This window comes from Vibrio coralliirubri (assembly GCF_024347375.1).
GTDB classification, from domain to species: domain Bacteria; phylum Pseudomonadota; class Gammaproteobacteria; order Enterobacterales; family Vibrionaceae; genus Vibrio; species Vibrio coralliirubri.
In genome coordinates this window covers 3,051,722-3,513,094 of sequence record NZ_AP025470.1, presented here as the reverse complement: position 1 = coordinate 3,513,094, position 461,373 = coordinate 3,051,722, and the positions used below count along the sequence as shown (strand labels likewise).

The window sequence follows — 461,373 nt, the reverse complement described above, 5'->3', positions numbered from 1 at the left end:
TACGGATCTGAACCTCAACTGGCACCCCGTGAGGCCCGATCATTGACGTGTGCAGAGATTGGTAGCCGTTGGCTTTTGGTACCGCAATGTAATCTTTCATGCGGCCAGGACGAGGTTTGTACAGGCTGTGAGCCTGACCAAGTACGCGATAACAAGTATCTGGGGTATCAACCACCACGCGGAAAGCGTAGATGTCCATAATGGTGTGGAAGCGCTGCTCTTTGGTTTTCATTTTGTTGTAGATGGAGAACAGGTTCTTTTCACGACCAAGTACGCGAGCAGGCAAACCGACCTCTTCAAGGCGGCCTTCAATTTCGCTATGGATACGTTGGATCATTTCTTTACGGTTACCACGTGCAGCTTTCACTACGTTTTTAAGTACGCGATAACGGTTAGGATAGAGGGCTTCAAAGCCCAACTCTTCTAGTTCGGTCTTGATGTTATGAATACCAAGACGGTGAGCTAGTGGAGAATAAATCTCTAGGGTTTCACGAGCAATACGACGCTTTTTGTCAGGACGAAGTGCCCCAAGCGTGCGCATGTTGTGAGTACGGTCAGCTAATTTGATCAAGATAACGCGGATGTCTTGCACCATGGCGAGAACCATCTTGCGGAAGTTCTCTGCTTGCGCTTCTTTGCGATCACGAAATTTAAGCTTATCCAGCTTAGATACACCATCAACCAATTCAGCAACGGTATTGCCAAATTTTTCCTCTAGATCTTCTTTAGTGACATCACAGTCTTCGATGACATCATGAAGCAGAGCAGCTTGCAGGGTTTCGATATCCAGACGCATTTCTGCCAGGATTCTTGAAACAGCTACAGGGTGGATAATGTATGGTTCACCGCTTGAGCGGGTTTGCCCTTCATGGGCGTCTCTCGCTACCACATAAGATTGACGCAGAGCCTCAATTTGAGGCTCTGTTAGGTATTCTTGGGCAACGTCTTTGAGGCTATCGAATAGATACAAATTAAAGGCCCGGAAGGTTAATTAGTTCGAATGACGTTCTTAACGAGTGTGAGCGATGCTGCTTACTGCTGCAAGTTCAGCCGCTTCTTGCTCTTGTTGCTCTTGACGTTCACGAGCATCTAGCACGTCTTTAGTGATAAGACCTTCTTCGATTTCGCGAAGAGCGATAACCGTTGGCTTATCGTTTTCTTCAGGCACTAGTGAATCTTTGCCGCCAGTTTGCATTTGACGTGCGCGGCGAGCCGCAATAAGAACTAGGTCGAAACGGTTGCCAACTTTTTCAACAGCGTCTTGAACAGTTACGCGTGCCATGAGGACTCCAAATAGTAATTAACTAATAAATTTTTGATGACGAGAAAGTATACAAGTTTAACTAGAGACTTTCTAGATCACCGTATACTTATCTCAGTGGAAAATCTAGTTCTAGATTATTCCGCCAGTAGTGCTGTAAGCATGCCGCTGTATTTCGCTGCTTGCTTATCTTCTTTTAAGCGCTCCGCACGAATGATAGCTCTGAAGTCCATTAGGGCTGCATCAAAGTCATCATTCACGATCACATAATCATATTCTGCATAGTGAGAAATCTCTGATTTTGCTTCGCTCATGCGTTTCGCAATAACTTCGTCGCTGTCTTGACCGCGAACATTCAAACGACGCTCTAGTTCACCATTTGATGGTGGAAGAATGAAGACACTCTTCGCTTGAGGCATTTGTTCACGGATCTGACGAGCACCTTGCCAGTCGATATCTAGGAATACATCGATACCGCGGTTTAGGTTTTCTTCAATCCAAACGCGTGAAGTACCGTAGTAGTTGCCGAACACTTCAGCGTACTCTAGGAATTCACCTTTAGTAATAAGGTCTTCAAAATGATGCTTCTCTACGAAGTGGTAGTGAACACCATTTTCTTCACCAGGGCGCATACCGCGAGTGGTGTGTGAAACAGATACCTTCATTGCGTAGGTTGGATTGGTTTCTAGCATTGCTGAGATCAAGCTCGACTTACCTGCGCCACTAGGTGCAGATACGATGTAAAGAGTACCTTTGCCCATCTGTATATTTCCACTGTTGGTTGGATTGAGTGAAGGCAATAAACCTACACTATAAAAGATAGCACTGACTCTAATTGTTGTTCCGTTGGTTACGTCTATTAAGAGATAACGAGTAAAACTAATAGAAGCAACTGGTGAAAATTAGGCCAGAAAAATGGAGGCGAAGAGTAGCATATTTAGATGATTGAGAACAACTGCCTTGATCGTTATTTATTAGCAAATGATCTTCTCAAGGATCTTTGTATAAATGTAATGACTCATCATCGGTACTTTTTTATGTGATCTGGACAAAATTTGTTGAAGTTTTAATCTCAATCCTTACAATCCGCGCAAACGATTAAATGCTGTATATGTTTGATGAAATGGATCAAATGTTTCTACTACCGAGCCTACCTTGGTGACTACAGTTTTTAGTGTAGAGACCTCTCTATTCTCACAGCATTTGAATCACCAAATTCTTAATTTATTGCATAGGTTTTGTTGTGAGTACCGATTCCACCCTGAAAGCCCAGAACACCTCTGGCTCGCTTGATTCGATGTTTAAAATCACTGAAAGAAAAACCACGATTGGCACTGAGCTGTACGCGGGTTTCATTACTTTCTTGGCGATGAGTTACATTCTGGCGGTTAACCCAGCAATTTTGGGTGATATTCCAGGCATGGACAAAGGTGCCGTGTTTACTGCAACAGCTCTGTCTGCGGCTATCGCAACCCTAATCATGGGCATTTGGGGCAACTACCCAGTGATGCTTGCGCCGGGCATGAGCATGAACGGCTTCTTCAAAGGCTTACTATTAAGTGGTTCAGTCGCAGTACTTTGGAATGAGGCGCTGTTCGGCATCTTCCTGTCAGGTATCCTGTACCTCGCGTTCTCGTTAACTAATATTCGTAAATCGATGATTGAATCGATTCCTGAAGATTTGAAGTTGGCGATTACCGTGTCTCTCGGACTGTTCATTGCTTTCTTAGGTCTTAAGAATGCGGGCATCATCGTTTCTAACCCATTCGTATTGGTTGGCTTAGGCGACATTTCCGATCCAAAAGTGATCATCGCTTACGTGAGCATCTTCATCGCGCTGGGTTGTATGGTTCGTGACATCAAGCTAGCAACGTTCATCTCGTTCGTTTCTGCTATCGTGTTGACGATTCTTGCTGACGTCTTCATGGGCACTTCAAATGCACCAATTCCAGAACAGTTCATTGCTATGCCGCCAAGCATGGCTGGTAGCTTCGGCGCTATCTTTGATTTCTCTGCTTTCACGCCAGAGAAAATGTTCGACCTACTGTTCATCGTACTTATCTTCCTGATTGTCGATTTCTTTGATGGCTTGAGCACGATTGTTGGCGTTGGCCGTGATGCGGGTATCATCGATAAAGACGGTAAGGTGCCAAACGCGAAATCGGCTCTAGTAGCAGATGCGGGCGGTACGGTGATTGGTTCAATTCTTGGTACCACATCGATCACTGCTTTCTCTGAGTCTGGCATTGCGTCTTCTCAAGGTGCAAAAACGGGCTTAGCGGCGGTGATGGTTGCTGGTCTGTTCCTAATCTCGCTATTCCTATACCCAATCTTCTCTATCTTCTCGGCTGCAATGGTTGCACCGGCGATGGTAGTGGTTGGCATCTACATGGTAGGTCGTCTTGGTCAGATCAACTGGGAAAAGAAAGAGTCACGCATTGCAGCCTTCTTTACCATCATGTTCACAGTGCTAAGCTTCTCTCCAGCGAACGGTATGGCGATGGGCTTCATCAGCTACGCATTCACAATGGTTGTGGCAGGTAAGCGCAAAGAAGTACACCCGCTTATCTACGGACTGTGTGTGGTGTTCTTAACTTACCTGATTCTACTTTAAGGCTAATTAGCCACTAAGAAGTCGCTAAGTAAAAGACAAACAGATGGCTCTGCAGTGAATGTGGGGCCATTTTTGTATCTGTTGCTTTTTACTGTTGCCTCTTAATGTTGGCTACCGATGAATTGATGGCGTTATCCTAAAGTCGATGCTTTGACAGTACGCGACTTATATTTATGCATGCTATTGTAGAGACTGGATTAATTATTTCTTGAAGAGTGACTATGCCTTCTAACTTACCTAAATCTTTTAGTAAGCCGTTTTTAAAAGTGTTCCACATTATGGAAGCGGTATTACTGGTGGCGATCACGCTCGCGACCTTGTTTGCTATGGTCGAAGAGTTCATGCATGTCTTCGCTGAACGCCGAGTGCAATTGACCGACATTCTGCTGATGTTTATCTATTTAGAAGTGTTGGCGATGGTTCAGCAGTTTGTTATGAACGGTAAGATCCCTGTGCGATACCCAATCTATATCGCGATGATGGCGATTGCTCGTTACATCACTTTGGGCATGAAAGAACTCGATGCGGTATTGATCGTTTGGTTATCTTTAGCAGCATTTATCTTGGCCGCGGCGACATTGTTGATTCGTGTTGGACATCATTATTGGCCATATGTAGACCTTAGAACCAAGCAGCCAGATGAGTAACACTTTGAAGGTTAAAGTTTTATAAATGAAGCCCAACCATATCGTTGGGCTTTTAATTTAAGTCAGTTGAACAAAAAAACATCAAATTGTCCAAATAACGCTTTACAAGCAGGCTCAGATCACCAAGAATGGCGTCGCTCTGTTCTCAGGGTTATTAAATGAAACATCCAGTTGTAAAGTAAAACCCTTAGTATTGCTTCATTGTTATTCTCAGTGTTTCCCTTAGCTTCATAGATACATTAAATAATTCAAGCTTTCAGCGCATCGCACTTTTGGCGATTAATTTTTTATTTTTATATAAGGGACACATCATGTCTAACAAAGTAAACGGCGTAGTAAAATGGTTTAACGAAGAGAAAGGCTTCGGTTTCCTAACTCAAGACAACGGCGGCGCTGACGTATTCGTACACTTCCGTGCAATCGCTTCTGAAGGTTTCAAGACTCTTAAAGAAGGCCAACAAGTGTCTTTCGAAGTAGAGCAAGGCCAAAAAGGTCTTCAAGCTGCAAACGTTGTAGCTCTATAAGATTTTAAGTCGGCGCAGGTTGCATTAGCAACTTGCGTCACTTTCTCTATCAAATCTGTTTTCCCCTCAGTTTTACCGTAACACTCTTCTCCACTAGCAATACCTCCTCAGAAATATTCAAAACCCTGTTTTACGTCCGTCATCTCGTTCTATCTATCGCTGTATCTATCTTTTGTTTTAAGTAAACTTCCTGCGTAACTACCAGTTTGCTGACTAGCCTTGATTGTCATTACTGTATCCATAAAAAAAGCCCCTAAAACTAGGAGCTTATCATTAAGTTAATCAACACTGATTAAGCTGATTACTCTTTATCGTGTACAGCTTACAGACTGTTATTCAATGTTCTGGATCTGCTCACGCATCTGTTCGATAAGAACCTTAAGCTCTACGCCTGATGCCGTGATGTCTGTGCTGATAGACTTAGACGCTAGCGTGTTTGACTCACGGTTGAACTCTTGCATCATGAAGTCTAGCTTACGGCCACAAGCGCCACCTTTCTTCAGTACTGCATTCGCTTCTTTCACGTGAGAGTCTAGACGGTCTAGCTCTTCTGCTACGTCTGACTTCTGCGCCAGTAGGATAAGCTCTTGCTCAACACGAGAACCTTCAAGTTCGATTTTCGCATCTTCAAATTTGGTAAGAAGACGCTCGCGTTGCCACTCTAGGATTTCAGGCATACGCGCACGAACTTTCACAACTTCTTCAGTGATAGCATCTAAGCGCTGTACGATTAGCGCCTTCATGTTCTCACCTTCACGAGCACGAGCATCAATGAACTCTGCGATAGCATCGTTGAATGCGTCTAGCAGGTCTTTGTTGATAGCATCCATGTCTTGCTCTGGTGTTTCCATCACACCAGGCCAGTTCATGACTTGGAATGGGTTCAAACGGCTCTCTTCACCTGTCATCGTCATTACTTGGTTTGCCGCATTGATTACTTGCTTAGCCAAACCTTCGTTAATGCTTAGTTCGCCCTTTGCAGCAGGGTTTGCTTCAAAGCGTAGGTTACATTCAACCTTACCGCGTGCAAGACGTTTACGAAAACGCTCACGCAAGATTGGCTCTAAACCACGGAACTGTTCAGGCATACGGAAGTAAGTTTCTAGGTAGCGTTGGTTTACACTACGGATTTCCCATACTGCCGTGCCCCAATCGCCTTTTACTTCTTTGCGTGCGTACGCGGTCATACTATAAATCATCGAATTTTCCTGTCTTTTATCATTCTGAAAATAACGCGCACGCATAGTATCACGATATGGTGTGCTCTCGAAGCCTGTCGCTTTTCACTATAAATAGCCTTTCGTGATAAATAGCTTTGAACGGTAAATAGATTTGCACGATAAACTGCTATATAATCTTGCCCCAATCAAAACTGTCTCACCCCTTTCTTAGGTGATGCACTCTTTCGATAGTAAATCACTTCAGACTGTTAATAAGGTAGATACCAATGCGTCCAAATGACCGCGCTGTAGATCAAATTCGTCCAATTAAAATTACTCGTAACTACACAGCTTATGCTGAAGGTTCTGTATTAGTTGAGTTCGGCAACACTAAAGTTCTATGTAATGCGACGGTAGAAGAAAACGTACCGCGTTGGTTAAAAGGCCAAGGAAAGGGTTGGGTAACCGCTGAATATGGCATGCTGCCACGTGCAACGCACACTCGTAACCGTCGTGAAGCGGCGAGCGGCAAGCAAGGTGGTCGTACGATGGAAATCCAACGTCTGATCGCTCGTAGCCTACGTGCTGTTGTTGACCTGAAAGTAATGGGTGAAATCATGATCACTGTCGATTGTGATGTTATCCAAGCAGACGGCGGTACTCGTACTGCGTCTATCTCAGGTGCAAGCGTTGCAATGGCTGATGCTATCAACAGCCTACTAGCAAGCGGCAAACTGAAAAAGAACCCAATGAAAGGCCACGTAGCGGCAGTTTCAGTGGGCATCGTTGGTGCACAAGCACTGTGTGACCTTGAGTACGTTGAAGACTCAGCAGCCGACACCGATATGAACGTTGTAATGACGGAAGACGGTAAGATGATTGAGATTCAAGGCACCGCAGAAGGCGAACCGTTCAGCCACGAAGAGCTGATGCAGCTTTTAGCCCTGGCGAATAAGGGTATTGCTGATATTGTTGAAGCGCAGAAGTCGGCGTTAGCAGAATAGTTTTTAGATAGCTCCTTTTTTAAGGGGCTATTTTTTTGTCTGTAAAACTCGAAAGAGTAGTGCAGAGCGTAAGTTAAGTTTTATTGAATAAACGTAGAGGAAAAACATGAAAGCATATCAACGTGAATTTATTGAATTTGCACTCGAGAAAGAAGTACTTAAGTTTGGTGAGTTTACTTTAAAGTCTGGCCGTAAGAGCCCTTACTTCTTCAATGCTGGATTGTTTAATACAGGTCGTGACCTAGCACGCTTAGGTCGCTTTTACGCAGCAGCATTGGCTGATTCTGGCATTGAGTTCGATGTACTATTTGGCCCTGCATACAAGGGTATCCCAATTGCAACGACGACAGCGGTTGCACTGGCGGATCACCACGATGTAGACACGCCTTACTGCTTCAACCGCAAAGAAGCAAAAAACCACGGTGAAGGTGGCAACCTTGTCGGTAGCGCACTGGAAGGTCGCATCATGCTAGTCGATGACGTGATCACTGCAGGTACTGCGATTCGTGAGTCGATGGAAATCATCCAAGCTAACGGCGCTGACTTAGCGGGCGTGCTTGTTGCGATTGACCGCCAAGAGAAGGGCAAAGGCGAACTGTCTGCGATTCAAGAAGTTGAGCGTGACTTCGGTTGTGCGATTATCTCAATCGTTAGCCTGACTGACTTGGTGACTTTCCTTGAAGAGAAAGGCACCGACGCAGCACATCTAGAATCTGTAAAAGCCTACCGCGCTCAATACGGCATCTAATAGAATTTGTTATAGCTATAGAATGCACAAGGGGCTGATGAATCATCAGCCCCTTTTCTTTTGGTTCAGTATTAATTATTTATAACGAATGCCGCGTTCTGCTTCTGGGTCTTCCATGGTCTTAAAGCGCTTGTGCAGCCACATCCACTGTTCTGGTGCTCTTAAGATAATCTTCTCTAGGTAGCTGTTCATGTAGGCAGCGGCCGCTTTCTCATCTTTTTGCGGATAGTTATCTTCGATCGATTCATCGGCCATGATCTCATACTTGCCATCGGCATTTCTAAAACCAGACCCCGGAACAAGTGCACATCGGCTTGTGTAAGCCAGAATACTGGTGCCTGTTGTGGTACATGCATCCTCTACTGCGAAGAAAGGCACAAACACAGACTTGTTACGACCGTAATCATGATCCGGCAGGTAGAAAAGGATCTCACCCTGACGCAGGATTCGAATCATACGCTTCACGTCTTTACGGTGAATCAGGCGATTGCCGTTCTGAGTACGACCTCGGTATTGAATGAACTCGTAAGCCGGATTGTTGTGCGGGCGATAAACACCTAAACCTGAAATTCCGAGAACAGCCATTGCTCGCGCAGTGATCTCTAGATTTAAGGCATGCACACAGCATAGAAGAACACCTTTGCCGTTGGCTTTGTGTGTACGCAGTGCTTGGGTGTCTTTATCTACTAGGATTCGCTTGAAACGCCACGTTGGCCAGAACCAAGTAATGCCCGTTTCGATGAGTGCCATACCGGTGTTCTTAAAGTTCTCACTGACCATTGCCGCGACTTCATCTGCGGGCTTATCTGGGAAGGCAAGCTCTAGGTTACGTGTTGCTACCGCTACGCGCTTTTTGCCATAGCGAGCCCCAAGAGAACCCAATGAACGACCTAGCATTAATAATATACGGTAAGGGAGAACATTAACGATAAGCGCCAATAGTCCAAAGCCGAACCACACTCCCCAGTATTTAGGGTGGAGTAACGCCAGAGTAAAGGGTGGCTTAGTAATAACGTGTTGTGCAGTGCTGTTTGTCGGAGAAGTTTTCGTCGTCATAACCATCACTTAAGATTTGATTGCTACTTAATTTAATTGCTACTTAATCTGAGCGCTTAGCAGAGCCCAATAAGCATCAAAGTTTTCTGTCGGTTGATATTTGAAGTCTGAGCGAACAAATCGATTCAAGCTGCCTTCAACTTGACCGAGCAGTTGAGCGGCTAAGATTTTTTCATCAACCGGGAATGATTTCCCTTCACGAAGCTTTCTTTCACGCAGGATCTGGCGAAGTTGCGTCTCAATGCGTTCGAAAAGTTGGTTGATGCGATCACGCAGGCGTTCATTTTCAAACATTAGAGCATGACCAGATAAAATTCGAGTCAGGCCTGGGTTACGTTCTGAGAAAACTAAGATAAGTTGTAGTACTAGGCGTATGCGCTCTAGCGTGTCTTTCTCTTCATCCAGAATACGGTTGATTCGAGACATCAACGCTTCTTCAATGAACTCGATCAGGCCTTCAAACATGCGGGCTTTGCTTGGGAAGTGGCGGTATAACGCAGCTTCAGAAACACCAACTTGCTTGGCCAACTTTACCGTTGTGATACGAGAAGCACCTTCGGTCGATTCCAACATTTGTGCGAGAGCTTGTAGGATTTCTTCACGACGGTTTGATTTTCGAGTACCAGCCATCTATTTACTTCCTTTCCTAAAGATGAGGATTGAGTGAAGAAGGATTATAAACACCATTCAATTCTGTTTCCTAGTTTTGTGAGCCCTAGGTCAACAGAATCGAGAGGTGTCAGCAGATTGTCAGAGCAAATTTGTGCGTTTATGCATCAATAAGCTGTTGGATCTGAGCGAGGATCTGGAAACCAAGTGTGTCTTTGCTTTCCAGTGGCAGAGATTTATCGCCGCCTTTCCAATAAAGGTGCAGCTCATTGCTACTGCTATTAAAGCCTTGCCCTTCGATTGAGACATCATTAGCACAAATCATATCGAGGTTCTTTCTTTCCAGTTTGCCGCGCGCGTACTTCTCAACATCTTGAGTTTCTGCAGCGAAGCCAATAGTAAATGGGCGACCTTCGGACATTGAGGCGACAGAAGCGACAATATCTGGGTTCTTAACCATTTGAATGGTCATGTCGTCTTTACCATCGACCTTTTTAAGCTTTTGGTCTGCGATGGTCTCAGGGCGATAATCGGCAACCGCGGCGCAGCTGATGAAGATATCATGTTGAGAAGCGTTTGCTGCAACCGCATCAAACATCTGTTGAGCGCTGTCGACATCGATACGATTAACCTTATTTGGTGTCGCGAGTGATACAGGGCCGCTGACTAGAGTCACCGTTGCGCCTTGTTTAGCGGCTGCTTCAGCCAGTGCATAGCCCATCTTGCCCGAGCTGTGGTTAGTAATGTAACGCACAGGGTCAATCGCTTCACGAGTCGGGCCTGCAGTAATCAACACAGAACGGCCAGTAAGCGGCTTAGGTTGGAAGAAGTCTTCACAGCGATGCACGAGCTGCATTGGCTCTAACATACGCCCCATACCGACATCACCACACGCTTGCTCGCCAGCCGCCGGTCCCCAAATTTCACAACCACGACGTTTTAGAGTCGCGATGTTCTCTTGAGTCGCAGGGTGGCTGTACATTTGTTGGTTCATTGCTGGAGATACCGCGACTGGCGCATCGGTTGCTAAAACCAAAGTGGTCAGCAGGTCGTTACCCATGCCAGCTGTCATACGAGCAATCAGATCAGCGGTTGCTGGTGCTAACAGCACGAGGTCAGCCCACTTTGCGAGCTCAATGTGCCCCATGGAAGCCTCTGCAGCAGGATCAAGCAAACTATCAGACACTGGCCTTCCAGAAACGGCTTGCATGGTGAGAGGAGTGATGAACTCCTTGGCTGCATTTGTCATCACGACTTGTACTTGCGCCCCACGCTCAATTAAGCGTCGAGTCAGTTCGGCACATTTATACGCAGCGATACCACCACTAATGCCAAGTAGGATTTTTTTCCCAGCTAGGCCTTGTAGGTCAGCGTTATCCAGTTGATTAACCAATGTTTGCATGATTCTGTTCCTTAATTTCTCTGGGACTTACGATATCAGAACAAAGGATTAGTGCCTAGAAGCAGAATTAGAACAGATTTGACGCTCATCAAGTTGGTGTTATCAAACTTATCAATTACACGGTTTTGCTAGTGACTCGTTTCCTTTTATCTTTATCTAAGGATCTCCGATTACGATCTCATTAAGGTGGTGGGTCGTATTTGTGACAAGTGATTAGCTTTTATATGCCAATAGATAAAATGCCTGCCGAATCGATGCCGAGAGAAAAGTTATTGAGTCGAGGGCCTGATTCCTTGAGTGATGCGGAACTGCTCGCGATATTTCTGCGAACAGGGACACAAGGAATGAACGTGTTGGAGCTCGCTGACAAGTTGATCAAAGATTTTGGCTCGCTCCGTCATCTTTTTTCAGCAACGCAGGAAGAGTTCTGCGCTCATAAAGGCACGGGGCAGGCCAAGTATGTTCAATTACAGGCTGTGCTAGAGATGACGCAGCGTTATCTAGCAGAGACTTTATCCCGTGGAGATGCACTCACTAGCCCTAGTCATACTAAGCTTTATCTTTCGAGCATGTTGCGTGATCGTCAGCGAGAAGCCTTCTATATATTGTTCCTCGATAACCAAAATAGGGTAATAAAGGACGAGGTGATGTTTGAAGGAACCATCGATGCCGCATCGGTTTACCCGCGGGAAGTGGTTAAACGGGCACTTCATCATAATGCGGCGGCATTAATCTTAGCTCATAACCATCCTTCAGGTGTTGCTGAGCCCAGCCAAGCGGATAGGCGGATTACACGCCGATTAACCGACGCATTAGCGCTGGTGGACATCCGAGTTCTCGACCATTTTGTCGTTGGAGATGGCGAAGTTGTCTCTTTTGCAGAGCGTGGATGGATTTGAATCACATTTTAGGTTGTTAGTTGCGTTAAATCTGCTATTATTCCGCCCACATTTTTAGACCTAAAATCAGCTCTGATTACTCAAGCAAGCTGCGCTGCACAAAAAAAGATCACGAAATCCGTAAAAAGGATCTGTTCGGGTCTTGAGCAATGCGTGTCAAGTTAGTATAATGCGCGACCTTTGATAGCCTTGTATGGATTTTCCATAACGGTTTTTACCTTCTATTTTAATTGATAGAGAGGTTCGGCCACCAAGGTTGATATCGAGCTGAAACGATTGGAGAAGACATTCATGTCCCGAGTATGCCAAGTAACTGGTAAGCGTCCAGTAACGGGTAACAACCGTTCACACGCACGCAATGCTACTAAGCGCCGTTTTCTGCCGAACCTACAAACTCATCGTTTCTGGGTAGAGAGCGAAAAACGTTTTGTTAAACTACGTCTAACTGCTAAAGGCATGCGTATCATTGATAAGAAAGGCATCGATGCTGTTCTTGTTGATATCCGTGCACGTGGCGAAAACGTTTAAGAGGAATTAAGCAATGGCTAAAGGCATTCGTGAGAAAATTCGTCTAGTATCTTCTGCAGGTACTGGTCACTTCTACACAACTGATAAGAACAAGCGTAACATGCCAGGCAAATTTGAGATCAAAAAGTTTGATCCAGTAGTTCGCCAACACGTTATGTACAAAGAAGCTAAAATCAAGTAATTGATGCTTTTTTTGCTCTTCTTCAGTAGAAGAAAGAATTGAAAAACCCAGTTTAATCGCTGGGTTTTTTTATATCTAAAATTTGAGCAACTCAATTGCTCTTGCTTGATATAGCACCTAATAGATAGAAAACCGCGCAACATAGAAAGTATTGCCACTTTCACGATATACTGAATGTTCAATAGGTTAGATGAGCAGAATCAGATGAGATATCGTGGACGCCGGTGGAACAACATACTCATGTTCAGTGTGATCGCTTTTATTGGCGTGTTAAACCTTCCAACATTGATCAAAGCGTACCTTATCGAACCTGAACCGCAGGTTGATAGCCCTTATCCTTATCTCCTGAATCCAAAAGCAGAGCTTCAAGCGTTGCACTTTGCTAAGTGGTCTGTCATTCAACAAGACAATCAATGGGTTTACCAGTTCAAAGGTACGGACTTCCCTCAAGCCACCAATGCACAAGAATTGTCACAACGTTGGAAAGAGCTTGTTGGCACGGAAGTCGACTCACAAACCTACACAGACCTTACGCCTCGGTTAAATACACCACACACCATCGAAGTATGGTATCAAGACCAAGAAGAGCCCCAACGCATTACTTATTATCAATTGCCTGAGTTCTGGTTGTTAAAAAACTGGAATGATCAGTGGTTGGCGGTATCTATTGAAGAGAGCTACCTGTTTCCAAGCTTTAACGCTAACCACTCCTCTAAATCGGACGACTAACTATGCCTGAATTACCCGAAGTCGAAGTAAGCAGAATGGGGATCTCGCCTCATTTAGTTGGCGAGACCATTAAAACCCTTACATTTCGCACGCCGAAGCTTCGTTGGGATATCCCACAAGAGCTAAAAGCGTTAGAAGGGCAGGTGATTCGCTCTATCTCGCGTCGCGCAAAGTACCTATTGATTGAGACGGATACTGGCACTGCCATTGTTCACCTTGGTATGTCTGGCTCACTGCGCGTATTAGACGCGGATTTCCCAGCAGCAAAACACGATCACGTGGATCTTAAGCTCACCAATGGCAAAGTATTACGCTACAACGACCCTCGTCGCTTTGGCGCTTGGCTATGGTCAGCGCCTGATGAGATTCATTCTGTGTTACTGGGATCTGGTCCTGAGCCGCTCACTGACGACTTCAACGCCGACTATATAGCCGAGAAGGCAGAAAAACGTAAAGTGGCCGTTAAGCAGTTCATCATGGACAACAAAGTGGTGGTGGGTGTCGGAAATATCTACGCCAACGAAGCGCTATTTGCTTCACGTATTAGCCCTTTGCGCCCTGCAAGTAAAGTGACAAAAGAAGAGTGGGCCTTGTTGACCAAAGAGATCAAACAAGTGCTTGCCACCGCCATCAAGCAAGGTGGCACAACGCTGAAAGATTTCGCACAAGCAGATGGCAAGCCGGGGTATTTCGCTCAAGAACTGCAAGTCTATGGAAAAGCAGGCGAAAAGTGCCCTAATTGTGAAGCTCTTATTCAAGAGCTGAAAATAGGGCAGAGGAATACGTTTTTCTGTGAAGAGTGCCAGAACTAAAGTATGAGTTTCAGCTGATACTTACCTAAACTTGTTGCCCTGACTTTTCAAAGTACTTCTGTGCAACAAGCAAAGATATCAGGCGTTCTTGTTTTGTGTCTTTAAATTGTTCGACCCATTGATTTGCATTTTGGATTATAGCTTCTGCCTCATCAGGGTGTTCGAGGTAGTAATTCATCTTCTGTACAAGGTCAGAGAAGTCATCTTTAACCTCAACAAAATGTATACCAGCTTTTAGTTTACCCTCCATAAACCAGGTTTCATATCGAAGTTTAGGTGTAAAGCACAAGGAATTAGAAGACATTATCCACTTTAAGTTAGTAGCGACATCACGGCCTTCCAAACTGATAATAAATTTATATTCCAGCTGTTCCGCTAGTGATAAAGGGGCTTTTTTATACTTACTTAATTTTGGGTCTGCTTTTAAAGGACGAGTCTCACCAATGTCGAACTTGGGGTGGTCTACAAACATTTTCAACAACTTTAGCCGATTAGATCTAAATCCAGCACCACGCCAAACTACCATGTTTTTCTTACTTTTATATGGCTTATCTTTCTCTATAAATACGTAGTGCCGAATTGCGTTGAGCTTGAGGATTATTGAGTTATCATTATCTCCTTCGATCGGACGACTTTTTAAAAAACTAGGTTCATTGGGGACTGTTGTTACATCACCATTAACATAGTTAAACGCATATTTACTGGGGAAAGCTTTAACGACTTTGAGCAGATCATAGTAATAAGTTGTGCCACCTGTCTTAGTGAAGTTTTGTACTAGAGTTGAGTTTGCGTCAGATAACTCAAAGTTGGATTCGAGTTTACAATAGTAGTCAACGCGTTGTTTAATGTAATTTTTATCGTATTTAAATGCAGAATCTAAAGTTTTTTTTGCGTATTGGCGAAAAAAAGCAGCAGGTAAAATAGTAAGTAAACTATTTGATAGGTAATACTTTAGTTTTCTCATGACTTTAGCTTGTGTAAGAGAGCTTGATTAACAGGGGAAGGTACAAATTGAGCAACATTTCCTTTGTGTATTGCAACTTCTCGGACGATTGTTGATGAAAGAAATGCATACTCTTCACTTGGGGTTAAGAAAATACTTTCAAGCTCAGGAAGGAGTTTTCTATACATACTGGTTAAACCAAACTCATACTCAAAGTCCATAGTAGTGCGCAAGCCTCGAATCAGAATATTTGCTTCTTGCTCTCTCGCGAAATCTACTAGTAAACCACTGAAACCCACAACAGAGACATTTGTGAGATGCTTACATGATTCTTGAACTAGATTGACTCTATCATTTAGGCTAAACATGGTTTTCTTTGATGGGCTTGCGGCTACGCCTATAACTAGAGAATCAAACATACCAGATGTGCGCTCGATGATATCAAGGTGTCCATTAGTTAAGGGATCAAAAGTTCCTGGGTAAATTACATGTTTCATTTTTTAACCTTGTTATAAATCTTTTCGTATTTCTGGGCTGCTGAGCCAATATCAAAAGTTTTTATTTTCTCTTGCCCACCTGCTATCAGAGTTGCTTGAAGATTTGCGCATTGTTCAACTTTTATAATAGAATTCGCTAAAGCTATCGGATCATCTGTATCTATAAGTAAACCGCTTGCTCCATTAGTGATTATATCTGGTATCCCTCCAGTATTTGTAGCAATTACTGGGAGCCCAGCTTTAATACCTTCCAAGATGACAGAGCCTAAACCTTCACTATGTGATGGGTGTATTTGTAATTGTGCGGCCGCAAACCAATCCCCCATGTTCGATTGTTTACCTTCAAAGCTGATATTCGTGGCACCATCAGCTATTCTCTCTAAATTATCTCGCTCCTTACCATCACCGAGAAGCGCAAGGTGTATATGATCATGGGTCTGAGATAGCTGTTTCATAGCTTTTATAGACACGTCAAATGCCTTGTGCTTAACCATATTTGCAGCATGGATGATTAGGAACTTATTCTCAAATCGTTGCTTCAAGTTTTCAAGGCTTTGGTCATTTACATTGTAACTGACCGGGGAACTTGCAATTTTATAAATATCTTTGTTAGGGTATTTATCTTTGATCTCATTAACTATTTCTGAACTTAGGCCTACAATCGAAGAAGCTTTTGAGTAAGCTAAATTTGCGAAGAACCTTTTCTTTAGAGGGTTGTCAATTCGGCGTGTAATTATATATGGTATTTTATAAAGCATACTTTGAATTAACGCCCAATAGATAGCTCTTCCTTCATGCACATGAATTAGCTCGCAGCCATCAGTAATCGCTCTAGAATGCTCTTTTAGGTAGTGTGCTGACGGTACTAATTTACAGCGTAGTTGACTAACTGCGGTATAAAAAGGACTAGTGGGGTTAGCAACTACCGTAAGTGAATACCCTAGCTCTATTTGATATTTGATCAAAGTGAGAGTTTGGTTTTCTCCTCCATGATAGCCTGACGCTAAGTTGACGTGACAAATTTGCATTCTACCAGACCTTATTGAAGTCAGTTTTCTCTAAGACTTTTGGATCGCGTTGCATCTCTAGTAATTTGGCATATTTTAAATAACTATTCACCGCGGAGCTCAACGCAACTGTCATCCCATCGCTGCCCCCTAAGAAACCTTTCTGAAAAACAAACTTTCGAATAAAGGCACTTAAACCATGTATAAACGGTGACATCGAATTTGCTCTTTTACCTTTTTGATACATTATCTTTGCTGCTCGTCCGCTAAAGTCTCTCCCCGGCTTAGCGAAAAGTTGTCCAAGGTTTTCGAATGAATAATGAATTAGGTCTGCATCGAGTTGGCAAGGGTTATTTGCTTGAACTGATGCATGTTGTTTAACTGCTGAAAAGCGAGTTTTATTTTTGTTATACAAACGGATGCAAAAGTCTGGATACCAACCACACTGTTTAATCCAACGACTGCCAATGTAGTTACGTCGACGAAAAGCAAATGCGTCATGTTCGGTTTGTTTTAGGTTAAGTGCGTTTATTGAGTCTACACACTCATCGGTGAGCCGTTCATCAGCGTCAATACTAAGTATCCAGTCATTGCTAGCATAGTCTAAGCCTACGTTTTTTTGAATACCATCACCGAGATAAGGTTGCGAGATTACCTTTGCGCCGAGTTGAGACGCTAACTCCACTGTATTATCTGCGCTTTCTGAATCAACAATAATCACTTCATCACATACTCTTTGTAATGAAAGAATGCACTCTTCAACATTTTTTTCTTCATTTAGAGTTATTACTACGCCTGTTATCATTGGTTAACCTATTTTTTATTAAGAATGTTGTCAGCGACACTGTTGAATCTTTCAATTACTTTAGATGATGGAATTCTATTCATTGCATTTTTATCTTTGACGCGAGTTCTCCAGTCGAGATCTTGGCTATTTTTTCCTGTCTCAGAGAAAATGGCTTCTTCATAAACTGATACCACATAGTTGAGGTAACGATATGGCCCTACTCGTGCTGGGTTATGGTGTGCATATAGACCAATCACAGGTGTTTGCATGGCATTAGCCATGTGTGTTGGACCCGTATCGGGAGCTATCACCATATTTACTTTATCAATCAACGCCAACATTTGCATGATAGAGCTCTGTCCAACTAAGTTCAGGCAAGGTTCTGTTAGTTTTCTCTGTATTTCTTCTGCTAGGTCGATTTCAACTTTCGCAGGACTGCCAGCCAGTATAACGTTCCAACCAGCTCCCCTAGCATGGTTAATTACATCAACATACCCTTGAGCATGCCAGTTCTTGTAAGCTTTACTCGCACCGGGAACAATTAATAAATTTTGCTTAGCTACTAGTTGAGCTTCGGCCCAAGTAGCATGTTGCTTATCGTAAAAAAGTGACCAACTTAATGTATGTTTTGCTACACCTACGTGTTGGGCAAATGCCATCATCCCGTCTGCTACATGAAGAGAGGTGGGAGAGTCTACTTTAGTATCAGTAAACAAGGTTTGAAAGTCTTGGCTACGGTCTGTTGTAAATCCAAGTTTATAATTGGCTTTAATTCCCAAGGTGGCGACGCTAGCACGAAAAGCGGATTGCATGTGGAGTAAGGCATCGAAACTTCTACCTTTAAGTTGCTGCCACAATCTAGGATATTCCCTCCACCCGTTTTTCTTGTCAAAAACTATAACATCAACACCATCGATCGCTTCTAATAACTTAGCTTCTAAGTTTCCTGTTATCCAAGTGATTTCTGTATCTGGCCATTGTTTTTGGATTGCCTGCACCGTCGCAATTGTGTTGCAGACATCCCCTATCGCTGATAGTCGCAAGATACATATAGAATGTGGGGGGGATGTGAACAGGGCCATGGCTTTAACTCTAGTAATTGATTCCCAATAATTATGCAGTTGGGCCAGAAGAATGTAAAATAAAACTAAGAGTATTGATGGGTAAGGCTAATGAAAAAAGTTAAGCTTGATAATCAAGTAATTTGGTTTGATGAATCGTTGATTCCGGAAGAACAGCTAAACTATGCTTTTGAGCCTGCATATTGGCAAGAACAAGGGAAAATAGTCGGAAGTGCCATGGGACGAGGTATTACCTGGTTTGTAGAGTTAGATACAATGCAAGGGGCGTTACGTCATTATCGACGTGGTGGTCTATTTGGTAAACTGATTGAAGATAGTTATGTGTTTATTGGTGAGAGCAAGTCACGAAGCTTTCAAGAGCTTGTATTATTGGATAGACTAAAAAAATCAGGTGTTAATGTACCAACTCCAATTGCAGCAAGAATTGTAAAGCAAGGTCTAACTTATAGCGCTGACTTACTGAGCGAGAAAGTACCTCATGCTCAAGATCTTGCTTCTCTATTGAGAAGACATAGACTTTCAGAGAGTGCGTATTACAAAATAGGGAATGAAATTCGTAAAATGCATGTTGCACAAGTTAATCATACTGACCTCAATATCCATAATATATTAATCGATGATCAGAGTAAGGTTTGGATTATCGACTTCGATAAGTGTAACAGCCAGTCTGGAGATGCTTGGAAGCAGGCTAATTGGGAAAGATTGAAACGGTCTTTTTTAAAGGAAAAGGCTAAGGGAGCAATTAATTGGGATGAGAGCGATTGGGATTATTTATTCTAGTTACCTAGTTCGCCTTAATTATAAAAATTCTAAATAGTGATAAAATGATAATTTTAAATCAAGCTGACTTTCTTACTGAAGGTTATACAAGAAAGTGTTATATTAACCCTGATGATAAAAGTAAAATATTAAAGATAATAAAGCCTGAGTGCGGTAAGCAGTTAGATATTAATGATATTGAAAAATTTTATTTATCTAGAGTAAAGCATCATGGGATAATTGCTGAATGTTACCAAGAGGTTGAAACAAACCTTGGGATGGCTATGGCTTTTGAACATGTAGTTGACTTCAACTTGGAAACCTCAAGATCAATAAGTTACTACCTTCGTGAAGGGATTATTTCTAAATCAAAAGGTAAGATTTTGATTGCCAATTTATTCGATTCTGCAATTAGTTCGGGAATATATGTTAGAGATACGAATTTAGATAATATTTTGATTAAAAAAAATGAAAAATGTGAATTTTCCCCTATATTTATTGATGGTTATGGCGCTATTACTTTCGACTATAAACTTTATCGTAATATATATTTTAAATTTCTATCGAAAGCTAGAACGAGAAAGACAAAAAAAGAGCATTAGAGAGAGTTGATAATAATGTTTTTTAGGACAATATTGATTTTTTGGATTTATTAAATGGTTTTTTGTAAACTTAATTGAGGTGCATAAGGCTCAATTAAGTTTACTTTATAGTGTGATTATTTGGTTAATAAATTCATGTGATTCACGCGATCCTTAAAAATATCACTACTTTGATAATCACCTTTGTAAGTTTGTTTAGATACATAGGATAGTTCAAACTTTTCTAGTTCATCATTATTTACCACATGATTATTACTTGTTGTGTTAAACCTAGCCCATGCATCAATACTCTCCGATTGTCTAAAGGCTTCATTGAAGAAATAACCCACAGAAAAGTATGGCATAAATCCAACTTTTTCAGCCTTAAATACAACATCTGCGTAAAACTTGTCGTTATCACTGTCACTTAGGCCTAGCGATTTTATACGGTTCGATAGCATTAAGCTGTTTGCACGAGGCTTAAATAAGTGAGATAGAAATAATTCTAGAGTTTTTCTTATGATTGGTGAGCGTGGAGGAGAGGCAAGAAACCAAGCCTCAATTGGTCTAGTTTTATTACTATTATGTCTAAATGCAAAAAACTGAGCTTTTTCTATTTCATTATCCAGCCATGAAGACAAAGGCTTTAAGCAAAACGTTGTAGTGTCAGCCCAAACCCCTCCCTGAGTGGCGAGTAGATATAATCGAAGAATATCGGCTTTCATTGCAAAACCTAAATTAACAGTTGCAATCTTAAATATAGCGTTGAAATCAAAACCTAAAATATCATTTAAATTATTATCATTTAGTAGTGTAACATTATAATCTGGGTTGAGTTTTATCCATGACTCTACGCTGACTCTAACAACTTCAGGAGCTTCTTCTAACGGAGAGTTCCAATATAACCAGATTTTTTTTGGTGCATTATTTAATTTATCATTAGTATCTTGATTTGTCGCTGAGTATAATTTTTGTAACCCATCTTCAGCTTTGCTTATTGAGGCTTTAATGTTTGGGGCGTTAACATCAGAAGATTCTTTTATATTAATATTATGAAGTTGATTATACTTTCTACTTAAGTAAGGGATGTACTTGCGTAGGAAATAAAAATCTTTCTCAAACGTTCTTGATTTAATCAGCTTATCTATTGGCATCATAGTTTTATATTATCTAATGTTCGTTGAATGGCACCTTGCTGAGTCTTTATAAAGCAAGTTGCATTATTTGAGAGTTTAGTTGCATACCCTGAGTCGGACAATAAGTTTATTACATTATTTTTTAATTCTTTTTCTGTTGTGATAATACAGGCATCTCGATCTCTTAGGGTGTTTACGATGTCTGAAAAGTTAAAATAGCTTGGGCCTATAACAATAGGTTTCCGAAGTGATGCTGGTTCTAGTATGTTATGCCCTCCAACTTTATCACCTAAAAGGCTCCCACCCATAAAACAAACGTCAGCACATCCGATAAGAGGCAGCATCTCACCCATTGTATCGGCTAGGTAGACCTGAGTTCGTTGGGTGACCATATCATTTTTAGTGCGACGTACCGTAATTAGGTTTAGCTTATTGCATAAAGCGAAAACATCATCGAATCGTTCAGGGTGACGAGGAACCAATATAAGAAGCGCATCTTTTAGATGTTTACAAATAAACTCATGTGCAGTCAAAATTTTTTCATCTTCCCCTTTGTGTGTACTAGCAGCTATCCATATTGGTCGGTTTATACCAAGCCTATTCCTTAGCTGATTCGCATGTTCAATGGTTTCTTTTGTGATATTAATGTCATATTTAATTGAACCTACAACTGTCAGTTTATGTTCAGGAACACCTAATTGTAAGAATCTATCTTTATCTGAATTCTGTTGACAGATAATCAGAGATAAGTTGTTACTTAGCTGTTTGAAAAAAGAAGAGAATAAAGAGTAATTTTTAAGAGATTTTTCAGATAACCTGGCATTCATCACTGTTATAGGAATAGATGCTTTGTGAACCGTGTGTAAAGTGTTTGGCCAGAGCTCAGTTTCCATTATCAGCAACTGATATGGTCCTACTCTCTTTAAGAAATTTTTGATACACCAACCAAAATCTATAGGCATATAGCGATGTATGACAAGAGTACCTAGTTTTTTCGCTTGCTCCGCTCCTGTGGAGGTTGTAGTGGTTAGTACTATTGGGAGGTTCGGCTCTTGTTCTTTTAGCTTGCGAATAAAAGGTATAGCAGCGATAGTTTCTCCGACTGAAACAGTATGTATCCACAATGGTTGTTGCTTGCAATCTAAATGATCACCAAAGCCAAAATGTTCTATCCAACGTTTTCCAAATTTTGGTTTGTTCGGGCGTTTTCTATATAGCCCAAATAGTAGAGGTGGACTCAGCATTACAAGAAGAAAACAGTAGAGTATTCTAATCATTGTACATCCTATTCTGTAAAGTTACTCAGGAACTCTTTTGCTATATTTTCGTCATCAAATCTATACAAGGTGTTGTTTACAAACAAATCGAAGTCTTTGTTCCACGAGTGATTCATCGCAGATTTTATAGTTTGAGCTAATTCTTTTGGGGATTCTTTGGCGAGGAAAGGCTCTAGCTTTCCTTGCATTATTTGCCTAACTCCCCCCTTGCTATCAGTACAGACAACCATTGTGCCGCAGGCAAGAGCTTCAATTAGAACCATGCCCAACCCTTCGAATTTGGAGCTGAGTACAAACAACTCTGCCTGTTCGTACCAAGGAAAGGGGTTCGTTTGCAAACCTTTAAAGTGTACTGTATCCGTTAGATCTAATCTTTCAACTAACTTCTCCAAAGCATCACGCTCTTCACCTTCACCTACGATAACTAAGTCTTGAGTTACACCTAGGTGCTCTCTAGAGTACTTATAGGCTTCGATTAGAAGGGAAAAATTTTTTTGCGGAACCAAACGACCTAAACCAAGTATAAAAGGTTTGTTATGTAGAGGTTTACTTACAGACTTGTTTTTTATCAAAGTAAGGTTGTTAGGGTTATTTATCATGATCATTTTTTTTGTGACTATGTCATATTCATCACAGAGTTGCTCAAGACTATTTAATGCTCCATTAGATACGCAACTAACATTACGTTGATGAAATAAGTTATTGAACGCCCATTTAGATAAGCCTTTATATCGATTCAACTCTTGAACATTCTCACAAACAAAAACAAATCTAGAATCCTTTATAGGCCAGATGTGTTCAAATGTTCCTTGCCCTCTAAATATGACTAAATCAAATTTCCCTTGTTTTTTTTCAAGTTTATTTAATTCATACCGAAATGCAATAGCTTCAGCGTAAGCAAAAATGATGGAGAAGCTCTTACGGAAAATGATATTGGATATTTTAGATAAAATTAACCAAAAAAAACCTATGCCTGATGACAAAACTATCTTCTTTAGATTGAATAGGTGTACAGGTATAGTTTTATCATTGGGACGTAAAACTATTTTTTTATCTCTTAGATAAATCAAGTGTGTATCATGCCCAGACTTCTGATAAGCATCGGAAAGGTTTATAGCGACTCTTTCCATACCACCAATCTTTAATGTGTTTACAACTATAGCTACTTTCACTTTACAAATCTCTATTTTTGGGTTTAGTAATGGAAGCTGTTAGGTGAAATGTATATAAACCTGCGAAAATAATGTTATGAGTGAAAACTCCATAAGTCCTACCGTTAAATGTTTCGAAAAAATTAATACACCCCCAAAACGTAATGAAGACCAAAGAGAATAGTGAAAATGATCTAATGTTGCTGTCAAATTGCTGCCTAATCAGTAAAGATTTCGCCAACCAATAGTACATCGCATAAATAATGAGAAGGCCTAAGAGACCATAAGATACAAGGACTTCAATGTGATAATTGTGTAGGTGTCCAAAACCTTTCAGTCGACCTTGGAATTTTTCTGATTGTTGAATCACAAGACCTATAGCTTCTGGTCCGTTACCTAAAATGGGTCTTTCTTTTATCCACTGACTAGCTTCGAGCCAAGAATTCATCCTGATTCCGATACTCGACATAGGTATATGATCTACATTACCTGAGAATATTGAATACCATGTATTTTGCTCTTTCAACGCTCTTTTTTTTATGAAGTCAATCTGACTAAGTGCAATAATACCCATAACAAGAACCAAATATATAGATATCACAGCTTTTTTATTGGTCGACTTATAGACGATAATATGGAGAAGAGGTAGCGTTAACATACATATCATCAATGTTAACCAAGCCTGCCTTGATTGAGACGCTATTATTACAAATATAGAAAAAGCGATTGCCAATAGTATAGTTGAAATTGATAAAACTCGGGTGATGTTTGTTTTTAGCTTTTTAGTTCTACTAAGTAAAAACACTAGAATAAGTAAACAAGTACTTGCAAACATTGACGTGAACTGGGCATTTTTGATCGAAAAGTCGACTCGACGTCCAGATAATGCTTTAGTTATTTCATTTGTAAAATCGGAATGTACAATACATCCAATAATAAATCCTACCGTAAAAAGTGACCATAATATATAAGTTCTTTTTTCTTTGCCTTTGAGCCAATATGCGATAAAAATAAACGTAAAGAGTTTCGCCAATCGATCAATTTTTGGTGCTTGATTCGCAAAATCGGGTAAATATATTATTGAATTTACCCAGCTTAAAGTTTGTGCTGCAATTGCAAGACCTAATAAGATAACCATAGGATCTTTTAACAATCTTTTATGATGGATAAAAATAATAGGCAGAGATAATATTATCAATATATTCCTTGATACCTCACCAATGTGTTCAAAAGGTACAACGGTTAAAGAATATAGATATACGAAAAATAAGCATGTTTTTTCAAAGTTTTTACTAGAAAAAATTTTTTGGGCATAGGTCATTGAGGTCATTGTATTTTATCTATAACTAGATTTGAACTTAGGTTCTTAAGGCACTCTAAGTGCTTTAACGGACATTCTCGCTTAAAACAAGGTCTGCATTCTATGTCAATGCTGATGATATCAACTTTGCTTGCCAGTGGAGGTGTGTAGCTTGGAGATGTTGACCCATAGATCCCAATGACATGACAACCAACAGAAGCTGCTACATGCATCAACCCGGAATCATTGCTGACCACCACCTCACAGTTAGCCAATAGATCAACTGCTTCAATTAATGTTGTTTTTCCTGCCAAGACTTGTATATGACACTGTAGTTCTGGATCGACTAAAGACTTAATTTCGTTACATGTCGAGGCGTCTTTTTGTGATCCAAATAACCAGACTTGTTTGCCTAATTTACATGCGTGCTGAGCAACTTCTGCATACTTTTTAGTTGGCCATTTCTTTGCTGGCCCGAACTCTGCACCGGGACAAAGTCCAATCGTATTCTGTTGAGTGTTCAATGAAAATTTAGTGAAAGTCTCTAATTGTTGTTTTTTATCAATTATTAACTTCGGTTTGGGTAATGAACTTAGTCCTCCCAAATCATGAGATTCATCACTTCCATTTTTAGGATAAGCTAGTGCAACATAGCGTTCGACCATATACTGGAAGTCTTTCATATTTATTCGAATATCATTCAATAAACCGTAGCGGAACTCACCTTTCCACCCTGTACGTATTGGGATGTTTGCGAACCATGGTATTAGGGCTGATTTTGCTGATTTGGGAAGAATATAAGCTTGGTCGTATTGCTCTCCTCGAAGGGACTTACCGATTTTACGTCGTGAGGAAAAGCCTAACTCTCCATGGCCAATCGGCATTTCGATGGCTTTATTTACTTCGGGCATACGATCTAAGATTGGCTTGCACCACTTTGGCGCGATTACGTCAATTTGACTTTCTGGGTTCAGTTGTTTTAATACAATATACAATGATTGTGACATCACCATATCACCGACCCAAGATGGACCTATAATTAATATTTTCTTCATTTCTTAATTTGCCAATCAATGTTATAACGCGGTTTAAATAGGTTGTAAAAATTCTTTCCATCTTTTTGAGTGTAAAGCAGTTGTAATATCCACATGTACTGTTCTGGTTTTGGCTCAACAAACGTTTCAATAGCTTTATTCATCGCTCGAGCGTCCGCTTGTTCCTCACTTTGTAGCTCAAGGGCGGGTAATACTTCTAATGAGTACTTTCCTGTCGCAGGGTTAATGGAGGCGAACAGTGGAACGATTTTAGCTCTAGACAACCTAGCCAATTTACTTAGCCCTGGCAGCGTAGCTTTTGTGGTATTAAAAAAGCTAACGAACTCGCTAAGCTCAGCTCCATGGTCTTGATCTGGTAGGTAATACCCCAAGTACCCATCTTTAACAGACTTGATAAATGGCTTTATTCCTCCCGAGCGTTCATATACACGACCGCCATATTGAACTCTTTGGCGATGCATAAGCCAATCAGACACAGGGTTTTTTTGTTTTTTTGCCATTGCTGATACAGGAAGACCCATCGATGCAAGCATGATTGCTGGAATATCAATAGCCCATGAGTGTGGGACTAACAATATGACATTTTCACCGTTATCAGTGTGCTTAGTTAGGTTTTCTTTCCCAATGAATTCACACTGTTCTTGTAACCAGGATTTCGATTTTAAAGTAAGTAAGCTAAAGCGAAGTACAAAGACGCTAGCAGTGTATAGGGTCTTGTAAATTAGTTGTTCACGTTCTTGAAAACTGAGGTTCGGAAAACACAGCTCAAAATTTACCCGAGCTCTATGAGCTGGGCCTTTTTTCGATTTAGCTAGCTTTAAAGCAATAATGCGTGCTAACCATTGATGAAAGCGTAATGGAAGTAGGGCTACTGGGAGTGCAAATATTACTGCTAACCACGTTCCCCATAATTTAGGTGCGAGAAAAGACCGCCCAAAACTAGGATTGTAAGCTTTTGGATCAAAGTCATCACGTTGCTTTGTCATTTTAAATCACTAACCTTAAAATTTACTTAGCTTTTCTATATCACTTTACATTTTTATTGTATTCGGAGGTATATAGAATACTTGCTCACAGCACTAATCTAGTTTTGCATTGCTGATATTAGAAGTTAGAAGTTAGAAGGTTTAGGGGGAGTGTTGTATCCCCCTAAGCTTAACATGAGGCTACTTATTTATAATTTTCATGTAGTGAGCAACGCCTTGCGCTACCGTTTTAAATGCAATATCACAACCAGCGGCGCGAAGTTTTGTCAGGTCAGCTTGAGTAAACTCTTGGTAAGCACCTTTTAGATGCTCAGGGAAAGGAATCGTTTCGATTTCACCTTTACCATGGTGCTTGATTACGGCTTTTGCAACTTCGTCAAAAGACTCAGCATTGCCGGTGCCTAGGTTGAAAATGCCTGAAACTCCGCTTTCTAAGAACCATAGGTTTACTGCTGCAACGTCACCGACATACACGAAATCACGCTTGAATGTTTCGCTACCCGCGAAAAGTTTAGGGTTTTCACCAGCATTCATTTGGTTGTTTAAGTGAAAGGCTACCGATGCCATGCTGCCTTTGTGTTGCTCGCGTGGACCGTAGACATTGAAGTAACGAAAGCCAACGATTTGTGGCAGAGTTTCGTTGTGAGTCGCTGCGTCTGCTTGTAGGCGGCGAACATAGTTATCAAACTGCTGTTTAGAGTAACCGTATACGTTCAATGCACCTTCGTACTCTTTCTCTTCGATGAAAGTCTCTGTCTCACCGTAAGTCGCGGCAGAAGAGGCATATAGGAATGGAATTTCACGCTCAACACAGTAATGCAGTAACTCTTTTGAGTACTCATAATTGTTAAGCATCATGTATTTACCATCCCATTCAGTGGTAGCCGAGCACGCACCTTCATGGAAAATAGCTTCAATAGGGCCGAAATCATCGCCAGCCATAACTTGAGTTAGGAAGTCGTCGCGATCCATGTAATCAGTGATGTCTAGGTCTACAAGGTTCTTGAACTTTTTACCGTCCTTGAGGTTGTCGACAACTAGAATATCGTTGTGGCCTGCGTCATTAAGTGCTTTCACAATATTGCTGCCGATCATGCCAGCACCACCAGTTACGATAATCATATTTTTCCTACTCTTTTGAATATAAAACTACCGCGAGTATAGCAAGGAATGATAAAGGTGGGCTAGTGGAATAATTCCTTAAGCGGAGTATGATATGAGCTGGTTACTCTTAAATAAGTGCGCAGTAAGCACTAGAAACTATAGGTATTATCATGAAAATTGCAGTTGCGGGTACCGGTTATGTAGGTTTATCCAATGCGATGTTGTTGGCCCAAAACCATGAAGTGGTAGCGGTTGATATTGTTGAAGACAAAGTAGCTATGCTTAATAAAAAGCAATCTCCAATAGTTGATAGTGAGATTGAGCACTTTCTATCAAATAAGACGCTGAATTTCAGGGCGACAACAGATAAAGCGGCTTACAAAGATGCTGAGTTTGTAATTATCGCTACTCCAACCGACTATGACCCTAAAACGAACTACTTTAATACCAGTTCTGTAGAGTCAGTGATTCGTGACGTAATGATGGTTAACCCGAATGCCATCATGGTGATCAAATCAACGGTACCTGTTGGTTATACTGAGCGCGTTAAGCAAGAGTTGAGCTGCGAAAACGTTATGTTCTCACCTGAGTTTTTGCGCGAAGGCAAAGCCCTGTACGATAACTTACACCCATCACGCATTATTGTTGGTGAGTGTTCTGAGCGAGCTAAAGTGTTTGTAAATCTGCTGGTTGAAGGCGCTGAAAAAGAGAATATAGATGTGCTATTTACTAATTCAACAGAAGCAGAAGCAGTAAAGCTATTCTCAAATACCTATCTGGCGATGCGTGTTTCTTATTTCAATGAGCTCGATTCTTACGCCGAAGCGCACGGTTTGGATTCTCGCCAGATCATCGAAGGTGTGGGTTTAGATCCTCGAATTGGCAATCATTACAACAATCCTTCATTTGGTTACGGTGGTTACTGCTTACCTAAAGACACCAAACAGCTGTTAGCTAACTATCAAGATGTACCAAACAACATTGTCGGTGCAATTGTTGATGCGAATCGCACTCGTAAAGACTTCATTGCGGATTCAATTATTAAGCGTTCGCCTAAAATTGTAGGTATTTATCGTTTGATCATGAAGTCTGGTTCAGACAACTTCCGTGCTTCTTCGATTCAAGGCATCATGAAGCGTTTGAAAGCTAAAGGTATTGAAGTGGTCGTATTCGAACCTGTGTTAGAAGAAGAACATTTCTTTAACTCGAAGGTTTATTCCGACCTAGAAGAGTTCAAAGCTGTATCGGATGTGATTGTATCTAACAGAATGGTAGAAGAGATCGCAGATGTTGCAGATAAGGTTTACACGCGAGACCTCTTTGGCAGTGATTGATTCCAGTAGCGATTGATTGCAGCTTTGATAGATGGTTAGTTTTAGCGCTTGCTAATTCGACCAGATGTTAACAGCTCGATCTATCCGTTTAGTGGCGATATACTGAGCCACTAAACGGATAGGGATACTAATTACTAATGAAAACACGTGACAAGATTGTTTACGCTGCACTAGAGCTTTTTAATGAGCACGGCGAGCGTAGTATTACGACCAATCATATTGCTGAACATATTGAGATTAGCCCTGGCAACCTCTATTACCACTTCCGCAACAAGCAAGAAATTGTCAGTGATATCTTTACTCTCTATTCGACAGAGTTACTTGAAAGATTCACTCCAATTCAAGGGCAGCAAGAAAGCCTGACGCTACTAAAGAGCTATTTAGATTCTATCTTCACGCTGATGTGGAAGTACCGATTCTTCTATGCGAACCTACCTGAAATATTGTCACGTGATGAAAAACTCCACCTTGATTACATGGCTGTACAAGAAAAGCTGCAAACGAATCTTGTGGATATTATGAGAGCCTTTGTTGAGTTGAACTTGCTCAAAGCAACGGATACGGAAATGAAGTCTATGGTCACTTCTCTTCACTTGATCGCATCGGGTTGGTTAGCTTATCAATCGGCGATGTCTCCAAAAGCCCAGATTACTGAGCAAGTGGTACATCAAGGGATGTTGCAGATGATCGCGACCGTTAAACCGATTGCAACAGCTCAAGGTTTTGAACAGCTGACATTGTTGGAAGATGGTGTAAGGGCGTTGAACTCTAAGTAGAAAGATGTGAGTAAGCGAGATACGGGTAACGAAGATCGGGAAAGAGCAGATTCGAGTAACGGGATACGAGTAAACGAAAAGCAGGGTCGAGTGACGACGAGGCTAGCGTTTTTCATGTCACGTTTTACTCTAACCTTGTATCTGCTTTTAAGCTCTTCGAATCTCGGTTACTCGCATCCCGTATCTGCTCTTATGCTCTTATGCTCTTCGCATCTCGGTTACTCGCATCCCGCATCTGCTCTTACCTAACCAACCAACTCTTCGGGTTCTGAGCTTGGCTGTTTCTGCGAATTTCAAAGTACAGTGATGGGCGAGTTTGGCCGCCAGTGTCACCAGCAAGTGCGATGGCTTCACCCGCTTTAACCTTGTCACCTTCTTTCTTTAAAAGTGCTTGGTTAAAGCCGTAGAGCGTCATGTCACCTTTACCGTGGTCAAGCAGTACCACTAAACCATAACCTCGCAGATACTCGGCAAAGACCACCGTGCCTGAGTAAACGGATTTTACTTGCTGACCGTACTTGGCGTTGATCACCATGCCTTTCCAGTTAACTTGACCCGTTTGTCTTGAACCATAGCTATGCAAAACTTTGTCTTTGATCGGCCAAGGTAGTTTACCTTTGCGTTTGGCTAAACCATCCATAGGGACAGCATTACGTCTCTCGCGAGCCGCTTTTTCGGCTTTCGCTATTTCAGCTTTGAGGCGAGTTTCATTTCGCTGGAGCTCTGCCAAGTAATTCTTGTCACCCGAGATGTTCTTCTTGATGCTACCAACGGTTTTCTTACGTTGTGTTTGGGTTTTGGCTAGCGTATCCCGCTTGGTGGTTTGTTGTTTTAGCAGTGTTGCTATCTGTTCTTGCTCAAGTTGACGTTGTTTATGGCTCTCTTCTAGCTCAAGTTGAGTTTGTTCAATCGTTTTGATTGTTGCGGAGCGAGCTTTGGCAAGGTGTTGGTAATAGTGGCTGATACGATCTTCTTCGACACCCGTGTTGAGGATGTGAGAAGACGCTTTGGCTCGACTTGTCATGTAGTAAGTCTGAATCAGTTGCTCTAACTTATCGGTATGGACTTTTTTCTGAGCCGTAAGCGCTTTAATCTTGGTGTCTAAGTTAGCAATATTTGCATTAGCCGTATTGAGTTGCTTTTTACTGTCTAGAATCGCTTTTTCAAGCGAAGCGATGGATAGCTCTTGTTTCTTGAGGCTTGCTTGTAGGCTATCAAGTTTTTTCTGTTGTGAGGACAGGTTTTTTTGTTGGCGAAATATTTCACTCGATACGCCTTTCAGTTCCCCCTGAGAGGCGGCAAATGACGATGTAGACAAAATTGCAACACAAAGGCTGGCAGATATCAGAAGAGTCCGGCTAATGGCTCGAATTTGTTTCATCATTATCGTCATTTTGCTCTTATTCATTATCAACAGCTGCTTTTAAATCTTTTCGCATCTCGGTTACTCGCATCCCGTGACTGCTCTTAGTTTTTTCGAATTTCGCTGAATCGAATCCCGCATCTGCTTTTAAGCTCTTCGCATCTCGATTACTCGAATCCCGAATATGCTCTTAAATCCCATCACCATGGATGAAGTTCTGAGAGCGACCATTGAAGCCTTGATCCATATCTAAAGATGGCTTGTCAGTTTTAGGCTTTCCGACAATTTTTGCAGGAACCCCTGCGACTGTTGTATGAGGTGGTACGGCTTGTAGAACCACAGAGCAAGAACCAATTTTCGCGCCTTCGCCCACTTCAATATTACCGAGAATTTTAGCGCCAGCACCAATCATCACGCCTTCGCGGATTTTAGGGTGACGATCGCCACCTTCTTTACCGGTACCACCTAAGGTCACGTCTTGAAGAATCGATACATCATTTTCAACGACGGCTGTTTCACCAATCACAATGCCAGTAGCGTGGTCGAGCATGATCGCTTTACCGATGCGCGCTGCTGGGTGAATATCAACCTGGCAAGCGACAGAGATTTGGTTTTGTAGGTAAGTGGCAAGTGCAATACGACCTTGTTTCCACAACCAGTTAGCCACTCGGTAGCCTTGTAGAGCATGGTAGCCTTTCAGATAAAGCAGAGGCATCGAGTACATCTCGACCGCAGGATCTCGATTTACCGTCGCGCAGATATCACAAGCGGCAGCATCAATAATCGATTGGTCCTGTTTGAATGCTTGTTCAACCACTTCACGCACCGCCATTGCTGGCATTGAAGCTGTTTTTAGCTTGTTTGCTAGGATGTAGCTAAGTGCTGCGCCTAAACTTTCATGGTTGATGATCGTGGCATGATAAAAACTCGCAAGCATAGGCTCTTGCTCCGACTGCTGTCGAGCTTCCTTCACAATGCATTGCCAAACTTTTTGTTGTTCACAGTGTTTCATTTTACCATCCATTATTTTTAAGGGGCAGCTGCTAGATTTGAAGAGCTATAAGAGCAGATGCGAGTAACCGAGATTCGAGATACGAAGAACGAGATGCAAAGAACAGATTAGAGTAGCGAGATGCGGATAACGAAAAGCAGCCTTCTTTAAGCGCTCATTCTGCTTTTACTCTCTTCGCATCTCGTTTACCCGAATCTCGTATATGCTTTTATTCTTTTCGCATCTCATTTACCCGAATCTCGTATCCGCTTTTACTCTTTTCGCCTCTCGTTTACTCGAATCCCGTATCTGCTTTTACTATCTTTCTGACTTCTTGTCTCGTGCAAGTAGATCTTGTGCTGCTAAGTGTGCATCTTTCCCTTGATACAACACTTGATAAATTTGTTCAACAATTGGCATCTCAACGCCCATGCGCTCTGATAATAACCAAACTTCTTTGGTGTTGCGATAACCTTCAACGACTTGGCCAATTTCTTCTTGTGCGGTATCGACATCTTTGCCTGCGCCAAGTGCTAAACCAAAACGACGGTTGCGTGATTGGTTATCAGTACAGGTTAGTACTAAGTCACCCAACCCCGCCATGCCCATAAAGGTTTCTGGTTGCGCGCCAAGAGCTGCTCCTAATCGGCTCATCTCAGCTAAACCGCGAGTGATTAGTGCGGTACGAGCATTAGCACCAAAGCCAATACCATCCGACATGCCTGCGCCAATTGCGATAACATTCTTTACTGCGCCGCCAAGCTGCATACCAATGAAATCTGAGTTTGCATACACGCGGAACGTTTTACCGCAGTGGATTTTTTCTTGAAGCTCTTCTAGGAAAACTTCGTCAGGTGAAGCGACAGAGATAGCTGTTGGCATGCCCATCGCTAACTCTTTGGCGAAGGTCGGCCCTGATAGAACCGCTAACGAGTACCCATCACCAAGCACATCGTGCGCGACATCTTTAAGCAGGCGGCCTGTTTCTGGCTCTAGGCCTTTGGTCGCCCAACAGATGCGAGAATCTGATGCTAAGTAAGGTTTAACGCTGTTAAGCACAACGCCAAATACATGGCTTGGGACGACAAGCAAAAGATCTCGGCTCGAAGTCACGGCTTTTTCTAAGTCAGATTCAATGATCAGACTTTCTGGGAATTCTATATTTGGTAGAAACTCATTGTTTGCACGCTCTGATTCAAGGCGATTCATATGAACAGGATCATGTCCCCAAAGAACAACATTGGCACCGTTACGCGCTAGAGATATCGCTAAAGATGTCCCATAAGAACCTGCGCCAATCACTGTCATCGCAATGTCTTTACCGTAAGCGCTGTCTTTACCGCAAGCGGCTGTCGCGCGAGTTGTTTCTGTCATGCTTCCACCTAAAAATAATGAGGGAAATCGAAGAGTTCTTGAGATGTTTTCTAAATTAAGAAGAAAAAGCTCTCTATCAAAATACAGTGTAAATAAAAAATGCACATCGCAGAAGCTGCGATGTGCATTTAAAAGCTAAGCTTCTTATAACATAAGCTATTTAAGCGTTCGTTAGAGTTAAGTTCTACTGTGAGACTTAAGCCTGTTCGCCTTCAGCTTGTTGAGCTTGGTTTTGTAGGTAGTTCATGAACAAAGCATCAAAGTTTACTGGAGCTAGGTTCAGTTGTGGGAACGTACCTTTAACCACTAGGCTAGAAATCGTTTCACGAGCGTATGGGAACAGGATGTTCGGGCAGAATGCACCCAGGCAATGAGCCAGTTGGCCTGCTTCCATTTCGCTTGCAGAGAAGATGCCGCCTTGTTGAACTTCACAAAGGAATGCAGTGTCTTCTGCATTCTTAACTGTAACCGTTAGACGTAAGATTACTTCGTAAACGCCTTCGCCAAGTTCACGGCTTTGAGTGTCTAGATCCAGTTTTACATCTGGGTTCCACTCTTTTTGAAACATGTCCGGAGAGTTAGGCGCTTCGAAAGATACGTCTTTTAGGAAGATACGTTGGATTGCGAAGTTTTGTTGTGCGTCTTGTTGTGCTGCTTCAGCCATTTTCTTGTCCTTAAAAATTTATAATTAGGTTTTGTTCGTCATATAAGCCGAACAAAACCTTAAAGTCATATTGGTGTAATTAGGTCAGCTTGCTGCTTGTCGTTAACGGGTATTGCCTTTAACTACTTCTTACCTTTAACCAAAGGTAGGTTAGCTTCGCTCCAAGCCACTAAGCCACTTTTCAGTACGCTTACGTTTTCGAAACCTGCTTTAACCAGTAGGTTAGCGCTTTCTTGAGCCGTTTGACCTGTCTTGCATACTACGATGATTGGGTCTGCTTTGTGGCTTTCAAGGCTTCCAAAGCTATTTGCTTTGATATCTGACGGCAAAATGTGAACTGCGTCCGTAATATGGCCCTTTTTGAACTCATCCTTAGTACGAATATCAACCACAACGCCATTTTCACGGTTAATCATGTGTGTGGTTTGCGCTGCCGTGATCTCTTTGTAGGCTGCGTTTGATGTCTTGATAACGTTCGCAATGATGGCAACAACTAAGCCGATCCATACGATGGCTAAAATCATATTCTCTTGAACAAATGGAACTAACTCTTGCATATCTTGAACTCTTATTCGTTATTGGGCGAAAAACTATAGGTCAGGAGTATAGCGAGGTTTTGGGTTTGGTGTATAGGTTCGCTTAATAATCCTTTGCTATTATGTAGGAGCATAAGCTCGTTGATGGTTTGCCTCTTGGACCTTGAAATGAGATGATTAAAAGGTTTCTATCATTTTTAATGACTTGTAGTCTGCGTAGTGTGGTTTCGCGAATGACCAAAGGGCGGTAGCTTGCTTTAGTTCAAAGAGGCATATCGCTTTCTGTGCAAATTTTGCGCTAAAAATCACAATGACTTGACGTTTACCTACTGTGATGATCTCACTATGTAGTGTTGAGTTACATCGCTTTATGGCTTCCGTGCATTGTTGATTTCTAATATTGATTTACATAATTTGTAATTTGTAATTGTGTCTAAGTTTTAATCAAGTGAAGATTCGTATCATTGACATGCACTTGAGTGAGTTGGAAAAACCAACAATACCTCTGACTATAAGCTAGGGAGAAGTCTTGTTTAATTTTTTAGGCGTACATTGAAGTAACGCTAAACGAATAATGATAATCATTCTTTTATGTGGGGAATTAGGGTGGAAATATGCGAATAGCATTAATAACAGCTAGAGGTGGCTCTAAAGGACTTCCAAGGAAAAATATTCTTAAATTAAATGGAATACCACTCATCGGATGGACAATTAAAGCGGCGCAAGAGTGTAAGTCTATTGATCTTGTGTATGTATCAACAGAGGACGCTGAAATAGCCGAGGTGAGTCGGAGTTTTGGGGCGGAGATTATCCCTAGACCAGAGCTATTAGCGACAGACTCAGCAACTAGTGAATCTGTTATAGAACATGCAATTTCATGGTTAGAAAGCATGAATGTTGATACACAACAAATAGTTCTCTTACAGCCTACTTCGCCACTAAGGACAAGTACACATCTTAACGAGGCGTTGGAGGTTTTGTCTAATTCTAATGCAGATTGTATAATTAGTGTGTTTGAACCGACACATACTCCAATTAAAGCGTATGTTCAAAGTGAAAATGGATTCATTACTGGTCTTTACAGTAAGAAAGCCCCTTATATGCGTAGGCAAGATTTACCTCAAGCATATCAGCCCAATGGTGCAATTTATGCTTTTCATAAAGAAGCGTTTCAAGAATTTAATCAAATACCGAGAGATAAGGTGTTGCCGTATGTCATGTCTGAGTTAGAATCTGAAGATATTGATACAATTGATGATTTTTTGAAAGTAGAACAAATTTTGAAGGAAAAAATTAATGCTTAATCCTGTATTTGAAATCGCTGGACGTAAAGTTGGGCTTGAACATTCTCCATTGGTAATCGCAGAAATTGGTATCAACCATGAAGGCTCACTGAAAGTTGCATTCGAGATGGTTGATGCGGCAATTGCTGGCGGAGCTGAAGTAATAAAGCACCAAACTCATGTCGTCGAAGATGAAATGAGTGAAGAGGCAAAGTCGGTAATACCAGGGAATGCTGACGTCTCAATTTATGAAATAATGGAACGATGCTCACTCAATGAAGCCGATGAGACGAAACTGAAAGAATATGTAGAGTCTAAAGGTGCAATATTCATTAGTACTCCATTTTCACGCGCAGCTGCCGAACGTTTGGAAAGAATGGGTGTACCAGCGTATAAAATTGGGTCGGGGGAATGTAACAACTACCCTCTTCTAGACCTTATTGCTAGCTACGGCAAACCTGTTATTTTGAGCACAGGGATGAATGATATTCCTTCTATTCAGAAAGCTGTAGATATTTTTAGGAAGCATGAAACGCCATTCTGTTTACTGCATACGACGAACCTGTATCCAACACCAGATCACTTGATTCGTATTGGAGCAATGGAGCAAATACAAGAAGCATTTCCGGATGCTGTTGTAGGTTTATCTGATCACAGTATTGATAACATTGCTTGTTTAGGTGCAGTAGCCTGCGGAGCTTCAGTTCTAGAGCGTCACTTTACAGATAGTAAATCTAGACCTGGTCCGGATATTTGTTGCTCTATGGATACTGAAGAGTGTCGAGAGCTTATTGAACAGTCAGCACGAATGGCAAAAATGCGTGGCGGTAAGAAAGAAGCGGCAAAAGAAGAGCAGGTTACAATTGATTTTGCTTACGCTAGTGTTGTTACAGTTGCAGATATTAAAGAGGGTGATAAATTAACTAGAGAAAACTTGTGGGTAAAGCGACCGGGTACTGGTGATTTCCTCGCTGAAGATTATGACTCTTTACTTGGAAAAATTGCTACGCGCTCTATTCCTTCAGATGTGCAGCTAAAGAAAGGTGATGTTAAGTAATATGAAAAAAATACTGTTCTTAACAGGGACTCGAGCCGACTTTGGTAAGTTGAAAAGTTTGATCTCAAAAGTGGAACATCATCCTGACTTTGAAGCACATATTTTTGTTACAGGAATGCATTTGATTGCAAAATATGGGATGACAGCGAATGAAGTTGAAAAGACTGGGTTTAAGTCCATATATAAGTACATAAACCAAAATGGTCACGACTCTATGGATGTCGTTTTATCAAAAACAGTATTGGGTCTTTCTGACTATGTAAAAGAACTACAACCAGACATGATAGTTGTACATGGTGATCGTGTAGAAGCAATGGCTGGCGCAATTGTAGGCTCATTAAACAATATATTGGTTTCCCATATTGAAGGGGGAGAAGTTTCAGGAACAATCGATGAGTTGATACGTCACTCAGTTTCCAAGATGTCACATATCCATTTTGTATCCAATGAACAAGCTAAGTTGAGATTAATTCAATTAGGTGAATTAGATTCTAGTATCTTTAAAATAGGCTCACCAGATCTCGATATAATGCAATCTAAAGATCTGCCAACTCTTCAAGAAGTAAAAGAGAGATATGGTATTGATTTTGATGAATACTCGGTATTTATGTATCATCCTGTCACTACAGAACTTAAAAACCTCGCAAGTAATATTAGGGAAGCTGTTTCAGGTCTTATTGAAAGCAATAGAAATTATATTATTATTTACCCTAACAATGACCATGGCTCTGAAATTATTATAAATGAGTTCGATAGGTTAAAAGGTGAACCTCGGTTTAAAATCTTCCCTAGCATTAGGTTTGAATGCTTTTTAACGATACTTAAAAATACCAAAATCATGATAGGAAACTCAAGTGCTGGCATTCGAGAGGTTCCATTTTATGGAAAACCTACAATAAATTTAGGATCACGACAAAATAACCGTTCGAGTGCTGAATCAATTACAAACATACGTGAAGATGCTACGCTAATAGTTGAAACTATAAATGCAATAATTGATAAAAGCTACACTCCTTTCAAAGAATTTGGGGATGGTAAGAGTGATACATTATTTATGAATGTTATAGAGTCCACCGGCACTTGGAATATAAATAAACAGAAATCATTTATGGATATTAAATAAAATTATGAAAATCTTACATATCGCCGCATTTGAAGGGAACATTGGTGATAACGCCAGCCATATGGGTTTTATTAATATTCTCGAATGCGTAGTTGGAGAATACCATATTGATCGCTTGGAAATTCGAAAAGCCTATAAGAATTACGTTAAAGAAGATAAATTAAAATTTGATAATGATTTTGTGAAATTAGCGAATAATTATAACCTTGTTGTTTTTGGTGGTGGAGGATTTTTAGATTACTGGGTTGAAGGCTCAAGTAATGGAACCACTATCGATATTGAAGAAGAATTTTTAGATAAAATAAAAACTCAAATCATTATTGCTAGTGTTGGATGTAATCCCCACAAAGATGTGCCTGAAGAAAACTATAATAAATTCTGTAAATTTCTTGATTTTGTGAAAACTAAAGAAAATATACAAATCGCATTAAGAAATGATGGTTCTGTAGATTCCATTCAAAAAGACTTTGGTAATAGCTACTTAGATGGCCTAGTCGAGATACTAGACCATGGGTACTTTTATTACCCAAAAGAAGAATATAGTTTACCAATTGATGATGAATACGTAGCAATTAATATTACTGATGATCAATTAAGTATGAATGGTGGTTTATCAACCGACAGAGATTGGTACTATCAGGAATTAGAAGAACTTTTAGCTGGGCTTGTCGAGAATAAATTGAAAGTTGTGCTAGTTCCCCATATCCATCAAGACATTGAAGCGATTGGAACTGCGCTAAGTAAAATTTCTCCCCAGCTCGTGAGAAATAATACGGTCATAGCCCCATGCCTACAAGGTGACAAAGGGACCGACTTAGCTTTTAATATATATAAAAACTCAAAACTTGTCATAGCATCTCGTTATCATGCAAATGTTTGTGCAATTAAATTTGGCATTCCAACGATAGGGTTATCTCCGTTAAGAAGAATTGAGTATACTCACAAACAACTATTGTCTGACGATACTAATATTCATATTTCTCCTGGTTTTGCAAAAAAAATACTGAATAATTTGACAGTTTTGTTAGAGAAAAAATCAGATGCTAAATTAAATGAAATGAAAAGGCACACGATAGACTTTTATCAAACTTATTTTAAAAGAATAACCTCTTAATCGGTCATGTAGGATAATCATATTGCCAAGTAGCTCACTTGTAGTCCTGATAGTCAAGCTTTTTGCAGCATTAATGTCATTTGGGCTAAATATCATTCTAGTTAGACGCTTGGGAGTAGAAGACAGCGGAGCGTTTTTTTATTTCCAAAGCTTGTTAATGTCCCTGGTTGTAGTCACAACCATGGGACTACAAACACCTATTGTTAGGTGTGTAGCACAAAATATGACTGGAACTCACAAGGGTATAGGGATATTAAGAGGGACCTGTATTACTGTCATTGTGATGAGCTTTCTGGTAGCAATGTCTCTGGTGTTTGTTAAAAATACGATTGGAGCAATACCATTTTCAAATAGTGTGTTACACACATTTCTAATGACACTTTTTTTATACTCGATTAGTGTAATTCTATTTAGCTATAATCAAGGTAAAGGATACTATGTAGAGTCGGTAATTTTTCAATCTTTGTTTTCAAATTTGATTCTTTTTATATTTATTCTGAATTTTAAATTAGATATAGAGGGCGTTGTTAGAGTTTATTGCTTTTCTATGTTACTCTCGGTACTAGTGCAATCGATAATTATTAACTATCGAGATAAAAAATTAAAAAACAATTTCATGAAGGATGAGTATGACTATAAACACCTTGTTAGTATTGCAATTCCTTGCTTTATTCTAGTTGTTATAGAGAGAATTGTACCATTAATTAACCAAACAATCTTAGGAAATAGGTTAGGATCTGATGCGATAGCCGAGTTCTCAGTGTTGATAAAGATAGTAGGTGTTGTTGCTTTATTTATATCAGCAATTAACGTTGTTATAGCTAGAAAAATAGCTATCGCTTACAAGAATGGTGAACTAGATGAAATACAACAACTTATCTCTAAATGCCTGAAGTTCTTTATCCTAGTGTCAGTAATATTTATTACTATTATTGTCTTCTTTGGTGAGAATCTCCTTAAGATATTCGATGATACTTTCGTCCAGTTAAAGGTCGCATTGCTTATTTGTTCTATTGGGCAGGTCGTTAATATATTGACAGGTTCCGTCTCACAGCTACTGCTTATGACAGGGAATGAAAAACAGATGAGAAATAGCATCTTAATTGGCTTCTCGCTATTTTCTTTATCTTTGATAATTTTTTCAAGTGACTTTAGCGTTGTAAAGGCATCTGTTTGTTTTCTTGTCTATATGTCGTCATCAAACCTATTTGCATGGTACATGGTTAGAAAGCAAATAGGGATTAATACCTTATGGTTGGTATGGAAATGAAAAAAATAAAAATCCTGTTTTATATTGAACATATAGAAAGAGAATTGAGTACTGTTGAGAGTATTGTCGATGGGTTGAAATTAAAAGAAAGAGATTACGTTATAGTTTCTACGAACTTCGCTATGGGCCTATCTAAATTTCTGTACATACCTGAATTAGTGATAACGCCATGGCTGTATTCTGATTACTGCTACAAAAAAATAGCATCATTTATATTTACTAATGAAATTAAAATTTTAAATTTACACCATGAGCAAATAACAAACTTGGATAGGATTTCGGCTTTACTCCCTAGTGGTAAGGCTAAAGAAGGTTATCACATTTCTTGGGGGTGTGATTTCCAAAGAAAGTTAATTGATGTTGGTGTAGATAACCAAAAAATTCATGTGACCGGGTCTATTAGATTATCAAAGAAAGAGCCTTTATATTCCAAGAAAGACTTATCGTGTAAGTATTTGGGAGAAGATAGCCTTTCAAATATGAAGTGGGTCATGTTCGTGTCTAGTTATAGCTGGAAAGACCTTCCAGAATCGGTAATTAAGAAGGTTGAAAAAAATGGTAGAAAGAATGTTTGGGAGTATAGAGATATAGTTAGGTCTAGTTATAACTATACGCTTTCTTGGATTGAACGATTTCTGATTGAAAATAACGATGTGGTATATATCTATCGCTTACACCCTAGTGAAAATATAGATGAAAAACTATTAGCGTTGAAAACTAAACATTCAAACTTCCATATTGTTAGTGAACTGAAAATATCTGAGTGGATACCACATTGTGATATATTAGACTTATGGATTAGCACCTCAGTAGCAGAAATATTCATACATGATAAGCCTGTCCGTATAATTCGCCCTATCGAATTACCCTATAATGTCGAAGTTGAAGGGTTTCAAAGATTCGAGCATACAAATTCAGTAAACTCCTTTTTAAACGTAGACTTCTCTTGCTTAAACTACAACAAGATACATGCTAAAGAGTATCTAGATATGTACTATACATTTGGTATTGATAGCAAAGAAGAAACCATTTTAGCCGTAGAGAAAATACTTGGAGAAAAGGGAAATGAAATTTACATCAGTAAGTTGAATAGATTCCTTGTAGCCACTTTGGAAGTAGTTAAGGATTTTACTAAAATTTCGTTGGTTAAAACTGGTTTAATAAAACTCACCCCTTTTAATCGTATAAAAAAAAGTTTCTTTTTAATGTGCAATGTCGATGACCTATAACAAGATTATTTTTTTTGTTTTATCCACCTTCTGCTTATCTTTGGCAATTACTAGTAAGATGCTCTCTTTAGGTACTAGTGTGGAATTTTTTTATTCATTTTCATCAGTACTATCTTTTCTCTTTTATTGTTTTGTCTGCTTAGGTCTTTATCAATTATATACATCTCAAGTATTAGTATTCTCCTGGATGTTAATATACTTAACCTCGGCTGTTGTGGCGTCTGTTATCATTGATGTGAGGCCTGGTTTTTATCTTTTTGAAGTAGCAGAGTACACGACTCCATCCATGACAACTGTGTCTTTATTTGTCATGGTCACCGTTTCTCTATTTTTCATGATGTCCACTTATTCATATTTGTCTGACACCTCAAAAAGTAAAGTGTCCAATCAAATACACCTTAATTTTGAGGTGTTGATTATTGCTACCTTATTGGCCACTATATCTTTTGTAACTATCGTGATGTATATCGATAAGCCGGCTTTCGCTATGGGTATGAGCAAGGTGGTATACTCAGCTAACGTTCTTAACCCTGTAGTGGATAAACTCTTGCGGAATGCTATGGTCTTTGTACCTGCAGTCGGAGCACTTGCTTGCTATAATAATAGATATATCAGTCGCTTATGTATCTTTGTTTTGATATTGTATGGTGTATCGCTAGTATGGATCGGTCATAAATTTGGACTGATTCTTTATCTTGTTTACTTCTCGATTTTTTATTATGCCACTAAAGCAAATCTAAAAGACGTTAGGAAAACAATATATCGTTTGTTAGTTGTACTCGTCTTATTAATTTCGCTGGTTTTAGTTAGCGTTATTATAGCATTTAATATTGATTTTTTGGGTGCTTTAGATTATCTCTTCAACAGAATAGCACAGCAATCCCAAGTATGGTTTACCATGCAGAAATTGCCGGAGTTTAACCACTGGCATTTAAAAGAGTTCGTAAATGAGCTTTACACCTTTGGAAAAATATCACTGGAAGATGAATTACATTCAAAGGTAGGGATATACAAGGCTATGAGTCTGACAATGAGTGAGCTAGATTATTGGACTCGCTTTGAGAACAATCAAAATATAGCATTTGGTTTTTATCCGTTAATTACATACTATTTCGATTTCTCAGGTGCTCTTGTTCTAAACGCTTTTCTTTTTTGCATCTACGGTGCACTTGTCTGGCTTCTTTTGTTTTTTGTTTCTAATGGCTATTACTTTTGCTCGATTTTTTGTACGCGTATTGTATTAATGATGCATGCAGTTCTTATTCAAGGAGATTTATTTCGTATAGTCAGTTTAGATAATATTGTTATATTTATAATTATGCTTTGTTTGTTTATTTTTCAGTACAGAGCTAGAAATATGCGACACTCTATAGAAAACGATAAGTAACACGTTTTCTATTCATTAGTCTAATTTAGATAGGATTAGCGAAAGGAATGGACTATTCAGTTTTAATGTCGGTTTACTACAAAGAGACCAGCGATAACTTTCATAGATGTCTTGCTAGCATTTATTTACAATCTTTAGCACCTAAAGAGATTGTATTAGTATTGGATGGACAGTTAACCGATGAACTTTATTCAACTATAGAATATTGGAAAGTTAAGTTGCCAATACTAACTGTTCCTTTAGAAAATAATGTTGGATTGGGGAAAGCTTTGAATATTGGCTTAGATCTATGTTCATGTGACTTGGTCGCAAGAATGGATACTGATGATATTTGTATGCCATTTAGGTTTCAAAAACAAATTGAAGAATTTGAGAAAGACTCAGACTTGGATATTTGTGGAACATATATAATTGAATTTGATAAGTCACCAGATCAAGTTATGAGTAAAAGGGTACTCCCTATACTAAATGATGATATTGTTAGTAAGTGTGGCTGGAGTAACCCATTTAATCATATGACAGTTATGTATAAAAAGTCTGCTGTAGAAACTGCTGGGGGCTATAGACATATGCCTTGGATGGAGGATTGGTACCTTTGGCTGAGAATGATATCTATAAATAGTAAGTGCTTAAATATTCCTGAATACCTTGTGAAAGCTCGTACTGGTGCTGGAATGATAGAAAGGCGATCTGGTCTCTCTTACATAAAAAGTGAGTGGATGTTGACTAAAATTAAAGTATCACTATCTTTAATGTCTTGGCCAAAATCATTGTTTATTTTTTTAGTACGCTCATTTCCTCGAGTTTTACCAAGAAAGGTTTTACTATCACTTTATCTAATTATGAGAAAAACATGATGAGTCAAATACTCTTAACTGGTTATTCAGGCTTTGTGGGGAGACAAGTAGCTAGCAACCACGACGTCCATCGGGTTGTATTGAGAGAAAGCAATAGTACTGTAAATAATTTCAACGGCACTATATTTAAGATAAATGATCTAGATGGTCTTACAAATTGGACTGGTGCTTTTGAAAATATAACTAGTGTAATTCATTTGGCAGGACTTGCTCACTCTAATGAATATGATTTAATTGATTATAATAGAGTGAATGTCGATGGTACAATTAGATTAGCACGAGAGGCAGCTAAATCGGGAGTTAAAAGATTTGTCTTTGTCAGCTCTATCGGTGTCAATGGTCGGAAAACAATAGGCAGTCCTTTTTCGCCTAATGATGCTGATAAGCCTCACAATCCATATGCTTGCTCGAAAAATGATGCAGAAATGGAGCTAAAAAAAATTGCGTTAGACACAGGACTCGAGGTTGTAATTGTACGCCCAACATTGGTTTATGGTCCTGATGCACCTGGTAATTTTGGTACGCTGACAAAGTTAGTTCGTAAATTGCCTATTCTTCCTTTTGGCTTCGCCAATAATCGACGAGATTTTATCGCAGTACAAAATCTAGCAGATCTACTAGTCACCTGCGCTACTCACCCTAATGCTGCAGGCCATACGTTTCTGGCAAGTGACTGTAAATCAGTTTCTATTAAAGAGTTTACTAATGCGGTTAGTGAGGGGCTAGGAAAAAAAGTCATGCAGCTTCCTATTCCTATCAGCTTGATGAGACTTGCTGGTAAAATCACTGGGAATTCTGCCATTATCGAGCAATTGTTCGATGATCTTCAGGTTGATTCCGAAAATACAAAAGAGGTTCTTGGATGGTCTCCTCCTTTTACAATTAAACAAGCAATGGCATCATTGCGTGACTCGAGTAAATAAACGAATGCTTCGACTATTAGATTTTTTTATTGCCTTTTTTGGGCTGTTCTTTCTTTGTCCTATATTGCTCATCGTAACTATTATTGGCTTTTTCGACACCGGTTCACCTATTTTTGTGCAAGAGCGCGTTGGGCGCAACAAAAAACCTTTTAAACTGATCAAGTTTCGAACTATGTCTATTGAGACGAAATCTGTGGCGAGTCACTTGGCCAACAACGCATCAATTACGAAATTAGGTGTGTTTCTACGTAGAACGAAGATTGACGAACTACCGCAGTTAATTAATGTACTCAAGGGAGACATGAGTCTTGTAGGTCCTCGTCCTAATTTGTTCAACCAGAAGGAATTAATTATAGAACGTGATTCTAAAGGTGTTTATGATGTTCTTCCTGGTGTTACTGGCCTTGCTCAGGTTCAAAATATTGATATGTCGACACCTGAGTTACTGGCTCTAACGGATAAGAAAATGATCGATACATTGACCTTAAAAAATTATTTTAAGTATATCATTATGACAGCAACTGGAAGCGGTTCTGGTGACGCAGTTAAGTAGCGCTTTCGAATGTGATTTGTAATTTTATCCATCATCATAATGAGTTAGAGGTGTTGTCCACTAAGTGCGAAGCGAGTAATCATTTTGGTAAGAGGTGCTGAAGCTAGGTGGCTACTTTATTGATTCATACTCAATCGTTGATGCTAGCAAAACGAAGTCCGCTTTCTGAGTGAAAAATTTGGTTTGTAAATCATAACACTTTAATAAAAACTATAACCAGAGATCTACTATGGCTAGGCTTAATTTTATTTGGAATTTATCTAGATTTAACAAACGAGTTGTCAGTGTAATTATTGACACCCTCTTTATTGTTTGTGCTTTTTATGCTGCTTATTGGACAAGAATTGGTCACATACAGCCACTTAATGATAAGGTTGCTCAATACGTCCTGTTCGGTACCATTATTGTTACTCTAGTTGCCTATACTAAATTAGGCCTCTATCGTGCTGTTTTACGATATTTAACTTTCCATGCGTTGGCTGTAGTAAGTATTGGCACTTTAATTTCTGCCGTTGCTGTGGCTGTCTTAGCATTTTATCTTGATGCTAATATACCTCGTTCAATACCCATAATTTATGGAGCATTTCTATGCATTTTGAGTGGCGGATCTCGGTTAATTGTACGAGTTTTGGTTTCGCAAATTGGCGGCAAAGGTAAGAAAAACGTTCTCATCTATGGCGCAGGTTCTGCTGGAAGGCAGTTGGCGCTGGCATTGAGAAACTCCGATACGCATAAAGTCATCGGTTTCATTGATGAAGATACAACTTTAGAAAACACCATTATTATGGGGTTGAAAGTCTGTGATATTCGTGAGTCCGAGAGTGTAGTAACCAAGAATGCTGTGGAACAAGTATTATTAGCGGTGCCAAGCGCTTCAAGAGCTCGAAGGAAAAAAATTCTTGACGCACTTGTACACCTTTCTGCCGAGGTATTAACCGTTCCTGATATGAAAGATATCGTTGAAGGCAAAGCAAGTATTGATGAACTCAAGGATGTACCTATTGAAGACCTACTCGGCCGAGATCCCGTAGAGCCCCAGCAATCGCTGATGGAAGCTAATATTAAAGGGAAGGTTGTGATGGTGACCGGAGCTGGAGGGTCTATTGGTTCTGAGCTTTGTCGTCAGATCATCAAACAAAAGCCTGCTGCCCTGCTGTTGTTTGAGCTATCAGAGTTTGGCTTATACCAAATTGACCGAGAGTTATCGAATTTGGTAGAAGCAAATGATCTAAAGGTGGAAATTATCCCATTGCTTGGATCTGTTCAACGAATCAACCGATTAGCGACAGTAATGAAGAGTTTCTCTGTTCAGACTGTATACCATGCTGCGGCGTATAAACATGTTCCTTTAGTCGAGTACAATGTTGTGGAAGGGGTACGGAATAATGTTTTTGGTACTTACTATACAGCTAAGGCTGCCATAGAAGCTCATGTCGAGTCCTTTGTTCTTATCTCAACAGATAAAGCTGTTCGACCTACTAATGTTATGGGTACTACCAAACGTGTTGCGGAATTAGGGCTTCAGGCTCTAGCTCAACAGGAAAAAGATAAACCTAGTGGTACTCGGTTTTGTATGGTGCGCTTTGGTAATGTTTTAGGATCTTCTGGTTCTGTTATTCCTTTATTTAAAAAGCAGATAGCCAAAGGCGGGCCAATTACAGTTACCCACCCGGATATTATCCGTTACTTTATGACGATTCCGGAAGCAGCTCAGCTCGTGATACAAGCTGGTGCGATGGGTAAAGGTGGTGACGTGTTCGTGCTTGATATGGGCGACCCCGTCAAAATTACCGACTTAGCTACAAACCTTGTGAACTTATCTGGGCTCGAAGTTAAAGATGAACAGCATCCTTATGGGGATATTGAAATATTGTTTTCTGGTTTACGTCCAGGGGAAAAATTATATGAAGAGCTCTTGATTGGCGATAATGTCGAGCAAACAGCGCATGAACGAATTATGACGGCCAACGAGTCATTCTTACCTATTGAAGAATATAAGCAGTTGGTTGATGACTTAGATGCGGCATGCCACAACTTTGAGCATGAAAAAATTCGTCAGCTTCTGCTTAATGCCCCTGCAGAGTTTTCACCGACTGATGGCATAGGTGACTTAGTTTGGTTACATACCAACAAGCTGCCTAAATAGCTTCTCACGGTATCGTGGTGTAATGAGTCGTAATTATTGAGTAGGAATTTAAAACCACTTTATGTGAAAACGTGAAGTGGTTTTTTTATATCTAATTGATTCATTACCGATGGGGCAGCAGCAACTAGATTGCTAGTAAACTGAGCTTTCCATGTTTGTTCAACCAAAAAGAACTGATTGATGAGAGAGAATAAAGAGGCGTTCTTTCTGTTAGACCTGGTGTGACGGGATTGGCTCAAATCAATGATATCGACATGTCGACACCGAAAAAACTTGCGGAGTGGGAACAACGCATGATTCACACGTTGAATACTAAACTTTACTTTCAATACAGTATTCAAACGGTACTAGGTAAAGGCGCGGGTGACCGCGTTTAACTGTTCTATTTTTCTTATCTTTTACTCCTTTCTGACGCAGTTCTGACGTTTTTTTTGAATCACTGTGGTGCGTTTATTAATTATACATTTACTTGATAGCGGTTATTACCTATCATGTTGTTCAATTAGTTGTTTAATCAGAGTAATTCCTTCTAGAGCATCTATTATTGAGTAGATGGTCGTGATTGTATATTGAAAGCAAAGCAGCATTCTTCTTGGACCAGTAACACTTGAGTACCATTTTTGTAGTGTCATACGAAAAGAATATACTAGCTGCTCGCTTGCAACATAGTAAGCAAGCTACTCTCAAGCTCTTTAGGTTTGTTAAACAACACAGATAAATCTGGCGAAATTCAAAAAGTACAATATTGGGTTCTTTTCAGCTTGTAGCTTGTGGCTCTTAATGTTGTGTAATTACGTCAGTAGCTTTGGTACGGAATGGCGTGTATGAGTGTCTGTTTTTTGGGCTTTCATACAAAAACTGATTAGACTATCGCTTAGATTTGCTAGGAAAATCAGCCTCAGTTCAGTTTGAAATATGGAAGATATAATTATATGAAAATGCAGTGGTTAGCTAGGGTTTCACCTTTGTTGTTGCTATCAGCAACAGCTGTTGGAGCTGAAGATTTATACGTGGGCGCTAAAGTTGGTAATGTAACAGCCGATAACTTTGCACCATTAGTTGAGAGCCGCACGGCTATTGATGACTCAGACACATCTTACGGTGTGTTTGTTGGTTATCATATCGTAGATACACTAGCCATCGAAGGTGGTTATAACTACCTTGGTGAGTATGGTCTTAAAGACATTGCAGGTGGCAGCTACGAAGCAAGCAGCTTTGATGTGGTTCTTAAAGCCTCTGGAAATGTAACAGACAGCTTAGCGCTATACGCAAAAGGTGGCATTGCCATTTATGACTGGAAAGCAAACGGTCCCGGTGTTGAGTCTGACGATTCTGGTGTGACTCCAACGATTGCTTTTGGTACTGAATACTCGATTACGTCGGCAATGAAGATCGGTCTAGAATACCAGTTGTATCAAGATATTGGTGGTGTCGATATCGACTCATTTAATGTTGCCTTGTCTCATAGCTTTTAATCATTTGTAGGGATAAATTGTGAAATATAAAATTTTAGCGTTATCAGTCGTTGGTGCAATCCTTGGCGGTTGTGGTAGCGATAATGACAACAGCGTGCCACCTGAAGAGGCGTATCGTAACATTATGGCATTCGACCCTGCAGTAATGGGTATGAAAGGTACATTCAGCTGTGATGATGGCACAAAAGGTTCTCTTGAAGAAACAAACTACCATGGTGTTTCTGAAGTAACTGAGCTTACGGTTCTTAACTACCCTGAAACTTGTTCGTTTGCCTACAATGCAACGGCGGGTGCGGTTGATGTGTCTAACGGCAAAGACATGAGCAAGGTAAGCTACAAGTTCCCTAAGGGCTTAGCGAATTACGACGATTTTGTAACATCTTCTCCAATCTCAACACTGATTGAGAAAGAGTTAGCTGGCCAACCTTACAGTGAAGCTGCAGGTGTTCAAATCCTGAATGATCTTGGCTTGGGCGACTTAATAAATAATGGTTATGCTGCTGATGCTGCTGACTTTCTACGTCGTACTCAAGAAATCATTGATAATCTTTCATCCGATGATGCGAGCAAAGAGTTAGCGAGCAAAGTATTGGCGACTAACGCTGTATTGTCAGATGTACTTGTAGTAAGTCCTGATGCATCAGCAACTGAATTGTCTGGCGCAGCGGTGGCAATTACAGAAGAAGTTATCAAAAGCTACCCTGACTACCCTGAAGCACCGGGTGGCGACACAATTTACTTGGATCTAACTGATGACCCAACGTTAATTGAAAACGCAGTGAAAGACCCAGAGAATGTAGGTGATCTTCCGCCGCCAAAAGATGCTGAACCTGTGCCTGACCCAGATGAAGGTACGCCACCACCAACTGGTGGTACTGGCGGTACTGGTGGCACTGGTGGTACTGGCGGTGGCGGTAACGGCGGTGGTACCGGCGGCTAATTTACGCATAAATAAAAGGCACCACACGGTGCCTTTTTTACATGCTATTACTATCAACATAGTCACTATTAAACTCTGTCACCATTAAACGTAGTCACTAACAAAAATAGTCACTGTCAAATACGGTTATAACCTATTGCATCCCAATGAAAATATTCAGTTATTCTAAAAGCACATCTCTCATAGTATCTCTTAGCGCATTAGCGCTTGTTTCCAATGTCTATGCCGTCGATAACCTGATGTCGTCACAAAGTTATACTGGCGCAATCATTGTTCCCAATGCTCAAGTGATGGACACTGGTGACATCTCTTACCTTTATGGGCAGGGTGTACCGTACAACGGAAAAATTAGTGAGTTAGACAACATATTATTCAGCGTGGGCTTATTCGATGGGCTTGAGGCTGCAGGTCGAATTGTTACAAAGACCTATGATTGTCACCTTTACCCAAATGTACCGAACTACAATCCTAATTGTGGTAACGGTATTCGTGATTTGTCGGCATCGTTTAAATACCAGCTTCCTTTCGTTAAAGATTGGACCGGGTTCGATTTGGCGATAGGTGTTCAAGATCTCGGTGGTGCGGCCAGCAACTTTGAAACTTTTTACGCAGTTGCCGATTATCAACCTGATTTTGTCCCTGCAAGATTTAGTGCCGGTTATGGTAAATCAGAGGTGAGCCATGGCGTTTTAAATGGCCCATTTGCTAGTTTAGAGTATCAGCCACTGGACTTTGTTCAGCTGATTGCAGAGCACGACTCTCACCAATTCAACGCTGGCCTTAAGGTATTTACACCAGAACACTACTTACCACTGGATACGCAGTTATCTTTTCAATACCAGTTTTACACCAGTGGTAATGCCGATATCGATATTTGGTCGGTAGCAGCATCTACTCCTTTAATGGGCTTCTCTGAATCTCGCCGAGTGAACGAACTGACACTAGAAGACAAGATCGCAGTAGAACAAGCACATCATAAATTTGCTGGTATGGTTCAACTTAAAAAAGCACTGGTTGATGAAGGCTTTCTTAACGTTAGAATTTCTGCGGATGATATTGGGTTAAACGTTGCACTGGAAAACAGACGTTATAATCGTAACCAAGTGGACGGTGTGGGTGTTGCTCTGGGTATTATCTCTTCCTACGTGGGAGAAGGTATGCTTCAAGACCTCGGGGTTAAAAACTACCAACAACAAAACATTCGCCTGTTTAACTTGGTGAATGACATGCCGATGATGGAAGTGATCACCAGTGCCCCGTGTTACCGTGAATTTGTAAAAACGGGCGAACCTTGCAAAACGCTTCTTGTGCGAACTTCTGATGTGAAAAAGAGTTATGCAAAAGCGAACTTTAGTGAAGAGGTTTCTCGTTCTGGATTTGGTCGCACACAGGTGATTGTGTCTCCTGCTTTGTATCACAATACTGCGACAGAATACGGTGTATTTGATTACTCTTTAGCGCTGGCTACTAACCTTTACACACCTTTGTGGAAAGGTGCTGCATTGGATGTTCGACACGTAATGCCACTGGCAGAGAGTGATGATTTTGAAGAGGGCGAAATTTGGGGTGATAATGCCTTTGAAAATGAAGTCGATAGGGTTCTTTTCCACCAAGCATTCCAATTGCCTTACAACCTCACGACTCAATTCTCATTTGGGCAAGTTTACGGAAACTTTTTGGGCTTTTTGAATGAAACGCAGTATGCGAGCAATAGCGGTCGTCACATTCTAGGTGCTGAATATGCGAACTTTTCTGCTCAAGATAAGTACGACTCAAGAGGGAAAGCCATCTTAGATGCGACCCCTATGATTGGCCACTACACCTACTCAAGACCGGACTGGAACTGGCAAGGTAAAGTGCAAGCCGGTCAATTCTGGAAAGGCGATGAAGGGGTACGCGTGACCACCAGTCATTGGTTAGGTGACGTAAGAGTTGATGCGTCATACCAAACCACAAAAGCAGTAGGAAGCAGTGAAGCCGAAGATTTTGTGACGCTTTCTATCGCAATCCCTCTAACGTTGTGGCGTGATATGAGCCCTGACTACGTTCAATTACGTGGTATCGACCAGTTTGTATACGCGCTTCAAACTCGCGTTGGTGAGAGCCACAACAATTTAGGCACAGGTTTAGGTGTTGATACTGGCTTACAACACAATATTGAAAGGCAGTACTTCAACCGTAACCGCATCGGTGCAAGCTACTACTATGAAAACCGACAGCGCTTACGCAATGCTTACCTAAAATACTTAGAAGCAGTAAAATAATTCAGCGTAACATCTAAAATTAAGAGCCAGCACTTTGAAGTGACCCCGTAAAGTTGGACATTTCTGTTAAGCGGCTTTCAAGGCCTGAGTTCGATATTCTATCGGAGTCAGGCCTTTTAGTTTCACTTTTATACGTTTGGTATTGTAGTACTCGATGTATTCTTTAATCTGCTCTATCAGAGCATCTGCATCTTCAAAGCTTTGGTTGTGATACATCTCGGTTTTGAGTAAAGCAAAAAAGTTTTCAGCAACAGCATTATCCAAGCAGTTACCTTTTCTCGACATGCTTTGCGTTAACCCACTCTCCGCTACCTTTTTCTGATACTGTCGATGGCGATATTGCCAACCTTGATCGCTATGTATAATTGGCTTTGAGTTGGGTTTAAGCGTTGATATAGCTTCCGTCAGCATATCTGTGACAAGCGGCAAGCAGGCATTTTTGGCCACTCTATAAGCAACCACCTCCTGAGTAAACAAGTCGACAACGGGAGATAAGTATACTTTCTGCTCTTTGACTTTGAACTCCGTGACATCAGTTACCCACTTTTCATCGGGTTGAGTCGCACTAAAATCTCTTTCAAGAACGTTGGGAGCAGCTTTTCCTGACTCTCCTCGGTATGAACGATACTTTTTAATCCTGACCGTCGATTTAAGGTTGAGCTGAGCCATAAGCCTTTGAACCGTTTTGTGATTAAGCACGAACCCCTGATTCTTTAGTTCCAAGTGAATACGGCGGTAGCCGTATCGCCCCTTATGTTCATGATAAATTGACTTTATCAACCGCAGCTCACGTTCGTAGCTATTTTGGCGCTTGCTCGTTTGAGCCTGATAATAAAAGACACTTTTTGCCAACTGTAGAGTGTGCAGTAAGTGCTTTAATGGGTACTTGCCTTTAAGAGTTAGAGCTATGACCGCTTTTTCTTTGTTCGACGGTTTTTTTTCTGCTCCAACTCTTCCAACTTTTTTAGAACGGCATTCTCGGTTCGTAAGTAGACCAACTCCTCTTTTAGCTCCTCAAGTGTCATTTCATTATCAGGCTTAGTGGTACGTTGAGGTTGCTGTTTCATTGAGGGTCTTCCTTTCTGGCGCATTTCGAGCCCCTTGATACCGAGCTCATTAAATCGTTTAAGCCAGACAGAGAGTATTCCAGGGGATGAGAGGTTTAATACAGCGCTAGTGTGCGTGAGAGACCATTCATTCGTCCACATTAAATTCAATGCTTTTCGTTTTGTTTGAGCAGTCGCGGCATGATTAGTTGGTAAAAATGAATCAGTACCATGGATGGCAAAGACTTGAGCCCAATACCGTATCTGCCTTGAAGAAATTGAATATTGTTTTGCTAAGTAGAGAGATGACGTGCCATCTAAGTATTGCTTAGCAATGATACATTTTAGCTCTCGGCTATATTTGGACATAAAAAGACCCCCAATAATTGGTGTCCAACTATTGGGGGTCAGTTCACTTCATGTGTTGGCTCTTTTTTTGCTTTTGTTTTTGCTTTTGTTTTTGTTTTTGTTTTTGTTCTTGCTCTTCGTTTACTCGTATCTAGCTACTCTCATCTGCTCTTGCGCTTTTCGCATCTCGCTCACTCGCATCCTGTATCTGGTCTTAAGCTCTTCCCCCTTAAAACCATTCAACTAGGTTGATAATAAACACAAATTGTGGATAATGTTTACGGATTAAAATGACCGGATGCAGGCATCGTTTTTGCTGCGTTTGGTATCAACTACGCAGTGTGGTGTCGCGGACTATCAAGGGGCGGTAGCGTCTTGATTTTTTCGATGCTAAATGAGAGCTAGATCTTATTATTTATCCACTTCAGCTCTATTTAAAACTGCATAGCTGATAAAATTACGCGCTCAACTTCCTTGGGTGCCCTTTTGGGTATCACAACACATTCCATCTCTATTACTTGGTTAACATGAAGATCAATAAAAATCGTCTCCTTTTCGCGCTTATACCTGCATTGCTTGTAGGGTGTACGACTCCAGGTACTCACCTGTCTACCGGTGGTAAGAATGTGATTCAACCTTCGGAGGAGCAGCAAGAGTCAGATATTTCTGAAGTGGTGAATGTGTATCCGCTGACGGCGCAGTTAGTATCGACTTACCAAACCAGTACATTGTCGGTTTCACAAGCCAATCCGGAACTTGACGTAAACATCGCAAAGTATGAATACAAAGTCGGCGTGGGCGATATCTTAAATATCACGATCTGGGATCACCCTGAACTGACGATTCCTGCAGGCTCTTATCGTAGCAGCACCGAAGCGGGTAACTGGGTTCATGCAGACGGCACCATCTTCTACCCGTACATTGGTACAGTAGAAGTTGCAGGAAAAACGGTTCGTGAAATTCGTTCTGATATAGCGGAACGTTTGGCGAAATACATCGAAAGCCCTCAAGTTGATGTAAACGTAGCAGCTTTCCGATCTAAGAAAACCTACATTACCGGTGAAGTATCTAAACCTGGCCAGCAGCCAATCACCAATATCCCACTTACATTATTGGATGCCGTGAACCGTTCGGGCGGTTTGTCTGAAGATGCCGATTGGCGTAATGTTTCATTAACCCGCAATGGCGTGGAAGAGAACCTTTCGCTTTATGGTTTAATGCAACGTGGTGACTTAACCCAAAACCGCTTACTGCAAGCCGGTGATATTGTTCACGTACCGCGTAATGACAACCAAAAAGTGTTCGTGATGGGTGAAGTGAACGATCCTCAATTACTCAAGATTGATCGCGTTGGGATGAGCCTAACCGAAGCACTCAGCAACGTAGGTGGTATTAACCAGCTGACGGCAGATGCAACGGGTGTGTTTGTGATCCGAACTTCTGATGATAAATCAGAACGCATGGCAGACATCTACCAACTGAATATGGAAGATGCATCAGCTTTAGTGATTGGCACCGAGTTTGATTTAAAGCCTTATGATATTGTTTACGTAACGGCAGCGCCAATCAGCCGCTGGAACCGTGTAATCGGTCAGCTTGTACCAACCATTTCAGGCTTCAACGACCTAACCGAAGGTATGTTGCGCGTTCGGAATTGGTAATAACTGAATATTAATCATCAGGTTGCACTTAACGTGTAACCTGATTTTTTATGCTTATAAGCCCAATACAATTAGAGACAATTATGTTTAATAAAATTTTAGTCGTATGCGTGGGCAACATTTGTCGTTCCCCGACTGGAGAGCGAGTTTTACAAAACTTGCTGCCAAACAAAGAAGTGGCCTCTGCCGGTATCGCGGCCGAGAAAAGCCGTTTAATTGGTAAGCCTGCAGATGAAACGGCGATTGTGATTGCCGCTGAAAATGGTGTCGATGTTGAAAATCATCAGTCTCAACAAGTCACGCCACAGCTTTGTGCTCAGTATGACTTGATCTTGGTGATGGAGAAGGGCCATTTAGAAGCGCTTACTCAAATATCGCCAGAGGCACGAGGTAAAACCATGCTGTTCGGTCAGTGGATTGGCCAAAAAGACATTCCTGACCCTTATCGTCAAAGCCGTGAAGCCTTTGAACACGCTTATAAGCTGATTGACGAAGCGGCACAAGCTTGGGCAAAAAAGCTGTAATTGATAGAGAAAAATCTTCAGTTAAGCTATGTTGCATAGCCACCAACAGAATCATATAAAAGAGAAGTACGCGGAGCGTATATGAAGTCTCTTAAATAGCAATAATTTAGGAAGTAGCAAACAAATGACAACACAACCCTCTCAGCAATCGCATACAGATAACTCTGATGAGATAGATTTAGGAAAGCTGCTTGGCATTCTGCTGGACGCTAAATGGCTAATCATGCTGACCACATTTGCTTTTGCTGTGTTTGGTATCGCGTTTGCTCTGCTTTCAACGCCAATATACAAAGCCGATGCCCTGATCCAAATTGAAGAGAAAAGCTCTGGCGGCATTTCATCGATGGTCGGTGACATGGGCGAGTTGTTCTCTCAAGAATCTTCTGCCACGACAGAAGTGGAGATCATCAAATCTCGTATGATCTTAGGCGAAACGGTTGATAAGTTTAACTTAACGACAGTGACCTCTCCTAACTATGCACCCATCGTTGGCAAAGGCTTTGCTCGCTTAACCGGTGACATCAACCACATTGCGGTTAGCCGTTTTAACATGCCAAGCTATGCGAGCGATTACGCACACACGATTCAGATTCTCGATGCTGAGCAGGGTACCTACCAATTAGTTCGTGACGATGAGCGCATTATCTTGCAAGGTAAAGTGGGTGAGTTAGCCACCGCCGACGACTACAGCTTGTTTGTGGCCGGTTTTGAATCACACAATGGTTTTGAATTTTCTATTGCGAAACAGAGCCGACTAGAAGCGATCGAATGGCTGAAGAAGTCTTTATCATTGTCTGAGCAAGGCAAGCAGACTGGCATTTTGAAGCTGAGCTTTGAAGGTGAAAACAAGCAGCAGATCTCTGAGATACTCAATCACATCAGCCAGATCTACTTCTTGCAGAACGTGAAACGTAATTCTGCGGAAGCAGAGAAGAGCCTTGAGTTCTTAGAAAGCCACCTTCCGGGTATTAAATCTGAGCTAACGGGTTATGAAGATACGCTAAACAACTACCGCCAAAAGAACGAATCGATCGACTTAGGCTTAGAAGCACAATCTACTTTGAAGGTAATGGTCGAGCTTGAAGCGCAATTGAATGAACTGACGTTTAAAGAGAGTGAAATCAGCCAGCGCTTCACTAAAGATCACCCAGCATACAAAGCCCTGCTTGATAAGCGTAAAACGCTATTGGGTGAGAAAGAGCGCTTAAATAAGCAAGTACAAAAGCTACCGAAAACACAACGTGAAGTACTGCGTATGACACGTGATGTTGAAGTAAACCAACAGATCTACATCCAGCTCTTAAACAAGGTTCAAGAGCTGAGCATCATCAAAGCCGGTACCGTCGGTAACGTTCGTATCTTAGATGACGCACAAGCGTATGCTCGCGCTGTTAAACCGAAGAAGCCGCTGATTGTTGTGTTGGCAACGTTACTGGGTGGCATGTTAAGTGTCGCGTTTGTATTAGTGAAAGCGGCATTCCACCGTGGTGTGGAAAGCCCAGATCAAATTGAACAAATCGGACTTCCGGTTTACGCCGCGGTACCAAAATCTGATTTACAGATTGAGCTAACCAACCGCTTTAAATCGAAGAAAGTACAAACAAAAGGCGTTCAGGCACTGCTTGCCGAATCGAACCCTGCGGATCTTTCGGTTGAAGCGCTGCGTGGCCTGCGTACCAGTTTGCATTTCGCGATGCTAGAAGCGAAAAACAACGTTTTGATGATCTCTGGTCCTGCGCCAGGCATTGGTAAATCATTCATCTCGACCAACTTTGCTGCAGTAGCCGCAAAAACAGGCCAAAAGGTATTATTGATTGATGCCGATATGCGTAAAGGTTACCTACAACAAAGCTTTGGTGTGAATTGGGATAACGGCCTTTCTGATGTATTGAGCAGCAAACAAGAGTTCGCTCAATCAGTGAAGTCGACGCCAGTTGAAAACCTCGACATTATTACTCGCGGCCAAGTGCCACCCAACCCATCTGAATTGCTGATGCACCCGCGCTTTGCAGAGCTAATGGAATGGGCATCAAAAGAGTATGACTTGGTGATTGTCGATACTCCGCCTGTACTGGCAGTAACCGACCCAAGCATTGTCGGCGCCTTCGCTGGCACCACATTAATGGTCGCGCGTTACGGTCAAAACACCATTAAAGAGATCGATGTTGCTCGTAACCGCTTCGAGCAATCTGGTATTGAAGTGAAAGGCGTTATCTTCAACGCCATCGAGAAGAAAGCATCAAGCTCATACGGCTACGGTTACTACAACTACGCATATTCGAGCGACAAGAAGTAAAGGCTAAAGAGCAGTAACGAGATGCGAGTAATCGTGTAAACGAAGAGCTGAAAGGCAGATACGAGATTCGAGTTATCGAGTATCGAAAAGATAAGAGCTAAATGGCAGATACGGGATGAGAGTGGCGAGATACGAAAAGCGCCACTCGAATCATCTCTTTATCTCTTCGTTACTCGTTTACCCGTTACCCGCATCTGCTTTTTAAGCTCTTCGCATCCCGCTTACCCGCTACCCGCATTTGCTTTTTAAGCTCCTCGCATCTCGATACCCGTCACTCGCATCTGCTTTTTAAGCTCTTCGCATCTCGTTTACTCGTCACTCGTCACTCGTATCTACTTTTTTATAACGCCACCCGTTAAATACAACCCAACCGCCGCTAACACCGGATAACCAAACGCTTCATTCGTCATTTCCCCTAATGGCTTCCAATCGTAACCGTGCATACAGCCCAGAATCACCATTACATGCAGTGCCACATAAGGAATGGTGAACAACAACACAATGTAGCGCTGCGCTAACTTAAAAGGTTCATACGCTTTAAGCAGTGCCAGCTTGTGCTTCGCTTTTTCTTCATCAGTAAAAAACATCGCATCTCCTGTGTTGGTGAGTGCATCTAACCCCTTGCTAATAGAAGACTGGCTCCCGAATATTCTTCCGAACAATGTCATACTGCTCCTTGGTTTATTGATTGGCTTTGACCGCATGTATAGCCTTTGACTGTATAACCTTATGGTTCGACAGCCTTAGCGAGACCTCTCCTCCGCCATTTATCCGTTGAATTAGATTCCCTATCACGTTCGTCCCTCACTGTAGGGAATGACGACTACTTTTATTAAGTTAATAATCCCACGACTCCGTCATTCCAGAACTGAGGAACGAAGTATCTGGAATCTGCTTTTAGTCTCTTCGCTACTCGTTTACCCGTCATCCTCATCCGCTCTTAGTCTCTTAGTCTCTTAGTCTCTTCGCATCTCGCTTACCCGAATCCCGCTGCTGCTCTTCCTGCTCTTCGCATCCCGCTTACTCGAATCCCTCATCTGCTCTTAAGCTCTTAAAGCCATAACCGGACACGCCTTATTCACACCCCAATCTTTATGCCCTTTAACATTCTCATCTGAAATCAAGAACTGCTCTTGTAGCGCAGTCATTAAACCAAACAGCGCCTTACGCTGCGCAAGCGTGAAGTTATCTTCTGATTGCAGCTCGGCATTACAACCGCCAACCAAACAAACCCCAATATTGCCCTTGTTGTGTCCTTTCACATGTGCGCCGGTTTGCGACAGCGGCCTGCCCAATTGGACATCCCCATTGCGACGAATAACAAAGTGATCCCCCACATCGCGCCAGCCTCTTTTTTTATGCCATCGACGAATCTCGGTTACGCCTATATCTTGCTGTGGCGGCGTGGCGCTGCAATGCACAGTAATAAAAGAGTAGGGCGGGCAATGAGGCAAACGGAGTAAAACCGAAACCAGACTGAAGGAATAGGATGCTGAAGGTAAACAAGGCTCTAACGAGGGGATAAGCTCCACCTTGCTAGCCCGTTTTTGCAAAACAGCAGGCGCTTCTAACGGCTGGTGTGGAACTCGATCAGTTGCTGGTGGAGTGTTTGACAAAATAAATCCTCGTGTTGTTGTAAATAGGCGATTAAAGACGTTGATAACGATTCTTTTAAATTAGGGTGCAGCGCGACGTGTTGTCGCAAACTGGTGGCTAAGGTTTTGGCATAACCAGAGTGGTGGCTTACATAGCGTAAATACATCACGCAATAACCTAATGGTTGGGGCGACGTGCTCGGTTGATCATCCAACAAATATCTTCATAGCTTGGGGCGTCACCGCATTCATCCTCATTAAAATAACAATCTTCCATTTGGCTTTCTTTAGAACCGTTAGCTTCATAGCTCAGTACTTGGTCAGACCCATCACTATCACTAAAAAATAACGGCTGGCGCGACTGAATGAGGGAGCTAGCAAGGCATTCGATGCTCGCCATTCCGGGTTGGTATGCTGAAATAAAAAGAGAAACTATCGCCTTCATTAAGCACCTTATTGCTGCATGGGGAGGGCAATGTACTTCAAGACTTGTAATTGGGGTTGGCGGTAATAGCGCGAAAACGGCGGAACACAGAAAAGTGAGAGGTGCTTCGAAAAGTCACTGCCTAATAAGGTTGGTGTTGCATATCTATCCGAGGTAATTAACCAAACATCTTTTCTTACAACTTATCTCATAGGCCTTTCGCCCCTAAAGCGCCAAAAAGTGTTGTTAATGCCCTTTATATCAATGGATTTCAGTACGAATGGTCATTTAACAAGGAGCGTTACCATGTGTGTTTCTCTAATTCTTTCTTTTATCCCATTAAAAACCGGATCGCCCATCAGCAAGTTGGTGCTATTAAAACTGGCTGATAATGCCGACGCGCGCGGCGTGTGTTTTCCTTCCCTCAATTACTTAGCGCAATATTGCGAAGTGTCGGTAAGAACCGTGAAACGACACGTTAACGAGCTCGAAAAGCAAGGCTTTGTGAAGCGAATAAAGCGCTTTGATGATTCAGGACGCCAGCGCAGCAATATCTATCAGCTGCGCCTACCCAGCGACAGCCACATTCAGCAGGCCGATCTAGACCAAGCGGATGGCAACCTAAACAACGCCAATGTAGACCTAACAGACTTACCGCCAGCCTCATTAGCATGTACGCAGAAAAAAGAGCGTGTACAGAAGACAGAACACACGCAGAAAACAGAACATCCAGACACTCCCCTGGGTGACTCAAGATCCAACACGGAGAGTGACCACCTGGCACACATAATCTTTCATAAAGAACATAAAACAGACATTCCTTGTAAAACAGCCCCATCTCTTGAAACAGCCTTGTCCCTTGAAAAAGAGCCAACGACACCTCAAGCCACCACCACTCCCATACCCCAAAAGAATGAAGCCGTGATTCACCTGCTCACCAAAGAGGGCAGCGCGCCAATTTTTCATGAGTTCTACAAAATCTTAGAGCGCACCTACCCAAAGTTAGATGTGCTGCAAGAGCTGCATGCTATGCAAGCGTGGTTGTACATCAACCACGATAAGCGCAAATCCTTTGAGCACATTGGCCACTTTGTGAATGGCTGGCTAAGAAGAAGCGCCCAAGCCAAGGCGAAGCGAGACTCATCGCTAGTCTTTAAGCAAACAAGAGCGGTTAAGCAAACACAAGCGGTGAAACCCTCAAAGAAACCAAAATCGATAAAAGCCGTAGGCTCAATAAAAGCAGATGCGCCCACAACAGCTTCAAACCAAGCGCAGCCAATCAAAAGCAATCCCGAACAAACCACACCGGTCACTCAGGCCCTCGCGGACTACAAAGCTAAAAGCACCACCAACCCATTTGACGAGCGCATTAAGGCCCTAATTCAATCAAAATCGCTCGGCACGGATTATAAGCAGTGACCATTCGATTATTCACAGACTAAGCACTTGTTCAAACTGCCAAAGGGCTAAAGCAGGCCCGAAGTAAAACAAACCAATAGCTAAAACACAGACAATAAACGGCAAGAAACAAAAGTAGAATTAGGAGAGGGCAACATGGGCGATAACAGCCTAAAAAAACTGACAACGGAAGAAAAAGTCACCATTTTAGAAGAAGAGGTAGCGCGAGTGGAAGGGCGCATTGGCGAGTTCTTGAAACTGCTGGTTAACCACTACCCACAAGGGTTAACACGCACAGAGATTAAAGCGTTATTGGCGGTAAACAATAACCCAAGCTTCGTGTCGTTGTACCGAAACGGCAATATTTTCATTGATATAGAAAAGCGCTACTGCGATGCAGTACAAGAAAACCGGTACCACATAGGGACTCAGTATCTACAAAACGTACAATGCTTTCGTTGGATAAACGCATGGTGAGAGGCTTGTCCAAATAGGGTAAATTTCAAACTGGTCAATATGCACTTACTTTGCTAGAATGCGCAGCAAATTAGAAACCGTATGAAAACCGCATAATAGCGAATAAATCATCAAGCCTTGCCTGTAGGAGCCAAACCTAAGGGCGGTAGCGTACCCAAATGCGGATGGGTGGCAAGTTAAAAGGGCTACTAGTTGCGAAAAGACTGTTTTGTGGCCTATTGGGGCGGTTTTAAGAAAGTAAGCAAATAAGAGATGTGCGAAAACTGATCACCTCAACGTGAAGAAAAGTAATTCGATGTTATTTAGGAACCTGAGGTTTTTAAGCGATTTGATGATTTTAGTCAAGGAGTACCTTCTATGGGCTTTGTTGCGTAATTCAATGGAACTAAATCAAGAACCTACGATCTGATCAGCTACCTCCACTCTATCTCGTAGTCCTATGCCTAAGCCTCGTTATAAAACAACCAACTGGAAGCAATACAACCGATCACTCATTAACCGTGGTTCTCTGACTTTTTGGATTGATGAAGAAGCAATAAGCGGATGGGCGCAAAGCAAACAGAATAAGCGCGGTAGGCCGCGTCGGTTCAGTGATTTAGCTATCACGACAGCACTCATGGTCAAACGAGTTTTTTCTATGCCATTGAGAGCGCTGCAAGGATTTATCGACTCGATATTTAGGTTAGCCCATGTACCGTTAAGTTGTCCGCATTACACCTGCATCAGTCGTAGAGCCAAGCAAGTTGAGGTTTCATTTAAGACTAAAACGAGAGGAGCGATACAGCACCTAGCCATTGATGCTACTGGCCTTAAGGTTTATGGCGAAGGTGAATGGAAAGTCAAAAAACATGGGACGGATGGCAAGCGTAGAGTCTGGCGAAAGCTGCATATTGCAGTCGATACCAACACTCATGAGATCATTGCCGCCGAGCTAAGTTTATCGACGGTTACAGATGGAGAAGTACTCCCGAACTTACTGAAACAAACACGCCGAAGTATCCTTGAGGTGTCTGGTGATGGCGCTTACGACACGAGAGCGTGTCACGCTGCTATTAAGATTAAGGGAGCTATTGCGCTTATTCCCCCAAGAGAAGGGGCTGCCTTCTGGGAGCGTGGTCACCCTCGAAATTTCGCCGTGGGTTGCCAGAAATTATACGACTCAAATAAGTATTGGAAAGAGCGGTATGGATACCACAAACGTTCACTCTCAGAAACAGCGATGTATCGAGTTAAACAGTTGCTAGGAGGGAAACTGAGCTTAAGAAATTACAATGCCCAGGTGGGTGAAACTTACGCGATGATAAAAGCGTTGAACAAGCTTACTGGGTTAGGTATGCCTGAAACTTGTCGTATTGACTAAGAAACAAGCGAAACGGGTTGGCTCTATCTCTAAATTTAATTACGCAACAAAGCCCCTTCTATGTCGACAATAGCTCGAGTTAGGGAGCGATTAGTATTACTCACTACAGAAGTACGTTATCGAAAATATAATGAGATCACCGCTATACCAGAGTTACTTGTACTGCTTGTGCTTGATGCCAATTAATGTTTTGGGTTGTGAGTATCTTTTAAAGGTTTTAGCGAGCCTTGATTTACGGGGATATCTATGAATATCCCATGCCCTCTGATGTTACAATTATATATAGACTAATAAGATGAGTAAAAAATATTTATCAAGTCTTTTGGCTTTGATTGGGGATAAAGTTGTTAGAATCCTTTTAGGCCTATTTGTAGGCGTTTGGATTGCTAGATATTTAGGGCCAGAGGAGTTTGGCAGACTAAGCTATACTCAGAGTATAGTCGCTTTTATTACTGCATTCTGTTCCCTTGGCTTAGAAGGAATTTTGACAAAAAAATTAACCGAAGGAAATTTATTTCAAGCCGATTTACTAGGCACATCATTGTTACTTAGATTGTCAAGTGCTTTATTTAGTGTCTTTATTGTTTTTTCTATTACGCCTTTTTTTAGCGTATCTGTTGATTTTGAAATATTATTGTTGACATTGTCGACAATTTCCGTTTTTCAATCTTTTAGCGTATTTGACTCATATTTATATTCAAAGGTTTTAGGGAAGTTTATTGCAATAAACTCATTGGTAGCAGTAACCTTATCATCTATCGCTAAAGTCACTGTTATTATTTTAGACTTAGGTATTAATTTATTAGCTTTCGCAATCGTTAGTGAATTCGTTTTTATAATGTTCGGCACTTTAGTCCTAGCAAGAAAATTAGAATTTAGTATCATTTCATGGACTTTTGATATACGAGTTGCAAAAGATTTAATGAAAGATAGCCTCCCATTAATGTTGAGTTCTTTTGTTATTATAATATATATGAAAATAGACACCATCATGATATCGAAGTTATTAGATGAAAGAAGTGTTGGTGTCTATTCAGCTGCAACAAAAATAGCAGAGTCAATTTATTTTATACCAATGGTTATTTCATCTACGTTACTCCCATATTTGATAAAGAAAAGGAAAATTTCAAATGAAGAATACAATGAGGCATTTTTTGATTTATATACAATAATGAGTACTATCGCATTCTTCCTTGCATTAATGGTCACGATTTTTTCCGAATCAATTATTTCTATATTATTTGGTTCAGAGTACATTGGAGCTGCCAGTGTTCTATCTATCAACATCTGGTGCTCAATTTTTGTATTCTTAGGGGTTTCTTGTAGCAAGTGGTTTATTATCGAAGGATTGCAGAAGTTGACTTTTTATAGAACGCTACTTGGTGCTTTTTTAAATGTCGTACTGAACTTTTTTGCTATTCCTAACTTTGGAATTGAAGGTGCAGCATTCTCTACGTTGATATCTCAATGCTTTTCGTCATACCTATTTAATTATTTCACACTTAAAACTAGACATGTGTTTTTTATGCAAACACAAGCTATTGGTATGATATTTAGGCCTCATCGTTTTTTGAGCGTAATTTTAAAGTATAAGAGGTTGTTTTTTATATCTAAAATAGGAGTTTGATTAAATGTACCAAGATAAAAAGCCGGTTCTTCTAATAACATTCAACAGGCTTGATGTAACTATCAAAGTTTTTGATGTGATTAAGGAATATCAACCTACTCATCTATATCTTGCGTCTGATGGTGCTAGAGATATTCCGGGAGAAGAAGAGGTTATTGAAGAAATAAGAACCTACTTAACAGCTAATATCGATTGGGAGTGTGAAGTTAAAACACTTTTTCGCTCAAAAAATGTCGGCTGTAAAAAAGCGGTAAGTGAGGCGATTAATTGGGTATTTGATTTCGAAAAGTCTTGTATAATTCTTGAGGATGATTGTCTTCCTAGCCCAAGTTTTTTTGATTTTTGCAGCGAAATGCTAGACAAGCATGAAGTTGATGAAAGAGTTTTCCTTGTTAGTGGTTACAATAAGCAAAATACTTGGCGAGAAAAAGAAGTCGACTATTTCTATTCAAATCTTGGTGGTATTTGGGGGTGGGCGACTTGGAGGAGAGCTTGGAAACATTTTGATATAGGTATTAATGATTTACCCTTATTCATTGAGCAGGATGGCTTTTCAAATGTATTTGGTAAGAAACTGGGCAATATTCGCAGGAAGCAGATCCAAGATTGCTTTAGGGAAGGAGTAAGTGCTTGGGATTATCAGTGGGGTTATTGTAGGCACAAGAATAATGCACTCGCAGTTGTTCCTTGTGTTAGTTTAATTAAAAATATTGGTTTTGGAGATGATGCAACTCATACATCTTACAATGTTCATAAAGATGTGGAATTACATGATTTAGAGTTCCCACTGAAAGAGAATTATTTTATTGTCCCTGATAGATTGTATGATGAAAAATTTATGTCGAATGGTAATTTTAAGAAAAGGCTAGTTCGAAAGTTAATAACACAAAAAGAAAGGTTGCTGAAAAGATGACGATTAAAATTGGAAAGCCAGGATTACTTTTAGATACATCTATATCAACGTTGAATCTTGGTGATGAAATAATTGTTGATTCTGTTAGGAAGGAAATGTCAAAAACTTTTGAGGGGAAAGGTTTTTTTAGAGCACCAGCCCAAGAAAAAATTTCCATACCTACTTATAGAGTTGCAAAAAGAACTGATATTCAATTGGTTTGTGGTACCAACCTCTTAAATGGGAATATGCCATTCTATAAACAATGGAAGATAGATTTTATAGATACGCTTTTTTTAAAAGAAATCTGCCTTGTTGGTGTTGGGTGGTGGCAATATCAAGATAAAGTCAACATTTACTCAAAGACGTTACTCAAACGTGCACTTTCGGAAAATGTTATGCATTCAGTTCGTGATAACTACACTCTGGAAAAATTAAAGTCAATAGGGATCAACAATGTAGTTAATACGTCTTGTGCTACAATGTGGTCATTGACTGGGGAGCACTGTGCAAAAATACCTACCTCTAAAAGTAACGATGTTGTCTTTACTTTGACTGACTATAAACCAAATAAGCTTGCGGATGAAACCCTTATTGAAACTCTAATTTCTAACTACAATAATATATATTTTTGGCCTCAAGGATCAAGGGATTTGATTTATTTAGATTCTTTAGGAGTAGATATCTCAAAAATAAAGATACTCCCGTTTACTCTGGCTGCATATGATGAGCTTTTAGAATCAAATGATAGCATTGATTTTGTTGGAACTAGATTACATGCTGGTATTAGAGCATTGCAGTATGGAAAGAGAACTCTAATATTGGCTGTTGATAATCGAGCTGAAGAAAAAAGAAAAGATTTCAATCTACCAGTCGTCGAAAGAACTGCGTTTTCATCAATTAAAGAGCGTGTTGAAACATCATGGGATACGAATATCATAATCCCTGAAAAAGAAATATTGTTATGGAAAGAGCATAATTTAAACTATATAAATAATTTGATTTAAAACTGAAACTATGACTGATAGATATTTAGTATTGGGTTTTTCTATCCCAGATGGTGAAATGAAACTAGAGTTTGAGAAAGATGAGCTCCCGCAAATTCAAACACATTTATTTAATAGAAACTTAATTAAATGTTTTGAATCAATAAATAATATTCGGTGCGAATATCTTTCTTTTAGACCTGTTTCTGATTACCCATTAAACAAGAGTTTGTATTTAAAGAAAAAAAAATGGCATGAAAAAATCGGAGAGTTTGAGATAGAGATTCAAGAAATGCCGTTTATCAATTTTGGTATTTTTAAGATTATCAGCCGTTTGATATCTGTTCTCTTTTTTGTACTGCATAGGGTTGTAACAAATAGACCTAAAGGAATCGTTGTTTACTCTGTCCACTTACCATATATGTTGACGGCGTGGTTGGCTACAAAACTCCTTCGCATTGAATTAATTAGTGTCTGGACGGACCCCCCGTCAATAGATAGTAAGCATGACTCTAAAGTTAAAGGTATGTTAAGAGGTTGTGAGTCGTGGTTGTCTAGGTTCCTCATGAGTAAGTCAATGAAAAATATTGTTCTGACAAAGTACTTAGCTTTAGATTTTAGTCCAGGATCTCAATATGAAGTAGTTGAAGGTTTTATAGATGACTTCATAAAAAATGTTAGACAAGAATCTAAGCCTAATACTAAAATTGTTCTCTATGCTGGTAGTTTACATGAAAGATATGGGATCTTAAATTTGATAAAAGGTTTTAGGAATTTAGATAAACCTAATATAGAACTTCATATTTATGGTAGAGGTGATTCCGAGTCTGCTATTCAGGATATGATACAAGAAGATAAGAGAATAAAATATTTTGGTTTTGTAGATAATTCGATTATCAAGACACGTTTATCAAAAGCTAGCATCCTAATAAATACAAGAAGTAATTCTGAATATTTTGTGAAATACTCATTCCCTTCAAAAACTCTAGAATATATAAGCTCTGGCACTCCTCTAATGACTACTATGCTGGATAGTTACCCAGAACAGTATAAAGATTATATATTGGAGTTGAAAGATAATGCTCCAAGTACTATAACGGAAAGGCTAGATATGGCATTTTTGATGGACGATAAGGATCTATATGATTTTGGATTGAAAGCAAAAAAATTCGTTCAAAAAAATCATTACAGACATGTGGCAATAAGAGTGGAACGTCTTTTGAATAGTTCTAAAATATAGCGAGAGGATAACCAGTGATCATACACGTTGTATTTTTATTATCAATTATCCTTGCGGTTAAAATAAAAAAATCATATACGATGTTCGCCTTTTCTCTAGTCATTCTATTCATATTTTTGGCTATTAGGACCGATTTTGGAAATGACTTTGAGAGTTACAGGCATACTTACTATTCACTGAGTATGAACCTTCAAGCTTGGGGGCAGAATGATAAATTGTTTGTTTATCTGAACAGTATATCACCCACATTTGAATTTTTCATTTTTATAACTAGTTTAATCTATATAGTCACAATTGGCTGGTTTATTTGCACGTATCTAGATAATAAGTATTACAGCTTTTCGTTGTTTTTCCTGTTAATAAATCCATATCTGTTTTTGATACATGCTTCAGCTTTACGGCAGATGCTAGCGATGTGTCTGGTTATATTTGCATTTCATTTTCTAATAAATAGGAAAAAATTGCTTTATGTCCTTATCATACTCGCTGCATCTGAGTTCCACCCAAGTGCCGTAGCTTTACTTTCATTAGTTGTCGTTCCTTTTAACAAAAGGCCGTCAACCATGTTAAAAGTAACCCTAGTTTTTTCTTTGCCAATAATGCTGTCATCAAGTGTATTTAGTTCATTACTCGGTTTTATTCTTGATTTCTTACCGCAGTATTCCCACTATGAATCAGGTGAAGGTAATTCTCTTCGATCTGTTTTACTATCATTTATTATATTTTTGTTTATCTTAATTAGAATGAACACTGTTGATGACAAGCATGTTCCGTTTGTTAATATGACTCTTATATCATCTTACCTATCATTATTGGCATTTAATCTAGGTATGCTGACAAGATTTGCTATATATTTCGATGTTTTTTCAATTGTTGGTATGCCTGTGTTATTTTCCAATTTAAGAAAAGATAAAAAGGCATTTTTGTTTGGATTATTAGTGCTAGCCATATATATATTGCGATATTATTCTTTTTTTACTAACAACTTATGGCAACCATTCTTTCAGTACAATTCAGTTATAGGAGTAACAAGTGGTTAGAAGTATCCTTTGGGTCGTAAATGTTCCATTACCTGAATATTCTCATATGGTCGGCCTTAAAGTTTGTAATTTTGGAGGGTGGCTGCTTAATGCGTCTAGTTATCTTTCTAAGTCGTCAGGTTTTAGATTATCTATCTCCTTCCCTGATTATTCTCTGAAACCTGGCGAGACGAAGATTGTCGTGGGCGAACATATTACCTATTATGCTTTCGGTAAGTTTGATATCAAGGATCACACTATAGTAAATGATGTGATCCGAGATTCTAAAGCAGATGTGGTCCATGTATTTGGTACTGAACTAGAGCACTCATATTCTTTTTCTCTTGAATCTCGAAAATTAAACATTGAATCAGTTGTATCTATACAGGGGTTAGTTTCGGTCATTTCTAAGCATGTATCTACTAGAGTTCCCAAAATAATGCAATTTCCGTTTACATTTAGGTCGTTAATAAGAGGTGATTCAATAAATGGTTTAAGGGCGCTATATAGTAGACGAGGTGAGTATGAAAAAAACACATTACGCTTATCTGGGAATGTAATAGGTAGAACCGATTGGGATAAAGCGTGTGTTGAGTTGATCAACCCTCAAGCAAATTATTTTCACGTAAATGAAACCCTACGCCCTACTTTTTATGAAAAATTATGGGATATAGATTTGGTTCAGAAAAGATCCATCTTTGTTAGTCAGGGAAATATGCCATTTAAAGGGTTGAATGTTGTTCTAGAAGCCATGGCTTTATTAACTGGAAAATATCCTGACTTGCGGCTTTATTTGGCTGGGACGGATCCGACCAGAAGTAAGTGTAAACTCAAGTATGTAACAATGACAAGTTATGGGGCATACCTTGATTGGTTAATTAGTAAACTGAATATAAGAAGTAATGTGGTTTTCTTGGGGAATATTAGCGAATCTGATTATGTTGATCGTTTAACAAGAAGTCATGTTTTTGTGTCGGCATCTTCAATTGAAAATAGTCCCAATTCGGTATGCGAGGCTATGTTGGTCGGAACCCCTGTGATTTCCTCGTTTGTCGGAGGTGTAAGTTCTCTTTGCGAACATAAAAAGAGTGCGATGCTTTATCAACATAACGCTGAGTACATGTTGGCTAATTATATTTCAGAAGTTTTTGAAAATGACGATTTAGCTTTATCACTTTCATACCATGCGAAAGAGAAAGCCAAAGTCACGCATGATATCCCAAGGAATGGTGCGGATTTGATCGAAGTATACGAGACTATTTTAAGAAATTAGTAATTTAATATTCAATCTAAGTTTATACGCTTAGAGATTTTGATAGGAGTTTGTAATGTATACCGGAAAAATTTTACTTATAACCGGAGGTACTGGATCTTTCGGTAACGCTGTCCTCGACCGGTTTTTAGAAACTGATATAAAAGAGATACGCATATTTTCTCGAGATGAAAAAAAACAAGATGACATGCGCAAGAAGTACAACTCGTCAAAGTTGAAATTCTACATCGGTGATGTTCGTGATTTTCAAAGTGTGAATAATGCAATGCGCGGTGTTGATTATATTTATCATGCGGCGGCTCTTAAACAGGTACCTTCTTGCGAATTTTATCCTCTTGAAGCAGTAAAAACCAATGTGTTAGGCACTGAAAACGTACTTGAGGCGGCAATTCAAAATAACGTCGAACGTGTGGTTTGCCTGAGCACCGATAAAGCTGTATACCCGATTAACGCCATGGGTATCTCTAAAGCGATGATGGAAAAGGTGATTGTGGCAAAAAGCCGTAATCTGGGACATACGAATACTACTATTTGCGCTACCCGTTATGGCAATGTTATGGCCTCTCGTGGTTCGGTTATTCCGCTATTTCTTCGTCAAACATTCGCAGGCGAACCTATTACAATTACTGACCCAAGCATGACTCGTTTTATGATGACATTGGACGATGCCGTGGATTTAGTGCTACACGCGTTTGAGCATGGCTCAAACGGTGATATTTTTGTTCAAAAAGCACCTGCCGCAACGATTCAAACCTTGGTTGAAGCATTATTGCAAGTAGCTGGTAATTCAGCGCATACGGTGAATGTGATAGGTACTCGCCATGGCGAAAAACTTTATGAAGCTTTGTGTAGTCGCGAAGAGATGTTTGTTGCGCAAGATCAAGGTCAATATTACCGTATACCATCAGATAACCGTGATTTGAATTATTCAAAGTTTAACGAAGAAGGTGAAACAGATTTATCAGCAATAGAGGATTACAATTCTCACAATACTGAGCGTTTGGATACAGATGGGATGGTAGAACTACTGCGTAAGCTAAGCTTTATTCGAGAAATTGAAGCTGGCAGTTCAGTTGTTCCAGAGGGCGTATAAATGAATATTATAGTGACCGGTGCCCAAGGCTTTATTGGTAAAAACCTTTGTGTGATGCTGTCAGAGAAAGGATACGATTCTGTTATTCAGATCGATCGAGATACACCACAAGAAGAGATAAAACTGGCACTTGAAAGTGCCGATTTTGTTTACCACCTAGCGGGAGTTAATCGCCCTACAAATCAGTCTGAGTTTACTACAGGTAACGCGGACTTTACCAAATTTGTGGTGAATGAATTAAAAGCTAATGGTCGTAATACGCCTATTATGCTGAGCTCTTCTATACAAGCGAGTTTGGATAATGCTTATGGCGCGAGTAAAGCGCAAGCGGAGGCCTTGGTAGCTGATTATGGTAAAGACACTGATGCGGGTACTTTCATTTATCGTTTCCCTAATGTCTTTGGTAAATGGTGTCGACCAAACTACAACTCATTTGTGGCGACGTTCTGTCACAACATCGTGAACGGCATTGATATCAACATCCACGACCCTAGTGCTCCAGTCTCCTTGGTATACATTGATGACGTGTGCCAGGCGTTAATTACTCTACTCGAAGGCAAGGTAGATAGTGGCTTGAAACAAGTTCCGGTGGAATACAACACAACAGTAGGTGAAATTGCCAACCTTCTTAACGCATTCAAAGAGAGTCGCGACAATCTAGTCACTGAGCATGTGGGCACAGGCTTAACTCGCGCGTTGTACTCGACTTATTTGAGTTATTTCGAACCGTCTAAATTTCACTACACTTTACCAAAATACGGCGACGAGCGTGGTGTATTCTGTGAAATGCTTAAGACGAAGGAGTCGGGTCAATTCTCATTCTTTACGGCTCACAAAGGCATAACACGTGGTGGTCATTATCATCATTCTAAGAATGAGAAGTTTTTAGTGATTAAAGGTGAGGCCATATTCAAATTTGAGCATGTTGTCACTGGTGAGCGATACGAACTAGCTGTTAACTCTGATGAAGCGACGGTGGTAGAAACGGTACCGGGTTGGAGTCATGACATCACCAACACAGGTGAAGAAGAGTTGATAGTGATGCTGTGGGCGAACGAGATATTCGATAGAGAAGCCCCGGACACGATAGCTAAACCACTGTAATAATTAAGAGAACTATAATGAAAAAATTAAAAGTTATGTCGGTAGTGGGGACCCGTCCTGAGATTATCCGGTTGTCACGTGTATTGGCTAAACTCGATGAGCATTGCGAACACATTTTGGTTCATACTGGTCAAAACTACGATTATGAACTCAATGAAGTTTTCTTCAACGACCTTGGTGTCCGTAAGCCAGATTATTTTTTGAATGCGGCTGGTAAAAATGCAGCAGTGACGATCGGACAAGTAATTATCAAAGTCGATGAAGTATTGGAAGAGGTGGAGCCTAGTGCAATGCTTGTGCTTGGTGATACTAATTCATGCATCTCAGCTATTCCTGCTAAACGCCGCAAGATCCCTATCTTTCATATGGAAGCGGGTAACCGTTGTTTTGACCAACGTGTGCCGGAAGAAACGAATCGAAAGATAGTTGACCACACTGCTGATATCAACCTGACGTACAGCACGATTGCGCGAGATTACCTCGTTGCGGAAGGTCTGCCTGCGGACCGAGTGATCAAGACGGGGAGTCCTATGTTTGAGGTTCTGAACCATTATATGCCTGAAATCGATGGCTCAGATGTACTTGAACGTTTAGATTTAGAAAAAGGCCAATTCTTCGTAGTTAGCGCACACCGTGAAGAAAATGTGGATTCACCAAAACAGTTACTTAAACTTGCAGATACGCTGAACACAGTAGCTGAGAAATATAATCTTCCTGTTATTGTGTCGACTCACCCTCGCACGCGTAATCGCATTGAAGCGCAAGGGCTAGAGTTCCATCCTAACATTCAACTTCTTAAGCCTCTTGGTTTCCATGATTATAACCATCTGCAAAAGAACGCCAAGGCGGTTCTTTCTGATAGTGGAACAATCAATGAAGAAGCTTCGATCATGAACTTCCCTGCATTGAACTTACGTGAAGCACATGAACGTCCTGAGGGTATGGAAGAAGCATTTGTCATGATGGTTGGCCTTGATGTTGAACGAGTGTTACAAGGTCTGGCTATATTAGAGTCTCAACCTACGGGTGAAGAGCGCTTGCTAAGAGAAGTCTACGATTATTCAATGCCGAACGTCTCTGATAAAGTAGTTCGCATAGTTCATTCTTATACTGACTATGTTAAGCGTGTTGTCTGGAAAGAGTACTAATGAGATTAGCGTTAATCGTTGACGATTATTTGCCCCACAGTACACGTGTTGGGTCAAAGATGATGCATGAACTTGCTCTAGAGTTAATAGCGCAAGGGCATGAAGGCACGGTTATCACCCCTCACTTTGATAAAGATAAGCCAAGTTTTATTGAAGATAAACTAGAAGGCGTCATAGTTTGGCGCTTTCGTTCTGGCCAAATTAAGGATGTCCCTAAGGTCAAGCGAGCGATAAACGAAACGCTGCTTTCCCATAGAGCTTGGTGTGCAATTCAAGGTAAAGTCGATAAAGATACATTTGATGGGGTTGTTTACTATTCCCCATCAATTTTCTTCGGATCATTGGTATCAAAGCTGAAAAAGTGCTGCCAGTGCAATAGCTATCTCGTTTTACGTGATTTTTTCCCAAAATGGGCTATTGACTCGGGTTTGATGAAAGAAGGCTCTTTAATTGAGCGTTACTTTAGGTTTTTTGAATCTTTTTCTTATCGCCAAGCCGATACCATTGGCGTTATGTCGGAAAAAAATCTAGAGATATTCAATTCTAATACTGAGTTGCGCTATCCAACCACTATACTGCGAAATTGGGCCAACCTCTCCCCTCACTACCTTCCAGATAAGGTAAGCAACTTGAGAGAACGATTAGGATTGAATGACGAAGTCATTTATTTTTATGGTGGTAATATCGGTCACGCTCAGGATATGGCGAACTTGATGCGCCTAGCTAAAAGTATGCAATGCTTCGATAAAGCGCACTTTCTTTTTCTAGGACAGGGTGACGAAGTTAAGTTAGTAAATAACTTAATGAAAGAGTGGGGTTTAACCAATTGCTCTTATCTACCTTCCGTCTCTCAAACTGAATTCAAAGATATTCTAGCTCAAGTCGATGTAGGACTCTTTTCTTTATCTGCCCAGCACAGTGCTCATAATTTCCCTGGCAAACTACTAGGGTATATGGTTCAGTCATTGCCCATCTTAGGTAGTGTGAATAAAGGGAACGACTTAATGGATTTAGTGAATGCAAATCATGCCGGGTTGATTAGTGTTAATGGCGACGATGGTGTTTTCTTTGAAAATGCGAGCAAACTACAAAGTGATGTAGAGTTAAGAAAGAGTATCGGAGATTCAGGCTATCAGTTACTGAAGAAAGAATTTGCAGTAGGGAATATAGCGCGTTCAATCGTTGAGTCGTTGAGTCGTTGAGTCGTTGAGTCGTTGAGTCTATTCCCAATAGTCTTATGTAAAAGATAGGATCCTTCGCGATCTTCTTTTTTTATAATAAAAACGGCAATTTAGTCGGATGACCGTCCCAGTGCTGAGACTAAATTGAGACGGTTTTACTTTATGTTGATCCTTCCCAATAGGTGAGAGCTCTTGGCTTACTAGGGAGCGCTGCCTTCTTTCAGTACCACGCAAGTTCAAAACCGCTTCTCATTCATAGCTACTCAATAATAGCGGAAATACAATAACCAAAAAAGGCTTAAACCCATGTCACTGTTTGATTACCTTATCGAACTCTCCATGTTCTTCTTTCTCTCCTTTGCTGTATTGTACTGCATGCGTAAAGTGGGCTACGCCATTGGCTTGGTCGATAAACCGAATGCCAGAAAACATCATGAAGGTGTGGTTCCTCTGGTGGGAGGCATCTCTCTTTGCATTACTGTGTTGTACTTCCTTTACGTGAATGCGGCTGAGTTCAAGAGGGTTGAGATAGCGGCGGCGTGCTTAACGGTACTGGTATTGATTGGGGTGGCCGACGACCGCTTTGATATCAGTTTTAAGCTCCGAATGGGCGTGCAAGCCATCTTAGCTTTGATCATCATGAACTATACGGGGTTAACCCTCTCTCATGTCGGTAATGTGTTCGGATTGGGTGTGCTGGATTTCCCTATCGTGGTTGATAGCATCGTTACTGTCATCGCTGTGATCGGTGCCATTAATGCCTTTAACATGGTCGATGGTATTGATGGGCTGCTGGGTGGCTTAAGCATGGTGGTGTTTGCATCGTTAGGTGTGGTGTTCTTTGCTTATGAACTCGAGTTTTACACCTTTTTTATGGCTGTGATGGTGGTGATCTTATTACCCTTTGTTCTGTTCAATTTAGGGTATTTTGGCAAACTGCGTAAAGTGTTTATGGGCGATGCAGGTAGCATGATGATCGGCTTTATTGTGATTTGGGTGTTGATTGGTGGTACGCAGTCTCAAGAGGGGCCTTATATTATTCGCCCTGTCACCGCCTTGTGGCTAATCGCAGTGCCTTTGATTGATATGATGGCCATTATGATTCGTCGGATTCGTAAGGGGCATTCTCCGTTTAAACCGGATCGCGAGCATTTTCACCATATTATGCAGCGTATCGGCTTTACTCCTCGTGAGTCGTTAGTGGTGATCTGTTTGGTGCAGTTGCTGTACTCAAAGTTGGGGTTATTGGGCGAATACTTCCAAGTGCCAGAATACATCATGTTCTACACCATTATGGCGTGTTTCACATTCCACACTTACGCGATGACGCACTCGTTTAAGATGGCGAAGATAGTAAGAAAATGGAAGAAGCTAGAGGAAAAGACATCTGAGGAAGCTGCAGTATTATAAGGTGATGGAGTGAAGAACTACCAGCATTCTCATGTTTATAGCAGCGGCAGTTAGCTTCCCTTATCGCCTGTTTCATTCATCGTTGTCTGTTGTTGTTGATGATTAGCCCATTCAGTTTTCTGGTTGCCATAACTCAAGCTATAATGAGCAAAAGGGCCCAATCTCAATACGAGGTTGGGCCCTTTTTGCGTTTAGCTTGAGAAGTTTTGACTTGAAAGCTCGTTCATTGAACGTACTTTCTGGAAACTAAACCATTAATACACTGTTAATCACTAGTAGACTTTCTCTGGAAGGTTACGCAAACTTCTAATCCAGCTGGTGATGCGCCAAACATAGCTCATGGCTACAGTGTATGAAGCAAAACAAATCATAAACAGGATGAACATGGTCGATTCAGCTATCGCTAGGAATTCACCGTAGATACCGAAGCCTGCAAAGCTACTTGCGATAGCACAAATGATGGCGAGCGTTTGACGCGATGTATAACCAAGGCGTTGGAAAATATGGTGTAGGTGCTCACGGTCGGGCTTGAAAGGGGAGTCACCGCGGCGCACACGTCTAAACATGATAGCGGCCATATCCATCAGCGGGACAGCAATCAACCACAATGCAGTGATCGGTCGTATCATGGCTTCTGATGGGTCTTGGCTTGCGCCTAACAGTAGCCAAATCACAGTAAAGCCGATCATCATGCTGCCTGCATCGCCCATAAAAACCTTACGCGCACGCCCAAGAATACCGAGGTTCATTAAAATATAGGGAATCGTCGCGGCAATAAATACAGCACACAAGTAAGCCAGGCCGTGTTGACTGTCGATTTTAAGCAAAATGGCGATACCCGCAAAGGTCACAATCGCAAGGCCACCTAACAGGCCATCAATGCCATCGACCATATTGAACGCATTGATAGCACCAATCACAGCAAGTACCGTGACTACAGGGCTAAGAAACCCTAGATGCAGCTCTCCGGTCCCAAAGAGGTTACCAATGTTTTCTAGTCGGATATCGGCGAAATACATCATGCAAATGGAGAGGATCGCTTGAACTACAAGGCGAATCTTGAAGCTGATATCGAATTTGTCATCAAGCGCGCCGATAAAAATCAGCGCTGCGATAGAGGCCAAAAAGAGCTGGCTATGGGGGATCACATCGGGGTGCGTGACGAGGAACTGGCCTATGGATAAGCTAATAGCAATGCCACCGACCAGTGGGATCGCACCATTATGCAACTTTCTTTCGTTGGGTTTATCCACCAAGCCAACGGCTTTCGCTACTTTTCGCATCAAAAATAGTGAGGAAAAGGAGAAGAAGCCAACAAATGATAGCTCTAATAACATAATGAACTCTAGCCAGTTTTTTGTAGGAATTTTAATTGCGTGTAGCTTACGCTAAAATCATCCATATGTACACTTGGTTGAGTATGCTTTATTCGGTGCATTTTGAGCGTGACATTCGGTTTTAGTATGTAATTTGATGTTAATTAAGAATGATGATCACTAAGTTGTAGCCAATATTATTGTTCAAGCTTTATATAGGCCTTTCATACAAAATGACGCTTTTTTTCACATTCGATCATCCTACCTGCGCCCTTTCTTGATCTTCCACTACAGTTTTGACTGTAAACTGTAGTAAAATTACGCTAATTTGTTTTTATACCGATTTATTTTGAATTGAACGAGGTCAGTCCTATGTCAGCTAAGAAGCCAATGGCTCTAGTGATCCTTGACGGTTACGGTTACCGTGAAGACAACCAAGACAACGCTATCGCGAACGCTAATACTCCTGTATTAGACGGTCTTATTGCTAACCAACCTAACACGCTAATCTCGGCTTCTGGCTTAGATGTAGGCCTACCTGATGGCCAAATGGGTAACTCTGAAGTGGGTCACACCAACATTGGTGCGGGTCGCGTGGTATACCAAGATCTTACTCGTATTACTAAGTCAATTTCAGACGGCGAGTTCGGCCAAACTGAAACGCTAGTGAACGCTATCGACAAAGCGGTTAAAGCTGAGAAAGCGGTTCACATCATGGGTCTTATGTCTCCAGGTGGCGTTCACTCTCATGAAGACCACATCTACGCAGCCGTTGAAATGGCAGCAGAGCGTGGCGCAGAGAAAATCTACCTACACGCATTCCTAGACGGCCGTGATACGCCGCCACGTAGCGCAGAAAACACACTGGCACGCTTCCAAGAGCTGTTCGCTAAGCTAGGTAAAGGCCGTGTGGCTTCTCTTATTGGTCGTTACTACGCAATGGACCGTGATAACAACTGGGACCGCGTTCAAGAATCTTACGACCTGCTGACTCAAGCAAAAGCTGAGTTCACATTCGACACTGCAGTAGCTGGCCTAGAAGCGGCTTACGCTCGTGACGAAAACGATGAGTTCGTGAAAGCGACTGAAATTAAAGCAGAAGGTGAAGAGTCTGCCGCTATCGTTGATGGCGATGCGGTTATCTTCATGAACTACCGTGCCGACCGTGCTCGTGAAATCACACGTGCATTCGTTCCTGATTTCGACGGTTTTGCTCGTAACGTATTCCCAGCGATCGATTTCGTGATGCTAACTCAATACGCAGCAGATATTCCTCTTCTATGTGCATTCCCACCGGCTTCTCTAGAGAACACATACGGTGAGTGGCTATCGAAAGAAGGTAAAACGCAGCTACGTATCTCTGAAACAGAGAAATACGCGCACGTGACTTTCTTCTTCAACGGCGGTAAAGAAGATGAGTTTGAAGGCGAAGAACGTCAGCTTGTTGCTTCTCCAAAAGTAGCAACGTACGACCTGCAGCCAGAAATGAGCGCGCCAGAGCTGACTGAAAAGCTTGTTGCTGCAATCAAAGGCGGCAAATACGACGCGATCGTTTGTAACTTCCCTAACTGTGACATGGTTGGCCACACTGGCGTTTACGATGCAGCGGTTAAAGCGGTAGAGTCGCTAGACGAATGTCTGGGCAAAGTAGTTGAAGCAATCAAAGAAGCTGACGGTCAACTGCTTATCACTGCAGACCACGGTAACGCGGAAATGATGGTAAACCCAGAAACGGGCGGCATCCACACTGCACACACTAATCTACCAGTGCCACTTATCTACGTGGGCAACAAAGACGTTGAGTTCAAAGAGGGCGGTAAACTGTCTGATTTAGCGCCAACGATGCTTTCTCTGTCTGGTATCGCAATCCCGGCTGAAATGTCAGGTGATGTGATCGTTAAATAATTGTTTGGCTCAGCGGTTCACGTTGAGCTTTAACGATTTTGAAAGCCCGCACTTCAAAGTGCGGGCTTTTTTATAGATGCGAGATACGAGTAAACGGGATTCGAAGAGCTTAAGAGCAGATGGGTGGTATGGGTAAACGAGATGCGAAGAGCTTAAGGGCAGATACGGGATACGGGTAAGCGAGATGCGAAGAGCTTAAGGGCTGGTGCATGATACGAGTAAGCGGGTCACTAACAGAATGAGAGCTGTTATATATTCGCATCTCGTTACTCTCATCTGCTCTAGACTGTCATTCCAGAATTGAGGAACGAAATATCTGGAATCCCATGCCACGTATTACTTGTCATATTCGGTGTTCAACATAAAGAGAGATTCCCTATCACGCGTGCCTCGCTGTAGGGAATGACGTGAGGTTATTTGTTGGTTTTCTTTAATATGGAGAGTTCAAAATCCAGTAACCATTCTTTGCGGTTCATGCCGCCGGTGTAGCCGGTTAATGTCCCATTCGCGCCGATGACTCTATGGCAGGGAATAACGATACTAAATGGGTTCTTGCCGTTCGCACCACCGACTGCCCTTACGGCTTTTGGGTTGTCCATTCTCTTTGCTTGCTCACCGTAACTGATGGTTTCGCCATAAGGAATGGTCGTTAAAGCCTGCCAAGCGGCTTTTTGAAAGTCCGTGCCTTTTATCGCTCTTAATGGCAAATCGAATTCTGTTCGTTGACCTGAAAAGTACTCATCTAACTGTTTCGTCGCCAGTTGGCAAAGCTCATCTGGATTGCTAGTCATTAACTCTTCATGATTTACATGGTCAATTTCAATAAGCGACACACCATTACTCACAATGATCATCTTGCCAATTGGTGCGTCATAAAGCATTTTGTAAGTGGTGTCTTCCATGGGCTGTTTTCCCTCTTTATAGTCTTTAGTATCTCTTATCTACTCTTAATCTTTTTGTATCTAGTACCTGCTTTTCAGGCTCTTCGAATCTCGATACCCGAATCTCGCATCTGCTCTTATATCTTTTCGTATCCCGGTTACCCGAATCTCGCATCTGCTCTTATATCTTTTCGCATCTCGATTACTCGAATCCCGTATCTGCTTTAGCCCTTACACGAAGTGCAAAACAATACCCTGAAACGCCGCCGACAATGTTCCCCAAAGCTAAGCCTATAAACAGCCCTTCGACTCCATCAATTTGGCTGCCTATCCAAGCGAACGGCAAGGTAAAGACAAATAAACGCATGAAGCTCCATTGAAAGGCTTTCAGTGGTTGATGCATCGCATTCATCCCACTTATCAGCATCATCACAATACCTTGGAACCCATAGCTAAAGGGAACGACTAATAGGTAATGCCACAAGATGCCTCGTACGGATTCTTCTTGAGAGAATAGAGCGGCTAAAGGAATGCTCAGTGGCACCATCATCAAGAAAATCAAACCTTGGAACATCACAGCAAAACGCATACTCAGAAACAGTGCCTTAAAGCTGCGTTGTGGGTTGTTTGCACCAAAGTTCTGCGCCATGAAAGGCGTAAGAGCCGAAGTCAGAGACATCAACACAATGATAAGAATGGATTCAATACGCTGGGCAGCACCATAAGCAGCAACGGCTTCGGTTCCCTGTTTGGCCAACATCATCATTATGATGGCGCCCGCTAATGGATTGAGTGCATTGGACAGTGCTGCAGGAGTGCCGATGGTCAGTATTTGATGCCAGTCGCTAAGGATGTTTTTGACATTCGGTAATGCCAGAAGCTTTTCTCGTTTAATCAAGATGTACAGAGAGCAACACAGAGCGCCAAACCAACTGAAACCACTGGCAATCGCGGCTCCTTGAATCCCTAATTCAGGAAAAGGGCCGTAACCAAAAATAAGCAAAGGGTCAAGAACGCCGTTGATTAATCCTGCTAGCATCATAATTTTAGCTGGCGTCTTTGTATCACCACTGGCACGAATAGCGCTGTTGCCTGCCATTGGGATCACTAACAGGGGAATGGTGACATACCAGATCAGCATGTATTCAGAGATCAGAGGCAGTAACTCCGCTTCGGCACCCAGCAAGGTAAATAAGGGTTCGAGTGAGATAATGCCAACGGCGGAAGCGCAGCAGACCAGAAGTAGCGCGAGTAATAATCCATGACAGGTAAATCTCGCCGCATTTTGAGCGCAGCCTTGACCAAGTAAACGCCCAATACACGTCGAAAGGCCGATACCAATTCCCATGGTGATGCAGTTAATCGCAAAGGTGATAGGAAAGGTGAAGCTCACCGCAGCAAGGGCTTGTGTACCCAGTAATGAGATAAAGAAGGTATCGACGAGATTAAACATCAAGATCGCCACCATACCGAATATGGTCGGTATGGTCATGGTACGCAATGTACTCTCAATTGGGGCGGTTAATAGCCCGTGCCTATCTTGCATGTAAAACGCCGATTGAACTAGAATATAGTTAGGATACAGTGAATTGTGAGTAGTCTGAAGATCGCTTTCATAAAGTTTACAAATCACACAATACTAACAGCATACGGTGTGATAGCATTCTACCGTTATTTATTTAGATGTTTTGAGAGATTTACAGTGAAGCAGCAGAGTCAACCACAGCCTTACTCCCCGGAAAATCCGCCAATGTTCCACTCAAATGACAAAATTGATCTTCGAGAACTTTTTAAAGCATTATGGGATGGTAAATTAGTCATAATATTGGTCACTGCTCTATTTACGGGTGCTAGTATATGTTTTGCTTTGCTAGCTCAAGAGTGGTGGTCCTCTAGTGCAAAAATTACAAAAGTTCAACCTCAAAATCTAGCTGCATACCAGCAGCAAGTGAAGCAGTTTCAACCAGTTTTTGACATCTATCAAGAAGATGGCACAGTCCTTGTCAATAAGGAGTTAGATCGCTTGGTTCACTCAGAGGTGTTGTTCCAGCGCTTTGTGAATGCCTTTAATTCAACTAATAATAAGAAGGTTTTTTTAGATAATAGTATTGATTTTCATGAGTTTAATGGTTCTATTGGGACTAATGCATCAGATATGACAGCTGATGAAGTTAGAGCTCTATATGCAAAATGGTTTGATAGGATTTCAGCCTCTAAAGTCGACAAGAAGAATGATAATTCACCTTATACTATCAGTTTTCAAACTACCTCTAAGGAGAGCAGTTTCGAATTACTATCCTCGTATATTGAAGCAACGGAATCTAGTGTTCATCAGGATGCATTTAATAACTTAAGAGCAGTAGTAAATGGCAAGAAAAATGAACTTATCCAGCAAAAAAGAATTTTAGAAAGCCAGGCAAGTAATAAATTATTAGTTGAAATTCAGCGAGCAAAATACGCAGCTCAAATTGCCAAGTCAGCGGGCGTTGATAGACCGATTCAAACTGGCAACGAGAAAGAGTTATTCAGTATTGACTTGGGTGCAAAGGGACTAGAAGCCAAAGTTAAAGCTCTAGAATCCGTTAAAAATTTAAGTGTTGTAGAGCCGCGCCTTCAACAAATAGATGCAAAGCTAGAGATGCTTGATAATCTTGCGATTGATAGGACTGTTGAGTTTCAAACTTTTCGTTTCCTCGAAAATGTTGAACAGCCGATTACTCGTGATAAACCTAAACGAGCTTTGATTGTTGTGCTTGGTACATTACTTGGTGGAATGCTAAGTGTTGCGATAGTGCTAATACGTTTTGTGTTTCGAAAAGAAGACTAAGTTTCAAACGGCTAGTGCGACCCACTAGCCGCTTTCTTTTTACATTTGTTGCAGTTTGAGTTTCTTCACAAAAATTCCAACTTGACCCTTGGGATCTTTCACATCGCCCCAACATACTCTTTAACCCCATGCCAATCGTGGCAACTATCAAATTAAATGGAAATTATCAGGAGATACGACCGATGAATATCCGTCCTCTACACGACCGAGTTATCGTTGAGCGCCAAGAAGTTGAATCTAAATCTGCTGGTGGCATCGTTCTAACTGGTTCTGCCGCTGAAAAATCAACTCGCGGTACAATTCTAGCTGTTGGCAAAGGCCGCATTCTAGAAAACGGTTCAGTACAACCATTGGACGTTAAAGTTGGCGACACTGTTATCTTTGCTGAAGGCTACGGCACTAAGTCTGAAAAAATCGATGGCAAAGAAGTTCTGATCATGTCTGAAAACGACATCATGGCGATCGTTGAGTAATCCGACCCATAAACCTGAACTGACTGAATAAAGAATTTAAAGGAAATAAAGATGGCTGCTAAAGACGTTAAATTTGGTAACGACGCACGTATTAAAATGCTAGAAGGTGTAAATGTTCTGGCTGACGCGGTAAAAGTAACGCTAGGTCCTAAAGGCCGTAACGTTGTTCTAGACAAATCATTTGGCGCACCAACGATCACTAAAGATGGTGTATCAGTTGCACGTGAAATCGAACTTGAAGACAAGTTCCAAAACATGGGCGCACAAATGGTTAAAGAAGTGGCTTCGCAAGCGAATGACGCTGCGGGCGACGGTACTACTACAGCAACCGTTCTTGCTCAAGCAATCATCACTGAAGGCCTAAAAGCCGTTGCTGCTGGCATGAACCCAATGGATCTTAAGCGCGGCATCGACAAAGCGGTTATCGCAGCGGTTGAAGAGCTAAAAGGCCTTTCTGTTCCATGTTCTGATACTAAAGCTATCGCTCAAGTAGGTACTATCTCTGCGAACTCTGATTCGACAGTAGGTAACATCATTGCTGAAGCGATGGAAAAAGTAGGCCGTGATGGCGTTATCACAGTTGAAGAAGGTCAGGCTCTACAAGACGAGCTAGACGTAGTGGAAGGTATGCAGTTCGACCGTGGCTACCTATCTCCTTACTTCATCAACAACCAAGAAGCGGGTTCTGTTGATCTAGAAAGCCCATTCATCCTTCTTATCGACAAGAAAGTTTCGAACATCCGTGAACTTCTTCCGACTCTAGAAGCGGTTGCTAAGGCATCTCGTCCACTTCTAATCATCGCTGAAGATGTAGAAGGCGAAGCGCTTGCGACTCTAGTTGTGAACAACATGCGTGGCATTGTGAAAGTGGCTGCTGTTAAAGCGCCTGGTTTCGGTGACCGTCGCAAGTCTATGCTACAAGACATCGCTATCCTAACGGGCGGCACGGTTATCTCTGAAGAGATCGGGCTAGACCTTGAGAAAGTAACGCTAGAAGACCTAGGTCAAGCTAAGCGTATTACTATCACTAAAGAAAACTCGACTATCATCGATGGTGCAGGCGATGAAGTGATGATCCAAGGTCGCGTTTCTCAAATCCGTCAACAAATCGAAGATGCAACGTCTGATTACGACAAAGAGAAACTTCAAGAGCGCGTAGCTAAGCTAGCTGGCGGTGTTGCAGTAATCAAAGTTGGCGCTGCGACTGAAGTTGAAATGAAAGAGAAGAAAGACCGCGTTGAAGATGCACTTCACGCAACTCGCGCTGCAGTTGAAGAAGGTGTGGTTGCTGGTGGTGGTGTCGCACTTATCCGCGCTGCGTCTAAAGTTGCTGGCCTTGAAGGCGACAACGAAGAGCAAAACGTAGGTATCCGTGTTGCACTACGTGCAATGGAAGCTCCGATTCGTCAAATCACTAAGAACGCTGGTGATGAAGAATCAGTGGTTGCTAACAACGTTCGCGCTGGTGAAGGTAACTACGGTTACAACGCGGCGACTGGCGAATACGGCGACATGATTGCTATGGGTATCCTAGATCCAACTAAGGTAACTCGTTCTGCACTTCAGTTCGCTGCATCAGTTGCTGGTCTTATGATCACGACAGAAGCGATGATAACAGACAAACCTCAAGATGCGTCTGCTGCTATGCCTGATATGGGCGGTATGGGCGGTATGGGTGGCATGGGCGGTATGATGTAATCATCCCCCCTTTCTCGTAACAGAGAAAGCCATACATAAGCTTTAGAAAACGGAGACTTCGGTCTCCGTTTTTTTATGTTTAAAGAGCAGATACGAGATGCGAGTAATCGGGATACGAAAAGCTTGAAAAGCAGATGAGAGATGTGGGTAATCGGGATACGAGGAGCTTGAAAAGCAGATGAGGGATGCGGGTAATTGAGATACGAAGAGCTTGAAAGGCCGATGGAGATGCGAGTAAGCGAAATTCGAGAAGATAAAAGCATAAGATCTGAACTATCTCTAACTTGGTTCTTTATTAATACTTTTCTACGATGTTATTTTGAGATGATTAGGTTTTCGGTCTTTAGGTAGAAATTGTGCTTTATAGAAAACTTGATGTTTGGCAACGAAGCCGGCAGTTATCGATAAATGTTTATCGGGGAACGTCCATGTGTAGAGATTTTGGTTTCAAAGACCAGATTACTCGCAGTGCTTTATCTGTACCTAGCAATATTGCTGAAGGCTGTGAGCGAAAGTCTCTTAAAGAGCGTAAGCACTTCTTCGCAATCGCTAAGGGCTCTATAGGTGAATTTGCAACTCAAGCCGATATAGGCGTTGAAGTTGGATTTATTCCTAGGGACGTTGGTGAGCAATGGCAATCTGAAGCGCTTCAAATCTCACGTATGTTAGGAGCTTTAATCAAGTCACTAGAACAATAATTTCCTTTGCTTTTCTCATCTCGCCACTCGCATCCTGTATCTGCTTTTATCTCCGCTCTTTGCCTTTCGCATCTCGTTCACTCGAATCCCGTATCTGCGTTTATCTCCGCTCTTTGCCTTTCGCATCTCGTTTACCCGAATCCCGTATCTTCGTTTATCTCCGCTCTTTGCTTTTCGCATCTCGTTCACTCGAATCCCGCATCTGCTTTATCTCTGCTCTTAACCTTTCGCATCTCGTTTACTCGCATCCCGCATCTGTTTTATCTCTGTTCTTTGCCTTTCGTATCTCGTTTACTCGTATCCCGTATCTGCTTTTCCATTGCTCTTTATGATTTAGCGGCTTATATTCAACAGTACAGTTATGACATTGATTTAACATGGATAGCTGTTTAATAAAGGACAATAAATGCTTGATTAAAAAATGGATTAATCAAGTGAACAATAAGTCAGTGGAGACTCCCCCAATGAAAAAACTACTTTCAGTACTTGCTGTGTCTGCAGCAGTAATGGCACCGGCAGCGTTTGCTTCTTCGCCAGTTATGTTTTCAACGATTAACGGCTTCAACGCACCGGATTCAGATGCGGTTGGCGGTGTGCGTTTGGCTCTGCTTCACGGGCAAGTTAACGACCTTAAAGGTGTCGATCTTGCCGTAGTTGGTATGTCTGAGACGCAAACGACCACAGGTGTGAACCTTGGTATTTTTGGTGCATCAAAAGTGAACCAAGAAATGACCGGCGCATCTCTAGGTTTCTTCAACTGGAACACGGGTAAAACAACCGGTGTTAACCTTGGCGCTGTGAACATTACTAATGATGTGAAAGGCGCGAACGTGAGTTTCGTTAACTACTCAGAAGGTAACACTATGGTTGATGTTGGTGCAGCGAACCTTTCAGAAGTGTCTACGGTTCAGGTTGGTATCTTCAACAAAACCAACAAAATCGAAGGCGTACAAGTTGGTCTGATCAACTGTGCTGACAACGGTTTCTTCCCGTGCTTCCCGATTGTAAACTTTGCAAAATAACGCGGTCGTTTAGCCTTTGGTTATACGATTGGCGAGCAACGTTCAGTTAGTGCATTAGTTTTTAAGCGCTAAGCGTTATCAACGCCTAAACCCTTGTTTAGGCGTCATTACATTCAATTCCACTTCCATGATAAACTTCTCAAACCACCTAATAAGCATGTTGTTTTATATTTGTTGTTGCGATGTTTAAATTTATAAGTACAATGTGCGATAAATTCCCAATGATGATTTATATGCTTTGATTAACCACCATACCGTCGATTTTAAAAAGGCTTTCTTAGGCCTGACCGCCAGTTTTTTAGTAGTTTTGAGCTTGTTGCTCGTTGATTCAGCGGAAGAATCAGATAAACAGTATGGAATGGAAAACCAAGGCGTGACGCGCTCTTTAGCGGAGCTCACACAGATCATAAATGCGCTTGAGTACAACATCACTGCGCTTTATCCACTGCATGGGGATACCTACGTATTCTCGCATGACAAAAAGATCGAAGGTGAGACGTGCTACTTCACCAGTGAGGAGCAACATGCCCCTCGTTTCGATTTTATGTTCTCTGGCCCTCGAGAGATGTGCAACCCGAAATCGGACCTTTATACCGAAGCGGGTAAGCGCCTGTTCATCGCGCCGACCATGGCTTATTTTGCCAATACCATCGATACCATCTCTGCGATTTACTTCATTTCAAAAGAGAAGTTCATTATCTCTTCACCTTCTGACTTTGCCAGTTACATTAAGGGCGACACCTTTGATTCGGTTGTGAATAGCAGGCCTTATTGGGTGAACACGATTCGCTTTGGCTTAGCTCAAGGGCAAGACCAAGTGGTGTATACCGGCCAATATGATGATTACTTAACAGGTCAGAAAGTGGTGACCTTAACCAAAGGAATTTACGTCAATGGTGAGTTTAAAGGGGTATTGGGTGTCGATGGTTATGTCTCGAACCTCGTATCGAACCCTACCCATGGCTATAAAGTCACAAGTACTCGAGGCGCAAACAAATACGGGTTTATGGACTTTACCTATTCCAAGCCTCTGTACGTTGATGACATTAACACCCAGCTGTATCTGAGTATTGAAGAAGATAAGAGCGAGCACTTTCTGCATGTGTTGGAGATGGAGAAGATTCAGCTTTCGATACTGTTGGTTTTGTATCTGCTCTCGGTTTTATGGCTGTGGCGCTTCTATACAAGACAAGAGCACCAGCGTCTAAATGACCTTGCAATGCGCGACCCATTAACGGGCTTGCTGAATCGACGTGGTTTTGAGGCTCGATTACTGGCCCAGGATGAGGAGCCGATTATTGGTGTTGGCGTGTTTGATATCGATGATTTCAAAGTCGTTAATGATCAGCATGGCCATAAAGTGGGGGACGAGGTGATTTGTCATGTTGCTCGGTTGATGCTGAACAGCGTTAGGCAGCAAGATATCGTGGCTCGATTTGGTGGCGAAGAGTTTGTTGTCGCGATTACGGGTGAATCGTCGGAGTTACTTTCATCGATCTTTGAGCGAATTCAAAACGACATTAGCCTACAGAGTTATCGATGCCCTACGGGTGACAAGATTAGTATTTCTGTGTCTGGCGGCGCGACGCTTTACTCTTTGTATAAGTTCGATAGTGTCGGGCACTTGTGGGAAAACCAGAGTATTCGTTCCTCGGATGAGCAGCTTTATAAAGCAAAGGCTGCGGGTAAGAATCAGGTGTGTATTCAGGTGTATTAAGCGCTTTCGTACAAACTTAAAGCCTAGTCGTTTGAAGTGACCCCGTAAAGTTGGACATTTCTGTTAAGCGGCTTTCAAGGCCTGAGTTCGATATTCTATCGGAGTCAGGCCTTTTAGTTTCACTTTTATACGTTTGGTATTGTAGTACTCGATGTATTCTTTAATCTGCTCTATCAGAGCATCTGCATCTTCAAAGCTTTGGTTGTGATACATCTCGGTTTTGAGTAAAGCAAAAAAGTTTTCAGCAACAGCATTATCCAAGCAGTTACCTTTTCTCGACATGCTTTGCGTTAACCCACTCTCCGCTACCTTTTTCTGATACTGTCGATGGCGATATTGCCAACCTTGATCGCTATGTATAATTGGCTTTGAGTTGGGTTTAAGCGTTGATATAGCTTCCGTCAGCATATCTGTGACAAGCGGCAAGCAGGCATTTTTGGCCACTCTATAAGCAACCACCTCCTGAGTAAACAAGTCGACAACGGGAGATAAGTATACTTTCTGCTCTTTGACTTTGAACTCCGTGACATCAGTTACCCACTTTTCATCGGGTTGAGTCGCACTAAAATCTCTTTCAAGAACGTTGGGAGCAGCTTTTCCTGACTCTCCTCGGTATGAACGATACTTTTTAATCCTGACCGTCGATTTAAGGTTGAGCTGAGCCATAAGCCTTTGAACCGTTTTGTGATTAAGCACGAACCCCTGATTCTTTAGTTCCAAGTGAATACGGCGGTAGCCGTATCGCCCCTTATGTTCATGATAAATTGACTTTATCAACCGCAGCTCACGTTCGTAGCTATTTTGGCGCTTGCTCGTTTGAGCCTGATAATAAAAGACACTTTTTGCCAACTGTAGAGTGTGCAGTAAGTGCTTTAATGGGTACTTGCCTTTAAGAGTTAGAGCTATGACCGCTTTTTCTTTGTTCGACGGTTTTTTTTCTGCTCCAACTCTTCCAACTTTTTTAGAACGGCATTCTCGGTTCGTAAGTAGACCAACTCCTCTTTTAGCTCCTCAAGTGTCATTTCATTATCAGGCTTAGTGGTACGTTGAGGTTGCTGTTTCATTGAGGGTCTTCCTTTCTGGCGCATTTCGAGCCCCTTGATACCGAGCTCATTAAATCGTTTAAGCCAGACAGAGAGTATTCCAGGGGATGAGAGGTTTAATACAGCGCTAGTGTGCGTGAGAGACCATTCATTCGTCCACATTAAATTCAATGCTTTTCGTTTTGTTTGAGCAGTCGCGGCATGATTAGTTGGTAAAAATGAATCAGTACCATGGATGGCAAAGACTTGAGCCCAATACCGTATCTGCCTTGAAGAAATTGAATATTGTTTTGCTAAGTAGAGAGATGACGTGCCATCTAAGTATTGCTTAGCAATGATACATTTTAGCTCTCGGCTATATTTGGACATAAAAAGACCCCCAATAATTGGTGTCCAACTATTGGGGGTCAGTTCAGTTTGACTAGGCTTCTTTTTTTGTCTCTAAGGAATTGTGTCTAGTAGATCTCATTCAGGGAGAGAGGTTACTTCTTCACGCGACCCTTTCTCATCCATTTTTGGTGAACGCCACGACGCAGGCTTTGGAAGCTGTTTTCCACCTTGTCGACACCAAGCAGAATCACTAGCGCCATTAGCGTGATAATGACCGACTGGGAAAGGTGACCAAGTGCGATCATCATACCTAATGCAGCGAGTACCCAGATAATCGCTGCTGACGTGACACCATGAATCTTGCCATCCAGTGTCATCATTACCCCTGCACCAAGGAAACCTACCCCAGTAATGATCTGACCAAGAACACGAGCTTGATCGAGCGTGTTAGGAGAAAGGCTAATCGCCATCGTAAGGAAGAAATAGGTACCGCTGATGATCAGAATCGATGTTCTGATCCCTACCGGTTTACCGCGTGTTTGTCGCTCGATACCGATTAACGAACCACACAGCATGCATACTGCAAGGCCTGCCCAGCTAAAGGGGGCAAGGTTGAGAGTTTGTTCTATAAATTGTGTCATATCACCCCCTCCTAAAAATTTAGAATAGAGCCGAGTATGCTAATAATAGACCGGACGATCGAACAAAAACTTTTTGTCTTAACGATTGGTAAAGATGCTTAAAGTCTAGCAGCCGTCTGTTGTTAAGGTGAAGACTGGTGTCGTGGTCTCCGTCGCTTCTTGGTACTCAAGGTAGCAGTTATCTCCTTCCTTTTTACGACTTGCAGGAGCGTAGATAATTTTTCCATCTGCGTGATTACTATTCGTAAAATACCAATCGGCATTACCGACTCCCCACTCAGCATCAAGAAAGGTTGATTCTATTAGCATTGACCAAGTTTCTTGGTTCATCGCAGCTGGGTAGCCATAAGCGACCAATATATCGTCACCCTCAACGTTAATCGATGCGCTGACAGCCTTATCCAAGCCTAGTGCTGATGTCTTACCATAAAGCATAGCACTTGCACCCTCCATTCCGCCCTTAAGGCCGTTTAATGTCGAGATACGCGCATCAGTTTGCAGGTTGAGGAATTTAGAAGCTGCAGTGACCGACACAATACCTAGAATTACGATTACCACGACCAGCTCGATGATGGTGAAACCTCTTGAGCTGAACTTAAGCGCTGGTTGAGATGTGATTGCTGGTGGAGCAACTGAGGTATTGTGTTTCATTGATACAACTTCTCTATTCAATGTGTAGGTCGAGTGGTGTTTTACTGCTGCGTCCGCCAATCTCACGGGTTAACTTAGGTACTAGGTAGCCAGAAACCTCAGAGATTAACTCCTTAAAGTGATGCTTCGCTTCTTCATCTGAAATATAGAAATGAGCGGCGCCCTGAACCTTATCAAGTACATGCATATAGTAAGGTAAAATACCGGCGTCGAATAGCTTTTCGCTTAATTCTTTCAATGAGTTAGCGCTGTTATTTACGCCTTTAAGCATCACACCTTGGTTGAGCAGAGTTGCACCACTTAACTTAAGCTTGTGGAAGGCTTGTTTGAGCTCTAAGTTGATTTCGTTGGCATGGTTAATATGGCTCACCATCACCACATTAAGGCGAGTTTGAGCTAACAATTGGCACAGTTCATCCGTTACTCGAGCGGGAATTACAACCGGTAGTCGGCTATGAATTCGAACGGTTTTTACATGTGGGATTTGTTCAATAGCATGAATTAGCCACTCTAGTTCGCTGTCTTTTGCCATTAATGGATCGCCACCTGACAAGATAACTTCGTTGATCTCTGGGTGAGCAGCAACATAGTCGAGGCTGGTTTGCCAAACAGACTTTGAGCCTTTGTTGTCTTGGTAAGGGAAATGACGACGGAAGCAGTAGCGGCAGTTAATCGCACAACCGCCTTTCACAATCATCAGTGCTCGATTTTTGTATTTGTGCAGTAAGCCTGGTATTGCGTTCTCTTGCTCTTCCAGTGGATCAGCGGAATAGCCTTGGTGTACCTCAAACTCTTCGCTTAGCGGTAAAACCTGTCGTAGCAATGGATCGTGTGGGTTGCCTTTTTCCATTCGTTCGACAAAGCTAAGAGGTACCCGAAGTGCAAATAACTCACGAGCAGCGAAGCCTGCTTGCCACGGTGTTGGGTCTATTTCCAATGCCTCAAGCAGTTTTGTCGGGTCAGAGATCGCATTCGATAGTTGTTTGAGCCAGTTTTGCTCAACAGATTCGACTTTTCGGGTTATGATATGCGGCATTGAAATTAACTCAAAGATGTGGAAGAGAAAATCATGGCGTCAGTAAGCACCAATGAATTCAAAGGCGGTTTAAAATTCATGTTAGATAACGAGCCTTGCTCAATTATCGATAATGAATACGTTAAGCCAGGTAAAGGCCAAGCGTTTAACCGTGTAAAACTTCGTAAACTGCTGTCAGGCAAAGTGTTAGAGAAAACATTCAAATCAGGCGAAAGCTTTGAGCTTGCAGATGTTGTTGACGTTGAACTAGGCTACCTATACAACGATGGCGAATTCTACCACTTCATGAACAACGAAACATTTGAGCAAATCGCAGCAGACGTAAAAGCAGTTGCTGACTCTGCAAAATGGTTAGTTGAAAATGACGTTTGTACTCTAACGTTGTGGAATGATAACCCTATCACAGTAACTCCACCAAACTTTGTTGAGATCGAAGTAACTGAAACCGATCCTGGCCTTAAAGGCGACACACAAGGTACTGGCGGTAAGCCTGCAACTCTAGCAACAGGCGCGGTAGTTCGCGTACCTCTATTCATTGCAATCGGTGAAGTTGTTAAAGTTGATACTCGTACTGGCGAATACGTTGGTCGTGTGAAGTAATTTACTTCAAGTATCTGAAAAAGGTCGCTTAGGCGGCCTTTTTTGTATCTGGAGATCGGGAAAGAGCAGATGAGAGTAATCGAGATGCGGGATTCGAAGAGCCTGAAGAGCAGGTATGCGTGAACAAGATGCGGGATTCGAAGAGCCTGAAGAGCAGGTATGCGTGAACAAGATGCGGGATACGAAGAGCGGGAAGAGCAGATTAGAGTCAGCGGGATGCGAGATACGAAGAGCAGGAAGAGCAAGAGCGAGTTAGAGGATAAGAGATTCGACAAGCAATAAAAAAGCAGAGCTGGATAACCTAGCTCTGCTTTCGTTTTTCTGCTCTTAAGCTTTTCGCATCTCGATTACTCGAATCCCGCATCTGCTCTTAAGCTCTTCGACACTCGATTACTCGAATCCCGCATCTGCTTTTAGCTCTTCGATACTCGTTTACCCGAATCTCGAATCTGCTCTTAAATCATAAAGATGAAAATAACAGACAATGCGCTAATTAGACCTGCAACGAAGTAGCAGCCCACTTTACCTGCAACGCCGACGTGGAACTTAAGGTCGTGCATGCCGTGGTGAAGACGGTGCATTGCGTGCCACATTGGCAGTGCTAGCGTACCGATGATGAATAGTGCACCGATAATGCTGGTGGCAAATTCAGACACACGCTCGTAGCTCATTGCGTCAGCATCGATGATGCCCATTGGCACTAAGATACCTAACACTAGAATCGTGATTGGTGTGATCATCGCGAACCAAGTACCGCCAGCACCAAATAGGCCCCACCAGATTGGCTCATCAGAGCGTTGTGGGTTGTGGTTAACAGGTTTTACTTTGTAATTTGTGTTCATAACGAAAGCTCCTTACACCACAACAAGAACGATTAAAGAAATAAAAGCCACCGCTGCCCACTGGGTCAGTACGATGATTCTTTTATCAACCAATTTGCCTTTAAGACGGATTGGCATTACTTGAGGCATCATGCTGAAGAAGGTTTGAGCGTGCATCAAGCTACCTAGCAGTGCCACGATATTAATACCGACAACGATAGGGTTAGCCATAAAGCTCAACCAACCAGCCCAAGCTTCAGGGCCTTTCACTAGTGCACCCAAACCGAAGGTTAGGAACAGAGTGAATAGAATCAAAGGCAGTACAGTCGCTTCACGTAGCATGTAGAAGCGGTAGAACGGATGGTTGCTCCACCATGTTCTCTTCATCTCACGAACATAAGGCTTACGATTGCTCATATTATGCCTCCTCTGCTGTTTTTACTTGCGATCCGTCTGGCTTGAACATCGAGATAACGAAGTCCATTGAAGACTCAACTTTACCTTGGTTTACTGCAGCCGCTGGGTCTACTTTCTTCGGACATACGTCAGAACAGTAACCTACAAACGTACAGCCCCAAGCGCCATTGTCGCCATTGATAAGCTTCATACGTTCAGCTTTACCATTGTCACGGCTATCTAGGTTGTAGCGGTGAGCAAGAGCAAGTGCCGCAGGGCCGATGAACTCAGGGTTTAGACCAAACTGAGGACATGCTGCGTAACACAAACCACAGTTGATGCAGCCAGCGAACTGTTTGTACTTCGCCATTTGCTCTGGAGTTTGGATGTTAGTGCCGTCTTCTGGCTTACGGTCGTTACCAATGATGTAAGGCTTGATTGCTTCAAGGCGTTCGATGAACGGTGTCATGTCGACAATCAAATCTTTCTCGATTGGGAAGTTAGCCAAAGGTTCAATTTTGAAGCCATTCGGGTAGTCACGTAAGAAGCTTTTACATGCCAGTTTTGGCACGCCATCAACCATGATGCCGCAAGAACCACAAATCGCCATACGACAAGACCAACGGTAAGACAGGTCTTTATCTAGGTTGTCTTTGATGTAACCGATCGCATCAAGTACTGACATGGTTTCATCAAACGGAACTTCAAAGGTTTGAAAGTGAGGTTCTGCATCGTGCTCAGGATCATAACGCAGGATTTCAATTTTTTGGATTCGATTCGCTGACATTATGCTTGCTCCTCTTCGCTCTTCTTCGCATTCTCTTCTGCTGCTTTTTCAGCGGCAGCGGCTTTCTCTGCAGCTTCACCGTATAGACGAGCTTTAGGTTGAGATTTAGTAATCTTAACGCCGCTGTAGTCGATGGTTGGTGCTGCATCTTCGTTGTAGAAAGATAGAGAGTGTTTCAGGAAGTTCACGTCATCACGTTCTGTGCAGTTGTCGTCTAGACGTTGGTGCGCACCGCGAGACTCTTTACGAAGGATCGCTGAGTGAACCATCGCTTCTGCAACTTCAAGACCGTAACCCACTTCGATAGCGTAAAGTAGGTCAGTGTTGAACACTTTGCCTTTGTCTTTAATGCTGATCTTCTTGTAGCGAGCTTTCAGTTCAGTGATTTTGTCGATGGTCTTTTGCATCAAGTCTTCTTGACGGTAGATACCACAACCGGCTTCCATGGTGTGACCCATTTCAGTACGGATGTCAGCCCAGTTCTCATCGCCTTCTTGAGCCAAGATGCCTGCGATGCGATCTTCAACCGCTTTCACTTGCTTAGCGATAGACTCTTCGTTCCAGCCTTTGAATTCAGCAGCGCGTTTCACCGCTTCTTCACCAGCAACGCGGCCAAATACTACGAACTCAGCCAGTGAGTTAGAACCTAGGCGGTTTGCACCGTGTAGGCCAACTGAAGCACATTCACCAACGGCGAATAGGCCTTTAATGCGAGTTTCACACGTACCGTTAGTTTCAATACCACCCATGGTGTAGTGAACGGTCGGGCGAATTGGAATTGGCTCTTTTGCTGGGTCTACGTTTACGTACGCTTTTGCAAGCTCACAGATGAACGGTAGGCGCTCTTGCAGGTACTCTTCACCAAGGTGGCGAAGGTCAAGGTGTACTACATCACCAAGTGGGTGCTTGATGGTGTTGCCTTTCTGCTGCTCGTGCCAGAATGCTTGAGAAACTTTGTCACGAGGACCCAGTTCCATGTATTTGTTTTTCGGCTCGCCCACTGGAGTTTCAGGGCCCATGCCGTAATCTTGTAGGTAACGGTAGCCGTTCTTGTTAACGATAATACCGCCTTCACCACGACAACCTTCGGTCATCAAGATGCCAGTGCCCGGTAGGCCTGTTGGGTGGTATTGAACGAACTCCATATCACGCAGTGGTACACCGTGGCGATAAGCCATTGCCATACCGTCGCCAGTTACGATGCCGCCGTTGGTATTACAGTGGTAAACACGACCTGCGCCACCGGTTGCTAGAACAACAGATTTTGCTTTGATGGTAACAAGCTCACCTTCAGACATGTGAATCGCGATTAGGCCTTGTACTTCGCCATCTTCAACGAGCAAATCCACCACAAAGTACTCATCAAATCGTTTGATTGTGTCGTACTTCATCGAAGTCTGGAACAGAGTATGAAGCATGTGGAAGCCGGTTTTATCCGCTGCGAACCACGTTCTCTCTACCTTCATACCGCCGAATCGGCGTACGTTTACTTCACCGTTTTCTTTACGACTCCATGGGCAGCCCCATTGTTCCATTTGGATCATTTCGCGAGTCGAGTTTTCAACAAAGTATTCAACAACATCCTGTTCACATAGCCAGTCGCCACCGCCAACAGTATCGTTGAAGTGGTTATCTAGGCTATCTTCGTCTTTAATTACCGCTGCTGAACCGCCTTCTGCCGCTACCGTGTGCGAACGCATTGGGTAAACTTTAGAAATCAGTGCAACTTCCAATTCAGGATTAGCTTCAGCTGCTGCAATTGCTGTACGAAGACCAGCGCCGCCTGCGCCGATGACTGCGATATCTGTGGTAATTGTCTTCACAGTTATTCTCCAGTGTGATGCGGAGTATTCCGCTTGTTATTATAAAAAGCCTATTTAGGAGGTTCTAAATCGTAGGAACCATTTAGCGCCCCTAAGCCTTAAGTGGTAGGTTCAGTGTAAGAGAGGAAGGTATTCGAAAAGTTGATGCATTTGGGTTTTTAGGTCGGTAATGCATATGGAGGCATAGAAATTATAGGTTATGTGACTGCAATCACGGCAATGAATTGTTGATAACGATTAACCCACAGGGCGGGTGTTAACGGCTTGTTGAGTATGATTTTTGTTATCAATGTTGATGTGAAAGCTGTATTGATAATTGTATTGTAGAACGTAATTTTCTGGCTTCATTAAAACAACATTTTGCTTTCACGAAGAGAAAGATAGAAGCTTACAAAAGCGATGAAAGGTGGTAATTTTCGTCGCCTAGAATTCAGTAATATGGAACTCAATAATGCACTCTACATGGCAACCGGCCGCAACCATTAAACAGTTAAAGCAACGTGCTGATATCCTTAATCAAATTCGTCAGTTCTTTGCCGAGCGCAACGTGATGGAAGTGGATACGCCTGCGATGAGCCACGCCACGGTGACGGACGTGCATTTACATACTTTCAAAACTGAATTCGTAGGGCCGGGTTATGCGCATGGTCAGCCACTGTTCTTTATGACTAGCCCTGAGTTTCATATGAAACGTCTATTAGCGGCGGGCAGTGGCTGTATTTATCAAATTTGTAAATCTTTCCGCAACGAAGAGAATGGCCGTTATCACAACCCTGAGTTCACCATGTTGGAGTGGTATCGAGTTGGCTTTGATCATCATGACCTGATGGATGAAATGGATTTGCTGTTACAGCAGGTACTTAAATCGGGCTCAGCAGAGCGAATGACTTACCAACAAGCCTTTATTGATGTGTTAGGTGTGTGTCCACTGGAAGATTCGATGGATACACTAAAGCAAGCCGCAGCAAAACTTGGGCTCAGCGACATTGCAGATCCAGAACAAGACCGTGACACCTTGCTGCAGTTGCTGTTTAGTATTGGGGTTGAAGCAAAGATAGGGCAACAAGTGCCTGCGTTTGTTTATGACTTTCCGGCTTCACAAGCCGCACTAGCCAAGATTAACCCGAAAGATTCGCGAGTAGCGGATCGCTTTGAGGTGTACTTCAAAGGCATCGAGTTAGCAAACGGCTTCCATGAATTAGATAAGCCACAAGAGCAGCTCAAGCGCTTTGAAGATGATAATACCAAACGCATTGAGATGGGCTTATCACCTCAACCGATTGACCATCACTTGATTGAGGCATTAAAAGCGGGCTTACCAGACTGTGCGGGTGTTGCGTTAGGTATTGATCGTCTGATCATGCTGGCGTTAGGTTATGACCACATCGATGACGTGACGGCTTTCCCGTTCCCGCGCTCTTAGCTCTCTATTCAGTTAGTCCAACTTACTGTTTGGTTAACTGACCAGAATACCTGTACCACTATCTTACTAGGATACCGGTACCAATGACGGCAACAATGGCACCGATCCAAGCGTAGGCATTTGGTCTCTGTTTGGTGTACAGCCAAAGTATTGGTAACAACATGATTGGTGTGGTTGAAGATAACAGAGCAACCATGCCGACATTGCCTTCCTGCAACGCATACAAGATCAACGTCATACCCACCGCCATCGCTAAAAAGCCGTTAACTGCGGTAATCGCAAATATCTGACCATTCATCGGGTTGATTGCACGTGAGAGCTTGGCGCCCGTTAAGCGAAATGCGGAGTGAGCAACAAAAGCGGTGATCATTCGAATGGCAGAGGCTGCTATTGGGTCTATGCTGGTTTGCATCACGGGTTTGGCAATAATACCGCCTAATGCTTGGCAGATAGCTGCGGTGATTCCGAGAGCTACACCAATCCAAACAGTGCCCTTGATGGTTTCAAGTTGGTTGTTGGCTTGTCCTCGACGACCAAAGAATATCGCGGTTAATACACCACTGAACACCAAAGCTGAGCCAATCAGCTCAACAGAAGTCATACTTTCGCTAAACAGGAAGTAACCGAGAATCGCCGAGAACACGGCGTGACAAGAGAACAGCAAACCTGCTTGGCGCGGTCCCATTCGGTTCAAACAAGCAAATAGGGCGGTATCACCAATGAAGATGCCAATTAGCCCAGACAGCATCATAGGCGTGACGAGGTCAGCTTCGACCGTTGACCAACCACCGGTAAACCAAGCCATGCTCGATAAGATGATAGCGGTACAACCCATGCGCCAACGGCTATAGGCGAAAGAACCTAAGTGTTGAGCAGGCTTTACTGACATCAGGCTCGCGATGGCCCAAAGAAAAGCGGCAGCAAGAGCCAACCATTCGAATCCCATCTGAATAACATCCTTGTGTCTGGGATAAATTAGCTCATCAATATGCATTAAACCGGACTGAGAACAAAGTGATTCTTATGAAAAGAGTCACTTTGTTTCAGTTATCGGTTTACGTCACCTGCCGCTCGGTGGTGAGGTTTAACTTATGTTGCTTGAGATGAGTTAAACCTTAAAGCGCTCCACATCTCGGCGCATCGACTCAGCAGCGCTACTCATTTCATTTGAGCTATTGCGGCTGCTTTCAGCTTGTTGTGCAAGATCGTCGGAGGCATCTTTGATCCCTTGCGTATTGCGACTGATGTCTTCGCTTACCGCGCGTTGCTCTTCTGCAGCACTCGCTATTTGCAGCGCCATGTCGTTGATTTCAGTGATCGCCTGGGTGATTTTAGTCAGGCTGCCATGAGCTTGTTCTGCGAAGCCAACGCTGTTCTCTGCCAGTTGAGTGCTGGTGGTCATGCTTTCTACGGCATGTTCGGTATTCTTCTGCAGCGTATCAATCATCACGCGGATTTCTTCCGTTGAGCCATGCGTTCTTTGGCTGAGCACTCGAACCTCGTCTGCAACAACCGCAAATCCACGACCTTGTTCTCCCGCACGCGCAGCTTCAATCGCGGCATTCAATGCCAACAGGTTGGTTTGTTCGGCAATGCCTTGAATGGTGGATAGTATCTGATTGATGCTTTGCGCGTTATTTTCCAATTCTCGGATAACATTGGCTGCATCTTCAACTTGAGTTGCAAGGCCAGTAATCGCATCGCGGTTTTGTTGAATAACCTCTTGGCCTTCGTTACAAGCGGAGGCTGACGCTTGAGAGGCGGAGGCGGTTAATTCGGCATGGCTAGCCACTTCAGCTGCCGTGGCTGACATCTCATGAATCGCGGTCGCAATTTGATTGATATCGTTTTGCTGATTCTCAACTCGAATGGATGATTGGGTCGCCAGTTGATTGGCTTTCTCTGCATGATTGTTTAAATCGTGGCTGTGCTCTATGACGCCTTTCAACATGCTTTGCATCTGGCTTAAGAACTGGTTTACAAGCTCGGCAAGTTTGCCAATCTCATCCATACGCGTGATATCAATGCGCTGAGTGAGATCACCTCTGCCTTGAGCAAGCTGAGTCAGTGCTTCTGATAAGGTTTGTAATGGAGAAAGTAGGCGGTTGATCACCACTGTGCTCGCAATTGAAATGAAGATGTACAAAATCAAAGAAGTAAGGGAGATGAACTGAATCGCGTCAGATACTGCAGAAAACGCCATTTCCTTATCGATAACAATACCTAACGACCAATCGGTATTCGGGACGTTGGCAATGTAGACCATTTTATCCCCTTGGCCAGGCCAAGTTAGCGTAGTGATCATTTGGCCTTGGAGCAGTTGCGACACCTTATTGGCCGTTAGTTCCGGATTCAAACTGGTCAGTGGTTTCTGACTTAGCTCTTCATCACTGTAGGCAACGATGTTGTTGTTACCGTCGACTAAAAACGCAAAGCCATCGTTATCCAGTTTCACGTTGAGCACGGTGTCGATAATGCTGGTCACAGTTAAATCTGCCGCGAGGACACCTTGTCTTTCACCGTTAAATGCTTTGGCAAAGCTGATTACAATGCTGCCGTCAAAGTCTTGATAAGGTTCGGTAATAATGAGATCTGACGTTGAATTCGCATCTTTATACCAAGGGCGGGTGCGCGGGTCGTAGCCTGCTGGCCAATCTTCACCTTTGTCGCCATAAGCGATAGAGCCATCGCTGAATCCTGCATAAACAGACAAGAATTGTCCGGCTTGTTTGGTGATGAGTAACTCACGGTCAGAGTTACTGTTACTCGAAATGGTCGGCTCATTAGCAAGCATCATATCGCTGCGAGTAGAGAGCCAATCGGCAATATAATTCGTCGTGCCAGCACTGACATTTTTCATTTCTTGGTTGATCGCGACTTCAGTTTCTTGAGTCAGTTGATTAACCGATATCCAGGCTTGAGTGCCACTCACGACGGCAATAATGACCGCAATTGCGATCTGAATTTTAAATTTAATAGTATGTCTCAAGGTCTATTCCTCTTTATTAGACAAAAAACTAGGGCGTGTTGACCTTTCGCGGTTCAATTTTGTTCGAGATAAAAGCGTTTTAATCGCGGCGAGGGGGAAGTAGCCTAGCCATTCTAAGCAAGTCCCCTCAACAAAGAGTAAAACGCTTTTAGCCGAACCCTTCGGGCAGCGTTTGCTGGTCATTTCTACTGCGTTATCGGTTTCTCATGTAGGCTAGCTACACATCAAAACCTCTGCCTTGTAGAAATCCCCAGCAATTCGCTGCAAAAATCAGCTCGAAAGGTCAATACGCCCTAATGACAGTGACGTACTTGATGGTGAATTGATGTGTCTCTGATGCGTGTATAGTGCCGCTGTCTACCGGGGAATGAATGTGTTTGAAATCATAAATTCTAAATATATTTACTCTGCTTTTTGTAAAACAGTGAAGTAAAATCACAGTTAGTAATTGATTTAAAAATCAATTACTTGTTCTGGTAATTATCCGTGATACAGCGCCAAATTTACATTCAGCGCTTTAGTTAGGATTAAAGGGGAACGTTAACGCTTACTAGGTGATGATAAACAGGGCGAGGTAAACCATCAGCAGGCCGACAATACCTAAGATGATGCCCATCTTCGCTATATCTTTGCTTTCGATAAGCCCGGTCGAGTAGGCCAGTGAGTTTGGTGGTGTCGATACTGGCAAAATCATACCAAGTGACGCAGAGAAGGCGACCACAACCAGCAAGCCTTGCAGGCCACCAATCGCAACTAGGCTTTCCATGGATGCCCCGATCGCAGCGGCTATCGGCATCAGCAAGTTGGCCGTCGCAGTGTTTGACATGAAGTTTGCCATTAACCAACACACAATAGATAACGTCAGTACTACAGCCGCCGGTGACAGCGATTCATAGTCAATCGCGTGCGCGAGTGCTGCGGCTAAGCCTGTTTTATCAAGGCCGATACCAATCGCGATACCACCTGCGACCAGCCACAACACATCCCAGTTGATCAGCTTGAGCTCTTCTTTGCCCATAATGCCAGTCAGCGTAAACACAGTCAGTGGAATAATAGACACGACATAAGTGTTCATGCCATGCAGTTTGGTGGTCATCCACAATAAGATTGTCGCAGCGAAGGTGATGTAAACCACAATCGCTCGCCAGCTCTTTCTAAATTGTCCATCGAGCTTGAGCACCATGTTTCTTTCTTTAGAAGGGAAGAGTTTTTGTAGAAGAAACCAAGCGATGGTGAGTTGGATGATCACAAAGGGTAAGCCCATCATCATCCAGCTGAGGAAGTCGATGGTGTTTTCACCCGTTAGGTATTGCAGCGCGATGGCATTGGGCGGTGTACCGATGGGTGTCGCGATACCACCGGTGTTGGCTGCAATTGGAATACACAATACGAGCGCTTTAATCCCCATATCGCCTTTTGGTGCAGAAGCTACGATCGGACCGAGCAGCGCAAGCATCATTACCGTTGTTGCGGTATTTGACATGAACATTGAGAACACTGCGGTGATCAGCATTAAGCCGAGCATAATGAAACGCGGCTCTGTACCAAATGGTTTGAGAAGCACTCGAGCTAGGTTGTTATCGAGTTCGTACTTGGATGCGGATATCGCAAGAGCAAAGCCCCCCATGAAAAGGATGATGATAGGTGACGAAAATGCACCGAAGATGTCGGTATATTTGATTAACTCACCGAGATCGTGTCCCGCTGGTGGATTTCTAAATAGGTGTAAGCCTTTGTCAGAAATCATCACCAATTCAAGCGCAATGATCAAAATGGAAGTGGCAAATACCGGAACAGGTTCAAGCACCCATAACAGAGCCGCTAATAAGAATATCGCCAATAAGCGGTGCTGAATCAGCGTGAGGTCATCGATTGGTATTGAATCTATCGGCATGAATAACACGCCTAAGGGAATCGCAAAACAAATCAACAGCTTGACCAGAACGCCAATATTGAGTTTAGGCATGTACAAAGACCCTATGAATAAAATATCTTCAAATAGAGTAAGTTATCTGGATTTTTGGTACTTGGAGACGGGTTGTAAAATCGAAAAGTTGTTTAAGGTTTCGACAGTTGTTTTGTTTTTGGTCAATCTTTTTCTGGGCAATTAGAAGCAACAGGTGGCTGGGTAAGGTTTTGGAAATTTGAGTTGTTAGAGCTTGAATAGGACACGAATCGGTAGAGCTAAGAAAAAGGCGCGTTCTTCTCTGAAATAGAAAAAGTAACGCGCCTTGAAAGCTTAAATGAGTTCACTCAAATCGTTAAGCTTGGTCAGTGTTCTCTGCTGAATCAACAACTTCAGTCTCAACTTCTTTACTAGCAATGTGCGCGAAAGGTGTACCTAACACAGTCTTCTCGCCATTTTGCATCGTGTCGTCAAACTTGATCGCATCTTTAGCGAACAGGTTGATAACGGTTGAACCAAGCTTAAAGCGGCCCATCTCTTCGCCTTTCTTCAAGATGATAGCTTTGTCACCTTGTGCAGGGTAATCCCATTTGTAAACCGAGTTACCGCGAGGTGGGGTGATGGTGCCTGCCCATACCTGTTCGATGCTGCCGACGATCGTTGCGCCAACCAACACTTGTGCCATTGGGCCAAATTCCGTATCGAAGATACACACTACACGCTCATTACGTGCGAATAAGTTTGGAACGTTCTCTGCCGTTAACGGGTTAACTGAGAAAAGGTCACCCGGAACGTAGATCATCTGGCGCAGCGTGCCGTCGCATGGCATGTGCACGCGGTGGTAATCACTTGGAGACAGGTAAAGCGTTGCGAATTCACCGTCTGTAAACTCATCCGCTAGCGCAGCATCACCACCCAATAGCTCGCGAGCTGAGTAGTCATGACCTTTCGCTTGAATCAGTTGACCGTCAGTAATTTGGCCAAACTGGCTTACACGTGCATCAGCAGGGTGAACAATAACAGAGTCACCTTCTGCGATAGGACGCATGCCTTCTTTCAATTCACGCACGAAGAATTCATTGAATGTTTTAAAGTGTTTTGGATCGCTATGCAGAGCTTCATCCATGTTCACTTTGTATTGCTTGATGAACCAGTTGATGATCGCTGTCGTTAAGCCGCCCGCTTTAGCAGACGCAATTTTGCCGACTAGGCGAGTTAATCCATGTTGTGGAATCCAGTACTGCAATCCAACTTTAATCTTATCCATTGTATTAATTTTCCAATGCTAATTGTTTTTCAATTAAATCTGTCGATGACGGTTTAGGGCGCGAGATGTTACTTAAATTCGCGCCAATTGTCAGTAAATGCACACATTTGTTCACAAAAACGCGATTAGAGATCGGCTTTTTTGTTGCGTGAATACTGACGGTTATCTTTGTTACTCGCCATGCTTTCAATGATGCGGTGGTAGTTGTCGAAACGTAATCGACTGATCTTTCCGTTTTCTACCGCTTCGCGCAGGATACAGCCTGGGTCATCAATGTGTTTACAGTCACGGAACTTACAACCGCCAAGGTAAGGCTTGAACTCGATAAAGGCTTCAGTGATTTCGTCGGCTTCTAGGTGCCATAGGCCGAATTCACGCACTCCTGGTGAATCAATCAGATCACCACCAGAAGGGAAGTGGTATAAACGAGCTGCCGTGGTTGTGTGCTGACCAAGACCTGAGTTCTCAGAGACTTCGCCTTCTTCAATGTCTAGCGTTGGCATTAATGCATTCACTAGGCTTGATTTACCCACACCCGATTGACCAACAAAGATGTTGATACGGTCTTTGAGTTCAGCTTCCAGCTCTTTGATGCCGTAGCCAGACTCTTTACTCACGAACATCACTTTATAGCCGATCTTCTCGTACTCTTTAAGTGTTTCACGGTATTCAGCAATCTGCTCATCAGTCAGTAGGTCGACCTTATTCAGCACAACAAGCGGTGCGATGTTCACCGTTTCTGAAGCAATTAAGTAACGGTCGATAATATTAAGTGATAGCTCTGGTAGCACAGCCGAAACGATAACCATTTGGTCGACGTTTGCAGCTACCGGCTTTAAGCCATCGTAGTAATCAGGGCGAGTCAGCATTGAAGTTCTCGGCTCAACCGCTTCCACAACGCCAGAAATGCCAGCCATGGATTCTAAGCCTGCGCGCCAAGTCACTCGGTCACCAGAAACTAAAGTCTCGATACTACGGCGTAAATTACAACGATGAACTTCGTTAGTTTCAAGATCTTCGATATCAGCATGCTGGCCAAAGCGCGTAATCACGAGTCCGCTTTTGGTTCCGCCAAGCATGTTCTCATCCCATTGGATAGAATCTTCTTTCTTGAGTCGCTTGTTCTGGTTGCTACGTACACGACGTACTTGACCTTTGGTTAACTTCTTTTTTTTAGCCACAATTTTTCACTTAACACATCTAACTTGATGATTGGGGACTCAAACAGGATGTTGCTGGTACCACGTGATTTCGATGGCCCTAAAGCTAGTTTGAGTATAGTTATTTGGGTATAGTACCTCTTTTACACATAAACAAATAGGCGACGCCTTATGTCCTTTAGCGATCAGAACCTGATTTGGGTTGATCTAGAGATGACAGGACTTGATCCTGAAACTCATAAAATCATTGAAATTGCTACTATCGTTACTGATAGTGAGCTTAACATCCTGGCTGAAGGACCTGTTTTGGCTATTCACCAACCTCAGAGTGAATTAGACAAGATGGACGAGTGGTGCACAACGACGCACACTGGCAGCGGCCTCGTGAAGCGAATTCAAGAAAGCACGGTTTCAGAGCAAGATGCCATCCAACAAACGATTGAGTTTCTTGAAAAATGGGTACCAAAAGGTAAGTCACCGATTTGTGGCAACAGCATTGGTCAAGACCGCCGTTTCCTATACAAGCACATGCCAGAGTTAGAAGAGTACTTCCATTACCGCTATGTCGACGTAAGCACTCTGAAAGAGCTGACTCGTCGTTGGAAACCTGAAGTGTTAGATGGTTTTTCTAAGTCGGGAAGTCACCTTGCGTTAGACGATATTCGAGAGTCGATCGCTGAGCTGCAGTACTACCGAAAAACGATTATTAACATCTAGTCGAATAAAATGATCACGTTTATCTAACTTTTCAGGGACATAAGAGCCGTTTTTTTTGCAAATCTGTGTGCTTTTACAGCAGTTGAGTAAAAAGTTTCGTAATTTTGCATTAAGGACTTGCATCACAAAAAAATGCTCTTATAATTCGCAGCCCTGAACGGCGAAAGACGTTTTCAGATTGCGATACTAGCTCAGTTGGTAGAGCGCAACCTTGCCAAGGTTGAGGTCATCGGTTCGAACCCGATGTATCGCTCCAATTTGTAGGTTACGGCGAAAGCGGTAATCGAAAGGTGAAAGACCTTTTATAATGCGATACTAGCTCAGTTGGTAGAGCGCAACCTTGCCAAGGTTGAGGTCATCGGTTCGAACCCGATGTATCGCTCCAAATACTTCTCGGTTAGAGAAAAGTCTCATTGTCTTAAACAATGCATCCGGACGCGGGATGGAGCAGTTTGGTAGCTCGTCGGGCTCATAACCCGAAGGTCGTCGGTTCAAATCCGGCTCCCGCAACCACATTACAGTTAAGCGCTATTTATTGCCCAAGGCAGTAAGAGCAGCGAATAACTAATGCGATACTAGCTCAGTTGGTAGAGCGCAACCTTGCCAAGGTTGAGGTCATCGGTTCGAACCCGATGTATCGCTCCAAATTCAGTTCTTAGAAGTCATCTCCTAGAGAAAGTACTCAGAATGAAAATGGTTTAGTCTCATTGTCTTAAACAATGCATCCGGACGCGGGATGGAGCAGTTTGGTAGCTCGTCGGGCTCATAACCCGAAGGTCGTCGGTTCAAATCCGGCTCCCGCAACCACATTACAGTTAAGCGCCGTTTATTGCCCAAAGCAGTAAGAGCAGCGACTAACTAATGCGATACTAGCTCAGTTGGTAGAGCGCAACCTTGCCAAGGTTGAGGTCATCGGTTCGAACCCGATGTATCGCTCCAAATTCTCTCTTTTTAGAGAACAGAGTCATTAACTTAAATAATGCATCCGGACGCGGGATGGAGCAGTTTGGTAGCTCGTCGGGCTCATAACCCGAAGGTCGTCGGTTCAAATCCGGCTCCCGCAACCACATTACAGTTAAGCGCTATCTGTTGCCCAAGGCAGTAAGAGCAGCGATTAACTAATGCGATACTAGCTCAGTTGGTAGAGCGCAACCTTGCCAAGGTTGAGGTCATCGGTTCGAACCCGATGTATCGCTCCAAATTCTATTCTTAGAGCTTTGCTCGGAATGAAAATGGTTTAGTCTCATTGTCTTAAACAATGCATCCGGACGCGGGATGGAGCAGTTTGGTAGCTCGTCGGGCTCATAACCCGAAGGTCGTCGGTTCAAATCCGGCTCCCGCAACCACATTACAGTTAGGCGCTGTTTATTGCCCAAGGCAGTAAGAGTAGCGAGTAACTAATGCGATACTAGCTCAGTTGGTAGAGCGCAACCTTGCCAAGGTTGAGGTCATCGGTTCGAACCCGATGTATCGCTCCAAATTCTCTCTCACGCTTTATGCTGAAGATGAAAATGGTTTAGTCTCATTGTCTTAAACAATGCATCCGGACGCGGGATGGAGCAGTTTGGTAGCTCGTCGGGCTCATAACCCGAAGGTCGTCGGTTCAAATCCGGCTCCCGCAACCACATTACAGTTAGGCGCCACTTATTGCCCAAGGCAGTAAGAGCAGCGATTAACTAATGCGATACTAGCTCAGTTGGTAGAGCGCAACCTTGCCAAGGTTGAGGTCATCGGTTCGAACCCGATGTATCGCTCCAAATTCTCTCTTTTTAGAGAACAGAGTCATTAACTTAAATAATGCATCCGGACGCGGGATGGAGCAGTTTGGTAGCTCGTCGGGCTCATAACCCGAAGGTCGTCGGTTCAAATCCGGCTCCCGCAACCACATTACAGTTAAGCGCTATCTGTTGCCCAAGGCAGTAAGAGCAGCGATTAACTAATGCGATACTAGCTCAGTTGGTAGAGCGCAACCTTGCCAAGGTTGAGGTCATCGGTTCGAACCCGATGTATCGCTCCAGCTTTCTTCTAAAAAGCTATTAAGACTCTTTAAACCACCGTGTTTTTCTTTAGATCACAGAGTTTAAAGGCGACCTTAAGGGTCACGCTCTTTCTTTAATGCTGCGAAGCATAATCCCCCCAAAAAGCAAATAATCCTCCATCATGGTGGATATTTTTTTGTCTTAAATTTTTCTTAGCAACTGGAATGCTAGTAAACATCAGGTCTCTGAAGCAGATACTTGAGGTTTTTCACATCTATAAACAGACTTATCCACAAAATGTTAGGTGTGGATAACTTGGTTGATAAAGTTATTTCAGTCTTAATTCTTTACATATCCCTAAAAGATCTTTCTTGTTTTCAATATATTAGCTGAATTGCGGCGATCGTAACTTGTTGTTTTTTATCAAGATGAATGCTTATCTTCAATTTGATAAAAGATCGTTAACTTGTTGTTTTTTGATCTTAATCATTTATCGGTACTGTGTTTAACTTTGTGCGGGTGTCGGAAGTTTACGAGAGTTCTGAATTTTTTCCACATTGTTAGAATTGAGAACAAGGTCAAACATTGTTCTAAAATTATGTGCAACGAGTTGTCTTAAATATTGGACTATCGATGTGGGTGTCGCTGTCAATCGTTGATGCCAAAGGGCTAGGCGTCTCTTGGTAGCCCTTTCTCAACAATGCGTATCAGTCTGTGCTTTTTGGTGAGGATTTTGCTGCTATTTTCTTGCACACAGCTAGCGTTGGGTAACTGCTGTAGTTGTTTATTCAAAGCCCACTCAATATGCACATCCAACATATCGTTTTTTCCTTGATGAGATTCCAGCGTTTCAACAATGCGTTGTTGGAATCGTGCATTGCCCATCGCAACAAAGATATTGCGTAACCACTGGGTGTGGCCGATACGTCTTATTGCTGAGCCTTCCATTTTCTTTAGGAAGGTTGCTTCGTCCCAACTTGAAAGTGAAACCAGATCGGCTTCTTGGAAATCTTCTCTGCGGTGAAAGTCTGTTTGCTCTGTGAGTTCGGCATGACGATTCCATGGGCAAACTAACTGACAATCATCGCAACCGTAAATACGGTTACCAATGGCATCTCTATACTCTTCAGGGATCACACCATCATATTCAATAGTTAAGTACGAGATACATTTTCGTGCATCAACCACGCCATCAGCAATAATGGCACCTGTTGGGCAAGAAGTGATACATGCGGTGCATTTGCCGCACTCATCGACACTGGGTTCATCCGTTGGAAGAGGGATGTTAACCAACAGCTCCCCTAGAAAGAACCAAGAGCCAGCGTCTTTATCAAGAATTAATGAGTGTTTACCTGTCCAACCCAACCCTGCTTTCTGAGCGAGCGGTCTTTCCAAAATGGGCGCTGAATCGACGAAAGGACGTGAGTCTAAACCCTCGACCTCTTTTTCAATTCTTTGTCCCAGCTTTTTCAACTGGTTACGGAACAATTTGTGATAGTCGCGGCCTAAAGAGTAACGGCTGATGTAGCCTTGAGTGGTATCGTTTAGGTTAGAGGCGAACTGAGCTTCTGGTGGTAGGTAATTCATTCGAGCGCTGATCACTCGAATTGTACCAGGGTGAAGTTCATCAGGACGTGCACGCATCATCCCATGTCGAGCCATCCAATCCATTTCGCCGTGATTGCCAGCATCTAGCCATGCTTGAAGAGGGGCTTCGTGTTCACTTAAATCAACATCGCAGATGCCAACTTTTTGAAAGCCTAGCTCTTTTCCCCAGATTTTAATTTTTTCAGCAAGATGGTCTAGATTCATGGCTTAATTCTTATTTTCTCTGTTTTACAATTAGAGATAAGGCTAATTAAAATTAGGTTCGGCAAAAATGGGGGCGGATCTTAACGGATCTTAGTGGTGTTGACCAGAACAGACGCGTTTTGAGCAGTATTTTTCATAGAACTTACACTTGAGTGCTTGTCTCCCAAAAGCATCACGGTTTACTATTCTTGTTCTTTTGATTTTTATATAGTCAACGATCGATTTTTAGAGAACGTATTCATGAGCACGAAACAATTTACTTTGAAAGATGAACAAGCAACGATTCAATTAGGAACGGAGCTTTCTAATCTTTGCTCACAGCAGACGACTATTTATCTGCATGGTGATCTTGGCGCAGGTAAAACGACCTTCAGTCGTGGCTTTGTAAAAGCACTTGGCCATCAAGGAAATGTAAAGAGCCCAACGTATACTCTAGTTGAACCTTATCAACTTGCCGATTGGCAGGTGTACCACTTTGACCTTTATCGCCTAGCCGATCCTGAAGAGTTAGAGTTCATGGGGATTCGTGACTACTTTACTCCGGATGCTATCTGTTTGGTTGAATGGCCTGAGAAAGGTTATGGGATGCTACCAGAAGCCGATTTGGATATTGATATTCGTTACCAAGACGATCACCGTATTGTTTCTTTAACCGCTAATAGTGAATACGGACAGCGCTTACTTAGTCAGTTGGAGTTATGTTGATTTCTAAACGCCTTATTTCAACAGTGGCCATGATGGCTGCTGTTTTTTCTATACTGTTTTCTTCACTTGTTTCTGCAAACTCACTGAAAAGTTTAAGGGTTTGGCCTTCTCCAGAAGAAACTCGTGTGGTTATCGACTTAAAATCAGAAGCGGACTTTAGCTATTTCACTCTGAGTAGCCCGAGTCGTTTAGTGGTCGATTTAAAAAATACCAATCTTGCGACTAAGTTACCGGTCGTGGTGAAAGACAGCCCTGTTCTATCTAAAATTCGTAAGAGTTCGCCACCAGACAAAAACACCTATCGCTTGGTTTTTGAGTTAAAGAAGTCGTCTAAAGCGGAGTTGTTCAAACTGAGCCCGACTCCGGGTGGTCAGTATGGACACCGTTTGGTGATTGACTTACCTCATGGTGCGGCAAGTAAAGCGACATCGACGCCGAGTAAGCCAACGGTAAGTAAGAACATTAATCAGGTTAAGCGCCAGAAAGACATTCTAATTGTGATTGACCCTGGCCACGGCGGTGAAGATCCTGGCTCAATCGGTCCATCTCGTAAGTATGAAAAAGACGCAACTCTGAGTATCTCTAAGAAGTTAGCAGCTCAACTGAATGCGGTCCCGGGGATCAAAACTCGTATGACTCGTAATGCTGACTACTTTGTGAACCTGAATCGACGTGTTGCGATTGCTCGAGAGAATGAAGCTCACCTGTTGATCTCTATTCACGCCGATGCCTTTACGACGCCTCAACCAAGAGGTGGTTCGGTATTTGTGTTGAATACTCGACGAGCGAATACCGAGATCTCACGCTGGATTGAGAACAAAGAGAAACAGTCAGAACTGCTGGGTGGTAGTGGTGCGGCTTTCACTGGCAATATTGATGATAAGAACGTAAACCAAACCCTGCTTGATTTGCAGTTCAGCCACTCACAGAAAGAGGGTTATAAGCTTGCAACAACGATTCTGTCTGAGATGGGTAAGGTTGCGAAACTGCATAACAGTAAACCAATCAATACCAGTTTGGCGGTATTACGTTCACCACAGATCCCATCGGTACTGGTAGAGACGGGCTTTATTTCGAATCCGACGGAAGAGAAGCTTCTTTTCCAACGTTCGCACCAAGATAAATTGGCACGAGCAGTGACTAAAGCCGTGGTGAAGTATTTGAAGGCTAACCCGCCTGAAGGGATTATCTTATCTAACGCAACGTCATCAACGGGTAGCGTGAGCCAACATAAAGTCTCTCGTGGCGAGTCTTTGTCTGTGATTGCGAGCAAATATGGTACGTCGACACAGACGTTGATGAAGTTCAACAATCTGAAATCGAGCAGCCTAGCAATTGGCCAAGTACTTAAGATTCCAGGCAGCGCTTCAAGTTCATCATCAAGCAGTGCTGTTAAAACTAAGACCATAACTCACACGGTTAAGTCTGGAGAGTACCTAGGTAAGATCGCCAGCCGCTATAAAGTGTCGGTGGCTGATATTAAACGTGAGAACCGTTTGAAATCTGAGACGGTGAGAGTGGGCCAAAAGTTACGTATTACGGTTGAAGTGAAAGATGTTCCTCTGCGTAAACACAAAGTTGCAAGAGGTGATTACCTTGGCAAGATAGCTTCGAAATACGGCGTGAGCGTCAACAGCATTCGCCAAGCGAATAAGCTACGATCTGACAGCCTAGCTATCGGCCAAGTGTTGATTATTCCTCACAAGTAGTCTTGGGAATACTAAGCGGCTTCAGGTATATCAATGTTAAAAAAGAAGAACTAGTGCAAACGTAACAGCGTTTCCATCAATGGCAGTAAGGTAGCTATAAATATGACGATCAAAATACTGCCAGCTCGGTTAGCTAACCAAATCGCAGCGGGTGAGGTGGTAGAAAGACCTGCTTCTGTTGTAAAAGAGTTGGTTGAGAACAGTTTGGATTCGGGTGCCACTCGTATCGATATTGATATCGAGAAAGGTGGCGCTAAGATGATCCGCGTTCGTGACAATGGTAAGGGCATCGTTAAAGATGAGCTTGCCTTGGCGCTGAGTCGTCATGCTACCTCCAAAATCCACACTCTTGATGACCTAGAGGCGATCGTCAGCCTCGGTTTCCGTGGTGAAGCGCTGGCGAGTATTAGCTCTGTTGCGCGCTTAACCATGACCTCACGCCCTGCCACTCAAGATCAAGCTTGGGCTGCACACAGTGAAGGCCGAGACATGCAGGTGAAACTGCAGCCTGCGGCACACCCAATTGGTACCTCAGTTGAGGTGTTGGACTTGTTCTTCAACACACCAGCACGCCGCAAATTCTTACGCACCGAGAAAACAGAATTCACCCATATTGATGAGTTGCTCAAGCGTATTGCATTGAGTCGCTTTGATGTGACGATCAACCTTCGTCATAACGGCAAAATGATTCGTCAGTACCGCGCTGCTAAAACACAAGTTCAAGCAGAAAAGCGTATCGCGGCGGTATGTGGCAATCCTTTTGTTCGTCATATGCTTAAGATCGAGCTTGAGCACCAAGGTCTAAAACTCCATGGCTGGATCACCACGCCAGAAGGAGCAAGACAACAAAGCGACCTGCAATACTGCTATGTGAATGGTCGTATGATGCGTGACAAGCTGATCAATCATGCGATTCGTCAAAGCTACGAAACCAGCCTGCGTCCAGACCAATTCGCGACATATGTGTTGTTCATTGAGTTAGACCCACATCAAGTGGACGTGAATGTTCATCCTGCAAAGCATGAAGTACGTTTTCATCAAGCGCGCCTTGTGCATGACTTTATTTACCAGGCATTGAGTGATGGTTTAGCACAGAGCAAGCAGATCGATGCTGCGCCATTAAATCAGTCGGCTTTTCATCAGTCAGAAGTGACATATCATCAACAAGATAGCGCGAGCTCTGAAGTTGATGGTGTTGCAAGTTTCACTGAATCAGAAAGCGTAATGCCTAGCAGTTCGGATCAAACTCAAGTTTCGGATAGGGTGCGACACGCTATTGAGAAAACGCCAGCCTACCCGAGAAAAGCAGAATCAGATCACGCTTTTGATAAGCCTCAACACAGCGTTAATGATGGTGGGCGACACTATGCTCCATCAATCAGCTCAAGTTCATCTGCTGGCCGAAGCTCGTCTGCTAGTGAAAGCAGTTTTACCGGTTCTCCTCGCCAAGAGTGGATAGAGTCTCGACCTGAACCTAAAAAAGAGAAAGAGCCACATCAGCATCATGGTGAACCCGCGCCATCTAAGCGAGAAGTGAAAGCCTATAAAGAGCTTCTGAAAACGCGTGATTTTGATGATCAAGTTGTACAGCCTTCATCTTCTCAAGCGCATGTGGCACCAGTAGAAACCAGAGATAACATAGAAAATATAGAAGCTAAGCCTGCTCAACAGAATCCCGTTAACTTGAAACCAAGAGCACCTGTAACGGACTTGGGTAAAGCGGTCTCGATTGTGGAACGTCAATATCTGGTGATGGGCAATAAGAACGGCAGTGTATTGGTTTCCTTGGCTAAGGCTGAGTTATTGCGTGTTGTTGGTCAGCTTGATACTCGAGGGGGCGCGTTAAAAAGCCAACCACTATTGGTACCCTTATCGATTAAGCTCGGTAGTGAACTTGTCGAAGTTGCTAAGGCGCTGAGCCAAACTCTGGCATTACTGGGGATTGAGCTTAAGGCGCGAAACAGCGAGGCGGTAATGGTGATGGGCGTGCCTTCTCCTTTAAGGCAGCAAAACTTACAAATTTTGATCCCAGATCTGTTATCTTACGCGGCTTCATTAAACGCTCAGATTGCTGATAATCACACGGCTAATGTTTCTAACGACCTATTGCCATCATTGGTCAACTGGATCGGGATTCAAACGGCACAAGTAAAAAGCGACTACACTTTATCTGAAGCGGTTCAACTAGTTGGGGAACTTGAACAACTTTGGCATGGTCTACTTCCATTAGATGATCCAGAGTTTGTTAATCCTATCGACTTTTCAGCGACTATAGCCGCGTTTACGGTTTAATTTTTTCGCGACGACATTTGCCTTTTTAGCTGAATACGTCGCGACACAAAGCCCTTTGCTAAAAAGCGCTAAAACAGAGAAGCAAATACAAAATATCATGACTGAAAAATTACCTTTAGCGTTGTTTTTAATGGGCCCAACGGCGTCAGGAAAAACAGATTTAGCTATCCGCTTACGTCAGAAATACCCTGTAGAGATCATCAGTGTCGATTCGGCATTGATCTACAAAGACATGGATATTGGTACCGCTAAACCGGATGCGGAAGAGCTTGCGCTCGCGCCTCATCGCTTGATTGATATTTTGGATCCAAGCGAAGCGTATTCTGCGGCAGATTTTCGTCGTGATGCGATCAATGAAATGAATAAGATTGTAGCGGAAGGCAAAATCCCGTTACTTGTTGGTGGCACAATGCTGTACTACAAAGCATTGTTGGAAGGTTTATCGCCATTACCAGCAGCGGATCAAGAGATTCGTAAGCAGATTGAAGCGGAATCTATCGAACAAGGTTGGCAGGCATTGCATGATCAATTAAGAGAGATAGATCCCGTATCCGCTGAAAGAATACACCCAAATGATCCACAAAGGCTTTCAAGGGCATTGGAAGTTTACCGAATTTCGGGTAAAACATTAACAGAGCTAACTCAAACGAAAGGCGATAGCCTGCCATTTCGTGTAAAACAATTTGCAATAGCTCCCAAGGAAAGGACTGAACTCCATCGCCGCATTGAGCTGCGTTTCGAGAAGATGATAGAAGCCGGGTTTGAAGATGAAATGAAGGCGTTGTACGCCAGAGAAGACCTTCACCCTGAACTACCATCGATCCGATGCGTTGGTTATAGGCAGATGTGGGATTATTTAGACGGTAATTGTGATTTAGACGAAGCGGTTTTCCGTGGTGTCTGTGCAACCCGTCAGTTGGCCAAGCGACAAATCACCTGGTTGCGCAGTTGGGATGATTTAACTTGGTTAGATAGCGAAAACATTGATCAAGCGTTAGAAACTCTTTCAGATGCAATAGCATCTGATTAGTATTGCTGTGTATAATGTGATCGCTTTTGCGTGAATATACTCTGGAAAGGATCCGTTATTGAGGCTTTTAAAAAAATCACAGCCTTTCAATAACAACGGAGTTTTTTTATTCATTTAGCTCAGATGCAAAGGCCGCACCTTTTTGTGCACCACTAGCTAAATAATTACAACAAAATACAAATAAGGAAAATAAAATGGCTAAGGGGCAATCGCTACAAGACCCATTCCTAAATGCACTCCGTCGTGAGCGCATTCCAGTCTCTATCTATCTTGTTAACGGCATTAAGCTGCAAGGTCAGATCGAGTCTTTCGATCAATTCGTGATCTTATTGAAGAACACAGTAAACCAAATGGTTTACAAGCATGCGATTTCTACTGTGGTACCTGCTCGCGCAGTGAGTCACCACAGCGGCGAGCAACGCACGCCATCTGATCGTCCAGAGAAGACTGAAGATTAATCGTTCAATTGATACAGCTTGCGCTGTAATAAGGAGTTGGTTGCTTGTTTGACCGTTATGAATCCGGCGAGCGAGCCGTACTTGTTCATATCAACTTCACGCAAGAGGGAGAATGGGAAGACCTAAGCGAATGTGAAATGCTGGTCTCCTCAGCGGGGGTAGAAACGCTACAAGTGATTACTGGTAGCCGACAATCCCCACTCCCTAAATACTACGTTGGAGAAGGTAAAGCCCTAGAAATCGCACAAGCTGTTCAGCTAACCGGTGCTGAAATTGTGATTTTTAACCACTCCCTCTCTCCTGCCCAAGAGCGAAATCTCGAGCAATTGTGTAAATGTCGTGTGATTGATCGCACGGGTTTGATCTTAGATATCTTTGCACAACGTGCGCGAACTCATGAAGGTAAGCTACAAGTTGAGCTCGCTCAGCTTCGTCATATCTCTACTCGATTGATTCGTGGTTGGACTCACCTTGAAAGGCAGAAAGGTGGTATTGGTCTTCGTGGTCCAGGTGAAACTCAACTGGAAACCGATCGCCGTTTGTTGCGTGACCGTATAAAGGCAATACTACGTCGTTTAGCGAAAGTCGCTAAGCAGCGTGAACAAGGACGACGTGCTCGTAATCGAGCTGAAATCCCAACAATTTCTTTGGTTGGTTATACCAACGCAGGGAAATCAACACTTTTCAATCGCATCACAAGTGCTGGTGTTTATGCGGCAGACCAACTGTTTGCAACGCTAGACCCAACACTACGTAAGATTGATTTGGCAGATGTCGGGCCTGCAATTCTCGCAGATACCGTAGGTTTTATCCGTCATCTACCACACGACTTGGTCGCTGCGTTCAAGGCAACATTACAAGAGACGCAGGAAGCTGACATTTTGTTACATGTTGTTGATGCCAGTGATGACCGTTTTCGTGAGAACATTCAGGCTGTTCATGAAGTATTAGAAGAAATCGATGCTCATGAAGTGCCAACCCTTGTAGTCATGAACAAAATTGACTGCATGGAAGACCAAAAACCTCGAATTGAAAGAGACGAAGAGGGCGCACCTCGCGCTGTTTGGGTTTCTGCAATGGAAGGAGAAGGTATTGAGCTACTGTTTGAAGCTTTAACTGAGCGTTTAGCTAGCCAGATGGTTCAATTCCGGTTGTGTATTCCACATCAACATCAGGGCCGTATTCGCAGCTTATTCTTCGAGATGAAATGTATTCAACAGGAAGAGTATGATGAAAATGGTAACTTGTTGATAGATATCCGAATGCAACAAATAGATTGGTCTAAACTTGAAAAAAGAGAAGGGGCGCTCTTAGGTGACTTTATCGTTACCAAAGAGACTGCTACAGTATAACGTCATATCAAATGATGGAGCTTTCTAATGGCGTGGAATGAGCCTGGAAATAACAACAACGGCGATAATAACGGCCGCGATAATGACCCTTGGGGTAATAAAAATAATCGCGGCGGCCGAGATCAAGGACCGCCAGATCTAGACGAAGTGTTTAGTAAACTAAGTCAAAAGTTAGGTGGCAAGTTTGGTAAAAAGGGTGGCAACGGTAACGGGCCATCTATTGGTGGTGGCGGTGCAATTGGCTTTGGTGTCATTGCCGTTATTGCTATTGCTATCTGGTTCTTCGCTGGTTTCTACACTGTTGGCGAAGCAGAAAGAGCAGTAGTACTTCGACTGGGTCAGTTCGACCGTATCGAAGAACCTGGTCTTAACTGGCACCCACGCTTCATCGATGAAATCAAAGATGAGCAACTAGTAAACGTTCAAGCGATTCGTTCTCTACGTGCTGCTGGCACGATGCTAACGAAAGATGAAAACGTTGTGACCGTTGAAATGGGTGTTCAATACCGTGTTTCTGACCCATACAAGTACTTGTATCGTGTAACGAATGCAGACGACAGTTTACGCCAAGCAACCGATTCTGCGCTTCGTGCGGTAATTGGTGACTCACTAATGGATAGTATCCTGACAAGTGGTCGTCAGCAGATTCGTCAAAGCACTCAAGAAACGTTGAACCGTATTATTGATAGCTACGACATGGGTATTCTGATTGTTGACGTGAACTTCCAGTCAGCACGTCCACCTGAGCAAGTGAAAGATGCATTTGATGATGCTATCGCGGCTCGTGAGGATGAAGAGCGTTTTGAACGTGAAGCTGAAGCTTACCGAAATGACATTCTTCCAAAAGCAACAGGTCGAGCTGAGCGTTTGAAGAAAGAAGCGGTAGGTTACTCAGAGCGCACAGTTAATGGTGCTCTAGGTCAAGTAGCTCAGTTCGAGAAACTGCTACCTGAATACCAAGCTGCTCCTGAAGTAACACGTAACCGTATGTACCTTGATACAATGGAAAAAGTGTACTCAAGCACATCGAAAGTCCTGATTGATTCTGAATCAAGCGGTAACTTGCTATACCTGCCAATTGATAAGCTAGGCGCACAAGGTGGTTCTCAGTCGGGCTCTCGCCCTGCAAAAGCATCATCAACTTACGATCAAATTGAGTTAGAAACTCAAGCGGATCCTAAGCCTAGCACTCAAACTCGTTCAGACAGTTCACGCCAAGGGAGATACTAATAATGCGTAAATTAATGATCCCTGTATTAGTTGTGACGATTGCCCTTCTATTGATGTCAGTGTTTGTGATTCAAGAAGGCGAGCGTGGCATGGTAATTCGTTTTGGTCGAGTTCTCGATGACAACGGCGTATCACGAATCTATGAACCAGGCCTGCACTTTAAACTGCCTATGTTTGATCGCGTAAAAGTACTTGATGCTCGTATTCAAACGATGGATGGTCGTTCTGACCGTTTCGTAACATCAGAGAAAAAAGACGTTCTAATTGATACTTACGCAAAATGGCGTATTGCTGATTTTGGACGTTTCTATCTGAGTACTGGCGGCGGTAATATCATGACGGCAGAAGCACTTCTTGAGCGTAAAGTGACAGATGTTCTTCGTTCTGAAATTGGTTCTCGTGAAATTAAGCAGATCGTGTCAGGTCCTCGTAATAAGGACATCCTGCCAGACTCTGCTGATAGCGAAGTTGTCACAACGGTAGCGGCTGCAGAAGCTCTAGAAGTTGATGGCGAACGCGACAAGATCATGGAAAACGTTTTGTCTGGAACGGCAGAAAGTGCGATGGCTGATTTAGGTGTTGAAGTTGTTGATTTCCGAATGAAGAAGATTAACCTTCCTGACGAAATCAGTGAATCTATCTACCGTCGTATGCGTGCAGAACGTGAGTCGGTTGCTCGTAGACACCGTTCTCAAGGTCGTGAGAAAGCGGAAGTTATCCGTGCTCAAGCTGAGCTAGAAGTGGCAACAGTTCTTGCTGAGGCTGACCGTACAGCTCGAATCACTCGTGGTGATGCAGATGCAGAAGCAGCGAAGATCTACTCTGATGCTTTCAGCAAAGATCCTGAGTTCTACGGCTTCATGCGTTCATTGCAAGCTTATGAGACATCATTTAGCGATAAGAGCGACATTCTAGTACTGGATCCGAAGACTGACTTCTTCCAATACATGAATCAAGCAAGCGGCGCTCCAGCAAAATAAGCTGATGCGTTAGCGAATGCTTAGCTCAATAAGCAAAATACTTTAAAACTTAAAAGGCTCCCATTGTGGGAGCCTTTTTGTTTTCTATGTACCGTCCTAAATATGGTTGACACATTTCCAACATGAAATTGGAGAGTGTCATGAAAACAACAAGTAGACGTACTCAACGAGATTATTCTCTTGCCTTTAAATTGGCAGTCGTAAGCCAAGTTGAAAAAGGCGAAATGACTTATAAGCAAGCTCAAGAACGTTATGGGATCCAAGGGCGCTCTACCGTTTTAGTTTGGCTTCGCAAACATGGTCAACTAGATTGGTCTAAAGGAATAGAACAATCGAGACCGTTAGGAGCGACTATGTCAAACTCTTCCTCAACTCAAACCCCAGAGCAACGAATCAAAGAACTCGAGCAGCAATTAGAAGAGACTCAGATCAAAGCAGAGTTCTTTGAAGCGGTTGTAAAAGTCATGGATCGAGATTTCGGTGTCCGAATCTCAAAGAAGCGCAAGGCCGAGTTATTAAGGAAAAAACGGTCAGAAAGTTGACCGTCACTAAAGCTTGTCACTTCATAGGTATTACACGACAAGCTTTCTACAAGCGCTGTGTTGCAGAAATTCATCAGACAAAGAAAGATGAATCAGTACTCGGTTTTGTGAAAGAGCAAAGGATGATGCACCCTCGTATAGGGACTCGTAAGATCAAGTATTTACTTGCTCAGAACGATATTAAAATCGGGCGAGACCGCTTATTCTCTCTGCTGAGAATGAATCGATTATTAGTGCAGAATCGAAGGGCTTATCATCGAACCACAAACAGTAATCATCGCTTTTACTGCCATCCGAATCGTGTCAAAGAAGGCTTAATACCTGAAAGACCAGAGCAATTATGGGTTGCCGATATTACTTATCTAGCAACGCGGCGTGGTAGTACTTATCTCAGTTTAGTGACGGACGCTTACTCAAGAAAAATCGTGGGCTATCACATAGGTGATGATATGAAAGCTCGCACGGTCAAGCAGGCCTTTTTAAACGCGTTGAAAGGGCGGAAGAATACAGGTGAGCTTGTCCATCACTCAGATAGAGGTGTTCAGTACTGCTCTGTTGAATACCAAGAGTTGCATCGACAGTATGGTGTATCTTGCTCAATGACTGATGGCTATGACTGTTATCAGAATGCGTTGGCAGAGAGGATCAACGGAATACTGAAGATGGAGTATCTGTTGAATAAGCCTAATGATTTAGATGAAGCAAAGAAAATAGTTGCCGAATCAGTAAAAATCTATAATGAATATAGGCCTCACACAGCTCTAAAATACAAAACGCCCGATGAAGTACATCGAGCGTTTTAGTCAATCAAGTGTCAACCCATATCAGGACGGGTCACTATGACTTATTTCAGGAGGAGACATGTTTGTGGATTCACTATTGGGGCAAGGGAAGGCGCTCAACAGCGTTCTACTTATAGAAACCTAGCGGTAGGTCATGAAAGCGATAACCGCTCCAGCCACCACAAGACAGCCTCCAATGCGGCGCAGTTGCGTGTCTGGTTGCTCGCTCAGTTGTGCGACCATGTTTCTCCAGCCATTGGGTGCAATCAAGGGGCCGAGCCCTTCCACAATAAGTACGAGCCCAATAGCGAGCCAAATTGATTGAGACATGGTTCTGCCTTTTGTCTGTAAAAAAGCAATGATATCAGTATCTTTACACATCTGCCCCCAGTTATGGCTGGTTTATTTTTGTACAGCGTTAACGTTTATGAACAAAAAGTGACTGCAAGAAGTGTGATTCAGTGCTAGAATCCATTTTTAATTAGCAACAGAAATTGGAAAGATGGGAAATAACGTAGTCGTTCTAGGCACCCAATGGGGTGATGAAGGTAAAGGTAAAATCGTTGACCTTTTAACTGAAGATGCAAAATACGTGGTTCGCTACCAAGGCGGTCACAATGCAGGTCACACACTTGTAATTGACGGTGAAAAAACCGTTCTTCACTTAATTCCATCAGGCATCCTACGTAATAACGTTAAATGTGTTATTGGTAACGGTGTAGTATTATCGCCTGACGCACTTCTTAAAGAAATGAAGCCTCTTGAAGATCGCGGTATTCCAGTACGTGAACGTCTTTTCATCTCTGAAGCTTGTCCTCTAATTCTTCCGTACCACATTGCAATCGACAACGCGCGTGAAATCGCTCGTGGCGCTAAAGCTATCGGTACAACGGGTCGTGGTATCGGTCCTGCTTACGAAGATAAAGTTGCTCGTCGCGGTCTACGCGTTGGCGACCTTTTCGATAAAGAAGCATTTGCTGAGAAGCTAAAAGAAGTTATGGAATTCCACAACTTCCAACTAGAGCACTTCTACAAAGCTGAAACAGTAAGCTACGAAGAAGTTCTTGAGCAAGCGATGAGCTACGCAGATATGTTAACTGCGATGGTTATCGACGTAACTGACGAACTAGACGCAGCACGTAAGCGCGGCGACAAGATCATGTTCGAAGGTGCTCAAGGTACGCTACTAGATATCGACCACGGTACTTACCCATACGTAACGTCTTCTAACACTACTGCTGGTGGTGTTGCTGCAGGTTCTGGTTTCGGTCCTCGTCACATCGGTTACATCCTTGGTATTACTAAGGCTTACTGTACTCGTGTTGGTTCAGGTCCATTCCCAACTGAACTATACGATGGCCTTGAGAAGCAAGACCCAGTTGGTAAACACCTAGGCGATGTTGGTCACGAGTTTGGCGCAACAACTGGTCGTCTACGTCGTACTGGTTGGTTCGATGCTGTTGCTATGCGTCGTGCAATCCAAATCAACTCTCTATCTGGTATGTGTCTAACTAAACTAGACGTTCTAGATGGCCTAGAAGAACTAAAAATCTGTACTGGTTACAAGATGAAAGATGGTTCTATCCTAGAAGTTTCTCCAATGGCTGCTGAGTCATTCGAAGAAGCGACGCCAATCTACGAAACAATGCCTGGTTGGTCTGAAAACACATTTGGTGCTAAATCTATCGACGCGCTTCCACAAGCAGCTCTAGATTACATCAAGCGTATCGAAGACCTAACTGGCGTTCCAATTGATATCGTATCAACTGGCCCAGATCGTAACGAAACTATCATTAAGGTTCACCCATACGGCGCGTAATGCCCGTTGAGTGATTACCACAGCACATAAAGTGCTTTGATAATTAAATCGTTTTTAAAAGCCGACTTTATTAAGTCGGCTTTTTTGTACCTGTAATTTGAAAACGAAGTCGTCTTTGATGATCTTTTGAACGCCATCAGGCAAAATATTGCCCATTAGCGGCAAGTTTTGTCTAAAGCCGTCGGGGTTATTGCCGATACAGATATCATGGAAAGTGAAGTTCACCCTGTTTTGTGCGTGTAGAAATCCTCTGCATCCCTTAATAGATTAACTTTAGCGACAGATAATAGAGTGCAGGTATGAAGCTACGAATTGTGGCAGCTTCATTAATAATGGCGCTGAGCTCACCCTTGAGTCATGCAAATTTGGCTGATGTGGGAGAGCCCGTTCCAATATATACAGAAGCTGAACTGATTAATTTAATCGAAAATAATCAACATCTAGAGCGAGTTAAAGCTGATAAGTGCCAGTTAGTTGAAGATATCGTTGCTCGCGCAACGCGTATTAGCTTGCCTTCTTATGAGTTTTTATACGGTGATATGTTGGCTTGGGGTGTGTGTGTTCCACAAGATGTAGAGCTTGGCCTTTACTATATGGAAAACGCGGCACATCAAGGTTTACCCGCTGCATTAGAGCAGTTAGGTCGTTATTACTCTCGTGGTACTTTGGTACAACAAGATCAAGAGCGTGCGATTCCGTATCTACGTGAAGCAGCCTCTATGGGTAACTTAAGCGCGAGCATTCACTTAGCGGAACTCTTGTTACGTGACTACGGTAGCCCATTGGATTACGAAGATGCTTACCGTTGGTTGTATAACTCGGTAACCGCAGATCAAAGACAACACAGACGTATCACTGTGCTTCGTAGCGGTCTGGAACAGAGAATGCCAGACAATATTATTGCTCGAGCAAAACGTCGAGACGTATTCTGGTAATACCGAACAAAAACCTGTAATGATCCCTGCACTCATTGTTACAGGAAACAAGATTTAAAAAGCCCCGCCTAATTTAGTTAGTGCGGGGCTTTTTACGTTTAGATGGTCATGCTATTCGATAGCGAGTTTATTGAACAACCTCACCAGACTCAATTACCGTTTCACGAACAACCTTGGTGAAATCGAGTGCTTCTTGGCGAATCTTGTCTTCGTCTACCGTTAGCATGTCGCGATCTTGCATGATGATCTTACCATCAACGATGGAGTGGCGAACGTTACCCGAGTTAGCTGAGTACACCAGTGCTGAGTATGGGTTGTAGACCGGAACCATGTTTGGCGCTTTAGTATCGATCACTATGATGTCGGCCAGTTTGCCAGCTTCAAGAGAGCCGATCTTATCTTCCATATGCAGCGCTTTTGCTGCGCCCATTGTCGCCATGTCGATCACTTTGATCGGCGGCATCGCAGCACGATCTTTGTTAACTAGCTTATGAACCTTAGCCACTTGGTTGAATTCATCAATGGTGCTCAGCGTGTTACCAGACATTGGGCCATCGGTACCTAAACCGATACGTACGTTCTCGTCATACATCTTAAGCGCAGGTGATACGCCTTTTGCTGACTTGATGTTAGCACTCATGTTATGAGCCACGCCCATATCCGATTTCTTCACTAATTCGATATCATGATCGTCAACGAGGATCATGTGTGCACCCACCAAGTTTTTATTGAGTGCGCCAATGCTGTCCATGTATTGAACCGGAGATAACCCATCAGAACGCTCTGCGATTTTCTCTTCTTCACGGTGTGATTCTGCAAGGTGAATCATTACTGGAACATCTAATTCTAGGGATAGTTTAGATATTTTCTGAAGGATCTCTGTGGTGTTGGTGTAAGGCGCATGCGGGGCAAACGCTGGTGTGATGCGTGGGTGATCTTTGTACTCTTCAATAAAATTCAACGCGTACTTAATGCCTTCTTCGGCGTTAGCCGCATCGGCTACAGGGAACTTAATCACCGTTTCACCAAGGATGGCACGCATACCGATTTTATCGACGGTTTTTGCGACTTCATCTTCGAAGTAGTACATGTCGGCGTAAGTCGTGACACCGCCTTTCACCATTTCAACGTTACCTAGGTTGGCACCAATGCGTACCATGTCTCGCGATACTAGCTTCTTCTCTAGTGGGAAGATGTAGCGGTGCAGGCGATCTGGCACATCATCGGCCAACGAACGAAAAACTGTCATTGATACATGAGTATGAGTATTGATGAGACCCGGCATTACGATATCGCCATCCACGTCTAACACTTGCTTAGCTTGGTACTGCTTCTCTAATGAAGCATCACCAACCGCAATGATTTTGTTGTCTTTGACCACAACAGTACCGCTTTCATAAACCGTTTTGTCTTGGTTCATGGTCAGAACCATCGCATCGGTAATCATCAGGTCAGCTTTTTCCATTGCCGAACTTGCGAATGGGAACAGCGCTAGGCTCGCCATAGCTGAAGCCAATAAAGTGCGTTTTAGTTTCATATCATACTCAGAACAGGAGTTGGTAAAGTGCGTGGATAATAGTGTATTTCATTCATGGCGCAAACGTTTGTTTTATCGTTTGCTTGAAATTTTGATGATAGTCCACGTCTATGAAGCGATGTTTCACAAAGTGAAGATATGTATCAATCTGAGGTTATTTGAGTGTTTTCTAAAGCATATCTGTAGCTTACCCCTAGCATCAGATATACTAGGGGTATATACCTTCCTTGCTTAAGCAGGCCCGCCTATGTCAAAAAACACACCAACGTCAGAAAATACGACAGCGACAACCACTGTTGATCCTTTTGCCGACCGAGAGTCGAAAAATTACGATAACCCAGTACCAAGCCGAGAGTTCATTATTTCGTTTCTAACAGACGCGAATATTCCGATGAACCGCAACGATCTATTCGAAGCTTTGGGTCTTGCTGGAGAGGAACAATATGAAGGGCTGCGTCGTCGTTTACGTGCAATGGAGCGTGATGGACAGCTTATCTTTACTCGTCGTCAGTGCTACGCATTGCCTGAGAAGATGGAACTGATCAAAGGCTATGTGATTGGTCATAAAGACGGTCATGGTTGGGTTCGCCCAGACGGTAGTGTGGGTAAAGACAATGATATCGTGCTGCCACATCATCAGATGAAAACCATCATGCACGGTGATTACGTATTGGTTCAGCCTACTGACAACAGTAAGCGTGGCCGTCGTGAAGGTCGCTTGGTTCGTGTACTTGAAGAGCGTAAAACGCCACTTGTTGGTCGCTTCTTCCTAGAGTACGGCCATTCTTACGTTGTTGCTGATGATTCGCGTATTAGTCACGACATCCAGATCCCTACTGAGCATAAAGGCGGTGCTCGAATGGGTAATGTGGTTGTGATTGAGATTACGGATCGCGGTGGTCGTTCTCGTAACATGATGGGTAAAGTAACTGAAGTTCTTGGTGAAAATATGGCGCCGGGTATGGAAACGCAGATTGCGATCCGTACTCACCAGATCCCACAAGAGTGGCCTGAAGCAGTAGATAAACAAATCGAAAACCTAGGTGAGCATGTTCCTGAAGAAGCAAAAGAAGGACGTGTGGACCTGCGTAAACTGCCATTGGTTACCATTGATGGTGAAGATGCGCGTGACTTCGATGATGCGGTTTACTGTGAAGCGAAGAAAGGCGGCGGCTGGCGTCTATGGGTAGCGATTGCTGACGTAAGTTACTACGTTCGCCCAGATACAGCGCTAGACAAAGAAGCGATTAACCGTGGTAACTCGGTATACTTCCCGTCACAAGTTGTCCCAATGCTGCCTGAAGTGCTTTCAAATGGTTTGTGTTCATTGAACCCTCAAGTAGACCGTTTATGTATGGTGTGTGAGATGACTATCTCAGACAAAGGTAAGCTGTCGGGGTACAAGCACTACGAAGCGGTAATGAACTCTCATGCTCGTCTTACTTACAATAAAGTAGGCGCGATCTTAGATGGCAATGAAGAGCTTCGTGAGCGTTACGAGCCAGAAGTACCGCATCTTGAAGAACTGCACAAGATGTACAAAGTTCTTAAGAAAACGCGTGATGAGCGTGGCGCGATTGAGTTTGAAACGGTAGAAACCAAATTTATCTTCAATGCGGATCGTAAGATCGACCGCATTGAACCGGTAATCCGTAACGATGCACACAAGATCATCGAAGAGTGTATGATTCTGGCGAACATCGCATCGGCATCTTACGTAGAGAAAGCGAAAGAGCCTGCTCTCTACCGTGTTCACGAAACTCCGGGCGAAGAGCGCTTAATGGGCTTCAAGAGCTTCTTAAGTGAATTAGGTTTAACGTTGGAAGGTGGTCTCTCGCCATCTCCAGTAGACTATGCACAATTGATGCAACAGATAAACGAACGTGAAGACCGTGAGTTAATCCAAACCATGCTACTTCGTTCAATGAAGCAAGCGGTCTACAACGCGGATAACGCGGGTCACTTTGGTTTAGCCCTTAAACGCTATGCTCACTTTACCTCGCCGATTCGTCGTTACCCTGACTTGCTATTGCACCGTGCGATTAAGTACCTTATTGCGAAAGAAGGCGGTCGTAACAGCGAACGTTGGACGCCAACCGGTGGTTACCACTACACTTTCGATGATATGGACTTCTACGGCGAGCAGTGTTCAATGACTGAGCGTCGTGCTGATGACGCAACACGTGAAGTAAACGACTGGTTGAAGTGTGAATACATGCAAGACCATGTCGGCGAAGTGATGGATGGCGTAATTGCCAACGTGACTGGTTTTGGCTTCTTTGTTCGTCTAACTGAGCTGCACATTGATGGATTGGTACATATCTCAGCGCTAGCGAATGATTACTACCAATTTGATGCTGTTGGTCAGCGTCTAGTGGGTGAAAGCTCTGGTAATATCTACCGTTTGGGTGATTCGGTGAAAGTGAAGGTTTCTGCGGTTAACTTAGAAACTCGTCAAATCGACTTTGATTTAGAAGACACCGATCGTCAGCCGCGTGGTAAAGGCAAAACAGCCAAGAAGCGTGCAGCCGAAGCGATGAAAAAGGCGAAAAGCAAGAAGCGCTCAGTAGTGAAGAGTAATAAGCCGGGCGTATCAGCGAAGCCGATGGTTGAGCCAACTAAGCGACCTGACGGAAGCAGCGAAGGCCCTGCTAAGAAGAAAAAGCCAGCGAATAAAACCGGTGCTGCTAAAGCTCGCGCTAAGAAAAAGCGTGCTGCAAGCCGTAAGCCAAAGGCTGATAAGTCTTAAAACTGATAAATCTTAAGGCTAATAGGGCGCTTTGCTAATCAGGTTTAGTGCCTAACTGATTTAATTTAATGCGAGAGTATCAGGCGCAAGACGCATACTCTCGAAATGAACAACACAGAGAGGGATGCATCGGCATTGATGTCATTCTTCTCTGAGCAATAAGAGTAACTTGAGACAATGAGTAACGAATTTATTTACGGTATTCACGCGGTGAAAGCCGTACTAGAAAAAGATCCTGCACGTTTTATCGAAGCGTATGTACTGAAAGGTCGCCAAGACGAGCGACTTCTTCCATTACTGAACCAACTGCAACAGTTTGGTGTGTCGATTCAGCAGATGGGTCGTAAGCCGTTGGATGAAAAAGCACAAGGTGCGAATCACCAAGGTCTTATTGCTAAGGTGAAGCCTGCTAAGCAGCTTAATGAAACTCACCTAGACGATATCCTAGCACAGCACGAACAGCCTTTGCTGTTGGTTCTAGATGGCGTAACAGACCCTCATAACCTAGGCGCTTGTCTGCGTAACGCGGATGCCGCAGGTGTTGCTGCTGTTATTGTACCGAAAGATCGCTCTTCGCCGTTAACCGCAACGGTAAGCAAGGTTGCGTGTGGTGCGGCTGAAACGGTTCCGTTAGTACGTGTAACAAACCTAGCTCGCACAATGCGTGCACTGCAAGAGCAGGGCGTATGGTTTGTGGGTACGGCAGGTGAAGCAACACATGATATCTATCAAGCGAAGCTAACAGGCCCTCTTGCGGTAGTTATGGGTGCAGAAGGTGACGGTATGCGTCGTCTAACGCGTGAAACCTGTGATGACCTAATTAAGATCCCAATGGCAGGCAGCGTGTCGAGCCTAAACGTTTCGGTAGCATCAGGCATCTGTCTGTTCGAAGCGGTACGTCAGCGCCTAGCTCAATAGTGTAAAGCTGAGTTAAAAGACAAAACGACTTTAAGTCTATGAATTTATTAACGCTCACCACTTGTTGGTGGGCGTTTGTTTTTAGGGCATAGAGTGACAAATTGACAGAATCACAGATGGCTAGATGGCGAAAGGAAAACTGTCTCATTATTCGCCAAATACCGCTTGCCAATACAGGGTTCTTTCTATAATATTTGCCGTCCTTAAAACTCGGTCATTTATCTTTAGTTCCTTGCTTCCTCTGGACGACCGGGCCACTCGTGGAAGCTAATAATCCGTAAGGAGCAACCAAATGCGTCATTACGAAATCGTATTCATGGTTCACCCTGATCAAAGCGAGCAAGTTGCTGGCATGATCGAGCGTTACACTGGTTCTATCACTGAAGCTGGCGGTACTATCCACCGTCTAGAAGACTGGGGTCGTCGTCAAATGGCTTACCCAATCAACAAGCTTCACAAAGCTCACTACGTTCTTATGAACGTTGAAGCTGGTCAAGAAGTGATTGACGAGCTAGAAACTGCTTTCCGTTTCAACGATGCAGTTCTACGTAACATGATCATGCGCACTAAAGGCGCTGTGACTGAGCAATCTATTATGCTTAAGCAAAAAGAAGAGCGTGCAGAGCGTGCTCCTCGTCGCGAAGAGCGTACAGAAGCTAAACCAGAAGCAGCTGCTGAGTAATTCTTTTTTGGCTTAACGCCTTAAAAAATTCTCAACTTGTTTTAGGTCATTGATAGTTATTTCGATAATTGTGAAAGACCGCTTTACTAAATTTAAGATCAGGAGATAGCCCATGGCTCGTTTCTTCCGTCGTCGTAAATTCTGCCGTTTCACTGCAGAAGGCGTACAAGAGATTGACTACAAAGACGTAGCAACTCTTAAAAACTACATCACTGAAGCTGGTAAAATCGTACCTAGCCGTATCACTGGTACAAGCGCTAAGTACCAGCGTCAACTAGCTCGCGCTATCAAGCGTTCTCGTTACCTAGCTCTACTACCGTACACTGACAAGCATCAGTAATCGGTAATAGTTAATAATAGTTTAAGAGGACTAAGATAATGCAAGTTATTCTACTTGATAAGATCGGTAACCTAGGTGGCCTTGGCGACCAAGTAAACGTTAAATCTGGTTACGCTCGTAACTTCCTTATCCCACAGGGTAAAGCAGTTATGGCAACTAAAGACAACGTTGCTATGTTCGAAACTCGTCGTGCTGAACTAGAAGCTAAAGTTGCTGAGCAACTAGCTGCTGCTGAAGCTCGTGCAGAGAACGTTAACACTCTAGAAGGCGTTTCAATCGCTTCTAAAGCTGGTGACGAAGGTAAACTATTCGGTTCTATCGGTACTCGTGACATCGCTGACGCTATTACAGCGGCAGGTGTTGCAGTAGCTAAGAGCGAAGTACGCCTACCTGAAGGCGCTCTACGTAACATCGGCGAATTCGAAGTAAGCATCCAACTTCACTCTGAAGTTTTTGCTACTGCGAAAATCGCTATCGTTGCAGCTGAGTAATTTCAGTACCAAGACGAATTCTTTCTTTTGAAAGTTTTAAACACCAGCTTCGGCTGGTGTTTTTTTATGTCTGAAATATAGGAAAGAACAAGGGAGGGCTACAATAGGTAAAAAGCTTACGGTGATCCATAAGCTGTTATTGCTGAACAAGCCGTTCTGAAGGTTAGAGGTGGCCTAAGATTAGAACTGGAAGAGCAAGTTGATAGATAGAACAGAGTCTTCTTTGCTTAACCCTTCAGGCACTTTATCGTGGTACTGGCGAGAGTGAGCGATCTTCAGCGCGATATTGTCAGTAATATCGTTGATGGCTTCTAGTTCAGTATCAAACTTTAGGTTACTGTGACCAGAGACAAGCGTCACGTCGGCCTTGAGCTGCAAATTCTTCAACACCTGCCATGACGTATTCACGTTGCCACGGAAAATTGCCTCTTCAACAATCTCAGGGAAGATGATGTCATCGTCGTCTAATTCATCAAGGTTAGGTTCTTGGTAACGAAAACCTGGGCCCACTTCGACTTCCAACACAAACTCTTCGGTATTCGAAAACTGGTAACCCAGACCACTCGAAATTGTGTAGTCCTTAAAGTAAGCACTGTATCGCGAGTCGACTCCTTTAAAGCTGCCGTAAAGGTAGGTTTTAGGGCTTAACTTGTAGTCACTCTGAGCTGAGTAAGTCGATTGTCTTTTATCTTCTTCGCCATCTTTGTAGAGGTTGTAGTATTTCCATTCACCACTGGTTCTATGACGGCCAGCCGTGTACTCACCGTTAAGGCGTGCGTTAAGCGATCGTGAATCAGAGTTACCAGTATGCGACTGATATCCAAATTCGACTTCCGTTTTTAGCGGGCTCGGCAGTTCTGTATCACTAGTATCATTCGGTGCGATATCCATATCTTTTTCTTCAGGTGTCGGTGCAACGACGATCGGCTCAGCAGTAGGTTCTGGAACTACTATAGAGTCGAGGATTGCATCAACAGAGGCTTTAGCATCATCAGCTAAGGCCATCGGAGCGCTCAGGAGACCAGTGCTTAGAAGACCAGTGCTCAGAGCCAATAATTTGGACACGCATACCTCTAGTTATACAGTGAGTGAATGGCAGGATCGTAATGCTACCCTTGGTTAATTCCGTCAGCAATAGGTAAATTCTTCCTGAAGAATAAAACAAACTCATAGGATCGGATTACAAACGGATGTTCTTGGGTATAATGAACGATCATTATTAGTTATTGAGTGTAGTCATAGTGGATACCAAAAGTCAGAAATCAGCCAACGATCAGGTGGACGCCATCAAGGTCCCGCCACATTCATTAGAAGCTGAGCAATCTGTTATTGGCGGTTTGTTATTGGATAACGAACGCTGGGATACGGTTGCCGAAAAGGTTGTGGCCAAAGACTTTTATAGCCGTCCTCACCGTCTGATCTTTGAAGCGGTAAAGGATATCCTTGAAGAAAGTTCTCCTCTGGATCTTATTACACTCTCTGAACATTTAGAGCTGCGTGAGCAACTTGAAGAAGTGGGTGGCTTTGCTTACCTAGCTGACCTAGCGAAAAACACACCAAGTGCCGCAAACATCAATGCGTATGCGGATATCGTGGCGCAACGTGCACTTGTTCGTAGCCTGATTGGTGTCGCGAATGAGATTGCTGATTCTGGTTATGACCCTCAAGGTCGTACATCGGAAGAACTTGTTGATCTGGCTGAGAGTAAAGTCTTCGCGATTGCCGAAGGCCGTGCAAGTGAAAACGAAGGTCCACAAAACGTTGATAGCATTCTAGAGAAGACACTAGAGCGTATCGAGATCCTGTACAAAACGCCGCAAGATGGTGTGACAGGTGTCGATACGGGTTTCAACGACCTCAATAAGAAAACAGCAGGTCTACAAGGCTCTGACTTAATTATTGTTGCTGCTCGTCCATCGATGGGTAAAACCACGTTTGCGATGAACTTGTGTGAAAACGCAGCAATGAAGCAAGACAAACCGGTTTTAATCTTCTCGCTAGAGATGCCAGCCGAACAGCTGATGATGCGTATGCTTGCGTCACTTTCTCGCGTAGACCAAACCAAGATTCGTACTGGCCAGTTAGACGATGAAGATTGGGCTCGTATTTCGTCGAGTATGGGTATTCTGATGGATAAGAAGAATATGTATATCGATGACAGCTCGGGTCTAACGCCAACAGAGGTGCGTTCTCGTGCTCGACGTATCGCTCGTGAACACGATGGTATCTCTATGATCATGATAGATTACCTTCAATTAATGCGTGTACCCTCGTTATCTGATAACCGTACTCTTGAGATCGCCGAGATTTCTCGCTCATTGAAAGCGCTGGCAAAAGAGCTGAACGTTCCTGTTGTAGCACTTTCTCAGCTTAACCGTTCCCTAGAGCAACGTGCTGATAAGCGCCCAGTAAACTCGGACTTGCGTGAATCAGGTTCGATTGAGCAAGATGCCGATTTGATCATGTTCATCTATCGTGATGAGGTTTATAACCCAGATAGCTCATTGAAAGGCATTGCTGAGATTATCCTTGGTAAGCAACGTAACGGTCCGATCGGTTCGGTTCGTCTTACGTTCCAAGGCCAACACTCCCGATTTGATAACTATGCAGGCCCTGCATTTGATGATGAGTAATCGCTAATGACTTACATGAAAGCGGCGACGGCGAGCATTGACTTAAACGCGCTCGAACATAACCTGAACCAGATAAAGTCGAAGGCTCCTCTGTGCAAGGTCATGTCTGTTGTGAAAGCCAATGGCTACGGACACGGCTTACTGCATATCGCCAAGCATTCAAAAAGCTCTGATGCTTTTGGTGTGGCGCGTATTGAAGAAGCGTTACAACTTCGTGCTGGTGGCATTGTTAAACCTATTTTGTTGCTGGAAGGTTTTTACTCTTCGGGCGATTTACCAATCTTGGTGACCAATAACATTCAAACTGTAGTGCATTGTGAAGAGCAATTAAGCGCGCTAGAGAATGCGGATTTGGAAACCCCCGTTGTGGTATGGCTAAAGGTCGACAGTGGTATGCACCGATTAGGTGTTCGTCCTGAACAATACCAAAACTTTGTTGAGCGTTTGCATCAATGTACGAATGTTGCCAAACCTCTACGTTACATGAGCCACTTCGGTTGTGCTGATGAGCTGGATAGAGCAACCACCGTTGAACAGACAGAGCTTTTCTTGTCGCTTACTGAAGGTTGTGAAGGTGAGCGTTCACTTGCTGCCTCGGCGGGTTTACTCGCTTGGCCAGACAGTCACCTTGATTGGGTTCGTCCGGGAATCATCTCTTACGGTGTCTCTCCGTTTGTGGATAAATCGGCGCAAGAGCTTGGCTTTTTGCCTGTGATGACCCTGACCTCACACCTAATTGCAGTTCGCGATGTGAAAGCCGGTGAAAGTGTGGGTTATGGCGGTAACTGGACCAGTGAACGTGATACCAAGGTTGGTGTTATCGCGATTGGTTATGGTGATGGTTATCCTCGTACTGCACCTAACGGTACTCCAGTGTTCGTTAACGGTCGAAAAGTACCGATCGCAGGACGTGTGTCAATGGACATGCTAACGGTTGATCTAGGCCCTGATGCGGCAGATAAAGTCGGCGATGAAGCGACTCTGTGGGGTAAAGATTTACCTTCAGAAGAAGTGGCTGAACATATCGGCACTATCGCTTACGAGTTAGTTACTAAGCTGACTTCGCGTGTTGCGATGGAGTATGTGAAGTAATCATGGGTCTTGAAAAGTAAATTATGTTCAAGCGAACGACTCGAAACTGGCTAATGTCTGTAATGACATTACTCGGTGTCAGCTTTTCTTCTTCCGCTGCGAGCGAAGAAAAAGATTCAGCCTTTGTCCCTTTCTACTTCAGCACCGAAACCATGGGTAACACCTTTGGGGTTGCGGGTGTCGCAAAGGGTGTTTGGCAACCTCAAGCCGCTCTGTTTGGTATGGCACTGTATTCGGACAAAGACAGTTACGTAGGCTTTCTATCGGCTTTTAACTATGCCTTGTCTGAGAACGTATTGTTTAGCACTCAGATGTATCAAGCGCGCTTCAATGACAACCCGTATTACATTGGTTCTCAAGGCGATAACGATTCATCTATCGATGACAAAACCATTGCCGATGGCTTAGAGCAAAACTATCAGTTTGAGTTTAAGTATTTGCTACCTTGGGGCAATGTTGCGGAGCATGGCTTGCTCGGCGCTTTTCAGCCAATCAAAGATGTGAGCTTTGCTTCGCCAGTCGAATCGGGTGTCAGTTCGATTCTATTTACGCCTTTTTATACCGCTCGTGAGTTGGAAGGTTTAAATAATACCGAGGAGGCGACAGGCTTTAGTTTGGCGTTTGATTGGGATAACCGTGATAGCACACGTAACCCAACCAGAGGTTCTCACACTAACCTTGAGTTCACCACAGGTGCAGATAGCTGGTCTAACGATGACTTATGGCTCAAGTGGACTTTCCAAAATAGTCAGTACTTTGCTTTAGGTCCTTTAGGGGACTTATTCGATCAACAAGTTTTAGCATTCGATTTCTATACGGCTGACACGCCAACGTGGGATAACTGCTCTGGGCAAGATTGTGCTCGTCCGCCAGAAACGGAGCAAGCTCGACTTGGTGGCTTGTATCGATTACGAGGTTATACCGGAGGTCGTTATCACGGTCGCTCTGCGGTTCATTACTCTGCTGAGTACCGAGTACTTCCAGATTGGCAACCACTTGGCGACATCCCGTTGATTAACTACTACGACTTGCCTTGGTGGCAATGGGTAGCGTTTGCTGAATTGGGGCGCGTTGCGGATGAGTACGACATCAAAACACTGCACTCGGACATGAAATGGAGCTTAGGTGGCGCGGTGCGTTTCCAAGTGGAAGGCATTGTTGTACGTGCTGAGTTGGCTCGAGGTGGTGACGAAGGGACCTTTAGGGTCATGATAAACCAGCCTTTCTAAGCCTATCTAAACTAAGCAAAGTTTTAGCCGTTAAATTTATCTTATTGTTAAAGGGTGATACATAATCGTGTCACCCTTTTTTGTACTTATCATGCTGTTTATTAAGAGCTTATTACTCTTTGGTTGTTATGATTACTCACCTTGAATAGTCGCAATCACAGTACGGCTTCCACCACAATCTCGATGCTCACCTAAGTAAATGCCCTGCCATGTTCCTAAAGCTAAACGACCGTTGCTAATCGGTATTGTCACACTGGTGCCAAGTGTCGATGCTTTAATGTGGGCAGGCATGTCATCATCGCCTTCATAGGTGTGTCTGTAGTAGGGCGCTCGCTCGGGAACAAACTTATTGAAGTGCGACTCCATATCAGTACGGACGGTAGGATCTGCGTTCTCGTTTAATGTGAGGCTGGCTGAGGTATGTTGGATAAAAAGATGTAATAAACCAACAGATAAAGAATTGATATCGTGTATCTGTTGTTCAATTTCATCAGTAATGAGATGAAATCCACGCTTTCGTGCATTTAGGTGTATAGTCTTCTGAATCCACATACGCCATCCTTTATAATGTATTTGGAAAAAAAGTGGTTTAACGCTATCTTTTGAACTTGAATTTATCAGGTATCGCTCACATTTAATTATGTTAGAGCTAGAGTCAGTACCGATTCTTGTATCAGGAAATCTAATCCTGATTTATCTCAAGGTACAGCTCTTCATATGCGGCATAATACGTCGTGAAAAAAAATTACAAAGAATCTTTCAGTGGTGACGCGGTTTGGTCATCACAGAAAAATATAAACTTTCGCCTAATCGGGGGTTCTATTCATCACCCAGGTGACGTTTAGAATAAAACCTACAGTAACATCGGGATAGATACCATGTTGAAAAATATCAACCCAACGCATACACAAGCGTGGAAAGCTCTAACTGCACATTTTGAGTCTGCTCAAGATATGGATATGAAAGAACTGTTTGCTCAAGATGCAAAGCGTTTCGAGAGCTTTTCTACTCGTTTCGGTTCTGACATCTTAGTGGATTACTCTAAGAACCTTATCGATGCTGAAACTATGCAGCACCTATTTGCTCTTGCGAACGAGACTGAAGTTAAGTCTGCAATTGAAGCAATGTTCGGTGGTGATGCAATCAACAAGACTGAAGGTCGTTCAGTACTTCACACTGCTCTACGTAACCGTAGCGACAACCCAGTAATGGTTGATGGCAAAGACGTAATGCCAGCAGTGAACGCAGTACTAGCAAAAATGGAACTGTTCACACACCGTATCGTTTCTGGTGAGTGGAAAGGTTACACAGGTAAAGAGATCACTGATGTAGTTAACATCGGTATCGGCGGTTCGGACCTTGGTCCATACATGGTGACTGAAGCTCTAACGCCATACAAAACTCGTCTAAACATGCACTTCGTTTCTAACGTAGATGGCACTCACATTGTTGAGACACTTAAGCCTCTTAACCCAGAAACAACGCTATTCTTAGTGGCATCTAAAACATTCACTACTCAAGAAACAATGACTAACGCGCACTCTGCTCGTGATTGGTTCTTGGCTGAAGCGGGTGATAACGCACACGTAGCTAAACACTTCGCAGCACTATCAACTAACGCAACTGCGGTCGCTGAGTTTGGTATTGATACTGACAACATGTTCGAATTTTGGGACTGGGTTGGTGGTCGTTACTCACTATGGTCTGCAATCGGTCTTTCTATCTCACTATCTGTTGGCTTTGATAACTTCGTAGAGCTGCTAGAAGGTGCTCACGAGATGGATAATCACTTTGCTTCAACTGAGTTTGAAAGCAACATTCCAGTAATCCTTGCGCTTATCGGTATTTGGTACAACAACTTCCACGGCGCTGAGTCAGAAGCAATTCTTCCTTACGATCAATACATGCACCGTTTTGCTGCTTACTTCCAGCAAGGCAACATGGAATCGAACGGTAAGTTTGTTGACCGTGAAGGCAACCCAGTAGAGTACCAAACAGGTCCTATCATCTGGGGCGAACCTGGTACAAACGGCCAGCACGCGTTCTACCAACTGATTCACCAAGGCACTAAGCTGATCCCATCAGACTTCATCGCGCCTGCTATCAGTCACAACCCAGCATCTGATCACCACCAGAAGCTAATGTCTAACTTCTTTGCTCAAACTGAAGCACTAGCATTCGGTAAGACAAAAGAGACAGTAGAAGCCGAATTCCTAGCGGCGGGTAAAACAGCTGAAGAAGTGGCTGAGCTAGTACCTTTCAAAGTATTTGAAGGTAACCGCCCAACGAACTCAATTCTTGTTAAGCAAATCAACCCTCGCTCTTTAGGTAACCTAATCGCGATGTACGAGCACAAGATCTTCGTTCAAGGCGTTATCTGGAACATCTTCAGCTTCGACCAATGGGGTGTAGAGCTTGGTAAGCAACTAGCAAACCAAATTCTTCCAGAGCTTGCTGATGATGCTCAAGTAACGTCTCACGACAGCTCAACGAACGGTCTAATCAACGCATTTAAAGCGCTTAAAGCTTAATTGAGTTGATAGCACCCAAAAAATGCCAACCTTCGGGTTGGCATTTTTGTATTTGTAGAGCAAGTAATGGTTAAATCGCAGGTAATAAAAAAGGCTGGCATTATGCCAACCTTTTTTGATTTGATACTCAGTACTGCTAGAAATAAACAGCTGTTATTCGAAACAGATCTCGATGAAAGCATTACCCCATTGAGATGAGAAAGGCATTATGATGATTGCCCCATCACACTTGTGACGAATCGTATGACCTTTACCGGAAACCACGATTGGCGTTGCCATATCGAAGTCAAAACCGCTTTCCGCAAGAATACGTTTTGCACCGCCAGTCACCATGTTAGTGATTTCACCCACCATATCGGTCACTTCTTCGTTGAGGCCGTTTGGTCGTTCACCGAGCATGTTTTCCATGATTTCGAGAGCGAGACCTTCATCAAAGGTGATCGACATAGAGCCACGAGACTGTGTACCAACCATACCAATTAGGCCGGATACATCACCACGAGCGATTTCATCTTTCTTAACTCTCGGTTTTTGTGGCTTCAATTCTAGAGAAGCCATCGTTTTTAATACGTTCATCAAAGAAGCTAAAAACGGGTTTACAAATTCAGCGCGCATAATGTTCTTCTATAATCTTATTCTTTCATCTCGGAGGAGCAAGATTGGCAAATGCCATGCGATTCAATGACATGATTCGTCAATTGAAAGCCATGCTTCTCAGCGTTACTGGCGAGTAGGGTGACAAGAGCATCGTCTTGCAGTTCTATCACAGTGCCACATTTATCGCAGATCAGTAGTTGGGAGAAATGTTTGTTGGCATTGCAAGAACAGCAGCATATGAAGCTATTGGTTGACTCAACTCGGTGAATGAAACCTTGTTCCAACAAGAAATCCAAAGCGCGATAAACTGTAGGAGGCTTGGCCTGCGGTTCACTGACTTTCAACTGCTCTAATAATTCATAAGCACTGGAGGCTTTTTTATTAGAGAGGATGAGCTCAAACACTCGCTTTCTTTGAGGTGTTAATCTAACGCCTCGCGATGCGCATATCCCTTCAACTTGCTCTATTAATGTGTGGTCCAAATTTTTCACCATTCAATCGGACATCCCTAATCAAACCTTATTTCTAGGTTACTACGTTTTGGGAGCCAATGATTTCTATTAAAGTCAGGTACAGAGCGTATTGTGACCCACGACTTTGAATAAGACAAGGTAACTCAAAATGACAGTGTGACTCAAGGCATAACTGATTAATGAGGTTGAATTAGAGATCTGGTGAATAGGTTTATAAAAAAGTGTGAGGCAAAGTTCATATAGCACAAATAGGGCATAGCATTTACAATAGCCGACCTTGCTTTTGCTGGGTATTCCAGCATATTTTTTTGACTCGCTACTAGGGTACTTTGCCATGACACATTCATGTAGGTTGTCCGTCGCTCCAATGCTCGATTGGACTGACCGCCACTGTCGTTACTTTCACCGTTTGCTTTCTCAGCAGACTCTTCTGTACACGGAAATGGTAACAACGGGCGCGATCTTACATGGTAAGGGCGACTTCCTAGAATATAACGAGCAAGAACATCCCCTTGCACTTCAACTCGGAGGTTCAAACCCGGTTGATCTTGCTGCTTGTGCGAAACTTGCTGGTGAGCGTGGTTACGATGAAGTGAACCTTAACGTAGGTTGTCCTTCAGACCGAGTTCAGAATGGTCGCTTTGGTGCATGCTTGATGGCTGAGCCAGAGTTGGTGGCAGATTGTGTGTCGGCGATGAAAGAAGTCACTGATATCCCAATTACCGTGAAAACGCGTATCGGTATCGATGACCAAGACTCTTATGAGTTTTTAACTAAGTTTGTTTCGACGGTTTCTGAAAAAGGTGGCTGTGAGCAATTTACTATCCATGCGCGTAAAGCATGGTTGAGTGGTCTTAGCCCGAAAGAGAACCGTGAGATCCCACCGCTAGATTACGATCGTGCATATCAAATCAAGAAAGACTTCTCTGATCTGGTGATTGCCGTGAATGGTGGCATTACTACTCTTGAGCAAACTAAAGAGCACTTGCAACACCTTGATGGTGTGATGATCGGCCGTGAGGCTTACCATAGCCCGTTTATCTTGGCTGAAGTCGATCAGCAGATCTTTGGTTTAGACACGCCAATCAAGAAGCGCTCACAAGTGGTTGAAGAGATGTACCCGTACATCGAACGTGAACTTTCAAATGGCGCAAGCTTAGGACATATCTCTCGTCATATGCTTGGTTTGTTCCAAAGCATGCCTGGTGCAAGGCAATGGCGTCGCTACATCAGTGAAAATGCACATAAGAAAGGTGCAGGTATCGAAGTGATGCAAACGGCATTGGCTAAGATCCCTAAAGAGTTAAATGTTTAATCTCCCTCTAAGTTAAAAGCTTAAGGCTAAATTCGCCATTAGAGGCCAAATTTACCACCACAAGTTTCCGAAAAGCCATGCATGAAGATGTGTGGCTTTTTATTTATCTGATAAATAAGGGTTTTGTTGGATTGGCATACTTGGTATGGAAGCTGCAATGTTAGAAAGTAGGAAAGATAGGTCATTAACTCATTAGGGAGACCATTATGTTTGAATTAATCTTTGTTCTTATTTTCGTCGCAACTCTACTTGTCACTGGTATCACGTTTATGACGGTATTGGCTGCAACCGGAGTCGCGTTATTAGTCATGTTGGTCTTAGGTATGATGGGCGTCGTGTTTAAGTTACTGCCTTGGTTGATCGTGATTGCAATCGGTGTGTGGTTTTTCAAAAACTTTGTACACAGTTCTAACCAGAGACGTTACTAAGGTCATAGTGCCGTCAAATCTTTACTCGTCAGCGGTTTATCGTTTGAGAATTTAAGATGTGTGGTAGAATTTTCCCCAATAATCTATGAATGTGCATACAATTAGCACTACGATATGGAATTGGAGCTATCTCAAATGAATAAAATGCCATTAATTGCTTTAGTGGGAATGCTATCTTTAAGTTCAGCAGTGTCTGCTGCGGAAGAGTTTTCTTACACGGCTAAAGTCGGTGCCGATATGTGGTGGGGAAGTACAAAGCTAAACGAAGTTAGACAAGATGACGACTCTAACTCACCTTCGTTGTATTTCGCATTTGAGCATAATGCCCCAATGCTCCCAAATGCTAGCTTCCGTTATACCTCTATTGATGCGGACTCGTTGGCTTTTGATAAGTACGACTACACGTTTTACTACACACTGTTAGAGCACAAGTTGATGAACTTCGATGCTGGTGTGACGTTTACTCAATACTCAAACTCTAATTACATTGAACCAAAAGCGACGGGTGCGAAAACATCGACGTTTGATGAGTTCACGTGGAGCTTCTACGGTAACGCAGAGATCAATGTGCCGGACACCAACTTCGATATCATTGGTACGATGGAGTTCGGTGATAGCAGTGGTATCAAGAGCACTGACTTGATGGCGGGTGTTCAATATCGAATCCCTGTATCAGAATCTGAAATTGCCCTGCGTGGTGGTTACCGTGTTATCGACCTAGATTCGGATGAGTTCTTTAGCTCAGAACTAGGCAAGAGTTTTGTCATGGTCGATGGTTGGTTTGCTGGTGCTGAAGTGCGCTTCTAGGCCATATAAAGCAAATTTAGTACGAATTTTAAGAACGCCACTTTATTAAGTGGCGTTTTTTTATATCTATCGGTTACTTGGGTATATATCTTTCTGGAATTAGTTAGCACATTCATCACTTTCGACCATCCTTATTACAGAGAGCTAATTTGCGTCTATTCTTATAAGGTCTATGTAGTGAGGTCAAAGCAAGGGATGGAATATGACACTCAATGAATTACGAAATTTATATAGAGAAAACATGCTGGTTGAAGCCATCATAGAGCCCTCAATTCAAGAAGGGTCTTGGGTTGTGGAGTTTCGTCATATGGGCGGTGGCTTTGTTCTGCTTACGGATGTTCATGGTGAAGAGTGTCATTATGCGGATTTAGACTTAGCATCTAAGTCGGCAATGGCGGTTGGCTTTCAGCAAGTACGCATTGAAAACCAGTAAGACAATTTACGTTTCAATCGGTTTTTACTTCCAAAAAGTTATAAAACATACTTTTCTATTCTTTCTTGTTATTAAAAGGAGTGGTTAATCTATCGTCACGCAATGATTAGGGATGTCGTGACCATGTCTTTAAATAAGAAAGAGTCTTCACAAAACAATAATGCACAGTCTGGGGCTAATGAGTTACCTGGGCTAGCAGCACCACTTAATGACCAACAATTGGGTCATCTTCAGCAAACTGTTTCTGAACTGTCTTCACAGCAACTGGCATGGGTCAGTGGCTACCTTTGGGGAGTGAGCCAAGCTCAGCCTGTCGGTGCTGCTGCGCCAATCGCTCAAGCGGCCGCTGCAGTAGCGGCTAAGCCAGCAGGCAAGCTCAGCATTATCTTCGCTTCTCAAACAGGCAATGCTAAAGGCGTCGCTGAATCGCTCGAGGCAGAAGCCAAGGCCTTAGGAATCGCGGTCGAGCTTTTCGATGCGAGTGATTATAAAGGTAAGAACTTAGCCAAAGAGACTCACGTCATTTTCGTCGCTTCAACCAATGGTGAGGGCGAAGCCCCTGATAACGCGATTGAGTTGCATGAATTCCTTCAATCGAAGAAAGCGCCAAAATTATCAAACCTACAATACGGTGTGATTGGTTTAGGTGACTCAAGCTATGAGTTCTTCTGCCAAACGGCTAAAGACTTCGATAACTTCCTCGCTAAGCTTGGTGCGAAATCGTTTGTCGATCGCCTTGATTGTGATGTTGATTACGAAGAGTTAGCAACGGAATGGCGCGCTAAAGCGTTATCACAAGTTCAAGAAACGCTATCGACAGGTGCTGAGGCTGATATCGTTCAGTTACCAGTAGGTCAAGCAGGTGTCGGCCATTCGCAATACACCAAACAAAATCCATATACAGCGACACTATTAACCAGTCAAAAGATCACGGGTCGTGACTCGGGTAAAGATGTTCGTCATATCGAGATCGATCTTGATGAATCTGGCATTACCTACCAACCCGGCGATGCGCTAGGCGTATGGTATGAAAACAGCTCAGAACTCGCGAATCAGATTCTTTCTAAGGTTGGGTTATCGGGTATCGAAAGTGTCGATGTCGATGGTGACAATCTATCTATCCATAGTGCGTTAGTGAGTAAATTTGAGATTACCACTTCAAACCCTCAACTTGTGACTAAGTTTGCTGAGTTATCGGGCAGCAAGAAGTTAATCAAGCTGGTGGAAGATAAAGACAAGCTTCGTGAATATGCGGGTAATACACAAATCGTCGATGTACTCGCTGAAAAGAAAACCAAGCTATCGGCTGATGAGTTAATTGGCCTGTTACGTAAGCTGACTCCACGCCTCTATTCTATTGCATCAAGCCAAGCCGAAGTAGATGAAGAAGTTCACTTAACGGTTGGTCTGGTTGAATACCAAAAAGGTGAAGAGTCTCGCTTAGGTGGAGCATCAAGCTTTTTGGCTCAGCGCCTTGAAGAAGGTGGCGAAGTGAAGGTGTTTGTAGAGAACAACAATAACTTCAAGCTACCACAAGACGACAATACACCAATCATCATGGTTGGCCCGGGTACAGGTATCGCACCTTTCCGCAGTTTCGTTCAAGAGCGTGAAAACAATGATGCTGAAGGCAAAAGCTGGTTGTTCTTTGGTGACCGTACCTTTACTCAAGATTTCTTATACCAAGTTGAATGGCAAAAGTACCTCAAGTCTGGCGCGCTAACTAAGCTAGATGTTGCCTTTAGCCGTGACCAAAAAGAAAAGGTTTATGTTCAAGACCGTTTAATCGAACAAGCAGAGCAGGTTTGGCAATGGCTGCAAGAAGGCGCGTACCTCTATGTCTGTGGCGATGCGACTCGAATGGCGAAAGATGTCCATGAAGCATTAGTTACGATAGCGGAAAAACATGGCAACCAGAGCCGCGAACAAGCTGAACAATATATTAATGATTTACGTAAAGCGAAACGTTACCAAAGGGATGTGTACTAATGAGCAAGCAAGTAATAGAGCAAGAAGTGCTAGGTCAAGTACTTGGACCTTTGGCTGACAATGAGCGTCTTAAGCGTGAAAGTAATAACCTACGCGGTACGATTGAACAAGATCTCCAAGACCGCATAACAGGTGGCTTTACTGCTGATAACTTTCAGTTGATTCGTTTCCACGGTATGTATCAACAAGACGACCGTGATATTCGTAACGAACGTACCAAGCAAAAGCTCGAACCGTTACACAACGTAATGCTTCGTGCTCGTATGCCTGGTGGCATCATTACCCCTAAGCAGTGGTTGGCGATTGATAAGTTCGCAGACGAAAGTACCTCTTACGGTTCAATTCGTCTAACAACTCGTCAAACGTTTCAGTTCCACGGTGTCTTGAAGCCGAACATTAAGTTGATGCACCAAACGCTAAATAGCATTGGCATTGATTCCATTGCGACAGCGGGTGATGTAAACCGAAATGTTTTGTGTACGACAAACCCGGTTGAGTCTGAACTTCATCAGGAAGCTTACGAGTGGGCGAAAAAGATCAGTGAACATCTATTACCGAAGACTCGTGCTTATGCAGAAATATGGTTAGATGGAGAAAAGCTAGAAACAACGGATGAAGAACCTATCCTTGGTAGCAACTACCTACCGCGTAAGTTCAAGACGACGGTTGTCATTCCTCCGCAAAATGATGTGGACGTTCATGCTAACGATCTTAACTTTGTTGCTATTGCTGAAGACGGAAAGCTGGTGGGCTTTAACGTGTTAGTTGGTGGCGGTTTAGCGATGACACACGGTGATACCTCTACTTATGCACGTAAAGCTGATGATTTTGGTTTTGTGCCATTAGATAAAACGTTAGATGTAGCAGCTGCGGTGGTAACGACTCAGCGTGACTGGGGTAACCGTTCAAACCGTAAGAATGCAAAAACCAAATACACACTAGACCGTGTTGGTATTGATGTATTCAAAGCAGAAGTAGAAAAGCGTGCAGGCGTAGAATTTTCTGAAAGCCGACCTTATGAGTTTACTGGCCGTGGTGATCGCATTGGTTGGGCGGAAGGCATTGATGGTAAGCACCACTTAGCGTTATTCATCGAGAATGGTCGTTTACTTGATTTTCCGGGTAAAGCTCTGAAAACAGGTGTTGCTGAAATAGCGAAGATCCACAAAGGTGACTTCCGCATGACTGCAAACCAAAACCTAATTGTTGCGGGTGTGTCGACGAGTCAAAAGGCCAAGATTGAAAAACTGGCGCGTCAATATGGCTTGATGGACGATGCTGTTTCAGAGCAACGTAAAAACTCAATGGCGTGTGTGGCTTTCCCAACATGTCCTTTAGCAATGGCAGAAGCTGAGCGCTTTCTTCCTGAGTTTGTAACGGATGTTGAAGACATTCTGAAAAAACATGGATTACCAGAAGAAGATAACATCATCCTTCGAATCACAGGTTGTCCAAATGGTTGTGGTCGTGCAATGTTGGCTGAACTTGGTTTAGTGGGTAAGGCTCCGGGGCGTTACAACATGCACCTAGGTGGCAACAAGGCCGGAACTCGTATTCCTAAGATGTATAAAGAGAACATCACATCAGCTCAGATCTTAGAAGAGATTGATGCGCTGGTGGGACGTTGGGCTACAGAACGCAACGACAATGAAGGGTTCGGTGATTTTACAATCCGAGCTGGCATCATCGAAGAGGTGATCATTTCCAAGAGGGATCTGCATGCATAATTCTGTCGCTTCAAAATTGAAGTTAGCAGAGCTACTCGCATTGACTAAGACGGAGCAAATACTTCGTCTTGGCCAAATTAATGCTGAGTTAGAACAGCTAACAGCATTAGAAAGAGTTAAATGGGCATTAGAAAACTTGGAAGGATCACATGTTGTTTCTTCAAGTTTCGGCATTCAAGCCGCATTAATGCTGCACTTAGTGACTCAAGCAAAACCAGATATTCCGGTTATTCTGACGGACACAGGGTATCTATTTCCTGAGACCTATCGCTTTATCGATGAGTTAAGTAAGAAGTTGACTCTAAACCTTCAAGTCTTTCGCGCCCAACAGAGCCCTAATTGGCAAGAAGCGCAATATGGAAAACTTTGGGATCAAGGTATAGAAGGGATAGAGAAGTACAACAAGCTTAATAAAGTTGAACCGATGAGAAGAGCGCTAGATGAGCTCGAGGCTGGGACATGGTTTTCCGGTTTAAGAAGAGAGCAATCTCAATCGCGTGCAAACTTGCCAATCTTATCTATCCAAAATGGTGTGTTTAAATTTTTGCCGGTAATCGATTGGACGAATAAAGATGTTCACTATTACCTAGAAGAGCATGGTCTCGGTTATCACCCGCTTCGAGAGCAGGGTTACCTTTCTGTTGGAGATACACATACAACTAAGAAGTGGGAACCGGGTATGACTGAAGAGGAAACTCGTTTTAATGGGCTGAAACGCGAATGTGGTCTCCATGAAGATGATGGAGAGCAATATGGTTCTGGGATTTAGACTCATTGCTATTTAAAAAGCTGCCATTAGGCAGCTTTTTTAGTTTCTAGGGGATAAAATTAGAGCGGTTGTGGATAAGTCTGTGGTTATTGTGTAGTTACTTTGTAGTTAAAGTTGCATAAATAAAGCTTTGAGTGTTTATTCGTCATGTAACCGTTATTTTTGCATTTTTCTTTAATAAACACTTGCCAATGTGATGAACATCTCTATAATGCCGCCTCACTGACACGGCAGACGCCACAAGGCTTCAGCGCAGAATGTTAGTTAGGCAACTAGCTTTAAGCGATAATTCGCTTCTACTTTTAGAAAGTAGAAATTAATTTTCAAAAGTGTTTGACACTGAGAATTAAATCGCTAGAATAGCCGCCTCTTCCGAAGTGATGTAAGTCACAACGAAGAGAAGCTCTTTAACAATTTAAACCTATCAATCTGTGTGGGCACTCGTTGATGAATATCAAAACGTTTTATCGTTAGATAAAACAGATTCTTCGGAATCAAAATTGATTTCAATGAACTGAGTGACCAATACGTTTAACTACTTGTAGTTAATCGGCACAGTCAATTCATTACCATTCTGTTGGAATGGTAATAGCTTTAAAATTACATAGTAGTTTTGAAGTCAGTATTCGTTGAGTCGACAAAATCTTAAATTGAAGAGTTTGATCATGGCTCAGATTGAACGCTGGCGGCAGGCCTAACACATGCAAGTCGAGCGGAAACGACACTAACAATCCTTCGGGTGCGTTAATGGGCGTCGAGCGGCGGACGGGTGAGTAATGCCTAGGAAATTGCCTTGATGTGGGGGATAACCATTGGAAACGATGGCTAATACCGCATAATGCCTACGGGCCAAAGAGGGGGACCTTCGGGCCTCTCGCGTCAAGATATGCCTAGGTGGGATTAGCTAGTTGGTGAGGTAATGGCTCACCAAGGCGACGATCCCTAGCTGGTCTGAGAGGATGATCAGCCACACTGGAACTGAGACACGGTCCAGACTCCTACGGGAGGCAGCAGTGGGGAATATTGCACAATGGGCGAAAGCCTGATGCAGCCATGCCGCGTGTATGAAGAAGGCCTTCGGGTTGTAAAGTACTTTCAGTTGTGAGGAAGGGGGTAGCGTTAATAGCGCTATCTCTTGACGTTAGCAACAGAAGAAGCACCGGCTAACTCCGTGCCAGCAGCCGCGGTAATACGGAGGGTGCGAGCGTTAATCGGAATTACTGGGCGTAAAGCGCATGCAGGTGGTTCATTAAGTCAGATGTGAAAGCCCGGGGCTCAACCTCGGAACTGCATTTGAAACTGGTGAACTAGAGTACTGTAGAGGGGGGTAGAATTTCAGGTGTAGCGGTGAAATGCGTAGAGATCTGAAGGAATACCAGTGGCGAAGGCGGCCCCCTGGACAGATACTGACACTCAGATGCGAAAGCGTGGGGAGCAAACAGGATTAGATACCCTGGTAGTCCACGCCGTAAACGATGTCTACTTGGAGGTTGTGGCCTTGAGCCGTGGCTTTCGGAGCTAACGCGTTAAGTAGACCGCCTGGGGAGTACGGTCGCAAGATTAAAACTCAAATGAATTGACGGGGGCCCGCACAAGCGGTGGAGCATGTGGTTTAATTCGATGCAACGCGAAGAACCTTACCTACTCTTGACATCCAGAGAAGCCAGTGGAGACACAGGTGTGCCTTCGGGAGCTCTGAGACAGGTGCTGCATGGCTGTCGTCAGCTCGTGTTGTGAAATGTTGGGTTAAGTCCCGCAACGAGCGCAACCCTTATCCTTGTTTGCCAGCGAGTAATGTCGGGAACTCCAGGGAGACTGCCGGTGATAAACCGGAGGAAGGTGGGGACGACGTCAAGTCATCATGGCCCTTACGAGTAGGGCTACACACGTGCTACAATGGCGCATACAGAGGGCAGCAAGCTAGCGATAGTGAGCGAATCCCAAAAAGTGCGTCGTAGTCCGGATTGGAGTCTGCAACTCGACTCCATGAAGTCGGAATCGCTAGTAATCGTGAATCAGAATGTCACGGTGAATACGTTCCCGGGCCTTGTACACACCGCCCGTCACACCATGGGAGTGGGCTGCAAAAGAAGTGGGTAGTTTAACCTTTCGGGGAGGACGCTCACCACTTTGTGGTTCATGACTGGGGTGAAGTCGTAACAAGGTAGCCCTAGGGGAACCTGGGGCTGGATCACCTCCTTATACGAAGATATGCACGATGAGTACCCACACAGATTGATACGTTTAAACAGTTAAGAGTAACCTATGTCCCGTTCGTCTAGAGGCCTAGGACACCGCCCTTTCACGGCGGTAACAGGGGTTCGACTCCCCTACGGGATACCATCTTTAAGCACATTTATTTAAGTGTTTTTAAAAATGGTTCAATTTATTGAATCAAGCTCTTTAACAATTTGGAAAGCTGACTGATTTAAATAACGAAGTTATTTAAATCAAATTTAAAAGTTCTCAATGTTTATCTGCTCTTATTTAATAAGAACAGTATAAACACAACAAACACATTCAAGTGTCTTGTATTCGATTCAAACTTGTTTGAATCACAATTGAGTCCGGCAAACAGTCATTGAGAATTAACCCTTCTTAATGACAACCAAAAACCTTGGTTAGTTGCCATACACTAAGACCCTTTCGGGTTGTATGGTTAAGTGACTAAGCGTACACGGTGGATGCCTTGGCAGTCAGAGGCGATGAAAGGCGTAATAACTTGCGATAAGCCCAGATTAGGTAGTAATAACCTTTTGAGTCTGGGATTCCTGAATGGGGAAACCCACTTACATAAGTAAGTATCCTGTTGTGAATACATAGCAGCAGGAGGCAAACCGGGGGAACTGAAACATCTAAGTACCCCGAGGAAGAGAAATCAACCGAGATTCCGAAAGTAGCGGCGAGCGAAATTGGATTAGCCCTTAAGCTTTTAATGAGACAGATGAAGGCTCTGGAAAGTGCCGCAATAAAGGGTGATAGCCCCGTAATCGACATCTCATCATCAGTGAAAACGAGTAGGGCGGGACACGTGATATCCTGTCTGAATATGGGGGGACCATCCTCCAAGGCTAAATACTACTGACTGACCGATAGTGAACCAGTACCGTGAGGGAAAGGCGAAAAGAACCCCTGTGAGGGGAGTGAAATAGAACCTGAAACCGTGTACGTACAAGCAGTAGGAGCACCTTCGTGGTGTGACTGCGTACCTTTTGTATAATGGGTCAGCGACTTAATTTTAGTAGCAAGGTTAACCGTTTAGGGGAGCCGTAGGGAAACCGAGTCTTAACTGGGCGTACAGTTGCTAGGATTAGACCCGAAACCAGGTGATCTAGCCATGGGCAGGTTGAAGGTTGAGTAACATCAACTGGAGGACCGAACCGACTAATGTTGAAAAATTAGCGGATGACTTGTGGCTAGGGGTGAAAGGCCAATCAAACCTGGAGATAGCTGGTTCTCCCCGAAAGCTATTTAGGTAGCGCCTCGGACGAATACTACTGGGGGTAGAGCACTGTTAAGGCTAGGGGGTCATCCCGACTTACCAACCCTTTGCAAACTCCGAATACCAGTAAGTACTATCCGGGAGACACACGGCGGGTGCTAACGTCCGTCGTGGAGAGGGAAACAACCCAGACCGCCAGCTAAGGTCCCAAAGTATAGCTAAGTGGGAAACGATGTGGGAAGGCTCAGACAGCCAGGATGTTGGCTTAGAAGCAGCCATCATTTAAAGAAAGCGTAATAGCTCACTGGTCGAGTCGGCCTGCGCGGAAGATGTAACGGGGCTAAGCTATACACCGAAGCTGCGGCTACGTACCTTAGGGTATGTGGGGTAGGGGAGCGTTCTGTAAGCCGTTGAAGGTGGTCTGTAAGGGCTGCTGGAGGTATCAGAAGTGCGAATGCTGACATGAGTAACGATAAAGGGAGTGAAAAACTCCCTCGCCGGAAGACCAAGGGTTCCTGTCCAACGTTAATCGGGGCAGGGTAAGTCGACTCCTAAGGCGAGGCCGAAAGGCGTAGTCGATGGGAAACGGGTTAATATTCCCGTACTTCTTACAATTGCGATGGGGGGACGGAGAAGGCTAGGTGGGCCTGGCGACGGTTGTCCAGGTTCAAGTACGTAGGCGGGTGGTTTAGGTAAATCCGGACCGCTATTAACGCTGAGATACGATGTCGAGCTACTACGGTAGTGAAGTCATTGATGCCATGCTTCCAGGAAAAGCCTCTAAGCTTCAGATTGTAAGGAATCGTACCCCAAACCGACACAGGTGGTCGGGTAGAGAATACCAAGGCGCTTGAGAGAACTCGGGTGAAGGAACTAGGCAAAATGGTACCGTAACTTCGGGAGAAGGTACGCTCTTATCAGTGAAGTCCCTTGCGGATGGAGCAGACGAGAGTCGCAGATACCAGGTGGCTGCAACTGTTTATTAAAAACACAGCACTGTGCAAAATCGTAAGATGACGTATACGGTGTGACGCCTGCCCGGTGCCGGAAGGTTAATTGATGGGGTTAGACTTCGGTCGAAGCTCTTGATCGAAGCCCCGGTAAACGGCGGCCGTAACTATAACGGTCCTAAGGTAGCGAAATTCCTTGTCGGGTAAGTTCCGACCTGCACGAATGGCGTAATGATGGCCACGCTGTCTCCACCCGAGACTCAGTGAAATTGAAATCGCTGTGAAGATGCAGTGTACCCGCGGCTAGACGGAAAGACCCCGTGAACCTTTACTACAGCTTGGCACTGAACATTGAACCTACATGTGTAGGATAGGTGGGAGACTATGAAACCGCGTCGCTAGATGTGGTGGAGTCGTCCTTGAAATACCACCCTTGTAGTTTTGATGTTCTAACGTTGGTCCCTGAATCGGGATTACGGACAGTGCCTGGTGGGTAGTTTGACTGGGGCGGTCTCCTCCCAAAGAGTAACGGAGGAGCACGAAGGTGGGCTAAACACGGTTGGACATCGTGTGGTTAGTGCAATGGCATAAGCCCGCTTGACTGCGAGAATGACAATTCGAGCAGGTGCGAAAGCAGGTCATAGTGATCCGGTGGTTCTGAATGGAAGGGCCATCGCTCAACGGATAAAAGGTACTCCGGGGATAACAGGCTGATACCGCCCAAGAGTTCATATCGACGGCGGTGTTTGGCACCTCGATGTCGGCTCATCACATCCTGGGGCTGAAGTCGGTCCCAAGGGTATGGCTGTTCGCCATTTAAAGTGGTACGCGAGCTGGGTTTAGAACGTCGTGAGACAGTTCGGTCCCTATCTGCCGTGGGCGTTGGAAAATTGAAAGGGGCTGCTCCTAGTACGAGAGGACCGGAGTGGACGAACCTCTGGTGTTCGGGTTGTCATGCCAATGGCATTGCCCGGTAGCTAAGTTCGGAATCGATAACCGCTGAAAGCATCTAAGCGGGAAGCGAGCCTTGAGATGAGTTTTCCCTGGCGCTATAAGCGTCCTAAAGGGTTGTCGTAGACTACGACGTTGATAGGCAGGGTGTGTAAGTGCTGCGAGGCATTGAGCTAACCTGTACTAATTGCCCGTGAGGCTTAACCATACAACACCCAAGGGGTTTTGTGGACTCAAAGAAAGACCAGACCTTGAATGAGTTTGAAGAGATAGACTTTTAAATACAGTTTTCCAGATTATTTTGCCTTCAGTTTTTTAAAAACTGAAAGTAAAAGCAAAATTTGCTTGGCGACCATAGCATTGTGGACCCACCTGATTCCATGCCGAACTCAGAAGTGAAACACAATAGCGCCGATGGTAGTGTGGGGCTTCCCCATGTGAGAGTAGGACATCGCCAGGCTTTGATTTCGACTTTGTCTATTAAATAGACAAGTCACCATAGAGTTCTAAGTTTTCTTAGTATTTTATGTTGACTTTCAAAGTAGAAAGCGTATTATACGCGTCCTGCTTGAGTGCTAAGGCACTGAAAGCAAAGCTCTTTAACAATTTAAACCTATCAATCTGTGTGGGCACTCGTTGATGAATATCAAAACGTTTTATCGTTAGATAAAAGAGATTCTTCGGAATCAAAATTGATTTCAATGAACTGAGTGACCAATACGAATAATTACTTTCTTTATAGAGAGGGGTTATTTGGCACAGTCAATTCATTACCATTCTGTTGGAATGGTAATAGCTTTAGAATTACATGTTCATGTTTACATGAATATTAGTTTTGAAGTCAGTATTCGTTGAGTCGACAAAATCTTAAATTGAAGAGTTTGATCATGGCTCAGATTGAACGCTGGCGGCAGGCCTAACACATGCAAGTCGAGCGGAAACGACACTAACAATCCTTCGGGTGCGTTAATGGGCGTCGAGCGGCGGACGGGTGAGTAATGCCTAGGAAATTGCCTTGATGTGGGGGATAACCATTGGAAACGATGGCTAATACCGCATAATGCCTACGGGCCAAAGAGGGGGACCTTCGGGCCTCTCGCGTCAAGATATGCCTAGGTGGGATTAGCTAGTTGGTGAGGTAATGGCTCACCAAGGCGACGATCCCTAGCTGGTCTGAGAGGATGATCAGCCACACTGGAACTGAGACACGGTCCAGACTCCTACGGGAGGCAGCAGTGGGGAATATTGCACAATGGGCGAAAGCCTGATGCAGCCATGCCGCGTGTATGAAGAAGGCCTTCGGGTTGTAAAGTACTTTCAGTTGTGAGGAAGGGGGTAGCGTTAATAGCGCTATCTCTTGACGTTAGCAACAGAAGAAGCACCGGCTAACTCCGTGCCAGCAGCCGCGGTAATACGGAGGGTGCGAGCGTTAATCGGAATTACTGGGCGTAAAGCGCATGCAGGTGGTTCATTAAGTCAGATGTGAAAGCCCGGGGCTCAACCTCGGAACTGCATTTGAAACTGGTGAACTAGAGTACTGTAGAGGGGGGTAGAATTTCAGGTGTAGCGGTGAAATGCGTAGAGATCTGAAGGAATACCAGTGGCGAAGGCGGCCCCCTGGACAGATACTGACACTCAGATGCGAAAGCGTGGGGAGCAAACAGGATTAGATACCCTGGTAGTCCACGCCGTAAACGATGTCTACTTGGAGGTTGTGGCCTTGAGCCGTGGCTTTCGGAGCTAACGCGTTAAGTAGACCGCCTGGGGAGTACGGTCGCAAGATTAAAACTCAAATGAATTGACGGGGGCCCGCACAAGCGGTGGAGCATGTGGTTTAATTCGATGCAACGCGAAGAACCTTACCTACTCTTGACATCCAGAGAAGCCAGTGGAGACACAGGTGTGCCTTCGGGAGCTCTGAGACAGGTGCTGCATGGCTGTCGTCAGCTCGTGTTGTGAAATGTTGGGTTAAGTCCCGCAACGAGCGCAACCCTTATCCTTGTTTGCCAGCGAGTAATGTCGGGAACTCCAGGGAGACTGCCGGTGATAAACCGGAGGAAGGTGGGGACGACGTCAAGTCATCATGGCCCTTACGAGTAGGGCTACACACGTGCTACAATGGCGCATACAGAGGGCAGCAAGCTAGCGATAGTGAGCGAATCCCAAAAAGTGCGTCGTAGTCCGGATTGGAGTCTGCAACTCGACTCCATGAAGTCGGAATCGCTAGTAATCGTGAATCAGAATGTCACGGTGAATACGTTCCCGGGCCTTGTACACACCGCCCGTCACACCATGGGAGTGGGCTGCAAAAGAAGTGGGTAGTTTAACCTTTCGAGGAGGACGCTCACCACTTTGTGGTTCATGACTGGGGTGAAGTCGTAACAAGGTAGCCCTAGGGGAACCTGGGGCTGGATCACCTCCTTATACGAAGATATCTTTGATGAGTACCCACACAGATTGATTAGGTTTAGAAAAGTTAAGAGACGATATTGGGTCTGTAGCTCAGCTGGTTAGAGCGCTCGCCTGATAAGCGGGAGGTCGGTGGTTCAAGTCCACTCAGACCCACCAATATCGACCTAGATGGGGCTATAGCTCAGCTGGGAGAGCGCCTGCCTTGCACGCAGGAGGTCTGCGGTTCGATCCCGCATAGCTCCACCATCTTTAAGTATTCTCTTAAGAGAGTCTTTAAAAATGGTTCAATTTATTGAATCAAGCTCTTTAACAATTTGGAAAGCTGACTGATTGATTACTTACGAGTAATTCAATCAAATTTAAAAGTTCTCAATGTTTATCTTTCATTAGATAAACACAACAAACACATTCAAGTGTCTTGTATTCGATTCAAACTTGTTTGAATCACAATTGAGTCCGGCACAGTCATTAAGAATTAACCCTTCTTGATGACAACCAAAAACCTTGGTTAGTTGCCATACACTAAGACCCTTTCGGGTTGTATGGTTAAGTGACTAAGCGTACACGGTGGATGCCTTGGCAGTCAGAGGCGATGAAAGGCGTAATAACTTGCGATAAGCCCAGATTAGGTAGTAATAACCTTTTGAGTCTGGGATTCCTGAATGGGGAAACCCACTTACATAAGTAAGTATCCTGTTGTGAATACATAGCAGCAGGAGGCAAACCGGGGGAACTGAAACATCTAAGTACCCCGAGGAAGAGAAATCAACCGAGATTCCGAAAGTAGCGGCGAGCGAAATTGGATTAGCCCTTAAGCTTTTAATGAGACAGATGAAGGCTCTGGAAAGTGCCGCAATAAAGGGTGATAGCCCCGTAATCGACATCTCATCATCAGTGAAAACGAGTAGGGCGGGACACGTGATATCCTGTCTGAATATGGGGGGACCATCCTCCAAGGCTAAATACTACTGACTGACCGATAGTGAACCAGTACCGTGAGGGAAAGGCGAAAAGAACCCCTGTGAGGGGAGTGAAATAGAACCTGAAACCGTGTACGTACAAGCAGTAGGAGCACCTTCGTGGTGTGACTGCGTACCTTTTGTATAATGGGTCAGCGACTTAATTTTAGTAGCAAGGTTAACCGTTTAGGGGAGCCGTAGGGAAACCGAGTCTTAACTGGGCGTACAGTTGCTAGGATTAGACCCGAAACCAGGTGATCTAGCCATGGGCAGGTTGAAGGTTGAGTAACATCAACTGGAGGACCGAACCGACTAATGTTGAAAAATTAGCGGATGACTTGTGGCTAGGGGTGAAAGGCCAATCAAACCTGGAGATAGCTGGTTCTCCCCGAAAGCTATTTAGGTAGCGCCTCGGACGAATACTACTGGGGGTAGAGCACTGTTAAGGCTAGGGGGTCATCCCGACTTACCAACCCTTTGCAAACTCCGAATACCAGTAAGTACTATCCGGGAGACACACGGCGGGTGCTAACGTCCGTCGTGGAGAGGGAAACAACCCAGACCGCCAGCTAAGGTCCCAAAGTATAGCTAAGTGGGAAACGATGTGGGAAGGCTCAGACAGCCAGGATGTTGGCTTAGAAGCAGCCATCATTTAAAGAAAGCGTAATAGCTCACTGGTCGAGTCGGCCTGCGCGGAAGATGTAACGGGGCTAAGCTATACACCGAAGCTGCGGCTACGTACCTTAGGGTATGTGGGGTAGGGGAGCGTTCTGTAAGCCGTTGAAGGTGGTCTGTAAGGGCTGCTGGAGGTATCAGAAGTGCGAATGCTGACATGAGTAACGATAAAGGGAGTGAAAAACTCCCTCGCCGGAAGACCAAGGGTTCCTGTCCAACGTTAATCGGGGCAGGGTAAGTCGACTCCTAAGGCGAGGCCGAAAGGCGTAGTCGATGGGAAACAGGTTAATATTCCTGTACTTCTTACAATTGCGATGGGGGGACGGAGAAGGCTAGGTGGGCCTGGCGACGGTTGTCCAGGTTCAAGTACGTAGGCGGGTGGTTTAGGTAAATCCGGACCGCTACTAACGCTGAGATACGATGTCGAGCTACTACGGTAGTGAAGTCATTGATGCCATGCTTCCAGGAAAAGCCTCTAAGCTTCAGATTGTAAGGAATCGTACCCCAAACCGACACAGGTGGTCGGGTAGAGAATACCAAGGCGCTTGAGAGAACTCGGGTGAAGGAACTAGGCAAAATGGTACCGTAACTTCGGGAGAAGGTACGCTCTTATCAGTGAAGTCCCTTGCGGATGGAGCAGACGAGAGTCGCAGATACCAGGTGGCTGCAACTGTTTATTAAAAACACAGCACTGTGCAAAATCGTAAGATGACGTATACGGTGTGACGCCTGCCCGGTGCCGGAAGGTTAATTGATGGGGTTAGACTTCGGTCGAAGCTCTTGATCGAAGCCCCGGTAAACGGCGGCCGTAACTATAACGGTCCTAAGGTAGCGAAATTCCTTGTCGGGTAAGTTCCGACCTGCACGAATGGCGTAATGATGGCCACGCTGTCTCCACCCGAGACTCAGTGAAATTGAAATCGCTGTGAAGATGCAGTGTACCCGCGGCTAGACGGAAAGACCCCGTGAACCTTTACTACAGCTTGGCACTGAACATTGAACCTACATGTGTAGGATAGGTGGGAGACTATGAAACCGCGTCGCTAGATGTGGTGGAGTCGTCCTTGAAATACCACCCTTGTAGTTTTGATGTTCTAACGTTGGTCCCTGAATCGGGATTACGGACAGTGCCTGGTGGGTAGTTTGACTGGGGCGGTCTCCTCCCAAAGAGTAACGGAGGAGCACGAAGGTGGGCTAAACACGGTTGGACATCGTGTGGTTAGTGCAATGGCATAAGCCCGCTTGACTGCGAGAATGACAATTCGAGCAGGTGCGAAAGCAGGTCATAGTGATCCGGTGGTTCTGAATGGAAGGGCCATCGCTCAACGGATAAAAGGTACTCCGGGGATAACAGGCTGATACCGCCCAAGAGTTCATATCGACGGCGGTGTTTGGCACCTCGATGTCGGCTCATCACATCCTGGGGCTGAAGTCGGTCCCAAGGGTATGGCTGTTCGCCATTTAAAGTGGTACGCGAGCTGGGTTTAGAACGTCGTGAGACAGTTCGGTCCCTATCTGCCGTGGGCGTTGGAAAATTGAAAGGGGCTGCTCCTAGTACGAGAGGACCGGAGTGGACGAACCTCTGGTGTTCGGGTTGTCATGCCAATGGCATTGCCCGGTAGCTAAGTTCGGAATCGATAACCGCTGAAAGCATCTAAGCGGGAAGCGAGCCTTGAGATGAGTTTTCCCTGGCACTATAAGTGTCCTAAAGGGTTGTCGTAGACTACGACGTTGATAGGCAGGGTGTGTAAGTGCTGCGAGGCATTGAGCTAACCTGTACTAATTGCCCGTGAGGCTTAACCATACAACACCCAAGGGGTTTTGTGGACTCAAAGAAAGACCAGACCTTGAATGAGTTTGAAGAGATAGACTTTTAAATCAGTTTTCCGAATTTTAAAATTTGCTTGGCGACCATAGCATTGTGGACCCACCTGATTCCATGCCGAACTCAGAAGTGAAACACAATAGCGCCGATGGTAGTGTGGGGCTTCCCCATGTGAGAGTAGGACATCGCCAGGCTTTAAATTTCGACTTTGTCTATTAAATAGACAAGTCACCATAGAGTTCTAAGTTTTCTTAGTATTTTATGTTGACTTTCAAAGTGGAAAGCGTATTATACGCGTCCTGCTTAAGTGCTAAGGCGCTGAAAGCAAAGCTCTTTAACAATTTAAACCTATCAATCTGTGTGGGCACTCGTTGATGAATATCAAAACGTTTTATCTTCCCTTTTTATTAAGAGAAGTAAAACAGATTCCTCGGAATCAACTTTGGTTTCAATGAACTGAGTGACCAATACGAATAACTACTTTCTCTTGTAGAAAGAAAGTATTTGGCACAGTCAATTCATTATCTTTCTGTTGGGAAGATAATAGCTTTAGAATTACTTTTTGTAGTTTTGAAGTCAGTATTCATTGAGCCGATAAAATCTTAAATTGAAGAGTTTGATCATGGCTCAGATTGAACGCTGGCGGCAGGCCTAACACATGCAAGTCGAGCGGAAACGACACTAACAATCCTTCGGGTGCGTTAATGGGCGTCGAGCGGCGGACGGGTGAGTAATGCCTAGGAAATTGCCTTGATGTGGGGGATAACCATTGGAAACGATGGCTAATACCGCATAATGCCTACGGGCCAAAGAGGGGGACCTTCGGGCCTCTCGCGTCAAGATATGCCTAGGTGGGATTAGCTAGTTGGTGAGGTAATGGCTCACCAAGGCGACGATCCCTAGCTGGTCTGAGAGGATGATCAGCCACACTGGAACTGAGACACGGTCCAGACTCCTACGGGAGGCAGCAGTGGGGAATATTGCACAATGGGCGAAAGCCTGATGCAGCCATGCCGCGTGTATGAAGAAGGCCTTCGGGTTGTAAAGTACTTTCAGTTGTGAGGAAGGGGGTAGCGTTAATAGCGCTGTCTCTTGACGTTAGCAACAGAAGAAGCACCGGCTAACTCCGTGCCAGCAGCCGCGGTAATACGGAGGGTGCGAGCGTTAATCGGAATTACTGGGCGTAAAGCGCATGCAGGTGGTTCATTAAGTCAGATGTGAAAGCCCGGGGCTCAACCTCGGAACTGCATTTGAAACTGGTGAACTAGAGTACTGTAGAGGGGGGTAGAATTTCAGGTGTAGCGGTGAAATGCGTAGAGATCTGAAGGAATACCAGTGGCGAAGGCGGCCCCCTGGACAGATACTGACACTCAGATGCGAAAGCGTGGGGAGCAAACAGGATTAGATACCCTGGTAGTCCACGCCGTAAACGATGTCTACTTGGAGGTTGTGGCCTTGAGCCGTGGCTTTCGGAGCTAACGCGTTAAGTAGACCGCCTGGGGAGTACGGTCGCAAGATTAAAACTCAAATGAATTGACGGGGGCCCGCACAAGCGGTGGAGCATGTGGTTTAATTCGATGCAACGCGAAGAACCTTACCTACTCTTGACATCCAGAGAAGCCAGCGGAGACGCAGGTGTGCCTTCGGGAGCTCTGAGACAGGTGCTGCATGGCTGTCGTCAGCTCGTGTTGTGAAATGTTGGGTTAAGTCCCGCAACGAGCGCAACCCTTATCCTTGTTTGCCAGCGAGTAATGTCGGGAACTCCAGGGAGACTGCCGGTGATAAACCGGAGGAAGGTGGGGACGACGTCAAGTCATCATGGCCCTTACGAGTAGGGCTACACACGTGCTACAATGGCGCATACAGAGGGCAGCAAGCTAGCGATAGTGAGCGAATCCCAAAAAGTGCGTCGTAGTCCGGATTGGAGTCTGCAACTCGACTCCATGAAGTCGGAATCGCTAGTAATCGTGAATCAGAATGTCACGGTGAATACGTTCCCGGGCCTTGTACACACCGCCCGTCACACCATGGGAGTGGGCTGCAAAAGAAGTGGGTAGTTTAACCTTTCGGGGAGGACGCTCACCACTTTGTGGTTCATGACTGGGGTGAAGTCGTAACAAGGTAGCCCTAGGGGAACCTGGGGCTGGATCACCTCCTTATACGAAGATATGCACGATGAGTACCCACACAGATTGATGGTTTAGATTTAGTTAAAGCCAGAGCTTTAATTAATAACGTAAGTTATTGATTAAAGCTTTTTGCTTTATGCTCTTTAACAATTTGGAAAGCTGACTGATTGATTACTTACGAGTAATTCAATCAAATTTAAAAGTTCTCAATGTTTATCTTTCATTAGATAAACACAACAAACACATTCAAGTGTCTTGTATTCGATTCAAACTTGTTTGAATCACAATTGAGTCCGGCAAACAGTCATTGAGAATTAACCCTTCTTAATGACAACCAAAAACCTTGGTTAGTTGCCATACACTAAGACCCTTTCGGGTTGTATGGTTAAGTGACTAAGCGTACACGGTGGATGCCTTGGCAGTCAGAGGCGATGAAAGGCGTAATAACTTGCGATAAGCCCAGATTAGGTAGTAATAACCTTTTGAGTCTGGGATTCCTGAATGGGGAAACCCACTTACATAAGTAAGTATCCTGTTGTGAATACATAGCAACAGGAGGCAAACCGGGGGAACTGAAACATCTAAGTACCCCGAGGAAGAGAAATCAACCGAGATTCCGAAAGTAGCGGCGAGCGAAATTGGATTAGCCCTTAAGCTTTTAATGAGACAGATGAAGGCTCTGGAAAGTGCCGCAATAAAGGGTGATAGCCCCGTAATCGACATCTCATCATCAGTGAAAACGAGTAGGGCGGGACACGTGATATCCTGTCTGAATATGGGGGGACCATCCTCCAAGGCTAAATACTACTGACTGACCGATAGTGAACCAGTACCGTGAGGGAAAGGCGAAAAGAACCCCTGTGAGGGGAGTGAAATAGAACCTGAAACCGTGTACGTACAAGCAGTAGGAGCACCTTCGTGGTGTGACTGCGTACCTTTTGTATAATGGGTCAGCGACTTAATTTTAGTAGCAAGGTTAACCGTTTAGGGGAGCCGTAGGGAAACCGAGTCTTAACTGGGCGTACAGTTGCTAGGATTAGACCCGAAACCAGGTGATCTAGCCATGGGCAGGTTGAAGGTTGAGTAACATCAACTGGAGGACCGAACCGACTAATGTTGAAAAATTAGCGGATGACTTGTGGCTAGGGGTGAAAGGCCAATCAAACCTGGAGATAGCTGGTTCTCCCCGAAAGCTATTTAGGTAGCGCCTCGGACGAATACTACTGGGGGTAGAGCACTGTTAAGGCTAGGGGGTCATCCCGACTTACCAACCCTTTGCAAACTCCGAATACCAGTAAGTACTATCCGGGAGACACACGGCGGGTGCTAACGTCCGTCGTGGAGAGGGAAACAACCCAGACCGCCAGCTAAGGTCCCAAAGTATAGCTAAGTGGGAAACGATGTGGGAAGGCTCAGACAGCCAGGATGTTGGCTTAGAAGCAGCCATCATTTAAAGAAAGCGTAATAGCTCACTGGTCGAGTCGGCCTGCGCGGAAGATGTAACGGGGCTAAGCTATACACCGAAGCTGCGGCTACGTACCTTAGGGTATGTGGGGTAGGGGAGCGTTCTGTAAGCCGTTGAAGGTGGTCTGTAAGGGCTGCTGGAGGTATCAGAAGTGCGAATGCTGACATGAGTAACGATAAAGGGAGTGAAAAACTCCCTCGCCGGAAGACCAAGGGTTCCTGTCCAACGTTAATCGGGGCAGGGTAAGTCGACTCCTAAGGCGAGGCCGAAAGGCGTAGTCGATGGGAAACAGGTTAATATTCCTGTACTTCTTACAATTGCGATGGGGGGACGGAGAAGGCTAGGTGGGCCTGGCGACGGTTGTCCAGGTTCAAGTACGTAGGCGGGTGGTTTAGGTAAATCCGGACCGCTACTAACGCTGAGATACGATGTCGAGCTACTACGGTAGTGAAGTCATTGATGCCATGCTTCCAGGAAAAGCCTCTAAGCTTCAGATTGTAAGGAATCGTACCCCAAACCGACACAGGTGGTCGGGTAGAGAATACCAAGGCGCTTGAGAGAACTCGGGTGAAGGAACTAGGCAAAATGGTACCGTAACTTCGGGAGAAGGTACGCTCTTATCAGTGAAGTCCCTTGCGGATGGAGCAGACGAGAGTCGCAGATACCAGGTGGCTGCAACTGTTTATTAAAAACACAGCACTGTGCAAAATCGTAAGATGACGTATACGGTGTGACGCCTGCCCGGTGCCGGAAGGTTAATTGATGGGGTTAGACTTCGGTCGAAGCTCTTGATCGAAGCCCCGGTAAACGGCGGCCGTAACTATAACGGTCCTAAGGTAGCGAAATTCCTTGTCGGGTAAGTTCCGACCTGCACGAATGGCGTAATGATGGCCACGCTGTCTCCACCCGAGACTCAGTGAAATTGAAATCGCTGTGAAGATGCAGTGTACCCGCGGCTAGACGGAAAGACCCCGTGAACCTTTACTACAGCTTGGCACTGAACATTGAACCTACATGTGTAGGATAGGTGGGAGACTATGAAACCGCGTCGCTAGATGTGGTGGAGTCGTCCTTGAAATACCACCCTTGTAGTTTTGATGTTCTAACGTTGGTCCCTGAATCGGGATTACGGACAGTGCCTGGTGGGTAGTTTGACTGGGGCGGTCTCCTCCCAAAGAGTAACGGAGGAGCACGAAGGTGGGCTAAACACGGTTGGACATCGTGTGGTTAGTGCAATGGCATAAGCCCGCTTGACTGCGAGAATGACAATTCGAGCAGGTGCGAAAGCAGGTCATAGTGATCCGGTGGTTCTGAATGGAAGGGCCATCGCTCAACGGATAAAAGGTACTCCGGGGATAACAGGCTGATACCGCCCAAGAGTTCATATCGACGGCGGTGTTTGGCACCTCGATGTCGGCTCATCACATCCTGGGGCTGAAGTCGGTCCCAAGGGTATGGCTGTTCGCCATTTAAAGTGGTACGCGAGCTGGGTTTAGAACGTCGTGAGACAGTTCGGTCCCTATCTGCCGTGGGCGTTGGAAAATTGAAAGGGGCTGCTCCTAGTACGAGAGGACCGGAGTGGACGAACCTCTGGTGTTCGGGTTGTCATGCCAATGGCATTGCCCGGTAGCTAAGTTCGGAATCGATAACCGCTGAAAGCATCTAAGCGGGAAGCGAGCCTTGAGATGAGTTTTCCCTGGCGCTATAAGCGTCCTAAAGGGTTGTCGTAGACTACGACGTTGATAGGCAGGGTGTGTAAGTGCTGCGAGGCATTGAGCTAACCTGTACTAATTGCCCGTGAGGCTTAACCATACAACACCCAAGGGGTTTTGTGGACTCAAAGAAATACCAAACGCTTGAATGAGTTTGAAGAGATAGACTTTTAAATCAGTTTTCCGAATTTTAAAATTTGCTTGGCGACCATAGCATTGTGGACCCACCTGATTCCATGCCGAACTCAGAAGTGAAACACAATAGCGCCGATGGTAGTGTGGGGCTTCCCCATGTGAGAGTAGGACATCGCCAGGCTTTAAATTTGAACACTTGTCAGCGACGACAAGTATTCCACTGCGGAGTGGTAGTTCAGTTGGTTAGAATACCGGCCTGTCACGCCGGGGGTCGCGGGTTCGAGTCCCGTCCACTCCGCCACTTATTCGATAACCTCGCCTAGTGCGAGGTTTTTTCGAATCTGAAGTAATGAAAGTTTTAGGGGTGTAGCTCCAATTGGCAGAGCAGCGGATTCCAAATCCGCGTGTTGGGAGTTCGAATCTCTCCACCCCTGCCATATTTAAGGCTCTAGCAGAAATGCTAGAGCCTTTTTGCTTTCTGAATCCAATATACGCCATTAGTTAAGCAGCGGATTCTCCGACTTACCAAAACCGCGCGTGTTGAGAGTCTAAACCTCCAACCCTTCTATATACTAAGCCTCAGCAGAAATGCTGGGGCTTTTTTACGTCTGTTGCTTCTACGAAGTAATGTGGGATAACTAGGAGCTCCTAGCTCACCTGCGTGCTCGAATCTCCGGAGTGCCTGCTCATTCCAGCCTTGCCATATTTAAGACTCTAGTCTGCACGTATCGGCAGAAATGCTAGCGCTTTTTATTCCTGTCATTTTTACAAGTATCACTAGAAGTACCACTAGAAGTACCAAGTGTTCCTTTAGCTATCTCTATCGAACACTGATTTAGTGCAGCCTTGCTGTATTTAATGACTTAGTTCAAAGCTAAAGCTTTCTGTTCACCACTCATCTAGCTCCGTAGTCCTGTTAATAACTAACGCTATTCTAGCGAGACGTTGAGTCCCGTTACTTTTGTTTCCAGGTGAAAGGTGAAGCCTTTCGATTGAAGCTTATATAACTTGAGAGTGGGTTATTGGGTAGACTAGCGAGTGGGCAGAAGAACTAATTCTCTGTATGACTTAAGCTCCTTAAAGAGTTCTAGCCACCCACATTAATGCTTTCAATTGCTTAAATACTAGCGCTATCAAATATCGATATAAGTTCTATATTCCACGTATACCTTTCAGCTATAGCTTCAGTGTGGGAATTGGTGAGTTTGACTTTCATTGGGTATAAAAAAGGCCACCTAAAGTAGGCGGCCTTGGTTGATCTATCTAGGTGTTAATCTAGCTCTTTCTCTGCTTGTTTTGCTTTCTCTATCATAGGAGTGATTGTTGAGCCTTGAACTAGAATAGAGAACACAACAACGGCGTATGTCATGACAAGGATTATCTCTTTTACATCTATTGCTTTGTCTTCAATTACCCAGATACCTGAAGGGATCGAAAGTGCCATGGCTAGAGCTAGTCCACCACGCAAACCACCCCAAGTTAAGATCTTGATTGACCAAGGATTGTAAGTTCTAAAACGTTTGAATCCGATATAAGACAAGAAAACACTTAGGTAGCGTGCGCTTAGCACTAGAGGTACTGCGAACGCCATTAAGATCCAGTCTTCTTGGTGGAATTTGAATAACAGCATCGACATACCAATTAATAGGAATAATACGCCGTTTAAGAATTCATCTATCAATTCCCAGAAATGATCTAGGTGATCTTCACTCTCTTTCGAGAATCCGATAAAGCGAGTCCAATTACCAATCATGATACCTGATACCACCATTGCCAATGGACCTGATACATGTAGAACTTCAGCAAACGCATAACCAGCAGTAGGGATACCGATGGTTAATAGCAACTCCATAGAGTGGTCATCGGTGTTGCTGATTAGGTAGTGGAATACAAGACCTAAAACAAAACCATAGACAATGCCGCCAATCGCCTCTTGGACGAATAGCATGGTCACACTGCCGACAGTCGGCGCTTCTGTGCCGAATGCGATAGTAAATAGGGTTACGAAGATAACTAAGCCAAAACCATCGTTGAATAGAGATTCTCCCTCGATTTGAGTAGAGATTCTTCTGGGAGCGTCGAGTTTCTTTACTATTGCTAGCACGGCGATGGGATCGGTTGGAGAGATTAGCGAGCCAAAGAGTAGGCAGTAAATCAGATCAAATTGAATACCGATGAACTGACAGAACCCGTATAGCACAAAACCGATAAAGAATGTTGAAAACAACGTAGCACCTAACGCGAGTACTGTTATTTCCCATTTCTGGTCTTTTAAATTTGGTAACTTAATCCCTAAACCACCAGCAAAGAGTAAGAAGCCCAATATTCCCTTTAGTAGGAAATCTTCAAAGTTGATACTGGCAACGGTTTCTGAGGCGATGTCAGCCAGTTGGAACCAATTGTTTTGTCCCGCAATGATAATCAATAGAGATAACATCATTGAGCCAGCTGTGATGGCGATGGTTGTCTGCATTTTACCAATTTTGGTATTAACGAAAGCAATAAGCATGGCTGCAGCCGACAAGAAGCATAAGGTGTAATAGACCGACATTGGGATTCCAACATGTAACAAAGTATGAATATGAATTTTCGTTGTCTCATGCTCAAATAGCAAACATTTTTTTGTCATGACTCAGTAATCAATTTCCTTTTTTAGACGTCTAGACTCCTTTTTAATGTGTGATAGGATGGAGGGATAATTAAAGGAATGAGGTTGTACCGTGGGAAGTAATGTAAGGCAAAAGATTGACGCTCTGTTGAAGCAACGAATTTTACTGATTGATGGTGGCATGGGCACCATGATTCAGGATTATAAATTGGAAGAGCAAGACTATCGAGGTGAACGCTTTGCTGATTGGCACAGTGACTTGAAGGGCAACAATGACCTTTTAGTTCTTACACAGCCTAAGCTTATCAAAGATATCCATTCAGAATACTTGGAAGCTGGGGCAGACATCCTCGAAACCAATACCTTTAACGCTACAACCATCGCTATGGCCGACTATGATATGGAAAGCCTTAGTGAAGAGATTAACTTTGCTGCTGCCAAGCTTGCTCGTGAAGCAGCTGATGAATGGACCGCAAAGACCCCAGACAAGCCTCGCTTCGTAGCGGGTGTATTAGGTCCAACCAACCGAACTTGTTCTATATCCCCTGATGTAAACGATCCTGGTTACCGTAATGTTAGCTTTGACGAACTGGTTGAAGCTTATTCTGAATCGACTCGCGCGCTCATTAAGGGCGGTTCAGATTTAATTCTTATTGAAACTATCTTTGATACGTTAAACGCGAAAGCGTGTGCTTTTGCGGTTGAATCTGTTTTCGAAGAAGTAGGTACCAGTCTGCCAGTGATGATTTCCGGTACCATCACTGATGCATCAGGTCGTACCCTTTCAGGACAGACGACAGAAGCATTCTACAATGCCCTTCGTCATGTAAAACCTATCTCATTTGGATTGAACTGTGCATTGGGCCCTGATGAACTGCGTGAGTATGTCGGTGAGATGTCTCGTATCTCAGAATGTAACGTTTCCGCTCACCCTAATGCGGGCTTACCTAATGCATTTGGTGAGTATGACCTTTCTCCTGAAGATATGGCTGAGCACGTTAAGGAATGGGCTGAAAGTGGCTTCTTGAACCTAATTGGTGGCTGTTGTGGTACTACTCCAGAGCATATCCGCCAAATGGCTGAGGCAGTTGAAGGTGTAACGCCGCGTCAATTGCCAGATTTACCTGTTTCTTGCCGTCTTTCGGGACTAGAGCCACTGACGATTGCTAAAGAATCTTTGTTCGTGAACGTGGGTGAGCGTACCAACGTTACCGGCTCTGCACGCTTTAAGCGCCTTATCAAAGAAGAGCTCTACGACGAAGCCTTGAGTGTAGCTCGAGAGCAAGTCGAGAATGGTGCTCAAATTATCGATATCAACATGGATGAAGGGATGCTAGACGCCGAGGCGTGTATGGTTAAATTCCTGAATCTATGTGCTTCAGAACCTGAAATCTCGAAAGTACCTGTTATGGTCGATTCTTCTAAGTGGGAAGTTATCGAAGCTGGCCTAAAGTGTATTCAAGGTAAAGGCATCGTTAACTCAATCTCTCTAAAAGAAGGCAAAGAGAAGTTTGTTGAACAGGCCAAATTAGTTCGTCGTTATGGTGCTGCTGTCATCGTGATGGCATTTGATGAAGTCGGGCAGGCTGATACTCGAGAGCGTAAAGTCGAGATCTGTACCAATGCCTACAACATCCTTGTTGATGAAGTCGGTTTCCCGCCAGAAGATATTATTTTTGACCCGAATATTTTCGCAGTGGCGACGGGTATCGATGAGCATAATAACTATGCGGTTGATTTCATTGAGGCAGTAGGGGACATCAAACGCGATCTCCCGTATGCGATGATCTCTGGTGGCGTGTCGAATGTTTCATTCTCATTCCGCGGCAATAACTACGTCCGTGAGGCTATTCACGCGGTGTTCCTATATCACTGTTTTAAAAACGGTATGGATATGGGCATTGTAAACGCTGGTCAGTTGGAAATTTACGACAATGTTCCAGAAGATCTGCGTGATGCTGTTGAAGATGTCGTACTAAACCGTCGTGATGATTCGACTGAACGATTGCTGGATATGGCGACCGAATACTTAGAGCGTGCTGTTGGTAAGATTGAAGATAAATCTGCATTAGAGTGGCGAACTTGGCCTGTAGAGAAGCGTTTGGAGCACTCTTTGGTAAAAGGTATCACCGACTTTATTGTTGAAGATACTGAGGAAGCTCGTGTTAATGCCTCTCGTCCTATTGAAGTGATTGAAGGTCCTCTAATGGACGGCATGAACGTTGTTGGTGACCTATTTGGTGAAGGTAAGATGTTCTTACCACAGGTTGTAAAGTCTGCGCGTGTGATGAAACAGGCGGTTGCCCATTTAGAACCATTCATCAATGCATCCAAAGAAGTGGGTGCAACTAACGGGAAGATTTTGTTAGCGACCGTTAAAGGTGACGTTCACGATATCGGTAAAAATATCGTTGGTGTGGTCTTGCAATGTAATAACTACGAGATTATCGATCTGGGTGTGATGGTTTCTTGCGAGAAGATTCTTAAGGTAGCCAAAGAAGAAGATGTCGACATTATTGGTCTGTCTGGACTGATTACACCGTCTCTTGACGAAATGGTACATGTTGCTAAAGAGATGGAGAGACAGGGTTTCAAGCTGCCTCTTCTGATTGGCGGTGCAACCACATCTAAAGCTCACACAGCTGTTAAGATTGAACAGAATTATTCAGAGCCTGTTGTATACGTAAATAATGCCTCGCGTGCAGTGGGTGTTTGTACTTCACTACTGTCTGATGAATTGAAACCCGCTTTCGTTGAGAAGCTGGATATCGATTACGATCGCGTTCGAGATCAGCACAATCGTAAGAAGCCTCGTACCAAGCCTGTTACGCTTGAAAGAGCTCGTGCCAATAAAGTTGCTATCGATTGGGATGCGTATACGCCACCGGCACCCGCTAAGCCGGGAGTTCACATCTTCAATGATTTTGATGTGGCGACTTTGCGTCAGTATATCGATTGGACTCCATTTTTTATGACATGGTCATTGGTTGGTAAGTACCCAGCTATTTTGGACCATGAAGAAGTGGGTGAAGAGGCAAAACGCTTATTCAAAGATGCCAATGACTTACTGGATCGCGTAGAGAAAGAGAAGCTGCTTGAAGCGCGTGGTATGTGTGCCATGTTCCCAGCGAACAGTGTTGGTGATGATATTGAGGTGTATACCGATGAATCTCGCACCGAAGTTCTAAAGGTTCTACACAACCTTCGTCAACAAACAGAGAAACCAAAAGGCTTTAACTATTGCCTGTCAGATTACATTGCGCCAAAAGAAAGTGGTAAAGCGGACTGGATTGGTGGTTTTGCGGTAACGGGTGGTATTGGTGAGCGAGAGTTGGCTGATGAATACAAAGCGAAAGGCGATGACTACAACGCAATCATGATTCAGGCGGTTGCTGACCGATTGGCTGAAGCGTTCGCGGAGTATCTGCATAAAGAAGTGAGAAAGGATATTTGGGGTTACTCGCCAGATGAGAATTTGTCTAACGACGATTTGATTCGAGAGAAATACCAAGGTATTCGTCCAGCTCCAGGTTACCCTGCTTGCCCTGAGCATACAGAGAAAGGCACGTTGTGGGAGTTGATGGACGTTGAAAAGGCAATCGACATGTCATTAACGACAAGCTACGCGATGTGGCCTGGCGCTTCAGTATCTGGCATGTACTTCTCACATCCTGATGCCCGATACTTTGCTATTGCACAGATTCAACAGGATCAAGTGGATAGCTATGCTGACCGCAAAGGCTGGGATATGTTGGAAGCTGAGAAGTGGTTAGGTCCAAACATTAACTAGTTTGAATCTATGACGAGCTTTGATTCGTAAAGTAAAAAAGAGAAAGGGTTGCTTAATAGCAACCCTTTTTGTATCTGTGATTTAGTTATTTATCTGTCGATGATAACGGACTTTCTACTCAAATAACTCTTGGTGAAGTTTTTGAATCGCCAGCTTAGAAACAGATTCATCCAATAAGAAGCACAAGTTATGTGGGCTTGCTCCGTAACAAATCATGCGTAGGTTGAAATCTTCAAGAGTACCGAATACCTGCTTCGCATAGCCTTTGCTTTCACTCATGTTGTTACCAATAAGTGCAACAAGGCATAGGTCGTGTTCAATATCGACAGAACACAGCTCTTCAAGCTCAAGGCGAGCGGCTTCAGGTAACTCAGGAGCACCACCTGAAGTGTCTGTTTGATCGAGAGTGAGAGACACACTGATCTCTGAGGTAGTGATAAGATCGACCGAGATCTTATGTTTAGCAAGGATCTCGAATACCTTTGCCAAGAAGCCATAGGCATGGAACATGTTAGCACTGCGTAGCGTAACCATAGTTTGGTTGCAGCGTAGGGCAAGCGCTCTAAATAGAGGGGAGCTTTCAACTTGTTGACGAATCCAAGTACCACCTAACTCTGGTGCTTTAGAAGAGCCGACAAATACCGGTATTTGGTGGCGTAGTGCAGGTACTAGAGTTGATGGGTGCAAGATCTTCGCACCAAAGTTTGCCATTTCCGATGCTTCACTGAAGCTGATCTCTGGGATAGGAGAGGCTTTAGGTGCAATACGAGGGTCAGTGGTGTAAATACCCGGAACATCCGTCCAGATTTCTAGACCAATCGCCTGTACAGATTCGGCAATCAGTGCTGCTGAGTAATCACTGCCACCGCGGCCTAAAGTCGTGGTGTTGCCTTCACTATCAGCACCGATAAAACCTTGGGTCACGACAACTTGTTGTTGGCAAAGTGGAATAAGTTTCTCTTGCGCTAGAGTGGCAATATCTTCTAGTTGAGGTTCGGCTTTACCAAAATCATCATTAGTACGCATCACATCTCTGATATCAAAGCGAACAGCAGGAGTGCCTCGTTCAGAGATGATCTGAGCCAAGATGTGTGTCGACATCAACTCGCCACATGCGACAAGGTGATCCGTCAGTTTAGTGCTTGTTTGGAATGATGCAGCCTCTGCAGCGCTCGCAATGTCATCAAGAATGCTGTGAACTTCTTTTTCGATGCTGATTGGGTCTGCGAGTTGGTCAAGAATTGCGTTATGAATGTCCGCTAATTGCGCCATTAGTTCCTGACGACGAGCTTTGTCTTGAACACCATTTGCCAGTTCAACCAGCAAGTTAGTGACACCAGAGCATGCACTACTCACGACCAGTTTCGTGTTTGAGTTGTTTTCAATAATAGCAGCACAACGGCTCATTGCTTCAAAGTTGGCAACACTTGTTCCACCAAACTTAGCGACATTAAAAGAACCAGCTACATTAGATGCACTCACGATATATCTCCCACGACTTCCTAAAATAAAATTACGGTTGGGTAATCCAACGTCCGATGTTTTTCGAAGAGAGTTTTAGAGCAAAAAGAGAGGAATTATTAGAATAGTAACCTCAGAAGCTCTTCACCATATAGAAATGGCGACAGTTGACGGGATTCAGCCCGCTCAACCGATAATAAAGGTCCTGCATACTTTTATTATCTCGGCACTGCTCCCCATAAATGTTTTGTATTGGAAATGCGGTTCCACAAAACATCTGCCTGGGCAGTGCTCCTCTTCTGCTAGATAGCCGTTTCATTGAACGTTTTTGTGGTAACAATGTCAATCCGTAACTTGAGATAATTGAAAAATAATTTTAACAATTATGTGACAGTGGTTTGACCTCAATACTTATGGCTAATTGCTGAGGTAATCAATTTGCTTTAGGGTGGATTGTTCACAACATTAACGTAAGGGATGTACATGTCTAATTTAACACTCACTACTGCTATCGATAGCTTTTATCCACCACACCGAACGTTAATGGGGCCTGGTCCTTCTGATATCTCACCTCAAGTGCTACAGGCTTTGAGCCGTCCAACCATAGGTCACCTAGATCCGCTGTTTATTGCGATGATGGATGAGCTTAAACAACTTCTTAAATACGCTTTTCAGACTGAAAACGAATTTACGATTGCCGTTTCTGCACCGGGCAGTGCGGGTATGGAGACCTGTTTTGTTAACTTGATTGAGCCTGGTGAAAAGGTGATTGTTTGTCGTAACGGTGTCTTCGGTGAGCGTATGCGAGAAAACGTGGTGCGCTGTGGTGGCGAAGCCATCCTTGTTGATGACGAGTGGGGCAAGCCCGTTTCAGTTGAAAAGGTAGAACAAGCATTGGCAGAAAACCCCGATGCTGTTGCTGTTGCATTTGTGCATGCAGAAACGTCTACCGGAGCGCTATCGGATGCTCAAGCTATCTCTGCTGTCGCTCGTCAGTTTGATGCGTTAACGATTGTTGATGCAGTGACATCACTTGGTGGTGTGCCATTGCTGGTTGATGAGTGGCAGCTAGATGCGGTTTATTCTGGCAGCCAAAAGTGTCTGTCTTGTGTGCCAGGGCTATCTCCGGTGACTTTCTCTCAGCGCGCAGTTGATAAAATGAAAGCCCGCCAAGCGCCAGTACAAAGCTGGTTCTTGGATCAAAGTTTAGTACTAGGTTATTGGAGTGGAGAAGGTAAGCGTAGCTACCACCATACTGCCCCCGTGAATAGCCTTTATGCTCTGCATGAGTCGCTTGTTTTGTTGAAAAATGAAGGCCTAGATAATGCGTGGTCTCGTCATCATGCGATGCACCAAGAGCTTAAAGAAGGTGTAGAAGCTCTAGGGTTAAAATTTGTGGTTGATGAAGAGAGCCGCTTGCCGCAGCTTAACGCACTTTATTTCCCAGAAGGAATTGATGAGGCTAAGATCAGAACGCAGCTTTTAGAAGAATATAATCTTGAAATCGGTGCAGGGCTTGGCTCTTTGGCTGGTAAGGCATGGCGTATCGGCCTAATGGGTTACGGTGCTCGTAAAGAGAATGTTGCGTTGTGTCTAAAAGCGCTAAAAGATGTTTTGAAATAGCTGTAATAGACTGAAATTAAAAAGAAAAGCGCACGAGGAAACGTGCGCTTTTTTGTATCTACCCCAAGCTCCTATTTAAATGGTGCTTGCTTTGTGAATTCTTAACATTATTAAGGAGACGAAACGTTATCTTCTGCTTGTGACACTTTCTTATACTGAACCTTTGAAAAGTCTCTATTAGGGAATAAAAAGTTCGCTTCGCTACGAATTTGCTCTGCTTTACTTTCTTCTCCTAGGCCTTGATACGCCAGAATCAGATTGCTGTAGAAAGCCGGTCTTGGTTTGCTCTTTATGATCTCCAGTGACCAATCGATGTAAGGTTGTATAAGGCTCGGGTCGGCTTTGTAGAGGCCAATATTAAGGTAAGTGCTGTATATGTCCCAATCGTAGCGATCTTTCCACACCACTGGGTTCGTTACCTGCTTAAGAATGTCTGGGTTCTTAGGCTTAGACAGTTCAAACTTAGTCAGTACATAATTGGTGTGCAGGGCGCTCAACATATAAAAACTGACCAAGATAGGTATCACTAAGCTCGAGACTCTAAACAGGGTTTTACTGATGATACTGAACGATTGTTGATAATGTCGGGAAGAGCGCTGATCGACCCAGTAAATCAATATAATGAATGTTATCCAGTGAATGGCCGAGTGGTAAAAAGGATACTCAAGTTGAGAGTGCAAAAGGATTGGGATAAATAACGCGAGCAGGGCTAGACGTGTTCCTTTTGCAGAACTTGCTATGCGTGACATCACCAATATTGCAGCAATCAAGATTCCGATGATTGGTACAATCCCCCCTTCAACTCCCCAAAACAGGAACTCATTGTGCGGGTGATCCATTGAAGGAAGACCTGGGTGATAGTTCGAGTTGAGTTGATGTTGGCGAGCCGTATATAGCGTGTATTCAGACTCAAATTTCCCGTAACCATAACCTGTGAATGGCTTTTCGATCATCATATCTAAAGCTTGCGGGAACGTATAAGCGCGCGGGCTTTCTAAGTTAGCTCTTTTACTTGCGAGGCTATCTGTCGCACTGAGGTTGATCACCGTAAAAGCGACGATGACACCGACGAGCACTGATGCGCACCATCCGTAGAAGCGTTTCTTAGTCGAGAACTTGTATAGATAGGGCAGAATGCAGATAAACCCAATGACAGCGGCCAACCATCCGGTACGTGATGCGATGATGATCAGCAAGGGTACGGTTAAGGTTGGGGTTAGGTATAGTAAGAATGACTCGCTAATTTTGTGATTATATTTAGCTGGCTGTCTTGCTAAAAGGTAAGCGGACAGCACAAAACCCGTAGCAAGAAAGCTTGCCATTACATTCGGTTGTTGAAATATCCCATATGGTCGGTTTGCCGCTGTGTTGTAGCCAAATAGGTTACCAGGCTCTAATAAGAAATATTGCACATAGCCAAACAGTGCTTGTATAACAACAGCAAGTACAATGAACCACAACATACGTTGCTTGTGTTTATTGCTGAACTTAAATTGCTGCAGCACCACAAATAAGGCAAAGCCCGCCCATAATCCAAGCAAGCGCCCTGACGCTCCTTGAGGAGCTGCATTACTGTATAAAATAGGTAGTGTGAGTATGATGCAGCTAATCAACAAACCAATCGTTAATTTGGAATACTTGAGTACTCTATTGGTCGCGAGTTGGTAAAAGCCAATTGCTAGCGCGAAGCTTAGCGCCAACCAAGTGGTAGGGTTAAAGGATAGAGCAAGCCCCGAGCCTCCAGGATTCGGCATGAAAAAATGCATGGCTAACAAGAATACAACAGCTAAAGAAGCCAGAAATGCTTTGTTGAGTGGTAGCTGAGTGACCTGATTTTCTAGCTGGGTACCGCTAGTGTGTATTGTTGCCATAAATCCCTAACCTTATAAAAACAGAGCTTGTTCCTTCTGAAACAAGCTCTGTTACTTTAACATTTTTCTGTCTGCCCGCAGGGCGCTATTTTACACCTACTTCAAATTTAACATAGGCTTAAGGAAGCGAGCAGTGTGTGAACCTTCGACTAACGCCACATCTTCAGGTGTACCCTCTGCAACAATCTCACCACCACCTTGCCCACCTTCTGGGCCAAGATCTAGGATCCAGTCTGCGGTTTTAACAACATCTAGGTTGTGCTCAATCACGACAACCGTATTACCGTGATCACGCAGTCTATGTAGCACCGTTAACAGCTGCTGGATATCGTGGAAATGAAGACCTGTTGTTGGCTCATCGAGAATGTATAAGGTTTTCCCTGTGTCTCGTTTAGACAACTCTCTTGCTAACTTAACGCGTTGAGCTTCACCGCCAGACAAGGTTGTCGCTGCTTGTCCGAGGCGAATGTAGGAAAGGCCAACGTCCATTAAAGTTTGCAGCTTACGAGCGATAACAGGCACCGGGTTGAAGTATTCACGAGCATCTTCCACGGTCATCTCTAGAACTTCGTCAATGGTTTTTCCCTTGTAGCGGATCTCTAGAGTCTCACGGTTATAGCGCTTACCTTTACACACATCACAAGGCACATACACATCGGGTAAGAAGTGCATCCCTACCTTGATTACGCCATCGCCCTGACAAGCCTCACAACGACCACCTCGAACGTTAAAACTGAATCGACCTGGCTTGTAACCACGAGAACGTGATTCCTGGGTGCCTGCGAATAACTCACGGATAGGGGTGAAAATTCCTGTATAAGTTGCAGGGTTTGATCTTGGAGTACGACCGATAGGGCTTTGGTCTATGTCGATCACCTTATCAAAATGCTCTAACCCTTTAATCTTTTTGTGCTGCGCCGGAACTGCAGTCGTGGCTCCGTTTAATTGAGTGTGGGCGACTTTAAAGAAGGTGTCATTGATCAGCGTTGATTTACCCGAACCTGATACACCCGTAATACAACTGAACAATCCAACAGGAATTGTCGCGGTCACATTCTTTAGGTTGTTCCCTGTTGCGCCAACGATCTCTACGACCTTTTTCTTGTCGATAGGTGTTCTCTTTTCTGGCACTGCAATTTCTTTAGCACCGCTCAGGTATTGGCCTGTCAAAGAGTTCGGGTTTTCTATGATGTCTTGCATGGTACCTTCTGCAACCACGTGACCCCCATGAACGCCTGCTCCTGGGCCGATATCGATAACATGGTCAGCACAACGAATTGCATCTTCGTCATGTTCCACGACAAGTACGGTATTACCTAAGTCTCTAAGGTGAATTAAGGTTTGCAATAGACGTTCATTATCGCGCTGGTGGAGACCAATTGATGGCTCATCCAGTACATACATAACGCCAACTAAACCGGCACCGATTTGGCTCGCCAAACGAATACGTTGCGCCTCACCACCAGATAGCGTTTCAGCACTGCGCGATAGGTTAAGGTAGTTCAAACCTACGTTGACTAAGAAATGCAGACGATCATTGATCTCTTTCATCACTTTATCTGCGATCTGCCCACGCTGGCCGTCTAACTTCAATTCTTGGAAAAATTGTAGTGCGTCAGCAATACTCAGTTCAACGATTTCCGGCAGTGTTGTATCACCAATGAAAACATTTCGAGCTTCTAATCTCAGGCGAGTGCCATCACAGCTAGAACACGATTTGGTTGAGATGTATTTGGCAAGATCTTCACGCACCGCGTTAGATTCAGTATCACGGTAACGGCGTTCTAAGGTATTTAAAATGCCCTCAAATGGATGACGCTTAACTCGAATATCACCTCGGTCATTGATGTACTTGAATTCCACTTCAGTACGACCTGATCCTTTTAGAATGATCTCTTGAGTCTTTTTAGGTAGAGAATTAAATGGCGCATACAGATCAAAACCATAATGTTCTGACAGCGATGTTAGCATTTGGAAATAGTAGTAGTTCTTTTGATCCCAACCTTTTATCGCACCTTCAGCAATGCTTAGGTTCTGATCTAAAATCACTCTGCTTGGATCAAAGTATTGTTGAACACCAAGACCATCACACGTACCACAAGCACCTGCCGGGTTATTAAATGAGAACAGGCGAGGCTCAAGTTCCTGCATGCTGTAACCACATTTAGGACAGGCGAAGTTAGCAGAGAATACGATCTCTTCTTGATCTGTTTGGTCCATCCAGCCAACAACCGCAATACCGCCAGAGAGCTCTAATGTGGTCTCGAATGACTCGGCTAAACGTTGTTGAAGATCAGGACGAACCTTGAATCTGTCTACCACGACTTCAATGGTGTGCTTCTTATGAAGTTCAAGTGCTGGTGGATCGGATAGATCACAGGTTTCACCATCAATTCGGGCACGGATAAAGCCTTGCGCAGCTAAGTTTTCCAGTGTTTTAACATGCTCACCTTTGCGCTCTTTGACAATCGGTGCCATCAACATCATCTTTGAACCTTCAGGCAGTTCTAAAACCTTATCGACCATTTGGCTGATGGTTTGCGCCGCAAGAGGAATGTTGTGATCTGGACAGCGTGGTTCGCCTACTCGAGCGTAAAGTAGTCTCAGGTAGTCATAGACTTCAGTAATCGTGCCGACGGTTGAGCGAGGGTTATGTGAGGTTGATTTTTGTTCTATTGAGATAGCTGGAGACAGGCCTTCAATATGGTCGACATCAGGCTTTTCCATAAGAGATAGAAATTGACGAGCGTAAGCAGACAGAGACTCAACATAACGACGCTGACCTTCTGCGTAGAGTGTGTCAAACGCAAGTGACGACTTACCTGAACCTGATAATCCGGTGATGACAGTCAGTTTGTCACGTGGAATGGTTAGGTTGACGTCTTTGAGGTTATGCGTACGAGCGCCTCTAATTTCTATTTTATCCATCTCAATAGACCATGTAATTTTAAGTGGCTAAAGTATTACATAGAGTGAGATTTGTGCAAAGTTTTACTGGATAAAAAAACAGTAAACAAAAAGGGCAACTCAAAGAGTCGCCCTTCCTAAAATCAGTAACGTTAGTGATAAACCAGTCGTTATGCTTCTTTCTTGGTCGAGTGTTTACCTAGCTCGATTTGCTGCTGGTCTTTCTTGTATAGGTTCTCGAAGCAGTAGTTTGTTGCTTCGATATAGCCTTCAACACTACCACAGTCAAAACGCTGGCCTTTAAATTTGTAAGCCAATACACAGCCTGCTTTTGCCTGTTTTAATAGAGCATCAGTGATCTGTATTTCGCCGCCTTTACCAGGTTCAGTCTGCTCGATTAATTCAAAGATATCTGGAGTCAGAATATAACGACCGATGATCGCTAGGTTGCTTGGCGCAGTGCCTTGCTCTGGCTTTTCTACCATGTCATCAACACGGAAGAGGTCATCTTTGATCATTTCGCCAGAGATAACACCGTACTTATGAGTTTCTTCTTCAGGTACTTCTTGTACAGCAACAATAGAACAGCGGAACTGTTTGTATAGCGCAACCATCTGAGCCAGTACACCTTGTTGCTCGTTAACACAAAGGTCATCGGCAAGTACAACAGCGAACGGTTCATCACCCACAAGCTCGCGACCAGTCAAGATAGCATGACCAAGGCCTTTCATTTCACGTTGACGAATGTAAGTGAAGTTTGCCGCTTCAATCGTTTCACGGATATTAACCAATAGGTCTTCTTTATTGGTTCCGCTAATCTGGTGCTCAAGCTCGTAGTTCTTATCAAAGTGATCCATCAGTGAATGTTTACCACGGCCAGTAACGATACACATGCCGTCCATACCGGCTTCGATCGCTTCTTCAACACCGTATTCAATCAGAGGCTTGTTTACTACAGGCATCATTTCTTTAGGCATTGACTTAGTCGCAGGTAAAAAACGTGTACCGTAGCCAGCTGCCGGGAAAAGGCACTTTTTGATCATGATAAGACCCTTTATCTATAATAATTATTGATTCAACCTGAGTGGTCGATATTTCTGAGGGCAACTCTAGCACAAGTTATGTCGAAAATTCAGCAACAATAGCCATGGTTTTCTAGAGCTTCCCTCAAAATTATCGTTAGATTAAGAGGCGGATCGATTATGCAAGTAGGTTCTGGTTGGCCCACGCAATGGCTTGAACCCTATTTTTGACCGCTAACTTACGGAATATCTGATAAAGGTGAGATTTAACCGTGAACTCACTAATAAACAAGTCATCGGCGATTTGTGTGTTTGATGACCCTGACTGAAGACAGCGAATCACCTGAATCTCGCGAATGGTTAAATCAACATTGGTTGGTGTCGTGTTGGTATTGACCATATTACGATAATAAAACAGCAGTTGATTGGTTACCTTCCTTGGCAGCCAGTTCTCACCATCGATGACTTCTTGAAGACCACGAGCAATCTTGTCTTTTTGCTCGGTGTTGTAAAAGAGCCCTTTTAGTACACCATAGGTAAGAAGCTCAGATGTCGGAAGTTGTTGAGGGACATTGAATAAGATGATCTCATGGTTTTTCCACATAACAGTCAGGTTAGGACAAATAATCAGTAGCTGTGGCACCTCTCTGTAATCAACGAGCAAGATCCGGTTACTTTGCTTTCTATCAACTAGCATTAATTCGTCGGGCGTCATTTTGTAGAGAATAATAGATAAGTGCTTTTCTATCTCTTTTACATGTAGATAGGTGTCGTTTGGGTCGATGCACAGAAAATGCAAAGTGCGAGCGTATCGTGATTTTCTCATTGAAACGTCCTGTTTAAGGGGGATTAGATTCCACGTTGTCATGCAGGCTTTCGCTTCTCTAGCGCATTAATAGTGACTTGCGTTGAATATCAATTATCAAAGTAAATGAGTGGTTTGTAAGTGGAGAAAAAAGCAACATCGCTCTGAATATCATGATTTGTTACGTTTTTATTCTTTGTAGCGAGGAGAGAATAGGAATGCGATTTATCACTGCAGAAAAGCATGCTATTCTTGTGCGCTAAAATTTTCTGAGACTATGAATTTAGACGGAGCAAATCATGGCTAGCCGTGGAGTTAACAAAGTTATATTAGTGGGTAACCTAGGTAATGACCCTGAAATTCGTTACATGCCAAATGGCGGCGCAGTAGCGAACATTACCATTGCAACGTCAGAGTCATGGCGTGATAAAGCAACTGGCGAGCAGCGTGAAAAAACAGAATGGCACCGTGTTGCTCTGTTTGGCAAGTTAGCGGAAGTTGCTGGTGAGTACCTACGTAAAGGTTCTCAAGTTTACATTGAAGGTCAACTTCAAACTCGTAAATGGCAAGATCAAAGCGGTCAAGATCGTTACACAACAGAAGTTGTTGTTCAAGGCTTCAATGGTGTAATGCAAATGCTTGGCGGCCGTGCTCAAGGTGGTGCTCCTGCTCAAGGTGGCATGGGTAACAACCAGCAGCAAGGTGGTTGGGGTCAGCCACAACAGCCACAACAACAGCAGCAACAATACAGTGCTCCAGCTCAACAGCAGCCGAAAGCACCTCAACAAGCTCCTCAGCAGGCTCAACCTCAATATAATGAGCCGCCAATGGATTTTGATGATGACATCCCATTTTAAGCCCTGTTTTTAATATATTATAAAGACAGTATTAAATTGGAAAAAGCCGCGTTCTGAAGTGACCCCGTAAAGTTGGACATTTCTGTTAAGCGGCTTTCAAGGCCTGAGTTCGATATTCTATCGGAGTCAGGCCTTTTAGTTTCACTTTTATACGTTTGGTATTGTAGTACTCGATGTATTCTTTAATCTGCTCTATCAGAGCATCTGCATCTTCAAAGCTTTGGTTGTGATACATCTCGGTTTTGAGTAAAGCAAAAAAGTTTTCAGCAACAGCATTATCCAAGCAGTTACCTTTTCTCGACATGCTTTGCGTTAACCCACTCTCCGCTACCTTTTTCTGATACTGTCGATGGCGATATTGCCAACCTTGATCGCTATGTATAATTGGCTTTGAGTTGGGTTTAAGCGTTGATATAGCTTCCGTCAGCATATCTGTGACAAGCGGCAAGCAGGCATTTTTGGCCACTCTATAAGCAACCACCTCCTGAGTAAACAAGTCGACAACGGGAGATAAGTATACTTTCTGCTCTTTGACTTTGAACTCCGTGACATCAGTTACCCACTTTTCATCGGGTTGAGTCGCACTAAAATCTCTTTCAAGAACGTTGGGAGCAGCTTTTCCTGACTCTCCTCGGTATGAACGATACTTTTTAATCCTGACCGTCGATTTAAGGTTGAGCTGAGCCATAAGCCTTTGAACCGTTTTGTGATTAAGCACGAACCCCTGATTCTTTAGTTCCAAGTGAATACGGCGGTAGCCGTATCGCCCCTTATGTTCATGATAAATTGACTTTATCAACCGCAGCTCACGTTCGTAGCTATTTTGGCGCTTGCTCGTTTGAGCCTGATAATAAAAGACACTTTTTGCCAACTGTAGAGTGTGCAGTAAGTGCTTTAATGGGTACTTGCCTTTAAGAGTTAGAGCTATGACCGCTTTTTCTTTGTTCGACGGTTTTTTTTCTGCTCCAACTCTTCCAACTTTTTTAGAACGGCATTCTCGGTTCGTAAGTAGACCAACTCCTCTTTTAGCTCCTCAAGTGTCATTTCATTATCAGGCTTAGTGGTACGTTGAGGTTGCTGTTTCATTGAGGGTCTTCCTTTCTGGCGCATTTCGAGCCCCTTGATACCGAGCTCATTAAATCGTTTAAGCCAGACAGAGAGTATTCCAGGGGATGAGAGGTTTAATACAGCGCTAGTGTGCGTGAGAGACCATTCATTCGTCCACATTAAATTCAATGCTTTTCGTTTTGTTTGAGCAGTCGCGGCATGATTAGTTGGTAAAAATGAATCAGTACCATGGATGGCAAAGACTTGAGCCCAATACCGTATCTGCCTTGAAGAAATTGAATATTGTTTTGCTAAGTAGAGAGATGACGTGCCATCTAAGTATTGCTTAGCAATGATACATTTTAGCTCTCGGCTATATTTGGACATAAAAAGACCCCCAATAATTGGTGTCCAACTATTGGGGGTCAGTTCATTCATCGCGGCTTTTTGTTACCTACAATTCTTAACGCTTTATTTACAACGTCAATTTATAGTATAAGTAGCAATACGGTATAATGTGAGTTGAAAAGGATTTCGTTATTCATGAGATATACCCCGACACTAAAATTGAGCACTCGATTGGTCGCATTTGTCACCGTGATAGTGATCAGCGCGATGTTCATTCTTTTTATTGGTGGCACACTTTCCTTTAAGCGTATTGGACAGGAATATTTAGACCATTATTTGGTTGGCATTGTCGACGTTGTAGATAAAGAGATGGAAGACCCCGACGCCGCGTATTCAATGCAGCGTTGGATGCCTAAGATGTTGCAGGCGAGCAATATTGTTGAGATGAAACTCTCGAACAAGACAGGCATCGTTTATCGTTTCAAAGATACCTCCCCACAAATTGATCCTAATCGTCTTTATGAGAAAAGCTTCATTTTAGAGCGTAATGAAGGCTACCGAATCGAATTTAAAGCACTTCCTCCTTATATTGGCTACAACTACTCAATGGAAGCGATGTGGTCAATTACTTTGGCTGTCGCATTGGTTCTGTTCTGTCTTGCTCGCGGTGTTCGTTGGTTGAAAGAGCAACTCATGGGTTCTGAGATCTTGGAAGAGCGAGGAAGAATGATCTTGGCCGGTCAGGTTGAAGCGCATGCAAAGGGAGATGAGCGAGAGTGGCCTTATACCGCAAGTGAAGCCTTAGATGTCTTGATCGAGGAGCTGCAAGATGCTCGTCAAGAACGAAGTCGCTTTGATACCTTTATTCGTACCCATACCTTCCTAGATAAACTCACGGGAACGGCAAACCGAGTTTTATTCGATAATAAGCTGGAATCGGCACTGCATGAAAGTGGCGCACGAGGCGGTGTGTTACTGATACGTATCGACGAATGGGAGCAAGTTAGTGATGCTAACGACAAGCAAACCACCGACGGCTTTATTATTGAAGTCGGTGAAGTACTGTCGAATATCGTTCAGCGCTATCCCGATGTCATTTTTTCGCGCTATTACGAAGCGGACTTTGCTGTATTTATCCCTCATCAGGGCGCAAAAGATATTGCGACCTTGGCTGCTCAGTGTTTAAGGCAGTTAGATAAGCTAACCCCGCCAGAGCCTTTGGAGTCGGATAACTGGTGTCATATTGGCGTAACTATGTACACCGAAGGTGAGCGTCACAGCCAGATCATGGATGAAACGGAAACAGCATTAAAGAGTGCCCAGCTGGAGCGTATTAATAACTGGAGCCGTTACCCGAAAGAGAATAAGAATGAGCTTGATAGAGGCAGTGTTCGTTGGAGAACATTACTTGATAAAGCCCTGCTTCCTGAAAATTTAGTAATCTTTGCTCAGCGGTGTTATCTTATGCCGGAATCTGGTCAAGCTAATGAATTACATAGAGAAATATTCGCTAGAATTCAGGATCCTGATAAAGGTTTATTGAAATCGTCTCGATTTATGCCTGCGGTAGAGCAAGTGGGTTACCAAGCTCAAATGGACCAATCGGTTCTAAAGGTTGTGTTGAAATCGCTGAAAGAATCAACTCAACCGATTAACTATTCGGTGAACCTGAATGTGACTCCATTTGCTAATAAACAGCATTTTAAGTGGTTTAGGAGTGAGTTGTTACAGCTCTCTGCTCAGCACCGCTCTCAGCTTTCTTTTGAGTTTCCAGAAGGGCACTTGATTGCTCATCTTGATTATATGAGACCGGTGGCAAAGATGCTGCGGGGTTTAGGGTGTAAAGTTGTGGTCGGCCAAGCTGGGCGAACTATTGTGAGCACTCACTATATTAAGGACTTGAAGGTTAATTATATTAAGCTTCATCGAAGCCTAATAAAGAAAATCGATCAAAGGCATGAGAACCAACTGTTTGTTCGAAGCTTAATTGGGGCGTGCGGTGATTCTCCAACTCAAGTTATTGCTGTTGGAGTCGAGACAAAACAAGAAAAGAATACCTTGATAGAGTTAGGCATTAACGGCTATCAAGGGCGATATTTCGACGAAGAACAACAAATTATCCCTTTGCCTAATCAAGCAGAAAAGGCCGCGAAAGCGGAATCTGTTGTCAAAGTTGGACGAAGAAATCGATGGCGTAAGAGTAGTAGTTAAGAATGAATTTTAAAGCGATTTTAGACAAGATAAAGCCAACGAATAATAAAGGTAGCTCGCAAGTTGTCCTACTGGGCAATGATGCCATTTATATGTCATCGACAGAACAAGAGCCTCAAGTAGCCAGTATTCCCGTGGTTAATGGGGACTGGGAGAGTGCGCTAAAAAAATCGCTTAGCAGTGAGGCGTTTACCAGTAATAGCGTCCAACTGATTGTCTGTGCTAACTACTACCAAACCTACCAAATTGATAAACCGGACATTCCAGAGAGTGAATGGTCGGTAGCACTGCCTTTTTTACTCAAAGATCTAGTTTCAGAAAGAGTAACGGAAATTACCGCGAGTGCGGTCGCGTTACCAACGTCGAACAAGCTGCAAGTATATGTCCTGCCTAAAAAGCTGTTGGACAAGCTTTTGAATATCACTAATTCGGTTCAGGTTGAATTAATAGGTGTTGCTCCTGAAGATGAAATCTGGGGTTACAGTGCAGGCGAATTGTCTAATTTCATTCTTTTACAGCGCAGCGCCAATTCACACTTTAAGTTGGGTGCGTTTGTTGAAAATACCGTTTGTTTTCAAAGAACCATCCGCAGTGTTGTTCCACCTTTGACGGGGGTTGCGTCAAGTGCTCTGCAGTTGGATGGTCTCGCTTTAGAGCTTCAACGCTCGATTGATTACCTTTCTTCGCAAATTAAAGGCACCCAGCTTCACCAGCTGAAAATCTGTTGTGACGAAGAAGATGAAGCAGAGTTACAAAGTGCCTTAAACAGTACATTGAGCTCGACAGTTTCATTGTTGGTTGAAGGTGAGCGTGATAATTCAGAGAGTTTACTGGTTAAACTCGCAGCGGAAAAAGAGACGTTTAAGGTCAATCTTTACCCAGAGCACCTTAAGCCTAAAAAAGAATATTTTACGCTGACCAATGTTGTTGCGAGCTGGGGGGTAGTTTGTGTTTTGCTGCTTGGTGGTTACTTTGCGATGCAGTATCAAGTCTCTAATCTAGATAAAGAACTAACAGCTCTGCAACAAGACTCGAATCAACTTAACAAGCAAGTTAACCAATTGAATAGTAAGTTAACTCAGCATAAACCGTCTCCAGAGAAAGTCGCGGCTGTTGCGCGTCTCAAACGTGAGACTGAAGCTAAAAAAGAGGCTTTGAAGGCTGTCGGACAATACGACGAATCCCAACAAGTCGGGTATTCTGGCGTCATGAATTCCTTAGCTAAATTAGGCCGAAATGACATATCTCTTTCGCACATCTACATGACCCACGATACTTTAGATCTTAGTGGCTTGGCTCGTAACGCAAATGTCGTTCCGAACTGGATTGGTCAGTTCAAAAGTGAGCTTAATTTAGTTGGACGCACTTTTGAAAAACTAAAAATTGGTCGTAATGATCAGGATGTGGTGACGTTCGAGCTAAGTACTCGTCGGGAGAGTAAATAATGCAGCAGTGGAACCAGCTGAGCGATAAGTTTCTTGCATTAAGTCAAAGAGAAAAATGGCTACTTTTCGTGTGTGGTTTTGTTGGCCTATCGATGTTGTTGTTCACCTTATTGGTTGAGCCAGCGTATCTCGACCTACAAGCTAAAAATGCCAAGGCGACCAGCCTGACTCAATCGAATCAAAGGCAGCAAGGTGAGTTACTTGTTCTGCAAGCTAAGTTAAACAAAGACCCAGACAAAGAAATTAATCGAGAGTACAAAAAGCTGCTGGTGGAGAGCCAAGATCTCTCTCTTCAGCTTTCTCAGATTGTCGATGGTTTAATCACACCTTCTCAAATGTCGCAGTTACTGGAGAGCGTTCTTAACGCCGGTAATGGACTAAAGCTTGAATCGCTAGAGTCATTAAAACCAGAAGCGATTTCGAACAATAAAGAGACCAGCGAATATTCAGGCTACTTTCTTCACCCTGTAAGAATGGAGCTAACCGGCAGTTACTTTGATATCTCAGCTTACCTTCAAGCACTTGAGTCTCTACCTGTGAGTTACTACTGGCGCACATTTGAATACTCAGTAGAAGAATATCCCAAAGCTCGACTGGTGTTCGAGGTTTACACATTAGGTACTAGACAGGAGTTTATCGGTGGTTAGAACTCTTTTATTGTCCTTGCTATTTAGTAGCTCTTTTGTGTGGGCTGAGCAAGATCCCACGGCGCCATTAGGCTGGCTTTCACCTCAACAGAAAACGGCGCCTGCTAAGAAAGCACCAACTCGTTATCGCTTGCCTTCTTTAGAAAGCATCGTGTGTAAGGGAGATGCGCCTTGCTATGCGATTATGAATGGTCAGATTCTCGGACAAGGGGAAACGATCAGAGGGTACCGAGTTAAGAACATAGATCCAGAATACGTCACTCTGCAGAGAAGCTCTAAGCAGTGGAAATTAGAGATGTTCTCTTTAGATGTTAAGAATAATTAAGGTTAGAGTGAAGACATGCGTAAACTTGTAGTAGCAATCCTAGTGTCATCCTTAGTCGGCTGTTCGATGGGGCATAGAGATCCTGTTGAGATTAAAGAATCTTTAAACGAATCAATTAATGAAGCCAATAGCAGAGCGCTTCATGAGCTGCCTTCGTCGGTTCAAGATGACCTTATGCCTCAGCTTAATTCTGACTCTATGTCTCCGGGGATGGAAACGGTTAAACGTTTCCGTATTCAGGCAAAAGGCGTTGAAGCGAGAACCTTTTTTGCAAGCCTAGTGAAAGGTACGGAGTATAGTGCGGCTATTCACCCAAGTGTGTCTGGAAACCTTACGCTTAATCTAACTGACGTGACGTTAGATGAGGTACTGGCTGTTGCTCAAGATATGTATGGCTACGATATTGAAAAGCGTGGCAAAGTGATTCAAGTGTATCCTGCCGGTCTTCGCACCGTAACTATCCCTGTCGATTACTTACAAGTTAAGCGTTCTGGTCGCTCACTAACGACGATCACCACAGGCACGATCTCTAACTCAGATTCGAATTCATCGAGCTCTTCAAACTCGAATTCGAACTCAAACTCGTCAAATTCATCTAACTCTTCTAATTCATCAAACTCGACATCGAACGGTGGTACAGAGATTGAGACTACCTCTGAAAGTGATTTTTGGCCACAGCTTGAAGCGGCGGTTGCTCACTTAATTGGTTCGGGTGATGGGCAAAGCGTTGTCGTGACCCCGCAAGCGAGTGTGATTACAGTGCGTGCTTACCCGGATGAAATTCGTGAAGTTCGAGAGTTCTTAGGTATTTCTCAAAAACGCTTGCAGCGTCAAGTGATCCTAGAAGCAAAAATCATGGAAGTAACCTTGAGTGATGGTTACCAACAAGGTATTAGCTGGTCTAATTTATCTAAGTCGATTGGTAGTGGTGGTGTGGTTATCGACCGTCCTGCAAGTACATTACCTCCATTAGATGCGATTAGCTCTTTGTTAGGCGGACAAACCAACGTAACGATCTCTGATGGCAGTTTCGAAGCGGTATTGAGCTTTATGGATACTCAAGGTGATCTGAACGTCTTATCAAGCCCACGGGTCACAGCGGCAAACAACCAGAAAGCGGTTATCAAAGTGGGTACCGATGAGTACTACGTAACAGATTTATCAAGTTCGGTAGGCAGTGGTGACAACGCGAATGTGGCGCCTGAGGTTGAATTAACTCCGTTCTTCTCTGGTATCTCTTTAGACGTGACCCCTCAGATAGACGACAAAGGCAGTGTGTTTTTACATGTTCACCCAGCCGTTATTGAAGTAGAGGAAGAAGTGAAATCGCTCAACCTAGGTTCCACGACGGGCTTGGTGCAACTTCCTTTGGCGAAAAGCTCTATTCGTGAATCTGACTCAGTGATTCGAGCACGAGATGGCGATGTGGTGGTGATTGGTGGGTTAATGAAATCCAACACCAATGACGTAACCTCTAAAGTCCCATTCCTTGGTGATATCCCAGCACTTGGTCACTTGTTCCGTAATACCAATCAGTTAACGCAAAAAACTGAGCTTGTGATCTTGCTTAAGCCAACGATCGTGGGTGTGAATACTTGGCAAAATGAGTTGGAGCGTTCACGTGATCTTCTTCAACAGTGGTTCCCTGATGAAGAGTAATTGCTTACTTTCTCAATATAGAGTGGCAGTGTCTCACTAAGCTAGGTCGTCGTATGTATCAAGCTCACTTTGGTTTTGAACAACTGCCATTTACCTTAACGCCGAATACCGATTTCTTTTATGGTTTAGCGCCTCATTTCGAAGCGATTCAGACGGTAATCTCGGCGTTGGAAATGGGCGAGGGCGTGATTAAGGTGACCGGAGAGGTAGGCACTGGAAAAACCATGGTTTGCCGGATGTTGGTCAATCACCTACATGACTGTACAGCTCTGATCTACTTACCAAATCCTGTGTTATCAGGGGCTGACTTGCGCCAGGCGGTTGCAACAGAGCTTGGTTTAGCTGTCGATAATGAAGCAACCTTGGTTGATAACATTCAGCATAAGCTTATTAAATTGCACAATTCTGGTTTAAGAGTGGTGGCTATTCTTGATGAAGCTCAGGCTCTATCGGACGAAGCGCTCGAAACATTAAGGTTGTTTGGTAACCTTGAAACGGAAGATAAAAAACTGCTGCAGATTGTCTTATTAGGTCAGCCAGAATTGGATGCTCGATTAGAGGCTTACCACCTAAGGCAGTTTCGTCAAAGAATCACATTTAGTTCGACACTTAGACCGCTGACTCTCGATGAAACGGTGGCGTATATTGATAATCGAATCGCTAAATCTGGTGGCAGTCCTGAGTTATTCAGCTTGAATCAAAAAAAGGCGATCTGTCGTTCGTCGTTAGGTATCCCTAGATTGATAAACCAACTTTGCCATAAGGCTCTATTGCTTTCGTTCAGTGAAGATAAGAAAAGTATCGACAACCAACATCTGTTTTCAGCTATGCATGAAACGTACGATGTGTGTAAGCCTAAATTTAAAACGCCAATACTGTGGGGTTGGAATTAATTATGAGCGTCATTAACAACGCCTTGTCTGAATTGGCAAAGAAAAAATCAGCGACTTCGATTCAAGCGGCAGTCGTACCTAAAGTAAAAACGCGTTCCCCATTAGTTTGGGTTGTTGCAGGTTTTACTTTGAGCTTAGCGATGGGCGGTTGGGCGATATCGCAAGGCCCAGTGATTGAGCAGTCTATTGTTGAACAGTCAATCTCAACTCGAGATTTACAGGTTCAAGTCTCTGTCGTTGATGATTCAAATGGCATTCAGGAAGCCGCTCAACCTATCTCATCGCCAACTAAGAAATTGGTGACGCTAGACTCTGCGAACCTTTCAGCAGAAAACACCGTGATGGTAAAAAGCGTTAAATCTAAGCCTAGTGTTTCCGAATCAGTTGCTATGTCTGCCCCAAAAGCGACAAAACAACAAATACCAACTAAATCTCTAAGCGCGCCTAAAGCAACGAATACTGAAGCTCCCCTACCGATTTACGTTGCGAGTGTGGCCAAAAAAGATCCCACGACTATCTCTAATGAGCCTGTCGCCTCTGGTAGTTCAGAAAATAGCGGAATGTTGATCGAGCAGGTTGAGTTAACACCTGAACAGCTATCTGTGAATGCACAAGGTCGAGCTCAGAAAGCGCTGGATGCGAACGATCTTACTGGTGCGTTGAAAGGTTATACCGAAGCGCTGCGTTATACCCCAAGAAATGAAGATGTCCGTCAGAAACTTGCGATTCTCTATTTTGGTAAAGGCGATACTCGCAAAGCCTATGAGCTTTATCAGTCTGGTATCAAGCTCAACATCAACAGTGAAAAATTGCGATTAGGGTTATCTAAACTGCTGGTTAAAGCGAATCAATCAGAAGCGGCGCTGAGCCCTTTAGTACACATGCCTCCGCATCCAACTCAAGAGTATCTAGCAATGCGTGCGGCGTTGAGCCAAAAATCACAGCAAGAAGAAATCGCACTGGAGAGTTATCAAAAGTTGGTTGAAGTCGATTCAGATAACGCTCGCTGGTGGTTGGGCTTAGCGATTCAGCAAGAACGCCAGTTAGACTTCGCTGCAGCAAAACAATCATATCAAGGTGCGTTGACTAGAGTCGGTATCTCATCTCAATCACAAAGCTTTGTGCGTGACCGATTAAAAATACTCAATGCTTTAGAGGAGAGCGGCGATGCAAATTAGATTAAGAAAAAGACTTGGTGATTTGCTTGTCGAAGAAGGCATTATCACTGAGGCTCAAGTTGAACAAGCACTTGCCGCTCAGAAAAGTACTGGGCGTAAGCTGGGTGATGCGCTAATTGAGCTTGGCTTCTTGTCAGAACAACAAATGCTGAGCTTTCTATCGCAGCAGTTAGCGATTCCTCTTATTGATTTAAGCCGAGCCGTTGTCGATGTTGAAGCGGTTCAGCTTTTACCCGAAGTACATGCTCGTCGCCTTCGTGCGTTGGTTATTGGACGCCAAGGTGACACTTTGCGTGTTGCAATGAGTGACCCTGCTGATCTGTTTGCCCAAGAGTCTTTGCTTGGTCAGCTTGGCGATTACGCGCTGGAATTTGTTGTTGCTCAAGAGAGGCAATTGGTTGATGGCTTCGATCGCTATTATCGAAGAACCAAAGAGATTGCCTCGTTTGCTGAGCAACTTCACGCTGAACACCAAGTTAATGATGCCTTTGATTTCGATATCGCTGAAGAAGACAGTGATGAAGTTACCGTCGTTAAGCTGATCAACTCGCTATTTGAAGATGCCATTCAGGTTGGCGCTTCGGATATTCATATCGAGCCAGACTCAAACGTATTGCGTCTTCGTCAGCGTATTGATGGCGTGCTGCATGAAACATTGCTGAATGAAGTGAATATCGCTTCTGCACTTGTACTGCGCTTGAAGCTGATGGCAAACCTCGATATCTCAGAGAAACGTCTTCCTCAAGATGGCCGCTTTAATATCCGTGCTAAAGGTCAGTCGGTTGATATTCGTATGTCGACCATGCCAGTACAACACGGCGAATCTGTGGTTATGCGTCTTCTTAACCAATCAGCTGGCCTGCGTAAATTAGAAGAATCAGGCATACCGAGTGATCTGTTGGTTCGTCTTCGTCAACAGTTACGCCGTCCACATGGCATGATTTTGGTTACTGGTCCAACTGGTTCAGGTAAAACCACGACTTTGTATGGTGCGTTAAGCGAGCTAAACGAGCCGGGTAAAAAGATCATTACCGCGGAAGACCCGGTGGAATACCGCCTTCCTCGTGTGAACCAAGTTCAGGTTAACCCTAAGATCAACCTCGATTTCTCTACTATCTTGAGAACCTTTCTACGTCAGGACCCCGATATCATTCTTATCGGTGAGATGCGTGACCACGAAACCGTTGAGATTGGCTTGAGAGCTGCACTGACCGGTCACTTAGTATTAAGTACGCTGCATACCAATGATGCGGTAGACAGTGCGTTGCGTATGATGGATATGGGTGCTCCAGGTTACTTGGTTGCGAGCGCCGTTCGAGCAGTAGTCGCACAGCGATTAGTTCGCAAAGTGTGTACAGATTGTAAGGTTGAGGATGAGTTAGATGAACCTCGCAAGCAGTGGCTGAGCGTCCGTTTCCCTAACCAAGTAGGTGTGCCGTTTATGAAAGGCCGTGGTTGCCAGAACTGTAACTTAACCGGTTACCGCGGGCGAATTGGTGTATTTGAAATGTTGGAGCTAGAGCAAAACATGATGGATGCACTGAGAGCGAATGATGCGGTAGGTTTTGCTCAAACGGCGAGACAGTCTGAAAACTATAAACCGTTACTGGCTTCTGCGATGGAACTGGCTCTGCAAGGTGTAGTCAGTCTTGATGAGATAATGCATCTTGGCGAAGGCGATGCGTCCGGTGCCACTGACCCAATTTATCTGTAGGGGTGGAATGATATGCCAACGTATCGTTATGTAGGTCGCAGCTCTGATGGTAGTCAAGTAAGTGGGCAATTAGACGCGAATAACGAAGATATTGCTGCTGAAAGCTTGATGAGTAAAGGGATCATTCCAACCTCTATTAAACTGGGTAAAAGTGGTGGTTCAGTCTTAGATATGGATGTATCGAGTCTGTTCTCGCCGAATGTTCCGCTTGAAGTCTTAGTTCTGTTTTGTCGACAGTTATACAGCCTAACCAAAGCAGGTGTACCGCTACTAAGATCGATGAAAGGCCTAACTCAAAACTGTGAAAATAAGCAGTTGAAAGCCGCCTTAGAAGAAGTGGTTGCTGAGCTAACTAATGGTCGTGGGCTAGCGGCATCAATGCAGATGCACCCAAAGGTATTCAGTCCGTTGTTCGTTTCGATGATTGGTGTTGGTGAAAACACAGGTCGTCTAGATCAGGCGTTGCTGCAATTAGCTGGATACTACGAACAGGAAGTTGAGACTCGCAAACGAATTAAGACTGCGATGCGTTACCCAACATTCGTGATCAGTTTTATCTTGATCGCAATGTTCATTCTTAACATCAAGGTGATTCCACAGTTCTCAAGCATGTTTGCGCGCTTTGGTGTCGACCTGCCGCTGCCAACCCGTATCTTGATTGGTATGTCTGAGTTCTTTGTGAATTACTGGGGCTTAATGCTCGGCGTGATCTTTGGTCTTATCTTTGCTTTTAAAGCTTGGGTGAAGACAGACAAAGGGCTAGAAAAGTGGGATCGGTTACGCTTAAAGATGCCGGTCATTGGTGGAGTGGTGAATCGAGCACTGTTGTCACGCTTCTCACGTACTTTTGCTTTGATGCTTAAAGCGGGTGTTCCACTAAACCAGTCACTAGCGCTTTCGGCGGAAGCCTTAGATAACCGTTTTCTAGAGTTGCGAGTTCAAGCGATGAAGTCGGCGATTGAAGCCGGTAGTACGGTTTCATCGACCGCGATTAACAGCGAAATTTTCACACCGCTCGTGATACAAATGATTTCAGTTGGTGAAGAGACGGGCCGTATTGATGAGCTCTTACTTGAAGTGGCTGATTTTTATGACCGCGAAGTTGATTACGATCTGAAAACCCTAACCGCTAGAATTGAACCTATTTTGTTAACCATCGTTGCGGGCATGGTGCTGATTTTGGCACTAGGTATCTTCTTGCCGATGTGGGGAATGTTGGATGCAATCAAAGGCTAGGGAATGCTAAATAACCTACAACGCTCACGTTTTGTTATTTGGACTGTGGTTATTCTTTTTCTTATTGTCGGTGTGCTTTCTGCATTCAAAACGGTAGAAGAGGAAGCGACTAACACGGCATTTATCGTCGCGAGCAAGCGGATTTTAGAGCAAGCTAATTTGTTCAAACAGCAGTATTTGTTATCGGGGGCTGGGCAAGAAGAAGGCTCTGAACCCCCAAAGAACTATAGCAGAACTGGATGGGTAATGCCTATCCAAGGTACGGAGCGAGACTGTAACTATTGGCTGGATCAATTATATCCTCAAGGGAGCATTTTAGGGCTAAGCTCTCCAAGTGTTGAAGATAAAAGTGATAACATACACTTTCACTGTACTTATCATTATACTGATAAATATCAGATAGATATATTGCTCGAAAGAGAAAGGTTTAGTGTGAAAGCCAATATTTTGGCTTTGTGAAAATATTGACAGTTTTTTTATGGTTTTATACGAGCGCGAATGTATAATGCGCGTTAATAATTAGATGAGTAGGTAGAAAATGCTTAAGAATCAAAAGGGTTTCTCCCTTGTCGAATTAGTCATAGTGATCGTGGTCGTTGGTTTATTGGCGGTTGCAGCCCTACCTCGCTTCTTAGATGTGACAGATGAAGCCAAGAAATCAAGCATTGAAGGCGTTGCTGGTGGTTTTGCGACAGCAGTACTGTCGGCAAGAGCACAGTGGGAAGCAGAAGCTAGGCCATCAGAGAAGATAGGTGTTGAAACATACAATACTGTAAACTATGATGGTGTTGATTTTTGGTTAACAAGATCAAAGAACAGTAACAACGTCGAGACCGACTTTCGTGATGGCTATCCGTGGACTCTGAACAATAATTCGAGCACTGCTCCACAATATATTTCAGATGAAACATGTTCTGAGTTGATGGAAAACTTGCTGCAAAATCCACCTAAAGTAGGTGCGGTTTCAGATGTCGCTAATGACTCAAATTACAAATATTCAGCGCAAGCGAATTCAGGTGATGCAACCTGTACTTACGTTCAATTGGAAGGTAGTACAGAGCATGAATTTGTTTACGAAATTAAAACTGGTCGTGTGACCGTAACTTTGCAGTAAGTCTGCGTAAAATTAAACATAGAGAGCTTAACTATGAAAAGACAAGGCGGTTTCACCCTAATTGAACTAGTGGTTGTAATTGTTATTCTAGGTATTCTTGCTGTAACTGCGGCACCACGTTTCCTAAACCTGCAAGATGATGCGAAAGATGCAACGCTTCAAGGTTTAGCCGGTGCTATGCAAGGTGCATCAGGTATCATTTATGGTAAAGCAGCTATTGCAGGATTAGAGTCTACTTCTGGTGCTGTTAGTGCGGGTGCTGGCAATAATGACGTTAATACAATTAATGGTTACCCAGAAGCTACATCAAATGCAATTATGACTATTGTGCAAGGTGTTGGTGCTATTGATTCAGGTAGCGATTTTATCTTCAAAAGTACAACTGGAGCATCTCCAAACCGTTCAGTTTTCTTTGGTATTGAAAACTACACTAATGATTGTGTAATTTATACAGAAGTTGGCACTACTGGTGGTGAACCTGTAATTGGCGTTGTAGAAAATGCAACACAGTGTGCAGATCCAGCGAACTAATTGATTAAATTGTTTCTAAGGCCAGCACCTGCTGGCCTTTTTTCTATCTACTACACACAAATATCAAAACTATTCATATACATAAGATCGTCAGTTTCGTTATCTTGTATAATCAGTATTCGCTAGGCAGTTAGAGGCTCATTATGGATAACAGCCCCACATCCAAAGGCTTTACTCTGGTAGAGCTGATCATCGTTATCATTATTCTCGGTATTGTTTCCACCTTTGCCGCAAGTCGCTTCGTCGGTACCTCTAGCTATTCCACTTTTACTGCGCAAGAACAAACCATTTCCGTAATTCGCCAAATCCAAGTCAATCGAATGCAATCGAATGTTTCAGCTGCTAATGACAGTTTTCGCCTTGCTATTAATAGTGACTGCTTAGGCTCAGTCACGGCGTGCAGTTTAAATCTATCGAACAGCGCTCAAAAGTCACAAGCCGGTGTGCGTAGTGATTATGTGCGTATATCAGATATAACATTTTCTCCAGCGAATACTGTTATCGACTTTGATTTATTGGGTAACCCTTCAGTAAGTGCTGGAGTGGACATTACTATTAACTCAACCACTTCGAGCAATAGCGCCCAAGTCTGTATTAATTCTCAAGGTTATGTGCGTGAGGGAGCATGTCTATGATTCGCTCACGTGGTTTTACTCTGATTGAAAGCATTGTTGTGATTATCGTTTTGGGTATTGCGATGGTCACGATTACCAGTTTTTTAGCACCACAAGTGGCAAGTTCAGCAGACCCACAGTATCAAAACCGTTCCGTAGCCTTAGGTCAAAGTTTGATGAACCAAATATTGGCACGTGGTTTTGATGAACATAGTGATTTTGATGGTGGTCTGGTGCGTTGTGGTGATGCAGGTGCGACTGCTTGTTCAGCCCCTAATGAACTTGGCGTTGATGGCTCAGAAGCAACGCCTGCTGCTTTTAATGATGTCGATGATTATATTGGCTGTTGGTACACCGATACCACTGAATCAGCATGTGTATCACCTATTAAGTACCCACTTGCTAATATCCTAGATGAAAATATTGAAGGCAGTTATGCCAATTTTAGAGTTGAAGTCTCCGTATTTTACGATCAAAACATGGATGGTATTAACGATAGCGCTATTGGCACGATGAAGCGTGTTGAGTTACAGATCTTTGGTGGTAATAACCGTTATAGCGTGATCGCTTACAAGGGGAACTACTAATGAAGCAACGTGGTTTCACCTTAATTGAGATGATTGTAACGATTGTCGTCGTAGGTGTGATTGGCTTAGCGATCGCAGGCTTTGTTGAATACGGCATGAAAGGTTATGTCGACACTATCGATAGACAAAAGGTGCAAGTAAAAGGGCAGTTTGTTGTTGAGAAAATGTCGCGAGAAATCAGTCACGCGGTCCCTAACAGTTTTGATTCGAGTATTACTCCGGCTTCGGCTTTTGCTCAAAAATGTCTTACCTTCTACGCTATTAAGTACTCAGGCTTTTATCACCTTGATGAAGCGACAGATGAACTGAATTTTATTATTGGCCAAGACTCCCCAATTCTCGATGCAGATGATTTCCTTATTATCAATCCAACCACTTACTCGGAGTTGGTGGCTGGTTCAACTAAGCGAATTCCTGTGTCGGGCTTGGTTTCGACAGGTAATGTATTTACTGCTCCTTCTGTCAGTATTAGTAGCCACTCAATCGCTCAGCGCCACTATATCTATGATGAAAGTGCTTCTGTGAGTTACTGTTTGGTGAACGATACTATTCAAAATCAAGGTCTAATCCAGCGTAATGGAGTGACCGTTGCGGATAGCATCAATTATTCTGAAAGTAATTTTCGTTACGAAGAACCAAGTTTACAAAGAGGTGGTGTGATTCATATCGATCTTGTACTTGAGCAAAACAACGAAATCAGTGTTTACCAACAAGATGTGCAGGTACTTAATGCGCCATAGTAAATCATCCCAACAAGGCAGTGTTTTGGTTGTCGCAGTATTTGTTATTGTGGTGATGGGCTTCCTCGCGACTTCTTTGATGCAGGTCCAGTGGTCAAATCACGATACATTGACCCGCAAACAACTTGGAACACAGGCTTGGCTATTAGCACACTCCGCTAATGAGTGGGCACTCACCCAAGTTTACCCTTTGACTGTTTCACCTGCGGTTTCAACGAGTGTGAGCACTGTGTGTAGCAACTTAAACTCAAGTCAAGTGAGTAGTGGTATGTCGACCATCTGTACTGTAGATCAATTAACTTGTCGACAAATCGGCGTGTTAGATGGCGTTGGCTTTTTCAAAATAGAATCAACAGCTATCTGTGGTTCAGGTGTCAACCAAGTACAACGTATTCAAGAAGTTTGGGTGAAGGAGTAGTTGATGCATCGATTAAAGGCATATGTAGGAACAGGAAGCATTAGAGCTTTGGTTTTAGTATTACCCTTAATAATATTTTTATTTTCTTCATATTCGGTGTATGCAGGGACAACATATGTATTCCCGCATGATACTGGATATTGTCAGGGGAATTGGGTTGCGAATCAGAATCGTTGTAATGGCAAGATATATTTGGCCGAGGGTGACAGCATTGTCAACTCTACTGGGGCTCCTGTTACTATTACTTCAAATAGCGATATCCAAATAGAAGACAGCCAAATTGGTAGCTCAGACGCACCAATCAATTTTGTCGCAAATAAAGGGATAACCACTGACAAGGGGCAATCTGTAATTTATGGTAACTTAACTGCCAAGAACGATATTGTGCTCAAAGGTGCTGTGGTCTGTGATGGTCAAGTTGTATCTACACATGATGATGTGAAGTTGGAACCCGACTTTGGAGGGAGTTATATATTTTCATCTACTCGAGCAATTAAGGCTGATGATGACGCAATTGTAAAAGGCTCATCTATTTGTGGGCGAGTGGTTGCTGATGATAAAGAGTATGAGAGCTCTGATTTTTATTGTGGGATCGATGATGCTAACTGTAATTACTCAAATAGAAACTGTCCTGTGGATACTTATCAATCACTTTGTAACATTACTAATCCGCCTGAGTTAGAAGACGTATCCTATGAGTTTGGGTCTATTGAAGGGATGGATTGTACTCATGGTTGTAACTTGTTGTTCCAAAAACAATATGAGAATCCAATTGTATTTTTAATGTCGACTATCGATCCTGATGATATCGTGAATAGCGTACCAACAAAGGCTAGTGTTGCGACTATTTGGGATTCGAAGAAAGGTGCAACAATTGAGAGTGAATCGGCTGAGAGTTATAGCTCAACAGATCGAATGTCACCGATTTATTATTTTGTTACCGAACCCGGAAGGCTAACATTTTACGATCACAATGGTTCCAAGGTTTATGGTGAAGCTGGCAATATCATAACTTCTAAGGCTCAATGCAAAGGCAATGCTTGTGGCAGTTCTGATTGGGAAACCGTTTCATACCAGGGCGGTGATATTGCAAACCCCGTGATTATGGCTCAAGTTCAAGGTAAGGATCGAGACTGGGCGACGACTGCTATTTCTGGTTTAACTAACCAAAAATTCAAGCTTGCTTTAGAGCGTGGTCGACAAGGGCCAACTTCTTCAGCTAAGAAAATCGCTTATTTAGCTGTCCCTACTTTTTCAGGTCAGGACGAATCTAAATCATCAAAAATTGAGTTTTTTCAAGCTCCGGGTACTTACAACCAGAAAATCGAGATAGAACCAGATAAATCTATTGGTTGGTCATGCCTGAATAATGAAATATCACTACATCAAAGTTTTAATAAGTTTGGTGTTATTGCTAATAAGCAAACCCGAAATGGTGGTGATGGTGGTTGGTTACGGTATTGTAAGCAGTATGTGAGTGAAGGAGTGTCGCAATTTACATTCGCATTTGATGAGGATGCTACTTCTCTTAGTACTCGTAAACATGGTGCTTATGAATCAGTAGGCTATTTCGCATTTGAAATTCCCGAGGTCGAGATTCCGGTTAACGTGTGTAACTTGTTTCCGGAACCAATCCAAAGCTGGACTGGAGTGAATAGCGAACTTACTGTCACTAACAACTCGGTTCGTTTTTTGGGTTGGTCTGACGATTATATATCTCGATATCTAAATACTAAGTCTGATGACTACCAATTCTATGATGATTCCCCGAGTTTGCGTCATGCAATGCAGCAATACTTAATGTTAGGTTTCGATCATGCGAATTATGACACATTAGATAAAATATATAACAACCCTATTTGTGATGGGCAATACGGTTGCGATCTCGGAAACAATGATTCATTGAATAGTTTGCGTAAAGTCGACGGTGCAAATGTCGTTTCTGTGCCAACACAAACACCTAGTGATTCACTTATTTTAAACGCTGGTAATGACAACATAGCCCTTTCATGTGGCGCTGGTTCATCGTTATGTTCATATCAAGAAAGTGGGCGAAATGTTGAAGTTACTATAGAGAAAAACCTTGCTAGTTTGACGCTTAATAAGTGGGGTTCTGATTATAATGTTGTTCGAGTGAAGCTTAAGGACGGCATTTATATTTCAAACTTAAACATATCAAACGGTAGTGATGTTGAGTTAGTTATCCCTAAGCTATCTTCAGTAACATTTGGCTCGTTTAAATACAGCTCAGGATCGACTCAATTTATTTTTGAGTCAGGAAGTCAACTCAATGTCATTGATGAAATTCGGTTCTCAAATAGAGTTGAAATATCTTCGGAAGATGCCTATCCAATAATCTATGCACCAGATGCTAAAGTGATCTTTGAAGGAAGTAACTCGATATTTAAAGGGTTTATTCTTGCGGATTACCTTGAATTAAACCAATCCTCAGTCGAAGGTGCAGTAACGGCACGAACGACCCAATTTAACTCTAACGTAACTATTAATAAGCCTGACTACAGCTGTCCACTTCCTCCACTTCCAACTGGTTCTCTTGTCGTTACCCCAAAATATTCACATGTTTTAACCTGTGAGGTCGCAGAGGTCGAGTTTAAAGTTGTAGATGATGATGGCAACGTGATTAGCACTGTTCAAGATAACTTCACTGCATCACATACACCAAATTCTACTGGAAAGTGGTGTGAAGATGAGAATGGAACCAGTTGCTCTACATCTTCGGGAGATTACCAAAGTAACTTTGTAAATGGGCAAAAAACTTTGTACTTATCTTCATCTAAATTAGAGAGTTATAATGTCAGTGGTACTTGGAATGGTGATTTAGAAACGGCTGCATCAAAAATTAACTTTGTACCCTATAAGTTCGATGTTGATGAACAGTTTGTTGTGGCTGGTGATGACTATCTAGTGACGGCAAAGGTATCCTCTTGTAATTCACAAGATTCTTCTTTATCACAAGATTATGTAGGCACCCCTAAAGTTAGTTTAGGTATCGTTCAACCTGCGAACGGAAATAGTGCGAGAACCTTATTAGATTATACGCCTGATTTTGAGGTGAGTGATAACGGTGAAACAACCGACACACTTTCGATTCAAGAGTCAGGTCAGTTCAAAGTAACTCTGACCGACAGCACCTTTGATTGTAGTGAGATGTCGGGTTGCCCTGAGAGTGGTATTGATAAACTTTCTGGTAGCTTCTTAGTGAATTCTCGCCCTTGGCAATTTGCAATTTGTACGGATAACGACTCCGGTGGTAACAGCAGTGGTGGGAATGCGTTTGTTGCAGCGGGGGAAGAGTTTGACGTGTTTGCTAAACCAATTCGATTCTCGAGTAACGCTAACCCTTCGTGTAACAATAACTTAGTAACACAAAACTACTTGCTGTCCTCTGGTGCTGTTGTTGCAACTCATACTCTGGATACACCTAGTAATGGTGGTGCAGTACTGGGTAGCTTAGAACCAACTAATCAACTGAATCAATCGAGTTCTGATATAGCACTCGCTGATAAAGGATATAAATTCAAGAGATTAAATTACTCAGAAGTTGGCAGTATAAATTTTGAAGTGACTGAAGATTCGAGCAGCTTTTACGGCAAGATTCTTGGTGGATTCTCCGGAAATAAGAATATAGGTCGTTTTTATCCAGATTACTTCAAAATTACTGACACGGCTTGGACTGAACCAGACAACCAAGCTGGCTTTACTTATATGTCCCAAGACTTTAAAAAAGTTCAGTTTACAGTGACTGCTTACAATGCAAACACCCCTAGTTTGCCCACAGCTAATTATCAGTATTTTAATGCTAGCCTGAAAGCTGCATTTGATTTAACTGGGGCATACTCTGATAGGGTTAATATTCTTTCAAGTGCGCTCGGAAAGCTTCATTGGACTAGCGGTGCTGTTTGGGACGCTTCTTTTGATAATGCACAATGGCAACGTCTGAATTTCAATCAGCCTACGACAACAATCGATGGCCCATTTAATTCAACCGGTGATAATAGTATTGATACACAATTGAGTTTAACTATTACTGAAAGTGTTGATCCTACCAGGTTCAAAATGACTGGCAGTGATGTAGGAGCATTAGATCAGCTGTTGCTAGCACAACCAGATGTTCGCTATGGCCGAATGGCGCTAGATGATATTGGTGGCAATTCTGGTACTACTTTGACGATTCCACTGCGTGCTGAGTTCTGGGATGGCAGCGAGTTTGTTGTTAACGATGATGATAATCGCAGTACCTTCAATGGCTCAAATACTTGTAAACAAGTTATTTGGCATAGTGAAGGGGTGACAACAACATTAGCTTCACTGAGCGGTAATGGAAGTGTTGATGATGGCGAGGAAGACGTCACAGCAAACCAAAATACGCCAGTAGGAACAGATGCGCCACGTGAGCAAGTTCGTCTGTGGTTGAGAATGGATGCCTCTGAGCCTGATAGCGATGGCGGAAATAACATCTCATGTAGTGGTGGTGGTCAAGATCAACCATGGCTACGTTACAACTGGCGCCAACTAGGTGATGAAGATCCCTCCACCGTCGTCACATTTGGCATCTACCGTGGTAACGATCGTGTGATCTACCGAGGTGAAAGTGGCTTAACAGGTCAGTAATAATATAATTTTTGCCCCTTAAGTTAGGAATCTGTAAGAAATTGCGGGTTTCAGTCCATGTTTGTACTTCAATGCCTTGCCGTAACAGCAAGGCATTGGTACATTTAGTGCAATTTTTGTCTTCTAATTCTTGCAGGATGAGCGAAGAATATGTTTAAAAAACTTCGTGGCATGTTTTCAAACGACCTATCGATTGATTTAGGTACAGCCAATACCCTTATTTATGTAAAAGGCCAAGGCATTGTTCTTGATGAGCCTTCAGTTGTAGCTATTCGCCAAGATCGTGCGGGTTCTGCAAAGAGTGTCGCTGCTGTTGGCCACGCTGCTAAGCAAATGCTTGGTCGTACGCCTGGTAACATTTCAGCGATCCGTCCGATGAAAGATGGTGTAATTGCCGACTTTTACGTAACGGAAAAAATGCTTCAGCACTTCATCAAACAAGTGCATGACAACAGTGTGCTTAAACCAAGTCCTCGTGTTTTGGTTTGTGTACCTTGTGGTTCAACACAGGTTGAGCGTCGTGCTATCCGTGAATCAGCGTTAGGTGCTGGTGCTCGTGAGGTTTACCTAATCGATGAGCCTATGGCTGCTGCGATTGGTGCTGGCCTACGTGTCTCTGAGCCAACAGGTTCAATGGTTGTTGATATCGGTGGTGGTACGACTGAAGTTGCGGTTATCTCACTGAACGGTGTGGTTTACTCGTCTTCTGTACGTATCGGTGGTGACCGTTTTGATGAAGCGATCATCAACTACGTTCGTCGTAACTACGGCAGCTTGATCGGTGAAGCGACAGCAGAGAAGATCAAACACGAAATCGGTTCAGCTTACCCTGGCGATGAAGTAGAAGAGATCGAAGTACGTGGTCGTAACCTTGCAGAAGGTGTGCCTCGTAGCTTTAGTCTAAACTCAAACGAAATCCTTGAAGCACTTCAAGAGCCTCTATCTGGCATCGTATCTGCAGTGATGGTTGCACTTGAACAGTGTCCACCAGAGCTGGCTTCTGATATCTCAGAAAACGGTATGGTACTAACAGGTGGTGGTGCACTGCTTAAAGATCTTGATCGTCTGTTAACAGAAGAAACAGGTATCCCTGTTGTTGTTGCAGAAGAGCCATTAACGTGTGTTGCTCTAGGTGGCGGTAAAGCTCTAGAGATGATCGACATGCACGGCGGCGATCTGTTCAGCGAAGAATAATATCTAGTGTTAGGCTCTTTTCTTATCTAGTTTTATGTAAAGAGCCTAGGACCTTGTCTATAGGATCAAATGTAGCTCTAGGACCAAATATAGAATGAAGCCAATTTTTGGTAGAGGTCCCTCTCTACAATTGCGCCTGTTTTTTGCTGTAATTTTATCAGCCAGCCTTATGCTGGCTGATAGTCGTTTAGATGCTTTCTCAAATGTTCGCTATCTATTAAACAGCATGGTTGCGCCTATTCAATATGCAGCCAACTTGCCTCGCACTATGTTCGATGGTGTTTACGACCGTTTTAGCACTCGCAAAGGGTTAATTGAATCCAACCATAATATTAAACGAGAAGTCTTGCGTCTGAAGAGCGAGCTGATTCTGCTTGAGCAATATCAAGAAGAAAACAAGCGCCTTCGTAAGCTGTTAGGCTCGCCGTTTATCCGTGATGAGAAGAAAGTCGTCACAGAAGTTATGGCGGTAGACACTTCTCCATATCGCCATCAAGTCGTGATCGACAAAGGTCAGATTGATGGGGTGTATGAGGGTCAACCGGTGATAAACGAAAAAGGCATTGTCGGCCAAGTCACTTTCGTTGCTGCTCATAATAGTCGTGTGTTACTACTCACTGATGCAAACAATGCGATCCCTGTTCAGGTTATTCGTAATGACATCCGTGTGATTGCTTCGGGCAATGGCATGATTGATGAGATCCAACTAGAGCACATTCCAACCAGTACCGATATACAAGAAGAAGATCTGTTGGTGACATCGGGTCTTGGTGGTGTATATCCAGAAGGTTATCCAGTCGCCTATGTTACTGCCGTTGATTACGACCCGAAACGTGAGTTCGCTGTGATTAAAGCAGAGCCTGTGGTTGAGTTCGATAAGCTCAGATACTTGCTGCTTGTATGGCCTGATGAAAACAAACAGATGCAAGCGGATCAATCGAGCATAGAACAAGCATTGTTAGAGGGCGAAGATGGCCAATAGCGTTTTGAGAAGCAAGGTAGTAATTTTTTGCTCATTTTTAATAGCACTGATTCTGCAGACGATCCCTTGGCCTGGTAGCTTAGATTTATTTAGACCCTCTTGGTTACTGCTGGTTACGTGTTACTGGGTTCTGGCTCTACCGCATCGTGTTAACGTGGGTAGTGCTTTGATTCTAGGCTTATTGTGGGACCTTTTGATCGGCTCTACTCTGGGTATTCGAGGCATGATGATGGCAATAGTGATGTACATTATTGCGATGAACTTCCTCGTCATTCGTAACATGGCGTTATGGCAGCAAGCGATGATCATTGCCGCGTTAACGGTCTTGTTTGAGGTGTTGATCTTCTTTGGTGAATATTTGATCCAAGATGTTGTTTTCAATCCGTTATCGTTATGGAGCGCATTGATAAACTGTATACTTTGGCCTTGGATGTTTTTATTAATGAGACGTGTGCGTCGTCATTGGCATGTGAGGTAGCGTGACGATGGAAAAGAAACATTTAGTTTTGGCATCCGGCTCTCCACGCCGCAAAGAATTGCTATCTCAACTCGGTTATGAGTTCTCTGTCCTCGTAACCGATGTTGAAGAGTGTAAACACGCTCAAGAAACCGCCGAAGAATATGTTAAGCGACTATCTTTAGATAAAGCTTTAGCTGCGTTGTCTTTATTGAAAGATAACCCTTCTGAAAGGCAGCATGTCGTTCCTAGTTCTGATACTGTAGATCATGGCTCTGATATAGTCGTTCTTGGTTCTGACACAGTCGTCGTAAGCCAAGGGCAAGTGCTTGAGAAACCGACCGATTTTGCTGACTCTAAGCGCATGCTTACTCAGTTAGCGAATGAACGTCACCAAGTGATGACGGCGGTTTCTGTGGTTTCAGAAGAAAAACAAAGAACAGAAATCATTATTACCGACGTATGGTTTAAACCCCTCAGTGAAAAAGAAATAGAACAATACTGGCAAACAGGGGAGCCATGCGATAAAGCCGGTAGCTATGGGATCCAAGGTTTGGGCGGACGTTTTGTCACCCGAATCGAAGGTAGTTATTACGCCGTTGTCGGCTTACCTTTATTTGAAACGGACCAGCTACTGCAAGAATTCTTATAATTACTAATCTGAGGTGCACCATGAGTGCTGAATTGTTGCTGAACGTGACCCCGAGTGAAACTCGTGTGGCCATGATTGAAGGGGGGGCTCTTCAAGAGATCCATGTCGAACGAGATGCTCGACGCGGTATCGTAGGAAATATCTATAAAGGACGTGTAAGCCGTGTTCTTCCGGGAATGCAGGCGGCTTTTGTGGATATAGGCCTTGAGAAAGCAGCTTTTTTACACGCCTCTGATATTGTCCCACACACTGAATGTGTCGCTGAAAACGAAAAGAAGCAATTCCAGGTTCGTGATATTTCAGAGCTTGTTCGTCAAGGGCAAGACATTGTGGTGCAAGTGGTCAAAGACCCTCTTGGTACTAAAGGTGCCCGCTTAACCACTGATATCACTCTGCCGTCTCGCTATTTGGTATTTATGCCGGGCGCAAGTCATGTTGGTGTATCTCAACGTATCGACAGCGAGTCTGAACGTAACCGCCTTAAAAAAGTCGTGTCTCGTTACTGTGACGAACATGGTGGCTTCATCATCCGCACTGCCGCAGAAGGTGCAGATTCAAATGAGTTGGCACAAGATGCCGCATTCTTGAAGCGATTATGGTTAAAAGTATTAGAGCGTCGTGGTAAGCACAAGGCGCGTACTCGTTTGTATGGTGAGCTTTGCTTAAGCCAGCGTATCTTGCGTGACTTTGTCGGTACTGAGCTGAGCAAGATTCAGGTCGATTCTCGTCTAGAATATGAAAATCTAAAAGAGTTTACCTCTGAATACGTGCCTGAGCTGACAGACAAGCTTGAGCTGTATGAAGGTGATAAGCCTATCTTTGATATGTACGATACCGAGAACGAAATTCAGCGTTCATTGGATCGTAAAGTTGAATTAAAGTCTGGTGGATATCTGATTATCGACCAAACTGAAGCGATGACCACGGTTGATATCAACACTGGCGCGTTTGTTGGTCGTCGTAATCTAGAAGAGACGATTTTCAACACCAATGTAGAAGCGACTCAAGCGATTGCTCGTCAGCTGCGTCTACGTAACTTAGGTGGCATTATCATTATCGACTTTATTGATATGTTGTCTGAGGAACATCGTAAGCGAGTACTAACTTCATTAGAGGCTGCGCTCGACAAAGACCGTGTGAAAACCAATATTAATGGCTTCACGCAGCTTGGTTTGGTTGAGATGACTCGTAAACGTACTCGTGAAAGTATTGAGCATATCCTGTGTTCGAGCTGTCCTGCTTGTGAAGGCCGCGGCAGTGTGAAGACAGTTGAAACCGTTTGTTATGAAATTCTTCGAGAGATCACGCGAGTGAACCGTGCGTACGACGCCGATAAATTTGTGGTCTATGCGGCAGCTGCCGTAGCTGAGGCGTTAGAGGGCGATGAATCTCATGCGCTTGCGGAGCTTGAAGTCTTTATTGGTAAGCAAGTTAAAATCCAGGCTGAGCCTCTGTACATACAAGAGCAGTTTGATGTTGTTATGATGTAATGGAAATTTTGTGAGCTCAAGCGTTACTCTGATTCTACGTGCATGTTTATGGTTAGTGGTTACTCTCTTAGTAACGCTAGCCATTGCCGTTACTACACTGCGTGTAGCCTTGCCCAATTTAAACAAGTATCAATCTGAAATTGAGCTTTGGGTAAACCAACACTCCGGTTTTGATTTTTCGATTCAAGACGTGGGCGGTTTTTGGCGTAACACTCACCCCTCTATTGCTCTGCAAGGCGTTAAAGCCAGCCTTCCCAATGCGGAAGATGTGAGCTTTTCTGTCGAGCGTGTTGAAGTCGAGTTTGACTTGATTCAATCGGTCGTACAGATGCGCCCAGTTGTGGCCGACTTGGTCATGAATCAAATGTATCTTGATATCCGCTCAATTGATCTGTTTGCCGGACAAAACGGCAAAGACGAACCTAAAGATCCCGGTTCCTCCAAGCGAGTGATACAAGAGCTCGATAATTTACTTCTGAAAACTTTGGTGGATGTGACCGCCAAAGATTCCACTCTGTTATATCGCACTATCTCTGATGAAGAACGTCAGCTTGATATCGAAACTCTCAAATGGCAAAACTCAGGTAAACATCACCTTGCGGAAGGTGTGGTGAGTATTAAAGACGCCAATCTAAACTCTTTGTCAGTGAGCGCTAACTTTATTGATGGCGGCTCGTTAACGGATATGACGGGTGAGTTTTATGTCAGTGCCGACAGTATCTCGGTTAAGCCTTGGTTAACTCGTTATATGCAGGCGGAATCCGGTATTGAAACGGGTACTGTGAGCTTGAATAGCTGGCTTACGCTGCGAAATAGCAAACCGGTAAGCGCTTATGTTGAGGTTTTACCCTCAGAATTGACGTGGAACGAAGATGGTGAGCATGACCTCATGCTTGAGTCCGGTGTCTTTAAGTTGTCGCCGACTGATGATGGTTGGCAAGTAAATGGTCACTCACTAAACCTCAGAACGGATGACACACCTTGGCCGGAACTCGACGTCGCGTTCAAGTGGAACCACGGTCCATGGCAACTCAACGTTTCCGAGCTGGATATTGCGACCATTACTCCATTGATTAAGCTGCTGCCTGACTCTGAACAATCAACCAAAATGATTAACGTATTGGCGCCGGGAGGCTCTGTTTCTGATATCCGTGTCTCTATGGATTCAGGAATCGACAGTTTACGTTATTCAGCCAGTTTTTCTGATCTTGCTATCGAGCAGTGGGAACTAGTCCCAGGCTTTAGCCAAGTGTCAGGTAGTGTGTTTGGTTCGGCTTCGGAAGCGAAAGCTAGCCTGCATGTTATTGATGATGTGTTCCCTTATGGTGATGTCTTCCAAGCCCCTTTGAATATCAAACAAGGTCAGGTTGATATTGTTTGGCAACAAGATGAAAACGGCTGGAAACTGTGGTCGGACAAAATCACAGCGGCAACGCCAGATTTACAAGTACTAGGCGCATTCCGCTTAGACTTTCCAAAAGATGCGAGCCCGTTTTTATCCTTCTACGGCGAAGCGGACGCTTACAATGTCGGTGAAACATGGCGTTACTTACCTACGCTGGCTCTTGGGCAAGACCTAACAGACTACCTTTCAACTGCGATTCAAGCGGGTAAAGCGGACACCGTAAAACTGTTGTGGCATGGTGATTTGTCTCAATACCCATACACTAACCACGATGGTATTTTCCAAGTCTGGGTTGGCTTAGAAGATGCGAAATTCAGCTTTGATACTGCGTGGCCATTGATTACTGACCTTCAGCTTGATCTGTTGTTTGAAAATGATGCGATGCATCTGGATTCTCGTTCCGCTCAATTGATGGATGTGACGGCAGATCGAATCACAGGACGCATTCCTTATTTAGGGGAAGGCGGCCATATTGAAATTGAAGCTAAAGCGACGGCGTCAGGCAATGCAGTGCGCGATTACATGACGTCTTCGCCACTGGTGGGTTCAGTAGGCGCAGCGTTAACCGCACTTCAAGTGAGTGGTGATGTCTCTTCTGAGTTCCAGCTTAATATTCCGTTTGATTCTGAAAAAGAAGCAAGAGCGTGGGGTTATGCCGACCTAAGTGGTAACCATGTTGAGATTGAAGCGCCACCAATGGTGCTGGAGAATACCACGGGTCGCATTGAGTTTGATAATGATGTGGTGACGGCAAATGGCCTCGCTGCGGATCTACTTAACCAAGGTATCTCGCTTGACTTTAAAGGCCTGAATGATGGCCCAGGCTATGCAGTCGATATTGATGTGTTAGGTGACTGGGACGTTAAACCTCTAGAACCTTACATTGGTGAGCAATGGTTAAGTCGCTTGTCAGGTCATGCACAATGGCAAAGCCAAATTGATATCCAGCTTAATGATATCGGCTTTACCTACCAACTAGACTTACAGTCAGATCTAAAATACTTGGCGAGTGATTACCCGTATCCTTTGGAGAAAAAATCACTAGAAAGTGGCTCTGCAAGGCTACAGGCATCGGGTAACCAAGAGACGATTACCGCGCGCCTGCAATTGCCAAACACCAAGTACCAAGCTGAGATTGATATCACAGGCGACGTGCCTGAGTTAACGGCGACCAACTTAGTGCTTGGTCGCGGTGGCTATAAAATTAGCCCAGTTGTTGGCCATCACGCACTGATTCGTACGGATAAATTCAATGCCGATGATTGGTTATCGGTTGTGATGGAACCGGTCAAGCCTTCAACGGCTGTGCTTAGCCAAATGAACACGCCAACCATTCCAGCGCCAAGCCGTATTACCTTTGAGAGTAAAGAGCTGATCTTGGGTGGTATCTCTTGGAATGATGTCGATTTTAGTGCTCGCAAGAACAAACAAGCGTGGCAAATGGAAGTGTCTAGCCAAGAGCTAGAAGGGGATATTAACTACCTGCCACCTTACGATTTGACGGTTTCACTGGATCGTCTGCATCTGTTTGTTCCTGAATGGAGTGATAAGAACAACCAAGATCAGCAACTGCTGCAACGCAAAGAACAAGCTGCGCCATTGATCTCCAAATTGGATAGAAAGATCCACGATGCGATGCCAAACTTGACCTTGACGTTGAACGACTTTTGGCTACAAGGCTACAAGGTTGGTAAGGTCGATGTTGAAATGACGAGGAACGAAGACCGTATCGAGTGGAACAAAATCCAGGTTCGAAGTGGTGGCAACAAAGCGGATGTGAGTGGCTGGTGGGAACTGCAAGGTGACAAGAGTCATTCATCGTTAACCGTTGATGTAGAAGGTGAAAACAACAGCGAACTCATGGAGCGCTTTGGTATTACTTCCGGGATTCAAAAAGCGCCATTTGCGTTGGAAGGCCAACTAAATTGGGACGGCTCGCCTTGGGGGATCAAAATGGATACCCTTGATGGCAACGTTAAAACTAAGTTTGGTAAAGGCATTATCTCAGATGTGAGCGGCGCTGCTCGATTGCTTGGTCTGTTTAGCCTAGATTCGATCATCCGTAAGATGCAGCTCGATTTCTCGGACGTGTTTGATAAAGGTATGGCATTTAACAGCATCACAGGCACTGGCGAGATTCAAAATGGCATCTTCCTGACCAATGATCTGAATATGGATGCGGTCGCCGGTGAGATGAAGATCAAAGGTATCGCTAACCTCAACACGCGTCAGGTTGATGCTGAGGTGAACTTTACCCCAGATATTACCTCGGGGATTCCTGTATTAACTGCCTTTGCGGTAACCCCTCAAACGGCGCTGTACGTCTTGGCGGTGACCACGGTTATATCGCCAGTGGTTGAAGTCTTTACCCAAGTTAATTACTCGGTGAAAGGGCCATTGGATTCACCAACGGTGAGCGAGCTTTCTCGTAGCTCCGGCGAGTTTCAGCTACCAGAGAAGCTGAGAAAATTAGCCGAATAGGCCTTAAATTAGCCGAAAAGACCATAGTATCCTAATCAGCGAATATACGGTGAAATGCTGATTTCTGAATCATAATGAATGGAGGAGCGATACACATGGATTGTGTTGGGTTGATTCAAATGACATCTGGCCCCAGCCCTGAATTGAACTTTGAGTACCTTGCTCAAGAAGTAGCAAAGTGCAAAGAGTTAGGGGCTAAGTGGGTTGTGTGCCCTGAAAACGCGTTAGTCTTTGGCAGTAAAGCCGACTATCACCAGTATGCTGAGCCTGTAAATGATGGCCCACTGCAAAAGAAAATCTCTGAGCTAGCAAAGCTTCATAGAATTTGGATCGTTATTGGTAGCATGCCGATAAGCACAACTAACGGCGTGACGACCACAACCTTGGTGATTGATGATTTTGGTTGCCTCGTTGCTCATTACGACAAGCTACACATGTTTGATGTGGATGTCGCTGACGCACATAAGTGTTATCGAGAGTCGGATATTTTCACTCCGGGCAACCAAGTTGTGACAGCGGAAACGCCTTTTGGTCGCTTAGGTTTGAGTATTTGTTATGATGTGCGCTTTCCACACTTGTATTCAGAGTTACGTAAGCAAGGAGCACAAATCATTGTGGTGCCTGCGGCTTTTACAGCGGTAACGGGTCAAGCGCACTGGGAAGCACTGTTAAGATGCCGCGCGATTGAAACACAGTCGTGGATTGTCGCGGTAGGTCAAGGCGGAAAACACCCTTGCCAAAGAGAAACATGGGGACACTCAATGGTGGTTGATCCATGGGGACGAGTGGTCGCACAGTTAGACCAAGATCCTAAAAGTATGGTGGTTGAGATAGACACATCCAGTTGCGAGTCCATTAGGCAAAATATGCCCATCGCGCAACACTCTCGATTTACCAATCAATTTTAATTACAAACAAGAGCCATCTATGAGCATTAATCAAATTGAAGAAGCGCTACTGAACCCGACAGGGCTTACGGAGCAAAATATCGCAGATACATTGGCGAGCATTGCTACCCGCCAAATTGATTATGCTGATATCTATTTTCAGTCAAGCTGGCACGAATCTTTAGTGCTAGAAGACAGCATTATTAAAGACGGCTCTTTCAATATCGATTGCGGTGTTGGTGTTCGTGCAGTATCTGGTGAAAAGACCGGTTTTGCTTACTCTGACCAAATCCAACTGGATGGTCTGAAGCAGAGCGCAATTGCGGCTCGTGGTATCGCTAAACAAGGTCAAAACGGCAAGGTTCAAGCGTTCAAACGCAACTCTAACCAAGCTTACTATGATGCAGTTAACCCGCTAGCGAGCTGGGAAAAACAGCAGAAAACAGAATTACTAAAATCATTAGATGCTTACATTCGCACTAAAGAACCGATGGTGACTGAAGTCTCGGTGAGCCTAAGTGGTGTGCATGAGCAGATGCTGGTTGCTGCTACTGATGGCACTTACGCTGGTGATATTCGTCCGCTGGTTCGCTTGTCTATTAGTGTGCTTGCACAGAAGGGCGATCGTCGTGAGCGTGGTAGCGCTGGTGGTGGTGGCCGTTTTGGTTACGACTTCTTCCTAAGCGATGATAAAGGCACTCAGGTTGCTTACCAATTTGCTGATGAAGCGATTCGCCAAGCATTAGTTAACCTCGAAGCGGTTGCAGCGCCTGCTGGTGCAATGCCTGTGGTTCTTGGTTCTGGTTGGCCGGGCGTTCTGCTGCATGAAGCGGTAGGCCACGGTTTAGAAGGCGACTTCAACCGTAAAGAGTCATCAGTATTCTCTGGTAAAGTTGGTGAGCAAGTAACTTCAAGCCTATGTACGATTGTCGATGACGGCACATTAACGGATCTACGCGGTTCATTGAACGTCGATGATGAAGGTGTTAACGGTCAGTACAATACGCTAATCGAAAACGGCATCCTAAAAGGTTACATGCAAGATAAGCTGAACGCTCGTCTAATGGGTGTAGCACCGACAGGTAATGGTCGTCGTGAGTCTTACGCGCATCTTCCAATGCCACGTATGACGAATACATACATGCTACCGGGCGAACACACGCCGGAAGAGATCATCGCAACGGTTGAGAAAGGTATCTACGCACCGAACTTCGGTGGCGGTCAGGTCGATATCACATCAGGTAAGTTTGTATTCTCAGCTTCTGAAGCGTACATGATTGAAAACGGTAAGATCACTCACCCAGTGAAAGGCGCGACGCTAATCGGTTCTGGTATCGAAGCAATGCAGCAGGTGTCTATGGTGGGTAACGACCTAAGCATCGACCGTGGTGTGGGTGTGTGTGGTAAGGCTGGTCAAAGTGTGCCAGTGGGTGTTGGTCAACCAACATTGAAACTAGACTCGCTAACCGTTGGTGGTACTGAGTAAAGCAGACTAGCCTCTGAAACATCACTATAAAGATAAATTGAAAAGCGCCTCCAATGTGAGGCGCTTTTTGTTTTTAGATTACGGATTCAGTGAGCGTATAGAGTCACTACATGTTCTCTTCCGCAAACTCAGCCAGTCGGCTACGCACCACACCATTGAGGTGGATGTTGGCACTGCCTTCGAAGTTTTTAAAACGCTCAACCATGTAGGTTAAGCCTGAAGTCACAGGGGTTAGGTAGGAAGAATCTATCTGCGCTAGGTTACCTGAGCAGACGATCTTAGTACCTTCACCACAACGGGTGATGATGGTTTTGATTTGTGAAGCTGTGAGGTTCTGACACTCATCCAAAAGCACAAATGCATTCTGAATCGAGCGGCCACGCATGAAGTTGATTGATTTGAACTGGATATTGGCTTTGTCACAGATGTATTTCATCGAGCCTTCTGTGCAGTGGTCGTTCTTGTGCAGTGCTTCCAGTGTATCGGTCACTGCGGCTAACCAAGGCAACATCTTCTCTTCCTCTGTACCCGGAAGGAAACCTATCGATTCACCAATATCAGGGGTGTTTCGGGTTACGATGATCTTATCGAACTGTTTACGTTCAATGGTTTGTTCAAGTGCAGCAGCCATGGCTAACAGCGTCTTACCACTACCCGCTGCGCCAGTGAGAATCACAAGATCAATATCAGGGTCGAGCAGCGCATCTATCGCCATGCCTTGATAAACGTTCTTTGGTGTGATGTCCCATGCTCTGCGATTCATCAGCCTTTCGCGGCTGAGGTCTCTCAGTGTAATGCTTTCCGGCTCAATCTCCTCGACTCGAGCGGCAAAATCACTTTCTTCGTCAATCACATATTGGTTGAGGAAGGTTGGCTCGAACGGCGCTCTTGCTAAGGTGTGTAGCGTCTTTCCGCCTAGGCTTCTGCTCTCGACATTATCGATACCATCCCAAAATGAGCCTTCCAGTTGTTGGAAGCCTTTGGTGAGGTATTGGATATCATCGATTAGTTGGTCAGTTTGGTAATCTTCAACAAAGCGGACACCAGCGCCTTTGGCCCGCAAACGCATGTTGATGTCTTTGGTGATGAGAACCACTTCGCGAGGCGCGCGTTTATTTTGAAGATAGAGGACTGCGTTGAGGATTCGGTTATCGCCTGCCTTGTCATCGGCGAAGGCTTTGATGCTTTCTTGAAGTTCGTAGTCAGCGAGTATTGAAATACTGCCAGATGCGTTTATGTCTTTAGAAAAAGGGATGCCTTCCGATATTTGGTCTGGTGTGGCTTCCCTGAACAGGTCTTCGAGCGTTCGAATCGCAATTCTTGCGTCTCGAGCAACATCTCTCTTACTGTCTTTGATTCTGTCGAGTTCTTCTAGCACTGTCATGGGGATAACGACATCGTGCTCTTGGAAAGAAAATATAGCGAAGGGTTCGTGAAGTAGAATATTGGTGTCTAAAACAAATAGCTTCCGGTTGGTCTCGCCCATAGCATCTCCTTGCCGACGTGCGGCTTGCCTTGCATTCATTGAACGTAGATAAAGCTCATATAAAGATTAGTATCTGATTCTGGTGATAGTCAACTACTCACCTAAACTTCATCTAGAGGAATAGCACCATATCGTTACGAGTGAACATGGCGTATTCGTTTGAGAGCAGCAATCTGCTACCTATAGATTAACCATGAATTTTTGACAGTTTGATTGCACTGGCGAAAACAGAAAAAAAGCATGAAATCATCTCCTTTAGGCGTGACCTAAATCACAGCATCGAGTAAGATTAGCGACCTTTTTCTGCACCATTTTCTCGAGATATTTATTATTGAGAGCGCACTTAAAAAGTGGCTGCAAACTAGACATTTTTGGCTATATTTTTAGTTCAGGAGCGATAACGTTCTTGTTTGAAACTGCAGTTAAGAAGACCAAATTCCAACTATAAGATTGAGGTAGTCGATTCATGACATTTGCTTTGGGGCAACGCTGGATAAGCGATACGGAGAGCGATTTAGGTTTAGGTACCGTTGTAGCAATGGATGCTCGCACAGTGACACTAATGTTTGCAGCGTCAGAAGAAAACCGTGTTTATGCACGTACTGATGCTCCCGTAACCCGAGTAACGTTTAATGTAGGCGATGTCATCGAATGCCAAGAAGGTTGGTCTCTGTCTGTCGAAGAAGTTATCGAAGACAAAGGGCTGCTAACCTACTTAGGTACTCGCGAAGATACCCAAGAAACAGAAGTCACCCTGCGTGAAATCTTCTTAAGCAACCAGATCCGCTTTAACAAACCACAAGACAAGCTGTACGCGGGTCAAATCGACCGTATGGATAACTTTGTATTGCGTTACCGAGCGCTGAGCAACCAGTACCAACAACACAAGAGCCCTATGCGTGGCTTGTGTGGTATGCGTGCTGGCTTGATCCCTCACCAACTATACATCGCTCATGAAGTGGGTCGTCGTCACGCTCCGCGTGTTTTACTTGCCGATGAAGTTGGCCTAGGTAAAACCATCGAAGCGGGCATGATCATCCACCAACAGGTGCTGTCTGGCCGTGCTGAACGCATTCTGATTGTGGTTCCTGAAACTCTACAACACCAATGGTTAGTAGAGATGATGCGCCGTTTCAACCTGCATTTTTCTATCTTCGATGAAGAGCGTTGTATTGAAGCGTTTGCTGAATCAGACAACCCATTTGATACCCAGCAATACGTTCTGTGTTCTTTGGATTTCCTACGTAAGAGTCGTAAGCGCTACGAGCAAGCACTTGAAGGCGAGTGGGACTTGTTGGTTGTCGATGAAGCGCATCACCTTGAGTGGAGCCAAGACAAACCAAGCCGTGAATACCAAGTGGTTGAAGGCTTAGCGGAAAATACGTCTGGTGTGCTACTACTAACAGCAACGCCTGAACAACTAGGTCGTGAGAGTCACTTTGCACGTCTGCGTCTGCTTGATCCTGATCGCTTCTATGATTACGAAGCATTCGTTGAAGAAGAAGACCAATACGCGCCGGTTGCTGATGCAGTAACGGCATTGTTCTCCGGCGTGAAGCTTGAAAACAGCGCGAAGAACCAGATTACTGAACTGCTTTCTGAGCAAGATGTAGAGCCTCTATTCCGCGTTATCGAAGGTGATAGCAGCGAAGAAGAGCAAGCCTTAGCTCGCCAAGAACTGATTGATAACCTTATGGATCGCCATGGTACTGGCCGTGTTCTTTTCAGAAACACACGTGCTGCAATCAAAGGCTTCCCTAAGCGTAATGTAAACCTACTGCCGATGGAGATTCCAACGCAGTACACAACCTCAATGCGTGTATCTGGCATGATCGGTGGCAAGATGGCTCCCGAAGCTCGTGCAATGAAGATGCTTTACCCAGAAGAGATCTTCCAAGAGTTTGAAGGTGAAGATTCAAGCTGGTGGCAGTTCGATTCACGCGTTAACTGGTTGATTGAAAAGATCCAAGACAAGCGCAGCGAGAAGATCCTAGTGATCGCCTCTCGTGCAAGTACGGCTTTGCAATTAGAGCAAGCACTGCGTGAGCGTGAAGGTGTGCGTGCAACCGTATTCCACGAAGGCATGTCGATTCTAGAGCGTGACAAAGCTGCGGCTTACTTTGCTCAAGAAGAGGGTGGCGCTCAGGTTCTTATCTGTAGTGAAATCGGCTCTGAAGGTCGTAACTTCCAGTTCGCTAACCAATTAGTGATGTTTGATCTACCGTTCAACCCAGACTTGCTTGAGCAACGTATTGGTCGCTTGGACCGTATTGGTCAGCTACGTGATATCGACATTCATGTTCCTTACCTAAAAGGTACATCACAGGCGATTCTTGCGCGTTGGTTCGATGAAGGTCTGAACGCATTTGCAGAGACGTGCCCAACGGGTCGCACGGTTTACGATAAGTACTCAGATGTTCTTATCGAGATGCTGGCTTCTGGCAACACAGAGCAACTTGATGAAGTGATTGAAGAGTCTGCCAAGCTAAACCAAAGCCTGAAATCAGCTCTAGAAAAAGGCCGTGATCGCCTACTAGAGATGCACTCAAACGGCGGTGACAAAGCGCATGAAATTGCAGAAAAGATCGCGTCGACTGACGGCGATACTAACCTAGTGACGTTTGCATTGAGCCTGTTCGATACGATTGGCTTGAACCAAGACGACAAGGGTGAAAATGCGTTGGTTGTGACGCCATCTGAGCACATGATGGTACCAAGCTACCCAGGCTTACCATACGAAGGCGCAACCATCACGTTTGATCGTGATACTGCGCTTTCTCGTGAAGACATGAACTTCATTAGCTGGGAACATCCGATGATTCAGGGCGGTATTGATCTGCTACTGAGTGAAGGTGTTGGTGCATCAGCGGTATCGCTACTGAAGAACAAAGCGCTGCCAGTGGGTACTATCCTGCTTGAGCTGGTTTACCTTGTGGATGCGCAAGCACCGAAACGCAGCGGTATCAGCCAGTTCTTACCTAAGACGCCAATTCGTTTGATGATGGATGGCCGTGGTAATGACTTATCAGCTCAGGTTGAGTTCGACAGCTTTAACCGTCAATTAAGCCCTGTAAACCGTCACCTAGCGAGCAAGCTAGTTAATTCGGTACAAGGTGAAATTCACAAGCTAATCGAAGCGGGTGAGACGCACGTACTTCCTAAAGTGGAAGAAGTGCGTGAACAAGCTCAACGAGATATGCAGACTAACCTGAACGGTGAGTTAGAGCGTTTACAAGCGCTTAAAGCCGTGAACCCTAATATTCGTGATGAAGAGCTAGAGGTAATCGAAGCTCAAATCAATGAACTGACTGGTTACATCAGCAAAGCTCAGGTTCAGCTAGATTCATTACGCTTGATTGTGGTTTCTCACAACTAGTTTTGAATTAGCGAGATGCTTCAACGAAATAAGGCCTTCATCATGAAGGCCTTATTTTTATCTAGCGTTTGAAAGCTGCATTGGTTGTTGAAAGATGTATTGGCAGAGGGGTTACATCAACCACTTCCACCAAACAAATACTGCCAAGAAACCAAACAGGTAAACAAGACCCGCGATAGACAGCCATTTTAGCTTGCTGCCAATGGCTAGGGCTTCTGGAAGCTTAGCCTTGTTCACTAGGATGAAGTTAAGCAGCGCGAAGAATGGCGTGGTCGCAAAGGCAAGTACCATCGCAAAATCAAGCATTGGCATCAGTGCAGCGCTAAAGAACATCACAATCGCTAATGCCGCGAGAGAGACAATGATGATCCAGCCTTGCAGCATTCTTGGGCTTGAATCTTTTTTGAATAATAGGCGCTGTGATTCAGCAAGCACGCGAGAGTAGCCGTCGATAACGGTAATCGTACTACCAAAGATACAGAAGAAAGCGATAAGAGCGATTAATGGACGAGACCATTCACCAATTGTCGAAGCGTAGATGCCGACCAATTGATGAGTGAAGCCAACACCGGAGCGAGACAGTTCAACACCCGAACCGTGAAGTACTAGCGCGCCTAACGCAACAAATACTAAAGCAAGCAGTGCAGTACCAATGTAGCCGACATTGAAATCGAACAGTGCTGATTGTGCGGTCACTTCCTGCTTCTCTTTTTGGCTTTTTAGCCACATAGAGGTGATGCTGGAAATTTCGATAGGCGCAGGCATCCAACCCATGGTCACCACGATAAAACCAATCGCAGCGAGAGACCAAGGCGACGGTGGAACAAAAGCAGCATCAGGTTCGACTGGAGAGCCGATAGCAATAGCGACTGCAGCTAAGGTTGTGATGGTTAAGATCGCCATGATCGCTTTAGATAGTGTATCTAGAGCACGATAATGGCCAGCAAACAGAATGATCAAACAGGTCGCTAAAACGATCATGCACAAGGTGCTAGTGGCTAAATCGAAAGGAACAAAGTAACTGAGTAGGCTTGCACTGAATAATAGCAGGGCAGCGGTATTCACGACCGCAGATATGGCACTCAAGATCGAAAAGATCACAAGGTATGGGCGGCCTAGGTTAGAGTAACCTTCCACCAAGCTTTGACCCGTTCCTAGCGTGTATTGGATGCCGGCTCTGAAGAATGGGTATTTAAATACATTAACGAGGATAATAAGCGCGGCGAGCTGCCAACCATAAATCGCACCCGCCTTGGTTGAGGCGACTAAGTGAGAACCACCTACAGCTGCTGCGGCCATCATAATGCCTGGGCCAAGAGACTTAATTAAACTTGATAGGGGAGCTGAGATTGGTGTTTTTGTGTTGGTGGTTTTAACCGTACTTTCCATCGTTTTTCCTTTGATGCTGACTTCTTATTATCCGTTACCCTATCAATACCATGTTTTGTAAAGTCGTCAACTTTTATGTACGAAAATGTTGAAAATTGTATTTATTTATAAACGAATCAACCGTAAATTATTTATTCACTAGCAATTAAGAGGCTTCAATGGCGTTAGAACAGTACACACCACCGCGTGAACCGTGGATTGATATTGTTTATCAAGATGACGATATTCTTGTGGTGAACAAGCCTGCAGGCCTGCTTTCTGTTCCGGGTCGGTTACCTGAGCATTACGACAGCATTTGGAGTCGCTTGGTTGTCGAATTTCCAGAGATTCAAGTCGTGCATCGATTGGACATGTCGACATCGGGCTTGATGCTGCTCGCTAAACACAAACAAGCTGAGCGTCATTTGAAGAAGCAATTTCAATATCGACTGACACACAAACTCTATTACGCCCGAGTATGGGGTTCAGTAGAAGAAGCAGAAGGTTTGATTGACCTCCCTCTTATTTGCGATTGGCCAAACCGGCCGAAGCAGAAAGTGTGTTTCGAGGATGGTAAATCATCTCAGACTCGCTATGTGGTGGAACAAGAAGAGGCTCAAACGACCTTATTGAAATTACTGCCAATTACCGGGCGTTCCCATCAGTTGCGAGTGCACTGTATGGAGATGGGGAATCCTATTGTGGGTGATGAGTTTTATGCAACGCCAGATGCTTTTAACTATAGTGATAGGTTGGCTCTGCACGCGTGTGAACTCAGTTTTTATCATCCGGCCAATGATCAGTTATTCAAAGCCTTTGTTCTGTGTGAGTTTTATCCTCAAGCATCGCCACAAATCGAGCAGCACTTTGAAATTGCGCCAGAGCTTCCAGACTACAGTAAGCTAAAAGCTTAGAATGGTCTCATCAACACCAATTCAAGGACGTACAATGCCGAAGTTGAAAGTGGTCTTTCTCGACAGAGCCACCATCCCATCTCAAATCCATTTAAAACCTCTAAGCTTTGAAAATGAGTGGGTCGAGTATGATTTTACTGCTCCAGAACTCGTTGCTGAGCGCGTTGCGGGAGCGGATGTTGTTATCACCAATAAGGTTGTGCTCAACGCTGATAATTTAGCTCAAGCACAGCAACTCAAGTTGATCGCGGTGTCAGCGACTGGCGTCAATAATGTCGATGTCGACTACTGCAAGAGTAACAATATCGCAGTGGCTAATGTGCAAGGCTATGCGACTCAGTCGGTACCTGAACATGTGATTGCTATGTTGTTTACACTTAAACGAAACCTTGTTGGCTACCATCAAGATATTGAAGCTGGCGAGTGGCAAAAGGATAAACAGTTCTGTTTCTTTACACATCCGATTCAAGATGTGGCAGGCAGCACATTGGGTTTAATCGGTAGTGGCAGTTTAGGGCAAGCGACAGCGATATTGGCTAAAGCGATTGGTATGAACGTCATTTTTGCAGAGCGCAAAGGGGCTGACTCTTGTCGAGAGGGGTATCTGCCTTTTGATACAGTGTTGCAGCAAGCGGATGCGATCAGCTTACATTGTCCGTTGACCGAAGCGACTCGAAACCTGATTTCAGATCGAGAGCTAGCAATGATGAAACCAAGCGCGGTGTTAATTAATGCTGGCCGTGGTGGACTTGTTGATGAGCAAGCCCTAGTTGAGGCTTTGAAAAGTAATGAAATCGCAGGCGCTGGCATGGACGTGTTTACACAAGAGCCTGCATACAACTCGAACCCACTATTGGCTAACAGTCACCTACCTAACTTATTGCTGACACCACATGTGGCGTGGGGCAGTGACAGCTCAATTCAAAAACTGTCTGATATCTTAATCGATAATATTGATGGGTTTGTTGCGGGTAATCCGCAGAACTTAGTGCGTTGATTCTTGAGATCTTTACTACGATTGGTATTAAACGGTGCGAACACAAAACAAAAAAGGTTGGCTTTTAGGCCAACCTTTTTAGATCGTTGTGTCGATTAAGTGATTTAGCCTTGCGGCTTAACTACCAATACATTGATTGGTGAGTTCTGTACCACTTTGCTTGCAACAGAACCAAGCACAACTTTGTCGATTTTTGAACGCTTGTGGCTAGGCATCACGATAAGGTCAGCCCCCAGTTTTTCTGCGTAATCTAGAATTGTTGTGTAAGTCTTGCCTTCGGCAACGTGAACTTTATACACCACTTCATCGTCAATGTGCTTGTCAGCAAACTCTTTGAGCTGATTTTTCACATCAAGCTTCATTTGGTTCGCTGCATCTTTCGGGAAGTAAGACGCAACCATCGACATGTGAATGCCCGGTAGTACGTTCAGAATGTGGACTTCAGCATTGCTGTGTTTCGCGTGCCATACCGCTAGCTCGACTGCTTTATCAGAAAAGCCTTTGTCGTTAAGATCAACGGGAACAAGGATTTGTCTATACATGTATTCGTCTCTTTTTGAGCAGCGCTTAGTATACCAAACGCTGTAATTATCTTTTCCATGTAGTAAAAAAGCCAAATAGAGTAGAGCGCTACTTGGCTCTATCCATTACGCGCTAATCTCATCCTTACGAGCACGCCTTCTTTGGTTCATCGCTAAACCAATCAAAATCAGTAGGGCAGGTAAGAATACCCACTCTTTCATTGGTCGTTCTGCGTCTTGGATAACTGATTTAATTTCCCAATCAAAGTCAATGCCAGCGGCTTCTGCAGGGCTACCAAACTCAACCATATCAACAATCATCTTGTCGTCAGCTTGTGTCAGCATTAGGCCCATTGAAGCAATGCGGTCTTCACTTGTTGTCGCAGAATCTGCAAACGGAAGGCGAACTGTTTTCTCAGAATAGTTACCTTCTAAGTTTTCGCCACCTACTCTCAATTCAAGTGATTGTCCCACAGATAGGCTTTCTGTGATTTGAGCGATCTCAACTCCAGGTGAAAGAACTTTCTCTGGATAAATCATGTCCCACCAGAAACCTGGGCGGAAGAAAGAGAAGGTCAGAACGATAAGCAGTATAGTTTCCCACCACTTGTTCTTGGTGAACCACCAACCTTGAGTTGCTGCGGCAAAGATAAGTACCGCAGTCACAGAAGAGAAAATCGTCAGCGCTAAGTGCCACCAAGAATCAATGCCCATCAACAGTAGCTGGGTATTGAAGATGAACATGAACGGCAAGATAGCGGTCCGGATATCGTAGGTAAAACCTTGAATACCTGTACGAATTGGGTCGGATTTTGCAATCGCGGCGGCCGCAAAGGCTGCCAGACCTACCGGAGGTGTGTCATCTGCAAGAATACCGAAGTAGAACACGAATAAGTGAACCGCAATCAATGGAATGATCAAGCCGTGCGCTGCACCTAAGGTCACAATTACCGGTGCCATCAGAGTTGAAACAACGATGTAGTTCGCCGTTGTTGGCAAGCCCATACCTAAGATCAAGCTGATTACCGCAGTGAATAGCAACATAAGGATGATGCTACCGCCTGAGATAAACTCAACGAAGTCAGTCATTACAAGACCGATACCCGTTAGAGTCACCACGCCTACAACCGTACCTGCAGCAGCTGTCGCGACACCGATACCAATCATGTTACGTGCGCCTGAAACCAAGCTCTCTGCTAGATCAACGAAGCCAGCTTTAGTTTGCTCTGCAAGATCATCTGATTTGTTCATCAGAGTCATTAAAGGGCGCTGAGTGATCAAAATGAAGATCATGAACACGGTCGCCCAGAATGCTGAAAGACCTGGAGAGAAACGCTCGACAGTCAGACACCAAACAAGCACCACGATAGGTAGGAGGAAGTGAAGGCCAGACTTAATTGTTGGACCTGGATCCGGAACTTCTTTTAGATCCGCATCGATTTCCATGCCGCCTTCAGATGCGTATTTTGCTGATACACGAACCAGAGCGACATAAGCGACTAATAGAGCCACCGTTACGATTGGTGTTGCAGCATCGCCAAAGACATCTTTCGTCCAACCGACACCGTAGTAAACAGCGGCACTGATAACACACAGACCTAAAATGGTACCCGTGAAAGACAGTAAGCTTTGTACGATAGTTGGTGTGTGGCGACGAGGTAGGCCAGTCATACCTGCTTTACATGCTTCTAGGTGAACAATGTAAATCAGAGCGATGTAAGAGATCAGAGCGGGCAGTAGCGCGGCTTTGATTACTTCTACATACGAAATGCCCACATACTCAACCATCAAGAAGGCTGCTGCACCCATGATAGGTGGTGTTAATTGACCATTGGTTGAAGCCGCGACTTCTACCGCACCGGCTTTAGTACCCGGGAAGCCAACGCGCTTCATTAGTGGGATAGTAAAAGTACCCGTGGTTACCACGTTTGCAATAGATGAACCTGATACCAAACCAGATAAACCAGAGGCTACAACGGCTGCTTTCGCTGGGCCGCCTTTCATGTGACCAAGCAGTGAGAATGCAACTTTAATAAAGTAAGCACCAGCACCGGCACGTTCTAGCATTGCACCAAACAGTACAAACAAGAATACGAATGACGTCGATACGCCAAGTGCCACACCGAATACACCTTCAGTCGTTAACCACAGATGCGACATTGCCTTGTTTAGGCTCGCACCTTTGTGGGCAATAACGTCTGGCATGTGAGGGCCGCCAAAGGTGTAAAGTAGGAATACTGCTGCCACAACCATAAGAGGTGGACCCAAAGCGCGTCGTGTTGCTTCAAGCAGTAAAACCATACCGAATACAGCCGCAACAATATCGAATGTTGTTGGTGCGCCCGAGCGCTCAGCGAGTTCAGTATAGAAAATATAGATATAAGAAGCTGAAAAGCTACCTACAAGCGCTAATATCCAATCGACAGCGGGGATGCGATCCCTAGGCGAATTCTTCATGGCTGGATAAGCGGTAAAGGCTAGGAAAATAGCAAACGTAAGGTGAATTGCTCGAGCTTCAGTGTCGTTTAAAATTGCGAAGTTAAAAATGAACGGCAGCGGAGATGCATACCAAAGTTGGAACAGTGACCAACATAGAGGCACAAACCATAAAATACGGCCTTGGATACCACGAGGGCTACGCGCACCAGTATCTGATTGTGCCACCATTTCTTGCACATCTGGAGACGGTGATGTTGTCTGCGTCATGTACTTTATCCTTATTATTGATGGTCTGCCTTTTCTTACGAACAACCAAACGTTATTTATTTCCTATCTAGTGTAGTGAATGGATAGGGAAATGCGTTTTTTGTTCGTCTTTGTCTTAGGCTTGATACGAAGGTAAGTCCTCCAAATTGGAGAAACTTAAAGGGCTGTTCTTTTCACTTAAATTATTTTTATAAAACGTGAAAAGCCAATAAGGAGGGCTAGCCTCCTTATTGGTGTAGTAGGCTTAAAGTAGAGTTACTTTAGAAGGCCCACTTCTTTGTAGTATTTTGCTGCGCCTGGGTGAAGAGGGATAGAGATACCCGCTTTAACCATGTCTTCTTTTTTCAGGTTAGCAAATGCTGGGTGTAGGCGTTTGAAAGTGTCAAAGTTTTCAAATACTGCCTTAGCAACGTTGTATGCAACTTCTTCAGAAACGTCTGAAGTTGTTACCATAGTTGCTGCAACACCGAAGCTGTTTACGTCAGCGTCAGTACCACGGTACATACCAGCAGGAACTGTGCTGTAAGCGTAGTATGGGTTTTCAGCTACGATCTTGTCGATCTGTGGACCTGTTGCTGAAACCAGTTTTGCATCACAAGACGTTGTTGCTTCTTTGATTGATCCGTTCGGGTGACCAACCATGTAGATGAATGCATCAATCTTGTTATCACAAAGTGCTTGTGAACGCTCAGAGCCTTTAAGTTCAGAAGCAAGCTTGAAGCTGTCGTTAGTCCAGCCCATAGCGTCCATTACAACACCCATCGTTGCACGGTCACCAGAACCTGGGTTACCAATGTTTACACGCTTACCTGCTAGGTCAGACACATTGTTGATGCCAGCATCAGTACGAGCGATGATGTTGAACGGTTCTGTATGTAGAGAGAACATAGCGCGAAGTTTCTTGTATTCGCCCTGATCTTTGAACTTACTTGTACCGTTGTAGCCGTGGTATTGCCAGTCCGATTGAACAACACCGAAATCTAGTTCACCAGCACGGATGGTGTTAACGTTGTAGATTGAACCACCAGTAGACTCTACAGAACAACGAATGTTGTGGTCTTTGCGGCCCTTGTTCACTAGTTTACAAATTGCACCACCAGTTGGGTAGTAAACACCCGTAACTGAACCAGTACCAATCGTGATGAACTCTTGAGCGTTAACAGCGCCAGCGCCCATTACAGCAGCTGCAATAGCACCAACTTTAATAAGTTTGGTAAATGCCATGAATTTCCCTTCCTTTATTCATTATTAACCCTGAAACAAGTGTAGTTGCTTCTGGAGTTTCCTATTTGGAAACGGCACCTTTTTCAATCCATGTGATGAAAAAGTGGCTGAATAATATCAAAAATTGGCAGAAAATTACTCGAATGTTAAAAGATATAGCTAAAAAATCTAACAAATGATGTCTGGATCTCGTGTTTGATTTACTACTGAATTTTTTAAAATCAATGGTTTAGTGTGATTTTGGAAGGGAGGTATGGATATTCTAGGATGTGATTTGGATCACGAAGCAAATAGATACTCGTGATCCATTAATAAGGCTGATAGTTATGAAACAGAGATCAATTATCCTGCGTATTCAAACAGTTCACACACTGAATCAAACAGTTGCTTAGTGGTAACCGATAACGTTGGGGTAATGAAGATAGTATCATCACCTGCGACTACGCCCAGTATGCCTTCCGACTTACCTAGAGAGTCTAATAAACGCGCAATCAGCTGCGCCGCACCAGGGCCTGTGTGTATTACCACCAATGCATTGTTGTGGTCAATATCTAGTACTAATTCTCTCAGAGAGCTAGAAACGGTCGGAACACCAAGCTCAGCAGGAAGACAGTAAACCATCTCCATTTTTGCGTTACGAGTTCGAACGGCACCAAACTTGGTTAACATACGCGAGACTTTAGATTGGTTGATGCTTTCAAAACCTTCGTGTTTTAGGGCATCCACAATTTCGCCTTGTGAGCCAAAACGTTCTTCTTTTAGTAAGGCTTTAAATGCACGAACTAAGTTGTCTTGCTTTTCTGTATTGCGCATATGTCATTCTTATTCATTAACAAAGATGTTTGCATATTCTCGCATACATATTCAATTTTAGCCAAAACATCCCTGTAATTTGTTAGTCATATCACTGTAAATATTTAATAGAATAATGTGTTATTTGCGACGACTTATTTTGTTATTTCAGTCGATTATCGCCATAATGCGAACTTGCTGTGTAGCACGGTTTTATTGACTTGCGCGAAGTCGCAAAGCTAGCGTTAATTGATTGTAATCACTTTGTGATTAATATAGTTTTTTAACTTAGATTTAGCTCAAGAATTACCCTACAAAGAATCTATAAGAGAAAGCTCTCAAGGAGAATAACAATGAAAGTAGCTGTTATTGGTGCCGCTGGTGGCATCGGTCAAGCCCTAGCCCTACTACTTAAGAACCGCCTACCTGCTGGTTCAGATCTTGCACTTTACGACATCGCTCCGGTAACACCGGGTGTTGCTGCCGATCTTAGCCATATCCCAACGCCTGTTTCGATCAAAGGTTACGCGGGTGAAGATCCAACACCAGCACTAGAAGGTGCGGATGTTGTACTTATTTCAGCAGGTGTTGCTCGTAAGCCTGGTATGGATCGTGCGGATCTTTTCAATGTGAACGCTGGCATTGTTAAGTCTCTTGCAGAGAAAATCGCAGTTACTTGTCCGACTGCTTGTGTTGGTATCATCACGAACCCAGTAAACACAACCGTGCCAATCGCGGCTGAAGTACTGAAGAAAGCGGGCGTTTACGACAAGCGTCGTCTATTCGGCATTACGACTCTTGATGTGATTCGTTCTGAAACGTTCGTTGCTGAACTAAAAGACAAAGATCCAGGCGACATCCGTGTTCCTGTTATCGGTGGCCACTCAGGCGTAACGATTCTTCCTCTACTTTCTCAAGTTGAAGGCGTAGAGTTCACTGACGAAGAAATCGCAGCACTAACGACTCGTATTCAAAATGCAGGTACAGAAGTAGTAGAAGCTAAAGCTGGCGGCGGCAGTGCGACACTGTCTATGGGTCAAGCAGCTTGTCGTTTCGGTCTTGCTCTAGTGAAAGCGCTTCAAGGTGAAGAGAACGTGATTGAATGTGCATACGTTGAAGGTGAAGGCGAGCACGCTCCATTCTTCGCACAGCCAGTTAAACTAGGCAAAGAGGGCGCTGAAGCGATCCTTAGCTACGGTGAGCTGAGTGACTTCGAACGTAACGCTTTAGATAGCATGCTTGAGACGCTAAATGGCGACATCGAGATTGGTGTTGAATTCGCTAAATAAGCGAGACGCTATTTAACTCAGCCTAAAGCTAATTAATAAGGGCCGGTCATTATGATCGGCTTTTTTGATCCTGAAGTTCAAGCTACTCGTATTCACCTCTACAACCAAGGTGGAGGTAAATGTTATGGCTACTGTTCAGAAGGGTATGAATGTCGAATATTTGGGGCACTTAGGAAAAGTATTGGTAATTGATGAGCAAGAGCAGTATGCCTTAGTAGAGACTTATAACGGGCATGAGCAATACGCAGTGCCAATGGAAGAGCTTGAAGAAATTGAAGCTCAACTGCCGTTATCATTAGAAGCGAGCCGATATTGAATTTGGCGCTCTTACAAATATTTGTTCAAAACTGAAAAAAGAGCCCTGAGGCTCTTTTTTTGTTATTTATATAGAAGCTAGAAGCGAGTTGTCTATTAACCTGCTTACTTGCTGCGTTTAACAGCTAAGTGTGCGAGCGTGGTCAGCGCTTGCTTATATTCAGAGTCAGGAAGTACAGAAAGCTCAGCGATGGCTTTATCGGCCTCTTCGTAGGCTTTATTTGTTGTGTACTCTAAAGAGCCTGTCTCTTTCATCACAGCCATAATGTCGTCGAGACGTTCCATGCCATTGGCTTTTTCAATCGCTTCACGAATCATGCTTGCCTGTTCAGGAGAGCCATTATGCATCGCGTAAAGTAGAGGCAGTGTTGGCTTGCCTTCGGCAAGATCGTCACCAACGTTTTTACCCATCTCTTTACCATCTGCAGTGTAATCCATCACATCGTCTATCAGCTGAAATGCGGTGCCTAGGTATTTACCATAGTTCTGCATTGCTGTTTCGATCTCTGGTGATGACCCAGTAAGAATCGCGCCGATTTGGGTCGCAGCTTCGAACAAACGAGCAGTCTTAGAGTAGATCACCTGCATGTAGCTTTCTTCTGTGGTGTCTGGGTTATTGCAGTTCATTAATTGTTGAACTTCACCCTCGGCAATCACGTTTACCGCTTCACTCATTAGCTCGAGGATCTTTAAGGATCCTAGCGTTGTCATCATTTGGAATGACCGCGTGTAGATAAAGTCACCCACCAAAACGCTAGCGGCATTACCAAAAGCGGCATTGGCAGTCGCTTTACCACGTCTCATGTCCGATTCGTCGACAACGTCGTCGTGAAGTAGGGTTGCGGTGTGAATAAACTCGATAAAGGCTGCAGAGGTGATATGAGCTTCACCTTGGTAACCGAGTGCGCGAGCAGATAAAAGAGCAAGCAAAGGGCGTAGGCGTTTGCCACCACCGCTAACGATATAAAAACCAAGCTGGTTGATTAAACTTACGTCAGAATTAAGTTGGGCTTGAATTGTTTCATTCACTTTTGCCATATCATTGGCAGTAAGCGTTTGGATAGCTTTAAAATCCATTGTTCATCCGGCTGAAGTTAGACCCTGTAAGGCTTATACGTTGTATTTAATTGTTGAATAATACACTAAAAAACGTTGATTAATACATCGCTAAAGGGCATGATTGCCGCACTTTTCTTTGGCGAACAGGTTTTCGCCAATTTTTTAAAAATATGGCTTGTCATAGCGCCATGATTCCCGTAGAATCTGCGCCCTATTGATTAGTTTAGCGCACACCCGAGTTGTACAATTAACAACCATAGGCTGTGCGGAAAAAGCGGAGTAAAATATGTACGCTGTTTTCCAATCTGGTGGCAAACAACACCGAGTAAGCGAAGGTCAAACACTTCGTTTAGAGAAATTAGACGTTGAAACTGGTGCAACTGTTGAATTTGATAAAGTTCTTCTTGTTGCTAACGGCGAAGAAATCGCTGTTGGTGCACCTCTTGTTGAAGGTGGCAAGGTTACTGCAGAAGTAGTACAACACGGTCGTGGCGATAAAGTAAAAATCGTTAAGTTCCGTCGTCGTAAGCACTCGCGTAAGCAAGCTGGTCACCGTCAGTGGTTCACTGAAGTGAAAATCACTGGCATTAACGCTTAAGTATTAGGAGAGTTTAACAATGGCACATAAAAAAGCTGGCGGTTCTACTAATAACGGCCGCGATTCAGAAAGCAAACGTCTTGGTGTTAAGCGTTTTGGTGGTGAATCTGTTCTTGCAGGTAACATCATCGTTCGTCAACGTGGTACTAAGTTCCACGCTGGCACAAACGTTGGCATCGGTAAAGACCACACTCTTTTCGCTCTTACTGAAGGTAAAGTGAAATTTGCTGTTAAAGGTCCTAAAAACCGTAAGTTTGTAAGCATCGAAGCTGAGTAATTTAATCTTTAACTAGATTATTTTATTAGCTTTCAAGCTGAATTCAAAAGCCCTGCCGATTCGGCAGGGTTTTTTATTTATAGCAAGAATAAAAAAGCAGACGCTCTTGTTTTGGTTTTGAGAAGCCGTTTTATTTTTTAGAAACAGTTTGGTTTTTAAGAAGCCGTTTGTTTTTAAGAAATAAGAAGCAAAGAACCTCTCCTTATTTGTTCCTTGGTTGCAGGTCGGCCTAGATCTTAGGTGATCGATCTAAACACGGATCTGCTAGAATTTATATCACTCCTTGATGAGTGGTAACGCAACGTAAGTGCGGAGTTAAAAAATGAAATTCGTTGATGAAGCGGTAGTAAAAATAGAAGCCGGTGATGGCGGTAATGGTACAGTGAGCTTTTGGCGCGAAAAATTCGTCGCTAAAGGTGGTCCTGACGGCGGTGACGGTGGTGACGGCGGTGATGTTTACATCCAAGCGGATGAGAACTTAAACACGCTGATCGATTATCGTTTCCAACGTTTTTACAACGCAGAGCGTGGTGAGAACGGTCGCGGTGGTAACTGTACTGGTAAACGTGGTAAAGACATTACATTGAAAGTGCCTGTAGGTACTCGTGCCGTTGATATCCACACCAACGAAATCGTTGCAGAAGTTGCTGAACACGGCAAGAAAGTAATGGTTGGTAAAGGTGGTTGGCACGGTCTTGGTAACACGCGTTTTAAATCGTCTGTTAACCGTGCTCCTCGTCAAAAGACAATGGGTACTAAAGGCGAAGTTCGTGAACTGCGTTTAGAGCTTCTTCTATTAGCTGACGTTGGTATGCTTGGCCTACCAAACGCAGGTAAATCTACTTTTATTCGTTCAGTATCTGCTGCGAAACCAAAAGTGGCTGATTACCCGTTCACTACCTTGATCCCAAGCTTGGGTGTGGTAAGTGTTGTTCCTGAAAAGAGCTTCGTTGTTGCCGATATCCCAGGCCTAATCGAAGGCGCTGCTGATGGCGCTGGTCTTGGTATTCGTTTCCTTAAGCACCTTGAGCGTTGTCGTGTTCTTCTGCATATGATCGACATTATGCCGATCGATCAATCTGATCCTATTCAGAATGCACTGACGATCATCGATGAGCTTGAGCAATACAGTGAAAAAGTTTCACAGAAACCTCGTTGGTTAGTGTTCAACAAAGTTGACCTAATGCCAGAAGACGAAGCAGACGAAAAGATTCAAGAAATCATCGATGCTTTGGGCTGGGAAGGCGAGTACTTCAAGATCTCTGCTGTGAATAAAATCGGCACCAAAGATCTTTGCTTCAAACTTGGTGAGTTTATGGAAAACCTACCTCGTGAAGTTGTAGAAGTTGAAGAAGAAGAAAAAGTAGACTTTATGTGGGATGACTACCATAAAGATGCGATGAGCGGTAAGAATGTCGTTACTGAAGATGACGACGATTGGGACGATTGGGATGACGAAGAAGATGACGGCCATGTTATCTATGTTCGTGACTAATCCTCTTAGTTTCTCATAACTCATCGGTCGCTTCTTCCAAGTACACTGATAGTTTTACTAAACCGCAATGAAAATTGCGGTTTTTTTGTATCTAAATCATGACGTCTTGCTGTTTTTTATGCAAAATTTATCTTTAGATAATTAACGCCTATGGGAAGGAAATCATGGCATCAAAGCAAAGAGCGATCTCAAGACTCGTCGCTCAATCAGGACAAATGTTATTGGCGCACGGGGCAGAGAGCACTCTGGTCGGCGATATCATGCGCCGCATCGGTATTGCTTGTGGGGTTAATGAGGTTGAAGTCGCACTGTCAGCCAATGCGCTTGTTGTAACTACCGTAATGGACGATCACTGTATTACCACAACTCGAAGTTGTGCTGATCGTGGCATTAACATGCAGGTTATCACCGACATTCAACGCATTTGCATCATGATGGAGAAGGGAATTCTCGATTATGATTTGGCGTATAAAAAGATTCAAAACATTAGCCCCGAGCGCTACAACCGTTGGTTAGTGGTTGTGATGATAGGGTTGTCGTGCGCCTCTTTTAGTCACCTTGCGGGCGGAGACTGGCAAGTCTTCATGATGACTTTTATTGCTTCAGCTTGCGGTATGATCGTCAGGCAAGAGATTGGTCATCGCCATTTCAATCCGCTATTAAACTTTGCTATTACAGCATTCGTTACCACTACCATTTCAGCTCAAGCCGTACTTTACAATATTGGCGGCCAACCCACGATCGTGATGGCTTCATCAGTACTAATGTTAGTACCCGGTTTCCCTCTGATTAACTCCGTCGCTGATATGCTTAAAGGCCATATTAATATGGGGTTAGCGCGCTTTACCATGGCCAGCTTATTAACTTTGGCGACGAGCTTGGGCATTGTTGCGGCGATGAGTCTGTCGGATGTTTGGGGGTGGGCGAGTTAATGAGTATTTTCGAACTGTTTTTAGGTTTGCTCAACGATATGTTTTTCGCCGCTATTCCTGCGGTTGGGTTTGCATTGGTATTTAACGTTCCGCAACGTGCTTTAGTTTATTGTGCACTCGGTGGTTCTATCGGTCATGGTAGCCGTTATCTGATGATGCACTTTGGCATTCCAATCGAATGGGCGACGTTCTTCGCTGCGACTGTCGTTGGCATGATAGGGGTTCATTGGTCGCATAAACTGTTAGCACATCCGAAGGTGTTTACGGTTGCAGCTCTAATTCCTATGGTTCCAGGTGTGTTTGCCTTCAAGGCGATGATTGCAATGGTCGAGATTAACAGGGCAGGCTATACGCCTGAGCTGTTGGCAATGTTGATGGAGAACTTTTTAAAATCGATGTTCATTATCGCAGGGTTGGCGGTTGGCTTAGCTGTGCCAGGGCTGTTATTCTATCGCCGTAGACCTATCGTCTAGCGTTAATTTTCTTTTTAGGGACAGGACTTTCGATTTATGATCATCAGCATGATAGCGGCAATGGCAAACAACCGTGTAATTGGTAAAGACAATCAGATGCCTTGGCATTTACCTGCGGATTTTTCATGGTTTAAACGCTCGACTATGGGGAAACCGGTCGTGATGGGGCGTAAGACCTACGACTCTATTGGACGCCCTTTACCGGGTCGGCCGAATATTGTTATCAGCCGTGATGAGAGTTTAAAGATCGAAGGTGTAACGACGGTAACCTCTATTGAGCAGGCATTAGAGCTGCTCAGTGATGTTGAAGAGGTGATGATCATTGGTGGCGGCTCTATTTATGAGAGCTGTTTACCTAAAGCGGACAAGTTGTATCTGACTTACATCGATTTCTCCGTCGATGGCGATACACAATTTCCTGACTGGGGTGAAGGTTGGAAGCAAAGCTTTAACGAGAGTTATCAAGCTGACGAGAAAAACAAACATAACATGGAGTTTGTGATTCTCGAGCGTTAACTGTGGTTATCAATAGCTAGTCTCTGAAAATGCTTGCGTTACTGTACTAAGGTAGCGCAAGCTCCTCGTATCTCGTATCTCGTATCTCGTATCTCGTATCTCGTATCTCGTATCTTTATAGCGCTTTCTGAGTGAAAAACTGTTTGTCTTCCCAGCGAAGTATCGTCAACTCTCCTCCCCAGACGCACCCAGTATCGAGTCCAATTACGTCTTTTCCGTTATAGCCTTCAAGCGCAGCCCAGTGTCCAAAAACGACGGTTTTATCGAGCTTTATGCGTTGTGGAAGGTCAAACCATGGCACTAATGGTTCATCGGTAATTTCATTCGGTGGTAGCTTACATGCCATGTCGAGACGGCCATCTTCAAAACAGAAACGCATTCTTGTCAAGCTATTGATCGCATAGCGATAGCGCTCAATATCATGTAAATCCTGATGCCATAAATCAGGCGTGTTGCTGTACATGTTTTCGATTAGCCATTGCCATTTATCGGACTTTAACAAGGATACGATCTCTCGGTTTTCAATACGTGCTCTTTCTAGGCTCCACTGCGGTGAGATACCTGCATGGCACATCACGAACTCTGGATGTTCCTGAAGCAAAGGCTGTTGTCTTAACCACTCGAGTAGTAGTTCACGATCTTCAGCATCAAGAATCGCTTGAGTCTTATCTTTTGGTTTCGATGTAAATAGCCCTAAGGACACCGCCAGAAGATGTAAGTCGTGGTTGCCTAATACAACCTTAGCTGCGTCACCAAGGTTACGAATAAAGCGCAGCGTCTCCAATGATTTAGGGCCTCGAGAAACTAAGTCTCCGGCGACCCATAAAGTATCTTGGTGTTTATTAAAGTTGATGGTTTCAAGCAGTAATTGAAGTTCGTCGAAGCACCCTTGGATGTCTCCGACAATATAATTCGACACAATAATTTCCTGTAGATACGGATGTACGGCTAATTAAGAATATTAGGGATCGCGAGTCTGAATGGGTCAACTTCGGTAATAAAATCAATGCCCTTGTTATCGGTCATCACATAGTGACCTTGCATAACGCCAACAGGGGTTTCGATGACAGTACCACTCGTGTAAGTGTATTCGTCGTTAGCTTCAATCACGGGTTGTTGCCCAACCACACCATCACCCTCAATGGTGAGTTGCTTGCCGTTAGAGTCGGTAATTAACCAGCGGCGAGACATAAGCTGCACCGTTGTTTTACTTAGATTTTTGATGGTAATAATGTAGGCGAAGACATAACGATTCTTCGTTGGCTCAGATTGTTCTTCTATGTACTTAGAGTGAACCTGGCATTTGATACAAGGCGTAGATATATCCATATTCGCACCTTTTGTTGTTGATATACTTAATGTAATTAAAGTATTACATAAAAAAGGCTCCTAACCGAAGTGTAGGAGCCTTTTTTATTTATTTGTCAGCGTTATGACTGTCGTACAACCAGTTTGCCATGTCGACAAACTGCTCGAGCGTTAAGTTCTCAGGACGCATGCTTGGGTTGATACCTAGCTCTTCAAGCACTTCCTTATCGATTAAGCTCTTGTAGCAGTTACGAACTGTTTTACGACGCTGGTTAAAGCCTTCACGACACACGCGATCTAGCCATTTCAGATCTTTTGCCGGGTAAGGCAGCACTTCGTATGGCTGTAGGCGAACGACTGCTGAGTCTACTTTCGGTGGCGGAATGAAGGCCGTTGGTGGCACTTCTAACACCGGTGTTACTTTACAGTAGTACTGAGCCATTACAGTAAGGCGACCGTAAGCTTTGCTGCCAGGGCCAGCTGCTAGACGGTTAACCACTTCTTTTTGAAGCATAAAGTGCATGTCTTGCACGTCTTTATGGAATTCAAAAAGGTGGAACATCAATGGTGTAGAGATGTTGTATGGCAAGTTACCAAAGATACGTAGCTTATTGTTTGGCTTAACCAGTTCTTGGAAATCGAACTTCATCGCATCGCCTTCACGGATCGTTAGCTTATCAGCCAGATCTGGATGGTTACGAAGACGTTCTGCAAGATCTCTATCCAATTCGATAACAGTAAATTTATCGACAAGCTTACCCACAGGCTCAGTAATTGCGCCTAGACCAGGACCGATCTCTACCAAGTTTTGACCTGGTAGTGGGTTAATGCTCGATACGATGCCATCAATAATGTATGGATCGTTAAGGAAGTTTTGACCAAAACGTTTACGCGCTTTGTGTCCTAAGTGGACATCATTTCTCATTGCTTTTTCTCTACTAATTCAATGGCGTGCGTGAGCGCTGTTCTAAAGCTCCCTGTATCGGCTTGGCCTTTCCCTGCCAAGTCTAAGGCGGTACCGTGGTCGACTGATGTGCGAATAAACGGTAAGCCAAGCGTGATGTTCACTGAGCGACCAAACCCTTTGTATTTCAATACCGGGAGTACTTGGTCGTGATACATACCTAAAACAGCATCTGCATCTTGCAAATATTTTTCATTAAAGATGGTATCTGCTGGCAATGGGCCAACTAAATTGATGCCATCTTTTTGGCGAATTTTTTCTAGCGTCGGGGTGATGGTTTCAATTTCTTCACGCCCTAAGCAACCATCTTCACCAGCATGTGGATTCAAGCCACATACGTAGATAGTTGGTTTCTCAATAGCAAATTTTTCAACCAAGTCTTTATTCAGAATAGCAATAATTTGCTCTAATCTGTCTTCGGTCACGGCTTGAGATACATAAGCTAGTGGGATGTGCGTTGTTACTAGCGCAACACGCAGCCCTTCAGTTGCCAACATCATCACCACCAGTGGTGTGTTGGACTTCTCTGCAAAGAACTCGGTATGGCCGCTAAAAGCAACGCCAGCTCGGTTAATTACACCCTTGTGAACGGGGCCGGTGACAATAGCATCAAATTCATCATTCATACAGCCAATTGCTGCGGTTTCTAAAGTATTTAATACGTAATGACCATTAGCCTCATTGAGTTGACCTGCAACTGCTGTTTCAGCAAGTGGAACGTGTTTCACTACCAGTGTACCAGCACGTTGCGGTTGCTTAGTTGCGTTTGCGTCATAATCTAGCAGGTCGACTTCGATACCAAGAATTTTAGCTCGCTCGGATAGCAGTGTTTTATCAGCACAAACCACGAGTTGATGAGGCCAACTTTCTTGAGATAGAGCCAGAGTTAAATCTGGGCCTATCCCTGCTGGTTCACCTGCGGTTATGACAATACGTTTAGTTGTTGTCATCTTGGTCGTCCTCAACCATTTCAACAAAGGCACTTGCTCTTACTTCTTGCAGCCAAGCACCTGCTTCTTCGTTGAATTTACGGTTAAATAGAATTTGGTAAGCCTTGTTTTTCAAAGCCGAATCGGTGCGGTCTACTTCGCGACGGTCTAGTACTTCAACAATGTGCCAACCGTGTACGGTTTTGAATGGCGCACTGATTTTGCCTTCAGGCAGGGTTTCTACTTGGTGTTTGAACTCTGGTACATACAAATCTGGTGTTTGGTAGCCTAGCTCACCATCTTGTACTGCAGAACCTGGATCTTGGCTGTATTGCTGCGCAAGGTCACCAAAGCTCGCTTCACCTGCGTTTACGCGGCGCGTGATTTCTTCAAGTTGCTCCTTCGCGCCATCATCACTTAAGATGACAGTTGGCTTAATCAGGATATGACGAGCATTCACTTCCGTTACTGCTACGGTTTCTAGGCCTTTCACATCTTCAATTTTTAGGATGTGGAAACCTACACCGCTACGGAAAGGGCCAATGATGCTGCCTTTATTTTGCATTTTGATTTGGTCAGCAAAAATGGTTGGCATCTCTTCTTTACGCATCCAACCCCAATCGCCACCTTGCAGTGCTTTAGGACCCTTAGAGTAAGTATATGCCATGGTGCTGAAATCTTTGCCTGAGTTCAGTTCCTCGACTAGTTCAGTAGCTTGCGCTTCTAACTCTTCTTTGGTTTGGTCATCATTAAAGCGCAGTTGAATGTGGCCAATTTTATATTGAACGGTCGCATTAGTCTCTTGCGCTAAGATATCTGCTAGGTTATCAACTTCCGCAGGAAGAATATTGATACGACGACGAACTAAGGCATTACGCGCTTCACTTGCCGCAATCTCTTTTCTTACTTGCTCACGAAATGCATTGTAGCTAAGGCCTTCCTCAGCAACCGATGCGGTAAGTTGTTCAACCGTTTGGTTGTTGTCTTTCGCGATGCCTTCGATTGCTTGATCGAGTCGAGCATCATCAATACGTACACCAATACGTTCCGCTTCTTGAGTTTGAATTGTATCGATGATCAGCTTTTCGAGCACTTGCTCATTGAGCACGTCTTGCGATGGCAGTGTTTGACCGCTTTTTTTAGCGTTTGCACGCAGCGTCTTCATCGAAGCGTCGATGTCGCTTTGTAAGATAACGCCTTCGTTAACGATAACTTTTACGCTGTCTAGCTCAACCGGTGCTGCAAAGCTTGTTGATAAAGTACAAGTCGCTGCGATAGCAATTAATGTGCGTTTCCACAATGTCATGTGTAATCCTTTAAATTTACTGACGTTTTATCAGCAAAGAAAATTAGTTGTTTAAGAAGAATGGGCGACCGTAGCTTAGAGAGTTGTCAGAGCTGCTTTCACCGATAGCACCAGAATCTGAGCCTATGTTGGTACCAAAGCCGACAATACCGAAGTTCACACTGAAGTTATTTTCATATTCAGGCGTAGTATTTGGATTACTAATGTTGTTTGTCAAACGGTTACTATAAGTAAAGCCGATGTACCAACAATCCGATTTGTAGTTTAAACGAGCTAACCACTCTAGATCTTCTTGTGTGGTTAAGTCATAGAAATATTGAGCACTGGTATTCCACTTTGGCGAAATTTGGTAGGCTCCGAGTAGACCTGCTTGTGAGATACCATCCCTCGTAATTGATGATACGTCAAAATCTACAGTTTCATTTATGTACTCTTCTGTTACATAGCGGTAGTTAGTTTGTATGTAACCGCCTGCGAAGCGATATTCTAATGTGCTGTTTGCAAGTTGCATCGCAGTGGAATCGATGTCGTATTGCACGCCACCATGGTAGAACAGATAGTCATCATAGTTGAAATCCATTTCAATAGCCCAAGACGAATAATTAGTTTTCTTATCAGAGTCGTCGTTGTCTAAAGTCTGTTTTGTATCTTTATCGATATAAAAAATCTGACCAAAAGAAATATTCAAACGCTCTTTATACTCATCGTCGAAGAAACGAGACGATGCACCATAACTAATTTGATTCGCAGATGCGATACGGTCTACACCACTGTATTTACGGCTTCTAAATAGGCCGTAGTAATCGGTTTGTAACAGCGTAGTATCATAAAGACCAATATCGCTTTGATCTTCTTCTGGCACGTAAAGATACTGGACTTGCGGTTCGAGTGTTTGAGTATAGTTGCCAACAATAGTGGTGTCGCGTTCTAGGACGATACCTGCGTGGCTTCTAAACTCTGGAATAACTCGGCTTACCGATTCTTCTAAGCCTTCATAATCAGAACCCACACCTGTATCAACGCCGTCAAGGTCTTGTTGATAGTAAGTACCAAGTAGTCGAGCTTCTGTTGTCCATGTGCCCCAGGTATTTCCTACAGGGATCGTGATCCCTGGCTCAACGTGAACACGAGTCGCAGAAGGCTTACCTGAAGCATCTGTATCAAACAGAGATACATGGCTGATCATGTCGAAGTCTAAGTACTCCATCACCTCAGGAGCATAGTAATTGTACTCTAGCTGTGGCATTAGGCGGTAAGGTAGGTTATTGCTTGTAGTCAGAACTTGGAAATCTCGAACAAGTACCGATGCATCCCAGTTTTGGGAGCGGTATGTCGCTCGGCCTTCCTGTAATAGTTGGCCATCTTCACGGTTACCAATACCAGAACTTAGATCGGTAAAGTAATCAATATCACTGACTTTTGAATAGTCGACTTCAAACAACCACGATTGCTGGAATATCCCTGAATGCTGGAGTTGAGCACCCCAACGGTCGCCTTTTTCGGAATACTTTTTATCATCCGGTAAATATTCAGACTCGATACTACCTGAGCCAAAATCACTTAAGTAACGGAATTTACTGTTAAGCTGAGTGCCACGCTCTTGCATGTACTTGAAGGTGGTTTCCAAGTCGTAGTTTGGCGCTAAGTTCCAATAAACAGGGATTTCAGCTTCAAAACCATCGCTTGAACCATACGAAACTGTTGGATACAAGAAACCGGTTTTACGTGTATCACCCACCGGTACCGTTAAGTAGGGTAAGTAAAAGACGGGAACACTTTGAATTTCAAAACGTGGATTATAAAAGGTGGCTTGTTCTTCGTCTTGGTCGACACTGATACTTGATGCTCTTAGACGCCAAGCATTATCGCCAATTGGGCAAGAGGTAATGGAGCCATCTTCAATCTCATAAACCGCTTTACCTGTTTTTGCTATATAAACAGCATCGCCTCGGCCGGGCTCGCAAAGGAATTCGTAATCGGTGTTCTCAAGCGTCATTTCATCTGTAGTCAGATTATTGGTCGCTCTGTCTGAGATAGATTTGATTTGACCGTCACTAAAGTTTACGTTGCCTTCAGCTACAACGATATTTTCTTGTTGGTGCAGGGTTACGTTATCGGCAAGGATGGTCTTGTTCCCTTGCGTAACTACTACGTCACCTGAATATATTGCCTTGTCACCATTGATAGCTTCTAAGCGATCTGACTCAACGTGAGCGGGTAGCTGTGTCTCGTTTTCTGCAGCGGGCTCGATCAAGCATTGATCTATAGAGGGCATTTCCTGCACACTACTATCGGTGATTGTTTCAGCTTGAGTTGTCGACACGTATAACGCCGTACTTATAGACGCGGCTAACAAGGTGCGGGAAAAAGATTGCATGAAGTTGAACTATCCTGTGTCACTAGATGAAGGGTTGATCTAGTATCAATCCAATTAATAAAGCATTTTCCTTATGATAAAGGAAATAATAGCATTCAGCATCATCAGACAGCATTACTCAGATAAAATTCATAGATAGAGAACACATAATGCAAATATTTGGCAAAATTTTGGGCGCGTTTTTTGGCTTTTTATTTGGAGGGCCACTCGGTTTAGTTTTTGGTCTGTTTTTAGGACACCAATTCGATAAAGCTCGCCGATTGAACCAATCAGGCTTCAATAGCTCTGGTTTTGGTCGAGGTCCAAGCCAAGCAGAAAGACAGAACGAGTTTTTTAAATCCGCTTTTGCGGTTATGGGGCACGTTGCTAAAGCGAAAGGGCAGGTAACGCCAGAAGAGATTCAGCTTGCTTCTACCATGATGGAGCGCATGAATCTGCACGGCGAACAACGCAAAGCGGCGCAAGATGCATTCCGTGACGGCAAAGAGAGCGACTTCCCACTGAGCGACGTACTTGAGCGAGTGAAAATCTCATCGGGTGGTCGTTTTGATCTTCTGCAGTTCTTTCTAGAGCTTCAGGTATCTGCCGCATTTGCGGATGGAAGTTTGCACCCGAGTGAGCGTCAGGTTCTGCATAAAATAGCGCAAGGCCTTGGGTTTTCGGCAGAACAACTAGAACGCCGCTTGCAGATGCAAGAAGCTGCGTTCCGTTTCCAACAGCAAGGTGGAAGCTTTGGTGGCCATCAAGGTCATGGGCAATCATCAGGTTGGCAACAGGCTTCGCAACAGAACCAGCTTGGCGACGCATATAAGGTTCTTGGTGTGAGTGAAAGTGCTGACGGTAAAGAGGTGAAGAAAGCCTACCGCAAGCTGATGAATGAGCATCACCCAGATAAACTGATGGCGAAGGGCTTACCACCAGAAATGATGAATGTCGCGAAAGAAAAATCTCAAGAAATTCAAAATGCCTATGACCTGATAAAGAAGGTCAAAGGTTTTAAGTAATCGAACACTAAACCGAGTAATAACAAGATTACTCGGTTTTTTATTAAAGGGAGTTATATGACGGTAACGTATCAGGATGTTCTAGAGTTTTGGTTCGATGATTTGACGCCTAAAGATTGGTTTACTGGCGGCGCCGAGATTGACGTTGTGATTGAGTCTCGATTTTCTGAACTACATCAAGCAGCCATTCAAGGCGAGCTATTTGAATGGCGACAAAACGCACAAGGGCGATTGGCAGAGATTATCGTGCTTGATCAGTTTTCTCGAAATATTGGTAGAAACAGTCCGGCAGCTTTTTCGGCTGATCCGATGGCGTTGGCTCTAGCTCAAGAGGCGGTAGCGGGTGGTTTTGATCACCAGCTTAACGAGCAACAGAAAAGCTTCCTGTATATGCCTTATATGCACAGTGAATCTTTGTTAGTCCATGAACAAGCCGTGGAACTCTTTTCTCAAACGGGATTAGAACATAATCTGGATTTTGAGTTTAAGCACAAGGTTATCATTGAGCAGTTTGGTCGCTACCCTCACCGTAATGAGGTGTTAGGGCGAGCTTCGACTCCCGAAGAAATTGAATTCTTGCAGCAACCGGGCTCAAGCTTTTAGTTAAAAAAAACAGTTAATTATATGAAAATAGGCTAGCGGTTAATAAAAACCTCTAGCCTATTTTTTTGCTTTAGTGATCAACTTTAGCGTTAGAGCTAGTTTGCTTGGTTGAGCGACCAATCGTATTCATAACTGATGTTTTGAGTATTCGTTACAGGTTGAGTTCGATATTGGTCTAAGTGCTGAATAAGTTGTTTCTCTGTACCAAAATCCACAGCAAACCATTCGTAAATCGATGATAGTTGAAGCTTATTGTTTGTAACCATCACGCCTTTGTCACTGCTTACAAACTCAGTTGCAGCTTGCTCTAGCAAGGCTTCAGTATTGTCAGAGGTAAAAGCGTCAGGTTGTAAGTTAGGGCAGCCTAGGCTGGCACAGTTCACTGCATAATGCGTACGAGGATCTTGCCAAATCGGCCTTAGGATTCGGTGTTCAATGTCGTTGAGTGTCAGTGATTTTCCGTTAACGACTACCACATCATCTCCCCACGGCCCAAAACTAAATAGTCCGCCAAGTTTAGTGATGGATTTGATCGGATAAGCATCAAGAATCAAATCGACAGTCACGGCGTTGTATAGGTTAACCCAATAGGCATACTGCTCCGCTTTTGAATAGTCGAGCGGATTAACTTGTTCGAGTTGCTTGATGTATTGCTTAAGTTTTGTCTTATCGGCAGTGTTCACCGCTTTATAGCGAACTAACGTATTTTGCCCTTGTTTAACTAAGTAGTTATCGAGAAATTGCTGCCAATCTTGGTGAGGTACCTGTTCTAGGTTGGTTTCGTCGCTTTGGTTCCAATATGGCCAAAGATCGGATTTAGGCGCAGACCAAGCTAAGGTTGAGAAAAGTAGGCTGACAATAAAAAGTAGTTGTTTCATGGCATTCTCCTGATGACTGACTACTAAGACCTTAAGGCTTACCATTTTCTTTCACAGCTCTTCAGTTAAATAAACATATGAAGTTAAGTTAAAAGCTTAGCCAAATAAAAAAGGTTGGCACTTGGCCAACCTTTGGATTTATTCAGAAACGTCTCATTATTTTAGGAAGCTAGGAATCTTAGCTTCAAACTCTGAAATCTTATCGGCGTGTTGAAGTGTAAGGCCGATATTATCTAAACCATTCAGTAAGCAGTGACGACGGAACTCATCAATTTCAAACGAGTACTCTTTACCGTTCGCGCTAACTTTCATCGCTTCTAGATCAACCGTGATTTCTGCTCCTTCATTCGCTTCAACGAATTGGAATAGCTCGTCCACTTCTTGCTCAGTCAATCGAACTGGCACCATTTGGTTGTTGATCGAGTTACCATAGAAAATGTCGGCAAAGCTTGGTGCGATCATTACTTGGATACCATAATCGGCAAGCGCCCAAGGTGCGTGTTCACGAGATGAACCACAACCGAAGTTTTCACGAGCTAGAAGAATTGAAGCGCCTTGGTAGCGTGCTTCGTTCATTACAAACTCAGGGTTTGGTTGTTGGCCTGCATCGTCGAGGAAGCGCCAATCGTGGAACAAATGTTTACCAAAACCGATGCGGTTTACTTTCTGTAGAAACTGCTTTGGAATGATCGCATCAGTATCGATGTTGGCCGTATCTAGAGGAACGACTAATCCGGTGTGTTGTTGAAAACCTGACATGTTAAATCCTCTAATTAAAGTTCACGAATATCGACAAAGTGACCAGCGATTGCCGCTGCGGCTGCCATTGCTGGGCTAACTAGGTGCGTACGACCATCACGGCCTTGGCGACCTTCAAAGTTACGGTTTGATGTAGAAGCACAGCGCTCTTGTGGACCAAGACGGTCGTTGTTCATTGCAAGACACATAGAACAGCCCGGTAGGCGCCATTCAAAGCCTGCTTCGATGAAGATCTTATCTAGGCCTTCAGCTTCAGCTTGTGCTTTAACTTGCTCTGAACCCGGAACGATAAGCGCTTGAACGTGTTTCGCTACTTGACGGCCTTTCGCTACCGCTGCTGCTGCACGCATGTCTTCGATACGAGAGTTAGTACAAGAACCCACGAACACTTTATCTACGTTGTAATCAGATAGAGATTTACCTGCTTCAAGGCCCATGTAAGCCAGCGCTTTTTCTGCAGATGCTTTTTCTACAGGGTCAGCGAAGCTTTCAGGTGCTGGGATTGGTGTGTCTACCGAGATAACCTGACCTGGGTTTGTGCCCCAAGTAACTTGTGGTTTGATGTCTGCAGCTTCTAATGTAACAACCGCATCGAATTCAGCATCAGCATCGGTTTTCAATGTGTCCCAGTATTCAATTGCCGCTTCTAGGTCTTCGCCTTGTGGAGAGAACTTACGACCTTTGATGTACTCGTATGTCGTTGCATCAGGGGCAATTAAACCCGCTTTAGCACCTAGCTCGATTGCCATGTTACATACCGTCATACGACCTTCCATCGTAAGGTCGGTAATTACCTCACCACAGAATTCAACCACATAGCCAGTACCGCCAGCGGCCGTTGTTTTACCGATGATCGCTAGCACGATGTCTTTTGCAGTGATGCCTGGAGCAACCTTGCCTTTTACTTCGATCTTCATCGTTTTAGCACGAGCTTGTTTTAGTGTTTGAGTTGCTAGAACGTGCTCAACTTCTGAAGTACCGATACCGAATGCTAGTGAACCAAATGCACCGTGTGTAGCCGTGTGCGAGTCACCACATACGATGGTCATGCCCGGTAGCGTAATACCTAGCTCAGGACCCATTACGTGCACAATACCTTGGTATTTGTGGTTTAGATCGTAAAGCGTGACACCAAACTCTTCACAGTTCTTCGATAGCGTTTCCATTTGGATACGAGCCATCTCGCCAGAAGCGTTGATGTCTTTAGTTTGTGTCGATACGTTGTGATCCATCGTCGCAAAAGTTTTGCCTACTTGGCGAACTTTACGGCCTTTTTCACGCAGACCATCAAAGGCTTGTGGCGACGTTACTTCGTGGACTAAGTGACGATCGATATAAAGAATTGGCGTTTCGCCTTTCGCTGCAACCGCAACGTGAGCGTCATAAACTTTTTCGTATAAGGTTTTTGCTTGCTGGTTTGTCGACATAGCTTTTCTTCCTTGGGAGCATCAGTCCCAGTGTTTGTTTCGAGCCAAGTCATGCGGTTTACGCTGACTTGGCTTGATATTATTCTTATGTACTTGCTTCTAATCGGAGCATTTAGCTTATGAAGCTAAGATGTACTCAGCGATCTTGTCACCCATTTCAGAGGTGGTCAGTGCTTGGTTCTTGCCTGCAAGGTCTGCCGTTAGCTCGCCTGCAGAAAGTGCTTTAGAAACCGCTGCTTCGATGTCTTGTGCTGCTGCTTCTTCGCCTAGGCTGTAACGAAGCATTAGTGCTGCAGAAAGAATTTGTGCGACTGGGTTCGCAATGTTCTTACCTGCGATATCTGGTGCGCTGCCACCTGCTGGTTCGTATAGGCCGAAGTTGCTTTCGTTTAAGCTTGCAGAAGGAAGCATACCCATAGAGCCTGTGATCATTGCGCATTCATCAGAGATGATGTCACCAAAGATGTTTGAACATAGCATTACGTCAAACTGAGATGGGTCTTTGATTAGCTGCATGGTCGCGTTGTCGATGTACATGTGGTTTAGCGTGACATCTGGGTAATCTTTTGCGATCTCTTCAACCACTTCACGCCATAAGATAGAGCTCTGCAGAACGTTTGCTTTGTCGATTGAGTAAACGTTTTTGTTACGTAGACGTGCAGATTCAAACGCAATCTTTGCAATACGTTCGATTTCGTAACGGTGGTAAACCTCGGTATCAAAAGCTTTTTCCGTTGCGCCTTCGCCTTCACGACCTTTAGGTTGGCCGAAGTAGATGCCGCCAGTTAGTTCACGAACTACAACGATGTCGAAGCCGTTACCTGAGATGTCAGCACGCAAAGGAGAGAAAGACTCTAAACCTTTGTGGATTTGTGCTGGACGTAGGTTACAGAACAGTTGGAAGTGTTTACGTAGAGGAAGCAGGGCACCACGCTCTGGTTGATCGTTTGGTGGAAGGTGTTCCCACTTAGGGCCGCCAACCGAGCCAAATAGTACTGCGTCAGATTCTTCACAGCCTGTTACTGTCGCTTCTGGAAGTGGACAGCCGTGGTTATCAATTGCGATACCACCAACATCATACTCTTCACGAGAAAAGCTAATCGCGTGCTTCTTTTCAATCGCGTCTAGCACTTTGTGTGCTTGCTGCATTACTTCTGGGCCAATGCCATCACCAGGTAGTACGGCAATCTTGTATGATTTATCAGTCATGTTAATCCTTTAATTCTTGTTACTGAGCTCTTTCGCTCGTTTTAAATTTTGTCCCTAAAGCCAACAACATCGGCTCTAGGGCTCTGTTATTGGGTGTTTAAACTGTTGCGATTCTTTGCTGTTTCATTTCAGCAATGGTGTCTGCGCGTTGAATGCTATTAATAACGTGCAGTAGCGCCTGACCTGAGGCTTCAACGATATCGGTTGAAACGCCCGTACCGTGGTACTTGCGGCCTTTATAGTTAGCAATGATATCAGCTTGGCCTAAGCCATCTTCGCCTTCACCTTTTGCGGTAAGGTCGAATTTATCCAATGCAATTTCGTAACCCGTTAAGCGGTAGATACATTGGTATAAAGCATCAACCGGGCCGTTACCGACAGCCGCTTCGCATTTCTCTTCGTCACCACATTGCAGCTTAATGCTGGTGGTAGACATAACACTACCAGATTGTACGCTTAGGTAGTTAAGTTTATAGAAGTCATCTTCGTCACGTAGATTTGCGAAGTGCATTAGTGCTTCTAGGTCGTAATCGAACACTTGGCCTTTACGGTCAGCAAGCTTCAAGAAGTCTTCGTACAATGAATCTAGGTTGTACTCATTGTCTTTGTAGCCCATTGCGTCCATGTGGCTCTTAACGGCTGCACGACCACTGCGGCTGGTTAGATTCAATGCTTTGTTTTTCAAGCCAATAGACTCAGGTGTCATGATCTCGTAAGTGTTCTTGTTCTTAAGCATGCCGTCTTGGTGGATACCTGAAGAGTGGCTGAATGCGTTAGCACCTACGATTGCTTTGTTGTCTTGAATTGGCATATGGCAAAGCTGGCTAACCAACTTACTGGTACGGTGAATCTCTTTGTGGTCCAAACCGGTATGAACACCTAATAGCTCTTGACGAGTTTTGATGATCATTGCGATTTCTTCTAAAGAACAGTTACCCGCACGCTCACCAATACCATTGATTGTGCCTTCAATTTGTCGAGCACCTGCTTGAACGGCAGCAATTGAGTTAGCAACCGACATGCCTAAGTCATCGTGACAGTGAACAGAGATGATCGCTTGATCGATGTTTGGTACGCGATCAAATAGCGTTTGGATAATGCCACCAAATTCATTCGGTACAGTGTAGCCTACGGTGTCTGGAATGTTGATGGTTTTTGCGCCAGCGTTGATAGCGGCTTCAACCATACGACATAGGTTGTCGATAGGTGTACGACCGGCATCTTCACAAGAGAACTCAACATCATCGGTATAGTTACGCGCATGCTTTACCGCTTTCACTGCCATCTCGACAACATCGTCGTAGCTGCGGCGTAATTTGTCTTGTACGTGAACCGTCGATGTAGAAATAAAGGTATGAATACGGAACTGGTCAGCCACTTTTAGTGCTTCGGCAGCGGCATCGATATCTTTTGCAACGGCACGAGAAAGCGCACAGATGCGGCTATCTTTAATATTTTTTGCGATGGTTTGTACTGATTCGAAATCGCCTGGTGATGACACAGGGAAACCCGCTTCAATAACATCTACACCCAGTCGTTCAAGTGCATAAGCGATCTGTAATTTCTCTTTTACCGTAAGGCTTGCTGCCAACGCTTGCTCGCCATCACGTAAGGTCGTGTCAAAAATTATCACTTGATCGTTCATGGGTGCTTCCTTATATCGATAATGAATCGATTGCTATCCAAATTATTATTAAGAATGATGTTCTTTTAAAAGTGCCAGTTACAAAAAAACCCGCTCAGCGCGGGTTTTAATATTTGTGTAGTTCTTGACCCACAACTTACCCGCGCGATTGGTTCACGATAAGGAGAAGTTTCAGCAGTCGAGAAGAAGAAAAAATCATTACACAAATATCCGTAAATAAACTGTTAACACCATATTTACCGCAATTTATTCTGAGCGTCAAACAAGAAAATCCAATATCAGCGTGCATTGGCGACGTTTTGGTTTGGTTTGTGCTGTTTTGTATGGCTTTATTGGCTAAATCATCTGATTGGTGGTTTTGTATTGGGGGGTTAGTTTATCGTTTGGCTTATGTGTAGGTTAAAACTTTGTAGTAAATCTTTTTGATGGAACGATTCACCAAAAAAATCACAAGCGTGACCAAATTAATTAATCACTTGATTAAATAGTGAGTAATTAATCTTCTACTGTTACGCCTGTTTATCTCTATAATTAATCAGATGATTAATTATAGAGATGGATTTTTGCCATGACGGCACGAAAAGCGGGGCGACCTCAAAAGAACTTAGATGTTCGACAGTTATTGATTGAGCATGCTCGTGATCTGTTTGTCGTTCAGCCATACGACAAGGTCTCGACGCGCCTGATTGCTGAGCGTGCGGGTGTGAACATTGCGATGATCCGCTATTACTTTGGCAGTAAGGCCGGGCTGTTTGAAGCGATGCTGCGTGAAACGCTACGACCTATGCAATTGCAGATGCAGAGATTGGTTGAAGAAAGCAGTCATGAGAACTTTCTTGATTTAATGCGGACTTATTACAAAGAGATGGTCAAGGTGCCGAAGTTTCCTCGCTTGATAGCCCAAGTGATGAATATGCCTCCCTCTGAAGTGCAAAGAGAGTTGCTCGAAAAGGTTTTCCTCGATGTTGCCAAGCCAGCCCAAGATGTCATTTTTGAAAAGTTGGTTGAACAAGGCATCTTAAAACAGAACATGGATCCAAAATTGTGCCGTGTTTCGTATGTAAGCTTGATGGTGTTTCCTTTCATCGCTCCGCCGCCTTTATTGGCAATCCATGGGATTGAGATTAATGAAGAATTTCTTAATCGTTTAATCGAACACAACATTCAACTGATGACTGAAGGCTTTATTAACGCACCGAGCCCTTCTTCCGTGCAGGACCAAAGATAATGAAAATAAATAAAAAACTACTCTTCTTTCCAGCACTTGCGGTTGGTGTTATTGGCCTCGTCGCCGCGATTAACTTGAAGCCGGATCTTCCAACCAAACCTGCGGGTGATAGAGCCCGCTTAGTTGATACAGTGAGCCTAGAGCAACAACTGATAGCACCGTTAGCGGTTGGCTTTGGCAAAGTGGTGCCTAAAGTCGAATGGAAAGCGATTGCTGAGGTGACAGGCCAAATAGTCTATCGACATCCAGATCTTGAAAAAGGCCAGGTGATCCCTGCAGGAACGGTCGTGCTCAAGGTTGATCCATTGGATTACGAATTGAAGCTGATACAAGCAGAGGCGGATCTAAAATCAAGCCAAACCTCATTAGCGAAATTGAATCAAGAAGAAGACAACCTGAATCAGACTCTTAAGATCGAAAAGAATCGCTTGGTGATCAGCAATAAAGAGCTACAGCGGAAACAGGATCTGCGTAAGAAAGGGCTGACTTCTCAGTCTGATGTCGACCTGCAACAACAAAGCGCATTGTCTCAACAGAAGCTAGTGTTGGATATCGCGAACCAAATCGCGTTAATGCCAGATGAAAAACGCGTCGCGGAAGCGGTGATTAAGGTCAACGTATCTAAAGTGAAAGAGGCGCAACGCTCTCTCGATAAGACCACCATCACTTTGCCAAGAGCGATGCGAATTGCTCAGGTTGATATTGAACAAAATCAAGTGGTTAATCTTCAACAAGAGATGTTTATTGCTCACGGGATTAATGTCATGGAAGTGGAGGCGCAACTTTCTATTCACGATATGCAAACTTTAGCCTCCAGCTTTAACCAGTTTCCTCGCGATGCTGCAGGGATCCCTAATCCTTATGAAGCGCCGATCAAAGCAAGCATTCAACTTAACAGCGGCAACTTGAACCTTAGCTGGCCTGCGAAGGTGGCAAGAATCAGCGAAACGGTTGATGAAAACCAAGCGACGGCGGGGATTATTCTCGAGATCGCTCAAGATTACTCACAATTGCAACCAGACAGCGCAACGCCTTTGGTTAACGGTATGTTTGTCAAAGCTGAGATTGAGGGTGTCGCGAATCTAAGTTGGGTGGTTCCAGAGCGAGCACTGCATGGTGATAAGGTTTACTTGATGGATGACAATCAGCGTCTGCAAGTGATTAATGTTGAAGTGCTTTATCGCAGAGACAATCAAGTGGTTGTGAGTGGCGAGCTACAAGCTGGAGATAAACTGGTTCTCAATGATGTCCTGCCAGCAATCGAAGGCATGTTATTGAGAGAGTCCAACTCTGAAGAGGCTGAGCTTGAGTCTGATACTCAGGAGAGTGCGTCATGATCAAGTTTTTCTCTCGGCACCCAACAGCAGCAAACTTGTTGATGCTTGGGTTGTTGATCTTGGGTATAAGCTCACTATCAACCATCAAACGTGAAACCTTCCCTGCTTACGATCCGCCTTACATCATGGCTGCGATTGTCTATCCCGGCGCTTCTCCACAAGAAGTGGAAGAGAGCTTGTGTGTGCGAATGGAAGATGCAGTAGACGGCTTAGCCAACATTGAAGAAACTCAGTGTGAAGCGATCGAAGGCAGCGCCCGTTTAATTCTCAAGTTAAATGAGAAAGCGGACATCGGCCGAATGCTGGTGGATGTGCAAACCCAGATCAACTCGATCAATGACTTCCCAACTGAGATTGAATCGCCTGTTGTTCAAGAGCTAGATTGGAATGAACCGGTTGTTGATATCGCTATAACAGCCGAAACGTCTTGGCCGGAACTTAAGGCCTACGCGGAAGATCTTAAGCGTACCATGAAGCTTGATTACGATGTCTCTTTGGTCGAGGTCAGCGGTTTCTCTGATCATCAATATCGAGTGGAGTTGGATACCCAGGCAATTCGTCAGCTGGGCTTGAGTGTCGGTGATATCGCAGATCAAATTGGTCGACAGAATGTAAAACTGCCGAGCGGCAACGTTGAAACACCAGACAAAAACTTCCTGATTCGTTTCGACGAGAGACGAATTACGCCTGTTGAACTGGAAAGCATCGTGGTTGGCTCTGCGCCTAATGGCTCGGTGATCCGTTTGAGAGACATAGCCAAAATAACCGACCGCTTTGAGCTTGATGAACAAAAGGTGTTATTTGATGGCAAGCCTTCGGCGCTGCTTAAGATCAGTAAGAACAAAGAAGACGATGCGCTGCGAATCAAAGAGAACGTAACACGATTCGTTGAAGATCAAAGTGCGATTGCTCCTAATGGCGTGACACTACAAATGACCAACGATCTCTCTTCTGTACTTTGGGATCGTCTAACCATGATGGTGAGCAATGGTTGGCAAGGTATTGTGCTGGTGTTCGCAACTATGTGGCTGTTCTTCAGCTTACGTTATTCATTTTGGGTGGCGGCAGGGTTGCCGGTGGCCTTCCTTGGTGGCTTGTTCTTAATGGCCAACCTTGGTTTGTCGATCAACATTATGTCGCTGGTCGGGTTGTTGATGGCAATCGGTATTATGATGGATGACGCCATCGTGATCGCCGAGTCGATAGCGTCCCATTTAGACCGGGGGCAGAATGTTGATGATGCGGTGTACAACGGCGTTAAGAAAGTGCTTCCCGGAGTACTGTCTTCTTTCCTAACCACGGTGTGTATTTTCGGTAGCTTACTGTTTCTTGATGGTGAGATGGGCGCGGTGCTTAAGGCCGTTCCTCAAGTCTTGATTTTGGTGCTGTCGTTGAGCTTGATTGAAGCCTTCCTGATTCTACCTAATCACCTATCTCATTCATTACACAAAGAAAAAAATGACAAGCCAGCACTGCGCTTTAAAGTGGTGTTGCTTGAGAAGTTTGAGAACTTTCGTAATACCACTTTGATGAACATGGTTGAGAAAGTCGTGACGTTCCGCTACGCCTTTATGGGCGGAGTGGTTACGCTGTTGTTACTTTCGGTCGCCTTGATTGCTGGTGGCGTTGTTAAGTTTCAACCTTTCCCTGAGCTGGATGGTGATATTGCCGAGGCGCGTATTATTCTTCCGCCGGGTGCATCACTGTCTCAAACCGAAAAAGTAGTCGACAAAATCGTCGCGTCTGCTGAGCGTTTGAACAAGCAATGGAGCGAAGAGGTTGAAGAGGGCAATACACTGGTCGAGCATATCACTAGCCAATTCAATGCTAACGCCGATGCCAATGAATCTGGCCCACACTTAGCCACAGTGCGTTTAGATTTACGCGGAGCAGAGAGCCGTAATACGGTTATCGATGATTTCATTGATGCGTGGCGTGAAGATATTGGCGATTTAGCGGATCCTATTTCATTGGTGTTCAAGCAACCTACCATGGGGCCGGGCGGTCGTGCTATTGAAATCCGCGCCAAACACGATGACCTGAGCGCGTTGAAATCTGCTTCTTTGGATATTCAGGAGTACCTCAATCAGTTTGATGGTGTGCACGGCGTGCTTGATGACATGCGAATGGGTAAGGAAGAGATTTTAGTCAAGCTGCGCCCTGGAGCCGAAACCTACAATGTTAATGGGCAGATGATTGCATCTCAGTTACGAGCGGCTTTCTTTGGGCAAACGGCGGACGAGATTCAAATCGGTGTTGAGAATATCTCGATTGAAGTGCGTCTTGATAAGGAGCAAGCGGGCGACATACAGCAGCTGGCTAACTTCCCAATTATTACCGCAGATGGCAGTCAGATCCCGCTAGCAACGTTGGCGACACTAGATTTCCAACGTAACTACGTGCGAATTCAACGTATTGATGGACTGAGAACCATCAGTATCTTTGGTGATATTGATAATAAGAAAGCGAGTTCATCCGCGATTTTGGCTCAGTTCCAAAAAGATGAAGCAGCCAAACTTATTCAGAAGTACCCGGGTTTACGCTTTGATTTCGAAGGGGAAGCCAAGGATGCAGCCAAGACGGGCGCTTCGATGGGCAAAGGGTTCTTGCTTGGCTTATTCGGTGTATTTGCGATTCTTAGCTATCAGTTTAGAAGCTACTTAGAACCTGTGGTCGTGATGTTGGCCATTCCACTCGCCTTTATTGGGGTGGTCGTTGGTCACTGGATACTTGGCCATTCTTTGAGTATGCCAAGCATGATGGGCTTTGTGTCGCTTGCCGGGATTGTGGTTAATGATTCCATCTTGTTGGTGCAGTACATTCGTCACCATGTCGATGAGGGAGATAGCGTGCATGACTCGGTGGTGAAAGCCAGTCGCGAGCGTTTCCGAGCGGTATTCTTGACCTCAATGACGACAGCGGCAGGTTTGCTACCGCTATTGACGGAAACCAGCTTACAGGCACAGGTTATCCAGCCATTGGTTATTTCGATCGTATTCGGCATATTTGCCTCGACCTTACTGGTGCTGTTTATGATCCCAGCGGCCTACGCGATCTTGGCGGATTTCGGTTTGGTGAAAAAGCACGAGCCATTAGCGCTATAGCCTTTAGTACTTAATTATTTGCGAGCTCTACTATTATTAGCGAGCTCTATTATCATTAGCGATCGCTATAACCATTAACACGATAGAAGTAGCGTTTGCTTGCTTATATAAAGAAGTGAAAACATAGAAGAATAAAGCGGCCTTGGGTCGCTTTATTTTTATCGGCCGCGTCTATCGCCATCCTGACTTGATCCATTGACCTGCCTATCAAGCATGGGAAATTTCATTTTAGTTCATTCAAAACGTCACTTAACTGTCATTTGTTGGGCATAACTTGAGCCTTAACTGAATAAGGATTGTTAAGGAGATCGTATGCGTACTATCGAACCTATTGTCCGCTGGGATGTGGCATTTTCTGTTTTCTGTTTAAACAACCGCTATGGTGGGCAACATGCAACGCTCAGTAAAGCCGTGTCTCATACTGGAGATGGACACCTTTATGTTTTGATTGCCTTGATTGCGCTGCTGGCCGATAGCAACACCGGTCGAGACTTTCTATTGGTGGGCTTAACCGCCTTCGCAATCGAGTTACCTATTTACTGGTTTGCTAAAAACACCCTCAAGCGCCGCAGACCAGCTGAATTCTCTTCACTGCTTCACTCTCATATTGTGCCATCCGATAAATACAGCCTGCCTTCAGGGCATTCCGCTGCGGCTTTTGTTATGGCGACCTTAATTGGACATTTCTATCCGAGCTTGTACCTCTTTAGCTTGGTATGGGCAACTGCGATTGCAGGCTCTCGAATCTTGCTCGGTGTGCACTTTTTAACGGATGTACTGATTGGCGCAGCCTTGGGCGTCGCTTGTACCAGCCTCGCTATCAGCTTCATCCTGTAATTATTTTGTTGGCAACCACTGCCGAGCTTAAGTGGTAAATTTAAAGGAACATGCATGAAAATTTTATATGGCGTACAAGGCACAGGAAATGGGCACATCGCTCGAGCGAGAGCAATGGCCGTCGCTTTTCGTCAGCACAATATAGATGTCGACTTTCTGTTCTCTGGGAGAGATGAGAGCAAATACTTCTCGATGGAAGCGTTTGGCAATTATCAGACCCGCAGCGGCTTAACTTTTTACAGCGAGCAGGGGCAGGTTAAATACGGCAAAACATTCATGAAGAACAACATCTGGCGATTTCTCCGTGAGATTAACCAGATCGATCTTACGCCTTATGACTTAGTGATTAATGATTTTGAGCCTGTCACTGCATGGGCGGCTAAGAGACAAGGTGTGCCATGTATTGGGATAAGCCATCAGAATGCGTTTCGTTATGATGTACCTAAAGAAGGAGGTAACTGGATTGAACATTCAGTGATTCAACATTTCGCCCCAACCGAGCACTCTATTGGCTTGCACTGGTATCACTTTGAACAACCGATTTTGCCGCCTATCGTTCACACGCTGATTGGTGAGCAACAAACCAAAACAGCACAAGACTTTACGTTGGTCTATTTGCCATTTGAGGATCTTGAGTCGATCTCAGAGCTGCTGATGAAGTTCATTTCGCACAACTTTGTCTGTTACCATCCGGATGTGATTGAGCACAGCCGAGTCGAAAATATTGAGTTCAAACCACTCAGTCATGAGGGCTTTCAATTCGACCTCAATCAGTGCTCTGGTGTGGTCGCAAATGGCGGCTTTGAATTGCCATCTGAAGCCCTAACTTTGGGGAAGAAATTGCTTCTCAAACCACTCGAAGGGCAGTTCGAACAACAGAGCAATGTGGCGACGCTAGAGGCTCTTGGATTAGCTCAAACCATGACCTTTTAGATGCGGCTATCTTGCGTGCTTGGCTCAGTGAAAAACAGGCTGAAGTGGTCACCTATCCAGACGTGGCAAGTGCACTCGTTGAGTGGGTATTAGCGGGGAATTGGTCTAATCAAGATGACTTAAGAAAGCAACTTTGGGACAAGGTAGACTTTCCAAGTTATGCATCGCTCACCTAACTCATAAGTGTTATTTCTGAATTAGCTGGTCAACTAATTCATCGGTTCAATAAATTGTAACAATTGTAACCAAAAGATAGAACAGCTAAATAAGTCGAAATCAAACTCATAAGTTACGCTTTTTATATTTTTTTATAACTCTATAAATTACTGATTTTTAGATGTTATTTAATCATTAAGATAAAATAAAATTATTCTTTATCAATCTTGTTGGTAGCTCGAGATGTATTGGTTAATAGTAATGTCAATCCGAAAAACATCGGTCTGATAAATATAAGAATTAGTGGTTATCTATTCTCATACCATTACCAATTTAACGCTGTCGAACCGACAAGAGGCAACTTGAATGTTAGATAAAAAAGACGCAATGAGTGCTATTGCAAGCTACAGAATGGAAAGCACACTTCGTGGAGTCGACTTAAATCTTTTGACTGTATTTGATGCAGTTATGCAAGAGCAAAACATTACACGTGCAGCTCACAATCTGGGTATGTCTCAGCCTGCTGTAAGTAACGCTGTTGCTCGTCTAAAAGTGATGTTTAACGACGAACTATTCATGCGTCAAGGTCGTGGTATTCAACCGACTCAACGTGCTCGTCAGTTGTTTGGTCCAATCCGTCAAGCGCTACAATTAGTACGCAATGAACTACCAAGTTCTGTGTTCTCTCCAGAGTCGTCTTCTCGCCTGTTCAAACTTGCGATTTGCAGCCCTTGTGACATGCGCTTTGCTCCTAAGATTATGTCGACAATCAACGACCAAGCACCGAGCGTTAAACTGCACATGGATGCTGAATTCGATCGTCAACTTTCTGAGCGTATGCGCTACCAAGAAATCGACTTCGTTATTGATTACGCTCGTTTTGATGAGCAAGGCTTCTCAAGCACTGAAATCTTCCAAGACGAATTAGTTGTGGTTGCTTCTGCTTCTCACCCACGTATCAACGGTGAAGTTTCTGCGGCAGAGCTGCTTAACGAAAAGCACGCAAAACTGTCTCGCATCCATGGTCAACGTAGCTTCTCTGAGCAAGCTTACCGTGACCTAGATTGCACGCCTTTCTACGAAGGTACGAGCTTAAGCAACGTTCTTTACGTTGTAGGTCAATCTGAACTAGTAACAATTGCTCCTCGTTGGATGGTAGAACATGCAGCAAACAAAGAGCAGCTTCAGATTCTAGATTTCCCATTCGATAATGCGGCGATTTCTGGCTTCCTAAGCTGGCACGAATCAAGTGAAAAGGATAAAGGACACATTTGGTTACGAGATCAGTTAATGATGATCTGTGGCGAAGTAGTGGCACTTAACTAGACACTAATCCCTATGATTTATAAGCCCTAAGCTAGGAGTCTGGCTTGGGGCTTTTTTATGCGCGCTATTTTAGTAGGTAGAAAACTTAGCGTTAGACGTACTATTACTGATAACTTTGAGCTTCATCAGTTGCCTTTTCCATGATCAGAGGTACACTTGTGCGCTCAAAAAAGCTTACAGGTGTAAGCCAAAGGTAAAGAGATGGCCAATTTAGATTTTCATATCGTAAAAAGACTTCGTGACCAAATTGCCCAAGGCGGCAACCGTACAGCTTTGAAGCACAAAGTAGACAATGTATGGCAAGGCATTAGCTGGGAACAGTTTGGACAACAAATCGATACGCTTTCATTAGCACTGTTGGCTCAAGGACTGAGAGTTCAGGATAAGATCGGTATCTATTCGAACAATATGCCTCAATGGACCGTGGCAGATTTTGCATCGTTACAAGCACGCCTTGTGACTGTGCCGATTTATCCAACGAACACAGCAGCACAGTCTTCTTACATCATCCAAAATGCAGATGTGAAGATCTTATTCGTTGGTGAGCAAGTTCAATTCGATGCGGCGGTTAGCCTGTTTGAAGAGTGCGAGCAGCTAGAAGTTGTTGTGGCTATGTCTGATGACATCGACCTGCAAGGACACAGCTTTGCTGTATCTTGGAATGACTTCATGGCGCGTGGCGTTGAAGCACAACAAGCTGAACTTGACGTGCGTCTTGCAGATGCAAGCATGGACGACTTACTAACTCTTATCTATACCTCTGGTACCACAGGTCAGCCAAAAGGCGTAATGCTTGATTACACCAATATTGGTTACCAGTTAGAAGGCCACGATGAGCGCCTTAGCCTAAGCAAAGATGATGTCTCATTGTGTTTCCTACCGTTATCACACGTATTTGAGCGTGCTTGGACGTTCTACGTTCTCTATAAAGGCGCAACCAACTGCTACCTGCAAGATACGATGCAAGTGCGTGATGCGCTAAGTGATGTGAAACCTACTGTAATGTGTGCGGTTCCACGCTTCTACGAGAAGATCTTCTCTGCGATTCACGAGAAGGTATCTAAAGCGCCATTTATTCGTAAAGTGCTATTTACTTGGGCGGTGAACATGGGAGCAAAGCTTTCAGTTTGTCACCAAGAAGGTCGTACGCCATCGTTGATGCTGAAGAAGAGCCATGCGCTAGCCGATAAGCTTGTGCTATCTAAACTGCGCGCTCTACTCGGCGGTAACATCAACTTCATGCCATGTGGTGGCGCGAAGCTTGATGAGACTATTGGTCGCTTCTTCCATGCTATCGGCATCAACGTAAAACTTGGCTACGGCATGACAGAAACCACAGCAACAGTATCTTGTTGGGATGACCGCTGTTTTAACCCTGATTCGATTGGTATGTCGATGCCGGGCGCAGAAGTAAAAATTGGTGCGAAGGACGAGATTCTTGTTCGTGGTCCAATGGTGATGCGCGGCTACTACAAGATGCCAGAAGAGACCGCTAAGACATTCGATGAGCACGGTTTCTTGAAAACCGGTGATGCGGGCCATTTTGATGAAAATGGTAACCTGTTCATTACCGATCGTATCAAAGAGCTGATGAAAACCTCTGGTGGTAAGTACATTGCACCGCAAGTGGTTGAAGGCGCGATTGGTAAAGATCACTTTATTGAACAGATTGCTGTTATCGCTGATACACGCAAATTCGTTTCTGCGCTGATTGTTCCTTGCTATGACTCGCTAGAAGAGTACGCCAAAGAGCTTAATATCAAGTATCACGATCGCGTTGAGCTTGTTAAGCATCACCAAATCGTCGAGATGCTAGAAAAGCGTGTGAATGACCTACAGCAAGAACTGGCTAAGTTTGAGCAAGTGAAGAAATTCAAACTGCTACCAAAAGCATTTTCTATGGATGATGGTGAACTGACACCAACTCAAAAATTGCGTCGTAAAGTTATCAACGATAAGTATCAAGACGAAATCGAAGAAATGTACAACGAAAAGCCTAAAGATAAGTAGTTTTCTGCTTAGATAAATTTTCAGTTGTTTAAAAATCCCCCTACGGATGTGATTGCATTTTTAGGGGGATTTTTTGTATCTAATGACACAGCACAATGTGCGAAAGCGCACACCATCAGGCTCGCTGTTTATCGATAAATAGTGATCTATTGAAATATTAAGTGCTTTTTTTCATCTATCATCCAGTGTTTAAAACTAGTTGTTAAGGTTGATTTAGGTTTTGTTTAATGCTTTGAGCTAATAGTTGGTTTTTTGGCACAGTTGCCGAATAACAGGTGTTAGACCAGATGATAATAAAGCGTTAAAGTTGTTTCGTATTACTGTTTGTTGTTATCACGACAGACAGCCATAGCCGAAAAAGTGGAAGTATTTCGAATTAGGCTACGAATAAGCCCTAGACTATGAAAAACCAGCCCAACATGTTCACCAAATATGATTGGAAACTGGTGAGGAGAGCAATATGACAACAAAACCTGAAACAGCAATGTTATCCGGCGCTGAGATGGTGGTGCAGTCTCTAATTGAAGAGGGTGTAGAACAAATCTTTGGTTACCCAGGTGGTTCTGTACTTGATATCTACGATGCGCTGCATGCTAAAACTGCTGAAATTAAACACGTATTAGTACGACACGAACAAGCCGCTACCCACATGGCAGATGGCTATACTCGTTCTACCGGTAAACCGGGTGTAGTACTTGTGTGCTCTGGTCCAGGTGCGACCAATACCGTTACTGGTATTGCAACCGCCTACATGGACTCAATCCCAATGATTGTTATTTCTGGTAACGTACCAAATAACCTTATTGGTAACGACGCCTTCCAAGAGTGTGACATTGTGGGTGTATCACGCCCGATCGTTAAACACAGCTTCTTAGTTAAGAAAGCGGAAGATATCCCTGAAGTCGTTAAAAAAGCATTCTATATTTCAACGACAGGACGTCCCGGTCCTGTGGTTATTGATCTGCCGAAAGACATCTTAAACCCACAAATCAAGCTTCCTTATGAATACCCAGAAACGATCAAAATGCGTTCGTATAACCCAACGGTTACGGGTCATAAAGGTCAGATCAAAAAGGCGCTAAAAGCCCTTCTTGAAGCGAAGAAGCCGGTACTTTATGTCGGTGGTGGTGCGGTTATTTCTGAGGCAGATAAGCCGCTGTTAAAATTAGCAGAGGCACTGAATTTACCTGTGGTAAGCACCCTAATGGGGCTTGGCGCTTTCCCTGGCACTCATAAGAACTCTTTGGGTATGTTAGGCATGCATGGTTTGTATGAAGCCAATATGGCGATGCACAATGCGGATTTGATCTTTGGTATTGGCGTACGTTTCGATGATCGAACGACCAATAACCTAGATAAGTACTGCCCTGATGCGAAGATCATGCACATTGATATCGACCCATCTTCGATCTCTAAGAACGTAAAAGTGGATCTACCGATTGTAGGTTCTGCTGAAAAAGTTCTAGAGAGCATGGTGAGCTTGCTCGTTGAGCAAGGCGGCACTAACGATGCAGAAGCGATTGAAAGCTGGTGGAGTGAAATCAAGCAGTGGCAAGAGCGTGACTGCCTAGCTTACGAGAAATCGTCTGAGCGCATCAAACCACAGCAAGTAATTGAAACGCTGCATAAAGTAACCAATGGCGATGCCTATGTTGCTTCTGATGTAGGTCAACACCAAATGTTTGCTGCTTTGTACTACCCGTTTAACAAGCCACGTCGTTGGATTAACTCTGGTGGTCTAGGTACGATGGGCTTTGGCCTACCTGCTGGTATGGGCGTTAAGTTTGCTAAACCAGATGAAGAAGTGGTTGTGGTAACCGGTGACGGCAGTATTCAAATGAATATCCAAGAGCTGTCGACTGCGCTGCAATACAATATTCCTGTTAAGATTATTAACCTTAACAACCGTTTCCTAGGCATGGTAAAACAGTGGCAAGACATTGTTTATCAAGGTCGTTACTCTAACTCATATATGGACTCTGTTCCTGATTTTGCTGCGATCGCTGAGGCTTATGGCCACGTTGGTATGCGTATTTCATCTCCGGATGAACTGGAATCAGGTTTGGAAAAAGCACTGGCGATGAAAGACCGTTTGGTATTTGTCGATATTAGTGTGGATGACACCGAGCACGTATACCCAATGCAAATCAAAGGCGAGGGTATGGATAACATGTGGCTAAGCAAAACGGAGAGAACATAATATGAGACACATTATTTCACTACTAATGGAAAACCAACCTGGTGCGCTTTCTCGTGTGGTTGGCTTGTTTTCTCAGCGTGGCTACAACATCGAGTCTTTGAACGTATCTCCAACCGATGATCCGACGCTGTCTCGTTTGAACGTCACTACTAACTCGAGCGAAATGCAGCTTGAGCAGATTCAGAAACAACTGCATAAGCTAATCGACGTACTTAAAGTACAAGAAGTGTCTGAGCTTGAGCACATTGAACGTGAGCTGTTGATGGTAAAAGTACGTGCGAGCGGCTTTGCTCGAGCAGAAGTGAAGCGCACAGCAGATATCTTCCGTGGTCAGATTGTTGATGTCACGGCTTCTCAATATACGGTTCAAATGGCGGGTACGAGCGAGAAACTGGATGCCTTCATTCAGGCGCTGTCTGAAGTGACGGAAGTGCTTGAAGTAGCTCGAAGTGGTGTTGTTGGCATTGCACGAGGCGAACGTGCGTTGAAAGCCTAGACGATAAGTCTTTAAAAAATAACTTTAAAGCCGCTTTTTTAAGCGGCTTTTATTTTGTTAATTTTTTAGAGTGCTATAATCCCGCGCTGCACTTCCATTCATCTGAGTTAGCAATGCGAAATAAAAAATCAATAATTACATTGCTGATTATCTCTATCATATTGTCCTCTGCAGTATGTCTGTATTATTTGCAGCGCTACAAAGAAGTAAAACAGCAGAGCTTTGACTACTCAGCTAAGCAAGCCGTTCATCAATTAGTGTATGCCAAGCGAGATTACGATCTTCTCAAGACTCAGTTAGTCTCGGTAATGGAGCTACTCAGTCATAGCCAGAGCTTGGTTAACTTTGCTTCCTCTCCCTCAGACCAAACCAAACATCTACTTGAAGAGGTCTGGCAATCTGTTCTAGTCAACCAGAAGTGGTATACACAAATCCATCTGTTAGATGTCACTGGTAAAGAATTGGTGCGCGTGAACTACTCCTCTGATACCGGTAGAGTGACGTTTCCTCAACAACTGCAAGATAGGTCGGATTCTAACTACTTCCAATACGCTCAAAAACTAGAAGCCGAACAGATTGGCGGTTGGGGTATTGAGCTTGAAACAGAGCATGGTGAAGTCACCTTCCCGTATTCGCCGGTAATCCGTGTCTTTACCCCCGTAGAAACCCCTGACGAAAGAGTAGGCTATCTCGTCATCAATCTCGATGTATGGGGCTTATCGTCGCGTCTGAGCTTTTCACCTGATAACGATCTTCGAGCAGAAGTTCTCAATGACGCGGGCTACTTCATCGCGAGTAACAACAGCGGTAAATTGTTCGGAGACTCTATTCCTGAAAGAAAAGGTTACAATCTGAAAAATATCGCGCCTAAAACGTGGGATGCGATCTCCAATGATCAGGTGGGACACGTTTTTGAAGATGGTAATTTGTTTGCCTTTAATACGGTTATGCTCGCGAACAGTCAAAAGGTCCATTTACTGATTCAACTTAATCAAAAGCAACTGATGGATCGGGCTGAGCGTGATCTAGATGATTTGGCCCATGAAGAGATCATTGTTCTGATTACGGTGTTGATATTCGCTTTCCCGTTTGCTTACCTGGTGACGCACTACCGACGCCGAAGCCTAGAAAGTAAATTGGCACGCGCCGCATTGAATGGTATGTCGGCAGTGATGATCTCTGACAAGCAGCACCGCACAATGATGATCAATAACGAATTTGAGAACATGACTGGGTACTGCAAAAAACAAGTGATCGGTCAGAATGCATTGCAGTTGCTGCTTGAGAATACCGACCAAGTACTCTCAAGCTCGGCTATCTGGAGTCATTTAGAGCAAGAAGAAGTATGGGAAGGGGAGGTTCAGTGTAAGAACAAGCTGCGTATTCCTTTTACTGCGATCATGCGAGTGCATGCGGTCAAAAACAATTCAGGCAAAGTCAGCTACTACATCACCTCGTTGGTTGATATTTCCGTGAGGAAGGAGCTTGAGGTGCGTTTGAGGATCTTGAGTGAACGTGACTCTTTGAGCAACCTCTGGAACCGACGAAAGTTCGAAGAGCAGTTGGCCTACTATTCTCGCTTGGTTGAGCGTTACCCGAACGAAGCGACCACGTGCTTAGCCTTAGTCGACATCGATAACTTCAAGCGAATCAATGATGAACTTGGCCATGACGAAGGCGACCGTGTGATCGCTGGTGTTGCTAAGCTTCTGCAAGACAGCCTTCGTGGGACGGACTTTGTTGCACGTGTTGGAGGAGAAGAGTTTGCACTCTTGATGCCACACACCTCACTACCAGAAGCAAAGCGCGTATTGGATCGCTTACGAATCGAGATTGAGCTAGCCGCCGGAACTAAGGTAACGGTGAGTGTTGGCTTTACGGATTTAACCAGTAACAGCACTCGTTCATACAAGTGTGCGGATGTTGCGCTTTACGAATCTAAATCGTCTGGTCGTAATACGGTCTCTATGTGTCCTAGCTATGATGATGTCGCTTAGGTTCGCCTCTATCTAGTCCTGTCTTCTATTTGCTTCACCTCTTCAAGTCGCGCCCCGACTCCTTTTTCCTTCCCCTCTTTTTATTAGGAATCTCACTTTTGAGCGACCTGTGTCACAAAATCTATACAGTTAGACTAAAGTCTAATGTTGGTGAAAATTTGAGCTAAAATGAACAGTAAGTAAACTACTTTGCTTCAGATTACATCGTGTTAAACGATGCAATAAATAGAGTGTTTACCAGATATAAAAGGATGACACCGTTAACTTAATTCAGCTGGTTAGCTAGCCTTATCAATAACTTGAAAGGCAGCAGTAGAATTAGGTTAGCTGGAGCAAGAGTTTGGGGATCATACAGTCTGGTTAAAAGAGGCGTGGTATGTTTGTCGATTTTTTAGTGAGGTTAACCATAGGCACATTAGCCATTCTTGGCTTTCAGCTTAGTGCATTGTATTTTTTACCTATGGTTGTGCTGCTCAATACTCATCACAAAGAGTTTTTTGGGTGGTAGTTCAGTCGTGGTACTGGAAACAAAAAAACGGAGCCGTTGGGCTCCGTTTTTATTTGGTTAGAATCTATCTTGGCATTATGCCGCTTCGATAACTTCTTCAATTCGTTTCATTGAACCTAGTAAGTGTTGATCAAGCAGTTCTGTTGCTTGTTCTACATTCTTAGAGAGTACTAGTTTCATGATCATTTCGTGCTCATCAATATTGAACAGATCATCAGATGCGCTTTCTGCAGACATAGCGAGGAAGCGGTAACGTTTCACTTGGTTGATTAGGTCATCAAAGAACTTAAACATGTTCTCTGAATCTGCCCCTTCAAGCAGTGCGACATGGAATTGCTGGTGGCGCTCTTCCCATTCAACACAATCAAACTCTTCAGATACGTACTGTACTCGTGACAGCTTATGGTAAGACGTTAGTACATCCAGTTCCCAGCTCTCATCACCCGCTGAAATCGCTTTTTTAAGCAGAACCGATGATACAACACGAAGGCTTTCGTATAGGTCATTCAGTTCTTTCTTTGATACAGGAGATACCCAGCAGCCTTTTTGTGGCTCTAGCTTTACGTATTTGCTCCAAGATAACTGTACCAAGGCTTCGCGAATAGGGGATGCGCCAACGTTGTAGCGTGCTTTTAGATCAGCAACAACGAGCTTTTGGCCTGGGGTTAACTCACCATTAAGAATATCTTGGCGAATCATCTTTGATACTTTGTCAGTGAGCGTAGGACTAGACATTACAAACCTCATCTATATATGATTTCTAGTCTGCTAATCCGTCTCTTAGAAAGAGCCAATTGGAAGTTAACAGTACGTAGTTCTATTGTGATTGATAATACAGCGTACTGAAAAGTTAGGCAAGATTTTGTTTCATAAAAAAAGAGGGCCGAAGCCCTCTTTTATATTTTATGCGAATCGGTTCATTCTTATAGAACGTGAACAGATGCTGTGTTTGTAGTACCAGAAGCTACTAGAGCACCAGAAACCATAACTACGATATCGCCTTTGTTACCTAGGCCTGATTGTAGAGCGATTTCTTTACCGTTGATGTAGAACGCGTCTGTGTTCTCGATAGAGTCAACAAGAACTGGCTTAACACCTTTAGTAAGAACTAGCTGTGCAGCTGTCTTTTCGTTAGTTGTTAGAGCAAGGATGTTTGCAGTTGGGAAGTACTTACGTACTGAACGTGCAGACTTACCGCCTTCAGTTGCAACAACGATTAGAGGAGCAGCTAGCTTCTCTGCTGTGTCTACAGCGCCTTTACATACTGCTTCAGTGATGCGTAGACGTGGGCTGTCTAGACGAGAACCTAGCTCAGCTTTAAGAGCTGAATCAGTACGGTTCGCGATTTGAGCCATGATAGTAACAGCTTCAACTGGGTACTTACCTTTAGCTGTTTCACCAGAAAGCATTACTGCATCAGTACCATCCATGATTGCGTTCGCAACGTCACCCGCTTCTGCACGAGTTGGACGTGGGTTGCTGATCATAGAGTCAAGCATTTGAGTTGCAGTGATAACCATCTTACGTGCACGGTTACACTTCTCGATCATCATCTTCTGAGCGAAGATTACTTCTTCAGCTGGGATTTCAACACCTAGGTCACCACGAGCAACCATGATGCCGTCAGAAGCTTCAAGGATTGAATCGAAGTTATCTACACCTTCTTGGTTTTCAATCTTAGAAATGATGTGGATGTTCTCGCCGCCGTTAGCGTTTAGAAGCTCACGGATTTCTTTAACGTCTTCTTCTTTACGGATGAAAGAAGCAGCAACGAAATCTACGCCTTGCTCACAACCAAACTTAAGGTCAGCTTTGTCTTTCTCAGAAAGAGCTGGAAGTTGAACAGAAACGCCAGGAAGGTTAACACCTTTGTTTTCGCCTAGAGCACCGTTGTTAAGAACTTTACACTTAACTTCAGTTTCTGTTGTTGCGATAACTTCCATTTCGATTAGGCCGTCATCAACAAGGATAGTGTTACCCGCTGTTAGGTCTTTAGCGAAACCTAGGTAAGTTACTGCTACTACGTCTTTGTTACCAACAACTGTTGCGTCAGTTGTGAAAGTGAACTCTTGACCAGCTACTAGATCTACGTCGTTACCATCTTCAAGTTTGATAGTACGGATTTCTGGACCTTTAGTATCTAGAAGGATAGCAAGTTGCTCACCTTTGTTTTCCATTACTTTACGGAAGTTCGCGATACGAGTGCCGTGCTCTGCGAAATCACCGTGAGAGAAGTTAAGACGCATAACGTTCATGCCAGCATCTACTAATTCAGTTAGCTTCTCTACAGATTCAGTTTTAGGGCCAATCGTACATACGATTTTGGTCTTTTTCATGGAAGGTACTCTCCGGTAAGTATTGTTACAATTTGAAATTTATTTAAGTTCTGAAGATTGGTCCGCTACATCAACATTTTGTGCCTGTTGTGTAAAAGCGCGGGACTTCCAATATGTCCTTCAGAGTTGTAAGTCTTTCATCAATTTTAGTCATTTTATGACTAAAAGATTTTGATTCAACATCGGTTTTCTGTGACTTACCCCACTATATAGGGGGTAGGTTGCAAAAAAATAACAGTCAGTTTTGTAATTTTTTTTCTTTTCGGGTGCGGATTCTACCACCTAATGAGTTCAATATCACTGCTTAACAATTGTCTTAGGACAAGGTTTTATCGCTATTTATTAATTTTTTGGATCAAAATAAATGGACTAAATAGTTTCGTTGTAACTATAATATGTTTCATATCGAAACTTAGTGGCCTTTTTAAATGTCGAAACGAAACACCCAGCTCAGAAGACATGCAATTTCTAACCTAGTGAATGAAAAAGGGGAGGTTAGTGTTGATGAATTATCCGCTAAGTTTGAAACCTCAGAGGTCACTATTAGAAAGGACTTGGCGTCTTTAGAGAAAAACGGTCAGCTTTTACGCCGTTATGGTGGTGCGATTTCGTTACCGAAAGAGGTTGTCAACGAAGAACTGGGTCAACAAGTTTCGACTCGAAAGGTTTCATTGGCAAAAGCCGCTGCAGATTTAATTCGCGACCATAACCGCATCGTGATCGATAGTGGCAGTACGACCGGTGCTCTAATTCAGCAGCTTAATGCTAAGCGTGGCTTGGTTGTCATGACCAACTCATTGCACGTCGCTAATGCGCTTAATGAGCTTGAAAGCGAGCCGACGTTATTAATGACTGGCGGCACTTGGGATACCCATTCGGACTCTTTCCAAGGCAAAGTCGCAGAGTCGGTGCTTCGCGCTTATGATTTTGACCAACTATTTATCGGGGCCGATGGTATCGATCTTGATAGAGGCACAACCACGTTTAATGAACTGGTTGGCCTGAGCAAAGTAATGGCTGAAGTGTCACGAGAAGTGATCGTGATGGTTGAGTCGGAAAAAGTGGGACGAAAGATCCCGAACTTAGAGCTGGCATGGGAACACATTGACATCTTAATTACCGATACAGACTTAGGCGAAGAATCCAAAGCAAGTATCGAATCACATGATGTTCGAGTGATCCTGACCGATCCAGCGTAAAAACAAATTTAAGTATTATGCATTTACTTTCCTATAATTGATCTTAATAAAGATCTGGCCTTTGCTTGCTGCCAATAGGAATAAAACAAAATTGATGGAGTGAAACTATGTGTGGAATTGTTGGTGCAGTAGCACAGCGTGATGTAGCTGAAATTTTAGTAGAAGGCCTTCGTCGTCTAGAATACCGTGGCTACGATTCAGCAGGTGTCGCTGTCGTCGATACTGAATCTAACCTAACTCGTGTGCGCCGCTTAGGTAAAGTGCAAGAGCTAGCTGACGCGGTAGAAGAGCAACAAGTGATTGGTGGTACAGGTATCGCTCATACACGTTGGGCGACACACGGTGAGCCATCTGAAGCGAACGCACACCCACACATGTCTGGTGATATTGCCGTTGTACACAATGGCATTATCGAAAACCACGAAGCACTGCGCGCTATGCTGCAAGAGCGTGGTTACGTATTTACTTCACAAACGGATACAGAAGTTATTGCTCACTTAGTTGAGTGGGAACTTCGCACTTCAGCTTCTTTGGTTGAAGCGCTACAGAAAACAGCAAAACAATTAGACGGTGCGTACGGCACGGTTGCGGTTGATCGCAAAGATCCTAGCCGTATTGTTGTGGCTCGTTCTGGTAGCCCGATCGTTATCGGTTTTGGTGTCGGCGAGAACTTCCTTGCTTCTGACCAACTGGCGCTACTGAGCGTAACTCGTCGCTTCATGTACCTAGAAGAAGGTGATGTTGCTGAGGTAACTCGTCGTGATGTTACTGTATTTGATGTCGCGGGCGAGCGTGTTGAGCGTGAAATCGTTGAATCAAACGCTGAACATGACGCAGGCGATAAAGGTCAATACCGTCACTTCATGCAGAAAGAGATCTTTGAGCAACCAACAGCGCTGATCAACACGATGGAAGGCCGTATCTCTGAGACTTCGGTTATCACTAACGCGATCGGCGTTAAAGCTGAAGAGATCCTAAGCAAGGTTGAACACGTGCAGATCATCGCATGTGGTACGTCTTACAACTCAGGCATGGCTGCGCGTTACTGGTTTGAATCTCTAGCGGGCGTAAGCTGTGACGTAGAGATCGCTTCTGAATTCCGTTACCGTGATTTCGTTGTTCGTCCGAATAGCCTATTGGTGACTCTGTCTCAATCTGGTGAAACGGCGGATACGCTTGCTGCACTTCGTCTTGCAAAAGAGAAGGGTTACATGTCAGCGATGACCATCTGTAACGTTGCAGGTTCTTCGCTGGTTCGTGAGTCTGATTTTGCCTTCATGACTCGCGCAGGAACGGAGATCGGTGTTGCTTCTACTAAAGCTTTCACAACTCAACTAGCAGCAATGCTGATGATGGTAACGTCAATTGGTCGTCTACAAGGTCGTATCAATGAAGAGAAAGAAGCGGAAATCGTTCAAGCACTTCACCAACTGCCTGCTGATATCGAGAAAGCATTAGCGTTTGATAAAGAGATTGAAGCGCTAGCACCTGATTTTGCTGATAAGCATCACACACTGTTCTTGGGTCGTGGTGAGTTCTACCCAATCGCGATGGAAGCGTCTCTTAAACTGAAAGAGATCTCTTACATCCACGCAGAAGCATACGCTGCTGGTGAGCTTAAGCACGGTCCTTTGGCTCTTATCGATGCAGATATGCCAGTTGTCGTTATTGCACCAAGTAACGACTTGCTAGAGAAGCTGAAATCAAACGTTGAAGAAGTACGTGCTCGTGGCGGTCTACTTTACGTATTTGCTGACCAAGACGCTGGCTTTGAAAGTGATGAGAACATGAAGATCATCAAGATGCCTCACGTAAGTGAAGTAACAGCGCCTATCTACTACACAGTGCCGATGCAGCTGCTTTCTTACCATGTCGCGCTAATCAAAGGTACCGACGTTGACCAACCTCGTAACCTAGCGAAAGCGGTAACAGTTGAGTAATCGACAGCTTATCTAAGAAATAGATAATAAGAAGCCCATTCAGTGATGGGCTTTTTTATGTCTGTTAGTTAACGATCAGTGTTAGAGCTAGCTGTAGCGTCATTAAGTGCTCAGTGCTTGCTCTAGGTCAGCCAAGATATCGTCAATGTGCTCGATACCTACTGATAGGCGAATCATCTCCGGTGATACACCGGCTTGTTTCTGTTCAGCTTCGCTTAGTTGACGGTGTGTCGTCGAAGCTGGGTGACAAGCGAGAGATTTCGCATCGCCAATGTTAACCAAGCGCTTGAAGATTTGCAGTGCATCATAGAAGCGAACGCCGGCTTCATAACCGTCTTTTAAACCAAAAGATAGAATGGCCGATGGCTTACCTTGCATGTACTTTTCAGCGAGTGGATAGAATTCTGAATCAGGCAGGCCAGCGTAACTTACCCAGCTGACTTTCTCGTGTTGCTTGAGGTATTCCGCTACTTTCAAGGCATTCTCTGTGTGTCGCTCCATGCGTAGCGACAAGGTCTCCAAACCTTGCATCAACATGAAAGCATTCATTGGTGACAGTGCTGCACCTGTATTACGCAGGGGAACCGTTCTAGCACGACCAATAAACGCAGCCTCACCAAATGCCTCGGTATAAACCACGCCATGATAAGAAGGCTCTGGCTGATTAAACACAGGGAAGCGGTCTTTGTGCTCTGCCCATGGGAATTTACCTGAGTCGACAATCACGCCACCTAACGTTGTACCGTGACCACCCACATATTTAGTTAGTGAGTGCACCACGATGTCGGCACCAAAATCGATAGGTTTACACAGTACAGGCGTCGCCACCGTGTTATCAACAATCACAGGTACACCTTGTGCGTGAGCAAGTTCAGCAACACGCTCTAAGTCGATAATATTACCTGCTGGGTTACCGATACTTTCGCAGTAAACCGCCTTGGTTTTTTTGTCAATCAGTGCTGCTAAGCTTTCTGGTTTGTCGTCTTTAGCAAAGCGAACTTCGATCCCTTGGTTTGGCAGCATATGAGCAAACAGGGTGTAAGTACCACCGTAAAGCTGAGGCGTTGAAACGATGTTGTCACCGATTTGTGCCAACGTTTGAATCGCGTAGTTGATCGCCGCGCTGCCTGCACTCACCACTAAGCCTGCAATCCCGCCTTCTAAGGCTGCCATGCGTTTTTCCAACACATCATTGGTTGGGTTCATTATACGAGTGTAGATATTACCTGGCACCGCGAGGTTAAAGAGGTCGGCACCGTGTTGTGCGTCATCAAATTCGTAAGCAACGGTTTGGTAAATAGGAGTCGCAACCGATTTGGTTGTTGGATCAGTGTCGTAGCCGAAGTGAATCGAGAGCGTTTCGTCTTTCATGAGTCTTCCCTGAACTATTGAATGATTTGTGTACTCTCATATTGCCGATTTTTTTATAAAAGAAAAGTATGTTTAGTCACATAGAAGAAACTGGACGAATGGGGCAGAGCGTTGAGCTAGAAGATAAAGGGCTAGAAAAGCAAAAAGCCAGAGCAGCGTGAACTGTTCTGGCTTTTCTAATTTGGTGGCCCCTCCCAGATTTGAACTGGGGACCGAACGATTATGAGCCGGCCAGTTATGAAACAACCTCAAATTTATAGATACACTTATCTCTTTGTTTTACCGATTTAATGCAGAAAAATCACTTTTCAGCTCTAGCTATAGAGCTTTTTAAAAACAAAAAACACCAACCCTCGTTGGTGAAGATGTGTTGGTAGGGGGCTTTAACAAGAAGAACAAGGGAATGGAAAGTGACTTACTAGCCTGATGTCTATATTGCAGTGTAAATATAAATCTTCTTTGATATGGTGAATTAAATATAAAGAGACACTTATGAATATAAGTGTCTCGCAAATCTTTGTCTAATTGTATCGCCTTACCCATTCCGGCTCATCTAGCCCGACACGAGAGAGGCTACCACTATATTCCTCTATGATTTTTTGTGCGTACATTTCTTTCAGTTCAACTATAAATTGAAATGCCTCAGGAATGTTTTCTGAGTGATGGGTAGGGTAAAATAAGCGTTGTGTCGAAATTAACTCAGATGGAACTGTGCCTGTTGAAGAACCATTGAACTTTACAGTTCTTAATGCATAAGTTCCTTTGTTTACCTTAAGCTTAGTACCTGTTGGAGTAAGGAAATCAAATGTTTTTACGTCTTGAGAGTCTGTTACCTCTGTTAAGGACAAGAATAAAAAGCGTCGAGTATTGTCTTCATTTAATCTAACTGAATCACATCGCTGTTGTATACAAATATAGTAATTGTTCTCAGTAGTGCTTTTTACAACTGTCCCTAAGGTTAAGCTTGGGGTGTAACTATCATTTGTAATTATGTTTCTATGTTGACATAAGTTTGCAAATTTATGATTTATTTCATTATAGTTAGAGTCATCCGTAAATAGCGTGATGGCAAACTTAGAAGCTAGAAGATCTAGTCTCTTGTTTGTGAGTTGGCCATTGTCTTCACCATCTTTAATAACTTCTCTATATTTCGTTTCAACCACGTCATGAGAGCCAAGAAGTCGCATTAATTTATTGTGACTTAATGAGAAAGTAATGGTCTCATTATCACCGTTTGATTTTTTGAGGTGAAACTGTCTTTCTGGAACGTTCTCCATTAGCCACGCTTCAATAAGGTCATTATTGATATATTGGTTGAGTCCTTTGTACCGCAATGTAGACATAAAAGTGCTACCAAGTAACTCAATTAACAGTTCATTTGCATCATGAGTGTTTGGTAATAGAGATTGATGCGCAAGATAAGCTGCGTCAAGTTTCTTTGAAAATTGACTCAAAATCTGATTGAAATTTCGCCTTACTTCAGAAAGTGATGCCATTGCAAAATTGGAGAGTAAACCACTAGTTAGAGATGAGAATTGTTGCGTAATAAACACTGGAAGCTCAGCGTATGTAACTCTCTTTGATCTTAATAAATCGGCATGCTGACCACTTTCTTCTTCACGGTTAGATTTTGCTATAACCATGATTCGACAAGATTTTGAAACTATTGTACATGAATCATTAGAGTCAATATTAAAACCTTCTAAATTATTATCATTGATACTTTGATGTATATCAATGGCAATTTTCTCTAGGTCAGTCTCACCTGTATAGACTAAAATAAGCTTGATACTGTTTTTACATGATTCATCGAGTAAAAGCTGATTTATTATTTTTTTCGTATATATCCCTCTCACGTCATCAATATCAGCATCAGCTTCATCGTCACTTTCTTCTTCCTCTGTTTCTCTTTGGTCGTCAATAACAATCTGCCAGTCGATAACAGCAACGTCTGCTTTCTTTGCCACAGTGATAAGGGAGTCAATTTCTTGAGTTGTACTAGGTTCGTAAACTGCACAAACTTTACCATTTTCAGAGAATACTTTAGTAATCTCTTTCGCATTAAAGTCATGTTGATCACTAGTGTCGTTACTTTGGTATGCCTTGTCATCGATGAAGACAATGCTCTGGAGAAAATTACTAGCTGCGTCTTGTGATAACTGAGTAAAATTAGTCATTGTCTTTACCTTTGGATAGTTTAAATGTAACTGTAGAATTATCTCTTGCTTCATCTAGAATCAATTCATAACCTGCTGATTCGAGAACTTCATTGCTGATATGAAGGCCCATGCCTCGGCCATTATCTTTCCGAGAAAACCCAAGACTAAAAATTTTGTTTTTATCTTGAGGCTTAATCTCTAACCCGTTATTGGAAATATAAACATTCCCTTCTTTGTCGGCGTGAAGTCTAATTGTTTTATTTTCATTCCCACTTTCATTTAACCAGTGAATGGCATTATCAATAACATTTACAAAAACAGGGTAAAAAGTTGATCTATAACCAATGATTTTTCCCTTTGCAAAACCATTAGTATGCTTAAATTCAATGTTATGCCTTTTAAGCCGGCTTTTAAAAAGGTCAATCAAAAAGTTCTTTATTTCTAAAAGTTTAATTTCTTCAGAACGTCGAGATAGTCTTCTATTTAATGGGGTGAAAAGGTTTAGGTAACCATCTAAATGCTCGAAGTTTATCTTGATATTTTTATACACACCATCAAGATCCTCGTTTACATCTGACCAAGCTTTTAGGTCCTTTAAGCTATGCCTAATAGATCTAACTGTACTATTAAACTCATGGTGTATTACACCGACAGCTAGCCCTAGCTGACTAAGTTCAACATCGACATTCACTTTATCACGTAAACTCTCTAGCTCTTCGCTAAGAGCGCTAGTGATTTGGTCATTTGTTATATAGTTATTGTCTTCATCTTTCTCCCAATAAATCCCTTCTAATTGACGGATTATGGTATCAAGTACATTCGTGTTTCGTTCAGAAATTAGTGTTATTTCGTCAGATAAAGCATTGCGCATAGCAACCAAATTAATATCTGGCTCATCTTCTATAGATACTTTTTTAAATTTGTCTTTGACTTCTCTTATTTGGTCGTCAAGATCAATCATTAGCTCGCTTGCAAGTGACTTTACTCTTTTGGAAATATCTAAAGCTGATTCATTAGCTGCTTTTCTTTTATCAGAGTTCAACTTTTTAGCTTGATTTGAGATGGCTTCAACAGCCTGCTCTAATCGTCTTCGTTTATTAAGCTCTATGTGAAGAACAGATACAGTTTCTTCAACAATATCATCTATTTTTAAAAAAGCTTTTTCAAATATATTTAGATTGACCTCATCTATTAACTCTAGGTAAGTTTCATAATCTCTTTTTACTTCGCCTTTTATATAAAACCCTCTAGGAGAAGGCACGATGATAGACTTTCTATAATCAGATAGCTTCTGTCTAGATATCGACTCTACATCTAGAATTTTTTGGCTAGCTAAATCCTCATCTTTTTCAGAGGCAACGCTTTTAAAATCAAAGTTTATTTCATTTAAGAGGTAATTAACCTGTTCATTGAATGTGTCATTTTTATAAAGTTCAAAGAACTGATTAAGATTCTTTTCAAATTTTACTTTACGTTCCTTTGCCTGCTTTTCTCTTTTTTCTAGTGCTTTATAAGTTTGAGTTATTTCATTTTTTTTGCTGTTCCACAACTCTGACTTAGGTGAATTATCATCTGATGAAAAGAAATCGGCAGCTATTTGTACAAAGAAGTTCTTTAGAATATTTTGCATTTGACGGTATGATTTATTTTCTATAAAGCCTTCACGTCCAGCCTTTTCTTTTAATTCTCCATTGTCTTCATGTGTAATATTGATAACACCAAACATTCTTCGATATGAAAAGAAGGATGAAAATCTAAGGTTTCGCCTTTTTTCAATTTCTAAATAATCATAATCAGAATCACCATAAGGTAATATTCTGATGTTATCTTTATATATATATAGTCCGCCAAACTTATTGGCTTTTTCTTTTATTCTAGTGTGATTCTCAGGATCTAATATAGATTCTATTTTTCTACCTTGAATATAAGCAAAATTTATAGAAAACGGCCCGCATCGTGTCGTTTTGAAATTATTCTCAGTCCAGTTAACGATGTGATCAAACGTTTTCTCATGATAAATTTTAACCATTCCTTTAAATTGGCCATATTCATCAAATTGCCCTTCAAAGTGGTGATCTGCTTTTTCAAAGTCATCAACTGAAAAGAAGTGTTCCCGATCGATAATACCAATATAATTATCATCATTATATTTATAGTCTCGAAATACAATATCTAAAGTAGGTTTTGGGTGCTCAGGCGTCATTGTGTTGTGAAAGCCCATCAGCATTTTTTCAATTTTAGTAGCTTCTTTTCCTTTACTAGAACCGTCAATATCGGTATTAATGATTGGATCTACAGATGAGATATAGAAAAAAGTTCCACCTTTATTTAGGTCATCTAACTCATATTTACCAACTAGCTTTTTATCTATTTCTCTTGGACAAAATTCGAAATTATTTAATGTATTAGTTAATGATTCGTATTCTTGTTCTGAGAGATCGTCTTGATCATTTAATCTATCGATAGAAGTTTTTAATTCGGCCTTCATGGAAGAAAGTTCTTCTTGGTTAGGAAGGGAACTAAATGTTTGTATTGGGATCGATATATCTTCTAAATTTAACCCTGGGATCTCGAAAAGTTGCCAATTAATAAGGGCGGCAGTAATTTCATTTTTGCCTTTTGCTTTCGTCACAATTAGCACTAGTTTTCCAATTGATGCTATTGCAAGCCGGCCTATACCTTTTTCACCCATTGGTATTCGGAAGTCTTTACTTCCATCGATACGAGGCTCTAATGACTTCTTATGTTTTACTTTTGATTCAGTCCCAAGTGTCAACCAACGATTTTCAAAATCATCTTTGGTCATTCCTATGCCATCATCTCTTAAAATGAATAGATCTTTAGAACGAAAGTAATCGATATCGACTTTATCGGCATACGCATCATGGGAGTTTTTGAGAAGTTCATTAATTGCAGTAGGAATGCCTGCTATTTGTTGGCGACCTAGTAAGTCTAATGCTCTAGCTCGTGTTTTAAAAATGGCCATATTTAGTAATCTCGCAGAATTGCATATGGTGGTTAACTAGTTAATATTAAAAAAAAAGAGCCTATATAATAGACTCTTTTTCTATTCAATTCCATTCATAATGGCGTTTATGAGTATCTGACCAAGCTCTGGTGGTACAGCATTGCCAATTTGCTTGGCTTGGTGAGTCGAGCTTCCTACGAAAGTGAATTCGTCTGGAAATGTTTGTAATCTTGCTGCGTGTCTTAAAGTTATACCATGATCTTTCCAGGGATGTACAAACCGTCCTTTAGAGGGGTTGTTACAGCCAGTTGTGATAGTATTTGAAGGCTGATGTATAAACATTCTTCCATATACATCTTTATGTCCTAGATACCCATTTGCGTGGCATTTAAGTTCAAATTCCTTGCCTGCATCTGTACGACTTCCGTTCAACCGAGTTTTCTTAAAGCGCTCTTTCATTCTTTCGGTTGGTTGCATATGTACATTGCATGGGTCATCGAAATTAATTTCACTTCCAGCTTCCAAATTCTCCAGCACTAACCTAGCTTCGTTATCTTTAAGCTTTGTATGATCCCTAAAGTGTTCTTTAACATACTGTTCTATCAAAGCAGGTGTTAGGGGTTCAAATACCGATGAAGCGGTTCTCCATTTATTCGCCCCTTCTTTAACTTCTTTTGAAGCTGGCGAAAAGTGAGTCTTTAGTGGGGGAAAGTTTAAAGTGTTTGTATCTTCTCTAATCCCTAAAATAAACGCTCGTTTTCGATTTTGAGGAACACCATAATCCTTTGCGTTTAAGGTGTCACAAAATACAACGTTATAATGGTGCTGTTCAGCTAAAGCTAAAAAGTTGTCTAAATAACTTTTATGCCTTTCCCAAAAAAGACCAGTCACATTTTCTACTAGGAAAGCTTTAGGTAGAAAAGCTTCAACAAAATCGAAGTAGCGAAGAAGTAACTTGTTCCTCGGATCATTAACCCCCGCATCTTTTATGCGATGACTCGAAAATCCTTGGCATGGTGGTCCACCAAGAATAATTGATAATTCCCCGGTTTCAATTCCCAACTCTTCTCTTAGTGATTCTGGGTTTATTTGAAGTATGTCTTCGTTAAGTAGGCTGGTATCTTGCCCTAATCTCTCTATGAGGTTGAGGTGATATGTTTCAGAAGCCGTTTTATCAAGCTCTATAGCTGCTATTATATCTAAGCCGAGATTATGTGCAGCTAAACTGAATCCACCTGCGCCGGCAAATAAATCTATAGCTTTGTGTGACATTCAACTAACCTTCAAGATTCTAAGCCGCGACATTCTACCGTTTTATTTGCAAATAGCTATGGCGGCGTAGCTGTTTGCCAACATGATTGAACCTATCTAACAAATGCTTCGTCTAATTGTTTGTATAGGTTTAGTGACTTCTCTGATTCGGCTTTAATATTGTTATAAAGGCTGTTTGCTATTACACGAATGGCGTGTCGTTCTTTGTCGTTCAGCTTTGGATAATTAAACATTTCAAAATTATCAAGAATTCGTTGCTTTCTTAGTTCAAACTGTTCTATTTCATAGTTTTGTCTACAAACATAGAGTAAGTGCTGCTCCCAAGTACAATATGTGTTGTCCTCGTTCCTGGAGCGCTTGTTACACAGTTTACAGCAAGGAACAATGTTTCCAGGGTGATGTAAGCCGTATTCAGAGCGGTTGAACATGTACAAGTGTTCAACTTGCAAGCTTTCCTTCTTTTCACCACAATAAGCGCATGATGAATCAAATTGCTCATTTCTAATTTGCAACCAAATCTTCTTTCCTTTGCCACTTGTAGTGTTGAATGAGTGCCCTAGGTAAAACTCTCCCACTTTCGTTAGGAATGCTCGTACGGCTGTGTTAGCCGAGTCTGACGCTGTGTTATATACAGCCATATACTCTTCTTCTTAGAAACGGGTTATCGCATCTTATTGGATTATCAGCAATAGACCAACCGTACAGTGATTTTACTATGAGTTACCGCAAATACTAAGTACTGGTTGAAAGTCTATATTGACAAGATATGAGGCTAAGTGGAGAGAGCATAGTGAATATTATAGGAGCACCCGTAAGAGCACCCAGCTTTCTGAAAAAGAAAAAAGGCGTAGTAGGTACTAACCTTCTACGCCTTTCTAAATTTGGTGGCCCCTCCCAGATTTGAACTGGGGACCGAACGATTATGAGTCGTGCGCTCTAACCACTGAGCTAAGGGGCCGTAGGGCATAGATTATAGGGGAAGCATTCAGTGGTGTCTAGACACTATAAGGGGCAATTCCGCTTACATCTTAGCCACTTAAATCATACGGATAAAAAAAAGGTGAGCCAACGCTCACCTTTTCTTATTTATGCTTAAAAGCTAACCGCACTAAAGCGTGTGATTACTCGTCTAGGAAGCTACGCAGAGTTTCTGAGCGGCTTGGGTGACGAAGTTTACGCAGTGCTTTTGCTTCGATCTGACGGATACGTTCACGAGTTACGTCGAACTGCTTGCCCACTTCTTCAAGAGTGTGGTCAGTGTTCATATCGATACCGAAACGCATACGCAGTACTTTAGCTTCACGAGGTGTTAGGCCAGCAAGAACGTCTTTAGTTGCGCCGCGTAGGCTTGTTGCCGTTGCAGAGTCTAAAGGCAGTTCTAGCGTTGTATCCTCGATGAAATCACCTAGGTGCGAATCTTCGTCGTCACCGATTGGTGTCTCCATTGAGATTGGCTCTTTAGCGATTTTCAGTACTTTACGGATCTTGTCTTCAGGCATTTGCATGCGTTCAGCTAGCTCTTCCGGAAGTGGTTCACGACCCATCTCTTGTAGCATTTGACGAGAGATACGGTTTAGTTTGTTGATCGTTTCGATCATGTGAACCGGAATACGGATAGTACGAGCTTGGTCGGCAATCGAACGAGTGATTGCTTGACGGATCCACCACGTAGCGTAAGTAGAGAACTTGTAACCACGACGGTATTCAAACTTATCTACGGCTTTCATCAGACCGATGTTACCTTCTTGGATTAGATCCAGGAATTGTAGACCACGGTTTGTGTACTTCTTAGCAATCGAGATTACTAGACGTAAGTTCGCTTCAACCATCTCTTTCTTCGCACGACGAGCTTTCGCTTCACCGATAGACATACGACGGCTGATATCTTTAATGCTTTGAACAGTAAGAGACGTTTCACGTTCGATCATATCCAGTTTTTGGATAGAGCGACGGATGTCGTGCTCGTTACGTTTGATCTTTTCTGCGTATGGCTTGTCTGAAGCAAGAACTTCATCCAACCATGCTTCGCTAGATTCGTTGCCAGTGAATAGAGCAATGAAAGATTTCTTCGGCATTTTGCCGTACTCAACCGTTTGACGCATGATTAGGCGTTCTTGAGTACGTACGCGATCCATAGAGTTACGCAGTTCGTTTACTAGGTAATCAAACTGTTTTGGTGTTAGACGGAACTCTTTGAATACGTCTTGCATCATTGTTGTTGCAAGCATTGCTTTCGGGCTTTCATGGCCGTACTCGTTGATCGCTAGCTGACGGTTCTGGTAGCTAGTACGAAGCGCTGTGAACTTCTCAAGAGCAAGCTCAGGATCGATACCTGTATCTTCTTCTTCCTCTTCCTCATCGTCTTCTTTGTCTTCGTCTTCCAGATCAGTTTCAGCAAGTTCTGAACCGATGTGAGTCGCCGTTGGCGCAGCTGTGCCATCGTCGTCTGGGTCAACAAAGCCATTGATTAGGTCTGTTAAGCGAATCTCTTCTGCTTGTACGCGGTCAAACTGTTCCAAGATGTATGGAATAGTGCCAGGGTACTCAGCAACCGATAGTTGAACTGTATTGATACCATCTTCAATACGCTTCGCAATGTCGATTTCGCCTTCACGAGTCAGTAGTTCAACCGTACCCATTTCACGCATGTACATACGAACTGGGTCAGTAGTACGGCCAATCTCGCTTTCTACGCTTGAAAGCGCAGCAGCTGCAGCTTCGGCTGCATCTTCATCTATATTGGCATCGTCATCATTAAGTGCTAGATCATCAGCATCAGGTGCAGTTTCAACTACCTTGATACCCATGTCGTTGATCATTTGAATGATGTCTTCTACCTGTTCAGAATCCACGATTTCTGCAGGTAGGTGGTCGTTTACTTCGGCGTAGGTCAGATAGCCTTGTTCCTTGCCTTTAATAACAAGTAATTTAAGCTGTGACTGCGGATTTTGATCCATAGATGATATCCAACTTCAGGTCTGGTGAAGGACGTTGCATTCTCAAATGCAAACCAATTATGTTAACAAATTTATTAAATGCTGACTAATCAAACAGGGTTACGCTTTTAGATCTAGCATTAAAGCTAGTAGCTCCCTTTTTTCTTCGGCTGATAAACCGACGCTTCTTGCTTTGGCCTGCAGGTTTTCAATTTGTTTTTCAACGCACTGGGCAAGTATGTTGTCCAATGAGTCTAAAAATATGTCTTCTTGATTGTCTTCGTCGAGGGGGATTTCCCAGCTCGCGAGACGAGACAGAAGAGCCTCATGTTTATTATGTCGCCAATGCTCTAATAATTGGCCTGTGTTGATATGGGGATGCGCGTGGCATTTATCAAGTACTTCGACGAATAAACTTAGTCCAGGCAACTGTAAGCCTTTGACACTTGATAAATCCGGTACCATATCAGCATAGCTCGGATTTTGGATAAGCAAAGCGATAACTTCACGCATTGGAGTGCGCTTCAGCTCTTTATGCGGTTGAGGTGTCGGGTTCTGTGTATGAACACGCGCACGTCGCAATTGGTTATCAAATCCAGTTCGCTCATCGAGCAGTTTTTCGAGCAATTCTTGGAAGTAACTGTCAGGAATTTTGTTAATCAAGGCGCTGGCGTGTGCACGCAGTGCTGATTTCCCTTCGGTTGTTCCCAAGTTCAACTTGTGTATTTCAATCAGGTTATCGAACAAATAGGTCGAAAGCGGCGTCGCATTGTGGACTAGCTGTTCAAAAGCGGCTTTGCCATGCTCTCTAATATAGCTGTCTGGGTCTTCACCGTCGGGCAAGAACAGAAACTTAAGCGTGTTACCTGTTTTCAGATACTCAAGTGCGTTTTCTAGTGCGCGCCATGCGGCCTCTTTACCTGCTCGGTCACCATCGTAACAACAAACCACAGTGCTGGTTTGACGGAACAACATTTGAACGTGGTCGCCAGTTGTCGAGGTGCCCAGTGATGCCACTGAGTAATCGACACCATATTGCGCGAGAGCCACGACATCCATGTAACCTTCAACCACAAGTATTTGCGGCGGTTCACGGTAGGCTTGCAGCACTTCATAAAGGCCGTAAAGCTCTTTGCCTTTATGGAAGATAGGCGTTTCTGGTGAGTTGAGGTATTTGGGTGTGCCGTCTTCTAATACACGACCACCAAAACCAATCACACGGCCACGACGATCACGAATCGGGAACATTACGCGTCCACGGAATCGGTCGTATCGGTTACCTTTATCGTTCTCGATTAGCATGCCGCCAGTCACGAGCATGTCTTGGGCTTCTTTCTGTTGGCCAAAGTTCTTACGAACTAAGTCCCACTCATCGGCCACATAACCAATACCAAACTTCTGGACGATCTCGCCAGAAAGGCCACGATTCTTTAGGTAATCAATCGCAGGTTTGTTGGCTGAAATTTTCAGTTGAGAGCGGTAAAAATTACTGATGCCGCCCATCAAATCGTAGAGGTTACGTTTTTGTTCGCTGTTGGCTCTTGGTGCTGTTGATATTTCGCCGCTGCGTTGTTCTCTAGGAACATCGAGGCCTAAGAAAGAGGCTAGCTCTTCAATAGCTTCAACAAAATCGAGACGTTCGAACTCCATAATGAAGTCGATAGCATTACCGTGTACGCCACAACCAAAGCAGTGATAAAACTGTTTTTCTTGGCTTACGCTAAAAGAAGGGGTCTTTTCGTTGTGGAATGGGCAACAAGCACCATAGTTTTTGCCTTTTTTCTTAAGTTTCACGCGTGCGTCCACAATGTCGACAATGTCGAGACGCGCTAGGAGATCATCGATGAAACTACGCGGGATGTGTCCTGCCATAAAACCTTAGAAAAATGCACTAACTGAGAGTGTGGATAATAATAGTTTGAATAGGTTACAGATACAAACAAGCCGTGCGTTCCGAAGGATTGCACGGCTTGTTGCAATTTGATTTGGGATTAAGCGAGTTTAGAACGAACTAAACCACTAACTTTACCCATATCTGCACGCCCTTGAATTTGTGGTTTCAAGATAGCCATTACTTTACCCATGTCTTGCATGCCCGCTGGTTGAGCTTCGGCGATTGCGCTATCAAGTAGTGCAATAACTTCTTCATCAGTTAGCGGTTGAGGCATAAAGCCTTCAAGTACCGTAATTTCTGCTTTTTCCACGTCAGCAAGATCTTGACGATTTGCCGATTCATATTGAGCAACAGAATCGCGACGTTGCTTAACCATTTTAACTAATACAGCAAGAATGTCGTCGTCGTTCAGAGTGATCCGTTCGTCAACTTCACGTTGCTTAATTGCTGAAAGAGCTAAGCGGATAGTGCCAAGGCGCGGTTTGTCCTTGGCTTTCATCGCTAATTTTTGCTCTTCTTTGAGTTGTTCAATAAGAGCCATAACTCAGTCCTTATGGATTAAGTTATTAGTACAGGCGAACGCGACGTGCGTTTTCGCGAGCTAGCTTCTTAGCGTGACGCTTTTGAGCTGCTGCTTTAGCGCGTTTGCGAACTGTAGTTGGCTTTTCGTAGTGCTCGCGACGGCGAACTTCAGAAAGGATACCTGCTTTTTCACAAGAGCGCTTGAAACGACGTAGTGCAACGTCGAACGGTTCGTTTTCACGTACTTTAACTATTGGCATATGCCTTTCACCTCAGGGGTTATTCATTATCGCTGGCCACTCAGTACCAAATCAGAGAAGTTACCCATCGAGCTAACTCTCTATTCGCGTTTGGCCATTAACCAGCTTGATCAAAAATGGTGCGGAATTTTAATCCGATCACAGTGGCTTTGTAAAGCACTTTGTCGATTATAGTCTGTACAATATTTGTTTGAAGAGCTTAGGCAGGGTAATATTGCGCTAATTTCCCATTTTAGACGAAAGCGTGCCGAGAAAATTATGCGCATTATTGGTATTGAAACCTCTTGTGATGAAACAGGAATCGCGATTTATGATGATGAGCAAGGGCTGCTTTCTCATCAATTATATAGCCAAGTAAAGCTGCACGCCGATTACGGTGGTGTGGTGCCTGAGCTAGCTTCGCGTGACCACGTGAAAAAAACAATTCCTCTTATTAAAGCGGCATTAGCTGAAGCGAACCTAACGTCGAAAGACATTGATGGTGTGGCTTACACAGCTGGCCCAGGTTTAGTGGGTGCACTGCTTGTCGGTGCAACGATTGGTCGCAGTATTGCTTATGCGTGGGGCGTGCCTGCTGTGCCTGTTCACCATATGGAAGGTCACCTTCTTGCGCCAATGTTAGAAGACAATCCACCTCCATTCCCATTTGTGGCTCTGCTGGTTTCTGGCGGCCATACCATGATGGTAGAAGTGAAAGGCATTGGTGAATACCGAATCCTTGGTGAATCGATTGATGATGCAGCGGGTGAAGCGTTTGATAAAACCGCGAAACTGATGGGCTTAGATTACCCTGGTGGTCCACTGCTATCTCGCTTGGCAGAAAAAGGCACTCCGGGTCGTTTTAAGTTCCCGCGTCCAATGACCGATCGTCCGGGTCTAGATATGAGCTTTTCTGGTCTGAAGACGTTCGCAGCGAATACCATTCGTGACAACGATAATGATGACCAAACTCGCGCTGATATCGCTTACGCGTTCCAAGAAGCCGTTTGTGCAACCTTAGTAATCAAGTGTAAGCGTGCCTTGGTTGAAACGGGCATGAAACGTATAGTGATTGCTGGCGGTGTAAGTGCCAACAAGCAACTGCGCGTTGAGCTTGAGGCGCTTGCTAAGAAAGTCGGTGGTGAGGTGTACTATCCACGCACTGAGTTCTGTACAGATAATGGTGCGATGATCGCTTATGCGGGCATGCAGCGCCTGAAGAATGGCGAAACGGCTGATTTGTCTGTTCATGCCACACCGCGTTGGCCAATTGACCAACTAGAGCCAATTGCATAATTGACTATAGTGTTTCGATAAACGGTCGCCTTGTGCGGCCGTTTTTATATCCTAGCTTACCGACTGTATGTCGATAAATAATTGCTGATAGAGATTAGGGAAGAAAATGAACAAGTTCACAGTAGACAATCAATCGATGGCGTACCTAGATGAAGGTCAAGGCCCTGTTGTTGTACTCGGCCACAGTTACCTTTGGGATAGTGCAATGTGGAAGCCGCAGATCGAAGCATTAAAGGCTCAGTATCGCTGTATTGTTCCAGAGCTTTGGTCTCATGGTGAATCTCAAGCAGCACCCACTTCGATGCGTAACTTGAAAGATTACGCTCAGCACGTTTTGGCTCTGCTTGATCATTTAGAGATCGAAGAATTCTCAGTAGTTGGCTTATCGGTTGGCGGTATGTGGGGGACTGAGTTAGCGGAACTTGCACCTTCACGTATTAAGTCTTTGGTTCTAATGGATACTTTTGTGGGTTTAGAACCAGAAGTTGCTCACGCTAAGTACTTCAGCATGTTAGATACCATCACTCAAACCAAGACGTTTCCTCAGCCAATTGTTGAAGCGGTTGTTCCACTGTTCTTCGCTAATGATGCTCAAACCAACACGCCAGCTTTAGTGGAAGGTTTTACTCAGCAGTTATCAGCTCTTGAGGGCGACAGCGCTGAAGAAGTGGCACGAATTGGTCGAATGGTGTTTGGACGTCGCGATATGATTGAATCGGTAGAGAACTTTGCTCTGCCTGTTTTGATTGCTGTAGGACAAGAAGATAAACCACGTCCGGTACTTGAGTCATACTTAATGCATGATTGTATTACGGGCAGTGAATTAGTGGTGATTCCTGGCGCAGGTCATATTAGCTCGTTAGAGCAACCAGAGTTTGTGAACACAATGCTTAAGACGTTTTTAGATAAACATCTGCTGTAAGCTTTAAACACTAAATATTATGGTTCGGCTTAGACGTGACAGTTTAAGCCGATTTTTTTTGTCCGAGTTTTGGTTCGCTGCCATCGAGTAGGCGGCGGATATTCTGGTGGTGACGTAACACGATCAAACAACACAACATGGCTACAGGCAGTGTGTATTGAGGTTTGACTAACCAAGCGTAGAAAGGGGCAAGTAGCACAGTAACCAGTGCGGCCAAAGAAGAGTAACGAAACAAAAACGCGACCACTAACCAAGTCGCCATGATCATTCCTGTTAGATCGAATCCTATTGGGGCGATAGCGCCGAGTGCGGTTGCCACGCCTTTACCACCTTTAAAGTGGAAGAAGATCGGATACATATGACCTAGACACGCCGCAATTGCCACAACCCCAAGAATGATTGGGTCGATCTTGAGGTAGTAGCCAAGCCAGACAGGGATGGTGCCTTTCAGCATGTCACACAGGAGGACGGCAGCAGCTGCGCCTTTACCACCAACGCGCAGTACATTGGTGGCGCCTGGGTTATTGGAGCCTACCGTTCTTGGATCAGGAAGTCTTAAGACTCGGCATATTAAGACCGCACTAGAGATTGAACCTAGCAAATAGGCTGCAATGATCATGATGAGTGCCAATGGGGTCATGTCTTTCCTTAAACGGTTATAAGCCTAACGATGGGAAAATAATGCTCAATCCAAGAGTAATTGATATCATATCTCGAATTACGCAAATAATACGTTTTTTTCCCCCATATGGGTATCCGACCTCTAAAAGGACAAGTCATGGCACTGGATAAAGTTTTCATTGAACAGCTAGAAGTAATTACAACGATCGGTGTTTACGATTGGGAACAAGAGATTAAACAAAAACTTGTGCTTGATATTGAAATGGCTCATGACAACCGCCCAGCGGGTAAGAGTGATGATGTGGTTGATGCTTTGGACTACTCGACTGTGAGTACTGCCGTGCTTGATCACATTGCGAATGGCCGATTCCTATTGGTTGAACGTGTGGCTGAAGAAGTCGCTGAATTGATCATGACTCAATTCTCTGTGCCGTGGATTAAAATCCGCTTGGCTAAACCTGGCGCAGTGCCACAAGCAAAAGCCGTTGGCGTGATCATCGAACGAGGTCAAGCATGACAGTAGCCTATGTTGGTGTTGGCACGAACATAGACCGCGATAAGCATGCAAGGGTGGCATGGACAGAGCTTCAATCGTTAGGGACTAACCTTAAATGCTCTAAAATCTATCACTGTGAGCCCGTGGGTTTTAATAGCCATCCGTTTTATAACTTTGTGATAGAGCTCGACACGTCACTCTCATTGACTGAATTTTCACAGCAGCTGCGTAAAATTGAGTTTAAATGGGGTCGCTCTCAAGATGCGCACAAACTACAAGATCGAAAACTCGATCTTGATATTGTGCTGTTTGGAGAGGAGATTTCTGATAGCGATCCAGAGCTGCCACGCAGTGATATCTACAAATATCCTTTTGTAACACAACCGCTTTATGATCTTTGTCCTGCGCGAGTGATCCCGCAAGACGGAAGAACCGTCAGTGAAATATGGCAGAAGATGCAGCAATTAGACTCGCTCTCTGTCGTAGATATAAAACTATAATTTTTAAGGTAAGTAATGAGTTATTTTGAAGCGTTTATATTGGCGTTGGTGCAAGGCTTTACTGAGTTTTTACCTATTTCCAGTTCTGCACACCTAATCCTTCCTTCTGCTGTTTTAGGCTGGGAAGATCAAGGCTTGGCTTTTGATGTGGCTGTCCACGTTGGTACTTTGGCAGCCGTGGTTATCTATTTCCGTAAAGAAGTGGTCTCTTTGCTGAGCGCATTCTTTGGTTCAGTGTTTAAAGGTGATCGCAGTAAAGAAGCGAAGCTCGCGTGGATGATCATTCTCGCGACGATTCCTGCATGTATCTTTGGCTTGTTGATGAAAGATATTGTTGAGCTTTACTTACGCAGTGCGTGGGTGATCGCGACGACAACGATTATCTTTGGTCTATTGCTTTGGTGGGTGGACAAGAACTCAAGCCTGCGCGATGACGAATACCAAGCGGGTTGGAAAAAGGCGCTGTTTATTGGTCTTGCTCAAGCAATGGCGATCATTCCGGGCACGTCTCGTTCTGGCGCAACCATTACCGCGGCGCTTTACCTTGGTTTCACACGTGAAGCGGCGGCTCGATTCTCTTTCTTGATGTCTATCCCAATCATCACTCTGGCTGGTGGTTATTTAGGTCTTAAGTTGGTGACAAGCGGTGATCCAATCCATGTTGGCACTTTGCTAACGGGCGTTGCGGTGTCTTTCATCAGTGCTTACATCTGTATCCACTTCTTCTTGAAGCTTATTTCTCGTATGGGTATGACACCGTTCGTTATCTATCGCCTGATCTTGGGTTGTGGTCTGTTTGCTTTCTTGATGATGCAGTAACAGACGCGGACAACGGTCTCGCTGTAAAAATTGAAACAAAAGGCCCGCTTAACAGCGGGCTTTTTAATGCGGTTTAATTAGAACGGTGACGATTAACTGGCAGGGAGTAATGATAAGGCGCTTTCAATTGCGACGGCTCTACGTTTCTCTTGTTCTTCTCGAATATCTTTGCCTTTAAAACCATCGGCAATGATCGCTTTGACTTCAACTTGAAGCGCCGCTTGGTAAGCGACTTCAAAACGCGCTTTTTGAGGATACGGCTGATCTTCTAATCCTTTTCGGCCTGCGTGATCGGCTTGGCAGCAAAGCAGTATATCGTCGAGCCTATCTGGCTTACGCCAAACATCAAACTTATTGAGAACCTTGAGAAAGGTGGTTGGTTTGAGCTCGCCTGCGCGGTGGATGTTAGAATGTTGCTCGCATACTAACAACGCAAGGTCTCTGAACTCATTAGGCACTCTGACTCGTTCACACAGCTTCTTAATGATTTTCAAACCTGTGTGGCAATGCATTTTGTGGCTCGGCCATTCGCTTTCTGGTGTAACGCCTTTACCTAAGTCATGCACTTGAGCGGCAAATCGTACCGGTAGCGATGGGCTTAATAGTGCGGCTTGCTGAGCAACCATCAGAGTGTGAATGCCCGTGTCGATTTCAGGGTGCCATTTTTCAGGCTGAGGGACGCCAAATAGAGCGTCAATCTCAGGTAATACGACTGCCAATGCACCACACTCTTTCAATACATAAAGGAACACTTCAGGGTGCGGTGTACTCAGAGACTTATGCCACTCTTGCCAAACTCGCTCTGCAGTGAGGTGTGCCAACTCACCAGATTGGACGATCTCACTCATCATATCCATGGTTTCAGGTGCAACCGTGAAGTTAAGATGGTGAAGCTTGGCGGCGAAGCGAGCCACACGTAGTACACGAAGAGGGTCTTCAACAAAAGCGTCTGAAACGTGTCTTAAAACACGATCCGAGAGATCTTTCTGACCATGGTAAGGATCGTGAAGTTGGCCTTTATCATCTTGAGCGATAGCGTTGATGGTAAGATCTCGACGCATCAGATCTTCTTCCAAACTCACGTCTGGAGCGAAGTAACACTCAAAGCCTGTGTAACCTGAACCTGATTTTCTCTCAGTGCGAGCCAGTGCGTGCTCTTCTTTGGTTTTTGGGTGCAAGAATACGGGGAAATCTTTTCCCACAGCAGTAAAGCCAAGGTTTTCCATCTCTTGAGGGGTACTCCCTACCACGACCCAGTCTCTATCATAACTATCAATATTGAGCAGCTTATCGCGCACTGCTCCACCGACTAGATAGCGTTGTAGCCCGTTGTCTTTTGGTAGGCTATCGTAAATTTGCAACTTATCACCTCGAAATGTTTTATCACTGCTGGACTTTACTGCAAGCAATGGTACTTTCCATTAATCGTAATTATAGGGCAGCACATGTATAAGGAATATTTTGGCTTCGTTGAGATGCCATTTTCGATTGTACCAAATTCTCGCTACTTGTTTTTGAGTCAGCGCCATCAAGAAGCGATGCAGAACCTACAAGCCGGTTTAGGCGAGGGTGGGGGCTTTGCGATGCTTACTGGTGAGGTTGGTACAGGGAAAACAACGGTCGCTAAGGCGATGTTGTCTTCATTGGATAGTCATACTCAGGCTGGCCTTATACTTAACCCTACGTTTTCCAATACGGATTTACTTGAAGCTATCTGCGATGAGTTTGAGGTCGAGTACCCTGAACAAGCATCGTTGAAACAGCTCAGTCAGGCTATTCATTATTTTCTACTTGATAGCCATGCCGAAGGCATTCAAACCCTATTGGTAATAGATGAAGCTCAACACCTCGCTGCTGATGTGTTGGAGCAGTTACGTCTTCTAACAAACCTGGAAACCGACAGTCGCAAGCTGTTAAAAGTACTGTTGGTCGGCCAACCTGAATTACAACAACACTTACAAACCACGCAACTACGTCAGCTAGCACAGCGCATTACTGGTCGTTATCACTTACTGCCTCTTAATACCGAAGAAACGGGCAAGTACATCGCGTTTCGTTTGGAGACGGCGGGTGGCGAGCAGATGTTGTTTTCGAACCGCTCTATCAAGCTGATTGCTCAATATACGCATGGTATTCCAAGGCTCATTAACTTGGTGTGTGACAAAGCACTACAGTTGGCTTTTCATGATGGAGAGCAGCTACCGAGCAATGAAACGGTTAACCGAGCATGTCAGCAGGTTATGTCCTTTCAGGCCGATGTGTATCACGTCGAGAAACCTCGAACTTCTCGTGCTGCGCCCAAGTTATTCCAATACGCAGGGATTGCGACGTTAAGCGTTGGTCTTGCAATAGCGACCTTTAACTTAGCTCCAAGCTATATCAATGCTTGGTTGCCTACGGATGCTTCAAATGAAGCGAAGACTGAAGTGTTAGCACATACTCAGCGTTCATTGGTGGCAGATGTTCCTAAGTTGGTTGCCGAGCCAAAACCTGCCAAGTTTGAATTGCCACAACACATTCAACAACATTTGATGCAGGGGACCAACCGTTCTCTTGCTATCAAAGACTTGTATACGCTGTGGGGGTATCAATCTTCACTGCGTGATGGATTGTGCTTAAGTGAGCCACAAAGTGTTTTTGTTTGCGAGCAGCAACAGGCCAATTTGGATACATTGTTAGAACTAGGCGTACCTGTGGTACTTAATCTCGACGTAGACCAAAAACCAGTGTTTGCTGTGCTGTATGGCGTATCTGAGGATTCTGTCGAGTTACTGGTGAATGAAAAGCTGTTGGTGATGCCGAAGCAATCCTTAGAACAAATCTGGCAAGGCGATTATGTCGCTATTTGGAAGCAGCCGTTACGAGAGACACTGAAAGAGGGCTATCAAGGTGAAGCGGTTGCTTTGCTTGATCTACTGCTTTCTGAAGTATTGGGAGAGGTTGTTTCCGGTAGTGATGTATTTGATTATGAGTTAAAAATGAAAATCGAAGCATTTCAAACGTGGCAGGGTATGTCTGTTGATGGCATTGCAGGTAAGCGCACCTTGGCAAGATTGCAGAGATTAGCTCAACTCGATTCGCCTAAGTTGATGTCACTAGAAGGGGACGAAAGCTAATGTCACGTATTATGCACGAACTTAAACACTCCTCTGGAAAACAGTCGTCTATTAATCAGCACTCTCTTAGTAAACCAAGCTTTAAAGGCTACCAGAATCATCATGTTCCTAATTCTGCAAAAGGGATGAGCAACAAACGAGGTTCATCGTTAGCGATGGGATTGCTCTTAATCTTGGTTCCTTCTTTGTTGGTGGGTGGCGTTCTGGCTTATCAATCGTATAGCCCACAACAAGAACCAGTGAACAAAGCTGCCAATGTCGCTCTGCCAGAATTAAAAACTGAATCAGACATTGAGCCTGAAATTGCTGATGCTGATATAGCAAGCATGGATGCCGTGTCTGAGGAAGAAGATGCATTGTTCGCTGTTCGTCCAGCACCGGCGAGCCAACCGTTGAAAGCGCTGCCAAGGCAAGAGATGTATGCACAGATTGATTCTGGTACTAATAGTGCAAACACTGCTGGTGGCTCAGCTGTGATCTTAGCTAATGCTGATAACAACACTCAAATGACAACCAGTTCTGAATCGTCACCTGTTCAACCAACCGTTCAGCCAGGCGCGAGTGATGAAACGACTGATCGGCAATCAAGCACTGATCAGCAAGCAAATAGTGACTTACAATTTGACAGTGATCTGCTGCAAGGGCTAGACCTCAGTGAGTTGCCACCTGATTTGGCATTGAAGCTTGAATCCATTATGGGTGAGCAACAAAGCGCTCCTGAGCCGATGGACTCTAGACCCGCAGGGCAAAGAGGCTCTCAGGTTATTGAGTTGGAAACGCACACCAATAGCTTATCAGGAGTCCTTCCTAAGTTAGACCTACAAACTCATATGTACTCGAGTAGCGAAACTAAGCGTTGGGTAAAAGTGAACGGTCAAGAAGTGGCGCAAGGAGATTGGATTGGACAAGACATTCAATTACTGGAGATTAAGCCACAATCGGTGATCATAGAGTTCAATCAGCAGAAGATAGAAATCCCAGCTCTTTACGAGTGGAAAGGCTAGCGAGCTCTAAAGGTATCTAGATAACAGACAAATAAAAAGGAGCACCTCGGTGCTCCTTTTTGATATTCGATACTGAATTTACTGTACCTGATACAAGCGTTAAGTCTACGCCCAACCGTTTGGTGATTTTCTGCGACGAGGCATGATGTGTGGCAGAACAAGGCCTAGAAGTAGACCAATACCCGCAACACCACCGCCGTACATGAAGTACTTCAATAGAAGGTCGTCTTTTTGAGTGTCTAGCTTAGCGCGTAGTTCACGGTTCTCTGTTTGAGAGCTCGTTAGCTGTTGGCTAATTTCACTGTAGTTCTGTTCTAGTTCAGCAATCTGCTTGTTACGAGAATCTAGAGAGCTTGCTAGGCCAGCTTTTTCGCTGTCAGCACTCTGACGAGCATTCGCTAGCTTACCTTTAACTTCCGTCAGCTCTTTCTCTAGCTTAGGCATACGCAGTGCCATGCTTTCTTGAGTGCTTACAAACTTGCTTTCAACCCAACCTTTACGGCCACGGTTGTCTTGAATTTGGGTGTAACCCGTACTCTTGTTAGTTTGTAGGAATGTAATCTTTTCACCAGCATCAACACTACCGATGATACGGAATGTGTTGTTTGGGCCAGAATGCATATAAGTAAATAGTTTGTCAGCAATATAACGTTCTTGTGCAAAGGCAGCTGGAGCCGCAAGCATTGCGAACAAAACTAAGCTAATCAGTTTTTTCACAGTAAATCCCTTAACGATTCAAATTGGGTAGGCGTATGAGTCAGCCTCAATCAGCAAATAATATTTAGTTTCTTTATGCGGTGCAACAAAGAAGGGAGGCAAAGCCTCCCTTTCTGTGCGTTTGAGTCAATAATGACATGGCATTTACATATCGCTACTGAAGCTCACACTGTTCTGACGCTAGTATTCACTAACGCAGTCGTGATTACATAGTAAACGCAGCTTGAATTCCGTAGAAGAACACAACAGCAAGTAGAGCACCAGCTGGCAATGTCACAATCCAAGAAGCCACGATATTACGTACAACGCCTAAGTTTAGTGCTGCGATACCACGAGCAAAACCAACACCTAATACTGCACCAACGAGTGTTTGTGTAGTAGAGATTGGAAGGCCAGTACCTGAAGCTAGTACAACCGTACATGCAGTTGCAAGTTGTGCAGCAAAGCCACGGCTTGGTGTTAGTTCTGTAATACCAGTACCAACGGTTGCCATTACTTTATGACCCATTGTTGCAAGACCAACAACGATACCGAAACCACCTAGAGGAAGAATCCACCATGCGATAGTACTCTTACCTGTGATTTCACCCATGTGCTCAACGGTTGATACAACAGCAGACAGTGGACCAATCGCGTTCGCAACGTCGTTTGAACCGTGTGCAAATGCCATCGCACAAGCTGTGATAACCATTAGTACCGAGAAGATGCCTTCAACACCTGCAAAGCCGTGGTCTTCTTCGCGGTTAGCGAATTTCTTCTGGATGTATAGGTAACCGCCGATCATTACAAGTGCAGAAACGCCAGCAGCCCAAACCCATGCTTCAGTGTTGCTTAGGTGAAGACCAACGTGCTTAAGACCTTTCTTGATGGTTACAAGTGCAATTACCATTGTTGTAATGAACATGTATACCGGTACAAAGCGTTTCGCGTTAAATAGCGGGTTCTCTGTATCAAAAATCAGTCGTTGAGCACTTACAAATATGACGTAAGCGAAAAAGCCGGAAATAACGGGTGTGATAATCCAACTGCCCACAATACCTTGAACACTGTTCCAGTCTACAGCTTCAGTACCTACAGAAATACACGCAAAACCGATGATTGCACCGATGATTGAGTGAGTCGTAGAAACAGGCCAGCCCATGTAAGAAGCGAGAAGTAGCCATGTACCAGCAGCAAGAAGTGCTGACATCATGCCGTACACAAGTACATCTGGTTGATGAGCGAATAGAGACGTTTCGATAACACCTTTACGGATCGTGTCTGTTACTTCGCCGCCCGCAAGGTAAGCACCTGCGAATTCAAAGATCATTGCGATAATGATCGCTTGTTTAACGGTTAGAGCTTTAGAGCCTACTGAGGTGCCCATTGCGTTCGCAACGTCATTTGCACCAATACCAATAGCCATCAAGAAACCGAAAGCTGCTGCAACAATAATCAGGACAGTGCCGTAGTTAGCAAGGATATCCATCGTAATACCTAGTTGTTTGATAACAAGCGGAACAAATTTAGACGCAAAAAACCGCTCAGCGAGAGGAATACTCAGCGCATAAGTGGTTTGTTCAAAAAATGCTCTTCGTTATATGGTTAACGTATGATTTAAGATCGAGAAAGCATTACTTCAAGACGAGCGCCTACACGCTGTGCTTGATCTGCAATACCACCAACCCATTCAAGAATTTTGTATAAGAACATGATATCAACTGGATTCAGATCGCCTTCAATTGCCATTAGTTGTTGGCGTAGTTCGATCTGCATCGCATCCGTGTCATCTTCAATTACATCTAATTGATGAATCATTTCGGCAACGAGTGTTACTTCACGGCCTTTAAAGCCAGTCTCAAGTAATTCGTCTAATTCATTGATTACGTTTTGTGCTTGGTTCGCTGCATCTAGACAACGTTTAACGTAAGCGATGAAGTTTTCTTGCATCGGAGCAGGAATGACAAGTTGACGACCATATACACGGCCAGCAATGTCTTTCGCTAGGTTTGCGAGTTTGTCTTGTTGCGTTAATAGCTCCAACATATCGGTGCGATCAACTGGCATAAACAAACCACGAGGAAGTTTAAGGCGAATTTCACGTTTTAGTACGTCAGCTTCTTTCTCAAGGTGAGAAATTTGAGCTCGAATTTCTGATGCTTTTTCCCAGTCACCTTTTGAAGAAACTTCAAAGAAATTAACTAGGTGAGAACAACATTCGTTCACGCATACTACGTGACGCTGCAAAGGTTTAATTGGGGACTTTGCAAATAACCCCATAATTGTATTTACTGGCATGGTCATCCAACCTAATAAATAATAACCTTAAAACAACATACACCATATTCATGGTGAAATGTTAAGCGATGGCTACAAAGTCGCGCATGTTAACCTAATCAATCTCTCATTAAAACTGTTTTAGATCATCATAAGGGCGATATTTCTGACTTGCCGACTTTTCAAATTGGCAATATCCTGTCCCTATCTTCACAGAAAGGTATAACTATGGAAACCGAGATAGAACTGAAGTTTTTTGTTTCTCCTGAATTTTCAGAGACTTTACGCAATAAAATTGCTGAAACTAAAGTACTTCAGCACAGTTGTCGTGAGCTAGGTAACATCTACTTTGACACCGCTGACAACTGGCTACGTAAGCACGATACAGGCTTACGCATTCGACGCTTTGATGACGTATTTGTACAAACCGTAAAGACTGCTGGCCGTGTGGTTGCTGGCCTGCATCAAAGGCCTGAATACAATGCAGAACACGACAGCAACGAACCTAAGTTAGCCCTGCACCCAGAGGATATCTGGCCAGCAGGTAAAGACATCGAAACGTTGCAAGCAGAGCTGACTCCCCTGTTCTCTACCAACTTCACGCGTGAGCAGTGGTTGATTGGTATGCCTGATGGTAGCCAAGTCGAGGTCGCATTCGATCAAGGCTTTGTTGAATCAGGCGACCTGCAAGAACCGATTTGCGAAGTCGAATTAGAACTTAAATCCGGTCAAACGGATGCGCTATTTACATTGTCTCGCCAATTCTGCGAACAAGGTGGCATGCGTTTGGGTAACCTAAGTAAAGCAGCTAAGGGTTACCGCCTTGCTCAAGGTTATCAAGGAGATGAAGTCACTCCTTTGACCTTAGTTGATACTGACAAAAGTGATACTGTTGAATCGTGTTTCATTCAATCTTTAGAGCATGCTCTCGCTCATTGGCACTATCACGAGCAGATCTTCACCGAGCGCCAATCAATCGAAGCGCTGCATGAGATCAGTCACTCGCTGAGTTTTATTCGTCAAACCTTCACTATCTACGGTGGCATTGTCCCAAGACGCGCGAGTGCTATTTTACGTCAAGAGTTGAAGTGGCTTGAGCAAGAGCTCGACTGGCTGAAAAGCTATGATCACTTCGAAGACTTGCTGGAAGATAAAGGACACGTGCTGCGTAAACTCGATGCGCGTAAGTTCTTAGTCGCTGAGCTTAAAGAGATGCAAGAGCAACTGCCTGATCGTGAAGATCTGCTTACCTTGCTGAGCTCTGCTCGTTACACCGGTTTATTGTTAGATCTGAGCCGTTGGATCTTGTCTCGTGGCTGGCAGCCTTTCTTAGATGAGAAAGCGCGTGAGCAAATGGGTCGTGGTATTGAATGGTTTTCCGTGCAGCAACTCGATCGCACATGGGCAGACTTGATGGAAGCTTTCCCACCAGAGCGAGTGATGACTAGCCAAGCGTATATTGAGCAGCAATACCGTTTGATGCGAAATCTGTATTCAGGTGTTGGTTTCGCGAGTTTGTATGATGACGCTGAGCGAAACAGTTTCCGTTTACCTTGGGCCGATATGGTGCAAGGCATTGATGACTTGCTGGCACTTAAAACATTGGAGCCTTTGACCGAGAAGTTGGAAGGCGATGAGAAGGTTCAGCTAGAGCGTTGGTTAGCTCGTCAAGAAGTGTCCATTCTGCATGCGATGGAACAGACACGCCAAATCAGTGTTGAGGTTGAGCCATACTGGCAAGACTAAACTTGATAGCTGTATCTATATAAGTATGAATTTGAAAATAGGGCTTCGGCCCTATTTTTTTGTTTGTTGCTCGAGCTTTTCGAGTCGCTCTAAGATCTTCTGTTGCTGCTCGATGATCTTCTCAAGGTGTTTCTCTTTGTTTTCCGCTCGTTGATTCTCATGGTGAGTTGGGGAGGTGATCAAAGAAGTAATCAAGCCTGAAATCATACCAAACACACCGACACCGCAAATGATCACCAGAGACGCGACTAACTTTCCTGAGCTCGTGACTGGATAATGATCGCCATATCCCACCGTACTGATGGTCACAAATGCCCACCACAAAGCATCTTGCCCAGTGGTGATGTTGGCACCGGGGTCTTTGTGTTCTAACAGCAATATTGTTCCCGCCCCTATGGTCAGGAGAATGACCAGCAGCAATATAATTGAGGCGAGGGTGGTTTCTTTGCGATTACGAAAGAGCTCTCTGAAAACACGTTTACCCGAGCGAAGCACAAGAATGACGCGCAGGATCTGAAAAATGCGAGCGAAACGAAGTGGCTCGATCATTGGGATGCTTGCTAAGAAATCGATCCAGTGTATTTTTAGATATTCTTTTTTGTTTTGTGATCTGAATAGATCAATTGTGAGCTGAAAAAGAAAAACACTACAGATTATAAAATCGAGGCCGATAAGGACTTGTTTCGATTCTTTATCGATCGGTACGAACAATAAGCCTGAGATCACAAATAACGCTAAGAAAGAGAGAATCAGTGACAATAAGCTCATCGGCTTGGTGGCGTCTTTGGTATTATTCAACATTCATACGAGGCTCAAAATAAATCGCGAACTTTGACTGACATAGCCACCTCGCGGATATAGAAGCCATCAATATATAAGAATTAATGGAGAACTGACAATGACTAAACTGTCATTCAAGCCGTGGGAAAGGGTAATCTCTGACGTTCGTCTCGTTCCAAAAATGGTCATGTTGATGATATTCAGCACTATCTTGATCATTTCGAAGCAGCTATGGGACGCAAGTACGTTTTACGATTCATTGCTTGCTGTAACCAATAACGCGCAAGTCGCACAGCAGCATTACGAGACTTACCTAGTTCAAGTGGCTTGGCAAACAGCCTTGATGATCATTGTGTTTGTGGTTCTTCTGTTAGCAGCGGCTCGCGTTATGTTGCGCCAGACTCAATACCTTAATGACGCCATTAAAACCATGGCCGACAAGAACTTATCAGTGCCGATTCAAATGGACTGTAAAGATGAATACGGCGATGTGGCACGTGAACTCGAAAAAACTCGCGTTCAACTGAACGATATGATCAAAACTCAGGTGGCCTCTTCTGATGAGCTGTTTGCTCTGACGGAAGTGATGACCATCAGCATGTCTGAAACCAAAGAGTCAGCTCAAGAAGAGTTCAACGAGATCGATCAGTTGGCAACAGCAATGAGTGAGATGACGTCTACGGTACAAACTGTCGCTGAGCATGCGCAAAGCGCTTCTTCATTGACGGAACAGGCATCAGGCCAAGCTCTTACTGGCCAGAAGTTCGTTCAAGGGTCAGTGTCTAAGATGAGTGAGCTATCTTCAGATATCGCAGCATCTGCAGCCGCGGTAAACCAAGTAGAAGAGCGCGTTGACTCAATTGGCAGTGTGGTTGGTACTATCCAAGGCATTTCAGAGCAGACAAACCTACTAGCATTGAACGCAGCAATTGAAGCGGCACGTGCAGGTGAAGCGGGTCGTGGTTTTGCGGTTGTTGCCGATGAGGTTCGTAACCTTGCACAGCGCACTCAGCAAGCAACGGTAGAGATTCAAGACATGATCAGTCATCTACAAAGCAGCGCTAATTCTGCGGTAGAGCTGATGGAGAAGAGTGTTGTAGAAGCGGCGGAAGGCGTTGATCTGGTAACCAATGCAGGAACAGAGCTTGATGGCATCGTAAGCCAAGTCAATCAAATCAATGATATGAACTTCCAAATCGCAACGGCTGCAGGCCAACAGAGCAGTGTTGCTGAAGAGATGAGTGTTAACCTAACCAATGTTCGCGAGCTTGTTGAAGCTTCTGTGGTTGTTGTTAGTGAGCTGCTAGAGACCTCTCAGCTTATGGAAAGCAACGCACAAGAACTCGACGGTAAGATTAAGCAGTTTAAGGTTTAGTCCTTAGCACCTAATCTTCATCCGTAAAGGCTTATTCCCAGAGACTTTTTCTCGGTTGTAAGCTCAACCAGATAAGTTAATCGATAAAACGCCCACATTGCTAATGTGGGCGTTTTTTATTGGCGTAACTTTGGTATAACTTACCTTTAGTTATGAAAACTCGTTATTGAAGAACTGAATCGATAAACCGATTGTTCGGCGCGCAGCTTATACAAGGAAGAAACATGCCATTGCCTTCTCAACTCATCACTCACTCCCAGTCTGCTTTTGAGCAATTATTAGAGCATCAAAGTGAAGCCATCAATACTTGGTCTGAGCCACTGACTGAAGATCTTAAACGTGTACTCGGTTTAAGCTGTTTTGTTGGAGATTGCCTACAGCGTGATACGGTTTTATGCGGTGACTTACCTGATATGTTGGCATGCGAAGAACGTGCTGAAGCGTACCGAGAACGACTAGCTGAATTACTTTCTGGTTGCGCCGATGAAATGAGCGGTCAACGCGTGCTGCGTCAATTCCGCAATCGAGAAATGACCTACATTGCTTGGCGTGATTTCATGGGTTCGTGGGAGCTAGAGCAGAGCCTAAATCATCTATCGATGTTGGCTGAGGCGATGATCTTCGAGACCTATCAATGGCAGTACGATATTTGTTGTAAAGAGTGGGGCACACCTTGTAATGAACAAGGCGAAGCACAGCCGATGTTGATCATTGGTATGGGCAAGCTAGGGGGCGGTGAGCTGAACTTCTCTTCCGATATCGATCTGATCTTCACCTACCCAGAGAATGGCGAAACCCAAGGTGCGAGACGAAGCATTGCCAATGCGCAGTTCTTTACCCGTCTAGGGCAGCGTATTATTAAGGCGCTTGATCAGCAAACCTTTGATGGATTCTGTTATCGAGTCGACATGCGCCTACGCCCGTTTGGTGAGAGTGGTCCACTTGTGATGAGCTATGCCGCACTTGAAGACTATTACCAAGAGCAAGGGCGCGATTGGGAACGCTACGCTATGGTTAAAGCGCGCGTGATGGGCAGCGAGATGTATCCGGAGTATCAAGAGCTTCGCCAAATGCTACGCCCGTTTGTGTTCCGTCGTTATATTGATTTTAGTGCGATTCAATCTCTGCGCAGAATGAAATCGATGATCAGCAGTGAAGTGCGTCGTCGTGGTCTCTCGAACAACATCAAGCTTGGCTCTGGTGGTATTCGCGAAGTGGAATTTATCGCTCAAGTTTTCCAATTGATTCGTGGTGGACGCGAGCCTAGCTTACGCGGTCGAGGGTTACTCGAAACCTTAAGCGCGATTGAATCACTTCATCTGTTAGAGGCTGAAGAGGTAGGGCACTTACGTGAGGCTTATCTGTTTTTGCGTCGCCTTGAGAACCTATTGCAAGCAATGGCTGACAAGCAAACTCAAACCTTACCTGACGGTGAATTCGAACAACTGCAGCTTGCGGTTGCCATGCAATTTTCCGATTGGGGTAGCTTGATTGTGGCAACTCGCGGCCATATGGCGAATGTACATACCGTGTTCGAAGACCTAATTGGCGTTGATGAAGATGACGCTAATCCGATCGCGAGTCACTTTAGTGAACTGTGGGATATGGCCCATAAACCAGACGTGATTGAACATGTACTGGAGCATGATATTGCAGTTGCTAGCCCACCAGAAGCGGCGAAAACGATTATTCAGTTTAAAGCCGATTTAGCTAAGAAGACCCTTGGCCCACGTGGGCGTGAAGTGCTCAATCGACTGATGCCAAAAGTCTTTCAAGCACTGTACACCGCTAAGGATGCCGAGTTTGGCTTGTCGCGAGTGTTGCATCTGCTGCATAAAATCGTTACGCGTACCACTTACCTTGAGCTGCTAGATGAACACCCTGCAGCGTTGACTCAGTTAGTTCGTTTATGTACGGCAAGTCCGATGATCTCGGAGCAGTTGGGTCGTTATCCAATCCTGTTAGATGAGCTGATCGACCCTCAGCAACTCTACAATCCAGTGCCTTTAGAGTCTTACAAGACCGAGCTGCGTGATTACCTAGCCCGTATCCCTGAAGATGATATGGAGCAACAGATGGAAGGCCTGCGTCAGTTTAAGCAGACCTGTATCTTGAGAATTGCAGCCGCGGATATTGCGGGTGCTCTACCTGTCATGAAGGTCAGTGATCATTTGACCTATTTAGCCGAAGCGATAGTTGAGGCGGGTATTAACCAAGCTTGGTTACAAGTCTCGGCCAAGTTTGGTGAACCGACTCATGTAAAAGATCGTGAAGGTCGCGGCTTCGCGGTTGTTGGTTATGGCAAAGTTGGCGGTTGGGAGCTGGGGTATAACTCAGACCTTGATATCGTGTTCATGCACGACTGTCCGGTACACATCTATACTGATGGTAAGAAAGAGATTGATGGACGCCAGTTTTATCTAAGATTGGCACAGCGAATTATTCATATTTTCTCGACCAGAACTGCTTCTGGCATTCTGTACGAAGTCGACACTCGTCTACGCCCTTCTGGTGCATCTGGCCTGTTGGTGAGCCCAACCGATGCCTTTGACGAGTATCAGCACAATGACGCGTGGACTTGGGAACACCAAGCCTTGACTCGCGCTCGTATGATTTATGGTGATGAGTTATTGGCTTCGGCATTTAACAAAACGCGTCATGAGGTTTTGTGCTTGGCGCGTGATGAGGCAACACTCAAAAAGTCCGTTGTGGATATGCGTGAAAAAATGCGCGGCCATTTAGGGAGTAAAAAAGCTGATCGATTCATGCTCAAACAAGATGCGGGTGGTATTACCGATATTGAATTCTTGGCGCAATATTTAGTGCTTCGATACAGCAATGAGAAGCCAAAGCTTACTCGTTGGTGTGACAATGTACGAATCTTCGAAAGCCTGTTGTCACAGGGGATTATGGACGAGCAGCAAGGCATGGCATTAACTCATGCTTATACAACATTAAGAGATGAAATCCACCACCGTAATCTACTCAATCTTGATGCGGATGTGGCGATTGAAAAGTTTGAAATGGAAAGAGAACATGTTGTTCAGGCATGGAAGCAGTGGATGGAGGCATAACCCAGTCACACAGTAGTGACGGATGTATTTATCTTGATAGGCTTTTACTCATTTATCTATAGTTTAGCCTCTGTAATCAGTGTGCTAGACTCTAGCCAGATTCGATTTTTGGAGATCCATAATGAAACCAATTCTACCTGACTACAGCCAATCAGGCGTTCTTGTTGTCGGTGACGTAATGCTTGACCGTTACTGGTATGGCCCAACTGGCCGTATTTCACCAGAAGCACCTGTGCCCGTTGTAAAAGTAGAAAATAACGAAGAGCGTCCTGGTGGTGCAGCCAACGTAGCAATGAATATTGCTTCTCTTGGTGGCCATGCTCATATCGTTGGTTTGACCGGTAAAGATGAGCCTGCTGAGGTGTTAAAAAATACCTTAGGCGCACTAAAGGTTAAATGTGATTTCGTTGAGTTAGAAGATTACCCAACCATTACTAAACTGCGAGTGATGAGCCGTGGTCAGCAGCTAATTCGCCTTGATTTTGAAGATAAATTTGAGAATACGGATCCTGAGCTGGTTTTGTCTCGTATGGAGCAAGCGCTCCCTAACGTGCGCTCGGTAATTCTATCTGATTACGCAAAAGGTGCGTTGGAGCACGTGCAGAGCTTTATCCAAAAAGCACGTGCAGCAAAAGTCCCTGTGTTTATCGACCCGAAAGGCGCAGACTTTGAACGCTACCGTGGTGCGACTTTATTGACGCCAAACATGGCTGAGTTCGAGTTGGTTGCTGGCAAAGTAAAATCTGAAGAAGAAATGATCGAAAAAGGACTCGCACTGATCGAAGAGTTTGATTTTGAAGCTTTGTTAGTAACTCGTAGTGAACATGGTATGACACTACTTCGCAAAGGTTTAGAACCATTCCATTTGCCGACTCAAGCGAAAGAAGTGTACGACGTGACGGGTGCCGGCGATACGGTTATCTCGGTGCTGGCGGCTTCGGTTGCTGCTGGTAAGCCACTGGATGAAGCGTGTGCATTAGCGAACGCTGCTGCTGGTGTGGTAGTGGGTAAGCTTGGTACATCTACACTGTCTACGATTGAGTTAGCGGAAGCGATTCACGGTAGTCAAGACACAGACTACGGTGTTATCTCTGAAGCGGCACTGGTTGAAGCGGTGAAGCGTGCTCGTGCGAAAGGCGAGAAAGTAGTTATGACCAATGGCTGCTTTGATATTCTGCATGCTGGTCATGTTTCTTACATGAATCACGCGGCTGAGCTGGGCGATCGTTTGATCGTTGCGGTGAATACGGATGAATCAGTGAAACGCTTGAAAGGTCCAGGCCGCCCTGTGAACCCAACTGATCGTCGTATGGCGGTATTGGCTGGCTTAGGTGCGGTTGATTGGGTTGTCCCATTCTCTGAAGATACACCTCAACGTTTAATCTCTGAGGTATTGCCAAGTATTCTTGTGAAAGGTGGTGATTACAAGCCTGAAGAGATTGCTGGTGGTGCGGAAGTGATTGCTGCAGGTGGTGAAGTGAAAGTGCTTAACTTTGAAGACGGTTGTTCTACTACTGAAATCATTAAAGCGATCAAAGGCGGCCGAGGCTAAGTTTTAGCGCTCGAATACTAAGATTTGACAGATAATAAAAATGCCGCTCAATGAGCGGCATTTTTGTAACGGTAACTTGAGTAATTAAGAGTTACTTACTTGCTACTTTTAGACCTGCGTTTACATCAACGATGTCTTGCTCGCTTAGCGTACCAACTGCTTGACGAAGCTGAAGTACACTTAGGATGTAGTTGTAACGAGCATCTGAAAGATTTTTGTTCGCATCGTATAGACGACGAGTCGAATCTAGTACGTCAACGATAGTACGAGTACCTACATCAAAACCAGCTTCTGTTGCTTCTAGAGCAGACTGAGCAGAAACTACAGACTGTTCGTAAGCGCGTAGAGCACCAATCGAAGCGCTGATGTTGTTGTTGAATGCACGTACGTCTTTTACAACGCTACGGTAAATCGCTTCTAGATCTTCACTTGCTGCAACGTAGTTGTATTCAGCCTGTTTAGTCAAAGAAGTTGTGCTACCACCCGTGTATAGAGGTACAACTAAGTTCAAACCGATGTTTAGGTTGTCAGAGTCGTAGTCATTTACGCTGTTAGAGCTGTCTGTCTGTTCTGCAAGACCGTAGCTACCATCTAACGTTAAGCTTGGTAGGTGACCAGAGCTTGCTAGAGAGATATTATCTTTCGCTACATCTTGAGAGATACGTGCAGCCAATAAGCTAAGGTTCTTTTGTTCTGCTTGTTCAACAAGTGCAACTGCAGATTCAGAAGATTTGCTTGCTGAGAAACGATCAGTATCTAGGATGCTTAGGTTAGAGTGTTCCTGACCTGTAATCTCGCGTAGACCTTCGTAGCTATTCGTTAGGTCGTTCTCTGCAAGAACTTCATCAGCCAAAACGCCATCGTACTGAGCTTGCGCATCGTGCACATCGGTGATTGCTGAAAGACCCACTTCAAAACGCTGTTTAGTTTGCTCTAGTTGACGAGCAACCGCTGCTTTCTCTGCACGAACAAACTCTAGGTTATCTTGAGCTCGAAGCACTTCGAAGTATGCTGTCGCAACACGAAGGATCAAGGCTTGTTGTTCTGCCGCGTAAGCTGAATCAGATTGACGAGCAGTTTTCTCTGCCGTGTCTAGAGTGATCCAAGAAGAACGCTGGTAAAGCTCCTGACTGAAGCCAATGCCAACACCCCATTGGTTGTTATCATTGCTCATATCGCTTCGGTCACCACGATTAATATCGTAGTTAGCTGTTAGATTAATTTGCGGTAACAAAGAGCTACGGCTTGACGTTACTGCTTCAAAAGCGGCATCGCGCTGCGCTGCTGAACGAAGAAGTTGTGGATCGTTCTGTTTTGCTTGGTCGTAAACTTCAGCTAGCGTATCAGCAAAAGCTGACGAACTCAGGCTGCCAATTGCTGCACTGATAAATAGTGGAAGCAGTTTTTTCATTTTCCTATTCCTGCCTTTTATGGAATTTTCTTTAAAAGAGTTTAACCCAGTTTGGTGGTAATTTACTCGAAACTTTGCACTTTTTTACAGTTAACTGTCCACTTGTGCAATATTTATTTTTTAAAACTTAACTTTAATTATAAATTTTATATAAAAAGTTGAACCTTATCCTTGGTAGTTAACTCGGACAATGAGTAAACTATAAAGATCACTTAGTGAGGTACCAAATGCAACAGTATGACAATCAACGACATGAGTTTACTCCGCAAGATGTGGAAATAGTCTCAAAAGAGACGCTGTTTCGTGGTTTTTTCAAAATGGTTAAGTACACATTTAAACATAGACTGTTTGAGGGCGGCTGGAGCCAACCAATAGAGCGTGAGATGTTTGAGCGTGGACATGCTGCCGCTTTGCTACCTTATGATCCTGTGCGTGATGAAGTGGTGATCGTCGAACAGATCCGTGTTGGTGCCCTAGAGCATGAGCACCCATGGCAATACGAAATTGTTGCTGGGATCATTGATACTGATGAATCACCGCAAGATGTCGCTCGTCGTGAGGCGATGGAAGAAGCCGGAGTCGAAGTCGGGTCTGTGTTGCCTATTACTTCGTATTACCCTTCATCTGGTGGTTGCTCTGAAAAGCTCGACGTCTTTGTTGGCTGTGTTGATGCAACGACAGCCAAAGGGGTACACGGATTGGACTACGAAGGTGAAGACATTCGTGTACAAGTGATGAGTCGCGAAGCTGCTTATCAGTTGGTAAAAGATGGTGTATTTGAAAATGGAGCCACGATCATTGCGCTACAGTGGCTACAATTGAACTACCAAGAATTACAGTCAGAGTGGATAGATTAACGTCATGCCAAATATCGCAGTCAAAAAACCGTATCATGTTGATCTTGCTGAATTGATGCGAGTTTACGAGACTAACTATGCCAAACTGAACGCTTTGTTACCGGTTGGGCATGAGGTTGGTGACGTTCGCTGTTACCAAGCCGTTAATATGGTGTATCAATTGACAGTGAATGAGGTCACAAAATACACCACATTAATAGATATATGTCAGAGTGACGCGATGCCAGTGTTTCCTTTGCCAAAAATGTCTGTCAGGCTATATCACGACGCTCGAGTTGCAGAAGTGTGCGCTAGCGGGGATTTTTCGCGAGTCAAAGCGAAATATGACTATCCCAACACTAAGCTTCTGCAAAAGGACGAGAAATTTCAATTGAATAAATTTCTTGGGGAATGGTTAACGTTTTGTTTAAAAACTGGTATCAGCCGAACCCCAATTGCCTTTTAATTGAGCCTATTTATCAACACTTTTAAAGTCTAAACAGTAACGTATCTGGATTTGTTATTTTGGAATTATCACACACTTCAAAATTTGATGAGAGCACTATTAAGCTTGTGCAGCTAACGGACACGCATTTATTTGCGCCGAGCAATGGCAGCTTATTAAGCATCAACACTCAAGATAGCTTTCGTGCTGTAGTCGATGGCATTGTTAGTCAGGGTTTTGACTATCAAGCGATTTTAGCAACCGGAGATATCTCTCAAGATCACAGTGCTGAGTCGTACCAGAAATTTGAGTCAGGGATTCAACCTTTGGAAAAGCCATGCTATTGGCTGCCAGGGAACCATGACTTTAAGCCTAATATGGGTAGTGTTTTACCATCACCACAAATACAGTGTGTTGAGCATGTCTTGCTAGGCGATGACTGGCAGATGGTGATGCTAGACTCGCAGGTGGTTGGTGTGCCTCATGGTCGCCTCAGCGATCAACAGCTTGATCTGTTAGAACAAAAGCTGACGGAGTTCCCTGAACGTAATACCTTGGTTCTATTGCACCACCATCCATTGTTGGTTGGTAGCGCATGGTTGGATCAACATAACCTAAAAGACGCCGATCAATTTTGGGATGTGGTTCAACAGCACACCAATGTTAAAGCGGTACTGTGTGGTCACGTTCATCAAGACATGAACCGAGATCATCATGGTGTACAAGTCATGGCAACCCCATCGACTTGTGTGCAATTCAAACCTAACTCAGATGACTTCGCGGTTGATACTTTGTCTCCGGGTTGGAGAGAGATTGAATTACATCAAGACGGTACCGTTAGCACGCAAGTTCGTCGTTTGCCTCATGGGCAGTTCTTGCCTGATTTTAAGGCTGCTGGTTACTAATGAAGGTGGTTATTGATGCCAGGCTCTAATCAACAAGCTAATAAGCCATCGCTGCTTCTCTATATTCACGGTTTTAACAGCTCATCACGTTCTCATAAAGCGAATGTGATGGCAGGTTACTGTGCGGAGCATCGCGCTGATATTAAAGTCGTAACCCCTCAACTGCCGAGTCTCCCTCAGCAAGCGGCACTTCATTTACAGCAGCTGGTGGAGCAATACAAAGAGCAATATCAAATAGCGTTGGTCGGTAGCTCACTGGGTGGCTATCTTTCAACATGGCTGAATAGCCACTATGGTTTTAAAGCGGTGGTTGTAAACCCTGCAGTGAAGCCTTATGAGCTTCTTGCTGACTATTTAGGTGAACAAGTAAACCCATACACAGATGAACGATATGTACTGGAAACAAAGCATATTGATGAACTGAAGGCGTTAGAGGTTTCGGCTATCGCTAAGCCGAGCGACTTCTGGTTACTTCAGCAAACGGAAGACGAAGTTCTGGATTACCGACAAGCGGTAGAGAAGTACCAAGGTGCAATACAGACAGTAGAAGAGGGCGGGGATCATAGCTTTGTTGATTTTGAACGCTACCCACAACAAATCATCACCTTTCTAAATCTTTAATCTGTTCCACCAACCAAGTGATTTTCTCTTGTTTGCCTGTTATTTCATCTATCAATGGTGAAATATCATAGTTTGATGTCTTAGTTTTTGAACTAGCTTGACATCATTACTCAGCTTCCAGACTATATTCCCCAATACTTCGCTCGTTCGCTCTACTATGACGGTTCATAGTAATGATTCTGCTTTAGTGAAACTGGAGCCAGCGAACTGACGCAAACTTTTTGAGTAAACTCCGTATTATGACTGAACAATATAATGCAAAAGACCTCGAGGTACTTGAAGGTCTCGATCCTGTGCGACACCGCCCGGGAATGTATACCGAGACAGAAAGACCTAACCACCTTGCCCAAGAAGTCATTGATAACTCGGTCGATGAAGCACTAGCGGGACACGCTAAGAAGATCAAAGTGGTACTTCATGCAGACCAATCGTTAGAAGTTACCGATGACGGCCGTGGTATGCCTGTCGATATTCACCCTGAAAAAGGGATCTCAGGTGTTGAGCTGATTTTAACTAAGCTCCACTCTGGCGGTAAATTCTCGAATAACAACTACAAGTTCTCTGGTGGTCTGCACGGTGTAGGTATCTCGGTCGTAAACGCGCTGTCAAAACGTGTTGAAGTGACCGTACGCCGAGAAGGTCAGGTTCACGAGATCGCACTTGAAGGCGGTCATGCAGTAACAGAGCTTACTGTAACGGGCACTTGTGGTCATCGTAACAGTGGTACATCAGTACATTTCTGGCCTGATCCTAAGTACTTTGATAGCCCTAAATTCTCGACACTTCGTCTGATTAACAACCTGCGTGCAAAAGCAGTGCTTTGCCCAGGTTTAGAAATTACCTTTATCGACAAAGTCGGTGGCGAAGAGCATAAATGGTTCTATGAAGATGGTCTAAAAGACTACCTTGCCGAAGGCGTGAAAGGTTACACCTTACTGCCTGAAGAACCGTATGTTGGCGAGTTCGTTGCTGAAACAGAAATGGCAAACTGGGCGATCATTTGGCAGCCAGAAGGCGGTGATATGATCACCGAAAGTTACGTGAACTTAGTACCGACTAAACAAGGTGGTACGCACGTAAACGGTCTTCGCCAAGGTCTTCTTGATGCAATGCGTGAGTTCTGTGAATTCCGTAACTTGCTACCACGTGGCGTTAAGCTAACGGGCGACGATATCTTCGATCGCTGTTCGTACGTATTATCGGTGAAGATGCAAGATCCGCAATTTGCTGGTCAAACAAAAGAGCGCTTGTCTTCCCGTCAAACCGCTGCGTTTGTGTCTGGTGTGGTAAAAGATGCGTTTAGCCTGTGGTTGAACGAAAAGCCACAACTGGCAGAACAGCTAGCAGAAGCTTGTATTGCGAATGCCCACCGCCGTATGCGCGCAAGCAAAAAGGTTGTGCGTAAGAAAATCGCTTCAGGCCCAGCACTGCCGGGTAAGCTAACGGACTGTTCAGTTCAAGATTTAAGCCGTACCGAAATCTTCTTCGTGGAAGGGGACTCGGCGGGTGGTTCTGCTAAACAAGCACGTGACCGTGAGTTCCAAGCGGTGATGCCACTTCGCGGTAAGATCCTAAATACATGGGAAGTGTCAGCAGACCAAGTATTGGCCTCACAAGAAGTGCACGACATCTCGGTAGCTCTGGGTATCGACCCGGACAACGATGATTTATCCGGCCTGCGTTACGGTAAGATCTGTATCCTTGCCGATGCGGACTCGGATGGTCTTCATATCGCGACACTGCTATGTGCATTGTTTACTCGTCATTTCCATGCTTTGGTTGAAGCGGGTCATATCTATGTGGCAATGCCTCCTCTGTATCGTATCGATTGCGGTAAAGAAGTGTTCTACGCACTCGATGACGCAGAGAAAGACGGTGTGCTTGAGCGACTATCGCAGAAGAAAGCCAAGATCAACGTGCAACGATTCAAAGGTCTGGGTGAAATGAACCCACTTCAGTTGCGTGAAACCACCATGGATCCAAACACTCGTCGCCTTGTTCAGTTAACGATTGACGACAGCGAAGCGACCAACGAGATGATGGACATGCTGCTTGGTAAGAAACGTGCAGATGATCGCCGTACATGGCTACAGACTAACGGTGATATGGCCGAGGTATAATGGATGTCTAACGAAATTACATATGATGGCGTTGAACAATTGCCAATGCGCAAGTTCACCGAAGATGCCTACTTAAATTACTCAATGTACGTGATCATGGATCGTGCATTGCCGTATATCGGTGATGGCTTGAAGCCAGTACAGCGTCGTATTATTTACGCGATGTCTGAGCTAGGCTTATCGGCTGCATCGAAATACAAAAAATCAGCACGTACCGTTGGTGACGTATTAGGTAAGTATCACCCACACGGTGACTCTGCTTGTTACGAAGCGATGGTATTGATGGCGCAGCCTTTCTCTTACCGCTACCCATTGGTCGATGGTCAAGGTAACTGGGGTGCTCCGGATGACCCGAAATCGTTCGCTGCGATGCGTTATACCGAAGCGAAATTATCTAAGTTTGCTGAGGTCCTTCTAGGTGAACTGGGTCAAGGCACTGTTGACTGGCAACCAAACTTTGATGGCACGATGAAAGAGCCTCAAATGTTGCCAGCTCGTTTGCCTCATATTCTGCTTAACGGTATCACTGGTATCGCGGTAGGTATGGCGACCGATATTCCACCACACAACGTGCGTGAAGTCGCTAATGCAGCCATTCACCTAATTGATACGCCTAAGTCTGAGCTTTCAGACGTGATGGGTTTCATTCAAGGTCCAGATTACCCGACTGAAGCTGAGATTATCTCTCCGAAATCGGACATCGAAAAGATCTACCGTACTGGACGTGGCAGCATCAAGATGCGCGCGGTTTGGCACAAGGAAGGCTCTGATATTGTTATCACGGCTTTACCTCATCAAGTGTCAGGTGCGAAGTTACTTGAGCAAATTGCTAACCAGATGCGCGCTAAGAAGCTGCCAATGGTTGACGACTTGCGTGATGAATCGGATCACGAGAACCCAACGCGTATTGTTGTCGTTCCTCGTTCAAATCGTATCGACTGTGACCAATTGATGAGTCACTTGTTCGCGTCGACGGATCTAGAGAAAAACTTCCGCGTTAACTTGAACATGATTGGTTTAGATAACCGTCCTCAAGTGAAAGGCTTAGTTCAAATCCTGAAAGAGTGGATTGAGTTCCGTCGCACAACGGTTCGCCGTCGTTTGCAGTACCGTTTAGATAAAGTACTGGCACGTTTGCACATCTTAGAAGGTTTGCTTGCTGCTTATCTTAATATCGATGAAGTGATTGAGATCATTCGTACAGAAGACGAACCATGTCCTGTCCTAATGAGCCGTTTCAACATTTCTGAAATTCAAGCCAATGCGATTCTTGATATTAAACTTCGTAACTTAGCTAAGTTAGAAGAGTTTAAAATCCGAGCGGAACAAGAAGAGCTTGAAGCTGAACGTGAAAAGCTTGAAAAGCTACTCGGTTCAGAGCGTCGCTTGAATACGCTGATCAAGAAAGAAATCCAAGCAGATGCGGATAAATACGGCGATGATCGTCGTTCACCTCTGATTGAGCGTGCTGAAGCGAAAGCGCTAACAGAACGCGACTTAGTGCCAAGCGAACCAATCACGGTTGTATTGTCTGAGAAAGGTTGGATTCGTCATGCTAAAGGGCATGAAGTGGACGCTGAAGGCTTGAACTACAAGTCTGGTGATAAATTCTTAGCGAGTGCTAAGGGTAAGAGTAACCAACAAGCGGTGTTCCTCGGCAGTGATGGCCGAAGCTACTCCCTTGAGTCACATTCACTACCGTCTGCGCGAAGCCAAGGTGAGCCAATTACAGGCCGCTTGAACGTCAGCCCAGGTACTTCTATTCGCCAAGTGGTGATGGGAGAGAATGAACAATTATGGTTAGTCGGTTCTGATGCAGGTTATGGCTTTGTTTGTAAGGGTAGCGATCTGCTGTCAAAGAACAAGAGCGGTAAAGCCTTGGTTAACTTGCCACAAGCCTCTGAAGTGATGATGCCAAGCCCTATTGCTGACTTGGACAGTAACCAGATTCTGGCGATTACTAACCAAGGCCGTATGTTGTTGTTCCCGATTAAAGACCTACCTCAGCTGAGCAAAGGCAAAGGCAACAAGATCATCAACATTCCTTCTGCGAAAGCAAAAGAGCGTGAAGAGTTTGTCTCGCATCTTATGGCTATCCCAGAGAATGCGACGCTGACTATCTACGCCGGTAAACGTAAGCTTGGCTTGAAACCTGCGGATCTTGAAAACTTCCGTGGTGAACGTGGTCGTCGTGGTGGCCTACTGCCTAGAGGACTGCAGCGAGTGACTCGCATCGATATCGAAGAGCAAAGTGAATCGTAGAGATACTTGAAACAATCTTTAGATAAAAGAAAACCCAGCCTATGAGCTGGGTTTTTTGTACTTGTGTATTAGCAGCTTGAATCACTGCTTACATCGTTTGCTCTACAGGCGAGTATCTTCTGCGATGGTGACCTTTAAGGTTTTGTTTTCACCTTGGCGCAATATACCCACATCGATAACTGTACCCGGTCTCAGGTCGGTAACGATGTCCATAACACTCTGTCGTCCATTAACTTGGGTGTTATTGATACTGACAATAATATCTTGTGCCTCAAAGCCTGCATCAGCTGCTGGCCCATTCGGGTCTATGCCCAATACAACGATCCCGCCTATGTTCTTAGTACCAAGTAAACGTGACGTCACCGAATTGATGTCTTGTCCGTCGATACCAATATAGCCACGAATCACACGACCATCGGCGATGATCTTCTCCATGATTTTATTAGCAAGCGGATAGGGGATAGCGAATGAGATCCCATAGGTTTCCATGTCGGTAGCTTGTTGGAAAGAAGCGGTATTGATACCGACTAGCTCACCTTGTGAATTAACCAGTGCGCCACCTGAGTTACCTTCATTGATTGCCGCATCGGTCTGGATAAAGGCTTGATGGCCATCGGCACTGATCGAAGAGCGGCCGGTTGCAGAGATGATACCAAAGGTTGTTGTTTGACCTAGGTTGTATGGGTTACCGATAGCCAGTACTACATCACCGACGTTGGCTTTGTAATTAGGATTGAGTGGGATCACCGGTAGGTTGTCACCGCTGACTCTAAGTATCGCGATATCGGTACGCTTGTCTGAGCCAACCAGTTGTGCAGCGGCCACTCGGCCATCTTGAAGTGCCACAACTATTTGGTCTGCTTGAGCCACTACATGGAAGTTGGTAATGATGTAGCCTTTCTCGCTAACAATCACCCCAGAGCCCAAACCTTGAGTGAGCAGTTTGTTGCGATCGCTTTCAGCGTATTTACGGCTATAAATGTTAACCACTGCAGGTGCCGCGCGGCGAACTGCTTGGTTAAATGAAATCTGAAGAGAGCCAATATTATCGACTTTAGGGCTAGTGACGTCAGCAACAATCGCTGGTCTTAAGCTCGGAAATGCGAGAAGAATAAGCGCCGCTGAAACGAGTCCAAGGGAAATAGAACGAAATAGAAAGGACAGCATGTTTCCCTCTTCAACAAGTAAGGTGTGAAGCCTCCATCAATGGATGACTGACTTGATTACAAGTGAAGCATAGCATTTTGATTGATCTAAAGAAAAGGGAGACTGAGTAAGTTTAAAGCAAACTTACTCAGTCTCCCTGTAATTGCGCTGACGTAAGACTATCGAATTACAAGATAGATAGTTCGGTCGCCTCGCTGGATATTAAGCGCCAGTACACCAGGTTGTTTTTCAAGAATCTCTCTAAACTCAGCAAGGTTCTTAACCGTTTGACGGTTTACTCCGATGATGATGTCATCTTTCAGAAGTTGATAGGCTTCGGCTGGTGAACCTTGAGCAACATTCGATACCTTGACGCCTGTTGCAGAGTCTGTCTCGGTTGTGTTGGTTAACTCAGCACCGGCCAGTCCTTCATGGAGCTTCTCAGCCTGCGTCTTATTATTGGTGGATTCACCAAGCGTCACATCAAAAGTTTTGCTCTTACCGTCACGAACTACACCCAGCTCGATCTGTTTACCTGCGCCGAGTGTTGCGACCTTAGCTCTTAACTCGCTGAAGGTATCAATGCGTTTGCCATTAATAGAGACAATAATATCGCCCGCTTTCAGTCCTGCTTTATCTGCTGCGCTGTCAGGGACAATTTGGCTAACAAAGGCGCCCTTACTTGATTCATAACCGAGTGCTTCTGCCAATTCAGAGGTCACTTCTCCGCCTTGAACGCCAAGCATGCCGCGTTTTACTTCACCGAAATCGAGAATTTGTTCTGTCAGGTTTGTCATCATATTAGAAGGGATTGCAAAGCCGATACCGACATTACCTCCGTTAGGGCCAAGAATGGCGGTGTTGATACCAATTAGCTCACCGTTGAGGTTCACTAGCGCGCCACCAGAGTTACCGCTGTTGATTGCTGCATCGGTTTGAATGAAGTTTTCAAAGTTTTCTAGATTCAGGCCGCTACGACCAAGTGCAGAAACAATACCGGATGTTACGGTTTGTCCTAGCCCGAATGGGTTACCGATCGCGACACTAAAATCACCAACTCTTAGTTTGTCTGAGTCTGCGACTTTTATCTGGGTGAGGTTCTTGGCTTCTTCTAATTTTAGCAGTGCGATATCCGACATCTGGTCGCCGCCGATAAGCTCAGCATCGTACTCTCGACCATCATGCAGTTTTACTTTGATATCGTCCGCGCCATTGATGACATGGTAATTGGTCACGATATGACCTTTCTTGGCGTCAATGATGACACCAGAGCCTAATCCGCGGAATGGACGCTCTCGTGTTTGTTCTGGACCAAAAAAGAATTGAAATTGTTCAGGGATTTGCTGACGTTGTACCTGTTTGCCTTCTACGGCAATACTAACCACTGCGGGGGTCACTTGCTCAAGCATCGGAGCAAGGCTCGGTAATTGTTGATTACCCACACTTAATGGCAGTGCGGCTGTTGCTTGAATGGGGGTGATGATTGAACTTAAGCTTAAAGTCAGTACTGATAAAGCAAGCAAAGGTTTTTTCATCATAAACTCCTCTCTAGTTAAGGTCTTAACCCTCTTATACGCTTAATAAGTATGAGAAGTTTCAAATGACCTGAGTGAAAGTTATGACTCAAAAACCTTTGTAAAGTTCACAGAAGTGTTAAATGTTTACGATGCTTTTGCTGTTACAACATCGGGAGCATCCATGATTTCTTTCTTCTGCTCTGTAAATAAACCGGTTGCGCCATTAGCGTAATCTTTCGGTTGTTCATCAAGTGTCGCCTCTTTTGTTGAAGACTTATCTTGTGGCTTGTCCGAATGGGCAGCGGCTGTTTTCACAAACGGGTTATCTTGCTCTGGCAGGTTAGGAATCAGCTCTGAGCTTGTTTTTTCCATGTGTTGGTACAGTTTTGTGTAGTCTTTACCTAAGGTGTCCAACATTTCTGCGGATTTCGCAAAGTGATCAGCCAGCTCTTGTCGCTGCTGCTCAAGGGCAAACTTTGCGCTATCTAATTCTTTCTGTACGTTCTTTTGTTTTTTGTATTCAGGTGTCATGAGACGAGAGATAGCGACCCCTAAAATAACTCCGACTAGTAAACCGGCAACGGCATACATCCAAGGCATAACAGCTCCTTATTATTGTTTTTTAACATGTTTGTTACTGCTTAGTTACACGTGATACGGCTCCATGGTACTATGAGAAAGCCGCAGTATAAAGAGAAATGCGTGTGCGCTAGTTAGCAGTTTAGTGCTGCATTATTCACCACATCACGTTATTCCTCGTACTGTTTGGGCTCATTTTTAGTTGTTGTCTGATATTGCTTTCATTGTGGAAATGTCGTCATGAATCCCATTAAAAAATACGAACAAGATATAAAAGAACATGGATTTCAAAGAGATCCAGCACAAGAGCAAGCCGTAAAATCTTTAGATGAACTCTTTCATCAATTTCAAGATTACATGAATACGCCCATTCCTCAACTGACTCGCTTCCAGAAATTACTGGGCAAAAAGCCAGAACTGCCACAACCACCGAAAGGTCTCTATTTTTGGGGTGGAGTAGGGCGAGGAAAAACGTACCTAATGGATACGTTCTACGATGCCTTGCCGACCACTAAAAAAATGCGTGTGCACTTTCACCGCTTTATGTATCGAGTTCATGATGAGCTAAAGGCGCTCGGTAATGTGAGTGATCCATTACCTTTAGTCGCAGACAAGTTGAAGGAAGAAGCGGACATTATCTGTTTCGACGAATTCTTTGTTTCAGACATCACCGATGCGATGATCCTAGGAACCTTGTTCCAAGAGTTATTCGCTCGAAACGTTATCTTGGTTGCGACCTCTAATATTCCACCCGCGGATCTGTATCGCAACGGATTACAGCGAGCGCGTTTCTTACCGGCCATTAAGCTCATTCAAGACAACTGTCATATCCTCAATGTCGATAGTGGCATTGATTATCGTCTACGTACCTTAGAACAGGCTGAGATTTACCATTATCCACTGGATAGCCAAGCGAATATCAATCTCGAAAAGTATTACGCTCAGCTGGTTGGCGAAGATAAAGAGAAGCTTAAGCAGATAGAGGTTAATCACCGTCAATTAGATGTAGTCGAAGCGAGTGATGGCGTACTGCATGGTACCTTTGCTCAGCTCTGTCAGTCGGCTCGTAGCCAGAACGACTATATTGAGTTGTCTCGGGTTTATCACACGGTTCTATTGGCGGATGTGTTGCAAATGGGCGCGACTTCAGATGACGCTGCGAGGCGCTTCATTGCATTAGTTGATGAGTTCTACGAGCGCAATGTGAAGCTGATTATTTCAGCAGAAGTGGAGCTAGAAAAGCTCTACACCCATGGTCAGCTAGAGTTTGAATTTAAACGTTGTCAGTCGCGTTTAATTGAAATGCAGAGCCATGAATATTTGGCAAAAGAACACTTAAGTTAGCTTTGATTATCTCGAATAAGAAATAGAATTAAAAAAATCGTGATTTTGTTCAAAAAGAGGTGATTTTTTCTTCGCTCTTCTCTATAATCCTGCGACCTACCGTTACTGCGGGCCTCTAGCGATGAGTAAAATCACGTTATGCCAAGAGTTTTCCAACACTCGAAGGGGTGATGAATGGTAACTCTTAGACAGTGGGAATACGCGAGTATTCCTTAAGTGTAAATTTTTTAAATAGGTAATTATTAGCATGAAAACTTTCGTTGCTAAACCAGAAACTGTAAAACGCGACTGGTATGTTGTAGACGCTGAAGGCAAAACTCTTGGCCGTCTAGCAAGTGAAATCGCTTCTCGCCTACGCGGCAAGCACAAAGCAGAATACACTCCTCACGTAGACACTGGTGATTACATCATCGTTGTTAACGCTGAGAAAGTTGCTGTAACTGGTAACAAAGCTAAGGGTAAGGTTTACTACCGTCACTCTGAGTTCCCAGGTGGTCTTAAAACTATCACTTTTGAAAAGCTAATTGCTAAGAAACCAGAAATGGTTCTAGAACTAGCAGTTAAAGGTATGCTTCCACGTGGTCCTCTAGGCCGCGCGATGTACCGTAAGCTTAAAGTGTACGCTGGTACTGAGCACAACCATGTTGCTCAACAGCCACAAGTACTAGACATCTAAGGGGATTATGAAAATGGCAGAGAATCAATACTACGGCACTGGTCGTCGCAAAAGCTCAGCAGCTCGTGTTTTCATCAAACCAGGCTCTGGTGAGATCGTAATCAACAAGCGTAGCCTTGATGTTTACTTCGGTCGTCCAACTTCTCGTATGGTTGTTAAGCAACCTCTTGAGCTAGTTGAACTAACTGAGAAACTTGACCTTTACATCACTGTTTCTGGTGGTGGTATTTCTGGTCAAGCTGGCGCAATCCGCCACGGTATCACTCGCGCTCTTATGGAGTACGATGAAACTCTACGTCCTGCTCTACGTGCAGCTGGCTACGTTACTCGTGACGCTCGTTGCGTTGAACGTAAGAAAGTTGGTCTACGTAAAGCACGTCGTAAACCTCAATTCTCTAAGCGTTAATTTTTCTTTACGAAAAAGTACACGCTCCCAGTTTTACGACTGGAATTGTGGTTCAAAGCTCGGCTATATGCCGGGCTTTTTGTTTTTATACCCCCCTCTAAACGCTTCCCCTCCCTCGTTTTATTTCCAAATTCTTATATTTTGAAAGCTTTTGTAACCCAATGTGCGCTTTGCCTCATGATTGTTACAAAAAGGTAGCTTTATCTTGTCAAAAAGTAGGGTTTTATTTATCATTTGCCGTCAATAAATAGAACTAAATACATATTTTGTTAGCCATGCTCTTTAATCGGAATTATTTCAATCCACAAGGAGCAAATGGGAGAATGTTTGGATGAGCAACGCGCCTTTAAATAACGGTCGCAGGCGTTTCTTAACCGCAACAACAGCCGTTGTTGGTGGTTTAGGAGCAGCTGCTGTAGCCGTGCCTTTTATTAAATCATGGAATCCGAGTGCCAAGGCGAAAGCTGCGGGCGCGCCGGTGGAAGTGGAAGTCAGTAAGTTAGAACCGGGACAAATGGTTCGTGTCGAGTGGCAAGGTAAACCTGTATGGGTTGTACGCCGTGCTGAGTCGGTACTAGAAAACCTAAAATCGATCGGTGGTCAACTTCGTGACCCTCAATCTGAAGCTGAACAACAACCAGAATACGCACAGAACGAGTTCCGTTCAATTAAGCCGGAATTCTTCGTTGCTGTTGGTTTCTGTACGCACTTAGGTTGTTCTCCAACTTACCTGCCGGATTCTTTTGCAGAACAAGTTCAGGGTGTTAAGTCTGGTTTCTTCTGTCCTTGTCATGGTTCAAAGTTTGATATGGCAGGTCGAGTATTCCAAGGCGTACCAGCTCCATTGAATCTTGTTGTACCAAAGCATATGTATTTGAGTGACACTAAGATCATGATCGGTGTGGACGAGGGAGACGCGTAATGCAAGGATTGCTTGATTGGGTAGAGAAACGTCTACCCGCGATGAATGCTTATAAAAAGCATTTATCTGAATACCCAATGCCTAAGAACTTTAACTTTTGGTACCTTTTCGGTTCTTTGGCAATGTTGGTACTGGTTAACCAAATCCTTACGGGTATTTGGCTAACAATGAACTACGTACCGTCAGGTGAGGGTGCATTTGCTTCTGTTGAATACATCATGCGTGATGTGGAATACGGTTGGCTATTACGTTATATGCACTCAACAGGTGCTTCGGCATTCTTCGTTGTTATCTACCTGCATATGTTCCGTGGCCTAATCTACGGCTCTTACCAAAAACCTCGTGAGCTACTTTGGATCTTCGGTATGTTGATCTTCTTAGTGCTTATGGCTGAGGCTTTCATGGGTTACCTACTACCATGGGGTCAAATGTCTTACTGGGGTGCTCAGGTAATCATTTCTCTGTTTGGTGCGATCCCTGTTATCGGTGATGACCTAACGCTTTGGATCCGTGGTGACTACATCATCTCTGGTGCAACGCTGAACCGTTTCTTCGCACTGCACGTTATCGCTCTACCAATCGTACTTCTGCTGCTTATCGTACTTCACGTACTAGCACTGCACGAAGTGGGTTCGAACAACCCAGACGGTATCGAGACGAAACTTCCTAAAGGCACAATGGGCGACGACTACAAAACTCAGTTCCCATTCCACAAGGATTACACCAAGAAATACGACATCATCGACTCTATTCCTTTCCACCCATACGGGACCGTGAAAGATATGGTTGGTGTGGCCGGTTTCCTATTCTTCTTCTGTTATGTGCTGTTCTTTAACCCAGAGATGGGTGGATTCTTCCTTGAGCCGCCAAACTTTGAAGCTGCTAACCCACTGAAAACACCAGAGCACATCGCTCCGGTATGGTACTTCACGCCGTTTTACGCAATTCTGCGTGCTGTTCCTGATAAGTTGCTAGGTGTTGTAGCAATGGGCGCATCTATTGTTGTGCTATTCCTACTGCCATGGTTTGACCGTTGTAAAGTGCGTTCTTACCGTTACCGTAGCAAACTGCATTTGATTAATATCATCCAATTCACAATAAGCTTTATTGCGCTTGGTGTACTTGGTGCGCTTCCAGCAACGCCAACATACACGCTACTGGCTCAAATCTTTAGCTTAGGTTACTTCATGTTCTTCGTTCTACTGTGGTTCTACAGTAAAAATGAAGCGACGAAACCATTACCAGAAAGGGTGACATTCAAATGAAAAAGTGGATTGTAATTTTATTTGCTATGTTGCCGTCACTGGTGATGGCAGCGGGTGCAAACGTACCATTAGACAAAGCGAACAATGATTTAACAGACAAAGCTTCATTACAAAATGGCGCTAAGATGTTCATGAACTACTGTTTCGCTTGTCACTCAACGCAGTACCAGCGCTATGAACGTGTTGCGAATGATTTAGAGATCCCTGTTGATCTTATGAAGGAAAATCTGATTTTCGACCCTGAAGCGAAAATTGGTGACCTGATGGTTAATGCTATGCCTTCTGATCAAGCGGCAAGTTGGTTTGGTGCTCCGCCACCAGACCTAACATTGGTTGCTCGTGTTCGTGGCGCAGACTGGCTGTACACTTACCTTCGTACTTTCTATGAAGATCCGTCTCGTCCATTTGGCGTGAACAACATTGTTTTCCCAAGCGTTGGTATGCCGCACGTTCTTGAAGAACTGCAAGGTATCCCAACACCAATCTACGATACTCATATGGTAGATGGCGAGGAAGTGACGGTGGTTGTTGGCACTGAGACTGACGGCTCTGGCGAATTAAGTGCTGGTGAATACGACGAAGCGGTTCGTGACCTTGTTAACTTTTTGGTTTACTCGGGCGACCCAGTTCAACTTGAGCGTCACGCTATGGGTTGGTGGGTAATGGCCTTCTTAGTAATCTTCACTATCATCGTGATTTTGCTGAAGAAAGAGTATTGGCGTGATGTGCACTAATTGTGCTATAATACCGTGCTAATTCCCAAATTATGTTAATGTTCAATGGAGGCTTTAGGCCTCCATTGTTTTTATTTAAAGTGTACTGGAGGGCTCCATGGCTGTAGCTGCCAATAAACGTTCTGTAATGACTCTTTTCTCAAGTGCTTCTGATATGTATAGCCATCAGGTGCGCATCGTTCTTGCTGAAAAAGGCGTAAGTGTTGAAGTTGAGTTGGTTGATGAAAAAAATCTACCAGCAGAGCTTGTTGAACTGAACCCGTACAAATCAGTACCTACTCTTGTTGATCGTGAGCTTGCTCTATATGACTCAAAGATCATCATGGAATACCTAGATGAGCGTTTCCCTCATCCACCGTTGATGCCTGTATACCCGGTTGCTCGTGGTAACAGCCGTCTAATGATGTACCGCATTGAGCGTAACTGGTATTCAGTTGCAGAGAAGATCGTTAAAGGCAACGCTGAAGAATCTGAAGCAGCTCGCGTTAAACTGCGCAACGACCTACTGACTCTTGCTCCTATCTTCGCTGAGTATGAATACTTCATGAGCGAAGAGTTTAGCCTAATTGATTGTTACCTAGCTCCGCTACTATGGCGTTTACCTGAGCTTGGTATCGAACTAATTGGTCCTGGTTCTAAAGAGCTTAAGATTTACATGAACCGCGTATTCGAACGTGATTCATTCCTAGCTTCTCTAACTGAAGCTGAGCGTGAGATGCGACTCGTTCGCTAAGCGTTTATGGATATTTCTAATATGACTCCACGCCGACCATACATGCTTCGTGCATTTTATGAGTGGCTGGTTGATAACGAACTAACTCCACACCTTGTTGTTGAAGCAACATTACCGGGCGTGCGAGTTCCAGAAGAGTTTGTTCAAGATGGTCAGATCATTCTGAACATCGCGCCTCGTGCGGTTGGACAACTTGAACTGGGTAACGAAGCTGTGACGTTTAGTGCTCGCTTTAGTGGTCGTCCACACTCTGTGATCGTTCCGCTTTACGCAGTACAAGCGATTTATGCTCGTGAAAATGGTGCTGGTACCATGTTTGAACCTGAAGAGGCTTACATGGAAGCGTTTGAAGAAGGGATTGAAGAAAGTCCTTTTGAAGAACCAGAAAAAGGCCCATCTTTGAGCGTAGCAACGGCAGAGGTAGATGCTGAAGAGCCTGACTCAGATCCTGAGCCACCTCGTCCAGCGAAAGGTCGCCCAAGCCTTCGTGTTATCAAATAACGTTAGTTAAATAACGAACCAAATAAAAAAGCAGCGACTCGTCGCTGCTTTTTCTTTTCTGCTATATAGCATTCAATTAACTGGCTTTAGTCTAGTTAACAGCTGTCTCTTCTTCACCATATTCAAATGCTCGAATGACCTGTTTTACGCCAGAGATATTACGCGCAACTTCTGTCGCGATATCAGCATGCTCTCGAGTGACGAGGCCAAGCAGGAATACTTCAGAATCCTCAGTAATCACTTTTACTTTGATACCGTTAAGCTCAGAATTAGCAAGTAGAGCTGATTTCACCTTAGTGGTAATCCAGCTGTCTTTACTGATCGCACTCACAGACAATGGCTCTTTCACTCGAACCTGGTTGTGGATGCTCTCAACGCCAGCCACTTCTTTGGCTTGGTTTTCAAAAGCGCGACGTTCTGAATCTGTGGTTGCTTGGCCCATCAGTACCACAGAACCTCGGTAAGAGCTTGCGGTGACACGTACGTTGCCACGGAATGGTTGTTTATTGGTAATCGCTGCAACTTCAAATTCGATGTTGTTGTCGTTCCAAATCTCTTTGGTTGTTCGTGTATCCGTGACTAGGTTTGCAGTGGTTGCAGCACCAGCAATGAAAATGCCAGCACAACCAGACAGAGACAGTGTAAGTAGCGAAACACTAATCAGCTTAAACAGCCTCATAGAGGTTAATGATTTCATTGTGATGCTCCGTATATCACTCTTCGTGAGCAGGGAAGAGTACTTGATCGATTAGGTCACATAGGCAGTGTAGTGTCACCATGTGTACTTCATGAATGCGCGCTGTACGGTGTGAAGGGATACGAATCTCTACATCGTGTTCACCAAGCAAACCTGCCATCTCACCACCATCTTTACCGGTAAAGGCGATGATTGTCATGTCGCGAGTTACCGCCGCTTCCATTGCCTTGATGATGTTCTTGCTGTTACCGCTAGTCGAGATAGCCAACAGAATATCGCCAGTTTGACCGAATGCACGCACCTGCTTAGAGAAGATCTCTTCATAGTGGTAGTCGTTAGCCACAGCCGTTAGCGTGGTGTTGTCTGCTGTGAGTGCCATTGCTGGAAGGCTAGGGCGCTCTGTTTCAAATCGGTTGAGTAGGCACGATACAAATTGCTGAGCATTCGACGCCGAACCACCATTACCACAACAAAGAATTTTGTTTCCGTTAAGCAAGGTCGCAACCATTGCTTGAGCGGCATGCGTGATTGCGTCAGGCAGAGCTTCTGCAGCCGCAATTTGGATTTGAATACTTTCTGTGAAACTTTCTTTAATGCTGTCTAGCATGTTTATCCTTGGGTAATCGCGTTTTGAATCCAGTCGATAGTGTCATTCGGCCCTTCAATGGCAACAATATCAAACCTGAAATCTGTAGAGTGCACCGACAGGCCTTGCTGCATAAGCCAAACATTGGCTGTTTTGAGCAGTTTCTGTGACTTCTTGGCAGTCACCATTTCAGCGGCATGTCCGTAGCGGGTTTGCTTGCGGTATTTTACCTCAGCAAACACAACCGTATTGTTATGGCGCATTATAAGATCAATCTCGCCACATTTTGCTATGAAGTTTTGTTCTATTAACGATAAACCGTGGTTAATCAGATAAGATTTTGCCACGGTCTCATATTTATCACCCACTTGCTTGTGGGTGATACTTGGTTTGGATAGGAACTTTCGGCTAAAAAGCCCCATGCTCTGCCCAGCTGATTTCACGTTGAACCACACAGTTGTTATCGATGGTTAACATACCCGTTTCACCTGGAATGCTGTAACCCTGCACGGCTTTCATCTGTGGTAGTGCATCCATTAGGTAGTATGCATCCATTCCCAGTGCTTGCAGACGCTTTTGACCGTTTGAGTGTGCAGGCCATAGGTCGTTTAGCTCTTTATTAAGCTCGTTTTTATTCTCAACCAATAGTGGAATATCGCTGTAGAACACACCGGTTAGGTCTTCATACTGCTTATCACCGCTGTTGCTGCGTGAGTTTGAGAAAAGAGCGGGTTGGCTCGCATCTGGGTTAATTGCAACTTCAATGAAGGGTTTGATTAGTGTTAGCTCTGAGTTCTTAGCCACAATGTAGACAGAATCGATATCGCGACGGCTGCGTGGCTCGGTTTCTAGGTCTAGGTTCAGTAACCCGTCCATTTGAGCGATACGCTGTTGGCTCTCTTGCAAGCCGAATACCTGATTCACATTGCGTTGCAGTTGGCGTTTGTCAGAGAACAAGCTGATAGCCACATCGTTGCTGCTGTATTTTTTCCACTCTTCTTTAAACGCTTGCTCAACACGCTCACCTAAACGTCCTCTTGGCGCAAGGATAAGCGGATACTTGTAGCCTTGAGCAAATAGGTGTTTCGCTGCCTGAGCGACTTCTTGCTCTGGCGATAGAGCGAGATAACAAATGTTGGTATCTGGTTCTAGTTGCGTTGGAATGTTCAGAGCTAAAGCTGGAATCGAGTTCTCGTGGTTTTTCTGTGCTTGCTGAAGCTTAGTGATGTTGCTCTTAATCAGCGGGCCAACGATGAAATCAACGTTGTTCTCTTCCAATGTCGCTTTAATCTCAGCGGCACTTTGCACGTTGGTATCCATTACCGTCAGCGTTGCATCTTCTTCACGCTCTTTGTCATTCATCATCGCAAAGATGAAACCGTCACGTACAAGTTGTGCTTGCTTACCGTATTTACCGGTTAGAGGCAGTAATAGTGCAGTGCTGGTTGGCTTGCTGATCTCTAGCGCCAAGATGTCAGTGATCGCCTGAGGTGTGTATGTCGCTGCTGGGTGCTGAGGATTCTCTGCTAGCCAATCAGACAGGGTTTCCTGCAGGTTTGGAAGGTTTGAATTCAGCGTCTTCATGTAAATCGCCAGCTGTAACCAACCTGCAAGAACGTCTTCTGTAGGCGACGTCTTAAGCTCTAGAATCTCATATTGAGAGTAGCTATTTAGGTTCTGCCAAATACGGTCAGCAGCTTGCTGTTGTAGCTCGTCGTCAGCGTCTAGATATTCTGAATAAAGAACTAACTCACGGCTTGCTTCAAAATACTCGCTTTGCATTTCAGAAATGTTCGCGCGTAGCTCGTGATAATCTTTCCACTGCTCGTTCGGAAGTTTCCACCAAGGCTGGAAGTTCAGTTGGCTATAAGCTTGTTCAGGCTGTGAGTTATTCACCAGCAGTTGAGCGCGCGCTAATTGCCATTCCGCTTGTTGCGTTTCGCTCAGCTCTTGTTTTGCTAAGCGTTTGATCAGCAGAGTTGCTTGATCGGTTTTTCCAGCTTGCACAGAAGCCTTAAGCGCCATGATTAACCAGTCGTTTTGTAGACTTCCTTTGCTACTATCCGCCTGCATCATGTAACTTTCAGTTGATTGCGCTGGATCTAGTGTAATATCAACGCTCGTTGGTGCTTGAGGACCTGAAGAACAAGCCGCCAATGTAATTGCTAATGCAATTGGAGTTAGTAAGCGTGGTACACTGAGTCTCTTATGGTTCATCGTTGCCATGAGTTCTTTAAATTCCGTATAAATTTGTATCTATATTAATCGTTGAAGTGATGGTAAACAAATGACAGATAACAAAACCTTGCTCACAGAGAGCCCAACTCTCTACATTGTGCCAACCCCAATCGGAAATTTGGGAGATATCACTCAAAGAGCAATTGAAATTTTATCAAGTGTCGATGTTATTGCAGCCGAAGACACACGCCACACGGGTAAGCTGCTTGCTCACTTCAATATATCAACCAGAACGTTCGCTTTACATGATCATAATGAACAAACTAAAGCGCAAGTTCTAGTCGAAAGGTTATTAGAAGGTCAGTCTATCGCATTAGTCTCTGATGCGGGTACTCCTTTAATTAGTGACCCAGGTTACCATCTTGTCTCACAATGTCGTCAAGCGGGTGTGAGAGTTGTGCCACTTCCTGGTGCTTGTGCTGTGATTACCGCGTTAAGTGCTTCTGGTTTACCGTCAGATCGTTTCAGCTTTGAAGGCTTCTTACCGCCAAAGAGCAAGGGTCGTAAAGACAAGTTCTTAGAGATCGCAAAAGCAGAGCGCACCTGCATCTTCTATGAATCACCACACCGTATTTCAGACTCTCTACAAGATATGCTTGAGATTCTTGGCCCTGACCGTGAGGTTGTATTGGCGCGTGAGCTAACCAAAACCTTCGAAACCATCCAAGGGTTGCCACTGGGTGAACTTATTGAGTGGATTGAAGAAGACGCGAACCGTAAACGCGGTGAGATGGTGTTACTGATTCACGGCCACCGTGAAGAAGCGAGCACAGAATTGCCAGACGAAGCGACTCGCACACTAGGCATTCTAACCAAAGAGCTGCCTCTTAAAAAAGCGGCGGCGATGACGGCAGAAATCTACAATCTGAAAAAGAACGCTTTATACAAATGGGGCTTAGAGCATCTAGATAACTAGAAACCTCTTTATAGAGTAGCTAACCTGTATTGAAAAGCTTGTGAGGAATGATGGTATTGCCGTCATTCCTCTTTTTTTGTCTAAATTGTGTAAAATTCACGCAGTTGCTTAGAGGTTTGCACCATATTTGTGATCTCGCTAGACACTGCACCCTAATCTCTATACAATCCGCCCTCGGAGTTGAACGGGTAATCGCTGCTTTGCTGATGTCCTTCGGGAGACTGACGTTGAGGTCCTTCGGGAAACTGACGTTGAAGTCCTTCGGGAGACTGGTAGAGGGGAGGAACGTCCGGGCTCCATAGAGCAGGGTGCCAGATAACGTCTGGGGGGCGCGAGCCCACGACAAGTGCAGCAGAGAGAAGACCGCCGATGGCCTCATTTCTTCGGAAGGGGCACAGGTAAGGCTGAAAGGGTGCGGTAAGAGCGCACCGTGCGACTGGCAACAGTTCGTAGCAAGGTAAACTCCACCCGGAGCAAGATCAAATAGGCCCTCACATTGCGTTGCTCGCGTATGGGGGCGGGTAGATTGCTTGAGCCTGTGAGCGATTGCAGGCCTAGACGAATGGTTACCGCCGCGCAAGCGGAACAGAACCCGGCGTATGTGTCAACTCCACCTATATAAAGAACCCATCATTACTTAACGGTAGTGATGGGTTTTTTGCTTTATATTGACGTAAATTATTTAGATTTCCTTAGAATCCTTCACCCTGATATGAGCTTGGGTCAAAAATTCCCAAAGCCTATACACAATATGGTGGAGATACGGCGTGAAATCAGTACACTAAAACGCTAATAGAACAAATTATTGCCGAACTAATGGCTCAATCCACTCACTGAGAAGACTATGACAGAAGCATTCAAACATATTTCAGTATTGCTTAACGAATCTATTGACGGACTTGCGATCAAACCTGACGGTACCTACATCGATGGTACTTTTGGCCGTGGTGGTCACAGCCGTACAATCCTGTCTAAACTGGGCGAGAATGGACGACTCTTTAGTATCGACCGCGATCCACAAGCGATTGCAGAAGCGCAAAAGATTGATGACCCTCGTTTTACGATTATTCACGGCCCGTTCTCAGGTATGGCTGAATATGCAGAGCGTTATGACTTAGTCGGTCAAGTGGATGGCGTTTTACTGGATCTAGGTGTTTCTTCACCACAGCTAGATGACGCTGAGCGTGGCTTTAGCTTCATGAAAGACGGCCCGCTTGATATGCGTATGGACCCAACAACTGGTATTCCTGTCTCTCAGTGGTTAGTTGAAGCCGATCTTGATGACATCACATGGGTTATTCGTGAGTTCGGTGAAGACAAACACGCTCGTCGTATCGCGAAAGGCATCATTGCTTATCAAGAGAATGAAGAGAACGAACCACTAACGCGTACTGGTCAGTTGGCTAAGCTTATCTCGGATGTAGCTCCAAAAAGCTTCAAAGAGAAAAAGCACCCAGCAACACGTGCCTTCCAAGCATTCCGTATCTACATCAACAGTGAACTTGAAGAGATCGATACAGCCCTGAAAGGCGCAGCAAGCATTCTTGCTCCTGAAGGCCGTTTGTCTGTTATCAGCTTCCACTCACTTGAAGACCGCATGGTGAAGCGCTTTATCCGTAAAGAGAGCCAAGGCCCGCAAGTACCACATGGCCTGCCACTAACAGAAGAGCAGATCAAAGCGCTAGGCAGTGCTGATCTTAAGCCGGTTGGTAAAGCGATCAAACCATCGAAAGGCGAAGTGGATGAGAATACTCGTTCACGTAGCTCAGTATTACGAATCGCAGAAAAGCTATAGTCAATGAAGACCTCCAAACCTAACTTAGCCAAGATAATATTTTTTGATTTGATCTCAGTGGGCAAGGTCCCATTGATGCTTCTGATCTGTATCTTTGCGAGTGCGATGGGGGTCGTTCTTACGACACATATGTCACGTCAGGCGATCACGCAAAAAGACACGGCGTTGGTGGAGCGAGAACAGCTTGATGATGAGTGGCGAAATTTAATGCTTGAAGAGACGGCTCTGGCTGAACATAGTCGCGTTCAAGCATCGGCAAAAAGAGAGCTAGACATGAAACGTCCAGACTCTGAAAAAGAAGTTGTGATCACACTGAAATGACCGGTAAAAAGGAAAAAGCACCCGCAAAAGCCGTTAAGAAACCAACGAAAGAGCGAGTGAAGAGCGAAAAGGATTCGGATCCAATTCTTATTAAATGGCGTTTCAACGTCGTTATTGCTTTCGTGTTTCTTGCCTTTGCTGCACTGGTTGGTCGTGTGGCTTACATCCAAATCATTGAACCAGATAACTTAATTCGTCAGGGCGACCTTCGCTCAGTACGTGTTAAGGCAATTCCTTCTGCTCGCGGTATTATTTCAGACCGCAATGGCGAGCCGCTTGCTGTGAGTGTTCCAGTTGAAGCGGTATGGGCCGATCCTAAAACGATTTTCGATAAAAACGGCATGGCCCAAATTGATCGTTGGTACGCGTTAGCCGATGTACTTGGCTTAGAGCGACAATCGATGATCGACAAGATCTCTAGCAACAAATCCCGTCGATTTATTTACCTGCAAAGACAAGTTAGCCCTGCAATGGCTAAGTATATCCGTGAGCTTAAGCTGGTGGGTGTTGGCCTGAAAGCGGAATCTCGACGTTACTATCCTGCAGGCGAAGTCAGTGCGCACCTTATCGGTGTGACCGGTATTGATGGACACGGCCTAGAAGGCGTTGAGCGCAGCTATGACAAGTGGCTTACTGGCGAGGCGGGTAAGCGAACGATTCGTAAAGACCGCTACGGACGTGTTGTTGAAAACATTGCTTTAGAAGAGCGTGAAGAAGGCAAGCCTCTCGAGCTAACGATCGATCAACGATTACAAGCGATCGCCTACCGAGCGATTAAACAGGCGGTGGCCGATCATAAGGCGACTTCTGGCTCTGCGATTTTGCTGGATGTAAAAACCGGCGCTGTGTTGGCGATGGTTAATGCGCCTTCTTATAACCCGAACAATCGTGCTGACTTACAAAGCTTTAAGATGCGTAACCGCGTACTTACCGATGCGATGGAGCCCGGCTCTACCGTGAAACCTTTTGTGGTTTTGGCGGCGCTAGAGAACGGCACGGCAGATCCAGATATCGTTATTGATACTGGCAACGGCATCATGCAGATCGGTGGTAGTCGTGTGCGAGACTCTTCTAAAGTCGGTAAGGCTGATTTAGCGCTGATCCTCAAGAAGTCGAGTAACATCGGTGTGGCGAAGTTGGCACTTAACATGCCTTTAGAAGCCCTGCTTGGGATGTACAGTTCTGTTGGTCTGGGCGAAATGTCAGGGCTGAACTTAATCGGTGAAACGAGCGGTATTTTCCCGAATCGTCGTCGCTGGTCTAAGTTTGAAATTGCAACATTATCATTCGGTTACGGTTTGTCTGTGACACCGATGCAGTTGGCCCACGCGTATGCGACGCTAGCCAACAAAGGCATGTATGAACCGATTCATATTATTAAGAGTAACGACCAAGACTTTTCTAAGCAGATCATCAAGCGCGAGAACGCTGAACTGGTTTTGAATATGCTCGAAGGGGTGACTCAAAAAGGCGGCACAGCAACAAGAGCGGCTGTTCCTGGTTACCGAGTTGCAGCAAAAACGGGTACTTCTCGTAAGGCTGAAGCTGGCGGATACAGCGACGAATACATTGCGATTACTGCAGGTTTTGCCCCGGTTAGTGACCCAAGAGTCGCGCTGGTTGTTGTGGTCAATGAGCCTCAAGGTGACCTTTACTATGGCGGTTCAGTTGCTGCCCCCGTTTTTTCTGAAATCATGAAGGGTGCATTGCAAATACTGAATGTCCCTGCTGATGAAAACAAGTTTCAAGAATAGAGCCAATCAGGATTCAATATGAGTAATAGCCTCACGCTGTCATCTTTACTTTCTCCTTGGGGTGACTTTAGTTCACCTGAGCTGGATTCGATTGCTGTTGAACAGTTGGAGTTGGATAGTCGTGCCATCAAAGACGGCGATATTTTTGTTGCTGTAGTTGGGCATGCTGTTGATGGCCGTCGTTTCATCGACAAAGCGGTCGAACAGGGAACCAATGCCGTTATCGCACAAGCTGATGCTGAAAAGGCCCATGGTCTGATTGAGTGGTTGGATGCTGTTCCAGTAATTTACATTAAAGACCTTAACTTGGTGTTATCTGAGTTGGCCGGTCGTGTTTACTCGTCTCAAGCAACTAAGTTGATTGGTGTTACCGGCACCAATGGCAAAACCACCATCACCCAATTGATTGTTCAATGGCTTGATCTTGTTGGTCAACGCTCTGCGGTAATGGGCACCACGGGTAATGGCTTTTTAGACAATCTAAAAACCGCGGCGAATACCACAGGCAGTGCGATTGAAATACAACGCACACTGAGTGAGTTAGCGGAAGAAAACGCGGCTTACACAGCTATGGAAATATCTTCTCATGGTTTGGTGCAAGGTCGCGTTAAAGCCTTGGACTTCGAAGTCGGTGTATTCACTAATTTGAGCCGTGATCATCTTGATTACCATGGCACGATGGAAGAGTACGCTTTGGCTAAGAAGAGCCTGTTTACTGAGCACACATGTAAGCACGCTGCGATAAATGTTGATGACGAAGTGGGCAAAGCTTGGATGACAGATTTATCGAATGCGATTGCTGTTTCATTACTTCCATTAACAGGCTACCAACAGTCGGTATGGGCATCTGATGTTGCCTATGCAGAAACTGGGATTAAGCTCTCTTTCGATGGTAGTTGGGGACAAGGCGATCTTTCTGTTCCATTAATTGGTCAGTTCAACGCATCAAACGTACTGGTTGCCTTTGCGACCTTGCTGTCATTAGGTATCGATAAGCAAATCTTGGTCGACACTGCGCCTCAGCTGCAACCTGTGATTGGTCGTATGGAACTGTTCCAAGTGCCGAACAAAGCAAAAGTGGTTGTCGATTACGCGCATACGCCAGACGCTTTAGAAAAAGCATTAGCAGCATTGCGAGTTCACTGTTCTGGAAAATTGTGGGCTATCTTTGGCTGCGGCGGTGACCGTGACACGGGTAAGCGTCCTATGATGGCAGCGACCGCAGAGCAGTTCGCCGATAAAATGATTATTTCAGATGACAACCCTCGTAGCGAAGATCCGGCATTGATTGTCAAAGACATGCTGGCAGGCTTAAGCAAACCTGAGTCTGCATTTGTGGAACACGATCGCTACCAAGCGGTTAAGTTCGCGCTTGAACAGGCAGACAGCAATGACATTATTCTTTTGGCTGGTAAAGGCCATGAGGATTACCAAGTATTAAAAGACGAAACGATCCATTACTCAGATCGAGAGTCTGCGCTTCAACTTTTAGGTATTTCATAATGATTGATGTATCACTCGAACAGATTTGTTCAGCGGTCAGCGGTGAGTTGATTGAAGCTGGTAACTCAAACAATGCCGTAATTAATGCCGTTTCTACCGACACTCGCACCGTTGAAGAAGGCGCATTGTTTGTTGCTATTGTCGGAGAACGTTTCGATGCGCATGACTTTTGTCATCAAGCGGTTGAGGCAAATGCGAGCGCGTTGTTAGTCGAACGAAAACTTGACCTAAATATTACCCAAGTTGTTGTTGAAGACACTAAACTTGCTTTAGGTCAGCTAAGTGCTTGGATCCACAAACAATGTGATGTGCCAACCATGGCGATAACAGGAAGCTGTGGTAAAACAACCGTCAAAGAGATGGTGGCGAGCATTCTGCAACAACGTGGCAAGGTGCTGTTTACGGCAGGTAACTTCAATAATGATATTGGAGTACCACTAACCTTGCTGCGCAGTGAACCCAATGACGACTTTGCCGTGATAGAACTGGGCGCGAACCACATTGGTGAAATCGCCTATACCACGCAGCTTGTGAAACCGCAGGTGGCGTTGGTGAATAACGTAGCTGCCGCGCATCTAGAGGGCTTTGGCTCAATTGATGGTGTTAAGCAAGCGAAAGGTGAAATCTTTCAGGGGCTTGCTGCTGGTGATACTGCTATTGTTAATCTAGAAAGCAACGGTGGTGACTTCTGGAATGAAGTACTCGCAGATAAAACGGTACTGACATTTTCAGAAAGCGACAATACGGCAAATTACTTTGCTAAGCATATTCGTATTAATGAGCAGGGCGAAGCGTGCTTTGAGATGCAAACACCGCAAGGCGCTATGCCGGTTGAGCTTGGCATTATCGGTCAGCATAACGTAGCAAATGCGTTGGCGGCAGCAGCGTTGAGCATTCAGTTTGGTGCCACGCTTGAAGAAGTAAAAAATGGTTTAGCGAATCTTATCTCTGTCAAAGGGCGAGTTGAGGTTCAACAATTAAGTCAGAATATCAAGCTGATAGATGACAGTTATAACGCCAGCGTACCTGCAATGAAGGCGGCAGCCAAACTGCTGTCGAGCTTCAAAGGTCAGCGTTGGTTGATTTTAGGCAATATGGCTGAATTAGGCGACGAAAGCCTTGCACTTCACCTTCAAGTCGGTGAATATGCTGCCCCATTCGCTTTTGAGCATGTACTCACTTACGGTGATGATACCAAGGTGATTAGTGAGGTCTGTAATGGTACCCACTTCGCAACGCATCAAGCGATGATCGCGCACATAGAGCAGCACTTATGCTTGCCAGAAAACGCGTCACATACCTTGTTGGTAAAAGGCGCGAATAGTGCAGGAATGAGTAAAATAGCCGCTGCTTTAAAGGAGAACTTTTCATGATAATTTGGCTTGCAGAGCTACTACAGCCACACCTTTCTTTTTTCCGTTTGTTCGAATACCTATCGTTTCGTGCAATCGCGAGTATTTTGACCGCTTTATGTCTGTCGCTGTGGATGGGACCTCGTTTAATTGAGCGTCTGCAAATGCTACAAATTGGCCAAGTTGTTCGTAATGACGGCCCTGAATCTCACTTTAGCAAACGTGGTACACCAACCATGGGTGGCGTGATGATCCTAGCTGCCATTATTATTACGGTATTAATGTGGGCTGATCTTTCTAACCCTTACGTTTGGGCGGTATTGGTTGTCCTTGGCGGTTACGGTGCGGTTGGCTTTGTTGATGACTACCGTAAAGTGGTTCGTAAAAACACAGATGGCTTGATTGCTCGTTGGAAGTACTTCTGGCAATCGGCTATTGCATTGGTTGTGGCGTTTGCTCTGTATGCTCACGGACACGATACTGCGGCAACCCAATTGGTGGTTCCTTTCTTTAAAGATGTGATGCCACAATTAGGTTTATTGTACATCGTACTGACTTATTTTGTTATTGTGGGTACCAGTAACGCGGTGAACCTAACAGATGGCCTAGATGGTTTGGCGATTATGCCAACGGTGATGGTTGCTGCTGGTTTTGCTGTGATTGCTTGGGCGACAGGTAACGTTAACTTCGCAGCATATCTACACATTCCATACATCCCATACACTTCTGAGCTTGTGGTTGTATGTACTGCTATCGTCGGTGCAGGCCTAGGTTTCCTATGGTTCAACACCTACCCAGCACAAGTATTCATGGGCGATGTTGGCTCACTAGCACTGGGCGGTGCATTGGGTGTGATTGCTGTGTTAGTTCGCCAAGAGTTGGTACTGGTTATCATGGGTGGTGTGTTTGTAATGGAGACTCTGTCAGTGATTCTGCAGGTGGGCTCTTACAAATTACGTGGTCAGCGTATTTTCCGCATGGCACCGATTCACCACCACTATGAACTTAAAGGTTGGCCAGAGCCGCGTGTAATCGTGCGTTTTTGGATCATCTCAATGGTATTAGTACTGGTTGGCCTAGCGACACTGAAAGTTCGTTAATCCTGTGTGAGCCTCTGAGTAGAGGCTCTTTAAAACTATTAAGAGCATCTTGTTTAAATGGAACGTTGGCAAAACATTCAAAATGTAGTGGTTGTGGGGCTCGGTATTACCGGGCTCTCTGTCGTTAAACATCTCGTAAAATATCAACCTCATACGCATGTGAAGGTGATTGATACGCGAGAGCTACCACCAGGAAAGGAATCTTTACCTGAATCGGTAGAGCTGCATTCTGGAAGTTGGAATAGCCAATGGTTAGCGGAAGCTGATTTGGTGGTTGCTAACCCAGGTATCGCACTCGCGACCCCTGAAATACAAGATGTTATTCAAGCGGGAACTCCGGTTGTTGGCGATATTGAACTGTTTGGCTGGGCGGTAGACAAACCCGTTGTGGCTATCACGGGTTCTAACGGCAAGAGCACCGTGACTGACCTTACTGGTGTGCTTGCTAAGGCTGCGGGTTTGAATGTCGGTGTGGGTGGCAACATAGGTATTCCTGCCCTAGATCTTCTAGAGCTTGATGCTGATTTATATGTTCTTGAGCTTTCAAGCTTTCAGTTAGAAACAACATCAAGCCTAAACTTAGCAGCAGCAGCATTTCTGAATCTGTCAGAAGACCATATGGATCGCTACCAAGGCATGGCCGATTACCGCGATGCCAAGCTAAGAATCTTTAATAATGCTCAGTACGCGATTGTAAACCGCGACGACAAAGAGACTTATCCAGACCACAACATGTCATTAGTCACATTCGGACTCGATGACCAAGAGTTTGGTGTCGCGACAGTTGATGGCATCGAATGGCTAATGGATAACGGTAAACCTGTACTTGCGACTCAAGATTTAACATTGGTTGGACGTCACAATGTGGCAAATGCGTTAGTCTCGCTAGCGCTGCTTAAACAAGTCGGTGTTGATTACAACAAAAGCCTTGAAGCCTTGAAGGCCTACAATGGTTTGACGCATCGCTGCCAAGTCGTGGCTGACAAACGCGAAATCAAATGGGTTAACGACTCAAAAGCGACCAACGTAGCCAGTACATTAGCGGCTCTGTCGGGCTTAGAGTGCCAAGGTACTTTGTATCTTCTGGTTGGTGGGGTTGGTAAAGGTGCCGACTTCAGTGAGCTTAAGCCTGTGTTGTCGCAACTAGAGCGCGTTCAACTGTGTTGTTTTGGTGAAGATGCAGCGCAATTTATGCCGTTACACCCATCGTCTAAGACGTTTGAAACTATGGGTGACATTATCGAGAGTATCTCGAAGCAGTTAGTTGCTGGTGATATGGTGATGTTGTCTCCGGCGTGTGCCAGCTTCGACCAATTTAATAACTTCATGGCAAGAGGTGATGCGTTCACTGAACTTGCTCATGAGTATGCCTAACGTGTTGAAGGACTAACATTCAGTGCAAAGAGTGAAAGAGATCAATCAATCTATTTGGCAATGGCTTAACCGTGCCACACCAGAGGCGCTTTACGATCGTCAATTGGTATGGATTGCTCTTGGACTGATGCTGACGGGCTTAGTGATGGTAACGTCGGCTTCGTTTCCTATCAGTGCTCGTTTAACCGATCAGCCATTTCACTTTATGTTCCGTCATGCCATCTTCCTTGTGTTGGCGTTAGGTGTCTCCAGCGTCATATTGCAAATCCCGATGCAGCGTTGGTTTCAATACAGTATGTATCTACTGGGCTTATCCTTCTTCTTGCTGATTGTGGTACTAGCCGTCGGCAAGTCGGTTAACGGCGCATCGCGTTGGATCCCATTAGGGCTATTTAACTTACAACCAGCTGAAGTCGCCAAGTTATCGCTGTTTATCTTTATGGCGGGCTACTTGGTTCGTAAACAAGACGAAGTGAGAAAAACCTTCTTCGGTGGTTTTGGTAAACCGATCATGGTGTTTGGCGCCTTTGCCGTGTTGCTACTGGGCCAGCCCGATTTAGGTACTGTGGTCGTAATGCTAGTGACTCTGTTCGGCATGCTATTCATTGCCGGTGCCAAGCTTTCACAGTTTATCGCCTTGATGGTGGCAGGTATTGCCGCGGTCGTCGGTTTGATTGTTATAGAACCTTATCGTGTTCGACGTGTTACCTCATTCTGGGAACCTTGGAACGACCCGTTCGGCAGTGGTTACCAGTTAACTCAGTCATTGATGGCGTTTGGCCGTGGCGATTGGATGGGGCAAGGGCTCGGTAACTCAATTCAGAAACTCGAATACCTACCCGAAGCACACACCGATTTTGTATTTGCTGTGTTGGCAGAAGAATTGGGTTTTGTTGGCGTGACCTTGGTGTTGATACTCATCTTTAGCTTGGTTTTTAAAGCCATTTTTATTGGCAAAAAGGCCTTTGAAAATGACCAAGTATTCAGTGGTTACCTGGCATTTGGCATCGGTATTTGGTTTGCATTTCAGACGCTTGTTAACGTGGGTGCAGCTTCAGGCATCGTCCCAACCAAAGGTCTAACCTTGCCGCTGATCAGTTATGGTGGTTCAAGTCTTATCGTGATGTCAGTGGCGGTGTCTATGCTGCTGCGTATCGATCACGAATGCCGAATGCAACAAAAATAACAAGCCGATAATCAAAACGAATTAGTAGAATAAGAATATAACGTGATGAAACAAAACAAAAAACTTTTAGTGATGGCTGGTGGTACTGGCGGTCACGTTTTTCCAGGGTTAGCGGTAGCTAAAAAGCTTCAGCAACAAGGCTGGGAAATTCGCTGGTTAGGAACGGCAGACAGAATGGAAGCGGATTTGGTACCAAAGCATGGTATTGAGATCGACTTCATCAAGGTGAAAGGCCTGCGTGGTCAAGGCATTAGCAAGTTAATTAAAGCGCCGTTCCAGATTATTAATGCCATACTTCAAGCAAGACAACACATTAAAGCATGGCAACCTGATGTGGTGCTTGGCATGGGTGGTTACGTGAGTGGCCCGGGTGGTATCGCGGCATGGTTGTCTGGCATTCCAGTGGTTCTGCATGAACAAAATGCAGTGGCAGGTTTAACCAACCAATGGCTGTCTAAGATTGCTAAAAAGGTTTTCCAAGCTTTCCCTGGTGCTTTCCCTACCGCAGAAGTGGTGGGTAACCCAGTACGCGAAGATGTGGTTGCCTTAGCTGAACCCGAGCAACGTATGGCTGAGCGTGATGGTGACATCCGCATCTTGGTGATGGGCGGCAGTCAGGGCGCCAAAATCCTGAACGATACCATGCCAATAACGATGGCGCAGCTTGGTGAAGGCTTCACTGTGATGCACCAAGCGGGTAAGAACAATCAACAGCAAGTTATTGAGCAATACAAATCACATTCTGTTGATAATGTTCAAGTGACTGAATTTATTGATGATGTGGCGCAAGCTTATGAGTGGGCAGATCTATTAGTGTGTCGCTCAGGTGCATTAACCGTATCAGAAGTGTCTGCGGCAGGTGTCGGATCTATCTTCGTTCCGTTTATGCACAAAGACAGACAACAAGCGTTGAATGCCGACCATTTAGTTGAATGTGGCGCAGCGTTAATGATTGAACAGCCTCAACTAACGGCTGATAAGCTAGCGAACACTATCGCGCAGCTTGATAGAAATGAATTAAAAATGATGGCAACAAAAGCTCGTCAAGCCGCCAAGCTTGATGCTGATGTGACCGTCGCTGAAGCGATTAAAGCTTTAGCAAAATAATGAGATTGAATTGATGACGATTGAACATACCCAAGACTTAGCGCAAATCCGTGCAATGGTGCCAGAGATGCGCCGTGTTAAATCTATCCACTTCATTGGTATTGGTGGTGCCGGAATGAGCGGGATTGCTGAAGTCTTGCTAAATGAAGGCTACCAGATCACGGGTTCTGATATTGCTCAAAATCCAGTGACTGATCGTTTAGTTAGCAAGGGTGCGACCGTTTATATCGGCCACCAAGCAAGTAACGTTGCCGACGCAAGTGTGGTGGTGGTTTCAACCGCTATCAACGAAGAAAACCCAGAAATTATTGCAGCTCGTGAAGCGCGCACACCGATCGTTCGTCGTGCAGAAATGCTGGCTGAGTTGATGCGTTTTCGTCACGGTATTGCTGTGGCAGGTACGCACGGTAAGACAACCACGACTGCGCTAGTGACACAGATTTATTCTGAAGCAGGTCTAGATCCAACCTTCGTAAACGGTGGTTTGGTGAAAAGTGCAGGCACTAACGCACGTTTAGGTTCAAGCCGTATTCTTATCGCTGAAGCCGATGAGAGTGATGCGTCATTCTTACATCTGCAACCAATGGTTAGTATCGTAACTAACATTGAAGCGGATCATATGGATACCTACGGCGGCGATTTTGAAACGCTAAAGCAGACGTTTATTGATTTCTTACACAATCTGCCATTCTACGGTCAGGCTGTGATGTGCGTTGATGATCCAGTAGTGCGTGAGCTTATCCCTCAGGTAAGTCGCCAAGTGATTACTTACGGTTTCTCTGAAGATGCGGATATTCGTATTGAGAACTACGTACAAGAAGGCCAGCAAGGCAAATTCACAGTGGTACGTGAAGGTAAAGCTAACCTTGATATCACGTTAAACATTCCGGGTCGTCACAATGCATTGAATGCATCCGCGGCGATTGCTGTTGCAACAGAAGATGACATCAGCGATGAAGCGATTCTAAAAGCGATGGCAGGAACAGAAGGCACGGGTCGCCGTTTCGATCACCTAGGTGAGTACGAAACAGGTAAAGGCGTGGCAATGTTGGTCGATGATTACGGTCATCACCCAACCGAAGTTGACGTGACTATTCAAGCTGCTCGTAGTGGCTGGACTGATAAACGCCTTGTCATGATCTTCCAACCGCACCGTTATAGTCGTACTCGCGATCTGTATGATGATTTTGCGAACGTTCTTGAGCAGGTTGATGTCCTAATTTTGTTAGATGTTTATTCTGCAGGTGAGAAACTTATTGCAGGGGCAGACGGGCGTTCATTAAGTCGAACTATTCGTGGGCGTGGTAAGATAGATCCAATCTTTGTTGCCGATATCAACGCACTGCCATCGGCTTTAGCCAACGTAATTCAAGGTGGTGACCTTGTTTTAACGCAGGGTGCAGGCGATGTTGGTCGAGTAGCGAAGCAGTTGGAATCGTTACAGTTAGACATTAATAAAATGCAGAACGCGTAACAGAATACTGTCTACAGACTGTGGTCAATCGCTCACTTCTTGCGATTGACCTAAAATTGACCAAAAATCTTATTATCAACGTTTGATAGTTTGATTTTGCTCAGTATAATTCATAGGTTAAAGTAAGTGCTTTTACCTCTATTACGAAGATAGGGAATAGAATTGCGAACCAACGACAGGGAATGCGGGCTTTGGTAGAAAGTACTTTTAGCGAAAACCGCCACCTATTCAGTTTACCGTCGCTCAAGAAACACGCCTTAGGCGGGTCTTTTTTTGTCATGGTATTGCTATTCATTGGGTTTCTTTTCTATACCACACTGACTTGGATGTGGGACGATCAGCGATTGCCTCTCTCCAAAATAGTACTTCAAGGCGACTTAACTTACGTAACCGCTGGTGATGTTCAACATGCCTTTAGCGAGCTAGAGCATATTGGAACCTTCATGTCGCAAGACATCGGTGTGTTGCAAGACAGTTTAGAAGCGTTACCTTGGGTCTCAGTGGTCTCCATTCGTAAGCAGTGGCCAGACACAATAAAAGTATTTTTGACTGAGTACCATGCAGCAGCAATCTGGAACGGTAACATGCTGCTGAATGACGATGGTCAGGTGTTTAATGGTGATATCGGCCTGTTGAAGGGCGATAGAGTTAAGCTTTACGGCCCAGACGGCACCAGCCAAGAAGTGATAGAAAAGTGGCGACAGATAACCCCTTTGATTAACAGTCTAGGGTTAACCGTTACCTCTCTCGTTCTCAATGAGCGTCGCGCTTGGCAAATAATCCTAGATAACGGTATCCGTTTAGAACTAGGTAAAGATTCTTTAGATGAGCGTGTTGAACGCTTCATTTCGCTTTACAACGAACTTGGTAGTAAAGCGAATCAAGTGAGCTACATCGACCTCAGGTATGATACGGGAGCCGCTGTAGGCTGGTTTCCAGAGCAAGAGTTAGAAGAGAGCACAGATGACTAAGACCGCAGATGACAACATAATCGTTGGTCTTGATATAGGCACTGCGACCATATCAGCTCTGGTTGGTGAAATATTGCCTGATGGTCAAATCAATATCATTGGTTCTGGGCAAAGCCCATCCAGAGGTATGGATAAAGGTGGTGTAAACGACCTAGAGTCGGTAGTGAAGTCGGTTCAGCGAGCTATTGATCAAGCAGAGTTGATGGCGGAATGCCAAATCAGCAATGTATTTATCTCGCTATCGGGTAAACATATCGCAAGCCGAATTGAAAAAGGCATGGGCACTATCTCTGATGAAGAGGTGTCTCAAGACGATATGGATCGAGCGATCCATACCGCGAAATCAATTAAAATAGGTGATGAGCAGAGAATTCTGCACGTGATCCCACAAGAATTTACCATTGATTATCAAGAAGGGATTAAGAACCCACTTGGCTTATCTGGTGTTCGAATGGAAGTCAGTGTTCACCTAATTTCTTGCCATAGCGACATGGCGAGAAACATTATTAAAGCTGTTGAACGATGTGGTCTCACAGTAGAACAAATCGTGTTTTCAGGACTTGCCTCAAGCAATGCGGTAATTACTGAAGACGAGAGAGAGCTTGGAGTGTGTGTGGTCGATATCGGTGCGGGTACAATGGATATTTCCATTTGGACTGGCGGCGCACTTCGACACACAGAAGTCTTTTCCTACGCAGGAAATGCAGTAACCAGTGATATTGCCTTCGCTTTCGGCACGCCAGTGAGCGATGCTGAAGAGATAAAAGTAAACCATGGTTGCGCTCTGAGTGAACTCGTAAGCAAGGATGATTCTGTTAACGTCCCAAGTGTTGGTGGTCGCCCATCGAGAAGTTTGCAACGACAAACTTTGTCGGAAGTGATTGAACCACGTTACACTGAACTTATGGGTCTCGTTAACCAAACTATTGATACGGTTCAATTACAGCTACGAGATGAAGGTATTAAACACCACCTTGCAGCTGGCGTCGTTCTCACTGGTGGAGCGGCACAAATTGACGGATTGGTAGAGTGTGCGGAACGTGTTTTCCGCAATCAAGTTCGAGTTGGTAAGCCGTTAGAAGTTAGTGGCTTAACTGACTATGTTAAAGAGCCGTATCATTCTACGGCGGTTGGTTTACTTCATTACGCAAGAGATTGTCAGATCAGTGATGAAGGTGATTACAGCGAACCTAAGCGTTCAGCACCTTCTATGTCTGGTTTATTTGGTAAATTGCGTAATTGGATACAAAAAGAGTTTTAACCTGAGTTGCAGGAAAAAACGGAGATAACACATGTTTGAACCGATGATGGAAATGTCTGACGATGCAGTAATTAAAGTCGTTGGAGTTGGTGGCGGTGGCGGTAACGCTGTTGAGCACATGGTACGTGAATCAATCGAAGGCGTAGAATTCATCAGTGTTAACACTGATGCACAAGCACTTCGTAAAACGAGCGTGAGCAGCGTGATCCAAATTGGTGGTGATATCACTAAAGGTTTGGGCGCTGGTGCAAACCCACAAGTAGGCCGTGATGCAGCTCTCGAAGATCGAGAAAGAATTAAAGAAGTTCTAACTGGCGCCGATATGGTATTTATCGCAGCTGGTATGGGCGGTGGTACTGGTACAGGTGCTGCTCCAGTTATTGCTGAAGTTGCGAAAGAGTTGGGTGTGCTAACGGTTGCTGTTGTAACTAAGCCATTTAGCTTTGAAGGCAAAAAGCGTTTAGCGTTTGCTGAGCAAGGTATTGAAGAGCTTTCTAAACATGTGGATTCTTTAATTACGATTCCAAATGAGAAGCTACTTAAAGTACTTGGCCGCGGCGTAACTCTGCTAGAAGCTTTCGCAAGTGCCAATGATGTACTTAAAAACGCTGTACAAGGTATCGCTGAGCTAATTACTCGCCCAGGTATGATTAACGTCGATTTCGCGGATGTTCGCACCGTAATGTCTGAGATGGGTCATGCAATGATGGGTAGCGGTATCGCAAAAGGTGAAGACCGTGCTGAAGAAGCTGCTGAAACGGCAATTTCTAGCCCACTACTAGAAGACATCGACCTAGCTGGCGCACGTGGCGTTCTTGTGAACATCACAGCAGGCCTAGATATGCGTCTAGATGAGTTCGAAACAGTAGGTAATACAGTTAAGGCATTCGCATCTGATAACGCAACAGTTGTGATTGGTACTTCTCTAGACCCTGATATGACGGATGAAATCCGTGTAACTGTTGTAGCAACAGGTATCGGCACAGAGAAAAAACCAGACATTACATTAGTTGCTGGTGGTAAAGCTAAGGTTGCACCAACTCCTCAACCACAGGTAGCGGCTCAAACTGCACCAAAAGTGGAAGAGAAAGTGGCACAACCATTGCAAGAAAAAACTGAGGTTAAACCTCAAGTTAAGCCGCAGCCAACAACGTCACCTGTTTCTTCAGGTACAGGCGCTAGCCAAAGTGCAGCACCTAAGGCTGAGAAAGAGAGTGGATACTTAGATATTCCAGCATTCTTACGACGTCAGGCTGATTAACAAATACCCAAAATTTGACTATCGTCGAATTAATGGTAAAATTCGCGGTCGGTAAATACTGACCGTGATTTGTAGCACTGATAACGAGGCAAGCAGATGATCAGACAACGTACTCTGAAAGAAATTGTGAAAACAACTGGTGTGGGTCTCCACTCTGGTCGTAAAGTCACACTTACTCTTCGCCCGGCAGCTGCAAATACAGGTATTGTTTATCGTCGTACAGATGTAAATCCACCTGTAGATTTCCCAGCTGATCCAGCGTCAGTTCGTGACACTATGCTATGTACAGCTCTTGTTAATGACGAAGGCGTACGTATCTCTACAGTGGAACACCTTAACGCAGCTTTAGCGGGTATGGGCATCGACAACATTATTGTTGAAGTAGATGCACCTGAGATCCCAATTATGGATGGTAGCGCAAGCCCATTCGTATACTTGCTACAGCAAGCGGGTGTAGAAACACTGAATGCAGCAAAGCGTTTTATTCGTATCAAAAAGCCTATCCGTTTTGAAGATGGCGATAAGTGGGCAGAATTTGTTCCATTTAACGGCTTCCGTATGGACTTTGAGATCGACTTTAACCACCCAGCTATTGAATCTGATGAGCAACGTTTGTTGTTTGATTTCTCTTCACAAGGTTTTGTGAAAGAAATTTCTCGCGCTCGTACTTTCGGCTTCATGCGCGACATTGAGTATCTACAATCTCAAAACCTAGTACTTGGTGGTAGCTTTGATAATGCTATCGTACTTGACGAATACCGAATTCTTAATGAAGAAGGTCTACGTTTTGACAATGAGTTCGTAACTCATAAAGTGCTAGATGCGATTGGTGACTTGTACATGTGTGGACACGCTATTATTGGTGAGTTCCGTGCATACAAATCAGGTCACGGCCTAAACAACCAACTACTACGTGCAGTACTTGCTGACGCAGAAGCTTGGGAATGGGCAACATTCGAAGAAGAGGTAGGCTCTCCTGTTGCATTTGCTGAGCCAGGAATGGTTCTAGCGTAATTGTTGTTTACAGCAATATAAGATTTCGAAAACCAGGTCATTGACCTGGTTTTTTTGTGTCTATTTTCCAGATACAGTGTCGTCAACATCCGAAAGTTGTCTCCCAATGAGCTGCAGTCTGGCTAATCCATCAGCAATTAGAAAGAAAAGTTCCAAGCACATCAAACAAATGGGGTTATAAATGGTTGTTGGTGTGAAAATTACTTACACTAAAGGGCATTAATTTTAACTCAAGCCTTGAAAACTCTACTCTCAAGTACAATATCAAAGATACTAGATTTATCTCAGTATCCTTGGTTAGTAACTGAAGACTAGTTCATAGCTAGTAGAGACACTGACGGCATTTAAAATAGATCGCGGACGATCTGAGAACGAAGAGATTCCAAGCACATGATTACTAAGCTGCTGACAAAGGTAATTGGCAGTCGCAATGACAGAACACTGCGCCGCCTTAGAAAAATTGTAAAAGAAATTAATAACTTCGAACCATCGTTTGAAGCACTTTCAGACGAAGAGCTAAAAGCAAAAACGGTTGAGTTTCGTGAGCGCTTAGATAAAGGTGAATCGCTAGACCAACTTCTACCTGAAGCATTTGCAACGGTACGTGAAGCGTCTAAGCGTGTTTACGGCATGCGTCACTTTGACGTGCAAATGATTGGTGGCATGGTTCTAAATGCTGGCCAAATTGCAGAAATGCGTACTGGTGAAGGTAAGACTCTTACAGCAACCCTACCAGCTTATCTTAACGCCCTACCTAGCAAAGGTGTTCACGTAGTAACGGTGAACGACTACCTAGCGAAGCGTGATGCGGAAACAAACCGCCCATTATTTGAATTCCTTGGTATGACTGTTGGCGTGAACGTGCCAAACATGGCTCCACCAGAGAAGAAAGAAGCGTACCAAGCGGATATCCTATACGGAACAAACAACGAGTTTGGCTTCGATTACCTACGTGACAACATGGCCTTCCGTGCTGAAGATCGTGTTCAACGTGAGCGCTTCTTTGCAGTTGTCGATGAGGTTGACTCAATCTTAATCGATGAAGCTCGTACTCCACTTATTATCTCTGGCCCAGCTGAAGATAGTTCAGATCTTTACACGCGTATTAACACGTTGATCCCTAACCTTGAGCGCCAAGATAAAGAAGATTCTGAAGAGTACCGTGGTGAAGGTCACTACACCATGGACGAGAAATCGAAGCAGGTTCACCTGACTGAAAACGGTCAAGAATTTGTAGAAGAGCTAATGGTCAAAAACGGCCTGATGGAAGAGGGTGACACGCTTTACTCTCCAACAAACATCAGTCTGTTGCACCATGTTAATGCAGCACTGCGTGCACACGTACTGTTTGAGAAAGACGTCGACTACATCGTTACTGAAGAAGGCGAAGTGGTTATCGTTGATGAACATACTGGTCGAACTATGCCAGGTCGTCGTTGGTCTGAAGGTTTACACCAAGCTGTTGAAGCTAAAGAAGGTGTGAAGATTCAGAATGAAAACCAGACGCTAGCATCGATTACATTCCAGAACTTCTTCCGTCTATACGAAAAACTGTCAGGTATGACAGGTACAGCCGATACAGAAGCTTTCGAATTCCAGTCTATCTACGGCCTAGAAACGGTGGTTATCCCAACCAACAAACCTATGGTTCGTAACGATATGCCAGATGTGGTTTATCGTACTGAAGAAGACAAGTTCAATGCGATCATTGAAGACATTAAAGACCGTGTAGCTGCTGGTCAGCCATCATTGGTTGGTACGGTTTCTATCGAGAAGTCTGAACTACTGTCTAACGCACTGAAAAAGGCAAAAATTAAGCACAGCGTTCTAAATGCTAAATTCCACGAAATGGAAGCAGAGATCGTTGCACAAGCTGGTATGCCGAGTGCGGTAACTATCGCAACTAACATGGCTGGTCGTGGTACCGATATCGTGTTAGGTGGTAGCTGGCAGGCACAAGTTGAGAAGCTAGAGAATCCAACCAAAGAGCAGATCGAGAAGATCAAAGCTGACTGGAGAGTAATCCACGATAAAGTGCTTGAGTCAGGTGGTCTGCACATCATTGGTACTGAGCGTCATGAATCTCGCCGTATCGATAACCAGCTACGTGGTCGTTCTGGTCGTCAAGGTGATGCGGGTTCTTCTCGTTTCTACCTATCAATGGAAGATTCTCTGCTACGTATCTTCACATCGGATCGTATGGCTGGTCTTATCCAAAGTGGTATGGACGAAGGCGAAGCGATCGAATCTAAGATGCTTTCTCGCTCAATTGAAAAAGCACAACGTAAAGTTGAAGGTCGTAACTTCGATATCCGTAAGCAGCTTCTTGAGTACGATGATGTAGCCAATGACCAACGTAAAGTGGTTTATGAGCTACGTGATGAACTGATGAGCTCTGACGACATCAGCGAGATGATCGAACACAACCGTGAAGATGTACTGGCATCTGTGATTGATGAATACATCGCACCTCAGTCTCTTGAAGACATGTGGGATATCGCGGGTCTGCAAGATCGTCTGAAGAATGACTTCGATCTAGACTTTGATATTCAAGGTTGGTTAGACGAAGACGACAAGCTTTATGAAGAAGCATTGCGTGAGCGTATTCTTGCTATGGCGGTTGATTCGTACAAACAGAAAGAAGAAGTGGTTGGTGCTCAAGTACTGCGTAACTTCGAGAAATCTGTGATGCTACAAACGCTAGATGGTCTTTGGAAAGAGCACTTGGCAGCGATGGATCACCTTCGTCAAGGTATCCACTTACGTGGTTACGCTCAGAAGAACCCGAAACAAGAGTACAAGCGCGAGTCGTTTGAACTGTTTGAAGGCCTACTAGATGTACTAAAAACAGACGTTGTTACCATCCTTTCTAAAGTTCGCGTTCAGCAACAAGAAGAAGTTGAAAAGATGGAAGCTCAACGTCAAGCTCAAGCTGAAGAAGCGGCGCGTCGTGCACAAGCACAACATGCAACGGCTGAAAACCAGCTAGCTGACGATGAAGCTGAAGCGGCATCTCCACAAACGGTAGTACGTGATGAGCGTAAAGTGGGTCGTAATGAACCATGTCCATGTGGAAGTGGCAAAAAATACAAACAGTGTCACGGTAAAATTGACTAAGTTTGGTGAATCGTTGCTGTAACGGATGATTGCAGTGTCGGAGGTACTCACTTACTCACGTAAGCTCCGTGCCTCCTCCTCGCACTCACCACGTCACAGCTTAGCTTCACAAAACTTAATGATAAAAAGAGTCGCTTAGGCGGCTCTTTTTGTATGTAAATAATAAGGTTTTGATAGCGTCATCCTCGAGAGTGAGGTACGAGCGAGTCGGGGATCTTTCGAACTAACAAAAGAGCAGATTCCCTATCTAATTCGTTCCTCATTGTAGGGAATGACGGTAGGGACATAGAAGGAACACCAACACATGAAAAGAATCCATATTGTAGCGGGCATTATCTTCAACCAAGACAAGTCACAGGTATTTATTACTAAACGTCCGGACGACAAACACAAAGGCGGTTTCTGGGAATTTCCTGGCGGCAAGGTTGAAGAGGGTGAAACCATTGAGCAAGCGATGACTCGTGAGCTTGATGAAGAGATTGGCATCAAGGTGACAGAACAGTCTCTGTTTGAGCACCTTGAATTTGATTACACCGATAAGTCGCTTAAGTTTGATTTCATCCTTGTGACTGACTTTGAAGAGCAACCTTATGGTAAAGAAGGTCAACAAGGTGAATGGGTAAGCCTAGAATCATTGAATCAATACGCCTTCCCAGAGGCAAATGTGCCAATTTTAGAGCGAGTAATAAAAGAGTTTTCGTAATTGCTAGCCTGAGTTTGAGATTGTTGTTAGTTTAAAGAGATTAATCGATTGAACGTTGCTGCAAGAGATAAGTGGCAACGGTAACCAAAACAATGGAGATATTCGCAGTGGTAAGAATTGCAATTGCAGGAGCAGCGGGCCGTATGGGCCGCAACTTGGTGAAAGCCGCTCATCATAATTCAGAAGCAAGTGTTGGAGCTGGTTCAGAGCGTCCAGAGTCATCTTTGGTCGGCGTAGATGTCGGCGAGTTATGCGGTGAAGGTCGTTTTGATGTTGCTTTAGTCGATGATTTGTCTAAAGCCATCGAAGAGTTTGATGTGATTGTCGATTTTACTGCCCCTGTTAGCACATTAGCGAATATTGAACTTTGTAAACGTCACGGTAAAAAACTGATCATCGGTACGACGGGTTTCTCTGAAGAAGAGAAGCAAGTGATTGATGCTGCTTCAAAAGAGATGGCTATCGTAATGGCTCCTAACTACAGCGTTGGTGTAAACCTAGTATTTAAGCTGCTAGAGAAGGCCGCTAAAGTGATGGGCGACTATTGTGATGTCGAGATCGTTGAGGCTCATCACCGTCATAAAGTCGATGCACCGTCAGGTACTGCGATTGGTATGGGCGAAGCTATTGCGGGTGCGATGGGCAACGAGCTAAACGATGTAGCCGTATGGTCACGCGAGGGTATTACTGGCGAGCGCACTAAAGATGAGATTGGTTTCGCGACGATTCGTGCCGGTGACATTATTGGTGAACACACCGCTATGTTTGCTGATATCGGTGAGCGAGTGGAAATTACCCATAAAGCCACTGATCGAATGACCTTTGCTAATGGCGCAATCAAGGCTGCGGTTTGGCTAAATGATAAACCAGCAGGCTTTTATACCATGACGGATGTGCTTGGTTTGAATGACCTGTAAATAGATATTTATGCGCTGGCAATTGCCGGCGCTTTCTTTATTTGGTGCCTTTTCCTTAGTAATCTCACTTCTACGATCTTCCTTCTACTTTCTTCTTATCGCCGTTTTTCCTCTATTTCTATGTTGTTTATGTGGGCTTTAGTGTGTTTTTTGCTTTAGTTCTTTAAATTGTCATGTTTTCTCTTGGTATTTATCGATTGCGTTTTGTTGCTGATATTTTTGTCACTCTATGATTGGTTAAAATGAGGGGTTAAAATTAGAAAATCGTAATATTCGAACTAAATGCGTATGAAAGTTGAACTTTTGGAGCTTTGAGGGGGTAAATTGAATTAGTCCTTACAAATGTTTAATTTCTTTTGAGTTAAATGTTGACACGTATCACGCAGATCACTAAAATACCGCCAATTTGTCTAATTTCCATAAACACGCAGTTTTTGGTGTTGCAGGAAGGTAGATTTGCAAATTAAATCAATTTTAATGCATTTTTATTTCTGGAGGTTGTCTTGAAGAAGTCAGCACTACTCGTCCTAGAAGATGGGACAGTATTTCACGGTGAAGCCATTGGCGCTGTAGGTTCTGCAGTTGGTGAAGTCGTTTTTAATACCTCGATGACGGGGTACCAAGAAATCCTCACTGATCCTTCCTATTCTCAACAAATCGTTACCCTTACTTACCCTCACATTGGCAATACCGGAACCAATTCCGAAGACGAAGAATCTTCTTCAATCCACGCTCAAGGCCTTGTGATTCGCGATCTCCCTCTAATCGCTTCTAACTTCCGTAATGAACAATCCCTTTCTGATTACCTTAAGTCACAAAACGTTGTTGGTATCGCTGATATCGATACTCGTAAGCTGACGCGTATTCTTCGTGAAAAAGGCGCACAGAACGGTTGTATCGTAGCGGGTAACAACCTAGACGAAGCTTTGGCTCTAGCTAAAGCAAAAGAATTCCCTGGCCTGAAAGGTATGGACCTTGCGAAAGAAGTTACAACAAAAGAAGCGTATCAATGGAAACAAGGTTCGTGGACGCTTACGGGTGGACTTCCTGAAGCGAAAGCAGACTCAGAATTGCCATACCACGTTGTTGCTTATGACTTCGGTGCAAAACGAAACATCCTACGAATGCTTGTTGACCGCGGCTGCCGCCTAACGGTTGTTCCTGCTGAGACTTCAGCTGAAGAAGTACTTGCTCTGAACCCAGACGGTGTTTTCCTTTCAAATGGCCCTGGTGACCCAGAACCATGTACTTACGCAATTGAAGCGACAAAAGTGTTCCTAGAAAAAGGCTTACCAATCTTCGGTATCTGTCTAGGTCACCAGATTCTTGCTCTTGCGTCAGGCGCTAAGACAGTGAAGATGAAGTTTGGTCACCACGGTGCAAACCACCCGGTTAAAGATTTAGATCGTGATGTTGTGATGATTACTTCGCAAAACCACGGCTTTGCTGCTGACGAAGAAACCCTTCCAGAGACACTACGTGCAACGCACAAATCACTATTTGATGGTTCTCTACAAGGTATTCACCGTACAGACAAACCAGCATTCAGCTTCCAAGGTCACCCTGAAGCGAGCCCAGGTCCAGAAGACGCAGCGCCGTTATTCGACCACTTTATTGAACTAATCAAACAGCACACAGCGTAATTCGGAGTAGTAGACAATGCCAAAACGTACTGACATTAAAAGTATTCTTATTCTAGGTGCTGGCCCGATCGTTATCGGCCAAGCATGTGAATTCGATTACTCTGGTGCTCAAGCTTGTAAAGCGCTTCGCGAAGAAGGTTACCGAGTTATTCTTGTAAACTCGAACCCAGCGACAATCATGACTGACCCAGATATGGCAGATGCAACTTACATCGAGCCTATCCAATGGGAAGTTGTGCGTAACATCATCGCTAAAGAGAAGCCTGATGCAGTTCTACCTACTATGGGTGGCCAAACTGCATTGAACTGTGCTCTAGACCTAGAAAAGCACGGCGTTCTTGAAGAGTTCGGTGTTGAAATGATTGGTGCAACGGCTGACGCTATCGATAAAGCAGAAGACCGTTCACGCTTCGATAAAGCAATGAAAGCAATTGGCCTTGAGTGTCCGACTGCTGATACAGCGAAAACGATGGAAGAAGCTTACAAAGTTTTAGACATGGTTGGCTTCCCTTGTATCATTCGTCCATCGTTCACGATGGGTGGTACTGGTGGCGGTATCGCTTACAACAAAGAAGAATTTGAAGAAATCTGTCGTCGTGGTTTGGATTTATCTCCAACTAACGAACTTCTTATCGATGAATCACTTATCGGTTGGAAAGAGTACGAGATGGAAGTGGTTCGTGACAAAAACGACAACTGCATCATCGTATGTGCGATTGAAAACTTCGACCCTATGGGTATTCACACTGGTGACTCAATCACCGTGGCTCCAGCTCAAACGCTGACAGACAAAGAATACCAACTAATGCGTAACGCATCTCTAGCAGTACTGCGCGAGATTGGTGTTGAAACAGGTGGTTCAAACGTACAGTTTGGTATCAACCCGAAAGATGGCCGTATGGTTATCATCGAGATGAACCCACGTGTATCTCGCTCTTCTGCACTAGCATCTAAAGCAACAGGTTTCCCAATCGCTAAGATTGCAGCGAAACTGGCTGTTGGTTTCACGCTAGACGAGCTAATGAATGACATCACTGGCGGCGCAACTCCAGCATCATTCGAACCAACAATCGACTACGTAGTAACTAAGATTCCTCGTTTTAACTTCGAGAAATTTGCAGGTGCTAACGACCGTCTAACGACGCAAATGAAGTCGGTTGGTGAAGTTATGGCTATCGGCCGTAACCAACAAGAATCTCTACAAAAAGCACTTCGCGGCCTAGAAGTTGGCGCGACTGGTTTTGACGAAATGGTAGACCTAGATGCACCAGATGCTCTAACGACTATCCGTCACGAACTAAAAGAAGCTGGCGCAGAGCGTATTTGGTACATCGCTGACGCATTCCGTGCTGGTATGTCGGTAGATGGTGTATTCAACTTAACGCAAATCGACCGTTGGTTCCTAGTTCAAATCGAAGACATCGTTAAGCTAGAGCAAGAACTTAAAGCGAAAGGCTTTGCTGGTCTAAATAAAGACGAGCTAAACAAGCTTAAGCGTAAAGGTTTTGCTGATGCGCGCCTATCTAAGATTCTAGGTGTAGCAGAAAGCGAAATCCGTCGTCTACGTGACCAATACGATATCCACCCGGTGTACAAGCGTGTAGATACGTGTGCAGCTGAGTTCTCTTCAGATACGGCTTACATGTACTCATCTTACGATGACGAGTGTGAAGCAAACCCAACAGACAAAGAAAAAATCATGATTCTAGGCGGCGGTCCAAACCGTATCGGCCAAGGTATTGAATTTGACTACTGTTGTGTACACGCATCACTAGCGCTACGTGAAGATGGCTACGAAACTATCATGGTTAACTGTAACCCTGAGACAGTTTCTACAGACTACGATACGTCTGACCGTCTGTACTTCGAACCAGTAACTCTGGAAGACGTACTAGCAATTGCTCGCGTTGAGAAGCCAAAAGGCGTTATCGTTCAGTACGGTGGCCAAACGCCACTTAAACTGGCACGTGCTCTTGAAGCTGCTGGCGTACCAATCATCGGTACTAGCCCAGACGCAATCGACCGCGCAGAAGACCGTGAGCGTTTCCAAGTTGCTGTAGACCGTCTAGGCCTACTTCAACCAGAAAACGCGACAGTAACAACAATGGAGCAAGCGGTAGAGAAATCTCGCGAAATCGGCTTCCCACTGGTTGTACGTCCTTCTTACGTACTTGGTGGTCGTGCGATGGAAATCGTATACGACGAGCAAGACCTACGTCGCTACTTCAACGAAGCAGTAAGCGTATCAAACGAATCTCCAGTACTACTTGATAGCTTCCTAGATGACGCTGTTGAAGTTGACGTAGATGCGATTTGTGACGGTGAGCGCGTTGTAATCGGCGGTATCATGGAGCACATCGAGCAAGCGGGTGTTCACTCAGGTGACTCAGCATGTTCTCTTCCTGCATACACGCTAAGCCAAGAAATCCAAGACGTAATGCGCGAGCAAGTTGAAAAGCTAGCGTTCGAGTTGGGTGTTCGTGGTCTGATGAACACGCAGTTTGCTGTTAAGAACAATGAAGTGTACCTAATTGAGGTTAACCCTCGTGCAGCACGTACGGTTCCATTCGTATCTAAAGCAACTGGCGCGCCAATCGCTAAGATTGCCGCTCGTGTAATGGCGGGTCAATCTCTAGAGTCTCAAGGCTTTACGAAAGAAATCATCCCACCTTACTACTCAGTGAAAGAAGTTGTACTTCCATTCAACAAGTTCCCTGGTGTTGACCCACTGTTAGGCCCAGAAATGCGCTCTACTGGTGAAGTTATGGGTGTTGGTGCGACGTTCGCAGAAGCATACTCTAAAGCTGAATTGGGTTGTGGCAACATCTACCCAGAAGGCGGCCGTGCACTTCTTTCTGTTCGCGAAGGCGACAAAGAGCGTGTTGTTGACCTAGCATCTAAGCTATCTAAGCTTGGTTACCAGCTAGACGCAACGCACGGTACTGCGGTTATTCTTGGCGAAGCGGGCATCAACCCACGTCTAGTGAACAAGGTACACGAAGGTCGTCCTCACATTCTTGACCGTATCAAGAACAACGAGTACACGTACATCGTGAACACTGCAGCTGGCCGTCAAGCGATTGAAGATTCTAAAGTTCTTCGTCGTGGTGCATTGGCTGAGAAAGTTAACTACACGACTACGCTAAACGCTGCATTCGCGACTTGTATGGCGCACACTGCAGACGCGAAAACGTCAGTAACTTCAGTTCAAGAGCTACACGCTCAGGTTAAAGCTTCTCAAGCTTAATCGCCTAAAGTGTATCGCTGATAAGCGGATATAAATGCTCAAAGCCCACTCTTCGGAGTGGGCTTTTTTATGTCTGTTATTCCGCGGTAACTTAATGATGAATATTTGGAATAGGTTAGAATCTTGTGTTTCGTTATTGCTCGTCTGTCGTGAGTGGTAACTTGTCGCTACACAGGACTTTAAGGCGTTGGGTATATGGAAATCACTCTAGAAATATTGGCTATCTTGTTTGTTGTTGCAACGGCAGCAGGCTTTATTGATGCAATGGCTGGCGGCGGTGGGTTACTGACTCTACCTGCATTGCTAGCGGCTGGAGTTCCACCGACGCAGGCACTGGCAACCAACAAACTCCAAAGCTCATTTGGCAGCTTCTCTGCGAGTTGGTATTTCGTGCGCAACGGTATTGTCAGCATCAAAGAGATGCGCCTTGCTATCTTTTGTACCTTTATCGGCTCTGCTATTGGCGCCGAGTTAGTTCAGCACATTGATGCGAGCCTACTGACCAGTGTTATCCCACTGCTGCTTATCGCTATTTCCCTCTATTTCCTGTTAGCACCCCAAACTAGAGCGTCTGAAGGAAAACAGAAGATCTCTGAGGCGATGTTTGCTCTGTGTGTAGGTGGCGGTGTGGGTTTCTATGATGGCTTTTTTGGCCCTGGAACAGGTTCTATCTTCACTGTCTGCTTTGTTGCGATTGGTCACTTCTCGTTAGTCGATGCTACGGCGCGTACTAAAGTACTTAACTTCACCTCGAATATCGCTGCCTTAATTTTCTTTATTTTGGCTGGTTTACCTATTTGGGAGTTGGGATTAGTGATGGCGGTCGGCGGTTTTATGGGCGCTCAGCTTGGCGCTAAAGTGGTGGTGACAAAAGGGCAGAAATGGATTCGCCCCCTTGTGATCGTGATGTCGATGCTAATGGCGTCTAAACTGCTCTGGGAACAGCATCAAGAATGGATTCTATCAGTGTTTTAACTCGTGGAGACTGATAGCTATTTGGTCTGACACAGATATGAATCGGCCGAATCAAGCCTGCTAATTCGGTGAAGCTATACAGATATTGAGACTCAATATTGAGTGTTTTTACGATAGAGAGCGGGATCAACGCTGGCCCAGTCCCGCCCAATGCAAGTTGCGCCGCTGCGGTGTAGGCATCCATCTCCATCAAGGGTTTGATACCAAACTTCTCTAATACAGAAAGTTGATAAGAATTGGCAGGATTGGTCATGTCGTTAGTGATGACCATTGGAGGAAGCTCCGTTAGCGGTGACTTACTCACTATGTAAAACGGCTCATCAAATAGATGGAAGGTCATCAACCCATGATGCGGTGGCAGTAAGCCAGCACACAACCCCAATGTCGCCTTACCTGATTGCACTCGCTCTATGATTCTCGGCGTGTGGTTGGTAGTAATGGTGATGTATTTATCTTGCTGGATAAATTGGCCCATCATCTCACCTAAATAACCGGCTATCAGAGACTTAGAGCTGTCTAGGGTAATGAGAGTGGTATCTTCCAACTCTTGCTGCTCATAAATAAGCCCGCGAAGTTCATTGAATGTAGGGCCAATACTCTCGATTAATGCTATCGCATCTGGCGTGAGTTTTATCTGTCGGCCACTCGGTTCAATGAGCTTTTTACCTAGCTTCTTTTCTAAATTCGCAATCCGTTTGCTGACCGCTGATTGGCTGATATAAAGCAAACTGCCTGTGCGGCTCATGGTCTTGGCTTTACTCAATACCAGTAGAGTTTCGATTCCTTCGAGTAGCATTGGGTTATATTCATGAAAGTTGGGAATGATTGTTTCAACTTACCTCAAACAACGTTCATTCTCTAGTCTTGGGCTCATAGATATCAAACAAGCTAGGAGTTTTGAAGCTAGCCCGTCAGTTAATTAGTTAGTTAGGTTCTTTTTACTAGACTTGCGATGCGCTGACCAAAATAGAAAGCAGTCTGAAGATCGTTACTGTTGATGTGATTACTGGTGTTATCTGCCGTCTCATCTTCACTGGCGACCAAACCAATGCTTGATCCTGTGCGATTCAAACCTAAGTCATCAATGTGCTTTGAGATATCAAGCCCAGCCCAAATCATGCCATGCTGACAAGCCAGAGTGAAAAAGCTCAACAAGGTTTGTTGTTGTTCACCGTTAAGGCTGCCACCAGTGGTAAAACCGGCTGCGAGTTTATTTCGCCATGCTTTCTTACAATAGCTATCACTACTTGCATCCATAAAGCTCTTAAACTGCGCGGCTGGTGAACCCATATAAGTCGGGGAGCCAAAGATAATGGCGTCACAGTTGTCTAATGACTTGAGCTTATCATCATTGTCATATCTTCCTTCGAACACTTCAGAAGATAGCACTTCGACAAGGAGTACTGAGTTAGGTTGTTGAGTGTTAATGCCTTCAGCGATTGTCTCAGCGACTTGCTTAGTTGCTCCATTCTTAGAGAAGAAAACAATGCCCACTTTACCAATACTCATCTTGAACTCCCTTTTGCCAATGTTAGTAAATAAAATTCTTTATAAAGATATTTGTTTATTAATATAGCTCGTGGATTAGATAAGTAAATAAAAAACATTACTAACTTAATGAGCTAATGGACTAACTAAATTGAGTGTTAGGAAAAGAAGGGATCTTTGAAGAGTGGAAATCGAGGGTATCAGTGATTTGAAAACGGATTTAAAAAGACTCCTTTGCGGAGCCTTTCACTTTGTAACGATAGCTTATTTGATGGCGAAGGTCGGCAATGATAAATGCCAACGAATGGCGCCAAGCCTGATCAATAGTGTTGAGAACACGCCGGCCAAAAATGCAGTTTCTGAATCGTGCCCCATACTGATCGCCATGGTATGGAAAGCGCCACCAATGATACAAGCGGTCGCGTAGACTTCACTTCTTAGAATCATAGGCACTTCACGGGCAAGCACGTCACGGATAATACCGCCACCGCAGCCAGTGATGACACCCATAATGATGGCCACTAGTGCTGAATCTTGATAGATAAGCGCTTTTTCTACACCAATGCCAACAAACACCGCTAGGCCAATCGCATCACATACCGGCAATATCCACCAAGCCAGACGTTTCGGGCGTCTTACAATAATCATGGTCAGCAAACAAGTGATGATGATGACCCAAAGGTAGGTGGTATCGGTGATCCAAAATACGGGAGTCGCGCCCAGAGCCATGTCTCGAATTGTACCGCCACCAATTGCGGTAACACTGCCTAGAACGGCGACGCCAAAGGGATCCATCTTAAGACGGCCAGCGACAAATACGCCTGAGACAGCAAAGATGGCAGTGCCAAATAAATCGATAATATAAAGCAGCATGGAGTCCATGATACTGGTGCTCTTATAGTTAAAATTGTAGGGACAGGTCGGTGGCGAATTGTACGAAAAAACGCAGCAAATAGTTAGTGATTTTGCCTAGCTCTATCGAAGAAATCGCACACTTGTTGGATCGCTTTCAAAGTTCTTGTTGTCGGGCGATTAATCCAGTCTGAATTGAGGGACCAAATCTGATTTTGAGCGACTGCTGGGATCTCATCTTCCCATGTTTGCCACATGGTTTCATTCTCAATCGCGTGCTGAGAAGTGAAGATCACTTGCGGTTTTCTTAATACAACTTGTTCAATACCAACTTGCGGATAAGGAGAGGCGCTGTCTTCAAAAATATTGTGGCCACCACAAAACTCAAACACCTCACTTGGCCAGTGTCCTTGAGCAACAGTGATGATCGGCTTTTCACTGAGCTGGTAGAAGTAGTTTACTGGCTCGGCATCTTTGTATTTTAGTCTCAACGCGTTGAGCTGCTCTCGGTATTGCTGAGCGTTATTTTCGCCAATACTGGGATCGCTAGCGTATTGGCTGAGTTGTTCAATATTGGTTGCGATACTGTCTAGGCTTTTGGTCTTGGAGTAGTAAATATTAAAACCAAATTGCTCAAGTTTCGCGAGCTCTCTGGGCGGGTTTCCGGCTGGCCACGCAAGAATCAAATCAGGCTGAAGTGCGATGATCTTCTCAACCTTGATGCCTTGATAGTTTGCCACTTTTTCAAGCTTGTCGGCTTGCGGTGGGTAATCACTTCGTTCACTTACGGCGACAAGGTTGTTACCTAAACCTGCGCTGTACGCGAGCTCAGTGGCATGAGGAGCAAGGCTGACCACGCGTTGAGCCGGCTGTACTTGTTCTTGAGTCAGTGGTGCTTCTTCTGCAAATGATAAAGGCAGCCATAAGCTGGAAGACAAAAGAGTAAGACTTGTAATAAGTGCTGAAGATTTCACTCTAAATCCCTTGGTGAATAAATAGTAAGACTAGGCTTTGTAAAAATATCCAGATAGCGATGCGACCAAAGAGTAGTTTCTGAACCTGAGATAGATGCAGAGCTGACGGTGCGATTCTTCCGCCTAATTTTGCGCGAATGGCTTTGGTGTTGTCGTAAATAGCAGGGCCACCCAATGATAGTTCCAGCTTGTTGCCAACGGCCGTGATCAACCAGGCAGGGCCGGGCAGTGGCCAAGAGCGACTTTGGACTAACATCATCTTAAATGTGTGCGTTGCTTTATCACCACATACGATCATCAAAGCAAAAAAACGCATCGGTATAAATTCGAGAATAGCGACTATCTTGATCGCCGTTGAGCCGAATGGAGAAAATTGCTTGCGACTTGGCGACCAAGCTCGAGCTAACTCAACCAAAAGGCGATACATTAACGCGGCGATTCCACCACCAATGGCGTACCAGAACAACACACAAACTACGTTACGAGCGTAACCCATGATGATGGTTTCTGTGGCGGCTTTGCCTAGGCCAAGTGACGAAAGTGATTCGGTTTGACGATTGACAATCGGAGCCAGTAACTGACGAGCGGCCGCTTTATCTTCTCGGCCAAGTGCTTTGATCAGTTGGTTAGCCAGCTTTTCATTATTGCGCCAATCAATCGCGAGTAATAACAGTGCCAATTCAAACAGTTGAGATTGCCAAACCAATGGTTGCAGTGCCAAGAGAATAACCAGAGTTGGCAGTACCATTAACCCCCAGGCTAATGTGCCTGAGATTAAACTTTGGGAATAGTTGTGGTTGTTATTAACCTTGCTTGCTAAAAGCTCAGCAAACTTATGCCATAAGGTTGTGGGGTGTGCGGCATGGGGGATAGGTAAAACCAAATGAAAAAGCAGTGCTCCCCACATTACAAGGAGCACGCCATTTGCAAATACCTGATCAAACAGTGTTTGCATGTCTAGTCGCTTACTTTAGTAGGGCAACCATCTTGATAACCATTTCAGAAGAGCTTTGCGCTGCTAGTGGCAGGAACTCTTCGAAGCTCATTGGTGATTCTTTGTCTGCAACATCAGAGATTGCACGAACAACCACGAATGGTACTTGGAATTGGTGACAAGCTTGAGCGATAGCCGATGCTTCCATCTCTACAGCAACAACTGATGGGAAGTGCTTGCGGATGAACTCTTGGCGTTCTACTGTGCAAACAAATGCGTCGCCAGTACAGATAAGACCGCGAACGGCATGCTTATCTTCCATTTGTGCTAGAGCTTGTTCAGCAACAGCCATCAGGTTGTCGTCAGCTTTGAACGCTGCAGGTTGACCTGCCATTTGGCCGATTTCGTAACCGAAAGCTGTAACGTCTGCATCGTGGTGACGAACTTCAGTTGAAATAACCACATCGCCAAGGTTCAGTGTTGAATCAAAGCCGCCAGCAGAGCCCGTGTTAAGAACGACATCTGGTTGGTATTCGCTTAGTAGGATTGAAGTACCAACAGCCGCTGCTACTTTACCAATTCCAGATTGAAGCAAAACAACGTCAACACCATTTAGCTGACCAGAGAAAAAGGTACAACCGCCTTTATTAACTTCAGTAATGTCTGAAATTGCTGCTTTTAGGATCGCAACTTCTTGCTCCATTGCGCCAATGATGCCGATTTTCATGTGTAGTCTCTTATAAAAAATATTTAAACAGTAGAGCGAAATTGTAGCATGGATAAGAAGTGTCGAGCGACTGCCCAGAGACACTTCTCTTCCGATTAGCAGCGATTTATCTGCGTATTCTTTTATCTATTTGATTAGGCCTTCGCTTTTCAAGCTAGCACGAAGTTGTTCAGCTCGTTTTCGGTTTACGCCAAAATCAGAATGGCCAGTACGAGACTCTGAACGCACGATCAGTTTGCCATCGGTGATTTTAAGTTCTAAGTCATCGACAAAGCGCATGATGCGCGAAGTACATTCAACACGCAGATAATCTTCTGTTTTACTCGCGGTTTTTGCGCCCGGTAAGGTCAGCGCAACCTGCTCAATCGCATCTAAGTTCGCTGAATCTGACAACTCAAACGCGGCCAATGCGTGCTGCTCACGGTCATCTTGAGTTGATACGCAGTTTGGTTTGTCCCCACAAGGTGATGAAGTTCTGTCTTTCATGTCCGTGATTCCTTGGCTGCAAGCGGTTAAAGTCAAAAGAGATAGTGAGAGGAGAGCGGCTTTTTTCATAGTGTTTCCTATGGCTTTGCTTTAATTTTAATTGTAGTTCTCGGTATTCGTTAATTTGCGATTGCTTTACGTATTCTTTGTTATGCCGTTGGTAAACGTATCGAACTTAAAAAAGGATCCATATACGGATCCTCTTTTTATAGTAACGGCTTGATTAATAGAGGAAACCTTAGACTAGGGCGTGTTGACCTTTCGTGGTTAAATTTTGTTCGAGATAAAAGCGTTTTAATCGCGGCGAGGGGGAAGTAGCCTAGTCTCTCTAAGCAAATCTCACTCAACAAAGAGTAAAACGCTTTTAGCCGAACCCTTCGGGCAGCGTTTGCTGGTCATTTCTACTACGTTATCGGCTTCTCATGTAGGCTAGCTACACATCGACGCCTCTGCCTTGTATAAATACCCAGCAACTCGCTGCAAAAATCAGCTCGAAAGATCAACACGCCCTAATCACACTTCTAGGTAATCCAAGATCCCTTCTGCGGCTTTACGGCCTTCATCGATAGCGGTCACCACTAAGTCAGATCCTCGAACCGCATCACCACCTGCAAAGATCTTGCTGTTGGTGGTTTGGTATTGAAACTCTTGTTTGCCAGGAGCCTTGATGCGACCCCATTGATCGAGCTCCACACCGAAAGGTTCTAGCCATTCCATCGCATGAGGTTGGAAACCAAATGCCATGATAACGGCATCTGCTTCAAGAACATGCTCACTGCCTTCTACAGGTTCCGGGCGACGACGGCCTGCTTCATCAGGTTCACCCAAAGCGGTTTTCACGAATTTAACGCCAACCACACGACCAGCGCTGTTAAGCTCTAAGCCAATAGGTTGGAGGTTGAACTTGAACTTCACACCCTCTTCACGCGCATTCTTCACCTCACGGCGAGAGCCCGGCATATTGGCTTCATCTCGGCGGTAAGCACAGACAACATTAGCTGCATGTTGGCGAATCGAGGTTCTTACACAGTCCATCGCGGTATCACCACCACCAAGCACGACCACCTTCTTGCCTTTCATGTCGATAAACGGCGTTGGGTTATCCAGTTCCATGACCTTGTAGGTATTGGAAACAAGAAATGGCAGGGCATCATAAACGCCCGGTGCATCTTCGTTGTCTAAACCTGCACGCATGTTTTTATAGGTACCGACACCTAAGAAGACAGCATCGTAGTCATCGACCAGTTGTTGTAGTTGAACGTCTTTGCCGACCTCGGTATTCATCTTAAATTCGACCCCCATGCCACTAAAGATACGGCGACGGTTTTCCATGATGCCTTTCTCGAGTTTGAACGATGGGATACCAAACGTGAGCAGGCCACCGATTTCCGGATAGCGGTCAAATACTACGGCCTTCACACCGTTTCGAACTAAGATGTCAGCAGCAGCAAGACCGGCAGGGCCTGCGCCAATGATTGCGACCTTTTTGTCGGTCCATTCGACATGCGACATGTCTGGTTTCCAGCCCATCTCAAACGCTTTGTCATTGATGTACTTTTCAATGTTGCCAATGGTGACTGCGCCGAAATCGTCGTTGAGGGTACAAGAACCTTCACACAAACGGTCTTGAGGGCAGACTCGGCCGCAAACTTCAGGCAAGCTGTTGGTTTGGTGAGACAATTCAGCGGCTTCGATAATGCGCCCTTCATTGGCAAGTTTGAGCCATTGAGGGATGTAGTTATGGACTGGACACTTCCATTCACAGTAAGGGTTACCACAGTCTAAACAGCGGTCAGCTTGCGCCTTGGCTTGTTGTTTAGTGAAAGGTTCGTAGATCTCTACAAACTCAATCTTACGTATTTTGATTGGTTTCTTCGCTGGATCTACGCGATTCACATCAATAAATTGGTATACATTCTGGCTCATTATTGGCTCCTTCCAATTATTGCGCTTGAACACGAAGTTCAGCAGAGCTGCGGCTTTGGTGGCCGAGCAGGGTGTTGAGATCCGCCGTCTTTGGCTTCACTAGGTAGAACTTCGGAATCCATTCATCAAAGTTCGCCAGAATCGCTTCAGCGTGTACTGAACCTGTCTCTTCTAAGTGCTCTGCAATTAAACCACGTAGATGTTCTTGGTGGATGTATAGGTCAGACAGAGAAAGTGCTTCAACCGATTCGTTGTTCACTCGGCCTTGGAAGTCTTCGTTCTTATCCATCACATAAGCAAAACCACCTGTCATACCGGCGCCGAAGTTGACCCCGGTTGCGCCAAGAATGGCAACAATACCGCCAGTCATATACTCACAAGCGTTGTCGCCTGCGCCTTCAATCACAGCGACGGTACCTGAGTTACGTACGCCAAATCGTTCGCCTGCGGTACCTGCTGCAAATAGCTTGCCTCCGGTTGCACCATACAAACAGGTGTTACCGATGATGGTCGCTTCGTTACAAACAAATGCAGTGCCTTGGTGAGGCTTGATAACCACCTTACCGCCCGCCATGCCTTTGCCAACATAGTCATTAGCATCGCCCGTTAGGTACAACTCGACGCCACCGGCGTTCCAAACCGCAAATGATTGGCCTGCGGTACCATCGAGGTATAACTTAATCGGTGACCCTGCCATACCTTGGTTGCCGTAGCGTTTCGCTATTTCACCTGAGATACGAGCGCCAATAGAGCGATCGGTGTTGATCACGTTGTAGTAGAGACTGGTGGACTGTCGCTTCTCAATTGCATCGTGCGCATCATCAAGGATCTGCTGGTTGAGCTGAGCCTTATCAAATGGTGCGTTTGGCTCAGTCCAAAACAGTGGGTGACCTTCTGGAGATACCGGAGCTTCGAGTATTGAAGATAGGTCGAGTTTGCTCTGTTTCGCGGTGAGGCCTTGAACGGCTTCAAGCAAATCCGTACGACCAATCAAGTCGGTGAGCTTTTCGACGCCAAGTTCTGCAAGGTATTGGCGAACTTCATCGGCTAGGCCAGTAAAGTAGTTCACCACCATGTTAGGCAGGCCTTTGAAGTATTCACGGCGTAGCGTTTCATCTTGAGTCGCAACACCCGTCGCACAGTTGTTTAGGTGACAAATTCGTAAGAACTTACAACCCATTGCGACCATTGGTGCGGTACCAAAACCAAAGCTTTCTGCACCGAGAATCGCACCTTTAATGACATCAAGGCCAGTTTTCAGACCACCATCGACTTGCAAGCGGATCTTATGACGCAGGCCATTGGCAACCAATGCTTGTTGAGTTTCTGCTAGCCCTAACTCCCAAGGACAACCTGCGTATTTAACCGAGGTCAGTGGACTTGCCGCGGTACCGCCATCGTAGCCGGAAATGGTGATCAGATCGGCATAGGCTTTTGCTACACCAGTTGCAATCGTACCTACACCCGGTTCCGAGACTAACTTCACTGAAACCAAGGCTTTAGGGTTCACTTGTTTAAGATCGAAAATCAGCTGCGCTAGATCCTCGATAGAATAAATATCGTGATGTGGAGGAGGGGAGATCAGTGTCACCCCTTGAACTGAGTATCTCAACTTAGCGATTTCTGCGGTAACTTTATGACCGGGCAGTTGACCACCTTCTCCGGGCTTCGCACCTTGTGCGACCTTGATTTGTAGAACATCCGCATTGGTTAAGTAATGTGGTGTCACACCAAAACGGCCCGAGGCTATTTGCTTAATGCGAGAGTTACGGTCAGTCCCAAAACGTCGTGGGTCTTCACCACCTTCACCAGAGTTGGAGTAACCACCCAAGCGGTTCATCGCCATTGCTAATGCTTCGTGCGCTTCTGGGCTCAACGCGCCAATCGACATCGCCGCAGAGTCGAAGCGTTTAAACAGATCGCTGCTAGGTTCTACTTGCTCTAGTGGTAGAGGTTGATCGGCTTTTTTGAGGCTCATTAAGTCGCGTAACATCGCGGCTGGTCGAGCATTCACTTGCTTAGCAAAAGAGAGATAATCCGATGTTTCACCTGTTTTTACTGCGGTTTGCAGAGTGCCAACTACATCAGGGTTATAGGCGTGATATTCGCCGCCGTGTACGTATTTAAGTAAACCACCGTGTTCGATCGGCTTGCGCTTAGTCCATGCCTTACGCGATAGGTTATAGATATCTTGTTGGAAATCGCTAAAGCTAGCACCTTGGATTCGAGTGGTAACTCCGCGGAAACAGAGCTCAACTATATCCGAATGTAGGCCAACAGCTTCGAACAGCTGTGAACAGCGATAAGAGGCAATAGTTGAAATACCCATCTTCGACATGATCTTGTACAGTCCTTTGTTGATGCCGTTTTGGTAATTTTGCATTGCGGTACGATAGTCTTTGTCTAAAGAGCCATCATCCAGCATTTTACCTAACGCTTCATAAGCGAGGTATGGGTAAACTGCGGTAGCACCGAAGCCAAGCAGCACGGCAAATTGGTGTGGGTCGCGCGCAGTTGCGGTTTCGACCACGATGTTGGCATCACATCTTAGGTTGTTGTCAGCAAGTCTGGTTTGCACCGCACCGACAGCCATCGCTGCTGGAACTGGCAGTTTACCTTTTTCTAAACCTTTGTCTGAAAGCACAATCAGCACAGCACCATCACGCACTTCTTGAACCGCACGATCACACAAGTCATTGATGGCTTGTTCGAGACCTTGCTGAGTCGGATCGTAGTGTAGGCTTAGAATTGCGTGACCATAGTGTTTTTGATTTAACTGCAGAAGTTGCTGCATGTCAGAGTAGAGAAGAACGGGCGAGCTAAATGTCACACGGTAGGCGTGACCATCTGTTTCGCAGAACACATTCATCTCTTTACCGATACTGGTCGCTAAAGACATCACGTGTTTTTCACGCAATGGATCGATCGGCGGGTTGGTGACCTGTGCAAATTTTTGACGGAAATAATCAGTGATGAGACGCTCTTTAGAAGAGAGTACGGCCATTGGCGTATCATCGCCCATCGAGCCTACCGCTTCTTGTCCCATATCACCAAGCACACGCAGTACTTGGTCTGATTCTTCGTTGCTCATCGCAAACTGTTTTTGGTAGGTCTTGAGCGTGTCATCATCAAAGCTGCGCTTACCGACTTGCTCATCGGGCAGATCGGAAAACGGTGTGAGTTTGTGAACGTTCTTTTCCATCCACTCTTTATAAGGGTGACGACCTTTAAGGTCATTGTCGATCTCGTTAGATTGCCACAATTTACCGCGGCGCGTATCTATGACGAGCAATTCACCTGGGCCGACACGCCCTTTTTCTGCAACTTCATCCGGTGCGTAATTCCAGATACCGACCTCAGATGCTAGCGTGATTAGGTTGTCTTTGGTAATCACATAACGCGCAGGACGCAGGCCATTTCTATCTAGGTTACACGCAGCGTAACGACCATCAGAAAGAACGATACCTGCAGGGCCATCCCACGGTTCCATGTGCTTAGAGTTGAAGTCGTAGAATGCACGCAGATCTGGGTCCATATCTGGGTGATTTTGCCAAGCGGGCGGCACAAGCATGCGCATCGCTCGGAACACATCCATACCACCGGCAAGGAACAGGTCAAGCATGTTATCTAGGCTTGATGAATCTGAGCCAGTCTCATTCACAAAGGGTGCAGCGGTTTGTAAGTCTGGCAGCAACGGAGAAGAGAATTTATAGGCACGAGCCTTAGCCCACTGACGGTTGCCTTCAATGGTATTGATCTCACCATTATGTGCCAAATAGCGGAATGGTTGAGCCAGTGGCCAACGTGGCTGAGTATTGGTTGAAAAGCGCTGGTGGAACAGACATATCGCCGATTCCATACGTAAGTCAGCAAGATCGAGGTAAAATCGCGGAAGATCGGCCGGCATACACAGACCTTTGTAAACCATGACTTGTGTCGAAAGGCTACAAATATAGAAATCTTTGTCTTCGCTGATCTGCTTTTCAATTCTACGACGAGCGATATAAAGGCGTCGTTCAATATCGCGTTCACGCCAACCCGCGGGTGCTGAGATAAAGACTTGCTGAATATTGGGAACGGAATCTTTGGCAATCGGACCTAATACGTCGGTGTTGGTCGGCACGACACGCCAACCTGCAACCGTTAAGGTCTCTTGAGCGAGCTCTTTATTGACGATGTCTTGCGCGGTTTGCGCTTTGATTGGATCTTGGCTGAAGAAAATCATGCCAACAGCGTATTGCTTGCCGAGCTTGAAGCTATTCTCTTCTGCAATAATTCTGAGATAAGAGTCTGGCTTCTGAAGCAATAAGCCACAGCCATCTCCTGTTTTACCATCCGCAGCAATACCGCCACGGTGTGTCATACGATCGAGGGCTGAAATAGCAGTTCGTACCAACTTATGACTCGGTTGGCCTTCCATTTGCGCTATTAAACCAAATCCACAGTTGTCTTTTTCAAGACTAGGATCATATAGAGCCATTGCAATTCTCCCTTTTGCTTCTCTGTCATCCAGACAGTAAATGACTAACTATTCATATACTTGTTGTTTTTATAAACTGATAGTTCGCGTTAGCCAGTTAAAACGTTATTGGTTGTGTTAACAAAACCGATTGATTTTATTTTCACCAGCTTTACAACGTATAGCTAATTGTGTTTAAGGTCAAGTTCATGGTTAATTATCATGCGTAAACGCGATTAGCCACTTAATAATCTAAAATAGTCGATGGATATCAATGAGATATATAAGGTGGATGTTAACGAGATTTAACATATACAACAGAATGATTTTGAAAACGACAAATGCCAGATAGAAAAAAGGCTAGCATCGAGTGCTAGCCAAATATAAAAGTTAGGAAGGGTGTTGCTTTTCCTCTAGGCTAACGTCATCGACGTTAGCCCGAGAAATATTATGCGGAAAGCATGAGTGAATCAGCTTTCGCTTCTAAGTTTGAGTTACCCATTAAGAAGTCATCAATGGCAATTGCACATTCACGACCTTCATTAATACAACGTACAACTAGAGATTGACCAGTACGCATATCACCAGCAGCGAAAACACCTTTCTGGTTCGTTGCAAAACCTTCAGAAGCGACGTTACCGCGCTCGTCCAGTTTAATGTCTAGTTGAGCAAGTACACCGGTTGGCTCTGGGTGTAAGAAGCCCATTGCTAGGAATGCCATGTCACAAGGAATAACACGTTCAGAGTTCGCGACTTCATCAAAGCCTGGACGCTCACCTGGTTTCGCATCTTGCCAAACGATGTCAGCAATACGTAGACCCGTCACTTGACCTTGCTCGTTGCCGATGAACTCTTTGGTCAAGATGTTCCAGTGACGTTCACAACCTTCTTCGTGAGAAGTGGTGGTTTTCATGATCATTGGGTATTGAGGCCAAGGCATATTTGCAGGGCGCTTCTCTGGTGGGATCGGCATGATCTCAACCTGAGTAATGCTCGCTGCTTTATGACGGTTTGATGTGCCCACACAGTCAGAACCAGTATCACCACCACCGATAACCACAATGTGCTTGTCTTTAGCGTGAATCTCTTCTGTCTTAAGGTCTAGGTCGTTAGCACGGCGGTTGTTTTGACCAAGGAATTCCATGGCAAAGTGAACGCCTTCCAGCTCACGACCTGGGATTGGTAAGTCGCGTGGAACCGTAGAGCCACCCGTTAGCAATACCACATCAAACTCTTGGCGTAGCTGTTGAGCATTAACATCAACACCGATGTGTTGGTTAACTTTAAACTCAACGCCAGCTTCAGCCATTAGGTTGATCTTACGATCAATCACGTCCATACCCAGTTTGAAGTCTGGGATACCGAAGCGAAGTAGACCACCGACTTTCTCGTCACGTTCAAATACCGTTACCGAGTGACCAGCGCTGTTTAGCTGCTCAGCTGCGGCTAGGCCAGCAGGGCCTGAACCGATAACTGCGACAGTTTTACCTGTGCGAGAGCGTGGTGTTTTAGGCTTTGCGTACCCTTCACGGTACGCAGTTTCTACAATCGTTTTCTCGATATTACAGATAGTGATTGGGTCTTGGTTGATACCAAGAACACAGGCACTTTCACAAGGAGCAGGACAAACACGACCTGTAAACTCAGGGAAGTTGTTGGTAGAGCTTAGGATATTCCAAGCCTCTTCCCAGCTGTCACGGTAAACCGCATCATTGAATTCTGGGATGATGTTACCAATCGGACAGCCGTTGTGACAGAAAGGTACGCCACAGTCCATACAACGAGAGGCTTGAGTATTGATCTTTTTACCAAACTCTTCGTTAAGTACGAACTCTTTGTTGTCTTCAATTCGAACTGACGGGTCGAGCTTCTTTGGAAGCTCACGACCGTGTTCTAAAAATCCAGTAGGCTTACCCATTATACTGCCTCCACTTCTTCCGTTTGTGCCTGTTGTGCTTCAGCTTTACGCTTTTGAAGAACCGCTTTGTAGTCGCGTGGCATTACTTTAACTAGCGATGCAACACTTGCTTCAAAGTTGTCTAGGAAAGACTGAGCAACTTCACTTCCTGTGAATTCAACATGCTTCGTTAGCATATCTAGTAGAAGATCTTTATCTTCTTGTTCAATTGGATCTAGATCTACAAGTTCAGAGTTAAGTCTGGTTTCGAAATCACCCGCTTTATCCCAAACATAAGCCACACCGCCACTCATACCAGCAGCAAAGTTACGACCTGTTGAGCCAAGGATAATTGCCGCGCCGCCAGTCATGTATTCACAACCGTGGTCACCAACGCCTTCAACAACAACCTTCGCACCAGAGTTACGAACACAGAAACGTTCGCCAGCCATACCGCGAATGAAAGATTCACCTGAAGTCGCGCCGTAGAAACATACGTTACCTACCACGATGTTGTCTTCAGCAACGATAGTCGATTTCGCATCTGGGTACAGTACCAAAGTACCGCCAGACAGACCTTTACCCCAGTAATCGTTCGCGTCGCCTTCTACTTCGAACTTAACGCCTTTCGCAAGGAACGCACCGAAAGATTGGCCAGCACTACCGTGGAACTTAACGTTCATTGGTTGTGGTAAACCTTGGTCTTTGTAAACCTTCGAGATTTCGTTCGACAGCATGGTACCAGCAGAGCGGTCCGTGTTGATGATAGGGAAGCTCGCATTCACGGCTTCGCCTTTCTCAAGAGCTGGAATCGCAGCTTGAATCAATTTGCGGTCTAGAACGTCTTCTAGGTTGTGGTTTTGTTGTGTCTGGTTGTAGATACCATCTTCTTCACGTGCCTGCTCAATGTGCAGTACAGGTGTTAGATCTAGGTTCTTGTACTTCCAGTGACCGATGTCGTCACGAACTTTAAGTTTGTGCGATTGACCCACCATCTCATCGATAGAGCGGAAGCCAAGTTCAGCCATTACTTCACGCAGACCTTCAGCCATGTATTGGAAGAAAGTGACTACGTCTTCTACGCGGCCGTCGAAACGTTCACGCAGAGTCTTGTTCTGTGTAGCGATACCAACAGGACATGTATTCTTGTGACACTTACGCATCATGATACAGCCTTCAACCACTAGAGCTGCTGTTGCTACGCCCCATTCTTCAGCGCCAAGTAACGTTGCTACTGCAAGGTCACGTGGTGTTTTCATCTGACCATCAGACTGAACAACGATACGGTTACGTAGGCCGTTTTTCAGTAGTGTTTGGTGCGTTTCCGCTAGACCCAGCTCCCAAGGCAGACCTGTGTGACGGATAGAAGACATCGGAGATGCACCCGTACCACCATCAAAACCTGCGATAAGTACCACGTCAGCTTTTGCTTTCGCTACACCCGATGCAATCGTACCTACGCCAGCTTCTGATACTAGCTTCACGTTGACACGGCCGTTACGGTTCGCGTTTTTCAGATCGTAGATCAGCTGAGCCAAATCTTCGATTGAGTAGATATCGTGGTGTGGCGGTGGAGAGATAAGACCTACGCCCGGAGTCGAGTGACGCGTTGCGCCGATCCAGTCATCAACCTTATCACCTGGTAGTTGACCACCTTCGCCCGGCTTCGCACCTTGAGCCATTTTAATTTGCAGCTCATCAGCGTTAGATAGGTAGTAAGACGTTACACCAAAGCGACCAGAAGCCACCTGTTTGATTGCTGAACGTTCCCAGTCGCCGTTTTCTTTACGTTCGAAACGTGCTGGATCTTCACCACCTTCACCTGAGTTTGATTTCGCGCCAATGCGGTTCATCGCAACAGCCAGTGTTGAGTGAGCCTCATGCGAGATTGAACCAAAGCTCATTGCGCCGGTTGCGAAACGCTTAAGGATGTTCTCGATTGGTTCTACTTCTGCTAGAGGAATAGAGCCTGCAGGGTTCTTGATGAAGTCCAGTTGGCTACGTAGCGTTGCTGCGTTGTCGCCTTGGTCATCAACTGCTTTTGCGTACTTCTTGAACTGACCGTAATCTTTGTTACGCGTCGATTCTTGAAGTAGAGAAATCGTTTCAGGGTTGAATAGGTGCTTCTCGCCACGTTGTTTCCACTGGTAAACACCACCAACATCAAGGATCTGAGCTGGGATTTCACGTGCAGGGTAACCAACACGGTGACGAACCAGTACTTCTCGCGCGATATCGTCGATCGTTAGACCTTGGATACGAGAAACAGTACCTGTGAAGTATTTTTCAACCACTGATTTGCTAACACCAAGTGCTTCAAAGATTTGTGCACCGTGGTAAGACTGCAGCGTAGAGATCCCCATCTTAGAGAAGATTTTAAGTAGACCTCCGTTAACACCTTTACGGTAGTTATCGAATAACTCACGTGGGTGTACGTTTGGATCTAGCTTCTTCGTACGTTGCAGTTCAACAATCGTTTCAATAACTAGGTATGGGTTAACTGCGTTCGCACCGTAACCGATAAGCGTTGCAAAGTGGTGTGTCTCACGAGCGTCGCCCGTTTCAACCACGATGTCACACTTAGCACGTAGCCCTTTACGGATTAGGTGGTGGTGAACCGCGCCAACCGCCAGCATTGCTGGAATAGCAGCGTGGTTAGAGTTAACCGCACGGTCTGTCAGTAGGATGATAGAGTAGCCATCAATCACTGCGTCTTCTGCGTATTGGCAGATACGCTTAAGTGCGCGCTCTAACTTACCTTGGTCGCCATTTGCTTGGAATACGATATCCAGCGTCTTCGCCTGAAGGTGCTCGTTATCGATTGCACGCAGTTTTTCTAACTCAGAGTTAGACAGTACTGGAGACTCAAGTTCTACTTTTTGACAGTGCTCAGGTGTTTCAGCAAGTAAGTTCTGGTCTTTACCTAGGTAAGTGTTCAGAGACATAACCATACGCTCACGAATCGGGTCGATCGGCGGGTTAGTTACTTGTGCAAACAACTGTTTGAAGTAGTTTGAAAGGTGCTGCGATTGGTGAGAAAGAATCGCTAGCGGCCAGTCAGCACCCATTGCAGAAAGTGGCTCGTAGCCTGTTTTCGCAAGAGGTAGAATGATTTCGTTTACTTCTTCAGAGCTCACGCCAAACGATTGTTGTTTGTGTAGGAGTTTCTCTGGAGAAGGTTGGCTAAATTCGTTGCTCGCATCTGGTAGCTTTTTCAAGCTCAGAAGGTTCTCTTCAACCCACTTTTCGTAAGGTTGTGCTTTAGCAATGCTGTCTTTCACTTCTTCATCAGAAATGATGCGGCCTTGCTCAAGGTCAGCAACAAAGATACGACCTGGTTGTAGACGACCACGGTACTCAACGTTTTCAGGTGCAATTTCAACCACGCCAGACTCAGACGCCATTACTAGGAAGTCGTCTTTAGTTACTGTGTAGCGAGAAGGACGCAGACCGTTACGGTCAAGTGTTGCACCTACTTGAACACCATCGGTGAAACATACTGATGCTGGGCCATCCCATGGTTCCATAACGTTCGCGTGGTACTGGTAGAACGCACGACGAGTTGGATCCATGTTTTTGTTTTCTTGCCATGCTTCCGGGATCATCATCATCAACGCATGTGGCAGAGTACGACCTGAAAGAACAAGTAGCTCAAGCGCCATATCGAAGTTTGATGAATCCGAACTACCTTCCTGACAGATAGGCAGTAGCATGTCGATTTCAGCTTGTGTAAACAGATCCGATTCTAGGATTGCTTCACGTGCTTTCATCCAGTTCAGGTTGCCGCGAACCGTATTGATTTCGCCATTATGCGCGATGTAACGGAAAGGCTGAGCTAGACGCCAACGTGGGAATGTATTGGTAGAGAAGCGAGAGTGTACCAGTGCTAGAGCTGTCACCATGGTTGGGTTTTGCAGGTCTAGGAAGTACTGAGGAACTTGTTCAGTTGTTAGCTGACCTTTGTACACCAATGTCTTGTAAGACATAGAGTTGATGTAGAAGTCATCACCGATATTTGAAACGCTTTCTAGGCATACACGAACCGTGTAGTTACGTAGAACATACAGTTTACGCTCAAGCTCTTCTGGTGTGATACCAGGGCCGCCAGAAATAAATACGTGTTCAAATTGAGGTTCAGTGCTTAGTGGGTCAGCACCAATCATTGAATTGTCAGTTGGAAGCTCACGGTAACCGATTACTTCTAACTCAAGGCGTTGTGCATTGCGTTCTAGAATGTCACGACACTGTGCACGTTTGTGTTCATCTTTAGGGAAAAGTACAACACCAACACCATATTTTTCAAAAGATGGCAGCTTAATTCCAAGCTTTACGGCTTCTTCTAGTAAGAATTCGTGCGGCTTCTGTAGCAGGATACCTGCACCATCACCAGAACACGGATCGCAGCCTTGGCCGCCACGGTGTTCCATACGTGCAAGCATATCGAGTGCTTGAGTTACTACATCATGAGATTTGCGATTCTTTAGATGCGCAACAAAACCGATACCACAAGCGTCATGCTCCAATTCAGGAGTATACAGACCCTGTGAGTTCTGCTCTTGATCTACCATAGATACATCCTTCCAGTTAAATCTAGGCGCAACTTATTTGTATAAAGTCAGCCTTGTCCTTTTATATTTATGGGTCTAAACCTGCCTATGCTGGCGGTTTGAATCCTTTCCGTATCTCGCAGGAAAAGTATTGCGAGAAAAACAATCCTTAGTGATACCTGTTTATTTTTAACCACAAACTAGTGGTTTATATAGGTGGGAGTTAGATATCACCGACTTATTAGCAAGTTTTCGTTGTAAGTAAATACTCAAAAATAGCCAATATGTGTAAGTATCCTACAATTTTGTCTAGGCGAATTGCAATGAAAGTTGACCCATGTAGACCATTTTTTTCGTTTTATTTTGAATTTAATGCCTAACAAATGTGCAACATTAGGCAAATAGAGCCGATTTTTTGCATGTTTATTGATATTTGTTAGGTTGCTCGCAAAAAGCCTTGAGTAAACTAATTGGTCGAATTTTGCAGGGATGTAATTTTTTTTCAAAAAAAGACTGATATTCATTCTTATTTACTTGAGTGCTTTGAAAATATGCAATTACACGAGTTGGTCAATACTATCGGCCAAGACCTTCAACGCCGTTATGGCGAGAAGGTTCACAAGCTGACGCTTCATGGTGGTTTCAGCTGCCCAAACCGAGACGGGACAATTGGCCGTGGAGGTTGCACGTTTTGTAACGTGGCTTCCTTTGCCGATGAACAAACTCAAATTCAAAGTATTGCTGACCAGCTAAAAGATCGTGCGGGTGAGATTGCTCGTGCCAAGAAGTATCTGGCTTACTTTCAGGCGTACACCAGCACTTATGCAGAGGTGCAAGTGCTCAAGAATATGTATGAAGAGGCGCTAAAAGCACCCGGTGCAGAGATCGTCGGTCTTTGTGTTGGCACGCGACCAGACTGTGTGCCTGATGCGGTGTTGGATCTGTTAGCGGACTACGTTAAACAAGGCTATGAGATTTGGCTCGAGCTTGGCCTGCAAACCGCTAATGATAAAACCCTCAAGCGAATTAACCGCGGCCACGATTTTGCAGTGTATGAAACGATCACCCAACGCGCACGCGCTTTAGGTATCAAGGTGTGTACTCATCTGATTGTTGGCCTACCAAAAGAAACCAAAGCGGATAACCTTGAAACCTTAGACAAGGTATTAGCGGTTGGCACCGATGGCATTAAACTTCACGGCCTGCATATAGTAGAGGGCAGTACCATGGCCAAGGCGTGGAAGGCAGGAAAGCTAGAAGCACCAAGCCTTGAAGAGTACATTGATATCGCGAGTGAGATCATTCAACGCACGCCTGCGGACGTGGTTTATCACCGTGTTTCTTCAGCGGCGAGACGCCCAACGTTACTCTCTCCTTTATGGTGTGAGAACCGCTGGTTAGCGATGACTGAAATAGGCCGTTCGCTCGATAAAACCGGTGCTCAAGGCATCAAAACTGGCTCTGCATTCGAGTACACGTTGCCTGTTTTAAACGCAGCCAATTAATAGAAATGGGTGAATGTAGGTAACAGCAGATAAAACCAACAAATAGTGGTAACATTTCCCTCACAGATTTTATGGTATAGATTGAGAGTAAATGGAACTGGTAATGACTTGGTTGTGGGACAGGGCGTATGGTTACGGTATTTATATCGTTGTTGTATTGCTGATTGCTCTCATCTGCTGGCATCTCTATTCTCGTTATCAATCGCATATCGAAACGCTTCTACTTGCTACCCCGTCGCCCCTCTACTTTGTTGATGTTCGAAGTGGCGAAATACTCTATGCCAATCGCCAAGCCATGCAGTTGCTTGGTATCCGCCAAATCGGTGTTAATTTTCGCTTTCCTACTGTGGAAAGTGAGAACAGCTTTCGTCACTACTTAACCAATCACATTAACTCTCGAGCCTTCGAGCAGGTCTCCCTGTGGGCGCTTTCTGAATTTGAGTCGTTCAAGATCAACTTGGTCGGTCGTAAGATCCATTTTAGAAATAAGCAGGCTTGGATGATTCACGCCTCACCTTATAAGAACACTAACGAAGAACTGTCCCAAGAAGTTCGAGAACTGAATGTTGCTCGTACCGCGTTGGATTCTTTGTCTGAGCTGATCTACGTGAAAGATCAAAAGGGTGAGTTGGTCGCGAGCAATCGTTCGTTTAAAAAGTTTTGGCACGGTCGCCCAGAAGAGGGCACCTTGAGTGTTTCTGGTGGCGCATTGAAAGGCCGTGTTAGTGAGCGTTCGTGGACAACCGATCAGGACGGCAAAGGGTGTTTGCTTGAAACCTATCAAAGTGTGCTGCTTTCCCAAGATGGAGAAACCATCGGCACGCTCTCTATTAGTCATGATGTGACCGATTGGCATGACATGCAGCAGAAACTGCGTGGCGAAATGGAGAAGCGTAAAGATACCGAAGTGGCACTTGCGCAGCGTGACACCATCTTGCAAAACATCTTGGAAGCGAGCCCTGACTCGATTGGTATCTTCAACGAAAACATGGTTTATCAAGCGTGTAATAAGCCGTTTGTGGCGGCGCTTGGTATCTCTGAGGTCAGTGACCTAGTGGGTAAGCGCCTACAAGATGTCGTGCCAAATAGTATGTATATGCGTATCTCAGACACCGACCATCAAGTGCTTCATCACGGTAAATCGTTACGCTATATCGATAAGGTCGTCTCTAGTGATGGCGAATACACTTGGTACGATGTCGTGAAATCACCGTTTAGGGATCCTGCATCCAGTACTAATGGTGTGTTGATCATGGCGCGTGATATCACCGAGCGTTATCTTGCAGAGCAGAAACTTGAAGAAGCCAACCTTGAGCTTGAACGTCTCAGCTTTATGGATAGCCTGACTCAAGTGTTTAACCGACGCCGTTTCGACGAACAGCTCTCTACATTGTGGCATTATCATGTGCGTGAGAAGTTGCCATTGACGATCATGTTGTGTGATATCGACTTCTTTAAAGGCTACAACGACTTTTACGGACACCAACAAGGCGATGATGCTTTGATTCAGGTTTCTCAGGCATTTAAGCAGGTGTTGAATCGTTCATCTGATTGTGTGGCTCGTTATGGTGGTGAAGAGTTCGGCTTTATTCTGCCAAACACGACAACTGAAGGTGCTCAGCTGGTGGCACAGCGTATTCATGACGAAGTTCTTAAATTGGAGTTGGATCATGAGAAGTCGACGGTCTCTGAATTCATCACGGTGAGTATTGGTATTATCTCTTACATTCCTACACCTGATGATGAAATGGAATCGGCTGTTGCCTTGGCTGACAGTGCGCTGTATCAAGCGAAATCAGACGGTCGCAACCGTTCAATGGTGCATCCATACTCAATTCGCTAACGCTATAAAATTGGCAATTTGATTATCCCCGGCTATTTTTGCTTAGTTAGTATTTGTATTGGTTAATTAACCTTCGAAATTACCGCTGAACACTTGCTGCGTGTGATGTAGCTAGCTTACCTCCTATCTTCAAACAGGGTAGAATGTTGCTAGTCTTATCGCATGGAGCGCTAAATGAAACCCATGAAAAATCTTGCCCAGTATTACGTGGATCTACTCGTAAAACTGGGGATTGTCCGCTTTTCTATCTTACTCGCCCTAGCGCTTGTTGCCCTCGCTGTTGTTGTGCAAGTCGGTATCACCCTCGCACTCAAAGGCAATGTTGATGACATCGACATTGTCCGTTCAGTTTTCTTCGGTTTAGTGATCACGCCTTGGGCGGTTTATTTCCTATCTGTAGTCGTTGATCAGCTGGAAGAGTCTCGTCAAAGGTTAGCGAAACTGGTCTCTAAGCTTGGCGACATGCGTGAGCGAGACCAAGAACTCAACAATAAAATGCAGCTCAATATCGAGAAGCTTAATCAAGAAATTGAAGAGCGTGAAAAAGCGGAAGAAGCGCGCGCAGAAGCAATGCAAGATCTCGAAAATGAGGTGTTCCAGCGCGAGCGAACTCAGCTTGAACTCGCAGAACGTACTGCATTGTTGCGCTCGTTTATCGATGCCTCGCCTGACCTTATTTACTACCGTAATGAAGATGGTGTGTTCTCTGGTTGTAACCGTGCGGTTGAAGAGCTCACTGGTAAAACAGAAAAAGAGCTAGTTGGTTTAACTCCTTGGGATGTTTACAGCAAAGAGGTCGCTCAGCAAGTTGTTGAAACCGATAAGAAAGTCTTTGCTGACAATCAAGCGCTAACTTATGACCAATGGCTTGAATACCCTGACGGACGTAAGAGTTACTTCGAACTGCGTAAAGTCCCTTTCTACAGTAAAGATGGCCGTCACCTGGGCTTAGTTGGTTTTGGCCGAGATATTACTGAGCGTAAAGAGCATCAAGAGTCGCTAGAAAAGGCCAGTCGCGATAAGACCACCTTTATCTCAACCATTAGCCACGAGCTAAGAACGCCGCTCAATGGCATCATTGGCTTGAGTCGCATGCTGCTTGATAGCCAGCTGACCACCGAGCAGCGCAAGCAGATGCAAACCATCAAGGTGAGCGCGGTGACATTGGGTAATATCTTTAACGATATTATCGATATGGATAAGTTCGACCGCCGTAAGCTTGAACTCTTCCCAACCCCTATCAATTTTGAAGATTTCGTTGTCGAGATCGAAAGTATCTCTGCATTGATGGCCGAGCAGAAAGGATTGAGATTCGATCTAGAAAGGTTGTCTGATCTTCCTGCTGCTGTTGAGGTGGATGGTACTCGTCTTAGACAGGTACTGTGGAACCTTGTTAGTAACGCGATGAAGTTCACCAAAGATGGTGGTGTGGTGATGACTGTCAGCGCCGACATTGATGGTGATTTTGCCAACATTACGATGGAAGTGGAAGATACTGGCATTGGTATCCCTGAAAGTGAAATCGAGAAGATCTTCGCGATGTACTATCAGGTGAAATCGGGCACGGACAACTTGCACGCTGTCGGCACAGGTATTGGTCTTGCGGTCTCTCAACAGCTAATCAATATGATGGATGGCCACATTGAAGTCACCAGTGAAGAGGGTTTTGGTAGTACCTTTACAGTTTCGATTCGAGTTCCAGTGAATCACGATACTCAGGCTCTGATCAAAACACCAAGAAAGCAGTCGAACCTTAAGATCTTTATGGTCGAAGATATTGAACTCAATATCACAGTGGCTCGCTCTCTACTTGAAAGCCTTGGCCATGAAGTGACAGTCGTGATGACGGGTAAAGAGGCGCAAATTGCTTTCAATCCTGAAGACTATGATTTGGTGTTGTTGGATATCCAACTGCCAGATATGACGGGTTTCGATATTGCTCAATACTACCGCGAGAAATACAGCCAGCTACCGCCTTTGGTGGCATTAACTGCGAACGTGCTAAACAACAAGCAAGAGTACTTCCAGAAAGGCATGGACGAAGCGATCAGTAAACCTTTGTCGGTTCGAGCTATCCAAGATGTCATAAGCGAACTTATTGAAGATGCACCAGAGGTTATTGAGAGGGTAGCGGGCACGGATAAGGTTGAGAGCATTGATAAAGTCGACGCGAGTAAGCCTGTTCTTTCAGCAATTGATACCACTTTGCTTGATATTGATATGCTAGAGTCTTATGTTGATATTGTTGGATCGAAACCGGTTTTGGATAGCATCGCGATGTTCGAAGATATGATGCCGGAGTATATGGAAATATTGAACTCCAACATGGTCGCGAAAGATAAAGGCAGTATCGTTTCTGAAGCACATAAGATTAAAGGTGCAGCAGGTTCTATTGGCCTGAAACGCATCCAACAAGTTGCCCAGAAAGCTCAATCTCCAGATTTGCCCGCGTGGTGGGAGAACATTTCAGATTGGGTTGATGAGATAAATAACGAATACCAGAATGACATTGAAGTCTTAAAGAGTTGGTTAAACCAAAGGTAGAAGAATAATGAAAAAATTAGCATTCGCCGCATGTGTAGTGGCATTAGCGGGTTGTTCTGCGCCACAAGTAGAATGGCAGCAAGATAATCAAGTCGAAGTATCTGCAGCAACAGTTACCATGAAAAGCAACCTTTGGCACAACAAGATGCCAACGATTGGCGAGACTCAAGATAAGACCCTACATGGTGCTATCTACCTAGAGTCAGACTCACAACTGCCAGCAACGCTTGCGGTTGAGAGTGTTACGGTTAAACAGGGTGCAGACACCTTGTTGGTAACGGCTGACGATCTTGATTTAAGAACACACAGTGAAACTCAATGGGAAGTCGCGTTTGTATGGCAGCTAGAAATCGACAGTGACAAGCCTGTTGATGTGGCGGTAGAGCTTAAAGATGGCGAAACCGTGAAGTGGCTAGTAGAGAAAGACGTTAAGGTGGATACGGTTTACTAAAACCTTATCCAATTAAGAACAATAAAAAAGGGAGAATGCGTTGGCATTCTCCCTTTTTAATAACTATTGATGACGCTTCTAATATTCAAAACACTTACTGGTGAGTAGTGCTAAATGGTCAGAAGCGCGAATCGAATTAGTCTTCTAGGTCACCACAAAAGCGGTAGCCTTCACCGTGAATCGTTGCGATGATTTCTGGCGTACCAGAAACAGATTCAAAGTGCTTACGAATACGACGGATTGTTACGTCTACAGTACGATCGTGTGGCTTAAGCTCACGGCCAGTCATCTTCTTAAGAAGGTCAGCACGTGTTTGGATCTTACCTGGGTTCTCACAGAAGTGAAGTAGAGCACGGAACTCTGAACGAGGTAGCTTGTAGCCTTCGCCATCTGGGCTAACCAGAGAACGACTGTTGATATCTAGTACCCAACCGTTGAACTCGTACTTCTCAACGCTACGCTTCTCTTCTTGAACAGAGCTTGTGCTCATTGAACGGTTCAGAAGGTTGCGTGCACGGATAGTCAGTTCACGAGGGTTGAAAGGCTTAGTGATGTAGTCATCAGCGCCAATCTCTAGGCCAAGGATCTTATCAACTTCATTATCACGACCAGTTAAGAACATAAGCGCTACGTTTGCTTGCTCACGTAGTTCACGCGCAAGTAGTAGGCCATTCTTACCTGGAAGGTTGATGTCCATAATTACAAGGTTAACTTGGTTGTCAGATAGCACTTGGTGCATCTCTTCACCGTCGCTAGCCTCAAAAACAGCATATCCCTCTGCTTCAAAAATACTCTTTAGAGTGTTACGAGTTACTTGCTCATCTTCAACGATAAGAATCTGCGGGGTTTGCATTTGGCGGTACCTAAATTTGTGACGAAACTGTGCTAATAGAATAAATTCTAGGCAAAAACATAACATACAGGTAATGTATTTTTGATGATAACTTAAAGTTTTCAAAAAAACACTTACTTCCAGCTATCTGCCTTCCTTGAAGTATTGCCCAATAACGTAGATCCAGTACGCCTTTCAATCATTCTTTTAGTGATTGGAGTGGATTCTATAATGTTAACAGCATGCTAACAACGCGAGAATGTTAATTCCATTCACTTTGTTGATTTACATCAATTGCCGTATCGCAACAAACTTTAATAGTATGGCTACAACTTAACCAATGTTATGGTGACTATTTAGCACCAAAACAAGAATGATTATTCGAGATGCTTCGCACATCTTGCCTGCTAAAGACCGGATTATGAACCAAGGAAGCTGAAAGCTGTCTTAAGAGTCTAGTAGATAAATATGCTCAATCAACTTTTATTGAGTAATAAATTGAGCATAGAACAATGAAAACAAAGGATTAATTTTAATAACATATAAAAGCATAGAGGCTAGCCTGACATAACCGGTAACGCCTTACTCACGGAGGATATATGCACGATATAACACCCGACTTGTGTGATGAGTTTGAAAGCGAAGTCACCCTACTGAACATGCCATTGCAGAACTTCGGCCAACGTGGTGCGTTCTTTGGAAAAATTGTAACAGTTCGTTGTTATCACGATAATTCCAAGGTTCGCGAGGTTTTAGAGACCGACGGCTGCGGCAAAGTGCTTGTCGTTGACGGAAATGGCTCATGCCAGAAGGCGCTGCTTGGCGATCAACTCGCTATTCTCGCGATAGAAAACGGTTGGGAAGGCGTGATTGTAAACGGTGCGGTGCGTGATGTAGGCATGATGTCGCAAATGGACCTTGGCGTTCAGGCGTTAGGTGCATCGCCATTCAAAACAGAGAAACGCGGTGTTGGCCAAGTGAATGTGACGCTCTCTATACATAATCAACTGATTCAGCCTGGTGACTATATTTATGCCGATTGGAATGGCGTGTTAATTTCATCTGAGTTGTTAATTGAATCGTAACTGACTCCAATTTAATGCCGTTGATAGATTAGAACGGGGAATGGTTTGTGATGTACTGAAAGCTTGGATCTCAATCCGCACTAATCAGTTAATAAAGAACAAGCTAAAGAGACTAAAAGCGAAACCCTAATCCCACTTCAACACCTTGCTGCCACTCTTCATAATCAAGGGTGGCATGCAAATCTAGGTTATCTGTTAGTTGCACTCGGCTGGAAACCTCTGCGGCTACCGATTTCTCATTGTCTTCGGTTTCGTCTTTATAGGTGTGCAGAGAACTGTTGAAAGAGACTCTTTCTGAAAACTGATAACTGACACCGCTCAAGAATCCACTTTCCTGTTTCAGTGCCGCACTATTGATACGTGTACCGACGAAAAGATCCACATCTGAAAACAAGCTATAAGAGTAGCCACTGTCTATCTTCCAAGTATCGAAGCTTTCACTCGACGCGTTTTGTGTGGAGATAAAGAATTTATGAGAAGAACTATCGATCTGGCTGGGTAGTAGAGGCAAGCTATTCGCTGAACAAACAACAGGCATAGCAAAAGCCAAAAGAATAAGTAATCTCTTCATTTCCCACTCCTGATGTCATTATTATTGTTCTTCGAACGTTATCGTTCAATTAAAGCACAGAACTTGTACGTTCGCTGCACAATCGATATAGCATTTTGTTATGACTATATATGCAATTGATCACTCTTGCCTGTTCAGTGAGTAAATCCAGTATCTTAAGTGAAGGTTTATACAGGGTGTTTTATCCCTTAAATGACGGTTTGCTCTGAAAAACGGTGCGAATGTAAAAAAAACGCAACTTTTCATTGACGTCCAGTGGTAAAAATTGATACACGTAGAGTAAAGCACAAGCAGAGAATTTGATATGCAGCACGTAAGCCACCTAGTAATGACCACAACCATTATTATTACCGACATTAACATTGTTGGGGCAGGCTGCTAAGTAACGGATTTTAAAAAAAAGGCCTGTATCCAACAAGATACAGGCCTTTTTTTGTACCATTTTTATGACTTATGGAGAAAGGGATGCGCGTTTTAAAGTTTGGAGGTTCATCATTAGCTGATGCAGATCGTTTTTTACGAGCGGCTGATATCATCGCTAATAATGCCCAGCAAGAAGAGCTAGCCGTTGTACTATCGGCTCCAGGAAAAACAACCAATAAGTTGGTCGCTGTAATTGAAGCTGCACTTAAAAATGGTGAAGCAGACGCACAGATTACAGAGATCGAATCCTCATTCGCTGCACTGTTTGCAGATATTCAAGCCGTTGTTCCTTCTATTGATGGTTCTGCGTTCCAAGAGCAGGTTGATACTTCTCTTGCTCAGCTAAAACAGTTCGTAAACGGTATTAACCTGCTGGGTATGTGCCCGAACCATGTTAATGCTCGCATCATCAGTAAAGGTGAGCGAATCTCAATCCAGTTGATGAAAGCGGTACTTGAAGCGAAAGGCCAACCAGCAAGCCTGATTGACCCAGTTCAATACCTATACGCTAAAGGTGATCACCTTGAAGCTATGGTCGATGTGGACGTTTCAACTCAGAACTTCCGTCAGTCGCCACTTCCTAAAGGTCACGTAAATATCATGCCGGGCTTTACAGCAGGTAATGATAAAGGTGAGCTAGTCACACTTGGCCGTAACGGCTCTGATTATTCAGCTGCAGTTCTAGCGGCGTGTCTACGTGCTGATTGCTGTGAGATCTGGACAGATGTAGACGGCGTTTACAACTGTGACCCGCGTTTGGTCGATGATGCTCGTCTTCTTAAGTCATTAAGCTACCAAGAAGCGATGGAGCTTTCTTACTTTGGCGCTTCGGTTCTACACCCGAAAACTATCGCGCCTATCGCACAATTCCATATCCCTTGCCTAATCAAAAATAGCTTCAACCCACAGGGTGCGGGTACTTTGATTGGCCAAGACACTGGCGAAGATAACCTAGCAATTAAAGGTATTACGACGCTAAGCGACCTAACCATGGTTAACGTATCAGGCCCAGGTATGAAGGGTATGGTAGGCATGGCGAGTCGTGTATTCGGCGCGATGTCTTCAGCTGGCGTTTCTATTGTCCTTATTACTCAATCTTCTTCTGAGTACAGCATCAGCTTCTGTATTGAATCAGCTGATAAAGTGAAAGCGAAACAAGTGTTGTCAGACGCGTTTGAACTGGAACTTAAAGATGGTCTGTTAGAGCCGGTTGAGTTCATGGATGACGTTGCGATTGTAACGCTGGTGGGTGACGGTATGCGCACTTCACGTGGCGTAGCATCTCAGTTCTTCTCTTCTTTAGCTGAAGTGAACGTCAACATTGTTGCTATTGCTCAAGGTTCTTCAGAGCGCGCTATCTCTGCGGTTATCCCTGAAGATAAAATCTCTGAAGCAATCAAAGCGTGTCACGAGAACCTATTTAACTCTAAGCACTTCCTAGACGTATTCGTTGTTGGTGTCGGCGGTGTTGGTGGCGAGCTTGTTGACCAAATCCAACGTCAGCAAGGCAAACTAGCTGAAAAAGGCATCGTGATTCGCGTATGTGGTTTAGCAAACAGCAAAGGTTTGTTGCTAGACAGCGATGGTCTACCGCTAGAGCAGTGGCGTGACCGTATGTCGAGTGCGACAGAAGAGTTCAGCCTAGCTCGCTTAGCGGCTTTGGTTCAACGTAACCACATCATCAACCCTGTATTGGTTGACTGTACGTCTAGCGAAGGTATTGCGGCGCAGTACGCTGATTTCCTAGCGGCTGGTTTCCACGTGGTAACACCAAACAAGAAAGCAAACACAGCAAGCATGGCTTACTACCATCAGCTTCGTGAAGTTGCACGTAACTCACGTCGTAAGCTGATGTACGAAACAACCGTAGGTGCTGGTCTACCGGTAATCGAAAACCTACAGAACCTTATCTCTGCAGGTGATGAACTGGAGAAATTCAACGGCATTCTTTCAGGTTCACTGTCTTACATCTTCGGCAAGCTTGATGAAGGTATGACACTAAGCCAAGCAACCAATATTGCAAAAGATAACGGTTTCACTGAACCGGATCCTCGTGACGATCTATCTGGTATGGATGTGGCGCGTAAGCTGCTTATTCTTGCTCGTGAAGCAGGCATGGCGCTTGAACTTGAAGATGTTGAAGTAGACCAAGCTCTGCCACCGGGTTTTGATGATTCAGGTACGGTTGAAGAGTTCATGGCTCGCTTGCCAGAAGCGGATGCTTATTTCAAAGAGCAGTCAGCTATCGCAGCAGAAGAAGGCAAAGTACTTCGTTATGTGGGTGAAATCGCTGAAGGTAAGTGTAAGGTTCGTATCGCTGCTGTTGATGGCGACGACCCAATGTTCAAGATTAAAGATGGCGAGAACGCATTAGCATTCTACAGCCGTTACTACCAACCAATCCCTCTAGTACTGCGTGGCTACGGCGCGGGTACTGAAGTAACAGCAGCTGGCGTATTCTCTGATGTGATGCGTACTCTTGGTTGGAAATTAGGAGTTTAGGAATGAGTTCAAGTGATATGGATGTTGTCGTTTATGCTCCTGCATCAATCGGTAATGTCAGTGTAGGGTTTGATGTGCTGGGGGCCGCTGTGTCTCCAGTGGATGGCACACTGCTGGGTGACCGAGTTATGGTTAAAGCAGGTGATGAACCATTCTTACTTAAAACAGCAGGCAGCTTTGTTTCTAAGTTGCCAACTGAAGCAAAAGAAAACATCGTTTACGACTGCTGGGTGGTGTTCTCTAGAGAGCTTGATAAAAAAGGCGTTGCGCTTAAGCCTTTGGAAATGACACTAGAAAAGAACATGCCTATCGGTTCAGGTTTGGGTTCTAGTGCATGTTCAATCGTCGCGGCACTGGATGCGCTAAACCGTTTTCACGGTCAGCCGCTGAATGAAACTGAATTGCTTGCTCTGATGGGTGAAATGGAAGGCAAGATTTCAGGCGGTATCCACTATGATAACGTTGCTCCATGTTACCTTGGTGGCGTGCAGCTCATGCTTGAAGAGCTAGGCATCATCAGCCAAGAAGTACCGTGTTTTGACGACTGGTACTGGGTGATGGCTTATCCGGGTATTAAGGTTTCAACGGCGGAAGCGAGAGAGATCCTACCATCTCAATATCGTCGTCAGGATATTATTGCTCATGGTCGTCACTTAGCGGGCTTTATCCACGCGTGTCATTCAGGTCAACCTGAACTGGCGGCGAAGATGATCAAAGACGTGATCGCTGAACCATATCGTGAGAAACTGCTTCCAGGGTTTGCTGATGCTCGTAAATACGCGCTGTCAGCTGGGGCACTGGCTACTGGTATTTCTGGTAGTGGTCCAACTCTATTTAGCATTTGCAAAGAACAAGATGTCGCCGAGCGTGTTGCACGCTGGTTAGAACAAAATTACGTACAAAATGAAGAAGGATTCGTTCACGTTTGTCGCCTAGATAAGCAGGGTTCGATCGTTACAGGAAGTGAGTTATGAAACTGTACAACATCAAAGAAAATGATGAACAAGTCTCTTTTGGCCAAGCCGTTCGTCAAGGCTTAGGCCGTAATCAAGGTCTATTTTTCCCATCTGAACTGCCAAAGTTTGATGATATCGATGCGCTGCTAGCAGAGGACTTTGTCCCTCGTAGCTCAAAGATTCTGTCAGCATTGATTGGTGATGAACTACCAAAAGAGCAGATCGACCAAATGGTGGATGCAGCGTTCCAATTCCCTGCACCAATCAACCAAGTAAAAGACGGCGTTTACGCGCTTGAGCTTTTCCACGGTCCAACACTGGCATTTAAAGATTTCGGCGGCCGCTTTATGGCTCAATCTTTAGCAGCCGTTTCTGATGGTGGTCAAATCACTATCTTAACCGCAACATCAGGTGATACTGGTGCGGCAGTTGCACATGCTTTCTACGGTATGGAAGACATCAATGTTGTGATTCTTTACCCGAAAGGCAAGATCAGCCCACTGCAAGAGAAGCTGTTCTGTACGCTGGGTAAGAACATCCACACTGTGGCGATTGATGGCGACTTTGACGCGTGTCAGGCTCTAGTTAAAGACTCATTTGATGACGCTGAACTGCGTAAAGAGATCGGTCTTAATTCGGCAAACTCTATCAACATCAGCCGTTTAATGGCTCAGATCTGTTACTACTTTGAGGCGGCTTCTCAGCTGACTAAAGAGCAACGTGAAAACCTCGTTATCTCTGTACCAAGTGGTAACTTTGGTAACTTAACCGCTGGTCTATTGGCTAAAGCGCTAGGTCTACCTGTTAAGCGTTTCATCGCAGCAACCAATGAAAATGACACGGTTCCTCGTTACCTAGAAACAGGCCAATGGGATCCAAAACCGACCGTTGCGACAACATCGAACGCGATGGACGTAAGCCAACCAAACAACTGGCCTCGTATCGAAGAACTTTGCCAACTGAAAGGTTGGGGTTTAGATACACTAGGCAAAGGTAAAGTATCTGACGAGCAGAGCGCTGAGTCAGTTCGCGACCTAAAAGCACAAGGTTACCTATGTGAACCACATGGTGCGATTGCTTACCGTCTACTAGAAGAGCAACTGCAAGAGAATGAAACTGGCTTGTTCCTGTGTACAGCACACCCAGCGAAATTCAAAGAAGTGGTTGATGACATCCTAGGTTCTGATATTGAACTGCCAGGCCCGCTAGCAAAACACGCGGCGATGGAGTTGTTGTCTGAAGATCTTGATAACGATTTTGAAGCGCTAAAAGCAGTGCTTCGTCGAGTTCAACCTGCGTAATTTTTCAAAAACGTAAACATAGAACTTAGATCGATCAGAAAAGGTGAATGAGCAATCATTCACCTTTTTTATTGTCTGAGTGTTTTTAAAGTAAGCTTTATTTAAGGGTTTTCTTACGCTTAAATGGCTTTAAGTAAGTGTATTGCTTTAACCCGATCAAAACGGAAAGGGATAGTATGAATTTTTTGATTTTTCTTGGCTCTGTACGTGAGAGCACACCGCCAAGACCTGCGCGATTAGGGATGAGAGTCAGCAAGGCGTGTGAAAAGCTGCTTGCGAATCAGCACTCACAGCATACGGTTGAGATTATCGACCCATTGAATTATGACTTTGGCGATGTGTTTAAGCCTGAGTTTTCGTATTATCGCTCAAAAGTACCCGCGCATTTAGCGGAGTTAGCCGACAAGATCGCTAAAGCTGATGGTTATGTGATGGTTAGCCCGGAGTACAATCACTCGATGAGCCCAGCGCTAGCTAATATTCTCAATCACTTTGGTAGCTCGCTATTTTCATATAAACCGAGTGCGATTGTGACCTATTCTGCCGGTCAGTGGGGCGGGGCAAGAGCATCCGTTTCAATGCGTACTTTCTTGTCAGAGCTAGGTTGCTTACCTGTTTCTGCGATGATTCACTTGCCGAAAGCGCAAGAAGTGTTTGATGAAGAGGGCGGTGTTGTTCAAAAGTCTGATCAAGCACAATGGGATGAATACATGAATCGAACATTCCATCAGTTGATGTGGTGGGCACAAGGTGCTGCGCTGCAAAGAGACAATGTTGATCCAACGGCTCTGGCGAAAGCCTTTACTAAAGATCCTTCTCAACGAAATGCGCCATAACCAAATTTGATTGGTGACTGTGCTTGTTTGATTTTAGGTGAGCGGGTTCTGAGTTGGAACAATAAACGATAAGAAGTTGTTAGGACAAAAACTAAAAAAGCTTGGCCATTTCTGACCAAGCTTTTTAAATCTTTAACACTCTAGTTTACTGAGATTATAGAGACTCAGTGAACGTACGTGCGATAACGTCACGTTGCTGTTCAGTTGTTAGAGAGTTGAAACGTACAGCGTAACCCGATACACGGATAGTTAGCTGTGGGTAGTTCTCTGGGTGAGCAACTGCGTCTTCTAGCGTTTCACGCTTAAGAACGTTAACGTTTAGGTGTTGGCCACCTTCGATGCGTGGTGCTGCTTCGATTGCAACTTCACGGCTCTCGTACTCGCCTAGGTCTGCAGCTGAGATAACTTGGTCAGCTTCGAAACCTGCAGTAGCAACAACACAACGAGCTTCATTCTTCTCGCTATCTAGTAGCCAGATTGAGTTTAGTAGGTCATCGTTTGCTGCTTTAGTAATTTGAATACCTTGGATCATAACTATCTCCTAGTCCACTGAATGTGGTTTGATTATGGTGTTAACTTTCGATTTTTATTGAGCTGGGTAATATATACCTAATATTAGTAAGGTTAACATTGATTTAAGTCAAAAAACAACCAAAAACCATATTTTTACAAAGGTGATTATATTGAGGTAAATCAATAAAACCTTTGAAAACAAAGTAATTACAAAATATTTTAAAGTATAAAAAATATTTAACAGTCATATTTGTTGTAAGTTTACTACATTTGTTGTGTTTTTATTGAACTGCAACCGATACGACCCTTTATTTATTAAGCATTCTGAAAGTGTAAAGTGATTTAATGACAAACAATAATTCATCCTCAAAACCGGAAACAAATATTAAGTTTATTGGCGCTCATGTGTCGGCTGCTGGTGGTGTTGATCAAGCGCCTATGCGTGCACGTGAAATCGGTGCTAATGCATTTGCACTGTTTACCAAGAACCAGAGGCAGTGGGCGGCAAAACCGCTAGAAGCGAAAACCATTAATGCCTTTAAAGCTAATTGCAAAATGTTGGGCTTCGGTGCTGAGCACATTCTTCCTCATGACTCCTACCTTATTAACCTAGGAGCACCAGAAGAAGAGAAGCTAGAGAAATCACGCGCGGCTTTTATTGATGAGATGGAGCGTTGTAATCAACTTGGATTAACGCTCTTGAATTTTCATCCTGGGAGTCATTTAAAGAAAATCTCAGAAAGCGCATGTTTGGCGAAGATCGCTGAATCGATCAACCTAGCTCATCAAGCGGTACCTGACGTAATCGCAGTGATCGAGAATACGTCTGGGCAGGGCACTAATCTGGGTTGGAAGTTTGAACATCTAGCAGAGATTATCGAACAGGTAGAAGATAAGTCACGTGTTGGTGTGTGCTTAGACACCTGCCATACGTTTACTGCTGGCTATGACTTACGTACAAAAGAGGCGTGTGAGCATACTTTTGCTGAGTTCGACCGCATCGTGGGTATGCACTATCTAAGAGCAATGCACATCAATGATTCAAAAGCTGAGTTCGCGAGCCGAGTCGATCGACACCATTCTTTAGGAAAAGGCGAAATTGGCTGGGATTGTTTTGAGTATATTGCCTCTGATTCTCGCTTTAATGGTATCCCTCTTATCCTGGAAACCATTGATTCGACGATCTGGAAGGAGGAAATTCAACAACTTAGAATGTTTCATCGCTCAGCAACGCTAGCGAGTGAAGAAGCGTAATAATAGAGGGGAAAATTTATTTCCGTCTATTTCTAATAATTGGCACCTTTCTTTCATAGTATTAAAGTGAATATGTAGTTCACGATGTCTTAGAGGAGGTGCCTTTATGTATTCAATCACCCAAACTTCAACTATTGCTGTCGCACGCCGTTTACCTACACCAAACCGTCACGTGCATAACCACGGCCACCATCGTACACAGCAGAAAAGTGGTTAATCGAGATAAACACAACTTGAACTGATTATTATGATTCATCAACAAGTGAACCCTACACATCATGTTTATTGATAGCTGTATGAGGTATAACTAGAGCCTTATTTAGGACAGTTAGCCGATACAGCTATTTTTTGTCTGGCGAAAGCCGCTAGAAACCTTGATGATTGGGAAGTAAAACGATGAGCGCACCAAAGACTTGGGAATCCATTATTAATGATGAACGTGATAAAGAGTACTTTCAGAGTGTCCTCGCGTTTGTTGAACAGCAACGTAATAGCGGCAAAACCGTCTACCCGCCACAAGATCAGGTGTTCAGTGCCTTTGATATGACGCCTTTCGAATCCGTGCGAGTGGTTATCTTAGGGCAAGACCCTTATCACGGTGCTAGCCAAGCTCACGGCCTAGCATTCTCAGTGCTTCCTGGCGTGAAAATCCCACCTTCTCTACGCAATATGTACAAAGAGCTTGCACAAGATATAGAGGGCTTTGAGATTCCTAGTCATGGTTATCTCGATTCTTGGGCATCGCAAGGGGTGTTGATGTTGAACACAGTCCTTACAGTAGAAGAGGCAAAAGCACACTCACATGCTAAGTGTGGCTGGGAAACCTTTACCGATGCCATTATTGCTGAGCTCAATCAGCGCTCTGAACCGATCATCTTTTTGTTGTGGGGCGCACACGCCCAGAAGAAAGGCCAAGCGATTGATGAAGGCAAGCATCATGTGTTGGCTGCACCTCACCCATCACCATTATCGGCGCGCCGTGGCTTCTTCGGCTGTCAGCACTTCTCTACAACCAATAAGCTGCTTTCTTCTATGGATCAACAACCTATTGACTGGCGTTTACCAACAGAAGTGTAGGTTGGTGGTTTTCTGAGCAGGGTCAAATCATAAATCAGCATATTCGTATACACTTATAAATAGTAGGTGTAATGGAGTGCAATACTATGATGATTGAAAGGATAAGACGAGAGCATGGCTATATGGCTCGTTTACTCGCGATACTTAACAGTAAGTTAGAGTTTCTGAAACAGGAGCGAGAAATAAACTATAGCCTGATCGCAGAGGTGGTTCATTACTTGATGAACCATTCAGACAAAGTGCATCACCCTAAAGAAGATGTCATTTATCGCTACTATCTTAAGCAATATGGCAGCGAGCAAGCGATTGAAGACTTGGAGTTAGAGCATCAATTGCTTTCTGAGAAAACGGCGGACTTTTTAGGTTTGGTCGATATGATCCTTCAAGATGCGGTGGTCCCTCAGCAAGTCTTTATTGAGCAGCTTGAAGCGTTTGTTAAGGCTCAGCGAAAGCACATGGAATATGAAGAGAAGCATGTGCTACCCATGATTGTTGAGGCATTCACGGTGAAAGATTGGCAAGAAGTGGAGTCTCAATGGCTTCAACCGGAAGATGACCCTGTCTTTGGAGAGACCATAGCCGATCAATATCGCCAACTCGCGGCTCGGGTTCGACAAAATGAACAAGAGTGCGTTTAGCCTGTTTTAATGTTGAAACGCCCCTATTTTTAGGTGTCCTCTATATTAGAGGGTTGGTTTCCAAATGGCGCTTTGAGCGGATTAACTACCTCAAAACATAAAAAAGGCACCTATATAGGTGCCTTTTGCTATCTGATTTCTTATCGTGCTGATTAAAGCTTTATATCGTCAAGGCTAAAATCAAGACCTAGGTTCATCTCTCTCAGCTCTTTCTCAAGCTGCCTACGATCGTTGATGGCTTCGATTTCACGCCACTTACGCTTGAGCGGTTTCGAGCGTGATTTTTGAGTTACACGAGGCATTTCTAGTTCTGATACTTCATCGAATTGAAAGCTATCCATAAGCCATATCTCCTTCCGTGGGACTAGTTCTTACGAACCAATAAATATCATATTTAGGTTCACAATAACTTTGATTTGTTTCTCATTTGTTTCAAATCCATGAAGCTTTTGTTCTATTTTCTTATGCATGCTCACACATTGTGAGAATTATTATGTATAAAAAACAAGCAAACAAACTTAAGTAAACGATTAAATTGGGGGTTATTGAATGTTAATTCATTGTGCGAATGGAATAGCGTTTTGACTACAATGCATTGAAGTGCACATGGTGCCGTGCGGTATAGGGATCTCATTGGCCTAGAAAAAAACGAAGATCTTCACTATACCTTGTAAAACCTAGGCTGACGTCATTTTTATAGGATGATGTTCTTGTTGGGGGAGTGCCGTGGCTGTTGTTGATATTATGTCCCGATAATGTGACTTTTATTGGGCTGTATTGTTGAAAGTTGTGTTAACAAAAGGTGTGTTATTAGTGAAATGTCATTTTAATATAAGTGCATTTGCATATTGATTTTTAGGCCGTCTCGCTGCATTATCCGCCCGTCAAAAAATACACTGATACGTAAAATGGATGCATGAAGCGACATTTACAGTCTCAATCGCCGCAAGAATATAACAAGAGTGCCGACACAACATTGACAGAGGCATAGGCGATTAAGAGGAAGGCTAGGAAGCATGATCGGTGCTTAAACTCAATTACGAGGTTCACGTGACAGACTTAATCAATTTGATGAACGATCTCCTTTGGGGATCTATCTTAGTTTACTTACTGGTTGGTGTGGGTATCTACTTCACTGTACGACTAGGCTTCATTCAATTCCGCCATTTCGGCCACATGTTCTCTGTTCTTAGAAACAGCCGTAAAGCAGACAGTGCTGGTATCTCTTCTTTCCAAGCTCTTTGTACTAGTCTCGCTGCTCGTGTTGGTACGGGTAACATGGCAGGTGTTGCAGTAGCACTAACCGCTGGTGGCCCTGGTGCTATCTTCTGGATGTGGCTAATCGCAATGCTAGGTATGGCAACATCGTTTGCAGAAAGCACACTGGCACAGCTATACAAAACGCGTGATAACGACGGTAACTACCGCGGCGGCCCTGCATACTACATGGAGAAAGGCCTAGGCATGCGTTGGATGGGGGTTCTATTCTCTATCTTCCTAATCATTGCATTTGGTCTTGTATTCAACGCGGTTCAAGCGAACGCGATTGCAAGCGCAATGAACACAGCATTCGACCTTGAGCGCAGCTATGTTGGTGTTGGTATCGTAATCATCTCTGCATTCGTTATCTTCGGTGGTATCCGTAAGATTGCACGTACAGCAGAAATCATCGTTCCAATCATGGCATTGGCTTACCTAGCGATCGCTATGTACGTGATGTTCGCGAACATCGAGAAAGTGCCTGAAGTACTGGCTCTTATCTTCAAGAGTGCATTCGGTCTGCAAGAAGCAGCAGCGGGTGGCCTAGGTTACGCAATCGCACAAGCGATGATTAACGGTATCAAACGTGGTTTGTTCTCGAACGAAGCGGGTATGGGTTCGGCGCCAAACGCAGCAGCTTCTGCTACGCCTTACCCACCGCACCCAGCATCACAAGGTTACGTGCAAATGCTAGGCGTGTTCATGGATACCATTGTTATCTGTTCAGCAACAGTCGCAATCATCCTGATGTCTGGTGAGTATGTACCACACGGTGAAGTAACGGGTATCGAACTAACGCAACGTGCACTAACAGCACAAGTGGGCGAATGGGGCGGCATCTTTGTAGCGGTAGCGATTTTCTTCTTCGCTTTCACTTCAATCATTGCAAACTACTCGTACGCTGAAACGAACCTTATCTTCCTTGAGCACAACAACAAGAAAGGCCTAGTGCTGTTCCGTATCGTTGTTCTGGGTATGGTTATGTTCGGTTCTCTAGCGACGTTACCAACGGTATGGGCACTGGCTGACGTATCGATGGGCCTAATGGCGATTGTTAACTTGGTGGCGATTATCCTGCTATCAGGCATCGTGATTAAGCTAGCGAAAGACTACAACCGCCAACTAGACGCGGGTAAAGTACCAACATTCGATTCGAATGACTTCCCAGAGCTTAAGTCTCAGCTGGAAGATGGTATTTGGGATAAAAACAAGAAGTAATCTTGTTGGAGCGATAAATGGCTCATCCTAAAGTGATTAGAAAGGCTAAGGTTTCGACCTTAGCCTTTTTCTTTGCCTGTCATTTGTCTCATTCTGTCTATCGAAGCTCATTCTCCCTATCGAAGTAATAGGAAGAGTCATAAAGACAAGTTGATGTTTTTTCTATACTCTAGCTGCATCCAGTTAGATAACCGATTAGGGTAAAGTTATGTTAGTTGTCGTTTCTCCAGCCAAAACACTTGATTACGAATCACCATTAGCGACGGAACGCTTTAGTCAGCCTGAGTTTGTTGAACACTCTGCTGAGCTGATTGAAGAGTGCCGCAAGCTGACGCCAGTAGATATTTCTGCACTGATGAAAGTCAGCGATAAAATCGCAGGGTTGAACGTAGCGCGCTTTGAGCAGTGGAGTGAGACCTTTACCCAAGACAACGCACGCCAAGCAATCCTAGCCTTTAAGGGCGATGTATACACTGGCCTAGACGCTGAAACGCTATCGGATGAAGATTTTGATTACGCACAAAACCACCTGCGCATGCTTTCTGGGTTATATGGCTTGCTTAAGCCGTTAGATTTGATGCAGCCATACCGCCTAGAGATGGGTACACGATTGGCCAATGCTCGTGGTACTAACTTGTACCAGTTCTGGGGCAACATCATCACAGACAAGTTGAATGAAGCGTTAAATGCTCAAGGCGACAACGTGTTGATCAACCTAGCATCGAACGAATACTTTAAAGCCGTGAAGCCGAAGAACTTGGATGGCCAAGTGATTACCCCTGTCTTCAAAGACTGCAAGAACGGTCAGTACAAGGTGATCAGTTTCTACGCGAAGAAAGCGCGTGGCATGATGGCTCGCTACATTATCGAGAACAAGATCGACTCGGTTGAGGCGTTGACTCAGTTTGATACGGCGGGTTACTACTTCGTTGAAGAAGAGTCGAACGCGAAAGAGCTTGTTTTCAAGCGTGAAGAGCAAAACTAGTAGCCCTTGGCTAACGAGTTACTCTCGGTTTTAGCCTCTAATTAAAAATTAGAGACCGAGTTATTTAGCCTGATAATAGGCCAGACAATAATAAGCTAGACAAAGAAAAGCCCTATGCAGCGAACTGCATGGGGCTTTTTTATTGAATCGTTAAAGCTGGTAGATTACTTCTTCTTTGCTGCTTTCTTTTTCTTGGCGATTTTTTTCTTTTTCGCGATTTTTTGTTTCTCTACTGCTTTCTTATCTTCTTTCTTCGGTTTCTTCTTCTTAGTCACGGCCGCTTTCTTATGCGTAGGGCGCATGCCTTCGATGAAGCGTTCTTTGATTGGTTCGTCTGTGTAACGAGCCACACGCTCAATCATTAGTTGATCGTGCGCTTCAATGATAGAAACCGCGTTACCTTTTTTACCAGCACGAGCAGTACGGCCAATACGGTGTAGGTATACGTCAGCAGTACGTGGCATGTCGTAGTTGATTACGTGGCTTACGTCTGGAAGGTCGATACCACGAGCAGCAACGTCAGTCGCTAGTAGTACGTTGACAGAACCGTCACGGAAACGAGCAATCGCGTTGTTACGACGATCTTGAGGCATTTCACCTTGGATCCATGCACATGGGATTTGCGCGCTTTCAAGTTGAGCTCGTAGATCACCTAGACGATCACGCGTCTTCAAGAACACGATGCTGCGCTCAGCTTGCTCTGTGATGACGTGCTTTAGGATGTTCAGCTTGTGCTCTGCTGTGTCTGCACGGTGGTACCACTGAGTGATCTTCTTACGCTCACGAAGTGATGATTTCGCATCGATCTCCGCTGGGTTTTTCAGTAGGTCTTCAGTGAAGCCTTCAATGCCTTTACCTTCTAGCGTTGCTGAGAACAGTAAAGTTTGTTTACGCCAGCGACACTCTGCAGACAGACGGTCAACAACAGGACCAAAGCCCATGTCTAGCATGCGGTCGGCTTCATCTAGAACCAGCCATTCAATCGCACGACAGTCAAAACGCTCGCCTTCAATGTATTCCATCAAACGACCAGGTGTTGCTACTACGATATCTTGAGTCGTACTTAAGATATCTGCGTGCTCTTGGTACATCACACCGCCCGTGATCGTGAAGATGTTTAGGCTGGTGTATTTAGCAAGCTCACGTGCTTGTTCGGTGATCTGCATTGCTAGCTCACGCGTTGGCGTCAGGATAAGCATACGTGCAGGGCCAGATTTCTTACGTGGGAAATCCAGTAGGTATTGCAGTGCTGGCAATACAAATGATGCTGTTTTACCAGTACCTGTTGGCGCAGAAGCCAAAACGTCTCTTCCATCTAACGCTTGTGGGATTGCTTCAGCTTGTATCTGTGTTGGACGTTCGTAGCCCATTTCGTCAATTGCTTTAAGCAGCTCTTGGTTTAGATCGAGTTCTGCAAAGGTTCTGATCACTGTTGTTTCTCCACAAGCAATAAATGTTTCTGCCTCAAAAAGCAGACGATAAAAAAGAGTAGTCGGACATTATAGAAGCATTAGTGATTAGGATCACATGGTATTTGCTACATCTTGAGATAAAAATCTTTAGTGAGCGCAATAAATGCTTCGCTATAACCACCTTGGTGGTGAATTGTAAGCGATTCGCGCTGCAAATCTTGCTCGCAAGCAGGATCTTTAGATAACTCAAATAGAATTCGGCTAGCCGGTTTCTTGTCTGTTGTTTTCACATCAAGGCGTTTTGCTAGATACCAACCACATTGCTCGGCAAGCTTGATAAAACCTTCCCCCTCAGGCGTCGGTAGGATGAAACTGGCAGTCGCGGCGTCGGTTGTTATCTCGAAACAACGCTGGGCAAGCGCTAAGTGATCCAAGCTGTCGGTGTGTCTGGCGGTGGCTCTTTGGCTTTGCTGTGCCTGTTCTCCAGAGTTGAAGTAGGGTGGGTTACAGATGACCGCATCAAACTTTTGTGGAAAGTCGGTCGTTAACACGCTGCCGTGATGAAGAGAGATACGATCTTGCCAAGGTGATTGCTCAATATTGACTGTGGCAGCATCAATGGCGTGTTGATCAATATCAATCGCAGAGATTGAAGCATCCTCAAAACGCTGCGCAGCCATCAAGGCCAGCAAACCTGTTCCGGTTCCAATATCGAGTAGACATGATCTTTGTGGCAGGCTTACCCACGCGCCAAGTAATACGCCATCGGTACTGACTGGCATACCGCTTTTCCCGCCGTAAATTGAGAATTGCTTAAAATTGAAGCTTTTAGTTTGCACTGTTTTGTCTTTCATTAATGTTCTGAGTATCGAGATATTTTAAGTGATTAGCTCTAATGTTAACCGCTTGTATGAATCAATGTTCTGCTTGAGAAACTATTGTTGTGAATTATGGTTAGTTTATAATTGTGGCTATTTTTCTATAGCTAGTGGAATCCACTGCTTTTTGTTCTCATATGCAAATTTATATGGTGTTTTTGTGTGGTGACTTGCAGCTAGCCAGTTGTTTCGTCATTATGCGCGACTATTTTATAGATTGATTGGCAGCTTTGAGCTGTAACATTCATGTAAGCACAACATAAATTCATAAATATAATTAAGGATTATCTGTGAAACAGAGTCTAAAACTAACAGATATAATGGCATTGGGCTTTATGCTTTTTGCGTTTTTCTTGGGTGCAGGTAACATCATCTTCCCACCTCTAGCTGGCCAATTAGCCGGTGATCACTTCCTTCCAGCGATGTCTGGTTTTCTGCTGACTGCCGTTGGTCTGCCGTTAATCACTATCGTCGCGGTCGCAGTGGCTGGTGGCTCTTGGGGTCACTTAACTAAAGATCTTCCTAAGAAAGCTGCAACCATCATGGCTGTGCTGATCTTTATCATTATCGGTCCTGCATTTGCTGCACCGCGTACTGGCCTTGTTGCCTATGAGATGGCGGTGAAACCGTTCTTCATCGATGCCTCTCAAGCTCACCTAACTCTCTTTTCGATTGCATTTTTTGTAGTAGCGATGTTCTTCTCATGGTCGCAAGGTAAGCTTATTGACGTCATTGGTAAGGTACTTACACCTGCACTGTTCGTTGGTTTGGTTGTACTGGCGATTGCTGTATTCGTTAACCCTCAAGGCGATATTCTTGCGGCTCACGGTGAGTACATCACTCAGCCACTGACCAAAGGTTTCCTTGAAGGCTACAACACCATGGATACTTTTGCTTCTTTGATGTTTGGTATGTTGATTGTTGATGCGATTCGTAGCAAGGGTATTACTGACCGTGCAGCGACGACTAAGTACCTAATTAGCGCGGGTTGTATTGCCGCAGCAGGTCTAGCGTTTGTTTACATCTCTCTATTCTTCCTAGGCGCAACAAGTGCAACAGTCGCAGCTGGTGCAGACAATGGCGGCGCTATCTTAAGCCTATACGTTCAATCGTTGTTTGGTCCTTCTGGTCAGCTAGTACTTTCTGTGATCGTACTATTAGCGTGTCTAACTACGGCGATTGGCCTTGTGTCAGCATGTTCTGATTACTTCAGTTCGCTAACGCCTCTGTCTTACAAGACTTGGGTAATCATCAACGGTGTCGCTTGTGCAACCGTTGCGAACGTTGGTCTTTCTCAACTGATTTCTCTGTCTGTTCCAGTACTGTTTGCACTGTACCCAGTCGCTATCGCGTTGGTTGCTCTGACATTCTTGCGTAGCCGTTTCCCTAATCCAAAAGCGGCTTACCGCGTAGTGGTATTAGTGTCACTACTATTTGCTCTTATTGATGGCGCTAAAGTAGCGGGTGTAGACGTGTCTGCACTTAAGATGTTGCCACTGTTTGAGATCGGTATGGGTTGGTTGCTTCCAACAACGGCTGCAATCATCTGTATGTTCTTCGTTGGCAAGTCAACAGAACAAGAGATGGCAGAAGAGACTGTTTAATCTTCCGTTGAGATTAGATTGTCCTTCGAGATGAAATAGAAAAGGCCTCATTACTTCGCAGTAATGAGGCCTTTTTGTATTCTGTGGTCGTTTTATATTCAGCTACTTAGCTACTTAGCTACTTAGCTACTTAGCCGAGGCATTTCTGTTTGGTTATAGCTTTTCGCTGTACTCAACCAGTACTTGCTCAATCCAGCTTGCGATACGGTCGTCGCTAAGCTCGTATTGTGAATCTTCATCAAGCGCCAAACCAACGAATTGAGATTTGTCTTCTGTCAACGCTTTAGACGCTTCGAACTCGTAGCTGTCATCGTTTGGCCAGAAGCCAACAAACTCTGCACCCGCGGTTTTCAGTTCATCATGCAATAGACCCATCGCATCGAGGAACCATTCGCCGTAGCCTTCTTGGTCACCTAAACCAAACAGAGCCACAACCTTGCCTTTCATTGGCGTGGTTGCGATGTCTTCCCACAGTTCATTCCAATCTTCTTGGATTTCACCGAAGTCCCAAGTTGAGATGCCCAGCAATAAAAGGTCGTAGTCCGCCATCAATGAAAGAGGGGTTTCTTTCACGTTATGGATATCAACTAGGTCTTCACCAATAATGCCGCGAATTTTCTCTGCTGCCATTTCTGTGTAGCAGGTGGTTGAGCCGTAAAATAATCCAATTTTCATAGCAAACGTTCGATTTTAATTTCAGATGGCGAATTCTAACCATAAATCGACTTCGATTGCAGCGATTATCCGCTCAAGTCGTAATTTTTATGGCATTCATATTTGCTCTGGCATACTCTCAAAACAGTTTCCAATATTGTGAGTAACACTATGCAGTCGCCTCAAGGGCAGAGCGCAGACCACGGTCTCGTTGAGCAGTTTTTAGATGCTATGTGGATGGAGCGAGGATTATCGGAGAATACGCTTGTCTCGTACCGTACCGATTTGTCCAAGTTATTAGCGTGGATGGAAAAGAACAATTACCGCCTCGACTTCATTAGCCTTTCGGGTTTACAGGATTATCAAGGCTGGTTAGCCGACGCCGATTTTAAGCAGACTTCTCGTGCCCGTATGTTGTCGGCGATTCGTCGCTTGTTCCAATATTTACACCGCGAGAAAATCAGAGGCGATGATCCAAGTGCTTTGTTGATCAGCCCGAAGCTGCCGCAACGCTTGCCGAAAGATTTGAGCGAAGAACAGGTTGATGCTTTGCTCGATGCGCCAGATCCGAACGATCCGATTGAGCTTCGCGATAAGGCGATGCTTGAGTTACTCTATGCAACCGGTTTGCGTGTGACAGAGCTGGTTAGCTTGACGATGGAAAACATCAGCCTAAGACAAGGCGTGGTGCGTGTTATTGGTAAAGGTGGCAAAGAACGCTTAGTTCCAATGGGCGAAAATGCGGTGGATTGGATAGAGACTTTTATTGAACAAGGTCGTCCACATCTACTTGGCGAAAACAGTTCTGATGTGGTTTTTCCGAGTAAACGCGCCAAGCAAATGACCCGTCAGACGTTCTGGTATCGTATCAAGCACTACTCGGTCGTTGCTGGAATCGACACAGAATTGTTGTCACCCCACGTATTGAGACACGCTTTTGCGACGCATTTACTGAACTATGGCGCAGATCTCAGGGTCGTACAGATGTTACTTGGGCATAGTGACTTATCGACAACCCAAATTTATACTCACGTGGCGACTGAAAGGCTGAAGCAAATTCACGCGCAGCATCACCCACGTGCTTAAATCCATTTATTTTTAAGGTGAACTTAATGAGCGTATTACGCCGTCTTCCTCTACTAGCGCTTCCTCTTATGATTACTGCATGTAATGCATCAGAAGCGAAAGTAGAAACAACATCAACAGCCGTAGAAGCTGCTCCAACTCAAGCTATTGATACAGCTGCGTTAACTAAGCGTTTTGAAAAAATCGGTATTAAGGTCGATAAGATTGTCCCTTCGGATATCGATGGTCTGTTAGAAGTTCAAACCAACAGCGGCATTATCTTTTCTTCTCCAGAGGGCGATCACTTTCTAGCCGGTACACTTTACTCTTTGGATGAAAACGGTAAGTTCAGTGATGTTTTGGCTGAGCGTCAAGCTCCGCTGAATGCTGAAAAAGTCGCGGCGATGTCGGATACGGTTATTGAATACAAAGCCGATAACGAAAAGTATGTTGTGACGGTATTTACTGATATTACGTGTGGCTACTGTGTTCGTCTGCACAGCCAAATGCAAGGCTACAACGATTTGGGTATCACCGTTCGTTACATGGCTTACCCACGCCAAGGTGCGACAGGGCAAGTTGCCGATCAAATGGCAGCAATCTGGGCTTCAGATGATCCAAAAACAGCGATGCATGACGCTAAAGTAAACCGTCAAATGCCAGCGTCTGGTAAAGACCTAGCAGAGCAAAAGCAGATCATTGCTAAACAGTACCAACTGGGTCGTGAGCTTGGCATCAATGGCACACCGGCTATCGTGCTAGCAAGTGGTGAGTTGGTGAGTGGTTACTTACCGCCAGCACAACTTCTTCAACGTTTAGAGCAATAATCTCGTTTTCTGTATTGCCAATTTGTCCCCCCATGTTTTTGATTTAAGGAGTGGCCTGATTGATATCGGGCCCATTTTTATATGATAGAGATCCAACGCCGTCCTGAGGTCGACATTTCAGTCTTACCTGCCCATTTACCTGACTTGTTAAAGCGCATTTATGTGAGCCGCGGAATCGACAGTGCCGACCAACTAGAGACAGCAGCGAAAGGTCTGCACTCTTATCAAAAACTGGGCGGCATTGATGCTGCGGTTGAGCTGTTGTTCAAAGCGATTCAACAGCAAAAGCGCATCATTATTGTTGGTGATTTTGATGCCGATGGCGCGACCAGCTCGGCGTTGTCTGTTTTAGCGTTACGTATGCTCGGCAGCTCTAACGTCGATTATCTAGTACCAAACCGTTTTGAAGATGGTTATGGCTTGAGCCCGGAGGTTGTCGAACAGGCAATCGAGCTTGGTGCTGAAGTGATCATGACGGTCGACAACGGTGTATCTTCAATTGAAGGTGTTCGCTTCGCTAAAGAGAAAGGACTAGAGGTTCTGGTTACCGATCATCACTTGCCGGGCAATGAACTGCCAATGGTCGATGCGATGGTGAACCCAAACCTTGAGAGTTGTGCTTTTCCTTCTAAAGCCTTAGCGGGTGTAGGTGTGGCTTTCTATCTGATGATGGCACTGTGTGTTCACATGCGTAAACTGAATTGGTTTGCAGAACGCGGCATGACAGAACCTAAGTTGATGGAACTGATTGACCTTGTGGCGCTGGGTACGGTTGCCGACGTGGTTCCACTCGATGAAAACAACCGAATTTTAGTGCATCAAGGTTTGCAACGCATTCGTGCGGGTAAAGCTCGCCCGGGTATTCAAGCCTTGATCGAAATTGCTAAGCGAGATGCTAAACGTTTGGTGGCGTCTGATTTTGGCTTTGCTCTTGGCCCTCGTATCAATGCAGCCGGCCGACTGGACGACATGTCTTTTGGTGTTGAGCTGCTCATGAGCAACAATATCCATGCGGCTCGTCGAATGGCGAGTGAGTTAGATGGTTTGAACCAAACACGTAAAGAGATCGAAGAGGGTATGAAGCAAGAAGCGATGGCTTTTTGTGAGCGCCTTGAGTTTGGTAAAGACGATCTGCCTTCTGGTTTAGCCTTGTTCCAACGTGATTGGCACCAAGGTGTGATTGGTATCTTGGCTTCGCGTATTAAAGACAAATACCACCGCCCAGTGATTGCGTTTGCAGATGGCGGCGAAGGCAGTATCAAAGGGTCTTGTCGTTCGATTCCGGGTCTGCACATGCGTGATGCTTTAGACCGTATCGACACTCAAAACCCAGGCTTGATTCTTAAGTTTGGTGGCCATGCAATGGCGGCTGGCTTAACCATCATGGAAAAGGACTTTGAACGCTTCAGCAAGTTGTTCAATGATGTTGTGAAGAATGAACTTGGAGAAACAGCACTTAAGGGCATTATCTTGTCTGATGGTGAGCTGTTACCAGAAGAGTTCTCGATGCACACCGCTGAAACGCTGCGTTCAGGTGGCCCGTGGGGACAAGCTTTCCCTGAGCCAATCTTCGATGGTGAGTTTAAAGTGCTGCACCAAAAGTTGGTGGGTGAAAAACACCTTAAGCTGATGCTCGAGCCGCTCTACAAAGGTCATCCTACCAATGTGATGATTGACGGTATTGCCTTTAACGTCGACCTACGTCGCTGGCCTGATGCTTCGGTGAAAACCGTTCACCTTGCATTTAAGCTCGATATCAACGAATTTCGCGGCAACCAATCGTTGCAGCTGATGATTGATCATATCGAAGCCAAATAGTTATTTTGGGCTCAATAATGCTCATTATATAGTGCCAAATTCAACAAGCTCTGTTCAAAAACAGGGCTTGTTTTCCTTCCTGCCCTTACAAATTTTACGTGTTTTTTCTGCCTGTCAATTTTATATCCTATTAAGTTGTTGAATCTTGGTTCACCACTCTAAAAAATTCTGTATCTCCGTCACACTTTTGAGTACAATTCTTCGGTTAAATTCTACTCATAAATGATGAGCTAAAATGTTTGAAATCAATCCTATAAAAAACCGTCTGCAGGATGTGTCTGAGCGCACAAATATCCTGAGGGGGTATCTTTGACTATGACGCTAAGAAAGAGCGTCTAGAAGAAGTAAACGCAGAATTAGAACAACCGGATGTATGGAACGAACCTGAGCGTGCTCAAGCGCTAGGTAAAGAACGTTCTGCATTGGAAGCGGTAGTAGAAACGATCGACCAACTTGACCAAGGTGTTGAGGATGTTGATGGCCTATTAGAGCTTGCGGTTGAAGAAGAAGATCAAGAAACGTTCGATGAAATTGAACCAGAACTGGCTGAGCTTGAAGCTAAGCTAGAGAAGCTGGAATTCCGTCGTATGTTCTCTGGTGATCACGATGCATCAGATTGCTACATCGATTTACAGTCAGGTTCGGGCGGTACAGAAGCTCAAGACTGGACTTCAATGATGTTGCGCATGTACTTACGTTGGGCAGATTCGAAAGGCTTCAAGACTGAAGTTATCGAAGTGTCGGATGGCGATGTTGCTGGTCTTAAAGGCGCAACGGTGCGTATTTCTGGTGAGTATGCTTACGGTTGGTTGCGCACAGAGACTGGTGTTCACCGTCTAGTTCGTAAGTCACCATTTGATTCAAGTGGTCGTCGTCATACTTCATTTGCATCTGCGTTTATCTATCCTGAGATTGATGACAACATTACGATCGACATTAATCCTTCTGATCTACGTATTGACGTATACCGTGCCTCTGGCGCTGGTGGTCAGCACGTAAACACCACGGAATCGGCGGTACGTATTACTCACGTTCCGACTAACACTGTGGTTCAGTGTCAGAATGACCGTTCGCAGCATAAGAACAAAGATCAAGCGATGAAGCAGCTACGTGCTAAGCTTTTTGAACTTGAGATTCAAAAACAAAATGCTGAAAAACAAGCGAGCGAAGAAACGAAATCAGACATCGGTTGGGGCAGTCAGATCCGCTCTTACGTGCTGGATGATTCTCGTATCAAAGATTTACGCACCGGCATCGAAAACCGTAATACTCAAGCGGTTCTTGACGGTGACTTAGACAAGTTTATTGAAGCTAGCCTGAAATCAGGTCTGTAAGCTTTATCAACTATTAAGCTTTACCAATAATATTGGTAAAAATGCCTATATTTGCAAAAATATAGCGGTCCAAATTTTAAAAGCAGGGTACATCTCTAATGACTGATGCTGTTCAAAACGAAAACGCACAAGAAGCTTCTTCACCTGAAGAGAACAAACTAATCGCTGAGCGCCGCAGCAAGCTGGATCACATCCGCCAAAACTGCAAAGCTAACGGTCACCCAAATGACTTCCGTCGTGAGCACCTAGCTGGCGACCTTCAAGCGGAATTCGGTGAGAAGACTAAGGAAGAGCTAGAAGAGCTTAACCATATCGTTGCGATCGCTGGTCGTGTTATGGCGAAGCGTGGTCCATTCCTTGCGATTCAAGAAACTTCTGGTCGTATCCAAGCATACGCAGCGAAAGACGTACAAAAAGTACTGAAAGAGAAGTACCAAGGCCTAGATATCGGTGACATCATCGGTGTTAAAGGTGCGCTTCACAAATCGGGTAAAGGCGACCTTTACGTGAACATGGAAGAGTTTGAATTGCTGACTAAAGCACTTCGCCCTCTACCAGAGAAGTTCCACGGTCTAACTGACCAAGAGATGCGTTACCGTCAGCGTTACGTTGACCTAATCGTGAACGAAGATTCTCGCAATGCATTCATCGTGCGTTCTAAGCTAGTATCTTCAATCCGTAACTTCATGAGCGCGAAAGGCTATCTAGAAGTTGAAACGCCAATGATGCACGTGATCCCGGGTGGCGCAACTGCACGTCCATTCATCACTCATCACAATGCACTAGACATCGACATGTACCTACGTGTTGCACCAGAGCTTTACCTTAAGCGTCTAGTAGTTGGTGGTTTTGACCGTGTATTCGAGATCAACCGTAACTTCCGTAACGAAGGTCTATCTCCACGTCACAACCCAGAATTCACAATGATGGAATTCTACCAAGCGTACTCTGACTACAAAGACCTTATGGATCTGACAGAAGAGATGCTAAGCACGGCAGCAATGGACGTTCTTGGTTCTACTTCTATGCCTTATGGTGACGAAACGGTTGAGTTCGGTGGCACTTACGCTCGCATGAGCATGTTCGATGCAATCAAACACTACAACCCTGAGCACGCTGAGATTCAAGCGCTAACAGAAGTAGACCTACAAGACCGTGAGAAGATGGTTGCTATCGCAAAATCTGTACACGTAGACGTAGAAACGTTCTGGACATGTGGTCAGCTTCTAGAAGAGATCTTTGGTGAAACGGCTGAGCCTCAGCTAATTCAACCAACGTTCATCACTGGCTACCCAGCGGACATCTCTCCTCTAGCACGTCGTAGCGATGACAACCCATTCTTCACAGACCGTTTTGAGTTCTTCATCGGTGGCCGTGAAGTAGCGAATGGTTTCTCTGAGCTTAACGATGCACAAGACCAAGACGAGCGTTTCAAAGCGCAAGTTAACGCGAAAGACGCGGGTGATGACGAAGCGATGTACTATGATGCAGACTACATTACTGCACTAGAGCACGGCCTACCGCCAACAGCGGGTCAAGGTATCGGTATCGACCGTCTAGCAATGCTATTTACAAACACGCACACAATCCGTGACGTGATCTTGTTCCCGGCAATGCGTCCACAAGCGTAATTCTCGCTTTTGGGGCGTAACAGCCTATGTAATTAAAAAGCCACCTTCGGGTGGCTTTTTCTGTTTTTGGGCTTCAAAACCTAGTCTGTACCGCACTCTTGATTCGAAAAATCGTTATTTCTGACATAGTCTTACTATTGAGACATAAAATCTAAGATAGTCTCACTACTATACGTCTCTGCGCTGAATATGATCTCGCGGCATTTTGTCGAACGATGAAGCAGTGACTCGTATTAGTCTGATTTAAATAAAAATAGAATAAGGAAGAAGGATGGGAACTCAATTTAAGATGGATTCCTTACCAGGTTCTCTTATCGTCGTTGGTGGTGCGTACGAACCCTGGTTATCAGTGTTAGAACAAGTGGGTTGGCAGTGTACCCAGTGTGCAGATTTACGAAAAGCCGATGCCTTGATTGCTGATATTGGCCCATGTATTGGTATTGTCGATCTTAGTCATGATGAGTTCAGTCTCAACGGTATTGCTAATCTTGTGAGTAATAACAAGCAAGTGAGATGGCTCGCCTTTATCCGTGAATCGCAATTAAGCTCTGATACGATCTGCCAGTTTATCGTTAACTTCTGTATCGACTTTTTCACGGCGCCAATCCCAGATGCTCAGTTGCTGAGTACCATTGGTCACCAGCTGGGTATGCTTAAGCTTGAGCAGAAGGTATGGCCAAACTACGGCATCAATAACAACATGGGACTGCTAGGCGATTCTGTGGCCGTGAAGCGCTTGAGAGACCAAGTGAAGCGTATTGGGCCGACTGATGTCAGTATCTTGATTTATGGCGAGAGCGGGGCTGGTAAAGAGACTATTGCACGCTCTATTCACCAAAACTCGTCGCGAGCACAGAAACCATTTTTAACGGTTAACTGTCGTGCCTTGTCTGAAATGAGAATAGAAGCCGAGGTGTTTGGCATATCAGCACAGCCAGCGACTACGCCTTGTATGTTGGAAGAAGCCGATGGCGGAACCATCTTGCTCAATGATGTTTTAGCGATGCCACGCAATCAACAACTGAATCTGCTGCGCTTTCTGCAAGAAGGTAAGATTGAAACCGCGAATGGACCGAAATCCGTTGATGTGCGTATTCTGGCCGCGAACTCCTCTGATATCGAGAAGGCGTTGATCGAGGGCGATTTCAATGAAGAGCTTTATCATTATATCAATGTTCTGCGTATTCATGTTCCGAGCTTAAAAGAACGTGTGAGCGATATTTCAGTACTGGCGAATCATTTTCTGCGTGAGTACTCGAAAGAGTTTAATGCTCAAGCGAAGAGCTTCTCAGACGATGCTATCCGTTCGATGAATCGATACCATTGGCCTGGAAATGTGCGTGAGCTGATGAATCAGATTAAGCGTGTTGTGTTGATGTCTGATGCTGTGATCATTGAGGATCACCAACTGGATTTACCGAAACAGAATGATGAACGCCGAAGCTTGAAGAGTATTCGAGAGCGCTCAGAGCGCGATGCGTTGCTGATTGTATTGGAATCTTACGGTGGTCAGGTTTCGTTGGCAGCTAAGGAGCTCGGTGTATCACGAGCGACGATGTACCGCTTGCTGAATAAACACAGCCTAATCTCTGAAGGGGTTGTTTAGACTCTTTTCTACATGACTTTATTCAGTCACCGTAAATTAAAGGCCACGTATCTACGTGGCTTTTTTGTTTCTGAAGGATAGTCCGTTGTTTTCTAGTTCGACCCTAAGAGAGATATGCTGTGATTTTATATAATCATAGTGAATATGTTAGATGTAAATGAATATGCAACTGATATTTCAGGCGAATGCATTGTTTTAAAAATGTTAACCAATTAGCGGTTGAATAATATACTCACTTGGTTAGACTTTAACCGTGAAAGCAACGATTTAACAAAGACTTGTCTGCTTTTACTTCCCCATTTCTTTTTGGATTTTTTAGTTAGCTTGGAGGCGCAAATGAAACATTTCGATTTTATACAGCATATTTGCGCGTCGTTTGATCCATGTACTGACATGGTGACTGATATGTCACACACATCAGCCATGGCCGATCGAAACACCCAAGATAAACCTAACTAATAGATCCGTACCCTTATTTGGCTGCGGAAAAATAGCAGCTAAGTGAGAAGCCCTCATACTATCTAACACGCTATTTTTCCTCAGTTGATTCAACAACTGGAGAGTTATTATGCGTCACTCAGTATATTTAAAATTAGCAACAGTCCTTATCCGTGCCGATCTTCGTCGTGAAGAGCGTGAATGGCAACGAAAAGTTCGTCGTAGTTCATATGAGCTGCCATGGAACAATACTCACTTATTAAGAGATATTGGTCTTGAAGCTGACGGTCGACCTATTGGTTTTTCTGAACCAGAAGTCGTCACTATTGAACGTCGAGTACGTCACCTTCGTCGTGTCTTAAGTGCGCGAATACCGACGTAATCTACGGGGTTGATAGCACCTTTCAACCCCTAAGATAATTAACAGTGATAGTTATGGCGTCGAAAGTGCAAACTTTTGAACTAGAACTGGCCAAAAAAGAGAAGCGCTTGCTTCTCTTTTTTGCTTATTTAAGCCGAGATCTGTGCTTTTTTAAGTCGTTATCTAGTAAAGGAAAAGAGTTCTACTAAGCTTTATAGAGCAAGGGAGGCCGGCTATGCAAAAGCATCAATTAGACATGTGGTTACATGGAGAGCACAAAGACTCTTATCAAACACCCAAAGTGTACGTTATTGGCTGTTCTGATATCTCAGAATATCTACTGGCGGTGGAATACAAACACAAGCTAGAACCGGTAAAGCAAGACGGCGAGCCGCTTCACTTTGGATCCTTGGATCAAGTGAAAGAGGAGTTACTCCGGCTCGGCTTTGAAAAGGCGTATCTTCGCTTACACAACGCCTATGATGAGTTTGGTAATGAGCCAAGTCAAAGCTACTGCGATATTGAACTGGCGCTTAAACCTCATTAAGAGTTGTTTGTAGCGCGAGATTGATTCTAATTACAGACTGTTTTGTAACGCACTGATAGTTTGGGCTATCGAGGCTAGATTAAGCGATCTATGCGTAATGTGTTGTCAGTAATTTATGGGTGAATTGAGTTCGTAGATAGAAACCGCGTGGTTTGGTTTTGATAGGTTTTCCACTTGCACCGTAAGCTTCCGTTAACACACGACTGTTAGCAGCCTTCGGACGTAAATGCAGTGCTTCACCGTGTCTTGCTGTTATCTGTTCAACATTGCCTAAAACGATCAACTCCATCAGTTCTTCCCAATCTCGTTTCAAGAGTTCATCTTCCGCTTGGCTAGGTGTCCATAATAATGGGGATCCTACATGCCTCTCTGCTAGCGGGATCTCTCTTTCTCCCTCGACAGGGATCCACAACACCTTAGACAGCTTGTTTCGAACGTGGCTGGTTTCCCAAGTTATGCCTTGAACACCCATCAAAGGCGCAACACACACAAAGGTGGTTTCGAGTGGCTTGCCAGAGTAGCCAATCGGAATGCTTTTTAGTTCTATCCCGAGCTTGGCAAAATCTTGTTCTGGCTTACTGCCTGCAGGCGCACCCAAGTGCCATTCCAATAGCTGCCCAACCCAGCCTTTATCACGCTTAAGGTCGTTTGGCATCACCATCTCTGCTTCGTCGGCGAGCTCTTTAAAGGTCATTCCGGCGATGGCATACGCACGCTCTAACAGCTCTTGTTGTGTTTGTGGTTCTGGTTTCATAATAAAAGGCATGATCAAAAAAATGATTTTATCAGAAGTTATCACCAAATGACGACTGGTTAAGAAATGATCTCCTTGCGAGAAAAGGGATCAAACTCAGGGTTATCCACAGGACATAAAGGTAATTAATTGAAATATTAATTTAGTGGATAAATAAACAGGGGTTTATGGTGGATAAAATGCTTGCCAAATGGGGTTCAAAATGAATCTTTCACTTAGTAGTGTGGATAAACATCGGAGTGGTTGATCTTTAACCATGTCAGATTTCTGAAAGATCTTTTACATTTCTAATGTTGTTTAAAACCAAGATATTATTTTAATTATTTGATTTATATGAAAATAAATTAGGTTTTATTGATTTGTCTTTTTTGGTGTTGATGAATCTATGGATTAAAAAAAACGATTGCGGGTAATTCTTCACATAGTTATTCACAGAAAAGGTGAATAAATGTGGTCTATGTCTCACTATTGTGTGGGTAACTAGAATTTGAGCGAAACTTATCCATATTCCTAGTTATTATTCATAAATATAGCGCTTATCACGTCACTAAGTTTGCTCCGATTGGGGATATGTGGAAAAATCAGAGTAATTAAAAATTTAGATAGAGGTTGGCCAGTGATAGATGGCGATGGTTACCGATTAAATGTTGGTATTGTAATCTGTAACAACCATGGTCAGGTCTTCTGGGCTAAACGATACGGGCAACATTCATGGCAATTCCCTCAAGGGGGAATAGATGAAGGTGAGACTCCGGAGCAGGCAATGTACCGCGAGTTGTATGAAGAGGTTGGCCTTACTAAAAAGGATGTAAAGATCGTCGCGACAAGTCGTCATTGGTTACGCTACAAGCTACCCAAACGACTGGTTCGGTGGGATTCTAAACCTGTCTGTATTGGACAAAAACAGAAGTGGTTCCTTTTGCGCTTAGATTGCGATGAATCGCATATCAATATGCAGCGTGGAAGTACACCTGAGTTTGATGGTTGGCGTTGGGTGAGTTACTGGTACCCAGTTCGACAAGTTGTTTCTTTCAAGCGAGATGTTTACCGTCGAGCGATGAAAGAGTTCGCATCTTTAGCAATGCCGTTTAAAGAGCGAAAAATAAAAGGAAAGCGCAAATTGCGTAGAGGTTAAGCATGCTCAGTCAACTAAGGGAAATAGTTGAACACGTATCAAGAGTTGAAGATGTGTCGACGGCTCTTGATATTTTGGTTAAAGAGACATGCAGTGCGATGCAGACGGAATGTTGCACCGTGTATTTGGCAAATAATGATATGCAGCGCCTTGAGTTGATGGCAACTCAAGGCCTGATCTTCAAAGGCAATAGCATTCACATTGGTTTTGACGAAGGTCTGGTTGGCCTTGTTAAAAGAAGTGCTGAACCTATCAACCTTGCACAAGCGTCAGCTCACCCTGCTTATAAGTTTTTTCCAGAGCTTGGAGAAAACGTCTATCACTCTTTTCTCGGTACTCCGATTATCCACCGCAAGCAAGTGCTCGGTGTATTGGTCATTCAACAGAAGACCCCGCGTTTATTTAGTGAGATGGAAGAATCCTTCCTTGTCACGCTCTCTGCACAACTTGCCGTTATTGTGGCGCATGCCCAAACTCAAGGCCATTGGCTGTTAGAGCAACAGAAGCTACCTGCGACTAAAGGTATTGCCGCTTCATCGGGCGTGGCGATTGGTGATTTATGGTGGGACAACACTCAGCCTGAACTCACCGATGTTTATCCTGCTTCGACGCTCAATGTTGAAAGAGAGCATGAGTTGTTGGCGGTAGCGGTTGAAAATGCCCTCAATGACTTTAAGCGCATGCGAAAGCGCTTAGATAGCGAAATCAATAAAGACGCGCTGGCGATCTTTGACCTGTTTACTCACTTACTCAACGATCCTATGTTGCGTAAGGATCTAAAAAGCCAAATCCAGAAAGGCGATAAAGCCGACTGGGCATTAAGACAGGTTGTTGAGAGCTATTCGAATCGCTTTGCTCGTATGTCAGATGTGTACCTTCGTGAGAGAGCACAAGACATCCGAGAGCTCGGACAAAGGCTGCTTTATTTCCTCCACAACTCTGAACATGAACTTCGCACGTTAGATAAGCCGATTATCCTAGTGGTTCGTGAGTTAACCGCTTCGGTATTAGCGTCTATTCCAAAAGAAAAGCTCTTGGCGGTTATTTCCTTGGAAGGGGCGGCGAACTCGCACGCAGCGATTTTATCTCGAGCGCTTGGCATACCTTCAGTCATGGGGGTAAATCTTAACTTAGCTCAAGCTAATGGTAAGCGAGCGATTGTTGATGGGTATAGCGGTGAGATCTTTATTGAGCCGTCTAAAAGCCTGCTCAAAGAGTATCGAGGGCTGATTCTAGAAGAGAGTGAGCTCTCATCTATGGTCAATCGCGAGCTGTACCTTCCGGCAAAAACCCAAGACGACAAGCAAGTCGAGATCCTGCTTAATGCGGGCTTGAGTGCAGACACTAACATCGCTATCAACCAAGGCGTTGATGGAGTAGGGCTGTATCGAACTGAAATATCTTTCTTGTTGCAGCAAAGGTTCCCGTCAGAGGACGAACAATTCAAGCAGTATCGCTCTGTACTGGCAAGCTACCCTGAAAAGCAAGTGGTGATGCGTACACTCGATATCGGTGGTGATAAGGCCTTACCGTATTTTCCTATCGAAGAGGACAATCCATTCCTTGGTTGGCGTGGTATTCGTTTTACGCTCGATCATCCAGACATCTTTATTATTCAGTTACGTGCCATGCTGCGTGCGAGTTGTGAAAGCCATAACTTGAGTATTTTGCTGCCGATGATCTCTGGTGCTCAGGAATTGGATGACGCGCTACAGCTGATTGAACAAGCGTATGACGAAGTGCATGAGCTTGATAACCGAGTGCGTATGCCTCGCGTTGGTATCATGATTGAAGTGCCATCCATGCTGTACATATTGCCGTTGATTGCGCATAAGGTCGATTTCGTTTCAGTGGGTACCAACGACTTAACCCAATATTTATTAGCGGTTGATCGGAACAATTCACGAGTATCCGATGTCTATGAATCAATGCACCCTGCGGTGATCATGGCATTAAAACAAATTCATGATACTTGTAAGCAATATCAATTACCTGTGTGTATTTGTGGCGAGTTAGCTGGTGACCCGATGGGCGCGCTGCTATTGATTGGATTGGGGTATGAGACGTTAAGTATGAATACCTCGAATGTCGCAAGAACCAAATATTTGATTCGTCAATCGAATTTGGCTGAATTACAAGATTTGGCAAATAAGGCACTTTCAAAACCGTATGGTAGTGACATCTATAGTATGATGCTGAACTATTTCGAAGAGCGTGAATTTACAGGCTTCATTCGAGCAGGTAAAAAATAGGATTTAACGTGTCATATGAACTGATAGGCTTGTTAGCTGGCCTTGGTGCTATTGTTGGTGTTTTAGCTGGCTTGCTAGGCATTGGTGGTGGTTTGCTGGTGGTTCCTGCCTTACTGTTTTTGCTTCCTAAAGCGGGTATCCCTCAAGAGTTTGCGATGCAAATGGCATTGGCTACTTCGCTATCAACCATCATAGTTACGTCGGGATCGTCTGCGATTAACCATCTAAAGTTGGGTAATGTAGAGATGTTTGTCGTTAAATGGTTGATGCCAGGTGTGGTGATAGGTGGCTTCCTCGGTTCTTTTGTGGCCGATGTGATTCCAGCTCAATACCTACCAAAAGTCTTTGGTGTGATTGTCTTGGTATTGGCGTTGCAAATGCTGTTGTCGATTCGCTCTAAGAGCCAAAAATCGATGCCGGGTTCAGCTAAAACCGTGCTGTGTGGTGGCGGGATTGGTTTGGTATCAAGCTTAGCGGGCATTGGCGGTGGATCTTTATCGGTACCTTTCCTTAACCATCACGGTGTGGAAATGCGTAAAGCCGTCGGCTCATCTTCGGTATGCGGTTGTGTTATCGCGATTTCGGGAATGCTAGGTTTCATTTGGCATGGTTCTTCTGTCGATGATCTTCCTGCGTATAGCTTGGGTTATGTTTATCTACCGGCTTTGATCGCGATATCTTGTACCTCTGTTTTGACCACTCGAGTGGGTGCGAAACTGGCCACTCAATTGCCAACCCCAGTGCTGAAGAAATTCTTTGCGGTATTTTTAATGTTTATAGCAGCCACAATGCTGCTGTAGTGTCTTTTCTGTTAGCCATTGAGCTAACCGTTAATCAATTTAGATAGAGAGCCAAGTATGTCTCAGGGTTTTATCGAATTCCCAAATATCGATCCTGTTCTTATTGAACTAGGACCAATCTCAGTTCGTTGGTACGGCCTAATGTACCTTGTCGGTTTTATGTTTGCTCTTTGGTTAGCAAATCGCCGAGCTGACCAACCGGGTAGCGGTTGGACTCGAGAGCAAGTATCAGACTTACTGTTTGCTGGCTTTCTAGGTGTGGTGCTGGGTGGTCGTATTGGCTACGTACTTTTCTACAACTTTGATCTTTTCCTAGCAGACCCTCTTTACCTATTTAAGGTATGGACTGGCGGAATGTCTTTCCACGGTGGTTTGCTTGGTGTTATTACTGCCATGTTTTGGTATGCCAAAAAGAACGGTCGAACCTTCTTTGGTGTTGCAGACATGATTGCACCATTGGTGCCATTTGGTTTAGGCATGGGACGCTTAGGTAACTTCATGAACAGCGAGCTTTGGGGCCGTGTGACTGATGTGCCATGGGCGATTGTGTTCCCTAACGGTGGTCCACTTCCTCGTCACCCATCTCAACTTTACGAGATGGCGCTTGAAGGTATCGTGCTGTTCTTCATCTTGAACTGGTTTATCAAAAAGCCGCGTCCTCTTGGTTCTGTATCAGGGTTATTCCTAGCTGGATATGGTACATTCCGCTTCTTAGTAGAATATGTACGTGAACCTGATGCTCACCTAGGTTTGTTCGGTGGATTTATCTCTATGGGACAAATTTTGTCACTGCCAATGGTTATCATCGGTGTGCTGATGATGGTGTGGGCATACAAGCGTGGTCACTACAAAGACGAACTACCACAACAAACGAAGTAAGGAATTGGTGTGAAACAGTATTTAGATCTGTGTCAGCGTATCGTTGATGACGGTACTTGGATTGAAAATGAACGCACGGGCAAGCGCTGCCTAACCGTGATCAATGCTGACCTTGAATATGATGTTGGTAATAACCAATTCCCACTGGTAACAACGCGTAAGAGCTTTTGGAAAGCCGCAGTTGCTGAACTGCTTGGCTATATCCGTGGTTACGACAATGCTGAAGATTTTCGTAAGCTAGGGACTAAAACTTGGGATGCGAACTCGAACCTGAACGAAGCATGGCTGAATAATCCTTACCGCAAGGGTGAAGATGACATGGGCCGTGTTTATGGCGTTCAAGGACGTGCATGGGCAAAACCTGACGGCGGTCATATCGACCAACTGAAAAAGATTGTTGATGATCTAACGAACGGTATCGATGACCGCGGTGAGATCTTAAACTTCTATAACCCAGGTGAGTTCCACATGGGTTGTTTGCGTCCGTGTATGTACAGCCATCACTTCTCTCTACTTGGTGATACTCTGTACCTAAACAGCACTCAGCGCTCTTGCGATGTACCCCTAGGCCTGAACTTCAACATGGTTCAAGTGTATGTCTTCTTAGCTATCATGGCGCAAATCACGGGCAAGAAAGCTGGCGTGGCTTACCATAAGCTTGTGAATGCTCACATCTACGAAGATCAACTTGCACCCATGCGTGATATCCAGTTAAAGCGTGAGCCGTTAGCTGGCCCAACATTCCATATCAATCCTGAGATTAAGTCTCTAGAAGATTTGGAAACGTGGGTAACGATGGATGACTTCTGGGTTGAAGGTTACGAATGCCACGAAGCGATTAAGTACCCATTCTCGGTTTAATCTCACTCGCTTTGTTTGATTGAAAGGCTGCCTCTGTGCAGCCTTTTTTATTTGTTATGCTTGGCTTGCTTACTATTTGTAAAACCAATAATCTTGAGTGGTCTTTTCTAACTACAGAACTACTATGACTCGCTCGCATTGCTTTGTATTGCAACACGACTTTCCTATTACTTTCTACCCTGATAAAAATCAGTTAGTGGTGGATAGTGAAGCGATTCATTTAGAGCCATTGCAGGCAAAGTTGCTCAGCTATTTCATCGAAAATCGCGGGCAAGTGGTTAGCACTCAACAGATAGCCGCGGATGTGTGGCAAAGAACTCAAGTGTCTGACAACTTGGTCAGACAGGTCATCAGCTTACTGCGCAGTCAGCTTCAGGATAAGTCACGCCCATATCGGATTATTCAGACCATTCCTAAGCAAGGTTACCTGTTCGATGTTGAGGTGTTTCAGCCGAGCGTAGAACCAACTCCCGTTGAGGACGTCTCTCTGCCTGAATCTGAATCTGAATCTGAATCTGAACCTTTTGTTGCTAAATCCAAAAAGAAAATCATCGCCCTGATTACAACCGCAGTATTCTCGGTTGGCTTAATAGCAACTTGGGCGTGGCAACCCGATGTCCCAACCAATGACACAGCTGTTATTTCTGCTCATCAAAGTGATGTGATTCCTGTTTATATCCATGACATAACACTCGATTCTGCGAACGATTATGAGATGTCAGAAAGCGTTTATAACTATCTTTTCTACGGGCTGAACTCGGCAAAAAACTTATCGGGTTACCACTTTTCTCAGCTATCGAAGCAGGGCAAGCAATCACTTGCCAATAATGGTGTTGAGCTCAAAGGTTGGCTCAAGCAAAAGGGTGGAGAGTATGTACTGAGCGTGCTTGTACAAAATAACCGCCAACCCAATCAAAGTCAGAAAGTGGAAAAGCGCTTTAGCCAAGATAATTTCTTCGGTGCCATTGGGGATGTGATTCTCGAGATCAAAGCCATTATTGCTCCAATGAGCTCAGAATACGGTGTGGCAAGTCATCGAGTGACCTCTATTGATAACTACGATGATTGGAGTGTTATCTCTGAGGGGATATCGTTGTTCTACCAAGGAAAAGGTGGTCAGCCATTTGAGGAAATAGCACTTCAGTTGGATTCAATTCAACAACAAGGGCGAGATAATTATCTGGTCAATGCGTTACTGTCGTATTCGGAATCTTTGGCTTATTTACAAACTCATGAGCAAGAAGATCGCGAACATGCACTGCAATTGGCAAAGCAAGCCTTCGAGATGAACCCACGTTGTGACATCGCTAACCTTACCTTGGGTCTTGCACTGTTAATCAACCAACATGCCAATCAAGCTTTCCCTTACCTTTTTTATGCGGCCGAAAGTACACCGAGCCCAATCAGTTTTTATCTGCTCAGTGTGGCTGACAAGCTGTCGGACAACCCAAAAGGTTCGCAATACAACTATCAACGCTATACAGAAGTGAAAAAAGAGCATAACGGTCAACTGTTTGATCTTATTGAATATTTATAAAAAACAAACCTTTCCTAAACCACCAAATACGTTTTCAAGCGAAAGTGTTTCGTGAGCGCTGATGGCAACGGCACTTCCGCAAGGTGTCCTTGCGCCAATAGGCTTCTCAACATGTTTGATTATTGTTTGGACTCAGGCTTGATTGCCTTGCATCAAGCGTAAAAACACCGACTTCCACATACTGGTCACCAAATCATTCATTATTTGGGGTATACACATGTTGAAGAAGTTTGCTTTTCAGATCATTCCAATTCAGATCTTCTTATTCGTCTTTTGGTTCAAAAATGGTTTTATCGATAAAGTGATGGGCGTGCTACTTGGCTTCATTACGCCTGAGACCGCTTATGCGGGAGACACTTGGGCTGGTTGGAAAGGTTACATTGTTGGCACTTGGGATAAGAGCCAAATCGGTCATGCTCTGCTGAGCCCAACGTTCGACTTTATGTTCCCGATTCTGATTGCTTTGCAATGTGTGCCGTTTTTATTGGTTCTTCGTTCGGTACTTGCAGGTGAGTTCATGGTTGGCAAAGAGCGTCCATGGTTGCTCTATGCTGCCTTTGCTTCTCTGTTTGTGACGGCTTGTATGGCTTTCACTCAAACCATCACTGGCGCAAGCGACGGGCAGTATCTATGGCAATTTATCGGTTTTGGCATGGTTGCCATTATGTACCTGCGTAATGAGCAAGGTAAGTAGGGTAGCTAGATGCGAGTACACGAGATGCGGGATACGAAGGGTGTCTAGATACGAGTAAACGAGATGCGGGATACTAAGATCAAAAGCGCCCTAGACTGACGAAGGAAGGAGTAGGGAATCTCTGGGCGTTGTGCACTAGGTAGATTCCCTATCCCGCTCGTGCCTCGCAGTAGGGAATGACGGATGTTTAGATACGAGTAAACGAGATGCGGGATACGAAGAGCGTGTTTAGATTTGAGTCAGTTAGATACGAAATATCAAAACGCAGATAATTATAGAGAGTCGCTTTTCGTTACTCGTTTACCCGAATCTCGTATCTGCTTTTGCTTTTGCTTTTGCTTTTGCTTTTCGTTACTCGTTTACCCGAATCCCGTATCTGCTTTTGCTCTTTGTTACTCGTTCACTCGCATCCCGTATCTGTTCCTTAAAAGAAAAAGCCCGCAACCTAGGAGGTTGCGGGCTTTGCTATAAGCGATGTTTATTTTGCTGTTAAGCAGTAAGAGCTAACACGCTACCAGGCAGTACAAGGAATACCGCAACAAGGTAACCAGCCACTACAGCTTTGTTCTTCACAGCCATGTCTGAAATCATGTCTGCCGCTTTAACTGGAAGTTCACGTAGGAACGGGATACCGAAGATGAATACCGTTGCCATGATGTTGAACACCAAGTGTACTAGAGCAATTTGTAGTGCGAATACTGCGAACTCACCAGACACTGCTGTCGCTGCAAGTAGAGCCGTAATACATGTACCGATGTTTGCACCCAGAGTGAATGGGTAAACGTCACGTACTTTAAGAACACCTGAACCTACTAGTGGAACCATCAAGCTTGTTGTCGTAGAAGAAGACTGAACAAGGATAGTCACGATAGAGCCAGAAGCGATACCGTGGATTGGACCACGACCGATTGCGTTCTTTAGAATCTCACGAGCACGACCAACCATTAGGCTCTTCATCAGCTTACCCATTACAGTGATAGCTACGAAGATAGTTGCGATACCTAGAGCGATAAGCATGATACCGCCAACAGTGTCGCCAAATGTTGATAGAGGCTCTTTAATCGCACTTACTACTGGTTTAGTGATTGGCTTGATGAAGTTAAGACCACCCATGCTCATATCACCTGTTGCTAGCATCGGAGATACCAACCAGTGAGAAATCTTCTCTAGAATACCAAACGCCATCTCTAGTGGAAGGAAGATAGCAACGGCTAATAGGTTAAAGAAGTCGTGGATTGTCGCACTTGCGAATGCACGTTTGAACTCTTCTTTACAACGAACGTGACCAAGGCTAACTAGCGTATTGGTTACCGTAGTACCAATGTTAGCACCCATGATCATAGGAATAGCTAGCTCAACAGGTAAACCACCTGCCACAAGGCCAACGATAATTGAAGTAACTGTACTTGATGATTGAATAAGCGCTGTTGCTACTAAACCAATCATTAAGCCTGCAACTGGGTGTGAAGCAAATTCGAAAAGAACCTTTGCTTGCTCGCCTGTTGCCCATTTGAAGCCTGTACCAACCATTGAAACTGAAAGTAATAGTAGGTAAAGCATGAATGCCAAGTTAGCCCAGCGTAGCCAACGAGTAGTGCTCGAGATAGGCGCTGCTGCAGTAGTAGCTTGGTTCATAATGTTTTCTCCATTGGACCGTTTAAGTCTGTGTTTGGTCTGTTTGTTTAATCTGAGCGTGATGTTAGAGGGGAAATATTTCAGTAATATTACATTTTGGTTTAGGTCGGACTTTTTTGTGATGATTTACTCTTTAAATATTCCTAAAGCTAATGTGGTTATTTTAAGTTGTTGTTTTAATTTGATTTTTAACGGTAATTCTATAGGTGATATAGATCTTAAAAGTTAAAGAAAAATTGAAAATAATCGCTGAAATATTACATTATGAAATCAGACACTTCGAAAAAATAAGTGGTAAATCCATGTTTGTTTAGGTTTTTCCGAGTTTGTTGAGTGGCGGTGTCATATTTGATATAAAAGGGTATCTACTCTTTTATTACGGCACATCTATGTCGCATCTCAACTACAACCATCTGTATTACTTCTGGATGGTTTGCAAGCAAGGCTCTGTTACTAAAGCTGCAGAAGCCCTATTTCTAACACCACAAACGGTTACGGGGCAGATAAAAGCCTTGGAAGAGCGCATGGATGGCAAGTTGACCAAGCGTAATGGCCGCAGTGTTGAGCCTACAGAGCTTGGGCAGCTGGTCTTTAAATATGCCGATCGTATGTTTGGCCTGAGTTACGAGATGCTGGATATCGTGAATTACAGCCAGCACTCCAATATTCTGTTTGATGTTGGCGTCGCGGATGCGCTCTCTAAAAGACTCGTCAGTAAGATACTGATGTCGACCATACCTCCAGATAACAGCATTCATTTACGTTGTTTTGAATCGACCCATGAAATGCTACTTGAGCAACTCTCTCAACATAAGCTCGATATGATTTTGTCTGACTGTCCGGTGGACTCTAGTCAAAGCCCGGGCCTGTTCAGTAAAAAGTTGGGTGAGAGTGGAATGAGCTTTTTCAGTTCAGGTCAGGTTGAAGGTGTTAATTTCCCTGCTGTATTGGAGCAAAGAAAGCTTTTGATCCCTGGTAGCCGAACCTCAATGGGGCGTAAAGTGCTGCAATGGTTTGATAGACAAGGACTTAAGCCAGATATTTTAGGTGAGTTTGATGATGCCGCATTGATGAAGGCTTTTGCTCGTTATCATCATGACGCAATATTCTTAGCACCGACGCTTTATATGTCTGAAGTGGAAGAAGACACATCACTGCAACTATTAGGCGGTATTGAAGAGTTAAAAGAGGAGTACTACGTCATATTTGCTGAGAGGATGATCCAACATCCAGCAGTAAAAAACGTATGTGACGCAGATTTTAGCAAATTGTTCGAATGAGTTAGTTTGTTAATGAATTGATATCGATTATCATAGCTCCACCATATGCCGGAAATACTGATAGCCCGTAGTTGGCGTAAAGGTTGTAGGGAGCCAAACTATGAACTTAAAAGAGATGGAGAAGAACTCAGCACAAGCTGTGATTCTACTCAAAGCCATGGCTAACGAGCGTCGCTTACAGATTTTGTGCCTATTACATGGTACTGAACTGTCGGTTGGGGAGCTGTGTGGCAAGTTGGAACTGAGTCAGTCTGCTTTATCTCAACATCTTGCTTGGTTGAGAAGAGATGGTTTGGTCGAAACTCGCAAAGAAGCTCAAACTGTGTATTACACATTGAGTAGTGAAGAAGTAAAAGCGATGATTAACCTACTGCATGGTATTTACTGCAAGTAGCTTATTGCTGGTGGGAGGGGGATTTCTTATCAGCGATAGAATGACACAAGGAAGTGTTAGTATTTCACATTGAACGTTAGTGTTTACCTATTTACCTATCTACCTATCTACCTATCTACCTATCTACCTATCTACGTACCAATTTGCATCTCTATTTATTTTTCTGATTGTTTGTTTTATCTATCTGCTTAAATTGTTTATCGGTCAGAAAAACGGCTGTTAGCACGTAAAATAAAAGCGTTACTCAAAATTTAGATATAAAAAAACCGGCCTAGGCCGGTTTTTTTCGTTTTGCGTTGTAATCAAATTTCTATTAAAGAGCTTTGATTGCAGCAGCGAAACGAGACTTATGACGTGCAGCTTTATTCTTATGAATAAGGCCTTTAGTCGCCATACGGTCAAGAAGTGGTGTAACTTCTACAAGAGCAGCAGTTGCAGCTTCTTTATCACCAGCTGCGATAGCTGCGATAGTCTTTTTCATGTAAGTGCGCATCATAGAACGACGGCTAGCATTGTGCTGGCGACGTTTCTCAGCTTGGATAGCGCGCTTCTTAGCAGATTTACTGTTTGCCAAGGGTCTAACTCCCAAAAACTTAGTTCGGTGACAATTTAAGGGCGAGGACTATCCCTCATTAGCGCTTAATTGTCAAATGATTTGTGCAAAAACCAATCGTAGCCAAACAAACTTTGGTATGGAAAGGTCATCGCGGTTAAGATGGCGGGGATTCTAACAGCATTTTTAGACCAATGCTAATAAATATGCTTCTTAGGACAGGATAGTATTTATCCTCGCTTGAAAGTAATCAACCAGTGTCAGAGGTTTCTGTGAGTAAACGACTATTAAAGTCAGGCCTGATTGTCAGCGCAATGACTTTTGTTTCCCGTGTATTGGGGCTAGTACGTGATGTAGTAGTAGCAAATTTGATGGGGGCAGGAGCGAGTGCCGACGTATTTTTCTTCGCTAATAAAATTCCTAATTTCTTACGTCGACTTTTTGCAGAAGGTGCGTTTTCTCAAGCGTTTGTTCCTGTATTAACGGAATATCACGCCGCAGGCGATAAAGATAAGACACGAGATTTAATTGCTAAGGTGTCGGGTACGCTCGGGGTCTTAGTTTCTATTGTCACCGTTATCGGGGTGTTGGGCTCTGGTGTGATCACCGCGATGTTTGGGGCAGGTTGGTTTATCGACTGGCTAAATGATGGCCCATCAGCGCCAAAATTTGAGCTAGCGAGCTTTATGCTCAAGATTACCTTTCCTTATTTATGGTTTATCACCTTCGTTGCGTTATCTGGTGCGATTCTTAATACATTAGGTAAGTTTGCGGTCTCTTCTTTTACGCCTGTGTTCTTGAACGTGATGATCATAGGCGCTGCATGGTTTATCTCACCTAATTTAGAACAACCAGAAATTGGTTTAGCTATTGGTGTGTTTCTTGGTGGCTTAGTCCAATTCCTTTTCCAAATGCCTTTCTTGATCAAAGCGGGTGTATTGGTTAAGCCGAAGTGGGGTTGGCGAGATCCGGGTGTGGTTAAGATCCGCACATTAATGATCCCTGCTCTGTTCGGTGTATCGGTCAGTCAAATCAACTTATTGTTTGATACCTTTATTGCCAGCTTCCTCGCAACAGGCTCTATCAGTTGGTTGTACTACTCAGACCGACTGCTTGAATTTCCTCTCGGTTTATTCGGTATCGCGATTGCGACTGTGATTCTTCCTGCTTTATCTCGTAAACACGTAGATGCTCAAGGGGAAGGATTCGCGCATACCATGGACTGGGGCGTGCGCATGGTTTTGCTGCTTGGTATTCCTGCGATGTTAGGTCTTATCGTTTTAGCTAAACCAATGCTAATGGTGCTATTCATGCGCGGTGAGTTCTCTCCACACGATGTACAGCAGGCATCGATGTCATTGGTAGCTTACGCATCAGGCTTGCTTAACTTCATGTTGATTAAAGTTTTAGCTCCGGGTTATTACTCTCGCCAAGATACCAAGACACCGGTTAAGTACGGCATTATCGCTATGGTGACCAATATGGTGTTTAACGCGATTTTCGCTTATTTCTATGGCTATGTGGGTTTGGCGATTGCGACGGCACTGTCTGCCTTTGTGAATATGGCGTTGTTATATCGAGGATTACACCTTGCGGGTGTGTATCAATTAACTAAGACAACCTTGTTGTTCAGTGCCAAATTAATTATCTCAGGTGTGGTGATGGTAGCGGCTATTTTATGGCAGCTGGATAATATGCAACATTGGCTTGAATGGAGCTTTAGCCAGAGAGCGCTGACATTAACAGGCTTGATTGGACTTGGTGGCTTTGTTTATATTGTTTCGGTACTGATTTTAGGTATCCGAGTAAAACATTTAAAAGCAGCGACAGATTAATACTGATTAGTATATAATCCGTCGGTTTCACACAATAAATGATGCAAATAACAGGTTTTAGCTGATCATAATGGAACTGATCCGAGGTATACACAATATTAAAGCGCAGCATCATGGCTGTGTATTAACCATAGGTAACTTCGATGGTGTTCATTTAGGACATCAAGAGGTTCTGAGTCAGGTTTCTAAACAAGCTGCAGCATTAGGGCTACCTTCTGTTGTTATGACGTTTGAGCCGCAGCCTATGGAGCTGTTTGCCCGAGATAGAGCGCCAGCACGTTTAACTCGCTTACGAGATAAATACGTGCAATTGAGCAAGCTAGATATCAGTCGCTTATTGTGTGTTAATTTTAATCAGTATTTTGCAAGTTTATCCGCGGAAGCGTTCATTAAGGATCTTTTGGTTGATAAGCTTGGTGTGAAGTTCTTGGTGGTTGGTGACGATTTTTGCTTTGGTAAAGGTCGCACTGGCAATTTCGCTATGCTCAAAGAGGCGGGCGAGAAGTACGGTTTTGAGGTGGTCAGCACCCAAAGCTATTGCTTAAACCAATTACGAGTAAGCAGTACTGAGATACGAAATGCATTAGCGGTCGATGACTTGGCTGCAAGTGCTACCATGTTAGGACGTGATTACAGTATTAGTGGTCGAGTGTCCCATGGTCGAAAACTAGGGAGAACTATCGGTTTCCCTACCGCTAATATTCCATTAAAGCGTTGTGTTTCTCCTGTATCGGGAGTGTATGTTGTTGAAGCTTTGGATATCGACGGTGTTCCTGTCGGTGGCGTGGCTAATATTGGACAACGACCAACAGTTAATGGGGTAAGGCAGCAATTAGAAGTGCACTTTTTTGACTTTAAAGCCAATTTATATGGTAAACAGTTAGAAGTACGACTTTTGCACAAACTGCGCGACGAGATAAAATTTGAATCGTTCGACGCACTAAAGAATCAAATAGAATTGGATGCTGAAGCCGCAAGGGTGTGGCTGCTTCAGCTAAAGAATTAATCGGATGATTCCACCGATTAACATAATGTCTAACTTCGCCCAATATAACGGAATTAAGAATCGATGAGTGATTATAAAGATACCCTGAACTTACCAGAAACAGGGTTCCCAATGCGCGGCAATCTGGCAAATCGTGAGCCAGAAATGCTGAAGCGTTGGTACAAAGAAGATCTTTACGGCGAAATCCGTAAGGCAAAGAAAGGTAAAAAATCTTTCGTACTGCATGATGGCCCTCCATACGCGAACGGCGACATTCACATTGGCCACGCGCTGAATAAGATTCTTAAAGACATTATTATCAAATCTAAGACCCTTTCTGGTTTTGATGCACCGTACATCCCTGGTTGGGACTGTCACGGTCTTCCAATCGAGCTAATGGTTGAGAAGAAGAAAGGTAAGCCTGGTCAGAAGATTTCGGCTGCTGAATTCCGCGAAGAGTGTCGTAAGTACGCTGCGGGTCAAGTTGAAGGTCAGAAAGAGAGCTTCAAACGTCTTGGCATCATGGGCGAGTGGGACAAACCTTACCGCACTATGGATTTCGGCACTGAAGCGAACATCATTCGTTCTCTTGGCAAAATCGCAGATAAAGGTCACCTTCTTAAAGGTTTCAAGCCAGTTCACTGGTGTACTGACTGTGGTTCTGCTCTGGCTGAAGCTGAAGTTGAATACAAAGATAAAGTTTCTCCATCTATCGATGTGAAATTTACAGCAGCTGACGAAGCGGCTCTTCTAGAGAAATTTACTCTAGCTGAAGGCCACGCGGGCCAGGGCGAAATCTCTATCGTTATCTGGACAACAACACCATGGACTCTGCCTGCTAACCGCGCAGTATGTCTACGTGATGATCTTGAATACGTGCTTATCCAAGTTGAAGCGAATGGCGACCAGCCTGCTCAACGTATCGTTGTTGCTTCTGAACTAGCAAAAGACGTAATGGATCGTGCAGGTATCGAGCACTTCCATAACCTTGGTTTTGCTACAGGTGCTGATCTTGAGCTTTCTCAGTTCAACCACCCGTTCTACGACTTTACTGTTCCTGCAGTTCTTGGCGATCACGTAACAACGGATTCAGGTACTGGTGTGGTTCACACTGCGCCTGGCCACGGTCAAGAGGATTTCGTGGTTGGTAAGAAGTACAACCTAGAAATCGCTAACCCAGTTGGTTCAAACGGCGTTTACCTGCCAGATACTGAGCTATTTGCTGGTCAGCACGTATTCAAAGCGAACGACTCTGTTTTAGAAGTTCTAAAAGAGAAAGGTGCACTTCTGCATCACCACGCTTACGAGCACAGCTACCCACACTGTTGGAGACACAAAACTCCAATCATCTTCCGCGCAACACCACAATGGTTCATCTCTATGGATCAAGCTGGCCTACGTGCTAAAGCACTAGAGTCAATTAAGAGTGTTGAGTGGTTGCCTGAATGGGGTCAAAGCCGTATCGAAGGTATGGTTGAAGGTCGCCCTGAGTGGTGTATCTCTCGTCAACGTACTTGGGGTGTGCCAATTGCTCTGTTCGTTCATAAAGAAACAGCAGAACTTCACCCAGAAAGCCCAGCACTTATTGAAAAAGTAGCGAAGCTAGTTGAAGAGAAAGGCATTCAAGCTTGGTGGGATGTAGACGCTGCTGAACTTATGGGCGCAGAAGACGCTGATAAGTACGAAAAAGTAATGGATACGCTAGACGTATGGTTCGACTCAGGTGTTACGCACTTCTCTGTTGTTGACTCTCGTGAAGAGTACAACTTCCCTAATGAAGAGCGTACTCACAGTGCTGATCTTTACCTTGAAGGTTCAGACCAACACCGTGGCTGGTTCCAGTCTTCTCTAATTTCATCTATCGCGATGAAAGACGAAGCACCGTACAAGCAAGTACTAACACACGGTTTCGTGGTGGATGGTAACGGCCGTAAGATGTCTAAATCTATCGGTAACGTTGTTGCTCCTAAAGACGTAACCAACAAGCTAGGTGCAGATATCCTGCGTCTATGGGTTGCTTCTACAGACTACACAGGTGAAGTTGCGGTTTCTGATGAAATCCTGAAACGTTCAGCAGATGCTTACCGTCGTATTCGTAACACAGCTCGTTTCTTCCTAGCGAACTTGAACGGTTTCAACCCTGAAACTGACCTAGTACCTGCTGAAGATATGGTTGCACTTGATCGCTGGGCTGTTGGCCGTGCTCAAGCTGCACAAGAAGAGATTGTTAAAGCATACGGTGAGTACAACACTCACGGTGTGACTCAACGTCTAATGCAGTTCTGTTCTATCGAAATGGGTTCTTTCTACCTAGACGTAATTAAAGACCGTCAGTACACAGCGAAGCAGGGCAGCCATGCTCAACGTAGCTGTCAAACGGCGCTTTACTACATCGTAGAAGCTCTAGTTCGTTGGATGGCTCCTATCATGTCGTTCACTGCAGATGAAATCTGGAATGAAATGCCAGGTGAGCGCGACACGTTCGTATTCACAGGTGAATGGTTCGAAGGTCTATTTGGTCTTGCAGAAGGCGAAGAGCTAAGCAACGAATTCTGGACTGAAATCCAGTCTGTTCGTGGCGCAGTGAATAAGCTTCTTGAAGATGCTCGTAAAGAGAAAACGATCGGTGGCGCACTGCAAGCTGAAGTTACTCTATACGCTGACGATGCACTAGCGGCTAAAATCAACAAGCTAGAAGATGAGCTACGTTTCGTACTTATCACTTCTGCAGCTGTTGTTAAGCCACTGAGCGAGAAGTCTGAAGCGGCGCAAGCGACAGACGTTGCTGGTCTATTCGTTGAAGTTGCGGCTACTGAAGCTGAGAAGTGTGACCGTTGCTGGCACCACACTCCAGATGTAGGCACTATCGAAGGTCACGAGAAAGTTTGTGGTCGTTGTGTGTCGAACATCGACGGTGAAGGCGAAGTGCGTAAGTTCGCATAACGACTCAGAGAAAGACTGAACTTTTTGTAAAAATCATAGCCCCAGTATCAACTGGGGTTATTTTTAGTTATAGGAAATGTGTTTAACCAAGTTGGTAATCAAGATCACGTAAGGTGACTAACAATGAATACCAACTTCGTAAATACTAGGAATAGAAATGAGTGAAGTTTCGTTAAAACAATCTGGTGTACGTTGGTTATGGTTGGCTCTATTGGTCTTCTTGGCTGATATCGGCATTAAACTCTTTGTCATGGACAATATGGGTTACGGCTGGGCAAACCGTATTGAGGTGCTGCCATTCTTTAACTTTTTGTACGTGCATAACTACGGTGCAGCGTTTAGCTTCTTGAGTGATCAAAGTGGTTGGCAGCGTTGGTTATTTACGGGTATCGCATTTGCGGTAACAGGTATGCTGACGTACTGGATGAGCAAACTACCAGCAGCAGAGAAGTGGAATAACATTGCTTATGCGATCATCATTGGTGGCGCGGTAGGTAATGTGTTTGACCGAGTAGTACACGGCTTTGTTGTCGATTACTTAGACTTCTACTGGGGCACTTACCACTGGCCTGCATTTAACTTAGCGGATATGGGAATCTGTATCGGTGCTGCGATGATCATCTTAGATGGTTTCCGTAAGAAAGACGAAAGCAAATAGCTTGCCTCAAAGTCAGTCTATGACTCACAGAATAGAATAGCCCTAAGCGCTGTCGGTTGATTCCGACGGCGCTTTTTTTTATGCTGCAATTAATATCAATCGTAGTAAATAACTACTCTCCCTAGTTTGCTAAAAGCCTCGATAACTTCGTTAGAATTTTTGATTGTAGAATAACTACTTATCGAAAAATTCTGCCTTGTTCTCAAGCCTTTTCCCTGAACTATGTCTGAGTACTTACTTACTGTGATTGATATGATATGAGAGCGAAGCAAATTGCGTTCTCAAATAATAAAGAAATCTAAGGAAAGTAACGTGGCAGCAATTAAAAATGATTCAGCAGTAACTCTACATTTTACGATTAAAATGAAGGATGGTTCAGTTGCCGATAGTACGGAAAATATGGGCAAGCCAGCGAAGTTCGTCATGGGCGATGGCAGCCTAAGTGAGAACTTTGAAGCGTGCTTACTTGGACTTGAAGCCGGCACTGAAAAGTCTATCGAACTGAAAGCGGAAGACGCGTTTGGTATGCCAAACCCAGATCATATTCACTATATGGATCGTGCTAAGTTTGTTGGCGACTCTGAAGTTGAAGTGGGCACTATCATGGCATTTTCAGGTCCTGACGGTATGGAAATTCCAGGTATTATTACTGAGATCGCAGGTGATTCAGTTACGGTTGATTTTAATCACCCGCTCGCTGGTCAAGACGTTACCTTTGACGTCAACATCTTAACGGTAGAATAACTCTCTTAACGTTAGAATAGCACTGCCTTACACCAGTGACACACAACCCAGAGCTTCACTGTCTAGACGCTTCACTGTAGAATGCGAACCTCGCTGACGGCGAACTCTATAGAAACAACCTTAGTACCGCGGTAAATGATGAGCAATGAAATGAAAATAATGTTAGCTAACCCTCGTGGCTTTTGTGCCGGTGTCGATCGTGCGATCAGCATCGTAGAGCGTGCACTTGAAATGTATCAGCCACCGATCTATGTTCGCCATGAAGTGGTACACAACCGCTTTGTTGTTGAGGGGCTCAAGCAGCGTGGTGCTATTTTTGTCGAAGAACTGAGTGAAGTGCCAGACGACAACATCGTGATCTTCTCGGCTCACGGTGTCTCTCAAGCGGTTCGTAAAGAAGCGAAAGAGCGTGAGTTAACGGTATTTGATGCGACGTGTCCTTTGGTGACTAAAGTTCATATGGAGGTTGCTCGTGCGAGCCGCAAACATATGGAAGTAGTACTGATCGGTCACGCGGGTCACCCTGAGGTTGAAGGCACCATGGGTCAGTACTCGAGCCAAACGGGTGGAATGTACTTGGTTGAGAAGCCTGAGGACGTACAGAACCTCGTGGTGAATGATCCAAGTAACCTGCACTACGTGAGCCAAACAACGTTGTCAGTTGATGAAACTGCAGACGTGATTGAAGAGCTACGTCGAGTGTTCCCTGAGATTCAAGGTCCACGTAAAGACGACATCTGTTACGCGACTCAAAACCGTCAAGACGCAGTGCGTGAGATGGCGAATGACGTTGATGTAGTGATTGTTGTTGGTTCTAAGAACTCATCTAACTCAACTCGTCTAAAAGAGCTGGCTGAGAAGCTAGGTACGCCAGGCTACCTAACGGACTGTCCTGAAGACATTCAAACAGAGTGGGTTGAAGGGAAAAAGAAAATCGGTGTAACAGCCGGTGCTTCTGCTCCTGAAGAGTTGGTAAACCAAATCTTAGATCGTATCCGTGAGCTGGGTGCGACTGACGTTGAAGAGATCCAAGGTCGTGAAGAGAACATGTTCTTCGAAGTGCCAAAAGAGCTACAGATTAAGCAAGTCGACTAATCTCTATTGATTAGTGACACCATCGATGCGTGATACTAGCGATTCGTAAACACTATCGATTTGTAAACAGTAGAAAGCCAACGTTGATTGAAGTGACCCCGTAAAGTTGGACATTTCTGTTAAGCGGCTTTCAAGGCCTGAGTTCGATATTCTATCGGAGTCAGGCCTTTTAGTTTCACTTTTATACGTTTGGTATTGTAGTACTCGATGTATTCTTTAATCTGCTCTATCAGAGCATCTGCATCTTCAAAGCTTTGGTTGTGATACATCTCGGTTTTGAGTAAAGCAAAAAAGTTTTCAGCAACAGCATTATCCAAGCAGTTACCTTTTCTCGACATGCTTTGCGTTAACCCACTCTCCGCTACCTTTTTCTGATACTGTCGATGGCGATATTGCCAACCTTGATCGCTATGTATAATTGGCTTTGAGTTGGGTTTAAGCGTTGATATAGCTTCCGTCAGCATATCTGTGACAAGCGGCAAGCAGGCATTTTTGGCCACTCTATAAGCAACCACCTCCTGAGTAAACAAGTCGACAACGGGAGATAAGTATACTTTCTGCTCTTTGACTTTGAACTCCGTGACATCAGTTACCCACTTTTCATCGGGTTGAGTCGCACTAAAATCTCTTTCAAGAACGTTGGGAGCAGCTTTTCCTGACTCTCCTCGGTATGAACGATACTTTTTAATCCTGACCGTCGATTTAAGGTTGAGCTGAGCCATAAGCCTTTGAACCGTTTTGTGATTAAGCACGAACCCCTGATTCTTTAGTTCCAAGTGAATACGGCGGTAGCCGTATCGCCCCTTATGTTCATGATAAATTGACTTTATCAACCGCAGCTCACGTTCGTAGCTATTTTGGCGCTTGCTCGTTTGAGCCTGATAATAAAAGACACTTTTTGCCAACTGTAGAGTGTGCAGTAAGTGCTTTAATGGGTACTTGCCTTTAAGAGTTAGAGCTATGACCGCTTTTTCTTTGTTCGACGGTTTTTTTTCTGCTCCAACTCTTCCAACTTTTTTAGAACGGCATTCTCGGTTCGTAAGTAGACCAACTCCTCTTTTAGCTCCTCAAGTGTCATTTCATTATCAGGCTTAGTGGTACGTTGAGGTTGCTGTTTCATTGAGGGTCTTCCTTTCTGGCGCATTTCGAGCCCCTTGATACCGAGCTCATTAAATCGTTTAAGCCAGACAGAGAGTATTCCAGGGGATGAGAGGTTTAATACAGCGCTAGTGTGCGTGAGAGACCATTCATTCGTCCACATTAAATTCAATGCTTTTCGTTTTGTTTGAGCAGTCGCGGCATGATTAGTTGGTAAAAATGAATCAGTACCATGGATGGCAAAGACTTGAGCCCAATACCGTATCTGCCTTGAAGAAATTGAATATTGTTTTGCTAAGTAGAGAGATGACGTGCCATCTAAGTATTGCTTAGCAATGATACATTTTAGCTCTCGGCTATATTTGGACATAAAAAGACCCCCAATAATTGGTGTCCAACTATTGGGGGTCAGTTCATGATACGTTGGCTTTTTTGATCGTGCTTTGGAACTAGGCGTCGAACTTCTAACGCTTTACTGGAGACCGAGTTGCTCTTTTAAAGTCTTTAAGTAGCGACGACTGACCGGCACTTCAAAGCCAGTCAGGGTAATGATCTCCGCTAATCCATTCTCTAACAGTTTGATCTCTTGGATTGATTTTATGTTGATCAAATATTGGCGATGACAGCGGATCAAATCGGTTTTTTCTTCCAAGATCTTTAGCGTTAACTGTGAGGTCGCGGTTTGCGATGAGCTGCGAACATGCACACCACTGATATCGGAATAGGCGCACTCGACCGTTTGGCTTGCCATGATCACAATGCGGTTATGACCGATACACGGTATCTGCTCTAAGTGACAGGGAGCAATTGCTGAGATGTTCTGTTCTGGTGCTTTTTGATTTTGTTTGATGACCTTGTTCAGGCGACAAACGCTCTTGTTTAATCGACAAGGCTCGACTGGCTTAAGTAGGTAATCAAAAGCGTTATCTTCAAAGGCTTGAATCGCATATTGGTCGTAGGCGGTGACGAATACCACGTAAGGCATGGTGTCAGGGTCAAGCATGCTTAACAGTTCAATCCCGGTAACCTGCGGCATTTGGATATCCAAATACACGACATCAGGCTTGAGTAGGTTGATCTGTTTCAGTCCTTCGATGGCGTTACTTGCTTGGCCTATGATTTCCACTTCTCCGGTTTCGGTCAGCAGCTCAATCAGCTCTTCGCGAGCAAAAAGCTCATCATCGACAACTAATGCCTTTAACATCCTACAATCTTCATCTTGGTTCTATCCCTGCTTGATTCACGCTTATCTTTTTAAATGTCTGCTTCTAAATGTTTCAACTCGGAGCTATTTGTCTCCGAAAATACCATTATTTTAGTATAGGTATGATAAAGCTCATTCGAGTAAATTGCTGTGGTTGAGATTCTATTTTTAGTGCTGAATCTTGTCCAAAGAAATTAGTGAGTCGTTTATCAACAATTTCCATCCCTAATCCTACATGATCTTGAGATGGCTTCTGATAATTACCTGCATTGTCTTCAACGGTTAACTTGAACCCACCCTCGAAAGCCTCGCTAGAGATCTTTACTTTACCGCCTTCCAACATATTAGATATCCCATGTTTGATGGCGTTTTCTACCAGCGGTTGCAGGGTAAAGCTCGGCAATTGAGATTCATATAACTGCGGGTCGATATCCCACTCCACCTCTAGTCGATCGGTAAAGCGTGCTTTCTCTATGGTCAGGTAAGCGTTGACGTGCGCCAGTTCGTCTTTGAGCTTCACGGTATTAATGTTCTGCTTTAGGTTACTTCTAAAGAAGTGAGACAAGTGCTGAATCAACTCTCGAGCTTTATCTGGGTCACGACGTGTTACTGCGCTGATGGTGTTAAGCGCATTGAACAAGAAGTGTGGATTCACTTGAGCGTGCAGCAGTTTGATTTCCGCTTGTGTCAGTAGCGTTTGCTGCTGCTGATAGTTGCTAAAGAGGATCTGGCTCGATAATAGCTGAGCGATACCTTCACCCATCGACATGTTGATGGTCGAGAAAAGCTTTAGTTTTGGCTCATACAGTTTGATGGTGCCTACCACTTCGTTACCCGCGCGCAATGGAATAATCAACGCAGAACCCAATTTACAATCCTGAGACAAGGAGCATTGGTATGGGTTCTCTTTGCCATCAAGGTAGATGATGTCGTTTTGTTCCATCGAAGTGAGCGTGCTTTGCGATGAAATCGGAGTATTTGGAATATGGTGTACATCACCAATGCCAACGAACGCGAGGATTTTTTCTCGGTCGGTAATCGCTACCGCACCAACATTGGTCTCTTCATAAACGATACGTACGATTTTTTGTGCGTTATCAGAATTGAATCCGCCATGTAAAATACCCACCGAACGCTCGGCGATGGTTAATGCGCGGCGTGAGAAGGTAGCCGAGTACTTTTCGAAGATGGTTTTCCTGTCTTGGATGATGCTCATGAACAGTGCTGCACCGACTGAGTTAGCAATGATCATTGGCGCCGCAATATCGGAAACCAGAGCATAGGATTGTTCGAAGGGTTTTGCGACCGCCAGCAGAATCAGCATCTGAATGATCTCTGCAAACAGGGTTACTGAGAAAACCACCAATGGATTAAACAGTTGGCTGGCTTTGTTCTTCCTAACGAGATAAACGTGCAACAGGCCACCAATCAGGCCTTCTGCTGTGGTGGAAATAGCACAAGCCAAGTCTGTGAAGCCGCCTAATGAGTAACGGTGAATACCGCCAGTAAAGCCGACCGCAAAGCCAACGACAGGGCCGCCAAACAGACCACCCATTACCGCACCCATCGCACGAGTGTTGGCTATCGCGTCATTAATCTGCAGTCCAAAATAGGTGCCCATAATACAGAATAGAGAAAACAGAACATAACAGCTGACTTTATGACTTAAGCGTGAAGAGATGCTCAACAAAGGGAGAATCAGTGGAGTCTTACTGAGCATGTAAGCAATCACTAAGTAGACACAGGTTTGTTGCAGCAGAGAGAGAATGAGTTCCATATTTTCACCTATTGAGACGCTTGTTAAGTGTAAAGCTCATTGCGTGGTAACGGTAGCTTTGCTTGTGTTTTCGTTGGTTATATCGAGCGACTATTGCTTCTCAGGCTAAGTTCAATATTGATGTACTAATGCTGAGATACAGTAAAGCCCATCACGGAGGACGGGCTTTAGTCTTAATTTCCATGAATCACTGGGTGATTATGGGAGCAAGCGAAGTGTGTTTGGCTGTTCTTTTGTCTCTCTATGAAGACGTGCCTCTTTTATCAAGAGTCTGAAAGAACTAGGCAGTTTTGGTTACGCCTTTTGCTTCTTTCTCTTCTTGTTCATCAGCAAGATCGATATCGCCTTTGCCTTTCGAGATTTTGATAACGTAAGCCGCAACACCGAATGCACTCACCACACCGATGATGGTTGAAAGCTGCATTGGTAGACCAAAGCCTAGTTGGCTGTTGTTCAGGATGAATGTGATACATACAGACGTCATGAAGATAGCTGGAACCGTTGTTACCCAGTGCAGTTTGTTGTGACGAAGTAGGTAAGCTGAAGCTGTCCACAACATCATTACTGCCGTTGACTGGTTAGCAAAACCGAAGTAGCGCCAGATGATACCGAAATCTACTTGAGTCAGGATGCCACCAAGAACGAACAATGGTAGAGCCATTAGTAGGCGGTTACGCAGAGTTTTCTGTTCCATGTTGAAGTATTCAGCAAGGATAAGACGGCTAGAACGGAATGCTGTGTCACCAGAAGTGATTGGCAGGATAACTACGCCAAGGAAAGCAAGGATACCGCCGAATACACCCAGTAGACCAAATGAAGCGCTGTATACCACGTTGCCAGGGCCGCCGTTTGCAATTGCGTCAGAGAGAGACTCAACTGAACCGAAGAATGACAGAGCAAGTGCACACCAGATTAGAGCGATGATGCCTTCACCAATCATTGCACCGTAGAATACGAAGCGACCGTTCTTCTCGTTTTCCATACAACGCGCCATTAGTGGTGACTGAGTTGCGTGGAAGCCAGAAATAGCACCACAAGCAATGGTGATGAATAGAGCAGGCCAAAGTGGTAGGTCATTCGGGTTCATGTTGGTGAACATGTCCTTCATCTCGAAGCCACCCATGATTTGGTGCTCGTCAGATAGACCAATCGCAGTGATTAGGCCAACAGACATGAAGATAAGCAGTGCGCCGAACAGTGGGTAGAAGCGACCAATGATTTTATCGACAGGGACAATCGTTGCGATGATGTAGTAAGCAAAGATGATAACAACCATGGTTGTTGCAGACATCGCGAAATCAGTTTGGTCGTTCACTAGGTTAGTGATCATGCCTGCAGGAGCAGATACGAATACCACACCAACGAGAAGCAGTAGAACAATGGCAAAGATGTTCATAAAGTGTTTTGCGCCATTGCCTAGGTAACGTCCAGTGATAGTTGGAACCGAAGCACCACCATTACGGATAGATAACATACCTGAGAAGTAGTCGTGTACTGCACCTGCGAAGATACAACCTAGCACGATCCAAAGCATCGCTGCTGGGCCGTAAAGGGCACCCATGATAGGGCCGAAGATTGGACCTACACCTGCAATGTTAAGCAGCTGAACTAGGTAAACCTTTGGTGTCGACATTGGAACGTAGTCCACGCCATCTTGCTTGGTGTGAGCGGGTGTTTGACGCTTTTCATTGATACCGAAAACCTTCTCGATAAAGGCACCGTAAATAAAGTAGCCACCAATGAGTGCTGCAACACAGGTAAGAAACCACATCATAATTTGTTATCCCTGAATGTATTAATTAAGTCAGGGTGTATATTAAAGAAGAGCATGAGAAGAAACTTCCGCTATGAGAGTGAGTGGTCGAATAGTCAATTAAGTGGTGTTATAACTGATTGAGTGGTTTGCTACGTTTGTAGAGCGGTTGGTTATGCGTGTTGAGAAGTGTCTTGCTTCTGGCAAGTGGCGGCTTATCAGCTTTAAGCGGTAACCAATAGATATCAGTGGCAGATAACAGACATAAGTGGACATCAGCCAGTGTTCAGCGGAGAATCACCACAAAGGCAACGCTTCGTCAGGAAGTGGCTAGGTAAATATAAAGGACTGAAATGAAAAAAATAATCGCACTATTCGCCGTGGCATTTAGCCTTGCAGGATGCAGCGCCAATGTTCAAGATTTAGCAGCTGAAGGCAATTGGCAAGAGATTGGCTATCGTGATGGTATCAAAGGCCACACTCAACGTTCGTACTCAGAGATGACTGAGCTTGGCGCAGTCGTTCAAGCGAGTTACACAGAAGGTTATCACCTAGGTGTGACTGAATATTGTAATCCGAACCATGCTTATCAGATTGGTTTATCTGGTCAGGTGTATGAAGGCGTGTGTTCTGGTACGGAAGACGCTCAACGTTTCCGCATGGAGTGGCAACGCGGCTGGGACGAGTTCTCAAACGACTACTAAGCCCAAGCTAGCGATGAAAAATTAAAACTAAAAAAGACCAGTACCGCGTGTGAACTGGTCTTTTTGTATGCAGCGGGCGTAACACTTAACAACAAAGTCTAGACTATTGATTATTCTCGACAGCTTTTCTCAAGAAGCCATTTTGCTTATCAAGTTGTGCCTTGGCTAACTCTAAATCTAGCCCTGTTAGAATCATCAAAATAGATAACTTCACATCGTAATCAGTCGCTTTAAGTGTTGATACCGCCAGTGCTTTGTCACACTCCGTTGCTTGGATAACGATACGAGCAGCGCGGGCAACCAATTTTTCATTAGTCGCTTTTACGTCGACCATCAGATTTTGGTAGCTTTTGCCGATACGAATCATGCTTGCAGTGGTCAGCATATTAAGCACCAGCTTTTGTGCCGTACCTGATTTGAGTCGTGTTGAACCTGTTAATGCTTCTGGGCCAACCACCGGGCTAATTGCGATTTGAGCGATTTCAGCAATTGGAGAATCAGGGTTACAAGACAGAGCAACCGTTACTGCGCCAAGCTGATTGGCATAGTTGAGTGCACCAATCACGTAAGGTGTGCGACCGCTCGCTGCAATACCTACCACGACATCATTTTCTGAAAACTGAATCGCTTTCAGATCTTCAATACCGAGAGTCAGCGAGTCTTCAGCGCCTTCTTTGGCTTTTAAAATCGCCTCTGGTCCACCTGCAATTAGGCCGATAATCATCTTGTCTGAAACACCGAAAGTCGGTGGGCATTCTGAGGCGTCTAACACACCTAATCGACCACTGGTGCCTGCGCCCATATAAATCAGTCGACCACCGTTTTGAAAGGCATGAGCAATTTTATCAACCGCTTTTGCGATCTGTGGCAGTTCCGCTTCAATCGCCAGTGGGACTTGTTTGTCTTGTTGGTTAATCTTTTCAACCACTTCGAGAGAGGTGAGCAGATCAATATCCATAGTGTCAGGGTTTCTCCCCTCCGAAACGAGGTGCGAGAGCGCTGATATGAGAGCGTCGTTACTCATAATGATCCTTAAATGGTGATTCTAAAATGATGGTTCTAAAGTTGTTTAGTCAGCACGATAGAGAACGCCTAGAGAGGCTGCTCTGCTTGCGCCAGTCACTTCTGGTAAATTGCTTGGCAGTTGATGAACATGACGTTGAGCAAGCCACGCAAAGGCCATCGCTTCCATGTAATCGGCATCCACGCCTTTACTGGTGGTTGAATCAACCTCCCAACTTGGAAGCAGTTCAGACAGTCTCTCCATCAACAATGGATTTCGTGTACCACCGCCACACACATACAGTGCAGGTTGGTTACCCAAGCGATAAGTCTCCACTTCATTGGCTATCGTCAATGCGGTGTATTCACAAAGAGTGCGCTGAACATCTTCAACTGCAAGATCTTTAAATTCTGTTAATTGTTGCTCTAGCCAAGGTAGGTTGAATAGTTCTCTACCGGTACTTTTCGGTGGCACTTGAGATAGATAAGATTCATTTAACAACTGTTTGAGTAAAGCTTGATTGAGTTGACCTTTAAGCGCAAATTGCGCATCACGGTCAAACTTCTCACCCGTGTGTTTATCAACCCAAGCGTCCATCAACATATTGCCCGGGCCTGTATCATAACCAAGCGTTGGCTGATTAGGGCGCAGTACTGAAATATTCGAGATACCACCAATATTCAACACCACAACTGAGCTGTCTTGCGGCTGGAAAATCGTATGGTGGAAGGCAGGGACTAATGGCGCACCTTGTCCGCCTAATGCCATGTCTTTACGCCTGAAATCGGCAACCGTTTGAATCTGTGTTTTAGCGGCAATGATGTTGGCATCACCCAACTGCATGGTAAATGGAGATTCGCCGGTTGGCTGGTGGAATACTGTTTGGCCATGGTTACCAATCGCAGTTACAGAAGATGCAGGTGTACCTGACTTTTCGAGAAGTTGCAGAACCGCATCAGCAAACAGATGGCCAAGCTGGTGGTCGAGTTCGCCAATGGCAATCAGATCGGTTTTCTGACCAATACAGACTTCAAGCAGACGCGCTTTGAGGTCGTCAGGCATTGGGAACTCATCATGAGCCAGCAATGTGATGCGCGTATCTTCAATCGACACTAAGGCTGTATCAACGCCGTCCATGCTCGTCCCTGACATCACACCGATATATAACTCTGATTTCATTGTTCACTTCCTAAATTAAGCTGCTGGATCTTTTGGTTAGCGATGACTTCTGCACCATCCAGAGCATTACCTTGAATGTTTAAGGTACGAACTTGGAGTTCTTGGGAAAGCCTAGGGCGATAGAACTGTCCTAAACTGCCTAAGAACATAATCGGTAATGAGTTATAGTCTGAGCATGTTCGTGTGAGCTTCTCTATTTCTTCAATACCTTGTTTTAATATGGTATTTGCCGTTGAGCAGCGCTGTTCCATATCAACGAGCTCTCGTGCAAATTTGGCGTAATCGGTCGCGTTAGCTTCGCCAATCCACTGTAGAATTTGGCTGCGTTCGTTGCCTGTCTTTCGCATTACAAGCTGACTCGTTAAAGAAGTACGCTTGTTATCTAATTCAACGAGAGTTTGTTGAACAGCTTGAAAGCCAAGCCAAGCGCCACCACCTTGGTCACCAATTGGGAAACCCCAGCCACCAACTTGTTGAGTCTTTTGTTGTACGTCTAATTGAATCGCAACAGATCCCGTCCCAATCGCAATACAGTTAACTCCTTGTCCTGAATTAGCACCAAATACTGACGCTTCTGCATCAGTCGTTACATACAGGTGCGGGCAATGGGTTAACGCCGATTGCAGTTTGGCTTTTAAATCTAAGTTTCCTACGCCAGCAACACCAACCACAATATAGCACTGTTGTGATTTTATCTGATTAACACTCAACATTTCATCAATATAATGAGTCAGTTGAGTGATCGCAGCTTCACCATATAAGGTCAATGACGTTGCAGGTAAAATACACTCTTCGATGTTACTTAGTGTTGGTAATATTCGCTTCAGTCTAATGGCGGTTTTAGTTCCACCGCCATCGACTGCCAAAGTATGGGTAATCATTGGCTAAACCGTTTGTAGTTTATTAACTTCTTGAGTTTGCTTCTTTCCTGAAAGGCACACGATTAACGATACAAATGTGCCAACACAAAGTTGATAAGGGAACGCTAAACGAACTCCTACCCAATCATCGTTAATCACGCCCATCACGCTATCCCAAACATAAGCTTGCATCAGCAGAGTGGTGAAGAAGCCTGCCATTAGAGCTAAAGCGACCGAAGTTTCGTTACCGCGCTCAGTGAATATTGCGGTGAAGTAGACACCCAACAACCCTGTGTAGGCAAAGACCATCACACTCAAAGCAAACGACAACAGTGGCATGTCAGTGTACTGCTGCCAGTAGTAACACAGGATTCCCATACTACCTAAGGCCACAGCTGCCGCCGCCATACCAAATCGGCCAGCTTTCACGTAATGGAAATCATCTTGCACTCCTTTACGAGCTTCTAGCCAAGGCTTATAGATATCCTGAATAGCCACTGATGACATTGAGTTTAATCCAGAATTTAGTGTTGAAAGTGCCGCTGCAACAACCCCAACAGTAACCAAGCCTCTAAGACCTGCTGGCATTTCATTCAGCACGTAATACATGAAAATAGTGACGTTCTCGCCATTAAAATTTTGAACAACTTCTTTACCTTCAACGCCCATCAGTTCAGGTCTTTGGTAGAAGACATACAAAAGTAGGCCAATTGACATGAATACAAGCACAACTGGAATTGAGAAAATGATTGAGTTAATCATCGCCTTTGAACCTTGCTTAGCATCTTTACAAGTCAAAACACGTTGAGTCATGTCTTGATCAAGGCCAAACGCACCAATGTTTAACAGCACGAATCCCGTAATACATGCCCAAAAGCTGAAGGTGCCAGCAGGGCTAAAGTCGAGGTTAAAATCTAATAAGGTCAGTTTCGAAGCTTGGCCTTCACCAGGGTTAGCCAGTACTTGCGCAATTTGGTTGAAATCAGCTGGAATTTGTCCCAATAAATAGATGATCACAGCAATGGCTGCACCGACATAAACCACAAGCTGAATTAGGTCGCTCCAGATAACGGAACGAATGCCACCCATGTAAGTATAAGCAAGGCCAACGGCAACCAGAATGACCACTGAAGTCACTACGCTGCTTGGGTCAATGTTGGTAAATAGAATCATGGAGACAGCGATAGCGGCCATGTACAGGCGAGCACCAGAAGCAAATACGCGACCGACCAAGTACATCACGCCTGCGCGCTGTTTTGTTTTCTCGCCAAAACGAACTTTCAGCAGTTCGTAAACGGTAGATACTTTGTTTTTGTAGAAGCGAGGTATCAGTACTAATGCGACAAAGACAGCTCCAATAATTCCACCAATGTTGGTCGCTAGATAAGTGAGATCGCCACGGTAGCTAGATTCTGGTCCTCCTAAGAACGTCGCTGCAGATTGCGAGGTCGCCAATACTGAGATGGCAACGACCCACATTGGCATCGAGTTACCGCCTAAGAAATAATCTTTGGTGCTCGTGATCTTGGTTCGGCTGAAGTGCCAGCCTGTAAAAGCGATAACAGCGAAGTAAACCGCAAATACCGCCCAGTCCAGCGAAGTAAATAGTGAATTCATAGCAGCTCCGTAGCATGAATAGGATAGAGGGTGTTTATTATTATTTTTTCAGAATGTCAGTTTGAATAATGAGTTTCAAAATCTATTCCTTGGTGGAATAGTGACCAACGGTTTTCTTTGACAATGATCCCAGAAGGTTGTGTTAGCTATTCCAAACACCAGAATACGAAGGAATAATTATTCCAATGAAAATACAAAACTCGTTATGATAGCGAGGCGCAGGCAGAGGGAAGGGCGTCTAATGAAAGGCATTGCGAAAGTTAAAGCGTTATTACCTAAGCTGTCTCCATCTGATGCTCTGGTGGCGCGATATGTTCTTGACCACCCACAACAGGTGAAGCAGCTTTCCTCTCCTGAGTTGGCTAAAGCGGTGGGTGTGAGCCAATCGACAATCGTCAAGTTTAGTCAGAAGCTCGGTTACAAAGGGTTCTCTGAAATGAAGGTCAAGCTTTATCAAAGCGATATGACTTATCAGCCAGTATCCCAACGTGGAATACACGGCACCATCACAAGAAAAGATCCGTCAGATACGGTGATGGACAAACTTCTTGCAAGTAAAACACAATCGCTTGAGCGTACAGTGTTATTAAATGAAGGTGAACAGTTAAGCAATGCTGCTGACTTGCTGCACCTTGCTAATAAAGTACAGATTTCTGGGGTGGGAGCATCGTCTCTGGTTGCGAAAGATTTCGCTTATAAGCTGATGAAAATAGGTCATGCTGTTAACGCAGAACAGGATGCTCACATTCAGATTGCTAATGCCGCTTCTCTTTCTGAAAATGATGTGTTGGTTGCAATTTCCTATTCAGGAAACACTAGAGAAGTGGTGAAGGTTGCCCAGTTGGCTAGATCGAAAAAGGCCAAGGTGATTGTGGTAAGCCAGCTATCCCCTTCTGCTTTAGATAAATACGCTGATATCAAACTCATCTCGGCGGCAGACGAAAATCATATTCGAAGCTCATCTATCACCGCGCGTGATAGCCAACTTTTTATTACTGACTTGTTGTTCATTGCGTTAACTCAGCAGGAAGAGCAGGCCGACCAATTAATTGAACAAAGTAAATCTGCAGTAGCGGAACTTAAGCAATAGAAGGAAATTTTATGGGACCGTTGTGGGTTGATGTTGCAGGCTACGAGCTGACAGCTGAAGACAGAGAAATTTTAGAGCACCCAACTGTTGGTGGTCTCATCTTATTTGCTCGAAACTACCACGATAGCAAACAGTTATCGGCGTTAAACAAAGAAATTCGTAAGGTAGCGAAACGTCCTATTTTGATTGGTGTTGACCAAGAAGGTGGCCGAGTTCAGCGTTTTCGTGACGGCTTTTCAATTATCCCAGCTGCTCAGGAATTTGCGACCAAGAATAATGGCGAACAGTTAGCAGAACAAGCGGGTTGGTTGATGGCGGCAGAGTTGATTGCCCATGATATCGATCTGAGCTTTGCGCCAGTATTAGACAAAGGCCATGACTGTAAAGCGATTGGTAGCCGAGCGTTTGGTGAAGATATTGATACCATCGTTCGTCATAGCAGCGCTTTCATCAAAGGTATGAAGTCGGTTGGTATGGCGACAACAGGCAAGCACTTTCCTGGGCATGGCGGTGTGATTGCTGACTCTCACTTAGAGACGCCATATGACCCTAGAGACGACATCTTTGAAACCGACATGGCGATCTTCAAGGCGCAAATTGAAGCCGGAATATTGGATGCGATGATGCCAGCGCACGTGGTTTTCTCTCATTATGATGATCAGCCAGCAAGCGGCTCTCAGTATTGGTTGCAGAAAGTATTGAAGCAGCAGCTTGGATTTAAAGGCTTGGTGTTCTCTGACGATTTGACCATGGAAGGCGCTGCGATTATGGGCGGTCCTGCCGACAGAGCAAAGGCTGCTTTGAATGCAGGGTGCGACATGGTGTTAATGTGTAATAAACGAGATGCACAAATAGAGGCTCTCGATCACTTAGCGATTCAAGAGGTGCCTTTAGCCAACTCATTGCTTAAAAAACACAGTTTTGACTTATCGACTCTTCACTCAGACAGCCGATGGAAAGAGGCTTCAGAGCAAATTAAGCGAATGCTAGGCAATGAGTGATAAATAAACACATAATAATTTTAGATAGGGCGATATGATAAATATCGCCTTTTTTGTATGTGTAGGGCGTGGTTTAGAGCTATTTGATAACCAGAACAAGCTAAAGTAGTGGTGTAAATTAAAATTTACATCAAATGTTTTTCATTGTTTACACTTGCAATCGTTTTTGTAGCTGTTATTGTGTTTTTAAAGATTGTTAGCCCAAATGGAAATGTTGGGTGTAAAAATAAATATACAGGTTGAGTTATGCAGAAAAGTGAATTAAGCAATGTCAATATCATCGACGAACAGGTACTGATTACTCCTGAGGAGTTAAAAGCAAAACTGCCTTTGAGTGATAATGCTCGTCGTTTCATTCAAGAATCTCGTCAAACTATCGCAAACATCATTCATAAGAAAGATCATCGCATGCTTGTTGTATGTGGCCCATGTTCTATCCATGACATTGAAGCTGCGAAAGAGTACGCGAAACGCCTAAAAGCACTTTCTGAAGAACTGAGCGATCAACTGTATATTGTAATGCGTGTTTACTTTGAAAAGCCTCGTACTACCGTTGGTTGGAAAGGCTTAATCAATGACCCTCATCTAGATGGTACTTTCGATATTGAGCATGGTCTGCATGTTGGTCGTGAACTATTGGTTGAACTTGCTGAGATGGAAATTCCACTCGCAACAGAAGCACTAGACCCAATCAGCCCACAATACCTAGCCGACACGTTCAGCTGGGCTGCAATCGGCGCTCGTACGACTGAATCACAAACTCACCGTGAAATGGCAAGTGGTCTTTCAATGCCAATCGGCTTCAAAAACGGTACCGATGGCAACCTAGGTACTGCAATCAATGCGATGCAGGCAGCTTCTTCTAGCCACCGCTTCATGGGTATCAGCCGCGAAGGTCAAGTTGCACTACTTACGACTCAAGGCAACCCAAATGGTCACGTTATTTTACGTGGCGGTAAGCAAACGAACTACGATTCAGTATCAGTACACGAATGTGAACAAGAGCTTGGCAAGTCAGGCCTAGAAGCGGCACTGATGGTTGACTGTAGCCACGCTAACTCTCGCAAAGATTTCCGTCGCCAACCTCTAGTTGCGGAAGATGTGATTCACCAAATTCGTGAAGGCAACAAGTCGATTATTGGCCTTATGATTGAAAGCCATATTAACGAAGGAAACCAATCTTCGGATATACCTCTCAATGAGATGAAATACGGCGTATCTATTACCGACGCGTGTATCAATTGGGATTCAACTGAGGCACTATTGAAACATGCACATACGGAATTAGTCCCGTTCTTAGAGAACCGCTTGAAAGGTTAGTCAGAGTTTTAAATTTAAGTGCCTCATCTAATGGGGCATTTTAAGATCTGTTACTAGCGAACCTGCGTGATTGTGGGCTTATAGATTGGCACGGGCTTATAGATTAGTAAGGAATAAAATGGCCGTTGAACTGAACGAATTACGCGACCAAATCGATGCTGTCGATAAACAAATGCTGGATTTACTTGCTCAGCGATTGGCTCTAGTAGAGAAAGTTGGTGAAGTAAAAAGTGAACATGGTTTACCTATTTATGTGCCAGAGCGCGAAGCAGCAATGCTGGCATCTCGTCGTCAAGAAGCCGAGAAAATAGGGGTTCCACCACAGTTAATCGAAGATATTTTGCGTCGTACTATGCGTGAGTCTTATGCCAGCGAGAAAGATTCTGGTTTTAAGTGTCTTAACCCAGAGTTACGTTCAGTGGTTATTGTTGGTGGTAATGGTCAACTTGGCGGTCTGTTTGGCCGTATGTTTAAGCTTTCTGGCTACGAAGTGAAAATCCTTGGCAGCCAAGATTGGGATAGAGCCGATGAGATCTTAGATAACGCAGGACTTGTGGTTGTTACTGTTCCAATTCACCTAACGGAAGGTGTGATTGCAAAACTGGGTAACCTGCCAAGCGATTGTATTCTTTGTGATTTAACATCGATTAAGTCAAAACCGCTTCAAGCAATGATGAACATGCACCAAGGCCCGGTGGTTGGTTTACACCCAATGTTTGGCCCTGATGTACCAAGCCTAGCGAAACAAGTGATTGTTTACAGTGATGGCCGTGGTTCTGAAAGCTACCAATGGCTACTGAATCAATTTGGTATCTGGGGCGCAAGCCTTTGCCAGATGGATGCCGCTGAGCATGACCATGGTATGACCTTGATTCAAGCACTGCGCCACTTCACCTCATTTGCTTACGGTTTGCACCTAAGTAAAGAGAATCCGAATATCGATCAGCTTCTGAAGTTAAGCTCTCCAATCTACCGACTAGAGATTGCGATGGTTGGTCGTCTGTTTGCTCAAGATCCTAACTTGTACGGAGACATCATTCTGTCTTCAGATGAGAATATTGAGATGATTAGACGCTTCCACAGCTGTTTCGGAGAAGCGTTAGAAATCTTAGATGGTAAAGATAAAGCTAAGTTTGTTGAGAGCTTTAACCAAGTGAGTGATTGGTTTGGTGATTACTCGCAGCAATTCTTGCAAGAGAGCCAAAGCTTGTTAAAACAAGCACATGACTCGATTCACCGTGGCTAAGTACGGTTTGAAATCATAAAAAAGAGCGACCATCTGGTCGCTCTTTTTGTATGTGCTGAACGGCATGAAAGCATTTGGCCTACAGTAGGCTAAAAGCAATTAGATCATCATAGGCCAAACTAACAGTTCCCAATAACCAATAGCTAATGACCAACAGCGAATAACTAGTTAGTCGCGATAGGCTTTTTAGTCTCTTCACTTGATACGGTGTCGATGGTCGAACTGATGTAAGGTACGTTTGTTAGGTTTATCTGCAAACGAACCACATTATCAATAAGTTGAACCAGTGGACCCCACTTAACCTTTTTCTCTTTCTCGAACACGTAGTTGAAGTTCTCAGGTGTCCAATCCATCAAGTATTGAGGGTTCAACGAGCGACCAAGGAAGCGTACTTCATAGTGTAGGTGTGGCCCGGTTGAGTTACCTGAGTTACCACAGCTTGCAATCACATCGCCTTTACTTACGAACTGACCGCTGCGAACTTTGAATTTCTGTAGATGAGCGTAAGAACTCATGAAGCCGAACGAGTGGCGCATGGTAATAAAGTTGCCGAAGCCTTTATTGCTCGGACGAACCGTTTCAATTACACCATCTGCAGGCGCTAAGATATCTTCGCCGCGCTTACACGTCAGGTCGATACCGGTATGGTTGTGGCGCTTACCTGTGATCGGGTTGGTACGGCGACCATAAGAAGATGAGATACGCTGATAAGCCATTGGGCTGTCGTTTGGAATCAAGCGGAACATGGTGGCTCTTACCGCTGAATCGACGGCAGCCGCATCAATGCGATCTTCCAAAGAAATATCATCGGTAAGCAGCTCTTCATCAGCAAGACCCAGTACTGATTCCACATCGAATACACGCTTACCAAGCAGTTGAATCGTGCCTTCTTTCTCGGTCAGTGTTTGCGATAGCGAATGGTTGGTTTCTACTTGCTCAGCATAAAGAAATTCTGTTTGTTCTTTTTCGACAATCAGCGTTTCAATCAACTGTTGGGCATCACCCGCTTGTAGCGCGAGTTCTTGTTTACTCTCGAAGTACATGTACGCCGCTCCGCCAATTAATAGCGGTACTGAAAAAATGGCAGTAGTGCAAATGAGCACAGCCTTACGGCCGAAGTAAAACGTCTGTTCCCCCTGACTAGAGGGAATAGTAATGGATAGTTTTTTAGACATGGTTCTGTATTAACTAAATGCTTCTAATAGAAAAAGGGTAATGGAGATGTCACTCTCTACCTAAATCGGTAAGGTGTTCAATCTCTCTATAAAGCAGTTCATCGTCGCCAACATTAAGCTCAACAAGTCGCTTAAGGTGGCTGATACTATCAATATCTAAATGCTCTATGCGTAAACGCATTGAGGTATTGATGGTAGAGACTATCGTTGCTTCTAACTGAATATTGATATCACTGTTTTCGAGTTTAAAGCTCACTTGAACAGGGACATCATGGCTAAGTTGTTTTGATTCATTACATTGAATGAGTAAACCATGGAGTGATAAGTCTTGCACTGAGCCTGTTACCTTGACTTGCCCTTGTGAGATCTCAGTCGGGACTTGATAAATAACTCGTGAAAATTGACGTCTTTCAACCATAAGTAATCTCTCTATATCAATGCATTACACGTAAGCCAGATATATCAAAGGCCGCTATTATCGCGGCCTTTGTTCAAAATACAAGCTTATTTACTTAGCGATACGCTTGTACTTGATACGGTGCGGTTCTGCCGCTTGTGCGCCTAGAGTCTGCTTAAGCCACTCAGTGTACTCAGTATAGTTACCTTCGTAGAAGTTAACTTGACCTTCATCACGGTAGTCTAAGATATGGGTCGCAATACGGTCAAGGAACCAACGGTCATGCGAGATAACCATTGCACAGCCAGGGAATTCAAGCAGTGCTTCTTCAAGAGCACGTAGCGTTTCAACGTCAAGGTCGTTGGTAGGCTCATCGAGTAGCAGTACGTTACCGCCCGCTTTTAGCAGTTTCGCTAAGTGAACACGGTTACGTTCACCACCAGAAAGCTCACCGATGATCTTCTGTTGGTCGTTGCCTTTAAAGTTGAAACGAGAACAGTAAGCACGAGCAGGGATTTCGAAGTTGTTGATCTTAATGATATCAGCGCCTTCAGAGATCTCTTGGAATACTGTCTTAGTGTCGTCCATGCTGTCACGGAACTGATCAACAGAAGCAAGCTTAACGGTTTCGCCTAGTTCAACCGTACCTGAATCTGGCTGTTCTGCGCCACTTAGCATCTTGAACAGTGTTGATTTACCTGCACCGTTGGCACCCACGATACCCACGATAGCGCCTTTTGGCATGCTGAACGATAGGTCGTCGATAAGAACGCGATCACCAAATGACTTCGTTAGGTTCTTAACTTCAAGAACTTTGTCACCTAGACGCTCACCTGGCGGGATGAACAGTTCGTTAGTTTCGTTACGCTTCTGGTATTGGCCAGTCGTCAATTCTTCAAAACGAGCCATACGCGCTTTAGACTTAGCTTGACGACCTTTAGGGTTTTGACGAACCCATTCAAGTTCTTTCTCAATCGTTTTTTGACGTGCGCTTTCGCCTGCTTTTTCTTGCTTAAGACGCTCATCTTTTTGCTCTAGCCAAGACGTGTAGTTGCCTTCCCATGGGATACCTTCACCACGGTCAAGTTCTAGGATCCAGCCAGCTGCGTTGTCTAGGAAGTAACGGTCGTGGGTAATCGCCACAACTGTACCACTGTAATCAACTAGGAAGTGCTCAAGCCATGCTACTGATTCTGCATCCAAGTGGTTGGTTGGTTCATCAAGAAGCAGCATGTCTGGCTTTTCAAGAAGTAGACGACAGATAGCAACACGACGACGCTCACCACCTGATAGGAATTCAATTTTCGCATCCCACTCAGGAAGACGAAGTGCATCAGCAGCACGCTCTAGAGCTGTCTCTAAGTTGTGACCGTCTTTTGCTTGAATCAGAGCTTCTAGTTCGCCTTGCTCTTTAGCAAGTGCATCGAAATCTGCATCTGGTTCTGCGTACGCTGCGTAAACCGCATCGATACGCTTAAGTGCGTCAGCAACGTCAGAAACCGCTTCTTCTACGATTTCACGAACAGTTTTTGATTCGTCTAGTACAGGTTCTTGCGGTAGGTAACCTACTTTAAGACCTTGTTGTGCACGTGCTTCACCATCAATATCAGTATCAATACCAGCCATGATACGTAGTAGGGTAGATTTACCTGAACCATTTAGACCCAAAACACCGATTTTAGCGCCAGGAAAAAAGCTAAGAGAAATGTCTTTAAGAATTTGACGCTTAGGTGGAACAGTTTTGCTCACCCGAGACATGGTATATACGTATTCAGCCATTGCCGATCGATCCTAATTATTGTTCAAAATTGTCTGCTATTTTATACCAATATCCTCAAAGATGTTACTCCTAGGACAGAAAAGCCACTCTTGAACCAATCCTTACCTATTATTGTCACATTGGTCATTAAAACTATATTTAATAGGCTTCTGAGGCCAAGTGTTAAATATTAATAATATTTACACTCAAATCCTTTACATTTGATGTGATGTCGGGCGTAAATAGACTTCACGTATTCATACACGCACTAAGGAAAGAGCGAATGTTTTTCCGCATTGGTAATACGAAAATTGCTGTGGCTGCATCGGCAATTTTGTCTTCGGTTTCACTGGCTCCGGTCGCTATGGCTAGCAATGCCTCCGAGCTTGAAATGCAGCGTGACGTTTATGATAGAGCGCAAGAGGTTTTAGATAACCGTGACCTAAAAGCTTACTCCGCGCTGCGTAACAAAATTCAAACATACCCTTTAACACCTTACACCGATTATCGAGCCTTTCTGATTGGCTTAGGTGATCGCACACCTGCTGAGGTCGATGCTTTCATTGAAGAGAACAAGGCATTGCCTTTCTCCAATCGAATGCGCGCACCTTATTTGGACTCATTGGCTTCTCAAAAACAGTGGAAGACGATCCTTGAGTTTCAAACCAAAGAGCCTGTCGGTGAAAAATACCAATGTATTTATTATCGAGCGCATTACGAGCAAGGTAACCAAGAGCTTGCCTTTAAAGGAGCTAAACAACTTTGGTTGAGTGGTAGTGGTGTTGATGACGCTTGTGACCCTCTATTTAAAAGCTGGGATCAAGCTGGGCTAAGAACTGATGAGCTGATTCTGGATAGAATGCTGCTAGCGTTCGAGGGCCGTAACGGTAAGTTAATGAGCTATCTGATTAAGCAATTGGATCATGATGAGTCAATTGCTCAAGCGAAGCAGATGAAGGCGTTGTACAACAAGCCTGAAAATGTACTCGCGTTTGCTAAGAAGCACCCAGCGAATGAATTCTACCAAGCTCAAACCGAGTTTGCTTTCGAGAAGCTAGCAAGGAAATCATCAAGCAGCGCTCAAGAGGTGTTTGATGATGTCATCAAGGCTCAGAAGTTGTCGAAAGAGAAATCTCAAGAGCTCGCCGATTACTTAACGTTCCGTCTGATCAACACCGACTCTGAAGAGTTAATGGCTTGGCGAGACAAAATGCTCGCGAGTTCATCAAAGCAAGTTCTGCTGGAACGACGTGCTCGCTTAGCGATTCAACATGCCGATTGGACGGGTTTGAAAGAGTGGATAGCGCGCTTGGATGATAAACATCAGGCTTCGCTTCGTTGGCAATATTGGCAGGGCAGAGCTGAAATCGCGACGGGCGATACTGCCAAAGGCAATAAGCGACTGTCAGATATCTTGGGTCAGCGTAATTTCTACAGTGTGGCTGCGGCTAAGCAGTTAGGTAAACCGGTTCAATACCCAACCTCGACACTTAAATACAATGCTGAAACAGTGAAGCCATTCGACACCTCTTTGGTGCGTATTGGTGAGCTGATTGACCGAGATAAAATTGCGGCAGCGAAAAGTGAATGGCGCTGGTTATTAACTAATGCAGATAAAGACCAAAAAGCGATGCTTGCGGCTCATGCTGCGACGCAGCGTTGGAATCACTTTATGGTAACGGCGAGCATCTCGGCGAAGATGTGGGACAACATAGCTTTACGCTTCCCAGTCGCTCATAAGTGGTGGTTTAACTTCTACGCTGAAAAGCACGATCTCGATCCAATCACTTTGATGTCTTTAGCAAGACAAGAGAGTGCGATGGATTCAGAGGCTCGCTCTCCAGTTGGCGCGCGTGGCATCATGCAAATTATGCCAAAGACGGCGCAATACACGGCGAACAAACATAAGATTAAGTATCAGGGCAGCGATGATCTTTATGATGTCGGCAAGAACATTGAGATTGGCAGTCACTACTTAGATGGTTTACTCGCTCAATATGATGACAATCGTATCTTTGCGTTTGCGGCTTATAATGCAGGACCTAGCCGTGTGAAACAGTGGCGTTCACGCAGCGATGAAAAGCTCGATGCCTTTGCATTTATCGAAATGATCCCATTCAAAGAGACTCGCGGTTACGTCCAGAATATCTTGATGTTTGAGACCTACTATCGAGATATCTTGGGTGAGAAAGGGACGTTTTTAGCGCCCCATGAGGCAAAAACGAAATACTAAGCCTTCGGCATTTGGCCCGAAACTGAGTAAGAATAAAGGCAGTGAGTGCGAACCATTTCCACTTACTGCCTTTTTACATTGGATCGCATCAAGTGTTTCGGTATAAAGTGTTAAACGCTTTCAATCGTTAAGCGACTCTTTAAAGTCAGAATTTAAAAGTAAGTGTAGAGATATGGCATCACAACCTGAATATGATAATTGGCAACAACTGATGGACTTGGTAAAGACGGCTGTCGAAAAAGATCAGCACGAGCTGTTGTTGACCATGATGATGACACCAGACGAGCGAGATGCTCTGGTTGCTCGAATTAATATCTTCTGTGAGCTGATGAAAGGCGATATGTCTCAACGACAGGTGAGTCAAATGCTGGGCGTAGGCGTAGCGACGATAACCAGAGGCTCAAATGAGCTAAAGGCCAAATCTGAACAAGAGAAAGCCGTGATCGCCGACCTATTGCTCAAGTAATAATGGAATTAAGCTATCACTGAATAGTGAGAAGACGAATTCGATAAAAAAACGCTAACTGAATGTTAGCGTTTTTTGTTTCTGTAGATTGTTCTCAGAACCTTTTTAAGTTTACGAAGCGCTAAATAGGAAAGTGCTCAGGATTCACAAATGGGATCAGAGCTAAAATTAAAGCCTGATGATAAACAGAACTGCGTGACAATTGGTTATGTGTCAGTAGGCCAATTGCGCCACCTTTCTGTTTGATGTTATCGGTACCAAAGACTTCATCCATCACATCCCCTAATTCGTTTGCATGCTCTAATTTATCAAGCACGGCTGGTGGCAGCATCAGGCTTGCTGAACGAGACTCGCCACGTTGACCATTCGCTTCGATCACCATCCAAGCAAAGGTAACGTTTGTTTCTATTCCCGCTTCTAGACCAACATAGAAGTCTGCATCAGGCTGAGCTTTAGTTGCATTGTGAACACGATTCACGGCACCTTGATAGGTTTCGTCATTGCTCATCGGTTGATCGGCGACACCACTAGGGACGCTGATGCCTTTGAAATCAAATTCAGTATTAGGAAAAGCAGATAAGAACGCACTTTTAACGGCGTTAATTTTAGCTGGGTTCAGCGATGCGATGATTACAGATTTCATGTGTCGGATTCTTTTTGTTGTCGATTAGATTGAGTTGATGTTGTCGGTACCAGTCACTCAACTCTTCTAGTGGCATAGGTTTACCAAAGTAATAGCCTTGCAGCATATCGCACTGTGCATCCTGTAACCACTGGTGCATGCCTTGAGTTTCAATCCCTTCGGCGGTGACCTTTTTCCCCTGAGCATGACACAACCCGATAACCGGTTTTACGATGTTCTGGTTATCGGTCTCAATCAAGGTATCCAAAAACGCTTTATCCAATTTAATTTTCTGAGTTGGATACTGCACCAGTTGAGTGATGGAGGTGTAACCGGAACCAAAATCATCAATCGCCAGTCGATAGCCCATGCATGACAGTTCGTTCAGTAATGGAAAGCCTTCTGAATTTGAGTAAAAGGTTTCAGTGATTTCAAAATCGATCAGGCTTGGTGGAATTCGATTTAACTCCGCGTGTTCTTTAATGAAACCCGCAAGGTGAGTGGTTTCAATGCCAGCAGAAGATAAGTTGATCGACAATTGAATTGAGTGATCAAATTGAGCCTGAAGTCGATGGAATGAAGCAAACGCATTCTGTATTACCCAGCGGTCAACATGTTCGAACTGCCCGGTTTGTTCGGCAATTGGAATGAACTCATCCGGTGGAACCAAACCAAGTTGCTTTGAATTCCAACGTAATAACACCTCAACGCCAATAACATCAGTCCCGGTAGAATCCATATAGGGCATGTAAACGAGCCTGAATTCGTCATCAAAATTCTTTCCTCTAAGCGCACGTTCAATGTCTGCTTGGCGCTGAATGGCTTTGTCTAAATCCCGTGAATAGTCAGCAAATTGGTTTTTACCGGCACGCTTGGCTTGGTACATCGCGGTATCCGCGTTGGACAGTAGCTTCTCGATTGAGTTGCCATCATTAGGGTAGGTCGCAATACCAATACTGACCGTGATCGGAAAGCTGCCTGATTCGGTGACAAAACCTTTTTGCAGTGGAGTCAGTAAATCATTCGAGAATCGATGCGCGACATTTCCTCGGTGACTAGGAGCGTTAATGTAGACAACGAACTCGTCACCAGAAAGTCGGGCTGGCATGCAGTGAGCGTCGAACTCCGCTTTATAGTGACGACAAATGTCTGAAATACGCTGAGCAAAAGAGACCAGAATAGAGTCGCCGATTTGATGCCCGTATTTGTCGTTCACAAACTTGAAGTTATCCAAATCAAAATAGAGAACCCAGGTTTCGGTATTCGAACTCGGTTTTGGCAACGATTGCTGAACGAAGGTTTGAAACTGATGCCGATTGGCTATTTGGGTTAACTGATCATTTTCGGCCAAGAGCTTGGTTTGCTGGTAGGTGTTGTCTAGCTCTTGGTACATGTCATAAAAACGCTGTGATAAGCGGCCAAGTTCATCACGAGTGCCCAAGCGTTCAATGTTCTTACGTTGTTTTTTTTCGACTTGCTGTAGCTGTCGATCGAGCCGTGTTATTGGAGTAATCACGGTGCGAGACAGAAGCATGAGTAGCAGAGCGACAGTCACAAACGCAGACAGTGCAAACGACAAACTCAACTTGTTCCAAATTGAATCGAGCTTGTTTTCCAACAGGAATTGAGCCGGATCGACCGTGGCGTACAGGTCTGGTGCAAGCTTGACTGAGTGAGTAACATCATTTTCCAAAGAAACCGCTATGGATGTGAAGAACAAACTGGTTTGGTAGTCGAACTCTATTTGTTTTCTCAGCGCATTAAACTTGTCGAGAGAGACAGAGACAACAACAAAGAACACATCGTCGGGCTGATTGCTTGCGGTTGGGAAAATCGCTTTTCTATTAACCTTGTCGTAGTGAACCAACATCCCTTCGCCTTGGGAGTTTTGAATATAGTTGGTACTCGATGTTGCTAGGGTGTCTTGATAGTGCTGGTCAACATACTCCAATATCTTACTGTCAATCTGAGTGCGTGAGTCGTTGCTATTATCCGCGTAATAACGCAGTTTTCGATCACCATTAAGAAGAGCTAAAGCTGTATAGCTTTCATCGTCATCTTGCAGGAAATGTATGGCTTCTCGAAGGTTACTGACCAGTTCAAGATCGCGAGATAGATTTTGATCAGTGAGAAAATAACGCTTCACCATATCACTCTGGGTCAAGGTGTAAGAGTAGCTATTGAGGAACGAACGAGATTGGCGAAAGTAACCGGCTAGTTTCTCCATATTCAGCTGAAGTGCGTTGTCTTCGCGTTTGATGAAGCTACTTTTCTGTGTCGAGTAAATAATATAGCTAGAAGCCGCGGTACTGATCAGTATCACAGGGGCTATCAGTAGTAAGATTTTAGTACTTAGCTTCATAGTTAATGACAACACTATTTATAATTTAAGCGCGTAAGTTTATGTTACTTAATGATTGCTCGCTATTAATTACACGTAGTTCGATGATTTCCTGTGAAGGGGGTAAGGTTTTGTCTTTATTGATAAAAAAGCTATTAATGAGTTTTTTTGTTAGAAAGACGTAAGCAGTGGAGCGAGTGTGCGTGCCGAATGAGTGAAACAAGTGAATTGTGTTTCAGGCATGCTAGGGGATGTGTTCTTAGCTCGAATAGTATTCGACTAGAGGGTGATTTAAGTATTTGGCCTACTGTAGGCCAAATACTTATGTTAGCTAAAAGCTGATACTCGCTCTCAGCTATGACAACTTAACTTGAGTCGCTTTGATGTTCTCACTTGGGTAGCAACCCAACACTTTCAGGTGGCGAGTAATGGCTGTTAGTTCCGTTATCGCTTGCTGCATGTTATCTGAATCCAGATGCGCCTCTAAATCGACATAGAACATCTCTTCCCAAGGGTTACCCATGATAGGACGAGATTCCAGCTTGGTCATGTTGATGCCTAAGCGTTGCAAGATCAGTAGTGTCTCTACCAAAGAGCCCGCCTCTTGAGATGTCGACATGATGAGCGTCGTTTTCGCTGGTATTTGAGTTGATACTTCAACAGGTTTACGCGCCACAACAATGAAACGAGTGTGATTCTCTGTTTGGTTTGCAATGTTACCTTGGATTGGCTGAAGCCCATAAAGCTTGCCGCTCGATGCATTACCAATTGCAGCTACGTCATTACCACCCAGTTCTTTAACCTTTTTCATTGCATCAGCGGTGCTTGCGCAAGACTCAAGGCTGACACCCTTAAGGCGGCTCAAGAACTCACTGCATTGTTGATGAGGTTGTGGGTGCGAGTAGAGCGTTTTGATGTCTTCTAATCGGATATCACTCTTAGCAAGGAGGCAGTGCTCAATCGGTTGAGAAAGTTCGCCAACAATGTATAGAGTCGTATGCTGTAGCAGGTCGTAGACCTCGTTAATTGACCCTGAACTGGTGTTCTCAATCGGCAGGACACCGTAGTCGGCATGGCCAGACTCTACTGTTGATGTGACTTCTTTGAAGTGATTACAGTTCAGCTCAATCAACTCCATATTCTTGCGGCTGAAGTATTCGCGGCTCGCAAGGTGAGAATATGATCCCTTAGATCCTAAGAATGCAACGCGAGCCAATGGTTTGCGGCTTTGCGGGTTCGCTAGGTTTTGTAAATATGACTGCTGTAGTAAAACGGAATCTTCGATGATGGTGTGAAACAGCTTGGTAATGTATTGCGCATCCAATTCGTATTTATCTTTGCCGTTATTGATCAGCTTAACTAATAGTTGTTGCTCTCGTACTGCATCACGAACTGGTTTTGATGTCTCTACTTTGCTTTTAGCGACTTCGATACTTAGCTTGCGACGCTCCGAAAGTAACTTCAGGAGTTCGTCGTCTAAATCATTAAGACGAAGGCGGATATCATCCAGTGAAATTGAGCGGTCAGTCATAAATGTGTCCTTATAAAAAAGCCTCCCTAGTGTGGGAGGCTTCTTGTTCGTTTTTGACTTGTTTCTCTAAAACGACTTAGCCTCCGATTTACGGAAGAAAAAAGAAGTCAAAAATAAACAAAGATTGAGTGTGCATAAAAAGTGATTGTTTTATGAATGTTTAAACACAATAAGCAAGCGAGCTACGAGCGTCAAGCAAAAAAATAGCGCCCAGAGGCGCTATTTTTTAATCTGTTATCTTTCCTTATTCTACTTCAGCTTCTAGCTCTTCGATTTCAGGCTTTTCAGCGCGGCGCGCTTCAGGTTTATGGCGTAGCTTGTTGAGTTGACGCTCTAGTTTTTGTTCTACTTCGTTGATCGCTACGTAGAGGTCGTCATGGATTGATGAAGCAACAAGTTGGCCTTTTGGTACGGTTAGAACCGCTTCAAATTTTTTCTTCTTGTTTGGTTCTTCGCTAAAGCTCGCTTGGCAGCCAATGATGTCTACTTGCCATTTATCCAGCTTTTTAAATTTGCTTTCTATGTGATCACGGATTGCAGAGGTAATGTCGATGTTTTTACCAGTGATGTTCATTTTCATAGAAGTTTTCCTCTGTTGTATCCCTCATGGGTTAACTTCAGATTACGACTTTTAGGAATAAAGAATGTGATCTAGATCTTGTTTTGGCTGGGAGGAATAAGCATTAAAATCAAATGTGATCTTACGCAAGTCTTGATATGTTTTTGGTGAAAAATGCTTGTTATCCTTATGAAAAACGATAACTTGGAGGCAAGGCTTCGCTAAAAATTAAACCAGTTTTTAGGGGCGTCCTACAGCCTATGGAAAGTGCTTGATTGAAATTTACTCAATAGTGTTTTGTGATAAAGGTCTCGTGATATAGATCTCGCGATCTAGATCGCTACGTAAGCTTCTTCAGAATTAGATAAACAAAAGCCGCATAAGTATTCTTACGCGGCTTTTGTGTTTTTTAGCTTTACCTAATACCTTTGGCTCCCCAGCTTTGGGATTGAGGCGATCCTAATCGTTAGTGTTCAGTAATCTCGCTGTGCCGTCCTCTCGGATAGCATTGATAGCTTGTAATTGTTTATAGATTACGAAGTAACGATTGATGTTGGCAACATAGGTTACGGGTTCTTTACTCACGTATTTGCGAGTGATGATTTCTACGTTTTTAAACCAGATGTTTGGGTTGTAACCTTTCTGCTTGGCAATGCGCCTCATCTTTCTGATCTTAGCAGGACCAGCGTTGTAAGAAGCCAAGGTAAAGTAGATTTGATTGTCGGGTGATATTGCCGGGTCGTCAAAATATCGGTCTTTGATAAAGCGCATATACTTCACACCCGCATGGATGTTGTTATCCACCTTATGGATGTTCTTGATGTTGACGTTTTTATCTTTGGCGGTACTCGGTAATACCTGCATCACACCAATAGCCCCGCGATGAGAAACCCGGCTCTGATCCAGTCCTGATTCTTGGAAACCTTGAGCCGACATCATCAAAGGATCAAATTCATACTTGCTTGAATACTTTTCAAAGACATCTGAGAGTTTAGCAACTCGGTCTACTTTATTGGGGTTGAGTGCTCGGCCTAACCAGCGAGTATTGTCGATGTATTTCTGGTAGATGACGTTTCCAAGCAGGGTGCCTGTTCGTGCGGTCTTGACGTATTTGTTTATCTCTTTCTTCAGTTGAGGGCTGTCTTTTCTCAAAGCCCAAGCAATACGACCATTTTCTCGCAAAGGTAAGTCGTTATGGACTTGAATGTTATCCATTACATCGATCCAGAGCTTGGCTTTATGGTTATCTAGAATTGTACCTTGTATATAACCTTGGTTAACCAACTCTATCAGCTCGTAGTCTTGTAATGACTCCTCGATAAAGTGGACATGCAGTGGTGGTAAACCTAGTTCGTTAAGCTCCTTATTGACTCTTTGTACACTCTCGAAGTAACTCGAGCTTGCTCGTATCCAGACCTCTTTGCCGCTCAATTGCTTGATTTCGGTGATAGGTTCGGCCTTTTTCCCTGTGATAATGAGTTCTTTACCATCTTTAATCATCGGATCTGAAAAATCGATGGTTCGTAACCGTTTGTCGGTGATCGTTAGGTTAGCGACAGCGACATCACCATAGCCAGACTCTAGAGAGGGAAGTAGATCATCTCGTTGCACGGGGATGATTTGAACATTGAGATAGGGATGTTTCTTACGAAGGCTTTTCTCAAAGTGGTAGAGCATTTCTGCCACGATGCCTTTTGGCTTGCCATCCTCGATGTAATAGAAACCAAGATCGGCAGATACGAGCACTCTAACCGTTCCTTTGGTTTTGAGCACATCCAAGTCTCCCATGTAAGGCTTATTGCTTAGTGGGGACAGTTCTAATGCGTAGGATAAGTGGCTAAATAGCGATATCCAGATAAATAATAACAACCTACTCACATCCACACTCCATGTTGATGTTTTGTTAAAAGTTATCTTTTGAAGATACCGTGTATTATGCGATCCATCAAGTTTGCGATATGGAGATGAAAAAAGCGCGCTAGTAAATTAGCGCGCTTTTGGATCGAGATGGTAAGAGGTTTGATTAAGGTAGTGGGTTTAACTCAATCAACTTTTCTGTTCTTAACACAGCGTCATCTAGGCCGAGTTGCTGATAAGCTTTTAGCTGGATATCTAAAGACTTACGCGCAGCAATGGTGTCTGGGTAAGTTTTTTGCAGCTCTTGCGTTCTGTTGATCGCAGCAATCCAAGCTTCGCGGCGTAGGTAGAAGTCAGCGGTTGCTAAGTCATACTCCGCTAGGCGGTTCTTAAGTGCGAACATGCGTTTTTGTGCATCTTCAGCATAAGGGCTGCTAGGGAAACGTTCGAGTAGTCGCTTGAAGTCAGCAAACGCAAGTTTCACTGGTTCAGGATCTCGGTCACTACGGTCGATATTAAAAATATCGTGCATGAAGTTACGGTCTTGCGCCATGTGCGTTAAGCCGCGCATGTAAAGAACCCAGTCTTGTTTCTCATGCGTTGGGTTCAAACGTAGGAAACGTGAGATGGTAGCGAGGCCAAGTGCCAAGTCATCATTTTTGTAGTAAGCGTAAATCAGATCGAGCTGTACTTGCTCAGAATAGGCGCCGAATGGGTAACGTGAGTCTAGGGCTTCTAGCTTTTCTATTGCTGAAAGCCAGCTACCGCTCTGCAGTGATTCTTGAGCGTCAGAGTAGAGAACCGATGGTGGTACATCTGGCACTATCTCTTCACTACTTGAACAACCAACCAAGAGTGATACGGCTAATAGACCCGATAAAGTAAGGTGTTTCATGTCAGGCGTCGATTCCTTGAATTAAATATTTCGTAAGCTTCCGTTACTTTCTAACCAGTAACAGATACAATGATGCAATTATTCTATTTTATCCATACTAATGGGTATTAGTCTCACGGTTTTTAAAAAAGTTCGATATGGCTCAGCAGATCACATTAACAGACACAGTAAAAAGCAGCCAGTTAGGTCAACGTTTAGACCAAGCTGTCGCTGAACTATTTACCGATTTTTCTCGCTCTCGCATTAAAGAGTGGCTTCTTGACGGCAAAATCCAAGTGGATGGCGAAGTTATTACTAAGCCACGCGTTAAGGTTTTGGGCGGTGAAGAGATCATCTTGCAAGCTGAACTTGCAGATGAAGAGCGCTGGGAAGCACAAGACATTCCTCTAGACATTGTCTACGAAGATGATGACTTATTGGTTATCAATAAGCCTCGCGATCTGGTTGTACACCCAGGCGCAGGCACACCGGATGGAACCATACTAAACGCATTGCTTTTCCATTACCCTCAGATTGCAGAAGTGCCTCGTGCAGGTATTGTGCACCGTCTTGATAAAGACACAACAGGTCTTATGGTTGTGGCTAAAACGGTTCCAGCTCAAACTCGTCTTGTGCGTGCTCTTGCTAAGCGTCGTATTACTCGTGAATATGAAGCAATTGCAATTGGCAAAATGACCGCTGGTGGTGTGGTAGAGAAAGGCATTAGCCGTCACGCAACTAAGCGTACTCTAATGGACGTAAATGAATTAGGAAAGCCAGCGGTAACTCACTACCGTGTTGCTGAGCACTTCCGCGAACATACTCGTATTCGTCTACGCCTAGAAACGGGTCGTACTCACCAAATCCGTGTTCATATGTCATACCTTCAGCACCCGCTGCTAGGTGACGTTGCATACGGTGGCCGTGCTCGTATTCCAAAAGGTGCATCTGAAGAACTAACAACAATGATTCGTTCTTTTGATCGCCAAGCACTGCACGCCGTTATGCTTAAATTTGTTCACCCAATTACAGGTGAAGAAGTTGAGTTCCACGCTCCTGTGCCAAATGACATGGTTGTGATGGCTGAAGCGTTACGTGTTGATGCGCGCGAAAACTTGGAAGACGACATTTAATCATGTCGATGATCATCCCTAACTGGAATGCACCAAAAAACGTGAAAGCATTTGCTTCGACACGTTTTGATGGTTTTTCTACTGGTGCGTATCAAGGATTAAACCTAGGTACGCATGTTGGGGATGATGCTTCGCTTGTTGAAAACAACAGAGCCTGGCTCAAGCAACACGCTAATATGCCTGCAGCTCCGGTTTGGCTAAATCAAACTCACTCAACAGATGTCGTTACGGTTTTACACCCTACGGCAGATATTCTTGATGCTGACGGTGCATTTACCGCAGCTAAAGGTGTTGTTTGTTCTGCGATGACAGCCGATTGCTTACCTGTAATTCTTACTGATACCAAAGGCACTCAAGTTGCTGCAGTTCATGCTGGTTGGCGTGGTCTTGCTGGTGGAATTCTTGAAAATACCGTCGCAAAGTTTTCAAACCTAGATTCAGAGAATAAGATCATTGCTTGGCTTGGTCCGGCAATAGGCAAACAAGCCTTTGAAGTAGGCGATGATGTGTTGGAAGCTTTCGTTAGTTTTGACCCTCATGCTAAGCTCGCATTTGAAGCCAAAGCTGAACCGGGCAAATGGCTAGCGAACATGTCTCAGCTTGCAACGCAACGACTGAACAAAGTTGGTATCACTTCTGTGACAGACTCCAATCTATGTACCTTCGCTGAGGCCGATGCGTTCTATTCTTATCGTCGTGATGGTATTACTGGGCGCCAAGCTACTTTTATTTGGTTAGAGTAACCTTTAGCTAGTGCAACTAGTCATCCAGTTAATTTATATTTTTATATCAGCTCTATTCTTCATTCTTATCCCTTGAAAATCCGCGTTACCGTATCCATCTTCTAACCATAAGATAAACATATCTAAGAGTAGGAAGGTTGGCATGCGTCTCGATCGATTCACTAGTAAATTCCAAATTGCGATATCTGATGCTCAGTCGCTCGCATTAGGTCGTGATCACCAATATATAGAACCTGTGCACCTAATGGTGTCTTTGCTTAATCAAGATGGTAGTGCAATTCGTCCATTGCTCACCATGCTGAATATTGATGTGGTTCAATTGCGTTCTAAATTGAGCGAAATATTAGACCGAGTGCCTAAAGTAAGTGGTATTGGTGGTGACGTTCAGTTATCGAATGCGATGGGAACGCTGTTCAACCTATGTGACAAGGTCGCGCAAAAGCGTCAAGACAGTTACATATCTTCAGAAGTATTCCTACTAGCTGCTATTGAAGACAAAGGTCCTTTAGGAAACCTACTTAAAGAACTAGGTCTTACTGAGCAGAAATTA

372 protein-coding genes, 20 tRNA genes, 9 rRNA genes, 1 other RNA gene, 4 pseudogenes, 2 riboswitches and 2 other annotated features (2 of these 410 only partly in view) are annotated in these 461,373 nt (G+C 44.3%); of the genes and pseudogenes, 260 read left to right on the top strand and 146 right to left on the bottom strand.

Annotation, left to right across the window (positions count from 1 at the left end):
* The 3 genes from spoT to gmk form a co-directional block, all read right to left on the bottom strand.
* Window positions 1-970 carry the 5' end (the start) of a bifunctional GTP diphosphokinase/guanosine-3',5'-bis pyrophosphate 3'-pyrophosphohydrolase gene (gene spoT / locus OCV20_RS15910; RefSeq protein WP_048612458.1) on the bottom strand. The gene continues 1,157 nt to the left of window position 1, outside the view, so 970 of the gene's 2,127 nt are visible here — the first part of the coding sequence; the start codon lies at window positions 968-970; its stop codon lies off the left edge, out of view.
* Between the two features lie 39 nt (window positions 971-1,009).
* Complete coding sequence (gene rpoZ / locus OCV20_RS15905; RefSeq protein ID WP_009848003.1) at window positions 1,010-1,282, bottom strand: DNA-directed RNA polymerase subunit omega; 273 nt, start codon at window positions 1,280-1,282, stop codon at window positions 1,010-1,012.
* Between the two features lie 116 nt (window positions 1,283-1,398).
* The gene (gmk, locus tag OCV20_RS15900; RefSeq protein ID WP_017062466.1) at window positions 1,399-2,022 is read right to left on the bottom strand and encodes a guanylate kinase; all 624 of its coding nucleotides are present in this window, start codon (window positions 2,020-2,022) and stop codon (window positions 1,399-1,401) included.
* Window positions 2,023-2,346: 324 nt separating this feature from the next.
* Window positions 2,347-2,446, top strand: a riboswitch (purine riboswitch).
* A 58-nt stretch (window positions 2,447-2,504) separates the two neighbouring features.
* Here gmk and OCV20_RS15895 point away from each other — a divergent pair.
* The 3 genes from OCV20_RS15895 (at window position 2,505) to cspE (ending at window position 5,046) form a co-directional block, all read left to right on the top strand.
* Window positions 2,505-3,875 (top strand): NCS2 family permease, encoded by a 1,371-nt coding sequence (locus tag OCV20_RS15895; RefSeq protein WP_017062465.1) that lies wholly within the window; start codon window positions 2,505-2,507, stop codon window positions 3,873-3,875.
* 221 nt (window positions 3,876-4,096) lie between these two features.
* On the top strand, window positions 4,097-4,522 hold the full coding sequence (locus tag OCV20_RS15890; protein ID WP_017079068.1) for a phosphate-starvation-inducible protein PsiE: 426 nt from the start codon (window positions 4,097-4,099) through the stop codon (window positions 4,520-4,522).
* Between the two features lie 311 nt (window positions 4,523-4,833).
* Window positions 4,834-5,046: a transcription antiterminator/RNA stability regulator CspE gene (gene cspE, locus OCV20_RS15885; protein WP_017071067.1), complete on the top strand. Its 213-nt coding sequence runs from the start codon at window positions 4,834-4,836 to the stop codon at window positions 5,044-5,046.
* A 332-nt stretch (window positions 5,047-5,378) separates the two neighbouring features.
* On the opposite strand, the gene OCV20_RS15880 is transcribed toward cspE, so the two are convergent.
* Window positions 5,379-6,245 carry a YicC/YloC family endoribonuclease gene (locus OCV20_RS15880; RefSeq protein WP_086774381.1) on the bottom strand — a complete coding sequence of 289 codons (867 nt, stop codon included), beginning with the start codon at window positions 6,243-6,245 and terminating at the stop codon, window positions 5,379-5,381.
* Window positions 6,246-6,493: 248 nt separating this feature from the next.
* Between OCV20_RS15880 and rph the strand changes: the two genes are divergently transcribed.
* Both rph and pyrE read left to right on the top strand, forming a co-directional pair.
* Window positions 6,494-7,210: a ribonuclease PH gene (gene rph / locus OCV20_RS15875; RefSeq protein WP_019826449.1), complete on the top strand. Its 717-nt coding sequence runs from the start codon at window positions 6,494-6,496 to the stop codon at window positions 7,208-7,210.
* 106 nt (window positions 7,211-7,316) lie between these two features.
* A complete protein-coding gene (gene pyrE, locus OCV20_RS15870) occupies window positions 7,317-7,958 on the top strand; it encodes an orotate phosphoribosyltransferase (RefSeq protein WP_017059267.1) in 642 nt (213 codons plus the stop codon).
* A gap of 75 nt (window positions 7,959-8,033) precedes the next feature.
* On the opposite strand, the gene OCV20_RS15865 is transcribed toward pyrE, so the two are convergent.
* From OCV20_RS15865 to coaBC, 3 genes are all read right to left on the bottom strand, one after another.
* Window positions 8,034-9,014 (bottom strand): Kdo(2)-lipid IV(A) acyltransferase, encoded by a 981-nt coding sequence (locus OCV20_RS15865; protein ID WP_086774380.1) that lies wholly within the window; start codon window positions 9,012-9,014, stop codon window positions 8,034-8,036.
* Window positions 9,015-9,053: 39 nt separating this feature from the next.
* Window positions 9,054-9,644 carry a nucleoid occlusion factor SlmA gene (gene slmA, locus OCV20_RS15860; protein ID WP_004741428.1) on the bottom strand — a complete coding sequence of 197 codons (591 nt, stop codon included), beginning with the start codon at window positions 9,642-9,644 and terminating at the stop codon, window positions 9,054-9,056.
* A gap of 139 nt (window positions 9,645-9,783) precedes the next feature.
* Window positions 9,784-11,025 (bottom strand): bifunctional phosphopantothenoylcysteine decarboxylase/phosphopantothenate--cysteine ligase CoaBC, encoded by a 1,242-nt coding sequence (gene coaBC / locus OCV20_RS15855; RefSeq protein WP_086774379.1) that lies wholly within the window; start codon window positions 11,023-11,025, stop codon window positions 9,784-9,786.
* 224 nt (window positions 11,026-11,249) lie between these two features.
* On the opposite strand from coaBC, the gene radC reads away from it, so the two are divergent.
* The 5 genes from radC to mutM all read left to right on the top strand — a co-directional run bounded on the left by radC (window position 11,250) and on the right by mutM (window position 14,174).
* Window positions 11,250-11,924: a RadC family protein gene (gene radC / locus OCV20_RS15850; protein ID WP_086774378.1), complete on the top strand. Its 675-nt coding sequence runs from the start codon at window positions 11,250-11,252 to the stop codon at window positions 11,922-11,924.
* Window positions 11,925-12,215: 291 nt separating this feature from the next.
* Window positions 12,216-12,452: a 50S ribosomal protein L28 gene (rpmB, locus tag OCV20_RS15845; protein WP_004728407.1), complete on the top strand. Its 237-nt coding sequence runs from the start codon at window positions 12,216-12,218 to the stop codon at window positions 12,450-12,452.
* Between the two features lie 13 nt (window positions 12,453-12,465).
* Window positions 12,466-12,633, top strand: a complete 168-nt coding sequence (gene rpmG, locus OCV20_RS15840; protein ID WP_002535344.1) for a 50S ribosomal protein L33 — start codon at window positions 12,466-12,468, stop codon at window positions 12,631-12,633.
* Between the two features lie 204 nt (window positions 12,634-12,837).
* Window positions 12,838-13,362 carry a hypothetical protein gene (locus tag OCV20_RS15835; RefSeq protein ID WP_048612501.1) on the top strand — a complete coding sequence of 175 codons (525 nt, stop codon included), beginning with the start codon at window positions 12,838-12,840 and terminating at the stop codon, window positions 13,360-13,362.
* 2 nt (window positions 13,363-13,364) lie between these two features.
* Complete coding sequence (gene mutM, locus OCV20_RS15830) at window positions 13,365-14,174, top strand: bifunctional DNA-formamidopyrimidine glycosylase/DNA-(apurinic or apyrimidinic site) lyase (protein WP_086774377.1); 810 nt, start codon at window positions 13,365-13,367, stop codon at window positions 14,172-14,174.
* 25 nt (window positions 14,175-14,199) lie between these two features.
* Here mutM and OCV20_RS15825 read toward each other — a convergent pair whose 3' ends face one another.
* The 5 genes from OCV20_RS15825 to OCV20_RS15805 are packed head-to-tail and all read right to left on the bottom strand — an operon-like array spanning window position 14,200 to window position 18,484.
* A complete protein-coding gene (locus OCV20_RS15825; protein WP_086774376.1) occupies window positions 14,200-15,138 on the bottom strand; it encodes a glycosyl transferase family 90 in 939 nt (312 codons plus the stop codon).
* Window positions 15,135-15,614, bottom strand: coding sequence for a pantetheine-phosphate adenylyltransferase (coaD, locus tag OCV20_RS15820; protein ID WP_050648512.1), 480 nt, complete (start codon window positions 15,612-15,614; stop codon window positions 15,135-15,137). The genes OCV20_RS15825 and coaD overlap by 4 nt, the downstream gene beginning before the upstream one ends.
* Window positions 15,611-16,642 carry a glycosyltransferase family 4 protein gene (locus OCV20_RS15815; RefSeq protein ID WP_086774375.1) on the bottom strand — a complete coding sequence of 344 codons (1,032 nt, stop codon included), beginning with the start codon at window positions 16,640-16,642 and terminating at the stop codon, window positions 15,611-15,613. The genes coaD and OCV20_RS15815 overlap by 4 nt, the downstream gene beginning before the upstream one ends.
* A gap of 1 nt (window position 16,643) precedes the next feature.
* Window positions 16,644-17,426 carry a glycosyltransferase family 2 protein gene (locus OCV20_RS15810; protein WP_086774374.1) on the bottom strand — a complete coding sequence of 261 codons (783 nt, stop codon included), beginning with the start codon at window positions 17,424-17,426 and terminating at the stop codon, window positions 16,644-16,646.
* An 8-nt stretch (window positions 17,427-17,434) separates the two neighbouring features.
* Window positions 17,435-18,484: a glycosyltransferase family 9 protein gene (locus OCV20_RS15805; protein ID WP_086774383.1), complete on the bottom strand. Its 1,050-nt coding sequence runs from the start codon at window positions 18,482-18,484 to the stop codon at window positions 17,435-17,437.
* A gap of 96 nt (window positions 18,485-18,580) precedes the next feature.
* Between OCV20_RS15805 and OCV20_RS15800 the strand changes: the two genes are divergently transcribed.
* Window positions 18,581-19,270, top strand: coding sequence for a 3-deoxy-D-manno-octulosonic acid kinase (locus tag OCV20_RS15800; RefSeq protein WP_086774373.1), 690 nt, complete (start codon window positions 18,581-18,583; stop codon window positions 19,268-19,270).
* A gap of 44 nt (window positions 19,271-19,314) precedes the next feature.
* Window positions 19,315-19,851 (top strand): YrbL family protein, encoded by a 537-nt coding sequence (locus OCV20_RS15795; RefSeq protein ID WP_086774372.1) that lies wholly within the window; start codon window positions 19,315-19,317, stop codon window positions 19,849-19,851.
* A 116-nt stretch (window positions 19,852-19,967) separates the two neighbouring features.
* On the opposite strand, the gene OCV20_RS15790 is transcribed toward OCV20_RS15795, so the two are convergent.
* From OCV20_RS15790 to rfaD, 7 genes are all read right to left on the bottom strand, one after another.
* The gene (locus tag OCV20_RS15790; RefSeq protein WP_261881420.1) at window positions 19,968-20,984 is read right to left on the bottom strand and encodes a glycosyltransferase family 32 protein; all 1,017 of its coding nucleotides are present in this window, start codon (window positions 20,982-20,984) and stop codon (window positions 19,968-19,970) included.
* Entirely contained in the window at window positions 20,984-22,243 is a 1,260-nt protein-coding gene (waaA, locus tag OCV20_RS15785) for a lipid IV(A) 3-deoxy-D-manno-octulosonic acid transferase (protein WP_086774370.1), read from the bottom strand. The genes OCV20_RS15790 and waaA overlap by 1 nt, the downstream gene beginning before the upstream one ends.
* 8 nt (window positions 22,244-22,251) lie before the next feature.
* A complete protein-coding gene (locus OCV20_RS15780) occupies window positions 22,252-23,415 on the bottom strand; it encodes a glycosyltransferase (protein WP_086774369.1) in 1,164 nt (387 codons plus the stop codon).
* A 1-nt stretch (window position 23,416) separates the two neighbouring features.
* Window positions 23,417-24,724 (bottom strand): O-antigen ligase family protein, encoded by a 1,308-nt coding sequence (locus OCV20_RS15775; RefSeq protein WP_086774368.1) that lies wholly within the window; start codon window positions 24,722-24,724, stop codon window positions 23,417-23,419.
* Window positions 24,721-25,749 carry a lipopolysaccharide heptosyltransferase II gene (gene waaF, locus OCV20_RS15770; RefSeq protein ID WP_086774367.1) on the bottom strand — a complete coding sequence of 343 codons (1,029 nt, stop codon included), beginning with the start codon at window positions 25,747-25,749 and terminating at the stop codon, window positions 24,721-24,723. The genes OCV20_RS15775 and waaF overlap by 4 nt, the downstream gene beginning before the upstream one ends.
* Complete coding sequence (lpxM, locus tag OCV20_RS15765; protein WP_086774366.1) at window positions 25,746-26,735, bottom strand: lauroyl-Kdo(2)-lipid IV(A) myristoyltransferase; 990 nt, start codon at window positions 26,733-26,735, stop codon at window positions 25,746-25,748. The genes waaF and lpxM overlap by 4 nt, the downstream gene beginning before the upstream one ends.
* A 180-nt stretch (window positions 26,736-26,915) precedes the next feature.
* A complete protein-coding gene (gene rfaD / locus OCV20_RS15760) occupies window positions 26,916-27,857 on the bottom strand; it encodes an ADP-glyceromanno-heptose 6-epimerase (protein WP_086774365.1) in 942 nt (313 codons plus the stop codon).
* 152 nt (window positions 27,858-28,009) lie between these two features.
* Between rfaD and OCV20_RS15755 the strand changes: the two genes are divergently transcribed.
* Together OCV20_RS15755 and OCV20_RS15750 are read left to right on the top strand one after the other, a co-directional pair.
* The gene (locus OCV20_RS15755) at window positions 28,010-29,173 is read left to right on the top strand and encodes a nucleotide sugar dehydrogenase (protein ID WP_086774364.1); all 1,164 of its coding nucleotides are present in this window, start codon (window positions 28,010-28,012) and stop codon (window positions 29,171-29,173) included.
* A 137-nt stretch (window positions 29,174-29,310) separates the two neighbouring features.
* Entirely contained in the window at window positions 29,311-29,949 is a 639-nt protein-coding gene (locus OCV20_RS15750) for a TetR/AcrR family transcriptional regulator (RefSeq protein WP_086774363.1), read from the top strand.
* Window positions 29,950-30,190: 241 nt separating this feature from the next.
* Here OCV20_RS15750 and OCV20_RS15745 read toward each other — a convergent pair whose 3' ends face one another.
* From OCV20_RS15745 to OCV20_RS15725, 5 genes are all read right to left on the bottom strand, one after another.
* Window positions 30,191-31,342 (bottom strand): murein hydrolase activator EnvC family protein, encoded by a 1,152-nt coding sequence (locus tag OCV20_RS15745; protein WP_086774362.1) that lies wholly within the window; start codon window positions 31,340-31,342, stop codon window positions 30,191-30,193.
* Between the two features lie 160 nt (window positions 31,343-31,502).
* A complete protein-coding gene (gene cysE / locus OCV20_RS15740) occupies window positions 31,503-32,324 on the bottom strand; it encodes a serine O-acetyltransferase (protein WP_009847961.1) in 822 nt (273 codons plus the stop codon).
* Window positions 32,325-32,621: 297 nt separating this feature from the next.
* Complete coding sequence (gene gpsA / locus OCV20_RS15735) at window positions 32,622-33,677, bottom strand: NAD(P)H-dependent glycerol-3-phosphate dehydrogenase (protein ID WP_050634977.1); 1,056 nt, start codon at window positions 33,675-33,677, stop codon at window positions 32,622-32,624.
* A 196-nt stretch (window positions 33,678-33,873) separates the two neighbouring features.
* On the bottom strand, window positions 33,874-34,341 hold the full coding sequence (gene secB / locus OCV20_RS15730) for a protein-export chaperone SecB (protein WP_009847959.1): 468 nt from the start codon (window positions 34,339-34,341) through the stop codon (window positions 33,874-33,876).
* A 122-nt stretch (window positions 34,342-34,463) separates the two neighbouring features.
* Window positions 34,464-34,898 carry a rhodanese-like domain-containing protein gene (locus OCV20_RS15725; RefSeq protein ID WP_016786319.1) on the bottom strand — a complete coding sequence of 145 codons (435 nt, stop codon included), beginning with the start codon at window positions 34,896-34,898 and terminating at the stop codon, window positions 34,464-34,466.
* Between the two features lie 593 nt (window positions 34,899-35,491).
* Here OCV20_RS15725 and OCV20_RS15720 point away from each other — a divergent pair.
* The 15 genes and pseudogenes from OCV20_RS15720 (at window position 35,492) to OCV20_RS15650 (ending at window position 52,498) form a co-directional block, all read left to right on the top strand.
* Window positions 35,492-36,181, top strand: coding sequence for an acylneuraminate cytidylyltransferase family protein (locus OCV20_RS15720; RefSeq protein WP_086774361.1), 690 nt, complete (start codon window positions 35,492-35,494; stop codon window positions 36,179-36,181).
* Complete coding sequence (locus OCV20_RS15715; RefSeq protein ID WP_086774360.1) at window positions 36,174-37,217, top strand: N-acetylneuraminate synthase family protein; 1,044 nt, start codon at window positions 36,174-36,176, stop codon at window positions 37,215-37,217. The genes OCV20_RS15720 and OCV20_RS15715 overlap by 8 nt, the downstream gene beginning before the upstream one ends.
* 1 nt (window position 37,218) lies before the next feature.
* Window positions 37,219-38,340 carry a UDP-N-acetylglucosamine 2-epimerase gene (gene neuC, locus OCV20_RS15710; RefSeq protein ID WP_086774382.1) on the top strand — a complete coding sequence of 374 codons (1,122 nt, stop codon included), beginning with the start codon at window positions 37,219-37,221 and terminating at the stop codon, window positions 38,338-38,340.
* 4 nt (window positions 38,341-38,344) lie between these two features.
* Window positions 38,345-39,454: a polysaccharide pyruvyl transferase family protein gene (locus tag OCV20_RS15705; protein ID WP_086774359.1), complete on the top strand. Its 1,110-nt coding sequence runs from the start codon at window positions 38,345-38,347 to the stop codon at window positions 39,452-39,454.
* 22 nt (window positions 39,455-39,476) lie between these two features.
* Entirely contained in the window at window positions 39,477-40,724 is a 1,248-nt protein-coding gene (locus tag OCV20_RS15700; protein WP_086774358.1) for an oligosaccharide flippase family protein, read from the top strand.
* Window positions 40,721-41,953: a glycosyltransferase family protein gene (locus OCV20_RS15695; protein WP_261881419.1), complete on the top strand. Its 1,233-nt coding sequence runs from the start codon at window positions 40,721-40,723 to the stop codon at window positions 41,951-41,953. Before OCV20_RS15700 ends, OCV20_RS15695 begins: the two co-directional genes overlap by 4 nt.
* Before the next feature lie 187 nt (window positions 41,954-42,140).
* Complete coding sequence (locus OCV20_RS15690) at window positions 42,141-43,340, top strand: DUF6418 domain-containing protein (RefSeq protein WP_086774356.1); 1,200 nt, start codon at window positions 42,141-42,143, stop codon at window positions 43,338-43,340.
* Between the two features lie 47 nt (window positions 43,341-43,387).
* Window positions 43,388-44,197 (top strand): glycosyltransferase, encoded by an 810-nt coding sequence (locus tag OCV20_RS15685; protein ID WP_086774355.1) that lies wholly within the window; start codon window positions 43,388-43,390, stop codon window positions 44,195-44,197.
* Window positions 44,194-45,120: an NAD-dependent epimerase/dehydratase family protein gene (locus OCV20_RS15680; RefSeq protein WP_086774354.1), complete on the top strand. Its 927-nt coding sequence runs from the start codon at window positions 44,194-44,196 to the stop codon at window positions 45,118-45,120. The genes OCV20_RS15685 and OCV20_RS15680 overlap by 4 nt, the downstream gene beginning before the upstream one ends.
* Before the next feature lie 4 nt (window positions 45,121-45,124).
* Window positions 45,125-45,673, top strand: a complete 549-nt coding sequence (locus tag OCV20_RS15675) for a sugar transferase (RefSeq protein WP_086774353.1) — start codon at window positions 45,125-45,127, stop codon at window positions 45,671-45,673.
* 229 nt (window positions 45,674-45,902) lie between these two features.
* On the top strand, window positions 45,903-47,819 hold the full coding sequence (locus tag OCV20_RS15670) for a polysaccharide biosynthesis protein (protein WP_086774352.1): 1,917 nt from the start codon (window positions 45,903-45,905) through the stop codon (window positions 47,817-47,819).
* Between the two features lie 149 nt (window positions 47,820-47,968).
* A pseudogene (locus tag OCV20_RS15665) lies at window positions 47,969-48,196 on the top strand (sugar transferase); the annotation flags it as partial.
* Between the two features lie 555 nt (window positions 48,197-48,751).
* On the top strand, window positions 48,752-49,294 hold the full coding sequence (locus OCV20_RS15660) for an outer membrane beta-barrel protein (protein WP_086774351.1): 543 nt from the start codon (window positions 48,752-48,754) through the stop codon (window positions 49,292-49,294).
* 19 nt (window positions 49,295-49,313) lie between these two features.
* Window positions 49,314-50,234, top strand: coding sequence for a serine/threonine protein kinase (locus tag OCV20_RS15655; RefSeq protein ID WP_086774350.1), 921 nt, complete (start codon window positions 49,314-49,316; stop codon window positions 50,232-50,234).
* A 239-nt stretch (window positions 50,235-50,473) separates the two neighbouring features.
* On the top strand, window positions 50,474-52,498 hold the full coding sequence (locus tag OCV20_RS15650; protein WP_261881418.1) for a YjbH domain-containing protein: 2,025 nt from the start codon (window positions 50,474-50,476) through the stop codon (window positions 52,496-52,498).
* 66 nt (window positions 52,499-52,564) lie between these two features.
* Here the strand turns inward: OCV20_RS15650 and OCV20_RS15645 are convergent, their stop codons facing one another.
* Entirely contained in the window at window positions 52,565-53,407 is an 843-nt protein-coding gene (locus OCV20_RS15645) for an IS3 family transposase (RefSeq protein WP_108721729.1), read from the bottom strand.
* The gene (locus tag OCV20_RS15640; protein WP_086774936.1) at window positions 53,404-53,913 is read right to left on the bottom strand and encodes a helix-turn-helix domain-containing protein; all 510 of its coding nucleotides are present in this window, start codon (window positions 53,911-53,913) and stop codon (window positions 53,404-53,406) included. The genes OCV20_RS15645 and OCV20_RS15640 overlap by 4 nt, the downstream gene beginning before the upstream one ends.
* Before the next feature lie 506 nt (window positions 53,914-54,419).
* Here OCV20_RS15640 and OCV20_RS15635 point away from each other — a divergent pair.
* The 3 genes from OCV20_RS15635 to OCV20_RS15625 all read left to right on the top strand — a co-directional run bounded on the left by OCV20_RS15635 (window position 54,420) and on the right by OCV20_RS15625 (window position 58,373).
* Window positions 54,420-55,553, top strand: a complete 1,134-nt coding sequence (locus OCV20_RS15635; RefSeq protein ID WP_050619770.1) for a polysaccharide export protein — start codon at window positions 54,420-54,422, stop codon at window positions 55,551-55,553.
* An 83-nt stretch (window positions 55,554-55,636) separates the two neighbouring features.
* Entirely contained in the window at window positions 55,637-56,077 is a 441-nt protein-coding gene (locus OCV20_RS15630) for a low molecular weight protein-tyrosine-phosphatase (protein WP_050619771.1), read from the top strand.
* Between the two features lie 124 nt (window positions 56,078-56,201).
* Complete coding sequence (locus OCV20_RS15625; RefSeq protein WP_086775600.1) at window positions 56,202-58,373, top strand: polysaccharide biosynthesis tyrosine autokinase; 2,172 nt, start codon at window positions 56,202-56,204, stop codon at window positions 58,371-58,373.
* A 332-nt stretch (window positions 58,374-58,705) separates the two neighbouring features.
* Here OCV20_RS15625 and OCV20_RS15620 read toward each other — a convergent pair whose 3' ends face one another.
* From OCV20_RS15620 to OCV20_RS15610, 3 genes and pseudogenes are all read right to left on the bottom strand, one after another.
* Complete coding sequence (locus tag OCV20_RS15620; RefSeq protein WP_086775599.1) at window positions 58,706-59,041, bottom strand: hypothetical protein; 336 nt, start codon at window positions 59,039-59,041, stop codon at window positions 58,706-58,708.
* Window positions 59,042-59,416: 375 nt separating this feature from the next.
* Window positions 59,417-59,989 carry an N-acetylmuramoyl-L-alanine amidase gene (locus OCV20_RS15615; protein WP_086775598.1) on the bottom strand — a complete coding sequence of 191 codons (573 nt, stop codon included), beginning with the start codon at window positions 59,987-59,989 and terminating at the stop codon, window positions 59,417-59,419.
* A pseudogene (locus tag OCV20_RS15610) lies at window positions 59,941-60,413 on the bottom strand (hypothetical protein). Before OCV20_RS15610 ends, OCV20_RS15615 begins: the two are co-directional and overlap by 49 nt.
* Window positions 60,414-60,698: 285 nt before the next feature.
* On the opposite strand from OCV20_RS15610, the gene OCV20_RS15605 reads away from it, so the two are divergent.
* The 14 genes from OCV20_RS15605 to wecA (OCV20_RS15540) all read left to right on the top strand — a co-directional run bounded on the left by OCV20_RS15605 (window position 60,699) and on the right by wecA (OCV20_RS15540) (window position 76,600).
* On the top strand, window positions 60,699-61,811 hold the full coding sequence (locus tag OCV20_RS15605) for a helix-turn-helix domain-containing protein (protein ID WP_086775597.1): 1,113 nt from the start codon (window positions 60,699-60,701) through the stop codon (window positions 61,809-61,811).
* Window positions 61,812-61,946: 135 nt separating this feature from the next.
* Window positions 61,947-62,267, top strand: a complete 321-nt coding sequence (locus OCV20_RS15600; protein WP_086775596.1) for a hypothetical protein — start codon at window positions 61,947-61,949, stop codon at window positions 62,265-62,267.
* 439 nt (window positions 62,268-62,706) lie between these two features.
* On the top strand, window positions 62,707-63,627 hold the full coding sequence (locus OCV20_RS15595; protein WP_086773621.1) for an IS5 family transposase: 921 nt from the start codon (window positions 62,707-62,709) through the stop codon (window positions 63,625-63,627).
* Window positions 63,628-63,922: 295 nt separating this feature from the next.
* Window positions 63,923-65,254: a flippase gene (locus tag OCV20_RS15590; RefSeq protein WP_086774553.1), complete on the top strand. Its 1,332-nt coding sequence runs from the start codon at window positions 63,923-63,925 to the stop codon at window positions 65,252-65,254.
* 4 nt (window positions 65,255-65,258) lie between these two features.
* The gene (locus tag OCV20_RS15585; protein WP_086774554.1) at window positions 65,259-66,167 is read left to right on the top strand and encodes a glycosyltransferase; all 909 of its coding nucleotides are present in this window, start codon (window positions 65,259-65,261) and stop codon (window positions 66,165-66,167) included.
* The gene (locus OCV20_RS15580; RefSeq protein ID WP_086774555.1) at window positions 66,164-67,153 is read left to right on the top strand and encodes a polysaccharide pyruvyl transferase family protein; all 990 of its coding nucleotides are present in this window, start codon (window positions 66,164-66,166) and stop codon (window positions 67,151-67,153) included. Before OCV20_RS15585 ends, OCV20_RS15580 begins: the two co-directional genes overlap by 4 nt.
* A gap of 10 nt (window positions 67,154-67,163) precedes the next feature.
* Window positions 67,164-68,372, top strand: a complete 1,209-nt coding sequence (locus tag OCV20_RS15575) for a glycosyltransferase (protein ID WP_086774556.1) — start codon at window positions 67,164-67,166, stop codon at window positions 68,370-68,372.
* A gap of 80 nt (window positions 68,373-68,452) precedes the next feature.
* The gene (locus OCV20_RS15570; RefSeq protein ID WP_238382807.1) at window positions 68,453-69,412 is read left to right on the top strand and encodes an EpsG family protein; all 960 of its coding nucleotides are present in this window, start codon (window positions 68,453-68,455) and stop codon (window positions 69,410-69,412) included.
* A complete protein-coding gene (locus tag OCV20_RS15565) occupies window positions 69,405-70,664 on the top strand; it encodes a glycosyltransferase family 4 protein (protein ID WP_086774558.1) in 1,260 nt (419 codons plus the stop codon). Before OCV20_RS15570 ends, OCV20_RS15565 begins: the two co-directional genes overlap by 8 nt.
* 55 nt (window positions 70,665-70,719) lie before the next feature.
* Window positions 70,720-71,757, top strand: coding sequence for a polysaccharide biosynthesis protein (locus OCV20_RS15560; RefSeq protein ID WP_086774559.1), 1,038 nt, complete (start codon window positions 70,720-70,722; stop codon window positions 71,755-71,757).
* Window positions 71,758-72,861 (top strand): UDP-2-acetamido-2,6-beta-L-arabino-hexul-4-ose reductase, encoded by a 1,104-nt coding sequence (gene wbjC, locus OCV20_RS15555; protein ID WP_086774560.1) that lies wholly within the window; start codon window positions 71,758-71,760, stop codon window positions 72,859-72,861.
* Window positions 72,862-72,878: 17 nt separating this feature from the next.
* Window positions 72,879-74,009, top strand: coding sequence for a non-hydrolyzing UDP-N-acetylglucosamine 2-epimerase (gene wecB / locus OCV20_RS15550; protein WP_086774561.1), 1,131 nt, complete (start codon window positions 72,879-72,881; stop codon window positions 74,007-74,009).
* Window positions 74,009-75,211, top strand: a complete 1,203-nt coding sequence (locus OCV20_RS15545) for a glycosyltransferase family 4 protein (RefSeq protein ID WP_086774562.1) — start codon at window positions 74,009-74,011, stop codon at window positions 75,209-75,211. Before wecB ends, OCV20_RS15545 begins: the two co-directional genes overlap by 1 nt.
* 285 nt (window positions 75,212-75,496) lie before the next feature.
* On the top strand, window positions 75,497-76,600 hold the full coding sequence (gene wecA / locus OCV20_RS15540; protein ID WP_086775992.1) for a UDP-N-acetylglucosamine--undecaprenyl-phosphate N-acetylglucosaminephosphotransferase: 1,104 nt from the start codon (window positions 75,497-75,499) through the stop codon (window positions 76,598-76,600).
* Between the two features lie 272 nt (window positions 76,601-76,872).
* Here the strand turns inward: wecA (OCV20_RS15540) and wecA (OCV20_RS15535) are convergent, their stop codons facing one another.
* Complete coding sequence (gene wecA, locus OCV20_RS15535) at window positions 76,873-77,937, bottom strand: UDP-N-acetylglucosamine--undecaprenyl-phosphate N-acetylglucosaminephosphotransferase (RefSeq protein WP_086775991.1); 1,065 nt, start codon at window positions 77,935-77,937, stop codon at window positions 76,873-76,875.
* A 351-nt stretch (window positions 77,938-78,288) separates the two neighbouring features.
* Between wecA (OCV20_RS15535) and gpmM the strand changes: the two genes are divergently transcribed.
* The gene (gene gpmM / locus OCV20_RS15530; RefSeq protein ID WP_086775990.1) at window positions 78,289-79,821 is read left to right on the top strand and encodes a 2,3-bisphosphoglycerate-independent phosphoglycerate mutase; all 1,533 of its coding nucleotides are present in this window, start codon (window positions 78,289-78,291) and stop codon (window positions 79,819-79,821) included.
* A gap of 413 nt (window positions 79,822-80,234) precedes the next feature.
* Here the strand turns inward: gpmM and OCV20_RS15525 are convergent, their stop codons facing one another.
* A complete protein-coding gene (locus tag OCV20_RS15525; RefSeq protein WP_086775989.1) occupies window positions 80,235-80,723 on the bottom strand; it encodes a methylated-DNA--[protein]-cysteine S-methyltransferase in 489 nt (162 codons plus the stop codon).
* Window positions 80,724-80,904: 181 nt separating this feature from the next.
* Window positions 80,905-82,248: an MATE family efflux transporter gene (locus OCV20_RS15520; protein WP_086775944.1), complete on the bottom strand. Its 1,344-nt coding sequence runs from the start codon at window positions 82,246-82,248 to the stop codon at window positions 80,905-80,907.
* Between the two features lie 156 nt (window positions 82,249-82,404).
* On the opposite strand from OCV20_RS15520, the gene OCV20_RS15515 reads away from it, so the two are divergent.
* The 6 genes from OCV20_RS15515 (at window position 82,405) to OCV20_RS15490 (ending at window position 89,137) form a co-directional block, all read left to right on the top strand.
* Entirely contained in the window at window positions 82,405-83,529 is a 1,125-nt protein-coding gene (locus OCV20_RS15515) for an LPS O-antigen chain length determinant protein WzzB (protein WP_086775945.1), read from the top strand.
* A gap of 182 nt (window positions 83,530-83,711) precedes the next feature.
* Window positions 83,712-84,002 (top strand): co-chaperone GroES, encoded by a 291-nt coding sequence (locus tag OCV20_RS15510; RefSeq protein WP_017061289.1) that lies wholly within the window; start codon window positions 83,712-83,714, stop codon window positions 84,000-84,002.
* 51 nt (window positions 84,003-84,053) lie between these two features.
* Window positions 84,054-85,700, top strand: a complete 1,647-nt coding sequence (groL, locus tag OCV20_RS15505; protein ID WP_048618410.1) for a chaperonin GroEL — start codon at window positions 84,054-84,056, stop codon at window positions 85,698-85,700.
* Window positions 85,701-86,056: 356 nt separating this feature from the next.
* Window positions 86,057-86,398, top strand: coding sequence for a four helix bundle protein (locus tag OCV20_RS15500; protein WP_086775943.1), 342 nt, complete (start codon window positions 86,057-86,059; stop codon window positions 86,396-86,398).
* A gap of 464 nt (window positions 86,399-86,862) precedes the next feature.
* The gene (locus tag OCV20_RS15495; RefSeq protein WP_017068001.1) at window positions 86,863-87,420 is read left to right on the top strand and encodes a VC2662 family protein; all 558 of its coding nucleotides are present in this window, start codon (window positions 86,863-86,865) and stop codon (window positions 87,418-87,420) included.
* Between the two features lie 238 nt (window positions 87,421-87,658).
* On the top strand, window positions 87,659-89,137 hold the full coding sequence (locus OCV20_RS15490; RefSeq protein WP_086775606.1) for a sensor domain-containing diguanylate cyclase: 1,479 nt from the start codon (window positions 87,659-87,661) through the stop codon (window positions 89,135-89,137).
* 63 nt (window positions 89,138-89,200) lie between these two features.
* Here the strand turns inward: OCV20_RS15490 and OCV20_RS15485 are convergent, their stop codons facing one another.
* The 5 genes from OCV20_RS15485 to epmB all read right to left on the bottom strand — a co-directional run bounded on the left by OCV20_RS15485 (window position 89,201) and on the right by epmB (window position 92,838).
* A complete protein-coding gene (locus tag OCV20_RS15485) occupies window positions 89,201-90,043 on the bottom strand; it encodes an IS3 family transposase (protein WP_108721729.1) in 843 nt (280 codons plus the stop codon).
* Window positions 90,040-90,549 carry a helix-turn-helix domain-containing protein gene (locus OCV20_RS15480; RefSeq protein ID WP_086774936.1) on the bottom strand — a complete coding sequence of 170 codons (510 nt, stop codon included), beginning with the start codon at window positions 90,547-90,549 and terminating at the stop codon, window positions 90,040-90,042. The genes OCV20_RS15485 and OCV20_RS15480 overlap by 4 nt, the downstream gene beginning before the upstream one ends.
* A 113-nt stretch (window positions 90,550-90,662) precedes the next feature.
* Window positions 90,663-91,151, bottom strand: a complete 489-nt coding sequence (locus OCV20_RS15475; protein WP_048607785.1) for an MgtC/SapB family protein — start codon at window positions 91,149-91,151, stop codon at window positions 90,663-90,665.
* A 105-nt stretch (window positions 91,152-91,256) separates the two neighbouring features.
* Entirely contained in the window at window positions 91,257-91,802 is a 546-nt protein-coding gene (locus OCV20_RS15470) for a prepilin-type N-terminal cleavage/methylation domain-containing protein (RefSeq protein WP_086775814.1), read from the bottom strand.
* Between the two features lie 13 nt (window positions 91,803-91,815).
* Window positions 91,816-92,838, bottom strand: coding sequence for an EF-P beta-lysylation protein EpmB (gene epmB, locus OCV20_RS15465; protein ID WP_086775815.1), 1,023 nt, complete (start codon window positions 92,836-92,838; stop codon window positions 91,816-91,818).
* Between the two features lie 33 nt (window positions 92,839-92,871).
* On the opposite strand from epmB, the gene efp reads away from it, so the two are divergent.
* Window positions 92,872-93,438 (top strand): elongation factor P, encoded by a 567-nt coding sequence (gene efp, locus OCV20_RS15460; protein ID WP_019822013.1) that lies wholly within the window; start codon window positions 92,872-92,874, stop codon window positions 93,436-93,438.
* Between the two features lie 455 nt (window positions 93,439-93,893).
* On the opposite strand, the gene frdD is transcribed toward efp, so the two are convergent.
* From frdD to frdA, 4 genes are read right to left on the bottom strand one after another with little or no spacing between them, the layout of a single operon-like run.
* Window positions 93,894-94,280 (bottom strand): fumarate reductase subunit FrdD, encoded by a 387-nt coding sequence (frdD, locus tag OCV20_RS15455; protein ID WP_017067166.1) that lies wholly within the window; start codon window positions 94,278-94,280, stop codon window positions 93,894-93,896.
* A gap of 12 nt (window positions 94,281-94,292) precedes the next feature.
* The gene (gene frdC / locus OCV20_RS15450; RefSeq protein WP_017055380.1) at window positions 94,293-94,676 is read right to left on the bottom strand and encodes a fumarate reductase subunit FrdC; all 384 of its coding nucleotides are present in this window, start codon (window positions 94,674-94,676) and stop codon (window positions 94,293-94,295) included.
* Window position 94,677: 1 nt separating this feature from the next.
* On the bottom strand, window positions 94,678-95,442 hold the full coding sequence (locus tag OCV20_RS15445) for a succinate dehydrogenase/fumarate reductase iron-sulfur subunit (RefSeq protein ID WP_009847917.1): 765 nt from the start codon (window positions 95,440-95,442) through the stop codon (window positions 94,678-94,680).
* Window positions 95,442-97,265, bottom strand: a complete 1,824-nt coding sequence (gene frdA / locus OCV20_RS15440; protein WP_048607796.1) for a fumarate reductase (quinol) flavoprotein subunit — start codon at window positions 97,263-97,265, stop codon at window positions 95,442-95,444. Before frdA ends, OCV20_RS15445 begins: the two co-directional genes overlap by 1 nt.
* A gap of 451 nt (window positions 97,266-97,716) precedes the next feature.
* On the opposite strand from frdA, the gene epmA reads away from it, so the two are divergent.
* On the top strand, window positions 97,717-98,688 hold the full coding sequence (gene epmA / locus OCV20_RS15435; protein WP_086775816.1) for an elongation factor P--(R)-beta-lysine ligase: 972 nt from the start codon (window positions 97,717-97,719) through the stop codon (window positions 98,686-98,688).
* A gap of 58 nt (window positions 98,689-98,746) precedes the next feature.
* On the opposite strand, the gene OCV20_RS15430 is transcribed toward epmA, so the two are convergent.
* From OCV20_RS15430 to rsgA, 5 genes are all read right to left on the bottom strand, one after another.
* Window positions 98,747-99,634 carry a DMT family transporter gene (locus tag OCV20_RS15430; RefSeq protein WP_086775817.1) on the bottom strand — a complete coding sequence of 296 codons (888 nt, stop codon included), beginning with the start codon at window positions 99,632-99,634 and terminating at the stop codon, window positions 98,747-98,749.
* Between the two features lie 162 nt (window positions 99,635-99,796).
* A complete protein-coding gene (locus tag OCV20_RS15425; protein WP_086775818.1) occupies window positions 99,797-101,677 on the bottom strand; it encodes a methyl-accepting chemotaxis protein in 1,881 nt (626 codons plus the stop codon).
* Window positions 101,678-102,227: 550 nt separating this feature from the next.
* Window positions 102,228-103,643 (bottom strand): SLC13 family permease, encoded by a 1,416-nt coding sequence (locus OCV20_RS15420; RefSeq protein ID WP_086775819.1) that lies wholly within the window; start codon window positions 103,641-103,643, stop codon window positions 102,228-102,230.
* A 295-nt stretch (window positions 103,644-103,938) separates the two neighbouring features.
* Window positions 103,939-104,850, bottom strand: coding sequence for an archaetidylserine decarboxylase (gene asd, locus OCV20_RS15415; RefSeq protein ID WP_086775820.1), 912 nt, complete (start codon window positions 104,848-104,850; stop codon window positions 103,939-103,941).
* Between the two features lie 125 nt (window positions 104,851-104,975).
* Window positions 104,976-106,031, bottom strand: a complete 1,056-nt coding sequence (gene rsgA / locus OCV20_RS15410; RefSeq protein WP_017061306.1) for a small ribosomal subunit biogenesis GTPase RsgA — start codon at window positions 106,029-106,031, stop codon at window positions 104,976-104,978.
* A 150-nt stretch (window positions 106,032-106,181) separates the two neighbouring features.
* Between rsgA and orn the strand changes: the two genes are divergently transcribed.
* The 15 genes from orn to OCV20_RS15335 all read left to right on the top strand — a co-directional run bounded on the left by orn (window position 106,182) and on the right by OCV20_RS15335 (window position 108,744).
* Complete coding sequence (orn, locus tag OCV20_RS15405; protein ID WP_010434065.1) at window positions 106,182-106,727, top strand: oligoribonuclease; 546 nt, start codon at window positions 106,182-106,184, stop codon at window positions 106,725-106,727.
* A 180-nt stretch (window positions 106,728-106,907) separates the two neighbouring features.
* Window positions 106,908-106,983: transfer RNA gene (locus OCV20_RS15400), tRNA-Gly, on the top strand.
* 53 nt (window positions 106,984-107,036) lie between these two features.
* Window positions 107,037-107,112: transfer RNA gene (locus OCV20_RS15395), tRNA-Gly, on the top strand.
* A gap of 51 nt (window positions 107,113-107,163) precedes the next feature.
* Window positions 107,164-107,240, top strand: a tRNA-Met gene (locus tag OCV20_RS15390).
* A gap of 56 nt (window positions 107,241-107,296) precedes the next feature.
* A tRNA-Gly gene (locus OCV20_RS15385) sits at window positions 107,297-107,372 on the top strand.
* An 85-nt stretch (window positions 107,373-107,457) separates the two neighbouring features.
* Window positions 107,458-107,534 (top strand) — tRNA-Met (locus OCV20_RS15380).
* A gap of 56 nt (window positions 107,535-107,590) precedes the next feature.
* Window positions 107,591-107,666: transfer RNA gene (locus OCV20_RS15375), tRNA-Gly, on the top strand.
* Between the two features lie 51 nt (window positions 107,667-107,717).
* Window positions 107,718-107,794, top strand: a tRNA-Met gene (locus OCV20_RS15370).
* A gap of 56 nt (window positions 107,795-107,850) precedes the next feature.
* Window positions 107,851-107,926, top strand: a tRNA-Gly gene (locus tag OCV20_RS15365).
* A 70-nt stretch (window positions 107,927-107,996) separates the two neighbouring features.
* A tRNA-Met gene (locus OCV20_RS15360) sits at window positions 107,997-108,073 on the top strand.
* A gap of 56 nt (window positions 108,074-108,129) precedes the next feature.
* Window positions 108,130-108,205: transfer RNA gene (locus OCV20_RS15355), tRNA-Gly, on the top strand.
* A gap of 70 nt (window positions 108,206-108,275) precedes the next feature.
* Window positions 108,276-108,352 (top strand) — tRNA-Met (locus tag OCV20_RS15350).
* 56 nt (window positions 108,353-108,408) lie between these two features.
* Window positions 108,409-108,484: transfer RNA gene (locus OCV20_RS15345), tRNA-Gly, on the top strand.
* A gap of 51 nt (window positions 108,485-108,535) precedes the next feature.
* Window positions 108,536-108,612: transfer RNA gene (locus OCV20_RS15340), tRNA-Met, on the top strand.
* Between the two features lie 56 nt (window positions 108,613-108,668).
* Window positions 108,669-108,744, top strand: a tRNA-Gly gene (locus OCV20_RS15335).
* 631 nt (window positions 108,745-109,375) lie between these two features.
* Here the strand turns inward: OCV20_RS15335 and queG are convergent.
* Window positions 109,376-110,518, bottom strand: a complete 1,143-nt coding sequence (queG, locus tag OCV20_RS15330; RefSeq protein WP_086773926.1) for a tRNA epoxyqueuosine(34) reductase QueG — start codon at window positions 110,516-110,518, stop codon at window positions 109,376-109,378.
* A 240-nt stretch (window positions 110,519-110,758) separates the two neighbouring features.
* Between queG and tsaE the strand changes: the two genes are divergently transcribed.
* The 9 genes from tsaE to OCV20_RS15285 all read left to right on the top strand — a co-directional run bounded on the left by tsaE (window position 110,759) and on the right by OCV20_RS15285 (window position 121,619).
* Window positions 110,759-111,223 (top strand): tRNA (adenosine(37)-N6)-threonylcarbamoyltransferase complex ATPase subunit type 1 TsaE, encoded by a 465-nt coding sequence (gene tsaE / locus OCV20_RS15325; protein ID WP_004735870.1) that lies wholly within the window; start codon window positions 110,759-110,761, stop codon window positions 111,221-111,223.
* The gene (locus OCV20_RS15320) at window positions 111,217-112,932 is read left to right on the top strand and encodes an N-acetylmuramoyl-L-alanine amidase (RefSeq protein WP_086773927.1); all 1,716 of its coding nucleotides are present in this window, start codon (window positions 111,217-111,219) and stop codon (window positions 112,930-112,932) included. Before tsaE ends, OCV20_RS15320 begins: the two co-directional genes overlap by 7 nt.
* Before the next feature lie 102 nt (window positions 112,933-113,034).
* Window positions 113,035-115,224, top strand: coding sequence for a DNA mismatch repair endonuclease MutL (gene mutL / locus OCV20_RS15315; protein WP_086773928.1), 2,190 nt, complete (start codon window positions 113,035-113,037; stop codon window positions 115,222-115,224).
* Window positions 115,225-115,321: 97 nt separating this feature from the next.
* Entirely contained in the window at window positions 115,322-116,254 is a 933-nt protein-coding gene (gene miaA / locus OCV20_RS15310; RefSeq protein ID WP_048612708.1) for a tRNA (adenosine(37)-N6)-dimethylallyltransferase MiaA, read from the top strand.
* Window positions 116,255-116,448: 194 nt separating this feature from the next.
* Window positions 116,449-116,712, top strand: coding sequence for an RNA chaperone Hfq (hfq, locus tag OCV20_RS15305; RefSeq protein WP_017059927.1), 264 nt, complete (start codon window positions 116,449-116,451; stop codon window positions 116,710-116,712).
* 44 nt (window positions 116,713-116,756) lie between these two features.
* A complete protein-coding gene (hflX, locus tag OCV20_RS15300) occupies window positions 116,757-118,064 on the top strand; it encodes a ribosome rescue GTPase HflX (RefSeq protein ID WP_017059928.1) in 1,308 nt (435 codons plus the stop codon).
* 27 nt (window positions 118,065-118,091) lie between these two features.
* Window positions 118,092-119,294, top strand: coding sequence for an FtsH protease activity modulator HflK (gene hflK / locus OCV20_RS15295; protein ID WP_048610697.1), 1,203 nt, complete (start codon window positions 118,092-118,094; stop codon window positions 119,292-119,294).
* Window positions 119,295-119,296: 2 nt separating this feature from the next.
* Window positions 119,297-120,274, top strand: a complete 978-nt coding sequence (gene hflC / locus OCV20_RS15290) for a protease modulator HflC (RefSeq protein WP_017059930.1) — start codon at window positions 119,297-119,299, stop codon at window positions 120,272-120,274.
* A gap of 140 nt (window positions 120,275-120,414) precedes the next feature.
* Window positions 120,415-121,619, top strand: a protein-coding gene (locus tag OCV20_RS15285) for an IS3 family transposase (RefSeq protein WP_261881417.1) whose coding sequence is annotated in 2 segments (ribosomal slippage) — window positions 120,415-120,802 and window positions 120,802-121,619 — 1,206 coding nt in all. Because the reading frame shifts where the segments join, the coding sequence is not laid out codon by codon here.
* A 120-nt stretch (window positions 121,620-121,739) separates the two neighbouring features.
* Here the strand turns inward: OCV20_RS15285 and OCV20_RS15280 are convergent.
* Complete coding sequence (locus OCV20_RS15280) at window positions 121,740-121,928, bottom strand: DUF2065 domain-containing protein (protein WP_010434105.1); 189 nt, start codon at window positions 121,926-121,928, stop codon at window positions 121,740-121,742.
* A 172-nt stretch (window positions 121,929-122,100) separates the two neighbouring features.
* Here OCV20_RS15280 and OCV20_RS15275 point away from each other — a divergent pair, with 172 nt between their 5' ends.
* Entirely contained in the window at window positions 122,101-123,417 is a 1,317-nt protein-coding gene (locus OCV20_RS15275) for an adenylosuccinate synthase (RefSeq protein WP_010434108.1), read from the top strand.
* A gap of 54 nt (window positions 123,418-123,471) precedes the next feature.
* Here OCV20_RS15275 and OCV20_RS15270 read toward each other — a convergent pair whose 3' ends face one another.
* The gene (locus tag OCV20_RS15270; RefSeq protein WP_261881416.1) at window positions 123,472-123,642 is read right to left on the bottom strand and encodes a hypothetical protein; all 171 of its coding nucleotides are present in this window, start codon (window positions 123,640-123,642) and stop codon (window positions 123,472-123,474) included.
* A 74-nt stretch (window positions 123,643-123,716) separates the two neighbouring features.
* Here OCV20_RS15270 and motX point away from each other — a divergent pair, with 74 nt between their 5' ends.
* Window positions 123,717-124,352: a flagellar protein MotX gene (gene motX / locus OCV20_RS15265; RefSeq protein ID WP_017063177.1), complete on the top strand. Its 636-nt coding sequence runs from the start codon at window positions 123,717-123,719 to the stop codon at window positions 124,350-124,352.
* Between the two features lie 127 nt (window positions 124,353-124,479).
* Here the strand turns inward: motX and OCV20_RS15260 are convergent, their stop codons facing one another.
* A complete protein-coding gene (locus OCV20_RS15260; RefSeq protein ID WP_017063178.1) occupies window positions 124,480-125,889 on the bottom strand; it encodes an amidohydrolase in 1,410 nt (469 codons plus the stop codon).
* A 247-nt stretch (window positions 125,890-126,136) separates the two neighbouring features.
* On the opposite strand from OCV20_RS15260, the gene rnr reads away from it, so the two are divergent.
* The 5 genes from rnr (at window position 126,137) to rplI (ending at window position 131,069) form a co-directional block, all read left to right on the top strand.
* Window positions 126,137-128,638 (top strand): ribonuclease R, encoded by a 2,502-nt coding sequence (rnr, locus tag OCV20_RS15255; protein ID WP_065677855.1) that lies wholly within the window; start codon window positions 126,137-126,139, stop codon window positions 128,636-128,638.
* Between the two features lie 177 nt (window positions 128,639-128,815).
* A complete protein-coding gene (rlmB, locus tag OCV20_RS15250; protein WP_017063180.1) occupies window positions 128,816-129,556 on the top strand; it encodes a 23S rRNA (guanosine(2251)-2'-O)-methyltransferase RlmB in 741 nt (246 codons plus the stop codon).
* Window positions 129,557-129,848: 292 nt separating this feature from the next.
* Window positions 129,849-130,238 carry a 30S ribosomal protein S6 gene (rpsF, locus tag OCV20_RS15245; RefSeq protein WP_004741278.1) on the top strand — a complete coding sequence of 130 codons (390 nt, stop codon included), beginning with the start codon at window positions 129,849-129,851 and terminating at the stop codon, window positions 130,236-130,238.
* 112 nt (window positions 130,239-130,350) lie between these two features.
* Window positions 130,351-130,578, top strand: coding sequence for a 30S ribosomal protein S18 (gene rpsR, locus OCV20_RS15240; protein WP_000090472.1), 228 nt, complete (start codon window positions 130,351-130,353; stop codon window positions 130,576-130,578).
* A 38-nt stretch (window positions 130,579-130,616) separates the two neighbouring features.
* A complete protein-coding gene (rplI, locus tag OCV20_RS15235) occupies window positions 130,617-131,069 on the top strand; it encodes a 50S ribosomal protein L9 (RefSeq protein WP_048610692.1) in 453 nt (150 codons plus the stop codon).
* A gap of 180 nt (window positions 131,070-131,249) precedes the next feature.
* On the opposite strand, the gene OCV20_RS15230 is transcribed toward rplI, so the two are convergent.
* Window positions 131,250-132,134 carry a DUF481 domain-containing protein gene (locus tag OCV20_RS15230; RefSeq protein ID WP_086774848.1) on the bottom strand — a complete coding sequence of 295 codons (885 nt, stop codon included), beginning with the start codon at window positions 132,132-132,134 and terminating at the stop codon, window positions 131,250-131,252.
* Window positions 132,135-132,310: 176 nt separating this feature from the next.
* Here OCV20_RS15230 and OCV20_RS15225 point away from each other — a divergent pair, with 176 nt between their 5' ends.
* The 3 genes from OCV20_RS15225 to OCV20_RS15215 are packed head-to-tail and all read left to right on the top strand — an operon-like array spanning window position 132,311 to window position 136,023.
* A complete protein-coding gene (locus tag OCV20_RS15225) occupies window positions 132,311-133,702 on the top strand; it encodes a replicative DNA helicase (protein ID WP_016767560.1) in 1,392 nt (463 codons plus the stop codon).
* 6 nt (window positions 133,703-133,708) lie between these two features.
* Window positions 133,709-134,794 carry an alanine racemase gene (gene alr / locus OCV20_RS15220; protein WP_086774849.1) on the top strand — a complete coding sequence of 362 codons (1,086 nt, stop codon included), beginning with the start codon at window positions 133,709-133,711 and terminating at the stop codon, window positions 134,792-134,794.
* A gap of 23 nt (window positions 134,795-134,817) precedes the next feature.
* Window positions 134,818-136,023 carry a BamA/TamA family outer membrane protein gene (locus OCV20_RS15215; protein ID WP_086774850.1) on the top strand — a complete coding sequence of 402 codons (1,206 nt, stop codon included), beginning with the start codon at window positions 134,818-134,820 and terminating at the stop codon, window positions 136,021-136,023.
* A gap of 132 nt (window positions 136,024-136,155) precedes the next feature.
* Here OCV20_RS15215 and OCV20_RS15210 read toward each other — a convergent pair whose 3' ends face one another.
* A complete protein-coding gene (locus OCV20_RS15210) occupies window positions 136,156-136,575 on the bottom strand; it encodes a secondary thiamine-phosphate synthase enzyme YjbQ (RefSeq protein ID WP_004735849.1) in 420 nt (139 codons plus the stop codon).
* A gap of 326 nt (window positions 136,576-136,901) precedes the next feature.
* Here OCV20_RS15210 and pgi point away from each other — a divergent pair, with 326 nt between their 5' ends.
* A complete protein-coding gene (gene pgi / locus OCV20_RS15205; RefSeq protein ID WP_048610687.1) occupies window positions 136,902-138,554 on the top strand; it encodes a glucose-6-phosphate isomerase in 1,653 nt (550 codons plus the stop codon).
* A 153-nt stretch (window positions 138,555-138,707) separates the two neighbouring features.
* Here the strand turns inward: pgi and OCV20_RS15200 are convergent, their stop codons facing one another.
* Both OCV20_RS15200 and zur read right to left on the bottom strand, forming a co-directional pair.
* Window positions 138,708-139,169, bottom strand: coding sequence for a chemotaxis protein CheX (locus tag OCV20_RS15200; RefSeq protein ID WP_017059940.1), 462 nt, complete (start codon window positions 139,167-139,169; stop codon window positions 138,708-138,710).
* A 17-nt stretch (window positions 139,170-139,186) separates the two neighbouring features.
* Window positions 139,187-139,645 carry a zinc uptake transcriptional repressor Zur gene (zur, locus tag OCV20_RS15195; RefSeq protein ID WP_017059941.1) on the bottom strand — a complete coding sequence of 153 codons (459 nt, stop codon included), beginning with the start codon at window positions 139,643-139,645 and terminating at the stop codon, window positions 139,187-139,189.
* Between the two features lie 313 nt (window positions 139,646-139,958).
* Between zur and dusA the strand changes: the two genes are divergently transcribed.
* The 21 genes from dusA to OCV20_RS15090 all read left to right on the top strand — a co-directional run bounded on the left by dusA (window position 139,959) and on the right by OCV20_RS15090 (window position 164,184).
* Window positions 139,959-140,939: a tRNA dihydrouridine(20/20a) synthase DusA gene (gene dusA / locus OCV20_RS15190; protein WP_017063186.1), complete on the top strand. Its 981-nt coding sequence runs from the start codon at window positions 139,959-139,961 to the stop codon at window positions 140,937-140,939.
* A 206-nt stretch (window positions 140,940-141,145) separates the two neighbouring features.
* Window positions 141,146-141,367 (top strand): envelope stress response protein PspG, encoded by a 222-nt coding sequence (gene pspG / locus OCV20_RS15185; RefSeq protein ID WP_017059950.1) that lies wholly within the window; start codon window positions 141,146-141,148, stop codon window positions 141,365-141,367.
* Window positions 141,368-141,481: 114 nt separating this feature from the next.
* Entirely contained in the window at window positions 141,482-142,174 is a 693-nt protein-coding gene (locus OCV20_RS15180; protein WP_019822273.1) for a TIGR04219 family outer membrane beta-barrel protein, read from the top strand.
* 202 nt (window positions 142,175-142,376) lie between these two features.
* The gene (locus tag OCV20_RS15175; protein ID WP_086774851.1) at window positions 142,377-142,607 is read left to right on the top strand and encodes a hypothetical protein; all 231 of its coding nucleotides are present in this window, start codon (window positions 142,377-142,379) and stop codon (window positions 142,605-142,607) included.
* A 123-nt stretch (window positions 142,608-142,730) separates the two neighbouring features.
* Window positions 142,731-144,596: an assimilatory sulfite reductase (NADPH) flavoprotein subunit gene (locus OCV20_RS15170; RefSeq protein ID WP_086774852.1), complete on the top strand. Its 1,866-nt coding sequence runs from the start codon at window positions 142,731-142,733 to the stop codon at window positions 144,594-144,596.
* Window positions 144,596-146,323, top strand: coding sequence for an assimilatory sulfite reductase (NADPH) hemoprotein subunit (cysI, locus tag OCV20_RS15165; RefSeq protein WP_048612693.1), 1,728 nt, complete (start codon window positions 144,596-144,598; stop codon window positions 146,321-146,323). Before OCV20_RS15170 ends, cysI begins: the two co-directional genes overlap by 1 nt.
* A complete protein-coding gene (locus OCV20_RS15160) occupies window positions 146,316-147,092 on the top strand; it encodes a phosphoadenylyl-sulfate reductase (RefSeq protein ID WP_050634941.1) in 777 nt (258 codons plus the stop codon). The genes cysI and OCV20_RS15160 overlap by 8 nt, the downstream gene beginning before the upstream one ends.
* A 647-nt stretch (window positions 147,093-147,739) precedes the next feature.
* Window positions 147,740-149,294, top strand: a 16S ribosomal RNA gene (locus OCV20_RS15155).
* A 65-nt stretch (window positions 149,295-149,359) separates the two neighbouring features.
* Window positions 149,360-149,435 (top strand) — tRNA-Glu (locus OCV20_RS15150).
* A 314-nt stretch (window positions 149,436-149,749) separates the two neighbouring features.
* A 23S ribosomal RNA gene (locus OCV20_RS15145) occupies window positions 149,750-152,643 on the top strand.
* Window positions 152,644-152,779: 136 nt separating this feature from the next.
* Window positions 152,780-152,895 (top strand): 5S ribosomal RNA (gene rrf / locus OCV20_RS15140).
* Window positions 152,896-153,304: 409 nt separating this feature from the next.
* Window positions 153,305-154,859, top strand: a 16S ribosomal RNA gene (locus OCV20_RS15135).
* A 67-nt stretch (window positions 154,860-154,926) separates the two neighbouring features.
* Window positions 154,927-155,003 (top strand) — tRNA-Ile (locus OCV20_RS15130).
* A gap of 14 nt (window positions 155,004-155,017) precedes the next feature.
* A tRNA-Ala gene (locus OCV20_RS15125) sits at window positions 155,018-155,093 on the top strand.
* A 298-nt stretch (window positions 155,094-155,391) separates the two neighbouring features.
* Window positions 155,392-158,285, top strand: a 23S ribosomal RNA gene (locus OCV20_RS15120).
* A gap of 99 nt (window positions 158,286-158,384) precedes the next feature.
* Window positions 158,385-158,500 (top strand): 5S ribosomal RNA (gene rrf / locus OCV20_RS15115).
* Window positions 158,501-158,910: 410 nt separating this feature from the next.
* A 16S ribosomal RNA gene (locus OCV20_RS15110) occupies window positions 158,911-160,465 on the top strand.
* A gap of 353 nt (window positions 160,466-160,818) precedes the next feature.
* A 23S ribosomal RNA gene (locus OCV20_RS15105) occupies window positions 160,819-163,712 on the top strand.
* Window positions 163,713-163,812: 100 nt separating this feature from the next.
* A 5S ribosomal RNA gene (rrf, locus tag OCV20_RS15100) occupies window positions 163,813-163,928 on the top strand.
* Together the 16S, 23S and 5S rRNA genes with 5 tRNA genes alongside form the textbook arrangement of a ribosomal RNA operon.
* A 43-nt stretch (window positions 163,929-163,971) precedes the next feature.
* Window positions 163,972-164,048 (top strand) — tRNA-Asp (locus OCV20_RS15095).
* Between the two features lie 59 nt (window positions 164,049-164,107).
* A tRNA-Trp gene (locus tag OCV20_RS15090) sits at window positions 164,108-164,184 on the top strand.
* 833 nt (window positions 164,185-165,017) lie between these two features.
* Here the strand turns inward: OCV20_RS15090 and OCV20_RS15085 are convergent.
* Window positions 165,018-166,298: a cation:proton antiporter gene (locus OCV20_RS15085; protein WP_017061334.1), complete on the bottom strand. Its 1,281-nt coding sequence runs from the start codon at window positions 166,296-166,298 to the stop codon at window positions 165,018-165,020.
* Window positions 166,299-166,467: 169 nt separating this feature from the next.
* Between OCV20_RS15085 and metH the strand changes: the two genes are divergently transcribed.
* The gene (gene metH, locus OCV20_RS15080) at window positions 166,468-170,145 is read left to right on the top strand and encodes a methionine synthase (protein ID WP_086774528.1); all 3,678 of its coding nucleotides are present in this window, start codon (window positions 166,468-166,470) and stop codon (window positions 170,143-170,145) included.
* Between the two features lie 114 nt (window positions 170,146-170,259).
* On the opposite strand, the gene lysC is transcribed toward metH, so the two are convergent.
* The gene (lysC, locus tag OCV20_RS15075) at window positions 170,260-171,627 is read right to left on the bottom strand and encodes a lysine-sensitive aspartokinase 3 (RefSeq protein ID WP_086774529.1); all 1,368 of its coding nucleotides are present in this window, start codon (window positions 171,625-171,627) and stop codon (window positions 170,260-170,262) included.
* Between the two features lie 108 nt (window positions 171,628-171,735).
* A riboswitch (Lysine riboswitch) is annotated at window positions 171,736-171,913 on the bottom strand.
* Window positions 171,914-172,089: 176 nt separating this feature from the next.
* Between lysC and OCV20_RS15070 the strand changes: the two genes are divergently transcribed.
* The gene (locus OCV20_RS15070; protein ID WP_086774530.1) at window positions 172,090-173,229 is read left to right on the top strand and encodes a pyridoxal-phosphate-dependent aminotransferase family protein; all 1,140 of its coding nucleotides are present in this window, start codon (window positions 172,090-172,092) and stop codon (window positions 173,227-173,229) included.
* 110 nt (window positions 173,230-173,339) lie between these two features.
* On the opposite strand, the gene OCV20_RS15065 is transcribed toward OCV20_RS15070, so the two are convergent.
* The 4 genes from OCV20_RS15065 to OCV20_RS15050 form a co-directional block, all read right to left on the bottom strand.
* Window positions 173,340-175,100 (bottom strand): PglL family O-oligosaccharyltransferase, encoded by a 1,761-nt coding sequence (locus OCV20_RS15065; RefSeq protein ID WP_086774531.1) that lies wholly within the window; start codon window positions 175,098-175,100, stop codon window positions 173,340-173,342.
* Window positions 175,101-175,196: 96 nt separating this feature from the next.
* On the bottom strand, window positions 175,197-178,028 hold the full coding sequence (uvrA, locus tag OCV20_RS15060; RefSeq protein WP_086774532.1) for an excinuclease ABC subunit UvrA: 2,832 nt from the start codon (window positions 178,026-178,028) through the stop codon (window positions 175,197-175,199).
* Between the two features lie 149 nt (window positions 178,029-178,177).
* Window positions 178,178-179,050 (bottom strand): UTP--glucose-1-phosphate uridylyltransferase GalU, encoded by an 873-nt coding sequence (gene galU / locus OCV20_RS15055; RefSeq protein ID WP_048618119.1) that lies wholly within the window; start codon window positions 179,048-179,050, stop codon window positions 178,178-178,180.
* A gap of 157 nt (window positions 179,051-179,207) precedes the next feature.
* Window positions 179,208-179,855, bottom strand: a complete 648-nt coding sequence (locus OCV20_RS15050) for a LuxR C-terminal-related transcriptional regulator (RefSeq protein ID WP_029405754.1) — start codon at window positions 179,853-179,855, stop codon at window positions 179,208-179,210.
* A gap of 278 nt (window positions 179,856-180,133) precedes the next feature.
* Between OCV20_RS15050 and OCV20_RS15045 the strand changes: the two genes are divergently transcribed.
* Window positions 180,134-180,691, top strand: a complete 558-nt coding sequence (locus OCV20_RS15045) for a single-stranded DNA-binding protein (protein ID WP_017061342.1) — start codon at window positions 180,134-180,136, stop codon at window positions 180,689-180,691.
* 85 nt (window positions 180,692-180,776) lie between these two features.
* Here OCV20_RS15045 and OCV20_RS15040 read toward each other — a convergent pair whose 3' ends face one another.
* Window positions 180,777-181,619 (bottom strand): IS3 family transposase, encoded by an 843-nt coding sequence (locus tag OCV20_RS15040; protein WP_108721729.1) that lies wholly within the window; start codon window positions 181,617-181,619, stop codon window positions 180,777-180,779.
* On the bottom strand, window positions 181,616-182,125 hold the full coding sequence (locus OCV20_RS15035; RefSeq protein WP_086774936.1) for a helix-turn-helix domain-containing protein: 510 nt from the start codon (window positions 182,123-182,125) through the stop codon (window positions 181,616-181,618). The genes OCV20_RS15040 and OCV20_RS15035 overlap by 4 nt, the downstream gene beginning before the upstream one ends.
* A gap of 156 nt (window positions 182,126-182,281) precedes the next feature.
* On the opposite strand from OCV20_RS15035, the gene csrD reads away from it, so the two are divergent.
* From csrD to tldD, 25 genes are all read left to right on the top strand, one after another.
* Window positions 182,282-184,297 (top strand): RNase E specificity factor CsrD, encoded by a 2,016-nt coding sequence (gene csrD, locus OCV20_RS15030; protein WP_050622244.1) that lies wholly within the window; start codon window positions 182,282-182,284, stop codon window positions 184,295-184,297.
* 2 nt (window positions 184,298-184,299) lie between these two features.
* Window positions 184,300-185,742, top strand: coding sequence for an MSHA biogenesis protein MshI (locus OCV20_RS15025; RefSeq protein ID WP_086773841.1), 1,443 nt, complete (start codon window positions 184,300-184,302; stop codon window positions 185,740-185,742).
* Window positions 185,742-186,389: a type 4a pilus biogenesis protein PilO gene (gene pilO / locus OCV20_RS15020; protein WP_086773840.1), complete on the top strand. Its 648-nt coding sequence runs from the start codon at window positions 185,742-185,744 to the stop codon at window positions 186,387-186,389. The genes OCV20_RS15025 and pilO overlap by 1 nt, the downstream gene beginning before the upstream one ends.
* On the top strand, window positions 186,382-186,714 hold the full coding sequence (locus OCV20_RS15015) for an MSHA biogenesis protein MshK (RefSeq protein WP_086773839.1): 333 nt from the start codon (window positions 186,382-186,384) through the stop codon (window positions 186,712-186,714). The genes pilO and OCV20_RS15015 overlap by 8 nt, the downstream gene beginning before the upstream one ends.
* Window positions 186,715-186,729: 15 nt before the next feature.
* Window positions 186,730-188,373 (top strand): pilus (MSHA type) biogenesis protein MshL, encoded by a 1,644-nt coding sequence (gene mshL, locus OCV20_RS15010; protein WP_086773838.1) that lies wholly within the window; start codon window positions 186,730-186,732, stop codon window positions 188,371-188,373.
* Between the two features lie 53 nt (window positions 188,374-188,426).
* Entirely contained in the window at window positions 188,427-189,266 is an 840-nt protein-coding gene (locus OCV20_RS15005) for an ExeA family protein (RefSeq protein WP_086773837.1), read from the top strand.
* A gap of 2 nt (window positions 189,267-189,268) precedes the next feature.
* Window positions 189,269-190,444: a tetratricopeptide repeat protein gene (locus OCV20_RS15000; RefSeq protein WP_086773836.1), complete on the top strand. Its 1,176-nt coding sequence runs from the start codon at window positions 189,269-189,271 to the stop codon at window positions 190,442-190,444.
* Window positions 190,434-192,158, top strand: a complete 1,725-nt coding sequence (locus OCV20_RS14995; protein WP_048614829.1) for an MSHA fimbrial ATPase MshE — start codon at window positions 190,434-190,436, stop codon at window positions 192,156-192,158. Before OCV20_RS15000 ends, OCV20_RS14995 begins: the two co-directional genes overlap by 11 nt.
* 12 nt (window positions 192,159-192,170) lie before the next feature.
* Window positions 192,171-193,394, top strand: a complete 1,224-nt coding sequence (locus OCV20_RS14990; RefSeq protein WP_086773835.1) for a type II secretion system F family protein — start codon at window positions 192,171-192,173, stop codon at window positions 193,392-193,394.
* A gap of 3 nt (window positions 193,395-193,397) precedes the next feature.
* A complete protein-coding gene (locus tag OCV20_RS14985) occupies window positions 193,398-193,853 on the top strand; it encodes an MSHA biogenesis protein MshF (RefSeq protein WP_086773834.1) in 456 nt (151 codons plus the stop codon).
* A 79-nt stretch (window positions 193,854-193,932) separates the two neighbouring features.
* On the top strand, window positions 193,933-194,508 hold the full coding sequence (locus tag OCV20_RS14980) for a prepilin-type N-terminal cleavage/methylation domain-containing protein (protein ID WP_086773833.1): 576 nt from the start codon (window positions 193,933-193,935) through the stop codon (window positions 194,506-194,508).
* Between the two features lie 33 nt (window positions 194,509-194,541).
* Window positions 194,542-195,039, top strand: a complete 498-nt coding sequence (locus OCV20_RS14975) for a type II secretion system protein (RefSeq protein ID WP_086773832.1) — start codon at window positions 194,542-194,544, stop codon at window positions 195,037-195,039.
* Window positions 195,040-195,182: 143 nt separating this feature from the next.
* Window positions 195,183-195,674 (top strand): prepilin-type N-terminal cleavage/methylation domain-containing protein, encoded by a 492-nt coding sequence (locus OCV20_RS14970; protein ID WP_086773831.1) that lies wholly within the window; start codon window positions 195,183-195,185, stop codon window positions 195,672-195,674.
* On the top strand, window positions 195,671-196,240 hold the full coding sequence (locus OCV20_RS14965; protein ID WP_086773830.1) for a type IV pilus modification PilV family protein: 570 nt from the start codon (window positions 195,671-195,673) through the stop codon (window positions 196,238-196,240). The genes OCV20_RS14970 and OCV20_RS14965 overlap by 4 nt, the downstream gene beginning before the upstream one ends.
* Window positions 196,240-196,980 (top strand): prepilin-type N-terminal cleavage/methylation domain-containing protein, encoded by a 741-nt coding sequence (locus tag OCV20_RS14960; protein WP_086773829.1) that lies wholly within the window; start codon window positions 196,240-196,242, stop codon window positions 196,978-196,980. The genes OCV20_RS14965 and OCV20_RS14960 overlap by 1 nt, the downstream gene beginning before the upstream one ends.
* The gene (locus tag OCV20_RS14955) at window positions 196,970-197,398 is read left to right on the top strand and encodes an MSHA biogenesis protein MshP (protein ID WP_086773828.1); all 429 of its coding nucleotides are present in this window, start codon (window positions 196,970-196,972) and stop codon (window positions 197,396-197,398) included. The genes OCV20_RS14960 and OCV20_RS14955 overlap by 11 nt, the downstream gene beginning before the upstream one ends.
* 3 nt (window positions 197,399-197,401) lie before the next feature.
* Window positions 197,402-202,030, top strand: coding sequence for a DUF6701 domain-containing protein (locus OCV20_RS14950; protein ID WP_238382720.1), 4,629 nt, complete (start codon window positions 197,402-197,404; stop codon window positions 202,028-202,030).
* Window positions 202,031-202,180: 150 nt separating this feature from the next.
* Window positions 202,181-203,224: a rod shape-determining protein gene (locus OCV20_RS14945; protein ID WP_017062957.1), complete on the top strand. Its 1,044-nt coding sequence runs from the start codon at window positions 202,181-202,183 to the stop codon at window positions 203,222-203,224.
* 94 nt (window positions 203,225-203,318) lie between these two features.
* The gene (gene mreC, locus OCV20_RS14940; RefSeq protein ID WP_004735927.1) at window positions 203,319-204,206 is read left to right on the top strand and encodes a rod shape-determining protein MreC; all 888 of its coding nucleotides are present in this window, start codon (window positions 203,319-203,321) and stop codon (window positions 204,204-204,206) included.
* Window positions 204,196-204,684 (top strand): rod shape-determining protein MreD, encoded by a 489-nt coding sequence (mreD, locus tag OCV20_RS14935; RefSeq protein WP_017061361.1) that lies wholly within the window; start codon window positions 204,196-204,198, stop codon window positions 204,682-204,684. The genes mreC and mreD overlap by 11 nt, the downstream gene beginning before the upstream one ends.
* A gap of 7 nt (window positions 204,685-204,691) precedes the next feature.
* Window positions 204,692-205,315: a Maf family protein gene (locus OCV20_RS14930; protein ID WP_017066953.1), complete on the top strand. Its 624-nt coding sequence runs from the start codon at window positions 204,692-204,694 to the stop codon at window positions 205,313-205,315.
* A 20-nt stretch (window positions 205,316-205,335) separates the two neighbouring features.
* Window positions 205,336-206,805 (top strand): ribonuclease G, encoded by a 1,470-nt coding sequence (rng, locus tag OCV20_RS14925; RefSeq protein WP_017061363.1) that lies wholly within the window; start codon window positions 205,336-205,338, stop codon window positions 206,803-206,805.
* 10 nt (window positions 206,806-206,815) lie between these two features.
* Window positions 206,816-210,691 (top strand): YhdP family protein, encoded by a 3,876-nt coding sequence (locus OCV20_RS14920; RefSeq protein WP_086773827.1) that lies wholly within the window; start codon window positions 206,816-206,818, stop codon window positions 210,689-210,691.
* 95 nt (window positions 210,692-210,786) lie between these two features.
* On the top strand, window positions 210,787-211,599 hold the full coding sequence (locus tag OCV20_RS14915) for a carbon-nitrogen hydrolase family protein (RefSeq protein WP_050649483.1): 813 nt from the start codon (window positions 210,787-210,789) through the stop codon (window positions 211,597-211,599).
* A 19-nt stretch (window positions 211,600-211,618) separates the two neighbouring features.
* The gene (gene tldD, locus OCV20_RS14910) at window positions 211,619-213,064 is read left to right on the top strand and encodes a metalloprotease TldD (protein ID WP_017061366.1); all 1,446 of its coding nucleotides are present in this window, start codon (window positions 211,619-211,621) and stop codon (window positions 213,062-213,064) included.
* A 106-nt stretch (window positions 213,065-213,170) separates the two neighbouring features.
* On the opposite strand, the gene OCV20_RS14905 is transcribed toward tldD, so the two are convergent.
* Window positions 213,171-214,550, bottom strand: coding sequence for a PhoH family protein (locus OCV20_RS14905; protein WP_017062953.1), 1,380 nt, complete (start codon window positions 214,548-214,550; stop codon window positions 213,171-213,173).
* Between the two features lie 466 nt (window positions 214,551-215,016).
* On the opposite strand from OCV20_RS14905, the gene rapA reads away from it, so the two are divergent.
* Window positions 215,017-217,926 carry an RNA polymerase-associated protein RapA gene (gene rapA / locus OCV20_RS14900; protein ID WP_086773826.1) on the top strand — a complete coding sequence of 970 codons (2,910 nt, stop codon included), beginning with the start codon at window positions 215,017-215,019 and terminating at the stop codon, window positions 217,924-217,926.
* Window positions 217,927-218,037: 111 nt separating this feature from the next.
* Here the strand turns inward: rapA and OCV20_RS14895 are convergent, their stop codons facing one another.
* Complete coding sequence (locus OCV20_RS14895) at window positions 218,038-219,315, bottom strand: NRAMP family divalent metal transporter (RefSeq protein WP_050643124.1); 1,278 nt, start codon at window positions 219,313-219,315, stop codon at window positions 218,038-218,040.
* 158 nt (window positions 219,316-219,473) lie between these two features.
* Between OCV20_RS14895 and rluA the strand changes: the two genes are divergently transcribed.
* Together rluA and OCV20_RS14885 are read left to right on the top strand one after the other, a co-directional pair.
* Complete coding sequence (rluA, locus tag OCV20_RS14890; protein ID WP_086773825.1) at window positions 219,474-220,208, top strand: bifunctional tRNA pseudouridine(32) synthase/23S rRNA pseudouridine(746) synthase RluA; 735 nt, start codon at window positions 219,474-219,476, stop codon at window positions 220,206-220,208.
* A 34-nt stretch (window positions 220,209-220,242) separates the two neighbouring features.
* Window positions 220,243-221,205, top strand: a complete 963-nt coding sequence (locus OCV20_RS14885) for a D-2-hydroxyacid dehydrogenase (protein WP_086773824.1) — start codon at window positions 220,243-220,245, stop codon at window positions 221,203-221,205.
* Between the two features lie 104 nt (window positions 221,206-221,309).
* Here OCV20_RS14885 and OCV20_RS14880 read toward each other — a convergent pair whose 3' ends face one another.
* The 4 genes from OCV20_RS14880 to argR form a co-directional block, all read right to left on the bottom strand.
* Complete coding sequence (locus OCV20_RS14880; RefSeq protein WP_048609641.1) at window positions 221,310-221,747, bottom strand: universal stress protein; 438 nt, start codon at window positions 221,745-221,747, stop codon at window positions 221,310-221,312.
* Window positions 221,748-221,852: 105 nt separating this feature from the next.
* Complete coding sequence (locus tag OCV20_RS14875; RefSeq protein ID WP_086773823.1) at window positions 221,853-224,432, bottom strand: TRAP transporter permease; 2,580 nt, start codon at window positions 224,430-224,432, stop codon at window positions 221,853-221,855.
* Window positions 224,433-224,687: 255 nt separating this feature from the next.
* Window positions 224,688-225,656 carry a TAXI family TRAP transporter solute-binding subunit gene (locus OCV20_RS14870; protein ID WP_017061374.1) on the bottom strand — a complete coding sequence of 323 codons (969 nt, stop codon included), beginning with the start codon at window positions 225,654-225,656 and terminating at the stop codon, window positions 224,688-224,690.
* Window positions 225,657-225,998: 342 nt separating this feature from the next.
* Window positions 225,999-226,469 carry a transcriptional regulator ArgR gene (argR, locus tag OCV20_RS14865; RefSeq protein WP_004740827.1) on the bottom strand — a complete coding sequence of 157 codons (471 nt, stop codon included), beginning with the start codon at window positions 226,467-226,469 and terminating at the stop codon, window positions 225,999-226,001.
* A gap of 332 nt (window positions 226,470-226,801) precedes the next feature.
* On the opposite strand from argR, the gene mdh reads away from it, so the two are divergent.
* Entirely contained in the window at window positions 226,802-227,737 is a 936-nt protein-coding gene (mdh, locus tag OCV20_RS14860; protein ID WP_009847834.1) for a malate dehydrogenase, read from the top strand.
* A gap of 124 nt (window positions 227,738-227,861) precedes the next feature.
* Window positions 227,862-228,053, top strand: coding sequence for a hypothetical protein (locus tag OCV20_RS14855; RefSeq protein ID WP_017061375.1), 192 nt, complete (start codon window positions 227,862-227,864; stop codon window positions 228,051-228,053).
* 104 nt (window positions 228,054-228,157) lie between these two features.
* On the opposite strand, the gene ispB is transcribed toward OCV20_RS14855, so the two are convergent.
* Window positions 228,158-229,129, bottom strand: a complete 972-nt coding sequence (gene ispB, locus OCV20_RS14850) for an octaprenyl diphosphate synthase (protein WP_086773822.1) — start codon at window positions 229,127-229,129, stop codon at window positions 228,158-228,160.
* A 268-nt stretch (window positions 229,130-229,397) separates the two neighbouring features.
* Here ispB and rplU point away from each other — a divergent pair, with 268 nt between their 5' ends.
* The 6 genes from rplU to folA all read left to right on the top strand — a co-directional run bounded on the left by rplU (window position 229,398) and on the right by folA (window position 233,402).
* A complete protein-coding gene (gene rplU, locus OCV20_RS14845) occupies window positions 229,398-229,709 on the top strand; it encodes a 50S ribosomal protein L21 (protein WP_004740823.1) in 312 nt (103 codons plus the stop codon).
* A gap of 19 nt (window positions 229,710-229,728) precedes the next feature.
* Window positions 229,729-229,986 carry a 50S ribosomal protein L27 gene (gene rpmA, locus OCV20_RS14840; RefSeq protein WP_004735905.1) on the top strand — a complete coding sequence of 86 codons (258 nt, stop codon included), beginning with the start codon at window positions 229,729-229,731 and terminating at the stop codon, window positions 229,984-229,986.
* Between the two features lie 322 nt (window positions 229,987-230,308).
* The gene (gene cgtA, locus OCV20_RS14835; RefSeq protein WP_017061377.1) at window positions 230,309-231,481 is read left to right on the top strand and encodes an Obg family GTPase CgtA; all 1,173 of its coding nucleotides are present in this window, start codon (window positions 230,309-230,311) and stop codon (window positions 231,479-231,481) included.
* Window positions 231,482-231,645: 164 nt separating this feature from the next.
* Window positions 231,646-232,413: a threonine/serine exporter family protein gene (locus tag OCV20_RS14830; RefSeq protein WP_017061378.1), complete on the top strand. Its 768-nt coding sequence runs from the start codon at window positions 231,646-231,648 to the stop codon at window positions 232,411-232,413.
* Window positions 232,413-232,886: a threonine/serine exporter family protein gene (locus tag OCV20_RS14825; RefSeq protein WP_017068807.1), complete on the top strand. Its 474-nt coding sequence runs from the start codon at window positions 232,413-232,415 to the stop codon at window positions 232,884-232,886. Before OCV20_RS14830 ends, OCV20_RS14825 begins: the two co-directional genes overlap by 1 nt.
* A 36-nt stretch (window positions 232,887-232,922) precedes the next feature.
* Window positions 232,923-233,402 (top strand): type 3 dihydrofolate reductase, encoded by a 480-nt coding sequence (gene folA, locus OCV20_RS14820; protein WP_086773820.1) that lies wholly within the window; start codon window positions 232,923-232,925, stop codon window positions 233,400-233,402.
* 115 nt (window positions 233,403-233,517) lie between these two features.
* Here folA and OCV20_RS14815 read toward each other — a convergent pair whose 3' ends face one another.
* The 6 genes from OCV20_RS14815 to lptD form a co-directional block, all read right to left on the bottom strand.
* On the bottom strand, window positions 233,518-234,321 hold the full coding sequence (locus OCV20_RS14815; protein WP_086773819.1) for a symmetrical bis(5'-nucleosyl)-tetraphosphatase: 804 nt from the start codon (window positions 234,319-234,321) through the stop codon (window positions 233,518-233,520).
* A gap of 29 nt (window positions 234,322-234,350) precedes the next feature.
* Window positions 234,351-234,731: a Co2+/Mg2+ efflux protein ApaG gene (apaG, locus tag OCV20_RS14810; RefSeq protein ID WP_004735899.1), complete on the bottom strand. Its 381-nt coding sequence runs from the start codon at window positions 234,729-234,731 to the stop codon at window positions 234,351-234,353.
* A gap of 88 nt (window positions 234,732-234,819) precedes the next feature.
* Entirely contained in the window at window positions 234,820-235,635 is an 816-nt protein-coding gene (rsmA, locus tag OCV20_RS14805) for a 16S rRNA (adenine(1518)-N(6)/adenine(1519)-N(6))-dimethyltransferase RsmA (RefSeq protein ID WP_086773818.1), read from the bottom strand.
* Window positions 235,632-236,624, bottom strand: a complete 993-nt coding sequence (gene pdxA / locus OCV20_RS14800) for a 4-hydroxythreonine-4-phosphate dehydrogenase PdxA (protein ID WP_050651960.1) — start codon at window positions 236,622-236,624, stop codon at window positions 235,632-235,634. Before pdxA ends, rsmA begins: the two co-directional genes overlap by 4 nt.
* A complete protein-coding gene (gene surA, locus OCV20_RS14795) occupies window positions 236,611-237,909 on the bottom strand; it encodes a peptidylprolyl isomerase SurA (protein ID WP_048609649.1) in 1,299 nt (432 codons plus the stop codon). The genes pdxA and surA overlap by 14 nt, the downstream gene beginning before the upstream one ends.
* Before the next feature lie 43 nt (window positions 237,910-237,952).
* Window positions 237,953-240,286 (bottom strand): LPS assembly protein LptD, encoded by a 2,334-nt coding sequence (gene lptD / locus OCV20_RS14790; RefSeq protein WP_086773817.1) that lies wholly within the window; start codon window positions 240,284-240,286, stop codon window positions 237,953-237,955.
* 149 nt (window positions 240,287-240,435) lie between these two features.
* Here lptD and djlA point away from each other — a divergent pair, with 149 nt between their 5' ends.
* Window positions 240,436-241,290 carry a co-chaperone DjlA gene (gene djlA / locus OCV20_RS14785; protein WP_010434455.1) on the top strand — a complete coding sequence of 285 codons (855 nt, stop codon included), beginning with the start codon at window positions 240,436-240,438 and terminating at the stop codon, window positions 241,288-241,290.
* A gap of 57 nt (window positions 241,291-241,347) precedes the next feature.
* On the top strand, window positions 241,348-241,893 hold the full coding sequence (locus OCV20_RS14780; protein WP_086773816.1) for a DUF924 family protein: 546 nt from the start codon (window positions 241,348-241,350) through the stop codon (window positions 241,891-241,893).
* Window positions 241,894-241,988: 95 nt separating this feature from the next.
* Here the strand turns inward: OCV20_RS14780 and OCV20_RS14775 are convergent, their stop codons facing one another.
* The 5 genes from OCV20_RS14775 to leuA all read right to left on the bottom strand — a co-directional run bounded on the left by OCV20_RS14775 (window position 241,989) and on the right by leuA (window position 247,811).
* Window positions 241,989-242,771: a DUF547 domain-containing protein gene (locus OCV20_RS14775; protein ID WP_086773815.1), complete on the bottom strand. Its 783-nt coding sequence runs from the start codon at window positions 242,769-242,771 to the stop codon at window positions 241,989-241,991.
* A gap of 156 nt (window positions 242,772-242,927) precedes the next feature.
* The gene (gene leuD, locus OCV20_RS14770; protein ID WP_017061388.1) at window positions 242,928-243,530 is read right to left on the bottom strand and encodes a 3-isopropylmalate dehydratase small subunit; all 603 of its coding nucleotides are present in this window, start codon (window positions 243,528-243,530) and stop codon (window positions 242,928-242,930) included.
* A gap of 14 nt (window positions 243,531-243,544) precedes the next feature.
* The gene (gene leuC, locus OCV20_RS14765; protein WP_086773814.1) at window positions 243,545-244,957 is read right to left on the bottom strand and encodes a 3-isopropylmalate dehydratase large subunit; all 1,413 of its coding nucleotides are present in this window, start codon (window positions 244,955-244,957) and stop codon (window positions 243,545-243,547) included.
* Between the two features lie 117 nt (window positions 244,958-245,074).
* Window positions 245,075-246,166 (bottom strand): 3-isopropylmalate dehydrogenase, encoded by a 1,092-nt coding sequence (gene leuB, locus OCV20_RS14760; protein ID WP_017061390.1) that lies wholly within the window; start codon window positions 246,164-246,166, stop codon window positions 245,075-245,077.
* Between the two features lie 97 nt (window positions 246,167-246,263).
* Window positions 246,264-247,811, bottom strand: coding sequence for a 2-isopropylmalate synthase (gene leuA, locus OCV20_RS14755; protein WP_019826902.1), 1,548 nt, complete (start codon window positions 247,809-247,811; stop codon window positions 246,264-246,266).
* Window positions 247,812-248,379: 568 nt separating this feature from the next.
* Here leuA and OCV20_RS14750 point away from each other — a divergent pair.
* The 10 genes and pseudogenes from OCV20_RS14750 (at window position 248,380) to OCV20_RS14705 (ending at window position 263,435) form a co-directional block, all read left to right on the top strand.
* Window positions 248,380-249,039, top strand: a complete 660-nt coding sequence (locus tag OCV20_RS14750) for a TetR/AcrR family transcriptional regulator (protein ID WP_048609655.1) — start codon at window positions 248,380-248,382, stop codon at window positions 249,037-249,039.
* The gene (locus OCV20_RS14745) at window positions 249,039-250,376 is read left to right on the top strand and encodes an efflux RND transporter periplasmic adaptor subunit (RefSeq protein WP_050654179.1); all 1,338 of its coding nucleotides are present in this window, start codon (window positions 249,039-249,041) and stop codon (window positions 250,374-250,376) included. Before OCV20_RS14750 ends, OCV20_RS14745 begins: the two co-directional genes overlap by 1 nt.
* A complete protein-coding gene (locus OCV20_RS14740; protein WP_086773812.1) occupies window positions 250,373-253,480 on the top strand; it encodes an efflux RND transporter permease subunit in 3,108 nt (1,035 codons plus the stop codon). Before OCV20_RS14745 ends, OCV20_RS14740 begins: the two co-directional genes overlap by 4 nt.
* 312 nt (window positions 253,481-253,792) lie before the next feature.
* Window positions 253,793-254,317 (top strand): phosphatase PAP2 family protein, encoded by a 525-nt coding sequence (locus OCV20_RS14735; RefSeq protein ID WP_086773810.1) that lies wholly within the window; start codon window positions 253,793-253,795, stop codon window positions 254,315-254,317.
* Between the two features lie 54 nt (window positions 254,318-254,371).
* A pseudogene (locus tag OCV20_RS14730) lies at window positions 254,372-255,426 on the top strand (MJ1255/VC2487 family glycosyltransferase).
* Between the two features lie 346 nt (window positions 255,427-255,772).
* Window positions 255,773-256,732, top strand: coding sequence for a transcriptional regulator LeuO (leuO, locus tag OCV20_RS14725; protein ID WP_019826889.1), 960 nt, complete (start codon window positions 255,773-255,775; stop codon window positions 256,730-256,732).
* A gap of 201 nt (window positions 256,733-256,933) precedes the next feature.
* Window positions 256,934-258,742 (top strand): AMP-dependent synthetase/ligase, encoded by a 1,809-nt coding sequence (locus tag OCV20_RS14720; RefSeq protein ID WP_017062927.1) that lies wholly within the window; start codon window positions 256,934-256,936, stop codon window positions 258,740-258,742.
* A gap of 460 nt (window positions 258,743-259,202) precedes the next feature.
* Complete coding sequence (locus OCV20_RS14715) at window positions 259,203-260,942, top strand: acetolactate synthase 3 large subunit (protein WP_086773808.1); 1,740 nt, start codon at window positions 259,203-259,205, stop codon at window positions 260,940-260,942.
* A gap of 1 nt (window position 260,943) precedes the next feature.
* On the top strand, window positions 260,944-261,438 hold the full coding sequence (ilvN, locus tag OCV20_RS14710) for an acetolactate synthase small subunit (RefSeq protein WP_008219984.1): 495 nt from the start codon (window positions 260,944-260,946) through the stop codon (window positions 261,436-261,438).
* Between the two features lie 113 nt (window positions 261,439-261,551).
* On the top strand, window positions 261,552-263,435 hold the full coding sequence (locus tag OCV20_RS14705; protein WP_050646335.1) for a sensor domain-containing diguanylate cyclase: 1,884 nt from the start codon (window positions 261,552-261,554) through the stop codon (window positions 263,433-263,435).
* A 583-nt stretch (window positions 263,436-264,018) separates the two neighbouring features.
* Here the strand turns inward: OCV20_RS14705 and OCV20_RS14700 are convergent.
* Window positions 264,019-264,642, bottom strand: a complete 624-nt coding sequence (locus OCV20_RS14700; protein WP_029405749.1) for a GntR family transcriptional regulator — start codon at window positions 264,640-264,642, stop codon at window positions 264,019-264,021.
* A 224-nt stretch (window positions 264,643-264,866) separates the two neighbouring features.
* Entirely contained in the window at window positions 264,867-266,279 is a 1,413-nt protein-coding gene (gene pykF, locus OCV20_RS14695; protein WP_017061403.1) for a pyruvate kinase PykF, read from the bottom strand.
* 428 nt (window positions 266,280-266,707) lie between these two features.
* Between pykF and OCV20_RS14690 the strand changes: the two genes are divergently transcribed.
* Together OCV20_RS14690 and glmS are read left to right on the top strand one after the other, a co-directional pair.
* A complete protein-coding gene (locus tag OCV20_RS14690; RefSeq protein ID WP_048614888.1) occupies window positions 266,708-267,478 on the top strand; it encodes a DeoR/GlpR family DNA-binding transcription regulator in 771 nt (256 codons plus the stop codon).
* 107 nt (window positions 267,479-267,585) lie between these two features.
* Window positions 267,586-269,418: a glutamine--fructose-6-phosphate transaminase (isomerizing) gene (glmS, locus tag OCV20_RS14685; RefSeq protein ID WP_050643142.1), complete on the top strand. Its 1,833-nt coding sequence runs from the start codon at window positions 267,586-267,588 to the stop codon at window positions 269,416-269,418.
* Between the two features lie 102 nt (window positions 269,419-269,520).
* Here glmS and OCV20_RS14680 read toward each other — a convergent pair whose 3' ends face one another.
* The 10 genes from OCV20_RS14680 to rpsU form a co-directional block, all read right to left on the bottom strand.
* Window positions 269,521-270,789 (bottom strand): O-acetylhomoserine aminocarboxypropyltransferase/cysteine synthase family protein, encoded by a 1,269-nt coding sequence (locus OCV20_RS14680; protein ID WP_086773806.1) that lies wholly within the window; start codon window positions 270,787-270,789, stop codon window positions 269,521-269,523.
* 521 nt (window positions 270,790-271,310) lie between these two features.
* Window positions 271,311-272,966: a response regulator receiver domain gene (locus OCV20_RS14675; RefSeq protein WP_086773805.1), complete on the bottom strand. Its 1,656-nt coding sequence runs from the start codon at window positions 272,964-272,966 to the stop codon at window positions 271,311-271,313.
* Window positions 272,959-275,934 (bottom strand): ATP-binding protein, encoded by a 2,976-nt coding sequence (locus tag OCV20_RS14670; RefSeq protein WP_086773803.1) that lies wholly within the window; start codon window positions 275,932-275,934, stop codon window positions 272,959-272,961. The genes OCV20_RS14675 and OCV20_RS14670 overlap by 8 nt, the downstream gene beginning before the upstream one ends.
* A gap of 81 nt (window positions 275,935-276,015) precedes the next feature.
* On the bottom strand, window positions 276,016-277,188 hold the full coding sequence (locus OCV20_RS14665; RefSeq protein ID WP_086773802.1) for a DNA cytosine methyltransferase: 1,173 nt from the start codon (window positions 277,186-277,188) through the stop codon (window positions 276,016-276,018).
* Window positions 277,189-277,280: 92 nt separating this feature from the next.
* Window positions 277,281-277,826, bottom strand: a complete 546-nt coding sequence (locus tag OCV20_RS14660; protein WP_086773800.1) for an HNH endonuclease — start codon at window positions 277,824-277,826, stop codon at window positions 277,281-277,283.
* Between the two features lie 244 nt (window positions 277,827-278,070).
* Window positions 278,071-278,146, bottom strand: a tRNA-Ile gene (locus tag OCV20_RS14655).
* 163 nt (window positions 278,147-278,309) lie between these two features.
* Complete coding sequence (rpoD, locus tag OCV20_RS14650) at window positions 278,310-280,145, bottom strand: RNA polymerase sigma factor RpoD (protein ID WP_086773798.1); 1,836 nt, start codon at window positions 280,143-280,145, stop codon at window positions 278,310-278,312.
* A 99-nt stretch (window positions 280,146-280,244) separates the two neighbouring features.
* On the bottom strand, window positions 280,245-281,996 hold the full coding sequence (dnaG, locus tag OCV20_RS14645) for a DNA primase (protein ID WP_017069474.1): 1,752 nt from the start codon (window positions 281,994-281,996) through the stop codon (window positions 280,245-280,247).
* Between the two features lie 119 nt (window positions 281,997-282,115).
* Window positions 282,116-282,559 carry a GatB/YqeY domain-containing protein gene (locus OCV20_RS14640; protein WP_017069475.1) on the bottom strand — a complete coding sequence of 148 codons (444 nt, stop codon included), beginning with the start codon at window positions 282,557-282,559 and terminating at the stop codon, window positions 282,116-282,118.
* 25 nt (window positions 282,560-282,584) lie between these two features.
* Window positions 282,585-282,800, bottom strand: coding sequence for a 30S ribosomal protein S21 (gene rpsU, locus OCV20_RS14635; RefSeq protein ID WP_004396009.1), 216 nt, complete (start codon window positions 282,798-282,800; stop codon window positions 282,585-282,587).
* 258 nt (window positions 282,801-283,058) lie between these two features.
* On the opposite strand from rpsU, the gene tsaD reads away from it, so the two are divergent.
* Both tsaD and OCV20_RS14625 read left to right on the top strand, forming a co-directional pair.
* A complete protein-coding gene (tsaD, locus tag OCV20_RS14630; protein ID WP_017061410.1) occupies window positions 283,059-284,075 on the top strand; it encodes a tRNA (adenosine(37)-N6)-threonylcarbamoyltransferase complex transferase subunit TsaD in 1,017 nt (338 codons plus the stop codon).
* A 106-nt stretch (window positions 284,076-284,181) separates the two neighbouring features.
* Window positions 284,182-284,997, top strand: a complete 816-nt coding sequence (locus OCV20_RS14625; RefSeq protein WP_086773796.1) for an alpha/beta fold hydrolase — start codon at window positions 284,182-284,184, stop codon at window positions 284,995-284,997.
* 43 nt (window positions 284,998-285,040) lie between these two features.
* Here OCV20_RS14625 and plsY read toward each other — a convergent pair whose 3' ends face one another.
* A complete protein-coding gene (gene plsY, locus OCV20_RS14620) occupies window positions 285,041-285,637 on the bottom strand; it encodes a glycerol-3-phosphate 1-O-acyltransferase PlsY (protein WP_009847793.1) in 597 nt (198 codons plus the stop codon).
* A 138-nt stretch (window positions 285,638-285,775) separates the two neighbouring features.
* Here plsY and folB point away from each other — a divergent pair, with 138 nt between their 5' ends.
* From folB to OCV20_RS14605, 3 genes are read left to right on the top strand one after another with little or no spacing between them, the layout of a single operon-like run.
* A complete protein-coding gene (gene folB, locus OCV20_RS14615; RefSeq protein WP_004735969.1) occupies window positions 285,776-286,135 on the top strand; it encodes a dihydroneopterin aldolase in 360 nt (119 codons plus the stop codon).
* Window positions 286,132-286,614, top strand: a complete 483-nt coding sequence (folK, locus tag OCV20_RS14610; RefSeq protein WP_048614902.1) for a 2-amino-4-hydroxy-6-hydroxymethyldihydropteridine diphosphokinase — start codon at window positions 286,132-286,134, stop codon at window positions 286,612-286,614. The genes folB and folK overlap by 4 nt, the downstream gene beginning before the upstream one ends.
* A gap of 15 nt (window positions 286,615-286,629) precedes the next feature.
* Complete coding sequence (locus OCV20_RS14605) at window positions 286,630-287,433, top strand: undecaprenyl-diphosphate phosphatase (RefSeq protein ID WP_010434624.1); 804 nt, start codon at window positions 286,630-286,632, stop codon at window positions 287,431-287,433.
* Window positions 287,434-287,525: 92 nt separating this feature from the next.
* Here OCV20_RS14605 and OCV20_RS14600 read toward each other — a convergent pair whose 3' ends face one another.
* A complete protein-coding gene (locus OCV20_RS14600; protein WP_086773795.1) occupies window positions 287,526-288,842 on the bottom strand; it encodes a multifunctional CCA addition/repair protein in 1,317 nt (438 codons plus the stop codon).
* Between the two features lie 36 nt (window positions 288,843-288,878).
* Here OCV20_RS14600 and OCV20_RS14595 point away from each other — a divergent pair, with 36 nt between their 5' ends.
* Both OCV20_RS14595 and OCV20_RS14590 read left to right on the top strand, forming a co-directional pair.
* Window positions 288,879-290,549, top strand: a complete 1,671-nt coding sequence (locus OCV20_RS14595; RefSeq protein ID WP_202910122.1) for an ExeA family protein — start codon at window positions 288,879-288,881, stop codon at window positions 290,547-290,549.
* Window positions 290,549-291,553 carry a general secretion pathway protein GspB gene (locus tag OCV20_RS14590; protein WP_086773793.1) on the top strand — a complete coding sequence of 335 codons (1,005 nt, stop codon included), beginning with the start codon at window positions 290,549-290,551 and terminating at the stop codon, window positions 291,551-291,553. Before OCV20_RS14595 ends, OCV20_RS14590 begins: the two co-directional genes overlap by 1 nt.
* Before the next feature lie 105 nt (window positions 291,554-291,658).
* Here OCV20_RS14590 and OCV20_RS14585 read toward each other — a convergent pair whose 3' ends face one another.
* From OCV20_RS14585 to OCV20_RS14575, 3 genes are all read right to left on the bottom strand, one after another.
* Window positions 291,659-292,270, bottom strand: coding sequence for a TIGR04211 family SH3 domain-containing protein (locus OCV20_RS14585; RefSeq protein WP_048614910.1), 612 nt, complete (start codon window positions 292,268-292,270; stop codon window positions 291,659-291,661).
* Between the two features lie 205 nt (window positions 292,271-292,475).
* Window positions 292,476-293,738 (bottom strand): inorganic phosphate transporter, encoded by a 1,263-nt coding sequence (locus tag OCV20_RS14580; protein ID WP_017061418.1) that lies wholly within the window; start codon window positions 293,736-293,738, stop codon window positions 292,476-292,478.
* A gap of 128 nt (window positions 293,739-293,866) precedes the next feature.
* Window positions 293,867-294,547: a TIGR00153 family protein gene (locus OCV20_RS14575; RefSeq protein ID WP_010434644.1), complete on the bottom strand. Its 681-nt coding sequence runs from the start codon at window positions 294,545-294,547 to the stop codon at window positions 293,867-293,869.
* Between the two features lie 207 nt (window positions 294,548-294,754).
* Between OCV20_RS14575 and OCV20_RS14570 the strand changes: the two genes are divergently transcribed.
* Window positions 294,755-296,272: a CYTH and CHAD domain-containing protein gene (locus tag OCV20_RS14570; RefSeq protein WP_017102953.1), complete on the top strand. Its 1,518-nt coding sequence runs from the start codon at window positions 294,755-294,757 to the stop codon at window positions 296,270-296,272.
* 51 nt (window positions 296,273-296,323) lie between these two features.
* Here the strand turns inward: OCV20_RS14570 and OCV20_RS14565 are convergent, their stop codons facing one another.
* Window positions 296,324-297,073 (bottom strand): potassium channel family protein, encoded by a 750-nt coding sequence (locus OCV20_RS14565; protein ID WP_086773792.1) that lies wholly within the window; start codon window positions 297,071-297,073, stop codon window positions 296,324-296,326.
* Window positions 297,074-297,170: 97 nt separating this feature from the next.
* Here OCV20_RS14565 and OCV20_RS14560 point away from each other — a divergent pair, with 97 nt between their 5' ends.
* From OCV20_RS14560 to hldE, 3 genes are all read left to right on the top strand, one after another.
* Window positions 297,171-298,427 (top strand): methyl-accepting chemotaxis protein, encoded by a 1,257-nt coding sequence (locus tag OCV20_RS14560; RefSeq protein WP_048618204.1) that lies wholly within the window; start codon window positions 297,171-297,173, stop codon window positions 298,425-298,427.
* Window positions 298,428-298,651: 224 nt separating this feature from the next.
* Entirely contained in the window at window positions 298,652-301,501 is a 2,850-nt protein-coding gene (glnE, locus tag OCV20_RS14555) for a bifunctional [glutamate--ammonia ligase]-adenylyl-L-tyrosine phosphorylase/[glutamate--ammonia-ligase] adenylyltransferase (RefSeq protein WP_086773790.1), read from the top strand.
* A 121-nt stretch (window positions 301,502-301,622) separates the two neighbouring features.
* Window positions 301,623-303,053, top strand: coding sequence for a bifunctional D-glycero-beta-D-manno-heptose-7-phosphate kinase/D-glycero-beta-D-manno-heptose 1-phosphate adenylyltransferase HldE (gene hldE, locus OCV20_RS14550; protein ID WP_017061423.1), 1,431 nt, complete (start codon window positions 301,623-301,625; stop codon window positions 303,051-303,053).
* Window positions 303,054-303,144: 91 nt separating this feature from the next.
* On the opposite strand, the gene tolC is transcribed toward hldE, so the two are convergent.
* A complete protein-coding gene (gene tolC, locus OCV20_RS14545) occupies window positions 303,145-304,464 on the bottom strand; it encodes an outer membrane channel protein TolC (protein ID WP_086773788.1) in 1,320 nt (439 codons plus the stop codon).
* A gap of 227 nt (window positions 304,465-304,691) precedes the next feature.
* Here tolC and nudF point away from each other — a divergent pair, with 227 nt between their 5' ends.
* The 6 genes from nudF to parC all read left to right on the top strand — a co-directional run bounded on the left by nudF (window position 304,692) and on the right by parC (window position 311,653).
* A complete protein-coding gene (gene nudF, locus OCV20_RS14540) occupies window positions 304,692-305,321 on the top strand; it encodes an ADP-ribose diphosphatase (protein WP_048609677.1) in 630 nt (209 codons plus the stop codon).
* A 4-nt stretch (window positions 305,322-305,325) separates the two neighbouring features.
* Window positions 305,326-305,766: a DUF1249 family protein gene (locus tag OCV20_RS14535; protein ID WP_008222561.1), complete on the top strand. Its 441-nt coding sequence runs from the start codon at window positions 305,326-305,328 to the stop codon at window positions 305,764-305,766.
* Window positions 305,767-305,825: 59 nt separating this feature from the next.
* Window positions 305,826-306,650 carry a 3',5'-cyclic-AMP phosphodiesterase gene (cpdA, locus tag OCV20_RS14530; RefSeq protein WP_050622283.1) on the top strand — a complete coding sequence of 275 codons (825 nt, stop codon included), beginning with the start codon at window positions 305,826-305,828 and terminating at the stop codon, window positions 306,648-306,650.
* A gap of 15 nt (window positions 306,651-306,665) precedes the next feature.
* Window positions 306,666-307,271, top strand: coding sequence for an esterase YqiA (gene yqiA, locus OCV20_RS14525; RefSeq protein ID WP_086773787.1), 606 nt, complete (start codon window positions 306,666-306,668; stop codon window positions 307,269-307,271).
* Between the two features lie 239 nt (window positions 307,272-307,510).
* The gene (parE, locus tag OCV20_RS14520) at window positions 307,511-309,391 is read left to right on the top strand and encodes a DNA topoisomerase IV subunit B (RefSeq protein ID WP_017061428.1); all 1,881 of its coding nucleotides are present in this window, start codon (window positions 307,511-307,513) and stop codon (window positions 309,389-309,391) included.
* 3 nt (window positions 309,392-309,394) lie between these two features.
* On the top strand, window positions 309,395-311,653 hold the full coding sequence (parC, locus tag OCV20_RS14515; RefSeq protein WP_017067236.1) for a DNA topoisomerase IV subunit A: 2,259 nt from the start codon (window positions 309,395-309,397) through the stop codon (window positions 311,651-311,653).
* A 102-nt stretch (window positions 311,654-311,755) separates the two neighbouring features.
* Here parC and degS read toward each other — a convergent pair whose 3' ends face one another.
* The 3 genes from degS to zapG all read right to left on the bottom strand — a co-directional run bounded on the left by degS (window position 311,756) and on the right by zapG (window position 314,916).
* On the bottom strand, window positions 311,756-312,820 hold the full coding sequence (gene degS / locus OCV20_RS14510) for an outer membrane-stress sensor serine endopeptidase DegS (protein WP_081230859.1): 1,065 nt from the start codon (window positions 312,818-312,820) through the stop codon (window positions 311,756-311,758).
* 158 nt (window positions 312,821-312,978) lie between these two features.
* Window positions 312,979-314,334 (bottom strand): Do family serine endopeptidase, encoded by a 1,356-nt coding sequence (locus OCV20_RS14505; RefSeq protein ID WP_086773786.1) that lies wholly within the window; start codon window positions 314,332-314,334, stop codon window positions 312,979-312,981.
* 126 nt (window positions 314,335-314,460) lie between these two features.
* Window positions 314,461-314,916, bottom strand: a complete 456-nt coding sequence (gene zapG, locus OCV20_RS14500) for a Z-ring associated protein ZapG (protein WP_050654163.1) — start codon at window positions 314,914-314,916, stop codon at window positions 314,461-314,463.
* A 219-nt stretch (window positions 314,917-315,135) separates the two neighbouring features.
* Here zapG and zapE point away from each other — a divergent pair, with 219 nt between their 5' ends.
* The 8 genes from zapE to sspB all read left to right on the top strand — a co-directional run bounded on the left by zapE (window position 315,136) and on the right by sspB (window position 321,476).
* Complete coding sequence (gene zapE, locus OCV20_RS14495; protein WP_050635033.1) at window positions 315,136-316,239, top strand: cell division protein ZapE; 1,104 nt, start codon at window positions 315,136-315,138, stop codon at window positions 316,237-316,239.
* 247 nt (window positions 316,240-316,486) lie between these two features.
* Complete coding sequence (gene rplM, locus OCV20_RS14490) at window positions 316,487-316,915, top strand: 50S ribosomal protein L13 (RefSeq protein WP_010434689.1); 429 nt, start codon at window positions 316,487-316,489, stop codon at window positions 316,913-316,915.
* A gap of 13 nt (window positions 316,916-316,928) precedes the next feature.
* Window positions 316,929-317,321 (top strand): 30S ribosomal protein S9, encoded by a 393-nt coding sequence (gene rpsI, locus OCV20_RS14485; RefSeq protein ID WP_004740758.1) that lies wholly within the window; start codon window positions 316,929-316,931, stop codon window positions 317,319-317,321.
* A 331-nt stretch (window positions 317,322-317,652) separates the two neighbouring features.
* On the top strand, window positions 317,653-318,243 hold the full coding sequence (gene petA, locus OCV20_RS14480) for a ubiquinol-cytochrome c reductase iron-sulfur subunit (RefSeq protein ID WP_017061434.1): 591 nt from the start codon (window positions 317,653-317,655) through the stop codon (window positions 318,241-318,243).
* Window positions 318,243-319,508 (top strand): cytochrome b, encoded by a 1,266-nt coding sequence (locus OCV20_RS14475; protein WP_017061435.1) that lies wholly within the window; start codon window positions 318,243-318,245, stop codon window positions 319,506-319,508. Before petA ends, OCV20_RS14475 begins: the two co-directional genes overlap by 1 nt.
* The gene (locus OCV20_RS14470; protein ID WP_017061436.1) at window positions 319,505-320,242 is read left to right on the top strand and encodes a cytochrome c1; all 738 of its coding nucleotides are present in this window, start codon (window positions 319,505-319,507) and stop codon (window positions 320,240-320,242) included. Before OCV20_RS14475 ends, OCV20_RS14470 begins: the two co-directional genes overlap by 4 nt.
* Before the next feature lie 97 nt (window positions 320,243-320,339).
* On the top strand, window positions 320,340-320,975 hold the full coding sequence (gene sspA / locus OCV20_RS14465) for a stringent starvation protein SspA (RefSeq protein WP_009848943.1): 636 nt from the start codon (window positions 320,340-320,342) through the stop codon (window positions 320,973-320,975).
* Between the two features lie 21 nt (window positions 320,976-320,996).
* The gene (sspB, locus tag OCV20_RS14460) at window positions 320,997-321,476 is read left to right on the top strand and encodes a ClpXP protease specificity-enhancing factor (protein WP_086773785.1); all 480 of its coding nucleotides are present in this window, start codon (window positions 320,997-320,999) and stop codon (window positions 321,474-321,476) included.
* 91 nt (window positions 321,477-321,567) lie between these two features.
* On the opposite strand, the gene OCV20_RS14455 is transcribed toward sspB, so the two are convergent.
* The 4 genes from OCV20_RS14455 to OCV20_RS14440 are packed head-to-tail and all read right to left on the bottom strand — an operon-like array spanning window position 321,568 to window position 324,985.
* Entirely contained in the window at window positions 321,568-322,173 is a 606-nt protein-coding gene (locus OCV20_RS14455) for a BON domain-containing protein (RefSeq protein ID WP_086773783.1), read from the bottom strand.
* Window positions 322,174-322,189: 16 nt separating this feature from the next.
* A complete protein-coding gene (locus OCV20_RS14450) occupies window positions 322,190-322,780 on the bottom strand; it encodes a phosphoheptose isomerase (protein WP_004729817.1) in 591 nt (196 codons plus the stop codon).
* A 2-nt stretch (window positions 322,781-322,782) separates the two neighbouring features.
* The gene (locus OCV20_RS14445) at window positions 322,783-323,181 is read right to left on the bottom strand and encodes a YraN family protein (RefSeq protein WP_048614934.1); all 399 of its coding nucleotides are present in this window, start codon (window positions 323,179-323,181) and stop codon (window positions 322,783-322,785) included.
* A complete protein-coding gene (locus OCV20_RS14440; RefSeq protein ID WP_086773782.1) occupies window positions 323,168-324,985 on the bottom strand; it encodes a penicillin-binding protein activator in 1,818 nt (605 codons plus the stop codon). Before OCV20_RS14440 ends, OCV20_RS14445 begins: the two co-directional genes overlap by 14 nt.
* Before the next feature lie 61 nt (window positions 324,986-325,046).
* Here OCV20_RS14440 and rsmI point away from each other — a divergent pair, with 61 nt between their 5' ends.
* The 22 genes from rsmI to OCV20_RS14330 all read left to right on the top strand — a co-directional run bounded on the left by rsmI (window position 325,047) and on the right by OCV20_RS14330 (window position 353,988).
* Window positions 325,047-325,913 carry a 16S rRNA (cytidine(1402)-2'-O)-methyltransferase gene (gene rsmI, locus OCV20_RS14435; RefSeq protein WP_019824587.1) on the top strand — a complete coding sequence of 289 codons (867 nt, stop codon included), beginning with the start codon at window positions 325,047-325,049 and terminating at the stop codon, window positions 325,911-325,913.
* Between the two features lie 176 nt (window positions 325,914-326,089).
* Window positions 326,090-326,529: RNase P RNA component class A (rnpB, locus tag OCV20_RS14430), an RNA gene on the top strand.
* 228 nt (window positions 326,530-326,757) lie between these two features.
* Window positions 326,758-327,708: a 16S rRNA (cytosine(1402)-N(4))-methyltransferase RsmH gene (gene rsmH, locus OCV20_RS14425; RefSeq protein ID WP_017059280.1), complete on the top strand. Its 951-nt coding sequence runs from the start codon at window positions 326,758-326,760 to the stop codon at window positions 327,706-327,708.
* Between the two features lie 3 nt (window positions 327,709-327,711).
* A complete protein-coding gene (gene ftsL / locus OCV20_RS14420; RefSeq protein WP_019824585.1) occupies window positions 327,712-328,029 on the top strand; it encodes a cell division protein FtsL in 318 nt (105 codons plus the stop codon).
* A complete protein-coding gene (locus OCV20_RS14415; protein ID WP_019824584.1) occupies window positions 328,026-329,783 on the top strand; it encodes a peptidoglycan glycosyltransferase FtsI in 1,758 nt (585 codons plus the stop codon). Before ftsL ends, OCV20_RS14415 begins: the two co-directional genes overlap by 4 nt.
* 18 nt (window positions 329,784-329,801) lie before the next feature.
* The gene (gene murE, locus OCV20_RS14410) at window positions 329,802-331,286 is read left to right on the top strand and encodes a UDP-N-acetylmuramoyl-L-alanyl-D-glutamate--2,6-diaminopimelate ligase (RefSeq protein WP_086773780.1); all 1,485 of its coding nucleotides are present in this window, start codon (window positions 329,802-329,804) and stop codon (window positions 331,284-331,286) included.
* A complete protein-coding gene (locus OCV20_RS14405; RefSeq protein ID WP_086773778.1) occupies window positions 331,286-332,659 on the top strand; it encodes a UDP-N-acetylmuramoyl-tripeptide--D-alanyl-D-alanine ligase in 1,374 nt (457 codons plus the stop codon). The genes murE and OCV20_RS14405 overlap by 1 nt, the downstream gene beginning before the upstream one ends.
* Window positions 332,656-333,738, top strand: coding sequence for a phospho-N-acetylmuramoyl-pentapeptide-transferase (gene mraY, locus OCV20_RS14400; RefSeq protein WP_019824581.1), 1,083 nt, complete (start codon window positions 332,656-332,658; stop codon window positions 333,736-333,738). Before OCV20_RS14405 ends, mraY begins: the two co-directional genes overlap by 4 nt.
* 57 nt (window positions 333,739-333,795) lie before the next feature.
* Window positions 333,796-335,112 (top strand): UDP-N-acetylmuramoyl-L-alanine--D-glutamate ligase, encoded by a 1,317-nt coding sequence (murD, locus tag OCV20_RS14395; protein ID WP_086773776.1) that lies wholly within the window; start codon window positions 333,796-333,798, stop codon window positions 335,110-335,112.
* A 22-nt stretch (window positions 335,113-335,134) separates the two neighbouring features.
* On the top strand, window positions 335,135-336,298 hold the full coding sequence (gene ftsW / locus OCV20_RS14390; protein WP_086773775.1) for a cell division protein FtsW: 1,164 nt from the start codon (window positions 335,135-335,137) through the stop codon (window positions 336,296-336,298).
* Window positions 336,299-336,343: 45 nt separating this feature from the next.
* Window positions 336,344-337,405: an undecaprenyldiphospho-muramoylpentapeptide beta-N-acetylglucosaminyltransferase gene (gene murG / locus OCV20_RS14385; protein ID WP_086773774.1), complete on the top strand. Its 1,062-nt coding sequence runs from the start codon at window positions 336,344-336,346 to the stop codon at window positions 337,403-337,405.
* 13 nt (window positions 337,406-337,418) lie between these two features.
* Window positions 337,419-338,879, top strand: a complete 1,461-nt coding sequence (murC, locus tag OCV20_RS14380) for a UDP-N-acetylmuramate--L-alanine ligase (RefSeq protein ID WP_086773773.1) — start codon at window positions 337,419-337,421, stop codon at window positions 338,877-338,879.
* A 278-nt stretch (window positions 338,880-339,157) separates the two neighbouring features.
* Window positions 339,158-339,850: a cell division protein FtsQ/DivIB gene (locus OCV20_RS14375; protein WP_017059290.1), complete on the top strand. Its 693-nt coding sequence runs from the start codon at window positions 339,158-339,160 to the stop codon at window positions 339,848-339,850.
* Window positions 339,843-341,111 carry a cell division protein FtsA gene (gene ftsA / locus OCV20_RS14370; RefSeq protein ID WP_010434747.1) on the top strand — a complete coding sequence of 423 codons (1,269 nt, stop codon included), beginning with the start codon at window positions 339,843-339,845 and terminating at the stop codon, window positions 341,109-341,111. The genes OCV20_RS14375 and ftsA overlap by 8 nt, the downstream gene beginning before the upstream one ends.
* A gap of 31 nt (window positions 341,112-341,142) precedes the next feature.
* Window positions 341,143-342,372: a cell division protein FtsZ gene (gene ftsZ, locus OCV20_RS14365; RefSeq protein ID WP_017059291.1), complete on the top strand. Its 1,230-nt coding sequence runs from the start codon at window positions 341,143-341,145 to the stop codon at window positions 342,370-342,372.
* Between the two features lie 96 nt (window positions 342,373-342,468).
* Window positions 342,469-343,386 (top strand): UDP-3-O-acyl-N-acetylglucosamine deacetylase, encoded by a 918-nt coding sequence (lpxC, locus tag OCV20_RS14360; RefSeq protein ID WP_010434751.1) that lies wholly within the window; start codon window positions 342,469-342,471, stop codon window positions 343,384-343,386.
* 390 nt (window positions 343,387-343,776) lie between these two features.
* Complete coding sequence (gene secA / locus OCV20_RS14355) at window positions 343,777-346,503, top strand: preprotein translocase subunit SecA (RefSeq protein ID WP_086773772.1); 2,727 nt, start codon at window positions 343,777-343,779, stop codon at window positions 346,501-346,503.
* Between the two features lie 304 nt (window positions 346,504-346,807).
* Window positions 346,808-347,206 carry an 8-oxo-dGTP diphosphatase MutT gene (mutT, locus tag OCV20_RS14350; protein ID WP_048618233.1) on the top strand — a complete coding sequence of 133 codons (399 nt, stop codon included), beginning with the start codon at window positions 346,808-346,810 and terminating at the stop codon, window positions 347,204-347,206.
* 92 nt (window positions 347,207-347,298) lie between these two features.
* Window positions 347,299-348,123, top strand: a complete 825-nt coding sequence (gene dapB, locus OCV20_RS14345) for a 4-hydroxy-tetrahydrodipicolinate reductase (RefSeq protein ID WP_020628676.1) — start codon at window positions 347,299-347,301, stop codon at window positions 348,121-348,123.
* Window positions 348,124-348,626: 503 nt separating this feature from the next.
* The gene (carA, locus tag OCV20_RS14340) at window positions 348,627-349,766 is read left to right on the top strand and encodes a glutamine-hydrolyzing carbamoyl-phosphate synthase small subunit (RefSeq protein WP_048609692.1); all 1,140 of its coding nucleotides are present in this window, start codon (window positions 348,627-348,629) and stop codon (window positions 349,764-349,766) included.
* 16 nt (window positions 349,767-349,782) lie between these two features.
* Entirely contained in the window at window positions 349,783-353,013 is a 3,231-nt protein-coding gene (carB, locus tag OCV20_RS14335) for a carbamoyl-phosphate synthase large subunit (RefSeq protein WP_017059294.1), read from the top strand.
* Window positions 353,014-353,208: 195 nt separating this feature from the next.
* A complete protein-coding gene (locus OCV20_RS14330; RefSeq protein ID WP_086773770.1) occupies window positions 353,209-353,988 on the top strand; it encodes a TSUP family transporter in 780 nt (259 codons plus the stop codon).
* Here the strand turns inward: OCV20_RS14330 and OCV20_RS14325 are convergent.
* The 11 genes from OCV20_RS14325 to gltB (OCV20_RS14275) form a co-directional block, all read right to left on the bottom strand.
* The gene (locus OCV20_RS14325; protein ID WP_086773769.1) at window positions 353,939-354,784 is read right to left on the bottom strand and encodes a LysR family transcriptional regulator; all 846 of its coding nucleotides are present in this window, start codon (window positions 354,782-354,784) and stop codon (window positions 353,939-353,941) included. The two genes, OCV20_RS14330 and OCV20_RS14325, sit on opposite strands and share 50 nt — an antisense overlap.
* 131 nt (window positions 354,785-354,915) lie before the next feature.
* Entirely contained in the window at window positions 354,916-355,497 is a 582-nt protein-coding gene (locus OCV20_RS14320; protein WP_086773768.1) for a flavodoxin family protein, read from the bottom strand.
* A gap of 243 nt (window positions 355,498-355,740) precedes the next feature.
* Window positions 355,741-356,358, bottom strand: coding sequence for a TRIC cation channel family protein (locus OCV20_RS14315; RefSeq protein WP_050649519.1), 618 nt, complete (start codon window positions 356,356-356,358; stop codon window positions 355,741-355,743).
* Between the two features lie 74 nt (window positions 356,359-356,432).
* Window positions 356,433-357,302: a vitamin B12 ABC transporter substrate-binding protein BtuF gene (gene btuF, locus OCV20_RS14310; RefSeq protein ID WP_086773767.1), complete on the bottom strand. Its 870-nt coding sequence runs from the start codon at window positions 357,300-357,302 to the stop codon at window positions 356,433-356,435.
* A gap of 1 nt (window position 357,303) precedes the next feature.
* Window positions 357,304-358,257 carry a cobalamin biosynthesis family protein gene (locus OCV20_RS14305; RefSeq protein WP_086773766.1) on the bottom strand — a complete coding sequence of 318 codons (954 nt, stop codon included), beginning with the start codon at window positions 358,255-358,257 and terminating at the stop codon, window positions 357,304-357,306.
* A 10-nt stretch (window positions 358,258-358,267) separates the two neighbouring features.
* The gene (mtnN, locus tag OCV20_RS14300) at window positions 358,268-358,963 is read right to left on the bottom strand and encodes a 5'-methylthioadenosine/S-adenosylhomocysteine nucleosidase (RefSeq protein ID WP_086773765.1); all 696 of its coding nucleotides are present in this window, start codon (window positions 358,961-358,963) and stop codon (window positions 358,268-358,270) included.
* A gap of 126 nt (window positions 358,964-359,089) precedes the next feature.
* Entirely contained in the window at window positions 359,090-359,518 is a 429-nt protein-coding gene (locus OCV20_RS14295; protein WP_086773763.1) for a DUF1499 domain-containing protein, read from the bottom strand.
* A 444-nt stretch (window positions 359,519-359,962) separates the two neighbouring features.
* Window positions 359,963-361,375 (bottom strand): FAD-dependent oxidoreductase, encoded by a 1,413-nt coding sequence (locus OCV20_RS14290; RefSeq protein ID WP_050635048.1) that lies wholly within the window; start codon window positions 361,373-361,375, stop codon window positions 359,963-359,965.
* Between the two features lie 16 nt (window positions 361,376-361,391).
* On the bottom strand, window positions 361,392-365,855 hold the full coding sequence (gene gltB, locus OCV20_RS14285; protein ID WP_086773762.1) for a glutamate synthase large subunit: 4,464 nt from the start codon (window positions 365,853-365,855) through the stop codon (window positions 361,392-361,394).
* 427 nt (window positions 365,856-366,282) lie between these two features.
* Window positions 366,283-367,752 carry a glutamate synthase subunit beta gene (locus tag OCV20_RS14280; protein ID WP_048618248.1) on the bottom strand — a complete coding sequence of 490 codons (1,470 nt, stop codon included), beginning with the start codon at window positions 367,750-367,752 and terminating at the stop codon, window positions 366,283-366,285.
* Entirely contained in the window at window positions 367,752-372,299 is a 4,548-nt protein-coding gene (gltB, locus tag OCV20_RS14275; protein WP_086773761.1) for a glutamate synthase large subunit, read from the bottom strand. Before gltB (OCV20_RS14275) ends, OCV20_RS14280 begins: the two co-directional genes overlap by 1 nt.
* 530 nt (window positions 372,300-372,829) lie before the next feature.
* Between gltB (OCV20_RS14275) and mnmL the strand changes: the two genes are divergently transcribed.
* The 4 genes from mnmL to OCV20_RS14255 all read left to right on the top strand — a co-directional run bounded on the left by mnmL (window position 372,830) and on the right by OCV20_RS14255 (window position 378,621).
* Entirely contained in the window at window positions 372,830-373,783 is a 954-nt protein-coding gene (mnmL, locus tag OCV20_RS14270; protein ID WP_048614980.1) for a tRNA modification radical SAM protein MnmL/YtqA, read from the top strand.
* Window positions 373,784-373,874: 91 nt separating this feature from the next.
* A complete protein-coding gene (locus tag OCV20_RS14265; protein WP_086773760.1) occupies window positions 373,875-375,626 on the top strand; it encodes a sensor domain-containing diguanylate cyclase in 1,752 nt (583 codons plus the stop codon).
* Between the two features lie 174 nt (window positions 375,627-375,800).
* A complete protein-coding gene (gene arcB / locus OCV20_RS14260) occupies window positions 375,801-378,170 on the top strand; it encodes an aerobic respiration two-component sensor histidine kinase ArcB (protein ID WP_086773758.1) in 2,370 nt (789 codons plus the stop codon).
* A gap of 7 nt (window positions 378,171-378,177) precedes the next feature.
* Window positions 378,178-378,621, top strand: coding sequence for a hypothetical protein (locus tag OCV20_RS14255; RefSeq protein WP_017062884.1), 444 nt, complete (start codon window positions 378,178-378,180; stop codon window positions 378,619-378,621).
* A gap of 136 nt (window positions 378,622-378,757) precedes the next feature.
* On the opposite strand, the gene arcA is transcribed toward OCV20_RS14255, so the two are convergent.
* Together arcA and OCV20_RS14245 are read right to left on the bottom strand one after the other, a co-directional pair.
* On the bottom strand, window positions 378,758-379,474 hold the full coding sequence (gene arcA / locus OCV20_RS14250) for a two-component system response regulator ArcA (protein ID WP_004741534.1): 717 nt from the start codon (window positions 379,472-379,474) through the stop codon (window positions 378,758-378,760).
* 429 nt (window positions 379,475-379,903) lie between these two features.
* Window positions 379,904-380,005: pseudogene (locus OCV20_RS14245) on the bottom strand (ribonuclease activity regulator protein RraA); the annotation flags it as partial.
* Window positions 380,006-380,052: 47 nt separating this feature from the next.
* On the opposite strand from OCV20_RS14245, the gene OCV20_RS14240 reads away from it, so the two are divergent.
* Window positions 380,053-380,538, top strand: a complete 486-nt coding sequence (locus OCV20_RS14240) for a putative 4-hydroxy-4-methyl-2-oxoglutarate aldolase (RefSeq protein WP_017059310.1) — start codon at window positions 380,053-380,055, stop codon at window positions 380,536-380,538.
* A gap of 112 nt (window positions 380,539-380,650) precedes the next feature.
* Here the strand turns inward: OCV20_RS14240 and OCV20_RS14235 are convergent, their stop codons facing one another.
* A complete protein-coding gene (locus tag OCV20_RS14235; protein ID WP_050053107.1) occupies window positions 380,651-381,109 on the bottom strand; it encodes a hypothetical protein in 459 nt (152 codons plus the stop codon).
* 317 nt (window positions 381,110-381,426) lie between these two features.
* Window positions 381,427-381,545: a sequence feature (Thr leader region), on the top strand.
* 29 nt (window positions 381,546-381,574) lie between these two features.
* Here OCV20_RS14235 and thrA point away from each other — a divergent pair.
* The 4 genes from thrA to OCV20_RS14215 all read left to right on the top strand — a co-directional run bounded on the left by thrA (window position 381,575) and on the right by OCV20_RS14215 (window position 387,127).
* Window positions 381,575-384,034: a bifunctional aspartate kinase/homoserine dehydrogenase I gene (thrA, locus tag OCV20_RS14230; RefSeq protein WP_048606761.1), complete on the top strand. Its 2,460-nt coding sequence runs from the start codon at window positions 381,575-381,577 to the stop codon at window positions 384,032-384,034.
* 17 nt (window positions 384,035-384,051) lie between these two features.
* Entirely contained in the window at window positions 384,052-385,008 is a 957-nt protein-coding gene (gene thrB, locus OCV20_RS14225; protein WP_086773844.1) for a homoserine kinase, read from the top strand.
* Window positions 385,005-386,291, top strand: a complete 1,287-nt coding sequence (gene thrC / locus OCV20_RS14220) for a threonine synthase (protein WP_048618257.1) — start codon at window positions 385,005-385,007, stop codon at window positions 386,289-386,291. Before thrB ends, thrC begins: the two co-directional genes overlap by 4 nt.
* A gap of 176 nt (window positions 386,292-386,467) precedes the next feature.
* Entirely contained in the window at window positions 386,468-387,127 is a 660-nt protein-coding gene (locus OCV20_RS14215) for an NADPH-dependent FMN reductase (RefSeq protein WP_086773757.1), read from the top strand.
* Between the two features lie 154 nt (window positions 387,128-387,281).
* Here OCV20_RS14215 and grcA read toward each other — a convergent pair whose 3' ends face one another.
* On the bottom strand, window positions 387,282-387,659 hold the full coding sequence (gene grcA / locus OCV20_RS14210; RefSeq protein ID WP_017059315.1) for an autonomous glycyl radical cofactor GrcA: 378 nt from the start codon (window positions 387,657-387,659) through the stop codon (window positions 387,282-387,284).
* Between the two features lie 326 nt (window positions 387,660-387,985).
* Between grcA and nfo the strand changes: the two genes are divergently transcribed.
* The 3 genes from nfo (at window position 387,986) to OCV20_RS14195 (ending at window position 390,609) form a co-directional block, all read left to right on the top strand.
* Complete coding sequence (nfo, locus tag OCV20_RS14205; protein WP_086773755.1) at window positions 387,986-388,894, top strand: deoxyribonuclease IV; 909 nt, start codon at window positions 387,986-387,988, stop codon at window positions 388,892-388,894.
* A 396-nt stretch (window positions 388,895-389,290) separates the two neighbouring features.
* On the top strand, window positions 389,291-389,971 hold the full coding sequence (ung, locus tag OCV20_RS14200; protein WP_086773753.1) for a uracil-DNA glycosylase: 681 nt from the start codon (window positions 389,291-389,293) through the stop codon (window positions 389,969-389,971).
* Between the two features lie 86 nt (window positions 389,972-390,057).
* A complete protein-coding gene (locus tag OCV20_RS14195) occupies window positions 390,058-390,609 on the top strand; it encodes a hemerythrin domain-containing protein (protein WP_017070073.1) in 552 nt (183 codons plus the stop codon).
* A 152-nt stretch (window positions 390,610-390,761) separates the two neighbouring features.
* On the opposite strand, the gene OCV20_RS14190 is transcribed toward OCV20_RS14195, so the two are convergent.
* Entirely contained in the window at window positions 390,762-390,950 is a 189-nt protein-coding gene (locus OCV20_RS14190) for a DUF3545 family protein (RefSeq protein ID WP_017059319.1), read from the bottom strand.
* 709 nt (window positions 390,951-391,659) lie between these two features.
* Here OCV20_RS14190 and OCV20_RS14185 point away from each other — a divergent pair.
* Window positions 391,660-393,087, top strand: coding sequence for an alanine/glycine:cation symporter family protein (locus OCV20_RS14185; protein WP_086773843.1), 1,428 nt, complete (start codon window positions 391,660-391,662; stop codon window positions 393,085-393,087).
* Window positions 393,088-393,295: 208 nt separating this feature from the next.
* On the top strand, window positions 393,296-394,072 hold the full coding sequence (gene yaaA, locus OCV20_RS14180) for a peroxide stress protein YaaA (RefSeq protein WP_048606773.1): 777 nt from the start codon (window positions 393,296-393,298) through the stop codon (window positions 394,070-394,072).
* Window positions 394,073-394,236: 164 nt separating this feature from the next.
* Here the strand turns inward: yaaA and srmB are convergent, their stop codons facing one another.
* A complete protein-coding gene (gene srmB / locus OCV20_RS14175; protein ID WP_017059323.1) occupies window positions 394,237-395,502 on the bottom strand; it encodes an ATP-dependent RNA helicase SrmB in 1,266 nt (421 codons plus the stop codon).
* Window positions 395,503-395,609: 107 nt separating this feature from the next.
* The gene (locus OCV20_RS14170) at window positions 395,610-396,338 is read right to left on the bottom strand and encodes a tRNA1(Val) (adenine(37)-N6)-methyltransferase (RefSeq protein ID WP_086773751.1); all 729 of its coding nucleotides are present in this window, start codon (window positions 396,336-396,338) and stop codon (window positions 395,610-395,612) included.
* Between the two features lie 314 nt (window positions 396,339-396,652).
* Between OCV20_RS14170 and brnQ the strand changes: the two genes are divergently transcribed.
* A complete protein-coding gene (gene brnQ, locus OCV20_RS14165; protein WP_019820574.1) occupies window positions 396,653-397,966 on the top strand; it encodes a branched-chain amino acid transport system II carrier protein in 1,314 nt (437 codons plus the stop codon).
* Between the two features lie 153 nt (window positions 397,967-398,119).
* Here the strand turns inward: brnQ and fldB are convergent, their stop codons facing one another.
* Window positions 398,120-398,641 carry a flavodoxin FldB gene (gene fldB, locus OCV20_RS14160; RefSeq protein WP_086773749.1) on the bottom strand — a complete coding sequence of 174 codons (522 nt, stop codon included), beginning with the start codon at window positions 398,639-398,641 and terminating at the stop codon, window positions 398,120-398,122.
* A gap of 150 nt (window positions 398,642-398,791) precedes the next feature.
* On the opposite strand from fldB, the gene xerD reads away from it, so the two are divergent.
* The 9 genes from xerD to OCV20_RS14115 all read left to right on the top strand — a co-directional run bounded on the left by xerD (window position 398,792) and on the right by OCV20_RS14115 (window position 408,247).
* Window positions 398,792-399,706, top strand: coding sequence for a site-specific tyrosine recombinase XerD (xerD, locus tag OCV20_RS14155; protein ID WP_017059327.1), 915 nt, complete (start codon window positions 398,792-398,794; stop codon window positions 399,704-399,706).
* 26 nt (window positions 399,707-399,732) lie between these two features.
* Complete coding sequence (locus OCV20_RS14150) at window positions 399,733-400,512, top strand: thioredoxin fold domain-containing protein (RefSeq protein ID WP_086773748.1); 780 nt, start codon at window positions 399,733-399,735, stop codon at window positions 400,510-400,512.
* An 81-nt stretch (window positions 400,513-400,593) separates the two neighbouring features.
* Window positions 400,594-402,330 (top strand): single-stranded-DNA-specific exonuclease RecJ, encoded by a 1,737-nt coding sequence (gene recJ / locus OCV20_RS14145; RefSeq protein ID WP_050635059.1) that lies wholly within the window; start codon window positions 400,594-400,596, stop codon window positions 402,328-402,330.
* 235 nt (window positions 402,331-402,565) lie between these two features.
* Window positions 402,566-403,664, top strand: a protein-coding gene (gene prfB, locus OCV20_RS14140; RefSeq protein ID WP_100208942.1) for a peptide chain release factor 2 whose coding sequence is annotated in 2 segments (ribosomal slippage) — window positions 402,566-402,640 and window positions 402,642-403,664 — 1,098 coding nt in all. Because the reading frame shifts where the segments join, the coding sequence is not laid out codon by codon here.
* A gap of 98 nt (window positions 403,665-403,762) precedes the next feature.
* Window positions 403,763-405,295 carry a lysine--tRNA ligase gene (gene lysS / locus OCV20_RS14135; RefSeq protein WP_086773747.1) on the top strand — a complete coding sequence of 511 codons (1,533 nt, stop codon included), beginning with the start codon at window positions 403,763-403,765 and terminating at the stop codon, window positions 405,293-405,295.
* Between the two features lie 271 nt (window positions 405,296-405,566).
* Complete coding sequence (gene vpsR, locus OCV20_RS14130) at window positions 405,567-406,901, top strand: cyclic-di-GMP-binding transcriptional regulator VpsR (protein ID WP_086773746.1); 1,335 nt, start codon at window positions 405,567-405,569, stop codon at window positions 406,899-406,901.
* Window positions 406,902-407,237: 336 nt separating this feature from the next.
* On the top strand, window positions 407,238-407,360 hold the full coding sequence (locus tag OCV20_RS14125) for a hypothetical protein (protein ID WP_258954150.1): 123 nt from the start codon (window positions 407,238-407,240) through the stop codon (window positions 407,358-407,360).
* Between the two features lie 109 nt (window positions 407,361-407,469).
* The gene (locus OCV20_RS14120; RefSeq protein ID WP_017059332.1) at window positions 407,470-407,721 is read left to right on the top strand and encodes a hypothetical protein; all 252 of its coding nucleotides are present in this window, start codon (window positions 407,470-407,472) and stop codon (window positions 407,719-407,721) included.
* Window positions 407,722-407,935: 214 nt separating this feature from the next.
* On the top strand, window positions 407,936-408,247 hold the full coding sequence (locus OCV20_RS14115; protein WP_004735016.1) for a DUF6482 family protein: 312 nt from the start codon (window positions 407,936-407,938) through the stop codon (window positions 408,245-408,247).
* 88 nt (window positions 408,248-408,335) lie between these two features.
* Here OCV20_RS14115 and mutH read toward each other — a convergent pair whose 3' ends face one another.
* Window positions 408,336-409,001, bottom strand: a complete 666-nt coding sequence (gene mutH / locus OCV20_RS14110; protein ID WP_048606845.1) for a DNA mismatch repair endonuclease MutH — start codon at window positions 408,999-409,001, stop codon at window positions 408,336-408,338.
* Window positions 409,002-409,617: 616 nt separating this feature from the next.
* On the opposite strand from mutH, the gene rppH reads away from it, so the two are divergent.
* From rppH to OCV20_RS14075, 7 genes are all read left to right on the top strand, one after another.
* Entirely contained in the window at window positions 409,618-410,136 is a 519-nt protein-coding gene (rppH, locus tag OCV20_RS14105) for an RNA pyrophosphohydrolase (RefSeq protein WP_017059335.1), read from the top strand.
* A gap of 2 nt (window positions 410,137-410,138) precedes the next feature.
* Complete coding sequence (gene ptsP, locus OCV20_RS14100) at window positions 410,139-412,388, top strand: phosphoenolpyruvate--protein phosphotransferase (protein WP_086773745.1); 2,250 nt, start codon at window positions 410,139-410,141, stop codon at window positions 412,386-412,388.
* 8 nt (window positions 412,389-412,396) lie between these two features.
* Window positions 412,397-413,188 carry a sulfite exporter TauE/SafE family protein gene (locus OCV20_RS14095; RefSeq protein WP_017059337.1) on the top strand — a complete coding sequence of 264 codons (792 nt, stop codon included), beginning with the start codon at window positions 412,397-412,399 and terminating at the stop codon, window positions 413,186-413,188.
* 57 nt (window positions 413,189-413,245) lie between these two features.
* The gene (gene lgt / locus OCV20_RS14090; RefSeq protein WP_017059338.1) at window positions 413,246-414,067 is read left to right on the top strand and encodes a prolipoprotein diacylglyceryl transferase; all 822 of its coding nucleotides are present in this window, start codon (window positions 413,246-413,248) and stop codon (window positions 414,065-414,067) included.
* A gap of 9 nt (window positions 414,068-414,076) precedes the next feature.
* On the top strand, window positions 414,077-414,928 hold the full coding sequence (locus tag OCV20_RS14085; RefSeq protein WP_017056122.1) for a thymidylate synthase: 852 nt from the start codon (window positions 414,077-414,079) through the stop codon (window positions 414,926-414,928).
* Window positions 414,929-415,052: 124 nt separating this feature from the next.
* Window positions 415,053-416,465 (top strand): winged helix-turn-helix domain-containing protein, encoded by a 1,413-nt coding sequence (locus OCV20_RS14080; RefSeq protein ID WP_086773744.1) that lies wholly within the window; start codon window positions 415,053-415,055, stop codon window positions 416,463-416,465.
* Between the two features lie 217 nt (window positions 416,466-416,682).
* Window positions 416,683-417,159, top strand: coding sequence for a hypothetical protein (locus OCV20_RS14075; protein ID WP_086773743.1), 477 nt, complete (start codon window positions 416,683-416,685; stop codon window positions 417,157-417,159).
* Window positions 417,160-417,648: 489 nt separating this feature from the next.
* Here OCV20_RS14075 and OCV20_RS14070 read toward each other — a convergent pair whose 3' ends face one another.
* Window positions 417,649-418,794 (bottom strand): Na/Pi symporter, encoded by a 1,146-nt coding sequence (locus OCV20_RS14070; protein ID WP_050646294.1) that lies wholly within the window; start codon window positions 418,792-418,794, stop codon window positions 417,649-417,651.
* Between the two features lie 389 nt (window positions 418,795-419,183).
* Between OCV20_RS14070 and nhaR the strand changes: the two genes are divergently transcribed.
* Window positions 419,184-420,074 (top strand): transcriptional activator NhaR, encoded by an 891-nt coding sequence (gene nhaR / locus OCV20_RS14065; RefSeq protein ID WP_048615016.1) that lies wholly within the window; start codon window positions 419,184-419,186, stop codon window positions 420,072-420,074.
* A 100-nt stretch (window positions 420,075-420,174) separates the two neighbouring features.
* Entirely contained in the window at window positions 420,175-420,468 is a 294-nt protein-coding gene (locus tag OCV20_RS14060) for an ArsR/SmtB family transcription factor (RefSeq protein WP_004735028.1), read from the top strand.
* Window positions 420,469-420,781: 313 nt separating this feature from the next.
* Here the strand turns inward: OCV20_RS14060 and rpsT are convergent, their stop codons facing one another.
* The gene (gene rpsT, locus OCV20_RS14055; RefSeq protein WP_004739529.1) at window positions 420,782-421,042 is read right to left on the bottom strand and encodes a 30S ribosomal protein S20; all 261 of its coding nucleotides are present in this window, start codon (window positions 421,040-421,042) and stop codon (window positions 420,782-420,784) included.
* A 251-nt stretch (window positions 421,043-421,293) separates the two neighbouring features.
* On the opposite strand from rpsT, the gene murJ reads away from it, so the two are divergent.
* The 6 genes from murJ (at window position 421,294) to ispH (ending at window position 429,281) form a co-directional block, all read left to right on the top strand.
* Window positions 421,294-422,856: a murein biosynthesis integral membrane protein MurJ gene (gene murJ, locus OCV20_RS14050; RefSeq protein WP_032545655.1), complete on the top strand. Its 1,563-nt coding sequence runs from the start codon at window positions 421,294-421,296 to the stop codon at window positions 422,854-422,856.
* 70 nt (window positions 422,857-422,926) lie between these two features.
* Window positions 422,927-423,862 carry a bifunctional riboflavin kinase/FAD synthetase gene (gene ribF / locus OCV20_RS14045; protein ID WP_017062867.1) on the top strand — a complete coding sequence of 312 codons (936 nt, stop codon included), beginning with the start codon at window positions 422,927-422,929 and terminating at the stop codon, window positions 423,860-423,862.
* Between the two features lie 63 nt (window positions 423,863-423,925).
* Window positions 423,926-426,784, top strand: a complete 2,859-nt coding sequence (gene ileS, locus OCV20_RS14040) for an isoleucine--tRNA ligase (protein WP_086773740.1) — start codon at window positions 423,926-423,928, stop codon at window positions 426,782-426,784.
* A 157-nt stretch (window positions 426,785-426,941) separates the two neighbouring features.
* Entirely contained in the window at window positions 426,942-427,442 is a 501-nt protein-coding gene (lspA, locus tag OCV20_RS14035) for a signal peptidase II (RefSeq protein ID WP_004735054.1), read from the top strand.
* Window positions 427,443-427,754: 312 nt separating this feature from the next.
* The gene (gene fkpB, locus OCV20_RS14030) at window positions 427,755-428,186 is read left to right on the top strand and encodes an FKBP-type peptidyl-prolyl cis-trans isomerase (RefSeq protein ID WP_017062866.1); all 432 of its coding nucleotides are present in this window, start codon (window positions 427,755-427,757) and stop codon (window positions 428,184-428,186) included.
* Window positions 428,187-428,324: 138 nt separating this feature from the next.
* Entirely contained in the window at window positions 428,325-429,281 is a 957-nt protein-coding gene (gene ispH, locus OCV20_RS14025; RefSeq protein ID WP_086773842.1) for a 4-hydroxy-3-methylbut-2-enyl diphosphate reductase, read from the top strand.
* Between the two features lie 119 nt (window positions 429,282-429,400).
* Here the strand turns inward: ispH and OCV20_RS14020 are convergent, their stop codons facing one another.
* The 5 genes from OCV20_RS14020 to OCV20_RS14000 form a co-directional block, all read right to left on the bottom strand.
* Entirely contained in the window at window positions 429,401-430,243 is an 843-nt protein-coding gene (locus tag OCV20_RS14020) for an IS3 family transposase (RefSeq protein WP_108721729.1), read from the bottom strand.
* Window positions 430,240-430,749: a helix-turn-helix domain-containing protein gene (locus tag OCV20_RS14015; RefSeq protein ID WP_086774936.1), complete on the bottom strand. Its 510-nt coding sequence runs from the start codon at window positions 430,747-430,749 to the stop codon at window positions 430,240-430,242. Before OCV20_RS14015 ends, OCV20_RS14020 begins: the two co-directional genes overlap by 4 nt.
* 102 nt (window positions 430,750-430,851) lie before the next feature.
* A complete protein-coding gene (gene btsR, locus OCV20_RS14010; protein WP_017106772.1) occupies window positions 430,852-431,583 on the bottom strand; it encodes a two-component system response regulator BtsR in 732 nt (243 codons plus the stop codon).
* Window positions 431,584-431,689: 106 nt separating this feature from the next.
* Window positions 431,690-433,360 carry a sensor histidine kinase gene (locus OCV20_RS14005; RefSeq protein WP_086775243.1) on the bottom strand — a complete coding sequence of 557 codons (1,671 nt, stop codon included), beginning with the start codon at window positions 433,358-433,360 and terminating at the stop codon, window positions 431,690-431,692.
* Window positions 433,361-433,640: 280 nt separating this feature from the next.
* Window positions 433,641-435,134, bottom strand: a complete 1,494-nt coding sequence (locus OCV20_RS14000; RefSeq protein WP_086775242.1) for a carbon starvation CstA family protein — start codon at window positions 435,132-435,134, stop codon at window positions 433,641-433,643.
* 332 nt (window positions 435,135-435,466) lie between these two features.
* Here OCV20_RS14000 and OCV20_RS13995 point away from each other — a divergent pair, with 332 nt between their 5' ends.
* The gene (locus OCV20_RS13995) at window positions 435,467-435,817 is read left to right on the top strand and encodes a DUF2799 domain-containing protein (protein ID WP_086775241.1); all 351 of its coding nucleotides are present in this window, start codon (window positions 435,467-435,469) and stop codon (window positions 435,815-435,817) included.
* A 103-nt stretch (window positions 435,818-435,920) separates the two neighbouring features.
* Here OCV20_RS13995 and murQ read toward each other — a convergent pair whose 3' ends face one another.
* Genes murQ through OCV20_RS13975 form a run of 4 tightly spaced genes read right to left on the bottom strand, consistent with a single transcriptional unit; the run spans window position 435,921 to window position 440,476 of the window.
* On the bottom strand, window positions 435,921-436,841 hold the full coding sequence (gene murQ / locus OCV20_RS13990; protein ID WP_086775240.1) for an N-acetylmuramic acid 6-phosphate etherase: 921 nt from the start codon (window positions 436,839-436,841) through the stop codon (window positions 435,921-435,923).
* 45 nt (window positions 436,842-436,886) lie between these two features.
* Window positions 436,887-437,999 (bottom strand): anhydro-N-acetylmuramic acid kinase, encoded by a 1,113-nt coding sequence (locus OCV20_RS13985; RefSeq protein WP_086775239.1) that lies wholly within the window; start codon window positions 437,997-437,999, stop codon window positions 436,887-436,889.
* Complete coding sequence (locus OCV20_RS13980; RefSeq protein ID WP_086775238.1) at window positions 437,996-438,880, bottom strand: glucosamine kinase nucleotide-binding domain-containing protein; 885 nt, start codon at window positions 438,878-438,880, stop codon at window positions 437,996-437,998. Before OCV20_RS13980 ends, OCV20_RS13985 begins: the two co-directional genes overlap by 4 nt.
* A 3-nt stretch (window positions 438,881-438,883) precedes the next feature.
* Window positions 438,884-440,476: a sodium:solute symporter gene (locus OCV20_RS13975; protein WP_048618288.1), complete on the bottom strand. Its 1,593-nt coding sequence runs from the start codon at window positions 440,474-440,476 to the stop codon at window positions 438,884-438,886.
* 241 nt (window positions 440,477-440,717) lie between these two features.
* Between OCV20_RS13975 and OCV20_RS13970 the strand changes: the two genes are divergently transcribed.
* From OCV20_RS13970 to tyrA, 4 genes are all read left to right on the top strand, one after another.
* On the top strand, window positions 440,718-441,566 hold the full coding sequence (locus tag OCV20_RS13970) for a MurR/RpiR family transcriptional regulator (RefSeq protein ID WP_086775237.1): 849 nt from the start codon (window positions 440,718-440,720) through the stop codon (window positions 441,564-441,566).
* A gap of 11 nt (window positions 441,567-441,577) precedes the next feature.
* Window positions 441,578-442,567: a beta-N-acetylhexosaminidase gene (gene nagZ, locus OCV20_RS13965; RefSeq protein WP_086775236.1), complete on the top strand. Its 990-nt coding sequence runs from the start codon at window positions 441,578-441,580 to the stop codon at window positions 442,565-442,567.
* A gap of 246 nt (window positions 442,568-442,813) precedes the next feature.
* Window positions 442,814-443,887, top strand: coding sequence for a 3-deoxy-7-phosphoheptulonate synthase (locus OCV20_RS13960; RefSeq protein ID WP_017629783.1), 1,074 nt, complete (start codon window positions 442,814-442,816; stop codon window positions 443,885-443,887).
* Window positions 443,888-444,005: 118 nt separating this feature from the next.
* Window positions 444,006-445,133, top strand: coding sequence for a bifunctional chorismate mutase/prephenate dehydrogenase (gene tyrA, locus OCV20_RS13955; protein ID WP_050651897.1), 1,128 nt, complete (start codon window positions 444,006-444,008; stop codon window positions 445,131-445,133).
* Between the two features lie 164 nt (window positions 445,134-445,297).
* Here tyrA and OCV20_RS13950 read toward each other — a convergent pair whose 3' ends face one another.
* From OCV20_RS13950 to ettA, 3 genes are all read right to left on the bottom strand, one after another.
* A complete protein-coding gene (locus OCV20_RS13950; RefSeq protein ID WP_086775235.1) occupies window positions 445,298-446,308 on the bottom strand; it encodes a M23 family metallopeptidase in 1,011 nt (336 codons plus the stop codon).
* A gap of 49 nt (window positions 446,309-446,357) precedes the next feature.
* Window positions 446,358-446,726: a PilZ domain-containing protein gene (locus OCV20_RS13945; RefSeq protein ID WP_086775234.1), complete on the bottom strand. Its 369-nt coding sequence runs from the start codon at window positions 446,724-446,726 to the stop codon at window positions 446,358-446,360.
* A 90-nt stretch (window positions 446,727-446,816) separates the two neighbouring features.
* A complete protein-coding gene (gene ettA / locus OCV20_RS13940; RefSeq protein WP_086775233.1) occupies window positions 446,817-448,484 on the bottom strand; it encodes an energy-dependent translational throttle protein EttA in 1,668 nt (555 codons plus the stop codon).
* Between the two features lie 263 nt (window positions 448,485-448,747).
* Between ettA and sltY the strand changes: the two genes are divergently transcribed.
* Together sltY and trpR are read left to right on the top strand one after the other, a co-directional pair.
* Entirely contained in the window at window positions 448,748-450,697 is a 1,950-nt protein-coding gene (gene sltY / locus OCV20_RS13935; RefSeq protein ID WP_086775232.1) for a murein transglycosylase, read from the top strand.
* A gap of 172 nt (window positions 450,698-450,869) precedes the next feature.
* The gene (gene trpR, locus OCV20_RS13930) at window positions 450,870-451,163 is read left to right on the top strand and encodes a trp operon repressor (RefSeq protein WP_048615039.1); all 294 of its coding nucleotides are present in this window, start codon (window positions 450,870-450,872) and stop codon (window positions 451,161-451,163) included.
* 121 nt (window positions 451,164-451,284) lie between these two features.
* On the opposite strand, the gene yjjX is transcribed toward trpR, so the two are convergent.
* From yjjX to OCV20_RS13900, 6 genes are all read right to left on the bottom strand, one after another.
* Complete coding sequence (yjjX, locus tag OCV20_RS13925; protein ID WP_086775231.1) at window positions 451,285-451,806, bottom strand: inosine/xanthosine triphosphatase; 522 nt, start codon at window positions 451,804-451,806, stop codon at window positions 451,285-451,287.
* A complete protein-coding gene (locus tag OCV20_RS13920) occupies window positions 451,769-454,147 on the bottom strand; it encodes a putative bifunctional diguanylate cyclase/phosphodiesterase (protein ID WP_086775230.1) in 2,379 nt (792 codons plus the stop codon). Before OCV20_RS13920 ends, yjjX begins: the two co-directional genes overlap by 38 nt.
* A 334-nt stretch (window positions 454,148-454,481) precedes the next feature.
* Window positions 454,482-455,657 carry a prephenate dehydratase gene (gene pheA / locus OCV20_RS13915; protein WP_048606831.1) on the bottom strand — a complete coding sequence of 392 codons (1,176 nt, stop codon included), beginning with the start codon at window positions 455,655-455,657 and terminating at the stop codon, window positions 454,482-454,484.
* Between the two features lie 12 nt (window positions 455,658-455,669).
* Window positions 455,670-455,791, bottom strand: a sequence feature (Phe leader region).
* A 110-nt stretch (window positions 455,792-455,901) separates the two neighbouring features.
* Window positions 455,902-456,237 (bottom strand): ribosome hibernation-promoting factor, HPF/YfiA family, encoded by a 336-nt coding sequence (gene hpf / locus OCV20_RS13910; RefSeq protein WP_004735034.1) that lies wholly within the window; start codon window positions 456,235-456,237, stop codon window positions 455,902-455,904.
* A 438-nt stretch (window positions 456,238-456,675) separates the two neighbouring features.
* Window positions 456,676-458,100 (bottom strand): MltF family protein, encoded by a 1,425-nt coding sequence (locus OCV20_RS13905; RefSeq protein WP_321162974.1) that lies wholly within the window; start codon window positions 458,098-458,100, stop codon window positions 456,676-456,678.
* Between the two features lie 139 nt (window positions 458,101-458,239).
* Window positions 458,240-458,968 (bottom strand): outer membrane protein assembly factor BamD, encoded by a 729-nt coding sequence (locus tag OCV20_RS13900; protein ID WP_017059363.1) that lies wholly within the window; start codon window positions 458,966-458,968, stop codon window positions 458,240-458,242.
* 137 nt (window positions 458,969-459,105) lie between these two features.
* On the opposite strand from OCV20_RS13900, the gene rluD reads away from it, so the two are divergent.
* From rluD to clpB, 3 genes are all read left to right on the top strand, one after another.
* Entirely contained in the window at window positions 459,106-460,080 is a 975-nt protein-coding gene (rluD, locus tag OCV20_RS13895; protein ID WP_017056156.1) for a 23S rRNA pseudouridine(1911/1915/1917) synthase RluD, read from the top strand.
* A 2-nt stretch (window positions 460,081-460,082) separates the two neighbouring features.
* Window positions 460,083-460,823: a peptidoglycan editing factor PgeF gene (gene pgeF, locus OCV20_RS13890; protein ID WP_086775229.1), complete on the top strand. Its 741-nt coding sequence runs from the start codon at window positions 460,083-460,085 to the stop codon at window positions 460,821-460,823.
* Window positions 460,824-460,965: 142 nt separating this feature from the next.
* Window positions 460,966-461,373: the 5' end (the start) of an ATP-dependent chaperone ClpB gene (gene clpB / locus OCV20_RS13885; RefSeq protein ID WP_048615048.1), read on the top strand. It continues 2,166 nt past the right edge of the window; only the first 408 of its 2,574 coding nucleotides appear in the window; it begins with the start codon at window positions 460,966-460,968; its stop codon lies off the right edge, out of view.

What these genes read in the sequence shown, in the direction of transcription:
- rpoZ (WP_009848003.1), bottom strand. Translation starts at nt 1,282, where the DNA reads ATGGCACGCGTAACTGTTCAAGACGCTGTTGAAAAAGTTGGCAACCGT.
- gmk (WP_017062466.1), bottom strand. Translation starts at nt 2,022, where the DNA reads ATGGGCAAAGGTACTCTTTACATCGTATCTGCACCTAGTGGCGCAGGT.
- OCV20_RS15890 (WP_017079068.1), top strand. Translation starts at nt 4,097, where the DNA reads ATGCCTTCTAACTTACCTAAATCTTTTAGTAAGCCGTTTTTAAAAGTG.
- cspE (WP_017071067.1), top strand. Translation starts at nt 4,834, where the DNA reads ATGTCTAACAAAGTAAACGGCGTAGTAAAATGGTTTAACGAAGAGAAA.
- OCV20_RS15880 (WP_086774381.1), bottom strand. Translation starts at nt 6,245, where the DNA reads ATGATTTATAGTATGACCGCGTACGCACGCAAAGAAGTAAAAGGCGAT.
- rph (WP_019826449.1), top strand. Translation starts at nt 6,494, where the DNA reads ATGCGTCCAAATGACCGCGCTGTAGATCAAATTCGTCCAATTAAAATT.
- pyrE (WP_017059267.1), top strand. Translation starts at nt 7,317, where the DNA reads ATGAAAGCATATCAACGTGAATTTATTGAATTTGCACTCGAGAAAGAA.
- OCV20_RS15865 (WP_086774380.1), bottom strand. Translation starts at nt 9,014, where the DNA reads ATGACGACGAAAACTTCTCCGACAAACAGCACTGCACAACACGTTATT.
- slmA (WP_004741428.1), bottom strand. Translation starts at nt 9,644, where the DNA reads ATGGCTGGTACTCGAAAATCAAACCGTCGTGAAGAAATCCTACAAGCT.
- coaBC (WP_086774379.1), bottom strand. Translation starts at nt 11,025, where the DNA reads ATGCAAACATTGGTTAATCAACTGGATAACGCTGACCTACAAGGCCTA.
- radC (WP_086774378.1), top strand. Translation starts at nt 11,250, where the DNA reads ATGCCAATAGATAAAATGCCTGCCGAATCGATGCCGAGAGAAAAGTTA.
- rpmB (WP_004728407.1), top strand. Translation starts at nt 12,216, where the DNA reads ATGTCCCGAGTATGCCAAGTAACTGGTAAGCGTCCAGTAACGGGTAAC.
- rpmG (WP_002535344.1), top strand. Translation starts at nt 12,466, where the DNA reads ATGGCTAAAGGCATTCGTGAGAAAATTCGTCTAGTATCTTCTGCAGGT.
- OCV20_RS15835 (WP_048612501.1), top strand. Translation starts at nt 12,838, where the DNA reads ATGAGATATCGTGGACGCCGGTGGAACAACATACTCATGTTCAGTGTG.
- mutM (WP_086774377.1), top strand. Translation starts at nt 13,365, where the DNA reads ATGCCTGAATTACCCGAAGTCGAAGTAAGCAGAATGGGGATCTCGCCT.
- OCV20_RS15825 (WP_086774376.1), bottom strand. Translation starts at nt 15,138, where the DNA reads ATGAGAAAACTAAAGTATTACCTATCAAATAGTTTACTTACTATTTTA.
- coaD (WP_050648512.1), bottom strand. Translation starts at nt 15,614, where the DNA reads ATGAAACATGTAATTTACCCAGGAACTTTTGATCCCTTAACTAATGGA.
- OCV20_RS15815 (WP_086774375.1), bottom strand. Translation starts at nt 16,642, where the DNA reads ATGCAAATTTGTCACGTCAACTTAGCGTCAGGCTATCATGGAGGAGAA.
- OCV20_RS15810 (WP_086774374.1), bottom strand. Translation starts at nt 17,426, where the DNA reads ATGATAACAGGCGTAGTAATAACTCTAAATGAAGAAAAAAATGTTGAA.
- OCV20_RS15800 (WP_086774373.1), top strand. Translation starts at nt 18,581, where the DNA reads ATGAAAAAAGTTAAGCTTGATAATCAAGTAATTTGGTTTGATGAATCG.
- OCV20_RS15795 (WP_086774372.1), top strand. Translation starts at nt 19,315, where the DNA reads ATGATAATTTTAAATCAAGCTGACTTTCTTACTGAAGGTTATACAAGA.
- OCV20_RS15790 (WP_261881420.1), bottom strand. Translation starts at nt 20,984, where the DNA reads ATGCCAATAGATAAGCTGATTAAATCAAGAACGTTTGAGAAAGATTTT.
- waaA (WP_086774370.1), bottom strand. Translation starts at nt 22,243, where the DNA reads ATGATTAGAATACTCTACTGTTTTCTTCTTGTAATGCTGAGTCCACCT.
- OCV20_RS15775 (WP_086774368.1), bottom strand. Translation starts at nt 24,724, where the DNA reads ATGACCTCAATGACCTATGCCCAAAAAATTTTTTCTAGTAAAAACTTT.
- waaF (WP_086774367.1), bottom strand. Translation starts at nt 25,749, where the DNA reads ATGAAGAAAATATTAATTATAGGTCCATCTTGGGTCGGTGATATGGTG.
- lpxM (WP_086774366.1), bottom strand. Translation starts at nt 26,735, where the DNA reads ATGACAAAGCAACGTGATGACTTTGATCCAAAAGCTTACAATCCTAGT.
- rfaD (WP_086774365.1), bottom strand. Translation starts at nt 27,857, where the DNA reads ATGATTATCGTAACTGGTGGTGCTGGCATGATCGGCAGCAATATTGTG.
- OCV20_RS15755 (WP_086774364.1), top strand. Translation starts at nt 28,010, where the DNA reads ATGAAAATTGCAGTTGCGGGTACCGGTTATGTAGGTTTATCCAATGCG.
- OCV20_RS15750 (WP_086774363.1), top strand. Translation starts at nt 29,311, where the DNA reads ATGAAAACACGTGACAAGATTGTTTACGCTGCACTAGAGCTTTTTAAT.
- OCV20_RS15745 (WP_086774362.1), bottom strand. Translation starts at nt 31,342, where the DNA reads ATGACGATAATGATGAAACAAATTCGAGCCATTAGCCGGACTCTTCTG.
- cysE (WP_009847961.1), bottom strand. Translation starts at nt 32,324, where the DNA reads ATGAAACACTGTGAACAACAAAAAGTTTGGCAATGCATTGTGAAGGAA.
- gpsA (WP_050634977.1), bottom strand. Translation starts at nt 33,677, where the DNA reads ATGACAGAAACAACTCGCGCGACAGCCGCTTGCGGTAAAGACAGCGCT.
- secB (WP_009847959.1), bottom strand. Translation starts at nt 34,341, where the DNA reads ATGGCTGAAGCAGCACAACAAGACGCACAACAAAACTTCGCAATCCAA.
- OCV20_RS15725 (WP_016786319.1), bottom strand. Translation starts at nt 34,898, where the DNA reads ATGCAAGAGTTAGTTCCATTTGTTCAAGAGAATATGATTTTAGCCATC.
- OCV20_RS15720 (WP_086774361.1), top strand. Translation starts at nt 35,492, where the DNA reads ATGCGAATAGCATTAATAACAGCTAGAGGTGGCTCTAAAGGACTTCCA.
- OCV20_RS15715 (WP_086774360.1), top strand. Translation starts at nt 36,174, where the DNA reads ATGCTTAATCCTGTATTTGAAATCGCTGGACGTAAAGTTGGGCTTGAA.
- neuC (WP_086774382.1), top strand. Translation starts at nt 37,219, where the DNA reads ATGAAAAAAATACTGTTCTTAACAGGGACTCGAGCCGACTTTGGTAAG.
- OCV20_RS15705 (WP_086774359.1), top strand. Translation starts at nt 38,345, where the DNA reads ATGAAAATCTTACATATCGCCGCATTTGAAGGGAACATTGGTGATAAC.
- OCV20_RS15695 (WP_261881419.1), top strand. Translation starts at nt 40,721, where the DNA reads ATGAAAAAAATAAAAATCCTGTTTTATATTGAACATATAGAAAGAGAA.
- OCV20_RS15690 (WP_086774356.1), top strand. Translation starts at nt 42,141, where the DNA reads ATGTTAATATACTTAACCTCGGCTGTTGTGGCGTCTGTTATCATTGAT.
- OCV20_RS15685 (WP_086774355.1), top strand. Translation starts at nt 43,388, where the DNA reads ATGGACTATTCAGTTTTAATGTCGGTTTACTACAAAGAGACCAGCGAT.
- OCV20_RS15680 (WP_086774354.1), top strand. Translation starts at nt 44,194, where the DNA reads ATGATGAGTCAAATACTCTTAACTGGTTATTCAGGCTTTGTGGGGAGA.
- OCV20_RS15675 (WP_086774353.1), top strand. Translation starts at nt 45,125, where the DNA reads ATGCTTCGACTATTAGATTTTTTTATTGCCTTTTTTGGGCTGTTCTTT.
- OCV20_RS15670 (WP_086774352.1), top strand. Translation starts at nt 45,903, where the DNA reads ATGGCTAGGCTTAATTTTATTTGGAATTTATCTAGATTTAACAAACGA.
- OCV20_RS15660 (WP_086774351.1), top strand. Translation starts at nt 48,752, where the DNA reads ATGAAAATGCAGTGGTTAGCTAGGGTTTCACCTTTGTTGTTGCTATCA.
- OCV20_RS15650 (WP_261881418.1), top strand. Translation starts at nt 50,474, where the DNA reads ATGTCGTCACAAAGTTATACTGGCGCAATCATTGTTCCCAATGCTCAA.
- OCV20_RS15640 (WP_086774936.1), bottom strand. Translation starts at nt 53,913, where the DNA reads ATGTCCAAATATAGCCGAGAGCTAAAATGTATCATTGCTAAGCAATAC.
- OCV20_RS15635 (WP_050619770.1), top strand. Translation starts at nt 54,420, where the DNA reads ATGAAGATCAATAAAAATCGTCTCCTTTTCGCGCTTATACCTGCATTG.
- OCV20_RS15630 (WP_050619771.1), top strand. Translation starts at nt 55,637, where the DNA reads ATGTTTAATAAAATTTTAGTCGTATGCGTGGGCAACATTTGTCGTTCC.
- OCV20_RS15625 (WP_086775600.1), top strand. Translation starts at nt 56,202, where the DNA reads ATGACAACACAACCCTCTCAGCAATCGCATACAGATAACTCTGATGAG.
- OCV20_RS15620 (WP_086775599.1), bottom strand. Translation starts at nt 59,041, where the DNA reads ATGACATTGTTCGGAAGAATATTCGGGAGCCAGTCTTCTATTAGCAAG.
- OCV20_RS15605 (WP_086775597.1), top strand. Translation starts at nt 60,699, where the DNA reads ATGTGTGTTTCTCTAATTCTTTCTTTTATCCCATTAAAAACCGGATCG.
- OCV20_RS15600 (WP_086775596.1), top strand. Translation starts at nt 61,947, where the DNA reads ATGGGCGATAACAGCCTAAAAAAACTGACAACGGAAGAAAAAGTCACC.
- OCV20_RS15595 (WP_086773621.1), top strand. Translation starts at nt 62,707, where the DNA reads ATGCCTAAGCCTCGTTATAAAACAACCAACTGGAAGCAATACAACCGA.
- OCV20_RS15590 (WP_086774553.1), top strand. Translation starts at nt 63,923, where the DNA reads ATGAGTAAAAAATATTTATCAAGTCTTTTGGCTTTGATTGGGGATAAA.
- OCV20_RS15585 (WP_086774554.1), top strand. Translation starts at nt 65,259, where the DNA reads ATGTACCAAGATAAAAAGCCGGTTCTTCTAATAACATTCAACAGGCTT.
- OCV20_RS15580 (WP_086774555.1), top strand. Translation starts at nt 66,164, where the DNA reads ATGACGATTAAAATTGGAAAGCCAGGATTACTTTTAGATACATCTATA.
- OCV20_RS15575 (WP_086774556.1), top strand. Translation starts at nt 67,164, where the DNA reads ATGACTGATAGATATTTAGTATTGGGTTTTTCTATCCCAGATGGTGAA.
- OCV20_RS15570 (WP_238382807.1), top strand. Translation starts at nt 68,453, where the DNA reads ATGTTCGCCTTTTCTCTAGTCATTCTATTCATATTTTTGGCTATTAGG.
- OCV20_RS15560 (WP_086774559.1), top strand. Translation starts at nt 70,720, where the DNA reads ATGTATACCGGAAAAATTTTACTTATAACCGGAGGTACTGGATCTTTC.
- wbjC (WP_086774560.1), top strand. Translation starts at nt 71,758, where the DNA reads ATGAATATTATAGTGACCGGTGCCCAAGGCTTTATTGGTAAAAACCTT.
- wecB (WP_086774561.1), top strand. Translation starts at nt 72,879, where the DNA reads ATGAAAAAATTAAAAGTTATGTCGGTAGTGGGGACCCGTCCTGAGATT.
- OCV20_RS15545 (WP_086774562.1), top strand. Translation starts at nt 74,009, where the DNA reads ATGAGATTAGCGTTAATCGTTGACGATTATTTGCCCCACAGTACACGT.
- wecA (WP_086775992.1), top strand. Translation starts at nt 75,497, where the DNA reads ATGTCACTGTTTGATTACCTTATCGAACTCTCCATGTTCTTCTTTCTC.
- wecA (WP_086775991.1), bottom strand. Translation starts at nt 77,937, where the DNA reads ATGTTATTAGAGCTATCATTTGTTGGCTTCTTCTCCTTTTCCTCACTA.
- gpmM (WP_086775990.1), top strand. Translation starts at nt 78,289, where the DNA reads ATGTCAGCTAAGAAGCCAATGGCTCTAGTGATCCTTGACGGTTACGGT.
- OCV20_RS15525 (WP_086775989.1), bottom strand. Translation starts at nt 80,723, where the DNA reads ATGGAAGACACCACTTACAAAATGCTTTATGACGCACCAATTGGCAAG.
- OCV20_RS15520 (WP_086775944.1), bottom strand. Translation starts at nt 82,248, where the DNA reads ATGCAAGATAGGCACGGGCTATTAACCGCCCCAATTGAGAGTACATTG.
- OCV20_RS15510 (WP_017061289.1), top strand. Translation starts at nt 83,712, where the DNA reads ATGAATATCCGTCCTCTACACGACCGAGTTATCGTTGAGCGCCAAGAA.
- groL (WP_048618410.1), top strand. Translation starts at nt 84,054, where the DNA reads ATGGCTGCTAAAGACGTTAAATTTGGTAACGACGCACGTATTAAAATG.
- OCV20_RS15495 (WP_017068001.1), top strand. Translation starts at nt 86,863, where the DNA reads ATGAAAAAACTACTTTCAGTACTTGCTGTGTCTGCAGCAGTAATGGCA.
- OCV20_RS15480 (WP_086774936.1), bottom strand. Translation starts at nt 90,549, where the DNA reads ATGTCCAAATATAGCCGAGAGCTAAAATGTATCATTGCTAAGCAATAC.
- OCV20_RS15475 (WP_048607785.1), bottom strand. Translation starts at nt 91,151, where the DNA reads ATGACACAATTTATAGAACAAACTCTCAACCTTGCCCCCTTTAGCTGG.
- OCV20_RS15470 (WP_086775814.1), bottom strand. Translation starts at nt 91,802, where the DNA reads ATGAAACACAATACCTCAGTTGCTCCACCAGCAATCACATCTCAACCA.
- epmB (WP_086775815.1), bottom strand. Translation starts at nt 92,838, where the DNA reads ATGCCGCATATCATAACCCGAAAAGTCGAATCTGTTGAGCAAAACTGG.
- efp (WP_019822013.1), top strand. Translation starts at nt 92,872, where the DNA reads ATGGCGTCAGTAAGCACCAATGAATTCAAAGGCGGTTTAAAATTCATG.
- frdD (WP_017067166.1), bottom strand. Translation starts at nt 94,280, where the DNA reads ATGAACACAAATTACAAAGTAAAACCTGTTAACCACAACCCACAACGC.
- frdC (WP_017055380.1), bottom strand. Translation starts at nt 94,676, where the DNA reads ATGAGCAATCGTAAGCCTTATGTTCGTGAGATGAAGAGAACATGGTGG.
- OCV20_RS15445 (WP_009847917.1), bottom strand. Translation starts at nt 95,442, where the DNA reads ATGTCAGCGAATCGAATCCAAAAAATTGAAATCCTGCGTTATGATCCT.
- epmA (WP_086775816.1), top strand. Translation starts at nt 97,717, where the DNA reads ATGCACTCTACATGGCAACCGGCCGCAACCATTAAACAGTTAAAGCAA.
- OCV20_RS15430 (WP_086775817.1), bottom strand. Translation starts at nt 99,634, where the DNA reads ATGGGATTCGAATGGTTGGCTCTTGCTGCCGCTTTTCTTTGGGCCATC.
- OCV20_RS15420 (WP_086775819.1), bottom strand. Translation starts at nt 103,643, where the DNA reads ATGCCTAAACTCAATATTGGCGTTCTGGTCAAGCTGTTGATTTGTTTT.
- asd (WP_086775820.1), bottom strand. Translation starts at nt 104,850, where the DNA reads ATGGATAAGATTAAAGTTGGATTGCAGTACTGGATTCCACAACATGGA.
- orn (WP_010434065.1), top strand. Translation starts at nt 106,182, where the DNA reads ATGTCCTTTAGCGATCAGAACCTGATTTGGGTTGATCTAGAGATGACA.
- queG (WP_086773926.1), bottom strand. Translation starts at nt 110,518, where the DNA reads ATGAATCTAGACCATCTTGCTGAAAAAATTAAAATCTGGGGAAAAGAG.
- tsaE (WP_004735870.1), top strand. Translation starts at nt 110,759, where the DNA reads ATGAGCACGAAACAATTTACTTTGAAAGATGAACAAGCAACGATTCAA.
- OCV20_RS15320 (WP_086773927.1), top strand. Translation starts at nt 111,217, where the DNA reads ATGTTGATTTCTAAACGCCTTATTTCAACAGTGGCCATGATGGCTGCT.
- mutL (WP_086773928.1), top strand. Translation starts at nt 113,035, where the DNA reads ATGACGATCAAAATACTGCCAGCTCGGTTAGCTAACCAAATCGCAGCG.
- miaA (WP_048612708.1), top strand. Translation starts at nt 115,322, where the DNA reads ATGACTGAAAAATTACCTTTAGCGTTGTTTTTAATGGGCCCAACGGCG.
- hfq (WP_017059927.1), top strand. Translation starts at nt 116,449, where the DNA reads ATGGCTAAGGGGCAATCGCTACAAGACCCATTCCTAAATGCACTCCGT.
- hflK (WP_048610697.1), top strand. Translation starts at nt 118,092, where the DNA reads ATGGCGTGGAATGAGCCTGGAAATAACAACAACGGCGATAATAACGGC.
- hflC (WP_017059930.1), top strand. Translation starts at nt 119,297, where the DNA reads ATGCGTAAATTAATGATCCCTGTATTAGTTGTGACGATTGCCCTTCTA.
- OCV20_RS15280 (WP_010434105.1), bottom strand. Translation starts at nt 121,928, where the DNA reads ATGTCTCAATCAATTTGGCTCGCTATTGGGCTCGTACTTATTGTGGAA.
- OCV20_RS15275 (WP_010434108.1), top strand. Translation starts at nt 122,101, where the DNA reads ATGGGAAATAACGTAGTCGTTCTAGGCACCCAATGGGGTGATGAAGGT.
- motX (WP_017063177.1), top strand. Translation starts at nt 123,717, where the DNA reads ATGAAGCTACGAATTGTGGCAGCTTCATTAATAATGGCGCTGAGCTCA.
- OCV20_RS15260 (WP_017063178.1), bottom strand. Translation starts at nt 125,889, where the DNA reads ATGAAACTAAAACGCACTTTATTGGCTTCAGCTATGGCGAGCCTAGCG.
- rnr (WP_065677855.1), top strand. Translation starts at nt 126,137, where the DNA reads ATGTCAAAAAACACACCAACGTCAGAAAATACGACAGCGACAACCACT.
- rlmB (WP_017063180.1), top strand. Translation starts at nt 128,816, where the DNA reads ATGAGTAACGAATTTATTTACGGTATTCACGCGGTGAAAGCCGTACTA.
- rpsF (WP_004741278.1), top strand. Translation starts at nt 129,849, where the DNA reads ATGCGTCATTACGAAATCGTATTCATGGTTCACCCTGATCAAAGCGAG.
- rpsR (WP_000090472.1), top strand. Translation starts at nt 130,351, where the DNA reads ATGGCTCGTTTCTTCCGTCGTCGTAAATTCTGCCGTTTCACTGCAGAA.
- rplI (WP_048610692.1), top strand. Translation starts at nt 130,617, where the DNA reads ATGCAAGTTATTCTACTTGATAAGATCGGTAACCTAGGTGGCCTTGGC.
- alr (WP_086774849.1), top strand. Translation starts at nt 133,709, where the DNA reads ATGACTTACATGAAAGCGGCGACGGCGAGCATTGACTTAAACGCGCTC.
- OCV20_RS15215 (WP_086774850.1), top strand. Translation starts at nt 134,818, where the DNA reads ATGTTCAAGCGAACGACTCGAAACTGGCTAATGTCTGTAATGACATTA.
- OCV20_RS15210 (WP_004735849.1), bottom strand. Translation starts at nt 136,575, where the DNA reads ATGTGGATTCAGAAGACTATACACCTAAATGCACGAAAGCGTGGATTT.
- pgi (WP_048610687.1), top strand. Translation starts at nt 136,902, where the DNA reads ATGTTGAAAAATATCAACCCAACGCATACACAAGCGTGGAAAGCTCTA.
- OCV20_RS15200 (WP_017059940.1), bottom strand. Translation starts at nt 139,169, where the DNA reads ATGCGCGCTGAATTTGTAAACCCGTTTTTAGCTTCTTTGATGAACGTA.
- zur (WP_017059941.1), bottom strand. Translation starts at nt 139,645, where the DNA reads ATGGTGAAAAATTTGGACCACACATTAATAGAGCAAGTTGAAGGGATA.
- dusA (WP_017063186.1), top strand. Translation starts at nt 139,959, where the DNA reads ATGACACATTCATGTAGGTTGTCCGTCGCTCCAATGCTCGATTGGACT.
- pspG (WP_017059950.1), top strand. Translation starts at nt 141,146, where the DNA reads ATGTTTGAATTAATCTTTGTTCTTATTTTCGTCGCAACTCTACTTGTC.
- OCV20_RS15180 (WP_019822273.1), top strand. Translation starts at nt 141,482, where the DNA reads ATGGAATTGGAGCTATCTCAAATGAATAAAATGCCATTAATTGCTTTA.
- OCV20_RS15175 (WP_086774851.1), top strand. Translation starts at nt 142,377, where the DNA reads ATGACACTCAATGAATTACGAAATTTATATAGAGAAAACATGCTGGTT.
- OCV20_RS15170 (WP_086774852.1), top strand. Translation starts at nt 142,731, where the DNA reads ATGTCTTTAAATAAGAAAGAGTCTTCACAAAACAATAATGCACAGTCT.
- cysI (WP_048612693.1), top strand. Translation starts at nt 144,596, where the DNA reads ATGAGCAAGCAAGTAATAGAGCAAGAAGTGCTAGGTCAAGTACTTGGA.
- OCV20_RS15160 (WP_050634941.1), top strand. Translation starts at nt 146,316, where the DNA reads ATGCATAATTCTGTCGCTTCAAAATTGAAGTTAGCAGAGCTACTCGCA.
- OCV20_RS15085 (WP_017061334.1), bottom strand. Translation starts at nt 166,298, where the DNA reads ATGTCGGTCTATTACACCTTATGCTTCTTGTCGGCTGCAGCCATGCTT.
- OCV20_RS15070 (WP_086774530.1), top strand. Translation starts at nt 172,090, where the DNA reads ATGTCTAATTTAACACTCACTACTGCTATCGATAGCTTTTATCCACCA.
- OCV20_RS15065 (WP_086774531.1), bottom strand. Translation starts at nt 175,100, where the DNA reads ATGGCAACAATACACACTAGCGGTACCCAGCTAGAAAATCAGGTCACT.
- uvrA (WP_086774532.1), bottom strand. Translation starts at nt 178,028, where the DNA reads ATGGATAAAATAGAAATTAGAGGCGCTCGTACGCATAACCTCAAAGAC.
- galU (WP_048618119.1), bottom strand. Translation starts at nt 179,050, where the DNA reads ATGATCAAAAAGTGCCTTTTCCCGGCAGCTGGCTACGGTACACGTTTT.
- OCV20_RS15050 (WP_029405754.1), bottom strand. Translation starts at nt 179,855, where the DNA reads ATGAGAAAATCACGATACGCTCGCACTTTGCATTTTCTGTGCATCGAC.
- OCV20_RS15045 (WP_017061342.1), top strand. Translation starts at nt 180,134, where the DNA reads ATGGCTAGCCGTGGAGTTAACAAAGTTATATTAGTGGGTAACCTAGGT.
- OCV20_RS15035 (WP_086774936.1), bottom strand. Translation starts at nt 182,125, where the DNA reads ATGTCCAAATATAGCCGAGAGCTAAAATGTATCATTGCTAAGCAATAC.
- csrD (WP_050622244.1), top strand. Translation starts at nt 182,282, where the DNA reads ATGAGATATACCCCGACACTAAAATTGAGCACTCGATTGGTCGCATTT.
- OCV20_RS15025 (WP_086773841.1), top strand. Translation starts at nt 184,300, where the DNA reads ATGAATTTTAAAGCGATTTTAGACAAGATAAAGCCAACGAATAATAAA.
- pilO (WP_086773840.1), top strand. Translation starts at nt 185,742, where the DNA reads ATGCAGCAGTGGAACCAGCTGAGCGATAAGTTTCTTGCATTAAGTCAA.
- mshL (WP_086773838.1), top strand. Translation starts at nt 186,730, where the DNA reads ATGCGTAAACTTGTAGTAGCAATCCTAGTGTCATCCTTAGTCGGCTGT.
- OCV20_RS15005 (WP_086773837.1), top strand. Translation starts at nt 188,427, where the DNA reads ATGTATCAAGCTCACTTTGGTTTTGAACAACTGCCATTTACCTTAACG.
- OCV20_RS15000 (WP_086773836.1), top strand. Translation starts at nt 189,269, where the DNA reads ATGAGCGTCATTAACAACGCCTTGTCTGAATTGGCAAAGAAAAAATCA.
- OCV20_RS14995 (WP_048614829.1), top strand. Translation starts at nt 190,434, where the DNA reads ATGCAAATTAGATTAAGAAAAAGACTTGGTGATTTGCTTGTCGAAGAA.
- OCV20_RS14990 (WP_086773835.1), top strand. Translation starts at nt 192,171, where the DNA reads ATGCCAACGTATCGTTATGTAGGTCGCAGCTCTGATGGTAGTCAAGTA.
- OCV20_RS14985 (WP_086773834.1), top strand. Translation starts at nt 193,398, where the DNA reads ATGCTAAATAACCTACAACGCTCACGTTTTGTTATTTGGACTGTGGTT.
- OCV20_RS14980 (WP_086773833.1), top strand. Translation starts at nt 193,933, where the DNA reads ATGCTTAAGAATCAAAAGGGTTTCTCCCTTGTCGAATTAGTCATAGTG.
- OCV20_RS14975 (WP_086773832.1), top strand. Translation starts at nt 194,542, where the DNA reads ATGAAAAGACAAGGCGGTTTCACCCTAATTGAACTAGTGGTTGTAATT.
- OCV20_RS14970 (WP_086773831.1), top strand. Translation starts at nt 195,183, where the DNA reads ATGGATAACAGCCCCACATCCAAAGGCTTTACTCTGGTAGAGCTGATC.
- OCV20_RS14965 (WP_086773830.1), top strand. Translation starts at nt 195,671, where the DNA reads ATGATTCGCTCACGTGGTTTTACTCTGATTGAAAGCATTGTTGTGATT.
- OCV20_RS14960 (WP_086773829.1), top strand. Translation starts at nt 196,240, where the DNA reads ATGAAGCAACGTGGTTTCACCTTAATTGAGATGATTGTAACGATTGTC.
- OCV20_RS14955 (WP_086773828.1), top strand. Translation starts at nt 196,970, where the DNA reads ATGCGCCATAGTAAATCATCCCAACAAGGCAGTGTTTTGGTTGTCGCA.
- OCV20_RS14950 (WP_238382720.1), top strand. Translation starts at nt 197,402, where the DNA reads ATGCATCGATTAAAGGCATATGTAGGAACAGGAAGCATTAGAGCTTTG.
- OCV20_RS14945 (WP_017062957.1), top strand. Translation starts at nt 202,181, where the DNA reads ATGTTTAAAAAACTTCGTGGCATGTTTTCAAACGACCTATCGATTGAT.
- mreC (WP_004735927.1), top strand. Translation starts at nt 203,319, where the DNA reads ATGAAGCCAATTTTTGGTAGAGGTCCCTCTCTACAATTGCGCCTGTTT.
- mreD (WP_017061361.1), top strand. Translation starts at nt 204,196, where the DNA reads ATGGCCAATAGCGTTTTGAGAAGCAAGGTAGTAATTTTTTGCTCATTT.
- OCV20_RS14930 (WP_017066953.1), top strand. Translation starts at nt 204,692, where the DNA reads ATGGAAAAGAAACATTTAGTTTTGGCATCCGGCTCTCCACGCCGCAAA.
- rng (WP_017061363.1), top strand. Translation starts at nt 205,336, where the DNA reads ATGAGTGCTGAATTGTTGCTGAACGTGACCCCGAGTGAAACTCGTGTG.
- OCV20_RS14915 (WP_050649483.1), top strand. Translation starts at nt 210,787, where the DNA reads ATGGATTGTGTTGGGTTGATTCAAATGACATCTGGCCCCAGCCCTGAA.
- tldD (WP_017061366.1), top strand. Translation starts at nt 211,619, where the DNA reads ATGAGCATTAATCAAATTGAAGAAGCGCTACTGAACCCGACAGGGCTT.
- OCV20_RS14905 (WP_017062953.1), bottom strand. Translation starts at nt 214,550, where the DNA reads ATGGGCGAGACCAACCGGAAGCTATTTGTTTTAGACACCAATATTCTA.
- rapA (WP_086773826.1), top strand. Translation starts at nt 215,017, where the DNA reads ATGACATTTGCTTTGGGGCAACGCTGGATAAGCGATACGGAGAGCGAT.
- OCV20_RS14895 (WP_050643124.1), bottom strand. Translation starts at nt 219,315, where the DNA reads ATGGAAAGTACGGTTAAAACCACCAACACAAAAACACCAATCTCAGCT.
- rluA (WP_086773825.1), top strand. Translation starts at nt 219,474, where the DNA reads ATGGCGTTAGAACAGTACACACCACCGCGTGAACCGTGGATTGATATT.
- OCV20_RS14885 (WP_086773824.1), top strand. Translation starts at nt 220,243, where the DNA reads ATGCCGAAGTTGAAAGTGGTCTTTCTCGACAGAGCCACCATCCCATCT.
- OCV20_RS14880 (WP_048609641.1), bottom strand. Translation starts at nt 221,747, where the DNA reads ATGTATAGACAAATCCTTGTTCCCGTTGATCTTAACGACAAAGGCTTT.
- OCV20_RS14875 (WP_086773823.1), bottom strand. Translation starts at nt 224,432, where the DNA reads ATGACGCAGACAACATCACCGTCTCCAGATGTGCAAGAAATGGTGGCA.
- OCV20_RS14870 (WP_017061374.1), bottom strand. Translation starts at nt 225,656, where the DNA reads ATGGCATTTACCAAACTTATTAAAGTTGGTGCTATTGCAGCTGCTGTA.
- argR (WP_004740827.1), bottom strand. Translation starts at nt 226,469, where the DNA reads ATGCGCAATACAGAAAAGCAAGACAACTTAGTTCGTGCATTTAAAGCC.
- mdh (WP_009847834.1), top strand. Translation starts at nt 226,802, where the DNA reads ATGAAAGTAGCTGTTATTGGTGCCGCTGGTGGCATCGGTCAAGCCCTA.
- OCV20_RS14855 (WP_017061375.1), top strand. Translation starts at nt 227,862, where the DNA reads ATGGCTACTGTTCAGAAGGGTATGAATGTCGAATATTTGGGGCACTTA.
- ispB (WP_086773822.1), bottom strand. Translation starts at nt 229,129, where the DNA reads ATGGATTTTAAAGCTATCCAAACGCTTACTGCCAATGATATGGCAAAA.
- rplU (WP_004740823.1), top strand. Translation starts at nt 229,398, where the DNA reads ATGTACGCTGTTTTCCAATCTGGTGGCAAACAACACCGAGTAAGCGAA.
- rpmA (WP_004735905.1), top strand. Translation starts at nt 229,729, where the DNA reads ATGGCACATAAAAAAGCTGGCGGTTCTACTAATAACGGCCGCGATTCA.
- cgtA (WP_017061377.1), top strand. Translation starts at nt 230,309, where the DNA reads ATGAAATTCGTTGATGAAGCGGTAGTAAAAATAGAAGCCGGTGATGGC.
- OCV20_RS14830 (WP_017061378.1), top strand. Translation starts at nt 231,646, where the DNA reads ATGGCATCAAAGCAAAGAGCGATCTCAAGACTCGTCGCTCAATCAGGA.
- OCV20_RS14825 (WP_017068807.1), top strand. Translation starts at nt 232,413, where the DNA reads ATGAGTATTTTCGAACTGTTTTTAGGTTTGCTCAACGATATGTTTTTC.
- folA (WP_086773820.1), top strand. Translation starts at nt 232,923, where the DNA reads ATGATCATCAGCATGATAGCGGCAATGGCAAACAACCGTGTAATTGGT.
- apaG (WP_004735899.1), bottom strand. Translation starts at nt 234,731, where the DNA reads ATGGATATATCTACGCCTTGTATCAAATGCCAGGTTCACTCTAAGTAC.
- rsmA (WP_086773818.1), bottom strand. Translation starts at nt 235,635, where the DNA reads ATGAGAAATGATGTCCACTTAGGACACAAAGCGCGTAAACGTTTTGGT.
- pdxA (WP_050651960.1), bottom strand. Translation starts at nt 236,624, where the DNA reads ATGACAACAACTAAACGTATTGTCATAACCGCAGGTGAACCAGCAGGG.
- surA (WP_048609649.1), bottom strand. Translation starts at nt 237,909, where the DNA reads ATGACATTGTGGAAACGCACATTAATTGCTATCGCAGCGACTTGTACT.
- lptD (WP_086773817.1), bottom strand. Translation starts at nt 240,286, where the DNA reads ATGCAATCTTTTTCCCGCACCTTGTTAGCCGCGTCTATAAGTACGGCG.
- djlA (WP_010434455.1), top strand. Translation starts at nt 240,436, where the DNA reads ATGCAAATATTTGGCAAAATTTTGGGCGCGTTTTTTGGCTTTTTATTT.
- OCV20_RS14780 (WP_086773816.1), top strand. Translation starts at nt 241,348, where the DNA reads ATGACGGTAACGTATCAGGATGTTCTAGAGTTTTGGTTCGATGATTTG.
- OCV20_RS14775 (WP_086773815.1), bottom strand. Translation starts at nt 242,771, where the DNA reads ATGAAACAACTACTTTTTATTGTCAGCCTACTTTTCTCAACCTTAGCT.
- leuD (WP_017061388.1), bottom strand. Translation starts at nt 243,530, where the DNA reads ATGTCAGGTTTTCAACAACACACCGGATTAGTCGTTCCTCTAGATACG.
- leuC (WP_086773814.1), bottom strand. Translation starts at nt 244,957, where the DNA reads ATGTCGACAAACCAGCAAGCAAAAACCTTATACGAAAAAGTTTATGAC.
- leuB (WP_017061390.1), bottom strand. Translation starts at nt 246,166, where the DNA reads ATGACTGATAAATCATACAAGATTGCCGTACTACCTGGTGATGGCATT.
- leuA (WP_019826902.1), bottom strand. Translation starts at nt 247,811, where the DNA reads ATGAACGATCAAGTGATAATTTTTGACACGACCTTACGTGATGGCGAG.
- OCV20_RS14750 (WP_048609655.1), top strand. Translation starts at nt 248,380, where the DNA reads ATGACGGCACGAAAAGCGGGGCGACCTCAAAAGAACTTAGATGTTCGA.
- OCV20_RS14745 (WP_050654179.1), top strand. Translation starts at nt 249,039, where the DNA reads ATGAAAATAAATAAAAAACTACTCTTCTTTCCAGCACTTGCGGTTGGT.
- OCV20_RS14740 (WP_086773812.1), top strand. Translation starts at nt 250,373, where the DNA reads ATGATCAAGTTTTTCTCTCGGCACCCAACAGCAGCAAACTTGTTGATG.
- OCV20_RS14735 (WP_086773810.1), top strand. Translation starts at nt 253,793, where the DNA reads ATGCGTACTATCGAACCTATTGTCCGCTGGGATGTGGCATTTTCTGTT.
- leuO (WP_019826889.1), top strand. Translation starts at nt 255,773, where the DNA reads ATGTTAGATAAAAAAGACGCAATGAGTGCTATTGCAAGCTACAGAATG.
- OCV20_RS14720 (WP_017062927.1), top strand. Translation starts at nt 256,934, where the DNA reads ATGGCCAATTTAGATTTTCATATCGTAAAAAGACTTCGTGACCAAATT.
- OCV20_RS14715 (WP_086773808.1), top strand. Translation starts at nt 259,203, where the DNA reads ATGACAACAAAACCTGAAACAGCAATGTTATCCGGCGCTGAGATGGTG.
- ilvN (WP_008219984.1), top strand. Translation starts at nt 260,944, where the DNA reads ATGAGACACATTATTTCACTACTAATGGAAAACCAACCTGGTGCGCTT.
- OCV20_RS14705 (WP_050646335.1), top strand. Translation starts at nt 261,552, where the DNA reads ATGCGAAATAAAAAATCAATAATTACATTGCTGATTATCTCTATCATA.
- OCV20_RS14700 (WP_029405749.1), bottom strand. Translation starts at nt 264,642, where the DNA reads ATGATTCGCCAAGATATTCTTAATGGTGAGTTAACCCCAGGCCAAAAG.
- pykF (WP_017061403.1), bottom strand. Translation starts at nt 266,279, where the DNA reads ATGAAAAAGACCAAAATCGTATGTACGATTGGCCCTAAAACTGAATCT.
- OCV20_RS14690 (WP_048614888.1), top strand. Translation starts at nt 266,708, where the DNA reads ATGTCGAAACGAAACACCCAGCTCAGAAGACATGCAATTTCTAACCTA.
- glmS (WP_050643142.1), top strand. Translation starts at nt 267,586, where the DNA reads ATGTGTGGAATTGTTGGTGCAGTAGCACAGCGTGATGTAGCTGAAATT.
- OCV20_RS14680 (WP_086773806.1), bottom strand. Translation starts at nt 270,789, where the DNA reads ATGAAAGACGAAACGCTCTCGATTCACTTCGGCTACGACACTGATCCA.
- OCV20_RS14675 (WP_086773805.1), bottom strand. Translation starts at nt 272,966, where the DNA reads ATGACTAATTTTACTCAGTTATCACAAGACGCAGCTAGTAATTTTCTC.
- OCV20_RS14670 (WP_086773803.1), bottom strand. Translation starts at nt 275,934, where the DNA reads ATGGCCATTTTTAAAACACGAGCTAGAGCATTAGACTTACTAGGTCGC.
- OCV20_RS14665 (WP_086773802.1), bottom strand. Translation starts at nt 277,188, where the DNA reads ATGTCACACAAAGCTATAGATTTATTTGCCGGCGCAGGTGGATTCAGT.
- OCV20_RS14660 (WP_086773800.1), bottom strand. Translation starts at nt 277,826, where the DNA reads ATGGCTGTATATAACACAGCGTCAGACTCGGCTAACACAGCCGTACGA.
- rpoD (WP_086773798.1), bottom strand. Translation starts at nt 280,145, where the DNA reads ATGGATCAAAATCCGCAGTCACAGCTTAAATTACTTGTTATTAAAGGC.
- dnaG (WP_017069474.1), bottom strand. Translation starts at nt 281,996, where the DNA reads ATGGCAGGACACATCCCGCGTAGTTTCATCGATGATCTCCTAGCGCGT.
- OCV20_RS14640 (WP_017069475.1), bottom strand. Translation starts at nt 282,559, where the DNA reads ATGGCTCTTATTGAACAACTCAAAGAAGAGCAAAAATTAGCGATGAAA.
- rpsU (WP_004396009.1), bottom strand. Translation starts at nt 282,800, where the DNA reads ATGCCAATAGTTAAAGTACGTGAAAACGAACCGTTCGACGTTGCACTA.
- tsaD (WP_017061410.1), top strand. Translation starts at nt 283,059, where the DNA reads ATGCGCATTATTGGTATTGAAACCTCTTGTGATGAAACAGGAATCGCG.
- OCV20_RS14625 (WP_086773796.1), top strand. Translation starts at nt 284,182, where the DNA reads ATGAACAAGTTCACAGTAGACAATCAATCGATGGCGTACCTAGATGAA.
- plsY (WP_009847793.1), bottom strand. Translation starts at nt 285,637, where the DNA reads ATGACCCCATTGGCACTCATCATGATCATTGCAGCCTATTTGCTAGGT.
- folB (WP_004735969.1), top strand. Translation starts at nt 285,776, where the DNA reads ATGGCACTGGATAAAGTTTTCATTGAACAGCTAGAAGTAATTACAACG.
- folK (WP_048614902.1), top strand. Translation starts at nt 286,132, where the DNA reads ATGACAGTAGCCTATGTTGGTGTTGGCACGAACATAGACCGCGATAAG.
- OCV20_RS14605 (WP_010434624.1), top strand. Translation starts at nt 286,630, where the DNA reads ATGAGTTATTTTGAAGCGTTTATATTGGCGTTGGTGCAAGGCTTTACT.
- OCV20_RS14595 (WP_202910122.1), top strand. Translation starts at nt 288,879, where the DNA reads ATGTATAAGGAATATTTTGGCTTCGTTGAGATGCCATTTTCGATTGTA.
- OCV20_RS14590 (WP_086773793.1), top strand. Translation starts at nt 290,549, where the DNA reads ATGTCACGTATTATGCACGAACTTAAACACTCCTCTGGAAAACAGTCG.
- OCV20_RS14580 (WP_017061418.1), bottom strand. Translation starts at nt 293,738, where the DNA reads ATGGATATCCTTGCTAACTACGGCACTGTCCTGATTATTGTTGCAGCA.
- OCV20_RS14575 (WP_010434644.1), bottom strand. Translation starts at nt 294,547, where the DNA reads ATGCCAGTAAATACAATTATGGGGTTATTTGCAAAGTCCCCAATTAAA.
- OCV20_RS14570 (WP_017102953.1), top strand. Translation starts at nt 294,755, where the DNA reads ATGGAAACCGAGATAGAACTGAAGTTTTTTGTTTCTCCTGAATTTTCA.
- OCV20_RS14565 (WP_086773792.1), bottom strand. Translation starts at nt 297,073, where the DNA reads ATGTTGAATAATACCAAAGACGCCACCAAGCCGATGAGCTTATTGTCA.
- OCV20_RS14560 (WP_048618204.1), top strand. Translation starts at nt 297,171, where the DNA reads ATGACTAAACTGTCATTCAAGCCGTGGGAAAGGGTAATCTCTGACGTT.
- glnE (WP_086773790.1), top strand. Translation starts at nt 298,652, where the DNA reads ATGCCATTGCCTTCTCAACTCATCACTCACTCCCAGTCTGCTTTTGAG.
- hldE (WP_017061423.1), top strand. Translation starts at nt 301,623, where the DNA reads ATGAAACCAATTCTACCTGACTACAGCCAATCAGGCGTTCTTGTTGTC.
- tolC (WP_086773788.1), bottom strand. Translation starts at nt 304,464, where the DNA reads ATGAAAAAACTGCTTCCACTATTTATCAGTGCAGCAATTGGCAGCCTG.
- nudF (WP_048609677.1), top strand. Translation starts at nt 304,692, where the DNA reads ATGCAACAGTATGACAATCAACGACATGAGTTTACTCCGCAAGATGTG.
- OCV20_RS14535 (WP_008222561.1), top strand. Translation starts at nt 305,326, where the DNA reads ATGCCAAATATCGCAGTCAAAAAACCGTATCATGTTGATCTTGCTGAA.
- yqiA (WP_086773787.1), top strand. Translation starts at nt 306,666, where the DNA reads ATGCCAGGCTCTAATCAACAAGCTAATAAGCCATCGCTGCTTCTCTAT.
- parE (WP_017061428.1), top strand. Translation starts at nt 307,511, where the DNA reads ATGACTGAACAATATAATGCAAAAGACCTCGAGGTACTTGAAGGTCTC.
- parC (WP_017067236.1), top strand. Translation starts at nt 309,395, where the DNA reads ATGTCTAACGAAATTACATATGATGGCGTTGAACAATTGCCAATGCGC.
- degS (WP_081230859.1), bottom strand. Translation starts at nt 312,820, where the DNA reads ATGCTGTCCTTTCTATTTCGTTCTATTTCCCTTGGACTCGTTTCAGCG.
- OCV20_RS14505 (WP_086773786.1), bottom strand. Translation starts at nt 314,334, where the DNA reads ATGAAAAAACCTTTGCTTGCTTTATCAGTACTGACTTTAAGCTTAAGT.
- zapG (WP_050654163.1), bottom strand. Translation starts at nt 314,916, where the DNA reads ATGCCTTGGATGTATGCCGTTGCCGGTTTACTAGTCGGAGTTATTTTA.
- zapE (WP_050635033.1), top strand. Translation starts at nt 315,136, where the DNA reads ATGAATCCCATTAAAAAATACGAACAAGATATAAAAGAACATGGATTT.
- rplM (WP_010434689.1), top strand. Translation starts at nt 316,487, where the DNA reads ATGAAAACTTTCGTTGCTAAACCAGAAACTGTAAAACGCGACTGGTAT.
- rpsI (WP_004740758.1), top strand. Translation starts at nt 316,929, where the DNA reads ATGGCAGAGAATCAATACTACGGCACTGGTCGTCGCAAAAGCTCAGCA.
- petA (WP_017061434.1), top strand. Translation starts at nt 317,653, where the DNA reads ATGAGCAACGCGCCTTTAAATAACGGTCGCAGGCGTTTCTTAACCGCA.
- OCV20_RS14475 (WP_017061435.1), top strand. Translation starts at nt 318,243, where the DNA reads ATGCAAGGATTGCTTGATTGGGTAGAGAAACGTCTACCCGCGATGAAT.
- OCV20_RS14470 (WP_017061436.1), top strand. Translation starts at nt 319,505, where the DNA reads ATGAAAAAGTGGATTGTAATTTTATTTGCTATGTTGCCGTCACTGGTG.
- sspA (WP_009848943.1), top strand. Translation starts at nt 320,340, where the DNA reads ATGGCTGTAGCTGCCAATAAACGTTCTGTAATGACTCTTTTCTCAAGT.
- sspB (WP_086773785.1), top strand. Translation starts at nt 320,997, where the DNA reads ATGACTCCACGCCGACCATACATGCTTCGTGCATTTTATGAGTGGCTG.
- OCV20_RS14455 (WP_086773783.1), bottom strand. Translation starts at nt 322,173, where the DNA reads ATGAAATCATTAACCTCTATGAGGCTGTTTAAGCTGATTAGTGTTTCG.
- OCV20_RS14450 (WP_004729817.1), bottom strand. Translation starts at nt 322,780, where the DNA reads ATGCTAGACAGCATTAAAGAAAGTTTCACAGAAAGTATTCAAATCCAA.
- OCV20_RS14445 (WP_048614934.1), bottom strand. Translation starts at nt 323,181, where the DNA reads ATGGGGCTTTTTAGCCGAAAGTTCCTATCCAAACCAAGTATCACCCAC.
- OCV20_RS14440 (WP_086773782.1), bottom strand. Translation starts at nt 324,985, where the DNA reads ATGGCAACGATGAACCATAAGAGACTCAGTGTACCACGCTTACTAACT.
- rsmI (WP_019824587.1), top strand. Translation starts at nt 325,047, where the DNA reads ATGACAGATAACAAAACCTTGCTCACAGAGAGCCCAACTCTCTACATT.
- rsmH (WP_017059280.1), top strand. Translation starts at nt 326,758, where the DNA reads ATGACAGAAGCATTCAAACATATTTCAGTATTGCTTAACGAATCTATT.
- ftsL (WP_019824585.1), top strand. Translation starts at nt 327,712, where the DNA reads ATGAAGACCTCCAAACCTAACTTAGCCAAGATAATATTTTTTGATTTG.
- OCV20_RS14415 (WP_019824584.1), top strand. Translation starts at nt 328,026, where the DNA reads ATGACCGGTAAAAAGGAAAAAGCACCCGCAAAAGCCGTTAAGAAACCA.
- murE (WP_086773780.1), top strand. Translation starts at nt 329,802, where the DNA reads ATGAGTAATAGCCTCACGCTGTCATCTTTACTTTCTCCTTGGGGTGAC.
- OCV20_RS14405 (WP_086773778.1), top strand. Translation starts at nt 331,286, where the DNA reads ATGATTGATGTATCACTCGAACAGATTTGTTCAGCGGTCAGCGGTGAG.
- mraY (WP_019824581.1), top strand. Translation starts at nt 332,656, where the DNA reads ATGATAATTTGGCTTGCAGAGCTACTACAGCCACACCTTTCTTTTTTC.
- murD (WP_086773776.1), top strand. Translation starts at nt 333,796, where the DNA reads ATGGAACGTTGGCAAAACATTCAAAATGTAGTGGTTGTGGGGCTCGGT.
- murG (WP_086773774.1), top strand. Translation starts at nt 336,344, where the DNA reads ATGAAACAAAACAAAAAACTTTTAGTGATGGCTGGTGGTACTGGCGGT.
- murC (WP_086773773.1), top strand. Translation starts at nt 337,419, where the DNA reads ATGACGATTGAACATACCCAAGACTTAGCGCAAATCCGTGCAATGGTG.
- OCV20_RS14375 (WP_017059290.1), top strand. Translation starts at nt 339,158, where the DNA reads ATGGTATTGCTATTCATTGGGTTTCTTTTCTATACCACACTGACTTGG.
- ftsA (WP_010434747.1), top strand. Translation starts at nt 339,843, where the DNA reads ATGACTAAGACCGCAGATGACAACATAATCGTTGGTCTTGATATAGGC.
- ftsZ (WP_017059291.1), top strand. Translation starts at nt 341,143, where the DNA reads ATGTTTGAACCGATGATGGAAATGTCTGACGATGCAGTAATTAAAGTC.
- lpxC (WP_010434751.1), top strand. Translation starts at nt 342,469, where the DNA reads ATGATCAGACAACGTACTCTGAAAGAAATTGTGAAAACAACTGGTGTG.
- secA (WP_086773772.1), top strand. Translation starts at nt 343,777, where the DNA reads ATGATTACTAAGCTGCTGACAAAGGTAATTGGCAGTCGCAATGACAGA.
- mutT (WP_048618233.1), top strand. Translation starts at nt 346,808, where the DNA reads ATGAAAAGAATCCATATTGTAGCGGGCATTATCTTCAACCAAGACAAG.
- dapB (WP_020628676.1), top strand. Translation starts at nt 347,299, where the DNA reads ATGGAGATATTCGCAGTGGTAAGAATTGCAATTGCAGGAGCAGCGGGC.
- carB (WP_017059294.1), top strand. Translation starts at nt 349,783, where the DNA reads ATGCCAAAACGTACTGACATTAAAAGTATTCTTATTCTAGGTGCTGGC.
- OCV20_RS14330 (WP_086773770.1), top strand. Translation starts at nt 353,209, where the DNA reads ATGGAAATCACTCTAGAAATATTGGCTATCTTGTTTGTTGTTGCAACG.
- OCV20_RS14325 (WP_086773769.1), bottom strand. Translation starts at nt 354,784, where the DNA reads ATGCTACTCGAAGGAATCGAAACTCTACTGGTATTGAGTAAAGCCAAG.
- OCV20_RS14320 (WP_086773768.1), bottom strand. Translation starts at nt 355,497, where the DNA reads ATGAGTATTGGTAAAGTGGGCATTGTTTTCTTCTCTAAGAATGGAGCA.
- OCV20_RS14315 (WP_050649519.1), bottom strand. Translation starts at nt 356,358, where the DNA reads ATGGACTCCATGCTGCTTTATATTATCGATTTATTTGGCACTGCCATC.
- OCV20_RS14305 (WP_086773766.1), bottom strand. Translation starts at nt 358,257, where the DNA reads ATGCAAACACTGTTTGATCAGGTATTTGCAAATGGCGTGCTCCTTGTA.
- mtnN (WP_086773765.1), bottom strand. Translation starts at nt 358,963, where the DNA reads ATGAAAATCGGCATCATTGGCGCAATGGAGCAAGAAGTTGCGATCCTA.
- OCV20_RS14295 (WP_086773763.1), bottom strand. Translation starts at nt 359,518, where the DNA reads ATGAAAAAAGCCGCTCTCCTCTCACTATCTCTTTTGACTTTAACCGCT.
- OCV20_RS14290 (WP_050635048.1), bottom strand. Translation starts at nt 361,375, where the DNA reads ATGAGCCAGAATGTATACCAATTTATTGATGTGAATCGCGTAGATCCA.
- gltB (WP_086773762.1), bottom strand. Translation starts at nt 365,855, where the DNA reads ATGGCTCTATATGATCCTAGTCTTGAAAAAGACAACTGTGGATTTGGT.
- OCV20_RS14280 (WP_048618248.1), bottom strand. Translation starts at nt 367,752, where the DNA reads ATGGGTAAGCCTACTGGATTTTTAGAACACGGTCGTGAGCTTCCAAAG.
- gltB (WP_086773761.1), bottom strand. Translation starts at nt 372,299, where the DNA reads ATGGTAGATCAAGAGCAGAACTCACAGGGTCTGTATACTCCTGAATTG.
- mnmL (WP_048614980.1), top strand. Translation starts at nt 372,830, where the DNA reads ATGCAATTACACGAGTTGGTCAATACTATCGGCCAAGACCTTCAACGC.
- OCV20_RS14265 (WP_086773760.1), top strand. Translation starts at nt 373,875, where the DNA reads ATGGAACTGGTAATGACTTGGTTGTGGGACAGGGCGTATGGTTACGGT.
- arcB (WP_086773758.1), top strand. Translation starts at nt 375,801, where the DNA reads ATGAAACCCATGAAAAATCTTGCCCAGTATTACGTGGATCTACTCGTA.
- OCV20_RS14255 (WP_017062884.1), top strand. Translation starts at nt 378,178, where the DNA reads ATGAAAAAATTAGCATTCGCCGCATGTGTAGTGGCATTAGCGGGTTGT.
- arcA (WP_004741534.1), bottom strand. Translation starts at nt 379,474, where the DNA reads ATGCAAACCCCGCAGATTCTTATCGTTGAAGATGAGCAAGTAACTCGT.
- OCV20_RS14240 (WP_017059310.1), top strand. Translation starts at nt 380,053, where the DNA reads ATGCACGATATAACACCCGACTTGTGTGATGAGTTTGAAAGCGAAGTC.
- OCV20_RS14235 (WP_050053107.1), bottom strand. Translation starts at nt 381,109, where the DNA reads ATGAAGAGATTACTTATTCTTTTGGCTTTTGCTATGCCTGTTGTTTGT.
- thrA (WP_048606761.1), top strand. Translation starts at nt 381,575, where the DNA reads ATGCGCGTTTTAAAGTTTGGAGGTTCATCATTAGCTGATGCAGATCGT.
- thrB (WP_086773844.1), top strand. Translation starts at nt 384,052, where the DNA reads ATGGATGTTGTCGTTTATGCTCCTGCATCAATCGGTAATGTCAGTGTA.
- thrC (WP_048618257.1), top strand. Translation starts at nt 385,005, where the DNA reads ATGAAACTGTACAACATCAAAGAAAATGATGAACAAGTCTCTTTTGGC.
- OCV20_RS14215 (WP_086773757.1), top strand. Translation starts at nt 386,468, where the DNA reads ATGAATTTTTTGATTTTTCTTGGCTCTGTACGTGAGAGCACACCGCCA.
- grcA (WP_017059315.1), bottom strand. Translation starts at nt 387,659, where the DNA reads ATGATCCAAGGTATTCAAATTACTAAAGCAGCAAACGATGACCTACTA.
- nfo (WP_086773755.1), top strand. Translation starts at nt 387,986, where the DNA reads ATGACAAACAATAATTCATCCTCAAAACCGGAAACAAATATTAAGTTT.
- ung (WP_086773753.1), top strand. Translation starts at nt 389,291, where the DNA reads ATGAGCGCACCAAAGACTTGGGAATCCATTATTAATGATGAACGTGAT.
- OCV20_RS14195 (WP_017070073.1), top strand. Translation starts at nt 390,058, where the DNA reads ATGATGATTGAAAGGATAAGACGAGAGCATGGCTATATGGCTCGTTTA.
- OCV20_RS14190 (WP_017059319.1), bottom strand. Translation starts at nt 390,950, where the DNA reads ATGGATAGCTTTCAATTCGATGAAGTATCAGAACTAGAAATGCCTCGT.
- yaaA (WP_048606773.1), top strand. Translation starts at nt 393,296, where the DNA reads ATGTTAGTTGTCGTTTCTCCAGCCAAAACACTTGATTACGAATCACCA.
- OCV20_RS14170 (WP_086773751.1), bottom strand. Translation starts at nt 396,338, where the DNA reads ATGAAAGACAAAACAGTGCAAACTAAAAGCTTCAATTTTAAGCAATTC.
- fldB (WP_086773749.1), bottom strand. Translation starts at nt 398,641, where the DNA reads ATGAAAATTGGATTATTTTACGGCTCAACCACCTGCTACACAGAAATG.
- xerD (WP_017059327.1), top strand. Translation starts at nt 398,792, where the DNA reads ATGCAGTCGCCTCAAGGGCAGAGCGCAGACCACGGTCTCGTTGAGCAG.
- OCV20_RS14150 (WP_086773748.1), top strand. Translation starts at nt 399,733, where the DNA reads ATGAGCGTATTACGCCGTCTTCCTCTACTAGCGCTTCCTCTTATGATT.
- recJ (WP_050635059.1), top strand. Translation starts at nt 400,594, where the DNA reads ATGATAGAGATCCAACGCCGTCCTGAGGTCGACATTTCAGTCTTACCT.
- lysS (WP_086773747.1), top strand. Translation starts at nt 403,763, where the DNA reads ATGACTGATGCTGTTCAAAACGAAAACGCACAAGAAGCTTCTTCACCT.
- vpsR (WP_086773746.1), top strand. Translation starts at nt 405,567, where the DNA reads ATGGGAACTCAATTTAAGATGGATTCCTTACCAGGTTCTCTTATCGTC.
- OCV20_RS14125 (WP_258954150.1), top strand. Translation starts at nt 407,238, where the DNA reads ATGAAACATTTCGATTTTATACAGCATATTTGCGCGTCGTTTGATCCA.
- OCV20_RS14120 (WP_017059332.1), top strand. Translation starts at nt 407,470, where the DNA reads ATGCGTCACTCAGTATATTTAAAATTAGCAACAGTCCTTATCCGTGCC.
- OCV20_RS14115 (WP_004735016.1), top strand. Translation starts at nt 407,936, where the DNA reads ATGCAAAAGCATCAATTAGACATGTGGTTACATGGAGAGCACAAAGAC.
- mutH (WP_048606845.1), bottom strand. Translation starts at nt 409,001, where the DNA reads ATGAAACCAGAACCACAAACACAACAAGAGCTGTTAGAGCGTGCGTAT.
- ptsP (WP_086773745.1), top strand. Translation starts at nt 410,139, where the DNA reads ATGCTCAGTCAACTAAGGGAAATAGTTGAACACGTATCAAGAGTTGAA.
- lgt (WP_017059338.1), top strand. Translation starts at nt 413,246, where the DNA reads ATGTCTCAGGGTTTTATCGAATTCCCAAATATCGATCCTGTTCTTATT.
- OCV20_RS14080 (WP_086773744.1), top strand. Translation starts at nt 415,053, where the DNA reads ATGACTCGCTCGCATTGCTTTGTATTGCAACACGACTTTCCTATTACT.
- OCV20_RS14075 (WP_086773743.1), top strand. Translation starts at nt 416,683, where the DNA reads ATGTTGAAGAAGTTTGCTTTTCAGATCATTCCAATTCAGATCTTCTTA.
- OCV20_RS14070 (WP_050646294.1), bottom strand. Translation starts at nt 418,794, where the DNA reads ATGAACCAAGCTACTACTGCAGCAGCGCCTATCTCGAGCACTACTCGT.
- nhaR (WP_048615016.1), top strand. Translation starts at nt 419,184, where the DNA reads ATGTCGCATCTCAACTACAACCATCTGTATTACTTCTGGATGGTTTGC.
- OCV20_RS14060 (WP_004735028.1), top strand. Translation starts at nt 420,175, where the DNA reads ATGAACTTAAAAGAGATGGAGAAGAACTCAGCACAAGCTGTGATTCTA.
- ribF (WP_017062867.1), top strand. Translation starts at nt 422,927, where the DNA reads ATGGAACTGATCCGAGGTATACACAATATTAAAGCGCAGCATCATGGC.
- ileS (WP_086773740.1), top strand. Translation starts at nt 423,926, where the DNA reads ATGAGTGATTATAAAGATACCCTGAACTTACCAGAAACAGGGTTCCCA.
- lspA (WP_004735054.1), top strand. Translation starts at nt 426,942, where the DNA reads ATGAGTGAAGTTTCGTTAAAACAATCTGGTGTACGTTGGTTATGGTTG.
- ispH (WP_086773842.1), top strand. Translation starts at nt 428,325, where the DNA reads ATGAGCAATGAAATGAAAATAATGTTAGCTAACCCTCGTGGCTTTTGT.
- OCV20_RS14015 (WP_086774936.1), bottom strand. Translation starts at nt 430,749, where the DNA reads ATGTCCAAATATAGCCGAGAGCTAAAATGTATCATTGCTAAGCAATAC.
- btsR (WP_017106772.1), bottom strand. Translation starts at nt 431,583, where the DNA reads ATGTTAAAGGCATTAGTTGTCGATGATGAGCTTTTTGCTCGCGAAGAG.
- OCV20_RS14005 (WP_086775243.1), bottom strand. Translation starts at nt 433,360, where the DNA reads ATGGAACTCATTCTCTCTCTGCTGCAACAAACCTGTGTCTACTTAGTG.
- OCV20_RS14000 (WP_086775242.1), bottom strand. Translation starts at nt 435,134, where the DNA reads ATGATGTGGTTTCTTACCTGTGTTGCAGCACTCATTGGTGGCTACTTT.
- OCV20_RS13995 (WP_086775241.1), top strand. Translation starts at nt 435,467, where the DNA reads ATGAAAAAAATAATCGCACTATTCGCCGTGGCATTTAGCCTTGCAGGA.
- murQ (WP_086775240.1), bottom strand. Translation starts at nt 436,841, where the DNA reads ATGAGTAACGACGCTCTCATATCAGCGCTCTCGCACCTCGTTTCGGAG.
- OCV20_RS13985 (WP_086775239.1), bottom strand. Translation starts at nt 437,999, where the DNA reads ATGAAATCAGAGTTATATATCGGTGTGATGTCAGGGACGAGCATGGAC.
- OCV20_RS13980 (WP_086775238.1), bottom strand. Translation starts at nt 438,880, where the DNA reads ATGATTACCCATACTTTGGCAGTCGATGGCGGTGGAACTAAAACCGCC.
- OCV20_RS13975 (WP_048618288.1), bottom strand. Translation starts at nt 440,476, where the DNA reads ATGAATTCACTATTTACTTCGCTGGACTGGGCGGTATTTGCGGTTTAC.
- OCV20_RS13970 (WP_086775237.1), top strand. Translation starts at nt 440,718, where the DNA reads ATGAAAGGCATTGCGAAAGTTAAAGCGTTATTACCTAAGCTGTCTCCA.
- nagZ (WP_086775236.1), top strand. Translation starts at nt 441,578, where the DNA reads ATGGGACCGTTGTGGGTTGATGTTGCAGGCTACGAGCTGACAGCTGAA.
- OCV20_RS13960 (WP_017629783.1), top strand. Translation starts at nt 442,814, where the DNA reads ATGCAGAAAAGTGAATTAAGCAATGTCAATATCATCGACGAACAGGTA.
- tyrA (WP_050651897.1), top strand. Translation starts at nt 444,006, where the DNA reads ATGGCCGTTGAACTGAACGAATTACGCGACCAAATCGATGCTGTCGAT.
- OCV20_RS13950 (WP_086775235.1), bottom strand. Translation starts at nt 446,308, where the DNA reads ATGTCTAAAAAACTATCCATTACTATTCCCTCTAGTCAGGGGGAACAG.
- OCV20_RS13945 (WP_086775234.1), bottom strand. Translation starts at nt 446,726, where the DNA reads ATGGTTGAAAGACGTCAATTTTCACGAGTTATTTATCAAGTCCCGACT.
- ettA (WP_086775233.1), bottom strand. Translation starts at nt 448,484, where the DNA reads ATGGCTGAATACGTATATACCATGTCTCGGGTGAGCAAAACTGTTCCA.
- sltY (WP_086775232.1), top strand. Translation starts at nt 448,748, where the DNA reads ATGTTTTTCCGCATTGGTAATACGAAAATTGCTGTGGCTGCATCGGCA.
- trpR (WP_048615039.1), top strand. Translation starts at nt 450,870, where the DNA reads ATGGCATCACAACCTGAATATGATAATTGGCAACAACTGATGGACTTG.
- yjjX (WP_086775231.1), bottom strand. Translation starts at nt 451,806, where the DNA reads ATGAAATCTGTAATCATCGCATCGCTGAACCCAGCTAAAATTAACGCC.
- OCV20_RS13920 (WP_086775230.1), bottom strand. Translation starts at nt 454,147, where the DNA reads ATGAAGCTAAGTACTAAAATCTTACTACTGATAGCCCCTGTGATACTG.
- pheA (WP_048606831.1), bottom strand. Translation starts at nt 455,657, where the DNA reads ATGACTGACCGCTCAATTTCACTGGATGATATCCGCCTTCGTCTTAAT.
- hpf (WP_004735034.1), bottom strand. Translation starts at nt 456,237, where the DNA reads ATGAAAATGAACATCACTGGTAAAAACATCGACATTACCTCTGCAATC.
- OCV20_RS13900 (WP_017059363.1), bottom strand. Translation starts at nt 458,968, where the DNA reads ATGAAACACCTTACTTTATCGGGTCTATTAGCCGTATCACTCTTGGTT.
- rluD (WP_017056156.1), top strand. Translation starts at nt 459,106, where the DNA reads ATGGCTCAGCAGATCACATTAACAGACACAGTAAAAAGCAGCCAGTTA.
- pgeF (WP_086775229.1), top strand. Translation starts at nt 460,083, where the DNA reads ATGTCGATGATCATCCCTAACTGGAATGCACCAAAAAACGTGAAAGCA.